This is a genomic window from Sorangium sp. So ce176 (assembly GCF_051519835.1).
GTDB lineage: Bacteria > Myxococcota_A > Polyangia > Polyangiales > Polyangiaceae > Sorangium > Sorangium cellulosum_G.
Genome location: NZ_CP150371.1, coordinates 7,476,639 through 7,938,011 on the forward strand (window position 1 = coordinate 7,476,639; position 461,373 = coordinate 7,938,011).

344 protein-coding genes, 7 tRNA genes and 8 pseudogenes (1 of these 359 cut by a window edge) are annotated in these 461,373 nt (G+C 72.3%); 174 read left to right on the top strand and 185 right to left on the bottom strand.

What is annotated here, in order from left to right; translation table 11 throughout:
- Positions 1-74: 74 nt before the first annotated feature.
- Both WMF42_RS27995 and WMF42_RS28000 read left to right on the top strand, forming a co-directional pair.
- A complete protein-coding gene (locus WMF42_RS27995) occupies positions 75-2,498 on the top strand; it encodes a TonB-dependent receptor domain-containing protein (RefSeq protein WP_437685919.1) in 2,424 nt (807 codons plus the stop codon).
- Between the two features lie 140 nt (positions 2,499-2,638).
- Positions 2,639-2,857, top strand: coding sequence for a hypothetical protein (locus tag WMF42_RS28000; RefSeq protein ID WP_437685921.1), 219 nt, complete (start codon positions 2,639-2,641; stop codon positions 2,855-2,857).
- 90 nt (positions 2,858-2,947) lie between these two features.
- Here the strand turns inward: WMF42_RS28000 and WMF42_RS28005 are convergent, their stop codons facing one another.
- From WMF42_RS28005 to WMF42_RS28020, 4 genes are read right to left on the bottom strand one after another with little or no spacing between them, the layout of a single operon-like run.
- Complete coding sequence (locus tag WMF42_RS28005; protein ID WP_437685923.1) at positions 2,948-4,033, bottom strand: hypothetical protein; 1,086 nt, start codon at positions 4,031-4,033, stop codon at positions 2,948-2,950.
- 5 nt (positions 4,034-4,038) lie between these two features.
- Positions 4,039-4,875, bottom strand: a complete 837-nt coding sequence (locus WMF42_RS28010; RefSeq protein WP_061609921.1) for an ABC transporter permease subunit — start codon at positions 4,873-4,875, stop codon at positions 4,039-4,041.
- Positions 4,872-5,804 carry an ABC transporter ATP-binding protein gene (locus WMF42_RS28015; RefSeq protein ID WP_437685925.1) on the bottom strand — a complete coding sequence of 311 codons (933 nt, stop codon included), beginning with the start codon at positions 5,802-5,804 and terminating at the stop codon, positions 4,872-4,874. Before WMF42_RS28015 ends, WMF42_RS28010 begins: the two co-directional genes overlap by 4 nt.
- 19 nt (positions 5,805-5,823) lie before the next feature.
- Entirely contained in the window at positions 5,824-6,207 is a 384-nt protein-coding gene (locus WMF42_RS28020) for a hypothetical protein (RefSeq protein ID WP_437694363.1), read from the bottom strand.
- Between WMF42_RS28020 and WMF42_RS28025 the strand changes: the two genes are divergently transcribed.
- Together WMF42_RS28025 and WMF42_RS28030 are read left to right on the top strand one after the other, a co-directional pair.
- Positions 6,161-6,559 carry a TetR/AcrR family transcriptional regulator C-terminal domain-containing protein gene (locus tag WMF42_RS28025; RefSeq protein ID WP_437685927.1) on the top strand — a complete coding sequence of 133 codons (399 nt, stop codon included), beginning with the start codon at positions 6,161-6,163 and terminating at the stop codon, positions 6,557-6,559. The genes WMF42_RS28020 and WMF42_RS28025 overlap by 47 nt on opposite strands.
- A 200-nt stretch (positions 6,560-6,759) precedes the next feature.
- Positions 6,760-7,956, top strand: coding sequence for a vWA domain-containing protein (locus WMF42_RS28030; protein ID WP_437685929.1), 1,197 nt, complete (start codon positions 6,760-6,762; stop codon positions 7,954-7,956).
- A 77-nt stretch (positions 7,957-8,033) separates the two neighbouring features.
- Here the strand turns inward: WMF42_RS28030 and WMF42_RS28035 are convergent, their stop codons facing one another.
- The 4 genes and pseudogenes from WMF42_RS28035 to WMF42_RS28050 all read right to left on the bottom strand — a co-directional run bounded on the left by WMF42_RS28035 (position 8,034) and on the right by WMF42_RS28050 (position 10,684).
- On the bottom strand, positions 8,034-8,468 hold the full coding sequence (locus WMF42_RS28035; RefSeq protein WP_437685931.1) for a hypothetical protein: 435 nt from the start codon (positions 8,466-8,468) through the stop codon (positions 8,034-8,036).
- Positions 8,469-8,622: 154 nt separating this feature from the next.
- Complete coding sequence (locus WMF42_RS28040) at positions 8,623-9,759, bottom strand: acyl-CoA dehydrogenase family protein (protein WP_437685933.1); 1,137 nt, start codon at positions 9,757-9,759, stop codon at positions 8,623-8,625.
- A 127-nt stretch (positions 9,760-9,886) separates the two neighbouring features.
- Positions 9,887-9,994: pseudogene (locus WMF42_RS28045) on the bottom strand (GIY-YIG nuclease family protein); the annotation flags it as partial.
- Between the two features lie 141 nt (positions 9,995-10,135).
- Positions 10,136-10,684, bottom strand: a complete 549-nt coding sequence (locus WMF42_RS28050; RefSeq protein WP_061609433.1) for an ester cyclase — start codon at positions 10,682-10,684, stop codon at positions 10,136-10,138.
- A gap of 276 nt (positions 10,685-10,960) precedes the next feature.
- Between WMF42_RS28050 and WMF42_RS28055 the strand changes: the two genes are divergently transcribed.
- The 3 genes from WMF42_RS28055 (at position 10,961) to WMF42_RS28065 (ending at position 14,635) form a co-directional block, all read left to right on the top strand.
- Positions 10,961-11,947 (top strand): LysR family transcriptional regulator, encoded by a 987-nt coding sequence (locus WMF42_RS28055; protein ID WP_437685935.1) that lies wholly within the window; start codon positions 10,961-10,963, stop codon positions 11,945-11,947.
- 560 nt (positions 11,948-12,507) lie between these two features.
- Positions 12,508-13,479: an aldo/keto reductase gene (locus tag WMF42_RS28060; protein WP_061609436.1), complete on the top strand. Its 972-nt coding sequence runs from the start codon at positions 12,508-12,510 to the stop codon at positions 13,477-13,479.
- 193 nt (positions 13,480-13,672) lie between these two features.
- Positions 13,673-14,635 carry an MBL fold metallo-hydrolase gene (locus tag WMF42_RS28065; RefSeq protein ID WP_437685938.1) on the top strand — a complete coding sequence of 321 codons (963 nt, stop codon included), beginning with the start codon at positions 13,673-13,675 and terminating at the stop codon, positions 14,633-14,635.
- Between the two features lie 491 nt (positions 14,636-15,126).
- On the opposite strand, the gene WMF42_RS28070 is transcribed toward WMF42_RS28065, so the two are convergent.
- Genes WMF42_RS28070 through WMF42_RS28080 form a run of 3 tightly spaced genes read right to left on the bottom strand, consistent with a single transcriptional unit; the run spans position 15,127 to position 18,364 of the window.
- On the bottom strand, positions 15,127-16,002 hold the full coding sequence (locus WMF42_RS28070) for a carbohydrate ABC transporter permease (RefSeq protein ID WP_233561855.1): 876 nt from the start codon (positions 16,000-16,002) through the stop codon (positions 15,127-15,129).
- Positions 15,999-16,997, bottom strand: coding sequence for a carbohydrate ABC transporter permease (locus WMF42_RS28075; RefSeq protein ID WP_061609438.1), 999 nt, complete (start codon positions 16,995-16,997; stop codon positions 15,999-16,001). The genes WMF42_RS28070 and WMF42_RS28075 overlap by 4 nt, the downstream gene beginning before the upstream one ends.
- Positions 16,994-18,364, bottom strand: a complete 1,371-nt coding sequence (locus WMF42_RS28080; RefSeq protein WP_081426641.1) for an ABC transporter substrate-binding protein — start codon at positions 18,362-18,364, stop codon at positions 16,994-16,996. Before WMF42_RS28080 ends, WMF42_RS28075 begins: the two co-directional genes overlap by 4 nt.
- Positions 18,365-18,652: 288 nt before the next feature.
- Here WMF42_RS28080 and WMF42_RS28085 point away from each other — a divergent pair, with 288 nt between their 5' ends.
- Complete coding sequence (locus WMF42_RS28085; RefSeq protein WP_437685941.1) at positions 18,653-19,870, top strand: cytochrome P450; 1,218 nt, start codon at positions 18,653-18,655, stop codon at positions 19,868-19,870.
- Positions 19,871-19,958: 88 nt separating this feature from the next.
- On the opposite strand, the gene WMF42_RS28090 is transcribed toward WMF42_RS28085, so the two are convergent.
- From WMF42_RS28090 to miaB, 4 genes are all read right to left on the bottom strand, one after another.
- A complete protein-coding gene (locus WMF42_RS28090) occupies positions 19,959-21,392 on the bottom strand; it encodes a VanW family protein (RefSeq protein ID WP_233561856.1) in 1,434 nt (477 codons plus the stop codon).
- A gap of 108 nt (positions 21,393-21,500) precedes the next feature.
- A complete protein-coding gene (gene thiS, locus WMF42_RS28095; RefSeq protein WP_061609442.1) occupies positions 21,501-21,701 on the bottom strand; it encodes a sulfur carrier protein ThiS in 201 nt (66 codons plus the stop codon).
- Positions 21,698-22,270: a gamma carbonic anhydrase family protein gene (locus tag WMF42_RS28100; RefSeq protein ID WP_061609465.1), complete on the bottom strand. Its 573-nt coding sequence runs from the start codon at positions 22,268-22,270 to the stop codon at positions 21,698-21,700. Before WMF42_RS28100 ends, thiS begins: the two co-directional genes overlap by 4 nt.
- 1 nt (position 22,271) lies before the next feature.
- A complete protein-coding gene (miaB, locus tag WMF42_RS28105; RefSeq protein WP_061609443.1) occupies positions 22,272-23,765 on the bottom strand; it encodes a tRNA (N6-isopentenyl adenosine(37)-C2)-methylthiotransferase MiaB in 1,494 nt (497 codons plus the stop codon).
- 244 nt (positions 23,766-24,009) lie between these two features.
- Between miaB and WMF42_RS28110 the strand changes: the two genes are divergently transcribed.
- From WMF42_RS28110 to WMF42_RS28135, 6 genes are all read left to right on the top strand, one after another.
- The gene (locus tag WMF42_RS28110) at positions 24,010-25,842 is read left to right on the top strand and encodes an AMP-dependent synthetase/ligase (RefSeq protein ID WP_437685946.1); all 1,833 of its coding nucleotides are present in this window, start codon (positions 24,010-24,012) and stop codon (positions 25,840-25,842) included.
- 137 nt (positions 25,843-25,979) lie between these two features.
- Positions 25,980-26,942: a prolyl aminopeptidase gene (gene pip, locus WMF42_RS28115; protein ID WP_437685948.1), complete on the top strand. Its 963-nt coding sequence runs from the start codon at positions 25,980-25,982 to the stop codon at positions 26,940-26,942.
- Positions 26,943-27,684: 742 nt separating this feature from the next.
- Entirely contained in the window at positions 27,685-28,293 is a 609-nt protein-coding gene (locus WMF42_RS28120) for a hypothetical protein (protein ID WP_437685950.1), read from the top strand.
- 110 nt (positions 28,294-28,403) lie between these two features.
- Positions 28,404-28,901 carry a hypothetical protein gene (locus WMF42_RS28125; protein WP_155798545.1) on the top strand — a complete coding sequence of 166 codons (498 nt, stop codon included), beginning with the start codon at positions 28,404-28,406 and terminating at the stop codon, positions 28,899-28,901.
- 118 nt (positions 28,902-29,019) lie between these two features.
- Positions 29,020-29,220: a hypothetical protein gene (locus WMF42_RS28130; protein ID WP_437685952.1), complete on the top strand. Its 201-nt coding sequence runs from the start codon at positions 29,020-29,022 to the stop codon at positions 29,218-29,220.
- 440 nt (positions 29,221-29,660) lie between these two features.
- Positions 29,661-30,158: a host attachment protein gene (locus tag WMF42_RS28135; protein ID WP_061609448.1), complete on the top strand. Its 498-nt coding sequence runs from the start codon at positions 29,661-29,663 to the stop codon at positions 30,156-30,158.
- Here WMF42_RS28135 and WMF42_RS28140 read toward each other — a convergent pair.
- Entirely contained in the window at positions 30,124-31,632 is a 1,509-nt protein-coding gene (locus tag WMF42_RS28140) for an OmpP1/FadL family transporter (RefSeq protein ID WP_437685954.1), read from the bottom strand. The genes WMF42_RS28135 and WMF42_RS28140 overlap by 35 nt on opposite strands.
- Positions 31,629-35,402: a hypothetical protein gene (locus WMF42_RS28145; RefSeq protein ID WP_437685956.1), complete on the bottom strand. Its 3,774-nt coding sequence runs from the start codon at positions 35,400-35,402 to the stop codon at positions 31,629-31,631. The genes WMF42_RS28140 and WMF42_RS28145 overlap by 4 nt, the downstream gene beginning before the upstream one ends.
- Before the next feature lie 228 nt (positions 35,403-35,630).
- Between WMF42_RS28145 and glmU the strand changes: the two genes are divergently transcribed.
- The 7 genes from glmU to WMF42_RS28180 all read left to right on the top strand — a co-directional run bounded on the left by glmU (position 35,631) and on the right by WMF42_RS28180 (position 43,259).
- On the top strand, positions 35,631-36,992 hold the full coding sequence (glmU, locus tag WMF42_RS28150) for a bifunctional UDP-N-acetylglucosamine diphosphorylase/glucosamine-1-phosphate N-acetyltransferase GlmU (protein ID WP_437685958.1): 1,362 nt from the start codon (positions 35,631-35,633) through the stop codon (positions 36,990-36,992).
- Between the two features lie 232 nt (positions 36,993-37,224).
- Complete coding sequence (locus WMF42_RS28155) at positions 37,225-40,140, top strand: monovalent cation/H+ antiporter subunit A (RefSeq protein ID WP_061609451.1); 2,916 nt, start codon at positions 37,225-37,227, stop codon at positions 40,138-40,140.
- On the top strand, positions 40,141-40,485 hold the full coding sequence (locus tag WMF42_RS28160) for a Na+/H+ antiporter subunit C (RefSeq protein WP_061609452.1): 345 nt from the start codon (positions 40,141-40,143) through the stop codon (positions 40,483-40,485).
- The gene (locus WMF42_RS28165) at positions 40,482-42,140 is read left to right on the top strand and encodes a monovalent cation/H+ antiporter subunit D (RefSeq protein ID WP_061609453.1); all 1,659 of its coding nucleotides are present in this window, start codon (positions 40,482-40,484) and stop codon (positions 42,138-42,140) included. The genes WMF42_RS28160 and WMF42_RS28165 overlap by 4 nt, the downstream gene beginning before the upstream one ends.
- A complete protein-coding gene (locus WMF42_RS28170) occupies positions 42,137-42,634 on the top strand; it encodes a Na+/H+ antiporter subunit E (protein WP_061609454.1) in 498 nt (165 codons plus the stop codon). The genes WMF42_RS28165 and WMF42_RS28170 overlap by 4 nt, the downstream gene beginning before the upstream one ends.
- Positions 42,631-42,909, top strand: a complete 279-nt coding sequence (locus WMF42_RS28175) for a K+/H+ antiporter subunit F (protein WP_434041689.1) — start codon at positions 42,631-42,633, stop codon at positions 42,907-42,909. Before WMF42_RS28170 ends, WMF42_RS28175 begins: the two co-directional genes overlap by 4 nt.
- Entirely contained in the window at positions 42,906-43,259 is a 354-nt protein-coding gene (locus tag WMF42_RS28180) for a Na+/H+ antiporter subunit G (protein ID WP_061609456.1), read from the top strand. The genes WMF42_RS28175 and WMF42_RS28180 overlap by 4 nt, the downstream gene beginning before the upstream one ends.
- 14 nt (positions 43,260-43,273) lie before the next feature.
- Here WMF42_RS28180 and WMF42_RS28185 read toward each other — a convergent pair whose 3' ends face one another.
- The 11 genes from WMF42_RS28185 to WMF42_RS28235 form a co-directional block, all read right to left on the bottom strand.
- Positions 43,274-44,239, bottom strand: coding sequence for a universal stress protein (locus tag WMF42_RS28185; protein WP_061609457.1), 966 nt, complete (start codon positions 44,237-44,239; stop codon positions 43,274-43,276).
- A 2-nt stretch (positions 44,240-44,241) separates the two neighbouring features.
- Positions 44,242-44,928: a GTP cyclohydrolase II gene (gene ribA, locus WMF42_RS28190; protein ID WP_061609458.1), complete on the bottom strand. Its 687-nt coding sequence runs from the start codon at positions 44,926-44,928 to the stop codon at positions 44,242-44,244.
- 201 nt (positions 44,929-45,129) lie between these two features.
- On the bottom strand, positions 45,130-45,645 hold the full coding sequence (locus WMF42_RS28195) for a sirohydrochlorin chelatase (protein WP_061609459.1): 516 nt from the start codon (positions 45,643-45,645) through the stop codon (positions 45,130-45,132).
- A 59-nt stretch (positions 45,646-45,704) separates the two neighbouring features.
- Complete coding sequence (locus WMF42_RS28200) at positions 45,705-47,507, bottom strand: acyl-CoA dehydrogenase (RefSeq protein WP_437685963.1); 1,803 nt, start codon at positions 47,505-47,507, stop codon at positions 45,705-45,707.
- 251 nt (positions 47,508-47,758) lie between these two features.
- Entirely contained in the window at positions 47,759-48,847 is a 1,089-nt protein-coding gene (locus tag WMF42_RS28205) for an alpha/beta hydrolase family esterase (RefSeq protein WP_437685965.1), read from the bottom strand.
- A gap of 698 nt (positions 48,848-49,545) precedes the next feature.
- Positions 49,546-49,746 carry a hypothetical protein gene (locus WMF42_RS28210; RefSeq protein ID WP_437685967.1) on the bottom strand — a complete coding sequence of 67 codons (201 nt, stop codon included), beginning with the start codon at positions 49,744-49,746 and terminating at the stop codon, positions 49,546-49,548.
- 43 nt (positions 49,747-49,789) lie between these two features.
- Positions 49,790-53,074, bottom strand: a complete 3,285-nt coding sequence (locus WMF42_RS28215; RefSeq protein ID WP_437685969.1) for an efflux RND transporter permease subunit — start codon at positions 53,072-53,074, stop codon at positions 49,790-49,792.
- Positions 53,071-54,336: an efflux RND transporter periplasmic adaptor subunit gene (locus WMF42_RS28220; RefSeq protein ID WP_437685971.1), complete on the bottom strand. Its 1,266-nt coding sequence runs from the start codon at positions 54,334-54,336 to the stop codon at positions 53,071-53,073. The genes WMF42_RS28215 and WMF42_RS28220 overlap by 4 nt, the downstream gene beginning before the upstream one ends.
- Positions 54,337-54,523: 187 nt before the next feature.
- Positions 54,524-55,219 carry a hypothetical protein gene (locus WMF42_RS28225; RefSeq protein ID WP_437685973.1) on the bottom strand — a complete coding sequence of 232 codons (696 nt, stop codon included), beginning with the start codon at positions 55,217-55,219 and terminating at the stop codon, positions 54,524-54,526.
- A gap of 174 nt (positions 55,220-55,393) precedes the next feature.
- Positions 55,394-56,179, bottom strand: coding sequence for a hypothetical protein (locus WMF42_RS28230; protein ID WP_437685975.1), 786 nt, complete (start codon positions 56,177-56,179; stop codon positions 55,394-55,396).
- A 454-nt stretch (positions 56,180-56,633) separates the two neighbouring features.
- Entirely contained in the window at positions 56,634-57,797 is a 1,164-nt protein-coding gene (locus WMF42_RS28235; RefSeq protein WP_437685976.1) for a hypothetical protein, read from the bottom strand.
- Between the two features lie 433 nt (positions 57,798-58,230).
- Between WMF42_RS28235 and WMF42_RS28240 the strand changes: the two genes are divergently transcribed.
- Positions 58,231-58,914, top strand: a complete 684-nt coding sequence (locus WMF42_RS28240) for an HAD family hydrolase (RefSeq protein WP_437685978.1) — start codon at positions 58,231-58,233, stop codon at positions 58,912-58,914.
- 123 nt (positions 58,915-59,037) lie between these two features.
- Positions 59,038-59,700: a glutathione S-transferase family protein gene (locus WMF42_RS28245; protein ID WP_437685980.1), complete on the top strand. Its 663-nt coding sequence runs from the start codon at positions 59,038-59,040 to the stop codon at positions 59,698-59,700.
- 113 nt (positions 59,701-59,813) lie between these two features.
- Here the strand turns inward: WMF42_RS28245 and WMF42_RS28250 are convergent, their stop codons facing one another.
- Positions 59,814-61,673, bottom strand: a complete 1,860-nt coding sequence (locus WMF42_RS28250) for a carbohydrate binding domain-containing protein (protein ID WP_437685982.1) — start codon at positions 61,671-61,673, stop codon at positions 59,814-59,816.
- Between the two features lie 455 nt (positions 61,674-62,128).
- Here WMF42_RS28250 and WMF42_RS28255 point away from each other — a divergent pair, with 455 nt between their 5' ends.
- Both WMF42_RS28255 and WMF42_RS28260 read left to right on the top strand, forming a co-directional pair.
- Positions 62,129-63,715, top strand: coding sequence for a S28 family serine protease (locus WMF42_RS28255; protein ID WP_437685984.1), 1,587 nt, complete (start codon positions 62,129-62,131; stop codon positions 63,713-63,715).
- Positions 63,716-63,757: 42 nt separating this feature from the next.
- Positions 63,758-64,273 carry a putative immunity protein gene (locus WMF42_RS28260; RefSeq protein WP_434041706.1) on the top strand — a complete coding sequence of 172 codons (516 nt, stop codon included), beginning with the start codon at positions 63,758-63,760 and terminating at the stop codon, positions 64,271-64,273.
- A 67-nt stretch (positions 64,274-64,340) separates the two neighbouring features.
- On the opposite strand, the gene holA is transcribed toward WMF42_RS28260, so the two are convergent.
- Complete coding sequence (gene holA, locus WMF42_RS28265) at positions 64,341-65,393, bottom strand: DNA polymerase III subunit delta (RefSeq protein WP_434041707.1); 1,053 nt, start codon at positions 65,391-65,393, stop codon at positions 64,341-64,343.
- Between the two features lie 95 nt (positions 65,394-65,488).
- The gene (locus tag WMF42_RS28270; protein ID WP_437685987.1) at positions 65,489-65,992 is read right to left on the bottom strand and encodes a hypothetical protein; all 504 of its coding nucleotides are present in this window, start codon (positions 65,990-65,992) and stop codon (positions 65,489-65,491) included.
- Positions 65,993-66,156: 164 nt separating this feature from the next.
- On the opposite strand from WMF42_RS28270, the gene WMF42_RS28275 reads away from it, so the two are divergent.
- Positions 66,157-67,413, top strand: coding sequence for an SLC13 family permease (locus tag WMF42_RS28275; RefSeq protein WP_061605455.1), 1,257 nt, complete (start codon positions 66,157-66,159; stop codon positions 67,411-67,413).
- A 554-nt stretch (positions 67,414-67,967) separates the two neighbouring features.
- Positions 67,968-68,729, top strand: coding sequence for an SDR family oxidoreductase (locus tag WMF42_RS28280; RefSeq protein ID WP_061605456.1), 762 nt, complete (start codon positions 67,968-67,970; stop codon positions 68,727-68,729).
- A 77-nt stretch (positions 68,730-68,806) separates the two neighbouring features.
- On the opposite strand, the gene WMF42_RS28285 is transcribed toward WMF42_RS28280, so the two are convergent.
- From WMF42_RS28285 to WMF42_RS28310, 6 genes are all read right to left on the bottom strand, one after another.
- Positions 68,807-69,649: a CPBP family glutamic-type intramembrane protease gene (locus WMF42_RS28285; RefSeq protein ID WP_437685989.1), complete on the bottom strand. Its 843-nt coding sequence runs from the start codon at positions 69,647-69,649 to the stop codon at positions 68,807-68,809.
- A gap of 124 nt (positions 69,650-69,773) precedes the next feature.
- Positions 69,774-70,724 carry an OmpA family protein gene (locus WMF42_RS28290; RefSeq protein WP_437685991.1) on the bottom strand — a complete coding sequence of 317 codons (951 nt, stop codon included), beginning with the start codon at positions 70,722-70,724 and terminating at the stop codon, positions 69,774-69,776.
- 17 nt (positions 70,725-70,741) lie between these two features.
- Positions 70,742-71,143, bottom strand: a complete 402-nt coding sequence (locus WMF42_RS28295; RefSeq protein ID WP_437685993.1) for a DUF4398 domain-containing protein — start codon at positions 71,141-71,143, stop codon at positions 70,742-70,744.
- A gap of 62 nt (positions 71,144-71,205) precedes the next feature.
- Positions 71,206-73,239, bottom strand: a complete 2,034-nt coding sequence (locus WMF42_RS28300; RefSeq protein ID WP_437685995.1) for a DEAD/DEAH box helicase — start codon at positions 73,237-73,239, stop codon at positions 71,206-71,208.
- A 180-nt stretch (positions 73,240-73,419) separates the two neighbouring features.
- The gene (locus WMF42_RS28305) at positions 73,420-75,306 is read right to left on the bottom strand and encodes a glycoside hydrolase family 9 protein (protein WP_437685997.1); all 1,887 of its coding nucleotides are present in this window, start codon (positions 75,304-75,306) and stop codon (positions 73,420-73,422) included.
- Between the two features lie 461 nt (positions 75,307-75,767).
- Positions 75,768-76,667 (bottom strand): 1,4-dihydroxy-2-naphthoyl-CoA synthase, encoded by a 900-nt coding sequence (locus WMF42_RS28310; RefSeq protein ID WP_061612807.1) that lies wholly within the window; start codon positions 76,665-76,667, stop codon positions 75,768-75,770.
- A 356-nt stretch (positions 76,668-77,023) separates the two neighbouring features.
- Here WMF42_RS28310 and WMF42_RS28315 point away from each other — a divergent pair, with 356 nt between their 5' ends.
- The 5 genes from WMF42_RS28315 (at position 77,024) to WMF42_RS28335 (ending at position 82,741) form a co-directional block, all read left to right on the top strand.
- Positions 77,024-78,196, top strand: coding sequence for a PAS domain S-box protein (locus WMF42_RS28315; protein ID WP_061612806.1), 1,173 nt, complete (start codon positions 77,024-77,026; stop codon positions 78,194-78,196).
- 94 nt (positions 78,197-78,290) lie between these two features.
- Complete coding sequence (locus WMF42_RS28320; RefSeq protein WP_437685999.1) at positions 78,291-79,373, top strand: fibrinogen-like YCDxxxxGGGW domain-containing protein; 1,083 nt, start codon at positions 78,291-78,293, stop codon at positions 79,371-79,373.
- Positions 79,374-79,442: 69 nt separating this feature from the next.
- Positions 79,443-79,964, top strand: coding sequence for a hypothetical protein (locus WMF42_RS28325; protein ID WP_061612565.1), 522 nt, complete (start codon positions 79,443-79,445; stop codon positions 79,962-79,964).
- Positions 79,965-79,990: 26 nt separating this feature from the next.
- Positions 79,991-80,626 (top strand): hypothetical protein, encoded by a 636-nt coding sequence (locus WMF42_RS28330; protein WP_081427025.1) that lies wholly within the window; start codon positions 79,991-79,993, stop codon positions 80,624-80,626.
- Positions 80,627-80,725: 99 nt separating this feature from the next.
- A complete protein-coding gene (locus WMF42_RS28335) occupies positions 80,726-82,741 on the top strand; it encodes a protein kinase domain-containing protein (protein ID WP_437686002.1) in 2,016 nt (671 codons plus the stop codon).
- Positions 82,742-82,793: 52 nt separating this feature from the next.
- Here WMF42_RS28335 and WMF42_RS28340 read toward each other — a convergent pair whose 3' ends face one another.
- Positions 82,794-83,639: a hypothetical protein gene (locus WMF42_RS28340; RefSeq protein WP_437686004.1), complete on the bottom strand. Its 846-nt coding sequence runs from the start codon at positions 83,637-83,639 to the stop codon at positions 82,794-82,796.
- Between the two features lie 233 nt (positions 83,640-83,872).
- On the bottom strand, positions 83,873-87,850 hold the full coding sequence (locus WMF42_RS28345) for a protein kinase domain-containing protein (RefSeq protein WP_437686006.1): 3,978 nt from the start codon (positions 87,848-87,850) through the stop codon (positions 83,873-83,875).
- A gap of 85 nt (positions 87,851-87,935) precedes the next feature.
- Between WMF42_RS28345 and WMF42_RS28350 the strand changes: the two genes are divergently transcribed.
- Positions 87,936-89,501: a serine/threonine-protein kinase gene (locus WMF42_RS28350; RefSeq protein WP_437686008.1), complete on the top strand. Its 1,566-nt coding sequence runs from the start codon at positions 87,936-87,938 to the stop codon at positions 89,499-89,501.
- 141 nt (positions 89,502-89,642) lie between these two features.
- On the opposite strand, the gene WMF42_RS28355 is transcribed toward WMF42_RS28350, so the two are convergent.
- Positions 89,643-90,701, bottom strand: a complete 1,059-nt coding sequence (locus tag WMF42_RS28355; protein WP_155798020.1) for a class I SAM-dependent methyltransferase — start codon at positions 90,699-90,701, stop codon at positions 89,643-89,645.
- 363 nt (positions 90,702-91,064) lie between these two features.
- Between WMF42_RS28355 and cysS the strand changes: the two genes are divergently transcribed.
- Together cysS and WMF42_RS28365 are read left to right on the top strand one after the other, a co-directional pair.
- Positions 91,065-92,600: a cysteine--tRNA ligase gene (cysS, locus tag WMF42_RS28360; protein WP_437686011.1), complete on the top strand. Its 1,536-nt coding sequence runs from the start codon at positions 91,065-91,067 to the stop codon at positions 92,598-92,600.
- A 606-nt stretch (positions 92,601-93,206) separates the two neighbouring features.
- Positions 93,207-95,636 carry a LamG domain-containing protein gene (locus WMF42_RS28365; protein ID WP_437686013.1) on the top strand — a complete coding sequence of 810 codons (2,430 nt, stop codon included), beginning with the start codon at positions 93,207-93,209 and terminating at the stop codon, positions 95,634-95,636.
- Between the two features lie 72 nt (positions 95,637-95,708).
- On the opposite strand, the gene WMF42_RS28370 is transcribed toward WMF42_RS28365, so the two are convergent.
- The 4 genes from WMF42_RS28370 to WMF42_RS28385 form a co-directional block, all read right to left on the bottom strand.
- Complete coding sequence (locus WMF42_RS28370; RefSeq protein WP_061605890.1) at positions 95,709-96,527, bottom strand: arylamine N-acetyltransferase family protein; 819 nt, start codon at positions 96,525-96,527, stop codon at positions 95,709-95,711.
- 73 nt (positions 96,528-96,600) lie between these two features.
- Positions 96,601-97,674 carry a type IV pilus twitching motility protein PilT gene (locus tag WMF42_RS28375; protein ID WP_437686015.1) on the bottom strand — a complete coding sequence of 358 codons (1,074 nt, stop codon included), beginning with the start codon at positions 97,672-97,674 and terminating at the stop codon, positions 96,601-96,603.
- 1 nt (position 97,675) lies between these two features.
- Positions 97,676-99,538 carry a type IV pilus twitching motility protein PilT gene (locus tag WMF42_RS28380; RefSeq protein ID WP_437686017.1) on the bottom strand — a complete coding sequence of 621 codons (1,863 nt, stop codon included), beginning with the start codon at positions 99,536-99,538 and terminating at the stop codon, positions 97,676-97,678.
- Between the two features lie 264 nt (positions 99,539-99,802).
- On the bottom strand, positions 99,803-100,333 hold the full coding sequence (locus WMF42_RS28385; protein ID WP_434041732.1) for a hypothetical protein: 531 nt from the start codon (positions 100,331-100,333) through the stop codon (positions 99,803-99,805).
- Positions 100,334-101,222: 889 nt separating this feature from the next.
- On the opposite strand from WMF42_RS28385, the gene WMF42_RS28390 reads away from it, so the two are divergent.
- The 8 genes from WMF42_RS28390 (at position 101,223) to WMF42_RS28425 (ending at position 115,577) form a co-directional block, all read left to right on the top strand.
- Positions 101,223-101,993 (top strand): class I SAM-dependent methyltransferase, encoded by a 771-nt coding sequence (locus WMF42_RS28390; RefSeq protein WP_437686019.1) that lies wholly within the window; start codon positions 101,223-101,225, stop codon positions 101,991-101,993.
- A gap of 67 nt (positions 101,994-102,060) precedes the next feature.
- Positions 102,061-102,297 carry a hypothetical protein gene (locus WMF42_RS28395; RefSeq protein WP_434041734.1) on the top strand — a complete coding sequence of 79 codons (237 nt, stop codon included), beginning with the start codon at positions 102,061-102,063 and terminating at the stop codon, positions 102,295-102,297.
- A gap of 486 nt (positions 102,298-102,783) precedes the next feature.
- Positions 102,784-107,493 (top strand): copper oxidase, encoded by a 4,710-nt coding sequence (locus tag WMF42_RS28400; protein WP_437686021.1) that lies wholly within the window; start codon positions 102,784-102,786, stop codon positions 107,491-107,493.
- Between the two features lie 387 nt (positions 107,494-107,880).
- Positions 107,881-109,881, top strand: a complete 2,001-nt coding sequence (locus tag WMF42_RS28405) for a cytochrome D1 domain-containing protein (protein WP_437686023.1) — start codon at positions 107,881-107,883, stop codon at positions 109,879-109,881.
- Positions 109,878-110,489, top strand: a complete 612-nt coding sequence (locus tag WMF42_RS28410; protein ID WP_061613409.1) for an SCO family protein — start codon at positions 109,878-109,880, stop codon at positions 110,487-110,489. The genes WMF42_RS28405 and WMF42_RS28410 overlap by 4 nt, the downstream gene beginning before the upstream one ends.
- Before the next feature lie 7 nt (positions 110,490-110,496).
- On the top strand, positions 110,497-112,161 hold the full coding sequence (locus WMF42_RS28415) for a cytochrome c/ABC transporter substrate-binding protein (RefSeq protein ID WP_437686026.1): 1,665 nt from the start codon (positions 110,497-110,499) through the stop codon (positions 112,159-112,161).
- A gap of 55 nt (positions 112,162-112,216) precedes the next feature.
- Positions 112,217-114,094: a dihydroxy-acid dehydratase gene (gene ilvD / locus WMF42_RS28420; protein WP_437686028.1), complete on the top strand. Its 1,878-nt coding sequence runs from the start codon at positions 112,217-112,219 to the stop codon at positions 114,092-114,094.
- Positions 114,095-114,266: 172 nt separating this feature from the next.
- Positions 114,267-115,577 carry a formylglycine-generating enzyme family protein gene (locus WMF42_RS28425; protein WP_199694154.1) on the top strand — a complete coding sequence of 437 codons (1,311 nt, stop codon included), beginning with the start codon at positions 114,267-114,269 and terminating at the stop codon, positions 115,575-115,577.
- A gap of 43 nt (positions 115,578-115,620) precedes the next feature.
- Here WMF42_RS28425 and bluB read toward each other — a convergent pair whose 3' ends face one another.
- The gene (gene bluB / locus WMF42_RS28430) at positions 115,621-116,289 is read right to left on the bottom strand and encodes a 5,6-dimethylbenzimidazole synthase (protein ID WP_061612003.1); all 669 of its coding nucleotides are present in this window, start codon (positions 116,287-116,289) and stop codon (positions 115,621-115,623) included.
- A gap of 251 nt (positions 116,290-116,540) precedes the next feature.
- Here bluB and WMF42_RS28435 point away from each other — a divergent pair, with 251 nt between their 5' ends.
- Together WMF42_RS28435 and WMF42_RS28440 are read left to right on the top strand one after the other, a co-directional pair.
- On the top strand, positions 116,541-117,512 hold the full coding sequence (locus tag WMF42_RS28435) for an FAD-dependent oxidoreductase (protein ID WP_061612002.1): 972 nt from the start codon (positions 116,541-116,543) through the stop codon (positions 117,510-117,512).
- A 540-nt stretch (positions 117,513-118,052) separates the two neighbouring features.
- Complete coding sequence (locus WMF42_RS28440; RefSeq protein ID WP_437686032.1) at positions 118,053-119,126, top strand: fatty acid desaturase; 1,074 nt, start codon at positions 118,053-118,055, stop codon at positions 119,124-119,126.
- A gap of 200 nt (positions 119,127-119,326) precedes the next feature.
- Here the strand turns inward: WMF42_RS28440 and WMF42_RS28445 are convergent, their stop codons facing one another.
- From WMF42_RS28445 to WMF42_RS28465, 5 genes are all read right to left on the bottom strand, one after another.
- A complete protein-coding gene (locus tag WMF42_RS28445) occupies positions 119,327-120,952 on the bottom strand; it encodes a hypothetical protein (RefSeq protein ID WP_437686034.1) in 1,626 nt (541 codons plus the stop codon).
- Positions 120,953-121,138: 186 nt separating this feature from the next.
- On the bottom strand, positions 121,139-122,131 hold the full coding sequence (gene floA / locus WMF42_RS28450) for a flotillin-like protein FloA (protein ID WP_061611817.1): 993 nt from the start codon (positions 122,129-122,131) through the stop codon (positions 121,139-121,141).
- Positions 122,132-122,181: 50 nt separating this feature from the next.
- Positions 122,182-122,655, bottom strand: a complete 474-nt coding sequence (locus tag WMF42_RS28455; RefSeq protein ID WP_081426925.1) for an NfeD family protein — start codon at positions 122,653-122,655, stop codon at positions 122,182-122,184.
- Positions 122,652-124,172 carry an NfeD family protein gene (locus WMF42_RS28460; protein ID WP_437686037.1) on the bottom strand — a complete coding sequence of 507 codons (1,521 nt, stop codon included), beginning with the start codon at positions 124,170-124,172 and terminating at the stop codon, positions 122,652-122,654. Before WMF42_RS28460 ends, WMF42_RS28455 begins: the two co-directional genes overlap by 4 nt.
- 142 nt (positions 124,173-124,314) lie before the next feature.
- Positions 124,315-125,019, bottom strand: a complete 705-nt coding sequence (locus WMF42_RS28465) for an alpha/beta fold hydrolase (protein WP_437686039.1) — start codon at positions 125,017-125,019, stop codon at positions 124,315-124,317.
- A 433-nt stretch (positions 125,020-125,452) separates the two neighbouring features.
- Here WMF42_RS28465 and WMF42_RS28470 point away from each other — a divergent pair, with 433 nt between their 5' ends.
- Positions 125,453-127,546, top strand: a complete 2,094-nt coding sequence (locus WMF42_RS28470; RefSeq protein WP_437686041.1) for a hypothetical protein — start codon at positions 125,453-125,455, stop codon at positions 127,544-127,546.
- Between the two features lie 327 nt (positions 127,547-127,873).
- Positions 127,874-130,042: pseudogene (locus WMF42_RS28475) on the top strand (thrombospondin type 3 repeat-containing protein); the annotation flags it as partial.
- 238 nt (positions 130,043-130,280) lie between these two features.
- Here WMF42_RS28475 and WMF42_RS28480 read toward each other — a convergent pair.
- From WMF42_RS28480 to WMF42_RS28500, 5 genes are all read right to left on the bottom strand, one after another.
- Positions 130,281-130,892, bottom strand: coding sequence for a cytochrome c-type biogenesis protein (locus WMF42_RS28480; RefSeq protein WP_233562002.1), 612 nt, complete (start codon positions 130,890-130,892; stop codon positions 130,281-130,283).
- 113 nt (positions 130,893-131,005) lie between these two features.
- Positions 131,006-132,049, bottom strand: a complete 1,044-nt coding sequence (locus tag WMF42_RS28485; RefSeq protein WP_434041751.1) for an NAD-dependent epimerase/dehydratase family protein — start codon at positions 132,047-132,049, stop codon at positions 131,006-131,008.
- A 42-nt stretch (positions 132,050-132,091) separates the two neighbouring features.
- Positions 132,092-133,129, bottom strand: a complete 1,038-nt coding sequence (locus WMF42_RS28490; protein WP_061610221.1) for a deoxyhypusine synthase family protein — start codon at positions 133,127-133,129, stop codon at positions 132,092-132,094.
- Between the two features lie 320 nt (positions 133,130-133,449).
- A complete protein-coding gene (locus WMF42_RS28495) occupies positions 133,450-137,484 on the bottom strand; it encodes a protein kinase domain-containing protein (protein WP_437686044.1) in 4,035 nt (1,344 codons plus the stop codon).
- Between the two features lie 8 nt (positions 137,485-137,492).
- Positions 137,493-138,218 (bottom strand): hypothetical protein, encoded by a 726-nt coding sequence (locus tag WMF42_RS28500; RefSeq protein WP_437686046.1) that lies wholly within the window; start codon positions 138,216-138,218, stop codon positions 137,493-137,495.
- Positions 138,219-138,544: 326 nt separating this feature from the next.
- On the opposite strand from WMF42_RS28500, the gene WMF42_RS28505 reads away from it, so the two are divergent.
- Positions 138,545-139,945 (top strand): serine/threonine-protein kinase, encoded by a 1,401-nt coding sequence (locus WMF42_RS28505; RefSeq protein WP_437686048.1) that lies wholly within the window; start codon positions 138,545-138,547, stop codon positions 139,943-139,945.
- Between the two features lie 65 nt (positions 139,946-140,010).
- Here WMF42_RS28505 and WMF42_RS28510 read toward each other — a convergent pair whose 3' ends face one another.
- The 3 genes and pseudogenes from WMF42_RS28510 to WMF42_RS28520 form a co-directional block, all read right to left on the bottom strand.
- Complete coding sequence (locus WMF42_RS28510) at positions 140,011-140,571, bottom strand: carboxymuconolactone decarboxylase family protein (RefSeq protein ID WP_437686050.1); 561 nt, start codon at positions 140,569-140,571, stop codon at positions 140,011-140,013.
- 80 nt (positions 140,572-140,651) lie between these two features.
- On the bottom strand, positions 140,652-141,116 hold the full coding sequence (locus WMF42_RS28515) for a MarR family winged helix-turn-helix transcriptional regulator (RefSeq protein WP_061610883.1): 465 nt from the start codon (positions 141,114-141,116) through the stop codon (positions 140,652-140,654).
- Positions 141,117-141,174: 58 nt separating this feature from the next.
- A pseudogene (locus WMF42_RS28520) lies at positions 141,175-141,351 on the bottom strand (DMT family transporter); the annotation flags it as partial.
- A gap of 167 nt (positions 141,352-141,518) precedes the next feature.
- Between WMF42_RS28520 and WMF42_RS28525 the strand changes: the two are divergent.
- The 5 genes from WMF42_RS28525 to WMF42_RS28545 all read left to right on the top strand — a co-directional run bounded on the left by WMF42_RS28525 (position 141,519) and on the right by WMF42_RS28545 (position 148,064).
- Positions 141,519-142,346 (top strand): TIGR02452 family protein, encoded by an 828-nt coding sequence (locus tag WMF42_RS28525; RefSeq protein WP_437686052.1) that lies wholly within the window; start codon positions 141,519-141,521, stop codon positions 142,344-142,346.
- Positions 142,347-142,693: 347 nt separating this feature from the next.
- Complete coding sequence (locus WMF42_RS28530; protein ID WP_437686054.1) at positions 142,694-144,352, top strand: serine hydrolase domain-containing protein; 1,659 nt, start codon at positions 142,694-142,696, stop codon at positions 144,350-144,352.
- A gap of 272 nt (positions 144,353-144,624) precedes the next feature.
- Complete coding sequence (locus WMF42_RS28535; RefSeq protein WP_437686056.1) at positions 144,625-145,281, top strand: hypothetical protein; 657 nt, start codon at positions 144,625-144,627, stop codon at positions 145,279-145,281.
- A gap of 331 nt (positions 145,282-145,612) precedes the next feature.
- A complete protein-coding gene (locus WMF42_RS28540) occupies positions 145,613-146,875 on the top strand; it encodes a glucose-1-phosphate adenylyltransferase (protein ID WP_061610887.1) in 1,263 nt (420 codons plus the stop codon).
- Between the two features lie 154 nt (positions 146,876-147,029).
- The gene (locus tag WMF42_RS28545) at positions 147,030-148,064 is read left to right on the top strand and encodes an aspartate-semialdehyde dehydrogenase (RefSeq protein WP_061610888.1); all 1,035 of its coding nucleotides are present in this window, start codon (positions 147,030-147,032) and stop codon (positions 148,062-148,064) included.
- A gap of 54 nt (positions 148,065-148,118) precedes the next feature.
- On the opposite strand, the gene WMF42_RS28550 is transcribed toward WMF42_RS28545, so the two are convergent.
- A complete protein-coding gene (locus WMF42_RS28550) occupies positions 148,119-149,138 on the bottom strand; it encodes a hypothetical protein (RefSeq protein WP_437686059.1) in 1,020 nt (339 codons plus the stop codon).
- Between the two features lie 332 nt (positions 149,139-149,470).
- Here WMF42_RS28550 and WMF42_RS28555 point away from each other — a divergent pair, with 332 nt between their 5' ends.
- From WMF42_RS28555 to WMF42_RS28580, 6 genes are all read left to right on the top strand, one after another.
- Positions 149,471-150,763 (top strand): Gfo/Idh/MocA family protein, encoded by a 1,293-nt coding sequence (locus WMF42_RS28555; protein WP_437686061.1) that lies wholly within the window; start codon positions 149,471-149,473, stop codon positions 150,761-150,763.
- A gap of 107 nt (positions 150,764-150,870) precedes the next feature.
- Positions 150,871-151,953, top strand: coding sequence for a hypothetical protein (locus tag WMF42_RS28560; protein WP_437686063.1), 1,083 nt, complete (start codon positions 150,871-150,873; stop codon positions 151,951-151,953).
- Positions 151,954-152,159: 206 nt separating this feature from the next.
- A complete protein-coding gene (locus WMF42_RS28565; RefSeq protein WP_061609883.1) occupies positions 152,160-152,522 on the top strand; it encodes an ArsR/SmtB family transcription factor in 363 nt (120 codons plus the stop codon).
- A complete protein-coding gene (locus WMF42_RS28570) occupies positions 152,497-153,000 on the top strand; it encodes an SRPBCC family protein (RefSeq protein ID WP_061609884.1) in 504 nt (167 codons plus the stop codon). Before WMF42_RS28565 ends, WMF42_RS28570 begins: the two co-directional genes overlap by 26 nt.
- Before the next feature lie 81 nt (positions 153,001-153,081).
- A complete protein-coding gene (locus WMF42_RS28575) occupies positions 153,082-153,471 on the top strand; it encodes a hypothetical protein (protein WP_437686066.1) in 390 nt (129 codons plus the stop codon).
- Positions 153,468-154,148 (top strand): hypothetical protein, encoded by a 681-nt coding sequence (locus tag WMF42_RS28580; RefSeq protein ID WP_437686067.1) that lies wholly within the window; start codon positions 153,468-153,470, stop codon positions 154,146-154,148. The genes WMF42_RS28575 and WMF42_RS28580 overlap by 4 nt, the downstream gene beginning before the upstream one ends.
- Before the next feature lie 87 nt (positions 154,149-154,235).
- Here WMF42_RS28580 and WMF42_RS28585 read toward each other — a convergent pair whose 3' ends face one another.
- Positions 154,236-155,168: a LysR family transcriptional regulator gene (locus tag WMF42_RS28585; RefSeq protein ID WP_061609887.1), complete on the bottom strand. Its 933-nt coding sequence runs from the start codon at positions 155,166-155,168 to the stop codon at positions 154,236-154,238.
- Positions 155,169-155,385: 217 nt separating this feature from the next.
- On the opposite strand from WMF42_RS28585, the gene WMF42_RS28590 reads away from it, so the two are divergent.
- The 7 genes from WMF42_RS28590 (at position 155,386) to WMF42_RS28620 (ending at position 168,095) form a co-directional block, all read left to right on the top strand.
- Positions 155,386-155,841: a DoxX family protein gene (locus WMF42_RS28590; protein ID WP_437686070.1), complete on the top strand. Its 456-nt coding sequence runs from the start codon at positions 155,386-155,388 to the stop codon at positions 155,839-155,841.
- Positions 155,842-156,051: 210 nt separating this feature from the next.
- Positions 156,052-157,167, top strand: coding sequence for a GIY-YIG nuclease family protein (locus tag WMF42_RS28595; RefSeq protein ID WP_437686072.1), 1,116 nt, complete (start codon positions 156,052-156,054; stop codon positions 157,165-157,167).
- Positions 157,168-157,284: 117 nt separating this feature from the next.
- On the top strand, positions 157,285-157,764 hold the full coding sequence (locus WMF42_RS28600; RefSeq protein WP_437686074.1) for a MarR family winged helix-turn-helix transcriptional regulator: 480 nt from the start codon (positions 157,285-157,287) through the stop codon (positions 157,762-157,764).
- Entirely contained in the window at positions 157,754-158,506 is a 753-nt protein-coding gene (locus tag WMF42_RS28605) for an acetolactate decarboxylase (protein WP_437686076.1), read from the top strand. Before WMF42_RS28600 ends, WMF42_RS28605 begins: the two co-directional genes overlap by 11 nt.
- Before the next feature lie 279 nt (positions 158,507-158,785).
- Positions 158,786-164,746, top strand: coding sequence for an AAA family ATPase (locus WMF42_RS28610; protein ID WP_437686077.1), 5,961 nt, complete (start codon positions 158,786-158,788; stop codon positions 164,744-164,746).
- A gap of 166 nt (positions 164,747-164,912) precedes the next feature.
- Positions 164,913-166,277, top strand: coding sequence for a PQQ-dependent sugar dehydrogenase (locus tag WMF42_RS28615; RefSeq protein ID WP_155797977.1), 1,365 nt, complete (start codon positions 164,913-164,915; stop codon positions 166,275-166,277).
- Between the two features lie 144 nt (positions 166,278-166,421).
- Positions 166,422-168,095 (top strand): trypsin-like serine peptidase, encoded by a 1,674-nt coding sequence (locus WMF42_RS28620; RefSeq protein WP_437686079.1) that lies wholly within the window; start codon positions 166,422-166,424, stop codon positions 168,093-168,095.
- On the opposite strand, the gene WMF42_RS28625 is transcribed toward WMF42_RS28620, so the two are convergent.
- On the bottom strand, positions 168,077-168,634 hold the full coding sequence (locus WMF42_RS28625) for a GNAT family N-acetyltransferase (protein WP_081426980.1): 558 nt from the start codon (positions 168,632-168,634) through the stop codon (positions 168,077-168,079). The genes WMF42_RS28620 and WMF42_RS28625 overlap by 19 nt on opposite strands.
- 297 nt (positions 168,635-168,931) lie before the next feature.
- On the opposite strand from WMF42_RS28625, the gene WMF42_RS28630 reads away from it, so the two are divergent.
- From WMF42_RS28630 to WMF42_RS28640, 3 genes are all read left to right on the top strand, one after another.
- A complete protein-coding gene (locus WMF42_RS28630; RefSeq protein WP_437686080.1) occupies positions 168,932-169,909 on the top strand; it encodes a ferritin-like domain-containing protein in 978 nt (325 codons plus the stop codon).
- Between the two features lie 898 nt (positions 169,910-170,807).
- Positions 170,808-173,918, top strand: a complete 3,111-nt coding sequence (locus WMF42_RS28635) for a collagen-like protein (protein WP_437686081.1) — start codon at positions 170,808-170,810, stop codon at positions 173,916-173,918.
- 767 nt (positions 173,919-174,685) lie between these two features.
- Positions 174,686-175,921, top strand: a complete 1,236-nt coding sequence (locus WMF42_RS28640) for a glycosyltransferase (protein WP_233561134.1) — start codon at positions 174,686-174,688, stop codon at positions 175,919-175,921.
- A gap of 61 nt (positions 175,922-175,982) precedes the next feature.
- Here the strand turns inward: WMF42_RS28640 and WMF42_RS28645 are convergent, their stop codons facing one another.
- Positions 175,983-177,074: a serine/threonine-protein kinase gene (locus tag WMF42_RS28645; protein ID WP_233561135.1), complete on the bottom strand. Its 1,092-nt coding sequence runs from the start codon at positions 177,072-177,074 to the stop codon at positions 175,983-175,985.
- A gap of 575 nt (positions 177,075-177,649) precedes the next feature.
- Positions 177,650-182,479: a hypothetical protein gene (locus WMF42_RS28650; RefSeq protein ID WP_437686082.1), complete on the bottom strand. Its 4,830-nt coding sequence runs from the start codon at positions 182,477-182,479 to the stop codon at positions 177,650-177,652.
- A gap of 525 nt (positions 182,480-183,004) precedes the next feature.
- Here WMF42_RS28650 and WMF42_RS28655 point away from each other — a divergent pair.
- A complete protein-coding gene (locus tag WMF42_RS28655; protein ID WP_061606323.1) occupies positions 183,005-183,538 on the top strand; it encodes a hypothetical protein in 534 nt (177 codons plus the stop codon).
- Positions 183,539-183,581: 43 nt separating this feature from the next.
- Here WMF42_RS28655 and WMF42_RS28660 read toward each other — a convergent pair whose 3' ends face one another.
- The 3 genes from WMF42_RS28660 to WMF42_RS28670 all read right to left on the bottom strand — a co-directional run bounded on the left by WMF42_RS28660 (position 183,582) and on the right by WMF42_RS28670 (position 188,992).
- Positions 183,582-185,165 carry a hypothetical protein gene (locus tag WMF42_RS28660; protein ID WP_061606324.1) on the bottom strand — a complete coding sequence of 528 codons (1,584 nt, stop codon included), beginning with the start codon at positions 185,163-185,165 and terminating at the stop codon, positions 183,582-183,584.
- Between the two features lie 511 nt (positions 185,166-185,676).
- Entirely contained in the window at positions 185,677-187,227 is a 1,551-nt protein-coding gene (locus tag WMF42_RS28665; RefSeq protein WP_437686083.1) for a hypothetical protein, read from the bottom strand.
- Between the two features lie 358 nt (positions 187,228-187,585).
- Complete coding sequence (locus WMF42_RS28670) at positions 187,586-188,992, bottom strand: B12-binding domain-containing radical SAM protein (protein ID WP_061605514.1); 1,407 nt, start codon at positions 188,990-188,992, stop codon at positions 187,586-187,588.
- 116 nt (positions 188,993-189,108) lie between these two features.
- On the opposite strand from WMF42_RS28670, the gene WMF42_RS28675 reads away from it, so the two are divergent.
- A complete protein-coding gene (locus WMF42_RS28675; protein ID WP_437686085.1) occupies positions 189,109-190,923 on the top strand; it encodes a monovalent cation:proton antiporter-2 (CPA2) family protein in 1,815 nt (604 codons plus the stop codon).
- 93 nt (positions 190,924-191,016) lie between these two features.
- Here the strand turns inward: WMF42_RS28675 and WMF42_RS28680 are convergent, their stop codons facing one another.
- Positions 191,017-192,411: a sigma 54-interacting transcriptional regulator gene (locus WMF42_RS28680; RefSeq protein WP_061605516.1), complete on the bottom strand. Its 1,395-nt coding sequence runs from the start codon at positions 192,409-192,411 to the stop codon at positions 191,017-191,019.
- A 1-nt stretch (position 192,412) separates the two neighbouring features.
- Complete coding sequence (locus WMF42_RS28685; RefSeq protein WP_437686087.1) at positions 192,413-193,855, bottom strand: protein kinase domain-containing protein; 1,443 nt, start codon at positions 193,853-193,855, stop codon at positions 192,413-192,415.
- Between the two features lie 300 nt (positions 193,856-194,155).
- On the opposite strand from WMF42_RS28685, the gene WMF42_RS28690 reads away from it, so the two are divergent.
- The 4 genes from WMF42_RS28690 (at position 194,156) to WMF42_RS28705 (ending at position 200,420) form a co-directional block, all read left to right on the top strand.
- A complete protein-coding gene (locus tag WMF42_RS28690) occupies positions 194,156-194,545 on the top strand; it encodes a hypothetical protein (RefSeq protein WP_061607083.1) in 390 nt (129 codons plus the stop codon).
- Between the two features lie 53 nt (positions 194,546-194,598).
- The gene (locus tag WMF42_RS28695) at positions 194,599-195,432 is read left to right on the top strand and encodes a PspA/IM30 family protein (RefSeq protein WP_061607082.1); all 834 of its coding nucleotides are present in this window, start codon (positions 194,599-194,601) and stop codon (positions 195,430-195,432) included.
- 13 nt (positions 195,433-195,445) lie between these two features.
- Positions 195,446-198,268: a cation-translocating P-type ATPase gene (locus WMF42_RS28700; RefSeq protein WP_437686089.1), complete on the top strand. Its 2,823-nt coding sequence runs from the start codon at positions 195,446-195,448 to the stop codon at positions 198,266-198,268.
- 187 nt (positions 198,269-198,455) lie between these two features.
- Positions 198,456-200,420, top strand: coding sequence for a hypothetical protein (locus tag WMF42_RS28705; RefSeq protein ID WP_437686091.1), 1,965 nt, complete (start codon positions 198,456-198,458; stop codon positions 200,418-200,420).
- Positions 200,421-201,324: 904 nt separating this feature from the next.
- On the opposite strand, the gene WMF42_RS28710 is transcribed toward WMF42_RS28705, so the two are convergent.
- Positions 201,325-201,657: a hypothetical protein gene (locus WMF42_RS28710; RefSeq protein ID WP_437686093.1), complete on the bottom strand. Its 333-nt coding sequence runs from the start codon at positions 201,655-201,657 to the stop codon at positions 201,325-201,327.
- Between the two features lie 552 nt (positions 201,658-202,209).
- Here WMF42_RS28710 and WMF42_RS28715 point away from each other — a divergent pair.
- The 3 genes and pseudogenes from WMF42_RS28715 to WMF42_RS28725 all read left to right on the top strand — a co-directional run.
- A pseudogene (locus WMF42_RS28715) lies at positions 202,210-202,584 on the top strand (RNA polymerase sigma factor); the annotation flags it as partial.
- A gap of 47 nt (positions 202,585-202,631) precedes the next feature.
- Positions 202,632-203,057, top strand: a complete 426-nt coding sequence (locus WMF42_RS28720) for a hypothetical protein (protein ID WP_437694469.1) — start codon at positions 202,632-202,634, stop codon at positions 203,055-203,057.
- Positions 203,058-203,407: 350 nt separating this feature from the next.
- Entirely contained in the window at positions 203,408-203,947 is a 540-nt protein-coding gene (locus tag WMF42_RS28725; RefSeq protein ID WP_437686095.1) for a hypothetical protein, read from the top strand.
- 158 nt (positions 203,948-204,105) lie between these two features.
- Here the strand turns inward: WMF42_RS28725 and WMF42_RS28730 are convergent, their stop codons facing one another.
- On the bottom strand, positions 204,106-205,767 hold the full coding sequence (locus tag WMF42_RS28730) for a hypothetical protein (RefSeq protein ID WP_437686097.1): 1,662 nt from the start codon (positions 205,765-205,767) through the stop codon (positions 204,106-204,108).
- A gap of 543 nt (positions 205,768-206,310) precedes the next feature.
- On the opposite strand from WMF42_RS28730, the gene WMF42_RS28735 reads away from it, so the two are divergent.
- Positions 206,311-206,796 (top strand): hypothetical protein, encoded by a 486-nt coding sequence (locus WMF42_RS28735; protein ID WP_437686099.1) that lies wholly within the window; start codon positions 206,311-206,313, stop codon positions 206,794-206,796.
- Between the two features lie 197 nt (positions 206,797-206,993).
- Here the strand turns inward: WMF42_RS28735 and WMF42_RS28740 are convergent, their stop codons facing one another.
- The 5 genes from WMF42_RS28740 to WMF42_RS28760 form a co-directional block, all read right to left on the bottom strand.
- The gene (locus WMF42_RS28740) at positions 206,994-208,886 is read right to left on the bottom strand and encodes an FG-GAP-like repeat-containing protein (protein WP_437686100.1); all 1,893 of its coding nucleotides are present in this window, start codon (positions 208,884-208,886) and stop codon (positions 206,994-206,996) included.
- Positions 208,887-209,154: 268 nt separating this feature from the next.
- Complete coding sequence (locus WMF42_RS28745) at positions 209,155-211,203, bottom strand: FG-GAP-like repeat-containing protein (protein WP_437686102.1); 2,049 nt, start codon at positions 211,201-211,203, stop codon at positions 209,155-209,157.
- Positions 211,204-211,908: 705 nt separating this feature from the next.
- A complete protein-coding gene (locus WMF42_RS28750) occupies positions 211,909-212,928 on the bottom strand; it encodes a D-2-hydroxyacid dehydrogenase (RefSeq protein ID WP_437686104.1) in 1,020 nt (339 codons plus the stop codon).
- 11 nt (positions 212,929-212,939) lie between these two features.
- On the bottom strand, positions 212,940-213,725 hold the full coding sequence (locus WMF42_RS28755; RefSeq protein WP_061612855.1) for an aldo/keto reductase: 786 nt from the start codon (positions 213,723-213,725) through the stop codon (positions 212,940-212,942).
- Positions 213,726-213,745: 20 nt separating this feature from the next.
- Positions 213,746-214,669, bottom strand: a complete 924-nt coding sequence (locus WMF42_RS28760) for a GNAT family N-acetyltransferase (protein WP_437686107.1) — start codon at positions 214,667-214,669, stop codon at positions 213,746-213,748.
- A 201-nt stretch (positions 214,670-214,870) separates the two neighbouring features.
- On the opposite strand from WMF42_RS28760, the gene WMF42_RS28765 reads away from it, so the two are divergent.
- On the top strand, positions 214,871-216,649 hold the full coding sequence (locus WMF42_RS28765; RefSeq protein WP_437686109.1) for an SUMF1/EgtB/PvdO family nonheme iron enzyme: 1,779 nt from the start codon (positions 214,871-214,873) through the stop codon (positions 216,647-216,649).
- Between the two features lie 88 nt (positions 216,650-216,737).
- On the top strand, positions 216,738-217,577 hold the full coding sequence (locus tag WMF42_RS28770; protein WP_199694405.1) for an ABC transporter ATP-binding protein: 840 nt from the start codon (positions 216,738-216,740) through the stop codon (positions 217,575-217,577).
- A 55-nt stretch (positions 217,578-217,632) separates the two neighbouring features.
- On the opposite strand, the gene WMF42_RS28775 is transcribed toward WMF42_RS28770, so the two are convergent.
- Positions 217,633-217,977 (bottom strand): DUF5615 family PIN-like protein, encoded by a 345-nt coding sequence (locus WMF42_RS28775; protein WP_437686112.1) that lies wholly within the window; start codon positions 217,975-217,977, stop codon positions 217,633-217,635.
- Between the two features lie 2 nt (positions 217,978-217,979).
- The gene (locus tag WMF42_RS28780) at positions 217,980-218,312 is read right to left on the bottom strand and encodes a DUF433 domain-containing protein (RefSeq protein WP_437686114.1); all 333 of its coding nucleotides are present in this window, start codon (positions 218,310-218,312) and stop codon (positions 217,980-217,982) included.
- A 354-nt stretch (positions 218,313-218,666) separates the two neighbouring features.
- Here WMF42_RS28780 and WMF42_RS28785 point away from each other — a divergent pair, with 354 nt between their 5' ends.
- Entirely contained in the window at positions 218,667-221,909 is a 3,243-nt protein-coding gene (locus tag WMF42_RS28785; protein WP_437686116.1) for an FG-GAP-like repeat-containing protein, read from the top strand.
- A gap of 173 nt (positions 221,910-222,082) precedes the next feature.
- The gene (locus WMF42_RS28790; RefSeq protein WP_437686118.1) at positions 222,083-224,011 is read left to right on the top strand and encodes an ABC-F family ATP-binding cassette domain-containing protein; all 1,929 of its coding nucleotides are present in this window, start codon (positions 222,083-222,085) and stop codon (positions 224,009-224,011) included.
- Here WMF42_RS28790 and WMF42_RS28795 read toward each other — a convergent pair whose 3' ends face one another.
- Positions 224,012-226,177, bottom strand: coding sequence for a catalase (locus WMF42_RS28795; RefSeq protein ID WP_061611751.1), 2,166 nt, complete (start codon positions 226,175-226,177; stop codon positions 224,012-224,014).
- A gap of 218 nt (positions 226,178-226,395) precedes the next feature.
- On the opposite strand from WMF42_RS28795, the gene WMF42_RS28800 reads away from it, so the two are divergent.
- Positions 226,396-227,169, top strand: a complete 774-nt coding sequence (locus WMF42_RS28800) for a hypothetical protein (protein ID WP_061611752.1) — start codon at positions 226,396-226,398, stop codon at positions 227,167-227,169.
- Positions 227,170-227,286: 117 nt separating this feature from the next.
- On the opposite strand, the gene WMF42_RS28805 is transcribed toward WMF42_RS28800, so the two are convergent.
- The 3 genes from WMF42_RS28805 to WMF42_RS28815 form a co-directional block, all read right to left on the bottom strand.
- The gene (locus WMF42_RS28805) at positions 227,287-228,387 is read right to left on the bottom strand and encodes a sugar ABC transporter permease (protein ID WP_061611753.1); all 1,101 of its coding nucleotides are present in this window, start codon (positions 228,385-228,387) and stop codon (positions 227,287-227,289) included.
- A complete protein-coding gene (locus WMF42_RS28810; RefSeq protein WP_061611754.1) occupies positions 228,384-229,907 on the bottom strand; it encodes a sugar ABC transporter ATP-binding protein in 1,524 nt (507 codons plus the stop codon). Before WMF42_RS28810 ends, WMF42_RS28805 begins: the two co-directional genes overlap by 4 nt.
- A 190-nt stretch (positions 229,908-230,097) precedes the next feature.
- A complete protein-coding gene (locus WMF42_RS28815) occupies positions 230,098-230,952 on the bottom strand; it encodes a hypothetical protein (RefSeq protein WP_437686122.1) in 855 nt (284 codons plus the stop codon).
- Positions 230,953-231,279: 327 nt separating this feature from the next.
- Between WMF42_RS28815 and WMF42_RS28820 the strand changes: the two genes are divergently transcribed.
- Together WMF42_RS28820 and WMF42_RS28825 are read left to right on the top strand one after the other, a co-directional pair.
- The gene (locus tag WMF42_RS28820) at positions 231,280-232,038 is read left to right on the top strand and encodes a hypothetical protein (RefSeq protein WP_437686124.1); all 759 of its coding nucleotides are present in this window, start codon (positions 231,280-231,282) and stop codon (positions 232,036-232,038) included.
- Positions 232,039-232,040: 2 nt separating this feature from the next.
- Positions 232,041-233,210, top strand: coding sequence for a zinc-dependent alcohol dehydrogenase (locus WMF42_RS28825; RefSeq protein WP_437686126.1), 1,170 nt, complete (start codon positions 232,041-232,043; stop codon positions 233,208-233,210).
- Positions 233,211-233,277: 67 nt separating this feature from the next.
- On the opposite strand, the gene WMF42_RS28830 is transcribed toward WMF42_RS28825, so the two are convergent.
- On the bottom strand, positions 233,278-233,961 hold the full coding sequence (locus WMF42_RS28830) for a DUF4142 domain-containing protein (protein ID WP_061611757.1): 684 nt from the start codon (positions 233,959-233,961) through the stop codon (positions 233,278-233,280).
- Positions 233,962-234,419: 458 nt separating this feature from the next.
- Here WMF42_RS28830 and WMF42_RS28835 point away from each other — a divergent pair, with 458 nt between their 5' ends.
- A complete protein-coding gene (locus WMF42_RS28835) occupies positions 234,420-236,753 on the top strand; it encodes a DNA polymerase II (RefSeq protein ID WP_437686127.1) in 2,334 nt (777 codons plus the stop codon).
- Between the two features lie 54 nt (positions 236,754-236,807).
- Here WMF42_RS28835 and pgm read toward each other — a convergent pair whose 3' ends face one another.
- On the bottom strand, positions 236,808-238,454 hold the full coding sequence (pgm, locus tag WMF42_RS28840) for a phosphoglucomutase (alpha-D-glucose-1,6-bisphosphate-dependent) (RefSeq protein ID WP_061611765.1): 1,647 nt from the start codon (positions 238,452-238,454) through the stop codon (positions 236,808-236,810).
- Positions 238,455-238,552: 98 nt separating this feature from the next.
- Here pgm and WMF42_RS28845 point away from each other — a divergent pair, with 98 nt between their 5' ends.
- Complete coding sequence (locus tag WMF42_RS28845; RefSeq protein WP_199694107.1) at positions 238,553-239,299, top strand: alpha/beta fold hydrolase; 747 nt, start codon at positions 238,553-238,555, stop codon at positions 239,297-239,299.
- 214 nt (positions 239,300-239,513) lie between these two features.
- Positions 239,514-240,179 carry an SRPBCC family protein gene (locus tag WMF42_RS28850; protein WP_437686130.1) on the top strand — a complete coding sequence of 222 codons (666 nt, stop codon included), beginning with the start codon at positions 239,514-239,516 and terminating at the stop codon, positions 240,177-240,179.
- A 150-nt stretch (positions 240,180-240,329) separates the two neighbouring features.
- On the opposite strand, the pseudogene WMF42_RS28855 reads toward WMF42_RS28850, so the two are convergent.
- A pseudogene (locus WMF42_RS28855) lies at positions 240,330-241,235 on the bottom strand (LysR family transcriptional regulator); the annotation flags it as partial.
- 121 nt (positions 241,236-241,356) lie between these two features.
- Between WMF42_RS28855 and WMF42_RS28860 the strand changes: the two are divergent.
- Positions 241,357-242,079 (top strand): aldo/keto reductase, encoded by a 723-nt coding sequence (locus WMF42_RS28860; protein ID WP_061611761.1) that lies wholly within the window; start codon positions 241,357-241,359, stop codon positions 242,077-242,079.
- Positions 242,080-242,120: 41 nt separating this feature from the next.
- Here WMF42_RS28860 and WMF42_RS28865 read toward each other — a convergent pair whose 3' ends face one another.
- The 5 genes from WMF42_RS28865 to WMF42_RS28885 all read right to left on the bottom strand — a co-directional run bounded on the left by WMF42_RS28865 (position 242,121) and on the right by WMF42_RS28885 (position 248,836).
- Entirely contained in the window at positions 242,121-243,023 is a 903-nt protein-coding gene (locus tag WMF42_RS28865) for a hypothetical protein (RefSeq protein WP_061611762.1), read from the bottom strand.
- Between the two features lie 121 nt (positions 243,024-243,144).
- Entirely contained in the window at positions 243,145-244,323 is a 1,179-nt protein-coding gene (locus WMF42_RS28870) for an oxygenase MpaB family protein (protein ID WP_437686133.1), read from the bottom strand.
- A 138-nt stretch (positions 244,324-244,461) separates the two neighbouring features.
- Positions 244,462-245,178 carry an STAS domain-containing protein gene (locus WMF42_RS28875; protein ID WP_081426916.1) on the bottom strand — a complete coding sequence of 239 codons (717 nt, stop codon included), beginning with the start codon at positions 245,176-245,178 and terminating at the stop codon, positions 244,462-244,464.
- Between the two features lie 259 nt (positions 245,179-245,437).
- A complete protein-coding gene (locus tag WMF42_RS28880) occupies positions 245,438-247,477 on the bottom strand; it encodes an SUMF1/EgtB/PvdO family nonheme iron enzyme (protein WP_437686135.1) in 2,040 nt (679 codons plus the stop codon).
- A gap of 81 nt (positions 247,478-247,558) precedes the next feature.
- A complete protein-coding gene (locus WMF42_RS28885) occupies positions 247,559-248,836 on the bottom strand; it encodes a patatin-like phospholipase family protein (RefSeq protein WP_061607465.1) in 1,278 nt (425 codons plus the stop codon).
- Positions 248,837-248,932: 96 nt separating this feature from the next.
- Here WMF42_RS28885 and plsY point away from each other — a divergent pair, with 96 nt between their 5' ends.
- The gene (gene plsY / locus WMF42_RS28890; RefSeq protein ID WP_061607464.1) at positions 248,933-249,583 is read left to right on the top strand and encodes a glycerol-3-phosphate 1-O-acyltransferase PlsY; all 651 of its coding nucleotides are present in this window, start codon (positions 248,933-248,935) and stop codon (positions 249,581-249,583) included.
- Positions 249,584-249,607: 24 nt separating this feature from the next.
- Here the strand turns inward: plsY and WMF42_RS28895 are convergent, their stop codons facing one another.
- Positions 249,608-250,828, bottom strand: a complete 1,221-nt coding sequence (locus WMF42_RS28895) for a purple acid phosphatase family protein (RefSeq protein WP_437686138.1) — start codon at positions 250,826-250,828, stop codon at positions 249,608-249,610.
- A gap of 243 nt (positions 250,829-251,071) precedes the next feature.
- Here WMF42_RS28895 and WMF42_RS28900 point away from each other — a divergent pair, with 243 nt between their 5' ends.
- On the top strand, positions 251,072-251,518 hold the full coding sequence (locus tag WMF42_RS28900; RefSeq protein ID WP_437686139.1) for a hypothetical protein: 447 nt from the start codon (positions 251,072-251,074) through the stop codon (positions 251,516-251,518).
- 64 nt (positions 251,519-251,582) lie between these two features.
- Complete coding sequence (locus WMF42_RS28905) at positions 251,583-252,356, top strand: class I SAM-dependent methyltransferase (RefSeq protein ID WP_437686140.1); 774 nt, start codon at positions 251,583-251,585, stop codon at positions 252,354-252,356.
- A 23-nt stretch (positions 252,357-252,379) separates the two neighbouring features.
- Here the strand turns inward: WMF42_RS28905 and WMF42_RS28910 are convergent, their stop codons facing one another.
- The 5 genes from WMF42_RS28910 to WMF42_RS28930 all read right to left on the bottom strand — a co-directional run bounded on the left by WMF42_RS28910 (position 252,380) and on the right by WMF42_RS28930 (position 257,324).
- Positions 252,380-253,771, bottom strand: coding sequence for a glycosyl hydrolase family 8 (locus tag WMF42_RS28910; RefSeq protein ID WP_437686141.1), 1,392 nt, complete (start codon positions 253,769-253,771; stop codon positions 252,380-252,382).
- Positions 253,772-253,781: 10 nt separating this feature from the next.
- Entirely contained in the window at positions 253,782-254,549 is a 768-nt protein-coding gene (locus WMF42_RS28915; protein ID WP_061607461.1) for an outer membrane protein assembly factor BamD, read from the bottom strand.
- The gene (locus tag WMF42_RS28920; protein ID WP_437686142.1) at positions 254,546-255,043 is read right to left on the bottom strand and encodes an RNA polymerase sigma factor; all 498 of its coding nucleotides are present in this window, start codon (positions 255,041-255,043) and stop codon (positions 254,546-254,548) included. Before WMF42_RS28920 ends, WMF42_RS28915 begins: the two co-directional genes overlap by 4 nt.
- Before the next feature lie 298 nt (positions 255,044-255,341).
- Positions 255,342-256,328, bottom strand: a complete 987-nt coding sequence (locus tag WMF42_RS28925) for a hypothetical protein (RefSeq protein ID WP_061607460.1) — start codon at positions 256,326-256,328, stop codon at positions 255,342-255,344.
- Between the two features lie 117 nt (positions 256,329-256,445).
- A complete protein-coding gene (locus tag WMF42_RS28930) occupies positions 256,446-257,324 on the bottom strand; it encodes a hypothetical protein (protein WP_437686143.1) in 879 nt (292 codons plus the stop codon).
- Positions 257,325-257,703: 379 nt separating this feature from the next.
- On the opposite strand from WMF42_RS28930, the gene WMF42_RS28935 reads away from it, so the two are divergent.
- The 6 genes from WMF42_RS28935 to WMF42_RS28960 all read left to right on the top strand — a co-directional run bounded on the left by WMF42_RS28935 (position 257,704) and on the right by WMF42_RS28960 (position 263,650).
- Positions 257,704-257,835, top strand: coding sequence for a hypothetical protein (locus tag WMF42_RS28935; protein WP_267888070.1), 132 nt, complete (start codon positions 257,704-257,706; stop codon positions 257,833-257,835).
- Positions 257,836-257,924: 89 nt separating this feature from the next.
- Positions 257,925-258,707 (top strand): ABC transporter permease, encoded by a 783-nt coding sequence (locus tag WMF42_RS28940; protein ID WP_061607458.1) that lies wholly within the window; start codon positions 257,925-257,927, stop codon positions 258,705-258,707.
- On the top strand, positions 258,707-259,759 hold the full coding sequence (locus WMF42_RS28945; protein WP_061607457.1) for an ABC transporter substrate-binding protein: 1,053 nt from the start codon (positions 258,707-258,709) through the stop codon (positions 259,757-259,759). The genes WMF42_RS28940 and WMF42_RS28945 overlap by 1 nt, the downstream gene beginning before the upstream one ends.
- 130 nt (positions 259,760-259,889) lie before the next feature.
- The gene (locus WMF42_RS28950) at positions 259,890-261,485 is read left to right on the top strand and encodes a hypothetical protein (RefSeq protein ID WP_437686144.1); all 1,596 of its coding nucleotides are present in this window, start codon (positions 259,890-259,892) and stop codon (positions 261,483-261,485) included.
- Positions 261,486-261,571: 86 nt separating this feature from the next.
- Positions 261,572-262,003, top strand: coding sequence for a hypothetical protein (locus tag WMF42_RS28955; RefSeq protein WP_061612787.1), 432 nt, complete (start codon positions 261,572-261,574; stop codon positions 262,001-262,003).
- Between the two features lie 519 nt (positions 262,004-262,522).
- Positions 262,523-263,650 (top strand): SMP-30/gluconolactonase/LRE family protein, encoded by a 1,128-nt coding sequence (locus WMF42_RS28960; RefSeq protein WP_061612788.1) that lies wholly within the window; start codon positions 262,523-262,525, stop codon positions 263,648-263,650.
- A 66-nt stretch (positions 263,651-263,716) separates the two neighbouring features.
- Here the strand turns inward: WMF42_RS28960 and WMF42_RS28965 are convergent, their stop codons facing one another.
- Positions 263,717-266,095 carry a glutamine amidotransferase gene (locus WMF42_RS28965; RefSeq protein ID WP_437686145.1) on the bottom strand — a complete coding sequence of 793 codons (2,379 nt, stop codon included), beginning with the start codon at positions 266,093-266,095 and terminating at the stop codon, positions 263,717-263,719.
- 285 nt (positions 266,096-266,380) lie between these two features.
- On the opposite strand from WMF42_RS28965, the gene WMF42_RS28970 reads away from it, so the two are divergent.
- Complete coding sequence (locus tag WMF42_RS28970; RefSeq protein WP_061609690.1) at positions 266,381-267,793, top strand: PAS domain-containing protein; 1,413 nt, start codon at positions 266,381-266,383, stop codon at positions 267,791-267,793.
- Between the two features lie 320 nt (positions 267,794-268,113).
- On the opposite strand, the gene WMF42_RS28975 is transcribed toward WMF42_RS28970, so the two are convergent.
- The 6 genes from WMF42_RS28975 to WMF42_RS29000 form a co-directional block, all read right to left on the bottom strand.
- Positions 268,114-268,551 carry a hypothetical protein gene (locus WMF42_RS28975; protein WP_437686146.1) on the bottom strand — a complete coding sequence of 146 codons (438 nt, stop codon included), beginning with the start codon at positions 268,549-268,551 and terminating at the stop codon, positions 268,114-268,116.
- 7 nt (positions 268,552-268,558) lie between these two features.
- Complete coding sequence (locus tag WMF42_RS28980) at positions 268,559-269,398, bottom strand: DUF4159 domain-containing protein (protein WP_233561903.1); 840 nt, start codon at positions 269,396-269,398, stop codon at positions 268,559-268,561.
- A complete protein-coding gene (locus WMF42_RS28985; protein WP_061609693.1) occupies positions 269,395-270,030 on the bottom strand; it encodes a hypothetical protein in 636 nt (211 codons plus the stop codon). The genes WMF42_RS28980 and WMF42_RS28985 overlap by 4 nt, the downstream gene beginning before the upstream one ends.
- A gap of 329 nt (positions 270,031-270,359) precedes the next feature.
- Positions 270,360-271,037: a hypothetical protein gene (locus tag WMF42_RS28990; protein ID WP_437686147.1), complete on the bottom strand. Its 678-nt coding sequence runs from the start codon at positions 271,035-271,037 to the stop codon at positions 270,360-270,362.
- 299 nt (positions 271,038-271,336) lie between these two features.
- Positions 271,337-271,591, bottom strand: a complete 255-nt coding sequence (locus tag WMF42_RS28995) for a hypothetical protein (protein WP_437686148.1) — start codon at positions 271,589-271,591, stop codon at positions 271,337-271,339.
- Between the two features lie 346 nt (positions 271,592-271,937).
- A complete protein-coding gene (locus tag WMF42_RS29000; RefSeq protein WP_061609695.1) occupies positions 271,938-272,237 on the bottom strand; it encodes a 4Fe-4S dicluster domain-containing protein in 300 nt (99 codons plus the stop codon).
- A 203-nt stretch (positions 272,238-272,440) separates the two neighbouring features.
- On the opposite strand from WMF42_RS29000, the gene WMF42_RS29005 reads away from it, so the two are divergent.
- Complete coding sequence (locus tag WMF42_RS29005; RefSeq protein WP_437686149.1) at positions 272,441-273,811, top strand: sigma-54 interaction domain-containing protein; 1,371 nt, start codon at positions 272,441-272,443, stop codon at positions 273,809-273,811.
- Between the two features lie 56 nt (positions 273,812-273,867).
- Here the strand turns inward: WMF42_RS29005 and WMF42_RS29010 are convergent, their stop codons facing one another.
- Entirely contained in the window at positions 273,868-274,770 is a 903-nt protein-coding gene (locus tag WMF42_RS29010) for a class I SAM-dependent methyltransferase (protein ID WP_437686150.1), read from the bottom strand.
- A 566-nt stretch (positions 274,771-275,336) separates the two neighbouring features.
- Here WMF42_RS29010 and WMF42_RS29015 point away from each other — a divergent pair.
- Positions 275,337-275,753, top strand: a complete 417-nt coding sequence (locus tag WMF42_RS29015; RefSeq protein ID WP_061609698.1) for a hypothetical protein — start codon at positions 275,337-275,339, stop codon at positions 275,751-275,753.
- A gap of 238 nt (positions 275,754-275,991) precedes the next feature.
- On the opposite strand, the gene WMF42_RS29020 is transcribed toward WMF42_RS29015, so the two are convergent.
- Positions 275,992-276,411, bottom strand: a complete 420-nt coding sequence (locus tag WMF42_RS29020; protein WP_061609699.1) for a hypothetical protein — start codon at positions 276,409-276,411, stop codon at positions 275,992-275,994.
- Here WMF42_RS29020 and WMF42_RS29025 point away from each other — a divergent pair.
- Positions 276,410-276,952 (top strand): hypothetical protein, encoded by a 543-nt coding sequence (locus WMF42_RS29025; protein ID WP_061609700.1) that lies wholly within the window; start codon positions 276,410-276,412, stop codon positions 276,950-276,952. The genes WMF42_RS29020 and WMF42_RS29025 overlap by 2 nt on opposite strands.
- Positions 276,953-277,046: 94 nt before the next feature.
- Here the strand turns inward: WMF42_RS29025 and WMF42_RS29030 are convergent, their stop codons facing one another.
- From WMF42_RS29030 to WMF42_RS29040, 3 genes are all read right to left on the bottom strand, one after another.
- Positions 277,047-278,042 carry a tetratricopeptide repeat protein gene (locus tag WMF42_RS29030; RefSeq protein ID WP_437686151.1) on the bottom strand — a complete coding sequence of 332 codons (996 nt, stop codon included), beginning with the start codon at positions 278,040-278,042 and terminating at the stop codon, positions 277,047-277,049.
- A gap of 24 nt (positions 278,043-278,066) precedes the next feature.
- Positions 278,067-280,034 carry a protein kinase domain-containing protein gene (locus WMF42_RS29035; RefSeq protein WP_437686152.1) on the bottom strand — a complete coding sequence of 656 codons (1,968 nt, stop codon included), beginning with the start codon at positions 280,032-280,034 and terminating at the stop codon, positions 278,067-278,069.
- A 274-nt stretch (positions 280,035-280,308) separates the two neighbouring features.
- Entirely contained in the window at positions 280,309-281,109 is an 801-nt protein-coding gene (locus WMF42_RS29040; RefSeq protein WP_437686153.1) for a hypothetical protein, read from the bottom strand.
- A 534-nt stretch (positions 281,110-281,643) separates the two neighbouring features.
- On the opposite strand from WMF42_RS29040, the gene WMF42_RS29045 reads away from it, so the two are divergent.
- The 4 genes from WMF42_RS29045 to WMF42_RS29060 all read left to right on the top strand — a co-directional run bounded on the left by WMF42_RS29045 (position 281,644) and on the right by WMF42_RS29060 (position 285,458).
- Positions 281,644-281,886, top strand: coding sequence for a hypothetical protein (locus WMF42_RS29045; RefSeq protein WP_061611794.1), 243 nt, complete (start codon positions 281,644-281,646; stop codon positions 281,884-281,886).
- A gap of 54 nt (positions 281,887-281,940) precedes the next feature.
- A complete protein-coding gene (locus WMF42_RS29050) occupies positions 281,941-283,497 on the top strand; it encodes a phospholipase D-like domain-containing protein (protein WP_437686154.1) in 1,557 nt (518 codons plus the stop codon).
- A gap of 218 nt (positions 283,498-283,715) precedes the next feature.
- Positions 283,716-285,023, top strand: coding sequence for a diaminopimelate decarboxylase (gene lysA / locus WMF42_RS29055; RefSeq protein ID WP_061611792.1), 1,308 nt, complete (start codon positions 283,716-283,718; stop codon positions 285,021-285,023).
- 66 nt (positions 285,024-285,089) lie between these two features.
- The gene (locus WMF42_RS29060) at positions 285,090-285,458 is read left to right on the top strand and encodes a VOC family protein (RefSeq protein WP_061611791.1); all 369 of its coding nucleotides are present in this window, start codon (positions 285,090-285,092) and stop codon (positions 285,456-285,458) included.
- Between the two features lie 50 nt (positions 285,459-285,508).
- Here WMF42_RS29060 and WMF42_RS29065 read toward each other — a convergent pair whose 3' ends face one another.
- The 3 genes from WMF42_RS29065 to WMF42_RS29075 form a co-directional block, all read right to left on the bottom strand.
- Positions 285,509-286,861, bottom strand: coding sequence for an LLM class flavin-dependent oxidoreductase (locus tag WMF42_RS29065; RefSeq protein WP_437686155.1), 1,353 nt, complete (start codon positions 286,859-286,861; stop codon positions 285,509-285,511).
- Positions 286,862-287,159: 298 nt separating this feature from the next.
- On the bottom strand, positions 287,160-288,209 hold the full coding sequence (locus WMF42_RS29070; protein WP_437686156.1) for an ABC transporter permease: 1,050 nt from the start codon (positions 288,207-288,209) through the stop codon (positions 287,160-287,162).
- On the bottom strand, positions 288,209-289,144 hold the full coding sequence (locus tag WMF42_RS29075; protein WP_061611788.1) for an ABC transporter ATP-binding protein: 936 nt from the start codon (positions 289,142-289,144) through the stop codon (positions 288,209-288,211). The genes WMF42_RS29070 and WMF42_RS29075 overlap by 1 nt, the downstream gene beginning before the upstream one ends.
- Positions 289,145-289,510: 366 nt before the next feature.
- Between WMF42_RS29075 and WMF42_RS29080 the strand changes: the two genes are divergently transcribed.
- The 3 genes from WMF42_RS29080 to WMF42_RS29090 are packed head-to-tail and all read left to right on the top strand — an operon-like array spanning position 289,511 to position 294,227.
- The gene (locus tag WMF42_RS29080; protein ID WP_437686157.1) at positions 289,511-291,196 is read left to right on the top strand and encodes a protein kinase domain-containing protein; all 1,686 of its coding nucleotides are present in this window, start codon (positions 289,511-289,513) and stop codon (positions 291,194-291,196) included.
- A 5-nt stretch (positions 291,197-291,201) separates the two neighbouring features.
- Positions 291,202-292,419 (top strand): tetratricopeptide repeat protein, encoded by a 1,218-nt coding sequence (locus tag WMF42_RS29085; RefSeq protein ID WP_437686158.1) that lies wholly within the window; start codon positions 291,202-291,204, stop codon positions 292,417-292,419.
- Positions 292,420-292,421: 2 nt separating this feature from the next.
- Complete coding sequence (locus WMF42_RS29090; RefSeq protein ID WP_437686159.1) at positions 292,422-294,227, top strand: hypothetical protein; 1,806 nt, start codon at positions 292,422-292,424, stop codon at positions 294,225-294,227.
- Positions 294,228-294,369: 142 nt separating this feature from the next.
- Here WMF42_RS29090 and WMF42_RS29095 read toward each other — a convergent pair whose 3' ends face one another.
- Positions 294,370-294,897 carry a hypothetical protein gene (locus WMF42_RS29095; protein WP_434041864.1) on the bottom strand — a complete coding sequence of 176 codons (528 nt, stop codon included), beginning with the start codon at positions 294,895-294,897 and terminating at the stop codon, positions 294,370-294,372.
- 193 nt (positions 294,898-295,090) lie between these two features.
- On the opposite strand from WMF42_RS29095, the gene WMF42_RS29100 reads away from it, so the two are divergent.
- Positions 295,091-295,330 (top strand): hypothetical protein, encoded by a 240-nt coding sequence (locus tag WMF42_RS29100; protein WP_437686160.1) that lies wholly within the window; start codon positions 295,091-295,093, stop codon positions 295,328-295,330.
- Between the two features lie 64 nt (positions 295,331-295,394).
- On the opposite strand, the gene WMF42_RS29105 is transcribed toward WMF42_RS29100, so the two are convergent.
- Positions 295,395-296,072: a hypothetical protein gene (locus WMF42_RS29105; RefSeq protein WP_437686161.1), complete on the bottom strand. Its 678-nt coding sequence runs from the start codon at positions 296,070-296,072 to the stop codon at positions 295,395-295,397.
- A gap of 788 nt (positions 296,073-296,860) precedes the next feature.
- On the opposite strand from WMF42_RS29105, the gene urtA reads away from it, so the two are divergent.
- Genes urtA through urtE form a run of 5 tightly spaced genes read left to right on the top strand, consistent with a single transcriptional unit; the run spans position 296,861 to position 301,844 of the window.
- Positions 296,861-298,159: an urea ABC transporter substrate-binding protein gene (gene urtA / locus WMF42_RS29110; protein ID WP_437686162.1), complete on the top strand. Its 1,299-nt coding sequence runs from the start codon at positions 296,861-296,863 to the stop codon at positions 298,157-298,159.
- Positions 298,160-298,195: 36 nt separating this feature from the next.
- Entirely contained in the window at positions 298,196-299,092 is an 897-nt protein-coding gene (urtB, locus tag WMF42_RS29115) for an urea ABC transporter permease subunit UrtB (protein ID WP_061608287.1), read from the top strand.
- Positions 299,093-299,106: 14 nt separating this feature from the next.
- Entirely contained in the window at positions 299,107-300,264 is a 1,158-nt protein-coding gene (gene urtC / locus WMF42_RS29120; RefSeq protein WP_061608283.1) for an urea ABC transporter permease subunit UrtC, read from the top strand.
- A 51-nt stretch (positions 300,265-300,315) separates the two neighbouring features.
- Positions 300,316-301,137, top strand: a complete 822-nt coding sequence (gene urtD, locus WMF42_RS29125) for an urea ABC transporter ATP-binding protein UrtD (protein WP_061608286.1) — start codon at positions 300,316-300,318, stop codon at positions 301,135-301,137.
- Between the two features lie 5 nt (positions 301,138-301,142).
- A complete protein-coding gene (gene urtE, locus WMF42_RS29130; RefSeq protein WP_437686163.1) occupies positions 301,143-301,844 on the top strand; it encodes an urea ABC transporter ATP-binding subunit UrtE in 702 nt (233 codons plus the stop codon).
- Between the two features lie 292 nt (positions 301,845-302,136).
- Here the strand turns inward: urtE and WMF42_RS29135 are convergent, their stop codons facing one another.
- Both WMF42_RS29135 and WMF42_RS29140 read right to left on the bottom strand, forming a co-directional pair.
- Positions 302,137-303,030, bottom strand: coding sequence for a hypothetical protein (locus WMF42_RS29135; protein ID WP_437686164.1), 894 nt, complete (start codon positions 303,028-303,030; stop codon positions 302,137-302,139).
- Positions 303,031-303,374: 344 nt separating this feature from the next.
- The gene (locus tag WMF42_RS29140) at positions 303,375-304,217 is read right to left on the bottom strand and encodes a DUF4351 domain-containing protein (protein WP_437686165.1); all 843 of its coding nucleotides are present in this window, start codon (positions 304,215-304,217) and stop codon (positions 303,375-303,377) included.
- A gap of 931 nt (positions 304,218-305,148) precedes the next feature.
- Here WMF42_RS29140 and WMF42_RS29145 point away from each other — a divergent pair.
- The 4 genes from WMF42_RS29145 (at position 305,149) to WMF42_RS29160 (ending at position 310,857) form a co-directional block, all read left to right on the top strand.
- Positions 305,149-306,594, top strand: coding sequence for a formylglycine-generating enzyme family protein (locus WMF42_RS29145; protein ID WP_437686166.1), 1,446 nt, complete (start codon positions 305,149-305,151; stop codon positions 306,592-306,594).
- Positions 306,595-306,597: 3 nt separating this feature from the next.
- Positions 306,598-307,683 (top strand): hypothetical protein, encoded by a 1,086-nt coding sequence (locus WMF42_RS29150; RefSeq protein ID WP_437686167.1) that lies wholly within the window; start codon positions 306,598-306,600, stop codon positions 307,681-307,683.
- 275 nt (positions 307,684-307,958) lie between these two features.
- Positions 307,959-309,536: a protein kinase domain-containing protein gene (locus WMF42_RS29155; protein ID WP_437686168.1), complete on the top strand. Its 1,578-nt coding sequence runs from the start codon at positions 307,959-307,961 to the stop codon at positions 309,534-309,536.
- Between the two features lie 100 nt (positions 309,537-309,636).
- The gene (locus WMF42_RS29160) at positions 309,637-310,857 is read left to right on the top strand and encodes a formylglycine-generating enzyme family protein (protein WP_437686169.1); all 1,221 of its coding nucleotides are present in this window, start codon (positions 309,637-309,639) and stop codon (positions 310,855-310,857) included.
- A 10-nt stretch (positions 310,858-310,867) separates the two neighbouring features.
- Here the strand turns inward: WMF42_RS29160 and WMF42_RS29165 are convergent.
- Positions 310,868-311,870, bottom strand: a pseudogene (locus WMF42_RS29165) (ornithine cyclodeaminase family protein).
- A gap of 264 nt (positions 311,871-312,134) precedes the next feature.
- On the opposite strand from WMF42_RS29165, the gene WMF42_RS29170 reads away from it, so the two are divergent.
- The 3 genes from WMF42_RS29170 (at position 312,135) to WMF42_RS29180 (ending at position 316,759) form a co-directional block, all read left to right on the top strand.
- Positions 312,135-314,198, top strand: a complete 2,064-nt coding sequence (locus WMF42_RS29170; protein WP_437686170.1) for a DUF4215 domain-containing protein — start codon at positions 312,135-312,137, stop codon at positions 314,196-314,198.
- 69 nt (positions 314,199-314,267) lie between these two features.
- Complete coding sequence (locus WMF42_RS29175) at positions 314,268-315,317, top strand: hypothetical protein (protein WP_437686171.1); 1,050 nt, start codon at positions 314,268-314,270, stop codon at positions 315,315-315,317.
- 866 nt (positions 315,318-316,183) lie between these two features.
- Positions 316,184-316,759 carry an HPF/RaiA family ribosome-associated protein gene (locus tag WMF42_RS29180; protein ID WP_061605925.1) on the top strand — a complete coding sequence of 192 codons (576 nt, stop codon included), beginning with the start codon at positions 316,184-316,186 and terminating at the stop codon, positions 316,757-316,759.
- Between the two features lie 60 nt (positions 316,760-316,819).
- On the opposite strand, the gene WMF42_RS29185 is transcribed toward WMF42_RS29180, so the two are convergent.
- The 16 genes from WMF42_RS29185 to WMF42_RS29260 form a co-directional block, all read right to left on the bottom strand.
- Complete coding sequence (locus WMF42_RS29185; RefSeq protein ID WP_437686172.1) at positions 316,820-318,985, bottom strand: protein kinase domain-containing protein; 2,166 nt, start codon at positions 318,983-318,985, stop codon at positions 316,820-316,822.
- Between the two features lie 104 nt (positions 318,986-319,089).
- Complete coding sequence (locus WMF42_RS29190) at positions 319,090-319,608, bottom strand: HNH endonuclease (protein ID WP_061605927.1); 519 nt, start codon at positions 319,606-319,608, stop codon at positions 319,090-319,092.
- Positions 319,609-319,714: 106 nt separating this feature from the next.
- A tRNA-Leu gene (locus WMF42_RS29195) sits at positions 319,715-319,787 on the bottom strand.
- Between the two features lie 127 nt (positions 319,788-319,914).
- Positions 319,915-319,988, bottom strand: a tRNA-Glu gene (locus tag WMF42_RS29200).
- A gap of 297 nt (positions 319,989-320,285) precedes the next feature.
- A tRNA-Asp gene (locus WMF42_RS29205) sits at positions 320,286-320,357 on the bottom strand.
- An 8-nt stretch (positions 320,358-320,365) separates the two neighbouring features.
- A tRNA-OTHER gene (locus tag WMF42_RS29210) sits at positions 320,366-320,485 on the bottom strand.
- 98 nt (positions 320,486-320,583) lie between these two features.
- Entirely contained in the window at positions 320,584-322,266 is a 1,683-nt protein-coding gene (locus WMF42_RS29215; RefSeq protein ID WP_437686173.1) for a TROVE domain-containing protein, read from the bottom strand.
- Between the two features lie 102 nt (positions 322,267-322,368).
- Positions 322,369-322,443: transfer RNA gene (locus WMF42_RS29220), tRNA-His, on the bottom strand.
- Positions 322,444-322,455: 12 nt separating this feature from the next.
- A tRNA-Asn gene (locus tag WMF42_RS29225) sits at positions 322,456-322,527 on the bottom strand.
- 166 nt (positions 322,528-322,693) lie between these two features.
- Positions 322,694-322,770 (bottom strand) — tRNA-Lys (locus tag WMF42_RS29230).
- 419 nt (positions 322,771-323,189) lie between these two features.
- A complete protein-coding gene (locus tag WMF42_RS29235; RefSeq protein ID WP_155798028.1) occupies positions 323,190-323,366 on the bottom strand; it encodes a hypothetical protein in 177 nt (58 codons plus the stop codon).
- Positions 323,367-323,621: 255 nt separating this feature from the next.
- Positions 323,622-324,917, bottom strand: coding sequence for a tetratricopeptide repeat protein (locus WMF42_RS29240; protein ID WP_437686174.1), 1,296 nt, complete (start codon positions 324,915-324,917; stop codon positions 323,622-323,624).
- Positions 324,918-324,958: 41 nt separating this feature from the next.
- Complete coding sequence (locus tag WMF42_RS29245; RefSeq protein WP_437686175.1) at positions 324,959-326,029, bottom strand: protoporphyrinogen/coproporphyrinogen oxidase; 1,071 nt, start codon at positions 326,027-326,029, stop codon at positions 324,959-324,961.
- Positions 326,030-326,113: 84 nt separating this feature from the next.
- The gene (locus WMF42_RS29250; protein ID WP_061612429.1) at positions 326,114-326,527 is read right to left on the bottom strand and encodes a hypothetical protein; all 414 of its coding nucleotides are present in this window, start codon (positions 326,525-326,527) and stop codon (positions 326,114-326,116) included.
- A 147-nt stretch (positions 326,528-326,674) separates the two neighbouring features.
- Positions 326,675-328,153, bottom strand: a complete 1,479-nt coding sequence (locus tag WMF42_RS29255; protein ID WP_233562531.1) for a hypothetical protein — start codon at positions 328,151-328,153, stop codon at positions 326,675-326,677.
- 217 nt (positions 328,154-328,370) lie between these two features.
- Entirely contained in the window at positions 328,371-330,008 is a 1,638-nt protein-coding gene (locus WMF42_RS29260) for a Ppx/GppA phosphatase family protein (protein ID WP_061612427.1), read from the bottom strand.
- A 51-nt stretch (positions 330,009-330,059) separates the two neighbouring features.
- Between WMF42_RS29260 and WMF42_RS29265 the strand changes: the two genes are divergently transcribed.
- From WMF42_RS29265 to WMF42_RS29280, 4 genes are all read left to right on the top strand, one after another.
- Complete coding sequence (locus WMF42_RS29265; RefSeq protein WP_061612426.1) at positions 330,060-330,674, top strand: hypothetical protein; 615 nt, start codon at positions 330,060-330,062, stop codon at positions 330,672-330,674.
- Positions 330,671-331,057 (top strand): hypothetical protein, encoded by a 387-nt coding sequence (locus tag WMF42_RS29270; RefSeq protein ID WP_437686176.1) that lies wholly within the window; start codon positions 330,671-330,673, stop codon positions 331,055-331,057. Before WMF42_RS29265 ends, WMF42_RS29270 begins: the two co-directional genes overlap by 4 nt.
- Before the next feature lie 40 nt (positions 331,058-331,097).
- Positions 331,098-331,274, top strand: coding sequence for a hypothetical protein (locus WMF42_RS29275; RefSeq protein ID WP_199694381.1), 177 nt, complete (start codon positions 331,098-331,100; stop codon positions 331,272-331,274).
- A 410-nt stretch (positions 331,275-331,684) separates the two neighbouring features.
- The gene (locus tag WMF42_RS29280; RefSeq protein ID WP_061612727.1) at positions 331,685-334,069 is read left to right on the top strand and encodes a hypothetical protein; all 2,385 of its coding nucleotides are present in this window, start codon (positions 331,685-331,687) and stop codon (positions 334,067-334,069) included.
- Positions 334,070-334,294: 225 nt separating this feature from the next.
- Here the strand turns inward: WMF42_RS29280 and WMF42_RS29285 are convergent, their stop codons facing one another.
- From WMF42_RS29285 to WMF42_RS29300, 4 genes are all read right to left on the bottom strand, one after another.
- Positions 334,295-336,193 carry a GMC family oxidoreductase gene (locus WMF42_RS29285; protein ID WP_437686177.1) on the bottom strand — a complete coding sequence of 633 codons (1,899 nt, stop codon included), beginning with the start codon at positions 336,191-336,193 and terminating at the stop codon, positions 334,295-334,297.
- Between the two features lie 90 nt (positions 336,194-336,283).
- Positions 336,284-338,716 carry a hypothetical protein gene (locus WMF42_RS29290; protein WP_437694365.1) on the bottom strand — a complete coding sequence of 811 codons (2,433 nt, stop codon included), beginning with the start codon at positions 338,714-338,716 and terminating at the stop codon, positions 336,284-336,286.
- A 697-nt stretch (positions 338,717-339,413) separates the two neighbouring features.
- Positions 339,414-340,223, bottom strand: a complete 810-nt coding sequence (locus WMF42_RS29295) for a class I SAM-dependent methyltransferase (protein ID WP_061612723.1) — start codon at positions 340,221-340,223, stop codon at positions 339,414-339,416.
- 366 nt (positions 340,224-340,589) lie between these two features.
- Positions 340,590-341,843 carry a PAS domain S-box protein gene (locus WMF42_RS29300; protein WP_061612728.1) on the bottom strand — a complete coding sequence of 418 codons (1,254 nt, stop codon included), beginning with the start codon at positions 341,841-341,843 and terminating at the stop codon, positions 340,590-340,592.
- A gap of 583 nt (positions 341,844-342,426) precedes the next feature.
- On the opposite strand from WMF42_RS29300, the gene WMF42_RS29305 reads away from it, so the two are divergent.
- A complete protein-coding gene (locus WMF42_RS29305; protein WP_437686178.1) occupies positions 342,427-343,365 on the top strand; it encodes an aldo/keto reductase in 939 nt (312 codons plus the stop codon).
- Positions 343,366-343,384: 19 nt separating this feature from the next.
- Here the strand turns inward: WMF42_RS29305 and WMF42_RS29310 are convergent, their stop codons facing one another.
- On the bottom strand, positions 343,385-345,004 hold the full coding sequence (locus WMF42_RS29310; protein WP_061611775.1) for an ABC-F family ATP-binding cassette domain-containing protein: 1,620 nt from the start codon (positions 345,002-345,004) through the stop codon (positions 343,385-343,387).
- A 991-nt stretch (positions 345,005-345,995) separates the two neighbouring features.
- Here WMF42_RS29310 and WMF42_RS29315 point away from each other — a divergent pair.
- The 4 genes from WMF42_RS29315 (at position 345,996) to WMF42_RS29330 (ending at position 349,593) form a co-directional block, all read left to right on the top strand.
- Positions 345,996-347,285 (top strand): serine hydrolase domain-containing protein, encoded by a 1,290-nt coding sequence (locus WMF42_RS29315; RefSeq protein ID WP_233562482.1) that lies wholly within the window; start codon positions 345,996-345,998, stop codon positions 347,283-347,285.
- A 197-nt stretch (positions 347,286-347,482) separates the two neighbouring features.
- A complete protein-coding gene (locus WMF42_RS29320; protein ID WP_437686179.1) occupies positions 347,483-347,926 on the top strand; it encodes a hypothetical protein in 444 nt (147 codons plus the stop codon).
- 105 nt (positions 347,927-348,031) lie between these two features.
- Complete coding sequence (locus WMF42_RS29325; RefSeq protein ID WP_063815963.1) at positions 348,032-348,583, top strand: hypothetical protein; 552 nt, start codon at positions 348,032-348,034, stop codon at positions 348,581-348,583.
- Entirely contained in the window at positions 348,580-349,593 is a 1,014-nt protein-coding gene (locus WMF42_RS29330) for an HTTM domain-containing protein (protein ID WP_437686180.1), read from the top strand. The genes WMF42_RS29325 and WMF42_RS29330 overlap by 4 nt, the downstream gene beginning before the upstream one ends.
- A 20-nt stretch (positions 349,594-349,613) precedes the next feature.
- Here the strand turns inward: WMF42_RS29330 and WMF42_RS29335 are convergent.
- Positions 349,614-349,801: pseudogene (locus WMF42_RS29335) on the bottom strand (quinone oxidoreductase); the annotation flags it as partial.
- Positions 349,747-350,802 (bottom strand): 3-keto-5-aminohexanoate cleavage protein, encoded by a 1,056-nt coding sequence (locus WMF42_RS29340; RefSeq protein WP_437686181.1) that lies wholly within the window; start codon positions 350,800-350,802, stop codon positions 349,747-349,749. The pseudogene WMF42_RS29335 and the gene WMF42_RS29340, both read right to left, overlap by 55 nt.
- A 297-nt stretch (positions 350,803-351,099) precedes the next feature.
- On the opposite strand from WMF42_RS29340, the gene WMF42_RS29345 reads away from it, so the two are divergent.
- On the top strand, positions 351,100-352,188 hold the full coding sequence (locus WMF42_RS29345) for an AAA family ATPase (protein WP_437686182.1): 1,089 nt from the start codon (positions 351,100-351,102) through the stop codon (positions 352,186-352,188).
- A gap of 253 nt (positions 352,189-352,441) precedes the next feature.
- Positions 352,442-352,588 (top strand): hypothetical protein, encoded by a 147-nt coding sequence (locus WMF42_RS29350; RefSeq protein WP_437686183.1) that lies wholly within the window; start codon positions 352,442-352,444, stop codon positions 352,586-352,588.
- Positions 352,589-352,929: 341 nt separating this feature from the next.
- Here WMF42_RS29350 and WMF42_RS29355 read toward each other — a convergent pair whose 3' ends face one another.
- The 5 genes from WMF42_RS29355 to WMF42_RS29375 form a co-directional block, all read right to left on the bottom strand.
- A complete protein-coding gene (locus WMF42_RS29355; RefSeq protein WP_437686184.1) occupies positions 352,930-353,295 on the bottom strand; it encodes a hypothetical protein in 366 nt (121 codons plus the stop codon).
- 75 nt (positions 353,296-353,370) lie between these two features.
- On the bottom strand, positions 353,371-354,087 hold the full coding sequence (locus WMF42_RS29360; RefSeq protein ID WP_437686185.1) for a M48 family metallopeptidase: 717 nt from the start codon (positions 354,085-354,087) through the stop codon (positions 353,371-353,373).
- Positions 354,084-357,335, bottom strand: coding sequence for a type I restriction endonuclease subunit R (locus tag WMF42_RS29365; protein ID WP_437686186.1), 3,252 nt, complete (start codon positions 357,333-357,335; stop codon positions 354,084-354,086). Before WMF42_RS29365 ends, WMF42_RS29360 begins: the two co-directional genes overlap by 4 nt.
- A complete protein-coding gene (locus WMF42_RS29370; RefSeq protein ID WP_437694367.1) occupies positions 357,332-358,654 on the bottom strand; it encodes a restriction endonuclease subunit S in 1,323 nt (440 codons plus the stop codon). Before WMF42_RS29370 ends, WMF42_RS29365 begins: the two co-directional genes overlap by 4 nt.
- Positions 358,644-361,046: an N-6 DNA methylase gene (locus WMF42_RS29375; protein WP_437686187.1), complete on the bottom strand. Its 2,403-nt coding sequence runs from the start codon at positions 361,044-361,046 to the stop codon at positions 358,644-358,646. The genes WMF42_RS29370 and WMF42_RS29375 overlap by 11 nt, the downstream gene beginning before the upstream one ends.
- A gap of 962 nt (positions 361,047-362,008) precedes the next feature.
- Between WMF42_RS29375 and WMF42_RS29380 the strand changes: the two genes are divergently transcribed.
- Positions 362,009-362,356 carry a DUF6968 family protein gene (locus tag WMF42_RS29380; RefSeq protein WP_437686188.1) on the top strand — a complete coding sequence of 116 codons (348 nt, stop codon included), beginning with the start codon at positions 362,009-362,011 and terminating at the stop codon, positions 362,354-362,356.
- 814 nt (positions 362,357-363,170) lie between these two features.
- Entirely contained in the window at positions 363,171-364,154 is a 984-nt protein-coding gene (locus WMF42_RS29385) for an ATPase (RefSeq protein WP_437686189.1), read from the top strand.
- A gap of 43 nt (positions 364,155-364,197) precedes the next feature.
- Here WMF42_RS29385 and WMF42_RS29390 read toward each other — a convergent pair whose 3' ends face one another.
- Complete coding sequence (locus WMF42_RS29390) at positions 364,198-364,821, bottom strand: FmdE family protein (RefSeq protein ID WP_437686190.1); 624 nt, start codon at positions 364,819-364,821, stop codon at positions 364,198-364,200.
- Positions 364,822-365,134: 313 nt separating this feature from the next.
- Here WMF42_RS29390 and WMF42_RS29395 point away from each other — a divergent pair, with 313 nt between their 5' ends.
- The 8 genes from WMF42_RS29395 (at position 365,135) to WMF42_RS29430 (ending at position 375,460) form a co-directional block, all read left to right on the top strand.
- The gene (locus tag WMF42_RS29395; RefSeq protein ID WP_437686191.1) at positions 365,135-366,790 is read left to right on the top strand and encodes a protein kinase domain-containing protein; all 1,656 of its coding nucleotides are present in this window, start codon (positions 365,135-365,137) and stop codon (positions 366,788-366,790) included.
- 10 nt (positions 366,791-366,800) lie between these two features.
- The gene (locus WMF42_RS29400) at positions 366,801-367,784 is read left to right on the top strand and encodes a tetratricopeptide repeat protein (RefSeq protein WP_434041903.1); all 984 of its coding nucleotides are present in this window, start codon (positions 366,801-366,803) and stop codon (positions 367,782-367,784) included.
- Between the two features lie 242 nt (positions 367,785-368,026).
- On the top strand, positions 368,027-369,646 hold the full coding sequence (locus WMF42_RS29405; protein ID WP_437686192.1) for a hypothetical protein: 1,620 nt from the start codon (positions 368,027-368,029) through the stop codon (positions 369,644-369,646).
- Positions 369,647-369,799: 153 nt separating this feature from the next.
- Positions 369,800-370,534 (top strand): hypothetical protein, encoded by a 735-nt coding sequence (locus WMF42_RS29410; protein ID WP_437686193.1) that lies wholly within the window; start codon positions 369,800-369,802, stop codon positions 370,532-370,534.
- Between the two features lie 56 nt (positions 370,535-370,590).
- On the top strand, positions 370,591-372,255 hold the full coding sequence (locus WMF42_RS29415; RefSeq protein ID WP_437686194.1) for a hypothetical protein: 1,665 nt from the start codon (positions 370,591-370,593) through the stop codon (positions 372,253-372,255).
- 176 nt (positions 372,256-372,431) lie between these two features.
- On the top strand, positions 372,432-373,790 hold the full coding sequence (locus tag WMF42_RS29420) for a S41 family peptidase (RefSeq protein ID WP_437686195.1): 1,359 nt from the start codon (positions 372,432-372,434) through the stop codon (positions 373,788-373,790).
- A gap of 118 nt (positions 373,791-373,908) precedes the next feature.
- On the top strand, positions 373,909-374,709 hold the full coding sequence (locus WMF42_RS29425; protein ID WP_437686196.1) for a hypothetical protein: 801 nt from the start codon (positions 373,909-373,911) through the stop codon (positions 374,707-374,709).
- Between the two features lie 46 nt (positions 374,710-374,755).
- Positions 374,756-375,460, top strand: coding sequence for a hypothetical protein (locus WMF42_RS29430; protein WP_437686197.1), 705 nt, complete (start codon positions 374,756-374,758; stop codon positions 375,458-375,460).
- A 69-nt stretch (positions 375,461-375,529) separates the two neighbouring features.
- Here WMF42_RS29430 and WMF42_RS29435 read toward each other — a convergent pair whose 3' ends face one another.
- Positions 375,530-377,167, bottom strand: a complete 1,638-nt coding sequence (locus WMF42_RS29435) for a glucose-6-phosphate isomerase (RefSeq protein ID WP_061608948.1) — start codon at positions 377,165-377,167, stop codon at positions 375,530-375,532.
- 142 nt (positions 377,168-377,309) lie between these two features.
- Between WMF42_RS29435 and WMF42_RS29440 the strand changes: the two genes are divergently transcribed.
- The 4 genes from WMF42_RS29440 to speD all read left to right on the top strand — a co-directional run bounded on the left by WMF42_RS29440 (position 377,310) and on the right by speD (position 382,081).
- Positions 377,310-380,240, top strand: a complete 2,931-nt coding sequence (locus WMF42_RS29440) for a 2-oxoglutarate dehydrogenase E1 component (protein ID WP_437686198.1) — start codon at positions 377,310-377,312, stop codon at positions 380,238-380,240.
- A complete protein-coding gene (locus WMF42_RS29445) occupies positions 380,237-380,704 on the top strand; it encodes a PaaI family thioesterase (RefSeq protein ID WP_061608946.1) in 468 nt (155 codons plus the stop codon). Before WMF42_RS29440 ends, WMF42_RS29445 begins: the two co-directional genes overlap by 4 nt.
- 166 nt (positions 380,705-380,870) lie before the next feature.
- Complete coding sequence (locus WMF42_RS29450; protein ID WP_061608945.1) at positions 380,871-381,596, top strand: hypothetical protein; 726 nt, start codon at positions 380,871-380,873, stop codon at positions 381,594-381,596.
- Between the two features lie 125 nt (positions 381,597-381,721).
- On the top strand, positions 381,722-382,081 hold the full coding sequence (gene speD / locus WMF42_RS29455) for an S-adenosylmethionine decarboxylase (RefSeq protein WP_061608944.1): 360 nt from the start codon (positions 381,722-381,724) through the stop codon (positions 382,079-382,081).
- Positions 382,082-382,201: 120 nt separating this feature from the next.
- Here speD and WMF42_RS29460 read toward each other — a convergent pair whose 3' ends face one another.
- Positions 382,202-383,626: a peptide MFS transporter gene (locus WMF42_RS29460; protein ID WP_061608943.1), complete on the bottom strand. Its 1,425-nt coding sequence runs from the start codon at positions 383,624-383,626 to the stop codon at positions 382,202-382,204.
- Between the two features lie 547 nt (positions 383,627-384,173).
- On the opposite strand from WMF42_RS29460, the gene WMF42_RS29465 reads away from it, so the two are divergent.
- A complete protein-coding gene (locus WMF42_RS29465) occupies positions 384,174-385,259 on the top strand; it encodes a hypothetical protein (protein ID WP_233561631.1) in 1,086 nt (361 codons plus the stop codon).
- A 179-nt stretch (positions 385,260-385,438) separates the two neighbouring features.
- Here WMF42_RS29465 and WMF42_RS29470 read toward each other — a convergent pair whose 3' ends face one another.
- The 5 genes and pseudogenes from WMF42_RS29470 to mukF form a co-directional block, all read right to left on the bottom strand.
- A complete protein-coding gene (locus WMF42_RS29470; RefSeq protein WP_437686199.1) occupies positions 385,439-386,407 on the bottom strand; it encodes a Wadjet anti-phage system protein JetD domain-containing protein in 969 nt (322 codons plus the stop codon).
- Entirely contained in the window at positions 386,407-390,831 is a 4,425-nt protein-coding gene (mukB, locus tag WMF42_RS29475; protein ID WP_437694369.1) for a chromosome partition protein MukB, read from the bottom strand. The genes WMF42_RS29470 and mukB overlap by 1 nt, the downstream gene beginning before the upstream one ends.
- Positions 390,828-391,259: a chromosome partition protein MukE gene (locus tag WMF42_RS29480; protein WP_437694371.1), complete on the bottom strand. Its 432-nt coding sequence runs from the start codon at positions 391,257-391,259 to the stop codon at positions 390,828-390,830. The genes mukB and WMF42_RS29480 overlap by 4 nt, the downstream gene beginning before the upstream one ends.
- A gap of 82 nt (positions 391,260-391,341) precedes the next feature.
- Positions 391,342-391,461, bottom strand: a pseudogene (locus WMF42_RS29485) (chromosome partition protein MukE); the annotation flags it as partial.
- A 65-nt stretch (positions 391,462-391,526) separates the two neighbouring features.
- A complete protein-coding gene (gene mukF / locus WMF42_RS29490) occupies positions 391,527-392,852 on the bottom strand; it encodes a chromosome partition protein MukF (RefSeq protein WP_434041914.1) in 1,326 nt (441 codons plus the stop codon).
- Between the two features lie 381 nt (positions 392,853-393,233).
- On the opposite strand from mukF, the gene WMF42_RS29495 reads away from it, so the two are divergent.
- From WMF42_RS29495 to WMF42_RS29520, 6 genes are all read left to right on the top strand, one after another.
- Positions 393,234-394,370: a hypothetical protein gene (locus WMF42_RS29495; protein ID WP_437686200.1), complete on the top strand. Its 1,137-nt coding sequence runs from the start codon at positions 393,234-393,236 to the stop codon at positions 394,368-394,370.
- A 117-nt stretch (positions 394,371-394,487) separates the two neighbouring features.
- Positions 394,488-395,018 carry a hypothetical protein gene (locus tag WMF42_RS29500; protein ID WP_437686201.1) on the top strand — a complete coding sequence of 177 codons (531 nt, stop codon included), beginning with the start codon at positions 394,488-394,490 and terminating at the stop codon, positions 395,016-395,018.
- Between the two features lie 157 nt (positions 395,019-395,175).
- A complete protein-coding gene (locus WMF42_RS29505) occupies positions 395,176-396,495 on the top strand; it encodes an endo-1,4-beta-glucanase (protein ID WP_437686202.1) in 1,320 nt (439 codons plus the stop codon).
- 323 nt (positions 396,496-396,818) lie between these two features.
- Complete coding sequence (locus tag WMF42_RS29510; RefSeq protein ID WP_437686203.1) at positions 396,819-398,237, top strand: hypothetical protein; 1,419 nt, start codon at positions 396,819-396,821, stop codon at positions 398,235-398,237.
- A gap of 271 nt (positions 398,238-398,508) precedes the next feature.
- Positions 398,509-399,810 (top strand): SGNH/GDSL hydrolase family protein, encoded by a 1,302-nt coding sequence (locus WMF42_RS29515; protein WP_437686204.1) that lies wholly within the window; start codon positions 398,509-398,511, stop codon positions 399,808-399,810.
- 442 nt (positions 399,811-400,252) lie between these two features.
- Positions 400,253-400,624, top strand: coding sequence for a hypothetical protein (locus tag WMF42_RS29520; RefSeq protein ID WP_437686205.1), 372 nt, complete (start codon positions 400,253-400,255; stop codon positions 400,622-400,624).
- Positions 400,625-400,687: 63 nt separating this feature from the next.
- Here the strand turns inward: WMF42_RS29520 and WMF42_RS29525 are convergent, their stop codons facing one another.
- Entirely contained in the window at positions 400,688-402,157 is a 1,470-nt protein-coding gene (locus WMF42_RS29525) for a cytochrome P450 (RefSeq protein WP_437686206.1), read from the bottom strand.
- A 90-nt stretch (positions 402,158-402,247) separates the two neighbouring features.
- Here WMF42_RS29525 and WMF42_RS29530 point away from each other — a divergent pair, with 90 nt between their 5' ends.
- Positions 402,248-403,132, top strand: a complete 885-nt coding sequence (locus tag WMF42_RS29530) for a 1-acyl-sn-glycerol-3-phosphate acyltransferase (RefSeq protein WP_061612481.1) — start codon at positions 402,248-402,250, stop codon at positions 403,130-403,132.
- Positions 403,133-403,439: 307 nt separating this feature from the next.
- Complete coding sequence (locus WMF42_RS29535; RefSeq protein WP_155799005.1) at positions 403,440-403,970, top strand: hypothetical protein; 531 nt, start codon at positions 403,440-403,442, stop codon at positions 403,968-403,970.
- 4 nt (positions 403,971-403,974) lie between these two features.
- On the opposite strand, the gene WMF42_RS29540 is transcribed toward WMF42_RS29535, so the two are convergent.
- The 4 genes from WMF42_RS29540 to WMF42_RS29555 form a co-directional block, all read right to left on the bottom strand.
- Positions 403,975-405,021: a glycosyltransferase family 4 protein gene (locus WMF42_RS29540; RefSeq protein WP_437686207.1), complete on the bottom strand. Its 1,047-nt coding sequence runs from the start codon at positions 405,019-405,021 to the stop codon at positions 403,975-403,977.
- A 63-nt stretch (positions 405,022-405,084) separates the two neighbouring features.
- Positions 405,085-405,483 carry a 6-pyruvoyl trahydropterin synthase family protein gene (locus WMF42_RS29545; RefSeq protein WP_061612478.1) on the bottom strand — a complete coding sequence of 133 codons (399 nt, stop codon included), beginning with the start codon at positions 405,481-405,483 and terminating at the stop codon, positions 405,085-405,087.
- A gap of 9 nt (positions 405,484-405,492) precedes the next feature.
- Complete coding sequence (locus tag WMF42_RS29550) at positions 405,493-406,515, bottom strand: zinc-binding dehydrogenase (protein ID WP_437686208.1); 1,023 nt, start codon at positions 406,513-406,515, stop codon at positions 405,493-405,495.
- Positions 406,499-407,197 (bottom strand): RibD family protein, encoded by a 699-nt coding sequence (locus WMF42_RS29555; RefSeq protein ID WP_061612477.1) that lies wholly within the window; start codon positions 407,195-407,197, stop codon positions 406,499-406,501. Before WMF42_RS29555 ends, WMF42_RS29550 begins: the two co-directional genes overlap by 17 nt.
- A 360-nt stretch (positions 407,198-407,557) precedes the next feature.
- Here WMF42_RS29555 and WMF42_RS29560 point away from each other — a divergent pair, with 360 nt between their 5' ends.
- Together WMF42_RS29560 and WMF42_RS29565 are read left to right on the top strand one after the other, a co-directional pair.
- On the top strand, positions 407,558-408,262 hold the full coding sequence (locus WMF42_RS29560) for a hypothetical protein (RefSeq protein WP_437686209.1): 705 nt from the start codon (positions 407,558-407,560) through the stop codon (positions 408,260-408,262).
- 302 nt (positions 408,263-408,564) lie between these two features.
- A complete protein-coding gene (locus WMF42_RS29565) occupies positions 408,565-409,041 on the top strand; it encodes a YbhB/YbcL family Raf kinase inhibitor-like protein (protein ID WP_061612488.1) in 477 nt (158 codons plus the stop codon).
- A gap of 31 nt (positions 409,042-409,072) precedes the next feature.
- Here WMF42_RS29565 and WMF42_RS29570 read toward each other — a convergent pair whose 3' ends face one another.
- Positions 409,073-409,984 (bottom strand): glutathione S-transferase family protein, encoded by a 912-nt coding sequence (locus WMF42_RS29570; RefSeq protein ID WP_437686210.1) that lies wholly within the window; start codon positions 409,982-409,984, stop codon positions 409,073-409,075.
- Positions 409,985-410,283: 299 nt separating this feature from the next.
- Here WMF42_RS29570 and WMF42_RS29575 point away from each other — a divergent pair, with 299 nt between their 5' ends.
- The 4 genes from WMF42_RS29575 to WMF42_RS29590 all read left to right on the top strand — a co-directional run bounded on the left by WMF42_RS29575 (position 410,284) and on the right by WMF42_RS29590 (position 414,654).
- Positions 410,284-411,912, top strand: coding sequence for a long-chain fatty acid--CoA ligase (locus tag WMF42_RS29575; protein WP_437686211.1), 1,629 nt, complete (start codon positions 410,284-410,286; stop codon positions 411,910-411,912).
- 64 nt (positions 411,913-411,976) lie between these two features.
- The gene (locus WMF42_RS29580; RefSeq protein WP_061612474.1) at positions 411,977-412,438 is read left to right on the top strand and encodes a PaaI family thioesterase; all 462 of its coding nucleotides are present in this window, start codon (positions 411,977-411,979) and stop codon (positions 412,436-412,438) included.
- 102 nt (positions 412,439-412,540) lie between these two features.
- Positions 412,541-413,605, top strand: a complete 1,065-nt coding sequence (locus tag WMF42_RS29585) for a 1-aminocyclopropane-1-carboxylate deaminase/D-cysteine desulfhydrase (RefSeq protein ID WP_437686212.1) — start codon at positions 412,541-412,543, stop codon at positions 413,603-413,605.
- 185 nt (positions 413,606-413,790) lie between these two features.
- Entirely contained in the window at positions 413,791-414,654 is an 864-nt protein-coding gene (locus tag WMF42_RS29590) for a fibro-slime domain-containing protein (RefSeq protein WP_437686213.1), read from the top strand.
- A gap of 177 nt (positions 414,655-414,831) precedes the next feature.
- Here WMF42_RS29590 and WMF42_RS29595 read toward each other — a convergent pair whose 3' ends face one another.
- The 3 genes from WMF42_RS29595 to WMF42_RS29605 are packed head-to-tail and all read right to left on the bottom strand — an operon-like array spanning position 414,832 to position 420,082.
- Positions 414,832-417,171 (bottom strand): M20/M25/M40 family metallo-hydrolase, encoded by a 2,340-nt coding sequence (locus WMF42_RS29595; protein ID WP_437686214.1) that lies wholly within the window; start codon positions 417,169-417,171, stop codon positions 414,832-414,834.
- On the bottom strand, positions 417,168-417,863 hold the full coding sequence (locus WMF42_RS29600) for a helix-turn-helix transcriptional regulator (protein WP_437686215.1): 696 nt from the start codon (positions 417,861-417,863) through the stop codon (positions 417,168-417,170). Before WMF42_RS29600 ends, WMF42_RS29595 begins: the two co-directional genes overlap by 4 nt.
- Before the next feature lie 38 nt (positions 417,864-417,901).
- Entirely contained in the window at positions 417,902-420,082 is a 2,181-nt protein-coding gene (locus tag WMF42_RS29605) for a hypothetical protein (RefSeq protein ID WP_437686216.1), read from the bottom strand.
- Between the two features lie 404 nt (positions 420,083-420,486).
- Here WMF42_RS29605 and WMF42_RS29610 point away from each other — a divergent pair, with 404 nt between their 5' ends.
- Positions 420,487-420,774 (top strand): hypothetical protein, encoded by a 288-nt coding sequence (locus WMF42_RS29610; protein WP_437686217.1) that lies wholly within the window; start codon positions 420,487-420,489, stop codon positions 420,772-420,774.
- A gap of 34 nt (positions 420,775-420,808) precedes the next feature.
- Here the strand turns inward: WMF42_RS29610 and WMF42_RS29615 are convergent, their stop codons facing one another.
- Complete coding sequence (locus tag WMF42_RS29615) at positions 420,809-421,873, bottom strand: SMP-30/gluconolactonase/LRE family protein (protein ID WP_437686218.1); 1,065 nt, start codon at positions 421,871-421,873, stop codon at positions 420,809-420,811.
- Between the two features lie 106 nt (positions 421,874-421,979).
- Positions 421,980-423,179 (bottom strand): drug/metabolite exporter YedA, encoded by a 1,200-nt coding sequence (gene yedA / locus WMF42_RS29620; protein ID WP_437686219.1) that lies wholly within the window; start codon positions 423,177-423,179, stop codon positions 421,980-421,982.
- 155 nt (positions 423,180-423,334) lie between these two features.
- On the opposite strand from yedA, the gene WMF42_RS29625 reads away from it, so the two are divergent.
- The 5 genes from WMF42_RS29625 to WMF42_RS29645 all read left to right on the top strand — a co-directional run bounded on the left by WMF42_RS29625 (position 423,335) and on the right by WMF42_RS29645 (position 430,066).
- On the top strand, positions 423,335-424,783 hold the full coding sequence (locus tag WMF42_RS29625; protein WP_061611249.1) for a PLP-dependent aminotransferase family protein: 1,449 nt from the start codon (positions 423,335-423,337) through the stop codon (positions 424,781-424,783).
- A 152-nt stretch (positions 424,784-424,935) separates the two neighbouring features.
- Positions 424,936-426,657, top strand: coding sequence for a hypothetical protein (locus WMF42_RS29630; RefSeq protein ID WP_437686220.1), 1,722 nt, complete (start codon positions 424,936-424,938; stop codon positions 426,655-426,657).
- Positions 426,658-426,793: 136 nt separating this feature from the next.
- Positions 426,794-427,234 (top strand): Rrf2 family transcriptional regulator, encoded by a 441-nt coding sequence (locus WMF42_RS29635; protein ID WP_061611251.1) that lies wholly within the window; start codon positions 426,794-426,796, stop codon positions 427,232-427,234.
- Between the two features lie 228 nt (positions 427,235-427,462).
- On the top strand, positions 427,463-427,786 hold the full coding sequence (trxA, locus tag WMF42_RS29640; RefSeq protein ID WP_061611252.1) for a thioredoxin: 324 nt from the start codon (positions 427,463-427,465) through the stop codon (positions 427,784-427,786).
- Between the two features lie 306 nt (positions 427,787-428,092).
- Positions 428,093-430,066 carry a serine/threonine protein kinase gene (locus WMF42_RS29645; RefSeq protein ID WP_061611253.1) on the top strand — a complete coding sequence of 658 codons (1,974 nt, stop codon included), beginning with the start codon at positions 428,093-428,095 and terminating at the stop codon, positions 430,064-430,066.
- A gap of 161 nt (positions 430,067-430,227) precedes the next feature.
- Here WMF42_RS29645 and WMF42_RS29650 read toward each other — a convergent pair whose 3' ends face one another.
- The 9 genes from WMF42_RS29650 to WMF42_RS29690 form a co-directional block, all read right to left on the bottom strand.
- Positions 430,228-431,592: a hypothetical protein gene (locus tag WMF42_RS29650; RefSeq protein WP_437686221.1), complete on the bottom strand. Its 1,365-nt coding sequence runs from the start codon at positions 431,590-431,592 to the stop codon at positions 430,228-430,230.
- Positions 431,593-431,653: 61 nt separating this feature from the next.
- On the bottom strand, positions 431,654-433,399 hold the full coding sequence (sat, locus tag WMF42_RS29655) for a sulfate adenylyltransferase (protein WP_081427002.1): 1,746 nt from the start codon (positions 433,397-433,399) through the stop codon (positions 431,654-431,656).
- Between the two features lie 127 nt (positions 433,400-433,526).
- Entirely contained in the window at positions 433,527-434,096 is a 570-nt protein-coding gene (locus WMF42_RS29660) for a Mov34/MPN/PAD-1 family protein (protein WP_437686222.1), read from the bottom strand.
- A complete protein-coding gene (locus WMF42_RS29665) occupies positions 434,090-435,040 on the bottom strand; it encodes a PLP-dependent cysteine synthase family protein (RefSeq protein WP_081427001.1) in 951 nt (316 codons plus the stop codon). Before WMF42_RS29665 ends, WMF42_RS29660 begins: the two co-directional genes overlap by 7 nt.
- Positions 435,037-435,432, bottom strand: a complete 396-nt coding sequence (locus WMF42_RS29670) for a hypothetical protein (protein WP_437686223.1) — start codon at positions 435,430-435,432, stop codon at positions 435,037-435,039. Before WMF42_RS29670 ends, WMF42_RS29665 begins: the two co-directional genes overlap by 4 nt.
- 1 nt (position 435,433) lies before the next feature.
- A complete protein-coding gene (locus tag WMF42_RS29675; RefSeq protein ID WP_061612430.1) occupies positions 435,434-435,712 on the bottom strand; it encodes a MoaD/ThiS family protein in 279 nt (92 codons plus the stop codon).
- Positions 435,705-436,580, bottom strand: a complete 876-nt coding sequence (locus tag WMF42_RS29680) for a HesA/MoeB/ThiF family protein (RefSeq protein WP_437686224.1) — start codon at positions 436,578-436,580, stop codon at positions 435,705-435,707. The genes WMF42_RS29675 and WMF42_RS29680 overlap by 8 nt, the downstream gene beginning before the upstream one ends.
- The gene (gene cysK / locus WMF42_RS29685) at positions 436,577-437,641 is read right to left on the bottom strand and encodes a cysteine synthase A (protein ID WP_437686225.1); all 1,065 of its coding nucleotides are present in this window, start codon (positions 437,639-437,641) and stop codon (positions 436,577-436,579) included. Before cysK ends, WMF42_RS29680 begins: the two co-directional genes overlap by 4 nt.
- Before the next feature lie 10 nt (positions 437,642-437,651).
- A complete protein-coding gene (locus tag WMF42_RS29690; RefSeq protein ID WP_199694314.1) occupies positions 437,652-438,131 on the bottom strand; it encodes an RrF2 family transcriptional regulator in 480 nt (159 codons plus the stop codon).
- A gap of 298 nt (positions 438,132-438,429) precedes the next feature.
- Here WMF42_RS29690 and WMF42_RS29695 point away from each other — a divergent pair, with 298 nt between their 5' ends.
- Entirely contained in the window at positions 438,430-440,118 is a 1,689-nt protein-coding gene (locus WMF42_RS29695) for an acyl-CoA dehydrogenase family protein (protein ID WP_437686226.1), read from the top strand.
- A 495-nt stretch (positions 440,119-440,613) separates the two neighbouring features.
- Positions 440,614-441,420: a helix-turn-helix domain-containing protein gene (locus WMF42_RS29700; protein ID WP_061612435.1), complete on the top strand. Its 807-nt coding sequence runs from the start codon at positions 440,614-440,616 to the stop codon at positions 441,418-441,420.
- Between the two features lie 72 nt (positions 441,421-441,492).
- On the opposite strand, the gene WMF42_RS29705 is transcribed toward WMF42_RS29700, so the two are convergent.
- The 10 genes from WMF42_RS29705 to WMF42_RS29750 form a co-directional block, all read right to left on the bottom strand.
- Positions 441,493-443,355: a hypothetical protein gene (locus WMF42_RS29705; protein WP_437686227.1), complete on the bottom strand. Its 1,863-nt coding sequence runs from the start codon at positions 443,353-443,355 to the stop codon at positions 441,493-441,495.
- Positions 443,356-443,425: 70 nt separating this feature from the next.
- Positions 443,426-444,895 (bottom strand): hypothetical protein, encoded by a 1,470-nt coding sequence (locus WMF42_RS29710; protein WP_061613425.1) that lies wholly within the window; start codon positions 444,893-444,895, stop codon positions 443,426-443,428.
- The gene (locus WMF42_RS29715; RefSeq protein WP_437686228.1) at positions 444,892-447,102 is read right to left on the bottom strand and encodes a bifunctional metallophosphatase/5'-nucleotidase; all 2,211 of its coding nucleotides are present in this window, start codon (positions 447,100-447,102) and stop codon (positions 444,892-444,894) included. The genes WMF42_RS29710 and WMF42_RS29715 overlap by 4 nt, the downstream gene beginning before the upstream one ends.
- Before the next feature lie 86 nt (positions 447,103-447,188).
- Entirely contained in the window at positions 447,189-449,261 is a 2,073-nt protein-coding gene (gene ptsP, locus WMF42_RS29720) for a phosphoenolpyruvate--protein phosphotransferase (RefSeq protein ID WP_437686229.1), read from the bottom strand.
- Positions 449,258-449,542, bottom strand: coding sequence for an HPr family phosphocarrier protein (locus WMF42_RS29725; RefSeq protein ID WP_061613423.1), 285 nt, complete (start codon positions 449,540-449,542; stop codon positions 449,258-449,260). The genes ptsP and WMF42_RS29725 overlap by 4 nt, the downstream gene beginning before the upstream one ends.
- Positions 449,539-450,600, bottom strand: coding sequence for an RNase adapter RapZ (gene rapZ / locus WMF42_RS29730; protein WP_437686230.1), 1,062 nt, complete (start codon positions 450,598-450,600; stop codon positions 449,539-449,541). Before rapZ ends, WMF42_RS29725 begins: the two co-directional genes overlap by 4 nt.
- The gene (gene hprK, locus WMF42_RS29735) at positions 450,597-451,883 is read right to left on the bottom strand and encodes an HPr(Ser) kinase/phosphatase (RefSeq protein WP_437686231.1); all 1,287 of its coding nucleotides are present in this window, start codon (positions 451,881-451,883) and stop codon (positions 450,597-450,599) included. Before hprK ends, rapZ begins: the two co-directional genes overlap by 4 nt.
- Positions 451,880-452,359, bottom strand: coding sequence for a PTS sugar transporter subunit IIA (locus tag WMF42_RS29740; protein WP_061613420.1), 480 nt, complete (start codon positions 452,357-452,359; stop codon positions 451,880-451,882). Before WMF42_RS29740 ends, hprK begins: the two co-directional genes overlap by 4 nt.
- 381 nt (positions 452,360-452,740) lie before the next feature.
- Positions 452,741-453,100 carry a ribosome hibernation-promoting factor, HPF/YfiA family gene (gene hpf / locus WMF42_RS29745; RefSeq protein ID WP_061612026.1) on the bottom strand — a complete coding sequence of 120 codons (360 nt, stop codon included), beginning with the start codon at positions 453,098-453,100 and terminating at the stop codon, positions 452,741-452,743.
- 225 nt (positions 453,101-453,325) lie between these two features.
- The gene (locus WMF42_RS29750; RefSeq protein ID WP_155798934.1) at positions 453,326-453,670 is read right to left on the bottom strand and encodes a sigma-70 domain-containing protein; all 345 of its coding nucleotides are present in this window, start codon (positions 453,668-453,670) and stop codon (positions 453,326-453,328) included.
- Positions 453,671-454,004: 334 nt separating this feature from the next.
- On the opposite strand from WMF42_RS29750, the gene WMF42_RS29755 reads away from it, so the two are divergent.
- Positions 454,005-454,871 (top strand): oxygenase MpaB family protein, encoded by an 867-nt coding sequence (locus WMF42_RS29755; protein WP_437686232.1) that lies wholly within the window; start codon positions 454,005-454,007, stop codon positions 454,869-454,871.
- A gap of 42 nt (positions 454,872-454,913) precedes the next feature.
- Here the strand turns inward: WMF42_RS29755 and WMF42_RS29760 are convergent, their stop codons facing one another.
- Entirely contained in the window at positions 454,914-455,969 is a 1,056-nt protein-coding gene (locus WMF42_RS29760; protein ID WP_061612029.1) for a serine/threonine-protein kinase, read from the bottom strand.
- Positions 455,970-456,298: 329 nt separating this feature from the next.
- On the opposite strand from WMF42_RS29760, the gene WMF42_RS29765 reads away from it, so the two are divergent.
- Positions 456,299-457,330, top strand: a complete 1,032-nt coding sequence (locus tag WMF42_RS29765) for an isocitrate/isopropylmalate dehydrogenase family protein (RefSeq protein WP_061612030.1) — start codon at positions 456,299-456,301, stop codon at positions 457,328-457,330.
- A 64-nt stretch (positions 457,331-457,394) separates the two neighbouring features.
- Here WMF42_RS29765 and WMF42_RS29770 read toward each other — a convergent pair whose 3' ends face one another.
- Both WMF42_RS29770 and WMF42_RS29775 read right to left on the bottom strand, forming a co-directional pair.
- Positions 457,395-459,176, bottom strand: coding sequence for an ATP-binding protein (locus WMF42_RS29770; protein ID WP_437686233.1), 1,782 nt, complete (start codon positions 459,174-459,176; stop codon positions 457,395-457,397).
- Between the two features lie 178 nt (positions 459,177-459,354).
- Entirely contained in the window at positions 459,355-459,798 is a 444-nt protein-coding gene (locus WMF42_RS29775; RefSeq protein ID WP_437686234.1) for a gamma-glutamylcyclotransferase family protein, read from the bottom strand.
- A 615-nt stretch (positions 459,799-460,413) separates the two neighbouring features.
- Between WMF42_RS29775 and WMF42_RS29780 the strand changes: the two genes are divergently transcribed.
- Positions 460,414-460,623: a hypothetical protein gene (locus WMF42_RS29780; protein ID WP_437686235.1), complete on the top strand. Its 210-nt coding sequence runs from the start codon at positions 460,414-460,416 to the stop codon at positions 460,621-460,623.
- Positions 460,624-460,660: 37 nt separating this feature from the next.
- On the opposite strand, the gene WMF42_RS29785 is transcribed toward WMF42_RS29780, so the two are convergent.
- Positions 460,661-461,373, bottom strand: the 3' portion of a protein-coding gene (locus tag WMF42_RS29785) for a DUF2378 family protein (RefSeq protein WP_437686236.1). 25 nt of this gene lie beyond the right edge of the window; only the last 713 of its 738 coding nucleotides appear in the window; its start codon lies off the right edge, out of view; it ends in the stop codon at positions 460,661-460,663.

Here is a 461,373-nt window from a genome sequence, read left to right on the forward strand (position 1 = left end):
CGCCCCCACGCCTCGGGGCGCCGTGCTCTGCTCCGGTGCTCGCTCGGCCACGTCTCCGCTGTGCGGCGGCGGGCTTGCTCCGGATCTCCACGGCGGCCGCCGCGCTGCTCGCGCTCGCGCTCGCGCCGTGCCGCGCCTTCGCCGCGCCCGACCCACCGCCGCCCAGCGCGGCGCCCTCCGACGATGCGCCGTCGTCCGAGCCGTCCAGCAGCGCACTCCCGGCGGCGCCGTCCCGCGACGCGCCCTCGGCGGGGATGCTCGTCCCGCCGACGCCGCTCACGCCGCTCGCCGCCGGCTACCCTGACGGCGCGCACGGCGACGCCACGGTCCACCTCGTGCTCACCGTCAACGCGGACGGGACCGTGCGCTCCGCGGTCCCCGAGGAGGGGCCGGAGCCGTTCGCGTCGGCCGCCGTCGCCGCCGCGACGTCGTTCCGCTTCGCGCCGGCCACCCGAGACGGCGCGCCGGTCGCCGCCAGGATCCGCGTCGAGGTCCGCTTCACCGAGGCCCCGCCGCCCGCGCCCCCCGCGCCGCCCGGCGCCGCGCCGCCCACCCCAGCCGCGCCTCCACCCCCGCCCGGCCCCGCCCCCGCGCCCCCGGCCTCCGGCCCGCCCCCGGCCCCGCCGCAACCCCTCGAGGTCACCGTGCGCGGCGAGCTTCCGGCCCCCGGCGTCTCCACCTTGAGCCGCGGCGAGGTAAGGCTCGTCCCCGGCGCGTTCGGCGACCCCTACCGCGCCATCGAGATGCTCCCCGGGGTGACCCCCATCGTCTCGGGGCTGCCGTTCTTCTACGTCCGCGGGTCGCCGCCCGGCAACGTCGGTTATTTCCTCGACGGCATCCGCGTCCCCTACCTCTATCACCTCGGGCTCGGGCCCTCGGTGATCCATCCCGGCATCGTGGACCGCGTCGACCTCTACCCCGGCGGGTACCCGGCGCGCCACGGGCGGTACGCCGGCGGGATCGTCGCCGGCGAGACGACACCGCCCCTCCCGGACTGGCACGGTGAGGGCTCGCTCCGGCTCCTCGACGTGGGCGGGCTCGTCGAGGGCCCGTTCGCCGGCGGCCGCGGGGTCGCGCTCGTCGGCGGCCGCTACTCCTACACGGCGCTGCTCTTCTCGCTCGCCGCGCCCGGCGTGGTGCTCGACTACTGGGACTACCAGGCCCGGCTCTCCTACGAGGTCGTCCCGGGAGGCCGGTTGAGCGTCTTCGCTTTCGGCGCCCGCGACTACCTCGCAGACGAGGAGAGCGGCCAGCAAACGACCCTCTTCGACACGACGTTTCACCGGATCGATCTCCGGTACGACCACGCCTATGGCGCGGGCAGCGCGCTGCGCGGCGCGCTGACGCTCGGCCACGACGAGACGGGCATCGGAGACGACCAGAGCGCCCTGACCCGGAGCCTCGGCGCGCGCCTCACGCTCGACCATCGCCTGCGCGACGGGACGCCCATCCGCGCCGGCCTCGACGCCGTGATCGACGGCAACTCGTTCGATCTCGGGTTCGACGACGAACCTCCGCCGGGCGGCGTCGAGGACGACGACTCCCCCTTTCCCGATCTCTTCTCGACCCGCTACGACATCACCGTGGGCGGCTACATCGAATCCGACATCGCTGTCACGCCGCGCCTGCGCGTCACCCCGGGGCTCCGGCTCGATCTCTACCACTCGGACAGCGAGGTCGCGCTCGCCGTCGATCCGCGCCTCTCGGCGCGGCTCACCGTGGCGCCCGGCGTGACGTTCGTGCAGGCGCACGGCCTCGCCTCCCAGATGCCGAGCTTCATCGTCCCTGTCCCCGGCTTCCGCCCGAGCCTCGGCGACGGGCTCCAGCGGAGCTTCCAGTCGAGCGCCGGCGTCGAGCTCGAGCTGCCGGAGGACATCACCGCGTCGGCCACTGTGTTCCACAACGCGTTCTTCAACATGACCGACGCGCTCGGCGTCGGAGGCATCGGCGGGGACGAGGGCGCCCTGGGCCGCGCGCTCGGCGCCGCGACAGGCGTGGAGCTGTCCGCCCGCCGGCGGCTCACGCGGCGCATCGGTGGATTCGCGTCGTACACGCTGTCCCGCTCGACGCGGAGCTTCGGCAGGACCACGCAGGTCACCTCGGTCGACCGGACCCACGTGGCGAACCTCGCGCTGACCTACGACCTCGGCCGCGGGTACAGGGCCGGCGGGCGCGCCGTCTTCTACTCCGGGCTCCCCCAGAAGCAGGTGGACCGCTCGCTCCCCCCACCGGGCAGCGGCGTCCCCGGCGGCCCGGAGCCCACCGCCGGCGGCCAGGCGCGCTGGGAGCGGCTGCCGCCGTTCCTGCGCCTCGATGTCCGCCTGGAGAAGCGCTGGTCCGTCGGGAAGACCGGCTGGCTGTCGCTCGTCCTCGACGTGCTCAACACCACGCTGTCGAAGGAGTACATCCCCGGGATCTGCGACGCGTTCTCGCCGTGCGAGCCCGAGGAGATCGGGCCTGTGACCGTCCCGATCCTCGGGCTGGAAGGCGGGTTTTGATGCTGTCGGCCTGCGGAGCCCTGCACCTCCAAGCGCAGCTCGACGCCGGCCGGCTATGGTGAGGCAGCCAGCAGGGCGGCGCGGCGCCGGGGCCGGCCTTGCCGGCGCACTCGCCCATCGCCGGTTTCGGCTGCGCGGCCGTGAGCCTGAACGACACCCTCTACTTCACGGCGGCCGAGGGCGTCGTCTACCGGCTGAACGACGCCCGCGACGGCTGGGAGCAGGTCGCGACGCTGACGACGCCGCGCATCTTCCACCGCCTCGTCGACCGGAGCGCAAACGAGCTCATCGCGCTCGGCGGAGGCGTCGGCGAGGCGATCGAGGGCACCACCTCGGTGGAATCGATCCTGCTCGAGTGAGCTCGGCGCCTCGGGTCGCCCGCGCATGGGGCCGACTCCCGATCTCGCGCGCGGCCCCGCGCTCCGGAGCGCGCCGTCACGAGCGCGCCGTCACCGCGCCTCGCCCGCCTCCCCTCCCCGCTCCTCCTCGACCGGCGGCGCCACGTCGCCCCTGTAGCGCGCCCCGCAGCGGCTCATCGCCTTCTGGATCAGCGGCAGCGGCAGCGCGAGATCCAGCAGGAAGCGGCCCTCGCGCGGGCTCACCCGCGCCATGTCGAGGAGCTCGACGAGCTCCTCCTCGCCGTCCGCCTGCGCCTTCAGGCGGGCCAGCGAGAGCGTGGCCCCCAGCGTCTTGCCGAGGTCGTCGATGTCGGCCTTCACGGGCCCCGTCACGTCCGCCACGATCGCGACGTCCTCCGACGCGTCGATGTGAAGCTCCACCTGGCTGACAGCGCCGCGCAGGCGCTCGGCGATCTCCGGCTGGCTCTCCTCGAGCAAGGCCGCCAGGTCGTCGGCCGAGAGCACCCCGTACGCGTCCCCGTAGCTCGCCCACTCCGGGATCACCGGCGGCGCCGGCGGGACCTTGTCCTCGAGCCTGTCGATCGCGGCCTCGACGGCCTCCGCGTCCCTGCCGAGGAGCAGGAGGCCGTCGCCCCAGAGGCCGAGCACCGGCGCGCGCCCCTCCTCCTCGAAGAGCGCCCCGCGCGCGCCGTGGGCGCGGCGGCTCCCCCGCAGCGACGAAAGACGCGCCGACCCGAGCTGGCCCGAGACCACCACGAGACCTTCGGAGGACGCCGCGATCCGGTCGATGTCCTCGAGCACGTCGATCCCGAGCTCGTCCTTGAGCTCGTCGAAGCTATCCATCCCGCGCTCCGCGAGCATGCAGTCGAGCCAGAGCTTGCCGGCCGGCGACTCCTTGATGGCGCTCGCCTCGAAGACGAGGGCCGACGTGGCCTTGTCGGTGGGCAGGGCCGTCAGCACCGGATCGCGCCGGCCCGGGCGCTTCGGGTCGTTCTGCGGCGGAGGCGGCAGCGTGAGGCGGCGCTGATTGCGCTCATGCTCGGCGTCGCGCGGGTAGCGCGGGAACTCCACGCGCGGCTTCCGCGCGGCGGTGGCCTTGCTGTCGCCGCGCGACATGAGCCACGCGGCGAGGCCGAGGAGGACGACGGCGGCGAGGAGCCAGGCTCGGTGGCGCATGGTGGTCAGAAGTCCTTCTGCTCGAAGCCCCAGATGCCGAAGGCGACGGCGGCGAGGCCAAAGACGGCGATCCCGGCGAGCTGGCTCGCGAGGTCGAGCGCCCCGACGGGCGCCGAGGCGGCGAGATCGGCGGAGGTGTCGGCCAGCGTGGAGACGCGCGGCAAGACCGCGGTGACGGCGCGGAAGAGGGCGCGGGGGGCGCCGGTCTCGAAGAAGGTCCCGAGGCGATCGCGGTAGCCGGCGACGATGCCGGCGAGGAAGAGGGCGCCGCCCGTCGCGGCGGAGAGGGCGGCGCTGCGCGCGAACACGGCGGCCGCGAGCATGGCGCCGTAGAGGGCGGCGAAGGTGACGCCCGCGAGGAGGGCGGCGAGGACGGGGCGCACGGTCCAGACGCCTGTCTTCACGGCGAGCAGGAGCGTGAGGCCGCCCGCGCCGTAGAGCGCGCCGGCCAGGGCGAGGCCGAGCACGCCGAGGAAGGTGCCGGCGAGCAGCTCCCAGCGCTGGACGGGGAGCGCGAGGAGGTGCTCGATGCGGCCGGGCGCGAGCAGGCTCGGGGCGAAGTCGGCGCAGGCGAGGACGCCGAAGCCGAGGCCGCCGTAGAAGATGACGTACGCCGCCGCGCGCAGGACGGGCCGGAGGGCGACGTCGACGGCCCGGATGTCGGTGGGGACGACCTGGCCGAAGAGGCGCGTGGCGGCGAGGGCGCCGTCGACGATGTCCATGCGCAGGGTGAGGCCGGCGACGCCGAGCAGGAGGGTGATGGCTGCGCCGAGGGCGAGGAACCACCGGCGCGAGGCGGCCTCGCGGACGAGGTCGAGCGCGATGGCGAGGACGGTCTTCACGGCGAGGCTCCGGCGGTGGGGGTGGGCGCGCCGAGGGCCTCGGCGAGGACGTCCTCGAGGTCGCGCATGTCGCGGGCGAGCTCGATGAGCAGGGCGCCGCGGGCGCGGGCGCCGTCGAGCAGGGCGTTGAGCTCCTCGGGGCTCGGGGCGTCGCAGGTGAAGGCGCCCTCGGCGTCGCGGGCGACGAGGCCGAGCGGGAGGAGCGCGGCCGGGTCGAAGCCGGGCGCGAAGCGGACGCGGTAGCGCGTGGGGCTGCCGCAGAGGGCCTCGAGGGCGCCCTCGCGGACGAGGCGGCCGCCGGCGAGGATGCCGACGCTGTCGCAGACGCGCTCGGTCTCGGAGAGCAGGTGCGAGTTGAGGAAGAGGGTGGCGCCGCGGGCGCGCTCCTCGGTGAGGATGCGGCGGATCTCGGCGCGGCCGAGGGGGTCGATGCCGTCGGTGGGCTCGTCGAGGACGAGGAGGTCGGGCGCGCCGAGCAGGGCCGCGGCGAGGCCGAGGCGCTGCTTCATGCCCTTGGAGAAGCCGCCGATGCGGCGCTTGGCGCTGTCGCCGAGCCCGACGCGGTCGAGGTCGCGAAGGAGCGCTGCCTCGGTCACCGGGAGGCGCTTGAGCCGGGCGACGCTGGCGAGGAAGGCGACAGGCGTCCAGGCGTGCGGGAGGTGGAGGCGCTCGGGCAGGTAGCCGATGCGGGCGCGGACGGCGCGGTCCTCCGGGGCGCCGCCGAGGACGCGGACGACGCCGGAGGTGGGGCGGACGACGCCGAGGAGGGTCTTGATGAAGGTGGTCTTGCCGGCGCCGTTGGGGCCGAGCAGGCCGAACGCGGCGCCGCGGGGGACGGTGAGATCGAGGCCGGCCAGGGCCTCCTGGCCGTCCCGCCGGAAGAGGCCCGCGTACGTCTTGCGGAGCGCGGCGGCTTCGATGGCGATCACGGAGGGAGCATAGGCGGCCTCACGCGGGCCCGCACCAGGCCTCGAGCGCGCTCCTCAGGTCGGACAGGCGCGTCGCCCGCCGCGCGGCGTCGCTCGCCCACGCGACGTGCCCGTCCGGCCTCACCAGGAGCGCCTCGAGGGCGGCGAGATCGCTCCGGGGGTCGGCCGTCGCGCGGACAGCGTCGACGCGATCGCCCCACGCCGCGCCTGCCTCCCGGAGATCGGCCGCGCCGGCGAGGTCGATCAGGACGAAGCGGCCCGCGTGGAGCAGCTCGTACAGCCGCGCGGCGCCGCGGTCCGTCGCCAGCGCGCGATCGGGCGCCCGCCTGCCGACCCAGGGGTGCGTCTCGGCGGTCTTGCCTGTCGGATACGCGACGTCGAGCGCGCTGATCAGCTCGGAGATCCGCCACCGCGACGGGGCGCGGGTCTTCGCCGGGACCTACGTCGCGCAGGAGAACACGCTGCGGGTCTCGGACACGCTGGTCGGCGCGCTGAGGGACGGCGGGCTCTCCCGGCGCGCCGCGGCGTGGGGGTGCTTGTCGATCGTCTACTACGTGATCGGCTTCACCCTCGAGGAGCAGGCGCTGGTGGTTCACCCGGGAGCGGACCCTGCCAAGGCCGATCCGGAGCGCTTCCGCGAGGCGGTGGAGCGAGGCGCCTACCCGCCACCTGGCGGCGGTGCTCCCGCACCTCGCGAGCGTCGATCACGAGGCGCGGTTCCGGTACGGGCTTCGGCTCCTCCTCAGGGGACTTGAAGCAGAGGTCGAAGGGGCGCCGCCCTGATCGCCAGGGCCGTCAGCGTCGCGCGCCGGCGCGTCCTGGCACAGAACGCACCACGAGCAGCCGCGCAAGCGCCGGAAATCACGCGGTTTGGTCCCGGTACGCGCCATGCATCGAGGCACCCCGGCTGCGTGCGACGCCGGCGCGTGAGGACCCTCGCGGCCAAGGAGACCCGATGCGTACCCGTTTCCGTTTCGCTTTCATGGTGGGGAGCCTTCTTGCGCTGGGTGCGTGCTCGGGCGGCTCGACCTCCTCGACCCCTGTCGGCGGCGGCGACGGCGAGATCCCGGGGAAGGGCGCCGGCACGAGCGACGCCGCCTCGGCCTCGGCCGGCGCGGGGGGTCCGGGGGCGGCGGGCGGCGATGCCCCGAGCGACGCCGGATCCCTCGGCAGCGGCGGGGGCACCGGCACCGGGGGCGGTGGGGGCGCGGGGGGTAGCGGAGGCAGCGGGGGCAGCGGGGGCAGCGGGGGCGGCGTCGAGGCTGGCACGCTGACAGCGGGCGTCTGGGACGACAACCGCAACTTCGACTTCTTCCTCTCGTACAGGAGCTCGCTCCACGCGCAGCAGCTCCCGGGCCTCTTGCCCTTCACCGAGGCCGACCACCAGGGCGCGCACAGCCTCTTCGCGGCGCCCCCGGGAGCGAGGGAGACGCTCGACATCTCGCTCATCATCGACACAACGGGCAGCATGGGCGACGAGATCACGTATCTCCAGACGGAGTTCATCGCGCTCTCCGGCGCGATCTTCGCCAGGTACCCGGACGCCGCGCAGCGCTGGTCGCTCGTCGTCTACAAGGACACCGAGGACGACTACATCGTCCGGTGGTTCGACTTCCGCGACGATCCGGTCGAGTTCCAGGAGAAGCTCGCCGCGCAGGCGGCCGACGGCGGCGGCGACTTCCCGGAGGCGCCCGACATGGCGCTCTTCAAGGCGGCCGACCTCGAGTGGCGCACAGGCGGCGACACCGCGCGCCTCGCCTTCTGGGTCGCGGACGCGCCCCACCACGACAGCAACGCGGCGGACATGGCCGACGGGATACGAGCCCTCCAGGACCGCGGGGTGCACGTCTATCCCGTCGCGTCGAGCGGGGTGGATGATCTCACCGAGCTCACGATGCGCTCGACAGCGCAGTTGACGGGAGGCCGGTATCTCTTCTTGACGGATGACTCCGGGGTCGGCGGGGCCCACAAGGAGCCGACGCTCCCCTGTTACTACGTGACCAAGCTCGATCGCGCGATCCTGCGCATGGTCGATGTCGAGCTCTCCGGTGTCTACCGCGAGCCGGAGCCGTCCGAGATCCTCCGCACGGGCGGTGACCCCCTGGACGGCGCGTGCGCGCTCGCGTCAGGCGTCGAGGTGCTCGCGTATTGAGCTGGCGGCCGCTCGCCTCGATTCATGGTCCGCATGGGTCGGGGCGAGCGGCGCGGGCGCAGGGGACAGGCGGCGGCTCACGAGGGGGGAATCGGCTCCGCGAGCCAGCGGACCAGCGCCTCGCCGTCGAGGTCGAGCAAGGCGTCCTCGACCTCGCCCGGACCGAGCGCGCGGGCGCGCTCGACGATCGAGCGCTCTTCGTCGGCAGTCGGTCGTCTGCCGAGCCGCCGCGCGAAGAGGCGGCCGAGCAGCGCGGCGATCGCCTTCTGCTCGCCGCGCGCCTCTCCTCGTTGCTCCCCCCGTAGCTCGGCCTCGATGATCATCTCCCCGATGATCGGCGTGCGCCGGAGGAGCCCCTCTTCCTTGTCCTCCACCATCATGACGAGCTCCTTCCACAGAGTATGCCCCCAGGGGTCGATGGTCGCCATCACCAGCAGCGCCGTGTACAGCTCGGCCCGCTCCTCGGCGGTCGCTGCACCCGCATGGATCTCCGCGACGACCTCCCGCAGCACCGCCGCGGTCGCGTCGCGCGCGAGGCGAACACCAGCGGTCTGGCCGAGCCAGAATCACGCTGGATTGCCTCTGCCGCCATCGACCGCCCCAGTGCGGCTCCCCTACCTGGTCGGGTCGCACCGCTCAACCTGGGTCGCCCACCCCGCGGATCCCTCACGGCCGCGTGCGGTCCATCGCACCGCCGCCTCGGTCGAGCAGCCGCTGCACTGTCGCTGCCTGCAGATCGCGTGTCTGGGCGGTAAGCGAATACAGCATCGCCTCGCGGAAGAGGCGCTGCGCGGCATGATCCAGCAGGTTGGCGCTGCCGCCCGTCGCGGCGACCGCCGCGTGCGCGGCCCGCACGCCCAGATCGATGCACCAGGCGCGAACGCGGACAGCGTGCTCGCCATACCCCTCCGCTTCCGGCCGTTCCGCCCATTCGTTGACGTCGGCCCGGGCGGCCTCCCGCTCGTCGTCGATGGCCCGCGCGGCGCCGGCCAGGTGCGCGCTGCCGCGGCGCTCGGCCAGCTCCGCGATCAGGGCGGCGGCAGCGCCGGCCACGCCCAGCGAGAGCGCCGACGGCGACAGCAGGCCCGCCACGTCGCGGGCGGCCTGCTGCTCGCGCGTCACGGTGGCGATCACCTGCTCGGGGCCGACGCGCAGATCGCGCAGCGTCAGCGACACCGTGGCCGAGGCGTTCATCGCGCTCAGGCGGAGCGGCGGCGACACCTCGATGGCGCTCCCCGCCTGCAGCGGCGTCAGCACGTACGTCAGGCGGCCGTCGGGGAGCGCGCCGGCGATCACCGCGTCGTCGGCGATCCCGTGGCCGGTCAACCACGGCACGGTGCCGTGGAGGCGGACGTGGTCGCCGTCGGGCTCGACCCGGACCATCGGCGGGCCCGGGCGGCGGACGTGCGAGAAGCCCACCGTGCAGAAGCGCTCGCCGGCGGCGAGGCGCGGCAGGACGCGCTCCTTGAGCGCCTCGTTGTCACCGCGCGCGATGAGCGGGCACGCGGCGGTGGCGTGCTGCATCTGGACGAACGCGGTCACCCCGCAGGCGCCGGCGAGGATCTCCAGGACCTCGCGCGCGACCCGCGCCGGGGCGCCGTGGCCGCCGTGGCGCGCGGGCGTCGCGATCCCGAGGAGACCGGCGTCCGCGAGCGCGCGGAGGTTCTCGCGGGGAACCGCCTCGGCCTGATCCGTGGCGTTCGCCGCCGGAGCGAGCACGAGCGCCGCGACCCGGCGGGCGCGCTCGAGCAACGCGCCGGGGTCGGTCTCGATGGGCAACGCGGGCGACGAGGAGGCGAACATGCGACGGAGTGTAGGCTGCGGCGGCTCACGCGGCCCCGGCGGAAACGGCGGGCGGCCGCCACCGAGCGCGACAAGCCCCTAGAGCGCCGCGTACGCCGCCACCTGCTCGACCTGCGAAGGCGCGCGTGTCTCCAAGCTCTTTGATGCGGTCCATCGGCTGCAATCGCCGCGTCATGCCGATCTTGTAGACGTGCTCTCCGAAGGAGCCCATGTTGGACACAACGTATACGTTGCCGCTACTCCCAACGGCACATCCCGTACACGGCGTCTCTCGCCTCCGGTCGCGTCGGCGCGTCCCGTTCGCGCTTCACGGCGAATGGCTCCCGGACGCGGCGGCCGTGTAGCGCACACCGGCGCTCCGGCCGCCCAGCGCTCGTTATTGCGCCACCACGCCGAGCTGCTGAAACAGCGTCAGGTTGTCCTCGATGTGCCAGTTGTCGGTGATGCGGCCGTCCTGCACGCGCAGGATGTCGGTGGCGATGAAGTCCACGGCCTGCCCGGCGCCCTTCCTGTCGCCGAAGGTGCCCGTGAAGTGGCCCCGGAAGCGCAGGTGCGCCACCACGCGATCGCCCGCGACGAGGAGCTGCTCCACCTCGCAGCTCAGGTCCGGCACCGCCGCGCGGAAGCTCTTCGACGCGAACGCCGGCCCGGGCGGGCCCTGCGGGCGCCCCTTGGGCAAGGTGCGGTCGGTGAAGCTCGGCGCGATCGCCGCGTCGAGATAGCCCGCGTCGCCTGTGTTCCAGAACGCGTAAAAGCGCCGCGCCGCGAGGATCTCCGCGTCGGCCTGCGCCCTGGAGAGGCTCGCGTCGACGACCGTCGACCGCGGCGCGGGCAGGTCCTCCGCGCCGGCGCCCTGCACGTAGCAGGCGCTCGCGGCGGCGAAGAGCGAGAGGGAAAGGGCGCTGATCAGGACAGGATTTCTCATGACATGTCTCCCTGGGATGACGCGGTTGAGCGGCCGGCCAGCGCGCACGCTCGGAGAGGCAGCGCCGGCGGCAGCGCTGGAGCGCGAGCCCGAAGCCCTGCTGGACGCGGGACCCGCCCCGGCGCGGCCACAGGACCACCTTGATCCTTTCCACCACGGAGGAGAACGGCCCCGATCGCCGAACCAGCTTTTCGAAAAAGTTGAAGATGACCGGCCTCGCCGCTACCGTGCGCGCCTCGCGGCCGACCGAGGTCGGAGCCGCGTCGGGAGCGGGCGATGGTCGAGCTCGAGGACATGCGGCTGTTCGTGTGCGCCGTCGCGGGCGGCAGCCTCTCGGCGGCGGGGCGCGAGCTCGGGTTCTCGCCGGCCGTGGCGAGCAAGCGCATGACGCGGCTGGAGACGGCGCTCGGCGTGCGCCTCCTCCAGCGCAGCTCGCGGCGCCTCACGCTCACCGGCGAGGGCGCGACGTACCACGAGCGCTGCGTCGCCATCCTCGCCGACGTGAGCGAGGCCGAGCTCGCTGTGTCGGCAGGCCAGGCCGAGGCGCGCGGCCTGCTGCACGTGTCGGCGCCGGTGGACCTCGGCCGGCAGTGGATCGGGCCGGCCGCGGCCGACTTCGCGGCGGCGCACCCGCAGCTCCGCGTGCGCGTGAGCCTGTCGGACAGCGTCGTGGACCTGCTCGAGGCAGGCGTCGACGTGGCCGTGCGCATCGGCGCGCTGGCCGACTCGCGCCTCGTCTCGCGACGGCTCGCCCGCAGCCGCCGCGTGCTCTGCGCCGCGCCGGCCTACCTCGCGCGCCGCGGGTGGCCGCGCGCGCCAGCGGACCTCGACGGGCACGCGTGCATCGTGCTGCAGCGCCCGGGCATGCGCCCGCTCTCGTGGACCTTCCGCACCGCGAAGGGGCTCCACACCGTCCGCCCCTCCGGCCGGCTCGTGGCCGACAGCGGCGACCTGGTGCGCGACTGGGCCGTCGCGGGCCACGGACTGGCCTTCAAGTCGATCTGGGACGTCGCCGCGGACATCGACGCCGGGCGCCTCGTGCCGCTCCTGACCGACCTGCCAGCGCCTAGCTCGGCCGTGAACGTCCTCTATCCGAGCCGGCGCTTCCTGCCCGCCCGGGCGCGGCTGTTCGTCGACTTCCTCCAGCAGCGCTTCGCCGCGCGCGAGGCCGCGGTGCTGGCCGCCGCCTCGCCGCGCGCCGAGCCGCCGCCGCCGCGCGGCCGCGATCGCGATCGCGATCGCGATCGCAAGCGCAGCGCCTGAGCCGCGCTCCCCTCCCGCGCGCTACCCCGCGCCCCGCCGCCAGGAGCTGCTCCCGCTCCTCGGCCGTCGGGCGCCGCCCCGAGAGGTAGCGCCGCTGGTACGCGCGGACCGCGGCCAACGACGCCTGGTTCAGGATCCTTATCGGCCCCCTCGGCGCGTACAGGCTTGTCACCTCGAGCTGCGTCGTCCCGCCAGCGCCCGGCCAGAAGCGGGACGTCACGAGCCCTCGCGGCCACAGCATGTTCTCCTCGAACAGCTCGGCGCTGATGACGACGACATCGGGCGAGCCCCGCTGCGCCGAGTACCGCGCCGTCTGCAGGAAGGCGCCGGTGCCCGGGAGATCCACGCTCGTCCTGAGGGACGAAGGTCGGCTCCCGGTACAACGCGCCGTCACCGCTCCGCGCGCGGCCCGCAGCGCGGCTCGCCCGAGCTCACCGCCGCGCTCGGATCCCCCGCCCGCCGGGCCGGCCCCAGGGCGCGCGGCTCCGGCGAAACCTTACCGCGCGTTCAGCATCCGCGCATGGACGGCCGGCAGGCCCCTTTGCTACCCTCCGGCCGACATGAACTACCGCAATCTCGGACGCACTGGCCTGAAGGTCAGCCCACTCTGCCTCGGCACGATGAACTTCGGCCCGGAGACCAGCGAGGCCGACAGCTTCGCGATCATGGACCGGGCCCTCGAGCACGGGATCAACTTCTTCGACACGGCCAACGTGTACGGCTGGAAGCGCGGAGAGGGGTTCACCGAGCAGATCGTCGGCCGCTGGCTCGCCCAGGGCGGCGAGCGGCGGGACCGCATCGTCCTCGCCACGAAGGTCTACGGCACCATGGGCGAGGGGCCGAACGACCGGCGCCTCTCGGCCTACCACATCCGGCGCGCCTGCGAGGCGAGCCTGCGCCGCATGCAGACGGACCATATCGATCTCTACCAGATGCACCACATCGACAGGGAGACGCCCTGGGACGAGATCTGGCAGGCGATGGAGCAGCTCGTCCGCGAGGGCAAGGTGCTCTACGTGGGCAGCAGCAACTTCGCCGGCTGGCAGATCGCGCAGGCCAACGGCCTCGCCGCGCAGCGCCACTTCCTCGGCCTCGTGTCGGAGCAGAGCCTGTACAACCTCAACGTGCGCACCGTCGAGCTGGAGGTCCTGCCCGCGTGCCGCGCGTTCGGGCTCGGCGTCCTGCCCTGGAGCCCGCTCGCCGGCGGCCTGCTCGGCGGCGCCCTCCAGAAGGCGCGCGAGGGCCGCCGCGCGTCCCCCGACGCGCAGGCGCGCATCGAGAAGGTGCGCCCCAAGCTGGAGGCCTACGAGGCGTTCTGCGCCGAGCTCGGCGAGAAGCCGGCCGACGTGGCCCTCTCGTGGCTGCTCCAGAACCCCGTCGTGACGTCGCCCATCGTCGGTCCGCGCACCGCCGAGCAGCTCGACGGCAGCCTGCGCGCGCTCGAGATCAAGCTGACGCCGGAGCACATGAAGCGCCTCGACGAGATCTTCCCGGGCCCCGGCGGCGAGGCGCCGGAGGCCTACGCCTGGTAGCAGCGCTCGCGACGATCACCCGGCCCCCCTCGCCCTCCCCTCTCGCGCCCGCCTCGCGCCGCGCCGTCGCCGCTCCCGCACGCGGCGACGGCGCCGTCGGGCGGGCCGATTTCCATTCCAGCGCGGCCGGCGGATGACCTACGCTCCGAGGCCCGGAGACGCGCCCAGGGCGCTCGGGCACGAGGGGGTATCCATGGGCGGATGGCGGTATGAACAGGGGCTGCGCGACGTCGGCAACGGCTGCTTTGCCTATCTCCAGCCGGCGGGCACCTGGGGGCACAGCAACGCGGGCCTCGTCACCTCGGACGGCCAGGCGCTGCTCGTCGACACGCTCTTCGACCTGAAGCGCACGCGCGAGATGCTCGACGCCATGCGCGCGGCGACCCCCGCCGCGGCGCAGATAGGCACCGTCGTGAACACCCACGCGAACGGGGACCATTGCTACGGCAACGCGCTCGTCGCCGGCGCGACGATCGTCGCCACGCGCGCCAGCGCCGCCGAGATGGACGAGATCCCCGCGCCGATGCTCGCCACGATCATGCGGCATGCGCGCAGCGGCGCCGCCGGCGCGCTCGGCGATTACCTCCTCCATTGCTTCGGCGCCTTCGATTTCGACGGCATCGCCCCCACCGCGCCCACCCGCGTCTTCGACGGCGAGCTGGCGCTCACGGTCGGGGCCAAGGAGGTCCGCCTCCTCGAGGTCGGCCCCTCGCACACGAAGGGCGATCTGCTGGTCCATGTGCCCGCCGATCGCGTGATCTACACAGGCGACGTCCTCTTCATCGACGTGACGCCGATCATGTGGGCAGGGCCGGTCGGCAACTGGATCAAGGCCTGCGATACGATCCTCGCGGCCGACGTCGACGTCATCGTGCCCGGCCACGGCCCCATGACGGACCGGAAGGGCGTGCGCGCGGTCCGCGACTACCTCGTGTACATCCGCGACGAGGCGCGGCGCCGCTACGACGCCGGCATGTCCCCGGCCGACGCCGCCCGCGACATCGCGCTCGGCGACTACGCGAGCTGGAGCGACGCCGAGCGCATCGCGGTGAACGTTCACACGCTCTACCGCGAGTTCAGCGGAGGAGAGCTCGCGCCTCCCGACCTGCTCGAGATCTTCGGCCTCATGGCCGAGCTCGCGCGGAGGCCGCGCTGAAGGAGCCAGAAGAAGACGATTGTCATTCATCCACCAGGGCAAGGGTGAAGAAAAGATAAGCCAAGAGCACGCCAGTCGTCCGTGGCAACAAGCGATTCGCGGCGTCTGTCTACCGCGTCGCCCGGGTTCGTCCCCGGCTCCGTGATGGAGACGGAGACGAGCCACAGAGACGCAGCGGGCACCGAGGAACCAGAGCTTCTCTTTCTCTCCTCTGTGCCCTCTGTGCCCTCTGTGGTTTCTTCTCTCATGAAACCAGGGACGAGCCGTCACAACGCGGTGCGAGGCCGCGCGCAGGGGGCGCCGCCAGCCGCCGTGGACCGAGAGTTTCCCCCGAGAGCGACTCCAGGTCAAGCGACGCCGAGGACGTGCGCAGACAGGAAATGTCCATTCCGTCGCATCGCCGTCGCGCTCACGTTGCGCGGCGTTTCAAGGCATTTCTCGTCGCTGCGCCCCGCGTCGTCGCGCCCGCGTCGCTGCGCCCCGCGCGCCGATCACCCTTTGAGGCCGGTGCGGGCGACACCCTCGATCACGTACCGCTGCGCCGCGATGAACACCGCGAGGATCGGGACGCTCGCCACCATCGCGCCGGCCGTGACGAGCGCGTAATCGGTGGCGTGCGCCCCTTGCAGCAGCGCGAGGCCGGGCGACAGCGTGAGCTTGTCCGGGTTGAACAGCACGTAGATGGGCCAGAGAAAGTCGTTCCAGTTGCTCAGCAGGCTGAGCACGGCCAGCGTCGCCAGCGCCGGCTTCGACAGCGGCAACACGATCTTCCAGAAAACGACCAGCCGGCTCGCGCCGTCGAGCGCCGCCGCCTCTTCGAGCTCCCGCGGGAGGCCGAGGAAGAACTGGCGCAGGAAGAACACGCCGAACGCCGAGGCGGCCGGCGGCACGACGAGCGCCGGCAGGCTGTCGAGCCAGCCGAGGGCCCGGACGATCAGGTAGTTCGACGGCAGGAACATGATCGGCGGGATGAACAGCGTCGAGACGATCGCCGCGAGCACGAGCCGCTTGCCGCGGAACTCCATGCGCGCGAGCGCGTAGGCCGCCGGGGCCGCCGTGGCGAGCACGAGCAGCGCGTGGGCCGCGGCGGCCAGGATGCTGTTCAGCAGCCAGCGGAACACCGGCGCCTGGGCGCTCGCGCCCGCGAGCGCCTCGTAGCTCTCCACCGTCACCCGCGCGGGGACGAGCGTGGGCGGCACCGCCGTCGCCTCGGGCGGCGACTTCAGCGAGGTGAGCGCCATCCAGATCACCGGGGCCAGATAGACCACCGCGAGCACGATCAGCGCGGCATACGACAGGGCCCTCTCGATCTTGCGGCGGCGGACAGGGCAGCTCCCCGCGAGCGCCGCGAACGACCGGACGCTCACGGGATCTCCTCGTCGCTGCGCCGGCCGAAGAACAGGAGGAACATGCCGAGGTTCACGAGCGCGAGCAAGAAGGCCTGGACGTAGCTCATGGCCGCCGCGGTGCCGAGCCGGAAGTTCCGGAACCCCTCCTCGGCGATGTACATGATGGTCGTGCGGGTCTCGCTGCCCGGCCCGCCCCCCGTGACCAGGTACGCCTGCCCGAACATGTTGGCCGACCCGAGCACGGTCATCGTCACGATGAACACGAACACCGGCCTGAGCCCCGGCACGGTGACGTGGCGGAACTGCTGCCAGCGGCTCGCGCCGTCGATGCGCGCGGCGTCGTAGAGCTCGTGGTGGATGTTCTGCAGACCGGCCAGGTAGATCACGGCGTTGTACCCGAGGGTCCACCACACGGTCATCCCCACCAGCGAGACCCAAACCCACGGAACCGCCGTGGTCCAGCCCGTGTCCGAGGGCAGACCGACCTTCCCGAGCAGGTGGTTGACAACGCCGATCTGGGGATCGAGCAGGAGCCGCCACATGAGCGCCACGACCGCGACGCCGAGCACGTAGGGCGCGAAGAAGATGGCCCGGAAGAACGAGCGGCCCGGAAAACGCTGGTTGAGCGCGAGGGCGATCAGCAAGGGGAGCGTCACCAGGACAGGCACGCTCAGCGCCGTGAAGAGCGCCGTGGCCCGCACAGCGCGCCAGAAATTGCCGCGGATCGGCGAGCCGGACCGGAACAGGTCAGCGTAGTTGTCGAGCCCGACCCAGGGCTTCGTCGGCAGGAACGGGTCCCAGTCGTGGAGGCTGAGCCACACGCCGAGCACGATCGGCACAACGACGAAGAGGCCGAACAGCGCGAGGTACGGCGCGAGGAACAGGTAGGGAGCCCACCGCCCCGGGCGCGCGGCGTCGCGCCGCAGCCGGCCCACGCCGGGAGCGGCGCGCGGCGCGCCGCTGTCCGCAGCGGCGCGGCCGGGCTCCACGAGGGGTACGTCGACCGTTGTCACAGCGCCCTCCCGAACTTCCTGAGGTTGTCCGAGAGCAGCGCGTCGGCCTCGCGGGCGGCGCGGTTCAGGGCCTCTCTCGGCGCGGACCTCAGCAGCACGGCCTCGTTCACCGCGAGATCGAGGGTGGAAGCGCGCACCGAGTCGATGCCGGCGATCGCCGGCGGGAAGCGGACCACCGGGATCTGCTCGGCGAAGATCGCCTGTTCGGTCATGCGCCGGAACGCGGCGCTCTCCCGGGCCTCGCGCCGGGCAGGCACCATGCCGGCCTCCGCCCACTCGAGCGAATGCCGGCTGAGCCAGTCGACGAAGACCACCGACGCCGCGAGGCGGCCCTGGCCCGACGCGGGCTGGCGCGGGAGGACGAGGTTGTGCGAGTTGCCCCAGACCGCCCGCTGCGCGCCGATCGTGGGCACCGGGAGGACGCCCCACTCCAGCCCGGGGATCGCGCGGTAGACGTTGATCATCCAGATGCCGTTCCAGAGGAACGCGTTCCGGTTGTTGGTGAAGGCGATGCTGTCGGCGTCCTGGCCGACGTCGCGCGGGCTGTACCCCCGCTGGATCAGCTCGAGCATGAAGCCCAGCGCCTCGACGCCGGCCTCGGAGTTGAACGTGGCCCGGGCGCCGTCCTCCGAGAACAGCTCTCCTCCGCCCTGCCACAGGAGCGACTGGAACATCAGCCCTCCGGTGAACAGGACCGGCGACACCCACGATCCCTGGATCCCCCTCCGCTTGAGCTGCTCGAGCACCGCCATGTAGTCGCGCCGGGAGCGCGGCAGCGCTGGTTCGCCGAGCCCTGCGTCGGCCAGCACGGCGCGGTTGTAATAGAGGCCGAGGGGGTGCACATCGAGGGGTATGCCGTAGCGGCGGCCCCGGTAGACGCCGGCGTCCCAGAGCGTCCGGGAGAAGTCGCCGGCGCCGAGGCCGAGCGCGTCGGTCACCTCGTCGAGCGGGAGGAGGGTGCGGTGGACTGCCGCCGTGGCGAGCTGGTCCGCGTGCATGACGGCCACGTCGGGGCCATTGCCGCTGTCGACCGCGGCGGGGAGCTTGTAATAGAAGTCGCCCCACCGGGTCACGCTCATCCGCACCTTGATGTTGTCGTGCTCGCTGTTGAACCGCTCGATGAGCCGCTCCATCGGCGGCCGGTCGCCCCCGGTGAAGCCCGTCCAGAACGCGAGATCGATCGCCGGGCCGGCGTATCCCCGGCTGCCGCCGGCCGCGATCGCGGCCTGATCGCGCACGTCGACCGGCTCGCCGCGACAGCCGAGCAGCAGCAGGCCCGCGGTCGCCCCCACGCCGGCGAGGAGCGCGCGACGGCCCGGCAGCCGCTCAGGATCTCCCCGCGTCCCAGGAACTCGCGCCCTCTGCATCTGCCCTCTGCTCACGTGATCTCGCCGCAGAGGGCCCGCTTCCGGCTCCTGGCCTGCGGCCGGGCCGAGCCGTGGCTCAGCCCCGGTCCCCCGGCTGCCGCGGCGCTCTACACCGATGTCATCCACCGTCCCAGTGGAATATTCCAGGAGCGCAGCGGCGACCACGCGATGCTCCGGAGTTGCCGTTATCTCCTTTCTTCGGTCTGGCGATTTTCTCCGGCGATGTTGCCTTCACCAGGCCGCATGGTATGCCAGACCACAAGCCGCGCTTGCTTCCAGGAGGGAACCATGAGTCACGCGTTCAATCTCGTCGCGCCCGAGTTCACGCAGAACCCCTATCCGGTCTATGCCGCGCTCCGCGAGAAGGCGCCTGTGTGTCAGGTCGAGCCGGGGGGCTTCTGGGCGGTGAGCCGTCACGACGATGTCGTGTATGTCCTCAAGCACCCGGAGCTCTTCTCGTCCGACACCATGGTGGCGAGGACGAGCCGGCAGGACGAGCGGCTCCAGCGCGAGCCGATCGCCATCAGCGACGTGAACATTCTCATGAGCGATCCGCCGGTCCACACCAGGGTGCGCCAGCTCGTCAGCGGCGCGTTCACGCCGAGGGCCATTGCGCGGCTCGAGCAGCGGGTGCGCGAGATCACGACCGAGTACCTCGATCGCATCCTCGCCAAGGACGCCTTCGACATGATGGAGGACCTGGCCGTGCCGCTGCCGGTCACGGTCATCTCCGAGATGCTCGGCGTCGATCCGGCGCGCCGCGACGACTTCAAGCGCTGGTCCGATGACGCCGTGAGCTCGGGCGCCGGCCAGCTGAGCGACGCGGAGGTGGAGGGCGTGCTCCGGAGCCGCCGCGAGATGCGCGCCTATTTCCACGAGCTGATCGCGGAGCGGAAGCGGCAGCCGCGCGAGGATCTCATCAGCGACCTCATCCGCGGCGAGGTGGAGTACGGCGAGCTGAAGGGGGACGACGTGCTCAGCATGGTCGTCCTGCTGCTGATCGCGGGCAACGAGACGACGACGAACCTCATCGGCAATGGCACGCTCGCGCTCCTCGAGAACCCCGGCGCCCTCCACCGCCTCCGCGAGGACCCGTCGCTGATCCCTGGGTTCATCGAGGAGGTCCTCCGCTACGAGGGGCCCGCGCAGTTCCTGATGCGGCAGGCGACCCAGGACGTGACCCTCTCCGGCGTCACCGTCCCGAAGGGCGCGATCGTCGTGCCGATCATCGCGTCGGCCAACCGGGATCCCGCGCAGTTCTCCGATCCGGACAGGTTCGATATCACCCGGGAGCAGCGCGGCAACGTGGGCTTCGGCTACGGCATCCACTTCTGCGTCGGCGCGCCCCTCTCGCGGCTCGAGGGCAAGATCGCCTTCGAGGAGATCTTCCGGCGGCTGCCGCCCTTCTCGCGCGAGCCGGAGCCGGTCGTGTGGCGCAGGATGTTCAGCCTGCGCGGGCTGCAGAGCCTCCGCCTGCGCTTCGACAGGTCCGCGCGCGCCGCGTGACCCGGCGCCCCCCGCGCTCCCTGGAGGGCGCGCCCGCCCCCGCGCGACGAATCAGCGGCGGAGGCGCAGGGGGCCTCCGCGCCGCCGCTCACATCGAGAAGCCGTCGCCCTGCGCCTGCGCAGGGGGGGCCTGCGCCTCCGCAGGGACCTCCCCCTCCTGGAGCTCCTCCACCGCCTTGGCGTGCTCCGGGAGCTCCGGGAGCGCCGAAGGATCGTAGTCCGGCGCGACCCAGAACACCTCGGGCGCGGGCTTGTACTCGCTCGTATAGCTGCGCTCGCCGACCCGGCCGTCCCTGTACCGGACCTTGACATACGACCTCACGTCGTATCCGCACGAGCCCTTCTGGTGGCGGCGCACCTTGCCCTCCGACAGGTCGGGCTTCACGTAGATGCGGCGGATGAAATCGTCGGTGTGCTCGGCGGCGACCTGGTGGACGACCTCCGCCACCGGGTCGCCGCCCAGGATCTCCACGCGCAGCACCGTGGGCGAGGGCAGGTACGCGTGGATCATGATCGGGAACGGGAGCGTGTTCCTGATCTTCAGGTCCGACTCCGGGTAGGTCACCATCGCGTCGAGCCCCATCGGGATGTAGGCGCTCGGGCGCGAGTGGCTCTGGCGGTCCGGCGTCTCGAGCGCGCCGAAGAGCGACGCGGCAAAGAGCGTGCTGGAGACCTGGCACGTCCCCCCGCCGTAGCCGGGGACGGTCTCGTCGCCGAGGATCTCCGGGGCGATGGTGAACCCGTTCTTGCGCGTCCGCGGGCCCACATGGGCGTTGAACGAGAAGGTCTCGCCGGGCGCCAGGATGGTGCCGTCGATCCTCGACGCGGCGTTCTCGATGTTCACGGCGCGCCCGGCCTCCTTGCCGTGCCGCTTGAACTTCGTCTCGTACGCCGCGACGACCCGGGTCACGTCGACGCTCACAAGGTCGTCGACGACGACGGCCGGCGCGATGGTCCGGACCGCGAGCTCGACGCGCTCCTCTTCCTCGTACGATTCGTGGGCGCCGGCCCGCAGCGCCTTGAGCGACGCGTCGACGTCGAGCGCCCGGCCCGCCTGCTCCGGGATCTTGCGCCGGTTCGCGAGGTCGAGGCGCGCGTCGCGTGGCGCCCGGTAGACCTCGGGGGCGAGCCGCTCGAGCAGCGCGCGGGCCTTGTCCTCGTCGACCGACCAGACGAGCGGCACGTCGATCCCGCCGCGCCGCGCCCGCCGCGCCTCCCGGATCCGCCGCGCCCAGGGGCCCTCGTGGCCCACGCGCTGCGCTGCCGCGAGCGTCTCGCCGACGTCGATCTCGACGCCCGCCTCGCCGAGCGTCGCGGTCAGCTCCACGTCGTCGTGGCGGAGCCGGATCTCACGCGCGCGCAGCGCGTCGCGCCGCGCCTCGATCCAGGCCGCCGGCGAGGCGCCGTCCGGCACGAAGCGCTCGCCGATGGAGAGGCCGCGGACCACCGGCGACGCCGGCAACGCGTCGCGCACCGCCAGGGCGGCGCCCACGCCGGCCGACCCGCCGAGCGCCAAGACCAAGACGAGGGCCCTCGTATCCACGGCAACCCGGGATGGTAGCCGGATCGCGGACGGACTGGAAGATCGCTGGACCGCGAGCGGTCGGAAGAGAGCTGCCGCGGGGCGGCCTCAGCCGCCGCCCACGAAGTGCACGATCTCGATCACGTCGCCCTCGGCGAGCTCGGCCGCCGTGTGCTCGGCCCGCGGCACCACCTGGCCGTTGCGCTCCACCGCCACCGGGCCCTCGGTCAGCCCGAGCAGCTCGACGAGCCTCCGCACCGTCACCGCCGCAGGCACCTCGCGCGCTTCCCCGTTCACCGTGATGTTCATGGCTTCTTCACCTCGTGCTGCGCGACGCCCGGCGCTCCCGCCGCCGTCGCGGCGAGCGCGGCCCGAAAGCGCCGCGCGTTCTCCACATAGCCCGCCGCGCCCATCCTGCCGAGCTCGGCCTGGTCCGGCCGCACCTCGCCGATCACCCGGGCCGGGTTGCCGCGCACAAGCGACCGCGCCGGGATCACCTTGCCGGGCGGCACCACCGCGCCCGCCGCGATCACCGAGCCCTCGCCGATCTCGACGTTGTCGAGCAGGATGCTCCCCATCCCGATCAGGCACCCGTCGCCGACGAGGCAGCCGTGCAGGATCGCCCCGTGCCCGATGGTCACGTCGGCGCCGACGATCGTCCGGGAGACGCCGCCCGTCAGGTGCAGGCACGCGAGGTCCTGCACGTTGGTCCGCGGGCCGACGCGGATCGCGCCGATGTCCCCGCGCAGCACAGCGCCGAACCACACGCTCGCCTCGTCGCCGAGCTCCACGTCGCCGATGACCGTCGCGCTCGGCGCCAGGAACACGTCGCGCCCGAGCCGCGGCGACACGCCGTCCAGAGCGAGGACGAGCGCCACGTCAGCCCCCCTCGGCCGCGACCACCGGCAGCGAGCGCCGGGCCGGCCGCCCCGCGTCCGCGCCGCCCCGCGGCTGCTGGCGCGCCGCGGCGCGCGCCGCCTCGGTGAGCTCGGCCTGGAGCGAGTGCTTGTTCGCCCGCGCGATCGAGACCTCGACGACCTCGCCGAGCAGGTCGAGCTCCCCGGCGCCCTCGATGTGCGCGATCTCGTGGCGCCCCGTCCGGCCCGACCAGAGCGCCCCGCCCGCGCCGCGCTCACGCCCCGCGCCGCGCTCCTTGTCGCGCCCCTCGACGAGCACCTCCTGCGTCGTCCCGACGAGGCCCGACAGGTGGGCGGCGAGCAGCGCCTCGCTCTCCTCGAACAGGCGCGCGAGCCGCGCGCCCTTCACGTCCTCGGCCACGTCGTCCGGCAGCTTCAGCGCGGGGGTGTGCGGGCGGCGCGAGTACTTGAAGCCGAAGAGCCCCTTGAACCCCACCTCGCGCACGAGCGACAGCGTCGCCGCGAAGTCGTCCTCCGTCTCGCCCGGGAAGCCGACGATGATGTCGGTCGAGAGCGTCAGCCCGGGGACGGCCTCGACGAGCGCCCGCGTCCTCGCGACGTACTCGGCGCGCGTGTAGCGGCGGATCATCCGCCGGAGCACGCGGTCGCTGCCCGACTGCACCGGCATGTGCACGTGGCGCGGCAGCACGGCGAGCTCGGCGTGGGCGAGGACGAGCGACGGCGTGAGGTGCCGCGGGTGAGGGCTCGTGTAGCGCAGGCGCGCGAGGCCCGGGACGTCGGCCGCGATCCGCCGGAGCAGCGCGGCGAACTCGCTCTCGTCCGGGTCGTCCGCGCTCGCGCCCGGGGCCCGCGGCAGCGCGCCGAGCGGGTCGCGGTAGCTGTTCACCGTCTGGCCGAGGAGCGTGATCTCGCGCGTCCCCGCGGCCACGAGCGCGGCGATCTCGGCGACGATCTCGTCGCTCGCCCGGTACCGCTCCGGCCCGCGGGTGTAGGGGACGATGCAGAACGAGCAGCGCTCGTCGCAGCCCTTCATGATCGTGACGAACGCTGTCGGCGCGCCGCGCGTCGAGGGCGACGGCGACGCGACGAGGAACCGCGGCGCGTCCAGGTCGAACACCGTGCGCGCGACCGGCAGCCCGCCGAGCGCGAGGTCGCCGAGCAGGCCGGGCAGCTCCGGGATGTTGTCGGGCCCCACCACGACGTCGATCGCCCGCATCTGCTTGAGGAGGCGCTCCCCCTCCTGCTGGGCCACGCACCCCGCCACGACGACCACCCGGTCGGCGCGCTCCCGCTTCCAGCGCGCGAGCCGGCCCACCTCGCTCCGCAGCTTCTGCTCGGCCTTCTCGCGCACGCTGCACGTGTTCAGCACGAGCACGTCCGCCTCCTCGGGGCCGCCGGCCTCCGTGTAGCCGGCACGGCGGAGCACGTCGTGCATCCGCTCGGAGTCGTGCACGTTCATCTGGCAGCCGAACGTCGTGATCGAATACCGGGGCATCGAAGCGATGCACCCTCTAACAGAAGGTGCCCGGGGCCGCCACCTCGCGCGCCGGACGCGCCCGCGCGCGCCGCCCCTACCCGCCCGGCCCCGCGACGCGCAGGAGGCGGCGCACCGGCGGGCCAGTTCGTCCAGCCTCCACGCCCTTCCACGCCCTCCACGCGACGACGGCGCGCCGCGCGCCGAGAAAAGCGCGCAGGGTCGTCGCTGCGCCATGGTAACAATCGATGTGGGAGGAGCCCCGATGGCCAAGCTGGAGAACCTGGTACAGTTGCTCGATCGCTCACTGAGCCTTCACGGTCCGCGGCCGCTGTTCGGCACGAAGGCGGACGGCCGCTGGAGCTGGATCACCTATGCGGAGTTCGGGCAGCTCGTCGCCAGGTTTCGCGGCGGCCTGGCGTCGCTCGGCGTCCAGCGCGGCGACCGGGTGGCCCTCATCTCGAACAACCGTGTCGAGTGGGCGGTCGCTGCCTACGCCTGCTTCAGCATGGGAGTCGCGGTCGTGCCGATGTACGAGGCGCAGCTCCCGGCCGAGTGGGCGTTCATCATCAACGATTGCGAGGCCTCGGTCGCGATCGTCGCCACGCCGCAGATCTACGAGAAGTGCAGGGATCTCCCCGAGAAGGCGCCCTCGCTGAAGCACATCGTGTGTCTGTTCGAGCCGGAGGGGCCGGACGGCGCGCCCGGCGCACGGACCACCTCGTACGGGGCGCTGCTCGCCGCGGGCGAGAAGGGCCCGGCCCTGGCCATCGATCCGACCGCCGCGGACACGGCGTGCCTCATCTACACCTCGGGCACGACAGGCAACCCCAAGGGGGTGATCCTCTCGCACGGCAACATCGCGTCGAACGTCTGCGCGGTGCTCGATCTCATCCCGTTCGGCAGCGCCGACAGGAGCCTGTCGTTCCTCCCCTGGACGCACTCGTTCGGCCACACCGGCGAGCTCCACGTGATGATCACCGTGGGCGCGTCGATGGCGCTGAGCGAGTCGGTCGACAAGATCGTCGCGAACCTCGCCGAGGTGCACCCCACCGTGCTGATGAGCGTCCCGCGCATCTTCTGCCGCATCTACGAGGGCGTGCAGAAGCAGATGACGGAGAAGCCCGCGCTCGTCCAGGGCCTGTTCCGCGCCGGGCTGCGCGCCGCGGCGAGGCAGAACAAGGGCGAGGCGCTCGGCCTCGTCGAGCGGCTCACGCTCGCGGCGGCGGACCGCGTCATCTTCTCGAAGATCCGCGACAAGTTCGGCGGCAAGCTGAAATATGCGATCAGCGGCGGGGCGGCGCTCTCCTACGAGGTGGCCGAGTTCGTCGACGCGCTCGGCATCACCGTCTACGAGGGATACGGCCTCACCGAGACGTCGCCTGTCGTCGCGGTGAACTACCCGGGAGCCCGCCGCCTCGGCACCGTGGGCAAGCCGATCCCGGGCGTGAGGGTCGAGATCGACCGATCGGAGACGCATGACTCGCGGCAGGGCGAGATCGTCGTGTATGGCCCGAACGTGATGGTGGGCTATCACAAGCGCGACGAGGAGAACAAGGCCGTCATGATGGAGGACGGCGGCTTCCGCACCGGCGATCTCGGCTACCTCGACGAGGACGGCTATCTCCACGTCACCGGCCGCATCAAGGAGCAGTACAAGCTGGAGAACGGCAAGTACGTCGCGCCGTCCCCGATCGAGGACAAGCTCAAGCTGTCTCCGCTGATCAACAACGCGATGGTGTACGGCGACAACCGCCTCTTCAACGTGGCGCTGATCGTGCCCGAGATGACGGCGCTCGCCGAGTGGGCGCGGGGCGAGGGGCTCACCTTCGACTCGCCCGGCGCGATGCTGAGGCACCCGCGGGTGATCGCGCGCGTCCAGGCGGAGGTCGACAGGTGCTCGTCGGACGCGAAGGGGTTCGAGAAGATCAAGAAGGTCGCCCTCACCGACGAGGACTTCACCGCGGAGAACGGGATGCTGACGCCGACCCTGAAGCTGAAGCGGCGCGTGGTGCTCGCGAAGTACGCTCCCGTGCTCGACGCCCTCTACAGCGGCTCGACCAAGGCCGCGCCGCGCGAGGCCGCGCCGCCCGGCTGAGCGCCCCGGCGGCCCACGCCGGGCGGCTTCCGCGCCCGGCCCGCCCCCGCCCTTCCCCTCGCGGCGCACGTTGGCGTACGCTGGGCGCCCCGTGGCGCCGTCCGGGCGCCGGGTCGACGGACGGGAGCGGGGGCGGCATGACCATGACAGGCACGCAGAGGCGGACGCTGTACCCCGAGATCGAGCCGTACCGCGCCGGCAGGCTCCGCGTCTCCGAGGTTCACGAGATCTATTTCGAGGAGTCGGGCAATCCGCGCGGCAAGCCGGTGATCTTCGTGCACGGCGGCCCCGGGGGCGGCACGGAGCCCAAGCAGCGGCGCTTCTTCGACCCGGCCGCCTACCGGATCGTGCTCTTCGATCAGCGGGGCTGCGGCAAGAGCACGCCGTACGCGTGCCTGGAGGAGAACACCACCTGGCACCTCGTCGCGGACATGGAGGCGCTCCGCGAGCACCTCGGCATCGAGCGGTGGCAGGTGTTCGGCGGCTCGTGGGGGAGCACGCTGTCGCTGGCCTACGCCGAGCGGCACCCGGCGCGGGTGACCGAGCTCGTGCTGCGCGGGATCTTCCTCCTGCGGAAGCAGGAGCTCGAGTGGTTCTATCAGCGGGGCGCGAGCGCCCTCTTCCCGGACGCGTGGGAGGAGTACTTCGCGTTCATCCCCGAGGCCGAGCGGGGCGACCTGCTCACGGCGTATCACCAGCGGCTCACGAGCCCCGACCCCGAGGTGCAGCGCCGGGCGGCGCGCGCGTGGAGCGTCTGGGAGGGGCGGACGAGCTGCCTGTTCACGAACCCCGAGCTCGTCGCGAAGACGGCGGGACACGACTTCGCGCTCGCGTTCGCCCGGATCGAGTGCCACTACTTCATGAACAAGGGGTTCTTCACCACAGAGACGCAGCTCCTCGACGACGTGCACCGGATCCGCCATATCCCCACGGTCATCGTGCAGGGCCGTTATGATGTGGTCTGTCCGGCGGAGAGCGCGTGGGCGCTCCACCGCGCGTTCCCGGAGGCCGATCTGCGCATCGTAGCGGACGCGGGGCACTCGGCGATGGAGCCGGGCATCCTGCACGAGCTGGTCGAGGCGACCGACCGGTTCCGCTGACGAGCGGCCGGCCGCCCCTCTGCTCGGCCGAGCGCGCGCAGGCGAGCGCGCGGCTCACGGCGCGGCGATCACCGCGCGACCGCGGGAGCAGGCGACAGACCACGTGTGCCCGGTCCGATCGGAGATCCACGTCTCCGTGCGCGCGTTCGGCGTGCTCGACGCGAGGCGCCGGAGCCGCTGGCTCGTCGATGGCGTGATGGCACGCCCGCTCGTAGCGGTGCCACGTGGCACGTGCCAGCCGAGCGGCGCCACGTGCCACGTGCCAGCGACCGTGGTGAGCATGGCACGTCACGCCGTACGGCCCTCGCCTCTCCACAATTTCTCGCCGGAACGAGCCCGAGACCACGCGCCAGGCGGTGGCCCGGAGCTTGCACCCGCTCTATTCGTCTGGACGGTTCTTCTCCATGGCAACGTAAGACAGGAATCGTCCGGACATGAAGGCTGGAGCTGAGCGGCTGCGCCGCCGCGATGCACACCGGCTCTCATGGGTCGTCCCGGCATCGACGGCCGGGCTTCATCACGTCCCGTGCACCTGGCGGCCGGGCGCCGAGGAAGCTGCGCTGTACGGCCAGAGGTGGATGGGACAGGAGCAACACAGATCGCTCACCGGGCAGTGGAGGCGAGTGAGTGGTCGAGGCTTGTAACACGGCCCGGGGCGGTGATCCGCCGCCGGGGAACCGCCCCGGCGCCCGGATCTGGAGCGCCTGCGGGCCTCTCGAGGCATGCAATGTCGTGGTTGCGAATGGCATCGGTTGCGTTGGTGGGGGCGGCGGCGGGCATCGCTGCCGCCGTCGTGGCCGGCAAGAACGAGCTCCCGAGCGCCCCGGAGCCGGTGGCGGACGTCGCGCGAGCGCCGGCGAGCGAGCCGGATCGCGGCCGTCGGCCCCGGACCGACGAAGCCATGACGAGCGCGCGGCTCGCTCGCCTGGAGGAGGAGCTCGCGGAGCTGCGGGGGCAAGAGGCGCCCCAACCACAAGATAGCTCCACGGATCAAGCCGTGGATGACGAGGCCGAGAGTGCTCGCGTTCAAGAGAGGTTCGCCACGGCGCTCCAGGACTTCGAGCGGGCACAGGTGGACCCGACCTGGGCGCCGCAGGCCTCCAAATCGCTGCGGACCGACCTGGGCGCGCTCTCCGAGCGGCTCGGCTTCGACCTCGAAGACGTCGAGTGCAAGGACCGGCGGTGCGTGGCCCAGCTCCGATGGGCGACGCACCAGAAAGCAGCCCAGCAGTTCGCCGCAGTTGCACATTCCAAATATTCAGTCAACTGCGCCATCGATATCGTGTTGAAGAGACCAGACGGCGAAGCGGCCAATGTCGCAAATCCCGTCATATTCTCCAACTGTCAATAAACTTCCTTCGTCGCAACAGGCACTGTGGACCCGTTGATTCGCGGCATCGCATGGCGCGCTGCCTTGCATGGGCACTCCGTGCGCGTTCGCGGCGAAGAACGTGAGGTAACATGAAAATCAGTCCCACTCTGGTCGCCTCGTTCGTGGTCGGGTTCATCGTCGCGTCGGGAACGTTCAGCAGCGCGGCCAGCAAGATAAGAAGATACCATCATTTCGATTGCCACGGTTATGGCGCTGGACAGGTTTGTACACATGTGAGCTCGGAGGACTTCACAGCAACCGAAGCGCACGAGGTACAGGTCAACACCCACTTCGTGGGCCGAGTCGAACTCCCCTATGCTATGCCGTACGCGAAGGTATGCGTGCTGTTTCAGTCGATCGAAGGTGCGGCTGGCATCTCGTGCGGGGTCGAGGTGAGAGATACTCCCCCCGTTCCCTATCTGCACTCGATTAACTACACGTCACAGATCACGCTTCGCTACGACCGGCCCAGCGGGAATGAGCTCGCGCCATGGCACGATAACCCTGCCGGCTATCCGTATATCTATTATTATCCCGGAGATAATGACGAGGGCTGGCTGGGTGGTTTCAAGGTGCTCAAGGATTGACGGCGCGTCGCCCCCCGAGCTCCCCGATCGGCTCGTCCTCGCCGGCTGAGGCGCGGAGCCGCCGAGGAGCTCGGCGGTCCTCGCCGGAGCCCTCGCGCGTCAGTCGTCCATCACCGCGTTGACGATCCCGTCGAAGAACTCCCCGCTCCCGACCGCGTCGAGCATCCGGTTCTACCCGCTCTCGTCCAGGGCGAAGCGAACCATGCCGACCTGGCTCGTCCTCGCGGATCTCCGCATCTGTCCTACCCGGGCGCCCGGTCACCCCGTGCTCGCCCCTCCGGCGCTGGCGGCCAGGCCGAGCAGCGGACCGATCGCCTGAACGACCCGGGCCGCCTCCTCGTCCCCAAGCGCGACGGCGTGGGTGAGCCTCTCAGACAGCGACGCGATCACGGCGGTCCGTGGCGACGGGCCAGCCGTCGCGAGGTCACCAGGTCCGGGGCCCTGCGGTTGAGCCCGCGTTGGGGCCATGGCCTCGAAGGGTGCGATCGGTCGTCACGTCTCCAGATACCGAGCCGCCTGCTGCGGCCTTGGCTCGTACACCGAGAACCGTATTTCGCACTCAACAACTTCCTGAGCCGCTCTCGCCCCCTCCCGTTCTCCTCGAATTCATGCATATGGAGGAGGATGAGCCTGCTCGATCCTGCGCCTTTGCGTGCAATCCGGTCGAATCCCGTCGGTTTAGGCTCGCCGGCCGCTTGCGCTGGGGGGTGTCGGTCTTTAACGTAGACAAAGGGAATCGTTGATTCCCTGTGGAGGCTTATGGCAAACAAGGCAGCACGGAAGACGTGGATCCTGGTCTCCGACGCAAGCCGCGCCCAGCTCTATCGTGAAGAGCCTGCGGGCAAGGGCTTTACCCTGCTCGAGTCCTACACTCATGACGAGAGCCGGGCGCGCGTGCGGGATCTGATGGCCGACGCGCTCGGCCGGAAGCCGAACGGCACCCCCGGCGGGAACGGCAACGTCGGCGGCGGGGGCGGCACGTACATGGGCCGTCCGGGCGTCGCGCCCGACACCGATCCCAAGGAGGTCGAGAAGCAGAAGTTCGCCCAGGAGCTCGCGGAGGTGCTGGAGAAGGGCCTGAACGAGCACGCCTACGAGTCGCTGGTGCTCATCGCTCCACCGCACTTCCTCGGCCTGCTCCGCGGGACGGTGAGCAAGCAGGTCAGCAACCACATCGAGTCGAGCGTGGACAAGGACCTGAGCTGGCTGGACGGCCCCCGGCTCACCGAGCGGCTGCGCGAGCTGCGCGCGGAGTAGCGCTGCCCTCCGGCGCCGCCTCGAAGGTGTAGGCGACGCCGAGCCCCACGACGTTCGCGCGGGCGCTGTAGGCGCCGCCGTTGATGGTGTTCGGGCTCTCCGGCGGGTTGGCCCGCACCGGGCTCACCTGCGGCACCCGCGCGTCCGCCGGATCCACCCTCACGCCCGCGGCGAACACGTGCGCGTAGCTCGCGTCGAGCCGCCACCGGCCGAGGTGCACGCCCAGGCCGGCCGCGGCGGTCACCTTGGTCGCGTCGATCGTGAGGACCGTGAGGTACTCGGGCGGGACGGCGGTCTGCTCGAAGCTCGCGCCAGCGCGCAGATCCCACCGCCTGCCCGCGAGCTCGACCGAGTACTCGCCGCCGAGCCGCGCGGAGAGCGAGGCCTCGAAGCGCCGGGGGAACTCGACCGCAGGTACGCGGAATTCTTCAGGAAAACCGACGACGCCGCGGAGCACCAGGCCGTCGGGCTCGACGAGGATGTCGTCGTGCATGCCCCAGCCCTCGACGCCCACCCCGAGCTCCACGCGCAGGTCGTCCTCGACCCGCGCCTCCACGCCGGCGCGGAGGATCCAGGGCAGGTCGAAGGAGACGTCGGCGTCCTCGCCCTCCTGGACGGCGCGCTCGAAGACAGGCGCCGCGGGGAGCCGCGCCCTGACGGTGGCCGGCGCGCGCACCCAGACGGGGAGCTGGAAGGCGAGGCCGACGCGCCACGCCCGGCTCGGGATGAAGAGCGCCCCGAGCTGGCCGGTCGGCGCCACGATCGGACCGACCGAGAGCTCCGAGTGGATGTCCCACTCCGCGTCCTCGGGCGCGCAGAACATCCGCTCGGGGACGCACCCGGAGACGACCATGCGGCTGTTGAACGTGCCCACCACCGCGCCGAGGGCGGCGCCGAGGCGCCACGCCGGCGACGGCGCGTACGCCGCGCCGGCCCCGACCAACGCGAGCGCCGAGCCATCCATCGTGAACAGCGCATAGCGCTGGGGCGCCGGCATGCCGTTCACCTGCTCCGGATAGCTGGCGATGGCCGCGTACGGCGCCCACACCCCGCCCCAGACGACCCATTGCGGGGCGACCTTGAACGACGCCGCGAGCGTGGGGATCGGCAGCACCGGCGCGGTGCCGGTCACGGGGGCCATCGTCTGCACGAAGCTCGCGCCCGTCGGCTCGCCGGTGTTCGGATCGACCTGCCGCACGATCGCCTGGCGCGTGTACTGGCTGCGCCACTCGAAGAGCGCGGCGTCGATCAGGACCTGGGAGCCGGCCTCGTAGACGCCCGCGGGGTTGTAGGCGATCGCCCCGAGGTCGTCGCCCCCGGCGATGTACGCCCCGCCGCGGGACGACGGGCGCACGCCGCGATCGGTGAAATACAGCCCGGCCGCGCCCGCGTCCCCCGCGGGCACGGCGAGCGCCCCGGCGGCGGCCGCCGCGAGGATCGCCGCGCGGTTCATGAGCTTCTGCACGCGGATCACTCGTGAGGTCGATTCTTGATGATGGCGTAGATCTGCTCGAGCCCGCGGGTCTCATCGAGCAGGAAATCCCGCGTCGAGAGGAACACCTGCCGGTAGTCCTCCGCCGAGAGCGGCGCGGCGCTCTCCGCGTCGACGCGGTTCACGTCGGCGAGCGCGTCCAGGAACACCTGGATCGGCGCGCGTCCGTCCGCCATCGGCGCCACCAGCGCCGGGAGCACGTGATCCATCGCGTGGTACCTGTCGTACCGATCGTCGTTGAGCGCCTTGAGCGCCTCGAGCCCGGCGTCGGCCGCGCCCGGCCCCTCGGCGTCCCCCGCGGGGCTCAGCGCCACGGCCGCCGTCCTGAGGAGCGGCGCGAGCACGTCGTCGCTGGCGAGGAGCTGCGCCCCGTCCACCACCGTCGCGAGCAGCGCCGGGAACGCGTCCCCGTCCGCGTCGAGCATCGCGGCGAGGAACCGCTCGACCTCCCGCCGCGCCGGCTCGTGGGCGCGGATCGACTCCATGACATCGGCGAGGCCCGCGAAGAGCGGGTGGCTCACCAGGTCGACCACCTTGGCGCCGAGCTCCTTCTGCGCCCAGGCGCACCGCCCCGTTGTCTCGCGATCCGGGCACCGCGCGTTGAGCTGCTCGCGGAGCGCGCGCAGGACCACGGCGCCCATCCGCGGGAGCGCGCGGTTCTTGAACCGCGCTTCCGGCCCCGACCCCTCGACGGCGAGCAGCGCGTCGATGAGCTCGTCCGTCGCGCGCTTCCACTGCCCCTTTCGCTCCGCGGCGTCGGGCGCGCTGCTCTCCTCGAAGCGGGCGTCGATGCGGTTCAGCGCGTCGGCGAGGAGGGTGAACCCGGTGAGCTGCTCCTGGGTCCGGCCGTCGGCCCACGTGGCCGTCTTCTTCCCCCACCGGTCGACCATGCCCACGCTGGCCGCGTGGTCGGCGCTGAAGAGGATCCGCGCGAGCTTCTCGATCGCCTGCGCCTTCGTCCAGGCCTGGCCGGCCCGCGGGCCGCGCTGGACAGTCACCGGGGCCGCCGGGTCGGTCGCCATCTTCGCGAACGCGACCGACGACGCGAGGACGTCCTCGGCCTGGAGCGCGTCGGCGAGGATCGGCTCGTACGAGCTGGCCCCTGCCTCCGAGCAGTAGGCTGTGTTGGTCGCCGGCGAGCCCGCCTTGATGCACTCCGGCCCGTGATCCTTGCCCGGCCAGTGCCGGTACGCCGTGCTGAAGAGATCGATGAGGATCTCCTCGCCGGTCGTGTCCGGGCCGACCTCGGCGAACGCCGCCACGATGGGGCTCAGGTACGCGCCGAGCCCGAGCCGCTCGATCAGGAAGGTCGTCCCCGGGTGGCGCACCCGGATCAGGTTCTCCGGGGTGCTGCACTCGTTCACGCCGAGCGCGTTCTTCGGGCAGTGGATCGTCCCGGCCGGCTCGAGCGACCCCGAGATGAACTGGTTGGTCGTCTCGTTCGCCAGGTCCCGCAGCGGATCGAGGTCGCGCAAGCCCGGGTACCGCTCCGAGTCGGCGCCGAAGTAGATGAGCCGGCTGAGCGCGGCCGGCGTCGGGTGGCCCGTGAGCCCGGTGATGCCGCTGGCCGACTCGAGGATCGCGTCGGTCACGAGCAGCGCGAGGGCCGAGGGCTTCACCGCGAGCTCGGCCCGCTTCGGGTGCCCCTCCGGGAGCAGCGAGTCGAGGTAGAAGGCCGCCAGGTCGTCGATCTGGAACAGCTCGCACTCGGCGAAGTCGACGAAGGGCACCGTGAGGCCGAAGACTGTCACGACCGCGCCCTCCTTGTTGCACTGCCGGACGCCGGCGGTGTCGTGCATGAGGTGCATCAGCCGCTCCATGTTCGAGCGGTTGTCGCCGGCCCTGGGCTTCGTCGGGTCGACAGGGGTCCGCGGGTCGGCCGTCGACGGCGCCCCGACGGTGAGGTTGATGGCCGGGCCGTTCAGGTCGCCCGGGTTGTACGCGTACTGATCGCGGGTCGTGAGCATCGCCGCGACCGCCTCGCCCGCGTGCCGCGCGCCGCCGTGCTGGGCGAGGAGCGCGTCGCTCGCGAGCGCCTCGAGCAGGCGCGCCACGAGCCCCGGCTGCTCGACGGCCCTGCCGAGCACCGCCGCGAGCTCGTCCCCGAGCGGCGCATCGTCGGCGATCTGCGCGACCGGCTCCTTGCCCTCGGCCGCGAGCCGGTCGTGCTCCCGGGCGACGTCGCGGATGCGCAGCGCCGCGCCGGCCATCCGGGCGAGCTCCGCCTCGTGGTTCTCGAAGAGGTCGATCAGCGTGACGAGGAGGGCGTCCGAGTCCCGGTCCGCGAGCACCTGGCCGACCGCGTGCGCCATGTCGGCAAGCGGCGAGTCCTCCCCGCGGAAGCGGCGGTACCGGAGGCAGCCGTCGCACGTCGCGTCCGGCGGCAAGCGCTTGCCGCGCGCGAAATCGTACTGGGCCTCCTCGCGGTCGCCGAAGAGCAGGTACGAGCCGGCGAGGGCGTACATGAGCCCCTCGTGCTCGGTCTTCCACGGCTCGGGGTCCCCGTCGCCCGCGTAGCGGGTCGCGTCGAGGAGCGGCGCGATCGAGCGCAGCGCCGCGGCGGCGAGCGTGCGGGACGTGTCGATGTACGCGTAGCGCTCCGGCGACGGCCGGCCGAACCGGTCCGGCTCCCGCGACGGGGCGACGCCGGGGACCCAGAACGGTGTGTCGAGAGATAACGAAGCGCCGGACGCGTCGACGAAGCGGCCGAACGCGTCGACGTCGGCGAGGCCGTCGCCGTCCTCGTCGGCGAACGGCGCGGCGACGCCGCCCCCCGCGGGCAGCGCGAAGCCGCGCCGGTCGCGGCGCGCGATATAGCGCGGCGGCGCCGCGTCGCGCTCGGCGAACCGCGGGTGCTCCGCCACAGCGACAGCGCCCGCGAGCTCGGCCAGGGTCCGGGGCCGGCTCGGCTGCGCGGTGGCCTCGTCGATCGCGAGGGGCGCCTCGCGCGAGGTCGTCGGCTCCATCGCGAGCAGCTCGCCCTTGCCGGCGGCGAGGAGCGCCTGGAGGGCCGCCTCGCCCGCCCCGCCGGGGCCGAGGACGTCGAGCGACGCCAGCGTCATCGCGCGGAGCTCCGGGTACTCGAGCGCCGCCCGCGCCGCGCCGAGGGCCACGCCGGCCGGCCGGTAGCCCTTCCGCTCCCCGATCTGCGCGAGCTTGCCCGAGGCTTCCTCGCTGCCGGCGAACGCCGCGGCGAGCCGCCCGATCCCCCGCGTCGACTCGGGCAGCACCGGGGGCGCCCCCGCGTCGAACGGGTTCGTCTCGTAGAGCGGCGCGATCGTCTGCGACAGGCTCAGGACGGCGTCGTGCAGCCGGATCTTCCCGCCCCCCTCCCCGGCCGCGACGTTGTCGATCTCGACGTCCGGCACCGCGGCGTTGACGGCGCGCACGAGGTCGCCGCGCCGCCGCGCCATCGCCTCGACCTTGGCCACGCCGAGCCGGCGCGCCCGCTCCGCCCTGGCGCCGGAGACGGGCGGCAGCAGCGACACGTCGACCGTGTCCTCGTAGCGGCCCTCGCCATCGTGGTGACACACGCGCTGGTACGAGGCGCCTGTCGGGTCCTCGACCAGGCTCGACGCGCCCACGCGGTCGCAGAGCACGCCGAAGACGTCGTCGCCCAGCGTCGCCTTGGGGGGCGCTACCCGCCGGGTGTCGAGCGGCTCGTGACACGAGGCCGCCACCGCCCCGGCCGCGGCGAGCGCGACCAGCCGAACCCCATTCGCGGCCGAGGAACGCAGCGTTCGCCTGCGCATGACGACAACCTCCCCAAGACACCTCCAGGGTAGACTATTCCGCTCCAGGTGGTAGGCCCTTCGTGCCCGTGTGGTGGGCGGGACCGTGACCCGGCGCGCATTCTCCACGCTCACTGCACGGCGGTGGGGACGGCGGCGGGCCTGACGGTGGTAGGCTGCGCGGCGATGGCGACCGCCCAACAAGCCCCGTTCACCGCAGTCGTTCTCGCCGCCGGCCAAGGCACGCGCATGAAGAGCGCCCGACCGAAGGTGCTCCACGAGCTCTGCGGCCGGCCGATGCTCCACTACGTCGTCGACGCGGCCATCGCCGCCGGCGCCTCGGACGTCGTTGTCGTCGTCGGCCACGGCCGCGACGAGGTCTCCGCCACCCTCGACAGGGCGTTCGGCGCCCGGGGGAAGGCCGTCCGCACCGCGCTCCAGCCCGAGCAGCGCGGCACCGGCGACGCGGTGCGCTGCGCCATGCCGCAGATCGAGGCGAGCACCGAGGCCGTCCTGATCCTGTGCGGCGACACGCCGCTGCTCGATCCGTGGCAGCTCACGCGGCTCCGCGAGGCGCTCGACGGCGCGCCCGAGGCGCCGATGGCGATGCTCACAGCGCAGGTCGCCGACCCCACGGGCTACGGCAGGATCTTGCGCGACGGCGCGGGCCGCGTGATCGGCATCCGCGAGCACAAGGACGCGACCCCCGAGGAGCGCGCGATCGCCGAGGTGAACCCCGGCGTCTACCTCGCCCGCAGCGCCTTCCTCGGGCGCGCGCTCGCGGGGCTCACGACCGACAACGCGCAGGGCGAGCTTTACCTGACCGACATCGTCGCACAGGCGGCGAAGGCCGGCGGCGTCGCGGCTGTCGTGGCCAGGGACGTCGGCTCGCTCGTGGGCATCAACGACCGCGCGCAGCTCGCCGCGGCCGAGGAGGTGCTCTACGGCCGCATCGCCGACGCGCTGCGCCGGAGCGGCGTCACGATCAGGACGAGCGCCCGCGTCGACGCGGGCGTGGCGGTCGAGCCGGACGCTGTCATCGAGCACGCCGTCGTGCTGCGGGGCCAGACGCGCGTCGGCGCGGGCGCGCGCATCGACGTGGGCTCGGTGCTCACGGACGTCGTCGTCGAGGCGGGCGCCTCCGTGAAGCCGTACACGGTCGCCTCGCAGTCGTCGATCGGCGCCGGCGCGCAGATCGGGCCGTTCTCGCACCTCCGCCCGGACAGCCAGATCGAGGCCGACGCGCACATCGGCAACTTCGTCGAGACGAAGAAGACGGTTGTCCGCAAGGGCGCGAAGGCGAACCACCTCGCCTACCTCGGCGACGGCGACATCGGCGAGGGCGCGAACGTCGGCGCCGGGACGATCTTCTGCAACTACGACGGCTTCCGGAAGCACCGGACCGAGATCGGCCCCGGCGCCTTCATCGGCAGCGACTCGCAGATCGTCGCCCCGGTGAAGATCGGCGCGGGCGCCTACGTGGCGACGGGCACGACCGTGACCCGCGACGTGCCGGAGGACGCGCTCGCGATCGGCCGGGTGAAGCAGGAGAACAAGGAAGGCTACGCCGCGAGGCTCAAGGCGCGGCTGAAGGACGCGGCGAAGAAGTAGCGGGCGTGGGCGCGCGACCTCCGGCCCCGGGCCGTCGAGGTCGCGCGGCACGTCGAGAACCGCGGGAACTCCTGTTCGAGCTCACGGTCTCTTCCGCTTGACAGCTTTTGTCGGCGATCGGGTTTCCTCTCGTCACGACACCTCTTCGCAGCGACGAGCTTTCTTGTGCTTGGCCGCGCCCCTCCCACCTTTTGGCTGAAACTGGTGCGGTCAGCAAGTACACTCGCGCGCCATGCCCGTGGTCGCCCTGCTCCTCTTGCCATTTCTCGGGAGCGTGCTCACCGCGCTCCTGCCGACGCGGGCGCGGTCCGAGCTCGCGGCTTGCGCAGGGCTCGTGTCGGCCGGCGCGGCGGCCTGGGTCATCAGCCTGTTCCCGCGGGTGCGTGACGGGGGGGTGATTCGCGAGAAGATCTCGTGGGTGCCTTCGCTCGGCCTCGATCTGGTCCTCCGGATCGACGGGTTCGCGTGGATGTTCGCCGTGCTCATCACCGTCATCGGCGCCCTCGTCTGTCTGTACGCGCGCTACTACATGTCCCCCGAGGATCCGGTGGCGCGCCTGTACGCGTTCTTCCTCGCGTTCATGGGCGCGATGCTGGGCGTCGTGCTCTCGGGCAACCTCGTTCAGCTCGTCGTCTTCTGGGAGCTCACGAGCCTCATTTCGTTCCTGCTCATCGGCTACTGGTATCACCGGGTGGACGCGCAGCGGGGCGCGCGCATGGCGCTCGCCGTGACCGGCGCGGGCGGGCTCGCGCTCCTCGGAGGCGTGATCATCCTCGGCCACATCGTCGGCAGCTACGAGCTCGATGTGGCCCTCGCCTCGGGCGACCTCGTGCGGGGACACCCGCTCTACCCGGTCGCGCTCGTCCTCATCTTGCTCGGCGCGCTCACCAAGAGCGCTCAATTCCCGTTTCACTTCTGGCTGCCGCGGGCGATGGCCGCGCCGACGCCGGTGTCCGCCTACCTGCACTCGGCGACCATGGTGAAGGCGGGCGTATTCCTGCTCGCGCGGCTCTGGCCGGTGCTGTCGGGGACCGAGCTGTGGTTCTGGATCGTCAGCGGCGCGGGCATGACGACGCTCCTGCTCGGCGCGTACATCGCGATGTTCCAGAACGATCTGAAGCGCGTGCTCGCCTACTCGACCATCAGCCACCTCGGCCTCATCACGCTCCTCTTCGGGCTCAACAGCTCGCTCGCCGCCGTCGCCGGCGTGTTCCACATCATGAACCACGCGACGTTCAAGGCCTCGCTGTTCATGGCCGCGGGCGTCGTCGACCACGAGACCGGGACGCGCGACATTCGTCGCTTGAATGGCCTGATTCGCTCCATGCCGCACACAGGCGCGCTGGCGCTCGTGGCGAGCGGCGCGATGGCCGGCGTGCCGCTGCTCAACGGCTTTCTGTCGAAGGAGATGTTCTTCGCCGAGACGATGTTCCTGTCCGCGCACCCCTCGGTGGAGGTGTTGCTCCCCGTGGCGGCGACGATCGCGGCGATCTTCGCGGTCGTGTACTCGCTGCGCTTTGGATACGACATCTTCTTTGGCCCGCCGTCGACCGATCTCCCTCGCCAGCCGGAAGAAGCCCCGCGGTGGATGCGGATACCGATCGAGCTCCTGGTGCTCAGTTGCCTCATCGTCGGCGTCGCGCCGACGATCTCCATCGGGCCATCGCTCGCGGCGGCGGCCCGCCCCGTGGTCGGCGGGACGCTCCCCGAGTACAGCCTCGCCATATGGCACGGCTTCAACCTGCCTTTCGTCATGAGCCTCGTCGCCATCTCAGGCGGCGTCGTCGGGTACCTCTGGCTGCGCAAGCACCAGGAGCAGGGGCGACTCCAGGCTACGCCCTTCCTCGAGCGGCTCAACGCGAGGCGGCTGTTCGAGAGCGCGCTGCTCGGGATCACGCGCCTGTCGCGAAGGGCGCTTCGGCTCGCCGGAACTCGACGGCTCCAGACGCAGATGTTCACGATCATCTCTGTCGCGCTCCTCCTCGCGCTCCTCGCGGCGCGCGGCGTCCCGCTGGAGTGGGGCGACCGGGACCGGCTCCCCGCGTCGCCTGCGTTCGTGCTCCTGTGGGTCATCGGCGCTGTCTGCGCGGTCGGCGCTGCCGTGATGGCGAAGTTCCACAGGCTGATCGCGATCACGTTGATGGGCGGCGCGGGCCTCGTCACCTGCCTGACGTTCATGTGGTTCTCGGCGCCCGACCTCGCCCTCACGCAGATCGTCGTGGAGATCATCACAACCATCCTGCTTCTGCTCGGGCTGCGCTGGTTGCCGATGCGCATCCAGGGGATCTCGAGGCCTGTCAGGGCCCGCGACAGGGTGCGGCGCGCGCGCGATCTGCTGCTCGCGATCGGCGCCGGCAGCGGCCTCGCCGCGCTCTCCTATGCCATGCTGACCCGGCCGGCGCCGCACAGCATCTCACCGTTCTTCCTCAGCCGCGCGCTGCCGGAGGGAGGAGGCGCCAACGTCGTCAACGTCATGCTCGTCGACTTTCGCGCCTTCGACACGCTCGGCGAGATCACGGTCCTCGGCGCGGTCGCGCTCACTGTCTACGCCCTCCTGCGCCGCTTTCGACCGCCGCCGGAGAGCATCGAGCAGCCCCAGCAACAGAGGGCCTTTCCGGCCGACGTCGTCACCGACCTCGTGAAGCCGCGCACGGCCGAGGACGCCGCGCGCGGATACATGATGGTGCCGGCGGTCATCGCACGCCTGCTCCTGCCGGTCTCCGTCGTCGTCGCGGCGCACTTCCTCCTTCGCGGGCACAACGAGCCGGGCGGCGGCTTCGTGGCCGGCCTCGTCGTCGCGATCGCGATGCTCATGCAATACATGGTCTCGGGGGCGCTCTGGCTGGAGGCGCGCGCGCGCCTCCGCCCGGCGCGCTGGATCGCCGTTGGACTGCTGCTCGGGGCGACGACGGGCCTCGGCGCGCTCGCCGTCGGCTATCCCTTCCTCACGACGCACACCGCGCACGCCAGGCTGCCGCTGGTCGGCGAGGTACACCTGCCGAGCGCCACCTTCTTCGACCTCGGCGTGTTCGCTGTCGTCGTGGGGGCGACGCTCCTCACCCTCACGGCGCTCGCCCACCAGTCGCTGCGCGCGCACCGGCGGCCAGCACAGGGCCCAGCGTCGTCGACGAGCAGGGGCACGAGCTAGATGGAAGCCCTTCTCGCGCTCGTCATCGGTGTGCTCGGCGGATCCGGGATCTGGCTCGTGCTGCGTCCGCGAACCTTCCAGGTGATCATGGGGCTCACGCTGCTCTCTTACGCGGTGAACCTCTTCATCTTCAGCATGGGGAGCATCTTCGTCGACAAGCCGCCGCTCGTGCGACCTGGCGTGCCCGCCGATCTCCAGCACTACACGGATCCGATGCCGCAATCCCTCGTGCTCACGGCCATCGTGATCGGCTTCGCGACCACGGCGCTCTTCCTCGTCGTGCTCCTCGCTTCGCGCGGCTTCAGCGGCACCGACCACGTGGACGGGACGAGGGAGGGGCCATGACCGAGCGCTTCCCGCACCTCATCGTCGCGCCCGTCGTGCTGCCGCTGATGACGGCGGCCCTGTTGCTTCTGCTCGGCGAGAAGCGCAAGCGCGCCAAGTCGATCGCCAACACCGGCGCGGCCCTGGCGGGCCTCCTCGTGGCGCTGGAGATCCTGCGCAGCGCCGTGGCTGGCGGTCCGCCCGGCGCCGTCGGCGTGTATCTCATGTCGAACTGGGAGGCGCCTTTCGGGATCGTGCTCGTCGCGGACCGGCTCTCCGCGCTCATGCTGGTGCTTGTCGGCGTGGTGAGCCTCTGCGCGGCCCTGTACGCGGAGGCCGCGTGGGGTCGCGCGGGGGCGTACTTCCATGCGCTCTTCCAGATTCAGTTGATGGGGCTCAACGGCGCCTTCCTCACGGGAGACCTCTTCAACCTCTTCGTGTTCTTCGAGGTGATGCTCGCGGCGTCGTATGGCCTGCATCTCCATGGATCGGGGTGGCCGCGGGTGCGCTCGGGGCTCCACTACATCGCGGTGAACCTGCTCGCGTCGTCGCTCTTCCTCGTCGGCCTCGCCGTGCTCTACGGCGTCATGGGCACGCTCTCCATGGCCGACATCGCCGAGAAGCTCGCGCTCGTCCCGGCGCGCGATCGCGGGCTCCTGCACGCAGGCGCGGCGGTCCTCGCCGTGGCGTTCCTCATCAAGGCGGCGATCTGGCCCCTCAACGCCTGGCTGGTGCCGGCCTACTCGGCCACGAGCGCGCCAGTCGCGGCGCTCTTCGCGCTGATGACCAAGGTGGGCATCTACGTGCTCGTGCGCTTGTGGACGCTGTTCTTCTCGGCGGGCGCTTCAGCGCAGTTCGGGGGGACAGTCCTGCTCTACGCGGGGCTCGCGACGATCGCCTTCGGCGCCATCGGCGTCATGGCCTCCATGTCCCTCGGGCGCATCGCGGGCTTCTCGGTGATCGTGTCGTCGGGGACGCTCCTCGCGTCGCTCGGGATGGGCACCCCCGCGGTGACGTCGGCGGCCCTGTTCTACATGCTGAGCGCCACGCTGGCGGTGAGCGCTCTCTTTCTCCTCGTCGAGCTGGTGGAGCGCATCGGCTCCGATGGACGGCGGCGGGGGCCGGACCTCGACGTGGAGCCGGGCGAGGACACCAACCTCGACGACGAGGAGGCGCCGCTCGTCGCCCGAGCGTTTCCTGTGTCCATCGCGTTGCTCGGCCTGGCGTTCATGGTCTGCGCGCTGCTCGTCGCAGGGCTGCCGCCGCTCTCGGGCTTCGTCGCGAAGGCCTCGTTGCTGACGGCCCTCCTGTCGCCCCGGGGGGGCGGCGACGCGAGCGCCGGCGCCCCCGTCTCGCCCGCCGCGTGGATCCTCTTCGGGCTGCTGCTCCTCTCGGGGCTCGCGGCCACCATCTCCCTCGCGAGGGCGGGCATTCGACACTTCTGGTCCACGAGTGGGCGGCTCCCGCCCCGCTTGAAGGTCGTCGAGGCCGCCCCCGTCCTCGGCCTCGTTCTCTGCTGCATCTTGCTCACGGTGTTCGCCGAGCCGGTCCTGCGCACCACGAGCGCGACAGCCGCGGGGCTGCACTCGCCGACGGCGTACATCGAGGCCGTCCTGTCGACGAGGCCTCGTCCGGGACCGACGCGCCCCGTGATCGAAGAGGGGGGGGCGCCGTGACCCTCGTCGAGAAGCTCGTGCCCGCGCCGCTGCTGTCCGCCGCCCTGTTCGCGCTGTGGCTGGCGCTCGCGCGCTCCACCAGCGTGGGCCAGATCGTCCTGGGGCTGGGGCTCGCGCTGGCGGTGCCGCTCCTTACCTCGACCCTGCGACTGACGAACGCCCGGGTGCGGCGACCGCTGGTCGTCGTGCGCTTCATCCTGAGGGTCGGCTACGACGTCTTGCGTTCGAATTTCGAGGTCGCCTGGGGCGTTGTCGCATGGCGCTGGCGGCGACCGCAGTCGAGGTTCGTGATCGTGCCCCTCGAGCTGCGCGACCCCCTCGGGCTGGCCGCGCTGTCCATGGTGACGACCGTGGTTCCGGGCACCGTGTGGTCGGAGCTCGCGCTCGATCGCAGCGCGCTCTTGCTGCACGTGTGGGACGTCGGGGACGAAGGCACCTTCGTCGCCCGCTTCAAGGCTCGCTACGAGGAGCCTCTCAGGGAGATCTTCGAATGAGCGCACTTCTGTCTGGCGCGATCGCCTTCGCGCTCGGCTGCTACGCCGTCGCGTCGGTCCTGGTGGTCATCAGGCTGATCCGGGGGCCGCGGGCGCAGGATCGCGTGTTCGCGCTCGACCTGCTCTACTTCCACGCGATGCTGGTCATGATGGTGCTCGGGATTCGCCACCGGAACGACACGTACTTCGAGGCCGCGTTGCTGATCGCGCTCTTCAGCTTCGTGAGCTCATCGGCGATGGCGAAGTTCATCCTGCGCGGGGAGGTGATCGAATGAACGAGCTCCCCCTCTGGGTCGAGGCGGCGGTCGCCGCGCTGCTCGTGTTGAGCGGCCTGTTCGTCGTCATCTCCGCGCTCGGGTTCCTGCGCCTGCCAGACTTCTTCCTGCGCATGCACCCCCCTGCGCTGGCGTACACGTTCGGCAGCTGGTGCGTGACGCTGGCGAGCATCCTCTACTTCTCGATGATCGAGTCCCGGCCCGTGCTGCACACGTGGCTCATCATCATCATGCTCTCCATCACGGTCCCTGTGACCACGCTGCTCCTGGCGCGCGTGGCGCTGTTCCGCCGCCGCGCCGTGGGAGCAGCCGACACGCCGCCTCCGCTCACGCTACGCCGCGACTCCTGAGGCAGGACGCAGGCTCATGCGGGCTCCTCGGCGCCTGCCCGAACAGGCACGACCAGCACGTCGCAGGCGACCTCACGCAGCACGTCTCCAGCGACAGTCCCGAGGATGACGTGAGCGACCCCGGAATAGCCGTGGGTGCCGAGCACGAGGAGGTCGCTGTCTGCCTTCTTGACTGCCTTCTCGATCACGAGCCGCGCGGAGCCGCATCGAACATGCGTCTTCCAGGGCGGCGCCTCGGCTGGCCGCACCTTGGCCTGCGCGAGCGAGGCAGCGATCAGCTTCGCGATCTGCTGTGTCGCCGTTTGCCCGAGCTCGTTGCGCCACTCCTCTGCGTCTTCCTCCGAGAGGCTGGGATAGATGACGCCCCGATACGGCGTGTCGAACGCATGGATCACCGTGGCACGCGGCCGCGGGGCCGGAATCAACCGGAGCATCAGGGCGAGCACCTCGGTGGAGCCTTGCTCGAGGTCGAGGGCGACAGCGGGCCGGCTGTACGCCGCGCGAGGAGCCAGCCGGACCGCCAGGACCGGGAGCTGCCCGCGGCGGATGACGCGCTCCGCTGTCGAGCCGAGAAAGGTGTCCCGGAGCGCGCGGCTGCCGCCACGGCCCATGACGATGAGCTCGGCGCTCGTCGAGGTCGCGCAGTCGGCGATCTCCGCGGCCGGGCTGCCGACCTTCACCACCGTTTCGACGTCGACGCCCCTGGGTAGAGTTTTTGCAAGATGCCGCGCCTCGCCCACGAGCGATTTTCTGGCATCCCGCTCGGCGCGGTCTTGAGCCCTGACGGGGAGGTTGCCGGGAACGACGTGGAGCAGCGTGACGCGAGCGCCGTCGGCCAGAGGCAGAAGCGCGACGCGGCCGAGGACGCGGTCCGAAATCGCCGTCAAATCGACGGGGACGAGCAACGAGTGGAAGCGCTGGGCCTCGCTCGTCTCGGGCTGCCCTTCCCCTGCCCCCGGCTTCTCCAGCCCCTCGGTCATTGCTACTCGGCGTCGCTGACCGCGGCGCTCTCGGCGGCCGCGCCGTCGCGCAGCGACGGGATGGTGTGGCCCATCCGGAGGCGCTTCGCCTCGAGGTAGGGCGCGGAGAACGGGTTCGCCGGGACGATCGCCGGCGAGCGCGAGGAGATCCGCACGCCGAGCGCGCGGAGCGCCTCCACCTTGTCCGGGTTGTTCGTGAGCAGCCGGATCGACTCGATGCCGAGGTGGTCGATCATCGCCGCGGCGGGCTCGTAGCCGCGCGCGTCGTCGGGCAGGCCGAGGATGCGGTTGGCGTCGACGGTGTCGTGGCCGAACGCCTGGAGCTGGTACGCGCGGATCTTGTTGGCGAGCCCGATGCCGCGCCCCTCCTGCCGCAGGTAGAGGACGACGCCGAGCCCGCGGCGGCCTATCTCGGCCTGGGACGACTCGAGCTGCTCGCGGCAGTCGCACTTCAGCGAGCCGAAGACCTCGCTCGTGAGGCACTCGGAGTGGACGCGGAGGGTGACGTCCGACTTGCCGCGCACGTCGCCCATGATCAGGGCGACGTGGTCGGGGGAGAGCCCCTGGTCGGAGCTCACGGTCCCACCCCAGTGGAACACCAACATCTGGAAGACCCCGTGCTTCGTCGGCACGGGCGCCTGGGCGCGAATATCGAGCTGAGGCCGGATCGCCGTCGTCGGGACGTACATCTCGCTCTCCTGGTGGAGGAATTCTGGGTCTCGTGTCAAGTAGGGAGCGGTGCGTCATGTACGTCCGCTGTCCCTGCCCTTGTACGGCCGCCCCTGAAGGCGGCGTCAATCAAGTAGCGTAACCACCGAACAGGGACAAGGTGAGCTCTCCAAGATGTTGCTCCGCGGACATACCGGGAACAACTGCGCAGCCCCGGGAGCCTAGCCGAGGTCCCGCGCGAGCTGGGCGGCGAGCAGGCGCGCGACCGCCGCGAGGTCGAAGGGCCAGGCGTAGCGGAGGGCGACGGACGGGTGCTCGGCGCGGAGCCGCGCGATCGCCTCGGGGATCTCCACCTCGGAGTGGACGCCGCCGGGCGTCGTCATCGACGGGATCACGGCGATCTCGTCCGCCCCGCGCTGGACGGCGGTCGCGACGGCCTCGGCCAGCGTCGGGGCGCAGAACTCGTTGTAGGCGACGAGGAGCTCGGCGCCGTCGAGCAGCGGCGCGAGCTCCGCGGCGAGGCGCTCGATGCCGGCGCGGTACGGGTCGTTCTCCGGCGTGCGCGGCCAGGCGCGGACCTTCGCCTCGAGCTCGCGCTCCTCCGGGCTCGGCGGCCCGCCCCCCGACGCCGCGCGCCGGCCCTCCAGCGCCTTGAGGCGCGTGACGAGCTCGCGCGGGCAATCCGCCGCCGGCGCCCCGTGCCCCACCAGGATCACGGCCCTCTTCGTGCGACCCATGCGACAGCTCCTCCCTGACGGCGCTCCGGCGCGCCGGCGTCACGCGGCGCGGGCGCGCCTCAGAACCACGCCGGCTGCATCCTCGCGTACGAGTCCTCGCCCGAGCGGCAGCGCGCCGCGAGCGCCTCGACGCGGGGCAGCTCGGTCGAGAACCAGTACTGCGCCGCGCACAGCTTGCCCTCGTAGAAGCCGGCGGGCGAGGCGCCCGCGGCCAGCCCTTCCCGCGCCGCCGCGGCCATCGCGAGCCATTGCCAGGCGACAACCACGGTGGAGGCGAGCTCCATGTAGTCCGCGCTGTGCCGCAGCATCCGCTCGACGTCGCCGCGCATCCCCGCCTCGGCGAGGTGCGCCGTCACCTCGTCGACCAGCGCCATGGCCGCGCCGAGGCGCTCGCCCCACGCGGGCTCGACCCCGGCGCGCTGCGCCTTGCCGATCGCCCGCTGGATCTCGCCGCCGAGCGCCACGAGCGCGGCGCCGCCCCCGGCCACGGCCTTGCGGCCGAGGAGGTCGAGGCCCTGGATCCCCGTCGTCCCCTCGTGGATCGCGTTGAGCTTCTGGTCCCGGAGCCACGCCTCCGGCAGGTACTCGCTCGAGTAGCCGTAGCCGCCGTGGACCTGGAGCGCGAGGGCGTTCGACTCGAACCCCTTCTCGGCCGGGAACGTCTTGGCGATCGGCGTGAGCAGGTCGAGCAGCCGCTGCGCGCGCGCCCGCTCCTCCGCGTCGGCCGCGTGGTCCGCGAGGTCGGCGTACATCGCGGTCGTTGCGACCAGCGCGAGGCTGCCCTCCACGATCGCCTTCTGCCGGAGCAGCATGCGGCGCACGTCGGCGTGCTCGATGATCGGCACCTGCGGCGCCTGCGGGTCCTTCGCGCCGAGCCGCCGGCCCTGCGGCCGGGCGAGCGCGTAGCCGAGCGCCTCCTGGTAGGCCGCCGAGGCGGTCGCCGTGGCGTTGACGCCCACCATGATGCGCGCCTCGTTCATCATCTGGAACATGTACGCGATGCCCTGGTGGGGGCTGCCGACGAGGTACCCGTGGCAGTCCCCGCGCTCGCCGAAGCTCATCGCCAGGCTCGGGAGCCCGCGCCAGCCGATCTTGTGGATCATGCCGGCGACCTCCACGTCGTTCGGGACGAGCTGGCCCGCCTCGATCCGCCGCTTCGGGACGGCGAACAGGCTCACCCCCTTGATCCCCTGCGGCGCGCCCTCGATGCGGGCGAGCGTGAGGTGGACGATGTTCTCGGTGAGGTCGTGGTCCCCGCCCGAGATGAAGATCTTCGACCCGCGGACGAGGTAGTGCCCCGCGTCGGTCTTCGCCGCGCGCGTCTGCACGTCGGCCAGGCTCGAGCCCGCCTGGGGCTCGGTGAGCGCCATCGTCCCGGTCCACTCGCCGGCGTACATCCGGGTCATGAACGTGGCCTTCAGGGCGTCGTCGCCGAACGCCTCGATGAGGTGCGCCGCGCCCGTCGTCAGGCCGAGGTAGCCGCACGCGCTCAGGTTGGCCGCCATCAGGTACGCGCCGGCGAGCGTCGCGACGACGAGCGGGAGCTGCTGGCCTCCCACCGCGGCGGGCCGCGTCGCGGTGAGCATCCCGAGCTCGACGAGCGGCCGGAAGACCTGCTTCAGCGCGGGGTGCACCGCGACCGCGCCCCCCTCGAAGCGGGGCGGCGACGCGTCCACCGGCCTGTACGTCGGGAACAGCACCTCGCGCGCGAGCCGCCGGCTGCTCTGGAGGTAGAGATCGAACGTCTCCCGCGCGTGATCGGCGAAATACGGGAGCGCGCAGAGGCGCGGGGCGTCGAGCACCTCGTAGAGGAGGAAGTCGACGTCGCGGTCGTTGAGCAGCGGGTTCTGCGGAGCGGTCATGGTGACTGTCGTCGGCCTCGACGCAAAGTAGGCGCGCACGACGCTGGATGTCGAGGGCCTGTCGCGGCCATGGGTCCGGCGAGCGTGCGCGGACGCGCGCCGGTGGACCGCGGCGGCGCGGCGGGCGGAGCCGCCTGCATCGCGGCGGCGGGCGTCGTCATCCGGAGGCGGCCCCCGTTCCCGTGCAGGCGAGGCGCCCCGAGCGCGGCGCTACGCGCGGGCGAGGGTCCCGCCCGCGGCGAGGACGTCGGTCAGAACTGCTTGAAGAACTTCCACGACTCGATGGGAATCCAGTTCGGATTGCCGTCGATGTTCGTGTGCCCGCCGCCGAAGGTGCACACCCGCGTCGGATGCTCCGGATCGCAGTCCTTGAAATCGAAGCAGCTGTACGCGCCGTTTGAAGTCGGGATGTTGTCCGGAATCGTGCAGCCGTTGTCTTCGGCCTTTTCGAGGGCGATGAACTTGGCCCCTCTCTTTTGACCCTCGTTGTTCACCCAGGGGCAAGTCCCGTCGGTCATGCCCGTCGTGTGCATCCAGGCGATGGGCTTACGTGTCTTTTCAGGCAACCAGATGTTGTAGTTGGCCGGGGCGATGCCCACGGCCGCACGGATCTCCGCCTGATGGTTCGTCGACAGCGAATAGGTGATCATCCCTCCGAAGCTGAAGCCGGTCGCGAACACGCGGGTCGTGTCGTAGCAGACATTTTCATTCATGAGCTCCATGATGTCGTCGAACAGCGCGTGGTCCTTCTCTTGCCACGTCGCACCGTCCGAGGAGGGGGCCACGAAGATGGCTTGCTCTCCGTCGGCCTCCAGCTGCGGCTTGAGAAAGTAGAAGTCTTGCCCCTCGACGTCTTGCCAGCGGCTGCCGATCCAATGTGAGGTATAGAACAGCCGGTAGGGCTTGTTCATGTCGTAGTTCTTGGGCATATCGACGTAGTACACGCGATTTTGGCCCGAACTCGAGATCGTATACTCCTTGGTCGTCAGCGTGGTGGCCTTGCCGCAGCCCGCGCTCGGCACAGGCGCGTTCCCCATGGGAATGGCCCCTTCGGGCCAGCCACCCGTGCCAGCACCGCCGCTGCCGGTCGGCTCGGCCCCGCCGCTCCCGCCGCTGTTGTCACCGCCGGTCCCAGCCACGGTGGTGCTGCTCGTAGAGGTCGCGCCGCCGCTGCCGCTCGTGCTGCTGCTCGTGCTGCTGACGGAGCTGGTCGCCGTCGCTTCGCCCCCTCCGCCCCCTCCGTCGTTGTTCGAGTCGGACTCGGCGGGGGCGCACGAGATCGCGACCCAACTCGCAAGGGTGGCACAAAAGGCGAGTCGACTGAACGTTTGATCTTGCATCACAGGTCTCCTACGTACCGGAATCAGGTGAAAAGGAAACAAAACGATTCGAGCGTGTCAGAGGCGACTCGCCACGCTCACCTCAGGTGACAGAACGTTCCTCACGGGATCCGCCTCCCTGGTAAAAGTGCCTCCCACCCGGCTCAGACGAGCTCCCGGACGGGGCCGATGTGATGACACCGGTGCGCCCGAGGAGCGTCTCAGCACGGCCCGCCGCAACATGGGTTCCCTCGCTCCCGAGCTTGCCATCCGGTCGCTTCGCCAGCATCGCCGGATCCTCGGCGAAATCATCTCCGGTGGACAGCACCCGGGATTTCACGACAGCCGTCGAACAAGCGAGGGGTGTCGTGTCCTCTGTTGGATCGCTCTTGGCAAAACGCCGATCACCATCGATCAGCGATCGCTTCCGCGACGACCGAGCGAACAGGATCGGTGTAAAAATCGACCGAATGGATCAAATTGACGAAGAGCTCGGTACTCAGGAGGACCCGAGCAAACCGAAACAAAAGGACGGCCCTCGACTGGAATGTGAACGCTCACATTGCAGGTGTCAATTCCAATCGACCGGCCCGCGGGCATCTTCGGGCCCGAGGGAGGACATGGCTGGCAGGGCTGCTTCGGAGCGCCGCGTTACGAGGGGTGGGCGCCGGACCGCGGCCATCGCCGGACTGCCCGACCACAATTGTGCTGCCAGCGTGTCATGTCGCCGCGGCCGATGCGGAAACCGTGCCGTCCGACTCCACGTCTCGTCGGTAGCGGGGCGTGCGGCAGTCGAGCTCGTGGACGAACAGGTGGGCCAAGAGGCTCGGATCGGCAAGGCGCCTGTCCATCGGGCGCTCGGGCAGCGAGGCGATCATCGCCGGTCCGCCGCTGCCCGCGATGGGCCAGACGATCTCCATGGGCCGCCACGCCGGGAACGCCGCCGGTGGAGGGAGGGCGCCGCTATGGCTGCGGCGTGGCCGGGTGCGCCGCGCTGGGGGGCGCGCCTCGCCCTGCGCGCCGCGTCCGGAGCCGCGCGACGCGGCCCTGCACGTCGTCGGCGAGCACGTAGAACGCCGGCACGACGAGGAGGCTGAGCGCCGTCGAGACGAGCAGTCCTCCGATGACCGCGGCGGCCATGGGGGCCCGGATCTCGGCGCCGGGGCCGAGCGCCAGCGCCGACGGTACCGCGGCCATCAACGTCGCGATCGAGGTCATCAGGATCGGGCGCAGCCGCACCGGGCCGGCGCGGAGCATCGCCGTGCGGGCGTCCATGACCTCCCCCGCGCCGCGCCCCCCCTCGCCGGGCGCTCCCTCGTGGGCCGCGCCTTCGCGGCGCGCTTCCTCATGCGCCGCGCCGCCGCGCCTCGCTTCTTCGTCGGTCGTGCGTCCGCCTTCGCGGCGCACTTCGATGGCGTGATCCACCAGGATGATCGAGTTCTTCTTCACGATCCCCATGAGCAGGAGGATCCCGATCATGCTGAAGATGTTCAGCGTCTGCCCGGAGAAGAGCAGCGCGAACGCGGCGCCGGCGATCGACAGCGGCAGGATCGTCAGCACCGTGACCGGGTGCAGGAACGAGTTGAACTGGGACGCCAGGACCATGTACGCGACAAGGATCCCGAGCACGAGCGCGAAGATGAGGCCGCCCATCGACTCGCGGAACGTCACGCTCGCGCCGCCCAGCACCAGGCGGTAGCCGGCCGGCAGGTCCCGCCCGAGCGCCTCGACCCGCGCGACCGCCTCGCCCTGCGAGTGCCCCGGCGCGACGTTGCCGAAGATCGAGATCGCGCGCTCGCGGTCGCGGCGCGTGATCGCCTGCAGCGCGGGGAGCTCCTCGTAGCTCACGACCGACGTCAGCGGGACCAGCGCCCCCGACGCGCTCCTCAGCTGGATGCGCGCGAGGTCCTCGGGCCGGCTCCGCTGCTCCGCGAGCAGGCGCGCGCGCACGTCGATGCGGCGACCGTTGTCGCTGTACTTGGCGATGCGCCCGCCGCCGACCAGCGTGTTCAGCGTCGTCGCGATCGCCTCGACGCTCACGCCGAGGTCCGCCGCGCGCGCCCGGTCGGGCGTGATGCGCAGCTCGGGCATGCCGAGCTGGTAGTCCGTGTCGAGGTCCACGACGAGCCCGCTCTGGGCGAGCTCGCCCCGGATGCGCTCGCTGTGCTTCGTGAGCTCCCCCCAGTCCGGGCCGCGGATCGAGAACTCGACAGGGAACCCGCGCTGCGCCGTGAAGCCCGACTGGGACATGTCCTGGACCACCGCGCGCAGGCCGGGGTAGCCGTTCAGCTCCTTGCGGAGCGCGCCCTGGAGATCGGCCTGCGACAGGGTCCGCTCGCCCGTCGGCATCATCGTGACGAACAGGATGCCCGTGTTCACGGCGCCCCCGCCGAAGCCGCCGACAACGGCGAAGACCCGCTCCACCGCCGGGTGCTCGCCCACGAACGCCTCGGCGCGCTGGAAGAGCCGGTCCGTCTCGTCGATGTCCGAGCCGACCGCCGTCTGCAGCCGGACGAGGAGCCGCCCCTGGTCCTGCGACGGGACGAACTCGGTCGGGAGCCGCTGCATGGTGACGATCGCGCCGGCGAACAGCAGCGCGCCGAGCAGGACGACCACGACCGGGAACCGGAGCGCGCGGGCGAGCGTCCAGCCGTAGCCGCGGGCGAGCGCCTCGAAGCCGCGGTCGACGAGCCGCCCGACGCGGCCCCGGTGCTCGCGCGAGACGTCGAGGATCTGCGCGCAGCGCGCGGGCGCGAGGGTGATCGCCTCCAGGTACGAGAGGAGCACGGCGATGCACAGGGTCACGCCGAACTGGAGGAAGAACCGCCCGACCACCCCCTCCATGAAGATGATCGGGATGAAGATCGCGACGACGGCGAGCGTCGCGGCGAGCGCCGCGAAGGTGATCTCGGCGGTGCCCTCGCGGGCGGCGCGGACGCGGTCCTTCCCCCCCTCGGCGTGCCGGTGGATGTTCTCGAGCACCATGATCGCGTCGTCGACGACGATGCCCACGGCGAGCGAGAGCCCGAGCAGCGTGAAGGTGTTCAGCGTGAACCCGAGGAAGTAGATCGCCGCGACAGTGCCCAGCAGCGACATCGGGATCGCCAGGACGACGTTGATCGTGCTCGAGAGCGACCCGAGGAACATCCAGCAGACGAGGGCCGTGAGGGCGACGGCCATGCCGAGCTCGAGCTCGATCTCGTGGACCGACTCCTCGATGAACTTCGTCGAGTCGAAGTTCACCCCGACCTCCATCCCCTCGGGCAGCGTCTTCTGGACCTCGGCGAGCGCGGCCCGGACCCCCTGCGCGACCTCGACGGCGTTCGACCCGCGCTGCTTCCGGATGCCGAGGCCCTGGGCGGGCTCGCCGTTCACGCGCGCGAGCCGGCGGACGTCCTCGAAGCCGTCCTCGATGAGCGCGACGTCCTCCAGGTACACCGTGGCGCGCGCGGACGACGGCGGCCCCGTCGGCCCGGCGGTCGCCGCGCCCGGCTGCGCGGCGGGGTTGCCCTCGCGGAGGACGATCCGCCTGAACGTCGCGAGGTCGAGCGCCTCGCCCATCACGCGCACGTTCACCTCGCGCCCCTCGGTCTCGAGCCGGCCGGCGGGGAGCTCGATGTGCTGGCGGCGCAGGGCCTCGGTGACGTCGGCGACGGTGAGCCCCTTGGCGGCGAGGCGGTCGGCGTCGATCCAGATGCGGACGTTGCGCTCGAGGTAGCCGCCCAGGCTCAGCTCGCCGACGCCGGGCACCGTCTGGAGCTTCTCCTTCAGCCGGTACCGCGCGACGTCGGCGATGAGCTGCGGGGAGAAGGGGCCGGAGAGCCCGACCCACATGATCGGCTGGTCCTCCGGGTTGCTCTTCGAGACGACGGGCGGGTCGAGGTCGAGCGGCAGGTTCCGCTGCGCCTGGGAGATCTTCGTCTGCACGTCCTGGAGCGCGACGTCGACGTCGCGCGAGAGGTCGAGCTCGATGGTCACCGACGCGCTGCCCTGGCGCGACGTCGACGTGATCGACCGGATGCCCTCGACCTGGACGGCCGCCTCCTCGAGCGGCTCGACGACGTCGTGCTCCATGATCTCGGGGGCGGCGCCCTCGAGGGAGGCGGAGATGGTGATGGTGGGGAAGTCGACGTCGGGGAACTGGCTGATGCCGATCCGCGACACGGCCACGAGGCCGAAGACGATGGTCGCCGCCATCAGCATCCAGGCGAAGACCGGCTTCCTGAGGCACGCTTCGGTGAGGTTCATGGCGCGCTCCGCGTCGAGCTGGCGGGAGAGGTCGGCGGCGTCGATCCGACCGGCGCCGCGTCGGCCGGCGCTGCCGGCGGCGTCGGCGCCTGGGGCGCGCCGGCGCCCTCGACGGCGCGCCCCGCGGGCTGGCCTCCGGGCGTGCTCCCGGGCGGCGCGACGCGGACCTGCGCCCCCTCGCGCAGCGCCTCCGCGCCGCGCACAACGAGGCGCTCGCCCACGGAGAGCCCCGACTTGACCTCGACGCGCCCGTCCCGCGTGCGCAGCCCCAGCGAGAGCACGCGCTCGCGCGCGGTGGTGCCGTCGACGACGTAGGCGAGGAACCCGCGCTCGCTCGGCCGCACCGCTGTCTGCGGGATCACCGGCGCGTCGCCGCTCGCGCCGACGGGCACGGTCACCTCGGCGAAGGTGCCGGCGCGGAGCAGCTCCTTGCCCTCGCCCTGCACCTCGCCTGTCACGGCGACCATGCGCGTCGTGGGATCGGCCGCGTCGGCGACGTGCGTCAGCTTCGCGCTGTAGGTGCGCGCGTCGCCCTTCACCAGGAAGCGCGCCTCCATGCCGGGGCTGACGCGCGAGGCCTCGGCGGCGGCGATCTGGAAGCGGAGCAGGAGCGGGTCGCGGCGGAGGAGCGTCGCGAGCACGGCGCCGACCGCCACGTGCTGGCCGGTCTGCACGGTGCGCGTCTGGATCTTCCCCTCGATGGGCGCGCGCACGTAGGCGTCGCGCAGGTTGAGGAGCGCCTGGTCGACGGCGACCTTCGCCTCGGCGACCTGCGCGGCGGTTGTCGCCGCCCTCGAGCGCCAGGACGCGACGTCTTCCTTGCTGAACACGCCCTCGGCGCCCTCGGCCTCGCGCCGCTCGAGCCCCGCGGACGCCTCGGCCTGCGTGGCGGTCATGCGGTCGAGCGTCGCGCGCGCCGCGCGGACGGCGAGGTTGTACCGGGCCGGGTCGATCTCGACGAGCACCTGCCCCGCCTTGACCTCGTCGCCCTCCATGAACCGCACCGCCTCGACGACGCCGGCGACGCGCGCTGTGAGCTGAACCTGCTCGAACGCCTCGACCGTGCCGACGGCGGGGATGGCGTACTCGACGCGCTCCGCGGCGACGGGCATGACCTCGACGGGGAAGCTCATCCCCTGCTTCCCCGGTCTCCGCCCCTGCTCGGGCGAGGCCTCCTCGCCCTTCTTGCAGGCCGGAGATCCAAGGACGAGGAGCGCCGCCACGAGGGCGAGCGCGGCGACGCGGATCGGTTGGAGCGCCATCGGGTTGGAGGCTTAGCGCAACTTCCGGACGAGCGCGCGTGCTTCGCGGGCCGGCCTGGCCGCGTCACGCGGGCCACAGGCCCTCCTCGGGAGGGCGCGGCCGCTCCGGAGGCGCGGCCGCTCCGGAGGCGAGCTGGAGCGCCGCCCGATGTCGGCGTGGAGCTCCTGGATGGCCGCGGGCTGCGCGCTAGTTGCAGGGAGGGCAGTCCCCGCCGCAGTCCGCGTCTTCCTCGTCGCCGTTCCGCCGGCCGTCGCTGCACGTGCGCGGCTGGCATATGCCAGCGAAGCACACGCCGCTCTCACAGGTCTCGTCACCCCGGCACTTGTATCCATCCGCGCACGGGTAGCAGCCGTAGCCGCAATCCACGTCGGTCTCGTTGCCGTTCTGCACCCGGTCGAGACATCTGTCCACCGAGCACACCCCGTCAGGCCCGCACACGCGCGTCACGCAGTCGTATTTGTCGTTGCACGGCTGGGTTATCCTGCACGGATCGCAGTGGCCGCCGCAGTCAGCGTATGTCTCCCCGATATCGGCGTCGAGCGTGCCGTTCTCGCACCTCGCGGGGACGCAGTTGCCGGCAGAAGAGCAGTGAAGCTCCGCGTCCGCGCAGTCCGCGTCGTACAGGCATTCAACCACGCTTCCATAGCCGTTACAGAATCCAGAGCCCGATGGCGCACGGGAGGGCGCCACGAACTTGTTGGCCGGCCCCGTCGGCTCGCAGACGTCGTCCGTGCACGGGTTGCCGTCGTCCAGCACGTCGTCCTTGTCGCGCTCGAGGACGCGTCGCCCGCCGTCACACAGGACGATCTCACAGTCGCCTCGATACTGGCTCCTCGACACCTCGAACAGCTCGAGCTCACAGGACCCTTCGACGCAGGCCACCTCCGCGCACCTCGGGTCCATATTGTAAGGCAATTCACAGTCCTTCGCGGATCTGCACTCCGGCGGCGGCTCGTAGGGCGGCGGCGGACTGTCCGAGCAAGCGAGCCAGAGCGACGCGACGATGAGCGCCACGAGAGCTGTGGCAAGACTTCTTCTATTCATAGCCCCTCATGGTCAGATACCCATACCGTCGATGTAGAGCGGGCAGGCGACGCAGAGGCCACCGCAGTCGACGCCTGCCTCGTCGCCGTTCATGACTCCATCGTCACAGGTCGCCGCGTGGCACACGCCGTCAGCGCACACGCTGCTCTTGCAGGCTCCGTGAGAGCTGCACCTCTTGCCGGGATCGCAGGCAGGGCACGACGGCGCGCCGCAGTCGACGTCGGTCTCCGCGCCGTTCTGCACGCCGTCGTGGCATGTGGGGAGCGCGCATTTCTTCGCCTCTGTGCAGACCCGATCGAGGCAGTCCTCCGGCGTCAGGCACCCCTGCCCCGCGGGGCACGGCTCACACGAGCCCCCGCAGTCGGTCGCCGTCTCCCCGAAGGGGGCGTCGAGATCCCCGTCCACGCACCACTGCGGAACACACCATCCATGCTGCGAGCACGCCACGGAAGCCGGATTGCCGCAATGTTCGTGCGTCAGGCACTCGACCAGATGTCCCTCGCCGTCGCAGCGCCCGGAGCTCTCCTCGGCCGTCCCCGCCGCTCTCGGGCGGTGCACGACGGCCCCGTGCGCGCACGCGTCGACAGTACACTCGTTGCCGTCGTTGAAGAGGTCGCTGTCGTCAGGCTGGGCGACCACCCGCCCTGACGCGTCACACTGGAGGGTCGTGCAGTCGCCGTGCCGCTGGTTCTGGAGCTGCGCCAGCAGGGCCAGCCTGCAGACGCCAGCGGCGCACACGGCCTTGCCGCACCGGGCATCCACGGGTCCGCGGCAGTCCCGGGTCGCCTCGCACGCCATGGCCTCACACTCGCCAGCGGGCCGGCACGCCCGCTCGCATCGATCCCCGTCCTCCTCCTCCGCGCCGGGCGCGCAGCAGCTCTTCTCCTCGGGATCAGGGCACCGGCAGCGCCCATCGATGCACGCCGCCCCTGTCTGCTCGGGCTGGCAGTCCTCCGTTGACGCGCACAGAGGCTCCCGCTCCACATCGACGTACGCGTCACCCGTGCAGGCCGCCCAGAGGACCCCCGCCACGAATACCGCGCAAGAGGCACACAGGTGCCGCTTCCACATGCGCGCCACGATACCAGGCCTGCTCGCCCCGGGGATCCCGGAGATCCTTGGCAGGCGTCAAATAACGCACGCAGATCGCATTACGATAACCGCCATCAAATTCTCCACCAGAGTGAACTATCACTCAGAAACGGAGACCGCGCGCACCGATCCCCGGAGCACGCCAGTGCGAGGGCGGGCGCTACCACCCGAAGGAGAGCACGGCGCCGGGGGCGGTCCCCACGGCCCCCACGCGGACCTTCGCCTCCGGAGCGAGCAGGAACCCCGCGGCCGCGGCGCCGCCGGCCGCCAGGCCGGCCCCGACGAAGGCGCCGGCGGCCAGGACCGTGAAGGTCCTCGCCCGCCCGTCGGCCTCGGCGTGGGCGTCGCAGGCCGGGAGCCCCGGCCGGCAACGGAAGACCTCCCAGCGCGCCCGGACGAAGGCGGCGTCCCGCTCGCCGGCCGCGTCGTTGGCCTCCGCGACAGCGACGCCCCCGGCGACGCCGAGGGCGACCGACGCGGCCGCGAGCCCGCCCACGGTCCACCACCGGAGCGCCGGATCGCGCGCAGGCCGAGGCGGCGCCGCGCTCGACGGAGCGGCCGCCTTGCCCGTCGGGGGGCGCGCAGGCGCCTCGGTGTCGGCGCGCCGGAGCACGAGCCATACGGTCCGCTCGCCGCCCGCGTCGACGGCGACAGGCTCCTCGACGCGCTGCCCGGCGAGCTGCGCGCCCACGCTGTGCTGGCCGGGAGCGACGTAGGCGGGGCGAGGGAGCGGGGAGACGCCGAGCTGCCGCCCGTCCACCAGCACGGCGGCGCCGGGCTCGCTCACGCGCACATCGATCGCCCCGACGTGCCGCCGCGCCTCCGCGAAGTTGGCGCGCGCCAGCTCGTAGCTCTCCTTGAAGCCCGGCGGGACCCAGATCCTGGGCGCCTCGGGGGTGCCGACCATCTCGAAGTAGATGGAGAGGAACTCCGCCGCCATCGGGAATTCGCGCAACCTGAACGACAGCATCCCCACCCGGAACGCGTCGGAGGCGCTCCTCGTGAGCCGCCACAGCGTCAGGTGGATGTCGCGCGCGTCCGCGATTCGCCCCTGGTCCACGAGCCGCTTCGCCTCGTCGAGCATCTCCTGCTCCGGCCCCGTCGGCGGCGGGCGCCGCGGGAGCGGCGCTGCCTTCGCCGGCGCCGGGCACGAGAGCAGCAGCAGGACTGCGGTGATCGGGATGTGCAGCGAGCGTCGCATGGCCTTGTCTCCGGGGACGCCACCTCGCGCAACGAGGGCGCCCTGCGCGGCGCCCGGAGGCCCGGCGTTCCCGGGCTCCGGGTCGAACACATGGATCGAGAGCTCGCCCACGCGATCTCCCACCCTCGACAGCCTCCCTTATCAGAGATCGCCGCGCGGTTGCGCCAGGAACATGCGCTCACGAAGGAACATGTCGCGCGAGCCACATGCATTACGTCGAGCGCGTCGCAATTCTCCAGGTCCTTGCATCCACGAGGGGAGACGCGCCCTCCTGGCAGGAACGATGAGGCGTCGGCCGACACGCGCCGGGTCTCCTGCGGGGCATTCGGATCATCCGGACCTGCGCCGTGGCGCCCGCGCCGGAGGAGCGGCCGCACCGGGACCGCGCGCGTCAGGCCGCGGTCCGGGTGGCCAGCCCCCCTGTCCAGGCGGCGCGCGCCGTATCCGGGCGAGCGCTCCCCCTGTCCGGGCGGCGCGGCCGTGTCCGGGTGCCGTGCGCCCCGCGCGCCGAGCTTCCGCGCTCGCCCTCCGCCGGCGCCGCATCTACCATGGGGACATGCGTCCCACCGTCCTTCTCTGGGATATCGACGGCACCCTGCTCTCCACCGGCGGCGCAGGACGGCGCGCCATGGAGCGCGCGTTCGCCCGGGTTGCGGGCCGGAGCGACGCGTGCGAAGGGTTCTCGTTCGCCGGCATGACCGACAGGGCCATCATCCGGGCGGGGCTCGAGGCGCTCGGGCGCGAGGTCACCGAGCCCGCGATCGACGCGCTGCTCGCGATCTACGTCGAGGTCCTCGCGGAGGAGATGTCGCTCGCGGACGGCACCCGGGTGCACCACGGCGTCCTCGAGGCGCTCGACGCCGCCGCCCGGCGAGCGGGGTGCGCCGTCGGCCTCGGCACGGGGAACGTCCGCGCCGGGGCGGAGGCGAAGCTCACGCGCGTCGGCATCTACGAGCGGTTCGCGTTCGGCGGCTTCGGCTGCGATCACGAGCGCCGCGACGAGCTCCTGCGCATCGGCGCGGCGCGCGGCGCGGCGGTGCTCGAGGCGCCGCTCGAGGCGTGCCGCGTCGTCGTCATCGGCGACACCCCCAAGGACGTCGCGGCCGCCCGGGCGATCGGCGCCGAGTCGATCGCCGTGGCCACCGGCACCTACACCCTCGCGGAGCTCGAGGCCTGCGCCCCGACCCACAGCTTCCGCGATCTCCGGGCGAAGGGCGTGCTCGAGGCGCTGCTCGGCTAGGCGGAGCGCCGTGCGGGCCGCGCCCGGGCCCTTCTGCTCGACGCTCCGCGTGCCTCGCTGTCGAGCTGTCCGGCGCCGGCACCTCATCGTCGCATCGAGGCAGCTCGCAGGAGAGGACGATCCATGAAACTGTACTTCAGCCGAAACTTGAATCCACGGGTCGCCGTCGCCGTGGCGCGCCACCTCGACGCACCCGTTGAATGCGTCCACGCGGCTCCTCTCGAGCCGTCACAGCAGGAGAAGTTTCGAGCGCTGAATCCGAACCTGCGCCTGCCCATCCTCGTCGAGGGGAACGAGTCGCTCTGGGAGACGGACGCGATCGCGTGCCGCCTTTCGCAGCTCACGGGCTCGGACTTCTGGCGTACGGGCGCCGCGCAACCGGAGATGATCCGCTGGTTGAGCTGGGGCACGCACACCTTCGTCTCCGCGTGCGACAAGGTCCACTTCGAGCGCGTGACGAAGCAGCGCTACGGGCTCGGTCCCATCCGCGACGACCTCGTGGCGGAGGGGCTCTCGGGGTTTGCCGGAGCGGCGACGCTGCTCGATCAGGTCCTGAGCGGCAGGGACTGGCTCGTCGGGAGCGCGGTTTCGTATGCGGACTTTCGCGTGGCGTCGGTGCTTCCGTTCGCGGATCTCGCCGGGCTGCCGCTGGCGGACTACCCGCACGTCGCGGCCTGGCACGCGCGCCTGTGGCAGCTCGACGCCTGGCGCGATCCGTTCGCGGGGCTCGAGGCCCCGGAGCTCCCGGAGGTCCCGCGCTTCGACGCCGCCGGATCGAAGCGTTAGCCGCTTGACGCCGCCCGCGCGTCATCGCCAGGCGACGCGCGGGGGCAGCCTGCTCAGGACCCGAACAGGGACCAGCGTTCGCTGGCCCCTCTTCAGCGACCTGCGCGACGTGCTTACTGCGCCAGACGAACGAGCTTCACGCTGTCCACGGTGACGGCCGCGGTCCCTGCGTTGCCGACGTTGAAGTCGAGGAGCGCCGCGGAGTCCTGCGGGACGTTCGGGAGCTCGAACGAGTAGATGACCCACGCGGGGCCCGCCGCCGCGGTCACGCGACCGTAGCTCGCCCAGTTGTTGTCGCCGTTGCCGTTGCGCCCCAGGTTCACCACGAACGTGCGCACGTCGTCCGCCTTGGCGCGGAATGTCAGCAGGTAGCGCCCCGCCTGCGGCAAGTTGACCGTGGTGCGAGCCTGGATGTGCCACATGTCGGAGCCGGGCTGCTGCACGTTGATGCGCATCTGGCGGCCGTTGAAGTCCGCCCACGCCGAGGCGCCGTTCCAGCTGAGGACCTGCCAGCCGCTGCTGCTCTGGTTTCCCGCGAGCGCGGTGTTGGTCACGTTATCGAACGAGCAGTTGCTCACGAGGTTGAGGGGATCACGGCAAGCGTCGATCAGGCTGACCTTTTCGTGGACCACGCCGCCCAGCAGGCCCGAAAAGGCGCGCCAGCCGAGCGCCAGGTCATCACCTACGAGGCCGATGGGATCGATGCCGCCGTACCCGACGTTGGAGCTGTTGACGCTCTTGTAGAAGTCGCGAATCAGACCGTTCTCGTATGCCCACTGCCCCGACGCGGCATCGCGCTTGTAGAGCGAAAGGCCCTCGTCTCCCCCGCTGACCGTGCTGGCCAGCGTGTCGCCGTGAAGCGCCAGGTGCACGTGGGGGTAGGCAGTCCCCAGAGATTGGTGCGCAGAGATCGAGCCGTCGGCCGCCACCCGGTAAAACGAGAGGTGCTGCTGCGGCATGACGCCGTTGACGAGGAATGTCGCGCCGGACGTGACAGCCAGGTTCCCGGAAGCCATGGCGAGGCTCCGCCCGAAGGCGCCGGTCGAGAAATAGCCGCTCGCGATGGCCACGGAGCTCCAGGTGCTGTCGCCGGCATTCCTGCGGAAGACGCGGACCGAGCCGAGCTCGGCCCCGGCCTCGCCACCGTCGGACCACGGCGATCCGACCGCGACCAGGTCGCCGTCGATCGCGACAGCGGCGCCGGTGAAGCGCTCGTCCGGCTCGTCGAGCGAGAGCTCGAGGACCCACGTGTCGCTCGAGGCGTCGTGGCGGTAGATCTCGAGCACGCTGTGTCGCTTGTAGCCGATCACGAGGTAGTCGTCGGACAGGGCGAGCGCGATGTCTTTGAAGCTGCTGCTCGCGGGGTAGGTGAGCGGGATGCGGGTGAGCGCGCGGCTGATGTTCTGTCCGTTCTCGCGCACCGCGCCGTTGCAGTTTCGCTGACCGCTGACCAGGGGGCACTCCGCCCAGGAGCCGTTGCTCTTCTGGGCGATGAAAACGGAGTTCGCTTGGGGAGAGGCGGGGACATTCGTGCCTCGCGTCGCGAACGCAAGGAAGCGATCCGAGATGGCGAGCTGGCTCCCGGCCTGGAGGTTGAACTGGGCGACTCCAGGGAACTGGTATACGCGCTCGGGCGTGGCGCTCGTCCCGTTCATCAAGTAGACGGCGCCCTGCATCGTGCTGGGGAACGTGGGCTCTGCCTCCCCGCTGATCTTCACGTGCTCCTGGAGCGCGCCCACCAGCGTGAAGGTCCCTGCCCGTGCCATGGTCGTCCCGGCTTCGGGGTACGCCGTGTTGCCGTGCGGCGCGGGCTTACCCACGACCACGCCTGCCGACGCCTGAGCGGCGACCAGACCGATACAACCAGCGAGCACCCCAGCGAGACTTCTGAGCTTGATCTTCTTCGAACCCAACGTCATGAACCAACCTTCTTCTTCGAAATGAGGAAAGCGCCGGCTCAGGCGCTCGCGCACACGGGATGCGTGCGTCGCGGCTCCGAGCTGCGTCGATCCTCTCCGTCACTACATCCGTAGATCGCCGCGTCGCGCCGACGGGGGACTACGCTTGCGCTGCCCTTGCGCTCCGCAGCGCCGCTTCAATGGGTGAACGACGGACGCGCGCACCGCGGATCGCGGCTCGAGAGGCGCCGACTTCGCCGAGCAGCGTCCCTTCTTCGCCTCCACTTGCCGCAGCGCAGGAGCCAGCGCAAGCGTCGCATCGCGCGGCCACGCATTATCTATTGCTCTGATATGCTACCGACGATGCATATTTGCGATACATTAGTCCATAATACGATGAAATGGCAAGGGATTTCTGCCAGGCGCTCCGCGGCCGGCGCAGCGCTGGCTGCGCGACCGGGCCATGAAGGCAGCTTTCCGACGGTGGCATTCCTCCGGACGAGCGCCTCGTTCATGTAGGCTCAGCCATCATGTGCACCCGATACCTGATGTTGCTCGCCTTCACCTCGGCCACCTTGTCGCTTGTCGCCTGCGGAGATGATGCCGGCGCAGACCCCCAGGCCACGGGCGGCGGCGGCGCGGGCGGCGCAGACCCCCAGGCCACGGGCGGCGGCGGCGCGGGCGGCGCAGACCCCCAGGCCATGGGCGGCGGCGGCGCGGGCGGCGCAGACCCCCAGGCCACGGGCGGCGGCGGCGCGGGCGGCGCAGACCCCCAGGCCACGGGCGGCGGCGGCGCGGGCGGCGCAGACCCCCACAGCTCGGACGACATCCTGGATCGGCTCCAGACCGTCGAGGGGCTCACGGTCGAGGAGCTGGACTCGGAGCTTCCGGGCTACCGCTACTTCGTCATGGAGATCGACCAGCCTGCGGATCACGACGATCCGGACGGCGTGCGGTTTCCCCAGCGCCTCGGGCTCCACCACCGGGACGCCGCCGCGCCCGTTGTGATCGCGACCGAAGGCTACGACCTCTGGCCGGAGTACCAGTGGCTCGACGAGCCGACCGAGCTGCTCGCCGGCAACCAGATCCGCGTCGAGCACCGCTTCTTCACGCCTTCCCGCCCGGAGCCTGCGGACTGGTCGCAGCTCACCATCGAGCAGGCGGCCGCGGACATCCACCGCGTCATCGCGTCGTTGAGGCCCTTCTACGAGGGCAAGTGGATCTCCACCGGCGGGAGCAAGGGCGGGATGGCCTCTGTCTACCATCGCCGCTTCTATCCCGACGACGTGGACGGCACCGTGGCTTACGTGACGCCGCACAGCATGGGCAACCCCGACGCGCGCTACCTCGAGTTCGTGGCCGAGCGCGGCGATGCGGCCTGCCAGGACGCGCTCCGGGAGTTCCAGCGCGAGGTGCTGCTGCGGCGCCCGGCGATGCTGGCGCGCATGGAGGCCGACGCCGCGGCAGAGGGCTTCTCCTACGACCTGCTCGGCATCGAGAGGGTCCTGGAGACAGCGGTCGTCGACTCCGCCTTTGCCTTCTGGCAGTACATGGACGCGACCTCCTGCGACACCGTCCCCACCGCGGCGTCGGACGACGAGGACGTCTGGGCCTTCCTCGATAGGGTGAGCCAGCCCTCGTTCTACAGCGATCCCTCCCTCCTCGTGTACGAGCCCTACTACTGGCAAGCGGCGGTGCAGCTCGGTTATCCGGCGATCGCGACGGATCACCTCGCCGATCTCCTCATCTACCCCGACGCCGACACGGCCGCGTCGTTCATCATCCCTGGGCCCGGCAAGACTCCTGTCTTCGATCCCGGGGCGATGCCGGACATCTCCGCCTGGCTCACCGCCGAGGGCGAGCGGCTGATGTTCCTTTACGGCGAGAACGACCCGTACACGGCCGCCGCGTTCGACGTCGGGGAGGCTCGGGACTCGCACCGCTTCGTCGTGCCGGGTGGAAACCACTTCTCCCGCCTGGGCGATCTCGCGCCGCCCGAGCGCGATATCGCCCTCGGCGCGCTCGCGTCGTGGGCCGGTGTCTCGCCGGTTCACGACGACAGCGCGCGTGCGCCCCGCATGCAGCTCCGCGGCCATCGGTGGGTCATGCGGCGCTGAGCGCAGCCGCCCTTCCCGTGGACAGTGCTAAGGAGGAGCACCATGATTCTTCCCAAGAAGCGTGACCCGCGGTTCATCACCATCCGCCGCGGAGGGCTCCTGGATGACGGCACCCATCACGCGCTGGCGCTCTGGGCCGCAGACTGCGCGCAGCACGTCGTCGGGTTGTTCGATGAATCCTGCCCAGGCGACGACAGGCCGCGTAGAGCGATCGCGCTGGTGCGGGCGTGGACCCGAGGCGAGGCCACGATGAAAGAGTGTCACAAGGCGGCGTTCGCCTCCAACGCCGCGGGCCGCGAGGCGCCCCTCGCCGCCCGGCTCGCCGCCCTTTCGGCGGGCCAGGCGGTGGCCGTGGCGCATGTGGCCGCCCATGAGCTGGGGGCGGCGGCGTACGCCATCAGGGCTGCCAGGGAGGCCGCGCCACCGGGCCAAGGGGACGCGGCTGCGCGAGCCGAACGCCAGTGGCAGTGGGAACAGCTGCCCGACGGAATACGAGACCTCGTCCTCGACGACCAGAAGCTGCGAAACGCGCTCTGCTGGGACGTGTTCGTCGACTGAGCCGACGCGCTGCCACGAGGGACGCCCTCGTCCAGCGGCGGGATCTCCGGCGCGCGAGGCGATCCGCTCAGCGCGAGCACATCTCGATCAGCATCGTCTCCAGCACCGCCTGCGCCGGGCGGCGGCTGCTCTTCAGCGCGAGGTCGGTCTCGGCGAGCATGCGCATCCAGCCGGCGAGCGCGCCCTTCGGGAGCTGGCGGACCGACTGCGCCACGTCGTTCGCCTTGAACGGCGCCACCCCGGCGCGCTGAGCGGCCTCGGCCTGGCTCGCGCCCGCGGCGAGCGCCGACTCGAACTTCACCATCTGCCGGACCGACCACGACACCGCCCCGAGCAGGCGCAGCCCGCCGTCGCGCGGGTCGTACGCGTCGGCGAGCGCCGCGAGCGCGCGGTCGAGGCGCCGCCTCCCGAGCGCGTCGATGAGCTCCCAGACGGTGCTCTGCCGGACGCGGATGACAACCTGCGCGATCGCGTCCTCGGTGATCGGCTGCTTCGGCCCCACGTACAGCGAGAGCCGCTCGATCGCGTCGACAACGTAGCCGAGCTCGGGCCCGGCGAGCTCGGCGAGCTGCTCGGCCACGTCGCTCGCGATCGGGTTGCCCTTGTCGCGGGCCATGGTCGTGATGAAGCCGGGCAGCGCGCGCCGGTTCAGCGGCTCGCACGCGACGAGGAAGTCGCCCTTCTTCGCGGTGGTGACGAGCCGGCGCTGGCCGTGGAGCTTCGGCGCGACGAGGACGAGGACCGCGCTCGGCGACGGCGCCTTGGCGTACTCCGCGAGCGCGTCGAGCGGGCTGAGCTGCTTCGACACCCCCCGCTTGCCGCCCGCGCCGGCGCGCTCCTCCTCCCCGTCGCCGTCGTCGCTGTCATCCTTCTTCTCCCACCGGTCGACGCCGCGGACGAGCACGAAGCGGCGCGGGCCCATCATCGGGAGCATGCGGGCGGCGCCGAGGATCGACTCGATCGGCGCGTCGCCCGCGGTGAACTTGTCCTCGTTGAAGCCGGCGATCCCCCCCTTGGCCGCCGCCTCCCGGATCGCGCTCACCACGCGATCGACGAGCCAGCGCTCCTCGCCGAGCACCAGGTAGACAGGGCGGAGCGCGCCGGTTGTCGCTTCCTTCAAGGCTTGGTCGGGCGTCACCGCTCCGGCATCGGGCGTTCAGGCGGGTGCGTCAAGGGCGACGCGCTCACGCCCGGCCCGACGAGCCCGGGCCTCCGTCACGGCAGCGAGAACGGGACGTCCACGCGCACGTTCGCGCCCGGCGGCGCGATCTCGACCGGCGGCAGCGCGCCGACGAGGCACGCGGTGACCTCGGGGCGCGCTGTCTCGCGGTCCTCGATGATGCCGCGCGCGATCTGCCGGCCTTGCGCGTCGAACGTGATGTTGAAGACGTACCTCACCGCGCGCGGCTCGGGCTGCGCCGGCGGCGCGGAGGCCGCCGGCCTGTAGCAGCGCTCCACGAGCGCCGGCCTGTGCGCGTCGAGCGCGCGCGCCGCCTGCCGCGCGATCTCGTCGCGCGACACGCCCGGCGCCGTCGCGCCCGCGCGCTGCACCGGCGGCGCGGAGGCCGCCGGCCCGGCCTGGATCGCTTCCGCCCCGTCGACGGCGCGCGCGTCCGGGGCGACGGCGGCCGGGCCGTGGCGGAGGCCGAGGTAGACAGCGGCGGCGATCATGGCGCTGCCGAGGAGGATCGCGGTGGGGGTCGAGAGCTGCCTGCCCATGCCTTGGCGGTTCCGCGGAGCCCGGGAGCTCCGCCCCCGCGCCGGTCCACGGTCGTGGCTGCTTAGCCGGAATGCGCGCCGGCGGCGAGGCGCCTCCGCGCCCGCCCGGCCGCCGCGCCGCGGCCGTTTGACAGCCGCGCGCCGGATCGCTCTGATGCCGCGCCGTGTGGTCCGTCCTCCTTGTGTTCGCCGCGACGTACGTGCTCATCGCGGCGCGGCGCCTGGCCGTCCTGCCGATCGGACGCCCTGCCGGCGCGCTCGCCGGCGCGTGCGCCATGGTCCTCCTGAGCGCGCTCGACCCCGGCGCCGGCCTGACCCCGCACGAGGCGTTCGCGGCGATCGAGCCGAACACCATCGGCCTCCTGCTCGGGATGATGCTGCTCGCGGCGTCGCTCGAGCTGGCCGGCGTCTTCGAGCGCGCCGCCGCGTGGGTCGCGCGGCGGAACCTGTCGCCGGTCCGCCTCCTCTACCTCGTCACGCTCGGCGCCGGGCTCGCCTCCGCGGTGCTGCTGAACGACTCGGTCTGCGTGATGCTCGCGCCGCTCGTCGACCGGACCGCCCGGCGCGCGGGGCTCGATCGCGTGCCGTACCTCCTCGCGCTCGCGATGGGCGCCAACGCCGGCAGCGCGCTCACGCTCGCGGGCAACCCGCAGAACATGCTCGTCGGCCACCTCTCCGGCATCTCGTACCGCACGTACCTGCTGGAGGCGGGCCCGGCGGCGCTCGTCGGGCTCGCCGTCACGGCCGTGACGCTGCACCTCCTGCTCCGCCGCCGGATCGCGGCGCGCGCCTTCCCCCCCGAGGCCGCGCCCGAGCCCGCGCCGCCGTCGTCGCGGGACGCGCGGCCGAGCGCCCTCGCGCCGCTCGTCTGCATCGCTGTCGTCTCGGTCCTCTTCGTGCTCGGCGCGAACCTCGCGTGGACGGCGATCGGCGGCGCGACAGCGGCCATCCTGCTGCACCGGCGCGACGCGACCGGCCTGTTCGAGCGGGTCTCGTGGACGGTGCTCGTGTTCTTCGGCGCCCTCTTCATCGTCGTGGCGGGCCTGCAGAAGACCGGCATGCCCGAGCAGGCGCTGCGCGCGGCCAGCCCCTTCCTGCCCGCGGGGCCGACGATGGGCGTCCTCGGGCTGAGCATCGCGATGCTCGTCGGCTGTCAGATCGTCTCGAACGTCCCCTTCATCCTGCTCGCCGAGTCGTACATCCAGAGCCAGCCCGATCCGCACCTCGCCTGGATCGCGACGGCCCTTGTCTCCACCCTCGCGGGCAACCTCACCCTGCTCGGCTCGGTGGCGAACATCATCGTCGTCGAGACCGTCGGCGCCGAGCGCGAGATCGGCTTTCGCGCCTACGCCCGGGTGGGGGTCCCGGTGACGCTCGCCTCGACCGCCGCCGCGCTCCTCTGGCTCCTGCTCGTGCGCTGAGCCGCGCGCCGAGCCGCCCGTTCACCAGGGCCGCCGCCGCGCGCCGGACGCACCGTGTCGATCAGAGCCGTGCCTGCCCCAGCGCCCCGGGGGGGCGCCTATGCCGCGCCGCGGCGAGGTCGGGCTGCCGCCCCGGCGCCGCCCTGCGCCGCCCGTCGATCCACGCGTGGACCACCGTGATCCCCACCGCGGCACAGAAAGCAGGGCTCACGGCGAGCATCACGAGAGGTCGAAGGGCCCGAGGAAAGGCGCGCGTTTTCATGTGACCCAGCATACACCCGCCAGCACGGGTGGAGTAGCGCGCTGCGTCGAGACAGCGTCGAATTCGGAGGGACGAGCAGCCCGCACCCGATGCCATTGAAGAACGGCAGACGGAAAAATCTTGTATTGCTGGATCACACTGTCTACACCTGCGTGACCGATCTCGACCCCCTGCGCGGCGCGGCCCGCAGCGCCGTCGCGGCGAGCGCGGCTCTCGGAGGCGCGCCAGAGCGGCCGCTCTCCCGCGCGGAGGTGAGCGAACCGCTGTCACCCATCTCCTGGAGAGGCCCTGAATGGCGCACGAGCTATCGAAACGAGTCGCCCTTGTCACCGGCGCTTCCCGCGGCCTCGGCGCGGCCATCGCGCGCAAGCTCGCGGGCTCCGGCGCGCGGGTGGCGATCAACTACTTCGGCGGGCGCGAGGGGGCGACGCGCGTGGTCGAGGACATCCGCCGGGACGGCGGCGAGGCCGAGGCGTTCCAGGCCGACGTGCGCGACGAGCGGGACGTCCTCCGCCTCGTGGGCGAGGTGCGGGCGCGCTTCGGCCCCGTCGAGGTGCTCGTGCTCAACGCGACGGGCCCGCAGCCGTACGCGAAGCTCGAGGAGCTGACCTGGCGTCACTGCCTCGACCAGCTCGAGTTCTTCGTGAAGAGCCCGGTCCTCCTCTCGCAGGCGGTGGTGCCCGAGATGAAGGAGCGCCGCGCGGGGCGGATCATCAACATCGGCTCCGAGGTGTTCGAGCAGGGCGTCCCCGAGTTCTCGAGCTACGTCTCGGCGAAGGGCGCGCAGCTCGGCCTCACGCGCTCGTGGGCGCAGGAGCTCGGCCCGTGGGGGATCACGGTCAACCTGGTCGCGCCCGGCTGGATCCCTGTCGAGCGCCACGCCAGCGAGGGCCTCACCGACGCCCAGAAGCAGTCCTACGCGTCGGGCAACGCGCTCCGGCGCATGGGGACGCCGGACGAGATCGGCGATGCCGTCGCGTTCCTCGCGTCCGACGCCGCCAGGTTCATCACGGGCCAGAAGCTGTCCGTGAACGGCGGCAGGACCCTGGCCTGACGTCCATCCCCGGCCTCCCGCCCCGCGACAGCGTGAGAAAGAAAGAGCCGCCGTCCGCGCGGGAGCGTCGAGCTTCGCTACAAGAGCCCCTGGTGGGAGAGGGAGAGCAGGTCCATCGACGTCGCGACAGCGACGTGGATCGCGCACCCGCCCCAGATGGAGTCGCTCTTCAGGCTCACCGTGCCGAGGATGAACCCGGCGAGCACCGAGCCGAGGGTCTCGGGCAGCGGCTTGCCGAAATGGATCATCGTGTAAGGCACCATCATGACGAAGATGGATGAATAGCCGAGCGCGCGGCGGATCCCGTGGATGAAGAAGCCGCGGTAGAAGAACTCCAGCGCGACGAACTGCGCGGCGTAGAGGGCCTCCCACCCCCAGAACCACGGCCACAGGTCCTCGCCCCGCGCGAGCTTGTAATAAGGGTACTTCGCCTGGAAGGCCGGCGAGAGCGACGCGACGTACAGCACGGGCGCCATCACCGCGAAGAAGAAGGCATAGATGGACAGGTGCCGCGCCGTCCCGCGGACGCGCAGGCCGAGGCTCCGGATCGGGTCGCGCAGCACGAGGCGGGCGACGAGGAGGGTCGGGACCAGATAGCCGGTGAGGCGGCCGACCGCCCAGACGATCCGCTGGTGAAACCGGCGGTCCGGAGAGGTGTTCAGCGCGTCGTGGAGCCGCGCCGCGAGGTCGTCGAGGCCCACGGCGCGCAGGCCCTGGACCATCCAGCGCGTGTCGTTCTCGTTGCCGGCGAAGCGGACGAAGATGAGCACGCCGATCACCGTGAGAAACACGCTCACGATACGGCGGCTGACCTCACCCGCCGGCGTTGTGGTCCGGTAGAGCGCGGCCTCGGCGTCGAGCCGGTCGCGCAGGTCGATCACGTACTCCTGCCAGATGCCGCGGAAAAAGCGTCCGATCACGCGCGGTGCTTATCACCGCGGGCGGCCGCGACACAACGCGGAAGCCCGTGGTGACGTTGCGCTCCCAGGGAGTCGCGCGCGCCGGGCCGCCACCCCGGAGGGGCGCGCGGCCCCTCGGCGCGGATCACTGCGTGTTGGTGGGATTGACGATGATCTCGACGCGCCGGTTGTTGGCGCGGCCCTCGACGCTCGCGTTGTCCGCCACCGGGCGGTCCGGCCCGTGGCCGACGGTCGAGATCTTGTCGGCGGGGAGCCCCACGCTGATGAGGTGGGCCTTCACGGCGTCGGCGCGCTCGAGCGAGAGCTTGCGGTTCGCCTGGGCGGAGCCGGTCGAGTCGGTGTGCCCCTCGATCCGGAGCGGCGGCGAGCCCTGGTCCTTCAGGGTGGTCGCGACCTGGTTGAGCTTCTCCTTGGCGATCGGCAGGAGCTCGGACTTGCCCGAGGCGAAGAGCACGGCGCCGGAGAGCGTGATGACAACGCCGCGCTTCTCCTCCTTCACCGCGGCGATCTCCTTCAGGCTCGCGAGCGCCGCGTTCGCGACGCGCTCGGCCTCCCGCCGCGCCGCCTCGGCCTCCTTGCGGGCCTTCTCGGCCTCGCCGCGCGCGCTCTCGGCCTGGACCCGCGCGCTTTCGGCCTGGGCGCGCGCCTGGCGCTCGCGCTCGATCTGCTGCTGGTTCGTCTGCAGCGCGTCCTTCGCGGTGGCGAGCTGCTGGTGCGAGAGCTCCTTGAAGCTCGCCTCGGCCTCGGCCTTGTCGCGCTGCGCCTGCTCGAGCGCCGCCGCCGCCTCGGCCTCCCGCGCCTTGCGGTCGGCGATGTAGGCGAGGTCGCGCGCCTGCTGCGCCTCGGGGTCCTCGTTGAACGCCCCCTCGGCGCGGGAGAGCGCCTGCTTCGCCGTGTCGAGCTGGGCGGGCGCGAGGCTCGCCGCCGGGCCCTGGGCCGCGCGCTTGTAGCTCGTGCGGGCCTCGACGAGCTCCTTCGGCGGCAGCGCCGCGCTGCACCCCGACGCCGCGTAGAGCGCCGCGCACAGCGCGAGGGACCGGCCCGGCAAGGACAGGATCTTCACCCCAGAAGCCATCACCTTCACCTCTCGCTTCACTTGATCCCCGCCTGCTCGAGCTGCTCGACCTGCTTCAGCGCGTCCTGCGCCTGGGCCTGCGTGGCGCGCGCCTTCGCGATCGCCAGCGCGAGCTCGGCGTCCGCCTCGGCGCGCTCGAGGAGCGGCAGCGCGGCCTCGTTCTCGCCGGCCTGCATGAGCTGCCTGGCCTGCTCGATCTGCTCGTTGGCGAGCTTCAGGTGGAGGGTGGCTTGCGGGTCAGCCCCGGCGCCCACCTCGTCGGCCGCGCGGATGGCGGCCTGCGACGCGGCGAGCTGGTCGTTCGGCGGGGGCACGCTGCCGCCGCATCCGACGAGGGCAAGACCGAGCAATGCTGCGAGCACCGCGGCCGGGCTCGCAGGACGGCGTGTGGCTGGCTTGTTGTTCGGGCTTCGGTTCACCCGTCCCTTGTACAACACCCGAGGTCGTCAAGAAATCAGGAAACCCCTGCCTTTCAAGGCAATTATCCCGTAGCGCGCGGGCCCAGCGGCCGGCGCGGCGGCGGCCGGTCTTCCGGCCTGTCGACGCGCATCGAGCTCGCGCGAACGATGCGGATCCGCGCGTCGCGCGCGTCGGGCTGGTTGACCGCGCGCGCGAAGTCGGGCGCCGCGGGGGAGGCCACCTCGACGACGGACGCTGTGCTGCCGATCCGGATCGCGCCGATCTGCTGGCTCGACACGCCGCCGCGGCGGCACACGAGGGCGAGCAGGCGCCGGGGGTCGGCGCCGTGGCGCTCCCCCCAGTTGACCTCGAAGGGCACGAACGGCAGGCGCGGGGCGTGCTCCGCGTCGCCGCGGCGAGCGACGTCGCCGCGGCGAGCGACGTCGCCTCGGAGAGCAGCGCCGCCGAGGCGGCCGGCGTCGTCGCGACGACCGGCGGAGCGGTACACGGCGCCGCCGTGGCGAGCGGCGTCGCCGCGGTGACCGGCGCGATCGCGCGACGGCGGCTCGGACCGGGGCGGCGCGACGGCGGTGACGGGCTGCGGCGCGCAGGGGCCTGTGTGCTTCGCCCGCGCGAGGAGCGCCGCGACGAGCTCGGTGGCGTCCATGTCCGCGAGCAGGCGCGCGGCGAGCTGCAGGAGCCGCGGCTCGGGCGCGGGGCCCGACCGCTCGCGCGAGCGCTCTCCGGAAGCCTCGGCGGCGCGCTCTCCGGCCGCGTCGGCGGCGCGCTCTCCGGCCGCAGCGTCGGCGGCGCGCTCTCCGGCCGCAGCGTCGGCGGCGCGCTCTCCGGCCGCAGCGTCGGCGCCCGCGTCGGCCGCGCCGGCCGCGTCGACCCGCCGCGCGGGGGCGAGCTCGGCCGCGAGCCGCTCGTCGGCGGCGCGCAGCACGTCGGCGGGCGACGGGGTGGGCCGGAACGTGACCTCGACGCGCGCGCGCCGGAGCAGCCTGAGCGCGTGCTCTCGCGCGAACGGCGCGACGAGCAGCACGCTCGTCCCCTTGCGGCCCGCCCGGCCGGTGCGGCCGCTCCGGTGCGTGTAGATCTCGGGGTCGCCCGGGGGATCGGCGTGGATGACGCGCCCGACCTCGGGCACGTCGATGCCGCGCGCGGCGACGTCGGTCGCGACGAGCGTGGTGATGGCGCCCGAGCGGAACGCGTCGAGCGTGCGCGTGCGCTCGCGCTGCTCGAGGTCGCCGCTCAGGGCGCCCGCGGGCAGGCCCATCGCGGTGAGCTTGTCGGCGAGCTCGGCGGCGCCCTCGCGCGTGCGAACGAAGACGAGCGTGCGCTCGCCGGGCGCGAGGAGCAGCAGGTTCACGAGCGCCGCGTCGCGCTCGGCCGGCAGCACGAGGTGCGCGACGTGCGCGATGTCGCCGTTGGCCGCGCCGGGGCGCGTGCCCTCGACGCTCACCGCGTCCCGCTGGAAGCGATCGGCGAGCGCGCGGACGTCGCGCGAGAAGGTGGCCGAGACGAGGTGGGTCTGGCGGTCCCCGGGCATCCGGCCGGCGATCGCCTCGAGCTCGTCGCGGAAGCCGAGGTCGAGCATCTGGTCCGCCTCGTCGAGCACGAGGGCGACGACGCCGCGCGGATCGACGGTCCCGCGCTCGAGGTGGTCGAGCAGGCGGCCGGGCGTGCCGGCGATGACGAGCGGATCGCGGCGCAGCGAGCGCGCCTCCGCGCCGAAGCTCGTGCCGCCGGTGACGCAGGCGACGCGCGCGCCGAGGGGCGCGAGGAGCCAGCCGAGCTCGCCGGCGATCTGCGCGGCGAGCTCGCGCGTGGGGGCGATGATCACCGCGGCAGGGGCGGCCGCGGCCCGGGGCGCGCCCTCGGGCGAGGCCGCGGCGGCGCGCTCGGCGACGGCGCGCTCGAGGCGGGGGGCGAGCGCGAGGCCGATGGCCACTGTCTTTCCCGAGCCGGTCTGCGACGAGACGCGGAGGTCGCGGCCGGCGAGCTCCGGCGCGAGGACGGCCTGTTGAACGGGGGTGAGGGAGGTGAAGCCGCGGCGGGCGAGCGCGCCCGCGAGCGGCGCGGGCAAGGCGTCGATCAGTGATTCTGGATTCATGAAAGCCGCGCAATCTAGCAGATGCTGGACGGCTGTCGCGGCCAATCGCACATCGCGCGCTGTAGCGCGCGGCGCTCGCCACCGCTGGCCCCGCCGTGGTGGCCGGGGCCGGGCGGCGGTTCGTGGGGGCCCGGCGGTGCGTGGGGGCCGTGGGTCGGTGTGACCGCACGGCGCTTCACGTCACTGGCCGGCCTGGGTGCCCTTCTCGTCGAGCCAGGACACGACCCACGCGAACGGGCCGTTCCAGTTGATCGTGATCTCGTTGACCGACCACGCCTCGATGTCGTCGATATAGCACTTCTGGGGCGCGCACGCGGCGTCGATCTGCTCCATGGCCACCGGGTCCTGCCGCGCGGTGTTGGGTCCACCGGAGACAGCTCCCGGCGGGGCGGCCGGGTACTCGTCGCTGATCTGGGCAGCCCAGAAGCGATGGTGCGGGTTCTTCAGCGGGCTCTCGCCGTAGCCGGAGACATAGGACTTGTCCATCGCGTTGCGCCCGAGGATGTAGTCCGCGCCCGACACAACGCCGTCGAGGTACTTCTGCTCGCCGGTGAAGTCGTGCGCCAGCGCCAGGACGACCATGTTGTTGAGCACGAACGAGTTGGAGCCCCAGGGATACCCGGTCTCGTCCGCCTTGAAGGGCACCCGGTACCCCTCCGCGCCGAGGACGTCGAGGTACTTGTCGGCGATGGCGGTCAGCTGGGTCCGGGCCGCCTCGCGCTCCGCCGCGGCGTGCTGGGCGTCGACGACGGCGAGCGAGATGGCGCCCAGCCCGTCGACCTGCCCCCACGTCATGGCGCTGAACGTGCCGGGCGCGCCGAGGAGCTCCTCGCTGTAGGGCGAGGCGGCGAGCTCGGCCTGGTACTTGGCGTCGCCCGTGGTGATGAAGAGCTCGGCGGCCGCCCAGTAGAACTCGTCGCTCAGCTCGCCGTCGCCGTAGGCGCCGCCGCCCACGACCTCGCCCTCGTTCGGGATGACCTTCGGGTTCGCCTTCGCCGCGTCCCACGCCCGCGTCGCGGCCTCGAGGCACGCCTCGGAGAACGCGGGGTCGAGCTCGCGCCAGATGCGCGCCGCCTGCGCCGCGGAGGCGGCCACGTTGAGCGTCGCCGCCGTGCTGACCGGGCGCAGATACCGCGGCTCCAGATCCTCGTGCGGGGCCAGCGGCAGGCCGGTCCACGTCGCGTCGTGGATCTTGTGGTGCACCATGCCCGCGTTGGCCTCGCCCTCGGGCACCTGCATCTTGAGGAAGAACTCGATCTCCCACCGGGCCTCGTCGAGGAGGTCCGGGATCTCGTTCATGTTCTCGGGGATCTTCAGCTTGCCGTCGCCGAAGTCGCCCACGGTGGACCCGAGCGCGACGAGGCGCTCGTACTGGTTCAGCAGCGTCCACGCGGAGATACCGCCGTTCACCACGTACTTGCCGTGATCGCCGGCGTCGTACCACCCGCCGGTGACGTCGAGCGTGTACGTGCAGCCGATGCCCTCGGCGCAGGGCGCCTGGTCCGGCATGTGCCCCGCCGGGCGCGCGTGGTCCGCGCCCACGTACTGCTCCAGGATCTCGATGCCGGAGCGGTTGTGATAGAAGTAAGCGAGCGCGTCGTACTTCATCTGAGAGTAGATGGTCGGGCTCACGTCGAACGGGTGGCTCGACACGTCCCCGACGCGCAGCGTGAACCCCTGGCCGGCCGCGACGAAGTCGGTGAAGTCGATGGTGTGCACGTGCTCGCCGGAGCTCGCGTCGTTGCCCACGACCCGGGTCGCCCCCCGGGCCATCACCGTGCCGCCCGCGTCGACGAGCTGCCACTCGTGCGGCTTGTCCGACGCCGCGACGACCGTCGCGAACTTGGCTGCGTTCGGCAGGTACCCGACCTGGTTGACGCGGATCAGCTCATCGCCGGACGGCGGCACCGTCTCGACCTGCTCCTCGCCGCCGCCCGCGCCGCCCGCGCCGCCCGCGCCCCCGGCGCCGCCCGCGCCCCCGGCGCCGCCCGTCCCCGACGCGCCCGACCCGCCCGTGCCATTCGAGGGATCGTCGCCGCCGCAGCCGACGGCGGCGAGGCCGCCCACGAGCGCCAGAAGGAGCGGCCCCCCCAGAGACAGCCACGAACGCCTCCAACCAGCCGACCTTGAAGCCAAAAGCATCATCAGCATCTCCAGCTAAAGTTGACAGTCCCGCAGCAGAGACGACGCGCACGGAACCTTATGACCGCGCCACAATCGATGGAGTCCGTGTCCTTGTCAAGCGCAGATGCAGGCCCAGGGAGCGTCGAGATCTCGTGACGTCGTCGCTCCGGGTATCACGCGTTGCGGCGTCATCGAGATCACGCGTCGCGGCGTTGTGAACGCGCCGTATCCCGTGCGTCAACAGCAAAATTTTGCAAGCATACCCGAACAGGCGGCCGCGACAGCCGCGCCGCGAGCGCCGGGATCAACGGGATTTTTATTATAAATTTCGGACACTTGCGCGCGATCGTCTGCCGCCCGGGGCGGGCGGCGGCGCGCGCCGGGGACCGGGCGGCGCGCCTCGATCAGTAGTGCCAGGGAAAGCGCTTGAAGTCGGGACGGCGCTTCTCTAAAAAGGCGTCTCGGCCCTCCTGCGCCTCCTCCGTGCCGTAGGCGAGCCGCGTCGCCTCTCCGGCGAAGAGCTGCTGTCCGACCAGCCCCTCGTCAGGCAGGTTGAAACCGTACTTCAGCATCCGCATCGCGGTGGGGCTCTTCGAGTTGATGATCGCGCCCCACCGGAGCGCCTCCTCCTCGAGCTCGGCGTGGGGGACGACGGCGTTGACCATCCCCATCGCCGCCGCCTGCTCTGCCGTGTAGTCGAGCCCGAGAAAGAAGATCTCCCGCGCCTTCTTCTGCCCGACCTGCCGCGCGAGCAGCGCCGAGCCGTACCCGCTGTCGAAGCTCGCGACGTCCGGGTCCGTCTGCTTGAACATCGCGTGCTCTCGGCTCGCGAGGGTCATGTCGCAGACGACATGGAGGCTGTGACCTCCGCCGGCCGCCCAGCCGGGCACCACCGCGATGACCACCTTGGGCATGAACCGGATGAGCCGCTGCACCTCGAGGATGTGGAGTCGGCCGAGCCGCGCCGGATCGGCCTGCCCCGCGCTCTCGCCCTCGTACTTGTATCCATCCTTCCCGCGGATGCGCTGGTCTCCGCCGGAGCAGAACGCCCAGCCGCCGTCCCTGGGAGAGGGCCCGTTGCCGGTGATCAGCACACAACCCACGTCCGCGGTCGTGCGCGCGTGCTCGAGCGCCGTGTACAGCTCGTCGACGGTGCGCGGGCGAAACGCGTTGCGCACCTCGGGGCGGTTGAACGCGATGCGCACGGTGCCCTGGTCGAGGGCGCGGTGGTACGTGAGGTCCTCGAACGAGAACCCTTCGACCTCACGCCAGCGCGCCGGGTCGAAAATCGCAGAGACTGTCATGGTCCACTCCTTGTAGGCGCGGACCCTACCCGCCTCATGGTGGCCTGGCAACCGTGGGGACACCGACAGTGGGCGCCGGCCAGAGACGCGCGCAGTGGGCGCCGGCCAGAGACGCGCGCCTACCCACGGCTCCGGCCGCTCCTTTCGGTCGCCGCCAGGGGGCCACCGACGCCCTTGACATAAAAGTCGATCTCGTGGACAAGCGAGCTTCGACGCATCGGTGGGGTCGACCTCGCTTTGGCCGCGCGCCCGCGCGCTCCGGCGGACGGCGCTCACCTGCGTTCTGGGAACAGCGGACAGGCGGACGGACGCAGCGGGGAAGCGCGCGCCGTGACCGCACAGGGGAGGACGCGGGCTTGAGCTACGAAAAGCTTTTCCAGGTCTCCGCAGGACTGCTGGCCACGGCGGACGCGCGCGGCCACTTTCAAGATCTGAACCCCGCCTGGGAGCGGACGCTCGGCTGGTCGCTCGACGAGCTCAGGGGCAAGCCGTTCATCGATTTCGTCCACCCGGCCGATCGCGAGGCCACGCTCGCGGAGACGGCCGGCCTCTTGCAGGGCCACACGACGGTCCGGTTCGATAACCGCTATCGGTGCAAGGACGGGTCGTACAGGTGGCTCGGCTGGGCCGCGAGCGTGGACATGGCCGACGCCCCCGAGCAGCGCCTCATCTACGCCACGGCGATCGACGTGACGAGCGACCGGGAGCGGGCGGAGCAGCTCGCGCGGGTGACGGAGCTCGCCACGGTGTACGAGAAGCTGTTCCGGGTCTCGGTGGGCCTGCTCGTGACGCTGGACGCAGACGGGTATTTCCGCCACGCGAACCCGGCCTGGCAGCAGACCCTCGGCTGGTCCCCCGAGGAGATGACCGCGAGGCCGTTCATCGATTTCGTTCATCCCGACGACCGCGAGGCGACTGTCGCCGAGGCCACCGCCCTGTTCCAGGGCCGCACGACCATCCGGTTCGACAACCGCTATGAGTGCAAGGACGGCTCGTACAGGTGGCTGGCGTGGACCGCGCACATGGACGCGACCGAGGAGCCGTCGCGCCGCCTCGTCTACGGCACCGCCCACGACGTCACCCCCTACAAGGAGGTGCTCGGGGAGCTCGAGCGGACGCTCGCGCGGCTCCGCGACTCGATGCAGGCGATGTCGACGCCGCTCATCCCGATCACCGATCGCATCGTGGTCATGCCGCTCGTGGGTCAGATGGACTCGGAGCGGATCGGACAGGTGATGTCGGTCGCGCTCGATGGAGTCCAGTCGACGCAGGTGCAGATTGTCATCCTCGACGTGACAGGGCTCAAGGAGATCGACACGCGCGTCGCCTCCGCGCTCGTCGACACAGCCAGGGCGCTGCAGCTCCTCGGCGCAAGGACCATCCTGACCGGCATCCGGTCGGCGGTGGCGCAGACGCTCGTCGGGCTGGGGCTCGATCTGGCGGGCATCCTCACGAAGAGCACCCTCCAGAGCGCCATCACCTTCGCGCTGCAGAGCGGCCAGATCCCGGCCCACGCCCGCCCCCTGTGACGACCGCCGGCGGGGCGCGCGCAGCGGCGGAGCCCCCGACCACCGCCCGCGCGCGGCCGGTGCACACGCCGCGGCGGCTGGTGTATAAGGAAGCGTGGCAGACGCTCGCACACGCAAAGGTCGCATCGTCCTCGGCGAGGGCTCGCTCGCAGGAGCCTGCTGCGCAGCCATCGTGTTGCTCACGGCCGCGCCGTCCTGCTCGACCAAGGTGCGGAGCTTCGACGAGGCCGGCGCGGCTGGCGGCGGCGGCTCGGCCGCGAGCGGCGGCGGCGGTGACGCGGCCGCGAGCGGCGGCGGCGGCGGGCGCCCCTGCGATCCTGGCAGCCAGGACGCCTGTTACGGCGGGCCGCCCGGCACGCTGAACCGCGGCGCCTGCCGCGCCGGCGTGAGGGCCTGCGACGAGCAGGGCGAGGGGTACGGCCCGTGCGCTGGCCAGGTGCTGCCGGCGCCCGATCGCTGCGACACCGCCGAGGACGAGGACTGTGACGGCGTCGTGAACAAGGGGTGCACGTACGCCCGGTGCGGGGACGTCCCGCGCGGCCTGCCGAGCGACGTCTACGCGCTCGATCCGGACGGGCCAGGGCCTGAGCCGGAGTTCGACGCGTATTGCGATCTGGTGACGGACGGCGGCGGGTGGGCGCTCCTCTACAACAGCGTCGGGTCGGAGGCGGGAAAGACGCTGCCGTTCTGGAACATCCCTTACGCCGAGCGGCTCGGGACCAGGGGAGAGCCGGCGCCCGGTCAGAACTTCTACAGGGGCTCCCTCTACCTCGTCGGTCGAGAGTACCGCGACGAGATCGAGGATCTCGAGGGGACCGTCGAGGAGGTCCTGCGCGCGACAGCGGAGGGCATCGACGCGGAGACCATGAGGCTCCTCCGCCCCGCGCACGTGGCAGGGAGCGCCGACATCTTCGTCGCCCACTTCATGTCGGGTTGGTCGTCCCGCGATCACGACGGCGACCCGTCCCCGGGGAACTGCGCGCTCCTTCACCAGAACGTCACGCAGCACTACGCGCAGTGCTGGGAGTACAACCTCGGATCGGACGCGGACGATCCGTTCAACGACGGTGGCTGGGGTCCCCATCTCGGGACGCACATCGCGGAGCGGCTCGCGCTCGCCAGCGACGGCACCCTCCATACCCGCGTGAGGCGCATCTCCCGCTGGACGCGGTGGTGAGCCCCGCGGCGGGCGTACCTCCGCGGATTTCGTGACACTTTCGGGTGGCGACGGTATGCTCGCCCGGCCATGCGCTTCTATGCACTGACTTTGCTCACGCTCCTCGCGGGCCTCGGCCTGGCGAGCTGCTGGAACACCGGCGCCTGCGTGGAGGGAGACGCGTGCGAGTGCTCCCAGGGAGACGAGTGTTACCTCGGCTGCGACGGTGACAATTGCGACCAGCGTTGCTTTCAGATGGATCGCTGCGGCGCCGTCTGCGAGCACGGGTGCTCGTTCGAGTGCTTCGACGTCGACGAGTGCTCGGCCTCCTGCGGGGACGACTGCGACCTCGATTGCCACAACACCGCGTCGTGCGGCGCCATCTGCGACCGCGGCTGCCGGTACGAGTGCCACGACACCAGCCGGTGCGGCGTCGTCGTCGGGTCGAACAGCGTCGTGACCTGCCGCAACGTCGCGACATGCGAGGTCGAGTGCCGGGGCTCGTGCGAGGTGTTCTGCGAGAACGTGGCCGGCGAGTGCCGCGTCACCTGCCTCGACGGCGGCGCGCCGGTGATGTGCCCGAACGGCTCGCGCGCGTGCGGCGCATGCTGATGGAGACCGAGATCATGCAGACAGCGATGACTTCGCAGCTTCGCGCGCCGCGCCTGCTGGCCGCTGCGCTCTCGTTCGTGGCGCTGACCCTCGGGTGGGCCGGGGTCGGCGAAGCGCAGATGACGATCAAGCGCCCCGGCGACCGCCCCGATTACAAGGTCGAGCTGGAGCCGCACCTGCTCATCGCGCCGTTCGAGCCGCTGGGCCCCGGCGTCGGGGCGGGCGTCGGCGCCGGGTTCCGCGCCACCATCGACATCGCCCCCAACGGCTTCATCCAGAAGCTCAACGACTCGGTCGGTATCGGCTTCGGCCTCGACGGCATCCATTACGGCGGCAGAGGAAACTACCGTGGCGACTGCACGCGGTACGAGAACGGGCCTGCGGGCACGCGCGTCTGCACCGAGGTCGACGCGTACGGGGACGCGTCGAACTACCTGTTCGGCTCGGTCGTGATGCAGTGGAACTTCTGGCTTCACCGGCGGTGGTCCGTCTTCGGCGAGCCGGGGCTCTCGCTCTACCTCGGCGACGTGGACCGGCGCGTGCTCCCCGGGATCTCGCCTGTCGTGTTCGTCGGAGGGCGCTTCCACTTCACGGAGAACGTCACGCTGACGATGCGACTCGGGTATCCCGCGTTCTCGCTGGGCGTATCGTTCCTCCTGTGAGGCGCGTCGCCCCGCGGCGCGCACTCCCGCGCACCCGCGGCGGACGTGCGCGCCGCGCCGGTTGCCAGGGGCGCCGGCTCTCCTGATATCCTGCGCCCCATGCCGGAGACGCCGGGATCCGAGGAGCCGCTGGAGTCGGCCTACATCGAGGAGCTGACGGTGGCGCGGCCCGGCGCGCCGGCGGCGCCGCCTCCGGAGGAGCTCTCGAGCTCGGCGCTCGCCGAGGACATCGAGGCGGCGGCCGCCGCCGCGGGCGACGACGCGCTGGTCGGGAGCCTGATCTCGGGGCGCTACCGCGTCCACGAGCTGATCGGCGAGGGCGGGATGGGCGCCGTGTACCGCGGCGAGCAGGTGCACCTCCGCAAGCAGGTCGCGATCAAGCTGCTCAGGCCGATCGCGCGGCGGATGCCGGAGCTCGTGGCGCGGTTCGAGCGCGAGGCGGTCGCTGGCGCGCACATCCGGCACCCGAACGTCGTCGCGGCCATCGACTTCGGTCAGCTCGACGACGCGTCGTACTTCCTCATCCTGGAGTACGTCGCGGGCACGCCGCTCAAGGAGGTGACAGCGGGGGGGCGGCTGCAGCCGGCGCGGGCGCTCCGCGTCGCGCGCCAGATCGCGTCGGCGCTGTCGGCGGCGCACGAGAAGGGGATCGTCCACCGCGACGTGAAGCCGCAGAACATCCTGCTCGACACGCACGATCAGGTGCGGCTCATCGACTTCGGGCTCGCGAAGGTGGATGTCGATCTCCTGTCGAGCCAGGTCCGCAAGACGTCGAGCCCGCGCCCCGCCCTCACCAGCGCCGGCGAGGTGTTCGGCACGCTCGCCTACCTCGCGCCGGAGGCGCTGCGCGGGATGGACGCGGTGGACGCGCGCGCGGACCTGTATGCGCTCGGGCTCGTGCTCTACGAGATGCTCACCGGACAGCACCCGTTCGACGCGAAGAACCTCATGGAGCGGCTCAAGCAGCAGGGGCCGGACGGGCCGCCTCCGCTCCGCGCGCGCGCGCCGGATCTGGAGGTGCCCCGCGAGGTCGAGCAGGTCGTGGCGCGGCTCATGGAGCACGACGCGTCGTTCCGTTACCAGACGGCGAACGACGCGATCGCGGCGCTCGATGAGGCGCTGGCGGCAGTCGCGCGCGCCGCGACGCCGGCTCCGGCGGCTGTCGCGACGACAGCGCCGGGGCAGGCCGGGCAGGCCGCGCCGGGGCAGGCCGGGCAAGCCGCGCCGGGGCAGGCCGGGCAAGCCGCGCCGGGGCAGGCCGGGCAGGCCGCGCCGGGGCAGGCCGGGCAGGCCGCGCCCAGGGCTCAGCCGGCGTGGTCGGGGCCGCGGCGGACCCTGCTCGCGCACGCGCACCGCCGGGCCAGGCCCTCGTCCGGCTGGGTCTCCTTCGCGGTGGCGCTGGCGGGCCTGGCGACGCTCGCGATCGGCGGCGGCGCTGTCTGGCTCGCCCTGCGGCGGCCCGCGGCGACCCCGGCGGCGCCCGCGGTGGCCGCCGTGGAGCCCCCTCCCGCGCCAGCCGCGCCGCCTCCGGCGCCGCCGGCGACCGCGCCGCCCGAGGACGACCCAACCGGCGCCCGGGCGGTGCGCGCGCAGCTCAGCCGGGCGGCGGCGACAAGGAACTGGGTGAACGCGGCGCGATCGATGCTGGCCCTCGCGGAGGCCGACCCGGAGATGCTGCTGAGCAGGGGCCTGCGCGAGGAGGTCCTGGCCACCGTGGCAGGGATCGCGTTCGAGGAGGACAACCCGGCGGCGGATCAGGTCTTCGATCTGCTCACGAACAAGCTGGGCACCGGCGGGCTGGACGTGCTGCTCGACGTGGTGCGCGCGCGCGGCGGCACGAAGGCCGCCCGGCGCGCCAGCGAGATCCTGGCGCGGCCCGCGGTGATGGCGCGCGCGACGCCCGCGCTCCGCGTCACCTACGCGTTCCGCAAGGCCACGTGCAACGGCAAGCGGGCGCTCTTCGGCCGCGCCGCCGCCGAGGGCGACGAGCGCACGCTGTTCGAGCTCCAGGTGCTGCACGGCGCGCGGTGCAGGCGGACCGATCCGTGCTGCTTCCGCGACGACAAGGCGATCGCGGAGGCGATTCAGCAGCTCAAGGCGCGGCTCGGGACGTAGCGAGCCGGCGCGGCGCCTGACCCGGGCTCCGGACGGGCCGCGCGCGGCGCGCTCAGAGCAGGCCGCAGCCGGAGTAGAGCGGGAGGACGTCGCTGGCGCGCAGCTCGGTCCGGATCGTCTCGGGGTAGGCCGACCCGAGCAGCGGTGAGAGGAGCGGCCCGAGCAGCGGGAGCGTGTGGCACGTCTGGTCGCCGGCGGCGTCCTTCGTGCAGGCCAGATCGCAGACCCCGACGAACGCCATCCCGCACGTCGGCAGGAGCCCGCAGGAGCGCTCCAGGACGAGGAGGTTGAGGTCCAGCGGGCAGCTCAGCGAGAGCGCCGACAGCGCCCCCGCAAGGTCGGGGTTGATGCAGGTGAATCCGACGATGGCCCCGGAGAGAAAGGCGTTGCCGTACGTCGTGGCGTCCTCGACGATGAACTCGGCGAACGGCTCCTCGTCGCGGGAGAAATCGAGGGACGGGTGCCTGCCGTCCAGCAGGATATCGACGTGCTCGCCGGAGCCGTTCAGGTGCTGGAACATGCACGCCGACACCCACCGCTGCTCCGATGTGTTGAGGGCGCGCCCGGTCCACTCCGGCGCGAACCCGAACTCGCCGTAAAACGCCTCGCCGCCAGGGTCGTAGACGACGCCATCGAGGGGCAGCGCGCAGCGCACGAGATGATCGAGAACGCTCCGCCCACCGGCGGTCGCGAGCAGCGGCGTCGCGACCAGGGCGTCCCCGGCGGCGACGAGCGCAGCGCCGCCGAGCGCACGGAGCGCGGCGCGGTTGGTCGCGTTCCAGAAGTCGCCGGGCTTCAGGCCGTTGACGCCGATGGGCGCCACCTCGCGCCGCGCCGGCAGCTCCGCCGACCCGACCGGCGCGGTGTCCGAGGGACCGAGGCACCCCGCCGTGAGCACACAAGCGCCAACGAGACCGACTGCGACGGATCGGATCGACAACATTCAGCTCTCCTCCGGGAAACACCCGAGATCTCAAGGGAATCGAGGCGCCGGAGCCCCCGACACTCTCGCTCTTCCCGTAATTGCGATTCTTTCATCTCGGCGAAAGACACGCAATACTGAAAACTGGTACTCGCTGGTTGTACGGAACTACGGACTTACCCGAACACGGGACGAACATACTCTGTGACTCAGGCCGACAACATTGGACCAAGGTCCAATGGACGTGAGGCTTCGTCCAGAGCGCGCTCGAGCTCGCCGAAGCGGGACAGCCACATGGGGCTGTCCCCGCGGCGCTCCCGCGCGGCCGCGAGCGCCTCCGCGGCCTCATCGGTGTGTCCTCGACGCAGCGCCGTCCGCGCGCGCCAGTACAGGAGCAGCAGCGTGACCTCGACGAAGGGCAGCTCTTTCGCGAGCTCGATCGCCGCGCTCCACGAGAGAGAGGGCGGGCCAGCCGGCCGGCCCCCGACCTCGGCGATCACGAGCCGGAGCAAGGTGTAGTCGGCGAGGTCGCCGGGGCCGAGGGCGCAGGATCGCTCGACCCAGAGGACGAGCTGATTCGCCTGCTCGTACTCGTCGAGCGCGAGGTGAATCTGCCCGATCAAGATCGCCGTCTGGGGCATCGGGCGCTCCGAGGACTGCTCCTCCAGCCAGCGGGAGCGCCGGGCGAGCGCGAGCGCCTCGCGCTGCCTGTCGCTCCAGTGGAGCAGCACGGCGACGTTGTACGAGGCGACCTTCTCCAGCGAGGGATTGCCGAGCTCGCGCGCGAGATCGACGGCGCGCCGCAGGTCGTCGACAGCGCCCGGCAAGGACCAGCTCCAGGCCCACAGCGCCGTGCGGTTCGTGTACGCGGCGCACAGGTGGAACAGGTCGCCGGCGCCCGCCGCCAGCGCGATGAGGTCCCGGAAGGCGACCTCGGCCTCGTCGCAGCGCCCCGCGGACGCGAGCTGGAACGACAGCATCATCAGGGCGAGGACGCGGGCGTCGTAGTCGCCCGACGCCGCGGCGCGCTCGGCGCACGCCGCGAGCTCCGCTGTCGACGCCTCGGTCCGCCCCCGCCGCCACAAGGTCCGCCCCTCGGCGACCCGGAGGCGCAGGGAGAGCTCGGGCGAGCCGAGCGCCTCGACGAGCGGCCGCGCCTCCGCCACGCGGCGCGCCGACTCCTCGAAGTCGAACGCCCAGTCGAGCGCTGTCGCGTCCTCGAGCAGGAGCGTCGCCTCGCTGTGCGCGTCGCCGAGCGCGCGGGTGAGCGCGAGCGCATCGCCGAAATCGGCGCGCGCCTCCTGGAGGCGGCACATGCGGTAGCGGCTCCTGCCGCGGCCCGCGAGCGCCCGAACGCGCCGGGCGGCGTCGTCCAGGTCGGCGACGTGGAGCGCGGCGTCGTAGCGCCGGTCCGCCTCGACCGCGTCGTGCCGCGCGGCCGCGAGGTCGCCGAGCGCCAGGTGGGCGTCGGCGGCCTCGGCGCGCTCGCCGCGCGCGGCGGCGTGGCGCGCGAGCGCGCGGAGGCCGCCGGTCGAGCCGGCCGCCACCTGCGCCCGCCAGTAGGCGAGCGCGCTGCAGTGGATCGCCGCGCGGTGCGTCGGGTCCAGCATCTCGTAGACGGCCTCCTGGAGGACCGCGTTCTGGAAGGCGTGCCACTCGCCGACGCGGCCGCGGCCGTCGACCTCGCGCAGCAGGATCCGCCGCTCGACGAGCGCCGCGAGGCCGAAGCCCGCGTCGACCATCGGCCCGGCGGCGCCCGCGCGATCGAGGCCGTCGAGCACGGCCTCGAGCTCGGCGCGGTCGAACGACTTGCCGAGCGCCGAGCAGACCCGGGCGCACGCCGCGAGCTCCGACGGGAGGTCGTCGAGCTGCCGCGCCGCGAGCCATTGCCACGCCGGCACGGGCGGCAGCGCCTCGACCTCGGCTGTCGCGACGTAGAAGCCGCCGCCGGCGCGCCGGTGCACGACGCCCGCGTGCTTGAGCGAGCGGACGATCTGCCGCAGGCAGTCCGGGTTGCCGCCCGCCCAGCCGGCCAGCCGGCGGAGGGTCTCGGCCGGCGGGTACTCCGCCGGCAGGAGCAGGCGCGAGGCGAGATCCATGGCCGCCGCCTCCGCGAGCGGCGCGAGCGTCACGCGGGTGTGGCGCTGGTTGCGCTGGCCCCAGCTCGGGCGGGCGTGCTCGAAGCGCGGGCACGCGGCCACGACGACCCAGAGGAGGACGCCCTCGCCGTCGAGCGTGGCGTACTCCAGGGCGTCGAGCAGCACGTCGTCCGCCTGGTCGGCGTCGTCGAGGATCACGGCGAGCGGGCCGCGGCGCGCCCGGCGGCGGAGCGACTCGGCGAGCGCCAGCATCAGGCTCTGGCGGGCCGCGCCGGACGGCCGCCCGCCCCTGGCGCTCGCCCAGCCGAGCGCCGCCGCGACGGCCTCCCAGGCGGCGCTCCCGAGCGGCTCGCCGAGCCGCGCCACGCAGAAGCCGCGCGGGTCGTCGGGGACCTCGTCGGGCGCGTCGAGCGCGACGCGCAAGAGCGCGCGCACCGCGTGCGATGCGCCGCCGTGGATGGGGTGGAGCGCGCGCACCGCCACGACGCGCACGTCGGGGACCGGCACGCCGGCGATGGAGGCGGCCTCGGCCGTGAGGCGCGTCTTGCCAAGGCCGGAATCGCCGACAAGCGTGAACAGGCCAGGGCACGCCCCGTCGAAGGCGTCGGTCGCGCTGCCCGCGAGCGCCGAGAGCACGTCATCGCGGCCGAGCAGCGGCGGCTCCGCCATGCTGTCCGGCGCGTCCGGCGGCGTGGGCGCGAGCTCCTCGTCGGGGAGCGCTCGCTCGAACTCCCCGGTCATCGCGAGGCCGCACCAGGGCTCGGCCGGGAGCCACGTCTCGGGGCGCTCGACCGGGGTGCCGTAGACGGCGTGCAGCCCGCCGGCGACGCGGCGCAGGCGCACGCTGGCGAGGTGCAGCGCGACGCGCACGCCGCCGCGCTGCGCGAGCTCGCGCGCGGCGGCGAGCGCGGCGCGGGCCGGGTCGTCGACGTCCCTCGCGGAGAACACGGCGACGCAGCGCTGCCCCCGCTGCCGCGCGACGAAGCCGCGGCGGCCGCCGACCGCCGCGATCACCGGCCCGGCGCTCGTCTCGGCGAAGAGCAGCGCGACGGGCTGCCTGCCCTCGGCGGCGGCCGTCGCGAGGCCGTCGGCCTGCGCCGACGACCGCGGCGCGGAGCGCGGCGCGGAGGGCGGCGGGATCGTGTCGGCGGGGGGCCGCGCGCGCAGGGCGTGCAGGGTGCGCCGGAGCGCGGCGGCGCTGTCCGGGCGGCGGGCCGGGTCCTTGGCGAGGCAGGCGAGCGTGAGCTCCTCGAGCCCCTCGGGGACCTCGGCGAGGTCGCCCGGGCGCGGCGGGCGCAGCGCGAGGTGGCCGTGCTCGACGGCGTTCCCGTCGCCGACGAACGGCGGGCGCAGCGTGAGCAGCTCGAACAGGATCACGCCGAACGCATAGATGTCCGCGCGCGCGTCGATCCGCGCGGCGTCGCCCCGGAGCAGCTCGGGGGCCATGTACTCCGGGGTCCCGATGACGTCGCCGACGCGCGTCGCGGAGGCGGACGCGGCGGGCTGGCCGTCGGCGGTGGCGAGCTTCGCCAGGCCGAGGTCGAGCAGCACCGCGCGGCCGCTCGATCCGAGCAGGAAGAGGTTCTCCGGCTTGAGATCGCGGTGGACGACGCCGCGGGCGTGCGTCGCCTCGAGCACGGCGAGGATCGCGTCCGCGCGCCCGGCGACGCGGTCGGGATCGAGCGGCGCGCGCAGCGCGGCGAGCTCCTCGGCGAGGGTGCGGCCGAAGAGCCGCTCCATCGCGAGGTAAGGCCGGCCGTCGGCGAGCTCGCCGCGCTCGTAGAGCTGCGCGACGTGCGGCACGCCCACGCGCTCGGCGAGCGCTGCCTCGCGCTGGAATCGGTCGCGGACGAGCCGCGTCGCCTGCTGCGCCACCTTGATGGCCACCGGCGCGCCGTCGTGGTCCCGATGCGCGGCCCAGACATCGGAGAACCCGCCGTGGCCGAGCGGGCCGAGGAGCGTGAAGCCCGCGACGGCGGGCGCCGCGCGCTCCACGGCCTCGCGCCCGCCGGGCGGCGGCGCGAAGCCGTCTCTGACGCACGGCGCAGCCCCCATGAGCCGCCCGTGACATACCGCGCAACGGTGCATGATTCAGCGGTGCCGAGGCAGCCAAGGGTCGCATTGGACCCCGGCTTACGACTACAGTAGCGCGCGAACTCCACACCTGTCAGGTATGAAGAACTCCTCTCGTGACGATGAGCCGTCCGCTGTCGCGCCGCCGACCCATGCGTCCGTCGCGGGCGAGCCGCCGCTCGGGACGTCGGCGACATGGGATCAGCGCACGCTCGAGACGCGCGAGCGAGACGGCGACCCCCCTGGTATCCCGATCGCCGCGGCGCTGAGGGCCGGCGAGTACCTCCTGGACGGCGTCATCGCCGAGGGCGGGTTCGGCGTCGTCTACCGCGCTGTGCACGCGGCGAGCGGGGCGCCGGCGGCGGTCAAGGTGATGCACGCCGAGCTCGTCTCGCGCGCCGACGTGGTGCTCCGCTTCCAGCGCGAGGTGGACGCGATCGGGCGGATCCGGCACCCGAACGTTGTCGAGATCCTCGACGTCGGGCGGCTCGACGACGGGCGACCCTACTACGCCATGGAGCTGCTGCAGGGCAGGAGCCTCGAGCAGCACCTGTTCTCGCGCGGCCGGCTCCCGGCGGACGAGGCGCTCGCGATCCTCGAGCCGCTCTGCCGCGCGCTCGCCGCTGTGCACGCGGTCGGGATCATCCACCGGGACGTGAAGCCGTCGAACGTGATCCTGTGCGAGCAGGGCGAGCAGCCGAGCGGGAGCCCCAGGGTCGTGCTGCTCGACTTCGGCATCGCGAAGCTGCTCGACACGACGGACCTCTCGCTCACGTCGTCGCGGCACGTCGTCGGGACCCCGGCGTTCATGTCGCCCGAGCAGCTCCTCAATCGGCCCGTCGACATGCGCACCGACGTCTATGCGCTGGGCGCGCTGCTCTACACGATGATCGCGGGCTCCATGCCGTTCTCGGCGAGCGCGTATCCCGTGCTGCGCCACCTGCACCTGCACCAGGCGCCGCCCCGCCCGAGCCTGCACGCGCCGGTCGACCCGGCCTTCGACGACATCGTCGTGCGCGCCATGAGCAAGGACCCCGCGGGCCGCCAGCCCGACGTCACAGCGTTCCTGGAGGAGGTCCGGGCCGCCACGGAGCGGGTCGTCCGCCCCGACGCCATGGAAGGGGGCCGGGTCAGGCGCCTCGCGATCGGGCTGCTCGTCGAGGTGCTCGCCGAGGCCCGGGCGCTCGAGGCGCCCACCGACTCGTTCCTGACCGACTTCGAGGCCGTGCTCCCGCAGGCGATGACCGACCTCGGGGCCGCCGGGTTCTCGCCGCTCGCCGTCACGAGCACCAGCGTGCTGCTCTCGGCGGACTGGCCGCGCGACGAGCGGGGCAGCGAGGAGGCGCGCCGCGGCGCGATCGCGGCCGCGATCGCGCTGTACGAGCGGCTCGACCGGGCCGGGCAGCGCGATCGGCGGGTCGGCATCCGCCTGTGCCTCCACGCCGGCGAGGTGGTGCTCACCGAGGACGGGTCCATGGTGGGCGGGAACGTCGTCGAGCTCTCGTCGTGCCTGCCGGAGGCGGCGGCGCCCGGCATCTATGCGTCGCCGGCCGTGCTCGAGGGCCTCGGTTTCGCCTCCCACCGCGCCTCGGGCGCCCCGGGCGCCACGATCCCGATGCGCCGCGTTGTCGCCCGGCCGCCGGCCGGCGATCACCCGCCCGCGTGAGGCGCGCGGCGGTCGAGGCGACCGGCGAGGTGCGCCCCGGCGCACACGCGCGATGTCCTTGTGCTGGCCGGCGTGAGGCTCGCGCCGCGGGCGCGCCGCGAGCCGATCGAGGAGGCTCGCGGCGCCGCCGGGCGCGGCGGGTCAGCGGGCGGGCTTGACGAACTTGAGGGTCATGCGGTCGCTCTCGCCGATGGCGGCGTAGCGCGCGCGGTCCTTGTCGCCGAGACGGAAGTTCGGCGGCAGCGTCCAGACCCCTTCAGGGTAGTCCTTCGTGTCCTTCGGATTGGCGTTCACCTCGGACTTGCCGCCGAGCTTGAAGCCCGCCGACTCGACCTTCTGGATCACCCACGCTTCCGGGAGGTACCCCTGCTTCGCGCTCTCGTCGGGGTTCGCGTCGGGCTTGGCGCGGTGCTGCACGATGCCGAAGACGCCGCCCGGCTTGAGCGCCTTGAACGCCTCCGCGACGTAGGTGTCGAACTTGCCGCTTCGATGCCAGCCGTGCGCCTCGCGAATGGCGATCACGACGTCGACCTTGCCCTCGATCCCGAGCTTCGGGGCGTCGCGGTCGATCACGGCGACTTCGACCTTGCCGAACAGGTCGGGCGACTTGTCGAGCAGGCGCCTCACCCGCTTTCCGTAGAGGGTGTTGCGCGAGTCCGCGGGGCCGTTCGGATCATACGCCGTGACGATGAGCTTTCCCTTCTTCGCGAGCACCGGCGCGAGCAGCTCCGTGTACCAGCCCTCACCCGCCCCGAGCTCGAGGACGGTGCTCGTCTGCTTGAGGCCGAAGAACTCCAGGGTCTCGACAGGGTGCCGGGCCGCGTCCCGCTCGGCGTTGCCCGGAGCGCGGTGCTTCCCCTTGAGCGCCGCGCGCAGCGCCGCGCCCGTGTTCGGGTGATTGGCCGCGACGAGCGCCTTCACCTCGGCCTTGAGCGCGTCGTCGAAGCGCGCCGCCTCCTGGTCGGCCTTGGCCTCCATGGCCTTCATGTCCTCGGCGAGCTTGGCGAGCTCTGCCTTCTTCTTCTCCTCCGCGGGATCCGCGGGGGGCGGCGCCGCGACCTCCGGCTGCGCTGTCGGCGCCGCGGGCGGCGGAGCCTGCGTGGGGGGCGGGGCCGGCGGCGGAGCGCTCTCGACGGGCGGGGGGCTCCCCCCGCAGGCGGTGAGCGCGCCGGCGAGGACGAACAGGACCGTTCTTGACATGGTGTGCATGCACGGCGGCGTAGACTGAAGAGGCGACGGCCGCAAGCGTCCACCGCGGCGAGCACCGCGCAAAGCAGCGCGAGGCGCGGCGCGAGGACGGGTGTCCATCCTCGGCGCGCGACAGGCCAGCAGCGGGGCGAATGCGCCGGCGGCGAAACGCGGCGAAACGCGGCAGATCGCGGGGAGAAGCGCCGCCTCGCCCGCGCGGACGCCAGGGCAGCCAGGGCACGAGACGCGCCGGAAAGGCCCGAAAAACCTCAGGAAACCTCGCAAAAGGTGGCGATGTTCCGCGTTGACCGGGCGGCGGGGCCAGGGTAGCGTAGCCGGTCCAGGGGAACGCTCGCACATTCACGCAGGTGGCCGATGCCGCTCAAGGTCCATAATACGCTCACCAGGAAGAAGGAGCCTTTCGTCTCCGCCCAGCCGAAGATCGTGCGCATCTATACATGCGGTCTCACGGTCTACGCTCCGATGCACATCGGCCATGCGCGCACCTACTGCTTCTGGGACGTCTTCCGCCGCTACCTCGAGTACCGCGGCTATCATGTGCTGAGCATCATCAACTACACGGACATCGACGACCGCATCATGCAGCGCGCGAGCGAGCGCGAGGGCGCCGTCGACGTCGCCGAGCGGAACATCGCGGCGTTCCGGCGCGACTGCCGCAAGCTCCACATCAAGGACTACGCCGTCTACACGCGCGCGACCGATTTCGTCGACGAGCAGGTCGACATGATAAAGCGCCTGATCGGGAAGGGCCACGCGTACACGGTGAACGGCGAGGTCTTCTACGAGGTCGCCACCTGCGCGTCGTACGGTGAGCTCTCGGGGCGTAAGGTCGACGAGCAGGAGGTCGGCGCGAGCGGCCGCGTCGAGGAGGACTTCGCGCGGAAGCGGCACCCGGCGGACTTCAGCCTCTGGAAGCCCACCGACGCGGGCCAGCCGGCCTGGCGCACCGGGGACGACGCCTGGCCGACGGGGCGCCCCGGCTGGCACATCGAGTGCTCGGCGATGAGCACGGCGCTGCTCGGCGAGCACTTCGACGTCCACGGCGGCGGCATCGACAACATGTTCCCGCACCACGAGAACGAGATCGCGCAGAGCGAGCCGCTCTGCGGCAGGCCCTGGGTGCGCTACTGGCTGCACCCGGAGCACCTCGATCTCAGGGACATGAAGATGTCGAAGAGCCTCGGCAACGTCATCTGCATCGAGGAGCTCCTGTCCAGGCACGGGCACGACGAGGCGCGGTGGTTCTTCGTGACGCAGCACTACCGGTGCAAGCTCCCGTTCGGCTGGGAGCTGCTCCAGCAGGCCGCCCAAGGCTATGCGCGCATCAAGAAGCTCGCGTCGGTCCTCGCGGAGAAGCTGCGCGGCGCGGGCGACGAGCCCCTCGCCGCGGGCGCGTACGCGTCGCAGCGGCCCGAGGAGGAGCGCGTCCCGCGCATGCGCCACCAGTATGTCCACGGCCGGTTCGGGGAGCACACAGAGCGCTTCATCGCGCGGTTCATCGAGGCCATGGACGACGACCTGAACACGCCGAACGCCGTGGCCGCGTTCTTCGATTACGTGAGCGCGCTCTACTCGGCGGGGATCGAGCAGTGCGACGACCGCGCCTCGCTGCTCGCGGTCTACCGCGCCATCGCGCGCCACCTGGCGGTGTTCGGGGTGGAGGTCGTCGAGCCGGCGCTCTATCCGGCGCTCGTGGCCGATTACGCGTTCGCGCCGGCCGAGGGCGCGGCGGGGCGCGGCGGCGACGCCGCCATCGACCGGCTGATCGCGATGCGCCTGGCCGCGCGGAAGGCGAAGGACTTCGCCAAGGCGGACGCCATCCGCAACCTGCTCGCCGAGGCGGGGGTGGTGCTCGAAGACACGCCTCAAGGCCCGCGCTGGAGCACCTGAGCGGAGCGCTCCCGCGCGGGAGACGGCCCCGGCCTGCCCCCCCTCGGCGGGCAGGCGCACGAGAGGCGCCGAGGCCGAGGGCGCCGCGCCGGGCCCTTCTTCAAGGCGGATGAGCTCCGCCGTCGAACGCGTCTATCAGAGTCCGTGAGAGGACCGATAGACCACCGCGCGCCGGAATCTTGCCGGAGGCGGGGCCGCCGCTGCGCGGCGGGACACGCCGGGCGCCTCGCCGCACGCACGCACGAACGGAAGTGCTGGAAGCGTGCTTGTCTGGAGACGAGACCATCCGGTGTCGTATTGTAGCTGAGCCAGGTGTGCCAGAGTCGGGCTTCGACATCATGGCCAGGCACAACCGGCATCGACGCGGCAGGGGGGAAAGCGCTCCGTCAGCTCGGGCATAGCGGTTGCCAAGAGGCGATTCGCCCAGGCGCCCAAGCCCGGATAGCCCGGTCGGGTCACACCGACGCCTGCTCGCGTCACCGGCTGCAGCTCGTGCTGCGATCGGCCGGCGCTCGTGCAGTCAACTCTTACCCAACGAGAACGCAGATGCGGAACCTCTCCTTCGGCTTCGCCCATCCTCTAGCAATCAAAACCAGCTCGGCTGCGGTGCTCGCCCTCGTCGCCCTGGGCGCCGCCGCATGCGGAAGCTATGGCGTCGATGAAGGCTCCTTCGATGATGCGGAACTGGCGCTCGGCGAGGCGGACGGGCCGACCGGCTCGGCGATCGCCGTCACCGTGGGAGTCAGCGGCGGCGGCGGCGGTACCGGCGGCTTCACCGGCAGCAGCAGCACGAGCGTCACCACCGGCACCGGCGGCGATGGCGGCGGCGTGGGCGGCGGCCCGGTCGAGCCGCCGGTGGGCCCGCCGGGCGTCGGTTTCTGGCAGTTCGACGATTGCGGCGGCTCGACGACAGAGCTGCTCGACTCGTCGGGCAACGGCTCGACGGCCACCCGCTCCACAGGGGCGGCCTGCGCGGCGGGCATCAGCGGCCTCGGCATCTCCTTCGACCACAAGAACGACACCGTCACCGTCGACGACGATCCCCGCTTCACGTTCGGGCAGAACCTCGCGGTCGCCGCGTGGGTCAACCCGACCTCCGTGTCGGGGTCGACGGTGCGGACGATCGCGCAGGAGAAGGGCCACGGAGACTCGAGCTTCGCGCTCGTCGTACGGAACGGCGAGGTGCGGTTCTCCGTGACCCTCCAGGGCGGGCGGACGGTCACCTCCCGCGCCGCGATCGAGGCCAACGTGTGGACGCACGTCGCGGGCATCTACGACGGCAGGTTCGTGCGACTCTTCTTGAACGGCGAGCAGTTCGGCCAGATCAGCGCGCCGGGCACGATCGCCGACATCAACGCGCCGATCCACATCGGCAACAACCCGCAGAAGCAGCGCTTCATGGGCCTGCTCGACGAGGTCTGGCTCTCCGCCAGCCCGACGACAGTCAACGAGATCAGCCAGCTCTCCTGCATCAGGCAGCCCGCGACGCTCACTGTCACGCCGGAGAGCAGCGGGCCTGTCGCGCCGAACACGCCCGTGACGTACCAGGTCGCCGTCACCAACAACGATGTCGGCGCGTGCTTCCCGGCAGATTACTTCCTCGAGTCCTCCGGCGACGCGGGGATCAGCGTCTTCGCGGATCCCCAGTTCTTCCCCGGCGTCGAGCCCGGGACCACGGTGACGTTCCCCGTCACCGTGACCGGCAGCGAGGACGCGGAGCCCGGACTCCACCAGATCCCGTTCTCCGTGTTCAACTTCAACTCGCCCGAGTTCCTCGCCGCGTCGGGGACCCTCAGCTACGAGCTGAGCGAGCCGACGGGGTGCTTCGTCAGGACGAGCCGAGAGATCTTCGTGAAGCACCTCGGCGTGGTCGAGGATCCGATCCGCACGACGTTCGAGGGTCCGCCGGACGATCCGCGGACGGGCGCGTGGACGTTCGCGCGCCTGATGGAGGACATGGCGCCCACGGCCGCCGACGCGCCGGCCATGGTCGAGCAGCTCTTCACCACGTGGATGACCGATCAGGTAGTGAACGGCTTCACGATCCCGGCGCGCCCCGCCATCCAGCAGGTCGTGCTCGACGAGTGGCCGAGGAACGCCGACGGGTCGCTCGACCTCCGGCAGGCGCCGCTCCTGCTGCTCGGCATCGTCAACCGCATCGACGTGCGGAACCTGGCCGAGGGTCACGCGGGCGAGGGCAGGTTCGTGTTCGGCGTCTTCAGCCAGGGCTTCGCGCAGCAGTTCACCGTGATCCTGGAGTACAAGCTCCCTGCGTCGACCGAGGCCGACGTGCTCGGCTGGGCGAACGCGTGGCACGCCCTCGGCAGCCTGCCTTTCCCGTCCGAGGAGTACAACGCCGCGCTCCAGGAGATCACCACGCGCTTCGCGGGCCGGAACGCGGCGCCCGGCAGGCCGAACGGGAGCTCGATCGGGCAGATCCGCACGAACGAGATCGCGCTCGCAGGGCCGTGGGAGCTGCGCGAGTTCGTCCTCTCGGCGGATACGGGCTTCCTGCGCCCGGAGACCGTGAAGCTGACGCCGGATCTCGGCTTCGACGGGACGCCCACGCTCGCGGACTTCGTGAACCAGAACGAGGCTGACATCATCGCGGAGCGGCACACGGTGCCCGAGATGTTCCAGGGCGCCCCCTTCCTCGGCGGCTCGTCGTTCAACAACCTCACGGCGTGGACCGCTCCGGGCATCCTCAACAACGAGGCGCGGCACAAGTTCTCGCTCAACACCTGCAACGGGTGCCACGGCGGGGCCGAGACCGGGACGGGGTTCCTGCACGTCAACCCGAGGTTCCCCGGGGGCGAGACGTCCCTGTCGGGCTTCATGACCGGGATCACCATCTCTGACCCGGTGACCGGCGAGCTGCGCACGCTGAACGATCTGGGGCGCCGGAACCAGGATATGGCGGCGCTGGTCTGCGAGCCTGCCCCGGCCCCCGCGCCCGCGGCGCGGCTCGGCGCGCCCGCTGACGCGGCCGCGAGCCGCTCGGCGTTCATCCGCCGCGGCATCGGCCGCGTCCACTGACCCTCCTCGCGCGCCTCGCCGGCACCGAGCACATGCGATCCCGCGTCCGCCGGGAGTAGCCCTCTCCTCTCCTCAGGCGTCGAGGCCGGGGCAGGAGAGCTGCGCGCCGGCCGGGAGGTCCAGCCCGAAGCGATCCCGGAGCACGCCGACGATGGCTTCGCGGTCGAGCTCGACGCGCTCGAGCTGCCCGTGGCGGAGCACGCCCAGGGTGCGGTTGCGCAGCGTCACGCGGCCCTCCGGCGTGGGGAGCGCCGCGATCAGGTTGTTCACGAACAGCGAGCCCGGGTGCGTCGAGGTGAAGTGGTTCGCCACCTCGTAATCGACCGGGTAGCTCTCCTCGAGCGTGAACGCGTAGAGGTCCTGCGGCTGCTCGCCCATCGTCGACTCGAGCACCCAGAGCGACGAGCCCTCCCGGCGGAGGCTGACAACATCGACGTCCTGCGGCTGGCGCTCGCCCTCGACGAGCCGCACGGACCGCGAGAGGCCCGGCCCGCCGAAGCCGACGTCCGCGAGGAGCGGCCCGCCGGGCATGTCGATCAGCGACAGCATGTGAGACCGCGGGGTGATGTCGCTCTGCTGGAGGCGCACCCGCGCGATGAGCGTCGTGACCTTGAACCCGATCCGACGCAGCACAGCGACGAACAGGGTGTTGTGCTCGAAGCAATAGCCGCCGCGGCGCGCCTGGACGAGCTTCGCCTGCACGCCGCCGAGGTCGATGCGGATCCGGCGGCCGAGCAGGACGTCCACGTTCTCGAACGGGATCGAGCGGACGTGCGCGGTGTGGAGCGCGTCGAGCACCTCCCGCGTCGGGGCGAGCGCCCCGCGGTAGCCGATGCGGCTCAGGTAGGCGTCGAGGTCGAGCGGATGGCTGTCCTGTGGGGTCGGCTGCATGGTTCGTTCCTGCGAGGATACGCCCATCCGGGCGCGCGCGGCGCTGCTCGGGTCCCGGCGAAACACTTCTTCATCAGGACAGCGGCTGCGGATCGGCGAAGAGGCGCTGGAAGCTGTCCTTGTCGATCGCCTTCTCGAGCGCCGCCTGGACGGAGATGGTGTCCTTCTTGACGAGGCGCTCCAGCGCCATGTCCATCGTCTGCATGCCGGCGGAGCGGCCGGCCTGCATCAGGTTCGTGATCTGGAACGTCTTGCCCTCGCGGATCATCGCGGAGAGCGCGCTCGATCCGACGAGGATCTCGTGCGCGGCGACGCGGCCGGCGCCGTCCTTCGTGCGGAGGAGCTGCTGGGCGATGATCGCGGCGAGGCTCTCGGAGAGCATGCCGCGGACCTGGAGCTGCTCGTCGGCGGGGAACGCGTTGATGATGCGGTCGATCGTCGCCGCGGCGCTGTTCGTGTGGACCGTGCCGAACACGAGGACGCCGAAGCTCGCGAGCTGCAAGGCGAGCTTCATCGTCTCGTTGGTCCGGAGCTCGCCGATCAGGATCACGTCGGCGTCCTCCCGCCCGGCGCTGCGGATCGCGCTCGCGAAGCTCCCCGCGTCGGGGCCGACCTCGCGGTGCGTGATCTGCGCCCGGATGGGGCTGTGCACGAACTCGACCGGATCCTCGATCGTGAGGATATGGCAGGCGCGCGAGCGGTTGATGTGGTCGATCATCGCCGCGAGCGTCGTGGACTTGCCGGAGCCCGTCGGGCCCGTGATCAGGATGAGCCCGCTAGGCCGCTCGGACAGCCGGCGGATGGTCTCGGGGCAGCCGAGGTCGTCGAGGGAGAGGATCTTGCTCGGGATGGTGCGGAAGACGGCCGCGAGCCCGGTGGTCTTGTGGAAGTAGTTGGCGCGGAAGCGCGCCTTGTCGCCGTAGGAGTAGGCGAAGTCGAGGTCGAGCTCGTCGACGATCCGCCGCCGCTCCTCGGGGGTCGTGATCTCGAAGAGGAGCGCCTCCATCTCGGCCGTGTCGAGGGGCGTGTCGCGCACGGCGATCAGCTCGCCGCGGGCGCGGACGAGGGGCGGATAGCCGACGCCGAGGTGCAGGTCGCTGCCCTTCCTGGACAGGAGCTCGTCGAAGAGGCGGTCGATCCTGGCCACGCTAGCCTCCCTTCTTCCCGAACAGCGCGCCCGCGCGCTCGAAGAGGCCCTTGCCCGCCTCGGTGGCGGCGGATTTCGAGGCGTCCGGCGGCGGGGCGGGCGGCCGCCTGTCGGGCGTCTGCGCGGGCTGCCGCTTGCCGGCGAGGACGGCCTCGAGCTCGTCGGGCGCCTCCGCGACAGCGAGCGCCGCCTCCAGCGTTGTCTTGCCGGCGCGGACGAGCTCGGCCAGCGAGTCGTCGAGGCGGATGATCCCGAGGCCCTTGCCGCGCTGCTGGAGGCTCGGGATCTGGAACGTCTTGGAGTCGCGGATGAGGTTCCAGAGCGCGACAGAGCCGGGCAGGACCTCGGCCGCGGCGACCATGCGCTGGCCGTCGGCGCTCGGCAGGAGCCGCTGGCTGACGATGAGCCGGAGGCCGCCCGCGAGCGTGACGCGGACCTGCTGCTGATCGCCGGGCGGGAAGAGGTCTATCAGCCGATCGATCGTCTTCGCCGCGCTCGGGGTGTTCATGGTGCCGAGCACGAGGTGGCCCGTCTCGCTCGCCGCCAGCGCCATCCGGACCGTCGCCGTGTCCCTGAGCTCGCCGACGACGATGACGTCGGGGTCCTCGCGCAGCGACGCCTTGAGGGCGTTCTCGAACGAGCGGGTGTGGGTGCCGACCTCGCGCTGGCTGATCATCGCCTTGCCGCGCGCGTGGACGAACTCGACGGGATCCTCGACCGTGATGATGTGGTGGCTCGTCTCGCGGTTCAGGATATCGACGATCGCGGTCAGCGTCGTGGTCTTGCCGTGGCCCGTCGGCCCCGTGATCACGATGAGGCCCTGGTGATGGCGGGTGGCGAGCCCGATGGCGTCCGGCAGGCCGAGCGACGCGACGGTGGGGATGCTGCGCGCGATCAGGCGGAAGCAGCCCTTGTAGCCCTGGCGGTGGCGGGCGATGTTCACCCGGAAGCGGCCGAGCGCGCCGAGATCGAGGGCGAAGTCGCAGGAGCCCTCGGCCGCGAGCACCGGCGCGAGGCGCGCGGGGACACGCGGGAGCAGGAGCGACTCGACAGCCGCCGGGTCGAGCGGATCGCCGCGCGGCACGAGCTCGCCCGCGACGCGCAGGAGCGGCGGGCGGCCCGCGACGAGGTGGAGGTCGCTCGCGCCCTGGTCGCGCGCCATGGCGAGCAGGCCGTCGAGGGCGCCTGCCTGCATGTCGGCGGACGAGGGCCGCGCCCGCGCGCCCGCGCGCGCGGCGCGGGGCTCCTGGGGCAGCGGCGTGGGGGCGCGCGGGGCCGGCGCGGCGCGCTCGGCGGCCGGCGCCTCGTCGGTCCGCGGGTCGAAGCGCGGGGTCGAGGCGCGGGCCGGGCGAGGCTCGGCGGGCGGCGGGACGGCGCCGCGGAGGTCGAGCGCGATCTCGGCGGACATCGTGCGCTTCACCTCGGGCTCGCGCGGCTGCGGGCGCTGCGCCTCGTCCGGGGCGAGGTGCTCGCGCATGGAGAGCTGCTGCGAGGGGCGGGCAGGCGGCGCGGCGGCCGCTGTCTCGGGGGCGGAGCCCGCGGTCCCGGGCGCGGCGGACGAGGGCTGCATCCGCGTCATGCGGGCGTGCACGAGGTCGCCCTGGCGCGCGGCGACGACGGAGATGGCGCCGATGCCCTCGATGCGGATGTGCCACTGCGACGGCTTCGCGCCGAGGGTCTCGACGAAGCGGCCGCCGCCGAGCGCGCTGAGGAGCATGAGGATGTCCTCCGTGGAGAGGGCGGCCGGATCGACCGCCTGGAAGGCGCCCGAGACCTTGACGCTGGGCATGCGCCCCGTGGCCACGGCGAACTCGGTCACCTCGGCGCGATTCAGTTGCGAGAGCCAGGATCGAAGGGCGTTCATCGTCGTCGCTCGTCTCCGCGAGTCGACTCTACCAACGATGAGGCCCGGCGTTTCAAAATGTCGTGCGTGGCCGTCGAGATCCGCAGGAGGGCCGCGCGCGGCGCAGGCGTGGCGCGCGCGACGACCGCCGCCCCCTCCCCTGCTCCCACCCCTGCCCCGCTCCCGGGGCGCCGCGGGGCGATCGCTTGATCGCGCGATCGCCCCAGCGCGCGGGGCGAAGCAGCTCACGCCGCGGCCCCCCTCGGCGGACAGGCGACGTCGGCGCTACTGGATCGCGAGCTTGAGCCGCGCGCCCTTCACGAAGTGGCCCGGCCTCTTGCCCTGGTCGCCGGGCGCCTCCGGGTGCTCCGAGTCGATGGTGAGCTGCATGTTGCCGGTCGACTCGATCTTCTTCATGGTCACCCTGGCGATCTCGACCCATTTCGCCGGATTCGATCGCTTGGGATCCTCGATCCTGCGGAAGAGCACCGCCTTGGTGCCCGCGGCGACGGGCGTCGCGGAGGTGGCGACGAGCGGCAGCAGCGTGGCGACCTTCCCCGCGCGGGAGACCAGCATGCCGTACACCTCCACGGAGTAGCTGTCCCACTCCCCCGCACCGGGGGCATCAGCGGGCTCTGCCGCAGGCGCGCTCTCCGCGACCCTGGCCGCCGCGGGAGCGGCCCTGGGCGCAGCGTGCTGCGCCGCGCCCGGGTTCTCCGCCGAGGCCGCGCTCGGCGTGGAGGAGAGGAGCGCAGCCACGCCCGCCGCGACGAGCGATCGCGAGCACCTGGAGAGCCAATTGCAAACCGTCTTCATGCACTCCGCTCCTTCGTTCCGATGTGATCCGCGACCCGTGTCCACCGGCGAGACCGCAGACACCCCGGTACCAAAACTTTTGATCGTGCCTTGGACTCGCACTTTCCGCAACTCATTTCTCAGCAGCGCTCATCCTCATCCATCCTCATCCATCGTCAGTCATCGTCATCGGTGCCAGTACGCGCACCAGGACCCGCGCTGTGCAGGCCGGCCGCCACGCTCGGCGCACCGTCTCGCGCCGAGCGTCGCTGGGCTCTGTCACCCGCCCACCGGCCTCACCGGCGCTCACCCGTTCGGCCCGCTCCGCGCGTTCTGCGAGCGCGAGGCCGAACGCCGCCGGCTGAGCGACGCGCGCGAGAGCGCGGCGCGGCTCGCCTGGGCTCACCTGGTGTTCTGGCTCGCCCGTCGTTCTGGCTCGCTCGTCGTTCCGGCTGCCTGGTCACCCGGCTTGACCGCTCGCCCGGGCTCTCCGGCTTGCCTGGCTGGTTTGCCGACGGGGCCGTCAGCGCGCTTCGCGCGAGGCGCGCTCTCGAAGAGCGTCAGGCCCGCGCGAGCGACAGGCGCGCTCGGTCGAAGCGCGCCGTATCTCATTCTTCCCCGTCCGACGAAACCACCTGCGCACAGCAGCGCGACCTCTCCCTCCTCAACATCGCTCCGGGACCATCCCCGGTGCCTTCCAACATCGATGACGCCAGATTCGATGTCGGAGTAAAAGTCGCGTTCCAATCAAGATATCACGACCACGTCAAAGCAGAACAGAAATTTTCGAGCGCACACGATTCTGGTGCGCCCCCGTGCGTCCATGTGTGTTTGGCGTGCTGGGCGTGCTCGGCGCGCGCGTGCGGCGGGCTCGCCTGCGGCTGTAGGATGGCCGCGGAGAAGGAGAGCCATGCCCACGGTCGCCGATCACTACGACAAGCTCCTCGCCGGACACTACGCGCGGATGTTCGGGGATCACGACGCCAAGGTCGCCGAGCAGCGCGCGCTGCTCGAGCGCCTCGGACTGCGCGCCGGCCCCGGGCGCCCCCCCGAGGCCATCGACCTCGGGTGCGGCTCCGGCTTTCAGTCGCTCGCGCTGGCGCAGCTCGGGTTCCGGGTGACGGCGGTGGACACCTCCGACAAGCTCCTCGCCGAGCTCGCCTCGCGCCGCGGGCAGCTCCCCGTCGAGATCGTGCAAGGCGATCTCCTCGAGGCGCTCGAGCGATCAGGGCCCCTCTGCGAGCTCGCCGTGTGCATGGGCGACACGCTCCCTCATCTTGTCAGCAAGGCCGACGTGGAGCGCATGTTCGCCGGCTGCGCCCGCAGGCTCACCCCGGGCGGACGGCTCGCGCTCACGTTTCGCGACCTCACCCGCGAGCTCGAGGGCGCCGATCGGTTCATCCCGGTGCACGACTCGGCGGATGTGATCATGACCTGTTTCCTCGAGTACGAACCGGAGACCGTCAAGGTGCACGACATCGTCCACACGCGCAGCGAGGAAGACGGCCGGTGGAGGATGTCAGCGAGCTTCTATCGCAAGCTGCGGCTCTCCCCGGACTGGGTCTGCGGCGCGCTCGAAGCGGCCGGCTTCCGCGTCGCTCACCGCGAGGTGGCGCGCGGCCTCGTCACCCTCGTCGCGCGCTCCGGGGCCGACGTGGGCCGGGATACGAGCAGTGATTGAAAGTTCTCCGCAGAAGGTTGATGACGCGGGCAGGAGAGCGCTACTTTGGTATGGGAGGATGAGACCCATGTCCGAGAGAGCACAGCAGACAGGCACGAAGGACGCCGGGCAACCTGCGGCCGTCAACCGGCCGTCGCGGGATGAGGTCCAGGACCTGCGGCGCGAGCGGGACGAGGCGCGCCAGATTCTGGTCACGCTCGTCGCGGCGCTCAAGCGCGCGACGTTCCGGCACGGCACGTACATCGATGGTCTCGGCGCCGCGATGGTCGCCGTCGACCGGTGGTCGAAGCCGCAAGGCAGATAGCCCCGCCGGCGACGCGCCCCGCGCGCCAGGGCGGGGCGGCGTATCACGATGTCGAGGACGGGGGCCCCGCCCCGTCGAGAGCCCAGGCGGCGCCCCTCGCCGGGACGTGAGGACCGAGTGCCTCGGTGAAGAGCGCCATCACAGCCGTCATATCGCCCCGTCCGCCGGCGCCACCCGGAGCGCTCGACTCTCCAGCATACCCACAGCCCGGATCGAGGGCGCGATCCTCGTAAAGCTCGTGTTCCACCCGGAACAGCGGCGTCGCGGGCGGAGGCGAGCAATTCTATTTGACGGCAATATATCAATCTCACAAAGTCGCTTACCCGGATCTCGGTCCGGCTCTGGTGGCCAGTCCCCGGCGGACGGCCGCCAGCCATGTCGATGGTGAAGCGCTGGACACGCGCGGGAAGCGCTGGACGTCCAGGGCGAGACGCACGGGTGTGCGCGTGCCGGATAGGGGGCACCTTGTTCAGAGAGAAGCTACTCATGGCGCTTGGCTGGGCTGCGGTGGCGCTTGGGCTCGCGGGCTGTGCAGGCCCGGACGACGAGCCGCCCGACGAGGCTCGTGAAGCGGTCGAGATGGTGACGGAGGGGCGCGCCACGACGGGCAGGACCGTATACGCCGACATCGTCGCGCTCGATCAGGTCTACGTTTACAATCGATTCGGGTCGTTCAACCCCGAGGGCACGATCTACGCGCTCAAGCGGGACGTCGTGCCCATCCGGCCGGGCGAGCCGCTCCGCCCCGGCAACGTCATGTTGCGGCCCGGCAAGCGGCCAAGGCCGCTCGTGCTGCGCGTGAACGTCGGGGACAAGCTCCAGATCAAGTTCACCAACCTGCTCCGGCCGGCGAACAGGCGGCCAGACGACTCCCCGAGGACGAGGAGCGCGTCCGTGCACGTCGCCGGCCTCCAGATCAGAAACATCGACGCGCTCGGCGGCAACGTCGGCGACGGGCCCGACTCCCTCGCCGACCCCGGCGAGACGCGCCGCTACGAGCTCTTCGCCGACCGCGAGGGGACGTTCCTCTTCCACAGCGGCACCCCGGTCGCCGGCGGCGGCGAGGGGGACGGCGCGTTGACGGTGCTCGGGCTGTTCGGCGCGGTCACCGTCGAGCCCGCGGGGGCGATCGCGTACCGGTCGCAGGTCACGGCCGAGGAGCTGAAGGCCGCCTCGTACGCCGAGGCGAACCCCGACGGCACGCCGCTCATCGACTACGACGCGGTGGACGAGCGCGGCGAGCCGATCCTCAGGATGATCAACGACGACGATGAGATCGTCCACGGCGACCTCAACGCGATCATCGCCGGCTACGACGAGAGCCAGCTCGACGAACCAGTCCAGGTGGCCCGGGGCCGGTTCCGCGAGTTCACGGCGCTCTTCCACGACGAGCTGAGGGCCGTCCAGGCGTTCCCGGAGCTCGACGAGAACGAGGCCTTCCACGGCGTGCGCGACGGCTTCGGGATCAACTACGGCGCTTCCGGGCTCGGATCGATCCTCCTCGCCAACCGGCAGCGGATCGGCCCCAGCAAGGAGTGCGTCGAGTGCAAGTACGAGGAGTTCTTCCTGACCTCGTGGGCCAACGGCGATCCGGCGATGGTCGTCGAGCGGGACAGGCGCGGCCGCGCGACGCGGGCGCTGTTCCCGGACGACCCCTCGAACGTCCATCACGCCTACCTCGGCGATCCCGTCTGGATCAGGAACCTCCACGCAGGCCCGAAGGAGACGCACGTCTTCCACCTCCATTCCCACCAGTGGTTGAAGGCGCCGAACAACGAGAACGGCATGACCATGGACGCGCAATCCATCGGCCCGGGCGGGGCCTTCACCTACAACATCACCCGGGCCGGCAACGCCAACCTGACGCCAGGAGACGCGATATTCCACTGCCACCTGTATCCTCACTTCGCGCAGGGCATGTGGGAGCTCATCCGCAGCCACGACGTCTTCGAGGCCGGCACGCGCGATCGCTTGCTGCCGGACGGCGAGATCAAGGGCGGGACGCCCACCCCCGCCGTGGTACCCATTCCGGAGCTCGGGATGCCGCCCATGCCGACCTACGCCCCGACGGTCGTGGAGCTGCCCGGCGGCCGCAAGCAGGTGCGGCCGGCGCTGCCGGGGTATCCGTTCTACATCGCTGCCCAGAAAGGCCACAGGGCCTCTCAGCCGCCGCGCGACCTCGTTGTCGACGGCGGGCTCCCGCGCCACATCGTCACGAGCGTGCCGCCGGACGGCGCTGTCTTCGGCGACGAGCGCCGCAGGTTCGACGTGGAGCTCCGCAGGGCGAACCTCAAGCTGCTGCCCGACGCGGGCACCCCCGCGGAGCTCAGCGCCCAGGATTTCCACGCCGGCATCGTCGCCCCTCGGGCGGAGCGGATCACGACGCCAGAAGGATTCCCTGCGGCGGCGTATCCGGCGTTCACGCCGGAAGGCGAGCCATCGAGGTTCGTCGTGAACGGCCAGCCGCCGGCGCCGGGCGCGCCCTATGCGAACCCCTGCCCGCCGGAGGCGGCGTTGCGCAAGTATCGCAGCGCCGTGATCCAGCTCGACGCCGTGGTCAACCGGCACCGCTGGCGCGACAGGCAGATGCGCATCCTGGTCCTCGAGCAGGACGTCGACGCGACGCTGGCGGGCCGCCGGCCGCCGGAGCCGCTGTTCATCCGCGCCCAGTCGGGCGAGTGCGTCGTCTCCGAGGCGACGAACCGCCTCCCCGACGCCCTGGAAGAGGACGCGTTCCAGATCTACACGCCCACGGACACCATCGGCCAGCACATCCACCTGGTGAAGTTCGACGTCACGTCCTCGGACGGCTCGGCAAACGGCTTCAACTACGAGGACGGGACGTTCGCGGCGCAGGAAGTCCTGCAGCGCATCGCGGCGGCCAACGCGCTCGGCGGCGCCTTCTTCGCCGACGGCTCGACCGAGGAGCGCGGCCTCCGCGTCCGGCTGATTCCGAAGCAACACTACCGCATGCCACACGCGGGGTATGGCCTGCAGACCACGGTGCAGCGGTGGTGGGCCTCCCCGGTGCAGAATCAGCAACGTCAGGACCGCACCCTCAACAGCTCCTTCTCTCACGACCACTTCAGCCCCTCCTCTCACCAGCAACACGGCCTCTACATGGGGCTTGTCATCGAGCCGCCGGGCTCGGAGTGGCGCGATCCCGAGACCGGGATCCAGCTCGGCACGCGCCTCGACGGCGGGCCCACGAGCTTCCGGGCCGACATCATCCCGCCGAGGGGCTCGCCGCTGAGGCCGTTCCGCGAGTTCAACCTCGCCATCGCCGACTTCGCCCTCCTCTTCGACGAGTGCGGCGATCCGGTGAACCCGCCGACGACGCAGGAGGCGCCGCTCCCGCTCGCGGTCGAGCACCGCAAGGTGCTCGCGCCGGAGGCGATCGCCGCGGCCGATCCCGGCGGAGGGCTCGTCAACTACCGCAACGAGCCCATCCCGCTGCGCATCGCCAGGCGCGACTGCCGGACGGGCGAGGTCAGGCAGAAGGCGAACGACGAGGGGGAGATGCACAACGTGTTCAGCTCCCGGGTCCACCGCGATCCGTACACGCCCCTGCTCGAAGCGCACGAGGGCGACGAAGTCCGGGTGCGCCTCCTCCAGGGCGCGCAGGAGGAACAGCACGTCCTCTCCGTCCACGGCAAGAAATGGCTCAGGGAGGTCGCCGACCCGGACAGCGGCTTCACGAACGCTCAACCCCTCGGCCTCTCCGAGCACTTCGAGCTCGGGATCACGCCCGAGGGCTCCGCGCGCAGCGACAGCGGCCCCGGCGACTACCTCTACCAGAGCGCGACGACCGACGACCTCTGGGACGGCATGTGGGGCATCCTGAGGATCCACCCGCGGGGCACGCCGGGCCTGTTGCCGCTGCCCCGGGCCCCAGGCGAGGCGCCGCGCGGGCCGCGGCGCTTCCCTACCTGTCCCGCGGACGCGCCCGTGACCAGGTACACCGTCCACGCGATCACCGCGAAGGACAACCTGCCGGGCGGCCGCCTCACCTACAACGACAGGTTCAATCTGTACGATCCTGACGCGATCCTGTTCGTCCACGACGAGGATCTTCCCCGCCTCCGCGACAAGGACTACGCCCCGGAGCCGCTCATCCTGCGCGCCGCCGCGGGCGACTGCATCCAGGTGACGCTCGTCAACGACCTGCCTCGCAAGCTGCCGAAGACGCCGCACTGGAACTACAGCCCGCCGATCGTCGATGGGTTCAACACCAACCAGGTCAGGCCGTCGAACCACGTCTCGCTGCACCCGCAGCTCGTGACCTACGACGTCAGGACCGACGACGGGGCCAACGTCGGGCGCAACCAGGCGCAGACGGTCGCGCCCGGCGAGTCCCGCGAATACACCTGGTATGCCGGCGAGATCTCCCAGAAGGGCAGGCTCGGCCTCGGCGAGCACCAGGCCGTCGAGTACGGCGCGATCAACATCAAGGACATGGCCGACGTCGTGAACCACGGCATGCACGGCGCCGTCGGCGCCCTCATCGTCGAGCCCCAGGGCGCCACCTGGCGCACCGACCGGGGTACGCGCGCGCAGGCGGACGTCACCTTCACGGACGAGCACGGCGCCAGGCGATCGTTCCGGGAGTTCGTGCTCGTCTATCAGGACGAGGTCGCCTTGCACTCGGACAAGGAGACGTTCCAGTGCGACGATGAGAGCCTCAACTGCGGCACCGCCCTCCGGAACTACGACGGCGAGGACGACGCGGAGGACACGGGCCACGAGGCCTTCAACTACCGCACCGAGCCGTTCTGGGCGCGGCTCGGGATCAAGCCCGAGCTCGCGAGGGTGGAGCTCAACGAGAGGGACCTGCGCGATATCTTCGCCGGCGACGATCCGGCGACGCCGATCTTCAGGGCCCGCGTCGCGCAGCAGGTGCGCGTGCGCATCGTGAATCCGTCCGCGCACCGGCGCCAGCACGCCTTCGCGCTCTGGGGCGCGGAGTGGCCGCACAACCCCTTCGCCGAGGGGGCGCGCTCCCGGCGGATCGGCGAGAACGACGAGGTGCTGAACATCGCCGTCGAGCACCCCATCGGCGCCATGACGCACCACAATGTCGTCCCGTTCTTCGGCGCGGGCGGGAAGTTCGCCGTCCCCGGCGACCGGCTCTACCTCGACCAGCCGAGCTTCAAGGTCTCCGACGGCCTCTGGGGCATCTTCCGCGTCACGCGGTAAGCGCCCTCGCCACGTCGCGCCGGCTCGCCCCCGCCGCCAACCCACGAGCTCTCCAGCGCGCCCGCGCCCCGCCGGCCGGGGCGCGGCGCGAGGGGAGCCCGCGGGTGAGCCGGGTCGGACGAGCTCTCGCCGAGACACACGGCTCCGTGCGCGCCGGCGCTCGCGTCTCCGCCCATAGACGATCTCGATGTCGCTCTGTCCGCGGACGAGACAGGCCGAAGATCACGCGAGATTCCCTTTGACCGAGATATCGGGCGCTTGCAGATTCTGTATCTCGAACACCGGGCGGCGACGTCGCCGAGGCGTCGGCGACGGCCCCGAACCGGCGACCTGATGAGTCGCGCCGGGCGCGGCGCACGCCGGTGTGTGCATGCCAGGAGAGAACGCGTGTCAGATTCGAACAGGCTGTTCGGGGCGATTGGCTGGGATGCGTCGATGCTGATCGCGTGCGTCCTCGGCGCTGCCGCGGCGCCGGCCTGCAGTCGGCGGGAGACGCCTGCCCCGCCCGCCGCCGCCGCGGCGCCCGCGGAGGGCCCGCGCGAGGGCGAGCGGAGCCCGGTCGTGAGCCGGGTCGAGCGAGAGGGGCTGTCGGTCGCCTTCGAGCTCCGGCCGCTCCCCGGCGCCGGAGACCGCGCGGAGGCGCGCACCGACGCGACCGCCGTGTTCACGATCACCGACGCGGTGACGGGCGCGCCCGCGCGCGACCTCGGGCCGCTCGCGTGGATGTCGAGGCGCGCCGGCGCGCCGCCGGACGACGCCGGGTGCCAGGACAAGATCAGGAGCTTCATGGCCGGGCGCATCGCCGTTCGCCCGGACGTGGACATGAACGCGTACCTCCTGTGGACGCAGAACCAGGACAACACGCTGTCGGTCATCAACCCGCAGCTCGCGTGGAGCCGGAGCAAGCTGCGCAGCATCGTCACCCTCGCGGCGGGCTCCACGTCGCTCGCGCTCCACCCGGACGGCGACCGCCTCTACGTGACGCTCCAGGGCGGGCGCGGCCTCGCCGTCGTCGACACGAGGCGCAGCGAGGTGACGGCCAGCGTGCCCGTCGGCGCGGAGCCTGTGCGCGTCGCGGTCGCGCCGGACGGGCGGACCGTGTGGGTCGGCAACGACGGCGACGGGACGGTCAGCGTCGTCGACGCGCGCGCGGCGAGCGTGCTGAAGACGCTGCGCGCCGGCCCCGGTCACCACGAGCTCGCGTTCTCGGGCGGCGGGCGCACCGCCTGGATCACGAGCCGCGACGCCCGCACCGTCACCGCCGTCGACACCGGCACGCTCGAGACCGTCGCCGAGCTCGAGGTCGGCGAGGGGGCCACCGCCGTCGCGGCGAGCGACGCCGCGGGCGCCGTCTACGTCGCGAACGAGCCGAGGGGCGAGATCGTGATCCTCGACGCCGGGCGCCGCGCCGTCGCGGGCCGCGTCGCGGTGAAGGCCGGCGTCAGCGCGGTCGGGTTCGAGCCGGGCGGCCGCTTCGCCTTCGCGCTGAACCCCGCGAAGGGCGAGGTGTCGATCCTCGACGCCTCCACGGGATCGCTCGCGCACACGCTCGCCGGGTTCGCGAGCCCCGACGCGCTCGCCTTCACGAAGACGTACGCCTACGTGAGGAACCTCGGCGAGAGCCGGGTCTCGCTCATCGAGCTGCCCTCGCTGGAGCGGCCCGGCAAGCCCACGGTCGTCGAGGTCCAGGTCGGCCAGCAGCCGCCGCGGGCCGCCAAGGGCGGGAGTGGCGCCGCGCCGTTCGCCGTCCTGCCCGAGGACAACGGCGCCATCGTCGCGAGCCCGGCCGACAAGGTCCTTTACTACTACGTCGAGGGCATGATGGCGCCGATGGGCACGCTCTCGAACTACGGGCGAGAGGCCCGCGCGGCGCTCCTCGAGGACCGGTCGCTGAAGGAGGTGCAGCCCGGCGTGTACGCCGCGACGGTCCGGCTCGGCGACGAGGGCGTGCACGACGTCGAGCTGCTGCTCCGCGATCGCCGCGTCGCCTCCTGCCTCGAGGCGACTGTCGCGCCCTCGGCCGTCCCGGCCGAGGACCGTTCGCCAGGGCTCACCGTCGAGCCGCTCTTCGACGCGGGCGCCGATCTCGAGGTGTCGAAGCCCGCGACGCTGCGCTTCCGCGCGACGCCGAAGGCCTCGGCGCCTCCCCTCGAAGCAAAGGAGATGCAGGTGATGATCTTCCGATTCCCTGTCGGCTTCCGGGACGTCGTACGGCCCCGCGCCGAGCCGGACGGCGCCTTCTCGGTGACGTTCACGCCCCCCGAGCCCGGCCAGTACCGCTTCCTGCTCGAGGCCGGATCGCGCAACGCCCCGCTCGGCGCGCTGCCGTTCATCGATCTCCACGTCGCCTCGCCCGGCGACGCCCCCGACGCGGGAGGCGCGCGATGAGGCGCGGCGCACCCCTCCTCGCGGCGGCGCTCGCGCTCGCCCTGCCGGCCGCGAGCCCGGCCGGCGAGCCGGCGCCCGAGCGGACGCCCGCGCAGGTCGGCGGCGCGTCCACCAGCGACGACGCGGCGGCGGCCGCGTACTTCACCGACACGGAGCTCGTCGATCAGGACGGGCGCCCGCGCCGCTTCTACACCGACCTCCTGCGCGGCCGGAAGGTCCTCATCCACTTCGCCTTCACCTCGTGCAAGGGCGCGTGCCCGACGATGACGGCGAACCTCGCGCGCGTGCAGGCGCTCCTCGGCAAGCGCGCCGGCAAGGACGTCATGATCCTCACGATCACGGTCGACCCGGTCAACGACACGCCGAAGGTGCTCAAGCAGTACGCCGCGAGGTTCAGCGCGGGCCGCGGCTGGCGCTTCCTGACCGGCACCCCGCAGAACGTGGAGACGGTGCTCGGGCGCCTCGGCGGGCTCACGAAGAAGCCCGAGGAGCACACCTCCACGCTGCTGATCGGCGACACGAAGACCGGCATGTGGCTGAAGACGACCGCCACGGAGCGCCCCGAGACGATCGTGCGCCTCGTGGATCACCTCAACGACCCGCCGTGAGGTCGAGATGAGCCGGCTCGTGACGGAGCGGGGGCGCGGCGCGCTCGCGGCGATCGGCCTCGCCGCCGCGCTCTCGGCGCTCGGCCTCGCCGCCGCGCTGAGGGGCGCCGCGTCGTCCAGCGCCGCGGCGCCGTGCGCCGGCGCGGCGCCGTGCGGCGAGGCGGCGTCGTGCGCCGAGCTCAGCCCGGCGGCGCTGCGCGGCAGGCGGCTCTTCCACCGCGGGGCCCTCGCCTCGGGGGAGCCTGTCGAGGGGCGCCTCGGCGCGAGCGGCGCCGCGCTGCACGGCGAGGCGGCGGCCTGCGCCGGCTGTCATGGCCGGAGCGGCGACGGCACGGCGGAGGGCGGCGTCGCCGCGCCGCCGCTCACGCCCGAGCGGCTCTTCTCGGCCGATCGCCCGGGCGGCCCGCACACCGAGGCGACGCTCGCGGCCGCCCTCCGCGACGGGCGCGCGCCGGGCGGGCGGGAGCTCCACCTCGTCATGCCGCGCTACCAGCTCGACGGCGCGCACCTCGCCGACCTTGTCGCCTACCTGCGCTGCCTCGGCCGCGACGCCGATCCTGGCGTCTCGCCGACGGCGCTGCGGCTCGGCGCCGCGCTCCCGCTCACCGGGCGCTTCGCCGCCGCAGGCGCCGCGGCCCGCGACGTCCTCGCCGCGTCGTTCGACGAGGTGAACGCCCAGGGCGGCGTGTTCCGCCGGCGGCTCGAGCTCGTGGTGGCCGACAGCGAGGAGTCCCTCGACGGGGCGCGCGCGACCTTGCGCCTCCTGGATCAGCGCGTCTTCGCGCTGGTCGCCAGCGTCTGGGGCGGCGACGCCGGCGACAGCGACGACGCCGCGGCGCGCCTCGCGGCCGACGAGGTGCCGCTCGTCGGCCCCCTCGGCACAGGGCTCCCCGCGGCGGATCCGGGATACGGCGTCGTGTTCCACCTCCAGCCCGGCCTCGACATGCTCGCGCGCGTCGCGATCGCGCACCTCGCCGACGCCCCCTCCCCTGCGGGCGCGGGGGCCGTGCTCGTCGTTCACCCGGCCGACCCGCGAGGGGAGGCCTTCCTGCGGGGGGCGCGCGCCGAGGCGCTGCGCCGCGACCTGCCGCCCCCTGTCTCGCGCCCCTTCGAGCCCGGCCGCTTCGACGCCGCCGCGCTGGCCGACGCCGCGGCGCGCCTCGGTGTGCGGGCCGTCCTGCTCGCCGGCGAGGGCGACGAGCTCTCGCGCTGGCTCGCCGCGTCACCGCCCTCCACGGGCCCGCGCCCCGCCCTCTATGCGCCCGCGTTCCTGCTGCGGCGCGACCCCGACTCGCTCCGGCGCGCCGCCGCCGCGCGGGTGCTGCTCCTCCACCCGGACCCCCTCGACGAGGCGGAGCAGCTCGCCCAGCGCGCGCTCGCGTCGTTCCTCGAGCGCCACCGCATCCCGCCGCGGCACGCCGCCTTCCAGGCGAGCGCCTACGCCGCGGCGCGCGTGCTCGTCGAGGCGCTCAAGCGCGCGGGCGCCCACCTCACCCGCCCCGGCCTCATCGCGGCGCTCGAGGGGCTGCGGGGCTTCGATCCCGGCCCCGGCCCGGCGATCACCTTCGGCAGGAACCGGCGCGTCGGCGCGTACGGGGCGAGCCTCACCGCCGTCGATGCGGGCTCGACCGACGTCGCGCCCGTCTCCGCATGGGTCGAGGTCGTACCCTGACGCCGGCCCTGCCTGTCGGCTAGGCGCGAAGGCTGGAACGGAGTAGGTTCCCGGCATGGCCGGATACCGCAGTCGTACATCCACGCAGGGACGCAACATGGCAGGGGCGCGCGCGCTGTGGCGCGCCACCGGCATGAAAGATGCGGACTTCGAGAAGCCGATCATCGCCATTGCCAACAGCTTCACGCAGTTCGTGCCGGGGCACGTCCACCTCCACGACGTGGGGCAGCGGGCGAAGAAGGTCATCGACGCCGCGGGCGGGTGGGGCGTCGAGTTCAACACGATCGCCATCGACGACGGCATCGCGATGGGCCACGCCGGCATGCTGTACTCGCTGCCGAGCCGCGAGCTCATCGCCGACAGCGTCGAGTACATGGTGAACGCGCACTGCGCCGACGCGCTCCTGTGCATCTCGAACTGCGACAAGATCACGCCCGGCATGCTGCTCGCGGCGATGCGGCTCAACATCCCGACCGTCTTCGTCTCCGGCGGTCCGATGGAGGCGGGCAAGATCGTCGGGACGCACGACCGCGACGGCAAGCCGATCATCCGGAAGCTCGACCTCATCGACCCGATGATCGCGGCCAGCGACGACAAGGTGACGGACGCGGATCTGGCCGAGATGGAGCGGTCGGCGTGCCCGACCTGCGGCTCGTGCTCCGGCATGTTCACGGCCAACAGCATGAACTGCCTCAACGAGGCGCTCGGGCTCGCGCTGCCCGGCAACGGGACGCTGCTCGCGACGCACGCGGCGCGCTGGGAGCTCTTCGAGGCGGCGTCGAAGCGCGTCGTCGCGCTCGCGCAGAAACACTATGTCGAGGGGGACACCTCGGTGCTGCCGCGGAGCATCGCGACGTTCGAGGCGTTCGAGAACGCGATGGCGCTCGACATCGCGATGGGCGGCTCGACGAACACGGTGCTCCACCTGCTGGCGACCGCGCGCGAGGCGCAGGTCGACTTCAAGATGTCGGACATCGACCGCATGTCGCGCAAGGTGCCCAACATCTGCAAGGTCGCGCCGTCGTCGCATTACCACGTCGAGGACGTGCACCGGGCGGGCGGCGTGCTGACGATCCTCGGGGAGCTCGACCGCGCGGGGCTCATCCACAGGGAGGTGGGCACGGTGCACGCGCGCACGCTGGGCGATGCGATCGACGAGAACGACATCCGCCGCCCCACGGCGACGGCGGCCGCGAAGAAGCGCTCGCTCGCCGCGCCGGGCGGCGTCCCGACAACTGTCGCGTTCTCGCAGGACAAGTACTTCGCCGACACCGACGACGACGCCCAGAAGGGCTGCATCCGCGACGTCGATCACGCGTTCAGCCGCGAGGGCGGCCTCGCCGTGCTCTACGGCAACATCGCGGTGGACGGCTGCATCGTGAAGACCGCGGGCGTCGACGAGTCGATCTGGAAGTTCGAGGGGCCGGCGCGGGTGTTCCACGCGCAGGAGGCCGCGTGCGACGCGATCTGGAACGACCAGATCCGCTCGGGCGACGTTGTCGTCATCGTCCACGAGGGCCCGAAGGGCGGCCCTGGCATGCAGGAGATGCTCTATCCGACGTCGTTCCTGAAGGGGAAGGGCCTCGGCAAGGCCTGCGCCCTGATCACGGACGGCCGGTTCAGCGGCGGGACGTCGGGGCTGAGCATCGGGCACGTCTCGCCCGAGGCGGCCGAGGGCGGCGCCATCGCGCTCATCGAGGAGGGCGACCGCATCCGGATCGACATCCCCGCCCGGACGATCGACGTCCTCGTCAGCGACGCGGAGCTCGATCGCCGGCGCCGCGAGGCCGAGGCGCGGGGCGCCGACGCGTTCCGGCCGAACCGCGACCGGAAGGTCTCCCCTGCCCTGCGCGCCTACGCGCTCATGGCCACGAGCGCCGCGAACGGCGCTGTCCGCGACGTCAATCAGATCGAGCCGGGCCGGCGCGCGTGACGGATCGCGGGTGAGCTCGAATCACCGCTCCGCCTGAACGAGCCCCGGAGAGCCCACGACACAGCGACGAGCGCGGCGGCCGCCCTGGCCGCTGCGAGGCGCGCGCGCGCCCGCGGCCGGTTCGCTGTCGGACACGCCGACATGAGGCGATCCATGGCGTATGATGCCATACATGAGATCATTGGCGCTCTTCGTGTCCATCTCGCTCGTCTCCGGTTGCAGCCAGAAGGTCCGCGTGTTCCCCCGCGACAACGACGCCGGCAGCGGCGGAAGCGGCGCCGGGGGCAGCGGCAGCAGCAGCGTGAGCAGCGGCACCAGCGGCACCGGCGGCAGCGGAGGCCCGGGCGGCGCCTGCGTCGATCCGGCGGCGCAATGCCCGCCGGCGCGGGGCGACTGCCTGGAGGCCGTGTGCATCAATGGCGCGTGCGCGGAGCGGCCGCGGCCCGCGGGAACGCCCTGCGGAGAGGACGGCGGCGAGGTGTGCGATGCATCCGGGGCCTGCGGGGGGTGCGACGGGATGGATTGCGACACGTGCGGGGAGCCGGGCTGCCCAAACACGTGCGGCTCCGCGGACGTGGCGGAGGTGCCGCCCAGCTGCGCGGGCGGCGGGGACGGCGCCGGGGAGACCTGCGGGCCCGGCGCCACCGAGGACTGCTGCGCCGGCGCGCTGGTCCCTTGCGGCACGTACCTGAGGAGCTACGACGGCGTATCGAGCACGGACGACTCGTTCCCTGCGGCCGTGAGCGATTTCCGGCTCGACAGGTACGAGATCACGGTCGGGCGATTCCGGGCCTTCGTGAACGCCGGGCAGGGCGTGCAGGCGAGCCCGCCCCCCATCGGGGCCGGCCGGCACCCGCACGTCAATGGCAGCGGGTGGATCACGGCGTGGAACGGGCAGCTCGCGCGGGACACCGCCGCGCTGAAATCGGCGCTGAAATGCAATGGCGACGACCTCTGGACGTGGACCGACGCGCCGGGCTCGAACGAGGAGCTGCCGATCAACTGCATCACCTGGTTCGAGGCCTTCGCCTTCTGCGTGTGGGACGGCGGCCGCTTGCCCTCCGAGGCGGAGTGGAACTACGCGGCTGCCGGCGGCGACGAGCACCGGCAGTACCCGTGGGGAGCCTCCATCGACGCCGAGCGCGCCGTGTACGAGTGTACCGGGGATGGGAGCGCGGCGGGTCGCTGCGCGTTCACCGACATCCGGCCGGTGGGCTCGAGGCCGAGCGGAGACGGGCGATGGGGTCACGCGGATCTGGCCGGCAATTTGTGGGAGTGGACGATGGACTGGTGGCGCGCGGAGCTCCCTGCGCCGTGCATCGATTGCGTGCACCGCGTCGACGGCGACCACGACGCGCAGCGGGTCACCCGGGGCGGCAGCTACCGCGCGCCCGAGGGCGACCTGCGCGCGGCCAACCGCGACCTCAGCTACGCGACCGACCGCGTGAACAACATCGGGGCCCGGTGCGCGCGGGATCTGTAGCTCCGCGGGGCGCCGCCGCGCTCGCGTCGCGGGCGCGCGGCCCTCACGCGCCGCGGCCGGCGGCCCCGTCGTCGGGCCACGCGTTCTCGGCGACGAGCTCCGAGAGCGGGCGGCGCGCCGCCCAGCCGCACGCCTCGAGCATCGGCCGATCGTAGAACTCCGCCACGTGACCGACGCAGAGGATCGCCAGCGGCCGGCTGCCCGGCGGCATGCCGAGCAGGGCGGCGAGGTCGCGCGGCTCGAAGAGCGACACCCACCCCACGCCGAGCCCCTCCGCGCGCGCGGCGAGCCACAGGTTCTGGATCGCCGCGGCCACCGACGCGACATCCATCTCGGGCAGCGTGCGGCGGCCGAACACGTGCGCCTCGCGCCCCGCCATCAGCCCGACGACGAGCAGCTCGCCGCACTCGCGGACGCCCTCGACCTTGAGGCGCATGAACTCGTCCTCGCGCTCGCCGAGCGCGCGCGCGGTGGCGAGGCGCTCCGCCTCGACGAGCGCGTGGATGTCGCGCCGGAGCTCCGGCGCCGTGATCCGCACGAACCGCCAGGGCTGCATCATGCCCACGCTCGGCGCGGCGTGCGCGGCCGCGAGCAGCCTGGCGAGCGCGTCCTTGTCCACCGGATCGGGCAGGAAGTGGCGCATGTCACGCCGCTCGTGGATGGCGCGGTACACGGCGGCGATCTCCGGATCGTTGAAGCGGTGGCTCGACATGGTCCCTCGCGCGCGCCGCGCCGCCGGACGGCGGCGCTCCTGGCGCAGCGGACGAGACGGGTAGCACCGCCTGCGCCGCGGCGGCAGCGCGCGAGGCGCGGGCACGACGGCGGCCGCGCGGCGCCGTCCAGGGCGCGGGGCGAGGCGCGAGCTACCGCGCCGGCTGCATGGAACCGACGCGCGGCCGCGGCCGCGCACCGGACCGCGGCGCGCGCTCTCGACGCAGGGGTGCAGCATGCTAGAGCGCGCTCGTGAATCCATCGGAAGGGCGCTCCCCGGAGCTGCGCGTCACCGTCGTGGGCGCAGGCGTGATCGGCTTGACCACGGCGGTCGTGCTCCAGCGCGACGGCCATCGGGTGCAGGTGATCGCGGCCGAGCGCGGCGAGCGCACGACGTCGGCGGCCGCGGCCGCGCTGTGGTATCCCTTCCGAGCGAGCCCGCCCGAGCGCGTCAACGCGTGGTCGCGCAAGAGCCTCGACGAGCTCACGCGCATCGCGCGCGAGCACCCGGAAGCGGGCGTCGATGTCCTGACCTGCCTCGAGTCCGCGGACGACACGCGCCTGCCCTGGTGGGCCCCGTGCGTGCCCGACCTCTCGATCGACGCCGGGCCGCACCCGCTCGGCGCCCCGCATGGCTTTCGGTTCACCGCGCCGCGCATCGAGCCGTCGTTGCACCTGCCCTGGCTGGAGTCGCAGCTCGACAGTCCGGTGCGCGTCGAGCGCGTGCAATCGCTCGCCGCTGTCGAGGGCGACTGCGTCGTGAATTGCACCGGGCTCGGGGCGCGCGCGCTCACGGGCGACGCGGAGCTCCTCGGCCTCTATGGCCAGGTCGCGATCACGGAGCCAGGCGATATCGACCCAGATGTCGCACTGGGTGATGAAAGGAACGAATCGGCGCTCATTTACGTCATCCCGCGGCGCCGGGAGATCGTGATTGGCGGCTGTGTCGTTCCGTCCGCTGACGACCGCTCGTTGGTGCCTGACCCGGAGCGCACTGACGCGATGCTCCAGCGGGCGCGCGCGGCGGGGCTCAGGCCAGGCCGCTTGCTCGGCGCGCGCGCCGGGCTGCGCCCGTATCGAAACAGCGTGCGCCTGGAGCGCGAAGGCCGTGTGATCCACAACTACGGCCACGGCGGCGCCGGATACACGCTGGCGTGGGGCTGCGCCGACGAGGTGCGCGCGATGATGCGGCACGTCGACGCTTCGACGCGCTGCTGCGTATAGGACAGCCTCGCCTCAGCACTCTTCTGACGCTCCCGGGCTCCCAGCGCCACGCCCCTCGGAACGGCCCTTCGCAGGAGGCGATGCGGCCTCGGGGGCGGAGGCGGAGGGCGGAAACGGGCGCAGAATCCAGCGTGGAAACGGACCCGGAAGCCAGGGAGAAGCGGCAGCGGCGGCAGCGTGACTGACGAGCCTGCTCCTGGAATCCAGCTAACCAGACGCCCAACGCGTTGCTCCGAAAGTCTCGTTGTGCTCCTGTTGCGAGGCTGCTAGATTGGATTCGTGCTCGTCTGCGAGCAACTCCCGCCTTCTCTCGCAGTGGAACCGCCCACGGCGCTCCCCTGATCAATCGAGGCATTCGAGGGAATGGCCGAGGAGGACCTCGCGCTGGAGATCGCTGGCCGCTGACCACCTCTCGGTGCGATCCCAGAGCGCGGTCCCGAGGTGGTCGAACGTTCGCTTGCGCTTGCACCGGATCCGGCGTGCATCGCCCGCTGTAGCAAATTTGAGGAACCGAAGCTTCCCCCGGGAGTTTTGAACGCCATGAACAACGACGAGAATCGACTCAGTCGTCCATCGGGGCAACCGGCGGCCTGGAACGTCACCATGAACAACGACGAGAATCGCTGCAGCCGCCCCTCGGGGCGGCCGTCGGGGCGACCGTCGGGACGGCCATCAGGGCGGCCGGCGCTCTGGAGCGTCCTGCCGCTGGCCAGCGGGTTGCTGCAGACCCGACCGATCGAGTGGCCGACGCTGGTGCTCTTCGCGGGGTCGTACGCGCTCTGGGCGGCGGCCGTCGTCGCGGGCGTCGCGGGCTCGGTGTCGCCGGCGCCGGCGGTGCTCGCCGCGGCGGTGGCGGCCTATGCGGCCTTCACGCCGATGCACGAGGCCTCGCACCGGTCGCTGGCGCGCTCGGCGCTGCTGAACGGCGTGGTCGGTCGGCTGTCGGGGCTGCTGCTCATGGCGCCGTTCCCGGCCGTCCGTCACTTCCACATGGAGCATCACAAGCACACGAACGAGGCGGATCGGGACCCCGACCACTGGAGCGGTCGCGGCCCGTGGTACCTCCTCCCGTTCCGGTGGGCGACACAGGACCTCCACTATTACTATTTATTTTTGCGCTCCTACCGCGCGCAGCGGCGCGGCGAGCGGATCGAGACGGTCGCGACGCTCGCGGCCATGCTCGCGCTCGTCGCGCTGGCCTTCGGTCTCGGGGTCGGTGAGCTCGCGGTCCTCTACTGGATCGTGCCGGCGCGGGTGGCGATCTTCTTCCTCGCGTTCGCGTTCGACTACCTGCCTCATTACCCGCACGGGATCACGGCCGCGCAGAACCGGTATCGCGCGACGCGCGCGATCGACAGCGCGCTGCTCAACGTGCTGCTCTTCGGGCAGACCTATCATCTGATCCACCACCTCTACCCGGCCGTGCCGTTCTTCCGGTACCGGACCGTGTGGAAGCACCAGCGCGAGGAGCTCCTCAAGCTCCAGTCGGACAGCCTCCCCCCGCCGCGCGCGCCCTTGCCCCTGCTCGCGGCAGGCAGCCTCGCCGCGCCGCGCGCGCCGACGGTCCACACCATCCCTCCGGTGGCGCCGGCCGCCGAGCTCGACGCCCTCTGATCCGAGCAGCGCTGGCAGGCCCGCCGCCGCCCGGTGCTCGACCGCGTCCGCCGCTGCGATTCCGATAAAAAATACCGCCATTACGCCAGGCACGCCGAGAGAATCGGAGAGCGCTTTCCCTCCCTCTCTGGCGTCCTGGCTCGTTCTCGTGGACGCCCGCGGCGCCCTGGCGACTCAACCATTCTCGTCCGAGCGCCGCTTTACAGCCGCGCGCGGCGGCGGCCGCGGAGCGCTCTCGGCGGCAGCAGGATCTCCCGGAGGAGAAGCGCTTCGGTCACGGCGCGGCGGTCCAGCGCGACGCCGGACGCGCCCCGGGCCGGCGCGTACGCGTCGGGGCGCCGCTCGCCCGTGCCGAGCGCCGGGATCGCCGCGCGCGCCCTGGTCAGGATCGCGAGCGCCTGCTCGGGCGCCCGGTGCGCCGCCAGCACCGCGCCCGCGAGGAGCGCCCGCGCGTCGCGGACCGCGGGCACCCGGCCGGCGAGCAGCGCGTCGCGCGCGCGCAGCGCCTCCTGGTGCTCGTGCGGGCCGTAGTCGAGGCCGCTGATGTCCTGCAGGCCGAAGCCCGACAGGGCCAGCAGCGGTCCGGCATAGAGGCGCTCCACGATCGACGCGGCCATCTCGGCGCACGGCCGCAACGGGACCGGGATCCACGCGCCCCTCACCGGCCAGATCAGGTGATCGAGGCTCACCTCGGCGTGGCGGCGCGCCCACGCCTCGCTCAGCGCGCGCGCGCTCTCGCCGAGCCCGGCGCGCTCGAGGACCATGCACCCGATGAGCACGCGCAGGTGCGGCGGCGGGTGCTCGTCGTAGCGCGCGCCGGTCACGTCGCTGTGGACGGCGAGCGACGCGTACGGCTCGCCCTCCTGGAAGAACAGCTCGCTCATCGTGATCACGTAGGCGGGGCCGAACATGAGCGTGCCGAAGACGTCGCAGAAGATCTCCTCGAACCACGCGCCGAACACCCGCCGGAGCTCAGCGCTCGCGATGCCGTGGTCGTCCAGCGCGGGCGAGCGCGCCCGCGCGCCCGCGTCGGGCAGGCCGAGCTCGCGGCGCAGCGCGGGCTCGAGGCCGTCGATCGAGGCCAGGACATCGTGGCCGATCTCGTGCGCGAGCGCCGGCCAGCGCAGCGGCGTGGCGAAGAAGTCCGCGGGCAGGAAGATGGGCGCGATCGACGTCGGGATGAAGCCCGTCCAGATGGCGAGCTCGAAGGGCGTGAGCTGCGTCGCCGGGAATCCGCTCCGGAGCGGCAGCCCCTCCGCCCGCGCGAACGCGATCACCGGGGCGTAGCAGGCGTCCGCGAGGGCGTCCGCGTCGCCGAGCTCCGCCAGGAGCGACGGATCGCGGCGCTGCCGCGCGAGCACCGCGATCTCGCCCAGCACGAGCTCGATGTCGTCCGCCGCGGCCTCCACCACGCGCGCCGGGGCGCCCGCCGCGGCGGCCAGGCGCGCGCGCGCGATCTCCTCCGGCACGTACCGGGTGAGCGCGTCCGCGAAGCGCCGGTTCGGCCGCTCGTGGCGCACCGACTCGCCGAGCGCGGCGGCGCTCCGGTCGAGCTCGCCGAGCCGCAGGAGCGCCGCCCGCTGCCGGACCTCGTCGGGGGCGCGCGCGGCGCCGAAGGGCACCACCGCCCGCGGCGCCCGGCTGCGCGGCGCGATCTCGGCGGCCGGCGCGGCCTCCTCGGGCGGCGCGCCGCGCTGCGCCTCGCCCGCGTGCTCGGGCGGCGCAGCGCCGCGCGCGTCGCCCCGGCCCGCGAGCTTGATCGCGAGCTGGACGATCAGCCAGGCCGCCGCGAGGGCGTAGCCGAGGAAGTCCCCGAGCTCATCCATGGCGCGCTTCCAGCGTCCTGCGAGCGCGGGTCGCCCGCCGCGGGGCCCGCGGCGGGCGCAAGCGACGGTAGAGGCGACAGCGCCCGCGGCGGGCCGAGCACCTCGGCCAGCACGAAGCGCCGCGCGAGCCCCTCGCGGCGGACGAGCCACGCCCAGCGCGGGCCCGCGACGTCCCGCGGCGGCACCTCACGACTCCCCGACGGGGTCGGGCTTGCCCCCCGTGGTGCCGGCGATGCCCTGGCGCATCTCGGTGTCGGCGATGACGTTGCGCATGTTGTAGTAGTCCATCACGCCGAGCTTGCCCGTGCGGAGCGCCTCGGCCATCGCGAGCGGGATCATCGCCTCCGCCTCGACGAGCTTCGCCCGCATCTCCTGCGTCTTCGCCTTCATCTCCTGCTCCTGCGCGACAGCCAGCGCCCGGCGCGACTCCGCCTTGGCCTGCGCCACCTGCTTGTCCGCCTCGGCCTGCTCCGTCTGGAGCTTCGCGCCGATGTTGGAGCCCACGTCGACGTCGGCGATGTCGATCGAGAGGATCTCGAACGCCGTCCCGGCGTCGAGGCCCTTCTTGAGCACGTTCTTCGAGATGGTGTCGGGGTTCTCGAGGACGTGCTTGTAGTCGTCGGCCGAGCCGATGGTCGAGACCACGCCCTCGCCGACGCGCGCGAGCACCGTCTGCTCGCCCGCGCCGCCGACCAGGCGATCGATGTTGGCGCGCACCGTCACGCGCGCGATCGCGAGGAGCTGGATGCCGTCCTTGGCCACCGCCGAGACCTTCGGGGTCTCGATGACCCGCGGGTTCACCGACATCGCCACCGCCTCGAGCACGTTGCGGCCGGCGAGGTCGATCGCGGCAGCGCGCGAGAAGTCGAGCTCTATCCCCGCCTTGCCCGCCGAGATGAGCGCGTTGACGACCGCCTCCACCCGCCCGCGGGCCAGGTAGTGCGCCTCGAGCATGTCGACCGACACCCCCTCGAGGCCGGCCTTCACGGCGCTGATCCGCGCGTTGACGATCTGCTCGGGCGGCACCCGGCGCAGGCGCATCGCGATGAGCGTGAGCATCGAGACCCCGGCGCCCGACGCCTGCGCGGCGATCCACAGCCCGACCGGCACCAGGTACAGCGTCGCGACGATGGCGACGAGCACGAGCCCGCCGAGCACGATGACCGAGACGATCTCCATATCCACGCTTCACCCGTCCTGTCCGTGAAAGGCCGCCCCTCGCGCGCGCACTACGACGTGCGCGGCTCGACGACGACCCGGTTCCCCTCCACGCTCGCGACGCGCACCGGCGTGCCCGCCTCGACGTAGAGGCCGTCGGTCACGACATCGACCGCGCGATCCTCGATCTCGACGGTGCCGGCAGGGCGCAGCGGCGTGAGCGCCCTGCCCTCCTTGCCGACCAGCGCGGCGAGCCGCGCGTCCGGGCCGCGCCCGCCCTGCTGGGTCTCGAGCAGCACCATCCTGCGGCCCACCCCGGTCCTCGGGACGGCCCAGAGCAGCATCCCCGTCGCGCAGACGCCCGCGCCGAGCGCGAGCAGGCCATAGCCGGTCCCGAGGGTCACCCACGCGAGCACGACCGCCCCGAGCGCCGCCGCGCCGCCGAGGAGCCCGACCAGGCCGACGCCCGGCAGGACGAGCACCTCGATGGCGAGCAGCACGAGGCCCACCACGAGCAAGGCGACGACGAGCAGCGCCGGCGTCACGCTCCGGCCTCCTCGCGCGCGCCGTCCGCGATCGCCCGCACGACGAGCCGACCCCCCTCCGCGCGGATGACGCGGACGCGGGCGCCCGCCTCGACATAACCGAGCTCCGAGAGCGCCTCGACGCGCCGGCCGTCGAGCGAGACCTTGCCCGAGGGGCGCAGATCGGTGTCGGCGGTGCCGACCCGGCCCACGGCCGACGCGAGCGGCGGCGCGCCCCCGGAAGGCCCCGCGGTGGCGACCGCGCGGATCGCCGTGTCGAGGACGAGCCGCCGCCCGAACCGCGTCCTCGGCGCGACGCGGGCGGCGAGCGCGGCGAGCGCCGCCGTCGCCGCGAGGGAGACGCTCGCCGTGGCCAGCGCGCGCGGCAGCCAGCCGGCGTGCCAGGCGACGTCGACCGGCACGCGCTCGAGATCGAGGAGCGCGAGGAGGAGGGAGATCGCCACGCACGCCGCGCCCACGACGCCGGGCACGACGTGCCCCGGGGCGAGGATCTCCACCGCGATGAGGATCGCGCCGGCGACGAAGAGCGCGATCTCCTCCCAGCCGGCGAGCTTCACGACGTGGTGCCCGAAGAAGAACAGCGCGAGGCACGAGAGCCCGACGGCGAGCGAGACGCCGTGTCCCGGCGCGTAGAGCTCGAGGAGGATGCCGAGCATCCCGAGGGTCATGAGGATCCCGGAGAGCGTCGGATCGGAGAGGAAGCGCGCGAGCACCTCGGCGAAGCTGGGGCGCGGGCGCGCGATCTCGCCGGGCGACGGGCGGCCCAGGGCGCCGAAGAGCTCCGCCTCGCTGCCGGCCTGCAGCTCGGCGATGCCCCACGCGAGCGCCTGCGCGCCGTCGAGCGTGAGCAGCTTCCCCTTCTCGTCGAGCCCGGGCACCTCCGCGTCGGCGTCGACCATGGCCTCGGCAATGTCGCCGCGGCGCCCCTTCGCCTCCGCTGTCGCGCGCATCTCCTTGCGCATGTACGACACGACCTTCTCGGCGACGGGCTTCATCTCGCCGCCCTCGCCGATCTGCACGGGCGTCGCCGCCCCGAGCGTCGCGCCCGGGGCCACCGCGATGACGTCGCAGGCGAACGAGATGAGCGCGCCGGCCGAGATCGCGCGCGGGTTGACCCAGCACACCGTGCGGGCTCGGGCCCGGAGCAGCGCGTCCCGGACGGCGAGCGCGGCGTCGATGCGCCCGCCGAGCGTGCTGATGTCGAGCACGAGGAGGTCGCCCTCCCCCTGGCCGGCGACGACGCGCTCCAGGAAGGGCGAGAGGCCGAGATCGATCGCGCCGTCGATCGCGACAACGGTGACCTTCCCCGCGCCGGGGATCGGCGGGAGCGGCCGCGGCCCCGGCGGCGCGGGGGGACCGGCCGCGGCCGCCCCGCCGGCGTCGCGCGCGGCCGGCGCGGGCGCCGCCTCGCCGCGCGCGGGGCGGCACAGCGCCATCGTCGCGAGCAACGCGAGGAGCGGGATCGCGCGCCGCGCCCGCCTCGCTGCCTGTTCCACCAGGCGCCACCGACCGGTCAATCCCCACTCCCTCTCACGGCGGCGCGCGCCGCGCCGCGCTGCCGAGGTTCACGTCGAAGACCCCGCCGCGAGGCTAGCGCACGCCGGCGCGCCCCGATACCCCCCTCCGAGCGTGGCGCGCCCGGTCAGCGCCCGCCCACGCTCAACCGCCGCGCTCCATGAAGCGCGCCACCGCGTCCGCGAACTCCGCGGGTCGCTCCACGATCCAGTCGTGGCTCCCCTTCGAGGAGACCACGAGGGTCGCGCCGGGGATCAGGCGCTGGAGCGCGAGGGCCGAGCCGAGCGGCACCGTGAAGTCGCGCGCGCCCCACGCGAGCAGCGCCCTCACGCGCAGGCGCGCGGCGTAGCCGCTCAGATCCGCCTCCGCGGCGAGCCGCACGAAGCGCAGCGCGCTGCGCGTGTGGACGAGCAGGTTGTAGAGGAACGCGGGCACCACGCGCACGGCGAACCTAGGCTCGATCCGCATGTCGGCCATGCGCCCGAGGACGAGCGCCAGCAGCGAGCGCGGCGGGTTGACGCCGACGGAATCGACAAGCACGAGCCCCGACAGCCGCTCGGGGTACAGGGCGCCGGCCACCAGCGCCGCCGCGCCGGACATCGAGTGGCCGATCAGCGTGACCCCCTCGAGCTGCAACGCCTGAAGCGCCTCGGCGATGCAGCGCGCGTACTGCTCCAGGGTCCACGGCGCGCGGAGCCGCCCGCCGCGGCCCGAGCCGGGCAGCTCGATGACAATCACCCGGGCGCGCCGCCGCAGCGCCTCGACCGTCGGTCCGTAGCTCACGCCGCTGATCAGCATGCTGGGCAGGAGCACCGCCGGCCTCCCGCTGCCCGTCTCGGTCACAAACACGACCCCGCCGCCGGCCCGGATCTCCCGCCCGCGGCTTTCCTCCCGCGCCCCTCGCCGTCTCGCAGGGCGCTCGGGCGTGGGCAAGATCTTCTCTCGGCACGCCCGCCGCGGCACAGGCAACCTCGTGGCGCCAGGCCAGCTTTCAGCGCAGGCTCCGATCATTCCACGTCGTCGAGGGCGCTTTCGCATGAGCGGCAAGCCGATGCCGGGCGTGTGCCAGCGCGGCGCGACGCGATGATACGGAGCGCGGCGCGCGGGCCGCGGCGCCGCACGAAACCCTGGAAGGCTGTTGAGCGCGTCCTGCGCCGCGCTAAGCTCCGCGCATAGCAGCAGACTTCAGGCTCATCGGGAGCCAGCAGGCGTGTCGCCAAGGCCCGACAGCCCGGCGCCGCCTGCCCGGACAACCAGCTCTTCTGGAATGAACAGAGGCGAAATGTCGAGGTTCCGCTCCACGTCCGGAGATCGGAAGACAGCTGAGCTCAACGTCTCGGCGCTCTCGATCTCCGCTGCGCTGTCCGTCCTCTCGCAAGGTGCATGGGGGACGGACGCGCCGCCGGCCGCCGAGGTCCAGTGGGCTTATGCGCTGATCGCCGCGCTCGGGTATCTGCCAGCCCCGATCGAGATCGCCGCCGCCACGCTGCGGCGGACGGGGATGTCGGCCGAAGCGTACGTGCGAAAAAATGCGATGTACCTGGATCCGGAAGGCGCCGATGACGAGGTCCTGGGCGTTGTCTTCGGCGACGCGCTGGAGTCGCTGGGCGAGGAAGCGCGCGGCATTGTGCACGCGCTCGCCGCGCTGCCGGCGGCGGGCGCGCCGCTCGAGGTGGTCGCCGCGGCGGCGGGGAGGCCCGCGCCCTCGGCGGCGCGGCCGCTGCAGCTCCTCGTGCACGGCCGGCTCGTGTCGTTCGAGCAGCGCTCCCAGACGTACCGGCTCACGGCGCCGCTGCGCGAGGTGGCCCGCAAGGACGTGGCCGACGGCGGCGCGGGGCGCTGGGACGCCCTGCACCGCGGCGCGGCGGGCGCGATGCAGGCGCTCCTCTTCTGGACGGCCGCGGTCGAGGGGCGGCCGGAGGCGGCGATGCGCCGGCGCGTCGCCGGCGATCTCCTGGCGGCCCTCGACACGGCGCCGTTCCGGGACGGCGGGCGGGGCGGCGAGGTGCTGGCGCGGGTGCTCGTCGACGCCTGCACGGTGCTCGATCTCGGGCTGCCGGCCGAGGTCCAGCACCGCCTGCTCGACGACGCGGCGCGCCTGGCCGGAGACGCGCTGCCCGACCTGCGCGCGCGCGCGCTGGCGGCGCTCGAGGGCACACGCCGCGCGGAGCTCGCGAGCAAGCGGCGGGGCACCTTCGGGACGCTCCGGGCCACGCCTGCCGCCCGCGATCGCGGTCGGCCGGGCCACCGCGACGTCCTGCGCAAGGCCGTGCGCGCGAGCGCGCAGCGCGCGGCGTCGCGGAGCACGCCGCTGCCCGAGGACGATCGCGTCCGCGGCGCGAAGGAGCTGCTCGCGCGCGGCGGCCTGCGCCTGCGGGAGGGCGCGCTCGAGGCCGCCGCGGCGGACTACGGCGAGGCGCTCGCCGCGTTCGAGGCGGCCGGCGAGGCGCGGGGCGAGGCGACAGCGCTCCTGCTCCGCGGCGACCTGCAGAGACGGCAGGGGGATCTCGCGGCCGCCGCGCGCGACCACGAGCGGGCGCTGCCGCTCTTCAGGGCAGCGGCCGACCGGACGGGAGAGGCGATGGGGCTGCTCGCGCGCGGCAACCTCCGGCTCGACCAGGGGGACGCCCAGGGGGCGGCGAGCGACTACGGCTGCGCGCTCCTGCTGCTCAGGACATGCCGCGACCGGCTCGGCGAGGCCAACGTGCTGAAGGCCCGCGGCGATCTCTGCTTCCGGGAGGACGACCTCGCGGGCGCGGCGCGCGACTATGACCGGGCGCTCTACATCCTCGAGGGCGTGGAGGAGCGCGTCCTCAGCCAGCTCCGGTCGCCGCCGAGCGGCGCCGAGGAGCGCCGCGGGGCGGTCACCCGCGCCGCGCGCGAGGTCGTCCCGCAGCCCGAGCTCCTCGGGGCGCTCGGGTACGAGCAGACGCACGCGCGCACGTGGCAGGCGCGCGGCGACCTGCGCCTGCGAGAGGGGCAGACGGCGCTCGCGGCGCGGGACTACGGCAATGCGATCCTCCTGTACCGGGAGAGCGCCGACCGCCGCGGCGAGGCCGCCGCGCTCAAGGCCCGCGGCGACCTGCGCCGCCAGCGGGGCGCGCTCCCGGGCGCGCAGCGCGACTACGAGGATGCGCTTCGGCTCCTCGAGGCGCTCGGGGACCGCGCGGGTCAGGCCGCCGTGCTCGAGGCGCGCGCCGACCTGCGCTGTGAGCGCGGCGACACCGCCGGCGCGGCGCTGGACTACACGAGGGCGCACGCCCTGCTGGACGGGGTGGGCGACCTCGCTGGCCAGGCGGGCGCAAAGGGTGTTCTCGCGGGCGTGCCGCACCGTGAGGAGCCGCCCCGCCCCGCCACTGCGGTCGTCTCGCGGTGACGGCGAGGTCGGGCCCGGGGTCCTCCGGGCTGGCCGCGCGCCTCGGCCACGACGTCCTCGCCGCGACGTCGTGGCCTCTCCGCGGCGCGAGGTGACTGAGGGCCAGATTCAGCGCACATCGATGGATGACACACGAGCGCGCCACACGAGCGCTGGCTCTCTTCCTGCTTTGTGACTTCGTTGTTCGCCCGTCCTGCGCTAGGGTTCACTCGTCCGGAACTTTCGCCCCGGCACCGAGGTGGCCACGTGCGACGACGCCGTTCATCGGTCGGTCTCAGCTTCGTCTTGCTCTCGCTCCTGGCCAAGACGGCGCTCGCCCTGCCGACGGTGACCGGCTCTGCGCCGGAGCTCGGCGCGTGGGACGCGCGCGCCGGCGCCCCCCTGCGCGACGACGGGGTGGCCCCGGACGCGGCGGCGCGGGACGGCATCTTCACGGCGATCGTCTCGTTCGCGGCGCGGGGAGCGGTCGAGTACAAGATCTCGCGCAACGGCGTCGACCTCCGCGACGGCGGCGCGGGTACGGCCACCGGCGACAACCTGCGTTTCACGCTGGCCGGCGGGTCGGCGCCCCACGATGTCACCTTTTATTACGACACACGCGACCTGACCGCACAGGGGTTCTTGCCGGCGACCGAATCGACCTCCGACTCGCGCAGCGCCGCGATGAACGCGGAGGGCGCCCCCCAGGTGTGGGTCGCGGTCGGAGACTGGCAGAGCGCCGTCGGCGACGCCAACTGGAGCTCGACCTCGACGATCACGGTCGCGCGCGACGACGGTCGCCTCGGCGATCGCGTCGCGGGCGATCATGTCCATACGTACCGCTTCGTGGCCCCGAAGCCGCTCCCCGGCGCGCTCTTCAAGTTCGCGGCGCAGGGCGCCCCGAGCACGAAGCTCGGGGCGAACGGCTGGAGCTACGCCCCGCAGGACGCCTCGAGCGGGGCGTTCAGCGCCGCGGCGGGGCAGGTCGTCACGCTGGAGCTCGACGCGCTCCACGGCCGGATGCGCGCGCGGGTGTCGAGCCCCGCGAAGCTGCTCCTGACGGAGCTCCGCGTCCACCCGACGGCAGCGGAGTTCGTGGAGATCTACAACCCGGGCCGCGCCCCGGTCGACCTGTCCGATGTCTATCTCGCCGACTACCGATACTATTACGAGATCGTCGCAGAGAGCCCCTCGCTCCCGAACACGAATGATTTCCTGGTGCGCTTCCCGGACGGGGCCAGGATCGGCCCGGGCGAGGTCCAGACTGTGTCGCTCGGGGGCGCGGAGTGCTTTCGCATGGGGTGCGGGGAGACGAGGGCGTTCACGGGCTGGGGCTCGCACCCTACCTATGAGATCTACAGCGCAGGCACCTTCGGTCAGGGGGAGAGCAGGTCGGCCGCCTCGGTGCCCGACATGCGGGAGCCGCTCGCTGGCTCGGTGGGCGCGACGCGCGGGCTGACGAACGACCATGAGTGTCTCATCCTGTTTGCCTGGGACGGCGTGAGCGATCTCGTGAAGGACATCGATTACGTATTTTATGGCGCGACGGGGCCGAATGTCCCTGTCGACAAGACGGGTGAATCGATCGACGGGCCGGACGCGGGGACCGCGCGGAGCGCCTACCTGGCCGACGCGGCGGATGACGTCGCGCTGCACGCGCCGCTGTCCGCCGACGGCGGGAGCTGCCGGCTGGACCTCACCGAGGGCGCCCAGCCGGCGAGCGGGGGAAACGGGGTGACGGGCGCGGTCGAGACCGGAGAGCCCTTGTCGTCGACCTGGGCCGCGTGCGCCGCGCCGACGCCCGGCGCCGTCGACGGCGACGGCGACGGCGTTGTCGTGGGCGACAACTGCCCTCGCACGCAGAACCCCGATCAGGCGGACTCCGACGCGAACGGCGTCGGCGACGCGTGCGATATCGACGACGACGGGGACGGCGTCCACAACGACGCGGACAACTGCCCGCGAGCGGCCAATCCGGGTCAGGGGGACTCGGACGAGGACGGGCTCGGCGACGCCTGCGACGAGGATGTCGTCGACTCCGACGGCGACGGCGTGATCGACGGCGTGGATAGCTGTCCTGCCGTCCCGAACCCGGATCAGACCGACACCGACGCCGACGGCGTGGGGGATGACTGCGACAACTGCAAGGCCACGGCGAACCCTGCCCAGGCCGACGCGGATGGAGACGGCGTGGGGGACGACTGCGACGCGGACGACGACAACGACTTCGTGGGCGACCTGGATGACCACTGCCCGACGGAGGCCGGGCCGTTCGCGCACGGGGGTTGTCCAGGCGGTGAAGGCGGCGGCGGTGCGACGGGGTCGAGCGTGGCCTCGTCGAGCGCGACGGCGTCGGGCACGGCGGGCTCATCGGGCGGGGCACGGCCCTCGTGGGGCAGCGCCGGCGGGTTCCCCGGCGGGGACGGCGGCTGTGACTGCCGCGTCGCGGGCAGCCCTCCGCCGTCCGGCGCGCCGGCGACGTGGCTCGCGCTCCTCGGCGGCGCGCTGCTTGTCGCGCGCGGCCGACGTCCGCCGCGGCGACATGGTGATCGTGACGGACATCGACCGCCTCGGCCGCGACGTGCTCTTCATCGTGACGAACGTCCGGCAGATCATGCGCCAGGGCGCCGGCGCGCTCCTCGGTGATCCGGGGCCAGCGAGGCTCGACGCCGCCCAGGTCAAGCGAGATGTCGGGGTGCGAGCCGGACGAGCGGATCGACCCGGCCGCGGCACCGGCGCCCGACGACGTCTACGCTCATGCCTCGCGCTCCCGCAGCTCGTCGTCCAGGCGCTCGTCGTACGCGTCGCGAGCGGCCGCCGCGACGGCGACGCTGGACGAGGCGGGCTGCGCGGCGCTGCGCCGCCACGATCGCAGCAAGACGAGCACCCCGAGGAAGGACACCGCGATACCCAGCATCAGGCCCAGCGCGACCTTGCCGAGGACGCCCGACGAGGGCGCCGCGCGGATGCGCTCCCCATAACGCCCGACGAGGTCCTGCTCGATGGCGTCGGCGGACTCTCCCCGACGGAGACGGGCGCGGATCTCGCGACGAAGATCGCGCGTCACCTCCGATTCGTGGACATCGAGCGTCTGATCCCAGCAACAAGGCGCGAGCAGACGCGCCGCGAGCCCCTTCTCGCCGGGCGCCGGGGCCGAGTCGACGAGCTCGGCCGCGGGCTGGCCGGGCGTCGCGGGCTCGGCCCTGCCGCTGAGCGCCACGCCCGCGACGGCGACGGCCAGCGCCGCCGCGCGGCGCCAGCGCGGGCTCCGCAGGGGCCGGAGGCGCAGAGGCGAGCTCACCTCGCGCGCGCCATGAGGGGAACGGACCGTGGCATTCGCGGCGCCGCCGAGCTCTCGCTGGATCATGGCGCAACAGGCTAGCGTCACCGGCTCGCCAGGGCCCTGCGACACGATGTCGCGCGGGTCGCTTCGCGCCCCTGTGCGCCGCTCATCGCTGCAGGCACTCGGCGCCGCGCCGGTCAGAAGAACGCCTTCAGCAGGCCGATCGCGCCCTGCTTCCAGGGCACGCGATGGGTCACGCCCGAGCGGCTCTCGAACTCGCTCCGGTGCGCCTGGTACCACTCGAGGTTGCGCACCAGCGCGTCCTTGTTCGAGTACCTCGGCGTGAACCCGAGCACCCGCTCGGCCTTCTCGATCGACACGAACGAGTCCTTCGACGCCGTCTCGTAGACCCACTTGTAGAGCGGCGACACGCCCATCGCCTCCAGCGCGCGCAGGCCGAGCACCGCCGGCGCCGCCGGGAAGGGCACGATCTTCTTGCCCTTGCCCACCGCGTCGAGCACCGCCTGGTAGTCCTCTCCCATGGTGGTGAAGTCCTTCGCGCCGATGTTGAAGGTGTCGTTGACGACCGACGCCTCCTTCGTCAGGCACAGGTAGATCGCCTCGCAGAGGTCGGCCACGTCGAGGAGCTGATAGCGGTTCTTGCCGTCGCCGATCATGGGGAAGCCCTTGCCGTCGAGCGCCCAGTCGTAGAGCAGGGCGAAGACCCCGAGCCGCTCAGGACCGATGAAGGACTTGGGCCGGATGATGGGCACGACGAGCCCCCGGCCGCGCTCTTCCAGGCACACGAGCTCGGCCTGGATCTTGGCTTGCCCGTACGGGCCCACGCCGTCGAGCCGGTCGTCCTCGCTGAGCGGGTGGTGGTCGGGGATGCCGTACACGGCCGTGGAGGAGATGTGCACGGCGCGCTCGACGCCGTGGCGGCGCGCGGCGCTCATGATCACGCGCGTGCCGATCACGTCGGTCGTGTAGATCTCCTCCGGCGTGTACAGGGGCAGCGCCGCCGCCGTGTGCACGACGAAGTCCTGCCCCTTCATGGCCGCGTCGACGACCGCTGCGTCGCGGATGTCGCCGCGCACCTCATGGATGCTTGACCGCTCGGGGTAGTCGAAGTCCAGGAGATCGAGCGACGTGACCTCATAGCCGCGCTCGAGCAGGTGCCGCACCAGATTGATCCCGAGGAAGCCCGCGCCGCCCGTGATCAGGACCTTCTTCTTGCTCATCGTCTTGCAACCTCGCTTCAGGGTAAGGAGAGCCGCCGACGCTCACGCGCCGCGCGACTCGATGATGGCCCGAGCCTCGGCCGGGTGGCTCTTGCACTCGAGCAGCGCTCCGAGCAGGAGCGGCGCCACGATGGTGGCGTCCGACTCGATCACGAACATGGGTGTGTCCGCGGTCAGCTTGTCCCACGTGATCTTCTCGTTCGGCGTGGCGCCGGAGTACGAGCCGTAGGACGTCGTCGAGTCGGAGATCTGGCAGAAGTAGGCCCAGGGCCGGGCCGGCTCGCCGAGATCGTATTTGAGCGACGGCACCACGCAGATGGGGAAGTCCCCCGCGATGCCCCCGCCGATCTGGAAGAACCCCACGCCCGCGCCTGCGCTGAGCGCGCGGTACTGATCGTAGAGCTCGGCCATGTACTCGATACCCGACTTCACGCTGCTCGCGCTGCACTCGCCCCGCTTCACGTAGGAAGCGAAGATGTTGCCGAAGGTCGAGTCCTCGTGCCCCGGGACCACCAGCGGCAGCCCGGCCTCCGCGGCGGCGAGCAACCAGCACTCCTCGGGCGGTCCGCGGTGGAGCGCGGGCTCGACCGCCCGGACCAGCTCGTAGAAGTACTCGTGCCAGAAGCGCCGCTCGCCGCGCGCCGTCGCCCGCTCCCACATCGGGACGATGTGCTTCTCCACCGCGCGGAAAGCCTCGTCCTCGGGGATGCTTGTGTCGGTCACGCGCCGCATCCGGTTTTCGAGGATCCGCGTGTCGTCCTGCTTGTTGAAATAGCGGTAGTCGGGGAAGTCGCGGTAACCGTCATGCGCGACGAGGCGGAACAGCGACTCCTCCAGGTTGGCGCCTGTCACCGACATGCCATGGATGAGCCCGGCGCGGATGGCGGGCGCCAGCGTGATGCCGAGCTGGGCCGAAGACATCGCCCCGGCCACGGCCCAGAACATCTTCCCCCCGCGCTCGATGTGCTCCCAGTAGGCGAGGAGCGCGTCGCGCGTCGCGCGGGCGTTGAAGTTCTTGTAGTTGCGCAGAACGAACGTGAGCAGGGGCAGCGTCGTGGGCGCGCTCTTCGTCCCAGCCATGTTTCACCGAGCCTCGGCGACCTCGAAGGTCGTCCCGGTGGTCTCGGGTCGCGCAGGCCACCAGGGACGCTCTACGGACCGGCGCAAGCCGGGCCGCCATCGCAGCGTCGGGTGGCTTGGGGGGATCCGTAGCACGAGCCGGGAGGACCGTGTCAAGGCCGTCTCGACGGGCGGGACCCCGCGTGCGCGGCGTGCCGGGAGCAGCGAGCCAGGCGTGGAGCGGCACCCCGACCGACGCCCTCGCCGCCACGCCGAGGCGCGCGCGCCGATCGGCTCCGGCGCCGCGCGCTCGACCACGGCCGCGCCGAGCTCCTCCCCGTCTAGCGGCTGGAGGCGGGCAGGCTCCCCCGCTGCCGCTCGAGCCGCTCCCGCATCACGTTGGGGATCCTCCCGGCGGCCTCGATCGCCCGCTCGATCGCCGCGCGCGCCTCGGCGTGGCGGCCGCGCCGCGCGCACGCCCGCGCCCGCGCCTCGATGACCTCGATCTGCTCCTGCCCCACCGAGAACCGCGCCGACCGCTCCTCGAGCTCGTCCCACGCCTCGTCGCCCGCCTCCCGCGTCGACAGGTCGATCATCGACCACTGCACCTCTTCCGACGGGCCCATCTCCATGCCCCCGCGCCCCTCCGCGGCGGCCCTCTCCTGCTGGCTCCGGATCGTCTCGATGATCTCCCGCGCCCTTGTCTCCTCGCCCCGGTACAGGAGCACCCTCGCGAGCAGGAGCTGCACAACCGCCCGCGCCTCGTCCCCCCTCTGCTGGCGCTCGAGGGACACGGCCCGCTCCACATGGGACATCGCGATGTCCAGGTTGCCCATCAGGTAGAAATGTTCGCCGAGGTTGAACTCCCCCACGAGCTCCATCGTCCCCAGGCCGAGCTCGCGTGAGAGGGCGAGCAGGCGGCACGTGTCCAGGATCATGCCCTCATGGTCCCCGAGACACGCGCGCAGGAGCGCCCGGCTGTTGATCGCCGACCCGAGGTGCAGGCGATCGCCGCGCGCCTCGCACATCCGGATCGCCCGCTCCAGGACGGCCCCCGCCTGGTCCAGCTTGCCCAGCCCTGGATAGACGAAGCCGAGGAGCAGCAGCGAGATCACCAGCGTCTCGTAGCCGTCGTCGCCGACGGCCTCGGCCTGCGCCGCCGCGTCCTCGAGCGGCGGCGCCGCCGCGTCCTCGCGGCCCTCGTGGATGAGCGAGCGCCCCACCCCCATCGACAGGCGCGCCGTGAGCGCCGGCGGCAGCTCGCCCTGCGCGAGCTCCCTCGCCTGCTCCACCCGCTCCCTCGACCGCCCGTAGTCGCTCATCCAGTCGAGCGCCGTGGCCTCGTCGAGCAGGATCTCGATCTGCTCGATCCTGTCGCCCTCCTCGACAGCCATCGCCCGCGCGCGCTCGAGATCGCCGAGCGCGTCGTGGTAGCGGCCGAGCCGGTAGCGCATCAGCCCCCGGCCCCTGTACGCCGCCCTGCGCCGCGCGCCGCGCCCCTCGATCGGCTGCGCGAGCGCGCGGCTGTAGTGGAGCTCCGCCTCGACATAGACGTGGCGCGCCCTCGCCCGCTCGGCGAGCTCCAGGTAGGCCTCCTCCGCGACCGCCGCGAGCCCCGCCTCGGCGGCGTGGTGCGAGATCTTGAACCACCGCTGCTCCCGGCTCTCGTGGGCCGCCTGCCGGTGGTGCTCGTAGGCCGCGACGTGGATGCTCCGCCGCACGGCCTCGGCGACGCCGTGCGCGATCGCCTCCCGCATCAGCGCGTGCCGGAAGCCGAGCCGGCCCTTCCGATCGGCGACGAGCACGCCCGCCCTGACAAGGCGCTCGGTCCCGACCCGCGCGTCGAGGGGGAAGGCCGCGCCCTCGCCGCGCCGGTCCAGGTGGTCCAGCACGCCCGCGATCTCGTCGAGCAACACCTCGGCGCCGAGCAGCGCCACGAGCCGCGCGTGAGCGCCGAGCGCCGGCCCGAGCGCCGCGATCTCCCCCTGCGCCAGCGGATCGAGCAGCGGCAGCGTGGGCAGGCGATCGAGCTCGTCGGTCGCCAGGTACCACGCGTTGCCCCGCGGGTGCCGGCGCAGGATCCCCTCCCGCTTGAGCCCGTGCACGAGCTCCACGAGGAGCAGCGGCACCTGCTGCGAGCGCTCGAGCAGGCGATCGATCGCCTGCTCCGGCACGTCCCGCGCCGGCAGGAGCAGCCGGCGGCACAGCGCCCGCGCGCTCTCGGCGTCCAGGGCGCCGAGCCGGACGACCTCGCGCCGCGCCGCCCGCTCGCCCCAGGAGGGGTGCGCCTCGGCGAAGGCCGGGCGCCCCATCGCGCAGATCCACAGCGGCGCGGCCCCGTCCGCGAGCGCCGCGTACTCGAGCGTCGCGAGCGTCGCGTCGTGCGCGAACTGCGCGTCGTCGAGGAGGACGAGCACCGGCGCGGAGGCCGCGCGCCGGCGCAGGCACTCGCCGGCCGCCCGGATGCGCGCCGAGCGGAGCGCGCCCGGCGCGGCCCTGAGCGCCTCGATCTCGGGGAAGACATCGCTGCCCGTCCGCTCGTCCACCCACCCGAGCGCCATCGCCAGCCCCGCGCCGAGCTCCTCGCCGAGCGCGAGGCCGAGCCGCTCCTCGATCACCGCGCGGGCGGCGCTCTGCGGGGGCGCGTCGGGGACGTTGAGCGCCTCGCGCACGAGCTCCTGGAGCGTCGCGTCCTCGGCGCCGCTCGTGGGCTCCTGCGCGCGGAGATCGATCACCTTGGCCTGGGGAAAGAGCTCCCGGACCTTCTTGCCGAGCTCGGCGAAGAGGCGGCTCTTCCCGTACCCGGGCTCGCCGAGCACGGACACGACCGTGGGTTGCTTGAGGCGGACCGCCTCCTCGGCGGCGCGGACGAGCTGCTCGAGGACCTTGCGGCGGCCGATGAACGCGCCGGGATCCGTCGTGTCGCGCACCGCGCCGACGGAGCCGAGCGTCGGCGCGCACGCGAGCTCGTCCTCCGCCGCGGCGGGCGCCTCGGGGAGCGCCGCCGCGGCCGCGGGCGTGAGGAACGGCCCCGTCGGCCCGGACGCCGCGGGCCACCGCTCGGCGCGCGAGAAGAGCGGGCTCAGGAAGCGCGTCGCGCCGCCCGGCCGGACCTGGACCGAGACGGGCGCGAGATCGATCAGGACCCGCTCGCAAAGCCCCTCCCGCAGGAGCTCGTCGGCCGCGCGCTGCGCGTGGCGCGCGGGGCTCGCCGCGCCCTCGTGGCCGAAGACAGCCGCGTAGCGCGAGCCGGAGGCGTGCGCGAGCTCGCCGCCGAGCGCCCGGACCCGGCGCTGCACGACCGCGCGATCGGCAGCGCCCTCGAAGAACAGCAGCCCCGCCGCGCGGCGCGTGGCGCCGCCCGCCGCCCGCGGCCGGCCGCGCTCGCTCGCCGCCACCTCGTCCTCGAGCGCGAGCTCCAGCGCGGCGCGGAGCTCGGTCGCGCTGGCGAACCGCTCGCCCCGGTCCTTGGCCAGGCAGCGGTGCACCACGTCCTCGATCGCCCTCGGCACGGCCGCGCGCGAGGACAGGCGCGGGGGCCTGCGGCTCCTGTGGTCCTCGAGCACCGCCGCGCGCGGCCCCCAGAACGGCGGCCGGCCGGCGAAGAGCTCGTAGAGGATGACGCCCATCGCGTAGATGTCGGCGCGCGCGTCGAGGTCCGCGCGCCCGGCGGACTGCTCCGGCGCCATGTACTCCGCCGTCCCGAGGGCGAGATCCTCGTCCTCGGCGGCGCCTCGCCGCCCCACGACGCGGGCGATGCCGAGGTCGATGAGGGTCGCCTCCCCTGCCCCGTCGACGAAGATGTTCTCGGGCTTGAGGTCGCAGTGCACGTACCCGCGCCCGTGGACGACATCGAGGGCCGCGAGCGTCGCGAGGCCGAGCCGCGCCGCCTCGTCGACGCGCGGCGCCGGGCGGGCGGCGAGGCGGGCGGCGAGCGTCGGCGCCGCGACGCGCGTGAGCACCGCGTACGGCGAGCCGTCGTCCAGCGCGCCCCACGCGTGCACGGCCGGCACGCAGGGGGCGCCCACGGCCAGGAGCGCGTCGATCTCGCGGCGCAGGCGCAGCCCTGCCCCGCGGCGATCGGCGCGCGCGAGCTTGATGGCCACCGGCGCCCCGCCGCCCTCGGGCTCGGCCTCGAAGACGGTGCCGAAGCCGCCCTGCCCCAGGATCCTGAGGGTCAGGTAGCCGGCGAAGCGGGGCAGCGCGACAGGGACGACCTCGGTGATGTCGAGCACCGTCGCGTCATACGGCAGCGGCCGATGGTGCGCCGGGCACTCGGGACACGAGCCCTGGTTCCTCCGCCCGCACGACGGGCAGCGCCGGCCCTCGACCGGCGCGCCGTCCGGCTCCTCGCCTCGGGGGGCCTCGACGCGCATGCTCGATCCTACGGGGGCAAGAACGACGTGATCACCACTTCCGAGTACGCCGTGGACGAGGTCGCGGGATTGTCGAGACATCGGGAGTAGTAGCCGCCGATTGCATCGGGCTCGCGGTTGCAGATCGTATCGCACGAGCCCGTGAGCGCGATAGGACCACACGCCTGCGTGACCGTCCCCCCGGTCGCCGGATCGGTGGTGAGGTGACCTGCCGCACAATCTCGCATCATGCTCCGCGCGCGGTGGATGCCCTCGGGCGCGTGACAGGAGCGCAGATAGGGCGTCGAGCTGAACACGTTGCCCCAGAACGCGCCCTCTCTCACCGTGTAGGCCGAGCGCTCCGCCGCTGGCGAGGCCAGCGGGGTCTGGGTGCCGCGCAGGGAGATGTTCACCGAGACGCCGTACCAGTTCGTCCGCGATGCGAGGCACGCCGAGATCCAGCGCTGGAAGTAGGGATCGCTCAGCGGACCGTAGGCCCACCAGTCCGCGATCCCGAGGTTGCCGGCGTAGGTCTCCGCGTGGCTGACCCCGCCGCTGTCGGTCCACGAGAACGAGAACGACTGGTCCGGCCTGAGCGCGCAGCTCACGACGTACCGCAGGAGCTCCCTTGACAGGGCGCCGTCGGTTCCCGGATTCTGGATGGCCGCGCGCGAGCTCCAGCTGAGGGAGCCCGGGGTCAGCGCGCCCTGGCTGAGCGTGAGCGGCGTGAGGGCGGTCTGCGTGAGCGCGTTCAATGCCAGCCTGTTGGCAATCAGGCTATTCCCGACGACGACTGCTCCCTCGGCCTCCTCTATCAATTCGTCCGGTTGTTCGTCGATCTCGGCCCCGATGCAGGCGGTAGTAACCAGAGGTATTGCGAGCAGCGCAACAGTCCGCGTACAGCAAAGGAACATCTTGGTTCCCCCTTTCATCGACGGTCCCAGCGTTTCAGTGTCGAGTAGCGGCCAAGTTTAAGTTACCATTTGGAAACGCTCCTGCATATACCGGTTCACCCAAGATCGCGCGCGAGCGAAACAGCGGCGCGCGCGGCAGACCTTGACGCGGCGCGCGGTGAGGGGAGATGACGAAAGAAGACGAGACGAGGCCGTTTTCCGATGTCGAGAGGGCCAGCGCCCGCGGCGAGCTCGCGCCGGGCACCGTCGCCGGCGACTATCTCCTCGAGGGATTCATCGCGCGCGGCGGTTGCGGCGTTGTCTATGGAGCGAGGCACGCCCGATCCGGGCGGCCCGCCGCGGTGAAGGTGCTGAGCGAGGCGGTAGCCCACTCTCGCCGTGTGGTCGAGCGATTCGCTCGCGAGATCGAAGCCTTGCAGCTCATCTCCCACCCCAACATCGTAGAAATTTACGAAGTAGGTGAGATGGACAACCACCAGCCCTTCTATGCGATGGAGCGCCTCGAGGGGCAGACGCTCGACGCGCTGATCAGGGCCGAGACGCGGCTCGCGCCCCGGGAAGCGCTGGATCTGTTCGAGCCCATCTGTGCGGCGCTCGGGGCCGCGCACGCCGCGGGGATCATCCACCGCGACGTCAAGGCGAGCAACATCTTCATCTGCTCCGGCAAGCCGCGCACCGTGAAGCTGCTCGACTTCGGTATCGCAAAGCTGATGGGGCCCGAGGAGGGCCAGACCTGGCTGACGACCGCCGGAAGAATGCCCGGGACGCCATCGATCATGGCGCCGGAGCAGATCCTGGGCGGCCCCATCGATGCTCGGGTGGATGTTTATGCGCTCGGCGTGCTCCTCCACCGCATGCTGGTGGGGAGGCTACCCTTCCATACACACGATATGGACGAGATGGTTCGCAAGCACCTCGAGGAGCCGCCGATGCCCCCGAGCTTGCGGGTCCCGCTTCCTCTCGAGCTCGACGCGGTGGTGCTTCGCTGCATGGAGAAGCGGCGGGAGCGGCGGTTCAGCTCGGTGGAAGAGCTGGTGCGCGCGCTCCGGGAGGCGATCGGCGAGCCCGCGTCGGGGGTGCAGAGCGGGCCCGACCCGACGATGCCGGCGGTGGCGGTGTACCTGGAGATCCGGACGCGCGGCTCCGACGAGCTCGACGAGGGGCTCGCGGCCGACATCGGGCAGGTGCTCGACATGGCCGAGTCGCAGCTCTCGAGCGCGGGGTTCATCCTGGCCTCGACCACCGGCAACGAGGTGCTCGGGGTGCGCCTGCTGCCGGCGGACGCGGCCGAGCAGCACAGCGAGCGGCGCGCGGCGATCGAGTTCGCGACGGCGCTGCACGAGGCGCTGGACCGACGCGACGGGGCGGACGCGCGCGTGCACGTCAACGTGTGCGTGCACGCGGACGAGGTGCAGGCGCGGCCGACGTCGCCGCCCGAGATCACGGGGGGCGCGCTGATGTGCGCCGGGCTGTGGGCGCCGGCCGACGACGTGCGGGGGGTGTTCGCGACGCCGAGCGCGACAGCGGGCCTCGACGGCGACGAGGCGCCCGCCCGGCGCCGCGCGTGACGAGGCGCCGCGGTTGAGGAGCGCGCGGGCGCGGGGAGCTGCGAGCGCCGGCGACGCCGGGCGCGTCAGCGCAGCGCGTGGCTGCGGGTCATCCGGTTCGCGAACGTCGACAGGGTGAAGGCGGCGATGCCGACGATCACCTCGAGGGCCTGCTCGGCGGTGAAGCCGGCCTGGACGAACGCGTCGAGCTCGGCGTCCGGGACCTGACCGCGCTCGCGCAGCGCCGCCTCGGTGAACCCCGCCAGCGCCTGGAGGCGCGCGTCGGGCACCGGCGCTCGCTCGAACAGCGCGGCGGCGACCGCGGGCGGCGCGCCCGCGCGGAGGAGGAGCCCGCGGTGCATCGCGCGGCAGAGATCGCAGCCGTTCTCGGCCGCGACCACCATCACCACGACCTCGCGCTCCACCGGCGAGAGCGTCGCCCCCTCGAAGAGGGCCTTGAGCTCGTCGAAGGCGCGCACCAGGAGCGGCGAGGTCGCGAAGCGGGCCACGGGCAGCGGCAGGAAGCCGAACTTCTGCGCGATCTGCGCCAGCGCGGGGCGCGCCGCCGCAGGCGCCGTGTCGAGCGTGTGGGCGGGGAAGTGGGGGGAAGCGACGGAGCGCGCGGGAGCAGCAGCGGGCAGGCTCATGGGTGGGTCTCCTCGGGGTCAATGGTTGTCAATACAAGCAACTGGACGTCGAGGCGCCGGGGCGAGGTGCGGCGCCGCGCTCAGCCCTCGGGCTCGAGGTTCGCGAGGAGGCGCTGCAGCGTGCGCCGGGTCGTGAGGAGGTCGTCCTCCGGGATGCCGGCGCGCAGCGCGTCGACCAGGGCCATGGCCTCGCTCGACAGCGCCTTGCGGAGCTTTCGCCCGTGCGCTGTCAGGTACACGAGCCGGGCGCGCCGGTCCGTCGGGTCCTGGCGGCGCGCGACAAGCCCGTCGCGCTCCATGAGCGCGAGGATGCGGCTCATCGTGGGCACGTCCCGGAAGGTGCGGTCGGCGAGGTGCGTCTGCGTGACGCCCTCCTGCTCCCACAGCCGGACGAGCACCATCCATTGCTCGGGCGTGATCTCGACGCCGTGCGCGCGGAAGCGCCGGTACATCGCGGCGCGGGACGCGAGGTACACGCGCGACACCCAGTAGCCGAGCGCGTTGTCGAGGATGATCCCGCCGTCGGCCGTGAACTGGTCGCGCATCGTGGACCGAGCGTAGCGCGGAGGAATTGATTGTCAATACAAGTATCGTCCTGTCGACCCTGCCCGACCCGCGCGGTCGCGCCGAGAGCAGCGCGATGAGCAGCGGCCAGAGGTACGCGATCAGGCTGACCTGCACGGGCGGCGCGGCGGAGAGCGCGTAGAAGTAGAGGGCGTGGGAACCGAACAGGCCGCCCACGCCGGCGCTCGCCCTCGCCCGCGCTGCTCGCGAGCGAGCGGCTCGCCCTCGTGGCGCGAGACGGGCCGTGGGCGCGCTTCACCGTGCATCGCTGACGGCCCGCCGGCGCTGGCGGCCCGCCGGTCTCCTGGAAGGTGGCGGCCGGAGATCGCGCCGCCGCGCGCGCTTCGCTGGACGATGGGCCGCGGCTCGCCAATCCTTGCGCGATGAAGCTCACCAGCGTCGCCGCCGACACCGTGCAGATCGGGAGTCGGGGAGAGTACACCTCGCCCTCGGGCGCCACGGTCCACATCCGCGACCGCGTGCTCGCCGCGGTGAAGGGGACCGTGCTTTACCGGCCCGGATCACTCGACGCGTGGGAGCCGAAGGCGCGCCTCGATCGACCGCCCGTGATCGAGGTCACCGGGGAGACCACGGGGGCGGCGGGGCGGCGGCTGGTCGAGCGGGAGGGCGAGGCCCGCGTTGTCGCGCTCAACTTCGCGTCGGCCAAGAACCCCGGGGGCGGGTTCCTGCGCGGGGCCAAGGCCCAGGAGGAGGACCTCGCCAGGTGCTCCGCGCTGTACGCGTGCCTCGTCGAGCAGCGCGAATACTACGACCAGAACCGCGCCTCGGGGAGCTTCCTGTACACGGACCACCTCATCTACGCGCCGGAAGTGCCGTTCTTCCGCGACGAGCAGCACGCGCTGCTGGAGCGGCCCTTCGCGCTGTCGATCATCACCATGCCCGCGCCGAACGCCGGAGAGGCGCTCCGGCGGGACGGGTCGGTGGACCAGGACATCCGCGCGACCCTCGAGCGCCGCGCGGCCATGGTGCTCGCCGCGGCGGGCGCGCACGAGCACCGGTGCCTCGTCCTCGGGGCCTGGGGGTGCGGCGTCTTCCGCAACGACCCGCGCGAGGTCGCCGACGTCTTCGCGCAGGCGCTGGATCACCCGCGCTTCCGCGGGGCTTTCTCGCGCGTCGTTTTCGCTGTGTACGACCGGGGCGACGATCAGCCGAACTACCGCGCCTTCCGCGAGCGGTTCGCCAGCGCCTAGCGCGCTCCGCCGGACCGCCGCCCCGCCGCGAGCGGCGGGCGTCCACCGACAGATCGGACGAGGGCGCCCGCTCGCCCTGGAGCAATGCGCGCGGCTGTGGGGGGACGTGTGGAGTCGCGACATGCGGCGCACCGTCGTGGGCAATCGCCGGACCGCGCGCGGCCACGACGACGCGACGAGCGCGGGCGCGGGTCACGCACCCTGGCAGACACGCGCCCCCGGCGCACGTCGAGGGCGCTCCTCCCGTCACCCCTCGAAGCAAAAGCAAAAATCGAAAGCGGAGATCCTGCGTCGGCTCCTTTCGATTGGTCGGACCGCGATCGAGGAGCGATAATGATGGTTCCGCCTTGAGGACGCCTGACAACAAGCTCGCCGTGCTCCTCGCGACGGCCGCCTTCTTCTCCGGAGCGCTCCCGATCGTGAGCGGATGCGCGTCGGCCCCGCCCGCCCCGCGCGCCGTGAAGGCCGCGGCCCCGGCGCCGCTCCTGCAGCGCTTCGCCAGCGAGCCCGCGCCGACCCCGCGCTTCCTCGATCCGGAGCGCGGGCGGCGGCTGCGCTCGGTAACGGCCGAGGTGCAGGGGCTGGCGCAGCGCGCCGCGGAGCGGGAGCGCCTGCCCGCCCTCGCGCTCGGCGTCGTCATCGACGAGGAGCTCGCGATCCAGAAGGTGACCGGCGTGCGGGACGTCGCGCTGGGCGGAGCGGTCGACGAGCACACGCGCTTCCGCATCGGCTCCATCACGAAGGCGCTGACCGCCGCGGCGATACTGCGGCTCCGCGACGAAGGGCGGCTGTCGATCGACGCCCCGGCGGCGCGCTACCTGCCCGCGCTCGCCGGCGTCGTCTACCCGACGCGCGACTCGCGGCCGATGACGGTGCGCGACCTGCTCACGCACAGCTCCGGCCTGCCCCGGCTCGGCGTGTTCTCCCCGGCGTCCACGGCGCGCGACGTCACCGAGCGCGAGATCCTCGCCACGCTCGACGGCTTCGGGCTCGAGAGCGCGCCGGGCACCGAGACGTCCTACTCGAACCTGGGCTACTCGCTCCTCGGGCTGCTCGTCGGGCGCGCCGCGGGCGTCCCCTACAGGCGCTACGTGCACGACGCGCTGCTCGCGCCGCTCGGCATGCGCGACGCCGCGTGGGACGGCGCAGAGGTGCCGTCCGCCTCGCTCGCGTCGCCGCACGTGCGAGCGGGCGGCGCGGTGACGCCGATCCGGCCGTGGCGGCTCGGGGCCTCCGAGTCGACAGCGGGGCTCTACGCGAGCCTCTCCGACATGGGCCGCTTCATCGGGTTCCAGCTCGCCGCCTGGCCGGCGCGCGACGCGCCCGAGACGGGCGCGCTGCGGCGGAGCACGGTGCGCGAGTCGCACATGATGGCGCGCAACGGCTCGGCCTTCCCGGCCGCCGGCGGCGCCGACGGCCCCGGCCTCGGCTGGCACGTGCGCGAGGACTGCGACCTCGGCCACGTGGTCTTCCACAACGGCCTCATCGACGGCTTCTCCGCCTCGGTGATCCTCCTGCCCGAGCGCGGCGTCGGCGTCGTCTCGCTCGCCAACGTGGCCGGCGCCGACCTCGAGTCGCTCAACGAGAAGGTCCTCGGCAAGCTCCAGGGCACCGGCGCGATGGTCGCGCGCGTCGTCCCGCCCTCCCCCTCCGTCCGCCGCGCGGCCCAGGCCGTCGCCTCGGTCATCGGTCGCGCGCGGACGGACCTGCTCGACCGCCGGCTCCGCCCTGGCTGGTTCGCCGAGGATCACCTCGCGACCTTGCGGCAGGAGCTTCGCGACGTGGGCTCGCGCATGGGCGCGTGCGCGCTCGACGGCTCGGCCATGGTGGAGAGCGCGACGTCGGCGCGCTTCGGCCTCCGCTGCGAGCACGGCGCGCTGTCGGTGGCCGTGCGCGTGGACACCTCGCCGGACCCGCTGATCACGTCGCTCAGCGTGGAGGAGCAGACGGGCGCGACCGCCTGGGAGGGCGCGCGCCGGTACGCCAGGCCAGCGCGCTGCCGCTGAGCTCGCCTGCGGCCCTGCCGTCGCGCCGCGGCCTCAGCCATCGTGCCACACCTGTGGCAGAGCGCCCCCACACGAACGAAAGGTAGAGCTCGCTGGAGTACAGCGAGGTAGCTGCCGATTCTCCGGCGGCGCCATGAGGCTGGCTCGCGCCGTGCATTGCGCCGGCTCCGCTCACGCAACGGCTTTCGGTTGTTCTTCAGCGAGCCTCCGTGACCGGGGGGCTCGCTTCAACGCTGCTTGCCCGCCTCGGGCGGCGGCGAGGAGATCGATCCATGAGATATCTCGTTCACTCTGTCGCGCTTTCGGCCTTGATCGCTCTCGGCGGTATCGGGTGCTCCAGCAACTCGCAGCCTGCGCAGAGCCCGTCCGGGGCCAGCGGCTCTCAGGGCACCACGGGAACGCAGTCGCCGTGGGGGTCGGACGCCAGCGGCACCGGGGCCAGCGGCGCTCCGGGGACCGGCAGCCCCCTGGGTCAGCCCTCGACGGGCGGCATGGGAACCGGCAGCGACATGGGGACCGGGCAGGGCGCCCCCGGGACGAGCACGGGCACCGGCGCAGCAGGCACCGGCACCGACGGCAGCGGGATGACCGGCACCGGCGCGACCGGCTCGGGCCCCGGGTTGACCGGCACCGGCACCGGCGCGACCGGCTCGGGCAGCAGCGCGACCGGCTCGGGCAGCAGCGCGACCGGCTCGGGCAGCAGCGCGCCCGGCTCGGGCACCGGCGCGACCGGCTCGGGCGCCGGGACCCCCGGCGGCTTCCGGGGCGATACGAGCAGCGGCCAGCAGTCGCCCACCACGGGCACGACGGGCACCACGGGCTCGCAGAACAAGAAGGGTGGCACCGCGGGCACCGGCACCGGCACCCAGAGCCCGGGCCAGGGCAGCGGCAACGCGGGCGGCGCGCAGGGCTCCGGGGCGCCCCGCTGAGCTCCGGCGGAGCCGTCGACTCTCTCCGCGCCTGAAGGGGCGCGCGCCCGCCCGCGAACGCTCATCGCCGCTGCGGCGACGCGGCGCGGCGCGGGCGCGCCGGATCAATCCCCACCTCGAGCGCATGGCAAACGCCGGAGATCAGCGTCTCCGCGTCTCCGCCTCATCACGCATGTTGCCCTGAGGGCGCTCCGGTGATAGCGAGGGCCGCGACGCCACCGCGCCCCGCGCGCACCGGGTTTCGGCTCGACCGATCACGGTGATCGGCTAGTCTAGTCGCGCCCATCGCTCCGGGCGTCGAACCGTCCCCTCTCACCTCGCGGAGGTCCGCTTGAAGCACAACGACGTGGTGGTTTTGATCCTCGGCGGAGGCGTCGGAAGCCGCCTCTACCCGCTCACCAAGCTGCGCTCGAAGCCAGCCGTCCCGACCGGGGGCAAGTACCGCCTGGTCGACATCCCGATCAGCAACTGCCTCAACTCGGGCTTCAACCGCATCCACATCCTCACGCAGTACAACTCGGTCTCTCTCCACAACCACATCACGCAGACGTACAGGTTCGACGTCTTCTCCGCGGGCGCCGTGCAGATCCTCGCCGCCGAGCAGACGCCCAACCACAGCGATTGGTACCAGGGCACGGCCGACGCGGTCCGCAAGCAGCTCGGAGAGGTCAAGTCGCCGGACCCGCGCGACGTCATGATCCTCTCGGGCGACCACCTCTACCGCATGGACTACGAGCCCTTCCTCGCCCACCACCGCGAGACCCGGGCCGACGTCACGCTCGCCGTGCGCCCCGTCCCGACCGCCGAGGTCTCCCGCCTCGGCATCGTGGACACCGACGACGCCGGGCGCGTTGTGAAGTTCATCGAGAAGCCGAAGGACATGAAGCTGCTCGACAACGTGCGGCAGATCCCGGACCCGAAGAACCCGTGGCTCGCCTCGATGGGCGTCTACATCTTCCGCGCGAAGGCGCTCTACGAGATGCTCGAGCGCGACAACTCGTCCGACTTCGGCAAGCACATCCTGCCGCAGTCGCTCGACACCCACCGGATGGTGACCTACACGTTCGACGGGTACTGGGAGGACATCGGCACGATCCGGAGCTACTACGAGGCCAGCCTCGCGCTCACCGACACCAACCCTCCGTTCTCGTTCTACGATCCGCAGCGGCCGATCTACACCCGCCCGCAGTTCTTCCCCCCGGCCCACGTCACGGCCGGCTCGGTGCTCGATCAGGTGCTGCTCGCCGAGGGGAGCCGGATCATCGAGTCGAAGATCTGCCGGTCGGTCGTGGGGCAGCTCTCGTCGATCGGGCCCGACGTCACCATGTCGAACACGGTCATGATGGGCGCGGACTACGAGTCCCTGTTCTCCGTCCAGGCCCCGGAGAGCACGCGGGGGCTGCCCCCCATCGGGATCGGCCGGGGGTGCAAGATCGACGGCGCCATCATCGACAAGAACGCGCGCATCGGCGAAGGGGTGGTGATCCGCAACCTGCCCGATCGCGAGGACGCCGACGCCGAGTTCTACGCGGCGCGCGAGGGCGTCGTTGTCGTCCCGAAGAACGCCGTCGTCCCCCCGGGCACGGTCATCTGAGCAGACGCCCCCGTCGCTCCTCCGCCGACGTCCCCGCCAACGTCCCACCAACTCGGAACAACGCGTCGCGTCATAACGCGGCGCTCATCCGGCTGTCTCGCCATCTCGCCAGGCCCCTCGTCGGCTGGGCCCTGCTCTGGTAAAGAGCAGCCCTATGCGAATCTGCATTCTCGGCGCTACGGGTCTCGTCGGTCGCGAGACCATCTCCCTCATCGCGCGGGCGTGGCCCGGCGCAACGCTCGCCCTGTTCGCGAGCCGGGACCAGGAGCTGACCCTCGACGGCAAGTCGTACGAGGTGCTCGGCGCCTCGCGCCTCGAGGCGCAGGACGCCCCCCGCGGGGACCTCGCGTTCGTGGCCCTGGATGACGAGCACAGCAAGCGGTACGTGCCGCGGCTGCTCGACCTCGGGTACCGCGTGATCGACAAGAGCAACACGTACCGCGCCGACCCGAAGGTGCCGCTCGTCACCGCCGGGGTGAACTCGAGCCTCGTCGACGAGTCGGTCCGGCTCGTGGCCAATCCGAACTGCACGACCATCCCGCTGACGCTCGCGCTCTCGCCCCTGCGCCGGGAGTTCGGGCTGAGCGCTGTCACGGTGAGCACCTACCAGGCGGTCAGCGGCGCCGGCATCGCGGCCCTCGACGCGTTCCTCGCGGACGCGCGCGACGGCTACCAGGCCCTCGATCGGCTGGGCCTGCCGTTCAAGCTGTCGGGCTACGCGGGCAACACAGTCCCGCACAACGGCGGCACCGACGAGAGCGGCTTCTCCTCGGAGGAGCGGAAGCTCATCTTCGAGAGCCGCAAGATCCTCGGCATGCCCGAGCTCGGCGTCTCCGCGCAGTGCTGCCGCGTCGGCGTCGCCGTGGGCCACTACGAGAACGCGTGGGTCACGTTCGAGCGCCCGGTCGACCTCGAGCGGGTGACGGGCATCCTGAGCGATCCGGCGCTGTCGCCCTTCGTGAAGCACCTCCCCGGCGCCGCGGGCGAGGGCCTGAGCGCGCTCCACTGCGTGCAGGACCGCGACCTCGCGCTTGTCGGGCGGATCCGCCCCGACGCGCGGGACCGCGACAGGAAGAGCGTCTGCCTCACCGTTGTCGGCGACAACCTCCGGCTCGGCGCGGCCACCAACGCGGTCCGCGTCGCGACGCGCTGGTTCCAGAGCGCCGATCGGGACCTGCAGGCCCCCTGACCAGCGCGCCCGCCCTCGACGACGTGCCGCGCTGCGGTTAGCGCCGCGGCGTCGTCACGGCGCCGCGCCCGGCCAGCCGGCCCCGATGGGGAGCTCCTGCACGTCCGGGAAGAGCATGTAGACGCGCCTCCCGTCCGACGTCTGGACGTGCGGCGGGGCGGGCGCGGCCGCGGCGACGCACGCGCGCACGGCGCGCCCGAGCGCGGCCGCGCCGTCGAGCGCCTGGCTCAGCGCGGCGAGCGCCTGCGCGAGCTCGGGGAGCGGCGCCTCGCCCGACGTGCCCCGCGCGACGAGCGCGTCGATCTCGAGGTCGTTCACCCCGAGGTCGGACGGCAGCGGGTGGCGCAGGCGCGCGGGCTGCGCCGCGGCCGCGCCGGAGAGGACCCGGCGCTTCGCCTCGGCGCCCGCCTCGCCGAAGCCGGTGACGAGCTCGAAGAGCGCCGACGCCACGCCGAAGCCGGGCGGCCGAACGTCGAGCGAGACGTCGGGCGAGGGGGCGCTCATCCCCAGGGTGTCGAGGAACTCGAGCCCGGTGTAGCTCGGCATCGCCGAGCGCTCGGTCTCGGGCAGCGGCGGCGCGACGCACACCTCGCCGGTCTCGAAGACGATGACGCGCGCGTACGTGAAGTCGGCGTGCGGCACGGCGAGCCGCACGCGCGCGAGCTGCGCGGCGACCTCGACAGCGGCGCCGGGCTCGAAGCGCGAGCCCGGGAGGTAGCGCGCGATGCCCCCCAGCGTCATGCCCGCGCCGTCCGGCCAGGGGCAGACAGCGACGTGCCGCGGCGCGGCCTCCTCCTCGCCCGGCGTGCACACGCGCTCCAGGCCGAACGAGCCGGGCGCGAGGAGCGGCGGCGGCTGGCCCGCGACCCGCCTGAGGTCGTCGAAGAGGCGCGCGCGCTGGTCGCCGTGGTGCTCGGGCACGAGCACGCGCGCGCCGAGGAGCAGCGCGACGGTGCTCCCGACGCGCGCGAGCCAGGCCTCGGGCACGCCGAGGTGCTCGTAGAGGCGGGCCTCGACGATGAGCTGCCACTCGCGGGGTGGCTCGGGCGGGCGGGACGCGGCGGTTCGGTACATGTCGGGTGCGGGGCCTCGAACGATGCGTGCTCGGCCCCGGATCCACGGGCGTGACGAGCGGGCTCGCGAGACAGCGTATCCAAGCCGCGTCCCGCGCGAAACACGGCAATGAGCCGCTCCAGCCGGAGGAGCTGCGCTCCGCCGGAGCCGCCATCATAGGGTCCATCCGCACCGGGGCGTGACGCGCTGGCGCACGGCTCGCTCCTCACCCGGCTACATCGCCGTCCGAGGGCGAGAATCCGGCGGGACCCGACGCTCACGGGCCGCCCGGCCGTGCAAGCCTGCGGCCCACCGGAGGGGTCGGGTGCCCTTCCACGACAAGGAGCCTCTCGATGGGTGGATCCGGAGACATTGTATCCCGGCGCGGCCTCCTGCGGACGGCCGGCGGGCTCGCTGTCGCGGGCGCGATCGCCAAGCTGGGCGCCGCGTGCGCCAGGGCGGAGAGCAACGCGGGCGCGTCCCCCGAATCGCCAGCGCCCGTCAAGCTGCCTCGCCTGATGGCGCCGACCGAGCGCGAATCCGAGGAGATGCCCGCCCCGCTCGCCCCGGACAAGCGCGTCGGGTTCGCGATCGTGGGCCTCGGGCGGCTCTCGCTCGAGGAGCTCCTCCCGGCCTTCGGCGAGTGCAAGTACGCGCGGCCCACGGCGCTCGTCAGCGGAGACGCGCAGAAGGCCGAGCGGGTGGCCGGGCAGTACGGGATCGATCCGAAGAGCGTCTACAGCTACGAGACGTTCGATCGCCTGAAGGACGACAAGGCCGTCGATGTCGTCTACATCGTGCTGCCCAACAGCATGCACCGCGAATTCACGATCCGGGCGGCGCAGGCGGGCAAACACGTGCTCTGCGAGAAGCCGATGGCCAACACCTCGGCCGAGTGCGTGGAGATGATCGACGCGTGCAAGAAGGCGAACCGCAAGCTGATGGTCGCGTACCGACTCCAGTACGAGCCCCATCACCGCGAGATGATCCGCCTCTGCCGGGCGAAGGAGATCGGCCCGATCAAGACGATCACGGCGGTGAACGCCCAGCACCAGGGCGACCCGGACCAGTGGCGGCTGAAGAAGGCGCTGGCCGGGGGCGGGGCGCTCCCGGACATCGGGATCTACTGCCTGAGCGCGGCGCGCTACCTCACGGGAGAGGAGCCGATCGAGGTGCTCGGGTCCGCCTACAGCACGCCCGACGACCCGCGCTTCCGCGAGGTCGACGAGACGGTCGACTTCTTCCTGCGGTTCCCGAGCGGGGCGCGCGCTGTCTGCTCCACGAGCTACAGCTGTCACCAGTCGAAGCGCCTCCGCGTCATGGGGCCCGAGGGCTGGGCGGACATGGACCCGGCGTTCCCCTACCAGGGCCTCCGCATGCGCGTCTCGCGCAAGATGCAAGGCAGCCCGATCGAGGACGCGAGCGAGCGGAAGCTGGTCGAGAAGAACCACTTCGCCCTGGAGATGGACCACGTCGCGCAGTGCGTGCGCCAGGACCGGCCGCCGCACACGCCGGGCGAGGAGGGGCTCCAGGACATGCGCCTCATCGAGGCGATCTACGCGTCGGCGCGCGAGGGGCGCCCGGTGAAGCTGGAGCCTGTCGCGGGGCTGGACGCCTTCCGGGGGCCGCCGCCGGACAAGGGCTAGGCGGCGCGCGTCCGGCGCTTTCACGAGGAGCGCGCCCGCCGCTCGCCCCGGCGCGGCCGTGATCTCGGCGACGTCGAGGCGAGAGGCTTCGGGTTACGATGCGCTCCATGAAGCGCTTTCTCCTGTTGAGCATCCTCTGTTGGCCGGCTGTCGCGTGCAGCCCCGAGAGCCGAGACTTCGATCCTGCGACCTCCGAGGCCACGAGCGCGGCGACGTCTGGCAGCGGCGGAGGCGTGGCCGCCTGCGACGATGGACTGACGTTCTGTTCCGGCGCCTGCGCGGACACGAGCTCCGATCCGGATCACTGCGGCGCTTGCGGCCACCACTGTCTGGGACAGCCGTGCGTGGACTCGCGCTGCGAGCCCCTGGTCCTCGCGTCGGGCGGCGTCGAGCCGATCGACATCGCTGTCGACGACACAGCGGTCTACTGGGTCGATCCTGGCGCTCGAAAGGTGATGTGGGTACCGGTCGGCGGCGGCAATGCGTCTGCCTACCTCGAGGCGGAGGAGCCCTTCTATCCCGTGAGCATCGCGCTCGGCTCCGGCAACATCTATTACGCTGACTCGGGCCTCGAGTACATCATGCTGACATCGTTCGACGGCGCCTTCGAGATCCTCGCGAGCGTCCAGACCTACCCGCTCGACATCGCGGCCGACGAGGCGAACGTCTACTGGACGAGCGGCGGCCTGGGCACTGTCATGAAGGTGCCGATCGACGCCAGCGGCGACGCCGTCGTGCTCGCGGAGGGGCAAGACTCCCCGCTGGCCGTCGCGGTGGACGCGACGCACGTCTACTGGGTGAACGAGGGCGGCACCGTGATGAAGGCGCCGATCGAGGGCGGCGATCCCGTCGTGATCGCGGACGGCCAGAGCAAGCCGCAGGACATCGCGGTGGACGCGACGCACGTCTACTGGACCAACGACGGAGGCACCGTGATGTCGGCGCCGCTCGAGGGCGGCAACCCCACCTTGCTCGCGGACGGGCAACGCAACCCGCGCAGGATCGCGGTGGACGGCGCCGGCGTGTACTGGACCAACGACGGAGGCACCGTGATGACGGCGCAGTTCGGCGGCGATGCGCCGATCACGCTCGCGACGGGGCAGGACCACCCGCTCGGCATCGCGGTGGACGCCACCAGCGTGTACTGGACGAACAGCGCCGGCGGCACCGTGATGAAGCTCCCGAAGTAGGTCCCCGCCGGCCGCCGCCCCGCGCGCCGCCCCGGGAAGCGCCGCTCCACCGCGCCCCCCGCGCAGCGCTCTCGCTGCATTTTTACATTCCAGACGCATCGAGCCATCGGGCCCATATCGCGCCGCCGCGCGGGGATCTCGCTTGACAGGCGCGGCTCCGCGCCGTATTTAACTTTCAGGTTAATTAACTAATCGGTTAAATGCCCATGCCGACCGACCAGCTCAGCACCACGTTCGCAGCCCTGGCGGACCCGACGCGCCGGGCGATCCTGGCCCGCCTCGCATCGGGCGAGTGCTCGGTCACCGAGCTCGCGGCGCCGTTCGACATGAGCATGCCGGCTGTCTCGAAGCACCTCCGGGTGCTCGAGCGGGCGGGGCTCATCGAGCGGCGGCGCGACGCGCAGTGGCGGCGGTGCCGGATCGAGGCGAGCCCGTTGAAGGAAGTCGTCGACTGGGCCGAGCACTACCGGCACCTCTGGGAGGGGCGGCTCGATCGGCTGGACAGGTATCTGCAAGAGCTCACAGCGAAGGAGGAGGAGAGTCATGATCGCAAGCAGCGCGGTGAATAAGGACAGCTTCCAGGTCTCGACCCCGTCGGAGCAGGAGGTCCGCATGACGCGCGTGTTCAACGCGCCGAGGCATCTCGTGTTCGACGCGATGACGAAGCCCGAGCACGTGAAGCGGTGGTGGGGCTGCCTGAGCGAGGGCTACTCGGTGCCCGTCTGCGAGATCGATCTCCGCCCGGGCGGCGCGTGGCGCTTCGTGAACCGCCACCCCGGGGGCGAGTTCGCCTTCTATGGCGAGTACCGGGAGATCTCGCCGCCGAGCCGGCTCGTGTTCACCGAGATCTTCGAGCAGTACCCGGACAGCGTCTCGGTGGTGACATCGGTCTTCACCGAGGAGGGCGGCAAGACACGAATGACTGTCACGGTGCGCTATCCGTCGCTGGAGGTACGCGACATCGTCCTCTCGACCGGAATGGCCGAGGGCGCTGGCATCAGCTACGACCGCCTCGAGGACCTGCTCGCGGAGCTGCAGCGGTCGTGAGCCTCCTGGCCGCGTGAAGGGCCCCGCCCAGCGCCGGGCGCCCCCGTTGCCCCGGGCCCCCGCCGGATGTAGAACCTTCGTGTGATCCCCGCCTTCGCCGACCCGAAGACCGATTTCACCATCCATCGAATCTCCGGGTCCGAGGCGCGCGGCGACTCCGGCCTGAAGAGGCGAGCCGAGCCGCTCGATCGGATCGCGCTCAGCGCGCGCGATCGACGCATCGTCGCGCTCGCGCGCCGCAAGCTCGGCGGGGCGACCGTCGATTTCGGCGACGCCGTGCGCGCGCTCCGGGAGGCGGTCGAGGAGCTGATCCCCGCCGGGCGCGTCTACGTGCTTGGGACAACCGAGCTCACCCCCGTCATCGGCTCGCTCGTTTCCGGCGTCGGCATCGCCGGCGGCGAGGAGGGCGTCGTGCTGGTGCGCCTGGAGCACGACGGGCGAAGGACGGTACTCGGGAGGTTCTCGCCGTGAGAGGGACGCTCGGCGTCGATCCGGCCCAGGGCGAGTACGGCGCGGCGACCGCGTCGATCCGGCAGATCCTCGCCGAGTGGGCGGCCATCGACTGGTTCGTTCCGCCGCGCGATCCCGCGGCGGAAGCGCGGGCGGCGCGGCTCCTGCGGGAGCACAACGCGCGCGCGCGGGCGCACCTGCCGGATGTCTTTCCGGCCACCGTGGAGACGCGATCGTCCCGGGGCGGCTGGCGCGAGCTCACCGCGCTCCGCGATCGCGTGTGCAACCAGCCGTGGGACTGGAAGTTCTCGGCGCTGAAGCCGCTGTCATCGCGCCACTCGAAGGCTCGCGGCTGGACGCTGAGCGATCAGGCAAAGCACTGCGTGGACCTCCAGACCGGCGCGGCGCCTCGCCCGGGGGATCTGTTCCTGCGCGTCGGCGACGTGGTGCTCTGGAACAGGCTCGATCCGGGCCTCGATATCGAGGCGTGCGCGCCACGCGACGGCGTGGAGCCCGCGCGCTGGTATCTCGCCTACGCCACCATGGATGCCCTCGAGTGCATCGAGTGGCAGCTGGCCGAGGGCAGCGACGACATGGAGGGGAACCCGTTCCTCCCGCTCATTCGCTGCTATGCCGCCGGGCTCTATCCGTTCAGCCTCGACCAGACCACGCTGATCCTGTTCGCCTTCGACCGGTGAGCTCGGGTTCGTGAGCCCCTACCTGGCCAGGGACGCGCTCGTCGCTCGCGCACAGGAGCCCTCCGCGCCCCCACGAGGCCGCCGCGCTCACGCCAGCCGCTTCATCCAGGCCACGACGAAGTCGCGGAACACAGCGACGTTCCGCGCCACGTGCCGCGCGCTGGGGTAGACGAGGTACAGGGTGCCCGCGCGCTCCGACCACTCGGGCAGGACGCGCACGAGGCGCCCGCTCGCCAGATCGGGCGCGGCGAGGAGGCGCGGGAGCGGACCGATGCCGCCGCCCGCGCGGAGCACCGAGCGGATGAGCTGGAAGTTGTCGGTGGCGATGCGCCCTGTCGCCATCGCGTTGCACACGGCGTCCGCGTCGAGCGGCCACTGGCCGCGCCGGGCCCCCGGAACGAACGCCACCCGCTCGTGATCGGCCAGCTCGTCCATCGCGCGGGGGAGGCCGCGGCGCGCGAGGTACGAGGGGGCGGCGAAGAGCTGCACCTCGGAGTCGAGCAGCTTGCGCGCGACAAGCGAGGAGTCCGGGAGCTCGCGCATCGCCCGCAGCGCCACGTCGAAGCCCTCGCGCACCAGATCCACCTGCCGAGAGGACAGGTCCACCTCGACGGAGAGCAGCGGATGACGCGCGCTGAGCTCGACGAGCATCTCGCCCAGGAACGACCCCCCGCTGTCGGGCGGCGCGCTGAGCCGGATCAGGCCCTGCGGCTGGCCCTGGTAGGCGTCGAGCGCCCGCGCTGCGTCGCAAAGGCCGGCGATGTGCGGCGCCACGTCGCCGAAGAAGCGGCGGCCCGCGTCCGTCAGCGCCACGGCGCGCGGCGACCGCTGGAGCAGCCGCACCTTGAGGTGCTCCTCCAGGCGCGTCACCGCGCGGCTCACCGTCGACTTCGGGACCCCGAGCTGCGCGGCCGCGGCCGTGAACGAGCCCAGCTCCGCCACCCGGGCGAACGCGGCGATCTCGTCGAGCTGGGGCGCCCGGGGCGGCTGGGGTCGGGCTGTCGGGCGGGGGGAAGGCATGCGGGGACCTCGCGAGGGTGAAAGCGCGCCTCCTGCCAGGCTGCGGCGGCCGGGGGCTCCGGTCGGCTCGCGCTGGCCAGGTCGCGCTGGCCAGGTTGCACTGGCGCAACACTGAGTTGATTTGTTGCACAATAGCACCATGCGTTGCGAGCGACCACATCTGGGGGGCGGGCGCTCCCGATCGGGAGCGCCCGCCTCACCCAGCGAGGCTCGTGTCATGAACAACATCAAACGTTTCGCTCCCGCCGCCGCCCGCACGCTCCAGGGGCTCGTGTTCTTCGTCTTCGGGCTCAACGGCTTCCTGCAGTTCCTGCCGCAGCCGCCGCTGCCGGAGGCCGCCGCCGGCTTCGCCGGCGCGCTGGCGGCGAGCGGGTACCTGTTCCCGCTGCTCAAGGGGACCGAGGTCGTCGCGGGCGCCCTCCTGCTCTCGAACCGCTACGTCCCGCTCGCGCTGGCGCTCCTCGCGCCCATCGTCGTGAACATCGTCGCGTTCCACACCTTCCTCACGCCGCCGAGCCCTGCCGCGTGGCTCGTCCTCGCCCTCGAGATCTACCTCGCCTACGCGTACCGCGCGGCGTTCCGCCCGATGCTCGCCGCGCGCGTCGACGCCGGCGCCGCGGAGCGCTCCGGCGCGGAGCGCGGCAAGCTCAGGCAGGCCGAGAGCGCCGCGTGAACAGGACAGCGGGCGACGGCGGGCGGGAAGGCGTCGCGCTGCGAGCACGCCCTCGTACGGCCCGGGCTCGCCGGTCAGCACAAGGCTCCATCGACGGCTCGCTCCGCATCTCCTGAGCTCGCCTTCCGCGTCTCCTGAGCTCGCCTGTCGACGCCGCCCGCGCGCGGCCCGCCTTGCGCGGCCGCCATGGACTGGCAAGAACATGCGCCGATGTCGCGCGAGGCGCTGCTCCCGGCGCGGAAGAGGCCTTCCGATGAAGAGCGGCTCTCGATGCTCCGCAGCCTCGTGCGCGCGGGCGCCGAGAACCGGCCCGGCGTCTACCGCATGTTCGGCGAGGACGGCTCGGTCCTCTACGTCGGCAAGTCGAAGCGGGTGCGCACGCGGCTGCTCGGCTATTTCCGCTGCGAGCCCGAGGAGAAGGGCGCGCGCATCCTGCGGGCGACGAGCCATGTCGCGTGGGAGTACTGTCCGAGCGAGTTCGCGGCGCTCCTCGCCGAGCTCAGGCTCATCCGGCGCCTGCGGCCGCGCTTCAACGTGGCCATGAAGCGCGATCTCGAGCGCTACGCCTTCATCAAGGTCACGCGCGGGCCGGCGCCGAAGCTCCATGTCGTGCGCGGCCCCGCGCGCGACCCAGGCGCGCTCTACTATGGCCCGTTCACGGGCGCGGGCCGCGTCCGCGAGGCCGTGCGCGCGCTCTCCAACGCGCTCGGGCTGCGCGACTGCGCCGAGGACGTGCCGATGCGCTTCGACGACCAGCGGTCGCTCTTCTCGCTGGAGCTCCGCGCGCCCGGCTGCATCCGCTACGAGATCAAGCGCTGCCTCGGCCCCTGCGTCGCGGGCTGCTCGTCGCAAGCGTACGCCGACCGCGTCGCGCTCGCCCGCGCCTTCCTCGAGGGCCACAGCGAGGGCCCGATCGGCCGCTTCCGCGACGAGATGGAGGCGTGCCGCGAGCGCGCCGAGTTCGAGCGCGCCGCGGCGCTGCGCGACCGGATCCAGCGCCTCACCGCCCTGCGCGGGGAGCTCCAGCGGCTCCGCTTCGCGCTCGGGTCGCTCTCGTTCCTCTACACCGTCCCCGGCCACGGGGGCGACGACCGCGTCTACCTCGTCCGCCGCGGCAGCGTCCGCGCCGAGGTCCCCGCGCCGCGCGCGGACGACGATCACCGCGCGCTCGCCCGGCTCGCGGCCGACGTCTTCGGCCCCGTCGAGCCCGCGACAGCGCCTGTGCCGCTCGGCGAGGTCGACGAGGTGCTGCTGCTGTCGTCGTGGTTCCAGCGCTACCCGGGCGAGCTCGCGCGCACGCAGCCGCCGCCCGGCGCCAGGGCGTGACCGCCGGGTCGGCCGCGGCGCGCGCCGGCGCCGCGGCCGCCGCGCGGCGCCTCGGATTTGGTTGCGCTGCGCAACTAAATGGTTGCTGTGCGCAACCATCCGTGCTCACCTGGCGTGGTGACAACGAGAGAGCTCCGCTCCGAGGTGCGCGCCTTCGTGCGCGGGTTCGGGCTGCTGGACGAGGAGCGCACGCCCTGCGGCGTCGAGGTGGCGCCGCGCGAGGCGCACGCCCTGGCGATCCTCGCCGAGGCCGAGCAGGCGGGCGCGCAGCTCACGCAGAGCGACCTGAGGAGGGCGCTCGGCGTCGACAAGAGCAACGTCACCCGGCTGATACAGCGCCTCCGCGACGACGGCCGCGTGGCGCAGGACGTCAGCGAGGCGGACGGGCGGGTCCGCCGCCTGCGGCTCACCGCGGCCGGGCGCCGCCTGGCGGGGCGGCTGGAAGAGCAGAGCCTGCTGCGGTTCCAGTCGATCCTGGACGCCATCCCCTGCGCGGAGCGCGACGCCGTTGTGCGCGCCCTGCACGTCTTGAACGGCGCGCTTCGACGCGCGACCGAGGAGCCATCCCATGCGAGCGACGCGCGCGATGCGATCTAGCGTTCCCGTCGGAGCCCTCGTCCTTTCCTCGATCGCGGCCTGCGCGCCCTCGGGAGAGACAGCCGCGGGGCCCGCACCGAGCGCGCCGGCGGCGGCGTCGGTCCGCTCGTTCGGCGCGCTCCGCGCGATCATGCACGAGGGGCAGACGGGGCCCGCCGTGCGCATCGGCGACGTCGTCCCGGGCCCGCACGCGTTCGGCGTCGGCGCGCTCAGCGAGCTGCGCGGCGAGGTGACCGTCGTCGACGACGCGATCTGGACTTCCTATGCGCGCGACGACGGGACGCTCGACGTCCGCGCCGCGGGGGCGGAGGAGCACGCGGCGCTCTTCGTTGTGGCGAGCGTCGCGCGCTGGCAGGAGGCGACGCTCGACGCCGACGTGCCGGACGGGCAGATCGACGCGCGCGTCGAGGCCTTGCTGCGGGAGCGCGGCCTCGACGCGGAGGGCGCCGTCCCGGTCCAGGTGCGGGGGAGCTTCCGCGATCTGAGCTGGCATGTCATCGATGGGAGGAAGCTCGCCCCCGGCGGCGGGCACGCGGACCACGTCCGGGCATCCGTGAGCGGAACGCTCCCCGCGGCCGAAGGGACGCTGGTGGGCTTCTTCTCGAAGCGCCACCACGGCGTCTTCACGCACAGGGGGTCGAACACGCACTTCCACGTCGTCCTGCCGGAGCGACAGCTGATGGGCCACGTGGACAGCGTGACGCTCGCTCGCGGAGCGCGCGTCCTCTTGCCGGCGCGTTGAAGCGCGATCTCCAACCCAGCACGGATTGATGGTGCGGCGCTGGCGCCACGGTCCTCGTGGAGCTCCCCTCGCATCCGGCCGAGACGGACGCGGAAGGCCGGGGCTCCCTGCTCCCAGCAGCGTAGGCATTCACGTGAGCGTTCACCGGTGGTCGCCGCGGGCGATCAGCCTGTGCGCGAGAGCGCGCCGCCATTTGCCCGTGGCGAAGCGTGGCGCTTTTGGCAACATCCTGTCGACGCTGGCGCCCGGGGGGCCGCTCCTGCCTCCGAAGATCTCCCTATGCCCGATCGTTCACCCTATCTCGTGCTGGAGATCCTGCATCAAGGGGCAGACACGATCCTCTACCGAGCGCGGCATCGGCAGGACGGTCGGCCTGTGGTGCTCAAGGTCCTGCGGCGCGACCACGCGAGCCCGCTCGCCCTCGGCCGGCTGCGGCACGAGCACGAGATCGCCGGGGCGCTCGACACGCCGGCCGTCGTGAAGCCGCGCGCGATCGAGGCGTTCGGCGACCAGGTGGCGCTGATCCTCGAGGACTTCGGCGGCCGCTCCCTCGACAAGCTCCTCGACGGGCCGCTGCCGCTCGAGCGCTTCTTTCCCCTCGCCCTCCGCCTCGCCGGCGCGCTCGCCGAGCTGCATCGACAGCACGTCATTCACAAGGACATCAAGCCTCAGAACCTGCTTTACAACCCGGAGACCGGCGAGGTGAAGATCACCGATCTCGGGATCGCCTGCCTGGCCTCCCGCCAGTCGCGCGCCCCCGCCCACGACGCGCTCGTCGAGGGGACGCTCGCGTACATGGCGCCCGAGCAGACAGGCCGGATGAACCGCTGGGTCGACGAGCGCGCGGACCTGTACTCCCTCGGCGTGACCTTCTACGAGATGCTGGCGGGCACCCTGCCCTTCCACGCCAGCGATCCCGTGGAATGGGTGCATTGCCACATCGCGCAGAGGCCGCGCCCGCCGCACGCGCTCGTGCCCTCGATCCCCCCGCTCCTGTCGGCGATCGTGCTCAAGCTGCTCGCGAAGGCCGCCGACGAGCGCTACCAGAGCGCGCTCGGCCTGCGGCACGATCTGGAGCGGTGCTTCTCCTCGTGGCGGGCCGGCGGCCCCCTTGAGCCGTTCGCGCTCGGCCAGCGCGACGTCTCCGACAGGTTCCAGGTCCCGCAGCGGCTCTACGGCCGCGAGCGCGAGGTCGAGGCGCTGCTCGCCGCGCTCGATCGGGTGGCGACGCAGGGCCGGCCGGAGCTCGTGCTGGTGTCGGGCTACTCGGGCATCGGCAAGTCGTCGCTCGTCGCCGAGCTGCGCGGGCCGGTGGCGCGGGAGCGGGGCTTCTTCCTGTGCGGCAAGTTCGATCAGCTCAGGAGGGACATCCCCTACCTCGCGTTCCTCCATGCCTTCCGGGGGCTCGTGCAGGAGATCCTGTGCGTGAGCGAGGAGCAGATCGAGCGCTGGAAGCAGCGCCTCCGCGAGGCCCTCGGCCCGAACGGCCGGCTGCTCGTCGACGTGCTCCCCGAGCTGGAGCTGCTGCTCGGCCCGCAGCCCGCCGTGCCCGAGCTCCCGGCCCCCGAGGCCCGGCGCAGGTTCCACGCCACGCTCCAGCGCTTCGTCGCGGCGTGCGTGCAGAGGGAGCACCCGGTGGTGCTCTTCCTCGACGATCTGCAGTGGGCGGACGCCGGCAGCCTCCAGCTCCTCGAGCAGCTCGTCACCTACACCGAGGCCGGGCACCTCCTGCTCGTGGGCGCCTACCGGGACAACGAGGTCGGCCCGATGCACCCGCTGTCGCTCCTCGTGGGCGACGCGCGGAAGCGCGGCGCCCTGATCTCCGACATCGTCCTCGCGCCGCTCTCCACCGCGCACGTCGGGGCGCTCGTCGCGGAGGCGGTCCACGCCCGGCCCGAGGAGGTCGAGCCGCTCGCCGCGCTGGTCCACGAGAAGACAGGCGGAAACCCCTTCTTCGTGCTCGAGTTCCTGATCGAGCTGCACCAGGAGGGGCTCATCACCTTCGACGCGGAGCGCGGCGCCTGGCGCCACGACATGGACGCGATCCGCCGCAAGGGCTTCAGCGCCAACGTCGTCGACCTGATGGCGGACAAGCTGAAGCGGCTCCCGGCCGCCGCGCAGGACGCGCTCAAGCTCGCCGCGTGCCTCGGCAGCAGCCTGACCCTCGACACCCTCGCGGCGGGCGCGAGCCGTCCGCTCCACGAGCTCGTCGAGGCGCTCGGGGAGGCCGAGCAGGAGGGGTTGATCCTCCGCCATGACGGCACCTACCGGTTCCTCCACGACCGGGTGCGGCAGGCCGCCTACGCGCTCATCCCGGCGGCGCAGCTCCCCGAGATGCACCTCTGCATCGGCAGGCAGCTGCTCAAGGGGCGGCGCGTGGACGATCGCGACGAGGCGCTCTTCGACATCGTGGACCACCTCAACCGCGGCGCCGCGCTCCTCCGCTCGCCGGCGGAGCGGGACGAGCTCGCCGCGCTCAACCTACGCGCCGGCAGGAGGGCCAAGGCCGCGGCGGCCTACGAGTCCGCCGCCGCCCTCTTCGCCGCCGGCATGGCCCTCCTCCCGGAGGAGCGCTGGGAGAAGCAGCACGAGCTGACCTACGACCTGACCTTCGAGCGCGCGCACGCCGCGTACGTCATCGGGCAATTCGAGCAAGCCGAGCGGCTGCTCGGAGAGCTCATGGATCGCGCGAGGACCGCGATCGAGCGGGCCTCCGTCGTCCAGATCGCGGTCGCGCTGAACGTGACCCGCGGGCAGTGCGACCGCGCCGTGGAGCTCGGGCTGTCGTGCCTGCGCGCCTGGGACATCGACCTGTCGCTCCATGTCTCCGACCCGCAGATCGAGGAGGAGACCGAGAGCGTCTTCCAGGCCCTGGGCGACCGGGCGATCGAGGATCTCATCCACATGCCCCCCATGGCGCATCCGGAGATCAAGGTCGCGGTGAGCGTCCTGATGGGCGTCGCCATCCCTGCTTACTTCGTGGACCAGAACCTGCACTATCTGCTCGTCGCGCGCATGGTCAAGCTCAGCCTGCGCCACGGCAACGCCGAGGCCTCCGCCCAGGCATACACCGCCTTCGCGCGGGTGCTCGGCCCGTGGTTCGGGCGATACAGGGAGGCGTACCTGTTCGGCAAGCTCGCCTACGACCTGGCGGACAGGAGCCAGGCCCTCACCGCGAAGGGCCCGGTGTTCACGCTGTTCGGACAGCAGATCGTCTTCTGGACGCGCCACTACAGGGAGACCTATCCCTATACTCGCCTCGGCTTCAGCGCCGCGGTGGAGTGCGGTGACTGGAACAACGCCTGTTACAACTGCATCTGGTCGCCGCTGTTCCCGCTGCTCTGCGGGGAGCCGCTGGAGGACGTCCTCCACCAGACCGAGGACCGCCTCGGCTTCGTGCGCAAGGTCGGTTATGCGTTCGCGCACGACATCCTCCTCGGCCTCCGGCACCTCGTCCAGACGCTGCGCGGTCGGCCCGTCCATTTCTCGATGCTGGACGGCTCCGAGCTGGATCAGGCGGAGTTCGAGGCCCGCCTCCCTCCCGGGGACAAGGAGAGCATTCACGGCCTGTACCACGGCCTGAAGGCGCAGGGCCTGTTCGTGCTCGGGTCGCCCCGGGAGGCGCTCGCGGCGACGGCGCGCGTGATCGTCGACGACCAATGGAAGTTCGACGCGCACGCGCTGACGGCCGAGAGCTTCTATTATCGCGCGCTCGCGCTCGCCGCCGTCTGCGACGCGGCGCCGTCCTCGCCGGAGCGGGAGCTCCCCGACGGGCTCCTCGACTGCGCGCGGCAGCTCGGCGCGTGGGCGGAGAGCTGCCCCGACAACTTCCTCCACAAGCACGCGCTGGTCCGCGCCGAGATCGCCCGGCTCCAGGGGCAGGAGCCCGAGGCCGTCCGGCTCTACGAAAAGGCCATCTCGTCGGCGCGCGAGGGCGGCTTCGTCCAGCACGAGGCCATCGCCTGCGAGCTCGCCGCGGCGTTCTACCGCGCGCGCGGCCTCACCACGCCCGCCGACGCCTACCTGCAGAGGGCCCGCGCCGCCTACTTCCGCTGGGGCGCCCACGCCAAGGTCGAGCAGCTCGACCAGCGCTATCCCCACCTCGTCGAGCACAGGCCCATGGCCCCCACCGTCACCTTCGCCGTGCGCGCAGAGCAGTTCGACGTCCTGTCCGTCGTCAAGGCCTCGCAGAGCATCTCCGGCGAGCTCAAGCTCCCGCGCCTGCTCGAGATGCTGCTGCGCATCGTGGTCGAGCACGCCGGCGCCGAGGAGGGCTATGTGCTCCTCGCCCGCGAGGACCGCCTGTCGACCGCGGCCGCCGTCGCCGACCGCGGCGGGGTGGCGCGGCTGCTCGGCGAGGACGAGGCCTCGGCGGCCGCGCTGCCCCAATCCATCCTCAACTACGTTCGTCGCAGCCACGAGCGCGTGCTCCTCGACGACGCCTCGGCGAGGCACCCGTTCCAGGAGGACGCGTACTTCACGCAGCGGATACCGCGGTCGGTGCTGTGCCTCCCCATCGTGCGGCAGAGCCGGCTGCTCGGCCTGCTCTACCTCGAGAACAAGCTCGTCACCGGCGCCTTCACCCCCGCGCGCCTCAGCGTGCTCGAGCTGATCGCCTCGCAGTCGGCCATCTCGCTCGAGAACGCGATGCTCTACGCCGAGATCGAGCAGGAGAACGCCGAGCGCCGGCGCGCGGAGCGGGAGCTCCGGACCAACCAGGCGACGCTCCAGGCGATCGTCGACAACTCCGCGGCGGCCATCTACCTCAAGGACCGCGAGGGCCGGTATCTGCTCGCCAACCGTCAAGCGGGCCGCATCCTGGGCGTGCCGAGCCACGAGATCCTCGGAAAGACCGACACCGAGTGCTTTCCTGCTGCGGCCGCCGAGACCCTCCGGGGCACCGACCAGCGGGTGCTCGACGCGGGCGAGCCGCTGGAGTGCGAGGAGGAGGTGTTGCTGGAGGACGGGCTGCACACCTTCCTGTCGTTCAAGTTCCCGCTCGGCGAGGCCGTGAGGCCCGGCGTGCTCTGCGGCATCTCCACCGACATCACCGAGCGCAAGCGGGCCGCGCAGGCCGAGCGCTTCCTGGCCGACGCGAGCCGCAAGCTGATGACGCTGGGCTACAGCACCACCTTCGAGAGCGTGGCGCAGCTCGCCGTGCCCGAGCTGGCCGATGAGTGCGTCGTCGAGGCGTCCTTCGACGACGGCGCGCCGGGCGACGCGGCCGTCGCGGGCGCGCCCGCCGATCGGGTCGAGGCGCTGAAGAGCGCGCTGCGCTCCCTCGCGTCGGCGTCGCCGGCCCGACCCGAGGTGGTCGACGGCGGCGCCGCGCCCGCCTTGCAGCAGCTCGGCGTCCACGCGTTCCTCCGGGTCCCGCTCCTCGCGCGCGACAGGTACTTCGGGGTCATGACCCTGCTCGCGACCGCGCCCCGGCGCCGCTACGGCCCCGCCGAGCTGCTGCAGGCCGAGGAGCTCGGCCGCCGCGCGGCGTTCGCGCTCGACAACGCCCGCCTGTACGCCGAGGCGCAGGCGGCCATCGAGCGGCGGGACGAGTTCCTCCTCGTCGCCTCCCACGAGCTCAAGACGCCGCTGACCTCGCTGCTGATGCAGGCGCAGCTCGTCGAGCGGCAGCTCCGCCGCCGCGACCGCGCGGAGCTCCCCCCGGAGCGGCTCGAGGGGACGATCCAGATCCTGAACCGCCAGCTCGCGCGGCTCGGGCGCCTCATCGACGAGCTGCTCGACGTGACCCGGATGAGCGCCGGGCGGCTGACGCTCGCGCGCGCGCCGGTCGACCTGGCGGCCCTGGCGCGCGAGGTCGTCGAGCGGATGAGCCAGCAGCTCGCTGGCGCCGGCTGCCCGACCGAGCTCGATCTCGACGAGCCCGTGATCGGGCACTGGGATCCGTTCCGCGTGGAGCAGATCCTCATCAACCTCGTGTCGAACGCGGCCAAGTACGGCGCGGGGAGCCTCATCCATATCGGCGTGCGCAGGGAGGCCGATCGCGCGGTGCTCGTGGTCCGCGATCACGGCATCGGCATCGCGGAGTCCGACCAGGCCAGGATCTTCGAGCGCTTCGAGCGCGCTGTGTCGGTCCGGAACTTCGGCGGCCTCGGCCTCGGGCTCTACATCGTGCGCTGGATCGTGACCGCGCACGGCGGCTCCATCCGCGTCGAGAGCAAGCTCGGCGCCGGCGCCACGTTCATCGTGGAGCTCCCGCTGCACCCGGCCGAGACCGAGTAGCGGCGCGTTCGTCTCCCATCCTTCTCCCACCCTCGCGCGCCATTCTGCCACGCCGTCGAGGCAGCCAGTCGCGTTGTGCCACAGCGGGCGGCGCGTCCTGGGCGCAACGATGGGCATTGCCTTCAGCGCCATGCGCGCGGGTATGCGGCGTGCCTTGAGCGCGTGCATGAGACGACATCTTGCGACCTTGCTCCTTCTCGTCCTCGCCCCCGCGTGCTCCGATGAAAGCGCCGCGAATCCCGCCGGATCGACGGCCGGCTCCGGGGGCAGCGGCGGCGCGCCCCCGGACGACCAGACAACGCAATCGGGCGGCGGCGGCGCGGGCGGCGGCGGCGCCGGCGCAGGCGGCGCGAGCGGCACCGGGGAGGGCGGCTACACGCCGGAGGATGACAACACCTTCAGGCCGGAGGAGCGGCCGTTCGCCGACGCGCTCCTCGGGAGTCTCGAGACGAAGCCTGGGTTCACGATCGGCGTGTTCGCGAAGAACGTCGGCAATGCGCGCATGATGGAGCTCGCCCCCGGCGGCGGCGTGTACGTCACGCGGCCGACGCCCGGGGACGTGCAGCTGCTACGCGACACCGACGACGACGGGGTGGCAGACGAAGTGACGACGGCGTTCGCCGGGGGCGAGGGCTTCGCGACGCTGCACGGCATCGCGCCGAGCGCCGACGGCGAGACCATGTACCTGGCGACGGCGACGGCCCTTTACGCCGCCCCCATCAACGCGGACGGCAGCCTCGGCGCCCCGTCGGCGCTCATCACCGATCTGCCCGACGGCGGTCAGCACGGCAAGCGCACGATGCGCTTCACCCCGGACGGGGCGTCGCTCCTGTTCTCGGTGGGCAGCAGCTGCAATGCGTGCACGGAGACGAACCCCGAGCACGCCACCCTCCTGCTCATCGACCCGTCGCTGGGACCGCAGACGCAGAAGGAACGCTCGCTGTTCGCCAAGGGCCTCCGCAACACAATCGGCTTCGACTGGTACCCGGGCACCGACGAGCTCTGGGGCATGGATCACGGCAGCGATCAGCGCGGCAACGTGGTGCCGCCGGAGGAGCTCAACCGGCTCGTCGCGGGCAACGACTACGGCTGGCCCTACGTCTACTCGAGCGGCCCTGGCGAGCGGGGGATCGACCCGATCATGGATGATCCGCCCGGCACGACGAAGGAGGCTCACGCCGAGACCACCGAGCCCGCGGAGCTCATCTACGACGCGCACAGCGCGCCCATCGACTTTCGATTCTACACGGGCGATCACTTCCCTGACGAGTACAGGAACGACGCGTTCGTCGCGATGCGCGGCTCCTGGAATCGTTATCCGCCGGTCGGCTACAAGGTGGTGCGCGTCCTGTTCGACAAGGAGACCCGCAAGCCGAAGGGCTTCGAGGATTTCATCACCGGATGGCTCATCGAGGACGGCCACGCCGTCTTCGGCCGCCCCGCCGGGCTCGTGCAGCTCCCGGACGGGTCGCTCCTCGTGAGCGACGACACGAGCGGGGTCATCTACCGCGTCGCGTACACGGGCCAGTGAGGAGCGGAGGGCCGGCGCCCCGCGGAGGAGCCGCTCGGCTGGCTATCGCGCAGGGGCCCGGGACACTCGCGACAGGATCGTGCCGGGCGAGCCGCGCGCGCAGCAGGTAAGCTGAGGGGCCTCGCCATCCAAGGAGACCGATCCATGAAGCCGCGTTTTCTCTCGCTGATGACCGCAGGGCTCCTCTCCTGCGCGGGGCTCGCCACCTCGTCCTGCGGCTCCTCGTCGCCCCCCGGGGGCGCCGGTGGAGAGGGCGGCTCCGGCGGCGCGGGGGCCGGCGGAGGCGGCGCGGGCGGAGCGGGCGGCGCTGGCGGCGCCGGGGGCGTGGCGACCGGCGGAGGCGGCGCGGGGGCCGGCGGAGGCGGCGCCGGCGGCGCGGGCGGCGGCGAGCCGCAGCCGGGAGGGGCCGAGCTCCTCCGCGGGCTCGACGAGGCCAACGCGCCGCTCAGGGCGGTGGGCCGGCTGAGCGGCGGTGTCGGCTCCGGGGCCTGCACGGCGTTCCTCATCGACCCCGCGGGGCGTCCAGACGCCCCGGCGCACGTGCTGACGAACGCCCACTGCACCCACGACTGGGCCGTGGAGGCCGCGGCCAACGCGGTGCACGTGGACACCGCGGCGACCCCGGAGCTGCAGATGATCTTCAATTACTTCAGCGACACAGCGGACGCGCAGGTGGCGGTCCCGGCGAAGACCATCCGCTATGCGACCATGAAGGGCACCGATCTCGCGGTGGTCGAGCTCGACGCCACGCTCGGCGCGCTCGCGGAGCGCGGCGTCGTCGCGCTCGGCCTCGCCGCCGAGGCGCCGCCTCCCGGAGCGCCCGTGTCGGTCGTCGGCGCCCCGCAGCTCGACGTGGAGTTCCTGCGGCGCGCCCGCTGCAGCGAGGAGGGCACCGTCGATATCGTCGAGTTCCGCTGGCACTGGTTCGGCGCGCACCGGAATCGCTGCGCCGACGTCGCGAACGGCAGCTCGGGCTCACCGGTGCTCGACGACGCGCAGCGGGTCTATGCGGTCGTCAACACAACAACGCTGGGGAGCCCGCCCGACGGCGACTGCTTCCTCGGCAGGCCGTGCGAGATCGACGCGCCCCCCGGCGTGTCCGCCGAGGGCGCGAGCTACGCTGTCGACGTGACCGGCCTGAGCGCCTGCTTCGGGGGCGACGGGCGCTTCGCGCTCGACCTCGAGGGTTGCCCGCTCGACGCCGGCCGCGCGCTCGACGTGCTCACCTATCCAGTGCCCCGCCAGCGGCCGAGCGATCCGGCGACCGGCGCGACGAACACATGGCTTGTCACGCTGGGCGAGCGGGACGCGCTCGAGTTCTTCCGTTACAAGCTCGGGCGCGCCGGCGAGGTCGACTGCCGCCGTCAGGAGGGCTACTCGGCGCCGATCAAGGTCCTCGCTCAGGACCTGTCGGCGCTGTCGTTGCCCGAGGGCGAGGGGGTCCACCTGCTCTGCGTCGTCGCCGGCCCGACGGCGACGCCCGACGCCGCGTGGCAGCCGCTCTCGTTCCCCACGGTCGTCCTCACCACGATCGACACGACCCCGCCCACGCGCCGGCCGGAGCTCTCGCGCGGCGGCGACGCGGTGGAGGGCATGCGCGTCGAGCCGATCTTCTCGAACCCGGAGCACGCCGACTTCGAGTACCGCTTCGGCCCGCCGGAGACGACCGACTGCGACGATCCGGCCGCCGCGTGGCAAAGGTACAGGCGGTTCCCCATCTTCCTCGATCCCGACGAGCTGCCGGCCCGGTTCTGCGTGCGACCGACGGACTGGGCGGGCAACGTGGGCGAGCCGTTCGATTACCTGCTGCCCGAGTGAGCCTCCCCCGGGAGCTCGAACTCCTCGGCCACGAGGCCCTTGAACACGGTCGGCCCCGTCCGGCGGAATCCGAGCTTCTCCAGCACCCTGACCGACGCCGCGTTCTCGAGCATCGCGTGCGCGATGAGGCGCGGGAGCCCGAGCTCCTCGAAGGCGTAGCGGACGCACGCCGCGCCCGCCTCGCTGGCGTACCCGTGGCCCCAGTGCTTCCGGAAGAAGCGGTATCCGAGATCGGCGCAGGCGATGTCCTCGTGCCACCTCAGCCCGCACCATCCGAGCTTCTCCCCTGTCTGCCGGCTCGTGACGACGAGCCGCCCCATCCGGAAGGCCTGGTGCTGGTGGGCCAGCCGCTCGACGACAGCGCGCGCCTCTCCCTCGCTCGCGAACGCGGCATCCCCCGTGTAGCGGATCACCTCCGGGTCCGAGTTCAGATCCATCATGAACGGGACGTCGGAGGGCCGATGGGGGCGGAGGTTCAGGCGTTCTGTCGAGAGGACGGCGGCCTCCTCGTCGTTCTGTTTCGTTTCAGGGCCAAGCATCCCCCGATTCTAGCGTATCCGCCGCGCGACGTCGCGCGCTCGAGGCGTCGCGGCGGGCGCGTGGCCGGAGCCGGGATGGACGGCGCGTCGGTCCTGTGCAGCCTTGATGTCGGGAGCAGACGCGCGCGGCGACAGCCGCACTGGCGCGGTCACGCCGGTGTCCGCCCTCGTCGGGCCGTGCCGCGCTGTCCACGGGTGCGACGACGGTGTCAGGCAGGACGCGCCCGCTTTCGCGCCGAGCGCGCCACAACCGCGCGCTGTTCGCAGCGGCACAGAACTTGTTTTGTGCGGGCGCATATGCCCTCTTCCAACCCGATCGACAAGATCCTGCATCATGTCCTGTCGCTCTCGCTGGCGTCGCTCGCCGGCGCTCGCGGCATCGACACCGAAGGCTTCACCACCGTCGCTCGCGGGGGCACGGGCGGCGCCCCGCACCTGGCGGGGGTCGAGCCGATGGATCCGGCAGGGGGTGCGTACGAGGTGCTCGCGACGAGGTACACGGAGATCTGTGATCCCGTCGAGCGCACGCTCTATGTCCTCGCGGTCGGCGCGGGCGGCGGCGTGCAGGAGCTGGAGTCCGAGGTGATCGAGTCGGAGTCTGGCGTCTGCATCGGCCGGCGGCCGGCGGGGCTGCAGCGGACGGCGGGCCGCGGCGCGACGCGCGTCGGCGCCTATCTGGCGAACGTGGCGCAGCTCGAGGCGGCGAGCGTCTTGGCGTTCGATGCGCTCGGGCGCGAGCTCGTCCAGCACCGGGCGCCTCGCCCGCTCGTGGAGCGGGCGCGCCTCGCCGGGCGGGACGAGGTGCGGCACGCGCGGCTGATGCGGCGCCTCTCGGCGCGCTACGGCGGCCGCTGGGAGCCGCCGCGGGTGGAGCCGAGGCCGGTCCGCTCGCTGGAGGACCTCGCGATCGACAACGCGGCGGAGGGGTGCGTGCGGGAGACGTACGGCGCGCTGGTCGGCATGTGGCAGGGCCGCTGCGCGCGGGATCCCCTGGTCCGGCGGGTGATGACGCGTATTGCCCGGGACGAGGCGCGGCACGCGAAGCTCTCGTGGGCGCTCGACGCCTGGCTGCGCCCGAGGCTCTCGCCCGCCGAGCGTCGGCGCGTGGAGGAGGCGCGGCGCGCCGCCCTCGCCGGGCTCGAGGAGGCGGCGCGGCGCGGCGTCGATCCGGCCCTCGTGGCCCACGCCGGGGTGCCCGACGAGCGGGCCTCGCGCGCGCTCTCGCGGAGCTTCGCCGAGGCGCTCGCCGCGTCGGGCCACCAGGTTGGAATTTGACCTGTTCCGTGTGCTCCTGAAAAGCGCAGCTCCGGCGCGGTGCTCGGACGAGATCGAGACGAGCCGCCAGGGCGCCAGGGACGCCAGGGATTCAGGCCTGTGGGTCTTCCTCGCGTCCCTGGCGTCCTGGCGGCTCTCTTGATCCGAGCGCCCTGCCGCGCGCGGCGAGCGCCGCACCGCACCGTTCCTGTCCTGGTCCCGTGACGGGGAAGAACAGGAACCACAGAGCACACGGAGCTTTCACTCTCTCTCCCCTGTGGCCCCTTTTCTTCTCTCTCGGATCCGCGGAGGGCAACCACGGAGGACATAGCTTTCACTCTCCTCTCCCCTCTGTGCCCTCTGTGCCCTCTGTGGTTCCCTCTCTTCTCTCATGAGGTCTGCGACGCCCCCGGGCGACGCTCGCTCGACGCGGGGCGGCGATCTCTCGCCGCGGGAAGCGTGGCGGCTACGGCGCTCTCCGGATGGACGGCGGAGCGCTGTTGTTCGTCGCGGCCGTCAACCCCTCAACAGGGGGCTTGGTAAACCGCCCCCATCAACCTAGGATCGCTCCAGACAGAGCGTATCGGCGGCAGGAGCCTTCTCGCTCTGGCTGCATCTGGCTGCGCCCGCGTCGTGGCGTGGCCACTCGGGCGTCGCATCGACGCGTCGCCCTGACTTTTCGTGCCGGTATCTGGTGGGACTCTCGTCGAGCAAGGCGGGACTGGGCGCTGGGGGGAGCTCTGTCCCGAAGTCGCCCTTCGCCCGACTGACTCGCCTCCTGGGCTCCACCTCATCTGAACACGACTGCCTGCGGGATCGGGCTCATCGAAGCTCGGAATCGGGAGAAAGGTGGAGTCACATGCGGAAGTATCGAGCAAGCGCAGTTTCTGCTGGAATCCTCGCCGGGTTTGCGGGCGTGATGGCCAGCGCGGGCGTGGGCTGGGCCGGCGATGCAGAGCAGGCCAAGGCGGACGCCACGTTGTCCTATGCCTGCAAGCAGCGGCAGAGTGGGCAGCTCCGGGCCGTGGAGAGCCCGGACAGGTGCCAGGCCTCCGAGGATCTGGTCTACCAGCCCGGCAAGGGGTTCGTGGGTCAGCAGTTCATGAAGGGCGAGCGCGGTCCGCAGGGGCTGCAGGGCCCGCAAGGTCCCAAGGGCGAGCGCGGTCCGCAGGGTCCCAAGGGCGAGCGCGGCGAGCAGGGACCGCAGGGACCGGCGGGGTTCGTCGGACCTCAGGGTCTCAAGGGCACTGACGGCGCGAAGGGGCTCCAGGGCCTCAAGGGCGAGATCGGTCCGCAAGGCCTCAAGGGCACTGACGGCGCGCGCGGACCTCAGGGTCCTCAGGGTCCTCAGGGTCCGCAGGGTCCCAAGGGCGAGCGCGGTCCCCAGGGTCCCAAGGGCGAGCGCGGCGAGCAGGGACCGGCGGGGTTCGTCGGCCCTCAGGGTCTCAAGGGCACTGACGGCGCGAAGGGGCTCCAGGGTCCCCAGGGCGCCATCGGTCCGCAAGGCCTCAAGGGCACTGACGGCGCGCGCGGTCCTCAGGGTCCTCAGGGGCCCAAGGGCGAGCGCGGTCCGCAGGGGCCCAAGGGCGAGCGCGGCGAGCAGGGACCGGCGGGGTTCGTCGGACCTCAGGGTCTCAAGGGCACTGACGGCGCGAAGGGTCTCCAGGGTCCCCAGGGCGCCATCGGTCCGCAAGGCCTCAAGGGCGCTGACGGCGCGCGCGGTCCTCAGGGTCCGCAGGGGCCCAAGGGCGAGCGCGGCGAGAGGGGCCCGCAGGGACCGGCCGGGCTCGTCGGCCCCCAGGGTCTCAAGGGCACTGACGGCGCAAAGGGTCTCCAGGGCGCCATCGGTCCCCAGGGCCTCAAGGGCGCTGACGGCGCGCGCGGGCCTCAGGGGCCCAAGGGCGAGCGCGGCGAGATGGGCCCGCAGGGACCGGCCGGGCTCGTCGGCCCCCAGGGTCTCAAGGGCACTGACGGCGCAAAGGGTCTCCAGGGTCCCCAGGGCGCCATCGGTCCCCAGGGCCTCAAGGGCGCTGACGGCGCGCGCGGGCCTCAGGGGCCCAAGGGCGAGCGCGGTGAGATGGGCCCGCAGGGACCGGCCGGGCTCGTTGGCCCCCAGGGTCTCAAGGGCACTGACGGCGCAAAGGGTCCCCAGGGCGCCATCGGTCCCCAGGGCCTCAAGGGCGCTGACGGCGCGCGCGGGCCTCAGGGGCCCAAGGGCGAGCGCGGCGAGATGGGCCCGCAGGGACCGGCCGGGCTCGTTGGCCCCCAGGGTCTCAAGGGCACTGACGGCGCAAAGGGTCCCCAGGGCCTCAAAGGCGAGATGGGTCCCCAGGGCCTCAAGGGCGAGATGGGTCCCCAGGGCCTCAAGGGCGAGCGCGGTCCCCAGGGCCTCAAGGGCGAGATGGGTTCCCAGGGCCTCCAAGGGCCGGCGGGGCCCAAGGGCGAGCGCGGTCCCCAGGGTCTCCAAGGGCCGGCGGGGCCCAAGGGCGAGCGCGGTCCCCAGGGCCTGCAAGGGCTGACGGGGCCCAAGGGCGAGATGGGTCCCCAGGGCCTCCAAGGGCCGGCGGGGCCCAAGGGCGAGCGCGGTCCCCAGGGACCGGTGGGCGCCATCGGACCCCAGGGCCACAAGGGCGCCGACGGCGCGCGCGGGCCTCAGGGCCCCGTGGGCCCCAAGGGTGAGATCGGTCCGCAAGGCCACAAGGGCGCCGACGGCGCGCGCGGGCCTCAGGGCCTCGTGGGCCCCAAGGGCGAGATCGGTCCCCAGGGACCGGTCGGACTCAAGGGCGAGATCGGCCCGCAAGGCCACAAGGGCGCTGACGGCGCGCGCGGGCCTCAAGGCCCCGTGGGCCCCAAGGGCGAGATCGGTCCGCAAGGCCACAAGGGCGCTGACGGCGCGCGCGGGCCTCAGGGCCCCGTGGGCCCCAAGGGCGAGATCGGTCCGCAAGGCCACAAGGGCGCCGACGGCGCGCGCGGGCCTCAGGGCCCCGTGGGCCCCAAGGGCGAGATCGGCCCGCAAGGCCACAAGGGCGCTGACGGCGCGCGCGGGCCTCAGGGCCTCGTGGGCCCCAAGGGCGAGATCGGCCCGCAAGGCCACAAGGGCGCTGACGGCGCGCGCGGTCCTCAGGGCCCCGTGGGCCCCAAGGGCGAGATCGGTCCGCAAGGCCACAAGGGCGCCGACGGCGCGCGCGGGCCTCAGGGCCCCGTGGGCCCCAAGGGCGAGATCGGCCCGCAAGGCCACAAGGGCGCCGACGGCGCGCGCGGGCCTCAGGGCCCCGTGGGCCCCAAGGGCGAGATCGGCCCGCAAGGCCACAAGGGCGCTGACGGCGCGCGCGGGCCTCAAGGCCCCGTGGGCCCCAAGGGCGAGCGCGGCCTGCAGGGCGAGCGCGGACCCCAGGGTCCTGCCGGCCCCAAGGGCGAGATCGGCCCCCAGGGCCTCAAGGGCGCTGACGGCGCGCGCGGTCTCCAGGGCCTGAAGGGCGTCGACGGCGCGCGCGGGCCTCAGGGTCCTGCTGGCCTCAAGGGCGAGATCGGCCCGCAAGGCATCAAGGGCGTCGACGGCGCGCGCGGTCTCCAGGGCCTGAAGGGCGTCGACGGCGCGCGCGGGCCTCAGGGTCCTGCCGGCCCCAAGGGCGAGATCGGCCCCCAGGGTCCCGCGGGCCCGAAGGGCGAGCGCGGCCTCCAGGGTCCTTCGGGCCCCAGGGGCCAGATCGGCCCCCAGGGACCGACGGGGTCGCCCGGACTGGCGAAGATCCGCGTGATCTCGGAGACGCGCCAGGCAGAGCCCACCAGCGCGTTCATCAACGTGAAGGCGCTCTGCAAGGCGGGTGAGGTCGTGATCAGCGGCGGATTCGCGGTCTCCGGCGCCGCGCAGGCGACCAGCAGGGTCGTCGAGAACTCGCCGTACGACGCGACCGAGGAGGGCCGCGCGGGCTGGACGTCGACCGCCGTGTTCGAGAGCGGCTACGGCAAGAAGGGCCAGTCCATCACGCTGACCACCTACGCCGTCTGCGCCGAGGTGCCCCAGCGCTGAGGCCGACAGGCAGCACCAGGCTCACGTGATCCCGTGAGCCCCTCTCCCCACCCGCGGTCCCCTGCGCCTCCGAGGACAGGGGACCGCGGACTCAGCGCCTCACCCCTGCTCCCAACACACAGCAAGCCCGCGCGGCCCTCGGCCCATCCAGCCGACGCCCCCGCTGCGCCAGGCCCCGCCGCGGACGACGCGCCCGCCGCTCCTTTCCGTACTCCGTACTCCGTACGAACAAGACCACAATGGGCGGTTCCGGTGACCAGGCTCACACCAAAACGCGCGATTTGTGTACATCAACCTACATGGAAAGAACCTTCGCACCCCCGAGCCCGTGGAGGAGCAGAGGTTCGTCCCCGGCCGGTGACGCGGCTTGCACGATTCTCGCAAGGAGCCCGGGCGGTGACCTCGTGAACACTGCGCTCTTTCACGGTGCCGAAAAAATTGCGCGTCCTGCGCTATTTTCACCGGAACGTCAGGCCGGTCCAGCGATGGTTCCGCGCGGGACGACGCAGCGCGTTCAGCATTGGCGGTCGCACTCTGTCACATCTGTCGCAATGTGCCACAGCCGTCACTCCACGTGGTCAACCGACCGGCCAATGAAGGCACCCCCTCACTTCAACGCAGAGGTAAGGGGCATATCGAGGAGAGACCCAGAGAAATCTCCTTGCCCCCTGGCCTCTGTGGTAAATTCCCCCTGCGGACGAGAACACGAAGGAGGGGTTTCTCTCAGGTCGGACCACATGCCTCCCAGAGCACCCTAGAGGGGAACCATGACGATAGATTACGCCATGAAGACCAGCGAACACGCATCGACGACCCGAGCGCCCCAGGACCCTCTGGTGATCGCGCACGTGCTGAACTCCTTTCAGGTGGGAGGCGCCGAGCAAGTCGTCGTGGACCTGGCCGGGCTGCAGCGCGAGGCGGGGCATGAGGTGATGGTCGTGGGCATCCACATGAACCCTGACGGCCCGCGCGCGGAGCAGCTCCGGGCGCGCGGCGTCGCGGTCCACATGATGCCGAAGCGCCCTGGGTTCGACTTCAAGCTCCCCGGCAAGCTGGCGGCGTTCTTCGCCAAGCATGGTGTCTCCATCGTGCATTCGCACAACCAGCTACCGCTCATCTACGCGACGGCCGCGGGCCGGCTCCATCGCGTGCCCGTGTGCCACACGCTGCATGGGGCGATGTTCGATCAGGGCCGCAGGGCGTGGCTGCGGCACGTGGCGGCCAGGCTCGCCGACGCGCACGTGGCCGTGTCGCAGTCGACGGCCGACTTCATGCTCAAGCACAAGGAGGTCCCGAGCTCGAAGCTGCACGTGGTGCAGAACGGAATCGACCTCTCCCGGTTCAGGCCGGACTCCATGGCTCGGGCGCGCATCCGGTCCGAGCTCGGCATTCCTCAGGGCGCGTGGGTCGCCGGGGCTGTCGGCCGCCTGTCGCAGGTCAAGAACCACGCGCTCCTGCTCCGCGCGGCCGCGGCGGCAGGCGTCCTGTCGGGCGACGACGGGCGCCTCCTGCTCGTCGGGGACGGGCCGGAGGCCGCCCCGCTGCGGGCCCTCGCCGAGGAGCTCGGCATCGGCGATCGCGTCGTGTTCGCCGGCGAGCGGCACGACGTGCCGGAGCTCCTCTCCGCGAGCGACGTCTTCGTCCTGTCGTCGAACTCCGAGGGGCTGCCGCTCTCCATGGTCGAGGCGATGGCGACCGGCCTGCCCGTGATCTCGACCGCCGTCGGCGGCATCCCTGCCCTGGTGGCCGACGGCGAGACGGGCTTCCTCGTCCCCTCGGGCGACGTCGACGCGCTCGCCGCCAAGCTCGCCACCCTCAAGGCGGATCCCGCGCAGGCGACGGCGATGGGCAAGCGCGGGCGGAAGCTCGCGCTGGGGCGCTACTCGGCCGAGCGCATGATGGCGAGCTACATGGACATCTACGAGGCGCTCCTCGCCCGGCGGGACTCGGATCGACGCGCCGTCCTGCGGCCCAGCGAGCTGCTCGCCGGCCTGAACGCGTAACCCGCCCGGAGGCCGGCGCGCGGCGGCGTCCGGGGGCAGTCTGTCGCCGCCGGCGCTCTCCTCACGGCGCGCGGGGGATCGTCGAGATCGCGCGCGGGATCGTGGCGAGCGACGTCGGCGCCGCGAGCCCCGGCGCCCGGGGGGGCCGCGTCGGAGGGCGACCCGACGACGGCCGCCCCTCGAGCGCGCCGAGCTCGCGCATCTCCTTCGCCGGCGCCAGCGCGCTCTGCGGCGGCGGCGCCACCGTGCTCCGCGGCGGCGGCACCAGCGTGCTCCGCGGCGGGGCCAGCGTGCTCCGCGGCGGCGGCGGCGGCGCGATCGCCACCAGGGCCAGCGCCTCGCGCACAGCCGCCTGCATCGACCGCGCGTCGGGCCAGCGATCCGCCTGCGCGAACTCGAGCGCCCGGTCCACCACCCGCACCACGGCAGGGGGCATCGACGGCTCGACCCGCGCGAGCGACGCGATCGGGCAGGTCATCCTCAGGAAGAAGAGCTCGTTGACCGTCGGCGCCTCCTGCACGTACCGGTTCGTGAGCAGCGAGAACATCGTCGCGCCGAGCGCCCAGATGTCCGTCCGCGCATCGACGAGGTCCCAGCGCGCGCGCGCCTGCTCCGGCGGCATGTACGCCGGCGTCCCCATCGCGCGCAGCCCCGCCAGCGACGTCTGCCCCGAGGGGACCCGCAGGCGCGCGATGCCGAAGTCGAGGATCTTCACCCCGCGGTCGCGCGTCAGGAAGATGTTGTCGGGCTTCAGATCCCGGTGAACCACCCCCTTCTCGTGCGCTGCCGCGAGCACGTCCAGGATCTGAGCGCTCAGCGAGAGCACCTCGGCGGGCGGCAGCGGGCCCCTCTGCGCCTTCCAGCGCTGGAGGAGCGTCTCCCCCTCGAGCAGATCCATCACAAGGAACGGCGCGCCGTCCTCGGTCACGTCGTCCGCGAGCACCGCGGCGATCCCGGGGTGGTTCACTGTGTTCGCGATCGCCTTCTCGCGGAGGAACCGCGCCCGATCGACCTTGTCCCGCGCGCGCTCGGGGTGCAGCAGCTTGATCGCCACCCGCGCGCCAGCGCTGTGCGTCGCCGCATACACGGCCGCCATCCCCCCGAGGCCGATCAGCGCATCCAGCCTCCACGCGCCGTTGAGCACCGTTCCCACGCGTGCCTTCGCTCTCTGGACGTGCGTACCATTCTCGAAGTCCATTGCTGGCTCTTTCCATGCCCTCGGGCGACCGACCTTCCAGCGCTCGCGACGCGAGAGAAGGCTCTCTTCTTTACGTTCCCGGTGTCCCGGTATCGGCGCTACGGCCGGCTCGGCGCTCCGCGATGGCAAGCTGAGGGTGCAACTCGTCAGAACCGCCACCTGCCCCGCCGTCCCGCGTCGCCGACGCAGCTGACGCCTGGGCGGGCGAACTCCAACAGCACGTCATTTCATGGAAAAGTTCAGCAAGACCTGCGCCACGCCGGCCGCTCCCACGCCCGCGGGGAGATCGGGCGACCGAATGGGGCGAATCGCCCCCCTGCGGCAGGATGCCCCGACCATCGCGCCGCCGTCGCATTGTCGGCTCACGCCCGACGTTGCCAGCGGAACGTCACCACGGCGTCAACCCCGCCAGGGATGAGCCCGGTGCTCTCGTGATCTCCGGCGCGGCGAAGGACGCTTCGCGCCCCGGGGTGCGGGGAGGAGCGACGGCCCCCGTCCTCGGTGCCATGCCGCCTCGCGCCGACGCGCGCTCAGTGGATGCCCCTCATGCTCGGGTCACCCAGCTTGAACGCCGACAGCGCCTGCCGGATGAACACCGGCACCGAGACGTAGCCCTCGAGCGCGACGCAGGCGCGGTTCGACGAACACGTGCACTGGTAGAAATCGCTGTAGTCGTCGTCGTCTGCGTCGGAGTCCGCCTCGCAGCCGGGCACGCCTTCCCGCTCCACCTCGCCGTCCGACGCGATGGCGGCGATGGTCGGATCCCACCGCACGATCGGCTGCCGGCTCTCCGGGCTCAGCTTCACCTTGTGCCAGTCCGGGTTGCCGTCGCCGTCGAGGTCCGGCCCCGGCTCCGTGACATAGGCCCTGGCCAGGAGCTCATTTCCGTACTCCAGGACGCGCGCGCCGATGCCCTTCTGCACGACCTTTCCGAAGATCGTCTCTGTCCCGTACGCCTTGGCCACGAACACCTTGCCGGACGGGTGGTGGAGCTCGATCCGGTCCGGGAACCCGGGATCGGTGTCTGCCCCGGTCTCCCAGATGTGCATCATGTCCAGCCATCTCTGCTTCTGGTTCTCGGGGAGATAGAGGAGGGTCCAGGCGATGAGGAACTTCTGCTGCTCCCATCCGATCTGCGGGTCGAGGATGGCGACCTTGTCCGGGGCCCGCGGGTTCCACGGCGCGCTGTCGACCGCGCCGTAGGCGCTGCAAACGGTGCTGCCCTCGCCCGGGAAGCAGCTCTCCGGTCCGCTCTTGCTCCACCACGACGTCCAGCCCAGGGCTCTGGCCGGGTAGCCGCTCGGGTCCTTGATCGGCTTGCCGCTCGAGTCCGCCGCGATGCGCACGCCCTTGATGGCGTCGTCGCCCGTGAGGTTGTTGGCGAGCCAGCGCCTGTACCCTTCCGGAAAGACGTCGGCGAGCGAGACAGCGCGGTAGCGCGCGTCGAGGAAGTCGTGGCGCGAGTCGCTGATGAAGTTGTCGACCGACTCGGTCATGAGCATCGCCACCCACGCCTTGTCGTAATACGAGCCGGCGTTCATCGTGTAGTTCGAGTCGAACTCGCCCTTGTCCTCCGCGAGCGCGTTCTCGAGCGGCTTGCCGCCGAGGGCGATGTCGCCGAAGTACCCTGTCGCGCCGTTCGGCACGACCACCAGCGTGTCTCCGGCGCCGCCGAAGACGTCGACCGCCGACCGGAGGACGGTGTCCCCCTTGGGCAGGTAGTGCTCCCCCGGCTGCGGGCGCGCCATCTGGAGCGCGAAGTGATCGAACGCGATCCCGGCCGCGAGGATGTTCTCCTTGAAGAGGTTGCTGGAGGCCTGGGCCCAGAGGGTGTCGAAGTCGTAGCCGCGCTCCAGCGCGAACTCGCGGTAGACGTTCGAGAGCAGCCCGAGGCCCTTCGCGCCGTCGCGCATCTTCGCGTTGTAGCGGTTCAGCGTCCGCTCCGAGGCCACGCGCACGCTGAAGTTCTGCCGGCCGCGCCGGTAGTTGTCGAAGATGTGGTTCACCTCCTGCTGCGTGATGAAGAAGTTGAACAGCTCGTAGGCGTCCGCGCCGTTGTCGTGCCGGTACACGCTCAGGTTGCCGAGGTCCGCCCACCTGTCCGTCGCGAAGCCGTACGGCACGCGGGTGCGCCCCGCCGGGTCCACCGCGGGCCCCTTCGCGCCCTTCGCCGTCTTCAGCGAGCGCCACGCCACGTGGTCGACCTTCTGCTGCCGGCACCGCGTGTACTTGCCGTCGATCGGCACGATCTGGCCGTCGAGGACAGGGTGCCAGACGCCGTCCCGCTCGTCGTTCCAGTCCGACGGCCTGTACGCGCCCGGGTCGACCTCGACGCAGCTATCCGGCAAGATCAGGTCATATTTGTTCTGCAGATCGGAATAATGGATGTCGTCGTCGCCGTACTCCGGCTGGAAGCCGAGGACGCCGCCGAAGTCGTCGACCTTGGCGAGCATGCCCTTGCCGCGCGGGGTGGTCGCCTTGTAGCTCGGGTCCGCGTGCACGGCGACAGCGTCGCCGTAGAACATGCGGGCCGCGGCGAAGTCGTAGGCGCCGAGCCCGATGAGATCCTGCGTGGGCTCGCCGGCGTAATCCATGGTCGACGAGTGCATGAACATCCAGAGCAGGTTCTTCCGCTCGTTCCCGGTCATCGGGTCGAAATAGCGGGGCCCGACGCACGCCTCGCCGTCCTCCGAGAGCGTCTCGCACAGCGCCTTGACCCGCCCGTTGTTCGTGCGGAGCTGCCAGTACTGCGGCCGGTACCCCCAGGCGTCCGACGAGCTCACGAAGTTGTGGCGCAGGCCGACGGAGTGGCCCATCTCGTGGAGCACCACCGCGTAGTGGGCCCGCTGCGCGAGGTACCGCCGCATGGCCTCGGCGCGCCGCGCCTTCTGCCCCGCGTCCCCCTCGCCGAACCGCCCGTGCTGGGCCGCGAACTTCTCCTCGAGGATGTCCGCCAGGTTGGCCGTCGCGAGCGGCGCCGGCGCCTCGTGCATCACGCACGCCCCGCGCTCGGCGAGCGCGACCTCCTTCAGGTTCCTGAGGTCGCGCTGCACGCTCGGGTTCGCCCCGCGGAGCGGCGAGGCGAGGCGCATCACCTCGTCCGTGAGCGGCAGCCCCGCGACGCCGGTGAGCTCCTGCATCCGCTTCGTCGTGAGCTCGGCCTCGAGCTCGGTGCCCGCCGCGGCCCGACGGCGCGCCTCGTAGACCGCGCGCATGCTGTCCGGCGCCGTCGCGTCCGCGGCGATCGCGCGCACCTCCTTCGCGAGCCGCCGGAGGCTCTCGCGCAGGCCCGGGTCGCCCGCGAGCTGGCCGGCGCCCGCGGGGGCGTCGCCGTCCCCCCCGGCCGCCCGGGCGATCCGCCGGCTGAGCTCCTCCCGCGTCAGCCGCGGCAGCGCGCCGCCCTTCGACGCGCCCTCGCTCGCCTGGGCCCAGTCCCGGACGTTGTCGCCGTCGGTCACGTCCTCGGTCCTGAGCTCCCCCTTGATGTAGCGGGCCGTGTCGATGACGCCCTGGCTCCAGAGGTCGTTGACGTGCGTCCAGACGTTGATGCTCGCCGCGACCTTCTCGCCGGTGAGCGGGTCCTCCGCGTCGCTGTAGATGCCCCAGGCCGAGGGCGACTGCGGCGCCTCGAAGTTGTTGATCTGGTGATAGCGCAGGTCGCCGATCCGCGCGGTCAGCGCCTCACCGCACGCCCTCAGCAGCGCCTCGTCGCGCCCCGCCTCCTTGCGGCGCTCGTCGCCGCACATCCTGGCCGTCACGCCCGCGGGGAGCCGCGGGCCGCCGCACGCCTCCGGATCGGCCGCCTCGACCGGGCTGTGACAGACAACGATCATCTCGGGCATCCTCGCGAGCGCCACCACGCCCGGCGCGTACCCGCGCCGCGCCCCGATCTCGTCGGCGAGGGCGCCGCAGTCCTGCCCCTCGTGCGCCTCGCCGCGCCGGCACGCGTCGACCTCGCGCGCGAGCGCGATGGCGTCCGCGTTGTCGTCCATCTGCCCGTCCTGGACCGGGAACGCCGCGCGGCAGCCCGCCGCGTCGCCCGTCGTCCCGGCGCACTCGACGTACCTGGCCGTGACGACGGCGCTGCGCAGGGCGACGTCCCACTCGTGGGCTGCCCAGCCGGTGGCGTCGAAATACTCCGGGTTGCTGTTCGACGTGACGTACCACGGCTGCGGCACGGCCTTCCTGCGCTGATAGGGCAAGGTGCATCGTTGCTTGAAGGTGTCGCACCGCGAGCCCGGCCCCACCTTCACCTCGCCGCCGTCTCCGTCGATCGTCGCCTCGGTGACCGCCTCGCATTCGTCCTCGGTCCCGTTGCCGTCCTCGTCGCGGTGCGGATCCGCGCCGAACGGCGTGGTCTCCGGCGTGAAGCACGGGATCTCGCCCGTCATGCCCTCCGGATCGGCGTAGTAGTGGCTGCGCTCCCACAGGTTGTAGCGGCTGATCATGCGGTGCCACCTGGCGTCGCTCATGCCGTAGTTGCGGGCGTACCCGAGGCGCTCGCGCAGGAAGGGCCCGTAGGCCTGGAACCGGTATCCGTCCCACTCGGCGGGCTCGTAGTCCCTGTCGACGACGCGGCGGAACGACTGCCTGAGCGTGATCTCGACCGGGTTGCACGACCCGACCGGCGCCGTGCCGCCCGGGAAATCCGCGTCGAGCATGCAGGCCGGGAAGCGGTCCACGCCCCACCCGAGGTGGCTCAGATCGATGAGCTGGGGCACCGCGAAGGCCTTGTTGGTGACGTCAAAATACCCCTCCTCGGGGTCGAAATGCGGCGCGTCCGGGTGGCCCGGGTCGCTGATCGTGTAGGCGAGCGGCTCGTACTGCACGCCGCCGTAGACGCCGAGGAGCGACAGCGTGTCGAAGTCGTAGGAGTCGACGTTCAGGTTCTTCGACCAGTCGACCCGCATGTACTCCCGCTCGTACCAGGGGCGGTCGGTCGTGTTTTCGACGACGACGTTGCTCTCCTCCCCCGTCGCCGGGTTGTAGTCGCGCCGTATGTCGAAGTGGGAGAGGATCTTGTATGCCGCGGCCACCACGCCGTCGTCCGTGGCGGCGCCGGTCCCTTTGCCGTCGGTGTCGCTCACGCGCTCGTAGGTGAGGCGCCCGATCAGCAGGTCTTCCTGGATGACCCACTTGATCCGCGCGACGTCCGCCTGCGCGTACGAGGACGAGAAGAGCCCGTCCTGCGACGCCCCGTACCCCACGTCGACCACCGTGGTCCGCGCCCAGAACTCCGGATCATCCTCCTTGCTCTGCAGATCGGCGCCGACGAAGAACGATTTCGCCAGCGCGTTCGCCTGGACCTGGTTGAGCTCCGCCCGCTCCTCGGCGCAGCCCGCGGCCAGGCAGAATGCCACCGTGAGCCCTGCATGTCTCACAATCCACCCCATCGCAGAGTCCTCCCCTGACGCGGTCACGAGCGCGCATGCCCGCATGAGAACCTCGGCGTCCCCATGCGATCTCCCGTGAAGACCGTCCCCCGCGCGAACGGCGTATCTGCTCGCCCCCGTGACTGCGGCACATCGCATGCCACCGCCGCGAATCGCTATCTCCCCCGCCAAATCCACTGCGCTTGCGGTCTCTTGCGCCCTGCCCTCGCTTCACCCGTCGACCGCGCCGCGCCGCGAAGCGTTAGCAGACTGACGGTCCACCCCCGTTTGCCCCGGTCGAGGCGCCCCCCGATCGCGTCCCAGCGGCCTCTCTCTACCGTGCGACGCGAAGACGGCTTTACCACGCAGACCCCGGCAGGCATCTCGGCCCGCCCTTCTCCCTCCCTCGCGTTCCGTTCGCGCCGGCCCCCTCGCTCCGCGCCGCCTCCGAGAGGAGCGGCCTCTCCCCCCGGATTGCGGTATCGAGCCCCTCACCCCACCGGGAGGAACGCAGTGCCTGAAGCCGAACCTGAAGGAGACGTCCTGCTCTCGAACGCCGACGGCACCATCCTGGCGCTCGGCCCCACCGTGCTCGTCTGCGACTGCCCCGGCGACGGCCTCGACCTCGCCGTGCGCCGCGTCGCCGCCTTCGCCCTGACCGCCTCGCTTGTCATCGTGGGCATCGTCGCCGCCAGGGCAGCCCCCTTCCCCATCGTCTTCATCGCCGCGACCTGGACCGCGGCAGCCACCGCCGCGCTGCTCTTCGTCCGCCGCCGCCGCCGCTTCCACGGGCGCTTCCGCCTCGATTTCGAGCGCGCCGAGATCGTCCAGGAGGGCCGCGGCTTCCGGCGGATTTTTCCAGTACAGGCGATCGCCCGCGTCTCGACCCCGCCGGCGCTGGACGCCGAGGTCGACGAGCCGGGCCTCGCGCCGCGGTGGCTGCTCCTCCAGCTCTCGACAGGGGAGCGGCTGCGCCTCGGCAAGGGGCCCGCCTACGCGCTCGGACCGGCGCTCGCCTTCCTCAAGCGAGCCGGCGTCGAGGCGTGACCGGCGCGCTCCCGCCCGTCACGCCGCCGGCCTGCGCCGACCCTCAGGGCGACGGCAGGCTGGGGTAGGGCGGGCCGAAGCTCGTGGTGGCCGTCCGGGTGTTCACGAGGACCGGCGTCTTCGTCGTCTCGTCCGCGTAGAGCGGCCTGACAACGCACGTGCTGGTGCCGCACGCCCCCGGGTCGGGGAACACCACGTCGGCGACGAGCCAGAACCGCTCGCCCGAGTCCTCCGGGAGGAAGGTGACCGGCTCCTCGGGGTCGTGGAAGCCGGTGGGCCCGAGGTCGGCCCCGAGCTCGCCGTTGCAGAAGATCTTGATCCGCGGGTGCACGTTGAACGACACCTCGCCGCCGAAGTAGTGGACGGCGACCCGCATCCACCCTGACTTGGGCGGAAAATCGACGTTGATGTTCTCCGGCGCGCAGAACGTCGGATCGTCGGGGTCGGTCGTCTCCTGAGCGCAGGAGATGTTGTCGAGATCGAGCCGCGGGTTATGGCAGCCTCTGCCGTCGCGGCGCCACTTCTCCCCCACCCCGCGGGGCGCGTAGAAGCAGGTGTTGTTCGTCTCCTCGGGATCCAGGTACCAGTCCACCGGATCGGGCGGCGTCGCCGTATCGCTGAACCAGGTGATGCCCGGGTCGTCGTCCGTGAGGGTGTCGATCGTGCAGTTGCCGTAGCCGCACGCGACGTTCGAGCCGCCGACCTTCCAGGGCTGCGTGTTGTTCGGCTTGTGGAGGTAGAGATCCAGGTCGACGCTGTACGGCTCGTGCTCCCACTCGAGCTCGACGCGGAGGCCGCGCGCGCCGATGAACAGCGGGTAGGTGCAGGTCGCGCTCTCGCCGTCCGCCCCCTGTTTCGTGTACGTGACCGTGTACTCGCCCGACTGAAGCGGCTTGAAATCGTCCCTCGGCTCCGTCCCGCCCACGGAGGGGCACGGGTCCACGCCCGCGGGGCAGGTCACCGTCCACGCCTCGGAGCCCTCGACGGCGTCCGCGCTGAACGTGCCGGTCCCCTCCTTGAGATCGACGGTGGCGAAGGGCGCCGCCTGGATCGGATGGCAGCCCGCCGCGTCGTTCAGGTGGCAGCTCTGGTCCGCGTGCACGCCGCCGACGCACGGCCCCCACGTGCCCGTCTCGTCGCAGAGCTGGGTGCCTGGGAAGCACCCGGCGCTCTGCCGGTACGACGGGTCCCCGCGAAAGCAGGAGTGCGCCTGGCCGGCGATGCACGCGCATGTCTCGTCGATCATGCCGTTGCAGTTGTCGTCCAGCCCGTCGTGGTCGATACCGAGCTCATCCACGCCGCACAGCTCCACCGGGCCGCAGGCGCTCCCGCACGGGTTGACCGCCACGTCGGGGGTCTCGTCGGTCGCCCCTCCATCAATGATGAGGTTGCCGCCGAAGCCGTCCGAGTCCGAGTCGTCGCCCTCGGGCGCGGCGCCCGCCACGCTGGCGCCGCCCGAGCCGCCGCGGGGGCCTCCCGAGCCGCCCACGCCGGAGCCGCCCCCCTCCGTCACATCGCCGAAATCAAACCGCTTGCCCTCGGCGCTGCAGCCGGCCGCAACGACGGCGCTCGACCCCGCGGCTGCGATCACGAAGGGGAGCACGGACAGGACACGAAGACGAAACATGATACCTCCACGTGAGGGAACGCGGCGCAGGGTCGCAGCGGGCTCACCTCCGCTCAGCGCCACGGCGAAGCGCTCCGTAGCTTAGCAAAGCGGAGACACGCCGCGGCCCCGTGACGCGCGCTTTCGCGCGAGATCGCGCGAACGGGGATGGCAGAACACCACGCCTCCACCTCATCGGGTAAGAGGCAAAACGATTTTACAGGTTCAACAGGGTGCCACGCAGAACTCCCTAGCACGGCGCGCGGCCGACGCCGCCGATAACGAACAGCCGCGAGCTCGACGAGGCGCGCTGTCCGGAGGCACGGAGTCAGGCGAATCACCATCAGGCGATTCACTACAGACTCATTGCCTCGCTCCCCGGTCACGGCGCCGCGCCGCGCGTCGCGGCGCCGGCGCCGGCGCGCGGGTGCCGCGGGCGCGACGCTCCCGTCCGGACGGGAGCGCCGCGCCCGCGGTCAGGGGAGCGGCGCACCGCGCCCGCGGTCAGGAGAGCGGCGCAGCGCGCCCGCGGTCAGGGGAGCGGCGGGTAGGCTGGACCGAAGTTCGCCTCGACGTAGTCCTTCGTGGTGAGCAGCGGCGTCTTCGTGTCTGCGTTCCGGTAGAGCGGCTGGACGACGCAGGTCTGCTGGCCGCACTCGTCGGGCTCGGGGAAGATGACGTCGGCGACGAGCCAGAACCTGTCGCGGACGTCCCCGGGGGCGAAGGCGACGGGCAGCTCGGGGCTGTAGAAGCCGGTGGGCCCGAGATCGGCCCCGAGGGCGCTGTTGCAGAAGATCTTGATGCGCGGGTGGATGTCGTGGGGCACCCCGCCGTGAGAATAGTAGTGCACGCCGACCCGCATCCACTGGCGCTTCGGGGGGAAGTCGACGTTGATGTTCTCGGGCGCGCAGAAGTATTCGTGGTCGGGGCTGGTCGCGGTGGGGTCGCAATTCGCGTTGTCGAGGTCGAGCCGCGGGTTGTGGCAGCCCATCTCGTTGTCCCGCCAGAGCTCCCCCACGCCCCGGGGGGCGAAGAAGCAGGAGTTGTTGCTGTCCACCGGATCGAGGAACCAGTTCACCGGATCGGGCGGCGTCGCGCTGTCGCTGAACCAGCGGAGGTTCGATCCGGGCGCAGAGCCGCCCGGGCCGGACGCGAGCTCCTTGATGGTGCAGTTGCCCCAGCCGCAGTCGAACGCAGAGCCCGCGGTGGCCCACGGCTGCGTGTTGTTCGGCTTGTGCAGGTGCAGGTCGAGATCGACAGAGCCGAAGTCGTGCTCCCACTCCAGCTCGACGCGCAGCCCGCCGGCGCCGACGAACAGCGGGTACTGACAGCTCTGGGTCGCGCCGCTCGCGACGCGCTTCGTGTACGTGACCGTGTACTCGCCCGACTGGAGCGGCTTGAAATCGTCCGCGGGGTTCGCCCCGCTCACGGCGGGGCACGGGTCGATGCCCTCGGGGCAGGCCACGGTCCACCGCTCGGAGCCCTCGACCGCATCGTCGCTGAAGATGCCGGTGCCCGTCTTGAGGTCGACGTTGGCGAAGGGCGGCGCCTGGATCGGGTAGCAGGCGACGGAGCTGTTCACGTAACAGGCCTCGTCGGCGTGCACGCCGCCGACGCACGGGCCCCACGTGCCCGTCTCGTCGCAGAGCTGGGAGCCGGGGAAGCACCCCTCGCTGTTCCGGAACGACGGGTCGCCGCGGAAGCAGGAGTGCGCCTGGCCGGCGACGCACGGGCAGGTCTCGTCGATCATGCCGTTGCAGTTGTCGTCGAGGCCGAGGTGCGCGCCGGTGCACAGCTCCTCCTCGCCGCACGCCGTCCCGCACGGGTTCACCGTCACGTCGTCCGACGGCTCCTGCCCGCCATCGATGTCGAGGAGGCCGCCCAGCCCGCCCGGGGCGCCGCCCTCGCCGGCCGTGGCGCCCGCCCCGCCGTGGCCGGCGTCGCCCCCCTCCCCGGCCCGGTGTCCGCCACTGCCGCCGGGATTGACCCCGCCCGTCGCGCTGCAGCTCGCCACGACGCCGGCGCTGGACGCCGCGACGCCCGCGAAGATGAGGAGCGAGGAGGAGAAACGCAGTCGACCCATGAGACCTCCATTTCGAGGGATCTTCGATGCGGGGACAATACGGGCTCACCCCCCGCCCGACACCCCCGGCGTTCCAGGAGCTCATGCGAGTGTAGCAAATTCACCAAGCGACAGCGTTGCTGTAGCCGCGGGACAGCGCGCCTCCCGCGTCGGGGCGCTGCCACGGATCCGGGGGCGATCGACGGCCTCGCGCTGCCGCGCGTCGCCTCCGCGCAGCCGACGACGCGCGGCGCCGAGGCGTGAGGAGCGGCGCGGCAGGGACACCGCGTCATCGGGGCCGGCGGGCCACCGGCGCGCCGGGCCGCGGCGCTCATGGCGGCATCTGCGCAGGGCCGCGGCGAGCCCGGAGGCGGGCGCGTCAACCGAGGATCGGCAGGTGCCTTCCGCCCCCGGCCTTCGCCGGCTGGGGCTGCTGCGCCTCCGGCTGCGCCGCGGGCGGAGAGGCCGTCTCCTCGATGTGCACGCCGGACCGGAAGCGCTGCTCGCCGCCCGCGATCTTGCGGTGCGCGAGCGTGTGCTGCATGAAGTTCAGCGGGAAGAACCCGGCGAGCTGAATCCAGCTCGACTGCCGTGACAGGGTGAACCTGCGCCATATCGACGTGGGCGAGTAGAATTTCGTCCACGCGGACACCCACCCCTCCCGGAGGCGCTCCCGGGACATCTGCTTGGGCACGAAGTAGGGTGAGCCGGCGTCGTGGTCGCGGCGCAGCCACCAGCGCTCGTCGGTGAGGCGCCCCTCGGCCTTGAGGCGGCGGTAGAGCTGCGTCGCCGGATACGGGGTCAGGATGGCGTACAGCGCCATCGTCAGCTTCATGTCGATGCCGAACTCCACGGTGCGATCGAACACCTCGGGGTCGTCCGTGTCGAAGCCGAAGACGAAGCTCCCCCAGACGGAGATGCCGTGATCGTGGAGCATCGCCATCGTCTCCTTGTACTGGGAGGGACGGTTCTGCCGCTTGCCGGTGAACTTGACCGTCTCGTCGTCGATGCTCTCGAAGCCGATGAAGAGCGCCTTGCACCCGCTCTCGGCCATGAGCTTCACGTTCTCGAGGCGCTTGACCGCGGCGAGCGAGCACTGGCCTATCCAGTGCTTCTTGAGCGGGATCATCCGGGTGAACAGCTCCTTCGAGTAGGCCCGGTGGATCATCACGTTGTCGTCCGCGAACATGATGAGCTTGCCGAGCGACCTGAGCTCGCTCAGCACCTCGTCGGTCGGGCGGAACCGCATCGTGGTGCCGTTGGCCGTCGATACGCTGCAGAACTCGCACGGATAGGGGCAGCCGCGCATGGTCTGCACGACCTGGAACGGGATGTATTTCTTCGACGTGAACAGATCGCGCCGCGGGGCGGGCCTGCCCGCGAGGCTCGGCAGCTCGGGGCGGTAGATCGGCTTGAGCTCGCCGCGCTTCGCGTCCGCGAGCAGGGCGGGCCACGCGTCCTCGGCCTCGCCGACGACGACGGCGTCCGCGTGCTGCATCGCCTCGTCCGGGCACGCGGTGGGGTGGATGCCCCCGAGGACGACCTTCACGCCGCGCCTGCGGTACGCGGCGGCGATATCGTAGCTCCGGCGCGCTGTCTTGCTGTCGACGCTGATGCCGACGAGGTCGACGTCCTTGACGTCGCGCTGGAGATCGAAGGGCTGCACGACGTCATCGGTGTAGATGACCTCGTCCTCGGGGGGCGTGAGCGCCGCGAGCGTGCCGAGCCCCACCCGGGGCAGGTAGGCGGAATCTTCGCTTGCCGTGGCGATGAGCTCGATCTGCATGGCGGATCGTGCTTATCACGGCGCCGCGCCGGCCCCTACTGCCCAGGCGCGCCGCGCATTCCGCGCACCCGTTGCCCCGCGCTCCCGGAGCAGAGCCCGAAGGAGTCTCACGACGCATGAGCTTGCTGTCTGACGCCGCCATCTTCCTCGGCGCGGCCGTCGTCGCCGTGCCGCTGTTCAAGCGGATCGGGCTCGGCGCGGTGCTCGGCTACCTGGTGGCGGGCGGGCTCATCGGACCGTGGGGGCTGCGGCTCGTCACCAACGTCGAGGCGATCCTCCACTTCTCGGAGCTCGGCGTCGTGCTGCTCCTCTTCCTCATCGGCCTGGAGCTCCAGCCGTCCCGGCTGTGGGTGCTGCGCCGCGCCGTGTTCGGCCTCGGCGGCACGCAGGTCGCTGTCACGGGCGCGCTGATCGCGGCGATCGGGGTCGCGCTCGGCCTGCGCGTCGACGCGGCGGCCATCGCGGGCGTCGGGCTCTCGCTCTCGTCCACGGCGTTCGTGCTGCAGATCCTGGCCGAGAAGGGCCAGATGCAGGCGCAGCACGGCCGCTCCGCGTTCGCCATCCTGCTGTTCCAGGACCTCGCCGTCATCCCGCTGCTCGCTGTGCTGCCGCTGCTCGGGCCGGGGGCCCCGGCCGAGGGGGGCGGCGCCCCGCCCGAGGGGGGCTCCCTCGCCTCGTCGCTCACGGCTGTCGCCGTGGTGCTCGCCGTCGTCGTCGGCGGCCGTTACCTCGTGCGGCCCGCCTTCCGGGCCATCGCCGCCGCGCACGCCCACGAGATCTTCACCGCCGCGGCGCTGCTCGTCGTCCTCGGCTCCGCGCTGCTCATGGTCCACGTGGGCCTCTCCATGTCGCTCGGCGCCTTCATGGCGGGCGTGCTGCTCGCCGACTCGGAGTACCGCCACGAGCTCGAGGCGGACATCGAGCCGTTCAAGGGCCTGCTCATGGGGCTCTTCTTCATCGCTGTCGGCATGTCGGCGAACATCGGCCTCCTCGCCGACCAGCCGGCGCTCGTCCTCGGGCTCGTCGTCGGCGTGATGGCGCTCAAGGCCGCCGTCCTGTTCGGCCTGGGCAGGGCGAGCGGGCACGGCGCGGGCTCCGCGCGCGACCTCGCGCTCACGCTCCCGCAGGGGGGCGAGTTCGCGTTCGTCCTCTTCGGGCTCGCCGCCGCGCAGGGCATCCTGGACCGGCGCCTCTCCGAGCTCCTTGTCGTCGTTGTCACCCTGTCGATGGCGCTCACGCCGCTGCTCATCGCCGCCGGCGACGCGCTCGTCCGGCGATGGCGGCGGCCCGGCCCGGCGCGGGCGTTCGACGCGATCGAGGACAGCGACCCCAGGGTCATCATCGCCGGCTACGGCCGCTTCGGGCAGATCGTCTCCCGCGTCCTCCGCACGAGGAAGATCCCGTTCACCGCGCTCGAGGCGAGCGCGGCCCAGGTCGACTTCGTCCGCCAGTACGGCAACAAGATCTACTACGGCGACGCCTCCCGGCTCGACCTGCTCCGCGCGGCGCGCGCCGACAAGGCGAAGGTCTTCGTGCTGGCGATCGACGACGTCGCGTCCTCCGTGAAGACGGCGGAGGTGGTGAAGCGGCACTTCCCGAACCTCGAGATCTACGCGCGCGCCCGGAACCGCCAGCACGCGTACCAGCTCATGGACGTCGGCGTGAAGGTGCTGGAGCGGGAGACGTTCCTGTCGTCGCTCGAGGTGGCCGAGCGCGTGCTCGAGGGGCTCGGGATGCGGCCGCCGGACGCCCGCGCGACAGTCGAGCGGTTCAGGGCGCACGACGAGCAGGCGCTCCTCCGGGGGCACGCGGTCCACAACGACGAGGCCAAGCTCATCCAGACCGCGAAGCAGGCGGCGCTGGAGCTGGAGAGCCTGTTCGAGGCCGACGCGAGCGCGCCGTCCGGCGACGACGAGGCCGCGGCGATGTGATCAGGCGCCGCGAGGACTAAGTCAGCACTATTTACTAACGCGCGCGCCAGAAAGTTGGTACTGTTTCCACGCGGCGCGCCGGTCACTCGCCGTTCACTCCGATTCTTGCTTCGCGCCGATGCCGTGGCGGCGAAGGTAAGCCCGCACGTGCGCCCTTTCCATGCCCGCGCGCCGCGCCATCTCGCTCACGTTGCCCTTCGCGTCCTCGGAGAGGGCGGCGAAGTAGTCGCGCTCGAACCGCGCGAGGACGTCGCGCTTCGCCTCCTGGAACTGCCGGCCCTTCAGCGACGCGAACGACCCGTTGAAGCTCCCGCCGCCGCCGCCGGCCGGGTGGATCGACGGCGACGAGTTGCCGTGCACCGGCGTCTCGGTGAGCGCGCCGAGGTGCGCCGCGATGTCGATCTCCTCGCCCTCGGCCGCCAGCGCGAACGCGACGGCGACAGCGTTCCGGAGCTCGCGGACGTTGCCCGGCCAGTCGTGCCGCATCAGCCGCTCGAGCGTGCTGTTCGAGACGCGCTCGTACGCGGTCTCGTCGCCGAGGTCCTTCAGCATCCGGCGGACGAGCACCGGGATGTCCTCGACGCGCTGCCGGAGCGCCGGCAGCTCGATCTTGATCTGCGCGACGCGGAAGTAGAGGTCGCTCCGGAAGTTGCCGGCGTTGACGGCCCGCACGAGATCGCGGCGCGTCGCCGCCAGCACCCGCACGTCGACCTCGCGGTAGCTCGATCCGCCGACGCTCTTGATGCGGCGCTCGGCGAGCGCGCGGAGGAGCTTCGGCTGCACCTCGAGCGGCAGCTCGCCGAGCTCGTCGAGGAAGATCGTCCCGCCGTCCGCCTCGAGGAACGGCGAGAGGCGCTTGTCGACAGCGCCCGTGAACGCGCCGCGCTCGTGGCCGAACAGCGTCGCCTCGGCCAGGGTCGGCGGGATCGAGCCGCAGTCGACGACGACGAACGGCTTCTTCGAGCGGGTGCTCGCGAGGTGCAGCGCCTGGGCGACGAGCTCCTTGCCCGTGCCGGTCTCGCCCGTGATGAGCACCGTGAGGTCGGTCGGCGCCATCTTGGAGAGGCGCTCGAAGATGGCGCGCATCCCGGGGCTGCTCGCCACGAGCGGGCCGAACGACGGGATCGCCGAGACCGTGATGCGCTCGGGGCGCAGCGGCTCGAACTGGATCTCCGTCTCGCCGAGCCGGAGCTTCGTGGTGGTGAGCAGGTAGATGTCGCCGACCCGCACGCCGCCGACGAAGGTGCCGTTCCTGCTGTCGAGGTCGCGCACGCGCACGCCCTGCTCGGTGGCGACGAACTCGGCGTGCACAGCGCTCACCTTGGCGTCGTCGAGGACGAGCTGACAGGCCGCGTTGCGGCCCACGATCACGGGGTCGGTGCCGATCTCCAGCCATCCGCCGCCCCGCGCGGCGGACGACTTCGTCGGGCGGATGCGCCCGCCGCGCACCTCGACCCTGTTCTTCGTGCCTACCGTTGCGTCGAGCAACTCACTGCCTCTCTGGTTTGCGGCGCGAAGGAGGGCCCTCCGGCCGGGGGATCTCTGCGCCCGCCCTGCTCGGCGGCGGCGGCGGCGCCACGCCCGCCCTGCTCGGCGGCAGCGGCGGCGCGACCCCCGCCCTGCTCGGCGGCGGCGCCACGCCCGCCCTGCTCGGCGGCGGCGGCGGCGCGACCCCCGCCCTGCTCGGCGGCGGCGGCGGCGCCACGCCCGCCCTGCTCGGCGGCGGCGGCGGCGCGCCGCCCGTCCTGCTCGGCGGCGGCGGCGTGACGCTCGTCCTGCTCGGCGGCGGAGGCGGGACGCCGCCCGTCCTGCTCGGCGGCGGCGGCGGGACGCTCGTCCTGCTCGGCGGCGCCGGCGGCGCGCTCGTCCTGCTGAGCGGCGTCGGGGTCAGGCTGCCCGTCCTGCTCGGCGGCGGCGGGGGCGGCGCGCTCTGGCCGGCGTCGGAGAAGCCGCCGTTCTCGGTCATCGTCGGGGGGCCGTCGACCACCGTGGGGTTGTCCTCCAGGAGCGCCTCGGGCAGCTCGGAGGGGAGCCGGCTCCGCTGCGAGCGGCGCACCGCGCGCGTGATGTTCGCCGGCTGGATGGCGCGCCAGCTCGTGAGCGCCTCCTCCGCGGAGCTGAAGCGCCGCTCGCGCCGGCGATCGAGCGCGCGCTCGAGGAAGCGCTCGATGCCCACCGGCCACTTCTCGCCGGTCGCCTCGGCGAGCGACGGGGCCGCGCGGTCGAGCTTCATCGCGACGAGCACCGCCGCCGTCGCGCCCTCGAACGGCAGCCGCCCGGACAGGGCCCTGAAGGCCACCGCGCCGACCGCGTAGATGTCGGCCCGCTCGTCGGCCCGCGCCGCGCCCCGCACCTGCTCCGGCGCCATGTACGCGAACGAGCCGAGCGTCGCGTCGAAGGCGGTGAGCGTCGGCTCCTCCTTCTCGCGCCGCGTGATCTTGGAGATGCCGAAGTCGAGGATCTTCGCGCGCTCGCGCCTGTCCGGCAGGCCGAGGTGCTCCAGGTAGATGTTGCCCGGCTTCAGATCGCGGTGGACGACGCCCGCGGCGTGCGCGGCCACGAGCCCCTGGAGCACGTCGTCGATGATCGGCCCGACCTCGCTGAACGGCAGGTACTGCTCGCGCTTCAGCCGGTCCGCCAGCGACTCGCCGTCGAGCTGCTCGAACACGAGCAGGTGCGCGCCGTCGTCCGTCTCGTTGACCTCGAGGAGCTGGCAGACGTACGGGCTCTTGATGGCCGAGGCGATCTTCGCCTCCCGGTCGAAGCGCCGCACGAGGTCGGGCTTCATCGCGGCGCGCGCGAGCAGGACCTTGATGGCCACCGGGTGCATGTCCGATTCCCGTGTCGCGGCCCAGACTTCGCCCATCCCGCCCCGCCCGAGCAGGCGGGTGACACGGTAGCCAGCAACAATGTCGCCCGGGTGGATCGCCACGTAACCTGGATCGGGACCGTACCACCGCCATTCTCAAACGGGTGAGAAAAAAGCGAGAGCTGGCAAAAGCCGCGATCTCCGAGGCGCGCGCCTCCGTGGGCGGCGCGGAGCGTCGTGTCGCGTGGCGGCCCCGCCGGCGCGACGCGCGGGGGGCGCGAGAGGCGCGCGGAGGGAGCGGCGCCGCGCGCCCCGCAGCGGCGCGCGCGGCCGTGGTCCGCGTCACGACGCGGAATCCCGGGAGGAACTTGTGGGGCCGCGGCACTAGCCCGAAGCCGCATGATTCTGTAGGCTCGCCGCGCCATGCCGCGTACAGCCGAGGACGTCGAAACTTACCTCCTGCAGCTCGATCGCCGGTTCGACAACGACGCCGGTACCTACCTCGTCTCGGGGGGGCCCGACGCGCCGCCGATCGCGATCCGCATCGATCCGCCGATCGTGGCGGTGCGCGTCACGATCGGCCCCGTGCCCGGGGACGACGCTCACCAGACCAAGCTCTTCCGCCGCTTGCTGGAGTACAACGCGACGGATCTCATGCACGCGTCGTACGGGATCGAGGCGGGCACCGTGGTCCTGTCGGCGGCGCTGGAGCTCGAGAACCTGGACATGAACGAGCTCGAGGCGATCTTGAGCGACATCGATCTCGCGCTCGCCCGTCACGTCCCGGTGCTGCACGATCTCGCGCTGAGCTGAGTAGACCCGCCGCGCCTTCGACCCCTGCGCTACCCGAGAGTTGGAGCTGATCTATGGGAATTTTCGCGCGCCTTGCGACCCTCATCAAGTCGAACCTGAACGACCTCATCAGCCGCTCGGAGGACCCCGAGAAGATGCTGAACCAGGTCGTCATCGACATGTCGAACCAGCTGATCGAGGCGAAGAAGCAGGTCGCCGTGTCGATCGCCGACGAGAAGCGGCTGGCCAAGCAGGCCGAGCAGGAGGCCGCGAACGCCGCGGAGTGGGAGCGCAGGGCCATGCTCGCGATCAAGGCCGGGGACGACGCGCTCGCCAAGGAGGCGCTGAACCGCAAGAAGGAGCACGACCAGCTCGCCACCACCTACAAGGACCAGTGGCAGAAGCAGAAGCAGGCCGTCGACCAGCTCAAGACGGCGCTGCGCCTCCTGAACAACAAGATCGAGGAGGCGAAGCGCAAGAAGAACGTGCTCATCGCCCGGAAAAAGCGGGCCGAGGCGCAGAAGGCGATCCAGGAGACCATGAGCGGTCTCAACAACGCCTCCGCCTTCGAGACGTTCGACCGGATGGCGAACAAGATCGATCAGATCGAGGCCGAGGCCGAGGCCGCGGGGGAGATCGCCGAGCAGTACACGGGCGACACGCTGGCGCACAAGTTCGGGCAGCTCGAGGCGACCGCGGGCGCGGACGACGATCTGCTCGCGCTGAAGCGGAAGATGGGCGTGCTGCCGCCGGAGCCGCCGCCCGCGCCCGCGCCGCAGCAGGTGCGCGTGGCCGGGGCGGGCGGCGCGCCGACCGGCATGCCCCAGGCCGAGCAGGACGAGCTCGCGGCGGCCATCGCGGAGCTCGAGGCCGAAGAACAACGTGAACAAGCCAGGATGAAGCGCTAGAGCACGCCCGCCCATGAGCCAAGCTGCCACGGCGCTCCGCCGGACCGAGTCGAGCGCCGCTCCCCCCTCCGCCCCCATCCCCGTCCATGCCGAAGAGCTCGGCGCGTTCCTAGAGCGCGTCGGGGTGAGCTCGTCCGGCGGGCTCACCGAGGCCGAGGCGCAGAAGCGCCTCGAGGAGCACGGGAAGAACCGCCTGCCCGAGTCGAAGAAGAAGAGCGCGCTCCTCCGGATCCTCGAGCAGTTCGCGAACCCGCTCGTGCTCACGCTCCTCGCCGCGGCGACGATCGCCGTGGTCGTGGGCTTCACCGCCGACAAATCGGAGAGCTTCCTCCACCGGTTCGGCGACGCGATCGCGATCCTGCTGATCGTGATCCTGAACGCGTTCCTCGGGTACTACCAAGAGCGGCGCGCCGAGGCGGCCCTGGAGGCCCTCCAGAAGCTCAGCGCGCCGAACGCGCGCGTGCGCCGCGGCGGCAAGACCATGGTCATCGCGGCCGAGGACGTCGCGCCCGGCGACATCCTCGAGCTCGAGGCGGGCGACGCGATCCCGGCCGACGCGCGGCTCGTGCAGACGATCAGCTTCGCCACCGAGGAGGCGGCGCTGACAGGCGAGAGCGCGGCCGCGGTCAAGGACGCCCTCGCCCCGGTCGCGCACGACGCGCCGCTCGGGGACCGGGTCACGATGGTCTTCACCGGCACGAGCATCGTGCGCGGCAAGGGGCGCGCGGTGGTGACCGCGACCGGCGTGCACACCGAGCTCGGCCGCATCGGCGAGATGATCCGCTCGGTCGGCGAGCAGAAGACGCCGCTCGAGGAGCGCCTCGACCGCTTCGGCTCGATCATCCTGCGGGTGTGCCTGGCGCTGTCCGCTGTGCTGCTCGGCTGGGGGTTCATCCGGGGCGGGCGGCCGTGGCACGAGCTGCTGCTCGAGGGCGTGAGCCTCGCGGTGGCCGCCATCCCCGAGGGGCTGCCGGCGATCACGACGATCACGCTCGCGCTCGGGATGCAGCGCATGGCCAAGCGCGGGGCGATCGTGCGCAAGCTGCCCGCGGTCGAGACGCTGGGCGCCGCGACGATCATCGCGTCGGACAAGACGGGCACGCTCACCCAAAACGAGATGACCGTCCGGAGCGTCTACGCGGGCGGCCATCACTTCACGGTGACCGGCGAGGGGTACAACCCGGCCGGCGCGCTGCGCGACGAGGGCGGCGCGGAGGCCGTCGAGCCGTCGGCGCCGCTCAGCTACCTGCTCGCGACGGTCGCGCTCTGCAACAACGCGTCGCTCAACGAGGACCAGGCGACGGGCCGCTGGAGCATCGTCGGCGATCCGACCGAGGCGGCGCTGCTGACGCTCGCCGCGAAGGGCGGCCAGTCGCGCGAGTCGGTGGCGCCGTCGCACGCGTTCGTGCACGAGCTGCCGTTCGACAGCGATCGCAAGCGGATGACGGTGATCACGCGGGACGAGCGCGGCCGCGAGATCGCGCACGTGAAGGGGAGCGTCGACGTGCTCCTGCCGCTCTGCGTGAAGTTCGCCGCCAACAGCGGCGTGCGGGCGCTGACCGAGGAGGACCGGCAGGCCATCGTCGCCGAGGCCGATCGCATGAGCGCGTCCGCGCTGCGCGTGCTCGCGATCTGCCGCCGCGTGCGGGTCAGCCGCGACGAGGCCGACGTCGAGCGCGAGCTCACGTTCCTCGGCCTGGTCGGGATGATGGACCCGCCGCGGCAGGGGGTGAAGGAGGCGGTGGCCGAGTGCCGCCGCGCCGGCATCCGCGCGGTCATGATCACCGGCGACCACCGGCTCACCGCGACGGCGGTCGCGAAGGAGATCGGGCTCTGGGACGAGGGCGACGAGGCGCTCAGCGGCGCGGAGCTCGCGGCGATGAGCGACGAGGAGCTCGCGCGGCGGATCATGCACCTGCGCGTCTTCGCCCGGACGACGGCGGAGCAGAAGCTCCGGCTGGTGCGGGCGTTCAAGGCGCACGGCCACATCGTGGCGATGACGGGCGACGGCGTGAACGACGCGCCCGCGCTCCGCGAGGCGCACATCGGCGTGGCGATGGGGCGCGGCGGCACCGACGTGGCGCGGCAGGCGGCGGACCTCGTGCTGGCGGACGACAACTTCGCGACAATCGTCGAGGCGGTGCGCGAGGGGCGCGCCATCTACCGCAACATCCAGAAGTTCATCTTCTTCCTCCTCTCGTCGAACATGGGCCTGCTCGTGGCCGTGTTCGTCGTCTCGTTCTTCGGCAAGTGGCCCCCGCTGACGCCGCTCATGATCCTCTGGATCAACCTCGTGACGAACGGCCTGCCGGCGCTCGCGCTCGGCATCGATCCGCCGGATCCGAAGCTCATGGAGGAGTCGCCGCGCCCGCGCGACGAGGGCCTGCTCGTGAAGCGCGACTACCTGGGCATCCTGTACGTCGGCGCGTTCATGGGGCTCGCGGCCGTGGCGCTCTACGCGACGTCCGAGCAGACCGAGGACGCGCTGCTCCGCACGCGCGCCGTCGCCTTCTCGCTGCTCGCGCTCTCGCCGCTCTTCCACGCCTGGAGCTGCCGGAGCCCGGTGATCTCGCTCTTCGGGTCGAAGCCGCTCGTGAGCCTGCCGCTCCTCCTGGCGGTCGCGGCGAGCGCGGCGATCCACCTGATCGCGCTGCTCGTGCCCGCGCTGCGCCCGGTCTTCCGCACCTACGAGATGTCGTCGAACGAGTGGATGCTCCTGCTCGTCCTGTCGGCGATGATCGTGCCGGCCGTCGAGATCGCGAAGTTCGTGTACCGCCGGATCCGCTCCGACGACGCCGGCCCTGCCCGCCTCGCCTCCTCCGCCCAGCCCCGCTGACCCGCCGAGGTGGGCCGGCGTCGCCGGCCCCCTCCTCCGCCCGCGCCCGGGGTAGCCGCGCCGACCGCCGTGGGGCGTCGTCCAGGCCCTCCGCCGCGGCCCCGGGCGCGCTGACGCCGGACGATCCGGAAACAAAGTGCTCGTGGTAAGAACAAGCGGGCGCGGAGAGGCGTCCAAACCCGAGCTCATGAGACGTCGAACACCCACCCACCGTGCGCCGGGGGCTCCTGCCCTCGGTCCCCGCCTCGCCGCGCTCGCGCCGGTCGCGCTGGCCGCGCTGACGACCGCCGCCGCGCCCTCCCCCGCCCTCGCCGCCGGGACGCCGCTCGCGGCGCCGCTTGTCGAGTCGAAGTGGCTCAAGCTCGACGGGGTCCCGAAGGAGTGGCCGGTGGCGCTCACCTCCCTCGGCATCCGGGTGAAGGGCAAGCCGAGCAAGGCCGACCTCGCGGCGCACGCGGCCATCGCCTACGATGACGCGCGGGTCTACGTGGCGGCCGACGTGACCGACGACGCGCTGCGCGGCGGCGCGGACCACGTGAAGCTCGTCCTCGGCTTCCCGGGCGGGAAGGTCCAGGAGGTCGCGCTCTACCCGGGCGAGCCGGGCAAGACAGCGGGGGTCGTCAAGCTCCCGGGCGGCAAGGTGGCGGCCGGGGCCAGGGTTGTCGAGGCGCCCCGGAGCGGCGGGTACACGCTGGAGGCGAGCATCCCGTGGTCGGCGTTCCCCGAGGCGGCGACGACCCGGGTCGGGCTGCGGGCCGGGCTCTTCGTCCACGACGCGGACGGCGGCGGGGGGGTCGATGCGGTCGTCGGCAGCGCCACCTCGGAGGCGTACGGGTCGCTCTCGCCGCTGTCGACCGAGCCGGAGCTCGCGCTCGCCGACGGCCTCCTCAAGAGCAAGGGCCTCCACGGCCCCCCGAAGTACGACCTCGTCGTCGACGTCGCCGGGGACGCGATGCGCGAGCGGGTGCTCGTCCACGAGCGCTTCCTCGTCGTCCTCGGCCCCGGGTTCCGGAAGGGCGCGCAGTACTACTTCGAGGACCTCGGGGTCGACGCCAGCGAGGGGATGCTGCCGTCGCTCACGGCGCGCGACCTCACGGGCGACGGCCAGGCCGAGCTCATCCTGAGGAAGCGCACCGGCAGCGGCGCCAGGTACCGCGAGGTGATGCACGTGCTGCAGTTCGGCGCCGGCGACGCGCCGCGGCCGATCTTCCAGCACGAGGTCGCGATCTCGACCGACAAGGGCTCGATCGTCAACGAGGTCGACTTCGTCCCCGACGGCGCCCGGATGGCGATCCGCGTGCAGCCGGGCAAGGCGACCCGGTACGACGCGAGCAACTACGCGGAGGGGGTGGAGACGACGTACGACCCGCTGCTCCTGCCGTGGGGATCGATCAAGTCGCAGCTCTACAAGCTGACCGGCGGCGCGTTCACGAAGGCCAGCGAGCAGCGGCAGGCGGCGGCCGCGGGGCCGCGCCCGGCGGCGAAGGCGGAGGAGGCGCGGGGCGCGGCGAAGCCGCCCGCGCTCTCGCCGGCCGAGATGCTCGACAAGGTGTACGCGCTCTACCGGCGCGACAGGGGCGCCTCGTCGAGCAAGCCGCGGTTCGACCTGGGCGCCGACGTGGCGAGCGGCCGCGAGCCCGAGCGGGTGCTCCTGCACGACCGCGACATCGTCGTGTTCGGCAAGGGCTTCCGGGGCGGCGCGGGGTACGCGTTCATGACGCTCGCGCAGTTCGCCTCGCCGGCCGACATCCGCTCGGTGAGCGCGCGCGATCTGACCGGCGACGGGAAGGCGGAGATCATCGTCCACGGCACGGTGCGCGCGGCGGCGCCGAAGGAGGCGGGCGCCGGGACCGTGGACCGCGACGTGGTGCTCATCTTCCGGGTCGAGGGCGAGAGCATCCAGCGCATCTTCGCGGCCGAGGTCGCGCGCAGCATCGGCGACAAGAAGGTCTCCGGCGAGCTCAGGTTCGTTCGCGTGGGCGACAAGGTCGGGATCGAGCTCGCCCCCGGGCGAGCCGTGGAGTGGACGGAGCAGACGTATCCCTTCAACCAGGACAAGGGGCCTGTCGGCGGCTTCGAGCCGCTGCTCTTGCCGTGGGGGGGAGCGCAGCCGGTGCGCTACGTCTGGAACGGGTCGCTCTTCGCCAAGTAGCTCGACAGAGTACGCTCTCCCTAAGAATGCGAGACGACAGGCTACCCGTGTTCGTGATGCGATGAAGCCAGGGCATTGAGGTGCCTCTCGCGCGCCCGTGTTTCCTTGGCTGTCTCGGCGACTCCCACGGTAGCGAGGACGAGGGCGACGATCTGCCATGGTTGTTCGGTCACGGCGAGGCGCGAATGGCCGAGGCCCGCCGGTAGCTGGCCGAGCAGATCGGTGCAGAGGAGATCAGCCGGCGCTACCGCTCGTCCGCCATGCGGCGGTGACGGCGCCGCGCCGCCGACGCGGCCACGAAGGCAAGGCCGAGCAGGGCCAGAACGACGCCACTCCACGACGAAATGAGCCGCAGGCGTGGCTGAATTGGTTCCGCGGAGGCCGGTCGCCTCCGCGCGACGGCGGCCTGCAAGGGCTATCGCCCCCTCACCCTCACCCGGTGGGCTCCGGGAGGCAGCAGACGGTGGTCTCGGGTACGGCTCGCCGCCGGCCGGCTCGCAGAGCCCCAGCTCGTTGACGTCCCATTCGGCGCGGATGCTGCCGAGCGCCGCGCCCTCCTCCTCGGGACGCAGGCAGTGATACGCCCCGCCGGCCGTCACCGTCGTCGTCCCGAGGAGCGCGTCTTCGCTGCACGCGCGATCCGAGTAGGCGCTCACCCGCGCGACGCACTCCCTCGGCGTGCGGCTGGGCACGCAGACGCACGGCTCGCAGCTCCGCTCGACGTCCCGGTCATACAAATTGAGCTTGTCCGAGAACCTGGGCCGCTCCCCGGGACCGGCGGGCGGATAGCAGTCCTGAGGCCCCTCGCTCCGCGCGACCATGCAGTACCGCCACCCGGGAGGCACGTTGGTCTCTTGCTGGTTGACCATGCACACCTCGCCGATCTCCGGACACCAGGTACCCTTCACGAGGCCACTGCACGCGACAGCGATCTTCGCAGGGCTCTTCGGCGGAGGTCGAAGCTGGTGAGGTCCTCGCACGCCGGCTCGGGGTCGTCAGCGTCTCCGATCCACAGCGGGATCGGATCGTAAAAGCTGACCATCGGTTGTATCACGCACTTCCCGGCGCAGACGCCGTTGCTCGTGCCGTCCTCGTTGGTGATGAGGCAGGGATTCCACGGCTCGCCGCACGGCGGCTCCGCGCTGCCGCAGCCGCCCGCGACCAGCGCGCCGCCCAGGCCCCCCAGCGGCAGCGAGCGCAACGCGCGCAGGAGCCACCACCTTCCGTTCCAAGTCATCGCGACCTCACCGCCTTCCCCAACGCGCTCCCGAGGAGCCCGTGCACGCAGTACCTCCGGTTGGCTCCTGCCGCGGGCGGCGCGCTGGTCGCGGGCGGCCCCTCGCAGGCGGCGAGCGCCGCGCGACCCCACACGACAGATGCGGCGGCCACCGCGAGGAGCAACCGGCCTGTGGACCCCATCTCCTCGGCACACTACGCGGTGGGTCTCTTTGCGGTCAAGCCGCCGTGGCGCGGCGAAACCGGCGAAATCGACTCACCCGCCAGACAATTTTACATGCGCTTCCGCAATGCACCATGTCCTCCTCCCGCGCCGCGGGAGAAGCGCCCCCGCGTGAACCCGGCGCGCGCGGCTCGACTCAGCCCGCCGTGACGTTTTTCGAAATGGTGAACGAGCTAGCCACGTAACCGCGCGAGCCCGGCGCAACGCAGCCCCGCATGACGTTTTTTCAAATATCGAACGAGCTCGCCGGGTAACTGGGCTTGTATGGGGAAACCTTCTCGCACGCTGGACGCCGCCCCGGAGGGATCACCGCTCTCGCTGGACGCGATCATGGCCGAGCACCAGGCGGCGATCCGCCGCTACGTGGAGCGGCGGGGCTTCCGGGGCGCGGATCGGGACGACATGGTCCAGGAGATCTTCCACGGCGCCGCGCGGTCGCTGTCCCGGTTCGATCCCTGCCTCGGCACCCTGCGCGCCTGGCTCCTGCGCATCGCATCCAACCTGATCTCCAAGGAGCGCCAGCGCGCCCACCGGCGTCACGAGGAGCTCTGGCCGGAGGAGGCGCTGGACGGGCTGTCCAGCGACGCGCCGGACTCCGAGACACGGCTCATCGAGGCGCAACGGAGCGAGATCCTCGCGGAGCTGCTCCTGGAGGTCCCTCCGACGCGCCGTGAGATCCTCGTCGCGCACGACCTCGAGGAGGAGGGGGTCCAGGACATCGCCGAGGAGCGCGCGATCCCGCGCAACACCGCGTGGAACCACCTCCGGCCCTCGACGGCATGGTCGAGTTCGCGATGGGCAAGCAGCTCCTCGCCGATCAAGCGATGTCCGATGTCCTCGATCGCCAGCCCAAGCCGGCGCCGGAGCTCGACAGCGCCGAGGTGCTCGAGGAGGCCCGGGACGTCATCGTGCGGTTCGCCTCGTACCTCGACTCGCTCAAGGGGAGGCCCGTCGATCCGAGGCTGTTCTTCCGCGGCGAGACGCCGAGCGTGCTCGCGCGCCGGCGAATCACGAAGCTCACCGCCGCGGTCGGGCACATCGCCGACGAGCTCGAGAGGCAGCGCGAGAAGGTCCGCGGCGCGGAGGACGGGCGCACCACGCCGGCGCGCGCGATCCCAGCGCTCCTACGCCGCCGTCCGATCCGCACCGCAGCCGTGGGGTTCACGGCGTCGATGTGATTCACAGCGAATTCACCGTGAAACAACGTGATGGCCACTGAGCCGACGTTTAGAGTGCGCACCTACGGCATACGCGCCTCCGCCTGGTCTGGAGCGCAACGCGAGGCCTGCGATGCATGGCACCGAAGCCGGCGTCCCGGCCACGTGTGGTTGCAGGTCGAGAAATCGACCGGGAAAACTGCGCGTCACCGGAGCGAAGCACGGAGGTGCGTCGGGTTGCTCGCAAGGATACGCGGGGCACGGGGGCGCGAGGAGCGCCGGGCCCGGCGTCGAAAAGGCGCGGTCATCTCCCCAGGCACATACTACCGACCACGGGTACAATGGTAACGGACAGGAAAGGAAGTAGTTCAATGAGAAAATATCGCTCCCATGTGTTCGCAGCGTGCTTCTTGCTCGCCTCCGCTCTGGTCGCCGTCCTGGCCGCCGTGCCCGCCAGCGCGGCCGCCTCCTCCACCATCTGTACCGGCAGCAGCCACGCCACCTACAACCCCGGGTTGACCCTCACGCCGCAGACCGTCAGCGTGACCGAGACCGACGTCTACTCCTCCTGCACCTCCACCGACCCCACGCTGACCAGTGGCTCCTTGTCACTGGCCGCCTTCACCATCCCGGACGCCGCCTGCAACGACCTGAGCGCAGGTGGCAGCGGCGCGCTCACCGTCAACTGGAACAACGGCCAGTCCTCCACCGCCACCTTGACCTACGAACTGACCGTCACCGGCGGCATCCTGCAGACCGTCGGCACCGGCACCATCACCGCGGGCCAATTCACCGGCGCCACCGCCGTCTTCACGTGGGTCTACCCCATCGTCAACCCGCTCCTATGCCTGACCCCCGGCGGCCTCACCACCCACGACGGCATCATCACCGCCGTGATCACCGGCGTGTAAGCCCCTGCCCCGACCCGCGCCCGGTGACGACCGGAGGGCAGGCTTGAAGCAAGTGACCGCGCGCCAGGGAAGGCGATCTCAAGGCAAGCGAAGGCATCCTCGAGGGCGCGCCGCGCCAGCGCGCGCGGTCGCAACCCTCCTCCGTCGCCGTCTCCCCTTCAGCCGAGCCCTGCGAGCGCGAGCGCCTCGACGAGGTCGTCGATCAGCGCCTGGTCCGCTGTCAGCCGGCTGACGACGGCCCGGGGATCCCGCGCGACCTCGGGCAGGATGGCGGCGAGCTCGCGGGCGGCTCTGCGGGCGTCGGCGGTGCGACCGAGGCGGGCCAGGGCGACGGCGCGGTCGAGCGCGCTCCAGGCGACGTGGAGGGGGGCGATGGCCTCGGCCTCGACGAGGGCAGCCGCGTGGTCGCCGCGGCGATAGGCGTCGAGCGCGAGGGCGTGGTGGACGGTGCCGGGATAGCGCTTCGTCCAGCCCTGGTGCTTGCGGAGGATGCCCGTGCCGCGCTCCCACTCACCGGCGAGCGCGAGGAGGAAGCCCGTGAGCATGAGCGCCCCGCCGAGCCTCAGGGCGATCTCGGCCTCGGCCAGCGCCCCCGGACCGTCGCCGGCGTCGAGCAGCACGAACGCGAGCACCTGGTGGGCATTGGCCAGCTTGGGCTCGAGCGCCACGGCCCGGCGCGCACGCCCTTCGGCCTGGCGAAGGTCGCACTCCCTGCCGGCCGCCGTCCACGACGAGAGCACCTGAAAGAACGCGGAATACGCCAGCAGCGCCCCGTCATCGGGGTCGAGATCGAGGAAGCGCGCACAGTGTTCCTCGAGCTCGGCTTGCAGGTCGGGATCGAAGGTGGCCAGCCACTGGGGAAAGCGCAGGAGCACGTCGTACGCCGAGCGGGGAGGATGGCCGGAGCGCTCCTCGGACTCGATGGCATGGACAGCGCCAAGGGGCAGCGTGACGAGCAGGGTGGTGATCTCGCGGGCGATCTCGTCCTCGACGGCGAACAGGCGGCCTTCGACGTCGACGCGGTCGAACGTCCTGCCCCACACCTGGATCCCGCGCCTCGTGTCGTGGAGCTTGACCGTCACGCGGAGCGCGCCGGGGACGAGGCGCACGCACCCCTCGACAACGTAGCGCGCGCCCCGCGCCTCGGCCTCGTCCAGGGTGGCGGCGCGCGAGAGCACGCGCACGCGCGGGGCGCGAATGAACAGGTCGCCGAGCAGGTCGGTCAGGCCGTGAGCGACGGCGCGGCTCCGCGTGCCGGTCGAGCCCGGCACCGGCAGCTCGCTCTCCGACCCGTCCGCGTTCAAGGAGGCGGAGACGGCGGTGATCGAGGTGAAGGGGAGAATCGCGACGACGGGCCCGTCGGCGCTGGACGGGATACGCGGCCCGCGGGGGGACGGTGGACCCGGCCGATCGGAGGGGGGCGAGTCGATCGCGGGGCGCGGGGAGGCGCGGGGCTGGACGGGGTCGGGCGCGGCCGGCCCCGCGGCGATGACGGGGGCGTAGCGGCCGCGCGGCAGCTCGATGCGCACCGCGGCGGTGGGGCTCGCGGCGTAGTAGCGCTCGAGGGCGCGCCGGAGTTTGCTCATCTCGACGCGCACGATCGAGTCCTCGGTGGAGTCGAAGCCCTCGGGCCGATCGAAGATGCGGGTGGCGAGCAGAGGCGCGCGCAGCTCGGCGCCGCGCCCCGCGAGCACCTCGTCGACAAGGAAGCGGAGCAGCCGGATCTGCCGCGCAGACCCGCCGAACACCGGGCTCGTCACCACCTGCTCCAGCTCGGCCGCGATGGCCGCGCGCTGATCGGCTTGCGGAGAACTTTCCATCTACGTCAGCATGCTCACCTGAGTGCCCCTCCGGATGCAACAGCGTGAATCGCACCGGATTCACACCCCGGAAGAGCGTGGGGGCCTTGCCCCACGCCCGGCCGCTCCGCCGCGAAATGCGTGAGGAGGGGGGCGAGCCGCGGGCCGGGCGATGAGATTCACAGCGAATTCGCAGTGAAACAGCGTGATGGGCCACTGCGCTGACGTTTACCGGGCGAGATCAGGGCACACGCGCCTCGGCCCCGTCGGGAGGGCAACGCGGGGCCTGCCCAGACGTGCATCGAGCTCCGGCGCTGTATCACCACGTCCGCGACACCTACGTCGACAATGACCAGCCGAGCTTTGTGCATACCTGAATGGGCATCTCTACCATCGGTCGCCCGCGCCGTAGCTCCCCGCACCGGAAAGGCTTCCGATGGCGTCGCCGACGTGAGATAAAAAATAGTCGTTCTGCGCTCATTCGAACGGACCTGTCGCGGCGTACTGGCGCGAGGACGCGCCGAGAGCACGTGGCACCGGTCCATGGAGAAGGATCGAAACCGTATGCACAAAAGGCTTCTGCTCGCGCTCTCGCTGCTCCCACTCGCGGCCCTCGGGCTCGCGCTCCGCCCGGCGCCCACCCTGGCCGGCGCCTTCCCTTCCAGCTGCGCCGGGACTTACCTGATCTCGGAAGCGGGCGGCGCGAGGGATTTCTGGACGTTCGCGGCCGACGGGTCCTTCTTCGGGACCACCTCGACGCAGCCCCTCTACAATTTCTCCAACCAGCAAGGAAGCTGGGAGAAGGTCGGGAACGACGGCGCTCGAGGCGTGCTGTTTGCCTTCGTCTACGACGAGGACAACACCCTGATGACGACGGCCCGGATCGACATCGTCCTCGACACTGTCGGTCAGGGCTGCGACGAGATCGCCGGCTCCCTCGTCGTGCGCACCTTCGAGGACGGGGAAGATCCTCTCGACCCTTCGAGCGACACCGGCGAGCCCATCGCCTCCGACACCTTCACCGGCCGGCGCGCGAAGGCGAGCCCCTGACGGACCCCGCGCGGCCGGTGTCCAGGAAGTGATCCCCCTCCCTTCTCCCCCCACCTCACAGACAGCCTGCAACGTGCCTGCGGGAGGGGGAGATCGGGAGTCGCTCCGTCGAGCTTCGGGGAGCGCGGCCTGCCAGCCCGGCCCGTCTCGCCAGTGGACTTCCCGGACGACACGCAGCGCAAGGGCGAAGAGGCGGGTCAGAGTCCGTTGGGGATCACGGTGAGGGTGCCCGATCCCCTGTTGGTCAGGACGAGATCGTCGTACCCATCGGCATCCAGGTCCGCGACGGCGATGGCATTGAGGCCGGGCGAGGCGCCTGTCGGGACGACAGGGCCCGTGACGAAGGTTCCGTTGCCGCTACCGGTCATCGGGCGGACGCCGCCCGAGGAGGTGGTGACCAGGATGTAGGCGTCGAGCTTGCCGTCGCCGTTGAAGTCGCTGGCCACGACCCCCAGCGCCGAGTTGGCGATCGCGGAGGGCCCGGCGGCGGACCCGACGCCGCTCGCGACAGTGCCGTCGCCATTCCCCTTGAAGAAGAAGAGGTACCGACCGGCCGCGCCGTTCGAGAGGATGTCGAGCTTGCCGTCCCCGTCGGCGTCGCCGAAGGCGATGCCCGCCGTCTGGCCGTTCACGGTGTTGGTGTAGGCGACCGGCGCGGCGAACGAGGCGTCGCCCTGGTTGATGAGGATCGAGAGGCGCGCGGCGCCGGGGCTCGTCACCACGAGATCGGAGAAGCCGTCGCCGTTCAGATCGCGGCAGGCGATGCTCGACTGCACGCCGCCGGTGGCCGCGATGGAGATGAGCGTGGGCGCGCCGAAGCTGCCCCCGCCGGTGCCCATGATCACGCTCACCTGATTCAGGGCCACGCTGGTTGTGGCGATGTCGGCCACCCCGTCGCGATCGAAGTCCGCGGCGCAGAGGTGGACGGAGCCCGGGGTGCCGGTGGTGAAGCTCGTCGGCGTGCCGAAGGTTCCGGGCGCGCTCGGGCCCAGGTTTCGGTAGACGCTGATGCTCCCGTTGCTGGTGGGCAGGTTGGTCTGGCCGTCGACGGTGACGGCGTCGAGCCACCCGTCGCCGTCCACGTCCACCGCCACGACCGCGTTGCTGGAGAGCGGGGCGCCCGTGTAATAGAGCTCCGGCTGGACGGTCGCGTCGCCGTTGCCGTGAAACACGGAGAGCGACCCGGAAGGGGTCGTCGACGAAGCGGATTCGGCGTTGGCCACCAGGATGTCGAGCTTGCCGTCGCCATTCACGTCGGCGATCGCCGGAGCCAGCGGGCCGTGGGGAACGGAGGCGTCGATCGGCGTGCCGGGGACCTGGCCGGAGGGCGGGGTCTGGCAGCCACCGTTCGAGCAGATTTGACCCGACCCGCACGCGCTGTTGCAGGCGTTGCAGTGGGAGGCGTCGCTCTGGAGGTTCACCTCGCAGCCGTCGGACGTGAGCCCGTTGCAGTCCGCAAGGCTGCCTTCGCACGCCTCGCAGCTGGTCCCCTCGTAGGTGGGCAAGCACGCGCAGGTGTAGCTGTCGATGCCGTCGGTGCAGGTTCCGCCGTTCTGGCACGGGCTTCCGGCGCACTCGTCGATGTCGGTCTCGCAGCCGGCGCCTGTGTAGCCGGACAAGCACGCGCAGGTGTAGCTGTCGATGCCGTCGGTGCAGGTCCCGCCGTTCTGGCACGGGCTTCCGGCGCACTCGTCGATGTCGGTGCACGTCACGCCGTCGCCCTCGTACCCCGCGTTGCAAGCGCACGTGAAGGCGCCCGGCGTATCGGTGCATGTAGCGTTCGTGTCGCAGTCGTCGGTGCCCAGGGCGCACTCGTCGATGTCGGTGCACGTCACGCCGTCGCCCTCGTACCCCGCATTGCAAGCGCAGGTGAAGGAGCCCGGCGTGTCGGTACACGCCGCGTTCGCATCGCAGTTGTCGGTACCCAGGGCGCACTCGTTCACATCGGTGCATGTGCCGCTCTGGCAGGCGCCCTCGTCGTCATCGCCGTCGGCCCCGGAGGGGCCGGCGCTGGTGCAGCTCGCGAACAGCAGCATGGAGAACGCCGGGATCGCCAGCCTGCTGAAAAGAGAGCTCTTGCGGTAGCTCATGGTTTTTCCTCTGTTTTTTGTTGAAGCCGCGGGGATGCCGCGCGATGTCGAGCCTGCGCTGGCTGGAGAAACGTCAGGTCGTCCAAGCCCCCGGGGCCAGGCGCGCTCCGCTGCTACTGCTGCTGCTGCCTGCATGCCTCAGCTGCAGAGCGCGCCGCTCATCGTGCGGAACGAATGCGTACGATCCGCCGTCGATGGATGGTTTTCAGCTCGCGCAGGATGCTCCAACGAGGCGAGCCAAGTAAACGAAAAAGGGCGAGATGGCGGGTCAGAGACCGTTGGGGATCACGGTGAGGGTGCCGGATCCCCTGTTGGTCAGGATGAGATCGTCGTACCCATCGGCATCCAGGTCCGCGGCGGCGATGGCGTTGGCGCCGGGCGAGGTGCCGGTCGGAACGACAGCTCCCGCGGTGAAGGTGCCGTTGCCGTTGCCGGTCATCGGGCGGACGCCGCCCGAGGAGGTGGTGACCAGGATGTAGGCGTCGAGCTTGCCGTCGCCGTTGAAGTCGCTGGCCACGACCCCCAGCGCCGAGTTGGCGCTCGTGGTGGGCGCGGCGGCGGACTGGACGCCGCTCGCGACCGTGCCGTTGCCGTTCCCCTTGAAGAAGAAGAGGTACCGGCCGGCCGCGCCGTTCGAGAGGATGTCGAGCTTGCCATCGCCGTCGGCGTCGCCGAAGGCGATGCCCGCCGTCTGGCCGTTCACGGCGTTGGTGTAGGCGACCGGCGCGGCGAACGAGCCGTTGCCCTGGTTGATGAGGATCGAGAGGCGCGCGGCGCCGGGGCTCGTCACCACGAGATCGGAGAAGCCGTCGCCGTTCAGATCGCGGCAGGCGATGGTCGACTGCACGCCGCCGGTGCCCGCGATGGAGATGAGCGTGGGCGCGCCGAAGCTGCCCCCGCCAGTGCCCATGATCACGCTCACCTGATTCAGGGTCACGCTGGTTGTAGCGATGTCGGCCACCCCGTCGCGATCGAAGTCCTCGGTGCAGAGGTGGACGGAGCCCGGGGTGCCGGTGGTGAAGCTCGTCGGCGCGCCGAAGGTTCCGGGCGCGCTCGGGCCGAGGTTTCGGTAGACGCTGATGCTCCCGTTGATGAGGAGCTGGTTGGTCTGGCCGTCGACGGTGACGGCGTCGAGCCACCCGTCGCCGTCCACGTCCACCGCCACGACCGCGTTGCTGGAGAGCGGGGCGCCCGTGTAATAGAGCTCCGGCTGGACCGTCGCGTCGCCGTTGCCGTGGAAGACGGAGAGCGACCCGGAGGGGAACAGCAACGCCCCGGATTCACCGTTGGCCACCAGGACGTCGAGCTTGCCGTCGCCATTCACATCGGCGACCGCCGGGGCCAGCGGGTTGTGGGGAACGGAGACGTTGATCGGCGTGCCGGGGACCTGGCCGGAGGGCGGGGTCTGGCAGCCACCGTTCGAGCAGATTTGACCCGACCCGCACGCGCTGTTGCAGGCGTTGCAGTGGGAGGCGTCGCTCTGGAGGTTCACCTCGCAGCCGTCGGACGTGAGCCCGTTGCAGTCCGCAAGGCTGCCTTCGCACGCCTCGCAGTTGGTCCCCTCGTAGGTGGGCAAGCACGCGCAGGTGTAGCTGTCGATGCCGTCGGTGCAGGTCCCGCCGTTCTGGCACGGGCTTCCGGCGCACTCGTCGATGTCGGTCTCGCAGCTGGTGCCGGTGTAGCCGGGCAAGCACGCGCAGCTATAGCTGTTGATGCCGTCGGCGCAGGTCCCGCCGTTCTGGCACGGGCTTCCGGCGCACTCGTCGATGTCGGCGCACGTCACGCCGTCGCCCTCGTATCCCGCATTGCAAGCGCAGGTGAAGGAGCCCGGCGTGTTGGTGCACGCCGCGTTCGCGTCGCAGTTGTCCGTGCCCAGGGCGCACTCGTTCACATCGGTGCATGTGCCGCTCTGGCAGGTGAGGCCGTCGCAGCACGGCACCGTGGGGTCGCACGGCGCGTTCACGGCCAGACAGCCCTGGCCGCCGCAGGTCGGGTCGTAGCTCGGCGAGCTCGGGTCGAGGCTGGTGACGTAGTCCTGGGCGTGGGCGCTGTGCGCGTTGATGCATGCCTGTTCGCTGACGCGAATGATCGTGTACGGCTTCGTCGCGGAGCCGGTCTTGTGGCAGATCTGGACCGTACCGTTGACGTCAAAGTAGTTGCACTGATCGGGGGTGAGCGCGTCATGGGCCTCGCCCACGGCCTCGTCGTCATCGCCGCCGATCACGGAGGGGTCGGCGCTGGTGCAGCTCACGACCAGCAGGGTGGAGAAAGCAGGGATCGTCAGATAGCCGAGAAGAGAGCTCTTGCGATGGCGCATGTCTTGTCCTCTGTTCTTGTTCAAATAGGGTGCCGCGCGCTGCGGAGCCTGCGCTGGCTGGAGCAATCTCAGGTCACGCACTTCAACGATTCAAGATCGATGCCAGCGCGAATGCGCTGTTTGTGGAGGTGATGTCGAGACAGGCCCCTGGGCGTCTATCGCGTCGCGTTTCGCGCGCGCCGCCGCACGAGCCACCGGCTCCCGCGCTGAGATCGCGCAAAAGCCGTTGCACACCGCCATATAGGGCCCGTTTGCCCGGCATGGCTCACGCCGCGATACCGGGCACGAACAGCCCCGGGGCCCAGTCGCGCTCCGCTGCCGCTGCTGCTGCTGCCTGTATGCCTCAGCCGCGGAGCGCGCCCCTCACTGCCATGAACGACTGCGGACCTCTGTCGAGAACGACGGAGGAGTACCCGCTGGCATCGTACGGACCGGGCGAGTCACGTAAATGGAAAAATACGGCGACCCACGCGATTCACATGTGTGATTCACACTTGTGAATCACCCGTCAGCAACACCACAGGCCTGGTCGACAGCACCGTGCTCACCCAATGATTGCACGGGGAAGCGGCTCCAAACCTGAGAGATCCCATCGAATTCTTCGGGAAATTCACAGGGAGACGGGGAGGCGGGGGAGGGAAATCTTCAATACTCCCCGTCTGCCCCCGCTGAAGAGGAATGCAAACGAGGGGATCCCTCAGAGCCTCAGATCACCCGATCTTCGAGCGGCTCCCCCCGCTCGAACCGCCGCAGGTTCGCCAGGAAATGCTCCACCTGCGCCACCGGCTCCTCGCGCCGCCCGCCGGCCGCGTGCGGGGTGACGTAGCAGCCCGGCGCGCGCCACAGCGGGTGATCCGGCGGCAGCGGCTCGGGGTCCGTCACGTCGAGGTACGCGCCGGCCAGGCGGCGCGCCTCGAGCGCCTCGAGCAGCGCCGCCTGGTCCACGGTGGCGCCCCGGCCGACGTTGAAGAACCACGCGTCCGGGCGCATCCGCGCGAGCAGCGCGCGCGAGACGAGGCCGCGCGTGCCCTCGGCCGCGGGCAGGCTCGAGACGACGTGATCCGCCCAGGCAAAGGCGTCGTCGAGCGCCTCGGGGCCGACGACGCGGCCGGGCTCGTCGCCGCGGGGGCGGGCGCGCAGGATGCAGAGCTCGACCTCGAACGGGGCGAGCAGCGCGGCGAGCCGGCGGCCGATGGCGCCGAAGCCGAGGAGCAGCACCCGCCGGCCGCGCAGCAGCGCGCTCCGCGAGCGCACCTTGGCGTCGGGCCAGCCGCGCGGGCCGAGCTGGTTCTCGAGGCACTCGGGCAGCCGCCGCGACGCCGCGAGCAGGAACGCGAGCGCGTGCTCCGCGCACGGGTCGGCGTAGACGCCGCTGCTCGTCGTGAGGACGGCGCCCCGCGCGGCGAGCGCCGCGCGCACGGCCGCCACGTCATAGCGCGTGTAGCCCGCGGTGCTGAGGTGCACCCAGCGCAGGCGCGGGGCCGCGCACACGTCGTCCGGGTGCGGCTGGCCGAAGACGACGTCGGCGCCCAGCACCACCGGATCCCGCCCGACCACGGCGAGGTTCTCCGCGGAGCGCGCGGCCGGCATCGCGAGCTCGTGCGGCGCGACGCCCTCCGCCAGCAAGCGCTCCGCCTCCGCGGGGAACGTCATGGTGCAGGCGACGACCATCCGGACCGTCGGCGCGCCGCTCCCCCGTGCATCGCTCCCTTGTGCATCGCTCATCCGCGCCCCGCTCATCCGTGCACCGCCCGCCCGAACTCCCGCATCCACGCCTCCTCGTCCGCGGTGAGCGGCCCCCTCGCGAGCGCGTCGAGGTTCTCCTCGATCTCGGCGCGGCTCTTCGGCCCCGAGAGCGCGAGATCCACGTGCGGGCTCGAGAGCTGGAATCGATAGCAGTCGCCCGCCGTCATCGCCGGGCGCTCCCAGCCCTTCGGCTTCTTCAGGAGCCGCCGCCACGCCGTCGCCGTGTAGGCGAGGACGCTCGGCCGCGCGTCGCGCACGTGCGGGAAGATGTCCCGCTCCGCCCCGGGGTGCGCGGCGTTGTAGCGGATCATGAGCAGGTCGAGCGGCGAGGAGCCCGCGAGCTCGCCCGCCCGCGGGCGGTCGTGGATGCTCACGCCGAGCGCGCGCACCTTGCCGCTCTCGCGCAGGTGCAAGAGCTCGCGCTCCGTCGCGCTCGTCCACGCCGATCCGACGCCGAGCCAGCCGAGCAGGTACACGTCGAGGTGATCGGTCCCGAGCTCCCGCAGGAGCTTCTCGGCCCCCCTGCGCACGCCCCAGCCGAACCAGCCGACCTGCGCGACGCCGACAACCGCCACGCTGTCGCGGCGCCGCGCCAGCGCCTCGCGCAGCGGATTGCGGAGGCCGCCGGCGCGCAGGGTCCAGAAGAAGAGGTTGACGCCGCGATCCATCGCCGCGCGCACGCCGTCCTCGTCGATGCCGTAGTTCGCCGCGAGGCCGAGCCGGAAGATGCGCTTGCCGCGGAGCGCTGTCGGCGCGCGGTGGAGCCAGTCGTCCATGCGGCGGATCCTACACCACCTCAGTCGATGTCGTCGTACGCGCGGTAGAGCACGCCCGGGATGCGCGGCGCGCGCACGTCGAAGCCGAAGCTGTTGTCGACCGCCTCGAAGAGCTCGATCGCGCGCGCGAGCCCCTCGGGCTCGCCGGCGCAGGGAGCGCCGCGGCGCGCGCGCCGGCGGTCTCCCGCGCGGAGGAGCGGGAAGCCGCGCGCGGCCAGGGCGACGGCGAACGTCCCGGGGCCGAGGCGCGCCACGTCGGGGCGCTCGCCGCGATAGGCCTCCATCCGGGGCGACTCCACCCATCCGAGCCGATCGCCGTCGCGCGAGGCGCGGATGAGGTGCTCCTTCCGGCCGTCGACGACGACGCCGAACGTGGCCTCGCTGTCGCCGATCTCGATGTCGTGCGCGGGCAGCCCGCGGCGCCACGTGAACTCGAGCGCGTGCGCCCAGCCGGCGACCCACATGCGCAGGCCGAGATAGAACCGCACCGCGCGCTGCCACGTCCACGGGGTCAGCACGCGCAGCCCCGGCGCCCCGTGGGCGCGCGCGACGCCGTCCGCGCGGCGGAGCGCGGCGCCCGCGACGCCGCGCCCCCGGTGGGCGGGCAGCACGTAGAGGCTCGACACCTCCAGCTGCGCTCCCCCGAGCGCGCCCGTCGACAGCGCGATCGTCCCGACCCGACAGCCCTCCTGCGTGAGCCAGTACGGGACCACATAGCGCGCGCCCGCGTGAGGCGCGCCGAGCTGCACGCCGTCGCGCGTCGCCCTCACCTCCCACGTGGCGCGGAGCTCGGCGCCGCGCGCCGCCGGATCGACGCGCTCGGAGAAGCGGCCTTCGACGAGCGACGCGAGCTCGCAATCCGTCCACAGGCGCGCCTCGGCGTCGTCCATCGCCAGCGGCTCGATCGCGCCCTCCGCGACGAGCACAGCGTGAATCGCGCGCATGCGCCGCTCTGCGTCGTCGTCCCCCACCGGCCGTGAGCGCGACAGTACCACGGGCGAGCCCATCGAGCGCCGCGCCCGCCGCGCAGGAGCGCCGCGCCCGCCGCGCAGGAGCGCGACGCCAGCGCGCTCGCGGGCCCGCGGGCGCGCCGCACATTCGCCGCCCACGGCCGCCCCGACATGTGCGAGACTCCCCGGCGACCGATGGGCCAGGACACCTCTCTCCGGTGCGCCGGCTGCAGCGCTCCGCTCCCGGAGAACGCCCGCTTCTGCCCCTCGTGCGGCCAGCTCGTCACCGACCCTGGCCCCGGCTACGCCGCGACAGCGTTCCCCGCGACGCAGCTCGGCGCCGCGGGGCTGCCGCCGCCCTCTCTGCCGCTGCCGCCCGTGCGGCTCCTGCCCGGCACGGAGATCAGCGTCTACCGCATCGAGTCGACCCTGGGCGAGGGCGGCATGGGCGTCGTCTACCGCGCCCGCGACCGCGCGCGCGAGCGCGTCGTGGCCGTCAAATGCCTGCACTCGAACCTCTGCGGCAACCCCGAGATCCGGCGGCGGTTCGCGCGGGAAGCGCGGGTGCTCCGCTCCTGGAGCCACGAGAACGTGGTCTCCGTCTACGACTTCGTCGAGCGCGATCACCTGCTCGCGATCGTCATGGAGTACGTCGAGGGGTCGACGCTGGTGCGGCACCTCGAGCGGTGGCGCGGGCGCATCCCGTTCCAGGAGATCCGCGCGCTGTTCGGCGGGGTCCTCGACGCCATGGATGACGGGCACCGGATGGGCATCATCCACCGCGACCTCAAGCCCGACAACATCCTCGTCACGACCGGCAAGGACGGGCTGATGCCGAAGATCGTCGACTTCGGCATCGCCAAGATCCTCGAGGGGACGACCTACACGCTGAGCGGCGCGTTCCTCGGGACCTGCTGTTACATGTCGCCCGAGCAGGTGAAGAGCCCTCACGCCGCGGACCCGCGATCGGACATCTACTCTCTCGGCGTGACGCTCTACAAGCTGTCGACAGGGCAGGTGCCGTTCGACAGCCCCAACCACTTCGCCGTGATGATGGCCCACGTCGCCGACCCGCCGGCGCCCCCGTCGTCGCTCCGCCCCGACCTCCCGCCGGCCCTCGACCGGCTCATCCTGGACGCGCTCGCGAAGGATCCGGCCGGGAGGCCGGCGTCGTGCGCGGAGTTCCGGGCGCGGCTCGACGAGGCGCTCGCGGCGTTCTCGCCCTCCCCGGCGCGCCCCACGTCCGACGCGCGCGAGCTCGCGCCGACGGTCCGCGAGAAGACAGGCGAGCAGATGATCCTCGTCCCCGGCGGGCCGTTCCTGAGCGGGCAGCAGCGCAGGAGGGTCCATGTCGACGCCTTCTACATGGATCGCACGCCGGTCACGAACCGGCAGTTCAAGGCGTTCGTCGACGTGACGGGGTATCGCCCCGACGACGCCGACGCGAGCCGGTTCCTCTCCCATTTCAGGCGGGGCGAGATCCCCGCGGGCCTCGAGGACCACCCGGTCGTGTACGTGTCGTGGGACGACGCGCGGGCCTACGCCAACTGGGCCGGCAAGCGCCTGCCGACCGAGGCCGAGTGGGAGAAGGCAGCGCGCGGCACCGACGGCCGCAAATACCCCTGGGGGCGCGCCGAGCCGGGGCTGACGCGCGCGAACCACGACAACCGCGAGGGCGGGACGGTGCCCGTCGGCTCGCTGCCGGGGGGCGCCTCGCCCTACGGCATCCTGGACCTCGCCGGGAACGTCTGGGAGTGGTGCGAGGACTACGACGATCCGCACTTCTACGCGGACGGTCCCACCCACAACCCGCGCAACACCCGGCCTCCGGACCGGCCGCTGCTCGTGATGCGCGGCGGCTCGTGGATGTACGGCGCGCAGTCGCTCCGCACCTGGGCGCGCACGAGCTTCGAGGCGCACTACCGCTTCGCCGACGGCGGCTTCCGCTGCGTGCGCACGGCGTCGTCGAGCTGATCGGCGCCGGCGGCGCGGGCGCGGGCGCGCGGGCGGCTCACGAACGCCTGGCCAACCCGGGGCGGCGCGGATAGAACGGCCGGCGCAGATGAAGAAGGCCACGGCGAGCGGAGGCGTCCGCGTGCGGCTGACCGGCGTACGGCGCGTCTTCCCCGTGCTCGACGACGCGGGCCGCGCGCAGGGCGGCGGCGCCGCCGGCGTGGTCGCGCTCGACGGCATCGACCTCGACATCGCGCCGGGCGCGTTCGTCGCGCTGCTCGGGCCATCGGGGTGCGGCAAATCGACGTTGCTGCGCCTCGTCGCCGGCCTGGACCGCGCCGACGCCGGCGCCGCGGTCGTCGAGGCCGAGGAGGGGTCGGGCGGCGCGATCGGGGCGCGCGCGCGCGCGCGCGCCCCGATTGCGTACGTCTTCCAGGACGCGCACCTCCTGCCCTGGCGGAGCGTCCTCGAGAACGCCGCCCTGCCGCTCGAGCTCGCCGGGGCGCCGCTCGAGGAGCGCCACGCCGCGGCGCGGGCCGCGCTCCTCCAGGTCGGGCTCGACGACGCGGGCGCGCGCTATCCGGCCGAGCTCTCCGGCGGCATGCGCATGCGCGTGTCGCTGGCCCGCGCGATGATCACGCGCCCGCGGCTGCTCCTGCTCGACGAGCCGTTCGCCGCGCTCGACGAGCTCACCAGGGTCCGGCTCGACGATCAGCTCCGCGCCCTGTGGGCCGAGCTCGGCATGACCGTGCTCTTCGTGACCCACTCGATCACCGAGGCCGCCTACCTCGCCGAGCGCGCCGTCGTGCTGTCCCCGCGGCCGGCGCGCGTCGTCGCCGACCGCACGCTGCTGCTGCCGGACGAGCGGACGGCCGCGCTGCGCACCGAGCCGGCGTTCGCGCGCGAGGTGCGCGCGCTGCAGGAGGCGCTGGAGAGCGGCGGGGCGTGAGGCGCGGAGGTCCGGGCGGTCCCGCGCCCCTCACAGCACGGCCGTCGCGCTGGCTTCACGGGTGCCAGGGTCGGTTGACCCGGACGAGCTGCCCTGCGAGCGACGGCAGCGACGCTATCGCCTCGTGGATACGCGAGATGTGACGATCGGTGTCCGGATCCTCGGTGCAGACGACGATGCCGGCGTGGTTGGCGCTCTGCCGATGGAGGCGGATGAAGTCCCGGCGGTTCAGCGTGAGCACGGCGCGCTCCGAGCGCGTCGCGAACTCGAGCACCATCTCGTCAGGTATGGCCTGTCCTGCATTCCCTGCCTCCTGCGTCGTGAGCACGTCGTGCCCCAGGGCCCGGAGCCCCTCCACGACCTGACGTAGGAAGTTCTCGTTCGCATGAAACGAGGCCATCCTCAGGCGTCCTCGTTCTCCTGGATGGACCTCTCGATCTCCTCGGAATGCGCGTCGACGTAAGGCCAGGCGTTCACCAGATCCGCGGCGCGGAGGGTCGGAAAGTTGTCCAGGATCCGGGCCTCGCTCCAGCCCAGGCGGCGATACCGCTCAAGCGTCCACACGGGAATGCGGGTGCGCACGATGCACGCGTCTCCGCCGCAGACGCCCGGCCTCTTCTCGACGCCGGCAAACGCACGTGTGATGGAGGGGAACAGCGTGCGTGCGAGCTGCGCCTTCTCGGCATCGCTGAGCCGCGCGAGCTCGTGCTCGAGGTCCTGCAGGGTCACCCTCATGCGCGGAAGCGTAGCGCGAAGGAAGCCTGCCCGCTGCGCTCGCCGCTCCAGGGCGCGTCGCGGCCGCTCCCGTCCCCGATCGAGCTGCCTCCTGGGGACATCCACCTCCTCGAGCGCCGCCGCCTCGCCCCGAACCACGGACGCGAACGCGCCGACCGTACGGCGCACCGCGCCAGCGCGGCGCCCGCTGAGCCCGTCCCCTGCCCGCCGGTCCCGCGCGGCACCCGCGGCCCCTTCCCCGCGCCGCTGACCTCCGCCGCGCGCGACGCCCATCGTGCGCAGAGCTCCCACTCCGCGCACGATGCCGCGCGCGAACGCGCTTCCCTGGCGACAGCGCGCCCGTACAATCGCCTCATGCCCATGCGCCCCCGGCGGTTGCTTCCCCTCGCGCTTCCTTCGTTGTTGCTCGCTGCAGCGGCCTGCAGCAATCCGGAGATCGTGACGCCCCCAGGCGAGGGCGGCGGAGGCGGGGACGGCGGCAGCACCAGCGAGAGCACCGGGGTGTTCGTCGGCTCGACGGTCGGCTCGGGCGGCGCGGGCGGCGAGAGCGGCTGTGAGGGCGTCGACTGCCGGCCGGACCAGCGCTGTGAGCTGCAGGACGGACAGGCCGCCTGCGTCGACAACACATGCGACGACCTCTCGTGCGGACCGACCGAGGAATGCCAGACGACCGCAGAAGGGGGCGCCATCTGCGTCGATATCGGCTGCCGCAGCGATCTCCAGTGTCCCATCGACAGGTATTGCAACGGCACCGTCTGCGTCGCCGACGCCTGCACCGCCGGCGAGCGCGCCTGCGACGGCGACAGCCTCCTCCTGTGCGTCTCGAACGGCAGCGCCACGCGCGAGCTCTTCACGTGCGGCGGAGAGGCCTACTACGAGAGCACGTGCACCGACGACGGCATGGGCAGCGCCAGCTGCCCCTGCGAGGACGACTGGGACTGCCCCACCTACGCCTCGTGCGAGGTCGGCACCTGCTCCGGCACCGGCGACGCGCCCACGTGCCTGCTGGAGCCGGAGCCGTTCGCGAACGTCCTGCCGCAGATCGAGATCCAGTGGGGAGGGCAGAACCGCGCCAACTCGAGCGCCGCCGACAGCCCCTTCCCGACCTCGGCGCAGAACGTCATGACGCCGCTCGTCGCCAACCTCGACGACGACAACGGCGACGGGCGCATCAACGAGCTCGACTTCCCCGAGATCATCTTCACGACGTTCTGCGGCTCGACGTACTCCAACAGCGGGGTCCTCCGCGCTATCCACGGCGGCGGCCCCGACAAGGGGCGCAACTACTTCGCGGTGCTCGGCACGCAGCTCTGGAAAGAGGGCGATCCCCTCGACGTGGCCTACCGCTGCGGCGACGCGACGCTCATGCCGACCGCCGCGCTGGCCGTCGGCGATCTCGACGCCGACGGCGTGCCGGAGATCGTGGCGATCACCGAGTCATCCGGGCTCCAGATCTTCAGCAACACCGGCGAGACCCGGCTCCTCGCGAACAACCTCTGGACCGGTTACAACGAGCCGGCGCCGTCGATCGCCAACATCGACGGCGAGGGGCTGCCGGAGATCGTGGTCGGGGCGAACGTGTTCACGCTCCACATCGACAGGATGACCCGGGTGCTCTCGATCGTTGACCAGTTCAAGGGCAACCTGATGCAGGGGATCCAGGGGAGCCCCACGAACCCGGCCAACCGGCTCGGCCCCATCACGTGCATCGCGAACCTCAGGGACGACCACCGGCTGGAGATCGTGGCGGGCAGCACCGCGTACGCCCTCCCCCGCCCGCCCCCCGGCGTGACGAGGAGGGCCGAGTGCGCACCTCCCTACGACGACCCGGAGGCGACGGCGTTCTGCAACGGGGAGCTCCTCGTGGCCTGGGACGGGCAGACAGCGAACCAGCTGGGCACGGTCCAGATCCCGAACGAAAGGCGCGACGGGTTCTGCGCCGTGGCCGACGTCCTCGGGGTCGACAAAGCCGCCGCGCCGGGCCCGAACAACCCGCTCGACCAGGAGCCGGAGGTGATCCTGTTCAACGACGGGTACTTCTACGTGCTCGACGGGAAGGACGGCACGATCCTGCGCCACACGGTGATGGGCACGGGCGCCACGCGCGACGGCGGGGCGCCGAACGTGGACGACTTCGACGGCGACGGCTTCCCCGAGATCGGCACGGCGTTCGGCCTCCGCTATGTGATGCTCGACCTCCAGGAGCCCACCGCGGCGTGCCCCGCGTGGCCCAACCCGCTCAACGACGCCGGCACGGGGCTGGCCAACCCCCCGCGCACGCCGAACGGGCTGCCGTGCGATACCGACGAGGACTGCGGCGCCCCGGGCGCCGCGACGTGCAACCAGCAGGCGCACACCTGCGTCTGCTACCACAACGGCTGGCAGCGCGAGACCGAGGACAACTCCAGCCGCGCCACCGGATCGAGCGTGTTCGACTTCAACGGCGACGGGGCCGCCGAGGTCATCTACAACGACGAGTGCTACTTCCGCATCTACGACGGCGTGGCCGGCGGCGTCCTGTTCAAGGAGCACTCCCCGAGCCGCACCCGGTCCGAGTACCCGATCGTCGCCGACGTCGACAACGACGGCAACGCGGAGATCGTGTTCGCCACCTCCAACGAGTCCACCTTCTGCTCGGCGGGCACCGACTACAACAACGGCCTCGAGGTCTGGGGCGCGCAGAACGACCTCTGGGTCTCCGCCCGCCGCATCTGGAACCAGCACAGCTACCACGTGACGAACGTGCTCGAGAGCGGCGGCATCCCCACGCGCGAGCCCGAGAGCTGGAAGACGTACGGCGGCCGCGCCTACAACACCTACCGCTCGAACCCGCGGTCGTACGGGATCGCGCCGGACCTCGCGCTGAGCGGCATCCAGGTCTCGTCGCCCGACGCGGCCTGCGGCGAGCTCACCGAGAACGTCCACATCACGGTGCGCGTCGACAACCTCGGCGACCTCCGCGTGGGCCCCGGCGTCGTCGTCGGCTTCTACGGCGAGTGGGACTCCCCGGCCGCCGACGAGCCGCTCTACGACGCGGAGCTCGCCCCGCTCCAGGCGGTCCTCCAGACAAGCATCGAGCCGCACAGCTCGCTGCTCCTCACGGTGAGCTACAGCGCCACGAACAACGCGCAGGGGACGCTGCCCGCCCGCGTGCGCGCGGTCGTCGACGAGAGCGGCATCGAGCGCGAGTGCAAGGAGGGCAACAACGAGCTCACGTTGCCGCTCGACGCCGGCAGCGCGCTGCCCGACCTCCAGATCGAGATCGGCCGGGTGACCGACGCGAAGTGCCAAATGCAGCAGGTCGACGTCCCGACGACGATCCTCAACGCGGGCTCCGCGCCGGCCAGCGACGTGCGCGTCCGCTACTACGCCGGCGATCCGGGCCAGGGCGGGACGGCGCTCCACGAGGAGGTCGTCCCGGGGCCGATCGCGCCGGGAGAGAGCGTGGACCTCACCCCCACCCTCGGCGACTTCCCGTGGAACCTCTCGATCCTGATCTACGGCGTTGTCGACCCCGACGGCGCGATCGACGAGTGCAACGACGGGAACAACAGGGACGCCGCCTCGGACAAGGTCGAGTGCCAGCGCATCCAGTGACGCGCCGGCGACGGCCCTGACGCCGCCGCCGCGCACGAACGCCGGCGCCCGTCGGGGGCGCCGGTGCTATGTCTGTCCGCCGCGCCGCCCCCGGGCGCCGGCGCGCCGCCTCCCGCCGCCGCGCCGCCTCCCGGGCGCCGCCGCGCCGCGCGACAAGAGCCCCCCACAGCGCCATGCTCGGAACATCGAACCTCGCGAAATCCTTCGGTGATCGGACCCTCTTCGAGCGCGTCTCGCTCAAGCTGAACGCGGGCTCCCGCTACGGCCTCGTGGGCGCCAACGGCTCGGGCAAGACCACCTTCCTCAAGATCGTTGCCGGCGACGAGCCGGCGACCGAGGGGAACGTCAGCATCCCCAAGGACGCCCGCGTGGGCGTGCTCCGGCAGGACCGGTTCCTCAGCGACGACCAGATCATCCTGGATCTCGCGATGATGGGCGATCGCGTCGTGTGGGAGGCGCTCGTCGAGTCGCGCCGCCTCGCCGAGGACGGCGGCGGCGGCGATCCCGGCCGGGTCGCCGACCTGGAGGACCGCATCCGCGCCCACGACGGCTACACGCTGGAGGCGCGCGCGAGCGCCGTCCTCGAGGGGCTCGGCATCCCGGTGGAGGCGCACCGGCGGCCGCTCTCCACGCTGTCGGGCGGCTTCAAGCTGCGCGTGCTCCTCGCGCAGGTGCTCCTCGGCGGCTCGGACGTGCTGCTGCTCGACGAGCCCACGAACCACCTCGACATCCTCTCGATCCGCTGGCTCGAGAAGTTCCTCGCCGGCTACAAGGGCTGCGCTGTCGTCATCTCCCACGACCAGCGCTTCCTCGACAACGTCGCGACGCACATCCTCGACGTCGACTACGAGACGATCACGCTCTACACGGGCAACTACGCCGCCTTCGTCGTCGAGAAGCAGGCGATCCGCGAGCGCAAGCAGGCCGAGATCGCGCGCGCGGAGAAGATCATCGCCGACAAGCGGGCGTTCGTGGAGCGGTTCGGCGCCAAGGCGACCAAGGCGCGCCAGGCGCAGAGCCGGCTCAAGCAGATCGAGAAGATCGAGGTCGAGGAGCTCGCCGACACGTCGCGGCGCACGCCGGCGTTCCGGTTCGCCGTCCAGCGGCCGAGCGGGCGCGACGTGCTCGAGGCGCGGGGGATCTCGAAGGCGTACGGCGCGAAGCAGGTGCTGCGCGACGTGTCGCTGTCGGTGCGGCGGGGCGAGCGGGTCGCTGTCATCGGGCCGAACGGGCTCGGCAAGTCGACCCTGCTCAAGATCCTCGTGGGCCGGCTGCAGGCCGACGCCGGCGGCGCGTCGTGGGGGCACGAGGCCCGCGTGGGCTACTTCGCGCAGGACCACCGCGAGCTGCTCGTCGACGGGTCGATGACGCCGCTCTCCTTCCTCTGGGCGGCGTGCCCCGACGAGTCGCCGAGCTACGTCCGCGGCCAGCTCGGCAAGGCGCTGTTCTCGGGCGACGAGGTGGAGAAGAGCGTCGGCTCGCTCTCCGGCGGCGAGGCGGCGCGGCTCATCTTCTGCCGGATCATCGTGGAGCGGCCCAACGTGCTCGTGCTCGACGAGCCGACGAACCACCTCGATCTCGAGGCGATCCACGGGCTCGTCGAGGGGCTCAAGGCGTTCGAGGGGACGGTGATCTTCGTCTCGCACGATCGCTTCTTCGTGTCCGAGCTGGCGACGCGCATCCTCGAGGTCACGCCGACGGGCCCGCGCGATTTCCCCGGCACGTACGAGGAGTACCTGGCCGGCTGCGGCGACGATCACCTCGACGCCGACACGGTGGTGCTCAGGGCGAAGCGCGAGCACCAGCGGGCGGCGGCGGCGCCGGAGGCGGGCGGCTCCTGGGAGGAGCAGAAGCGGCGGCGCAACCGGCAGAAGGAGCTGCCGGCGCGGCGCGACAAGGTGCTCGCGGCCATCGAGGCGGCGGAGGCGCGGAAGAAGGCGATCCACGACCTGTACTGCAGCGACGGGTTCTTCGAGCGCACGAGCAAGGCGGAGATCGCGGCGCTCAATGCCGAGGAGGAGGCGCTCGGCCCGAAGATCGACGCGCTCATGGCGGAGTGGGAGCAGCTCGAGCAGGAGATCGCGGAGCTCGGGGCGCCCTAGCTAGATCTGCGCGACGTCCTCGCGATCCCAGTGGCGGTGCTGCGCGATCGCCCGGAGCAGCTCGTGGCTGAACGGCACGAGCCCCGCGGGGTCGCGCAGCGTGACGACGCCCTTGTCGGAGACGAGCGGCCCTGCGCCCGACGCGCCGGCCAGCGCCACGCCCTGGAGGGGCGACGACGAGAGGAGCGCCACGCCGTCGCCCGTCGCCCCGATCGCCTTGCAATGCTTGAAGGCCTCGTTGACGAACTGGACGGCCTCGCCCGTCGCCGCGAGCGCCTCGACGCTGGCGCGCCCGCCGGGGACGTAGACAGCGTCGAACATGACGGACCTCGCCGTGAGCAGCGACCTCTCCGCCTCCACCGCGCTGCCGTCATCGCCGTGGATCGTCCCGAGGCGCGTCGACACCACCTGCGCGTGCGCCCCGGCCGCCTCGAGCGCCGCCTTCACCGCCGCGAGCTCGGCGGCGCTGAACCCGTCGGCCGCGAGCACGGCGACGAGCCGGCTCTTCACCGTGTCCTTCACCGTGTTCTCCATGCTGAGCGCCGGCGAGGCGCCCACCGAGCGCTTGCCCGTCGCCGTGCCCTTCGAGGGCACCTGGGGCTGGCCCGCGGGCGCGGCGACGCCGATCGCCTCGGCCACCAGCCTGCCGAGGTCGGCGTCGACCTCGCCGAGCCGCGCGACCATGCGCTCGCGGATTTCCCGCGTCGCGACTTTGCCGAGCTCGAAGCGCGCGGCGCGGATCAGGTGCTTCTTCTCGGGCGCCGAGAGGCTGTTCCAGAAGAGCCTCGCCTGGGTGATGTGATCCTTGAAGGTGTCGCTCCGCAGGCGCGCCTTCAGCCCGAGGACCCGCTCGGCGTGGTGCACGAAGGCGCCCGACTCCCACGACGCCGTCATCGGACAGCCGCCTGCGAGCGAGTTCGGCAGGTAGTGCGCCCGACCCTGCTTGATCCGCTGCTGCATGAAGCCGTCCTGGTTCTGGTTGTGCACCGGAGCCAGCGGGCGGTTGATCGGGATCTGCGGGAAGTTCGGGCCGCCGAGCCGCAAGAGCTGGGTGTCGAGGTACGAGAAGTTCCGGACGTGGAGCAGCGGATCATCGGTGAAGTCGATCCCGGGCACGATGTTCGCCGTGTGGAACGCGACCTGCTCGGTCTCGGCGAAGAAGTTGTCCGGGTTGCGGTTCAGCGTCAGCTTGCCGATGCGGCGCACCGGCACGAGCTCCTCGGGCACGATCTTCGTCGCGTCGAGCAGATCGAAGTCGAAGGCGAACTCGTCCTCTTCCTCGATGATCTGCACGCCGAGCTCGTACTCGGGGTGATCCCCCCGCTCGATCGCGTCCCAGAGGTCGCGGCGGTGGTAGTCCGGGTCCCTGCCGGCGAGCTCCTGCGCCTCGTCCCAGACGTGGGAGTGCACGCCGAGCAGCGGCTTCCAGTGCAGCTTGACGAAGCGCGATTTGCCCTGCGCGTTGACGAAGCGGAAGGTGTGGACGCCGAAGCCCTCCATCATGCGGAAGCTCCGCGGGATCGCGCGATCCGAGAGCACCCACATGATCATGTGGGTCGACTCCGGCATCAGCGAGATGAAGTCCCAGAACGTGTCGTGCGCGGAGGAGGCCTGCGGGATCTCCCGGTCCGGCTCCGGCTTGATCGCGTGGATGACGTCGGGGAACTTGATGCCGTCCTGAATGAAGAAGACCGGGATGTTGTTGCCGACGAGGTCGAAATTCCCCTCGGGCGTGTAGAACTTCGTCGCGAAGCCGCGCACGTCGCGGACCGTATCCGCCGATCCGCGCGAGCCGACAACGGTGGAGAACCGCACGAAGACAGGCGTCCTGACGCTCGGATCCTGCAGGAACGCCGCCCTCGTGTACTCGGCCATCGACTCGTAGACCTGGAAGTACCCGTGCGCCCCCGACCCGCGCGCGTGGACGACGCGCTCCGGGATGCGCTCATGATCGAAGTGCGTAATTTTCTCGCGCAGGTGAAAATCCTCGAGGAGCGTCGGCCCCCTGGCCCCTGCCTTGAGCGAGTCGTCGGTGCTGTCGATCCGGATGCCCTGGTCGGTCGAGAGGACCGTGCCGGTCAGGTCCTCGCGGTGAGGTTCCAGGCTATCGATCTTGCTGTGCGCGCTGATCCCCGGGCTCCCGCCCTTCTTGCCTTGTTCGGCCATGCGTCCTCCCCATCTTCCTGCCCGATCTCGCCGTGCGCAGGTGGCGATTGGATGCGTGGAGGGGGCGCGCGTCGCGGGACTCCGACCGAAAATCTGGATAAGCTCGGCGCATGCGCACCGCAGCGGCCGCCCTCGCGGCCCTCGCCCTAACGCTCTCCGTCAGCCCACGCGCCCGCGCCGAGTCGGCATGGGCGGACAAGGGCGTCTGGGCAAGATCGATGACGAACCGGATGTCCGGCGAGGTCGATGTGCTCAGTCGGAAAGGGTACCTCGACCAGTACGGGCAAATCGCGCGGGCCCTTGTCAGCGTCGTGAGCCTCGGCGGTCAGGTCGCGCTCGCGGAGGGAGCTTACGTCGAGGCCTGGCTCCCGCTCGTCCTCGGACAGGCTCCCATGCTGAAACACGGCCAGAGCACCAGGGACACCCGATCGGTGTTCCTGGTGGGCAATCTGACGGCCGGCGGCCACCTCGCCAGGAAGCTGCTCCCCGAGCTCGTCGTGTATGCCGGGGCGTCGATGTCTCTGCCGCTCACCTGGGGGGCCAACGCGCGGGAGCTCGAGGTCGCGGACGTGGCCCTGTTGACGCGAGCGTTCTTCGATACGCACCGGACCTTCCTGAACCACCTGCCGCTGCGCCTACGCGGCGGCGCCGAGATGCAGTTCAAGGAGATCGTCGAGCTCCGCACCGAGCTCGCGGCCTCGCTCGCGCTCTCGCTCGGCAGCGACTCGACCGAGCTTGTCGTGGAGCAAGGCAACGAGCTGCAGCTTGGATACCAGGGGTTCGGCGTCGGGCTGCGGGTCCAGGAGGCGTTTCTCCTCACCGAGCCGGACATGGCGCAGGTCGCGCTGGAGCCCTTCGTGAACTGGGATATGTCGACCTTCGAGCTCTTCACGCGGGTCGGGATCCTCATCCCGATCGATGAGCCCATGGGCTTCGGGTTGGGCGAGCACGGCATGACCACCCTCCGCATCAACTCGGGCATGAAGTTCTAGGCGCGCACAAAGCGCCGAGGACGCCAGGAGAAGCGATCTCCCTGGCGTCCTCGGGGGCCCCGGCGGCTCAGCTCCTCGTCGGAGCACCGCCATGGACTCTGTCCAGCGGACGACGCCTCAGTGGCCTCGCCCCTTGCGGCTCGCCATGTCGATGCCGACGGCGAGGATGAGGATGATGCCCTTGATGATCGGCTGCCAGAAGCTCTCGGTGTTCATCAGGCTCATGCCGTTGTCGAGCGAGGCCATCACCAGCGCGCCGAGCAGGGCGCCCCAGATCGTGCCCTGACCGCCGAGGAGCGACGTGCCGCCGATGACGGCGGCGGCGATGGCGTCGAGCTCCATCATGCGGCCGGCGTCCGACGTCGCGGAGCCGACGCGGGCGGTGAGGACGATGCCCGCGATGCCCGCCATCACGCCCATCAGCGTGAACACGGCGATGAGGTGACGATCGATGTTGATGCCGGAGTAGAAGGCCGCCTCGCGGTTGCCGCCGATCGCGTAGAGGTGCCGGCCGAACGCTGTGTGCTTCGCCAGCACCGTGAACGCGGCCGCGAGCACGAGCACGAGGAGCACAGGGAACGGGACACCCTGGTACGCGTTCATCAGGGCGGCGAAGGCGATCGTGAACACGGCGAGCCCTATCCACGGGAGGCGCGCCGGGCCGGTCGCGCGCACGGCCTTGTAGAGCAGCACCACGCAGAGGAGCCCGGCGCCCGCCCAGCCGAGCGCGTGCGGCACGTACGCCTGACCGACGAACAGATAAGGACGCGCCGGCGAGACGGACACGCCGCCCGTGGTGCCGAGGATCGCGCCCTGGAATATCAGCATCCCGCCGAGCGTGACGATGAACGGTGGAATGCGCAGGCGCGCCACGAGCGCGCCCTGCACGAAGCCGAGCACCGCGCCGAGCACGAGCGGCAAGAGGAACGCGGCAGGGAGCGGCCAGCCGAGGTTCACGTAGATCATCGCCGACGCGGCGCCGAGCAGGCCGGCCAGCGCGCCGACCGAGAGATCGATCTGGCCCGCGACGATGACCATCACCATGCCGACGGCCAGGATCGAGGTCACCGACATCTGCCGCGCGAGCAGCGTCAGGTTGCGCGGCGTCACGAACGTCCCGTCCGTCGTGATCGAGAAGGCGACCCAGATCGCGATGAGGGAGCCCACCATCGAGAGGGCACGCCAGGGGATACGCACGCGAAGCTTGGCCTCGCTCATTCCGTCACCTTCCTCGTTGCTGCGGCCATCACGCGCTCGGCCGTGGCGTCCTGCCGATCAAGACAGGCGGTCATCCTTCCCTGGGTGAGGACCAGCACGCGGTGGCTCATGCCGAGCAGCTCCGGCAGATCGGAGGAGACGAGCACGACCGCCAGCCCGTCCGCCGCGAGCTTGTGGATGAGCTGATAGATCTCCGCCTTCGCGCCGACGTCGATCCCCCGCGTCGGCTCGTCGAGCAGGAGCACGCGCGGCCCCGTCATCAGCCATTTGCCGATCACGATCTTCTGCTGATTGCCGCCAGAGAGCTGGTTCGCGAGGGCGAGCGGCCCCGGCGCCTTCGTCCTGAGCGCCCTCATCTGCTCGATCGCCGTGGCCTCCCGCTCGGCGTGATCGAGGAAGAGCCCCTTCACGAACCGCCGCAGGGTCGCGAGCGTGACGTTGTCGAGCAGCGTCCCCTCGAGGACGAGGCCGTACCGCTTGCGATCCTCGCTGACGAGCGCGATGCCCGCGGCGATCGCCTGCGAGGGCGACGTGAACGGCGTCGTGGCGGGCCCGCCGCGCACCGAGAGCGAGCCCGTGACGCGGCTCGTGGCCGCGCCGAAGAGCGTCGAGACCAGCGCGGTGCGCCCGGCGCCCATGAGGCCGCCGATGCCCAGCACCTCGCCGGCGCGCACCTGGAAGCTCACGTCTCGAAGGACGAACCGGCCGGGGTGCCCGGCGTCCTCGACCGACCAGCGCTCGACCGAGAGCGCGACCGGGCCGTCCGGCGGCGGCGGGCAGGGATAGAGGTTCGTCACCTCCCGGCCGACCATGTACGAGATGACCTTGTCGGGCGTGAGCTCGGCCCTCGACTGCGTCGTGATCGACTTGCCGTCCCGGAGCACCGTGATGCGGTCGGCGATCTCGAAGACCTCCTCGAGACGGTGGCTGATGTAGATGCAGGAGACGCCGCGGGCGCGCAGGTCGTCGAGCAGGCGGAGCAGCGTCCTCACGCCGGAGTCGGTGAGCGCCGCCGTGGGCTCGTCGAGGACGAGGATCTTCGCGTCCTTGAGCAGCGCCTTCGCGATCTCGACCATCTGCTGCTGGCCGATGCCGAGGTCCTTGATCGGGCGCTCCGGGTCGACGTCGAGCCCAACGCGCTCGAGCGCCTTGCGCGCCTCGGTCCGCACCGCGTCCCAGTCGATGAGCCCCCCGCGGACCGGCTCGCGCCCGAGCATCAGGTTCTCGGCGATCGTGAGCTCGGGGACGAGCGCGAGCTCCTGCGCGATCAGCGCGATCCGGTGCTCCTCGGCGCTGCGCATGCTGCTGAACTCGACGACACGGCCGTTCAGGCGGATCTCGCCGCCGTACGTGCCGGCCGGGTAGTAGCCGCACAGGGTCTTGATGAGGGTGCTCTTGCCTGCGCCGTTCTCGCCGCAGAGGGCGTGTATCTCGCCCTCCCGGAGGTCGAACGACACACCGTCGAGGGCCTTCACGCCCGGGAACTGCTTCGTTATCGATGCGAGCTCGAGGAGAGACATTTGCGTGGGAGCGGGTGCGACGCGCGGCCACGTTTACCCGGGGCGCGCCCGAGATGCAAGCACTTATTTCGTGGGGGCAGACACGGGCCGCGCGGCCCGGGCCGTGGCCGGGGCTGGCCGGGAGACGCGGCAGGCGCAGAGTGGATGAGGGCCCTCGGCGCGAGGGCCCCGGGAGGAGGCGCGGGGGCGCTCAGTTGTAGAAGGCGAGATCGTCGATGTAGACGTCGAACTCGGGGTCGTCGACGCCGACCTGGAACTGGATCGAGTAGAGCTTCGACGCGTCGATCGCGGTCGTGCCCGCCGGAGTACCCCAGCCGCCCTGCTTCAGGTCCGCGAAGGGAATGGTGAACTGCTGCCACTCCGCGGTGAGGGGGAGCGACTTTTGCCACTTGTCGCACTCGTCCGTGCAGACACCGCCCTCCGGATCCGTACCCGGGTCCGAGATCATGACGGTCGCGCTCGTGGTGCCCTTGGCCCAGAGCGTGATGCCCGTGTACGCCGAGGCGTCATACGCCGCCTTGGCCCCCTCGGGGCTGTTCAGATCGAAGCCGAAGCCGGCGCCCCACGTCGTGAAGCCGGACCCCCACGAGCGCGCCGCGTAGGTGCTCTGCCCGCGCGCCGGCGCCAGCTCCGTCATCGTGAACGGCGTCTCGCCGGTGCCCTCCGGATCGGGCGGAGGCTGCTGCGTGGCGCCCTCCGTCTCGTCATTGAAGGTGTACCAGTACCCGACCCGGCCGCCGGCGGCGTTGATGGCGTTGTCGTTGTCCTCCATGTCGTCGATCATCTCGAGCGACTGCGGGCCACCGCCCGTGCCCGTCGTCGCGGAGGTCGTCGAGGCCGACGTCGAGGAGGTCGTGGTGGTGGGGTCCGTCGTCCCCGAGGAGGCCGACGTCGCGTCCCCGGTGCCCGTTGTGGCGCCGCTGGCGGTGCCGCCGCCCGCGCCCCCGGATCCCTCGTTGCCGTCGTCGCCGCAGGCCGCGAACGCCGCAATCGCCAGACCACAGAGCACCAGGTTCAAGCCATGCAGGAAAATTCTATTCTTCATACGTTCGTATCTCCGTATGTACACGTAGGCTAATCAGGAGTCGCCTTATGCCGGACATCATGTGATTGAAGCTGAAGAGCGTCCTGGCGCGCCGAGTATCGCCTGGAAGTTCAGTCATCGCAACCTTCTTCTCTCCTCACTGCAATCCACCTTGCTCCTCGAGCGCCGCGGAGCGCGCTTTCGCGGTGAAGTCCTGGTTGTGGTCGCCCGCAGCGACGATGGAGCGCGCGGAGCGTCGTTGGACGTGAGCGGCTGGACCATCGTGAGTGGCCGTCTGATTGCAATACGCCTTCGCGGGCACTCGGGACGAGGCTCGAAGGAGGAAAGATGGGAAGAGCGAAGGCTGTCCAGCGCGCGCGCGCGGCCGCGCAGCGGGGGGAGCAGGCCACGCAGCGGGGGGAGCAGGCCGCGGACCGGGCGCGGGGCGGGAGCGAGGGCGCGCCCCCGGCGCCGCGGGAGGCGGCCTCGCCGGGAGGGCAGGTGTCCGCGGCAGGGCAGCGCGCGGCGTGCGCGCCGCTGCCGGCGAGCAGAGGCGTCGCGCGGCGGCTCTGGAGCCGCGTGGAGACGGCGGCCTACCGCGTCTACGGGCGGATCACCGGGCTGTCCGAGGAGCGGCCGGCGCTCGGGGCCGAGATCGCGGCGCCGGTGCTGCGGGCGCTCGGGGTGCCGGAGCCGCGGGTCGCGAGCAGCCTCACGGTGAGCAGGCCGCGCGCGGCGGTGCTGCGCGCGCTGCACGACGCCGAGGGCGTCCGGCGCTTCACGCAGGGTGTCGGGAGCGTGGAGATGGGCGCGGGCGAGGGAGACGCCGCGATCTGGGCGGCGGGCCCGGGCGGGCGCGCGCGGGGGAGGACAGGGCTCGTGTCGCTCGTGGGCGCGCCGGGAGAGCGGGGCACGGAGATCAAGGCCGTGTTGCCGGGCGTGCGGCCGAGAGGGGCCATCGCGCGCGCGGCCGCCAGGCTGATGGCGGAGCTGCCCAGGCGGCGGCTTCGGGGGGACATGCGGCGGCTGAGGCAATGGATCGAGATCGGCGAGATCCCGACGACGGTGGGGCAACCGTCCGGCCGGACAGGCCGTGAAAGGACGTGACCATGCGAGCGATCTGCTGGAACGGGGTGAATGACGTCGTCGCGGAGTCGGTGCCCGAGCCGAGGATCCTCAGCCCGCAGGACGCGATCGTCCGCGTCTCGCTCTCGTCTGTCTGCGGCTCGGACCTGCACCTGCTCCACGGGTACGTCCCGACCATGAAGGCGGGCGACATCCTCGGGCACGAGTTCCTCGGCGAGGTCGTGGAGACAGGCGCCGACGTGAAGAAGGTCCGGCGGGGCGACCGGGTCGTTGTGTCGTCGATCATCGGGTGTGGACAATGCGTGTATTGTCAGAGCGAGCTGTGGTCGCTCTGCGACAACTCGAACCCGCACCACGCGGTGGAGGATCGGGTGTTCGGGGACACGACGGCGGCGATCTTCGGCTACTCGCACGCGTTCGGCGGGTTCGCGGGGAGCCACGCGGAGTACGTGCGCGTGCCGTTCGCGGATCACGGCGCGTTCAAGGTGCCTGACGGGGTGCGCGACGAGAGCGCGCTGTTCGCGTCCGACGCGCTCACGACGGGCTACATGGGGGCCGAGCTCTGCGATATCCGCCCGGGCCAGGTCGTGGCCGTGTGGGGGTGCGGCGGCGTGGGTCAGATGGCGATCAAGAGCGCCTATCTCCTCGGCGCCGAGCGCGTCATCGCGATCGACCGGATCCCGGATCGCCTGGCGATGGCGAAGGCGCACGGCGGGGCCGACGTCCTGAATCGCGACGAGGTCGACGTGCTGGAGGCGCTCGGCGAGATGACGGGCGGGCGCGGACCCGACGCCTGCATCGACGCGGTGGGCATGGAGGCCGACGGCGCGGGCCTGCAGCACGCGGTCGACCGGGTGAAGCAGGCGATGCGGCTGCAGAACGACCGGCCGCTCGTGCTGCGCGAGGCGATCATGGCGTGCCGCAAGGGAGGTACGGTGTCGATCATCGGCGTCTATTCCGGGTTCGCCGACAAGATCCCGCTCGGCGCGCTCATGAACAAGGGGCTCATCGTGAGGACAGGCCAGCAGCACGGGCCGCGGTACATCCCGAGGATGCTCGATCTCATGCAGCGGGGGGGCATCGATCCGTCGTACCTCGTGACGCACAGGATGTGCCTGGACGACGGGCCGCGAGGATACAGGCTGTTCGAGGAGCGCGCGCAGGGGTGCATGCGGGCTGTGTTCGCCCCCTGAGGCGCCCGACCCCCGGCGAGCTCCCTCGCCGGGGACCTGCGGTGGTGGGGGGGTGGACCGGGGCGCGCTAGCGGCCTTGCTCGGAGGCGGTCTGCTGCTTGGCCAGGGAGGCCTGGATCGACCGCGCGCGCGCCAGGTGGGTGACCACCTCGCCGCGCATGCGCTGGAGCTCCTGCTTCAGGGACTCATTCCTCGCCTTCGGGATGAGCTGCTCGTCCAGCATCCGGAGGGTGTAGCGGTGCGTCATCACCTGCGTGGCCATGAACGCCTGGTCGAACTCCCTGGCTGGCCGGCGGCGGAGGTAGGCGGCGACAAGAGAGGAATGACCGACGAGCATCGAGCTCACCCGCGTCGGCTCCATCTTGATCCGGAGACGCACGAGGAGCGCGCCCAGACGGCGCTCCGACTGGCTGTGGGACTCCAGCATCTCCCGCGCGAAGTCCTTGACCTCGCGCGACCGCGCCTGCCTGCGCCCGATCATCGCCTGGGTGATCTCGAGCTGGTTCGAGGCCGAGATCACCGCCGCGAGCGCGCCGTCCGAACCCTGGATTTGCGGGCGCTGCGGGCGCGTCTGCTGCTGGCCCACCTGCTGCTGACTCACCTGCTGCTGGCTCACCTGCTGCTGCGGAGAGAGCTGCGCGCGCTGCTGGGCGTAGCCGCCCCGGCCAGACGCGTGCGCAGAGCTGCCAACGACGCTCGCGGCGAGCGCGGCGAGCACCGCGAGGCGATGCTTGAAATGATGGCGCATCATGGGTGTTTCCCTTCCCTGGTTTCCGCGGAGCGATTCACGGAGGAATCCATGGATGCCCGCGGATCACTACGTCGGAGCTGTTAAGCAATCGGCGGACCCGCTCTCGACGGAATCGGCGGGACCGCGCTGCTCATCTCGGCGCGCGACGAGGCGCGAGGAGGGCAGTCGCCGCGCACCCGGGCGGACCGGCGGCGCGGCGCCTCAGGGCCTCGCGTCAAGGGCCGACGCCTCCCCGTCGGGCGCAGGGAACCGCGGAGTCGAGGCCGCCTCCGCGAAAGACGCTCTCTCCGGCGGCGACGCGGCACCCGGAGCGCGCGCGATCCCCGGAGTTCCCCGTCGCCACGGGAGAGAGAGGGCTTGCGGGAGGCCGGCCCCGGTGGTCAAGTGGGGTTCGGCGCGGAGCCGTCCGCCCCGCACGCTGGCGATGAGCTCGTCCGGAGGCGCTCACGCGCTCGACCATGCCTGACCGCGGCTTCATCCTCACGCCCACGTACCGGGTCGTCTCCGGATGCCCGGAAATCCATCTCTACGCTGTCATGGAGGACGGCGCGCCGGCGCTCGTCATCGAGGACAGGTTCAGGCCGTATTTCTTCGTTCGCGCGCGCGACGAGGACATCGCGCGGCGGATCGCGGGCAACCGGGTCTCCCCCGCGGCGCTCGAGACGCTCGACGGAGAGCCGGTCCTGCGCGTCGACGCGGCGCTGCCCCGGGACGCCGCGGCGCTGCGCGACAGGCTCGGCGAGGCCGGCGCCGACTGCCTCGAGGCGGACGTGCGCTTCGCCTACCGCTTCCTCATCGATCGCGGCATCCGCGGGGCATTCGCTGTCTCCGGGCCGTTCGAGCTCCGCCCCGGCGTCGGGCGCGTGTACCGCAACCCCGAGCTCGTCCCCGCGACATTCGTCCCGGAGCTGCGCGTGCTGTCGCTCGATATCGAGACGAGCCTCGACGGCGAGCAGCTCTTTTGCATCGGCCTCGCAGGCGCAGGCGGCGAGCGCTGCCTCCTCGTCCGGGACGAGCCCGTGCCCGGCGGCCTGCCCGGGTACGTCGAGCAACTCCCCGACGAGCGGGCGGTCCTCGAGCGATTCCTCGAGCACGTCGCCGAGGCCGATCCGGACGTCCTCACCGGCTGGAACATCCCGGACTTCGATCTGCCCGCGCTCCAGCGCTATTGCCGGCGCGCCGGGCTGCCGTGCGCGCTCGGGCGGGGCTCCGACGAGATCGCGATCCTGCGCGACCCGGGCTTCACGCGCGAGGCGCGCGCCATCCTCCAGGGGCGCGTGGTGCTCGACGGCCTCGCGCTGCTCCGCAGCGCCTTCATGCGCCTCGACGATTACCGCCTCGAGACCGCGGCGCAGACGATCCTCGGGCGCGGCAAGCTGTTCGGGTCCGACGACCGGGGCGCGCAGATCGAGGCGTCGTACCGCGACGACCCGGCGACGCTCGCGGCGTACAACCTCGAGGACGCCCGCCTCGTCCGGGATCTGCTGGCCAAGACCGGGCTCGTCGAGCTCTCGGTGCGGAGGAGCCTGCTCACCGGCATGCAGCTCGACCGCGTGGGCGCGCAGATCGCCGCGATCGACTCGCTGTACCTGCCGGCGCTCCGCGCCCGCGGCAAGGTCGCGCCGTCGGTGTCGAGCGAGGCGCCCGACGGAGAGGTCGAGATCGCCGGCGGCCTTGTGCTCGAGCCGGTGCCCGGGCTGTACCGCAACATCGTCGTGTACGATTACAAGAGCCTCTATCCGAGCCTCATTCGCACCTTCAACATCGACCCGCTGACGTTCGTCGCCGGGGACGGCGCGCCGCCCGAGGCGCTCATCGTGACGCCGGGTGGCGCGGCGTTCCGGCGCGGCGAGCCGGGCATCCTCCCCGAGCTCGTCGCGCGCCTCTGGGACGAGCGGGCCGACGCGCGGCGGGCGGGCGACGAGCGGGGCGCGATGGCCGTCAAGATCCTCATGAACTCGCTCTTCGGCGTGCTCGGCTCCCAGGCGTCGCGCCTGTTCTCACCGGCCGTCGCGAACGCGATCACGAGCGCCGGCCAGCGCGTCATCCGGCTGACGGCGGAGGCGGTGCGGAGGGCCGGGCACCGGGTCCTCTATGGCGACACCGACTCGCTCTTCGTCGATATCGGCGAGCCGGACGCCGCGCGCGCGCTCGCCCGCGCCGAGGAGCTCCGCGACGCCGTCGCGGCCTCCGTCGCCGCCGAGATCGGGAGGACCTTCGGGTGCGAGAGCCGGCTGGAGCTCGAGTTCGAGAAGGTCTATGCGCGCTTCCTCCTGCCCGAGCTGCGCGGCGCCGCGCAGGGCAGCAAGAAGCGGTATGCGGGCCTTGTCGCCGGGGAGGACGACACGCTCGAGATCGTCGGCCTCGAGGCGGTCCGGCGCGACGCGAGCGCCGTCGCGCGGCGCTTCCAGCGGGAGCTGCTCGATCGGGTGTTCCACGATCGCCCGGTCGAGGACTTCGTCCGGACCTTCGTGACGGAGCTGCGCGCGGGCCGCTTCGACGCGGAGCTCGTCTACAAGAAGGCGCTCCGGAAGCCGCTCGGCGCGTACACGAAGACGACGCCGCCGCACGTCAAGGCGGCGCGCAAGCTGACCGGCGACGCGGGGCGGATCGTGGCCTACGTGATCACGCGGGCGGGGCCCGAGCCGGTCGGCCAGACGACGGCGCCGCCGGATTACGACCATTACGTGTCGCAGCAGCTCAAGCCGATCGCGGACTCGGTGCTGCGATGGCTGGGCGGGCCCGACTTCGACGCGATGACAGGCGCGAAGCGGCAGCTCTCGCTGTTCTGAGCTGGCGCCGCGCCCCACGGCGCGCGGCACGCGCGGCGTGGGGCGCGCCAGAGCTCACTTCGCCGACAGGGCGTCGGCGACGATCGCGCGCGCCTCGTCGAGCACGCGATCGAGGTGCGCCTGGTCCTTGAAGCTCTCCGCGTAGATCTTGTAGACGTCCTCGGTGCCCGAGGGCCGCGCGGCGAACCAGCCGTTCTCGGCGACGACCTTGAGCCCGCCGATCTCGCCGCCGTTGCCGGGCGCGCGGGTGAGCTTCGCGGCGATCGGCTCGCCCGCCAGGGTCGTGGCGCGCACCGCCTCGGGGGAGAGCTTCTTGAGCACGCTCTTCTCGCCCGGCGTGGCCGGCGCGTCGATGCGCGTGTAGAGCGGCGCGCCGAAGCGCTCGGTCAGGTCGCGGTAGTGCTCGCCGGGGTCGCGGCCCGTGCGGGCGAGGATCTCGGCGGCGAGCAGGTCGAGGATGATGCCGTCCTTGTCCGTCGACCACACCTGCCCGTTGCGCCGCAGGAACGAGGCCCCCGCGCTCTCCTCGCCGCCGAAGCCGAGCGAGCCGTCGAGCAGCCCGTCGACGAACCACTTGAAGCCGACAGGCACCTCGCGCAGCGGCCTGCCGAGGTGCTTCGCCACCCTGTCGATCATGCTGCTCGAGACGAGCGTCTTGCCCACCGCCGCGTCAGACCGCCAGTGCGGGCGGTTCTGGTACAGGTAGAAGATTGCCACCGCGAGGTAATGGTTCGGGTTCATCAGCCCGGCGCTGCGCGTGACGATGCCGTGGCGATCCGAGTCGGCGTCGTTGCCGAACGCGAGGTCGTAGTCGTCCTTGAGCGCGATGAGGTTCGCCATCGCGTAGGGCGACGAGCAGTCCATGCGGATCTTGCCGTCGTGATCGAGGGGCATGAAGCTGAAGGTGGGATCGACGGCCTTGTTCACCACCGTCAGATCCAGCCCGAACTTCTCGGCGATCGGCCCCCAGTACGCGATGTTCGAGCCGCCGAGCGGGTCGACGCCGATGCGAAGCTTCGCGCCGCGCACGGCCTCGAGGTCCACGACGTTGCCGAGATCGGCGACGTAGGAGCCGATGTAATCGTACGGGTGCGTCGTCGGCGCGCGCAGCGCGGACTCGTAGGGGATGCGCTTCACGCCCGCGTTGCCGCCGCGGAGCAGCTCGTTGGCGCGGTCCTCGATCCAGCCGGTGACGACGGTGTCCGCGGGCCCGCCGTTCGGCGGGTTGTACTTGATGCCGCCGTCGTCGGGCGGGTTGTGCGACGGCGTGATCACCACGCCGTCCGCGAGCCCCGAGGTGCGCCCGCGGTTCTGGGTGAGGATCGCGTGCGAGATGACAGGCGTGGGCGTGACGCCGTTGTGCTCGGCGAAGATCACGTCGACGCCGTTGGCGGCGAAGACCTCGATGACGGAGCGCTGCGCCGGCTCGGAGAGCGCGTGCGTGTCCATGCCGAGGTAGAGCGAGCCGGTCGTGCCCTGCCTCGCGCGGTACTCGCAGATGGCCTGGGCGACAGCGAGGACGTGCGCCTCGTTGAAGCTGCGCCGCGCGGCCGAGCCGCGGTGGCCGGAGGTGCCGAAGGCGACGCGCTGCTGCGGATCGCCCGGGTCGGGGCTCTCGCTGTAGTACTGCGCGCGCAGCTTGTCCGGATCGATCAGCACGTCGGGCGGGGCTTTGCGGCCCGCGAGGGGATGGAGCGCCATGAGCCTCCGCATAGCCGAGCGCGCGGGACGAGCAAAGCCCTGCGCGCGGCGCTGCGGCCGGATTGCCGTGCGGGCGGCGCTCGGGGATGCTCGCGCCCGTGAACGCGCCGCTCCGGCTGCTGCTCCTCCCCGGCCTCGACGGCACCGGCGCGCTCTTCGAGCCCTTCCTCTCGGCGCTGTCCGGCGACGTCGCGCCGGAGGTGGTCTCCTACCCCGCGGACCGGGCGCTCGACTACGACGCCCTCGAGGCGATGGTCGCGGAGCGCCTCCCCGCGGACGGGCCGTATGCGCTGCTCGGCGAGTCGTTCTCGGGGCCGCTCGCGCTCAGGCTGGCGTGCCGGCGCCCCGGAGGGCTCGTCGGCGTGGTCCTCGTGGCGACCTTCGTCAGGAACCCGGTGTGGCTCGTCCCGTCGCTCGCGCGGCACCTCGTCGGCCCGTGGCTCTTCCGCCGGCGCGCGCCGGAGCTCGTCTCGCGGCGCTACCTCGTCGGCGCGCGCGCGTCCGCCGACTGGCTCGAGCGCGTGGCCGCGAACGTGGAGACGGTCGACCCTGCGGTGATGGCGGCGCGCGTGCGCGAGGTGCTGTCCGTGGATGCGCGCGCGCTGCTCCAGCGCTGCGCGGTGCCCCTGCTCTACCTGGCCGCCGCGGGCGACGCGCTGGTGCCGCCGCGCGTGCTCCGCGATCTCTGCCGGATGCGGCCCGACCTCGAGCGCGTCACCGTCGACGCGCCGCACCTCGTGCTGCAGCTCGCGCCGGAGGCGTCGGCGCGGGCGATCGAGGGATTCCTGAGGCGCGCGGCCGCTCGACCCGGCAGCGCTGCGCCTGACCGTCCCGGCGATCCGTAGAGCGCGTCACGGCGCCTCGATAAGCACGGATCGAGCGGCGCTCCGAGATCGACTGTCGCGAATGCGCCCGGAACCGGAGCAGCACCGACGGTGCCAGACGTTCAGCTATTGCGCAATACTTTCCATATGTTATCGTTCTCACGCATTCTTGAACATCATAGAAACCTTGGTCTACACGCGCCCCCATGAGCGGCTCGCGGTGTAGCCAGGGACCGTGCCCGGTACGAGCGCCGTCGTGCTCCTGGGAGGCACGACGGCGCAGGGGCGCGAAATCGAAGGGAGCGTAACAGTGATTTCACGACTGAAGAATACCGCCTGCCTGGCGGGCATCGTGGGCGGGAGCTTGCTGGTCACGGGCTGCGCCCTGGAGGCGACCGCGGAGGAGACGGCTGAACAGTCGTTCGCGCTCGGTTGCGAGTGCGACCTTCCCACCCAATCCGTCATCACCGTCACGGGGCCGGACCGCTATCGCTCCGAGCAACAGGTCCTGCTCGACGCTCCGGTCGGGAAAGTGTGGGCCAAGCTGGGTTCTCTCGAGCGCTTTTTCGAGGTCGCGCTGCCGAATGCCACGGATCTGCACTGGGTGGTTGGCAACGGCAAGTCGGTGGGCGACGAGCTGAACTTCATCCTCGACGGCGGCCTGATCCGGCTGCTCGTCGTGGCCCGCGACCATCACGAGCACCGGTTCGAATATCGACTGATCGAGCCGTCCCTCGGGATCGAGGAGCTCGAATCGACCCTGACGCTCCAGGCTTGCGGCAATCGCACGGAGCTCGTGTGGGTCCGCAACTTCCGCATGACGGAAGGGGTTTCCTTCGAGCCGCTGAGCGAGGTGGTCGCGCAGGAGTTCGGCAACCTGATCGCCCGATTCTCACCCTGACCGGGGCTGGCTTCGAGCCGCGCCTGGCCGCGCGCCTCTCAGGCGGTCACCTGGTGAAGCTGATATCGTCGATGTAGACGCCTCCGGGAGGAACCCGACGTGCATCTCCTCCGTGGAGACCGGGGGAGACGGCGGGGCGGGCGCGCCGCGCCCTCGCCTCCGGCGGGCCGCGCGGCGAACGAAGTCGACGAACGCGCGCAGCGCCGGCGGCGTCTGCCGGCGGCTCGGGTAATACAGATAGAAACCCGGGAACGACGGCGACCAGGACGAGAGGACCTGGACCAGCTTCCCGGCCTCGACAAGCGGCCTCGCCTGCTCGTCGAACACGTAGGCGATGCCCACGCCGTCCACCGCGGCGCGCAGCGCGAGGTCCACGTCGTTGACGATGAGCGGGCCGTCGACAGCGACCTCGAGAGACTGCTTCCCCTTCTCGAACTCCCATCGATACAGGCTGCCGTCCGTCGGCCACCGCGTGTTGATGCAGCGGTGCCGGTGCAGGTCGCGCGGGGTCGCGGGGACGCCGTGGCGCGCGAGATAGCCCGGCGACGCCACCGCCATCATCGTGAGATCACCGCTCAGCCTCACGGCCACCATGTCCTTCTCGAGGCGCTCGCCCAGCCGGACGCCGGCGTCGAAGCGGCGCGCGACGATGTCGGCGATCGCGTCCTCGACAACCACGTCGAGCACGATGTCCGGGTGCGCCTCGAGGAACCGGCCGAAGAGCGGGGCGAGCGCCCAGAGCGCGGCCACCCGCGCCGTGTTGATCCGGAGCACGCCCGCGGGCCTGTCCCCCACTGCCTTCACGTCCGCGACCGCCGCGTCCAGCTCGGTCAGCGCCGGGGCCAGCCGCGAGAGCAGCCGCGCCCCCGCCTCGCTCGGCGCGACGCTGCGCGTGGTGCGGTTCAGGAGGCGCACGCCGAGCCGCTCCTCCAGCCCCCGGATCGTCTGGCTGAGGGCCGACGGCGAGACGCGCAGGTGCGCCGCCGCGCGGGCGAAGCTGCCGTGCTCCACGATGACCGCGAACGCTGTCAGATCGGCGAACTCTCTCCCGCGCATTGTGTACCCATGGCTTAACAGGCTCGTTCGATCATGCAGGATTTTTTGCAGGGAGCCAGCGCCATAAGGTCCGGGTCCAGGCAGGGCGCCTGACGCGCCCGCCGCACCTGTGGAGCCCACCATGACCAACGCTCTCTCTCTCGATACCTACCGGCTGCTGGGGCGCTCGGGCCTGCGCGTCTCCCCGCTGGCCCTCGGCGCGATGACGTTCGGCACCGACTGGGGCTGGGGCAGCGACCGCGAGGAGGCCAGGCGCATCCTCGATGTCTACCTCGACCGCGGGGGGAACTTCATCGACACGGCCAACAAGTACACGAACGGCACCTCGGAGCGGCTCGTCGGCGAGCTCGCCGGCGACCGGCGCGAGCGCCTCGTGCTGGCCACCAAGTACACGCTCAGCATGCGCCCCGGAGATCCCAACTCGGGCGGCAACCACCGCAAGAGCATGGTGCGCTCGGTCGAGGCGAGCCTCGGGCGGCTCAGGACCGATTACATCGATACGCGCAAGAACATCGCCGCCGCCAACGGCGCGCTGACGGAGCGGGGCCTCGGCATCGCCGAGGTGGTGAAGGCTGTCGCGGCCGAGAGCGGCAAGACGCCGGCGCAGATCGCGCTCGCCTGGGCGCTGCTCCACCCGGCCGTGACAGCGCCGATCCTGGGCGCGCGGACGCTGGAGCAGCTCGAGGACAACCTGGGCGCGCTCGACGTGCGGCTGACGGACGGCCAGCGCGCCCGGCTCGACAAGGCCAGCGCCGTCGAGCTCGGCTTCCCGCACGATTTCCTGGCGCGGCCGATAACCCGGGGCGTGATGTTCGGTGACGTGAAGATCGCCGCGCGGCGGTGAGCTGAGCTGAGCGCGCTGGCGGTGGACTCAGGATCTGCGGCTCACAGCGGTCTCTGCTTCGCCGCCGCCTCGAGCCAGTCCGCGCACGCGCCGTCGTCGGCGGGCGGCTGCGCGCCCTTCAGGAGATACCACGCCTCCCTGTGCTGCGCGCGGGCGCCCGGCTCCACGCGCTGCAGCGGGCCGAGCGACTCCACCTCGAGCATGTCCTGGTTCGTGAAGGTCTCGAAATTGACCCCCATGTCCGGGTAGGTGGCGCCCTCGACGAACGGGAACCGCTTCAGGAACACGTTCCCGTGGTTCGCGTACGCCGCGTAGCCCTGGCTCACGAGCGCACCCACCTTCTGCGGGCTCTTGCCGGCCACATGCCGAAGGCGGACCACGCGCTTGCCCCAGGTCCACCGGGGATCGGCCATGTCGGTGTACGACCAGAGCACGAGGGGCCGCGCGGGCAGGAGGCGGTCGGGGTGCGGGAAGAACGGGGCGTGCGGGAGCAGGCACTCGCCGCCGCCCGCCATCACGGTGAGCGCCCACGGCGTGAACTCGACCGCATAGGCGCCGTGGTTCTCGATCGAATGATCGAGGACGAACCTGCCCGCCGCGGGGTCCGCCGTGATGCGGATCTCCTTCTGCATTCCGTACCTGTCCGCCGGGGGCCGGAACACGTGCGCGCCGTTCTCCTCCCGGTAGTCCACCGGATCGTTGTCGGGCTGCAGCGTCCGCAGCTCGTCCTCGGGGCCGATCCAGAGCCGGTGGCCGCCATAGAACCTGTACTTGGTCCCGCCGGTCGCGCCCAGGTCCTCGGGGATCTCGCAGAGCTCATTCGGGCCGCCGATGACGCCATACCGGATGATCCGCGGGCCGATGTCGAGGGTGACGACGAGCTCCGTGTCGCCGCAGACGAGCCGCGCAGCGCGCTTCCAACCACCGTAGGGAATGATCTCCATGACGGAGGTCCGTACCGCAGAACCGGAGCGCTCTTCAACCCCGACCGCCTGTGGCGCGCCCCCGGGACGCGGCCTCGGGGAGATCCGCATCGCGCTCGGCTGGCCGCGCGGCGGCCGTCCCTCACGTCCCCCTGCCGACGAACCCCTCCGGAGGCGCGAAGTCGGCCGGGCGGCCGCCCAGGGCGACGGCGACGGAGCGCTGCCAGTAGCGATCGCCGAGGTCGAGCGCGAAGTGCTGCAGCGACGGCAGCGCGTGCGCGCGGCTCGAGGCGGCGGCGATCGCGCGGAGGAGCGGGACGGTGAGGAGGGAGCTCTGCCGCGGCACCCCGAGCTGATCGGCGAGATCCTCGCCCAGCACGCTGCGGGAGACGCTGCAGAAGATGGACACGAGCTGCTCGGCGCGACGGCGCTGGCTCTCGGTCCACCCGCTGCCGATCCCGTGGGAGAGCAGCGCGCTCACGAGCAGGCGCGAGTCGTTGTCCGGGGCGCCCTGCGTGGCGAAGATCATCTCGGCCAGGCGCCTCGCCTCGGCGTAGGACCCGGGGATGAGCTCCGGCTCGACGCCGATGACGTGGGCGACGTAGCGCCAGAGGTGGACGAGATCCTCTTTCTGCGCGGGCGGGATGTGGTAGCCGAGCTTGTCGAAGCCGTCGAGCACGGCGACCGAGAAGAGCAGCGCTGTCGCGACCATGTCGTGCTGGTTGATCGGCTCGCCCCAGAGCTCCGTCTTCCACCGGCCGCTCGCGCGGATGAGGCGCCGCACCTGGGCGTGCATGACGCGCACCTTCACGGTGATCGCGAAGCCCTCGCCGGAGCGGCGCATCCCGTCCGCCAGGCTCACGGCGTGGACGAACCGGCTCGTCTCGCCGAGGCGTCGCGGGGCCTGCTCGCGGAGCCTCCCCGAGAAGACGAGCGGCTTGTTCCCGCCCGGCGAGGCATACCCGAGGATGAGCGCCTGCATCGCGAGCAGGATGCCGCCGAGAATGCCCGTGCGCAGGAACGCCGTCCCGCCGCGGTTCACGGCCTCCCAGTCGACCCAGAGCGGCACGTGATCGACGGCCGCGAAGAGCGCGCGCAGCTCGGCCGGGGCGTCGGGCACCGCGTCGATGCCGCGCGCGAGGGCGGCCTCGAGCAGGCGGAAGCCCTGGCCCGAGGGCATCGACGCGAACGCGTCCACGACGGCGTCGGCGACAGGATCGACGCGGTGCAGGAAGGGCGCCAGGCGATCGAGCTGATCACCAAAGCGGCGGCGGGCTTCTGCTGTGTCCTGGAAACGAGCAGGGATCGTCGGGTTCTTCATGCGGCGGGTTCGAATCCCTTGGCATACGGCCGGCGTTCGGCAAAGACGAGCCGCACTCGAGGCGCCCGGCGAGCGCAGGTGCGAGCGCGTGAGCGGTGGTGCCGCTCACGGCGCGCTCTCCGCTGGACGTCTCGACGGTCAGGAGTCCGTCTCGCGCGACGCGTCCATCCGCTCGACGCTCCGGCGGATCACCTCGGTGAGGTCGTATGCCTTGCGCTGCGCCAAGCAGAACCTGAGCCCCTCCCGGAGGCTGCGCATCGGGCTCAGCTCATCGAGCGAGACGCCGATCGTCACGAGCGTGCCCGCGACGTGACCGCCCAGCCCGGTGAGGATGCAGCGCGCGCCGAGGAGTTGCACGGCCTGGGCCAGCTTGATGAGGTGCTGGGCGGTCATCGTGTCGACGACCGTCACGCCGGTGAGGTCGAGGATCACCCACTCGACGTCGCTGTCGTCCGCGACGCGCGCGAGGAGCCGCTCGGTGACCTCGACGGCCCGCATCGAGTCGAACAGCCCGACGAGCGGGAGCGTGAGGATGCCGTGCCAGATGTCGATGATCGGCACCGAGAGCTCCCGGATCGCGCGCTCCTGGCGCTGGATCGTCTCGAGCTGGCTCTCGAGCTCGCGCTTGGAGGCGGCGAGCGCGGCGAGCGCCTGGGTGTTCTGCTGCGTGGCCTCGGAGAGCTCGGAGAGGAAGATGCGCAGCGCCTCCTCGACCACCCCGAAGGAGTCCTGCTCGAGACCCTCGAGGAGCTTCAGGGCGAGCGCGATCTCTCCGGCGGATGCGAGCGCCACCGCGTTGATGACGCGCTGCATTCGGCGCTCCTCGAGGGAGATCATCTTCTCGGGTTCTTGCATGGGCTCCTGTGCGCTCGGATTGGTTGAACGGGAGAGCTCGGTGCGCCGTCGCTCACCAGGCGCGGCCTCGTCGTCCCCGGCGACCTGCGCTCGGGGACGCACTCGTGAGATCCGACCTCGTGCGCCAGGGCGCGACTACACTTCTCCTTGTTATCCTACGTAGCGGCAAGCTGTTCGGCTCCACGTTCGATCAAGATCGTACAGATAGCCTATCCCCGGCGCGGCAGGAAGGTGGCCTCTCGGCCCCGGGCGGTGGCGCTCAGTCCATCGAGCGAGCGCAGCGGAAGCCGGTCGAGACGTCGCCTGCCTCGCGGTCGAACGCCAGCCGGTACGTCGATCGGGCGGTGCTCGCCGAGAAGTCCCACGAGCCTCCGCGGAGCACGCCCTTGCTGCCGGTCGCCGGGACGAGCGGATCGGTCCGGGCGCCCTTCGCGTAGGCGCCTGGGTCCCAGCCGTCGGCCACCCACTCCCAGACGTTGCCTGCCATGTCGAGCGCGCCCGACGGGCTCGCCCCCGCCTTCGCCGAGCCGACGTCCTGCGTGCCGCGCCCGCCGCAGGCCTGCGCTGGCGATCGCGACACGACGGCCTGCGCGCACCCCGGCGCATCGTTGCCCCACGGGAACTCGCGGCCGTCGGTGCCGCGCGCGGCGTACTCCCACTCGGCCTCGGTCGGGAGCCGCTTGCCGACGAACGCGCAGTACGCCGCCGCTTGCGCCTGATCGACGCACGAGACGGGGTGCTGCGCCTTCGCGGGGTCGGCCGCGGTGCAGAGCGCGCCGCGCTGCGCGACGTCGGCGTCGGTCGCGCGGGGGCCGTGCAGGCCGCTCGGCGTGCACCGGCCCGCCTCGACGCAGCGCTGGTACGCGGCGACCGTCACCTCGGTGCGATCGAGGTCGAACGCGCGGGTGAGCGTCACCTCGTGCGGCGGCCGCTCGGATTTGCCCCCCCTGGCGCTGCCCATCGAGAACCGGCCCGCCGGCACCCGGACCATGTCGGGCGAGGGCGCCGGCTTGACAGGCGGCGCTGTCGGGCCGCCGCGCGCGCGCGGCGGGGGCGCGGCGTCCCGGGCGCCGGGCCGGACGAGGGTGACGGCGACCGCGACGGCGGCCAGCGCGGCCGCCGAGCCGAGCGCGAGCAGCAGGCGCCGCCGCGGAGCGCCTGGGGCGGCCGCGGGCGCGGCCTGGGGCGGCGCCGGATGCGGCGCGGCCGGCGGCGCGGCGCTCGCGGTGAGGCCGCCTATTGTGGTGAGGGAGGGCGCGGGCGGCGCGCCGGCGGGCGCGGGCAGCGCGCCGGCGGGCGCGGGCAGCGCGCCGGCGGGCGCGGGCAGCGCGCCGGCGGGCGGGGCCGACACGCCGGCGTCGTCGGGCTCGGCCGTGGCCATCGCGGCCTCGAGCGCCGCCCAGAGCTCGCCCGCCGAGCGGTAGCGCTCGCGCGGCTCGACAGCGAGCGCGCGGCGCACCACCGCCTCGACGGCCTCGGGCGCTGTCGCGCCCGCGCCGCGCAGGCTCGGGCGGAACGCCGGATCGGTCGCGGCGATGTAGAGCTGCGTGACGTCGCCCCCGAGCAGGGCGCGGTTGCCCGACGCTACCTCGATGAGCACCAGGGCGAGCGCGAAGACGTCGGTCCACGGTCCGGTCGCGCCGAAGCGGTGGTGGAACTGCTCCGGCGCGCCGTAATGCACCGTGAAGGCCCGGAGCGTGCTCCCCGTCTGGGCCATCGCCTGCGTCATGCTCGAGAGCTCGCTGAGCACCTTGGCGATGCCGAAGTCGAGGACCTTCATCGTCGGCCGGCCGCCGATCTCCGCGAGGAACAGGTTGGCCGGCTTGACGTCGCGGTGGGCGACGCCCTGCGCGTGCGCGGCCTCGAGCGCGTGCGCCGCGGGCGCGAGCAGGGCGACCGCCTCGGCGAGCGGCCGCGCCGCCTCGCCGCGGGCGCGCCGCTCGGCGATGTCACGGTCGAGCGGCGCGCCCTCGAGCCACTCGAGAACGAGGTAAGGCGTCCACTCGCCCGACGGCGAGACGGCGGCGCCCGCGTCGAGCGCCTGCACGATGCCGGCGTTCGCCCTCGAGAGGCGGTGGAGGAGCCTGCCCTCGTTGAGGAGCATCCGCTGGAACGACTCGCGCTCGGCCGGGGCCAAATTGTTGAGCAACTTCAGGCACTTGATAGCGACCGGCTCGTCCAGGCCGAGGTGATGACCGCGGTAGACGACGCCGAATCCCCCCTCCCCGACCACGGCGTCGAGCCGGTACTTGCCGCCGATCGTCGCGCCCACCCAGCCGAAGGGATCCGAAGGTGCCATGCTCGCGGCGCGAGTCTACACCGCCGGCCCCGCCCGGCGATCGCGCGGAGGTCGGCGCGCGCTACGACATGCTTCCCGAGCTCACCGATCCCGCGCGTCGAACCCCCCCGGGCTCAGCGCCTTCTCGAAGAACGCGCACAGCTCCTCGTGCCGCGCGCGCGCGTCCGCGCGGCCTATCTCGATGAGCCTCCCGGCGAACTCCCCGTCGAACAGCAGGTACGACAGGAAGTCGGCCTCGCGCCGCTCGTCGCCCTCGGCGAGGCGGCGCATCACGCGGCCGAGCACGCTCGTGGTCCGCGCGCGGAACGCCGGGGACCGCACGAACTCCGCCGCCAGGCTGCCGATGTCCTTGGAAGCGCGGATGAGCAGCGACCGGAGCGGCCGGAGCGAGCGCCCGGGCGGGAGCCCGAGCTCGTCGTTCAGCTCGTCGACGAAGGTCTCGCCGTAGCGGCGCCGCCCCGCCTCGAGGATCCCGTTGATGCTCTCGAGGCGCGCCAGGTCGTTGTCGATCCGGTCGAGCATCAGCGCGTTCAGCGTCTTTCCGAGCAGGAACAGGGGCCCCGGGAGGCCCGGCGCCTCGCGATCGGCCGTGGACGAGGCGGGCTCGATGTACCGCGGGTTGACGACGATCACGCCGTCGGCCCCGAGGCGCCGCGCCGGCGACAGCGGGACGTTCTGGCGCAGACCGCCGTCGCAGTAGAGCTCGCCGTCGATGCTCACCGGGCGGAACAGGATCGGGACAGCGGACGAGGCGAGCGCGTGCTGGGCGCGGAGCGCGGTGGCGCGCGGGGCGATCGTCGGATCGTGGCTCCAGGGCGGCAGCCCGGGCTCGCGGCGGTGGACGAAGACGACCGTGCGGCCGCACTTCACCAGGGTCGTCGACACAGTCACCGCCGACAGGAGCCCCCTCTCGAGGTGCTCGTCGATCCGCTCGAACGGCACGGCCTCCGCGATCTGCCGCTCGAGGCCCGACGTGTCGAGCAGCGCGGTGCGGACGCCGCTCGCGGGCGCGCTCGCGGCCCCGCCGCGGAGCAGATCGTGCCCGACAGCGAGCACGCCGCGCACGTCGAGCCGCACGAGGTCGTCGATCCGGAGGCGCGTCCACACCGCGGCGAGCCGCCGGGCGCGGCTGCGCGACTCGTCCGCGAACGCCGCGAGGCCGCAGACGTTGATCGCGCCGACCGAGGTGCCGCACAGGATGTCGAGCGGCACGTCGCGGCCGATGTCGCGAGAGACCTCCTCGAGGATGTGCTGCACGACGCCGACCTCGTAGGCGCCGCGGGCAGCGCCCCCGGCGAGCACGAGCGCGATCTTGGGGGCGCGGCCGTTCCGGGTCGAAGCGGGCGAGGCGTTGGCCATGCTCGCAGAGTACCATGGTCGCGATCGCCAGAGCGGCCCTGAAGCTCGCCGCGTCGCATGCTACATCCCCGGTGCACGCGGGCACGGAGGCGCCCGATGACGGCAATCTATCTGGTCCTCGCCTACCTCCTCGGAGCGATCCCGACAGGCTACCTCTTTGCGCGGTTCGTCAAAGGGGTCGAACTCCGCGCGCTGGGCTCGGGGAACATCGGCGCCACCAATGTCCTTCGCGCCTTCGGCTGGAAGCCCGGCCTGGCCGTCCTGGCCGCGGACATGGCGAAGGGCGCGCTCGTCGCCGGGCCGCTCGCGTCGTGGCTCACCGCCGCGCCGGGCGGGTGGGTCGCGGCGGCCGGCGGCCTCACCGCCGTGCTGGGGCACGACTACACGGTGTTCCTCGGCCTGCGGGGCGGCAAGGGCGTCGCGACGTCCTGCGGTGTGCTGCTCGTGCTGGCGCCGCGGTCCACGCTCGCCGCGCTGGCCGTCTTCGCGCTCGTCGTGCGGGCGACCCGCATGGTCTCGGCCGGCTCGCTCGCCGGCGCGCTCGCGCTGCCGCTCTTCCTCTGGCTCCTCGGCGAGCGGCACGCCCCCGTGCTCTGCCTCTCGCTCCTCCTCGGCGCGTTCATCTGGCTGAAGCACACCCCGAACATCCGGCGGATGCTCGCCGGGACCGAGAGCACGATCTCCTTCGGCAGGCGGCCCGACGACAGCGCGAGCGCCGGCGCGCCGGGCGACAGCGAGCGGCGCTGATCCCCGCCCGCGCGCGGCGCTCGGCTACCTTGTGATCTCCTTCACGTAGAGCACCGCGCCGAGCTTGTCGATGAACTCGAAGCGCAGCGAGTCGCCCTCGAACCGCAGGTAGGCAAAGCCCTCGATCGCATCCGTGTAGAAGAGCTGCCGCGGGTCGGCCGGGACGGCGGCGGACGCCGCTCGGGTCTTCGAGCCGGCGCCGCTGATGGCGAAATAGGTGTTCGGGCAGCCCGGGTCGCGCCCCTTGTCGATGAACTCGAGGTTGTGATCATGGCCGGCCATGTACATGTCGGCCCCGCAGTAGATCGCCCGCTGCATGGCGTACATCCCGGAGCTCCCGAACGAGTCGTTGTCGAGGAAGTGATCTCCCGACGTGTAGCGTGGGTGATGGCCGAAGACGATCTTCCACGTGGCGTCCGAGGCGGCGACCCGCGCGCTCATGTCGTCCGCTTGATCGTTCGAGGTGAAGTCGATCGTATCGATCCCGAAGAGATGGACGTGGCGAATGCGAACATCATAATACGAAGCGGGCATGTGCCACTTGTCGCTCACCCGCTTGCCCTGCCCGCCGCCCACAGGCAGCTGCGAGTAGTCGATCTGCGCCTGCCGCACGCCGCTGCTGCTCGGGCCGTGATCGTGGTTGCCGAGCACCGCGTAGAACGGCAGTCCGTTCAGGCCCGGTCTGTCGTAGGGCTGCTCGAACTTCGGTCCCCACTGCGCATCGCTGGTGTCGGTCACGCCGTGAGCATAGAAGTTGTCGCCGTTCATGATCACGGCGTGACAGCCTCCGACCTCGATGCACTTCTCGCTCATCCGGTCGGCGACCTGGTGCTGCGCGAGGTTGCCCTCGCCGGTGTCGCCGATGGCGATGATCCTGACCACGCGGAGCTCCGTGTCCGCGGCGCCGACAACGCTTCCGGCGCCCGGGCCGCTGATCTCGATGCCCGCATCCGCGGCGCCGACCACGCTGCCCGCGCCCGGGCCGCCGACCTCGATGCCCGCGTCCGCGGCGCCGCTCACGCTGCCCGCGCCCACGCCGCCAGCCTCCGCGCTGCCACCGCCCGCCCTGCCCTCGGCGGCGCTCCCGCCGCCATGGCTCTCGCCGCCGCCCACGCCTGTCGGGTCGCCGCCGGGGCTCATCTTGCTGTCCCCTGCGCCGCAGCTCACCGCCGCCAGCGCGAGGAGGAGGGCCACGGCAGACCCGGGCGGGACGGGGGGCGGACATACCGCACGGAGAGGCTTCATCGGACGCGCATTCTATCCGCGATGGCCGGGGCTCGGCGGCCCTCCTCTGCCGGAGCTGCTCGCCGCCGCCGATGCCGGTTTTTCTTGACACCCCGTGGAGCCCCACGTATCGAAGTTGAACATCACTTTCAATATCAACAACGGAGCCAACGTGAGCCGAACCATGCCCCCTGCCCCGAGCCCTTCCTGCGGCGCAGCGCTCGCCGCTCTCCCCTGGTGCGACGTGCACAAGGAACACGTCTCGTGAGCGCGCGCACGGTCCTCTCCGCCCGCGGCCGCCCTCCGCGCGCCGATGCGGGGCGCCTCGTGGAGCCCGCTGGCGTGGAGGGCTGGCCGCCGCCGCCGCACGATCCTCGCGAGCGCGAGCTGGCGCTCGTCGTCGCGGGGTGGGAGGTGCGCCTCTTCGGCGGGCGGAAGTTCGAGTACTTCGTCGCGCGCGGCTTCTGGCACCTGCAGCTCTGGCACCCGGAGGCGCGCGTCTCGGTGCTGACGCCCTCGCGGCTCACGCGCGGGCTCTACGAGGCGTACCCGATCGCGAACTGGAAGGCGCAGGCGCCCGACTACGACAAGCTCGCGGCGCTCCTCGACGGCCTGTCCACGGCGAGGCTCCCGGAGGCGTCCGCGGTGCTGCGCCTCGAGCGCGCGCTCGTCGACGAGGTCGTCCGGGGCGGCGGCGGGGTGGCGTCGTGACGCGCCGGCTCCGGGGCACGCGCGCGCCCGCGCGGCATCGCGCCCCGCGCCGCACGGAGGGCGTATGAGCTCCACGACCGTCCCCAGGGGCGCGGTGCTCTCGCTCGTCGGGCGCGCCGCGGCGCGCGTGCGGTTCCCGGATCTCGGCTTCGCCGACCCGTGGGCCGAGGCGATGCTGGCCACGCTCGACGTCGATCCGGAGAGCTTCGACGACCGCGCGCTCCGGACCACGGCGGTGCGCACCATGGTCGTCGACGGGCTCGTCCGGCATTACTTCGAGCGGAACCCGGACGGCCTCGCCATCGCGCTCGACGCCGGGCTCTGCACGCGCTTCTCGCGCGTCGACAACGGGAGGCTCCGCTGGGTGGACATCGATCCGCCGCACGTGGCCGAGTTCAAGTGCGCGCATCGCCTGTGGCAGACGTCGGACCGCCACGCGATCGCGAGGTCCTGCTCGATCGCCTGCACGGGCTGGATGGATTGCCTCCGCGACGCGGGCGACGTGCCCACGCTCCTCATCGCCGAGGGCGCGCTGGAGCGGCAGCCGCCCGGGCTCGTCGACGCCTTCTTCACGCGCGCGTCCGCGCGCCTCGCGAAGGGCACGGAGCTCATCCTCGATCACGAGGCGCACCCGCCGCTGCGGACGCCGCCGCGGCTGCGCGCGTGCCTGGAGATCCCGGCGGCGGACGGCGCCGTGGCGCGCTATCCGCGGCTACGGCCGATCGGCGACGGCGAGGTGACGCCGGCGATGGAGCGCGCGCTGCGCGGCGTGAACAGGGTGCCTCGCCTGCTCCGCGGCGAGCGCGCGTCGTCGATCCACCACCTGCGCTTTGAATGAGCGCCGCCGCGGACGCGAGAGGCTCAGTAAACGCGGAACTGACCGCTGAGCGTCAGCAGCGACAGCAGGTGGAGCAGCCCCGAGTAGTAGCGAGGCGTCCCGGTCGACGGCGGCATCGACCACGCCGCCTCGATGTACGCGGCGCGATCTTCGTTCTCCGCGACGAGGCCCGTGACGCCGTTCATGAAGATGAGCGCCGCCTCACGGCTCATCGGGACGCTGGATGCCTCGCCCTCCAGCGTGTACGCCCCGCCATAGTCGTCGATGCCCTGCTCCGAGAAGAACGCCAGCAGCCGGTCCGCCTCCTCCACCTGCCACGGGTCGACCCCGAACCAGACGTGGTCGAGCGCCATGTTCAGCGGCGTGCGGTAGGCCTGCGCCCCGAAGTCGTCCGAGCCGGGCAACGGGGTGCCGCCGAAGTCGGCGCGCTCCGGCATGAGCCCGGTGCGCGGGTGGGCGACCTGCTTCCAGTACGCGCGCGCGCTCGCCGCGGCCTCGGACCAGAACGGGTCCCCCGTGGCCTGCGCCCAGAGCTCGTAATACGCGGGCATCTCGATGGAGGGACGGGTGGTGTTCGCCGCCGCGACGTGCGGAATGTCGAAGACGAGCTTCGTCTCCGCGTCGAACATGTTCGTCACGCCGGAGACGACGCCCCCGTTCCGCTCCTCCTTGTGCCGCATCACATCGAGCAGGGCGAGCGCGTCCGCACCGTAATCGAGGCTCCCCGTGTCGCTCCCCCACCGGCCATGAGCGAAGAGCAGCGCCATCGCGATCTGCTGCTGGCCAAACGGGTCGACGCAGGGCGCCTTGCCGCCGGGGATATCGCACCACGACCGGAGATAACCTGCGTTGGGCCCGGTCGCATACCGGAGCTCCGTCCTGGCGTACTGCCAGAGCCGGTCGAACTCCCTCCGCTTGTCGAGCTCGACCGTGATGATCATCGCGAAGCCGATGCCCTCGGTGCGCACATCCATGTGCAGGACATCGTAGATGAAGGCCTGATCGACGGTGCCGAGCACCGGGTAGTAGATCGCCTCCGTGTACGGGTCGCCGTAGAAGAGCTGGTTGAACCTGTCCTCGAGCTTCTCCGCGATCTCCTCGTCCGTCTTGCCGAGCACGTCGCGGAGAACGTTGGGGTACGCATCCGGACCGGTCAGCGGGCGGAGATCGTCGCTGCTCAGGCCACCTTCGCCGCCGCCGGTGCCGCCCGCACCGCCGGTGCCGCTGGTGCTGCCAGTACCGCCGGCGCTGCCGGCGCTGCCGGCGCTGCCGGCGCTGCCGGCGCTGCCGGTGCTGCCGGGGCCGCCGAGCCAGTCCACCGTCGTCACGCACGCCGGCAGCGCGCAGAGCGCCACACACGCACAGCCGATGCGGGACGCTCGGAGGAGCCGGCGGAGGGGAACGGGGCAGCGCATGACCCGAAGCTTAATCGTTTACATAGCGCCGGACCCGGGAGGCAAGCACGCTGTTCGGGTGCCGGCGCAGAAACGCCTCGGCGCGCTGCGCTGCGGCGTCGGTCCGGCCGCTCTTCGCGAGTGCGTCAATCCGCAGGACCTCGGCCTCGAGGCTCAGCCGGCCTCGCGGATGTTCCCGCGTGTAAGCGTCCAACAGCGAGAGTGCGCCCTGTGCGTTCCCGCTGGAGAGCGTCGAGCGCGCCGCGTCGAGGGCATTGAGCTCGGCCTGGAGGGCGGCGCTCTCCGCGGTCGCCGGGGTCGCCTTCGCGCCGGGCTTCGTGGCGGCTGCGGCGCGGGGGCTGCGCGCAGGCGCCGGGGCGGCGGCCTGCTCCGCGGCGACCTCCACGGGCGCCGGCGCCGCTTGCGGCATCGCCCTCTCGATCGGGCCCGGGAGCGCGCCGGCGAAGCGGTCGACAGCGGCGGGCGGCGGCGCCTGGCTCCCGCGCCAGGCGAGGTACCCGGCGGGGATCCCGGCCAGCGCGCCCACCGTCGAGAGCGCGATCAGGATCTTGGTCCAGCCGAGCTTCGCGACGACCGGTGAGGACGCCGCAGCGGTCCCCGCCGCGGAGAGCGCCGCGGGCGCAGCGGCGCTCGACAGCGCAGCCGCGCCGGCGAGGCCCAGGGCGGCCAGCGTCTTGGCGCGCGTCTCCGAGGATGTGGCACAGGAAGTGCCGGCGCTCAGCAGCGCGCGCTCGAGCGGGCTGTCGCTCTCTTCCAGCAGGCGACGTGGTTCGGTCATCGTCTCACCTCGCTCGTCGTGACGAGCTCGAGCGCGCGTACGCGCTCGCGAAAATCTGCCCTGGCCCTCCGAAGCCGCGAGGCCACGGTGCCCTGTGGGATCCCGATCACACCGGCGATCTCCACCATGCTCATCTCCTCGAACTCGTACAGCACGAACACCGTCCGCAGATCCGGCTCCATCTGGTCGAGGACCTGATCTAGCATCTGGCGGGCTCGCTTCTGGCTCGTGAGCTGCTCGGGTGTCGCCGCGTCCACCACCTCCGGCGGCTCGGCCGCCGGGACCTCTCGCCGGCGCGCCGCGCTCCGTCGGGCGTGGGCGGCCACGTTGAGCGCCGTCTGGAGCAGAAAACTCTTCTCCGCGCCCGGCCGGACGTCGTCCAGCCGCTGGGCGGCGGCAATGAAGGTGCGCTGCACCGCATCATCGATCTCGGCGGCGGGGGTGCCCGCGTTGCGGAGCACCCGACCGATGAAATCGAGATGAGCGTCGACCATCCGCCGCAGACGCGCATCTCGCTGGCTCACGCGCGCGGCCGATGGTGCCTTGTCCGCCGGATCCGTGTCAGGCAAAGCCACCGCCGTCATCACCCCGACGCCCATGCTCACCTTCACCACGAGGCAAGGCATGACATCGAGAAACAGGAGATCTTCGTGGAAAACGACAAGTCAAGGCCAGACCGGCGCAGGTGCCGCGGGTCGTAAGGGGTAGCGCGCGTGCGGCCCAGCGTCGGGGTGCCGTCCATGATGCGCTATGATTCCCGACGCGCGTCAAAGTGATCACCAGAAGCCCGGCTCAGAAGGTGTGCACGATCCCGACGCTCGCGAGCGGCGAAATCACAGGGGTTTCGGCGATCGTCTCCGCCGGAGACCCGATGGTGAAACGACGACGAAACAACGGCACGGCGAGGCCCGCCTCGACTTCCAGGGCCGTGCTCACGCCGAGCGATAACGCGGCGCGCGCGAGGCCGCCGGCGCTCCACCACGATCGCGCGGCGGACTCCGGGCTCGTGATCCCCTGTCCCGTCGCATCGAGCCAGCCGCCGGACGCCGTGATGCACGGCGCTGCGCTGACGGCGCGGGCGATCTCCCAGCGCAGCGGGCATGCGGTGAGCGTGGCAGACGTCCACTGGACAGATGCTCGGTCAGCGCCCGGAATCAGGTCGTTGCGGGCGTGGATCAGCGACAGGCCGAAGGAAGGGCTCAGCGCGCTGCCGGTGCGCTGGGTCAACCGGGCGACGAGCGCGCCGCCGAGGTTCATGCCGGGCGAGACGACCTGCGTCAAGACGACCTGTGCGCCGAGCTCGAGCCGGAACGGCGGCCGCTCCGGCTCCGGCGCCGGCGCGACGACAGCGGGCTGCGGCGGCGGCGGCGGCGCGACAGGCGACGGCCGCGGCGCCGGCGGCGGCTCCGTCTCCTCGGCCACCTTGTCGAGCGCGAGCGCCGCGGTGAACGAGAGCGCCTGGACCACTGTGTCGCACGAGGTGCCGTCGACGGTCCGGATGTCCGTCGCGCCGCGCTCGTGGATCACACGCAGCTCGCCGCGGACGCGGGCCCCGACGCGCCGCAGCCGGACGCGGACCTCCCAGCCTTCCTCACCCTCCGCGGCCAGCTGCACGCGCTCGGACCGGGCGTGGATGCCCTCGTAGAGCTGCTCCGCCGTCGAGCAATCCGGCGGGGCGTCGAAGTCGACGCGAATGGGGATCGGCGCCGGCGCCGCGGCGGCCGAGGACCAACCGAGGGCGACGAGCTCGATGAACGAGATGCCGCCACCGGAAGCCACGGGCGGAAGGTGCCACGAACCGTCCGCGCACCGCCAGACGCACGTGCACCGTCCCGTCCGTGGCGGCGTAAAAATCGTGGGCCAACGCGCTGCGCTGAAGGTGCGCTGTGAGCTACCTCATCGCGCACGGCCTGCCGCGGCCATGTCTCGCTGCGCGTCGAGCCAGCGCCGCTCCTCGAGGAGGCGCTCGCGGGCGAGGACGAACGCGGGGACGACGAAGGCGCCCGTCACGGCGACGAGGATCGGGGGGATCACGAAGAAGATCAGGCCCGGGATACAGGCCGCGAGCGTCGCGTAGCCGAGCGCGCGCAGGGCGCCCGGCGGCGGGTCATCGGCGAGGACGCGCGTCGGCGCCTCGTGGAGCGCCCGCGCGTAGCGGAAGGCCAGGTACGCGACGATGACGTGCACGTGGCCCACGATGGCCAGGCTCAGGCAAACCCAGCCGTCGAAGCCCTCGAGCAGCGCGCTCCACGGGAGGGACCAGCCGCTGACGAGGCAGTAGACGACGAGGTGCAGCGTGAGCGGCGCGAGCACAGCGAAGCCGGCGAGCGGCAGCGCGACGCTGCGGCGCTCCTCCGCGTCGATCATGCAGCGCACGCGCGCCTCGGGCGCGGAGGCCTCGAGCCTCGCGCGATCGGCGTGCACGTCGCCGCTGCGCTCGATCTCGCGCGAGAGCGCGCGCCGGAGCCGCCCGGCGGCGAGCTTGCGACCGGCGGCGTACGCGAGCGCGGCCATCGCCCACGCGCCGAGCAACGCCGCCGTGGCGACGCCCTCGCGGAGGATGCCGAGGACAGACTCGGCTGCCGCCGCCGCGGCCACGACGACGAGGACGGCGCCGCCCAGGGCGGCCTGGCCGGCCAGGGACCGGGCGACGCGACGGACATAGATCCGACCGAGGCGTCCTTGAATCGCCTCGACCCGCTCGCGATGGCGCGCGAGCAGCGACTCGATATGCAAACGGGCGACGTCCTCATCATTCCGGTACGTGGCTCTCATGACGGGTTCCCTCTGGGCCCGGTGAGCGCCGGCGGACAGCGGCGCATCTCGGTGCCCTTCGTCCGGTCTGTTCAGCAAGCCCGGTGCCCGCTCGAGATGCCGTGTTTTCGAGCGCTTTCCTGGAGCATCGGCCCCGCCAGCGCCCAGCCGGTGGGCGGTCGGTGTCCACGCCGTGGACAGCCGTCGACCGCCGCGCGGCCGCACACGCCCGAGGCGCCAGCGGCCACGCTGAGGCCGCCGTCCCCTGCCGGCGGGCGGACGAGCGAGCCCGGAATGCTATCGACGGCGCAGTACAAAGTTCGTGACTTCGCCGCTGGAGGCGATGGTAGCCTCGTTCGAGGTGGAGTTTTACCAACGCATCCACCGAGGCGGTGCTCCCATGGGTGACAAATCTCCGAAGGCCAAAGAGCGACAGAAGAAGCAGGACACGGCGGATAAGAACCAGAAGAAGGCAGCCGCGACCGCCAAGGCGTCGCCTCCTCCGGCCGCGCCCGCGAAGAAGGGCAAGTAGCCCAGCTCTGACACCGCCGCGCGCGGCACCGCGCGCGGCGCGTCTCCCACCTTCCTGGCGCGGCGGCCTCGCGCTAAGAGGCCCCAGCCGTGCGACCCACGCTCCTCCACACCGTCGCGCCGCCGCTCGCCGCGCTCGTCCTCCTGCTCGCGCTCTGGGAGGCGCTCGCCCGCGCCCTGAGCATCCCCGCCTACCTCCTGCCGCCCCCCTCGGACGTGGCGCGCGCGGGCGCCGGCGACGCCGCCACCCTGCTCGCCGGCGCGCTCACGACGGCGAAGGCCGCGCTCGCCGGCTTCTGCCTCAGCGCCGCTGTCGGCGTGCTCGCGGCCGTCGCGCTCGCCTCGTCGCGGCCGCTCGAGCGGGCGCTGTATCCCTATACCGTCTTCCTGCAGACCGTCCCGATCGTCGCCATCGCCCCGCTGCTCGTGCTCTGGTGCGGCCCCGGCCTGCGCGCTGTCGCTGTCTCCGCGTTCATCGTCTCCGTGTTCCCGGTCATCGCGAACACGCTGACCGGCCTGCGTTCCGTCGAGCCCGCGCTGCGCGACCTCTTCCGGCTCTACGGCGCCCGCCGCTTCGCCACGCTCTGCAAGCTCGAGCTGCCGTCGGCGCTCCCGCACATCGTGACCGGGCTCCGGATCGCGGCGGGCCTCGCCGTCATCGGCGCCATCGTGGGGGAGTTCGTCGCCGGCTTCTCGGAGGACGCCGCCGGCCTCGGCATCCTGGTCCTCTCGGCGTACCGCCAGCTTCGCACGGATCTGCTGTTCGCCGCCGTGCTGCTCGCCTCCGGGCTCGGCCTCGCGCTGTTCGGCGCCGTCGACCTCGCCGGCAAGCGGCTCTTGCGGCGCTGGCATCCTTCGGAGATCAATCGGTGATGCACTCCTTCGACAGCCGCCGGCTGTTCCTCCAGCGCCTCGCCTCGCTCGTCGCCGTCCCCCTCCTCGCCCCGGCCTGCTCGCGCTCGCAAGCGCCCGAGGGCGACGGGCGCTCATCGGCCGCCTCCGCGCCAGGGAGCGCGCCGGCCGCCTCCGCGCCAGGGAGCGCGCCGGCCGCGAAGGTGAAGCTCGCCCTCAACTGGGTCCCGGAGCCCGAGTTCGGCGGGTTCTACGCCGCGCGCGAGGCGGGCGCGTTCGCGAAGGAGGGGCTCGACGTCGAGATCCTCGGCGGCGGCGCCGGCGTGCCGGTCGTCCAGATGGTGGCCGGCGGGCAGGTCGATTTCGGCATCGCCGGCGCCGACGAGGTGCTCACCGCCCGCGCCCGCGGGGCCGACGTGCTCCCGCTCTTCGCCGTGTTCCAGACGTCGCCGCAGGCCATCATGACCCACGAGAGCCGCGGCGCGAAGGGCATCGCCGACGTGCTCAAGTCGGGCACGCTCGCCATCGAGCCGGGCCTGCCCTACGCCGCGTACCTCAAGAAGAAGTACGGGTTCGACAAGGTGAAGGTCGTGCCGTACGACGGCGGCGTCGCGCGCTTCGTCGCGGACAAGGACCTCTCGCAGCAGTGCTTCATCACCGCCGAGCCGATCGCGGCGAGGCGCAAGGGCAGCGATCCCGCGACGTTCCTCGTGGCCTCCGAGGGGTTCAACCCGTACGTGGTGGTGGTGATCACGCGCGCGGCGCTCTGGAAGGAGAACCCGGAGCGGGTCCGCGCGTTCGTCCGCGCCACGCGGGAGGGCTGGCGCGCGTACCTCCAGGATCCGGCCCGGGCCAACGCGGTCATGGCCAAGCTCAACACGTCGATGGACGCGGAGACCTTCGTCGCCGCGGCGGAGGCGCAGCGGCCGCTCATCGAGACCCCGGAGGTGAAGGAGAAGGGCCTCGGCGTGATGACCCGCGAGCGCTGGGAGACGCTCGCGAAGCAGCTCGTGGATCTCGGCGTGCTCGAGAAGGTGCCGCCGATCGACGACCTGCTCGTCGCCGCGGGCTGATCGCGGCGGGCGGGCGGGCTGGGCGCGAGCGCGGGCCAGGGATCGCGTCGCGCGAATTCGTCTAGAATACGGCCCGCGCCGTCGCGCGCCCACGGCGCTGCCGCGCCACAACGCAAGGAAAAGCGCCTTCATGGCTTTCACGCATCGACCTCGGGCCAGCCGGCTCCCGCTCGCCTCGCTGCCCATCGCGGCGGCGTACGTGGCTGCCGCCGTCGCCGGCGCCCTCGCCGCCGGCGCGTGCGGCGAGGAGTTCACGGCCCGCCCGCCGGGCATGACGTCGACGAGCTCGAGCACCGGCGGCGGCGGCGGCGGCGACGGCAGCGGCGGCAGCGGCAGCGGCGGCAGCGGCGGCAGCGGCGGCGACGGCGACGGGTGCCCGGGCGACGAGGTGACGTGCGACGGGGCGTGCGTCGACGTGAGGACGGACGCGGAGCACTGCGGCGCGTGCGACGTCGCCTGCTCGACCTTCGGCGGCACGCCGAGCTGCGTCGAGGGCGTCTGCCAGTCGCCGGCGTGCGAGGAGAACCGCGGCGACTGCGACAAGGGCCCCGAGAACGGCTGCGAGGTGGACCTCCTCTCGAGCACCGCGCACTGCGGGAGCTGCGACAAGCCGTGCAGCGGCCAGTGCGTGCAGGGCGCGTGCGTCGTGCCGAAGCACATCGCGGCGGGCACGGATTACACGTGCGCGGTGCTCAGCGACGGCACGGTCTGGTGCTGGGGCAGGAATACATGGGGCAACCTCGGCGACGGCACGCTCCAGCAGGATCGGCAGATCCCCCGGCAGGTCGTCGGCCTCGGCGGCGCCGCCGACCGGGTCGCCGCGAGCCTCTCGTCGGCGCGCACGCACACGTGCGCGGTGCTGACGGACGGCGCGGTGGCGTGCTGGGGCGCAGGCAACAGCGGGCAGCTCGGCGACGATGAGGCGATGAACGCCCTCTCCCCGGTGCGCGCGAGGGACCTCACGGGCGCGACCCAGGTCGCCGTCGGCGGGACCCACACGTGCGCGGTGACGGCGTCGCACGATCTCTGGTGTTGGGGCGAGGGCAGCTCCGGCCAGCTCGGGTACGGCGACGAGGCCGATCTGTTCGTGCCCGCCGTGGTCCTGGACGACGTGGCCTCGGTGAGCGCCGGGCTCTCGCACACCTGCGCGGGCATGATCGAGCGGATGGGTGAGCGCACGATGCGCTGCTGGGGCCACAACCAGGACGGCCAGCTCGGGGTCGGCGGCTTCCAGCCGAAGACCACGCCGACGGCCGTGGTGGGCCTGACCAGCGTCGCGCTGACGGCGGCGGGCGCCCTGCACACATGCGCGGCGCCGGCGCAGGGCGTGGCTTCCTGCTGGGGCAAGGGGGCGCAGTACCGCCTCGGGACAGGCGTCGTGAACACCGAGGCGGTGCCGCGGCAGATCCCCGAGCTCGTGGACGTGCGCTGGCTCGCGCTCGGCGCGCGGCACTCCGGCGCGGTGCTAGCCAGCGGCGAGGCGCTCCTGTGGGGCGACAACGCGAAGGGGCAGCTCGGCACCGGGACGCAGGACACCGGCTTCGCCCCGCAGCCGATCGGGCTGACCGACGTCGTCGAGCTGGCGCTCGGGGACGACCATGGCTGCGCGCTGAAGCGCACCGGCGAGATGCTCTGCTGGGGCGACAACAAGAACGGCGAGCTGGGCAACGGGACGACCGAGCCGCGGCTCGTGCCGACGCCCGTCGCCTGGCCGGCGCGGCCTTAGGCGTCCCCTCGACAGCGCCTCGCGGGACCATGTCACAGGCGTGGCGGCCCTCTCGTCCTGTCGCCGAGCCCCGATCTCCGGGGCGGGTGGCCGCGCGCCAGCCGCGGTTCCGCGCGACCGAGGCCGAGCGACGGCGTCTGTTCGAGGCGTTCCTCGAGGCCGCGGCGCGCGGCGACGCCGGCGCGCTCGCCGCGATGCTCGCCGAGGGCGCGAGCGTGACCCCCGACTCCGGCGGCAAGGCCAGCGCGGCGCGCCGGGTGCTGAGCGGCCGCGATCGCATCACGCGCTACGTCATCGGCCTCTGGCAGAAGGGCCTCTGGCAGAAGGGCGCGGGCGCGACCCCCCGGATCGCGTCGGTCAACGGCGGGCCAGCCCTCCTCGTCTACGAGGGGGCGCGGCTCGCGACAGCGATCGGCCTGGACGTCTCGCCCGCCGGCGTCGACGCCATCTGGATCATGCGCAATCCCGCCAAGCTGGCCAGGCTCGGGGCGGCGCTGCCGCTCCTCCCGATCTCCTGATCGCGCGACGCGCGCGTGATCGCGCCGGCCCGCCGCGCGCATCGGCGCGTCGCGCGGACCGGCCGGCGACATGGCATCGCGCGCGCGAGCTCACGCCGGCGCGGCGCGCCGAGCCGGACCGCGCGATATGCACCGCGCCACGCGCGCTTCAATGACAATCGATAAGAGGGCGACACCCGCCTGTACCACGCGACTGTCAACAACCGAGCAACAAGCGCGCCACCGCGTGCTCCAACAGCGTCCCAGCGGCGCGACGACACGCGATCCGACAAGGACGCAGGCTCGCAACCGGGCGACAGGACACCGCAATTCATCAGCGCGAACCGCGCGCGCCGACTCCCTCGTGCGGATTTCATGAGCCAGGGAGATTTAGCTCGACAGCCAATTGACTCATTGGCATATACTCCCACCCTCATGAACGCAGCTTGAGCTTGATGAGGCGAGCCACTCGCACCTTGGCTTCCAACACCGTTCATTTCAGCAACCCCGGTCCGCGCCTCGCGGACACAGGAGGGCTCGATGCTGTATTCTGTGCTGTCAAAACTATCGCGCTCCAGCGGAAAGGGGCTTGTCCATGGCGCCGTGGTGCTCCTCTCCGCCACATCGGCGCTGATCGCGGCTCCGGCAGAGGGGAGCCGGCGAAGCGGGATCCAGACGTTCGCCAGGATCCCGCAGAACCCCGGGTTCCCTGAGGGGATCGCTGTCGACGGCAATCGCGTCTATGTGTCTGGCCCGGCGACGTTCGGCACCGCGGGCAAGGGCCCGTCGAAGATCTTCGTCTATGGCACGAACAGCGAGGACCTGAAGAGCACCATCACGGTCGCGGGCGAGGCGCTCGGCGCCGAGCATGCGCTGAGCTGCATCGCTGTCGACGGCCCGGGGCGGGTCTACGCGCTCAGCACGCAGCTCGGGCTGTTGCGCTTCACCAAGGCTGGACACGGATATGTCCAGCAGAGCTACGGCGCTCCGCTGCCGGACCTGCCGGCGTGCGCGGCGGCCGCGCCCGGAGAGGCGTGCTCGCCGACGCCCTTCGATCTACCGCCGATCCCGAACGACATCGCCTTCGACGAGGACGGCTATGCCTACGTGACCGACTCGTTCCAGGCGACGATCTTCCGCTATGCGCCCGGGGGCGGCGCGCCGGAGATCTGGCTCCAGAGCGAGGCGCTCGCCGGAGGAGGACCCCAGCCGTTCGGCGCGAACGGGATCCGGCTCGATCCGCTGCGCGAGCACGTCTACGTGTCGGTGACCTTCTCCCTGGCGGATCCGAGCGTGGGGTCCATCTACCGGATCCCCCTCGTCGACGCGCCCGACGAGGCCGATCTGGAGCTCGTCCACGAGTACACCGGCGGCCAGGCGCCCGACGGGTTCGCGTTCGGGAGGTCGGGGAAGCTCTATGTCACGCTCGCCGGCGCCAACGCGATCTCGGTGCTCGACGAGGACGGGATCGAGACGTCGCGCATCGAGAGCTCCCCCTGCGACGAGATTCCCCTCGACGCCCCCGCCAACGTCGCCTTCAACGACGCGAAGAGCACGCTGCTCATCGTGAACCACGCGCTCCTCAGCGGGAACGCGGACAACTTCGCTGTGCTGAAGGTCGCGGTCCACGACAGGGCAGATCCGCTCGAGAGGCCGTGGCTCCCCTGAAGCGAGGCAGCCAGCCCGCGAGCGCGTGAGCGCGTGGCCGGCGGCGCGACGGGCGGCGCCCCGGCCTCACGCGAGGCCGCTGCGCCGGCGCACGATCCAGTGCGCGCCGAGCGCCACGGCGGCCGCGAGCGTCCAGGCCCACGGGGGCAGGAGCGGCGCGACGTGGCGCTCGGCCGCCACCTGCGTCGCGGCCGGCAGCGGCAGCGAGCCGGCGGCCAACGGGAGCACCGACGCGCCGCCCGTCGCGCGGGCGATCGCCTCCAGGCGGGCGACGTCGGGGCGCGGGTCGGCCCACTCGTCGCCGCCGCGCTCGCACGCGAAATCGCGCCGCGTCGTCGCTCCCTTCACGTCGCCGGCGGCGCCGCCGGCGGGGACGATCTCCACCATGGCCGCGTAGCCGCCGGGCTCGAAGCGGCCGGCCGCGAGCTCGACCGGCTCGCCGCCGCCGCCGACGCGGGCCGTCAGCGTGCGCACGACAGCGCCGCTGCCGAGGCGCGCGATCGTCACCCGGGCCTCGCCCCCCTGCCCGGCGAGCGGGCGCAGCACGAGCGTCGTCTCCTCGCCCGCGAGGCAGCCGCCGCGCGCCTCGATCGACGCGGGCTCGAAGCGCGGATCGCGCATGAGCCAGCCGAGCAGGGCGTCCCAGAACGCGCCGTGCGCGCGGCCGGCGGAGCTCGAGGCGAAGGCGCTGAAGAGCAGGCGGTGGCTGCCGTCGATCGTCAGCGCGATCGTCCGGCCGCTCTCGTGCTCGCCCAGCGAGAGCACAGGCATCGGCGCGCCCGAGGCCGTCGTGCGCGTCGGGTGCGTCATCAGCACCGTCGCCCCGGGGAGCGGATCGCCGACCACGTTGGTGCCCGGCATCTCCGGCATCTCGTCGCCGATCAGCGCGAGCAGCGGCGCGAGCACCGGCGCCGCGCGGCCCGCGGCGGTGATGCGCGGCACGAAGGCGCCGAGGTCCACCTTCGGCGCGCGGCCGATGTCGAGATCGACAGGCAGCACGCGGGCGAGCCGCGTGCGCGCGTAGTTGCCCTGCACGAAGGCGTTCGGGCCGCCCACCATGATGAGCCCGCCGCCCTTGTCGACGTACTGGGCCAGCGCCGGGAGGTGCTTGGTCAGGCCGTACGGCGCGGCGTCGAAGTCCTGCAGGACCACCGCGTCGAAGCTGGACAGGTGCACGCTGAAGAGCTCGTCCACCGGGAAGGGGATCAGCGCGAGCTCGTCGGACGCCGCGTTCACCTCGTCGCCCGGCGTGCGCAGGATGAAGAACGCGACGACGTCGACCGAGGCGTCGGCCTTGAGCCACATCCGGAGCGCGCGCACGTCGTACGTCGGCCGGCCCGCGACGTGGAGCACCCGGATGCGGTCGCGCGCGACGTCGAGGGTGATGTACCGGACGTCGTTCTCGGGGAGCTCGTCGCCCTCCGGCGCGTCGATCGCCACCTCGACGATGCGCGTGCCGGCGCGGTCGAGCGTCACGCCGAGCTCGACCGTGCCGACACCGCCCTCGACGTGCGCCGTGCCCGTCGCGAGCGTCGTGGGCGCGCCCTGCTCGCGCAGCTCGCGGGCGACGACAGGGACCGCGTCGCACTCGAGGCCACCGCTGCACCCGATGTCGATCCGGAGCGAGAGCGGCTGGTGCGCGACGGCGGCGCCGGAGGTGCGGACAGCGCGGACGCTGGCGTCGCGCGCGGACTCGGTCGCCACCGCGACGGTGTGCACCGGGATGTCGAGCCCCTCGAGCGCGGCCCGCGTGGCCGCGGCTGTGTCGTCGGGGCCCGGGCGGTCGAGGCGGCCATCCGAGACGACGACGAACGCCGACGGGCGCTCGTCGGCGGCGCGGGCGAGCGCCTCGAGCGCGGCGCTGAGGTCCGAGCGGCGCTGCGCCCGCGCCCGCGCGGGCGGCGGGGCCGCGGCGGGCGCCGCGCCTGCGTCCGCGCTCCCGGCCGGCGCCGCGGCGGCGCTCGCGGCGGCGCTCGCGCTTGGCGGCGGCGTCGTGGCGGCGGCCTCGTCCGGCGTCCGCGCGTCGGCAGAGACCGGCGCGCCCTCGCCGAAGAGGTAGCGGGAGAGCCGGACGTCGGCGCGCTTGCCGAGCTCGGCGAGCGCCTGCGCCGCGCTGTCGCGGCGGGTGCCCGCGAGGCCCGGCAGGTCCATGGATCGGGAGCCGTCGACAAGCACCACGACCTTCGGGCCCACGAGGCTGCCGCGCGAGGTGACGGCGACGGGGCGGAGGATGGCGGCGAGCAGGCCGAGCACGGCGAGCGCGCCGGTGAACGCCGTGCCGAGCGCCGCGCGCGCGGAGGCCGCGCCGGCCACCCCCGTGGCGACGCGTCCGCGCGCACGGACGAGCTCGAGCACGAGCAGCCCGAAGCTCAGCGCCGCGACGACGCACGCGACGGCGACGACGGGCGAGGAGAGATCGCCCGAGGGCGCGAGGCTGCGGGTCACGGCCACTCCAGGCGCGCGGGAGCACGAGGGAACGCGGGAGAAGAGGGAGGCTCGCCGGCGGCGCCGGAGCGGGAGAGCAACAGCGCGAACAGCGAGTCGAGGGCGCGCGGCACGGGCCGGAGCCTAGTACATCGAGGCGAGGCGTCCCACCCCGGCGCTCACCCGGCACATCAGGGCTGCATGTCCCAGCAAAGCGCCGTCTCTGCGACGGCGGACAACCCTGGACAGCCCGTCAGCAACCTTGAAACGCCGCGCGCGCTCCGCGTACCCTCGGTTACCTGGCCCATGGTGCGCGACGAGCTAGGTGAGACGGAAGCGGTTCGGCTGAGGGCTGAGAACGCGGCGCTGCGGGCCCGCGTCGAGGCGCTCGAGGAGGCGCTGGCAGGCCGGTCCGACGGTCGCGCGCCGGATCAGGACGACGGGGCGGCGCGAGGCGCGCCGGACGGCGGCGCGCCTCGGCGCACGCTGGACGGCGCCGCGCCGCTACGCCTGCCGGACGGCGCCGCGCAGGAGGGCGCCGCGCCGGGCGAAGGCGCGCACGGCGCGCCCGAGTGGCTGCCGACAGCGATGCCAGCGGTGATCCACTGGCGCGCCGACGGCACGGTGACGCGCTGGAACGAGGGCTCCGAGCGCATCTTCGGCTGGAGCGCGAGCGAGGCCGTCGGTCGCAAGCTCGCCGATCTCGTCGCCGCGGATCCCGTGTCGCCAGCGGCGGTGCAGGCGTTCGCGTTCGCCCACGCCGAGAGCCGGTTCGCCTCGGCCGCGAGCGAGGCCAGGACGAAGGACGGGCACGCGCTCTCCTGCCGGTGGACCTACGCCGTGCTGCGCGACGAGCGAGGCGACGTGCGCGAGATCGCGGCGATCGTCGACGAGATGAGCGACAGGCGGCGGCGAGAGCAGACCGTGCACGGACGGTACCAGATGCTCCTTCAGCTCGTGGACAACGCGCGCAGCTCGATCTTCGTCAAGGACATCGCGGGACGCTACGTCTTCGCCAACCGCGCTTATGCGCAGAGCCTGCAGAAGCACGTCATCGAGCTCATCGGAACGGGCGATGTGGAGAGCGACATCATCCCCCCCGAGGTCGCGGCGCTGCTCGCGGCGAAGGAGCGGGAGGTGATCGCTGGCGGTCAGGTCATGCAGTTCGAGGAGGTCCTGCCGGCCGTGGACGCGCCCCTTCATTTTTTCACGGTCAAGTTCCCGATCCACGACGAGCGGGGGGAGCCGATCGGCCTCGGCGGCATCGTGACCGAGATCACGTCGCTGAGGCGCGCGGAGGCCGAGCGGACCGCGCTCCAGGAGAAGATCATCGCCGCGCAGCAGGCGGCCCTCCGGGAGCTGTCCACGCCGCTCATCCCGCTCGCGGACCGGGTGGTGGCCATGCCGCTGGTGGGGGCGATCGACGGGGCGCGCGCGGAGCTCATCATGGAGACGCTGCTGGCCGGCATCAGCAGCCAGCGCGCCCACACCGCGATCCTGGACATCACCGGCGTGCGCGCGGTCGACACGCTCGTCGCCAACGCGCTGACGCGGACCGCGCGCGCCGCCCAGCTCCTCGGCACCCGCGTGGTGCTCACCGGCGTCCGCCCGGAGGTGGCGCAGACGCTTGTCACGCTCGGCGTGGATCTCGCCGGCATCACGACGCTGAGCACCTTGCAGAGCGGCATCGCGTACGCGCTCCGTCACGCCGGGCAGTAGCTCGCGTGTCCTGAACCCCGCCGGGGATGCCTGGCACAGCGGACGCGCGCGGCGTCTGCCACGGTTGTTCCTCGATTCATGAGAGAAGGAACCACAGAGGCACAGAGGGCACAGAGGAGAGAAAAAGAAACTCTCTCACTCTCTCCCGCTCTCACTCTCTCCCCTCTGTGCCCTCTGTGCCTCTCTGTGGTTCCTCTTCTTCTCCATCCCCGGATCAGCGACGAACGTGAGAGACGGCGACACAGGCTCTCTCCCTGGCGCCTCGACGGCTCGATCCGTCTCGCCCGAGCACCGCGCCAGATACCGCGGTGGCGCGCCGGTCAGCCAGCTTCCGTGAGGTACCGGAGGAGCGTGGCCTCGTCGGTCGTGATCAGCCGCTCGATCCCGTCCTGCCTCGCGTAGCGCTGGATCTGCAGCGCTCCGACGACGCTCTGCACGAGCACGCCGACCCTCCGGAACCCGCGCAGCCAGCGCGGCCGGATGCGCTCCAGGGCGGCCTCGAACGAGGGGTCGTTCCGGCCGGGAGCGGCGCGGACGTCGACGAGGAGGCAATACCGCGAGCGGCCAAGCCCGTCCAGGACACGGCAGAGCGCCGCCTTCACGGCCTCGAGCTCCTCGACGGAGGCGAACGGCCTGCTGGTGCGCACGTTCCAGACGATGCCCAGCGGCTCGTCGACCAGGACCGTGTAGTGATCGTCCTGCCAGACCGGCCTCGGCGCGGGGGTGAGCTTCGGCGCGGGGGTGAGACGATCCGGCATGGCCAGCTCACGGCGCGCCGGGGAGCGCGGGCGAGGAGCGGGGTCGCGCGTCGTCCATGGCGCGGCGGCGCATCAGGAACGGCGCGTGGACCTGGTCGTCCTTGTAGTTCGAGCAGAGCACGTACATCGCGATGTTCACGGCGAGGCGGAACGCGCGCTCGCGCTGCGCCTCGCCCCCGGGCGTGACCTCGACGCTCGGGCCGCCGCCGTCGGAGCGGGCCAGCGCGCCGGCGAGATCGTGGTCGGAGAAGATCACCTGCGGCATGCCGCCGCGCACGATCGCCGAGAGCTTCTGCGGCCCCTCGACGCGGCCGACGGCGCGCGGGAGGAGGTAAAACGAGCGGAAGACGACGTTCTCGGTGCCGATGGGGATCGGCGAGCCCTCCGGCAGGACACGGGCGAGCTCGCGCCGCGCGGCGCGGCCGAAGGCGCCGGTCCCCGGGGAGAAATCGTCGACGAGCAGGACGCCGCCGAGCGCGAGGAAGCGGCGCAGGCCCAAGACCTCGCGCTCGGTGAGCGGCGGGAGATCGCCCTCGCCCCCCCAGAACGCGAACGGCTCGGCGAGCAGCGCGGGGTCGTCGGCGCGCACGGTGGTCGGGTTGCGACGCGCGGGCGCGCTCGTCCGGCGCTCCAGCTCGAACGACCAGCGCGCCGGCGCCGTGGCGCGCACGCCCTCCCAGCGCGCGTTGCCCGTGAGCAGCGGCCGCGGGTTCCACGCCCCCTCCTCGCCGAAGGCGCGCACGGGGCGCGGGATCGCCGAGAGGAGCAGCGCCGAGACCAGCACCAGCGCCGCGGCGCCGAGGCGGCGCGGCCGCAGCGCGCCCGCGAGGCCGATCCACCGGTTCAATCGAAGTCCTCGACCCGCCATACGCCCGCCTCGCGCCGGAGCTTCACCTCGTGCCCGCCAGGTATCTGGACCGTCGCGGTGTCGCCGGCAATCTTGACCTCGAGGCCCTCGGGCTGGGCGAGCCCCTCGACGAGCGAGCGGAGGTCGCCCTCGATGGCGCTGCGCGTGGCCGGCGTGAGCACGCGCAGCAGGCCGGCGTAGCTGCGGCGCGCGAGGACGCGGCGGAGCTGCTCGAGGGCCTGCTCGGGGGTGCGGCCGCCCGCGGGCAGCGCGTCGGCGGCCGAGATCCGGAAGGCGCGCTCGCTGTCGTCGAGCTCGAGCGTCGCGATCTCGCCGTCGGGGTAGCGGACGCGGGCGCGGGTCTTGATGACCACCCCGGGCGCCGTGAGGCTCCTGGCCTGCTCGGCCAGCTCGGCCCGCGCCTCGGCCACGCGCCGCCGCACCTCGTCGCGCGACATCGCGGTGCGGCTGCGCTCGCTGAGCATTCCGTGGATGGCGTCGGCGTCGCCGCGCGCGGCCGCGTCGGCGTAGGCCTGCACCGCATCCCTCGGATCGGGGAGCGAGGACGACGCGCAGGCGAGGCCCGAGAGCGGCGCGAGGAGCGCGAGCAGCGAGGGGAGAGCGCGCGGCACGGCCCGGAGCGTAGTACATCGGCGGCGGCGCGTCCCAGCGCCGTGGAGGAGCGCGGCGGCCCGCGAGGCGCCCGGCCATGGTAAGGCGGGAAGCTCTGGGGGGTCTGCCACACGCTCCGCCACGACGGCATCGATTACGGGGACGACATCGAGCCGATCGTGTTCTTCACGAAGGGCGCGCGACGGAGCGGGCCTGGATCCACGACGCGCGGACGGGCGTCCCGTCGATCACGAGGACGCGATCGACGGGTACCTGTTCGACGAAGACCACTTGCTCATGGCCGAGGGCGGCGCGACAAGCCGAGCGCGACCCCGGCGTGACAGCGCGGCTAGGCGCTCGTCCTGCGCGTCCCGAGCGCCATCATCGCGTCCCAGAACATCTTCTCATAGGCCTGGAACAGCCTCGTCGTGCTGCGGATCGCCCGGGGCTCCACGCCGCTATCCAGCCCGTCTTGCACGATCGCGATCGCTGTGTCCTCGAACGACGGCAGCGCCGCGAACGCGTCGAGAAAGGCGGTGTGCTCCGGGCCGAAGCCGTACCGGTCGCGCAGCGCTCGGGCCATCCTGCCGCAGTTGAACCCCCAGGCAGGGAAGTTGATGAGCAGGGCGCACGCGATCTCGGCCGCAGACGCGTTGGCCGCCGCCCAGGCCATCTGGGTCGCGTAGGCGAACCCCTCGGGGGTGACCTCGTACCGATCCAGGTCGTCGCTCGTCATGCCGAGCTTCTGGCCGATAACGGCGATCCCGCCCGGCGCCGCGAGCTCGCCCTGGAGCACGCCGCTCCAGAAATCGCGCCACGGCGTGCCCGCGAAGCGCTGGAGCATCATCGCCATCGAGCGCAGATCGCTGAGCGCCACGTGGTGCTGGTGACCCGGAAAGGCCTTCAACCCCTCGAGCGTGACCTCGCCCCGCGCAATGGCGTCCGGATAGGGGTGAGCCCTCAGCTCGTCGTCGATGCGACGGAGCTCCTCGCGAATGTCCTTCACCAGCGCGGCCGCGGCCTTCATGGATGCCTCCTCCCGATCGGGCGCCATCCTATACCCGCGTTGCCGCCGAGATCACGAGCCTCGCCGCGCGCTACCCGAAGGCGCGCGGGCTCGCTTGCGCCTCCCGCACCCGCGCGAGGATCGCGCCGGCGACCTCCTGGGCCGACCAGCCCTCTGCCAGCCAGCGCAGCGGTCCGTCACGGCCCGGTGGGCGAGGGCCGCCGCGCAGGCCGCGAAGAAGAGGTCGCTCATGACGAGCTCCCGGTAGGGACGACGGAGCTGTATCTCCAGGGCGCCGCTTCCGGCGTGATCGCCCGGCTTCATCGATATTCCTCTTCGCCGGCGGAGGCCGCCTCGATCAGCCGCGCAGCGAGCAGCTCCGCGTCGAGGGCCGCCTGGTGCTCGGTCAAGAGCAGCGTGTCGCCGCCCCGGTGGGCGGCGACCCAGGGCAGCACGCGCGCGTCGCCGATCACCTTGTCGCGGCTGCCAAGGAGGACGAAGACGCCTCGCCCGTCAGCCCCGCCGGAGAGGCGAGGAAGGGAAGAACGCCCTTCGTCCCGGGCGGCGTCATGCACGCGAGCGCCACACCGGCGAGCCCGATGAACATCACGCGCGCCTGGAAGCCGACAGGGATGCGGAGCACGAGGAAGGAAGGACAATGAAATCCGGGCGACTCCGGGCTGTCAACGCCCGCAGCCCTGTCCCCATCCCTCCCGCATCGAGCTCCGCCGCGCCCGGGCCGCTGTCAGGCCCTCTCCGGCGCGCGCTCCTTGGCGCAGCAGCGCTCTACCCACGCGACGAGGCGGCGGTTGTAGAATACCCGGTGGATCGGCTTGCCGTTCTCCGCGAGGTGGTGGTCGCCGCCGGGGAAGCGGATGAGGTCGCCCGAGGCGCGCTGTCGCGAGGAGGTCGCCAGGCGGCTCAGCCGGGCTGCGCGAAGAAGCGGGCGTTGATCTCCCGGTAGTGACGCCACTCGTCCGGCAGGTCGTCCTCGTCGAAGATGGCGTCCACCGGGCACTCGTCCACGCAGGCGCCGCAGCCGATGCACGACTCCGGATCGATGTAGAGCTGGAGCCGCGCGAGCCGCGTCTTCCGCTCTTCCTGCGGGATGCGCGCGATCTCGTCGGCCGGGAGCGGCCCGTGGATGCACTCCACGGGGCAGACGGAGACGCAGGCGGTGTCGCAGGTGGCGACGCACGGCTCGGCGATGACATGGGCCATGAGGGTTCCTTTCCGCGACGCGGTCGTCGCCGCGCCGCCTCGTGGGGCTTCTGCGCTCGACGTCCGGTCGTCACCGAGGGCTCAGCACGGCGCATGCCCGCGGCCCGAGCCGCGTTTCCCGCGGTCGCGCGGCCCTTGTGCGGCCCGGGCAACGCTCCTACGGTGCCGCGCAACGCCATCTCGGTGGCCTCGCTCCGCGCACGATGACCGCCCCCGCCGATCGCGCCCTGCTCCTGCTCGCCGACCTCGGCGAGGCCTCGGCGCGCGCCCACACGGAGGCGACGCTCGTCCCCGCTGTCAGCGCCGTGCTCGCGCGCCACCTCCCGCTCCGGCGGCTCGATCTACGCCGCGGCGCGGGCGCGCCGGGCGCGCCGGAGGTCCGGCGCGGCGCGGGCGGCGACGCGCTCGCCGTCTTCGCGCTCCGCGACGCGGAGGGCGCCGTCGGCTGCGCCACGATGGCGATCGGCGAGGGCGCGGCGCTCGACGTCTCGCCGGCCCTGCTCGAGGCGATCGGCCGGCTGCTCGCCGTGGCGCTGCGGCAGGTGCAGGTCCTCGGGCGCGTCGCGGCGATCGCGCGCCGCGCGCAGGGCGAGAAGCGGGCGCTGCGGGAGGAGCTCGATCGCGTCGCGCTGCCGAGGGAGGTGGTCGCGGCGAGCTCGGCGATGCGGGCGATCTTCCAGGAGATGGTGCCGCTCGTCGCCCGGCAGGACACGACCGTGCTGGTGCGCGGCGAGACGGGGACCGGCAAGGAGGTGATCGCGCGCCGCATCCACGCGCTCTCGCGCCGCGCAGAGCGGCAGTTCCTCGCGGTGAACTGCGGCGCGCTGCCCGAGGGGCTCGTCGAGAGCGCGCTCTTCGGCCACGAGCGCGGCGCGTTCACGGGCGCGGCGGCGCGGCACCTCGGGCTGTTCGAGCGCGCGAGCGGCGGGACGCTGCTGCTCGACGAGGTCGGCGAGCTGCCCAAGGCGGCGCAGGCGAAGCTCCTCCGCGTGCTCCAGGAGGGCGAGGTCGAGCGGGTCGGCGGCGAGGGCACGGTGCGCGTCTCGGTGCGGGTGATCGCCGCGACGCACCGGCCGCTCGAGGACATGGTCGCGAGCGGGGCGTTCCGCGAGGACCTGTATTACCGGCTGCAGGTGTTTCCGATCGCCGTCCCCCCGCTGCGGGAGCGGCCCGAGGACCTGGAGGCGCTCACGCGCGTCATCGTGGACAAGGTCGCGGCGAGCTTCGGCCGGGCGCCGCCGCGGGTGAGCGCGGAGGCGATGGCGCGCCTGCGGGCGCACGACTGGCCGGGCAACGTGCGGGAGCTGGAGAACGTGATCGAGCGGTCGATGGTGATGTCGACCGGGGACGAGCTCATCCTGTCGGCGCCGCTCGCCGCGGCGCCGCGCGCGGCAGGGCGCGCGATGACGTACCGGGAGGCGGCGCAGCGCTGCATCGAGGAGGCGCTGCGGGCCTCGGGCGGGAAGATCTACGGGGAAGACGGCGCGGCCGCGGCGCTCGGGCTGAAGCCGACGACGCTGCAGAGCAAGATGCGGAAGCTCGGGATCCGGAGGGAGGGCGTCGAGAAGGGCTGACTCGAGGCCGGCGCACTCGGGCATCGAGCGACCGGACGGTCCTCGATGCGGCCGCTTCAGCGCTCGGCGACGGCGAGCCGCTCGACGGCGCGCACGCCGCGCTGCGGGGGCCAGTAACGCGCGGCCCAGTCCACCGCCGACTCGTCGGAGAGCACGCGGAAGCCGGCGCGCGCGAGGAGCTCGTGCACGGCGTCCCGGGTGAGCGGCGCGCGGATGGCCTCGCCCAGCGAGCGAAACGCTCCCCGCATCAGGCGCAGTTTCCACGCGGGGACAGGGTCGTCAGGGAACATCCCGTAGGTGAGCGCGATGCGGCTGCCGGGCGCCGAGAGCGCCGCCGTGAGGCGCAAGGTGCCCTCGACGGCCTCGCGCGTGAGATACGGCGTCACGCCTTCCCAGATCCAGAACGCGCGCTCGGCGGGCCGGAAGCCGGCCGAGAGGAGCGCCTCGTCGAGCCGGTCTCGCTCGAAGTCCACCCCGACGTGCGCGAGCCCGCCGGCCCTGAGCTCCGGCGCGGCCGCGGCGCCGCCGGGGCGCGCGAGCGACGCCAGCCGCTCGACCTTGTAGCGCTGCGTGGCCGGGTGATCGACCTCGAAGACCTGGACGCCCGCGAGCTCCGGGAGGCGCATCGCGCGGCTGTCCAGGCCCGCCCCGAGCACGACGAGCTGGGACGCGCCCTGCGCGACGGCGTCGCGGAGGGCGTCGTCGATCGCGCGGGTGCGGAGCGCGACGTGGTAGCTCAGGCCGAACAGGGCGCGGCCGAGGCCGTGGTGGACGGCGCGGGCGGCGGCGGGGACGCCGGCCGCCCGCGCGAGCGCGCGCGCCGGGAGCGCGAGCGGCCACGGGACGAGGCGGGCCGCGAGCGGGTCGGGCGCCACGCGGTAGGGCTCGGGCATCTCCGTGTAGAGCGCCCGCAGGGCAGCGACGAGGGAGGCGGTGAGGCTTGGGCGTTGGGCTCGCACGGGGTGCCTTGGCTCGCTGTGTGCCGCCCGGGATCGGCCGCAGCGGCGCCCCAGCGTACATGCCACGTCGACGGCGCGCCCGTGGTGTCGTCATCCAGTCACACGTCGTCGGTCGTCGCTGTTCACACTCCGCGCGTCAGCGCGCTGTCGCTGCGGAAGATCCGGGGCGCGGAGGGCCGCAAGCGCGGCGCCACACAGGATGCACCGGTTCTTGCTTACCGCGCGGCCGCGGTCCGGCAGCGCCGCAGTGACGTGTCGAGAAGTCAACGTTTGCCCTTCGCGTGAAGTGAGGGGCTGCATCCATTCTTCAGGAGTGTCGAGTAGGAGAGGGAATCTGGCCCGCGGAGCGCTGGTCGTCTTGGTTGCCCAGTGCCATGCTGGGATGCGGTGACGATGGGGCGCCCCCGAGGCGCCCCTCGACACGTCGTGCACGGAGGAGATCCTGCCCCTGGATTTCGGCGTCGATCCGGCCCTGAGCGCCGCCTACCTGGGCACGGAGGACGCCTGGGAGGGCGATCCGCGCGCGGATCAGCGCGAGCCCCCTCGGGCCTGCTAGGCTGGCGGGCGTGCACGAGACACCTCCGGAGGCGTGCGTCCTCCTGTTCGAAGGGGGCTCTGCCCACGGCCCCAACGGGGTATTCGGCGCGTGGACCGTCGCTGTCGACGCGGCGGGGGCGCTGTCGATAGGCGGTCAGGTGCTCGGGCGCGACGTGGCACAGCGCGCCGCGGCGCTCTCGCCCGGCGAGCGGCAGTCGCTCGCGAGCGTCCTCGATGGCCTCTCCTCGGTGCCTTCCCGGCGCTCGACCCGCATGGGCATCCCCGGCGAGAGCATGCTCCACATCACCGCTGTCACACCTGCGGGCCCGACGACGCTCCAGCTCTGGCACGGCGAGGCGAAGACCCTGCCGCCCGTCGCGGCGCTGCTCCGCTGGATCGACGCCCTCATCGCGACGCACGCAGGCCACGCCGCCGCGTTCGCGTGAGCGGCCGACACGACGTCCCGCCGCGCTGACAGCCGGCCAGCCTGCAGGGACTCTGGCCCCAGAAGAACCGCTCCCGGCGCACGGCGAGTTCTGCTAGAAGGGGTCGGCCGCGTCGAGCGCTCCTCATATACCCCGGCGCGAGCACCAAGTCCTTAGAATTACTGGCCAATTCGCCGCGCTGCGGCAGCGCGCAGCCCCCGTGAACGGGCCGATTACCCTCGAGTGTCAACATGACGTTTCATCGTGAGACAGCGCGCTTCACCCTGGTCGGGATCTCCTGCCTGGCGCTCGCCGCCGCGGCGGCGGGCTGCGGGGGCAGCTCGGACCCCTCGGACACGGGAGGCGCCGGCGGCGGCGGCGCGGGGACCGGCGGCGCCTCGAGCGTGAGCTCGGGCGCTGGCAACCCCTCGTCCGGCAGCACCAGCAGCGGCAACCCCGGCAGCACGACGACCACCGGCAGCGTCGACCCCAGCGCCACCACCAGCACGGCCACGGGGACGCCCAGCACGACGAGCACCACGTCGAGCACCGGCGCCGGGACGCCGACGGGCGCGTGCCCGCCGAGCGCGACGTTCTGCTCCGACTTCGAGGGGACAGGGCTCCCCGAGGGCGCGACGTACCGCCCGGCGTACCAGGCGGCAGATGCGTTGAAGAACATGGAGATCGACGCGTCGACCTTCCACTCCGGATCGAGCTCGCTGCACGTGAAGCCCGGCGCCAGCGGCTACGACTGGCGGATGCTCTCTGTCCCGACGCCCGGGTCGAAGTTCTGGGTGCGGCTCTACGTGCGCAGCAGCGTGGATATCGGCCAGTCCGATCACAACGCCTACTTCCAGGCGATGACGGGCAGCGGCGATCCGAACGAGGGCGAGAACGTGGAGGTCGCCGAGCAGTACTGCCAGATCGTCCTGAACATGCGCGACGATGTCGTCCTGTCCGAGGGCGGCGACTTCCGGTGCGGCAGCGGCGGCGCGAACCTCCCGAAGGACCAGTGGCACTGCATGGAGGCCTATTTCGACGGCGCCCAGGGCGACGTTCAGGTCTACGCCAACGGCACGAAGATCATCGACAAGACCGGCTGGAAGAAGCTCGACTTCAAGACGTTCAGCTTCGGCTACCTCGGCTTCCACGGCCCCGCGCGGTCGATGTGGTACGACGACGTGGCGGTCGCGCCGGAGCGGATCGGCTGCCCCCCCTGACGCGCCCGGCGCCGGCGCGCCGGCAGCGCCCCGGCGGTTCACCCCTCCTCGCCCGATCACCGCATCATTCACCTCTCCTCGCCTGATCACCGCATCAGAAGCTGACGTGCAGGCCGAGGGCCCCCGCGCCGAGCACGGGGGTCAGCGCCGCGCGCGGGCTCGCCGTCGCGTCCCGTGAGGGCAGCATCAGCAGGCCGGCGACGCCGACGCCGGCGCCGACGGCGAGGACCACAAAGCCGGCGTTGGAGACGTTGGCCAGCGTCCTGGCCGTGCTGAGATCGTCGCGCCGGCTCGGGGGGCAGCGGTCGTCCGCGCACACAGCGGCGAGCGCGCCGGACCTCGAGAGCGTGAGGGCGCCCGCGACAGCGCCGACCACCAGGCCGACCGCGCCGACGCTGAACCCCGCCGCCATCAGCGTCCTCCCGGCGCCGTCCGCCGGCGCCTCCGGAGCCGCCGTCGCGCGCGGCGCGAGCGCGGCCCGCCGCGCCCCGCCGGCCGCCGGCGCGTCCTCCAGCGCCGGGATTGTGACGACGATCGACGCCCGCTCGGGCGGCACATCCACCGCCGTGGACCACGCCTTCTTCCCCGGCGCCGCCGCCGCGACGCTGTGCCGGCCCGGATCGATGGGGAACGGCGCGTTCAGGGCGGCGCCGCTCAGCGGCTCGCCGTCGACCGTGAGGCGCAGGCTCGCGGGCGGCGCATCCATCCTGATCTCGATCCGCGCGATCCGCCGCTCCAGCGCCGCGCGCTGCGCGCGCGCGAAGGCCGCGCGCTCCGCCGGGCCCTCGCGCCGCGCGATCTCCTCCACCGAGCCGAGCTCGGCCCACGCCGTCGCGAGCATCCCCACCTTCTCGTGACAGACGGCGAGGTTGAGGAGGGTCCCGGGCTTCGGCTCGAGGCGCTGGCTCTCCTCGAACTTCTCGCAGGCCTCGGGGTACTGCCCCTGCTTGAAGAGGTCGCGCCCTTGCCAGAAGAGCGCCTCCGCCATGGGCTTGACCGCGCCCTGCGCGCGCTGGGCGGACGCCGCGCCGGAGAGCGTGGCGGCCCCGAGCAGCGCGCCCGAGCCGAGGAGCAGGAGCCCTCTCTTCATCTCGCTGACTCACCCACGTCGGACTCAATCACGCTGATCGAGGATCCTGTCCAGGCGGCCCTGGCTCGGGGCCCCATCGCGCGGGGCGCCGGCGCCCCGCCGCGGCGCCGGCAGCGCCGACAGGCTCACGTCCATCTCGCGATCTCGGTCCGGGATGAGCTGCACGCTCGCGTCCTTGAAGCCCGGCTTCCTCAGCACCAGCTCGACAGGCTCGCTCCCGCGCGGCAGCGCGATCGGCGCGCCGGCGCTCCCGACCCGCCTGTCGCCGATCCAGACGCTGGCGTCCGCGGGCCGGGTCGTGAGCCGCACCGTGGCCGTCTCCGCCGGCGCGACAGTCAGCGGCGCTGCCGTCGCGGCGGGCGGCGGCGCGGGGGCGACGGGCGGCTCCGGCGGCTCGCGCGCCTCACGCGGCTCCGGCGGCGCGGCGGGGGCGGAGGCGAGCGCCATGGCGCTCGTGCCGCCGAGCAGCGGGAGCCCCGACGGGCGCCCGATGACCCACATCGACGCCGCGGCGACGAGCCCCGCCGCTGCCGCGACGACGAGCTTCCGGCGCCTCACCGCCGCCGCCCCGGCGACGGGCGCGCTGGGCGCCTCGATCGCCGCCACCTCGGACGACGACGGCGTCCGGCCGCCCAGGTCCGCTCCGCGCCGCGCGTCCACGGCGCTCGCGGGCGGCCCCGACAACGGCGCTGTCGACGCGTCGGCAGCGCCCGCCGTCGGCGCGGGCGCGCGCTCGGTGTCCGGGAGCGTGGAGCCCGGAGGCGCTGCCGACCGCTCCGACGCCGGGCCCGCGCCGGCATCCGGGCGGCGATCCGGATCCCAGCCCTCCTCGGCCGCCTCGAGCCCCGTGGCCACGACCGCGCCCGTCGTCAGCGTTGTCGTGTCCTCGCAGACCTGTATCCCCCTCCCCGGCGTCCACGTCGCGCTCACGCGCCCCGCGTCGCCCGTCGGCGACGTCGCGCTCCCCGGGGTCCACGTCGCGCTCACCGGCCCCTCATCGCCCGTCCCCGAGGCCGCGCTCGCCGGGGTCCACGTCGCGCTCACCGGCCCCTCATCGCCCGTCCCCGAGGCCGCGCTCGCAGGCGCCGCGCCGGGCTCCTCCGGCGCGCCGCCCCGCGCGAGGCCGATCCGCCGGGCGACGTCCAGCAGGTCGGCCACCGCCTTGCTCGCGCTCGGGGGCCTGTCGCCCGCGCGCTTCTCGAGCATCGCCAGCACCGGCAGGTCGAGCTCGCGCGGCAGATCGGGGCAGACGCTCGACATCCGCGGCGGCGGGTCGGACGCGTGCTTGCACATCACATCCATCGCGGACTCCCCGGTGAACAGGGACTTTCCGGTCAGCATCCTGTGGATCATCACGCCCAGCGCGTAGATGTCCGCGGGCGGCCCCGTCCTCTGGCCGCGCGCCTGCTCCGGCGCCATGTACTGCGGCGTGCCCAGCACGACACCCGTGCTCGTCACCTCCGAGCCCTCGCCGTCCGCGAGCTTCGCGATGCCGAAGTCGAGCAGCTTCGGGAACCACGTCCCGTCGCGCTCCGCCGCGAGGAAGACGTTGTCGGGCTTCAGATCGCGGTGCGTGATCCCCGCCTCGTGGACGGCGTCGAGCGCGTCGGCGATGCCGCGCACGATGGGGACGAGGGTCGGAAAGGGCAGCCGCCGCCGCCGCCGGCACAGCTCGCCGAGCGTCATGCCGTCGAGCAGCTCCATCACGAAGTAGTGCCGCTGGAGCCCCGGGAGCAGACCGAAGGAGAAGATATCGATGATGTTGCGCTGGCGGATCCGGTTCACCGCGCGCGCCTCGGCGACGAACCGCGCGACAGCCTCCGGCTGCGCGGCGAACCGCCGGTTCAGCACCTTGATCGCGACCTTCTTGCCGATCAGCGGGTGCTCGCCCGCATACACCTCTCCGAACGTGCCCGCGCCGAGCTTCCTGTCGATGCGGTACTCGCCGACCATCGTGTCCGCCGCGAGGAGCGGCTCGGCGGGGAGGCACATCTCCGCCGGCAGCAGCGGACATCCATCGGCAGCGCACGATGTGACGTCCTCACTGTACACCGCACCACACCGGGGGCACGTCGCCATACGAAGCCAATGAAGCTAGGGGTCGCGTGGTCCTGGCTGCCCCACGCGGGGCAAGTCGTCCTGCGAAGCGCGAGAATATCGAGGTCGCGTGGTCCTGGCTACCCTGATCCCGGGCCTCTTCCGTCGCGCCGCTTCGAGGCCTGCCCCGCGCCGGGTCGCCGCGACGCCCGCGCGCCGCGCGCGCGGATCACTCGCAGCCGATCAGCGGGCAGGAGCAGGAGCTCCCGCACTCCCTGTGGATGGAGTCGTTGGGGACGCTGCAAGCTACAGCGCAAAAATTCGTTCCACATTCAACCGTCACGTTGCCCGCGCACCCGGTGCCGTGGCACTTGAGCAGGCATTTGCCGTCTTGGCTGCACCGCAAGGTCAGGTCCTGGCAACCGCCGCTGTTGCAGACGACCTCGCACGGATAGGGACCCATGCAGGTCACGACAGCGCCGTTGCACTGATCGCCGCACTCGAGCACAACGGGGGACTTTATCGTGTCGAGCAGCACGGCCCCGGCGCACCCGCCCTCGTCGTCGCACGTCAGCTCGCACCTCTCCCCGTTGCAGTCGCAAGGGGTCTTGATGCCGCTGCTGTTCATGAGGAAGTTGATGCCGCAGTCCCCGGCCTGGTCCGGGGCCGACCCGCACGCCGTGCACGTCGCGGAGGGCGACTGACAGACCGCCTGCTCGATGCAGCCGGCGCCGGACGGCAAGCAGCTCGTGGCGCACGCCGTGCCGCTCGGGTCGCAGTCGTAGAGCCCGCAGTCCATCGGCTCGGCGTCGCACCTGCCGTCGTCCGTGCAGGTGCCCGGAGGCGTCTCCTTGCCGTGCTCACACGTGCCGCCGCACGGGGTGCCCACCGGACCGCACGCGGCGAGGACGCCGCCCACCGTATCATCGACGCTCATCCCGTCGATGCCCGACACGAGCTGACAGCTCGCCGCCGCGAGGCTCGCGCCGAGCGTCAGCGCGGCGCAAGCAGCAAGTCTTCTCAGGCTCAAGTCAAGAAGGTTCATCCCGGCGGAGAGTTCAGCCCAGCGCAGCGCGGCGGACAAGCTCAGAAATCGCGGCCGGAGCCGCCGGGCGCACCCGGTGGAATTTTCTTCTCCGGGTCGACCGGAGCCTCGCGCCGGGCAGCGCGCCCGCACGCCGCCGGCGCCGAGGCGCTCGACCTGAGGTGCCGCGCGCGGGGCGATCATTCACCGCCCCCGACGCGCCCGCGCCGGCCGGCGGCGCCCCGGACGCCGCGGCGCGACGGGCCCGCCCCGCGGCCGCCCTCCGGCGCGGCCGCCGGGGAGCGCGGCGGCGGTGACGGGGACCCTTGCCCCCTCGCGCCGTCGGCTCCATAGCCGAGGCGGTCAGCGCGCCGCAGGCGCGGGCTCCGCGCGCGCCAGCGCAGCCGTGGCACGCACCTGAAACGCACGTGAGAAGTGAACCATGAGCAGCCAGAAGAGAGGCGCCAGCAGCGAGAGGCCAGCAGCCATCAGGCGCCGCGCCGAGCGCGTGACCGTGATGGCGGCCTCGAGGTAGAACCGATGCCGTACCTTGTTTTCCGGAATTTTCCCGACAACACACCCATCCCCGATGACTGCTATAGCTGCGACGGCGCGCCGGACTGGGCGGCGCTGCTGGAGTGGATATGCCCCGAGCTATCGCCCGGCGAAGCGGAGCGGCTCGCCACGATCGGTGAAGCCAGCGACATCCGACCGGACGTGGCCAGCCTGAAGCGGCTCATCGAGGAGCACGCGAGGCCGCAGGCGTCTCAGGGATCCGCCTGACGCGAGCAGCCGACACAGACGCCACAACCACGCAATCGACACGACCGCAAAGGGATGGCGAAGATCATCGACCCTCGGCGCCACACGTGGTGCGACACCCCGGTGGACAGCATCGGCCTGCTGATCGATGCCGACGAGTACTACCCCGAGTTCTACCGGGTCGCGTCGATGGCGCGGCGAACCCTGCTCCTCGCCGGCTGGCAGTTCGACAGCGACGTCGCCCTGCTCCGGGGCGGGAGAGAGGAGCAGGTGTCGAGCCCGATCACGCTGCTCAAGTTCCTGAACCACCTCTGCGAGATCAACCCGGGCCTCCAGATCTACATCCTGGCCTGGGATTTCCACCTCGTGTTCGCGCTCGAGCGCGAGTGGCTCCAGCAGCTCGTCTTCGAGTGGACGAACCACCGCCTGCACTTCCTTTTTGACTCGACCCACGTCGAGCGCGCCTCGCACCACCAGAAGTTCGTAGTCGCGGACGGCGAGCTCTCGTTCCTCGGCGGGCTCGACCTCTGCGACCACCGCTGGGACGATCGCAGCCACGCGAACAAGAACCCCTTCCGCGTCAGCCGCGGTGAGCCGCACAAGCCGTTTCACGACGTGCAGGCCTACCTGCGCAGCCGCGAGGTCGCCCGGGCGCTGACCGAGATCTTCACGGATCGCTGGCGGCGCGCCGGCGGCGCGCCCATGACGCTGCCGGACGCCGAGGGGGCCGAGCCGACGTTCGCCGACTACCGGCCCGAGGGCGGCATCCCCCTCGAGACGAAGCGCGTCACGCTGAGCCGCACCGATCCGCACGGCTCGCCCACCGGCGCCGAGCACTGCACGGAGATCCGCGATCTCTACCTCGACGCGATCGACGCGGCCGAGCGCTTCATCTACATCGAGACACAGTATTTCAGCTCCCAGGCCATCGCCGACGGGATCGAGCGGCGGATGCGCGCCGAGGGCCGGCCGCCGCTCGACGTGGTGCTCGTGCTGAACATGGAGGCCGAGACCATGAAGGAGCAGATCGCCGTCGGCCTCTCCCAGGCCCAGATGCTCGGCAAGCTGCGCGCGGCGACGGCGGAGACCGGCCACCGCCTCGGCGTCTACTACACCCTGCCGGCGTGCGGCGAGGACGAGACGGCCGAGCGCGCCACGTACATCCACTCGAAGGTGATGATCGTCGACGACCGCTTCCTCACGGTCGGCTCGGCCAACCTGACGAACCGCAGCCTCTCGATCGACACGGAGATCAACGCCTCGGTCGAGACCGATGACCCGGGGGACGCGCTGGGCCGCTCGATCCGCCGGGCGCGCGCGTCGCTCATCGGCGAGCACCTGGGCGACATGGACTTCGATCGGGCGGACGACCTCGTCGCGCACCTCGACTCGGTGGCGAGCCCCCCGACAGGCCCGCGCGCGCCCGGGAGCTCGTGCCGGCTGCGGCTCCACCCCTCCCCCACCGCGGACGAGCGGGTCCTGCTCGAGGTCATCGACCCGCAGGCGCTCCCGTTCGACCCCGCCGCTGTCGAGGACCTGGACAAGCGCCACGGCTCGCTCTTCGTGGGCGGCCTCGGCGCGCTCTGGCGCCACCTCTTCAGCAGCAGCAGCAGCCGGACCGCCGAGAAGTAGCGCCGCAGCGGGCGCTCCATCACGTGGCGCGTGGCGCTTGAGAGCGCGCCACGCCGCCCGCGCCGTTGCGGGACGACGGTGGCACATGGTACGCTAATGCACTCGGCACGACCGAGGACGACCCGGAATCATCGAGAATAACCGAGGACGACCGAGGGTGAGCGAGGAAGGCTCCTCGAGGTTGTCTCTCACGCTGGAGCGTTGAAGCGACGAGGAGTATGCAAGAGGCAGAGATCACGATCGGGGGCATTTCGGTCCGCGACCTCGCGGAGCAGTACGGGACGCCGCTCTATGCCTACGATGCCGAGCGCATCCGGGATAACTTCCGTCGCCTCACGCGGGCGCTCCGCAGCAGCTATCCGGAGGTGTCCGTCTTTTACGCCATCAAGGCGTGCAACAACCTGGAGATAGCGAAGCTCCTCGTCGAGCAGGGCTCGGGCGTGGACGCCGCGAGCCCGAACGAGATCCGCCTGGCGCAGGCGCTCGGGCTCTCGGGCGAGCAGATCATCTACACGGGCAACAGCCTCTCGGACGAGGACCTGGCCGCGGGGCTGCGCGCCGGGGTCATCTTCAACGTGGATGATCACGGGATCCTGAAGCGCCTGTTCGCGCTCGGGCGGCCGCGCTGCATGTCGTTCCGGATCAACCCGAGCGGCGAGGACATCGCCACGCCCGATCTGAAGCCGTTCGCGGGCCCGTCGGCGAAGTTCGGGATCCACCCGAAGTACGTGGAGGAGGCCTACCGCACCGCGCTCGAGAACGGGGTCGAGCGGCTCGGGGTGCACATGATGCCTCACTCGCAGGCGAACAAGCCGGAGAGCTTCGCGCACGTCACCGGCAAGCTGCTCGACCTGATCGGGCCGGTCGCGCGGAAGCTCGGCTTCGACCTCTCGTTCCTGGACATCGGCGGCGGGCTCGGCATCCCGTACCGCCGGGAGCAGCCGCCGCTCGACGTGGAGGCCGTCGCCCGCGAGATCGCGGCGGTGGTCCAGAAGAAGTGCGCCGAGCACGGCCTGAAGGCGCCCCGCCTTGTCATGGAGCCGGGGCGCTACTTCGTCGGCGACGCGGGCTGCGTGCTCGGGCGGGTGATCTCGATCAAGCAGGGATACAGGACGATCATCGGCACGGACATCTCGATGAACACGATGGCGCGCCCGGTGATGTACGGCGCTTACCACGAGGTGCGGATCAACGGCCGCCGCGGCCGGACCGCCCCGATGGCGATGACGGGCCAGGTCTGTGAGAACACCGATATGTGGATCAGCGAGCGCGAGTTCCCCGCGGACGTCGCCGAGGGGGATGTGGTCGTGCTGATGGACGCCGGCGCGTATGGCCACGTGATGAGCTACGATTACAACGGCAGGCTCCGGCCCGCCGAGGTGCTCATCGACGGCGGCCGGAGCCGGCTGATCCGGCGGCGCGACACGTTCGAGGACATGGTCTCGAGGATGTGCCTGTCCGACGACATCGAGGAGCGCCTGCGCAGGGCGGCCGCGGATGCGGCGGGCCAGGCCGGCAGAGGCTGAGACGGCGCGCGCGGCGGCCTCTCCGGCCGCCTTGTGAGCTGCGCTGTCCTTCCCTATACGGCCCAGATGCCGTTCACCTTCGTCCGCATCGATCATGTGCAGCTCGCGATGCCGCCCGGGCAGGAGCCGCGGGCGGCGGCGTTCTACCGGGACGTGCTCGGGATGGAGGAGGTCGCCAAGCCCGAGCCGCTCGCGTCGCGCGGCGGCGCGTGGTTCCGCGCGGGCGCGGTGGTGGTGCACCTCGGCGTGGAGCGCGCGTTCCAGCCGGCGCGCAAGGCGCACCCCGGCCTCGCTGTGACGGGCATCGACGCGCTCGCGGCCGCGCTCGAGGCCGCCGGCCACGAGGTGCGGTGGAGCGACGAGCTGCCCGGGGTGCGGCGGTTCCACACGGACGATCCGTTCGGGAACCGCATCGAGATCATCGACGCGGGCTGAGGCGGCGCGGGCCGCGCTCGCGGGGGCGCCCATCCCCCGCGAGCGCGGCGTCAGGCCGCCGACGCCTGCGCCTTGCGCGCGTGGCGGTTCTCGGGCCGCGCCAGGCCCAGGTTCTCCCGGAGCGTGCGGCCCTCGTACGCCGTTCGGAACAGGCCGCGCCGCCGCAGCTCCGGGATCACCAGCTCCACGAAGTCGTCCAGGCCGCCCGGCAGCCACGGCGGCATCACGTTGAACCCGTCGGCGCCGCCCTGCGTGAACCAGGCCTCGAGCTCGTCCGCTATCTGCTCCGCCGAGCCCACGATCGTCCAGTGGCCGCGCGCCCCGGCCACCCAGAGGTAGAGCTCCCGGATGGTGAAGTTGCGCTTGCGGGCGATGTCGAACATCAGCGCCTGACGGCTCTTGTTGTTGTTGGTCTCCGGCAGCTCGGGCAGCGGCCCGTCCACCGGATACGCCGACAGGTCGATCCCGCCCGACAGGCCCGAGAGCAGCGACAGGCCGACCTCCGGCAGGATGAGGTCCTGGAGCTGCTGGTACTTCGCCCTGGCCTCCGACGCCGTCCTCGCGACGACGGGGAACACCCCGGGCATGATCTTGAGCTGGTCGGGGTGGCGGCCGTACCTGGCCATCCGGCCCTTCACGTCGGCGTAGAACGCCTGCGCGTCCTCCAGCGTCTGCTGCGCGGTGAAGATCACCTCCGCGGTCTCCGCCGCGAGGTCCCGGCCCGCCTCCGACGATCCCGCCTGCACGATCACCGGGTGGCCCTGCGGCGGACGCGGGATGTTGAGCGGCCCCCGGACGGAGAAGAACTTCCCCTTGTGATCGAGCGTGTGCAGCTTCTCCGGGTCGTAATAGGCCCCTGACGCCTTGTCGCGGAGGAAGGCGTCGTCTTCCCAGCTATCCCAGAGGCCGGTGACAACGTCGACGAACTCGCGCGCCCGGGCGTACCGCTGCGCATGGTCGGGGTGGGCGTCGAGCCCGAAGTTCCCCGCCGCCTCGCCCCCGCCGGTGGTGACGACGTTCCACCCCGCCCGCCCCTGGCTGAGGTGGTCCAGCGAGGCGAACTTGCGGGCCAGCAGGTAGGGCTCCTCGTACGTGGTGGACGCCGTGGCGATGAAGCCGATGCGCTCGGTGACGGCCGCGAGCGCGGAGAACAGCGTGACCGGCTCGAAGCTGGCGCCGTACGCCGTACGGCCCTTCGCCCCCGGCCGGCTCTGCAGCGCGAGCCCGTCCGCGAGGAACACGGCGTCGAACCCGGCCCGCTCCGCCGTCTGGGTGATGCGCCGGTAATGCCCGAAGTTGATGCCGCCGTCCGCCTGCGCCTCCGGGTGCCGCCAGGCCGCCACGTGGTGTCCTGCGCCGGGCAAGAAGGCGCCCAGACGGATCTTCCGCTGCTTGTCGCTCATGGATGTCCTCGGTCTCGGTCCTCGCGCGGGCGCTCGCCGTGGCTCGCCGCGGCTCGCCGGCGATCATCGCCGCTCGCCGCTCGCCGCGCGCGTCCGTGACCGCAAGCCCCGTGCCCGGCGGCGGAGGCGCGGGCCGCAGCGGCCAGGAGCGAGGCATCTCCCCTGCCCGCGCGGCGGCGCGCCCCTCTCGCCGCGCGGCGGCGTGCTGCGAGGGCAGCAGCGGACCGACAGCGCTGCGGGCGCAGTGCTGGCAGGGAAACACCCGCCGGGCGCGCGCGCTCCCCCGGCCGGGCCCGGGCTACTGCCAGCGGAAGAGCTTCAGGGCCAGCGCGAAGGAGGCAACGCCCCAGGCGGCCATCACCGCGAGCTCGGGCGCGAGCGCGGCGAGCGTGGCGCCCTCGAGCATCACGCCGCGGAGCGCGTCGTTCAGCGCGGTGAGGGGCAGCGCCTGGATGAAGGGCTGGATCGCCTCGGGGAAGCGCTCGGTCGAGAAGAAGATGCCGGAGAAGATCCACATCGGGAACTGCGCCAGGTTCGTCAGGCCCGAGACGCCCTCGAGGGTCCGCGGCCGCGACGCGATGAGCAGGCCCATGCCGACGAACGACAGCGCGCCGACAACGACGACCAGCGCGAGCGCGGCGATCGAGCCGGCGATCGGGACGTCGAGCACCAGGCACGCGAACAGGAGCAGGGCCACGACCTCGATCGCCAGGAACACGAGCCGCGCCCCGAGGTGGGTCACGAGCAGGTGCCAGCGCCGCACAGGCGCCGCGGCGAACAGCTTCATGAGCTTGCCGATGCGCTGCTGCACGATCGCGAAGCCGATCGCCCAGAGCCCGGTCATCATCAGGTTCATGCCGAGCAGCCCGGGCACCAGGAAGTCGATGTAGCGCGACCCCCTCTCGGTCATCTCGAGCGCCGCCGGCTGGAACGCGTCCGCGCGCCCCGCCGCGCGTTGGAGCGCCTGGTCCGCCTCGAGCCGCGCCATGCGGCTCTCCGGCCGCGTCGGATCGTACCAGTACGTGGGCGGATCCGTGGCGAGCACGACAAGCGCCACCTTGCCGGCCCGGAGCGCCTGCCGCGCCTGCTCCCGCGGGACCACCGTGGCCACGACCTGCCCCGCGGCCTCGAGCGCCGCGCGTCGCGGCTCGGCGTGGACGCCCGCCTCGACGCCCACGAGCACCGGCTCCGCCGGCTGGCTCCTGAACGCGACGGCCAGCGCCGACGACATCAGGATCGGGAACACGAGCATCCAGAAGATCGCCTCGGGCTCGCGCAGGAACTCCACCACCCGCGCCCGGATGAGGAGCGCGAGCGGCGCGCCGCGCAGCGAGCGGAGCCACGCCATCACGCCGCCTCCTCGCCCGCGAGCTTCCGCCCGGCGAGCGCCATGAACACGTCCTCGAGGCTCGCGTGCTGCGTCGTGAGCCGCCGCACCTCGACCCCGCCCGCCGCGCACAGCGCGAGCAGCGGCGGGAGCACGCGCGCCACGTCGCGCACCGTCAGCCGCAGCGTCCTCTGCGCGACGCGCACGGCCTCCACCCCGGGCAGCCCCCGGAGCTCCTCCTCGGCGATCTCCCCGTCCACCTCGACCTCCACGACGTGCTCGGCGCCCAGCGACGCGACGAGCGCCGCCGGCGTGCCGAGCGAGAGCAGCCGCCCGCGGTCGACGATCGCCACCCGATCGCAGAGGCGCGCGGCTTCTTCCATGTAGTGCGTGGTCAGCAGGACGGTGCGGCCCCGCGCCTTCAGGTCCTCGACGACGGCCCAGATCTCGCGGCGCGACGCCGGGTCGAGGCCGGTGCTCGGCTCGTCGAGGAAGAGCACCTCCGGGTCGCCCGCGAGCGCGCACGCGAGCGACAGCCGCTGCTTCTGCCCGCCCGACAGCCCGCGCACGTACGCGCCCGACTTCTCCTGCAAGGAAACGCGCCGCAGCGCCTCCGCCGGCTCGAGCCCGCGCGGGTAGAAGCTGCGGAACAGCGCGATCACCTCGCCCACGCGGAGCTTGTCCGGGAAGCGCGTCTCCTGGAGCTGGATGCCGAGCCGCCGGCGCAGCGCGATGCCGTCCCCGACCCAGCGCTCGCCCAGCACCTCGACGTCGCCGGCGTCGGGGCGGGTCAGCCCCTCGAGGATCTCCACCGTGGTCGTCTTGCCCGCGCCGTTCGGGCCGAGCAGGCCGAAGCACTCGCCGCGCCGCACCTCGAGGTCGAGCCCGTTCACGGCCACGACGTCGCCGTAGCGCTTGACCAGACCGCGGCAGACCAGGGCGGGAGAGGCGGACACGGCACGCGTGTATCGCAGCGCATCGCGAAAAGGAACCCGTGCCCTCGTATCGAGGCGCCGCGCGGGCGTCCTCGGCCCGGCCTGGGCGCGGCCGCGCGCGCGGGGCGGAGGCGGCCTGGGCGCGGCCGCGCGCGCGGGGCGGAGGCGCGCCGCCGAGCGCCCTCGACGAACGAAGGGCACCTCCACGCGCCCACAGGTGCGCCGGAAAATTCGACAGGCGACGCGACGCCTTGCCTCTCCGGAGAATCGAATCTCGCCAGACACCTGCGGCAAGCGCGTCGAGCGTGGCCCTGCAAGGAACATCCGGTCCGAGATCGTGGCCTGGCCGATCTGCAATCTCAGAGAGACGGAGTTGGGGGGCGCGTGGTGAGCGATGAAGAGGGAGTGGTGCCGGTGCACTGCGGCGAGGTCATCGCGGACCGCTACCGGGTCGAGCGGCTGCTCGGGATCGGCGGGATGGGGGCCGTCGTCGCGGCGCGGCACCTGTCGCTGGGCGAGCTCGTTGCCATCAAGTTCATGCGGGCGGAGTACTGCAACAACGCAGCGCTCCTGAGGAGGTTCCAGCGCGAGGCGCGCGGGATGTTCCGGCTGAAGACCGAGCACGTGCCGCGGGTCTACGACCTGGGCTCGCTCCCGCCGCGGCACGGCGTCGGGCTGCCCGTGCCGTTCATCGTGATGGAGCACCTGTCGGGCAACGATCTCCGCTCGATCGTCGAGCGCCGCGGGCGGCTCCCGATCGACGAGGCGGCGGAGTACGTCCGTCAGGCCTGCGTCGCCCTCACCGAGGCGCACGCGCTCGGGATGGTGCACCGGGACCTGAAGCCCGCGAACCTGTTCCTGACGTACCGGACCGACGGCACGCCGCTCGTCAAGGTGCTCGACTTCGGCGTCGCGAAGTTCACGTGCGCGAAGCCCGAGGACGACGGGCTCGAGATGACGACCGCGCGGTCGGTCATGGGCTCGCGCCGCTACATGGCGCCCGAGCAGATGCTCACGCCCAAGGACGTCGACCTGCGCGCGGATCTCTGGGCGCTCGGGGTCGTGCTCTACCAGCTCGTGAGCGGCACGCTGCCGTTCGGCGCGGAGACGCTGGAGCAGCTCGTGCTGGTCGTGTCGGAGCAGGCGCCGCGGCCGCTCCGGAGCGCGCGCGCCGATCTGCCCGAGGGGTTCGAGGAGATCGTGATGCGCTGCCTCGAGAAGAACCGGGCCCGCCGCCCGGCGTCGGCCCGCGAGCTCGCCGTGGCGCTCGCGCCGTTCGCGCTGTGCGGGGCGCCCGACGCGACGCTGCCCACGGCGGTCCACCGGAGCCAGCCGACGTTCACGTGGCTGGACGAGGGGCCGCCCACGACCGCCGTCCGTGCGCCCGAGACGAGGAGGCCCGAGCCCCGCCGCCCGAAGCGGGCGTGGCTCGCGGCCGCGGCCGGCGCCTTCTCCGCGAGCGCCGCGCTGGCGGCGGCGGTGCTGCCGTCCGGGTGGCCGGGCGCGGCCGGGTCCACCTGGGTCGACGGCGCCGGCGCGCAGCGGCTCGCCGGCGTGCCGCAGGGGCTCGCCGCGGCGCCGCAGGCGACCGTGATGGCCGCCGGGCCGCTGGCGTCGCACGCGGCCGACGGCGCGCTGCACGGCGGCGCCGGGAGCGCTGTCGGCGCGCCCCTCGGGGACGCCGCCAGGGAGGCGCCCGCGGCCGCGTGCGACGTGGGCGGCCTCGTCCTGCCGGCGAGCGCCGCGCAGCCTGGGCGGGCGGGCTCCGAGCGGACGCCGCGCACGCCCGCGCGCGCGGCGGTCGCGCCGGGGCCCGCGGGCGGCCCTGGGGGGCGGCCGGGGCGGCCGGAGCGGCCGGAGCGCCCGGCGCCCGCTGGCGGCGCGCCCAGGGCGGCCTCCGCGGCGCGCCAGGACCCTGCGCCGCAGGATGCGCCCTCGCCGGCGCCCGTCGCCCCCGCGGCTGCCGGGGCGGCAGCGGCGCCGCGGGCCGGCGGCGGCGCCCCGGCGCCCGTCGAAGCGCCCGGCCGCAGCGCGGAGGGCGCGCCGGCGGGCGCGTCGGACAGCCCCTGGTGATCGCCATGCGCCGACGAGCTCGAACGAACGTCCGCCGCTCGCTCCCGCGCGGGATCGCCTGCGCCCTCGCGGCGCTGTCGCTGTCCGTCGCGCCGGCGAGCGGCGCCGCCGACGAGCCCGGCGCGAGGCCGCAGGGAGCGGGGCAGAGCGACGCCGGCTTGCCCGGCGCGGGCCAGGCAGGCGCGGGCCAGACAGGCGCCCCCCAGGGCGGCGCCGGCCAGACAGGCGCGAGCTCGCCCGGCGCCGGGCACAAGGAGCAGGTGCTCGCGCTGTACCAGGTAGCGACGCAGCTCCTCGACGCGGGGCGCACCGCCGAGGCGTGCGCCGTGCTCGAGCAGGGGCGGACGCTCGATCCGACGGCGCTCAACCTCCTCCTGCGGCTCGGCGAGTGCCTCGCGCGCGCGGACAGGACCGCGAGCGCCTGGAACGTCTTCGGCGAGGCCGCGGCCATCGCGAAGAGCGCGGGCGACCCCCGCGCGGCGCGCGCTGCCGCGCTCGCGGGGACGCTCGAGCCGCGGCTCTCGCGGATGGAGATCACGGTGCCCGCGGCGGGCGCCGCGCCGGGGCTGGAGATCCGGCGCGACGGCGTGCTCGTCCTGCCAGCGCAGTGGGGGCAGGCGCTCCCGGTCGACCCGGGGACGCACACGATCGAGGCCCGCGCGCCCGGCAGGAGGCGCTGGTCGCTCGCGCGCGCCGTGCCGCCGGACGGCGCGCGCGTTGTCGTCGACGTGCCCGTCCTCGAGCCGGAGCCGCCCGCGCGCGCGCTCGCCGCGGCGCCCCCGGGCCCCCGGAAGCGGGCGCTCCCGGTCGTCTCGCTCGCCGGCCAGCCCGGCGGAGACGGCGGCGGGCGCGCGCAGCGGGTGCTCGCGCTCACGACCGGCGGCGCGGGCCTCGTGGGGATCGGCCTCGGTGCGGTGTTCGGCGCGCAGGCGATCGCCCGCCGGGACGCCTCGAACAAGGGCCACTGCGACGCGCAGAACCGCTGCGACGCGGCCGGGGTCGCGCTGCGGGCGGACGCGCAGCAGGCCGGCACCGCGTCGACGATCGCGTTCTCCGCCGGCGCGGCCGCGCTGCTCGCGGCCGGCGTGCTGCTCTGGACCGCGCCGTCCCGGCCCGCGCCCGCGACGGCGCCCGCGCGCCGCAGCGCGGCCGCGGCCCCGACCACGGCCTCGGCCTCGGTCGGCCCCGGCGCGTTTTCGCTCGTCGTGGGCGGGAGGTACTGACCATGCGCGCGCGCGGACCGCTCGGGATCGGCAAGCAGCTCTCGCTCGTGGCGCTCGGCTGCGCCGGGTGCAACACGCTGCTCGGGCTGGAGGACGGCATCCTCGTCGAGGAGCGCTGCGAGCCGCTCGCCGCCGTCGCCTGCTACAGCGGGCCGCCGGCGACCGAGGGCGTCGGCGCCTGCCTGACCGGCCTCCGGCGCTGCAACGCCGCCGGCGACGGCTACGGCCCCTGCGAGGGCGAGGTAACGCCCGCGCCCGAGCGCTGCGGCAACGCGGCCGACGACGACTGCGACGGCGAGGTCGACGAGCCGGACGGGGGCGGCGACGGCCCGGGCGGCTCCGCTGCCGGCGGCGCCGAGGCGTGCACCTGCGCCCCCGGGGCGGTCGAGGCGTGCCCCTACGGCGGGCCGCCGGGGACCGCGGGGGTCGGCGCGTGCAGCGCTGGCCAGCGCACGTGCGGGGCCGACGGCCTGTGGGGCGCGTGCGCCGGCGAGGTCACGCCGCGCGCCGAGGACTGCGCGACGCCGGCCGACGAGGACTGCAGCGGCGGGGGGGACTGCGGCGCGCTGCTCCCCGGCGCGCCGGGCGGGCTCCTCGGCGGCGCCGGCCAGGAGAGGGCGCGCGCGCTCGCCGCGGGCCCCGGGGGCTTCGCGATCCTGGGCGGCGAGTTCGAGGGCTCGCTCGACCTCGGCGCCGGCCCGATCGCGACAGGCGCCGAGCGGGACGTCTTCGTCGCGCAGATCGCGGCGGACGGCGCGGTGGCGTGGACGAAGCGGCTCATCGACGAGGGGCAAGGCTCGCTCCAGGGGCTCGCGGTGGACCCGCTGGGCGGGATCGTGATCACCGGCGAGCTCGACGGGGTGCTGGGCGCCGCCGGGCTCACGACGTCCGCGCCGCGCGGGTTCGTGGTGAAGCTCGACGCGGCGGGCGCTGTGCGCTGGGGGGCGATGCTCCCCCTCGGCAGGCCGCAGGACATCGCGCTGTCGGCCGCGGGCGAGGTCGTCGTCGCGCTGTCGGTGACGGAGCCGGGCGGGAGCGACGTGGCGGTGACCCGGCTCAGCGCGGGGGGCCTGCCGCTCTGGACCCGGGTGTTCGGGGGCCCGGGGACGCAGGAGCCGACCGGCGTGGCCGTGGACGCGCGCGGGGACGTGGTCCTGACGGGGAGCTTCGAGGGCGAGGTCCAGTTCGGCGAGGAGGCGCCCCGGCTCTCGTCGGCGGGGATGAGCGACGTGTTCCTGGTCAAGCTCGACGAGCGCGGCGACCACATCGCGTCGCTCTCGTTCGGCGACGGCCGCCAGCAGCACGGGGGCGACATCGAGGCCGGGCCGGGCGGCGAGATCGCGCTGAGCGGGACGTTCGAGGGGCTGCTGGATCTGGGCAGCAGCACGCTGTTCTCGGAGGGCGCGTCCGCGTTCGTTGTCGAGCTCGGGGTCGCGCGGGAGCACCGCTTCAGCCGGTCCTACCAGGCGGAGCGGCCGCCGCGCATCGCGCGCGCGGCCGACGGCGGGCTCGTCTTCGCCGGCGACGTCAGCGGGCCGACCGACCTCGGCGGAGGGCCGCTCGATGGCAGCAGCGGCAGCGACATCGTTGTGGCGCGGCTCGACGCCGAGGGGCGCCACGTGTGGAGCAGGCGGCTCGGCCCGGGCGCGGGGGCGAGCGGCGGGAGCCGGTCCGCGGCGGGCGTCGCGGCCTCCGTGGACCGCGGCCACGTCCTGCTCGCGGGGACGGTGGAGGGGAGCGTCGATCTCGACGGCGCCGCCGCGACGTCGGCGGCGGCCGACATCCTGCTGGTCCGGATGGCGCCGTAGCGCGCCCGGAGCGCCGGGCGGCGCTGGCACGTCGCGCGAGAGCGGCCGAGCCCGGAGCCACGTTTGCGTCGGGCCCACAAAACACGACAGGCGACCTGGGAGAGGCCGCCTGTCCTGCCCGGTCATGCCGGAGAGCGGGTGATCACTCGCAGGTGTCAGAGCACGCGGTGAGCGCCTGGCAGTCCTCGGCCTCCCCGCAGGCCGTGTAGGCGGCCTCGTAGCACTCGGAGTCCTCCGGCGCCGACTCCTCGATGACGCACGTCTCGCAGTCGAGGTTGTCCACCTCCATGTTCACCACGCCGTCTTCCCCGCAGACGTCTGTCGCTTCATCCGTCGTGTCGCAGTACTGAGCGCACCGGATGGTCGCCTCGCAACCGCAATACCAGAAGGTCAGCTCGGTGAGCCTCTCGACCTCGCCGGCGTTCGCTTCTTGACAGCACTCCACGCACTCGTTGAACTCGAGAGGGGTGCACGCGTTGGTCGCATCCCCGCCCCCCTCGCCGCCCTCGCCACCGCCCGTGCTGGTGGAAGAGGTGGAGGTCGAGGTCGCATCCGAGCCGCCGTCGCCGTCGGCGCCGCCGGCGCCGCCCGAGCCGTCGCCGCTCGTGACCGTACATGCCGCCATCGCGCACACGCTGACCAGGATCGCCGCAAAACCAAGAGTCTTCATGAGTTCATCCTCCAGCCAAGAAAATTTGCGCTGCTCGTGATGAAGGACACGTCGAGCGACGCGCCCAGCAGCCCTTCCTTTGCAACTTCAGCGCCGCCGTGGGCGCCGGGTTCTGTTCCTACACCATAAATTTTCGTGATGGTATCTGCCGCGTGCTCACCGCTGCGCCCATGCGCCGCCCGGAACGCGCGAGGTGCGCACGTTCACGCAAGCTGTGCGTGAGGTAGGTACGCGCGCGCAATTCGACCATCGACGGCTTTTTCCAGCAGAAACAGACACCAGCACGGTCGTCTCGCGGGGGATCGAGCGCCGCCGCGCGGATGACCTGCTCTCCAGGGGACTGGCGGGCTCAGGCGCGCTCGACAGCCGAGAGGACACGACAGGAGCGGAGCAGCAGAGCTCGCTGGTGCTGTATCGGGCGTCGCTGATGTGAACTCGGGCGGACGGGGAGAGCGTTCGCCGGCGCGGCGACGAGCCGACGAGACGCGCTGGCGCGGCTACGAGCCGCCGAGGGCGCGCCGCATGGCGCAGTCGAGATCGCCCTTGCAGGGGTCGCCCGCCGCGCGCGCGCCGCCCTGGCTCGGCGGCGGCGCGGCGGCCGCGGCCGCCGGGGCGCGGCTCTCGGCGGTGCGCTTCGCGGCCGCCTTGTCGCCGCCGGACGGGGCGGCGGGCCGCGCCTTGGCGCCACGCGCGGCGCGCTCGCGCGCCTTGTCGGCCAGCTTGGGCGGAGGCGCCGCCGCGGCAGCGGGCTTCTCCTCCACCTTCGGCAGCTGCGCCAGCGCCGCGCCCGCCGCGTGCCGCACGCCGGGCTGCGCGGCGGCGCGGAGCGTCTCGCGCGGGGCGCCGAGCCACACCGCGCTGGCGACGACGGCGGCGCCGACGAGGCCCATGGCGCCAAGGCGCACGATCGCCGCCCGCCGCGGCCGCGGGGAGCGCATGTCGATCGGGACCTCGGACGGCACGGGCGTGAGATCCGGCGGCCTGAACGCCGGCAGCTCGGCGGGGGCGCCGAACGGAAAGAGATCCAGGTAGCTGCTGCGCTGCTGCTCCTCGCCGGCATCCACGCCGTGGAGATCCACCGTCCCGGAGCCCTTCGCCCCGTGATGGGCCCGCGCGCCGGCGGCCTTGTCCGTGGCGGCCTCCTCCACGGCGAGCAGCGCGCTCAGGGAGATCACCACCGAATTCTCGTCCCGCGGCCCGGACGCGGCGCTGCTCGGCGCCGCGGCGGCGCCGCCGCCATGGCCCGCAGATCGTCGATCCGTCTCACCCGGCAGTTGACTCGTGCTTCTCATACGCTCCACCCCGCCTGCCCTCCGTGTCGACCGAGCAAAGGGCACAGACAGCGTCCATCAGTGTACTCGGCCTCAACCGCTCTTGATACAAGTTTTTCGCTGCACTGGAGAGCACACCTCATCACGACAGCGCCGGAGGGCTCAGCGCTCGTGCGCGCGGCGGCCAGAGCTCCCCACAGCGGCACACCGGCGCGCGGCGAGCGACACAGGTGTTCCGCTGGGCCTGTCCGGGCGCGGGGCGCGCGCACCCCTGCCGGCCGCGCCCACGCGCGCCCCGCTCGAGACGGAACCGGCGGCGGCGGCGCGCGGTGACGAGCGGTGACGATGACGGAGCGCGAGACTCGCTTTGTGATCGAGAATCCAGACAGCCTCCGGAAAGCGCGCGGCGCCGCCGGGCCGGCCGACATTTCACCTCGGCGAAACCTCGAGGAAACATGGCGCTCGGCATAAGACATCTCACCACGACGTCGTGTCGTTGGCCCCTGTCCGAGGGCCGATCCCTGCTGGCAGGGCGGGCCTTGGCGCTCAGCCGGGAGTCTCACAGCGCTGTTGCTGACTCCCGAGCTTCACAACGGCTCTTGTGCAGTCGGTTCGCCGCGCCGCGTCGATGCAGGGCATTGAACGGGCTCCCGGCACCCAAGGAGGATGCGTTGAACAAGTTCACGTCTGGGATGGACGTTGTTGAGGAGCGGCCGGCGGCGGGCGCATCGAGGCGGCGGGCGCTCTGCATCGCGGCGGCGGCCCTCGCCGGCGCGACCCTGCTCTCCGCGTGCGCCAAGGAGGGCGAGGAGGCGCCCGCGCCGGGGGCCTCGCCGGGGGCGCCCGCGGCGGCCGCGTCGGACGGCGCCACCATCAAGGTCGGCGTGCTCCACTCGCTGAGCGGCACCATGTCGATCAGCGAGGTGGCGGTCAAGGACGCGACGCTCCTCGCCATCGAGGAGATCAACAAGGCGGGCGGCGTCCTCGGCAAGCAGCTCACGCCCGTCATCGAGGACGGCGCCAGCGACTGGCCGACGTTCAACGAGAAGGCCAGGAAGCTCGTCCAGCAGGACGGCGTGGCGGTCGTGTTCGGCGGGTGGACCAGCGCGAGCCGCAAGGCGATGCTCCCCTCGTTCGAGGAGCTGAACGGCCTCCTGTTCTACCCCGTCCAGTACGAGGGCCTGGAGCAGTCGCCGAACATTTTTTACACCGGCGCCGAGCCGAGCCAGCAGATCGTCCCCGCGGTCGACTACCTGCTCGAGAAGGGCAAGAAGCGCATTTACCTGCTCGGCTCCGACTACGTCTTTCCGCGCACGGCCAACAAGATCATCAAGGCGCAGCTCGCGGCGAAGGGCGGCGAGCTCGCCGGCGAGGAGTACCTGCCGCTCGGCGGGACCGAGGTCAGCACGATCATCAGCAAGATCGTCGCGGCGAAGCCGGACGCGATCTTCAACACGCTGAACGGCGACAGCAACGTGGCGTTCTTCAAGCAGTTCAAGGACGCCGGCTACACCGCCGAGAAGCTCCCGGTCCTCTCGGTGAGCGTCGCCGAGGAGGAGGTGCGCGGCATCGGCGCCGACAACATCGCCGGACACCTCGTGTCGTGGAACTACTACCAGACAACCAACACCCCCGAGAACAAGAAGTTCGTCGAGGCGTACAAGGCCAAGTACGGCGCCGCGCGCGTCACGGACGACCCCATCGAGGCGGGCTATTTCGGGGTCTTCCTGTGGAAGATGGCCGTCGAGAAGGCGAAGTCGACCGACGTCGCCAAGGTGAAGGAGGCCGTGCAGGCCGGAGGCATCGAGTACGCGGCGCCCGAGGGCCCGGTCCGGCTCGACGGGAAGACCCAGCACACATGGAAGACGGTGCGGATCGGCCAGGTGCGGCAGGACGGCCTCATCGACGAGGTGTGGAGCACGGGCAAGCCGGTCCAGCCGGACCCGTACCTCACCGCGTTCCCCTGGGCGAAGGAGCTTGCCGCGAAGTAGCGCGGCGGCGCGGCCTCAACCTGCTTGGTGCTCCCGATGAACGAAGTCCTCCTCCACGCCTTCAACGGCCTCAGCCTGGGCTCGATCCTCCTGCTCATCTCGATGGGCCTCGCGTTCTCGTTCGGCCTGATGAACGTGATCAACATGGCCCATGGCGAGTTCATCATGGCAGGGGCCTACACGACGTACGTCATCGGGCAGCACCTTGCGCCGCTCGTCGGGGGGACGGAGGCCGGGGTCTGGTTCCTGCTCGCGCTGCCGGCCTCGTTCCTCGTGGCCGGCGTGCTCGGGCTGGCGCTCGAGCTCTCGATCGTGCGCTTCCTCTACGGCAGGCCGCTCGACACGCTGCTCGCCACGTGGGGCGTCGGCCTCGTCTTGCAGCAGGCGGCGCGCAGCCTGTTCGGCGCGTCCAACGTGCAGGTCTCGAGCCCGTCGTGGCTGAGCGGCGGCGTCGCGCTCGCGGACGGGGTGCAGTTCCCCTACAAGCGCGTCTTCCTCATCGCGCTCGTGATCGCGTGCATCGTCGCGGTCTACACGTACCTGCACCGCTCGGCCGGCGGCCGGCGGCTGCGGGCCGTGATGCAGAACCGGGAGATGGCCGCGTGCCTCGGCGTGCGCGCGCGCCGGGTCGACGCGGCGACGTTCGCGCTCGGGGCGGGGCTCGCCGGGGTCGCGGGCTGCGCGCTGACGCAGCTCGGCTCGATCGGGCCGTCGCTCGGGACGAACTACATCGTCGACGCGTTCATGGTGGTCATCCTCGGGGGCCTCGGGCGACTGCCCGGCACCGTGGTGGCGGCGCTCGTCATCGGCGTGGCGAACACGCTGCTCGAGCTCTCGACGACAGCGTCGCTCGGCAAGGCGCTCGTGTTCGCGCTGGTGATCGCCTTTTTGCAGTGGCGGCCGACAGGCCTGCTCGCCCTGCGCACCCGATAGAAGAGGACACGGACATGGCCCCTCGAGACTCCACCCTTCGCACCCTCGTCTGGACCTGGGGAGCGCCGCTCGCCCTGGCGCTCCCGCTGCTCGCCGCGCCGCTCGTGCTCTCGGATTTTCGCCTGAACCTGCTCGGCAAGTTCCTCACGTTCGCCATCGTCGCGCTCGGGCTCGACCTCATCTGGGGCTACGGCGGCATGCTGAGCCTCGGGCAGGGGCTCTTCTTCGGGCTCGGCGGCTACGCGATGGCGATGTACCTCAAGCTGGAGACGTCCGGCGCGAAGCTGCCCGACTTCATGAGCTGGAGCGGCCTCACGGCGCTGCCGCTCTTCTGGGAGCCGTTCCGGTCGCCGGTCGTGGCGCTCTGCGCCGTGGTGATCGTGCCGATGGCGATCGCGGCGGCGGTCGGATACCTCGTGTTCCGGAGCCGCGTCCAGGGGGTGTATTTCTCGCTGATCACCCAGGGGCTCACGCTGATCGCGTCGATCCTCTTCATCGGCCAGCAGGCGATCACCGGCGGCACGAACGGGATCACGAACCTGAAGACGATCTTCGGGTTCCCGCGGGGGAGCGCCTCGACGCAGACGGTGCTCTACTTCGTGACGCTGTTCTGCCTGGGGGCGCTCTACCTCCTGTGCCGGCGGCTCACGCAGTCCCGCTTCGGTCGGCTGCTCGTGGCGATGCGCGACGACGAGAACCGGGTGCGCTTCCTCGGCTACAACCCGGTCACCTTGAAGACGCTCGTGTTCGCGCTGTCGGCGGGCATGGCCGGCGTCGCGGGGGCGCTGTTCGTCTGCCAGGTCGGGCTCATCTCGCCGTCGTCGATGGGGGTGATGCCGTCGGTCGAGATGGTGACGTGGGTGGCGGTCGGCGGGCGCGGCACGCTGATCGGCGCGATCCTCGGGGCGATCCTTGTGAGCCTTGGCAAGAGCGCGCTGAGCGAGTCGTACCCCGAGGTGTGGCAGCTCGCCTTCGGCGCGCTGTTCGCGGCGTCGGTCATGCTGCTCCCGACGGGCGTGGCCGGCTTCGTGCGGCGCCACGCGGCGAGGCTCGGGCGCCGCGACGCGCGCGGCGAGGCAGGCGCGCGGGGCGACGCCGCGGCGGCGGGGGTGGAGAGCGACGACGAGGTCGAGGCGGCGCGCGCCGAGGCGCCGGCGACGACAGGGCGCTGAGCGGAACGGAGAAGAGCCGAGATGAGCGGGGATCAAGCGAGGAGCGATGTCATGAGCCGCGGCAACATCGTCGAGGTCCAGCAGGTGACGGTGAGCTTCGACGGCTTCAAGGTGCTGGACGGGCTCGATTTCTCGATCCAGCGCGGGGAGCTCAGGTTCCTGATCGGGCCGAACGGCGCGGGGAAGACGACGCTGCTCGACATCCTCACCGGCAGGACGCGGCCGTCGAGCGGGCGGGTTGTGTTCTTCGGAGGTGGGGAGTCTGGGCGAGAGGCCGTCGAGGCGCAGCGCCTGCCGGAGCACGCCCTGGTCCGGCTCGGCATCGGGCGGAAGTTCCAGACGCCGGCGGTGTTCGGCAGCCTCACGGTGCTCGAGAACCTCGAGGCGGCGCTGGGCTTCCGGGAGAGCGCGCCGGGGCTGCTCCGCGGGCTCTCGTCGGCGCAGGAGAAGGAGATCTCCGAGACGCTCGACAGGATCGGGCTCCGGCGGCGCGCGGACGTGCGGGCCGCGGTGCTGGCGCACGGGGAGCGGCAGTGGCTGGAGATCGGCATGCTGCTCGTGCAGCAGCCGAAGCTGCTGCTGCTGGACGAGCCGGTGGCGGGGATGACGCGGCGCGAGCGGGACCGCACGGGGGAGCTCGTGCAGGAGATCGCGAGGCACCGGTCGGTGCTGGTGGTGGAGCACGACATGGAGTTCGTGCGGCGCTACGCCAGCACGGTGACTGTGCTGCACGCCGGCAGGAGGCTGTGCGAGGGGCCTGTCGAGGAGGTCCAGGGCAACGCGAAGGTGATCGAGGTCTACCTCGGTCGGGCGCACGACGCGGGGCGCGCGCGCGGCGGTGCGGCGGCCACGGCTGCGGCGGAGGAGCGGTAAAGAGCATGCTGGTTGTCGAGGATCTCGCTGTCTATTACGAGGAGAGCTGCATCCTGTCGCAGGTCAGCCTGGACGTCGCGCCCGGCCGGGTGTCGTGCCTGCTGGGCCGCAACGGGGTCGGCAAGACGACGCTGCTCAAGGCGATCATGGGCGTGCTGAAGCCGCGGCGCGGGAAGGTGGCGCTCGACGGGGCGGACCTCACGGCGAGGTCGCCGAGCGACAGGGCGCGCGCCGGGATCGGCTATGTGCCGCAGGGGCGAGGGATCTTCCCCTACCTGACGGTGCGAGAGAACCTGCTGATGGGCTTCGAGGCGAAGCGCGATCCCACGCCGAGCCCGGCGGCGCTGGAGGAGATGATGGAGATGTTCCCCATCCTCGCGAAGTTCCAGGCGCGGGCGGCGGGGACGCTGAGCGGGGGGCAGCAACAGCAGCTCTCGCTCGCGCGCGTGCTGCTGAGGAAGCCGAAGCTCCTCTTGCTCGATGAGCCGACGGAGGGGATCCAGCCGTCGATCATGCAGGAGATCGGGGAGGTGATCAAAGGGCTCGGGAAGAAGGGGGATATGGCGATCCTGCTCGTGGAGCAGTTCCTGGATTTCGCGCTCTCGACGGCGAGCGAGTACTTGATCATGGACAACGGGGGGATCGTGCGGCGGGGGAAGGTGGAGGAGTTCGACGACGAGATCGCAAGGGAGTTCCTGGCTGTCTGAGGGGGGCCCGTGGGGGGCCGGCCAGGGAAAGGGTATTCCCGGCGTGGCGCAGCGCGGGGGCCTCTCCGGGCTCGTCTGGGACGTCCTCTAGAACAACGATCACGTTGATCAAGCGAGAAATGAACCGCCAAGACGCCAAGGACGCCAAGATTGGATTCTCTTCTTGGCGTCCTTGGCGTCTTGGCGGTTCGAAGTTCTGCGCTTTTCAGGCAGTTGTAACCCGTTTGTCGCTCCAGACGCTGGCAGCGGCACAGGCACGCGGCCGGCAAGCCGCGCCGGCGACGCATGGGGCCTATGCCAGCGCGTCTTTGACGCTGGGCGTGGTCACCGCCCGGTCGTGCCAGCGGTGCAGGGTGGCCAGCTTGGAGCAGGCGTCGATCCGGGCCTCCTGCGCCGGGGTCGGCGCGAAGCCGCGACCCACGAGCACCCTGCGCAACGCCGCGCGCGCCTCGGTGAGCTGGCCCTCCTTGATGAGCTGGTCCTTGACCTCCGGGCTGTCGGCGAGCAGGGCCTGGAGGATCCACTGCCTGCGCGCCTCGATCTCCGGGTCGTCGGAGCGGCCGAACTTGCGCATCAACTCTTCACGTGTCTCCGGTGATATCGGCATGTGCTGTACCATGTTGAGCACCCATTCCATTTCCCGCCGCGGTGCGACCCACCGGGCGAAGTCGTCCAGAGCCTGTCCCGAGCGCGCCACCAGGAAGGGCATCAGATCGTCGCACAAGGGCAGCTCGTTGGCGGCGATCCACAGAAACGGAAACGGCGAGGGCCCGACTCGGTAGCAACCAGGCGCGAAGCGCTCCAGCACCCGCACACCGTGCAGCCATGACGGCACGTCGGGAGCGACGAACCACAGCGGCTCCTCGCCCATCCAGGGCGGCGAGCGCTCCTCGACGCGCTCGACCTCGCGCACCTGCCGCCGGAGCAGGGCCCTCTTGACCGCCACCACGTCGACGAGATCGCCGGCGACCTTCAGCTCGACAAGCACTTCCTCGTGATCCCGAGCCTCCGGCCAGGGCGCCGCCAGGGACGCCAGGCCCTCGGGCCGCGACACCCGCAGATAGCCGGTGGCCTGCATGCGCTCACGCCACAGCGCGAGCGTATCCTGCCGAGCGACGTGACTGGCGTCCACGTGCGCCGTCGCCGCGGCGAACGCCCGCTTCATGAACCCGTCCAGCTCTCCCATGCCGCTCTGGTATCAGCTCGCCAGCAGCGATGCATGGCCAATAACCGCTCTGCCTGGCAGATATACAGACACGACTCCGGCGGCATGCTCGTAATGACGCGACCCGCCGCGGCGGCGGCAGAAATAGAGACACCCTTGTGGCAGCTCGCGCGTAACGGCGTGAGTCTACGTGTCCTGCTGCCGGGCGGCTCGCCCGACCTGCGGCGCTTCCGGGGTTGCTCGGCGGGTACCATCTCGGCGCTCGGTTCGCTCGACGCGAACGAGCGGGCGCGAAGAGCGGCTGCAGCGCGCGCCGCGCGCCTCCCCTGGGCCGAGCCGGCGTGCCGGCCGGCCCGGCGGTTTCCTCAGCTCGGTTCGTCCAGCGCTTCGGCGAGGGTCTTCGCGCTGAGCACCCGCTCGGCCCACCGCTCGAGGGCGGCGCTCTCGGCCCCTTCGACCCGGGCCACGGCGGCGTCTGGCAGCTCGCCGAAACGAGCGCGAAGCTGCCGCAGCAGAATGGCACGCTCTCCTTCCTGGCGTCCTTCCTGGCGTCCCAGCGCGACGTACTTCTTGGCGAAGTCACTCTGGTACTCGTAGCCCTTCATGATCACCTCCAGCGCCCGGCGGGCCGCCACGTTCAGGGAATTTAGCACGAGATCGCAGTAGAACCTGGCCCTGTCCTCCTCGAGCTCCCGGATCACGGGCAGCACCGCGGCGGCGATCGTCGCGCCCTGCTCGCTGCTGCCGTGCGCCAGGGCGGAGAGCACGGCCAGCTCGGGCCGGCGGGCCGCCTCCACGGCGTCCGTCACGACCGGAACCTCCTCGCGCCCCAGCACCGGCGGGCGCAAGACGAAGCCGGGGATGCCGGTCTCGATCGGCGCTGCGCACCAGGCGGCGACGTGGGGATCGGGCGCGACGACGAGCAGGCCCACCTGGCAGCGGTGCGCGGCGCGCGCGCCCATGGTGTAGTCGGGCCAGCTATAGCGCTTTCGTGGATCGATGCCGAGCTGGACCTCGACGATGAGCACCCAGATCGGCGCGTCGCCGTCGAGCAGGACGACAACGAGGTCGGCGCGGTATTCGGCAGGCTGGATCTCGGTCAGGTCGATCGAGGTGAGGCGCGCTCCCGAGTAGGGCGGGAGCGGCACGCCGAGCGCCTCGACGAGCAGCTCGGCGGCGAGCGATGGGCGGGTCTTGAAGAGATCCACGAGGACCTCGTGGGCCATGGAGGGCATCGCGACGTTGCTCGCAGACGGTCGAGTTCCGGAGTGCGCGGGGTTTCTTCGGGGAAGGTCTGCTCCGTGCCCCCGTCGAGGTTGCCCACGGCGGAGGTGATATCAGCGCTCCGGGAGGAGTGCATTCGAACAATCGACCCTGCGTAGCAGAAATAGAGACATCACCGTGACAGCTTGCGCGTAATGGTGTGAACCTGCGTGTCCTGTTGCCGGGCGGCGCGCCCGCCCTGCGGTGCTTCCGGGGTTGATCGGCGGGTATCATCTCAGCCCTCGGTTCGCTCGACACGAGGGGGCGGCGCGGAGCGCCTCGGAGCCGCGCGGCGGACGGCCACGGCGGAGGCGGAGCCGGCGCCGTCGCGCCGGCCGACCTGCTGGGCGCCGGAGAGCGGGCAATGCCGCGGGCCCGTGGAGGCCACGCCGCGGGAGGGCGCGCCGCCGGCGCCGCTCACGAACGTCCGTTCATGCACTGATGACGAAGCGCCTGGAGCGCGTGGGCTGTGTCTCGGGAGCTACGCCCGGGTATGTTGAGCGCTGGCCCCGGTCACCGCTCCATCACGCTATCGATGCAGCAGCGTGGTCGGTCCCTGGGCTGCACGCCGAACGACCACTCTTCGCGGCAGATAAAGGCACGTCACTGCGGCGACATGCGTGGAATCACGAGCAGCCTCGCACTACGATCCCCGGCAATCCGTCAGCCATCCAGCTCCGAGGCTGATCTGGCGCAGGCTGCGTTGTTCATGGCGTGCCAGGCGCGACGGCGCGGCCGCGTCGCGCGTTCCAGCCCCGGCGCAAGCGCGGGTGGATAGGTCCATGCTGGGCCGACGTGCGGCCGGTAAGAGTGGAGGACGCCCGCGGTCGCACCGCTGTGGACAGCGCCCGTCCGGCGGCTGTAGGAGTAGTCGACATGCTCAGCAGGCGCGCGGGATGGTGGTGGGCAGCATCGGTCTTCATGGCCGGCGGGTGTGGCACGCTCGTCGGGCTGGACGACGACTACTACCTGAACAGTGGCACCGCGACCGGGACCGGCGGCACCGCGACCGGGACCGGCGGTGACGCGACTGGGACCGGCAGCGACGCAACGGTGACTGGAACCGGCGGGGAAGGCGGCGCGGGCACCGGCGGTAGCCCGGTCACGACGGGGACCGGCGGGGACGGCGGCAGCGGCGGCACCGCGACGACCAGCTCCGGCACCACCGGCGGCGACGCGAGCGGCGGCGGCCCCACCAGCACCAGCACCAGCGGCGGCGACGCGAGCGGCGGCGGCCCGACAGCGAGCAGCTCCACGACCACCACGACCACGACGTCAGCCACGACCACCACGACCTCCGCCACCACGACGACGACCAGCTCCGGCGGCGGCGGGACATGCACGACGGATGAGCGGCGGTGCACGGGGAACACACCGCAACGCTGCGTCGACGACGCGTGGCAGAGCGCCACGCCGTGCACTGGAACGATGCCCGTGTGCATCGACGGCATGTGCCGGCCCCGCTGCGGCGGGCTCGCCGCGACGTGCGGACCGAGCAGCAACGAGAACTGCTGCGCAGCGCTGCAAGTGCCCGGGGGGACCTTCAACCGGGAGAACAACCCCGAGCTTCCGGCTACGGTGAGCAGCTTCGAGATGGATCGGTTCGAGGTGACAGTGGCGAGGTTCCGGATGTTCGCGGACGCGTACCCCGAGAGCGCGCCGAGGGCGGGAGCGGGCGCGCACCCGCAGATCCCGGGGAGCGGGTGGAACCCGGACTGGGACGCGCTCCTGCCCGCAGACCGAGCCACGCTGAGCGGGGAAGTCCGGTGCGAATCCGAGTTCAGCACGTGGACCGATGCGCCCGGCGCCAACGAGCGCCTGCCGATGAACTGCACCCTCTGGCACCTCGCGTTCGCGTTCTGCGCGTGGGACGGGGGCCGGCTTCCGACCGAGGCGGAGTGGAACTACGCGGCAGCCGGCGGGAGCGAGCAGCGAGCCTATCCGTGGTCGGTCCCGCCGAGCTCGATGATGATCGACGGCACCTACGCGGCGTATGCTTGCCTCGGGGCGGGGACTGGCACGTGCGAGTTCGCGGACATGCTGCCTGTCGGGTCGAGATCACCGAAAGGCGATGGACGGTGGAGGCACGCCGACCTGGCGGGGAGCATGGGCGAATGGACGCTCGACGCCTTCATCAACAGGGACCATTACGTGAACCCATGCGTGAACTGCGCCGAGCTGGACGAGCCGGGGGCGACCCTCAATCGGGTGATCCGGGGCGGGGGCTGGAACCAGGATCGAGCGTCACAGTTCGAGCGCGCCTATCACCCCGAGAATGACTTCACCCGTTACATCGGCTTCCGCTGCGTGAGGACACCCTAGAACATGACGCCCTGGTTCCGCCGGTCCACGCCGCTCCTCGTCGTCCTCGGCTCGCTCTCGGTCTCCGCGTCCGCCCGGGCGCAGGACGTCGCGGCCGCGGAGGAGCTCTTCAACCGAGGGCTCGCCGACATGGAGGCAGGCCGCTACGAGACGGGCTGCAAGGCGCTCGCCGAGAGCGAGCAGCTCGACCCGCAGCCTGGCACCCTGTTCACGCTGGCCATGTGCGAGGCGCGCTGGGGGCGCGTCGCCACCGCTGTGACGCAGCTCGGGAACTACCTGGCCTGGGTCGACCGGATGCCGCCGGCGCTGAAGGCCCGCCAAGGGAAGCGGCCCGAGGCGGCGAGGTCGGAGCGCGATCGGCTCTCGCCGCGCGTACCGAGGCTCGCGCTGTCGCTGCCGGCAGGCGCCCCGGCCGGCACTGTCGTGACGCGCAACGGCAACACGCTGGGCGCGGCCGCGCTGGGCGTCGCGCTGCCTGTGGATCCGGGGGAGCACCGGCTGTCGACCCAGGCGCCCGGAGGGCCCGTCTGGGAACAGACCATCACGCTCGCCGAGGGCGAGACGAGGACGCTGACGCTCGAGATCAAGGAAGCGCCGGCGTCCGACGCGCCCGCGCCGCCGCCGCCGCCGACCTCCACGCCAGCGCTGGAGGCCGCGACGCAGCCGACGACGCCGGAGTCGCCGGCTGCACCGGACGCGTCGACGACCCCGGGGGGCCGGCGGACCGCCGCTTACGTGGCGGGCGGGGTCGGCGCGGCGGGGATCGTGCTCGGCGGAGTCATGGGCGCGCTCGTGCTCGGGCAGAAGGCGGCCGTCGACAAGCACTGCGGCAGCGCGATCGGCGCGAGCGACGAGAAGGCCTGTGACGCGACAGGGGTCAACGCCGCGAGCAGCGGGAACACGATGGCCCTGATCAGCACCATCGGATTCGGGGTGGGGCTGGCCGGGCTGGGCGCGGCGGCGGTTCTGTACTGGACCGAGCCGAAGCCGGCGGGCCCGGCGACCAGCGCGGCCCCGAGGTGGGTCAGCGCCGGGGTGCTGCAGGTCGGCCCGACGGGCGCGGTCGTCGGCGCGCAAGGGAGCTTCTGAGAGACGGCAGCGCCCTCCGGAGCAGCCCGTCGGCCGCGCTCCCGGGAGCCTGAAGCGCCGCGGTCTGCGCGCGGTGGCCCCCGGGCGGGAGGCCCCCGGGCGAGAGATCGGAGTACGCGGAGGCAAACCTGTTGACGTATGTCCGTGGCAGCAACGACCCGTCGACGCGCGTCAACAACACCATCGGGGTGGGGCCCGCTGCGCACGGGCGATCCTCGCGGCGCGCCTCCGCGTATCCTTGACGCCGCCCGCGCGCCACGCGACCCTCCTCGATCGTGTCGACTACACTGGCGGAAGGGACCGTCTTCGCGCGCCGCTATCGCGTCGTGCGCCTCATCGCCTCTGGCGCGATGGGGGCCGTCCACGAGGTGGTGCACCTCGAGACCGAGCGCCGCCGCGCGCTCAAGGTCATGCACGCGCACCTCTTCCAGAGCGAGGAGATGCGCGAGCGCTTCAAGCGCGAGGCGCGCATCGCGGCGCACATCGAGAGCGAGCACATCGTCGATGTCTTCGACGCGGGCGTCGACGAGGCGACCGGGATGCCCTTCCTCGTCATGGAGCTGCTCCGCGGCGAGGAGCTCGGCCATCGGCTCCAGCGCGTCGGCCGCCTGCCGCCCGACGAGGCGGTGACGTACCTCCACCAGGCTGCGCTGGCCCTCGACCGGACCCACGCCGCGAACATCGTGCACCGGGACCTCAAGCCCGCGAACCTCTTCCTGTCGCAGCGCGAGGACGGCTCGTTCCTCGTGAAGATCCTCGACTTCGGCGTGGCGAAGCTCGTCGCCGAGGGCGCCACCGCGGCCGGGGCCACGCGCAGCCTCGGCACGCCGCTCTACATGGCGCCCGAGCAGTTCCAGATAAGCAGGAAACTTACCGGAACAGCGGACATCCACGCCCTGGGCATGATGGCGTTCACGCTGCTGGTGGGGCTGCCGTACTGGGAGCCCGAGGCGAACGAGGCGGGCGACGTGATCGCCTTCGCGATGCTGGCCATCCGCGGTCCGCAGGAGCCGCCGGTGCAGCGCGCGCGCGCGATGGGCGTGGCGTTGCCGCCGGGCTTCGACGCGTGGTTCGCCCGGGCCACGGCGGTCGATCCCGCGACGCGGTTCCGCAGGGCGACCGAGGCGGTGCAGGCCCTGGGCGAGGTGTTCGGCATCCCGGTGGGCGGGCGGCGCGCGACGTTCGCGAGCTCGCCGTCCTCGCCCGGGGCGCGACAGAGCGCGCCGTCGCACCCCGATTTGCCGCCGCACCTCCAGCGGACCGAGTCGGCGCTGGGGATGACCCCGTCGCCCGAGCACAGCCCCGGTTCACCGGCCCTGCGGCTGGCGGCGACGTCGACCGGGGCTGCGATGGGCTCGCTGCCGCCGAGGCCGCGCCGGGCGCCGCTCATCGCCGGGATGGCCGCGCTGGGCCTCGGCGCGCTCGTGGCCGCGGGGGTCTGGCTCTCGGTCGGCTCGGGGGGCGGGGAGGTGCCGGCGGTCCCGGAGGTCGCCGCAGCGAGCACGACCACGCCGGAGCAAGCCACGGCCGCGCCCGCAGGGCGTGCGCCGGCCCTCACGCCGAGCGCGGCGGCGCGCGAGCCCGGCACCGCGCTGGAGCCGAGCGCGGCGGCACTGGAGCCGAGCGCGGCGGCGCCGGAGCCGGGCGCGGCGGCGCTGCCGACGCCGGTCGCCGTCGCAGCGCCGACGGTGACGCCGGCGCCCAGCGCGCGCGTCGCGGCCGCGCCCACGGCGAGCGCGCCTCCCGCAGCGCGCCCGAGCAAGGCGGCGACCCCGGCGCCGAAGCCGGTCGCGAGCGCCAGGACGTCAACGCCGCCCAAGACAACCCAGAGCTCCCTCTTCGGTCGTTATTGAGCCCGGCGGCCGCCGCGCGCTCGTCGCGGCTCGTCCCCATCTCGGCGCCTCGCCTGCCGAGAGTGCCAGCGATCGACGCCGAGGGAGCTAAGGAGAAGCGATGAGAATCAAGCGCGCTGCACGGTGGTGGGCGGCGTCGGCCTTCATGGCCAGCGGCTGTACGGCGCTCCTGGGGCTCGACAAAGACTATCATCCGGTGGAGAGCGGCGACGCCGGCCCCGGCGACGACAGCGCGGGCCCAGGCGGCGACGACAGCGCGGGCCCAGGCGGCGACGACAGCGCGGGCCCAGGCGGCGGCGGCCATGGCGGCAGCGGCGAGTGCGCGCCCAGCGACGCGCGGTGCGCGGACAACCGGGTGCAGCGGTGCAGCGATCACGGGCAGTGGGGCGCACCGGAGGCGTGCCCTGCAGGAGCGCCCGTGTGCCACGGGGGTACGTGCACGGCGCCGCCGAGCTGCGACGGGCTGCCCTCCACGTGCGGGCCAGGGAGCGCCGAGAGCTGCTGCGCGACTTCGATGATCCCCGCGGGGAGCTTCAATCGCAGCAACAATCCGGAGTTTCCGGCCACGGTGAGCGGCTTCTTGCTGGATCGCTTCGAGGTGACGGTGGGGAGGTTCCGGAAGTTCGTGGTGGCGTATCCCGGGAGCCAGCCAGTCGCCGACGCCGGAGCGCACCCGGGCATCCAGGGCAGCGGGTGGGATCCCGCCTGGAGCAGCGAGCTGCCCGCGGACGCGGCGGCGCTGAGGGCCGCGGTGACGTGCACTCCGGACAACCCGGACATGGCCACGTGGACCGATGCTCCCGGCGCGCACGATCACCTGCCGATGAACTGCGTGAGCTGGTACGTCGCCGCCGCCTTCTGCGCGTGGGACGGGGGCCGGCTGCCGACGGAAGCCGAGTGGAACCACGCGGCAGCCGGAGGGAGCGAGCAGCGGCAGTATCCGTGGTCGAGCCCGCCGGAGTCGACGGAGATCGACGCGAGCTACGCGTCGTACGATTGCAGGGAGAGCGCGGCGCCGGGCTGCACCTTCCAGAGCGATTTCTCGGACATCGTGCCTGTCGGGTCCCGCTCGCCGAGGGGCGACGGGCGGTGGGCGCAGGCCGATCTCGGCGGGAGCATGCGGGAGTGGGTGCTGGACGGGTTCGGCGACTACCCGGCCCCGTGCGTCGATTGCGCGAACGTGGCCGACACCGCGGAGCGGGTGGTCCGCGGCGGGAGCTCGTTCGGCAAACCGAGCTTCTTGCTGTCGTCCGAGCGCGTCAACGTCGCGCCCTCGACCGTCTACTACAGCATCGGCATCCGGTGCGCGCGGACGCCGTGACGGGCCGCGCTCAGGCGAAGAAGTCGAACGCCGTGCCCGCGCCCTCGCTGCGCGCGGCGGCGTAGACGACGCGGGCGAGCGCGACGTCCTGGATCGCGAGCCCGGTCGAGTCGAACACCGTGATGGCCGCGTCGCCGCGCCCGGCGAGCTTGCCCGCGACGATCTCGCCGATCGTGCCCTGGATGTGCTCGCGGTGCAGGGCGCCCGCGTGCAGCGGCACGTTGACCTCGCCGCTCTCGGTCGCCTGCGCCCAGTCGTCGATGATCACGCGCGCGTCCCGGAGGATCTCCGGATCGAGCTCCTGCTTGCCGGGCGCGTCGGCGCCCATCGCGTTGATGCTTGCCGGGCGCGTCGGCGCCCATCGCGTTGATGTGCGCCCCCGGCCGGACCCACGCGCGCTGCACGACCGGCGCGCGCGCCGGCGTCGTGGTGCAGAGGATGTCGCAGCCCGAGGCCTCTTCCGCCGAGACGGCGCGCCCGCCCGCCTCGGCCGCGAACCGCTCGCTCGCCTCGCGCGACACGTCCGCGGTGAGCACCTCCAGCCGATCGCCGTAAACGGCGCGGTGGGCGTCGAGGAGGAAGCGCGCCTGCACGCCGCAGCCGATGAAGCCGAGGGTCCGGGGGTTCGGCCGCGCGAGGTGCTTCGACGCGATCGCCGCCGCCGCGCCGGTCCGCACCGCCGTGAGGCGGGTCGCGTCCATCACCGCGAGGGGCGTCGCCGTGGCCGGGTCGCTGAGGAGATAAAGCCCCCTGACGCACGGCAGGCCGAAGCGCGCGGGGTTCTTCGGGTGGGAATTGACCCACTTCACCCCGGCCGCTCCATCGACGTAGGCCGGCATCGCACGGAGATCGCCGTCGTGGGCCGGGAGCCCCAGGTACACCTTCGGCGGCATCGCGGCCTCGCCTCGGCCGTGCGCCGCGAACGCCGCCTCCACGGCGGTGATGGCCGCCTCCATGGAGAGAAGGGAGGCCACATCGGACTGGGAGAGGAGCAGCGTTTTCTCGGGCGTCATCGCGCGCGAACGTACGCCAGCCTGCCGCCGAACGCACGCGCTCGGCTGCGGATGGGGGCGCTGGCACGCTCGGCGCGCCGTCTCTTCGCGAGGGTCACGGCGCAGCTCGACGCACACGCCGCGTCCGGGAGCGCGGACGAGATTGCGGACGACACGACAGAGGGGTTGGCAGGCGATGCTGTTGCGCCGAAGATGGCATGACGCTGCGGCGTGGGGTGCGGTTCACCTCGCGTCCCGACAATCTGTTTCTGGTGGAGCGGGTGGATGAACATACGACTCGTGGCAGGTCTCTTTGTGCTCGCGCTCTCGACGACCGCCGGGTGTGGCGACGATGACGGTGAAGGTGGCAGTGGCGGCTCCGGTGGTGCCGGTGGTGCCGGTGGCATCGACGTGACAGGCAGCGGCACCGGCTCGGACGCGACCAGCACCGGCAGCAGCGGTGGCGCCGAGCCCACCGGAACTGGCGGCGCCGAGCCCACCGGAACCGGCGGCGCCGAGCCCACCGGAACCGGCGGCGCCGAGCCCACCGGAACCGGCGGCGCCACCGGAACAGGCGGCGCCGAGCCCACCGGCTCTGGCGGCGCTGAGCCCACCGGAACCGGCGGCGCCACCGGCTCTGGCGGCGCCGAGCCCACCGGCGGAACCGGCGGCGCCACCGGCTCTGGCGGCGCCGAGCCCACCGGCGGCACCGGCAGCGCCACCGGCTCTGGCGGCGCCGAGCCCACCGGCGGCACCGGCAGCGCCACCGGCTCTGGCGGCGCCGAGCCCACCGGCGGCACCGGCGGCGCCACCGGCTCTGGCGGCGCCGAGCCCACCGGCACGAGCAGCGCCACCGGCACCGGCGGCGCTGAACCCACCGGCTCTGGCGGCGCCGAGCCCACCGGCGGCACCGGCGGCGCCACCGGCTCTGGCGGCGCCGAGCCCACCGGCACGAGCAGCGCCACCGGCACCGGCGGCGCTGAACCCACCGGCACCGGCGGCGCCGAGCCCACCGGCGGCACCGGCGGCGCCGAGCCCACCGGCGGCACCGGCGGAGGTCCCTCCACCATCTACGGCGCCGCGTGCGCCGACCACGACGCCTGCGCCGGCGAGTACTGCATCACGGAGACCGAATGGGGATGGCCGTCCGGCTCCTGCGCGAGCCCGTGCGATCCCGCCGTGGGCGCGTGCTCCGACGGCGGCGTCTGCGTCGATTTCGGCGAGGGCGTGAACCTGTGCATCCTCGGGTGCAGCGGACCGGACGCGTGCCGCGATGGCTACAGATGCAGCGAGGTTGTCGACGGAATCACGGCGTGCACCCCGGCGTGCACCGACCACGCGCAGTGCACGGAGCTCGGCATGTGCGACCCGTTCGACAGCACCTGCAAGCAGGGCGAGACGGCGTGCGCCGACGGCGTGGACGACGAGGGCGACGGCCTGACCGACTGCGCGGACCACGACTGCAACGCGACCTGCGGCCCGATCGCCGACGCAGCCTGCGCGGACGCCGCGGCCGTGACGACGACGACGACAATCGCAGGCGACACGTCGACCGGCACGAGCGTGTTCCAGGCAAGCTGCACGGGCGGCGGGCCGGAGCAGCTCCACCTGTTCAGGCCGCCCGCGGGCCAGTCCGGCACGCTCCTCGTCGTGCTCCAGTCGGAGAGCGATCACGGGCTCTATGCCCGCACGGTGTGCACGAACAGCTTCGCCGAGATCGACTGCAATGACGATTATGCCGCCACGGACACCCATCTCGAGGAGGAGGAGCTCGAGCTCGTCGTGCACAGGGACGAGGCGATCCCGATCTTCGTCGACGCCTACTCCCTGGACGACGCAGGGCCGTACACGCTCGACTTCGTGTTCTCTCCGGCCACCTGCGGCGACGGGATCATCAGTCAGCCCGAGGAGTGCGACGACCGCAACACCACGAGCGGCGACGGCTGCTCGGCCGAGTGCACCCTGGAGCTCGACGACGCCTGCGCCGACGCGCTCCCGGCCGTCCTCGGCGACAACCAGGGCGACACGTCGACCGGCACGAGGCTGTTCAACGGCACCTGCTTCACGCGCGGGATGCCGGAGAAGATCCACACGTACACGCCGCCGAGCGACGGCACGCTGACGCTGGCGCTGTCCTCCGCGACAGACCTCGGGCTCTACGTGCGGGCGAGCTGCGCGGACGAGGACTCCCAGATCCGGTGCGAGGACAGCAAGGCCGGCGGCACCGCCCCCGAGACGATCGCGCTCGCCGTCGACGGCGGCGCGCCCCTGTTCATCTTCGTGGACACGTACAGCGCGGCGGACGCCGGGCGGTACACGCTCCACCTCGCGTTCACGCCCGCCCGCTGAGCCCCGGCGCCGCGCCCCGGGCGCGCCCGGGGCGCCCTCGTGGCGGGGCGGATGCGCTACGCTGCGCGCGTGCTCGCCACCGCTCGTCCAGCCCGGTCGTCTCTCCGCAAGCTCCTGCTCGTCGCCGCGGCGCTCGCCATGTGCGCCTGTCGGCCAGCGCCCGCGCGCTCCACGGGGGCCGCGCCGGCCCCCTCCAGCGCGGTCGGCGCCGCGCCCGCGGCTCACGACGCCGCCGGGCCGGCGCCGCAGCCAGCGCCGTCGCCAGGCGGCGACAGCGCCGCGCAACCGCCGCAGGTGGCCGCGGGCGACGGCGCCTCCGACATCGCGCTCGACGGCAGGTCTCCCGTGAAGCTTGCGCCGCCGCCGTTCGGCCAGACGCTCGTGCGGCCCGCGCCGACCGGGGGCTCCGCCGCGCCGCGCCTCGTGAAGGTCGCCGAGCAGAAGAACGCGATCACGGACGCGGCGGCATGGTTCACCAGGAACGGCCTCTCGCTGCCCACCCTGCAGGTGCCGGGCGCCCCCCGGAGCGAAGCCGGCGCCCTCCCCTCCTTCGTTCCTGCCCGCTACGGCGACCATGCGCTCGTCAAGGCGATCGATCACGGAGACCACCTCGCGCTGCTCTACGGCCAGAGCTTCAACGACGCGCGCTTCGTCGCGATCGTCGACGCCGCGCGCAAGGTCGTCGCCTTCCTCGACTTCGACAGCTTCCTCACGCCCCCCGAGATCGCGCCCGGGGAGGCCGCGTTCGTGCGGGGCCACGTCGGCTGGGCCGTGGCCAGGGACGGTGTGCTCTACGTCTCATCGGGCCACAGGACGTACGCGGCCTCCTCGAAGGGCAAGAACGCTTTCCTTTCGGCGATCGATCTCGCCTCGGGACAGCTCCTCTGGCAGAGCGCGCCGCTCGTCTGCAACGCGGAGAACTTCGTGCTCCGCGGAGATCACCTCGTCTGCGGATACGGCTTCACGGCAGAGCCGGACTTCCTCTATGTTCTCGATCGCGCCACCGGCAAGGTCGTCTCGAAGCTCCCGATCAAGAGCGGGCCTGAATACCTCGTCGAGAAGGAAGGCAAGCTCTTCGTCCGCACGTACGACACGGACTACGTCTTCGATATCCGCTGAAGCGGCGCCCGGGCGCGGCCGGCGCGACCGCCGCGCCGGGCGAACGGGGCGCTATGCCCCACGCGCCTTCTCCGCCGGGTGCCAGGTGACGCGGCGCCGCGAGCGCTCGCCCTCATGCTCGCCCCCCGGATCGCTCCTCGGCGCCGGCCCGATGACGCGCCGTGCGCACTGCTCCCGATCGGTACGACATCCCGGCGCGGCGGGCGGACCGGACCGCCGCGTCGCGCGGAGAGGGACGCCGCCATGGCCGGTCCTCGCTGCCCCAGGGGGCAGGGCTCGCCCGCCGGGCGCTGCCCCGCGTTCCTGCCCGGACAGGCGCGTGGAAACTCGATGAAATGCAACGGAACGGCGCGAGACGCCCCGTGTGTCGCAAACTGCCCCAGGAGAGCACGCTCCGTCGCGCTCGCCGCGTCCCCAGCGCCGGCCTGGAGATCCACGACGGACGCAAGAACCTGCTCCTGTCACGCAGAGCTTGCGCCGCCAGGGCCGCGCCCGGCGTCGCTCCACCGCGGAGCTCGCCGCGAGCGCGCTGCCTCACGGCGGAGCGACCGTGGCAGCGAACTTGCTACCGTGTGATTTCAGCACACACGAGGGTTTCATGGTCGCAAAGAACCATCACGCGGGCCCTGCGCAGCAGGCGAACCAGAAGTGAGGGGCCCGACTGCCGCACGATGCCGTCTACGTCGACCTGGCGGCCCCGGAGCAACGCCCGCTCCGGGCCACCGCGCAGAGGGTCGCGAGGCCGGGACACTCCCTGGTGCCCAGGTCCGACGTACCGCGCATGGCCTGGAATCGGCTGGTGCGGCTCAGCGACCCACAGCGACTGCAGTGACGCGTCCCATCGACGCGGGATGAAAGGAGCGATAATGCAACTGGAGCTCACGTTCCGACATATCGACAAAAGCCCTTCGCTCGAGGAGCTGATCCGGGAGCAAGCGACCAAGATTCAGCGCTTCAACGACCACATCAACAGCTGCGCGGTGGTGGTGGAGCGCGACCACGCGAGCCAGGGCACGGGGGGAGAGTACCGCGTGCGCGTCGACCTCCACGTGGCAGGCAAGCAGGAGATCGTGAGCGAGGAGCGGGCCGCCAAGAACCTGCTGCCGACGGCGGTGCGCGACGTGTTTCAGCGCGCGGGTCGCCAGCTCAAGAAGCTCGCGAGCGAGCAGCGGAGCGAGGTGAAGGCGCACCCGGCGCAGGACACGTCCGGCGTGATCACGAAGCTGTTCAACGACTACGGCTTCATCACGACGCTCGACGGCCGGGAGATCTATTTCCACGAGCGCAGCATCCTCTCGGCCCCGTTCTCCGAGCTGAAGATCGGCATGGGCGTCGCCTACACCGAGGAGGACGGCGAGAAGGGCCCTCAGGCGAGCACGGTGCGGGTCGTGGACGCGCGCGGCGGCAACCGTGGCCGCGAGGAGATTCCGACCCTCAGCTAGCCCCGGCAGCCTCGTGAACGAGGCGCGGCGCCGCGCGACGATATGAGCGCGGCGCCGCGCTCATATCGTCGTGCCGCGCGGCAACGTCGGGAGCGGCGACCGCATCGGCATCGAGCCCGCCGGGGGCTCGGCCGGCGGCGTCGCGCTCTTCTCCTCGCCCCGAGGAGGGGCCGCGCCCTCGTCCGCCGGGAAGTCGGGCTGCGGCGGCGCCCTGCGCTGCCTCGCGACGCACTCCTCCCGCGCCTCCCTCAGCGCGTCGATCCGCTCGGCGGCGTCCTCGAGCCTGCGCTCGAGCGAGCCCACGCGCGCCGATTCGCGCCTCAGCTCCGAGAGCACGGCCCTGAGCTCGTTCTCCCTCGACCGGAGCGCCGCCCTCGCCCGCTCGCCGTCGCTCTCGGCCCGCTCGATCCGCCCGAGGAGCCGCTCGCGGTCGATCTCGAGGCCGGCGATCTCGCGCTCCAGGGCGCTCCTCGACTGCTCGTGGCGCGCGTCGGCCTCCGCCTTCGCGGCGGACGCGGCCTGGGCCGCGCGCCTCGCGCGGAGCTCGGCGTGCTCGGCCAGGAGCTTCGCCTCGGTCATCGCGTCCCTCGCGGAGTTGGCGCTCCGCGCGTCGTCGCTCGCCCTCATCGCGAGGGCGAGCGCCTCCTCGGTGGCGCGCTGCGCCTCGGTCATCTTCGCGAGCGCGTCCTGCGCGGAGGCGTTCGCGGCCGCCTCGAGCCGGCTGTGCTCCCGCGCGGCGCGCTCCGCGGCCTCGGCCGTCTTCCGGGCCCGCGTCGCGTGCATCCAGAACACGGTTGTCGTCGCGACCATGCCCATCAGCACCACCACGCCGAGGGCGAGCAGCGCCCGCGTGAGGCGCTCGCGGCGCGCCTCCGCCGCGGTGGCCGCGTCCAGGAAGCCGCGCTCCGGGCCGGAGAGGTCGTCGATGTCGCGCGCCCACGCGGACAGCTCGTGCAGCGCCTTGCCGCGCGGCAGGAGCCTCGGCGCCTTCCCGCCCGCGACCCACCTCGAGAGCGCCTCGTCGAACTCCCGCTTCGCCCGGCCGAGCCGGTGCAGCGCGGCCGCGACCGCCGCCATCCGCGGCCGCGCCTCGGGCTCGAACGACAGCACCGTGTGGACGAGGGCCACGAGATCCGGCGGCGTCGCGGCGCTCATCGGCGGCGGCCACGCCCCGGTCGACGCGTCGGGCGTCTGGCCCTCGAGCAGCTCGTAGAGGATGACGCCGAGCGAGTAGACGTCCGCCTTGACGTCGACGCTGCCGGAATGGCGCTCCTGCTCGGGCGCCATGTAGCTCCTCGTCCCGAGGCCCCACACGCCCTCCTGCGTGAACGGCATCGTGGGCTGTCCCGCGCCCCCGCTGCGCGGCGCGCAGGGCTCGACGGACGCGCGCGCCCCCCCGAACGACGCTGCCTCGGGCGGGAGCTCCGCCGGCGCGGCGGACGCCGCCTCGGGCGGGAGCTCCGCCGGCGCGGGGAGGATCGCGGGCCTGCCGAGGCTCACGAGCGGCAGGCTCCGGAGCGCGTCCTCCTCGCGCGCGTCGAGGTCTGCGGCGGCGCTCCAGGCGCTGGTCGCGGCCACCAGCGTGGGCGCCGGCTGCGCGGAGAGCTCGGTGCGGATCGCGGGCGCGGAGACCGAGGCGACGGGGCCGCTCCCGTCGAGCTCCACGACCTCGGGGAGACCGCCCCAGAGGACCTTGGCGATGCCGAAATCGAGGATCTTGACGCGGCTGCCCCCGGGCGCGAGCTCGTCGTCGACCACCATGATGTTCTCCGGCTTGAGATCGCGGTGGACGACCCTGGACGCGTGGGCCGCCGCCATGGCCGACGCGATCTGGTAGCCGAGCCGCACGACCTGCCGGGGCCGATCCGCGGGCGGCACCGCCTGCACCCAGTCGCGCAGGCCGCGCCCGTCGAGGTACTCCATCACGATGTACGGCGAGCCGTCCTCGAGCTCGCCGGAGTCGAAGACGCGGACGATGCCCGGGTGGTTGATGATGTTGACGGCGATCGCCTCCTGCCGGAAGCGGGCCACGACGTCGGGCCGGCGGGCGTAGTCGCCGAGCAGCACCTTGATCGCCGCCCGCGCGCGCGTCTTCGGATGCCGCGCCCGGAACACCCGCCCCATGCCGCCCCGCCCGAGCTCGCCCTCGATCAGCCATCCGCGCAGGACCGCGGGGACCGGCGCGGGCTCGTCCTCGACGCGGTCGCTGGCCGGGCACATCTCCATGCCCGGCCATCCTGCACCCGCCGGTTTGCCGGCGGAAGCCCCGATGCGCGCCGGCGCGCCGCCCCCCCGCCCGGAGGAGGGTCCGCGGCGCGCCGGCGCTCAGCTCATCCCGGGCTCGCGCAGTAGCCAGCCCACGCCTCCGGGATACGCCGCTCGCTCAGGCCGAAGAGGGGCGCCGGCGGCAGCCACTTCGGCTTCACCGGGGCGCGGAGCAGCTTCATGCCCGCCTGCTCCGGCGTCCGTCCCCTCTTGGTCGAGTTGCACGCGTAGCAGGAGGCAACGATGTTGTCCCAGACGGTCTTGCCGCCCTGCACGCGCGGGATGACGTGATCGTAGTTGAGCTCGCGGGCCTCCTTCTTCACGCCGCAGTACTGGCAGCGGAATGCGTCGCGCAGGAGGACGTTGGTCCTCGTGAACCGCACGCCGCGCTTCATCTGCAGCGTCGGCCGCTTCAGCCGCACCACGGCGGGGGCCTTGATGGAGAGCGACGGCGACCGGATGACGTCGTCGTATTCCTCGATGACCTCCACCTTGCCCAGGAAGCTCATCGTGACAGCGGTCTGCCACGGGATGACCTTATGGGGCACCATCCATGGCGTCAGGAGCAGCGTCTGCGCGGTCATGGCTCACCTCGATCGTCTCTTTCTCTTCATGATGTGGCTCCAGGTTGCGTGCAATTCGTACGTTCGAATGGCGCGACGGGTGCGTTCGACGCGCACATTCGACGGGTGCCCGTGGAGGGATTCGAACCCCCAGTCAGCTGGTTCTAAGCCAGCAGCGTTTGCCGTTTCGCCACCCGGGCAGGGCGTCACCGGTGAGACTCGACCCCACCTGCCCCGCAGGGGCAATCTGTCGTTGATTGCAATGGCAGGCTCGCCCGCTCGGGCGCGGGCGCCCGAAGGCGCACGCAGGCGAGCGGAGCGGCCCGGTGTCCCCAGCGGGATTCGAACCCGCGTCTCCGGAGCGAAAATCCGGCCGCCTGGGCCGCTAGCGAGATGGGGACGCCTCGACCACGAGGCTCGCGTCAGATCTTCATCACGGTCTCCTCATTCCTTGGACGGCCTTCCGTCGATCTCATTGGCTTCGTTTTGCCTTTCCTCCGCGGTCACCATGACCTTGGCACTGAAATGGTTGCCCCTGATTTCATGAGAAAGAGAGAAGGAACCACAGAGGCACAGAGGGCACAGAGGGGAGAAAGAGAGAGAGAAAGAAAAAAATAACTCTATCTTCTCTCTCCTCTGTGCCCTCTGTGCCTCTGTGGTCAAAATTTCTCTCCTCACGAAACCGGAACAAGCCTGGGCGCCCCCGAGGAGGATCGAACTCCCCTCACCTGATCGACAATCAGGCTGCCTCACCAGATGCATACGAGGGCAACGACAGCGCCGCTGGCGGGGTTCGAACCCGCGACATCCTAATTAGGATAACCGTCCTCCTGCGGCCCGGAGCGGGCAAAGGGGCGGAGAACGGAGTCAGGTGCTCTTCCGGCTGAGCTACAGCGGCAAGGTGGGGACATCATCGCGACGTCCCGCGAGAGGGGCCCCTCACGGCGCCCCGCGCGTGACGGACGGGCCGGCGGAGCCCGTCCGTCACGCTGTCTGTCACGCAGCGCCCCGGGTGAAATCCGCCATCACCTGGGGGGCCGCCCCGTCGAAGCCCACGACATCGAGCATGCCGGGGTCCGTGGGGTCGGCGATCGAGAAGCCGGTCGACGTCATGCCGACGACGACCAGCCTGGCCGGTCGGCCCATCGCCTGCCGGTAGTCCCTGAGCGCCTGAAACGGGTGCACATCCCCCGCCCAGGTCTCGTTGTCCGTGTAGATGACGAACGTGTCGACCTCCACCCGGCTCCGCTTCGCCCAGATCATCGGCAGCGCGCAGTCCGTGCCGCCGAAGGGCAGGCCGCTCACCGCGCGCAGCACGTCGTCGAGCCGCTGCTTCGGCGAGATCGACAGCGGCGTGAGGCCGGAAGCCCCCCCGCCCCACCTGCCGCCGTACCCGCCCGACGCGGCCGCCGTGAAGGCGACCACGGCGACCTCGCGCTCGAGCCTCGCCGTCGCCATGGCCATGGCCGCGCTCGCCACGCGCGGCGTCAGGCCAGGGACGCCAGCGATCTGGCCGCTGGTCATCGATCCGGAGACGTCGAGCGCCAGGAGGTGCTTCTTCCCTGTCGGCTCGACGGCCCGGAACGCGAGGTAGAACGCCTCGTCCAGCGCGTCGACGATCTCGCGGACCGGGGTCCACGAGAGCGCGCCGTCGCGCCGGCGGGCGCGCTCGCCGTGGCCCTGCTCGTAGACCTTGAGGGCCGAGAGCACGGCGACCGGGTGGACCCGCGCCGCGGCGAGGCGCGCGGCGTCGGTGAGCTGCCGCGCCGCCCTGCGGGACGCGTCGCTCATCGGCGAGAGCAGGCCGACCGCTGTCATCTTCCCCAGGTTCCGGATGAGCGCCGTCTGGGGCATTTGCTCGAGCAACGCCTCCCAGACCGCGGGGTCGTTCTTCCACTCGGTCTGGAGCATCTCGTGCGTGAAGCGATGCTGCCGGATCAGCGCCGTCACCTGCTTCCGGTTCGTCGCCGCGCGGAGCGACTCGAACGCGCGCACCGCGTCCGGCAGCTCCTCCGGACGCAGCGCCTTGCCGCGCGCCGACTCCTTGCCGAGCGCCTCGATGCCGCCGACGATCCAGCGGTACAGGGCGTCGTGCTGCGGGCTCGGCGCGACCGGATGCGCGAGCCGCAGGAGATCGCGGTGGCTGAAGCCGTCGCGCTGCCGGTACTTGATCGCCTGAACCGCGAGCCTGTCGGCGGGCTTCTCGTTGTACCAGGCAGCGACAGCGGACCTGAGCGCGCGGCCCCACTTCCGGAACCCCTGCACGTCGCGGGCGAAGTGGAAGAGATCCGTCCCCGTGCGGCACACCTCGGGCAAGGCCCCGAGGGCGGCCTTCCGGGTCTCGACCTTCGCGTCGGCCGCGGCCATCGCGAGGGCGAAGATCGCAGGCGCGTTCTTCGGCGCTCGCCCCGAGCGGCTGACGTCGGCGATGCGCTGCACGGCGCGGGGCCCGTCCGCGGAGAGGCAGGCCTCGACGGCGCGGGCGTTGTCCACCGTGAGCTTCCGCTCGCCCGCGTAGTAAGTCCCCCCCTCGGCGCCGAGGATGAGCCAGCGGTCGAGCCTCGCCCACTCGTCGAGGGCGAAGGCGTAGCCACCGGCGCTGTTCTTCACCTGATCGGCGCGGGCCCTCTGCCGCTGCGGCGTGAGCAGCGCGGCGAAGTGCTTCACATAATTGGCCATGACACCACCTCCGGCCCGAGGAACCGGGCAAGAAAAAGGACGGATAAGAGCTCCGCGCTCGGGCTGATCTGCAAAAGATAACCGAGCGCTTTCGACCCGTCCTGGGTGGGCGTACGGGGATCGAACCCGTCTTCGCAGGGTCACAACCTGCCCTCTTCACCAGAAGAGTAACACCCACGCAAACCACGGCTCCGGCGGGAGGAATCGAACCTCCAACCACCCGCTTAACAGGCGGGGGCTCTGCCATTGAGCTACGCCGGAACATGGAGGCGCAGCGCGCCTCCATCCACAGTGAAAACCCGGGTTGTCACAGATCGAGCGACCCCTCCGCCGGCGCAGCGGCGCAGGCGCGGGGTCGGCGCAGGCTTCCCCTCCTCGCGCGCCCGCTCCGGGTGGAGGGGCGGCGTTTCAGGTAGACCGGTGCGCCTGGCGGACCCGAGAGGAATCGAGCCTCCAGCCGTCCGCTCAAGAAGCGGCGGCTCTGGCCCTTTGAGCTACGGGTCCGCAATGCAAGCCGGCCATCGCGCGCCGGGCATCGCCGGCGCCGAGGATGCACGCCGCGGCCATTTACTTTCGACTCGAATGCTTCCAGTGCATGCTCTACAGCGCCTCCTTTCTTCGGGCGCACCCCTCCCGCCCCGCAGCGCGCGACGACATCGCACGCGCGGCAAGCAAGACAACCCCTCTCCCAACACGCCTGCAGCCCACAGCGCACGGCGCGCTGCAGCCCACAGGGGGTATACAGCCCACCAGTGACCAGCAGCCCAGCAGAAGACCGCAGCCCACGAGGGCGAACAGCCCCCCAGCGGTCTACAGCCCGTAACGGGCAACCGGCTTCACGACCCCCCAGAACGCCGAAGGCCGCCTGGGTTTCCCGAGGCGGCCTTCGCGAACGTCGTCGATCGACGCGTGCTTAGCTGCCTCTAGGCGCTATCTTCCGGGTTTCCGAGCTTCCGCGACAGGCGGATGCCGCAAGAATGGCCGGGGTCGTGCGCCAAGGAATCGCCACCCTGCAGATGCTCCCATCCCGCGACCGCACCGGGCGTACCCGCCTTGGGCTGGATGGCGATGAGCTGCGTTTTGTCGGAGCGGCTGAACATAACGAATCCTTGTGTGCGCAATGAGTACTCCCCTCCGACGGTCCGTGCAACAGAAAAGTTCCTCGAGTCGATTCTTTTTTTCGATGCCTTCGATACAGGAGCTTGTCCGGCCCCGGCGAGGGTCAACGCAATCGAGGAATCCCGCGGTTTTCCGGAGGTTTGCCCGCGCGATGCAGCGGGCGGGGGCGGGATCCGTGACCAGGAATCATGGGACACGGCGTCGAGAGGTGGTCTGCGCGAAGCACACATCGTGCCCTATCGGGCGTGGGCGTCGAGCTGGAATCGCTCGTTGCACTCGGCGCCAGTGACCACCACGTGCCCGCCCTCCACCTTCACGTCCACGGCGCTCCCCTCCGGCCAGCGCAGCGCCACGATCGCGCGGCCTGTGCGCGCGTCGTAGAACGTCCGCTCATGGTGGCTCACGCCGTCGCGGCAGCGCTGCTCCTCGGCGGGCTCGCCGTCGAAGACAGCGCCGGCGCCGCTGAAGAAGGCGTCGACAACGAGCAGCGCCCCCTCGGTCGAGCCGCTCACGCTGCGGATACCCTGGCAGCGCGCGGGCCAGCCCCCCGAATGACCGCCGTCCGCGACAACGAACCCCGCTGGCTTGCGGGGGAACACCACATGGTTGTGGAAGTAGGTGTACGTCCCGTACTCGCGAGGGAAGATCCACGGCGGGTCGCCGGCGCAAGGGCCGTGGCTGGCACCCTTCCCCTCGAGTCCGCACAGGCGCGCTCGCGCCGCGGCCTCGGTCGTCACCTCGCGCGCCGGGCCGGGCTCCTCCTCGCCGAGGCCGACCAGCGCGAAAAGCTCGATCCATCCCGGCACGACGACGGCGCCCTCGACGCCGGCCTTGCGGACCTCGACGGCGCACATCGACCCGCCGGCGAGCTTGCCGCGCGTCGCGGGCGACGGCCTGAGCACGTGCGCGTTCGCGTAGGCGACCCGGGCCGCCTCGGGATCGCCCGCCTTGTCGCGCAGGAGCCCGAGGTTGAACCAGATCTGGGAGCGGAGCTCGGGGTCGCCCGCGCCCGCCAGCGCCGCGGTGAAATTGCCCTCCGCCGCGTGGCTGTTGCCGTCGCTCAGGTGCGCGAAGCCCAGCTCCGCGAGCGCCCGCGCGTCGGTCGGATCCACGGCGAGGGCGTCGTTGAACGCCTGGATGGCCGCGTGATACCGCCGCTCCCGGGTCGCGAGCCTGCCTCTCGCCAGCGCGGCCCTGTACGCGGCGATGGCCTGCTTCTCCTTCTCGGTGAGCGGGCGCGCGCCCGGCGCCGCCCGGGAAGGCGGCGCCGGGGCTGCCGCCGACGCCGCCGCCGACGCCGCGGCGCTGCTCACGGACGCCACGGCGGGGGCCGAGCTCGCCGCGGCGGGCGGCGCGCCCTCGACTGTCGGCCTCGGCGGCTCGTCGCGGCGACACCCCGCGGCGGCGCACGCCGCGATGAGGCCGAGGACGAGGCGCCTCTCTGAAGCTCGCCATCTGCTGGCGCCCTTCATGGTCCCGGCGGCGGCTTCGTGGCCTGGAGCGTATCGAGTTCGAGCGTTCAGCAGCTTCATCGCCTGTCCCACGTCACAGGACCACAGCGCGCGACAGCGCACTACAGGGCGCCGATGCGCTCCGCCGTCGCCTCGGCCGAGCGCACGGCGGCGTCGATGCCCGAGCCGTGGAACGCCGAGCCGGCGAGGAGCACGCCGCTGCCGGCGAGCGCCTGCTCGACCTCCCGGACCCGCGCCGCGTGGGCGGGGGTGGAGACCGGCAGCGCGCTCGGCCAGCGCGAGACCCACGCGCGCTCCGCGGCCCCGCGCACGGGCAGCACGCGCGCGAGCGACGCCTCGGCGCGCGCCGTCCAGGCGGCGTCGTCCAGCGCCTCGAGATCCGCCGGCTCGGGGCGGAAGAAGAGGCGCAGCGCGACGCGGCCGGCCGGGGCGCGGCCCGCGAACTTCGAGGTCGTGAACGTGCACGCGCGGAAGCCGTGCGCCTGGTGAGCGGCGGCGACGATGAAGCCGGTGCCGTCGAGCGGGTGCTCGATCGCGGCGCGCGGGTACGCCAGCGAGACGGTCACGCTGGAGAGCACCTCGGCGTCGCGGAGCGGCCGCGCCGGCTCGCCGAGCAGCGCGGCAGCGCCGGCGGCGCTCGTGGCGATCACCGCCGCGTCGGCGTCGATCGCGCCCCCGCCGGCGAGCGAGAGCCTGAGGCCGCCGCCCGCCCGCGCGAGCGACGCGGCCGCGGCGGAGAGGCGCACGTCCACCCGCCCCCCGTCGACGAGCGCGCGCGCGAGCGTGTCCGTGAGCTGCGCCATCCCGAGGCGGAAGGTCCGGATCCCCTTGCCGAGCTCGTCGCGCGGCACCTGGAAGCCGAGGAACGCCGCCGCCTCGCCCGGCGCGAGCTCGCGCAGCGCGCCGTCGAAGCCGAACGACAGCAGCGTCTCCTGACCGACGAGATCGCCGTCGATGCCGAGCGCGCCCGCGAGCGCGGGGACCGCCTCGCTCCGGGCGATGAACCCCTCGGCGCCGTGCTCCACCACGAAGCCGTCGACCCGCTCGGTCCAGAGCTGCCCGCCGAGCCGCGACGACGCCTCGACGAGCGTCACCCGGTCGCCCGCCGCCGCCCGCCGGAACGCGACGATGCACCCCGCCAGACCGCCCCCGACGATGGCAATACGTCCCATCGCGCCTCTATACCATGAGGTCACGACCAGGTAAGGAATCGGGCCGGCGGCGCGCGGCGCGGCGAAGCGGCCGTGAGCGCTGCCTCAGGCGAGCTGCGACAGGAACTTCCTGAGCTGCTGCGCCTCGACCATCGTCATCACCGGGACGAGCCATGCCTCGAGCGAGGTGGTGTCGCGAAACGCCTTTCGGCTCGAGTTGTGCGCGTCCCGGATCAGCCGCTCGACCTGGAGCCCGAGGATCGCGTTCGTCACCGGCAGCAGGTAGGCCGTCCGGTGCACCGTCGCGTTCTGGACGCGCATCATCTCGAGGAACTTCTCCGCGCTCTCGGGCGCGAGCACGTCGACCTGGAGCAGCTCGATGCACACAACGGCCCCGTGCCGGTTCTGGGTCACGATGCCCTGAATCCGGGCGATGCACGCGTCGACCTCGCCAGCCGGGAGCGGTGATGCGAGCCTCACCTCGATGAGGCGACCGGCTTTGTTGTCAACGGAGTACATGAGCGAAATTAACCCTACCGTAGACGTCTGAGCCAGAGCGCGTCAATCAACGACGAATCCTTGCGGGGTAACCCCGTAGGCGCGCGCACGCCGACGACATTTTTGTCGGTGAGCGCATCAACAGCCGCAAAGCCGCCCGAGACGTGCTCACGCGTCCGACGAGAAGATCACCTTCCCGGCGCGCGCCTCTTCCTCGGAGGCTGCCTCCCGCTCGGCCTCGAGGGCCTTCGCCTCGGTCTCGAGATCGGGGAAGCGGTACCGGATCCCCTCGCCGGTCTCCAGGTCGACGTCGCCGCCGAGCGCGACCACCTCGCGGGTGATCTCCTCCGAGCGCGGCGCCTCGCCCGCCGCGTCCTGCCAGGCCCGCTGGAGCACCTCCTCGGTGATCGGCTCGCGGCCCTGGCTCGCCCCGACGCGGGAGAGGATCGCCCGCAGCACGGCCCGCCGGGCGTTCCGGCGGGCGAGCCGCCGCCGCTTCAGCGGGCGGAGGAGCGCGCGGCCGAGCGGCAGCGCGAAGAGCGCGAGCGAGAAGACGAGCGGCACCACCCCGAGCGCGACCGCCGTCCCCGTGGGGGGCAGCTCCGCCATCGGCACCCCGCGGGCCAGGAGGCCGAGGTTGTCCAGCGTGAGGTGCGCGCCGAGCGCGTAGAGGCTCATCATCAGGTTGAACCCGTTGAGCGCCACGATGAGCGCGTTCACCCCGGCGCCGTTCCCGGTGAGCGGCGGCAGCTCCTCGCGCTTCGCCCAGACCGGCGCCGGCGCCCGCGACGGCACCTCGTCCGCCGTCCGCCGGATCGCCTCGAACCGGTACACGATGCCCCCCTCCTCCGACACGTCGACCGTGCCGTCGTAGTCGAGCATCAGCCGCGCCATCAGCGGGTCCGCCTCGTCGCGCGGCAGCCCCGTCACGCGCATCACGTCCGCGAGCCCGATCCGGCCCCGCTGCGCGCGGATCTCGGCCAGGATGAGCTTCTCGTTCTCCAGCGGATCGCGCGGCGCCGGCGTCGGGCCGAAGAAGAACCGGTTCACCTTCTCGTAGAAGGGCGTCTCGTCCCGGCGCCTGCCGTACGCCCCGCGGCGGTCGTGCGACGACGACCACGGCGGGTCGGCCGTCCACACGAACGGCGAAAAGGGATGGAAGGTCCAGAAGATGGCGTCGAGGACCATGCGGAACAGGAAATAGCCCGCGAACGATCCGGAGAAGCCGCCGTTGTCGCGCGAGTCGCTGTTCGAGCGGGCGAACATCTGGGCGATCAGGATCCCCACGAAGATCACGACGTACGCGATCAGCACGATCGCGATCCACGCGCGCACGACGAAGCGGGCCACGCCGGCGGCGCCGCGGAGGACGGCCCCGAGCGCGCGCTCGAGCCGCGTGCGGGTCTCCCACGGCTTCGTGAAGCCGTGCGGGAAGCGGAAGAGCAGCTCGCCCTCGGACGTCGCCTTGAGGTGCCCGCGGTACTCGCTGACGAGCAGGTGCAGCCCGCTCTCGGCGTCGCGCAGCGGCAGGCCGCTCCTCGCCGACGCGTCGGCGAGCGTCAGATCGCCGGTGTGCCCGCGCAGGGCGGACTTCAGGATGCCGGCGGCGCGGCGCGCTTCCATCAGCTTGGGAGATTTCAGCGTCAACGGTCGATCGCCCCCTGTTTCGCGGCGGCGCTGCCGGCCTCGCTCGCGGCACGGCCGCGCTCGGTGGCACGGCCCCGCCGCGCTCGTTCACGGAGGCGCACGCGCCCCCCTGCTGAGCTTCATGGTGGCGGGCAGGGCTCAGCGCAAAGGCCGCGGCGAGTTTTTTTCGACAGTCAGCCGCCGCTCACGCGGCGTCTCCCGACGTTTCAGCCGCCGCTCACGCGGCTGCAGGGGGCGGGAGCGAGCGCGGCGTGGCGTCGACCATCCGCACCTCCAGGCCGAAGGCGTCGCGCAACATCCCCGCCTTCGCGACGACAGTCCACTCCTCGAGCGCCCGGTCCTCGGCGCCCTGCACCTCGAGCACCAGCGTGTCGCCCTCGATGCGGCCGCTCACCGCCGTGACCTTCGCCCGGTGCTCGCGATCGAGCGCGTCGGCGACGCGGAGGATCGCCGCCATCGCCTTCACCTTGGCGCGCGCGTCGCGCGAGAGCGCGCGGAAGTTGTCGTGGTCCATGCTGGGCGGCGACTTCCGGTGGTAGCGCGCGATGTTCGCGACGATCGCGCGCTCCTCCGGGGTGAGGCCCATCAGATCGCTGTGGATGATGATGTAATGGCTGTGCTTGTGGTGCCCCTCGTAGCGGACGAAGTCGCCGACGTCGTGGAGCAGGGCCGCCGCGCGCAGGAGGATCCGGTCGCGCTGGTCGAGCCGGTGGCGCGGCGCGAGGTCGTCGAAGAGCCGCTCGGCGAAGCGCGCCACGAGCGCGCCGTGCTGCTCGTCGAAGTGGTAGCGGCGGCCGAGCCGCGTGCAGGCGTCGCTGACGGCGGCGGTCTCGCCCCGGAAATCCGGCCCGAGGAAGTGGGCGTGGGCGAGGTCGACGAGCACGCCCTCCTTGAGCCCTACCCCGGGCGCGACGATGAGCGGCTGCGCGAACGCCCGCGCGACGCGGCCGAGGACCGTCGCGGCGGGGACGATCGTGTCGGCGCGATCCGGGCGCAGGCCGTAGATCTGCGCGCGCTCCTCGGGCGTCTTCGCCGCCATCTCGTCGAGCAGGCGGGACATCGCGCCGACGTCGATCGCCCGCCCGTCCGCGGACGGGCTCGGCACGGGGCAGAGGTCCGCGAGCGTCTCGATGTTGCCGCCCGTGCCGACGAGCAGGTCGACCCCAGAGCCCTGGCCGAGCAGCTCCACGATCTCGCGCATCGCCTCGACCATGACGCGGTCGACGTACTCCTCGATGAGCCGCCGGTGCCCCGCGTCCATGGGGCGGCGATCCTCGAGGAAGGTCTCGACCATCCGCACCGTGCCCACGGGGAGCGAGCGCGAGAAGATCGCCTCGCGGCCGCGCAGCAGCGTGAGCTCGGTCGAGCCGCCGCCGATGTCGACGAGCAGCGCGGTCCGCCCGCCGAGCGGGACGCGCTCGCGGACGGCGAGCTGGACCAGGCGCGCCTCCTCGATGCCCTCGATGACCTCGACGTGGACGCCGGCCTCGCGGGCGGCCCGCTCGGCGAAGAGGTCGCCGTTCTGGGCCTCGCGCGCGGCGCTCGTCGCCACGGCGCGGTAGCGGTCGACCTTGGCCGCGTCCATCGCCGTACGGAAGCGCCGGAGCGCCTCGCAGGCGGCCCCGATGACCCCCGACTCAAGCCGGCCCTTGGTGAACACGTCGTGCCCGAGACGCACGGACGCGCGGTCCGCGTGGACGTCGCGGAACGGGTGGAAGCGCGGCGCGCCGGTCGAGCCCGCAGCGAGCGCCGGATCCCGGCCGGCGCCGAACGCCCCGAGCGCCGGCGGGTCGACGTCGACGATGCGAAGCCGTATCGCGTTGGATCCGATGTCGATCGCAGCGAGCCGCGCCATGTCGGCAGAAGTAGCGAAGCTCCGGCCGGTTGGCTACTCTCATGCCCGCTCATGTGGAGGAAGCTTCTTCGCGGGTCGGGGCTCCGCCTTCGCGGTCCCCTTCAGCATCGACCTTCAGAGGACGGGCCCGGTCACGCCCGGGACGCGCGCCGTCCGGTCGCCGGCGCGCGTGATGCGGCGCGCCGCGCGCTCGGGGTCGCGGCCGCGGCGCTCGCGCTCGCCGGCTGCAGCGGCGGCGAGGCGCGCGCGCCGAACCCGACGCGCGCCCTCGACGAGCGCAGGGCGATCGAGGTGATCCGCCGGGCGATGGTGCAGGAGGGCGCGCAGCCGGTGCCCGGGCGCGTGGTCGATCTCGTCAGCGGGCGCAAGGTGCGCATCGACGTCGGCGTGCAGAACCGCTCGTACGGCGTCGTCTACGTGACGGAGGAGGACGCCCAGGCGCTCGGCGCCGCGATCCCGCCCCCGAACGGCCAGGACGAGAGGCTCCGCATCGTCCGCGGCGGGGCGGACGGGGCCATCCGCCTCGTGCTCCTCTACCAGAACAACTACCGCTACGACGACCTGGTCGGCGAGTCGCACGAGCGCACGACGATCAGCGCCGAGCGCCAGCTCACGCGCGACGTGCAGGACTTCATCACGTACGCGCGGACGCAGAAGTTCCAGTGAGCGCGCCGGATCCGGGCGAGAGCAAGGCGCGCAAGAGCGGCGAGGCGCGCGAGGGCCGCGCGCGCGGTGACGCGGACGAGGGCCGCGCGCGCGGTGACGCGGACGAGGGCCGCGCGCGCGGTGACGCGCGCGACGGCGCGCGGCAGCGAGCGCCCCGCGCGCGCCGCCGTGAAGCCGGGAGCGAGGCCGAGACCCGCGCGCGCCGCGCGCTCGGCGGCGGGGGGCTGCTCCTCGTGGCGGGGCTCGCGCTGGTGGGCGTCGGGCCGTCGGACGCGGGCATGGCCCTGACGGTGCTCGCGCTGCTCGTGCTCATCTACGGCATCCACAGCTTCGGCCGGCTGGGGCCGGAGCGGGACGAGCGGGCGCGGGCGCCGTCGCGTTGAGGCTTGCGGAGCGCGGCGGCTTCGAGCAGTCTCCGCCGCCATGCATCGCCCCACGCGTCAGCACCAGCACCTCACCCTCAAAGTCACCCAGAAGCAGGAGCGGAGCACCCAGAGCTCCCGCAAGCCCGGCCGCAAGACCAAGCGCTGGAGCAAGTTCCTCACGCAGTACGCGCCGCTCATCGCCGGCGCCGAGGCGGCCGCGCCCGCCGAGAGCTGAGCGCCTGCCGCGCGGCGCGTTGACAAGCGGCGCGCCCCGCACCCGGCCCGCTCCTCCTACCCGCCCCGCCTCTCCTCCACCCTTACTTTCATTTCACGACAATGTAGCACGCCGGCGCGAGCCGTCTCCGCTCGAGACGGCGGCCGCGCCGTCTCCGCTCGAGATGGCGGCCGCGCCGCCCCTGCGCGACGCGACCGCCGCGCCGCGCTCTCCGTCGCTCGTGCGTTTTCTGTGATGGCGTCGCGCCGATCGCGCCACGTAGCCAAGAGAACACCCCCTCTGGGCGTCTGATACGCGATAGCCAGGCGGCCTGTCATCCACTCCGCGCGAGACAGGCGCGCCGGCGCAGCGCGCGCGTCGAAGCCGGCGCGCGAACAGGCCCACTCCATCTCTCGCGCAAGGAAGGATCCATGGCCGCTCGTCCTGCCTCCCGCGCTGCTCGCGCAGCCGCGTCGATCATGTGCTCCGCCGTCGTCGTCGGGACATCGCTCCTCTCGGGTTGCCTCAGCCGTCCCATCGCACGTCAGGATACGCGAACGACTGGCACCGTCGTCGAGCGGCTCGCCAAGCGCGTCGACAAGATCGATCTCCTGCTGACGATCGACAACTCGGCGTCGATGAAGGACAAGCAGGACATCCTCGCGCTGGCCGTGCCCGACCTCGTCGAGCGCCTGGTCAACCCTCGCTGCATCGACCCGCTCGATCCACTGAGGACCTCCACGCCGACGTCACCGAGCGAGCCCTGTTCGAACGGCATGGAGCGCGAGTTCGAGCCTGTCCTCGACATCCACATCGGCATCATCAGCACGAGCATCGGCGACCACGGCTCGGGCTCGTGCCCGGTGAACACGCACTTCTCGAACAACGACAGGGGGCGCCTCGTCGCCCGGAGCGGCAAGGACGACGACGACCAGGCAGACAACGACCCGCCGACCTACCAGGGCAAGGGGTTCCTCGCCTGGGATCCGGAGCAGAAGCTGAGCCCTGCGGGCGAGTCGATCCTCGACGACGGCGCGGGCCGCGGCCTCGTGCCCACCCTGACGAACATGGTCAGAGGCGTGGCCGACGTCGGGTGCGGCTACGAGTCGCAGCTCGAGAGCTGGTATCGGTTCCTCGCGGACCCCGCGCCGTACGACACGATCAAGGTGGTGGACGGCAAGGCGGTGCGGGAAGGCCTGGACACGACGCTGCTGGACCAGCGCAAGGCGTTCCTGCGGCCGGACTCGCTCCTCGCGATCGTCATGCTGTCGGACGAGAACGACTGTTCCATCCGCGAGGGCGGGAACTCCTACCTGGTGGCGCAGAGGTCCTACAAGGACTCGAACGGGGAGACTCGCCCCTGGCGGATGTTCCGGCCGCGGAAGGAGTGCTCGGAGAAGGGCCCTGACGACCCGTGCTGCAAGTCCTGCTCGTCGAAGAGGGGCGAGTGCCCGGTCGACGAGACCTGCGGCACGGAGAACGCCGTCGCGGTGCTCGACGAGGAGGAGGACCCGATCAACCTGCGCTGCTTCGACCAGAAGCGGCGCTTCGGGGTCGACCTGCTCTACCCGATCGAGCGCTACACCGAGGCGCTCACGCAGCCGACGATCGCGGATCACGAGGGCAACGTCGTGAACAACCCGATCTTCTCGGATCTCGACCCGGACGACGAGCTCACCGCGGTCCGGACGCCGGAGCTCGTGTTCTTCGCGGGCCTCGTGGGCGTCCCCTGGCAGGACATCGCGCGCCAGAACGAGGCCGGCCTGCCCGACCTCAAGGACGGCAAGGACAAGGACGGCAACCCCGTCGGGGGCTTCAAGAGCGCGGAGGAGCTGAGCGCGCCGAACGCCGGACTCTCGAGCACCTGGGACATCATCCTCGGAGATCTCAAGGAGTTCCGTCCTCCGGCGGATCCCCACATGATCGAGTCGCCGGTGCCCCGCGAGGGCCAGAACCCGATCACCGGCACGCGCATCGCCAGCCCCGACTCGCCGGACGGCGCCAACGAGATCAACGGCCACGAGTGGAACCCCAAGGCGGATTTCGGCGACCTCCAGTTCGCCTGCACCTTCCGGCTCCGGGAGCCCACGACCGGCGGGGACTGCAAGCCTGATGGGGCCGACCGGAACAGCCCGCTGTGCGAGGACAACGCCGACGGCACCGACAGCGAGCGTCAGGTCATGGCGAAGGCCTATCCGGGCCTGCGGCAGCTCGCGCTCGTCCGGGATCTCGGGGAGCAGGGCATCGTCGGCTCGGTGTGCCCGGCGCAGACGGAGAAGTCAGGGCCGGGCGACTCCGACTTCGGCTACCGGCCGGCGATCGGCGCGATCGTCGATCGGCTGAAGACGAGGCTCGGCGGGCAGTGCCTGCCCCGCGCGCTCCAGCCCGACACGAACGGACAGGTGAGCTGCCTGGTCCTGGAGGCGCGCAGCGCGCCCGAGGGCCAGTGCGGCTGCGGCGAGCGCGCGGCGCGGCGGGAGGTGCCCTCGCAGCACCGCATGGCGAAGCAGATGGTGCTGGACGATCCGGTCGCGGAGGCGAACGGCTGGAACTGCGTGTGCGAGGTCGAGCAGCTCAGCGATCCCGACGAGCTCGAGGCGTGCCAGGACACGGTGCCGCCGGCGCCGGTCGAGGCGGGCGGGGAGCGGGTGGACGGGTGGTGCTATGTCGACCCGCGGCTCGGCCTGGGCCGGGAGGAGGTCGTCGCCAAGTGCCCGTCCACGGAGCGCCGGCAGATCCGGTTCACCGGCGAGGGGGAAGCGCTGGACGGCGCGACGCAGTTCGTCATCTGCTCCGGCGACACGGCCAAGCAGTAGCGCGGCGCGCGCCCCCGGAGCCCGTCGTCGGTCTCGCGAGGGGAAGCGCTCGAACCACAGAGAGATTGAACCACGGAGGCACAGAGGGCACAGAGGATAGAGAGGATTCGCTGTATTCTTGTTCCCTCCTCTGTGCTCTCTGAGCCTCTGTGGTTCAATCTCTCTCGTGAACCAGGGATGCGTCGCCTGGTCGACAGGGCACCGCGGTGAAGGGGTGGCGCCACGTCAGCCGCGTGCGGCGTCCGCGAGGATGACGTCGGCGGCCTTCTCGGCGATCATGAAGATCGCGCTGACGATGAAGAACCCGGGGATCCGCGGGAAGACCGACGCGTCGACGACGCGCAGCCCCTGGGTCCCGTGGACCCGGAAATCGCCGGTGAGGACGCCGCCTTGCTCCGGAGATCCGATCGGACAGGTGCACGACGCGTGGTGGCCCCACGCGTTGTCGCGGACGAAGGTCCTGAGCTCCTCGTCCGACTGGAGATGCTCGCCAGGGAGCTCCTCCTGGGCGATGAGCTTCTCCTGCTTGAGGCGCGCCGTCATGCGACGGACGAACCGGATGCCCGCGACCATCGAGTCCAGGTCCTCTCCGGCCTTGTCGTCGCCCTCCTCGAAATAGCGGAAGTTGATCTCCGGGGTGTCGCGCGGATCCGCCGAGCGCAGCGTCACCGCGCCGGCCCGGTTCTGCGTGTGCGCCTTGAGGATCGCCCACGTGAGGTAGTTGAGGTGCCTCGGGAACTCCGCCGAGTAGCCAGGGAAATAGCCGTAGAACTTCCCCAGGAGGGCGAAGTAGAAGAGGTCCGGCAGCGGCCTTTCAGGGGCGGATCGGTTGATGATCGCCAGCACCGCGGCGTTGGTCGTGTAGGTGCCGGTCCGCGTGGCGGCCCACTGCTGGTAGTGCCGGTCGTCGGTGCTGAAGCGGGCGCCTTCGAGAACGTCCCAGTGGTCGAAGTTCATGCGGTGGACCACGCCCACCTCGTACCGGTCCTGCAGGTTCTTGCCGACGCCCGGCAGGTCGACGCGCACCTCGATGCCGTGGCGCTCCAGGGCGTCGCGCGGGCCGACGCCGGAGAGCATGAGCAGCTGCGGCGTGTTGAACGCGCCGCCCGACAGGATCACCTCGCGCGACGCGCGCGCCGTGCGTCGCTCGCCGTCCTCGGCCGCGGGGCTGCTGCCGGCGCGGTAGAGCCGGGCGCCCTTCTGGTACTCGACGCCGACGGCCCGGTTCTGCTCGTCGAACAGCACGCGCGTGACAAGCGCGTCGAGCTCGATCTTGAGGCGATCGGGGTAGCGCCGCGCCACGTCGAGGACGCGCTCGCGGGGGCCCATCCGCTGATGGTTGCGGGTCGTGAGCGGGATGTAGCGCACCCCCGCCGCGCTCTCCTCCACGGACCGCCAGTCGTTGGGATCGGCCTTGCTCTCGAGCACGCTGTGCACCCGCTCGATGGGCGTGTTGACGTCGTGGGACGCCCAGTGCGCCGAGTCGAGGATGAACCGCACCAGATCCCTGTCCCGCAGCCCGGCCCTCGGGATCGCCTTCTCGGTGTGCAGCCAGCCGCGGAACCCGTGCCGCGTCCTGTTGATCCCGAGGTAGCTGAGCAGCCGGTGCAGCGGCCGATGATGGCAGTTCTCCAGGCGCTCGAAGTAGCCGCGCATGCTGTCCGCCCGCCACGAGGGATCGCCGGTGAGCTCGGCGATGTGATCCCAGTCGGCGTTGTGCGGGTAGACCAGGATCATGGCGTGGTGCGCGGTGCAGCCGCCCAGCGTCCCTGCGCGCGGGTAGAGCACGCCGCGCGTCGGCTTGCCTCGCCAGCTCTCGCGGTACTTGTCGTCGCGTCGCTGCTGCTTCTCGTCCTCGTAATGGCGCACGAAGAAGTCCCACCGGAGCGCCTCGTTCTCCGACGCCATGGGGTGGAACACGGGCACGTCATAGTCGTCGGGCAGGCGGTTCTTGTCGGGCTCGAAGGCGTCGCCGCCCGAGAGCTCGCGCGGGTCGCCCCCGGCCTCGAGCAGGACCACTGTGTGTCCCGCCTCGGCCAGGCGCGCCGCGACAGTCCCGCCGCCGGCCCCCGAGCCGACGACCACATACTCGCAGTCGATCCGAGCACCTCGCTGACCGATCATGTCCCCCTCCTCCTCTCGCCGCGCGCGGAGGCCCGGCCGCAGTGAGCCGGGCCGCCGCGCGGCCGTGTGGCCGCCTCTCTGCCAGGGTCGCTAGAGCGTCTTCAGGAACTCGATCAGCGCCCGCTTGTCCTCGTCGGTCAGCTCACGCTCCTGGGTGAAGTACGAGCTGCCGAAGTAATGGCCGCGGTTGACAACGAAGTCGGGACACTGACTGAGCTCGAGCAGGGGCTCGGTGAGGTCCATGAACACCCGGCGCGCCTCCTCGTCGCTCGCGTCTTCAGGCAAGGCCTTCAGATCGCGCTTGATCTTGAGCAGCACGGCGAGGAGCTTCTCGCCGTGAGCGAGGCGCTCCGCAGGATCGGCGCTCTCCGACCTCAAGGCCAGGTTGGCCAGCAGGTTCACCGGCGTGTCCTCGGGGATGGGGCCGATCTCGATCCCTCCCTCGCCCACCAGCCAGGGCGCGACGCGCTCGATCGGGCCGAGGAGCGGCCGCAGCCGCTCGGGCAGGTAGCCCGCGGGCACCCGGAGATAGCTCCTCGCGTTCGTGCGGTCGATGACGCCCGGCACCTTGTCGCCGAGGACGCGGTCCTTCTCGCGCTTCTCGGGCCAGAGCATCTTCTCGATCGCGTCCTGGAAGGACTCCATCCTGGCCTCGACCGAGGGGCTCGACTTGAACTTGCCCACGGTGTTGTTCAGGAGGAACGGCGCCGTCGACCACAGGCTGATCAGCGAGGGTACGCGCGTGTAGCCCCTGCCGCCGCCCGGCATCTCGAACTGGCGCGGCTCGCCGGTGACCGGGTTGTGCACCGTGATCGTGCCGACGGCCGGCAGCTCCTTGTACGAGTGGGACGAGAAATCCTCCCAGATGTTCCCCTTGAGCGCGTTCGTCGCGAGCGGGCTGCAGGCGTTGGTCTCGAGCAGCGTGACGGGGATGCGCAGATCGCTGGACAGGTAGTTGCCCTCGAGGAAATCGTCCTTGAGGACGATCTCCCGCATCTCCTTCTTGAACTCGTCGGTCTTCGTCCACGCCCAGTAGTCGTTGAAGCAGGTGAGGTACTTCGGGCCGGCGCAGCCGCTCGGATCCAGCCCCGCCGCTCGGGCGGGGAGCTTGCTCGAGTGGCACCGCGCGCAGCGCTCGGCGAAGACCTCCTTGCCGCGCGTGAGCTGCGCCGCGTCGGCGGTCATGTACCTCGCGCCCCCCGGCGCGTCCTTGAGCTTGTGCGGCGCGGTGCTCTGGAGGAAGAACAGGGCCGTATCGAGCGTCTGCCGCTCGGTCGCCTGCCAGTACGCCGAGTTCTTCTGCGCGACCGAGATCTGGATGGGGGAGATGGGCTTGCCGCCGATGAGCGGGTTGAAGTGCAGGAGCCACTCCTCGCTGAACTCGCCGATGTTCAGGTACACGCGGTTGAGCGAGCCGAGCGCGCCGACGGCGTCGGAGCCGTCCTTGAGCACGCGCGGCGCCCAGACCGTGGCAGGCGCCTTGAAGAACTGCGTCAGCGGTCCCTTCTTCACGAAGTCGTTGAACTGCTTGTTGTTCAGCTCGCCGCCGTCCAGCCGCTCCTTGCCCCAGCGTCTGGCCTGCTGCAGCCGCGGGCCGAACTCGTAAAGGGCGTTCATCGTGCGCGGGTTGGTGATGTAGTCCGTGGAGACGAGCGAGGTGTCCAGCGACCCCGGCCGCGACGCGTGGAACACCTGGTACGGGAAGCTCGTCTCATCGGCGTCCCAGGTGAAGACCCGGTCCCACCAGAAATACTGGGCGCCGACGGTGGAGCTGAGGTTCTCCCACCTCGGATTCTCGGGATCGGCGGGCGGATTGGTCGGGCTCGGGCCGACGTGGCAGAACCCGCACGACATGCCGATGCGGTAGGGCCTCACCAGATCCCTGGAGTAGTAATAGCTCGGATCCTCGTAATAGCGCACCGGATCCCACTTCTTCTTCGCCTCCTCGTCGAAGTCGGGGTTGGGAAAGAGCCGCAGGCCGACGATGCCTGTCGCGTACCCGTAATAGGAGCCGACCGGGACGGTCTCGCCGCGGGCGCCGATGTCCACGCCCGGGTACTTCGCCTCGTTCTCGAACGGATCCGGCGGGCAGTCAGCGCGCCGCCTGTCCAGCCATAATCCGAAGCGCTCCGGATCGGGGCCCGTGGCCTTCTCGAAGCAGGGCTCGTTGACCAGGCCGAGCCAATTCCAGCGGTTGTCGCGGCTGAACTTGAGCTTCGGATGGGACGAGACGGTCTTCAGGAAGTCGAGGTTGCCCTTGCTGCGCGCCGAGATCGTGTCCCAGAAGCGGTCGTTGCCCGCCGACCACACGATCCATGTGTTGCGCCCCTTGACCTCGTCCGGGGTCAGGGAGACGCCGCCATCCATGTCGTGGAAATAGTCCTCGTCCGCGGCGGGGAACGTGGCGGCGTCCCGGCCTGCGAGGCGCGCTTCGTCGAGGACTTCCCCCGGCCGCGGCGCGGGCTTCTTGCAGCCCGCGAGGGCCAGGAGGCAACTCGTCAGCAGGACGCCGCGCGAGCTCATGAGATCCGTCTTTGTAGCCATCGTCCTTCCCCTTCAACAACGGAACACCACCCGGATTCACCGACGAGATCGGCAGACCTCCGCGCCAAATCGGAGACCGACCACGAACTCCAGGACAACCGGGGATCTTGCGGCGTTCGCGCGGATCGAGGCCCTGGCCCCCGGAGCCTGATCCGCGCGAGCGCTCGTGACGACAAGCTCGCTGTGCCCTCGGCGTCGAGATTGTCAGCGACGCGCTACAGCGTCGCGTCGCGGCGCTCGCAGTGCGTCACCCTCATCGTATCTGGCACGCGGGCTCAACAAACGCCATGGGCGCGGTTCGAGGCGATGGCGGGCGGGGAACAGCGCCGCGCGCAGAACGGCGAGCCGGCCTGACTTGACGCGCGCCCGCGCGCGACGCCGCCTGCGATCGATCGATACCCGGCTGTTCAGGTCGGGAGACACCGTCGAGAGACGAGCTCGCCTTCCGCGTTGGCCGGATGATCAGCGTCGCTTCGATGGCGAAGATCCAACAACGCGCGTCGATCCCGGCGATCCTGGCCATCGCGGCGTTTCGCGTCGCCGGCGACCGCGGCGCTACGTGTCGAACCCGCGCGCTGGCCGGTCGGGGCGCGTTGCAGCCAGTTGTCGTCCCCCGGGCGGGCCCCCGGGCCCGCCATCGCCGCCGGGCAGCGAGGAGAGGAGCCCTCGTCGAGAGCTAGTTGCCCGCCGTGTGGGCGATCGCGAAGATGAGGTTCCGCTCGAGCCGGATCCCCTGCGGCGTACGCCACGCCTCGAGCTCCTTCGCCAGCCGATCGCGCACCTCGCGCCGCTCGTCGGGGCTCAGGTGCGAGAGGTGGTTGCCGAACGATCCGGACTGGCTCTGCTTCAGGATCTCGTCCACATCGGCGGCATGGTCGACGAACGTGCGGATCTCCACCGTGTCCACGATGAAGCCGGCGCGCCGGAGCAGCGTCTGGACCTCGTCGACAGTCACCTTGTGGTTGTAGGGCGCGGCGCCCGGCGCCTCCTTGCCGAGCTCGGCCAGGATCTTGCGCTGGACCGGCTCGATCTGGTGCGGCCGCTCGCGCGCCTGGGTGCTGAACCCGAGCTTGCCGCCCGGCTTCAGCACGCGCGCGGCCTCGCCCAGGGCGCGCTGCTTCTGGAGCGGATCCAGCCAGTGAAGGACGCTGTTCAGGTAAACGACGTCGAAGCTCCTCGCGGAGAAGGCGGACAGGTCCTCGGCGTGTCCGACAGCGGAGGTGAGGTTGTCGCGGGCCTTCTGCCGGGCGATGTCGACGCGCAAGGGCAGAGGGTCGATGGCCACCACGCTGCCCTCGGGGCCGACGATCTCCGCGACGTGCGCCGCGAGCCGTCCGGTGCCCGCGCCCACGTCGAGCGCGCGCTGGCCGCGCCGCACGTCCAGCGCTTCGATGAGGAGCTTGCCGTGGTTGAACTGCCGGTCGCTGCCGTGCTCATAGGCCTGGGCGAGCTCCGGGGTGTCGAGCGCGAGGCTGATGGTCGTCATGCGGCCCCTCCGAGCAGGGGCCGTGCCGCGCCAGAACGCCGGGACCGGCCGCGCTGCGGAGCCGGGCTGCCGCGCGCAGCCCGCGCGCGGCAGCCCGCGGCCGCTGCTGCCGGGCCAGCAGCGCTGCTGTCCCGCTGCTGCTCCGCGCCCACGGTGGGCGCCCCTGACGGTCGTGAGCCGCGGGTCAGAGATCCTGCCACGGATCTGCCTCGCGCGAGGAGAGAGAGCTCAACGCAAGGACGCCAGGAGCGCAAGGACGCAAGAATGCATGAAGCCCGTTCTCTTTTGCGCCTTTGCGCCTTTGCGCCTTTGCGCCTTTGCGTTTGAGTCTCTCCGGATCGCTGGCCGGACTCCCGGTGGGCAGGGCTAGGCGCTGCAGCGGGAGAGCGCGTGACGGAGAGCGTTCTGGAGCAGCCCGAAGGTCAGGAACGCCCCCTCCGCGCTGCCGATCTCGGTCATTGTCCGCGCGATCGCCGGCGAGATCCCGGAGACGAGGCACTGGCTGCCGAGGAGGCTCGCCGCGCGCACCACCGCGAGCAGGTGCGACACTGTCGCGGCGTCCACCGCGCTGACGCCGGTCAGGTCGAGGATGGCGAAGCGCGCCTGTGTCCGGACGATCTCGGGGAGCAGCCGCTCCATGATCTGCGACGCCCGCGCGGTCTCCACGGCGCCGATGACCGGCAGCACGAGCACGCCCTCCCACGCCTGGATGATCGGCGTGGACATCGCGAGCATCGTCTCCTGCTGCTGCCTCAGCAGCACCTCGGCGCGCTCGCGCTCCGCGTTCTCCTCCGCGAGCTGCCGGTTCTTGCGCTGGAGCTCCTCGGCGTCGCTCTCCCGGCGCTGGAGCGCCTCCCGGAGCTCCGCTTCCTGCCGCCTGGACTCCGTGATGTCCCTGACCGTCACCGCGACGCCGTCGTCGAGCGGGATGATCTGGTATTGCAGCCACAGGCTCTTGCCCCAGGGCAGCGCGCTCTCCGCCTCCTCGAGGAGCCGCTCGCGCGTCCGGAAGACGCGCTCGTATTTGTCGAAGAGCCCGAGCTCGCGAACCCTGGGAAAGACCTCGGCGAGCCGCCGGCCGATGATCTCCTCGCGCGGCATCGACGTCACCTGGCTCACCAGCAGGTTGGCCTCGGTGAACACGAAATCAACGGTCTGCCCCGACTCGTCGACCGTGCGACGCAGCACGCAGAACCCGTCGAGGCTCCCGTCGATCGCCGCCCGGAACCTCGACTCGGCCGCGACCAGCGCCTCCTGGGCGCGCCTGCGCTCGGTGATGTTGCGCGCGACGAAATAGACGAGCTCGGCGTCCGGGTAGATCGCCGAATTCCACTCGATCCACAGATACGATCCGTCGCGGCATCGATATCGGTTCACGAACCTCGCGGTGCCGTTGCCGGACAACAGCTTCGCCGACTCGCTCGCTGTGCGCTCGTGATCTTCAGGATGAACGAAGTCGAGGAAGGGCCTTGCCAGGAGCTCTTCGCGCGAGAAGCCGAGCGTCTGCTCCCACGCCCGGCCGATGCGCTTGAAATATCCGTCGAATCCGGCGATCCCCACCAGGTCGACAGAGAGCTCGAAGAAGCGGTCGAGGTCGTCGCGCCGAGAGGCTTCAGACATGATGAAGAGCATGGCTATCACCTCCGCAGCGGGCCGTCGACCCCCTCGGCCAGGCGCCCGCGGCGACGCGCGATGCACGCGGAGCACACCACATCAGACCACGAGGTCATGGCGAGTGCGCGGGCCGGCTCGGGTCCGCGGCTGTCGCGCACGTCGGGCGCGCCGGCGTCGTGAGCGCGACGCCGGCCACCCGAGCTCGGGTGCGAGCTCGCGTCACCGCCGCGGCGGCAGCGATCGCGGCGGTGATTCCGCCTGTGTGCCCGACAGGCGAGCCGCTCGGCCGCTCGCGACAATCGCTGCTCCTGGACGAGCAGCGCTGCTGCGCCGGTGCTGCGCCACGGCCAGCGCGGCCCTCCTGGCCCCGCGCCCCGGCCGGCGTCGGGCAGGCGCGCCGCCGGCCGGCGCCGGCACAGGCCGTGCACGCGTCTCCCGCCACCGCGCGGCGATCCCGCCCGCGCGCGTGCTGCGTTGCACGCTGTCCCTCATCATGCCGGCGCCCCTCGTCGCCTCACCGCTCCGCGTCGGCCGCGGCCCCGGCGGCCCGCCGGAGCTCTCATGATCTCTCGGATGGAAGGATGACCCCATGGAGAAGAGACGGATCGGATCGCTCGAGGTGTCGGTCGTCGGCATCGGCTGCAACAACTTCGGTGGCCGCATCGACGAGCAGCGGACCGCGGCGGTGGTCGACGCGGCGCTCGACGCGGGCATCAACTTCTTCGACACGGCCGACGTCTACGGCGGTACGCGCAGCGAGGAGCTGCTCGGACGGGCGCTCGGCGGCCGGCGCAGCCAGGTGATCATCGCGACCAAGTTCGGTGTCCCGCTCGACGACGAGCGCAAGGGCGGCGCGAAGCCGGCGTACATCCAGCGCGCCGTGGAGGACAGCCTGCGGCGGCTCGGCACCGACTGGATCGACCTCTACCAGCTCCACCGCCCCGATCCCGAGACGCCGATCGGCGACACGCTGGAGGCGCTCGACGCGCTGGTCCGCGCCGGCAAGGTGCGGGAGATCGGCACCTCCAACTTCTCGGCCTCCCAGCTCCGCGGCGCCGAGGAGGCCACCCGCGCGGGGGCGGCGCGCTTCGTGAGCGTCCAGAACGAGTACAGCCTGCTCCAGCGCGAGCCCGAGCGGGACGAGCTCGCGGCGAGCGAGCGCCTCGGGCTCGCCTTCCTGCCGTATTTCCCGCTCGCGAGCGGGCTGCTCTCCGGGAAGTACCTCCCCGACAAGCCCGCCCCCGCCGGCGCCAGGCTCTCCGCGCCCGAGGCGCCGCTGACAGCGCGCTTCCTCACCGACAGGAACCGCAGCGCCGCCGCCGCGCTCGCCGCGTTCGCTTCGTCCCGGGGCCACACCCTGCTGGAGCTCGCCTTCTCGTGGCTCGCCGCCCGCCCGGCGGTGGCCTCCGTGATCGCCGGCGCGACGTCGCCCGAGCAGGTGCGCGCGAACGCCGCGGCCGTGGGCTGGCGGCTGACCGCGGACGAGCTCCAGGAGCTCGACGGCCTCGCCCCGCCGCCGGCCCGATGAGGCGCCGCCGGGCGCGGCGCTACGACGCCTTGGCGCCCTGGTAGTTGTTCGGGTTGCCCGGCCCCTCGAGGTACTCGTCGTACGTGCCGTTGAAGAGCTGCGGACCCCGCGGCGACAGCTCGAGCACGCGGGTGCCGAGCTTGCCCACGAAGTGCCGGTCGTGGCTCGTGACGATGACCGTCCCCTTGTAGTCGATGAGCGCCTGGAGGAGCGCGTCGATGCTCTCCACGTCGAGGTGGTTCGTCGGCTCGTCGAGCACCACGACGTTGTTCTTCACCAGGATGAGCTTCGCGAGGAACAGGCGCGCCGCCTCGCCGCCGGAGAGGTTCTCCGTCTTCTTGAGCCCGGCCTCGCCGCTGAAGAGCAGCTTGCCGAGCACCGAGCGGACGTGCTCCTTCGGCGCGCTCGGGTCGAAGCGGTACAGCCAGTCGTAGGCCGTGTACCCCGGCTCGATCGCCTCGTGGTGGTCCTGCGCGAAGTAGCCCACGTTCGTGTCGTGGCCCCACGTGACCTTGCCGGCGTCGGGCGTGAGCTCGCCGACGAGCAGCTTGAGCAGCGTCGACTTGCCGATGCCGCTCGGCCCGATCACCGCGAGCTTGTCGCCGCGGTTCAGGTTGAAGTCGAGCTTCTGGATCACGCGCAGGTCGCCGAAGCTCTTGGCGAGGGCCTCGACGCGCAGCACGTCGCGGCCGGAGGGCTTCTCGATCTCGAACTTGATGTACGGCCGGACGACGCTCGAGCGCCGCACCTGGATGCCGGCCTCGAGCTTCTCGATCTCCTTCACGCGCGACTGGGCCTGGCTCGACCGGCTCGCGCTCGCGCCGAAGCGGGCCACGAAGTCCTTGAGCTCGGCGATCTTCTTCTTCTTCTGCGCGGCGTCGGCGTCCGACTGGCGCTTGCCCGTCGTCTTCTGCTCGATGAAGTCGTCGTAGTCGCCCGTGTAGAGCGTGACCGTCTGGTAGTCGACGTCGGCGACGTGGGTCGCGATCGCGTTCATGAAGTGCCGGTCGTGGCTCACGACGAGGAGCGTCCCGCGGAAGGTGTCGGTGAGGTACGCCTCGAGCCAGCGGATCGAGTCGAGGTCGAGGTGGTTGGTCGGCTCGTCGAGGAGCAGGACGTCGGCGCCCGCGAAGAGCGTCTGGGCGATGAGGACGCGGAGCTTGTACCCGCCCGCGAGCGTGCTCACCGTGCTCGTGTGCCGGGCGGTCGCGATCCCGAGCCCCTCGAGGATCTCGGCCGCGCGCGACTCGGCTGTGTAGCCGTCCTCCTCGCCGATGGTGCCCTCGAGCTCGGCCAGCCGCATGCCGACCTCGTCGGTCATCTCGACCTCGTACAGCCGGTCGCGCTCTTGCATCGCGTCCCAGAGGGCCCGGTTCCCCATCAGGACCGTGTCGAGGATGCGGCAGGACTCGTAGGCGAAATGGTCCTGCTTGAGCACCCCGACCCGGAGCTGCCTCGGGATCTCGACGGAGCCCTGATCCGACTCCTCCTCGCCGGAGATGACCTTGAGGAGCGTCGACTTCCCCGCGCCGTTCGCGCCGACGAGCACGTAGCGCTTGCCGGGGTCGAAGCGCATCGAGACGTTCTCGAAGAGAATTTTTGGACCGTACCGCTTGGTGAGCTTTTCGAGCGTGATCATCTCAGCGGCGCGGGGCGTAGCACGTGTGCGCCTGCGGTTCCGGTGAATTCCTGCGGACGCGCGCCGGCCGGGGCGAGCGCCGCGTGCGCCGGCCAGGGCGAGCGCCGCGCGCCGGCCAGGGCGAGCGCCGCGCGCCGGCCAGGGCGAGCGCCGCGCGCCGGCCCGAACATCGTCCGGGAGCGCTCGACGGTGAGCCCGAGCAAGAGCTTCCGCCAGCGAGGGCGGGCCGCCGGGCGCGGCGTGGTGGGGCCGGAAAGGCCTGCCGGTCCGCCTCGGTCCAGGCGCGCCCGGCGTCCGCGAGCTGGCCATCGGCCTGGGCGCGCTCGGCTCGCGGCCGCTGCCTCACCGCTGGGCGACGCTGCGCTGGCCTCGACGCCGACCCCCTCGCGGCCAGGGCGCTCGGTACCGGGCGGCACGCCTCTGGCGCCGACGAACGGTCGACGGCGTTCATGACGGCCTGCCACTCCGCGGAGAACGAGCCGTCCGTGCGCTTGATGTCCGACCCCGTGTCCCACAGCACGGGAAACGTGTAGGGCGTATGGTAACGCCGTTGACCCAGTAGTTTCCCTCCTCGTTCATCCCCTCGAGGATCAGCCTGTGACCGACGTCGCTGAAAGCCGTGGCGATCTGGGTCCCAGTAGGACGCGAACCTGGCCTTGACACCGTCGCGCGGCGCCAAGCTGCACGTCGCGCGGGCAACCAGGCGACTCACGGTTCACGAGATACCGGGTTCACTGGCGCGAGGGGGCCTCCGGCCGCCACCCTTCGAGCCGCACGTTGAGGTGACGTGGCCCACCGCGACCAGGCCGCTCACGGCTGGTATTGCTGTGATCGTGTCGTGGAGAGCACCATCGTCGTCCGCGCGCGTTGACACCCTCAGACCACCTGCGCGTTGATGCGCCCCCTTCGCAGGGCCGCTCCGAGACGCTCTCGGGACCAGCACGGCGGAGCGCAGCAGTGAACTTCATAGGGGATCGTGGAGATCGGATCGATGAGCCGTGTTTTGCAGCGGACCGCTTTGTTCGCCTGCGCCGGGGCCGTTCTGCTCGCCGGGTGCGGCAGCTCCTCGCCCGCGTCGCTTCAGGCAGAGGCCAGATCGACGGGTGAGGGCGGCGGGAACGGTGGAGTCGAGAGCGGTGATGTAGAAACCGCCGGCGCCGGAGGCGCTGGCGGCGGGACGAGCGTCGATTGCGACGAGATCTCGGCCGAGCTCCAGGCCGCGCTCGACGCGGCCGTGGAGGATCAGGGGCTCCCCGGCGCAGCCGCCGCCGTGAGCCTCGGCGCGTGCCGCTGGCGCGGCGCCTCCGGGGTGGCGGACGCGGACGCGAAGGTCCCCATGCGACCCGATGACCTCTTTCGGGTAGGGAGCATCACCAAGACCTTCATGGCCACGCTGGCGCTGATGCTGCGCGCCGAAGGCCGCCTGTCGCTCGACGATGGCGTCTCCAGGTACGTGGAGGGCGTCCCCGACGGCGAGCAGATCTCCGTCCGGCAGATCCTGAACCACACGAGCGGTATCTACGATTTCACGCAGAGCGACGAGTTCTGGTCCGCGGCCCTCTCTGATCCAGCGCGCGCGTGGACGCCCCGGGAGCTCATCGAGGTCGCCGCGTCGCACCCGCCGTATTTCGAGCCTGGGCAGGGCTTCGCTTACTCCAACACCAACTACATCATCGCTGGCCTGATCCTCGAGGCCGCGTCGGGGGAGCCCGTCGGCGAGCTGCTCCGCGCCCGGATCCTCGAGCCGGCAGGGCTCGCGCACACCTACCTCGACGGCGCCGAGGCGGCCCTGCCGGGCCTCGTGCGCGGCTACGGGATCGACAGGGGGAAGCTCGTCGACACGACCTCCGCGGCGGATCCGTCGGCGGCCGGCACCGCGGGCGCCCTGGTCTCGACGACCGACGACCTCACGCGCTTCTACCGCAAGGTGCTCGACGGCGAGCTGCTCGGCCCAGCCGAGCTCGCGGAGATGACCACCTGGGTGGACGCGAGGCTGGGCGAGGTCACCGGATACGGGCTCGGGCTGTCGCGCTGTGAATCCCAGCTCGGCCCCCAGTACGGGCATGACGGCGGTATCTGGGGATTCACGTCCTCGTCCTATTACGCGGTCGACGGCGATGCTTCTATCACCGTGCTCGTCAACCTCGAGGTCGGCGACGCCCGCACGATCGTCGACGACCTGTCGGAACTCCTGACAATGCGCCGGGCCGAGCGGGGCGCGGTCGCCGCGCGCCCGACACGCGCGGTCGTGCAGACCGGAGCCTCGAGCGCCGGGCGCTGATCGCCGCTTGCACACGCGATCCTCCGTCGGACGGGGCCCCCTGCGCGGAGCCGGGGTTGTCGGGAGTCGGCGCCGCGGCGCGGAGCGCCAGCGATACAGCCCGAACGGGCCTCACGTTTGCATCGTCATGGCTGCAGCCTGGATGGGGTGACACCCATCAAGCCGCTCGGATCGAAAAGGAGTCCATGATGAAGCTGATGAAAGCGCTTGGTGCGCTGGCCCTGTCCGGCATCGCGCTCGGCACGACGCAGCTCGCTGCAGCGGAGACCACAACGCCAATCCAGGATCTCGTGATCGTCGAGGAGACGGCGAGCCCGGGCCTCGACGACTCCCGGGTCGTCGTGGCTCCATATCGCGCTTACCGGCCATACGGCCTTTATGGCTACCGGCCGTACAGCGCTTACGGATACCGGCCGTACGGCCTTTATGGCTACCGGCCGTACAGCGCTTACGGATACCGGCCGTACGGCCTTTATGGCTACCGGCCGTACAGCGCTTACGGATACCGGCCGTACGGCTACCGGCCGGGCTTCCGGCCGTACGGGTGGTATCGGCCGTGGCGCTCGCTCTCCTCGGGGGTCGAGGCGGCTCCGGGAGGGGACTTTCCCACGCCCGAGGTGAGCCTCCCCGACGATCGGTGATGGCGCGCCGCTCGCAGCGTCGAGGCGCCGAGGCTCAGCCGCGGCGCCTCGGCGCCGCGCGGCCGCGCAGGGCCTCCAGGCGCGTGGAGTAGGAAGGGGATCCCCATGGGTGGAAGAGCACGGAGTCGTGGGCGCACCGTCGTCATCGTGGCCGCCGCCGCGGCGCACCTCGGCTGCGTCGTCCTCGGGGCGCTCCGCGTGGATCCGCGGGTGGCGGGGGTGCTCGGCGGGGTGATCGCCTATCATGGTGCGGTCTCCGGCGCCGGCAGCGCCTACAACTTCTTCGCTCCCGCGGTCAGCGCGCTGCCCTGGGCCAGGTTCCAGGTCACGGACGCGAACGGCGCGGCCCACGCCGAGGTGCTGGAATCGGGCGCCAACCACGAGGCGGATCTCCGCGTCAGGAGCATCCTCTCGCTGTTCTTGCAGGCGGAGGACGAGGCGCTGCGGCGCTCGCTCGTCGCCTCGTGGGCGGGTAAGATGTTCACGAGGCACCCTGGGGCCGAGAGCGTTGTCGTCCGGCTGGAGATCTGCGATCTGCCCTCGATGCAGCAGTACCGCGAGGGCCGCCGGCCGGCGTGGGACCTGCTTTATCAGGCGAAGCTCGTCCCGCAGTCCAGGGTTCCGGCCGCCCGGCAGAGCAGCGGCGGTGGGCCGTGACCGCGCCGCGCCTGATCTCCTGTAGAGCGGGGCTCTCCCGCGTCGCCTCGCTCATCGAGCGCTTCGCGCTCGCCCCTGCGTCCGCGGAGCCCCTCGCCGCGCTCCGCATCGGGCTCGCGACCGTGCTCCTCGTCCAGGCGGCGCTCGTCGCTCCCGCGCTCTTCGAGCTCTACGGTCCAGCAGGCATCCTCCAGGGTCCGCTGCGGGAGGCCTTTGCCGAGATCGATCTGCCGGGGATCGGCTGGCTGGCCGAGCGGCTCGGCCCGCTCGGGATCCGCGAGACGTCGCTCCTCGCATGCACCGGCGCCGTCTACGTGCTCTCCCTCGCCTCGCTGCTCTGCGGGTTCCGGACGAGGACCTCTGCCCTGATCGCGTGGCTCACCCACAGGGTGCTGATGGTGACGGCGGACGCCACCGTTTACGGAGCGGATCTCTTCGCCAACATCTTTCTCTTCTACCTCGTCTGGATCCCGTCAGGCGCCGCGCTGTCCGTCGATCGATGGATGCGCGGGTCGAGCCGCGCGGCCGCCGAGCCGACGCCGGCCGCGCGGCTCGGGCTGCGCGTCATCCAGATGCACCTCTGCGTCGCGTACCTGGCCAGCGGGCTGGAGAAGGCGTCGGGCCCGTCGTGGTGGAACGGCGAGGCGATCTGGCGCTCGGTCATGCTCCCGGAGTACCGCCAGCTCGATTTCTCCTGGCTGGCCTGGCACCCGTGGATCGCGCAGGCCGCGGGGTGGGCGGTGCTCGGCGTGGAGATCGGTTACGCGTTCCTCATCTGGCCGCGGCTCACCCGGCGCGCCGTCATCGTGGCCACGGCCCTCCTGCACCTCGGGATCGCGGCGTTCATGGGGCTCGGCGTGTTCGGCGCCATCATGCCGGTATTCACCCTCGCCGCCTTCGGCGTGCCCGCGGACGCCCGCGCCCCGTCGCCGAGGCGCTCGCGCAAGGGCTCGACGTGCCCGTCGTCCATCACGACGAGCCCCCGCGCGCTCACTGGACCGCAGGGATGACCCTCGCCGCCCGCCTAGGCGCCCGCCGTCGCGTGCACCAGGAGGCCGTCGCCGGCCCTCGAAGCCAGATGCGGCGCAGCAGGTAGGCCGACGTGAGGCCCCGCATGGTCATCGCCGCGGCTGTCTCGCAGCCGATACCCTCCGGCAGCCGGATCAGCGGCGCTGCGGGCAGGATCCGCTCGGTGCAGTACGCCCCGAGCGTGTCCAACCGAGCGTCGACAGCGTCTCGTCGGCGTCCCTGTATGTCTCGCCGATCTTGTAGATGCGGCGGGCCTCCCTGCCGTCCGCCACATCGCGGCCGAGCTCGCGCGCGATGCGGACGAGCTGCTCGATCTGCTGCACCGAGGTCATTCGCTGCCCCTTGCGCCCCCACAGCGAATCCTCGATGCCGCAGCGGACGTGCAGCCCCATCGCGATCGCCATCGTGTTGATCGGCAGCACGTTGCGCATGAGGGACTCCACCGTCAGGCAGGCGCCGTCGGGCACGCGGCGGACGAACTCCATCATGCTGTAGGGGCTCGGCCCGTCGAACCCGCCGCCGATGGCGACCCACGTGAGGTTGAGCGGCCCGGTGTAGAGGCCGCGGCGGATCAGGCGCTCCACGGTCTCGAGCTGGGGAATGTTCGCGAGCTGGAAGTGGGGCTGGATGCCCGCTGCCGACAGCCGCCTCAGGTGCTCCTCGACCCAGGCGGGGCCGGCCGGCACGGTCATCTCGCGGTACGCCTCGTAGACGTCCGGCCGCGCGAACGAGCTGCCGGCGTAGTCATCTTCGGTCATCAGCTCGACGACGTTCATCTGGGTGGTGTTGATCGCGATCGTGACCTGGTCGGGCTTCGGCGAGAGCTCGGCCAGCATGTGGCGCGTGTCGTCGCTCAGCCACTTGGCCTGCGCCCCCTCGCCCTCCGGAGAAAAGGAGATCGATCCGCCGACCTGCAGGATCATCTCGGGCACCGCGTCGCGCAGCCCCGCCAGGAGCTCATTGAACCTGGAGAGCCGCTTGGATCCCTTGCCGTCCGCCTCGCGCGCGTGCACGTGCAGCACGGTGGCGCCCGCGGAATAACAATCCACCGCCTTCTGGATCTGTTCTTCCATCGTCACCGCGATGTCTTCCGGAAAATCGGCCGGCTCCCATTCCGGCCCGTACGGCGCCACCGTGATGACGAGCTTTTCCTGGTTCTCCGGCAGAAGGGAGCGATCCGGAAAGTTCATCGGCACTCCTTTTTCTGGGCCCGTCGAATCCAGGGCACCCCGGAACCAGGTCCTGTGATGCTCCTGCGCACCAGCGGGCTCACACCGTGGTTTGCATCCTCCAGATCCACGGTCCCTCTCTGGTTCCCTGCCGCTCCGAACGCAAGGATGCAGCGTCAGTGTCCACCGCCTTGAATGGCGCTCGGGCGCCCGGCGGGTCGTCGGCGGGCGTCCGCGCTCGATCTGGCGTCGACCATGGTGCCGCGCCCCTGATCGCGGCGCGCGTGGCGGGGACCGCGATCGGCTATCCTGGGCGGGATGGCGGTCCAGGAGCTCCACGTCGCGGGCTATCGCTCGATCCGCGAGCTGACCCTCCCCCTCGCGCAGGTCAACATCATCGTCGGACCGAACGGCGTCGGCAAGACCAACCTCTATCGCACCATGGTGCTGCTCGGCGCCGCGGCGAGCGGCAGCTTCGCGCGCACCCTGGCCGAGGAGGGCGGGATGCCGTCTGTGCTCTGGGCCGGCCAGCGCAGCAAGGGCCCGGTGCGGATGACGCTGCGGGTGCGGCTGGATCAGCTCGTCTACGAGCTTCAGTGTGGTCTGACACCGCCGCCTGCCGGGCCGTTCGCGCTGGACCCGGACATCAAGGAAGAGAACCTCTGGCTGCTCGACAAGCGCCGCCGCCTGCCGATGCTGGAGCGGGCCGCTGGCTCGGCCTTCGCGCGCGACGTGGACGGCCACCGCGTGACATTCCCCTTCTCGCTCTGGGGCTCGGAGTCGGTGCTGGCGCAGGTCGTGGAGCCGCACCGCTTTCCGTTGCTCTCGGCGGTGCGGCAACAGCTCATGAACTTCCGGTTCTATCACCACTTCCGCACCGACCCCGGCGCGCCGTTGCGGGTGGAGCAGGTCGGTGTGCGCACGCCGGTGATCAGCACCGATGGCCACGATCTGGCCGCGGCGCTGGCGACGATCCTCGATATCGGCGACAGGGGTGCCTTGAAGGATGCCGTGTCCAGCGCGTTCCCGGGCGCGTCGCTCGAGGTCTCCTCGACGCAGGGGCGGTTCCGCGTCGAGCTCGCGTTGCCCGGGATGTCGCGCCCGCTCGACGCCCGCGAGTTCTCGGACGGCACGGCGCGCTATCTCTGCCTGCTGGCGGCGCTGCTGAGCCCGAGGCCTCCGATGCTGATGGCGCTGAACGAGCCGGAGACGAGCCTGCATCCGGATCTGCTCGGCCCGCTCGGGGATCTCCTTGTGCACGCGGCATCGCGGAGCCAGCTCTGGATCACGACGCACTCCCGCCCGCTGGCCGAGCGGATCCGGCAGGCGACGCCGTGCCGGCTCATCGAGCTTGGCAAGCGAGGTGGAGAGACGGAGCTGGCGGGCGGCGCGGCGGAGGACGAATGACGTCCGCCCCCGCCTGAGCCCTGCGAGCGGTGCCGGCGTCGGGGGAGGCGAGCTCGGCGCGTGGCGAGCGCGGGGCCGTCGCCGTCCACCTCGCCGACCTCGGCCACGTCGCGACGCTGGACACCGGCGAGTTCGCCATCGTAGATGGCGCCCGAGCAGATAGCGAGGTCGCGGCGTCAAGGAGCACCGCGGCGCGGTCCGCGCCTCCCGGCGGACCGGAGATGGCGGTTGTGATGAGAGGATGGGCTGCCTGATGAAAAGCGCATGTTCTCCCGGGTGCAGCGCGGTGGCCGTCTCCTTCAGCTCGGATCCCCTGGATTGGGTGTGGGTCGGCGTGGTCCTGCTCGTGCTCGTCGGCATGGGCACCGCGCTCGTTCTCCGCTTTCAGCGCCGTCGCTGACGTGGAACCCGCAGGGGGCGCCGCTCGCCTGGGGCGGCGCCTGACGGGGAAGCGGCCGCGGGGGTGAGGTGAACGTCCGCAAGCCTCGGGCAGCCTCGGGCTCGGGGCCGGCGGTGTCACCTGGCCGGGCCGCGGAGCGGCCGTGAAGATCGAGGAATCCATCGGGAGCTGGTGACCCGCTGGGATTGCCGTGCATCTCATCAACGTAGCGCTCACCGTGCGCATCTCAGCGTTCGCTTCTGCCTGGCTGCCCTGGTACGACGGTCGCCCGCCGGACCACGAATGCTGTGCTGCGAGTGAGATGGCGTCAGTTCAGAAAAGGCGGGCGGCGCTCATGCTGTCTACTGTAAGGTGTACTTGATCGGTCGCACGGGCGGCACCTTCGAGACCACGTCGGCGAGCTCCGCGTTCGCCTCGACTCGCAGGGCCTCGAGCTTGACAGTTGCTTCCGGGGAGAGCCTCTCCGCCAGATAGCGATCCACGAGCCAGAGGGCGCGGAGCGGCTCGGCTGCGCTCAGCGCGGCCGTGACCGCTCCCAGCCGGGCGATCTCGCCCTCAAGGTCATGCGCCGGCGTCAAGTCGGCGATCGACTCTTCGATGCGCCCGACCTCCCGAAATGCTGCCTGTGCGTGGTCCGATCCCCCTGGGAGACGCTCCGCACGGAGGATCGCCTCGGTCACACGCGCGTTCAGATCATCGAGATCCATCGTTGCTCCAGAAGAGGACCTTCGGCCCGACGAAGCACACAACGCACGCCGCCCGCGAGGGGTAAGCGCCAGGGCTCACCAGATCCTCCGTCCCAGGTCTCGCAGCGCTTCGCGGCGCTCGGCCCAGTCCGGGATGACCCGCTCGACACGCTGCCAGAACATCGGGCCGTGGTGCGGCTCGCGCAGGTGTACCAGCTCGTGAACGACCAGGTACTCGATCAGCCGTGGCGGCAGCAGGATCGTCTTCCAGTGGAAATACAGCCGCCCGCCCTTCCCGCACGACCCCCACCGATACCCGAGCTCCCGCACGGTGAGCCCGCCCGGCGTCACCCTGATCCTGCCGGCGTACCGCTCCACCCGCGCTGCCAGCCACGGCCGCGCGTGCGCGCTGTACCACCGGATCATGTGTGCCTCCGCCGTCTCCGCCGCTGCACCCACCCCCCTTCGCTCCGCGTCGGCGCGGCGCATCCGAAAGCGGCCGCGGGTGAGCTTCACAGGCACATCCTGGTCCGGCACGAGCAGCAGCCGATACGACCGCCCCAGGTAGGGGAACCCCGCCCCGTCCACAAAACGCCGCGGCGGCGGCGCCGGAGGCAGCGCTTCGCGGGCGGCGAGCTGCTGGTAGATCCGGAATCGCTTGGCTTCCACGAAGCGGGTCAGCGCCTCCGGCGACGCCGCCGCGGGCGCCGCGAGCGTCAGCCGCCCGTCGCGCTCCACGGTGATTTCCGGCGACCGGCGCCGCTCGCTGCGCCGTAGCTCCAGCTCGAGGTCGCCCACAACGAGCGCCGTCACGCCTTGACCAACCTCGCGTGGTTCGCCTTGGCCAGCTCCATGATCCGGTCGGCGACCGCGTCCGCCTGTTCGAAGGGCACGATCTCGTGATCGTCGAGGAACGTGAACACCGCCCCGCGGAGCACCTCCCGGGCGTGCGTGTTCTTCCAGAAGTCGACCACGCGGATCTCCGCGCGGATGTGGGCCACGAGCTGCACCGTGAGGCCCGCCAGCCAACGCGCGTCGGCCGGGGGCACGGGGCGCTCCTTTACCCGCTCCTCCTTCAGCACGGCGAAGAACGGCGCTTCGGTCTGCGGCTCGAGGCCGGTGTTGTCCTTCTGCCGCCCCTTCTCGGCTTCCTCGGCGAGGTTTCTGAGCGCCTGCGCGAGCTGCTCCCAGTCCTCCCCATGCGCCTTCAGGATCTCCTCCAGGCGCTCCGACAGCCGCTGGTAGTGGATCGGGTCGGCATCCCGGTTTTGCCGGATGTGGTGCCGCAGCGCATGCTCCATCTCCGAGGCTTTCGCCCGCGGCGACACCTGCTTGCCCACGTGGGCGGCGAAGCCCGCGTCGGTGATGGCTATCGGGGCAATCTTCGGGTCCACGCCGAGCGAGATCACGTGGTCGTCGATCAGCCGCCGCACCTTCGCGCCGATCGACTTCGCGAGCTCGGGCAGCTCGCCGCGGAGCAGCTTACGGGCCTCCGTGTAGATCAGGCCAAGCTGCTTCGCGTCCTTCACGTACGGCAGCCCCTCGGAGCGCGGCAGCACCAGGTCGAGTGTGTCGAAGAACTGCTTCAGCTTCACCGTGAACTCGGCGCGCAGCCGCTCGTTCGTCAGGAGCTGGACGCAGGCCTCGGTGTCGAAGATGTCGGCGACGCCGTGGCCCTTGAAGAAGTCGAGCAGCCGCTGGTGCCGGTCGCGCAGCTTCGGGATCTCGTCGCGGAGGTTGCGGAGCACGCCCTCCACGTCCTCGGCGCTGTAGGTCGCTAGCGCCTCGGTCAGGTGCTGAGCCACGCCGTAGTAGTCGACGATGATCCCGGCCTGCTTCCCGTGCCCGGTGCGGTTCACCCGCGCGATGGCCTGGAGCAGCTCGGCCTCGCGGATGGGGCGGTCGAGGTACATAACGCCCTCGATGGGCGCGTCGAAGCCCGTGAGCAGCATCGACTTCACAACCAGGAATGCCAGCGGGTCGGCCTTCTCCGGGTCGTCGTGGACGAACGGCTTCTTGAACCGGGCGATGTGCGCCTCGATCTTCCCCCCGTCGGTCCACTCGTCGTACATCGGGTCCTCGTTGTGGACGCCGGAGATCACCGCCGCGAACTCCAGCCGCTCGAGGCCGGCGAGGTTCTGGTAGGCCCGCACGGCGACGCGAAGCTTCCGCGGCTTGGTCGCGAGCGCTTCCACGTCGAGGTCGCGGAGCGCGGGGTCAAGCGCCTTCGCCTCCTTCACAAGCTCGTCGCGGACCTCGGGGAGCACCTTTGCATAACGCACGGCCGCGAGCCGGCTGTAGGCGGCTATCTGCGCCTTGAGGCCGCTGGGCAGGATGTGCTCCACGTAATTCCGCAGCATGTCCCGCGCCTTGGCCTCGATCATCCTCTCGGCCTCGAGCACGTTGCCCTTGGTCGCGTACTTTCGTTTGATCGCCTCCAGCTCCTCGGGCGTCCGCTCGACGAACATGTCCTCGAAGAGCTGGTCGAGGTCGCGCCCGTCGCTGACCGCGCCCGACGCCGTGCGGCCCTCGTAGAGGATCGGCACGGTCGCGCCGTCGGCCTCGGACTCCCGCAGCCGGTAGCGGTCGATGAACGGCCCGAAGATCTCGTGCGTGCGCTTCTTCGCGCCCATCAGGATGGGCGTCCCGGTGAAGCCGATGCGCGCGGCGTTGGGCAGCGCCTTTTGCAGGTTCGCGTGCATCGTGCTCGTGTGCGAGCGGTGCGCCTCGTCCACGAGCACGAGGATCGACTCGTCCGCGTTCAGCTCCTCGAAGTCCTCCGCGGCCGCGGCCTGGGCGGCGGGGTTCTCGTCGTCGCGGCCCGCGTACTTCTGGATCATCGCGAACACCATCCCCGGCCCCTTCTTGCCGAGGAGCTTCTTCAGCTCGGCTACCTTGCGAGCCACCTTCACCGTCTCGCCGGTGAGTGCCGCCGTCCCGGAAAGCTGGCTCTGGAGGTCCTTCCGGTCGGTGATGACCACGACCTTGAAGCGGCGGAGCGCCAGCAGCGAGCGCAGCTTCCGCACGAGGAAGACCATGGTCAGGCTCTTCCCCGAGCCCTGGGTGTGCCAGATGATCCCGCCGCGCTGGTCGTGCTCGCCGTCCTCCTTGCGGGTCTTGCCGTGAAGCAACCGGTCGATGGCGCCATGCACAGCGCGGAACTGCTGATAACGGCAGACGACCTTCACCGTCCGCCCCGACACCTCCTGATACAGCGTGAAGTGCCGGATGATGTCGAGCAGGTGGGCCGGGCGGAGCATGCCGGCGATGAGCTTCTGCTGGAGCGAGAGCTTCGCGGGATCGGCCGTGTGGAGGGCCTTGGCCACGTCGGCGAGCGGGATGGGCGCGGTGTCCTTCCAGGCGATGTAGTGCTCCAGGTCGGCGCCGATGGTGCCGGCGCGGGCGTCGTCGAAGCAGGTCGCGACGAGGATCTGGTTGGTGAAGAAGAGCCGCTCGTTGCCCTCGTTCTCCTGCACATGGCCATCGGCCCTGCGCTGGTTCTGGTAGCGCCGGAGCTGGTCGACGGCCGCGGGGATGGCCTCCGGGGCCTTGCGGCTCTTGCACTCGACGATGACGACGGGGATGCCGTTGATGAAGAGGACGAGGTCGGGGACGATGTACGGGACGGCCTGGCCGCGGGGGCAATCGACGCGGAACTGGCTGATGACGGTGAAGGCGTTGTTCCTCGGCTCGTTCCAGTCGATGTAGTGGATCGTCTGCTGGCGGCCGCCGTCCCAGTCGGGCAAGCCGTCGACGGGGTGGCCTTCCAGGAGGAGTGCGGTGGCTGCCTGGTTGGCCTCGATCAGCCGGGGGGCAGCGATGCGGGTGAGGGCGCCGATGGCCTGGGCAATGCGGGCGTCGTCGAGCCAGGGCTTGTTGTTCCTGAGGTTGATGCTGCGGAGGGCCTGGCGGAGGTCGTGATCGAGGAGGACGTCGCGGAAGGAGGGGCGCCCGGTGACGGTTGGGTGATCGACGCTGCCGCCGATGTACTTCCAGCCGAGGGAGATGAGCTGGTCGATGAACGGGAGCTCGACCTGGTTGTACTCGGGACCGCCGCTCATGGGGTGGACTCCGCAAGGAGAGTGGTGACGCGAGCACGGCCGGTGAGGAGGTCATCCATGAGGCCTTGCCTGAGGAGGCGGAGTTTGGCTGCGTCTTGCTGCTCGTGCTCAATGCGGCTCGAGAGCGTGGTCAAGATCCTCTCGATCTCGCGCATCTCCGCCGGTGGAGGAACCGGCAAGAGCAGCGTTCGGAGCGTCTCGGAGCGGATTGCTGACATAATCCCGCCCTGCTCATCGCGGCGCAGATGCCGCAGGACCCAGGGTGCGTGATTGAGTTGGAGACAGGCGAGCAGCGGCGAGTATCGCTCGCGATCAAAAGACAGCGTCCATACATGCTTCGACGACAGCGCATGGCCGACATGGTCGGGAACAATGCAACAGCGCCCGACGGTGCCCATGATCGTGATCATCACGTCATGCGGCCGTACGCGATACCGCGACAGCTCTACGAATTTCCCGGGCGTCACGAAGCGCGTGTACGCATCGACAAAATGCTCAACATGCACATTGTCGATACCGAGAAGAGGAACACCAGACTCTACCAGCTCCGACTTGAGCAGTGCACTACCGAACGGGCCACTACGCATGGCAGGATCGACATTGGCCAGAAGGCACTCAATCGACAACACCTCCCACCCAATCGGAATCATACCCAGAAGAGACAACTTGAATTGCGCCGGCTTGCTGTCCGGATCGCGCAACTCGCCGTTCTCGTCAATACCGCGGGTCAGCAGGTCGCGCAGAAGCCCCTGCTTCAATTGCTTCAGCTTGGCGACGAGCTGCTCGGTCTTAAGAATAGCTTCGTTCAGCGTGTCCAGGATCTCGGCAATACGCCGCTGCTCAGACACTGGCGGAAGATCAATGGGATAATCGAGAATATCCGCCAACTCGATCCGCTTCGTCCCGTGTGTCGCCTCGGTAACGAGTCGCAGAAATTCGTCAGAATGACCGCTAAGCCAGTGTGCCAAAAAGCGGCCATCGGTGCCCTTCCTGGGCAGGACCGCCTTCACATCCTGGTTGAAAGACATTGGACGCTGAGCCACGCACACCGGAAAAGTGTGAGCGAGTATCATCCCCCGCACTACGATGAAAGTCGCACCTGAAGGCGCAATCTTAGCTCCTCCCGCCGTAGCCCGTTCTGAGATATGATCTTGCGTGTCGCTCAGGCTGAAGACCTTCATGTCCTTGGGGCTCACCCAAGGCAACGAGCCATTCCAGTAATCGGGACGCGCTTTCGAAGGTGTTCCACCGCTCGACCAGTCAGCAATCGAGCCCAGTGTCTCCGTAGTCCAGCCACGCGGCAATGTGCTAGTCGGCATAGCCAAGCCTTCCAAACATGTCGCCCAACTTCTTGGCTGCCGCGTCACGCTCCCGTTCGATCCCCGTGAGGGTTCCCCGGTACTTCTCCCACCACCCAACGAACGGCTCGATCACCTCCCGCCGATGGCCACTCACGTATCGTCCCAGGTCACCATCGAGGCTGTCCCTCAGGATCCCCGCCACCAGTCCGTGGGCCCCCTCCTCGTCCAGCTTCGCGACTCCCTCCTCCAACCGCTGCACCAGCTCCCCCTCCAGCGCTTTCAGCTGCTTCTTCAACGCGCCGAGTTCCTTCCTCAGCGCCTTTACCTCCTCCTCCGACCGCCGTTCCTCGCCCTCCTCGCCTTCCTCCTCGTCCTCCCCCGGCTGCGCCGCCTTGATCTCCGCGTCCAGCTCGGCCCGCTTCGCCTCCAGCTCGCCGATCTCGGCGACGTACCCCGGCAGCAGCTTCCTGATCAACGGATGCTCCAGCGGGGTCTCCCTCGCCTCCTCGTCCTCCAGCGCCGCCCGGATGCTCGATGCCCACGCCTCCACCAGCCCCGTGTACCCGTGCGCCGCGAGCGTCTTCAGGTCGTTCTGCGCCGCCCCCCACCACGTCGCGATCACCCCCGTCACCTGGAACTCATCCAGGAGCCCCACCGGCCGCACAGCCTTCTCGAAGCTCGCCAGCAAGCGCGCCCGCAGCGGCATGATCGCCCCCGACACCGGAAGCTGCCGCAGCTCCCGCCGCGCCTTCTTCCACCACCCCTCCACGGCCTCCGCGAGATGCTGCTCCCGCGCCGCCATCCCGGGATCCTCATCCAGCCGCCTCTTCAGCGCTGCCTTGTCGCCGATCCCCTCCACGAAATCGAGATACCGCTCGTCCCGCTCCCGGAACAGCCGCCGCGGGTCGAGCCCGTGCGCCTCGAACAGTACCTCCTTCGCCTTCACCTCGGACTTGGGGATGCCGCCGCGCAGGTGCGCGCGCACGTCATGCGGCTCCGGCGGCGGCGCATTGTCCGCATAGCGCCGGATGTTGAGATTATCGTCGTTCTCGCGCAACACCTCGCGCCCGACCACGTTCGCGAAGCCGGGCACGTCACGGAACGCCTCCCACGCGCTCACGATCTTCTCGATGTGTTCGGGCAGGAGCTGGTTCTGCGCCCGGCCCTCGGCGTACTCGCGGTCGGCGTTGATGAACAGCACCTTGCCGCGGCGCTCCTTCGGCTTCGCCCCCTTCGCGCGCAGCACGAGCAGACAGGCGGGGATGCCTGTGCCGTAGAAGAGGTTCGGGCCCAGGCCGATCACGGCGTCGAGCAGGTCGTCGTCCAGCATGCCGGTGCGGATCTGCTTCTCCGCCCCGCCGCGGAAGAGCACGCCGTGCGGCATCACCGTGACGACCATCCCGCCAGGGCGCAGCACCGCGAGCATGTGCTGCACGAACATCAGGTCGGCCTTCTTCCCGCTCTCGGGGCAGAGGCCGTAGCGGAAGCGCTCCTTGAGCGGGAGATCCTTCAGCACGTAGTTCTGTGAGAACGGCGGGTTGGTGATCACGCGGTCGAAGCGCATCAGCTCGCCGCCCTCCTTGTGAAGCGGGTTGGCGAGGGTGTCGTCGTTCCTGATGTCGTCGCCGTGGATGCCATGCAGGAGCATGTTCATCTTGGAGATGGCCCACACGCCGCCGTTCGACTCCTGGCCGTAGAGGCGCAGGTTCCTCACGTTCTTCTGATGCTCGTCGAGGTACTCGTGCGAGAGCACCAGCATGCCGCCCGAGCCCGAGCAGGGGTCGTAGACGTGCATGCCCTCGTCGGGCGCGGCGATGCGGACCATCATCCGGACCACGGCGCGCGGAGTGTAGAACTCGCCGCCCTTCTTCCCCGCCGAGTCGGCGAAGTCGCGGATGAGGTACTCGTACGCGGCGCCGAGGAGGTCGGGGTACTCGAAGTCCTCGTTGCGCAGGCGGTGCTCGGAGAAGTGGTCGATGAGGTCGCGGAGGTTCTTGTCCGGAATCTTCGACTGGCCGACCTTGCGCGTGAAGTCGATGTGCGCGAGCACGCCCTCGAGGCTCGTGTTCTCCCCCTCGATCGCGGCGAGCGCCTTGTTGAGCGTGTCGCCGATGTTCTTGTGGGCCTCGTCGCGCAGGTAGCCCCAGCGCGCTTCCTCTGGGACGTAGAACGTGTCGGTGTAGAAGCTCCGGTGCGCGGCGCGCTTCCGCGCCTCGGCCTCGCGCTTGCCGCGGGCGATGTCCTTCGCGACGAGCTCCTCGAAGCGGGCGTCGAAGACGTCGGAGCACCGCTTCAGGAACAGCATGCCGAAGATGTATTCCTTGAACTCCGACGCATCCATCTTGCCGCGGAGGATGTCGGCGGCTTTGAAGAGGTGTCGTTCGAGCTGACGGAGGGTGAGCCTTGCCATGGATCGCGCCCCTTGTACCACGGCCGCGCGTCGGCGCGGCCGTGGCATGTGGCCAGGAGGGCGCGGCGGGCTCCCGATCAGGATCGAGAGGTAGCTCGGCCGCCGAGGTCGCTCGCCCCTCGCCGCCCAGGGTGGCATCGGCGTCGTGCGTGCCGTCCGCGCCGACGCTGTGGTGGGGGGCCAGCTCGCCGGGCCTACCGGCGGCGAAGAACTGGTCGGGCGCGAGAAGTCCCTCGAGGAACACGGCGGCCTCCAGCGTCCCTTCGGCAGGCAGCTTCGACGCGTGCAAGCCGGCCGGGTCATCCGCGCCAGAGCGACCTCAGCGACCCAGGACTAGACCAAGCGCCTCGTGCAGCTCCCGCGCGGCCTCGAGGTCGCCGCCGCCAGCGCCCCGCGCCTCCCGGTCAAGCCACAGAGGATGGTTCCCGATGCTGCCTGTTTCTGCCCGAAGACCTTGTTTCTCGCTCGGAAGGAATCGGGGCGCTTCGGGGCGGCACACTCGAGCCCGGCACGGTGGTCGCAACAGCCGCTGCATGCGAACATTCAACACCATCACAGCCGTTTTCATTTGCTGCTCCATCCCTGCGTGCATGGCTGAGCCAACACCCGGCTCGGAAGCCGTGTTGGACGAGGAGGCGCTGGAGGCCAGCGAGTCGCTCTCAGCACGCGGAAGGTGCGAAGACGCGGTAGACGAGGGGGCCGATGTCTGGATGTTGATGTGCGGAGCGTCAACCGATGTATTCATGACGCGCCCGCAAGTGGGCCATTGCCTTGCGGAGCACAGCCAAGGGCGAGCCGCGGGCCATGCGAAGTGCCGTTCCAGTTGCCCTACGGCATGCTTCGCTCTCTCCACCAGGTGGGAGCTTTACTGCGAGGAGCGAGCGCCCATGTTCATGAGGAGCATCTGCGAACAGGCGCGACGAAACGGGCAGAAGAAGTGCCTTGAGTCCTGTTGAGTCAGGATGCTTGACATCGCCGACGAGGGCGCTAGCTGGTGGGGCATGCCGGACGTGATCGCGGAACGTACCCTGGAGCTGACACTTCCCAGCGGGACGCAAGAAAGCATCCGAGTTCGAGTATGGGCCCCCGAGTACAGCCCCCACTTTCGGTGCTGGGTCGCTGATGTGGAAGTCGCTGGAGCGGGAGATAGCCATAAGACCCACGGCGCCGGCATCGATGGGATCCAGGCGCTGTACAGCGCGCTCTATTTGATCCCGTCGATGCTCGTCAAATATGAGAATGCGGGCCGGCTCTCGTGGCTCAATGAGGAGTGGCTCGGCTTCCCAGAGTTCAAGCTAACCGCGCCGTGACTCCGGCGCGGTGGAGCGCGAACGCGCGCGGCCCCGGCGGAGCTCGGCGCGGCGCCAGCACGGGTAAGATGCAGGGCCGCAAAAGTCATCGTCGGCCGCCGCTGCGCCACGTTGCGACCCCACGGTCTGATCTCCGGCAGGCGTGCCCCGCGCTCGGTCAACCCCGGCGGCCTGCTGCGCAGCCCGTCGGCCCTCCTGCGCAAGCCCGGGCCCCCTCCTGTGCAGCCCGTCCGCCTTCCTGCGCAAGCCCCGTCGGCCCTCCTGTGCAGCCCGTCCGCCCTCCTGCGCAAGCCCCGGCGCCCTCCTACGCGGCCCCGTCGGCCCTCCTGCGCAGCCCTGTCGACCCTCCTGCGCGGCCCCGGCCCCCTCCTGCGCACCCCTGTTGGTGTCCTACGCAACACTCGCCCCCGTCCTACGCGGCCCCGGCGCCCTCCTGCGCGCCCCCGTTGGTGTCCTTTGCTACCATCGTCCGGCTCCTACGCAGCCCCGGCGGGTCTCCTGCGCAGCCCCGGCGCCGTCTCGCGCGCCCTTTGTGGTTGCTGCGCAACACTTTCCCCTCCTGCGCCCGCGCCCCTTTGCCAGCCCTTCGCCGGCTCCGTGCCCGCTGCCCGCGATGCCGGGCGCGCCGCTCCTCTCGATATTGCGGCACACCGCCTCTCCCAATCCTCTCCCAGTCCTCGCCCCAGCGCCTCTCTCGCGACGCGCCTGACTCGTGCTCTCCTCTGGCCAATGCCTTGTTCGCCGATACCCTCGCCGATCTTCCGGCCCCTCATTCCGAGGGGCGCTGGCCCCGACAAGGAGGCGTATCTTTACCATGGCAAAGGCATCCACCACCACGTCGCTCAGGACCAACAAGGCCGCCAAGAAGCCCGCTTCGCGCGAGTCACAGGGCGCGCCTCGCTCCTCGACGAGAGCAGCAGCGTACACGCTGAGCGCCGCCCGCGAGGCCGAGCTCCTCCGGGAGGCCGAGTCGCTCGGCGACAACACCGTGGGTTTTCCAGGCAAGCTCGCGCGGCGCGTCGTCTGGGCGAGCCGCATCCAGCTCGCCGCCGAGCGTGACGCGGCCGATCTCGTCCGCACCCCGTTCCCTGAGGACGAGCCATCGCTCACGCGCGAGGAGATCCACGCGCTGCGCGACAAGATCGAGCTCCTGCGCGCCGCGCAATCGCGCTGGCAAGCCGCGCAGCAGCGTCGGGAGCGGGCCGCCGCGACGTTCGCGAAGCCGGCCGCCGAGGCCGCCCTGCACCGGCAAACGCTCCTTCGCTTCTTCGATCTCCGCTTCAAGAAGAGCCCCGAGGGGCAAAAGCGGCTCATGGCGATCCGCGCGGGCAGCGGCGACGCGGATCTGGTCCAGGACGTCTCCGACCTGCTCTTGCTCTGCTCCGAGCACGCGGAGGCCCTTCACAAGGCACCTCGCGGCGAGGCCGACGCGGCGGCCCGCCTCCGCGAGCTCTCACCGCTGCTCGCGCGCATGCTCGCCGACAAGACGCTCTCTCCCGAGGCGCAGCGCTCGCGCAAGCTCCGCGACGCCGCGTACACGCTCGTCGTGCACGCCGAGCGGAGGCTGCGCGCCGCCGCGGAGTACTGGTACGCCGGCACCGACAGGATGAAGGACTATGCGCCCTTCCCCGTCTCCCGCGGCGCCGCGACAACCGGAGATGAGCCCACCGGAGAGGAGGAGGAAGGCGAGGCCGCCGCGGAGGAAGGCGACGCGTCGGAGGAGGACGCAGCGGACGACGGCGCCGAGGAGGGCGCAACGGAAGACGGCGAGGCGGGCGAGGGCGAGGACGAGCAGTAGTCGCCCCAGGCCGCGGCGGGCGCGTCCAGAGGACCTTGGCTCGTCAGCGGGACGCGCCGGCGGGAGGCGGCGGCACCTCCTCGAACACCTCGGCATCGGGCAGGGAGAGCACCTCTCTCCCGGCCGCCTCCAGCCCGTCTCTCGGCACATCGCGGAAGCGCCCGCGGAAAGCCGCCGACGGGCGGAGCGTCACGGTCTGTCCGGTCGATCTCCGCCGGTAGGTCGTCTCGACCGCGGCCTCGCTCGCCTCGACCAGGCTGAGGTTGAGCTTCCCGAGGCTCGCCCCCGTCGCCGCGGCGGCGCCGTCCGCGATGCAGGAGAACTGCACGTTCCGCGGGCTATGGTGGATCACCTCGAGGTCGAAGCTCCTCGCCGGCAGCCCGAGCTTCGCGAGGGCATACCGCCCCATGCGGTAGCCGGCGACAGCCCACGGCCCCGCCCCGCCGTGGATCGCGGCCACAGCGCGGAGCTCCTCGTCCGGCGCGCCCGCGGCAGGCCGCCCGTGCGCTTGCTCAGGGGCATGACCCGCATGACCCGCCGGCTCCGTCGCATGACCCGCCGGCTCCGTCGCGTGGCCCGCACGATGCCCGGCGCCCGCGCCGCCGCACTGGATCGAGGAAACGGCGGCGAGGAGGATCAACGCCGCGTGGCTCATCGTCTTGCGCATGCTCGCTCGATCCCCTGAGAGGCAGGCGGAGTGTCCCCGTTCGCGCGCGACGTCAAGGCCGTCGGGCCTCCGCGCCTCCGAGCCACGCGCGCCGCTCCCCACGCCGCCCTCGCCGCCCCACCCCGCGCTGCCGCGCGCTTGCCTCGGACGGTTTCACGCCGCGCCGCGCCGGACCGGGGTAACATGCGCCCGTCATGCCTCGCGCTCGCGCCAGCCACGCCTGTCCCTCGAGCCGCGCCAGACCCGCCGGCCGCGCGGGCCTCGCTCGTGAGGCGATGAGCCGCGCGGGCAGTCCAGGGGGTGGTTTTCGCCGATGACCCGAGTCGACCCTGAGGGCTTCCGGCCGGAGGCGCTGGTAGGCCAGGTCCTGCGCGGAAAATGGCGGCTGGAGCGCCTGCTGGGCTTCGGCGGGATGGCCGTGGTCTACGCGGGCACCCACCGCAACGGGATGCGCGGCGCGGTGAAGCTCCTCCGCCGCGAGCTGTCCGGGGACGAGGACGCGCGCTCGCGGTTCCTCCGCGAAGGCTACGTCGCGAACCGCGTGGATCACCCGGGCATCGTCCGGGTGCTCGACGATGACGTCACCGAGGACGGCTCGGTGTTCCTGGTGATGGAGCTGCTCGAGGGCGAGACCGTCGAGGCGCGCCGCGCGCGCGCGCCCGGCGGCGTGCTCGGCGCCGGCGAGGTGATCGGCCTCGTCGACGACCTGCTCGACGTGCTCGCCGTCGCCCACGAGCGCGGGATCGTCCACCGCGACCTCAAGCCCGACAACCTGTTCCTCACGCGCCAGGGGCAGCTCAAGGTGCTCGACTTCGGCATCGCGCGGCTGCGCGAGCTCTCCAGCCCGAACAACGCCTCCACGCGCGCCGGCACCATGATGGGCACGCCGCAGTTCATGCCGCCCGAGCAGGCGAAGGGGCAGTGGGACAAGGTCGACGCGCGCACCGACCTCTGGGCGGTCGGCAGCACGATGTTCCAGCTCCTCTCCGGGCGCTACGTGCACGAGGCCGAGACGCTCCCGCTGCTCCTGCTCGCCGCCATGACCCAGCCGGCGCCGCCCGTGGCGAGCGTCCTGCCCGCCCTGCCGCCGCCCGTCGCCGGCGTCATCGACGTGGCCCTCGCGTTCGAGCCCGACCGGCGCTGGCCGAACGCCCACGCGATGCAGCGCGCGCTGCGCCAGGCGCGGGGCAGCGCGGGGCTCGACGCGATCCCGGGCTCGTCCGCGGACTCCGCGCGCGGGTCCGCGCACAACGACCTCGCGCGCGCGTCAGCGCACTCGGATCGCCCGCGATCGTCCGCGCAGTCGGAGCGCGGGCGCATATCGGTCCAGGTGCGGGGCCCGGGGAGCGGGCCGAGCGGCACGGAGTTCACCACGGCGAGCACGGCCAGCGGCGCGTCCCTCGGCATCGCGCCCGGCAGCAGCCCGGCCGGCGGCGGCGCGGCCAGCGCCGGCACGGTCTCGCCGGTCGTGGAGCGCTCCGCCGGCGCGGAGCGCGTGGCGCCGCGCTCGCCGGCCACGGGCGCGCTCCTCGCCAGCGCCGGCGCGCTGGCCGTGGGCGCCCTGATCGCGCTCGTCTGGTGGCAGCGCCCGGGCGCCGCCGGCAACGCCGGGGACCCGTCGCACGCCGCCTCGGTGGAGGCCGAGCCGCGCCCCCTGCCGACGGGCGCCGGGGCGGCGCCGGAGCCGCCGGGCAACGGGGCCTCGCCAGGGGCCGGCCCGCAGCCGCCGCCCGGCGAGGCGGCCCCTTCGATCGAGCCGTCCTCGCCCGCGCCCGAGAGCGCGCCGCACGCGAGCGCGTCCGCGAGCGCGCCGCCGCCCGCGCCGCCCGCGAGCGCCGCGCCCACCTCCAGGCCGGCGGGGCCGAGGGCGCGGCCGCCCGCGAGCGCACAGGCGGCGAAGACGCCCCCTGCGCCGACGCCGTCGACCCCGCCGGCGCCCGCGGAGGACCCGTTCAACAGGAGACGTTGAGGTCCCACGGATGCGTAGATCGAGCTCGCGTAGACGATTCCCGGCCGAGGTGCTCGCCCTGGGAGGAGCCGTGCTCCTCGCCTGCCCTGACGCCTCTGCGCAGGCGCGCGATCCCGCGGCCGCGGAGGCGCTCTTCGACGCCGGCAGGACGGCGCTCCAGGCGAAGGACTACGACGCCGCGTGCCCGAAGTTCCGCGAGAGCTACGAGCTCGATCCGGCGCCCGGGGCGCTGCTCAACCTCGCCGACTGCGAGGAGAAGCGCGGCAGGGTCGCGAGCGCATGGTCGATCTTCCGGCAGCTCGCGCGCGATCTGCCGCCGACCGACGACCGGCGGCCGATCGCGCAGGCGCGCGCGACGGCGCTGGAGGGCCGCGTGCCGAGGCTCACCATCCGGCTCGCGCCCGGCGCGCCGGCGGACACCGCCGTGCAGCGCGGGGGCATCCCCGTCGGCGCGGGCTCGCTGGGCGCGCCGCTGCCCGTGGATCCGGGCGAGGTCCACGTGACGGCGTCGGCGCCGGGCCGGACGCAGAAGACGTTCACTGTGCAGCTCGCCGAGGGCGCGCAGACCGAGCTGCTCGTGGCGCCGGAGGCGCCCGCGGCCGGCGGGGGCGCGGGGCCTGCGCTCCCCCCGAAGGAGAGCCCCCAGGGCGCGTCGAGCTCCACCTGGAAGACGGCCGGATGGATCAGCGCCGGCGTCGGCGTGGTCGGGATCGGCGTCGGCGCCGTGTTCGGCCTGCGCGCGATCGGGAAGATGGACGACGCGGATCCCTACTGCAACGAGAAGAACGTGTGCGCGGCGGAGGGGATCCGGCTGCAAAAGCAGGGCGCGACCGCGGGGACGATCTCGACCGTCGCGTTCCTCGTCGGGGCGGCGGCGCTGGGCGCGGGCGCGGTGCTCGTCTTCACGGCGCCCTCCTCGGGGCCGGCGTCCTCGGCCCCGCGGGCGACGCTCCGCGTGGTGCCGGGCGGCGCCGTGGCCAGGGTGGTCTTTTGATGGCGGCCGCGCGGGGCGCGGCGCTCACGACACGCCACCACGGCGCCTCACAGACGGCTCACCGCGCCGCGCCGCGCGCCCCGGTGAGCCGTTGACGCCGGGAAGAGCGGAAGCTCTCATCGCCCGATGCGTTTGGACCTCTTCGACCTCCGGATCGACGACCTGCGTGCACACCGCAGGTCCGGCGACGGCGGTCTTTCGGCGGCGACCGCGAAGGCGCCGCGCGGCGGGGAACCGAAGTGATGAAGCGCGATCTCGGGAGCGTTCGAGCCCTCTGGGGCGCTGGGCTGCTCGCCGCCTCCTCCGCGGGAGGCTGCACGACGATCATCGGGCTCGAGATCGGCGTGCTCGATTCGTCGACGTCCAGCGCGACAGCGTCGAGCGGGTCCACGGGCGGCGGCGGCAATAGCAGCGGCGGCGGCGGCCAGGGCGGCGGCCAGGGCGGCGATAGCAGCGGCGGCGGCGGCCAGGGCGGCGATAGCAGCGGCGGCGGCGGCCAGGGCGGCGGCGAGGAGAGGATCTGCAGCGGCGCCCGCGCGGGGGCCGCCCGCGCCGCCTCGGGGCTGTGGGGCCATCTGGCCGGCGAGCAGATCATCGACCTCGAGACGCACGATGACGGCGTGACGGCCCTCATCAACAAGGGAAGCAGCTTCTCCGTCGCGAGGTGGAAGGATGACGGGTCGCTCGACAGCGACTTCACGATGGCCACGCCCGAGCTGGCGGGAGACATCGCAGGCGAGCACCTGGCCACGGCGGCGGGCCTCACCTACGTCACCGGATGGGCGCAGCCGGGCGTCAACGTGCCCCTGCTGGCCAACGATTGCCAGATCACCGCGAGGGCAGACGCCACCCCCAGGCCGAGCTTCCTGGCCGCGCTCGACGAGAAAGGCACGTGCGCATGGGCGTGGAGCGTTGATGCCGAGTCCACCACCAACCCGCTCGGCCTGGCGGCGACGTCCGAGCGGGTCGTCTTCGCGGTCTCCCTGACGGGCCAATCCGTCGCGACCAACGGCACCTGCATCTTCGGGGCCGACGAGGCGAAGAACTCTGCGGAGCTCGTCGCGTTCGACACGGCCGGGGCATGCCAGTGGCGCCGCTCGCTCGGGCCGCCGGGCGCGGTGCGCATCGCAGAGCTCGTCGTCGATAGCACGGGCACGGAGCTGCTGGTGGTCGGCGACTACGAGGCGCCGGACGATCCGATCATCATGCAGGATCGGGCGCTCCCCTCCTCCCAGGGGAGCGACCTGTTCATCGCGCGCGTCCGCCTCATCGACGGCCAGCTGGAGGACCTCGTCACGATCAACGCGCCTGGGGTCCAGGCGGCGTCGCGACACGGGGCCGCGCTGCTCCCGGACGGCGACCTCGTGATCGCCGGGACGTACACGGGGACGTCCGTCGATTTCAACGACGATTGCCCGCCGATGCCGCCCGCAGCCGAGCGAACGGGGAACACGTTCATCCTGCGTGTCTCCAGGCGCGGACTGGTCTGGAGCCGCGGCTTCGGCGACGTCGCCGAGGATCAGCTCGTCTCCAACGTGGCGGTGGACGCGGACGGATCGATCTACGCGACGGGGCAGCTCGAAGGCGAGATGGACCTGGGAAACGGCATGAAGATCGCCACCCCGCCGGGTCAGATATCGAGCTTTCTGCTCGTCCTCAACCAGAGCGGCAACGTCCTCTCGGGCTCCGAGCTCATGGGGGAGGAGACGGTGGCGACGTGGGCGATCGCGCCGGGCAGGACCCCGCGCGATCCCCTCTACATCGCAGGGGAGATGACGAAGACCTTCCCTCTCGTACCCAGCGGACGCCCCGCCGCGGCCACGGGAGAAGGGTTCATCGCTCGCCTCGCCGGCATTCCGTGATCAGGGCGCTCGAGGCCGGCCCGCTTCCACAGTGTGCCTGGGCAGGAGCCCCTGACATTTCCCCACGGCACCGCAGAGCCTGCGACCGGACCGCGAGCGCTCGGCTCGAACCGCCGGTTGACGCCGGTGGGAACGATGGCATTCCATCCGACGATGCGATCGCTTCATCGGTTCTTCTGCCTGGCGCTCCCCGCCGCGGCGGCCGCTCTGAGCGCCGGCACGGGGTGTGGATTCCCCGACGTGACGTTCACCGGCGACGCGAGCGACCCGAGCGCCGCGAGCGCCGCGAGCGCCGGCGGGGGCACCGCGGGCACCACGACGTCGTCGGCGAGCACCGGCGGCGCGGCCCCTGACGCGTCCGGCGCCGGCGGGGGCGGCGGCGCGGCGAGCTCCAGCGCAGGCGCCGGCGGGGACGGCGGCTCGACGGCCTCCGGCGCCGGCGGGGACGGCGGCGCGGCGAGCTCCAGCGCAGGCGCCGGCGGGGACGGCGGCGCGGCGAGCTCCAGCGCGACGGCCAGCTCGACGGCCACCGGCTCCGGCGGCGGCGGCACCGTCGACTGCGACGCCGACGACGACGGCTACCTGTCGACGGCGTGCGAGGGTGGCAACGATTGCAACGACGAGAACCCCCTGGTCCACCCCGGCCAGCCCAGCACGTTCTACGAGACGCCGATCTCCCCGGGGGGCAGCTTCGACTACGATTGCAGCGGCGCGGAGGAGCGGGAGTTCCAGGCGGTCGAGTGCTCCAACATCCTCCCTCTCTGTGCCGCGAAGTCCAACGTGTTCCTGGTCGACGTCCCGTGCGGAAGACGCGCCTCGTTCGGCAACTGCAACGGCACGTGCCAGTCCATGACCATCTTTCCTGATTACGTCAGGAAGTGCCATTGAGCCCGCGCGGCTCCTCGGCAGCCTCGAGGATGCCGCCCCACGGAGAGCCCCTTCCGATGAAACGCGAGCTCGGTACGCCTCGATCGGCCGTGTCCTTCGCGGCCCTGATCGCCGCCGTCGCGGGGGGCTGCAACGCGATCATCGGGCTCGAGGTAGGCGAGCTGGCTCCATCGCAGGCCGGCGCGGGCGCGGCGTCGGGCGCGTCCTCCTCCTCGGGAGACGCCGGCGCCGGGGGCTCGGGCGCGGGTGGCGGGGGCGCGGGTGGCGCCAACGCGGGAGGCGCGAACGTCGGAGGCGCGGGCAGCGGCGGGGCGGACAGCGACGGCGGAGGCGGCAGCGGCGGCGGGGGCAGCGGCGGCGGGGGTCCCCTGTGCAGCGACGCTGGCGGGGTCATCCTCGATCCGTCGGGCGCGTGGGGCGAGACGGTCGGCTTCGACGTGGGCGATCTCGCGGCGCTGGATGACGCCGTGACGGCCGTCACCACCGAGATCAACGGCGACGGGCGCTATCGCTTCTCGGTCGCGAAGTGGAGCGCCAGCGGGACGCGCGACGCTGGGTACGGGCTGTCAGCGCTCGACGTCTGGGGCTCGCACCTCGCCGTCGGCGACGACTTCACCTACGTGGCCGGGGAGTCCGAGCGGGCCGTCGCCTTTCCCGATGGGCTCTTCGCCGGGTGTCGCGTCGGCCCCACGTGGTCGGACCCCGACGCCACGATCAGCTTCGTGGCCGCGCTCGATCGGGACGGCCAGTGCGCGTGGGCGTGGAGCATCGACGCCGAGCAAGGCACCACAGCGCGCGACCTCGCGGTGACGTCCGAGGCGGTCGTCTTCGCTTTCGACGTGGTGGAGGGCGGCGAGAGCCTTGGCGCGTGCGCGCGAGACGACCTCCCGGAGGACGCGGCGCTGGTCGCGGCGGTCTACCCGGCGAACGGCGCGTGCAAGTGGGCGCACAGCCTCGGCAAGCGAGATGCCGTGGCCGTCAAGGCGCTGGCCGCCGACGCGAGGGGCGCGTCCAGGCTGGTGGCCGTGGTGGGCGACTACGACACGCGCAGCGGGGGCGTCACGTTCGGCGGAGACACCGAGTTCCCGGCGCAGGGCCGCGACGTCTTCGTCGTGCGCCACGTCGTGAGCGACGGCGCGATGCAGGAGGTGACGACGCTGAGCGCCGCGGGAGATCAGCGCGTGCCGGCGCACGGGGCCGCGCTGCTCCCGGGCGGCGACGTCGTGATCGCCGGCACGTACAGGGGGAACCTCGACTTCGGCGACGGCTGCTCGGACATCCCCGACGCGGGCGAGACGGAGAATTTCTTCATCGCGCGCGTCTCCGAGACAGGCGTCGTGTGGAGCCGCGGGTTCGGCGACGCGACGGAAGACCAGACAGCGGCCGGCGTGGCGGTGGACGGGGCCGGCGCCATCTACGTCACGGGGCAGTTCCGGGGCGAGATCGCGCTCGGGAGCGCCGGCAAGCTCGCGACCGACCGCAAGGGGGCGGGATTTCTGATGCGGCTGGATCCCCGAGGCAACCTCGTCTCGGCGACCAAGCTCGAGGGCGACGGCGCCGTCGGCCTGCGGGTCGTCGCGACAGGCAGGACTCCCGGCGCGCCGCTCTACGTCGCAGGCGCGGTGACGGGGACGCTCGATCTCGGGCTCCCCAAGCCGCTCGGCAGCGCCAGCGATCCAGAGCAGCGCGGCTTCATCGCGCGGCTCTCCGGCGTGCGCTGACGGCTGCCCGGCGTCGAGCCGCCCGGAGCAGGCCTTCGCGACGTTGTGGACCCCACGCTTCTCGAAGCCCTCGACGCTGGAAAGCGCTGGAGCTCGCTGCGCCCCGGTGGCCCTCTTCACGAGCCCGGGCGGCGCCGCTTGCGCCGGCCGCGCGCGCCGTCGCACCCTCGCGCGCCATGCCCGTCCGACGCTCGCCCGGCCCGCGGCGCCGCGCCGCGGCCGGCGCCGCCGCGGCGCTCGTCGCGGCGCTCTCCTGCGCCCCGCTCGCGTGCGCCCCGGCGCCGGCCCTCGCCCCGTCGCGCGGGCCCGAGCCGCTGCGGAGCCTGCGCATCCCGGACGGCGACCTCGATCGCGCGCCGCGGACCGTGTCCGCGGCCGAGGCGCTCCGCGATCTCGACGACGCGCGCTACGCCTTCGAGCACGCCTACGCGGGGCTCGACGGGCGCTCGCCCTCGCCCTCCCCGCCGGCGATCGCCCGGGCCGAGCGCGCGCTCCGCGGCCGCGCGTCGTGGCGCCCCGGCGACCTCGCCCGGCTCCTCCACGACGTGTTCGCGGCCCCCGACGGCCACCTCGCCTTCGGCCACGGCGGCCCCGCGCCGCTCCGGCTCACAGCGGCCCCGCCGGCTGGCCCCGCGCCGGTCTGCGACCGCAGCGCCGCGGCGGAGGCCGCGCCCCTCCCGGCGCCGCCGCGGCGGCCCGATCCACCGCCCCGCCCCGGTCACGGCCCGCCCGTCGAGCTCACGCGCAGCCCCGTTGGCGTCCCGGTGCTCGCCGTCCGCACCTTCGACAGCGCCGCCGCCGCGGCGCTCGCGGCGCTCCCCGCGCTCGCCGCCGAGCTCCGGCGCGCGCCCGGCTTCGTCGTGGATCTGCGCGGCAACGGCGGGGGCGACTACCGCTTCGCCGAGCGCTTCGCGCTCGCGCTGACCGACGCGCCCCTCTGCGCGCTCGACGCGCGCGAGGTCATCTCCGTCGCGGCGGCGGAGGGGCGCGCGAACAGCGTCCGGCGGCGCCTCGCCCGCGGCGACGTCCCCGACGAGGCGCGGCCGCGGTTCCTCGAGCACCTCGCCGCGATGGAGCGCCTCGCCGGGGCGCTGCGGGCGCGCCCCTCCGCCGCGCCGCGCGCCGATCTCACCACGCGCGGCGCCCTCGTCCGCGGGCGTGCGGCGGGGCCGCGCGGCGCGACGTCGGCGCGCGGCGTCTTCCTCGTCGACAGCGGCTGTGCGTCCGCGTGCGAGATGCTGCTCGCGCTGGTCCGCCAGATCCCCGGTGTCCTCGTGGCCGGGCAGAACACCCGCGGCGGCATGAGCGTCGGCGAGGTCGCGCTCTTCCGGCTCCCGCGCTCGGGCGTCACGGTGTCGTTCGGCACCCGTGCGTTCCGCGACCCGCTCGGCGACTTCGTCGAGCTGCGCGGCTTCGAGCCCGACGTCCGGCTCGACGGCGCCGATCCGCTGGGCGACGCCGCCGCGCTCGCGCTGCGCGGGTGGCCCGAGGGCGCCCCTCGGCGCGGCGCGCTGGCATCGTGCGCGCGGCGTTGAGTTCGCGGGCAGTCTGCGTATTCTGACCTCGCTGCAACGAAGCTACCTGCAGTTCCTTGGAGTCGCCGCGAGCGCGACGGGAGCCAGCATGCCGCTCAGGCAAACGGAAGGGAGTATCGTGCCGCGTCGCCGCCTCACCGCGCTGCCCGCCCACGGCGCGCCGGCCGTCGCGGCGCTCGCCGCGCTGCTCGGGATCGCCGCGCCCGCGGCCGCGCAGGCGCCGGCAGCGCAAACGCCGGCCGCCCGGCCCAGGCCCGCGCCGAGCAACCCGGCTGCGCCTCCTGGCGCGCCTGCGGCGCCTTCCGCTGCGCCTGCGGCGCCTCCAGGCGAGACGCCGGCGCTCCCGGAGCCGTCCCCATCGCCTCCGGAGTCACCCGTCGCGCCTCCGGGCGCGTCGCCAGCGCCGCCGGGCGGCGCGCCGATGCTGGTTCCGCAGGGCTATTACTTGATGCCCCCCTCGCTCCCGCCGTGGGCCAACCCGCGGACCATCGAGTACCAGGAGGGGGATCCGATCCCGCGCGGTTATGCGCTCAAGACCAGGGCGGACCGCACGCTCGCCGGGGCGGGGCTCGTGACGTTCGGCGTCTCGTACGCGCTCTCGTTCACGGTGGCGGGCATCGCGACCCTCGCGGAGGAGGACTTCGACGAGTTCGGGCCGCTGTTCATCCCGTTCGTCGGACCGATGATCGCGACGACGACCCTCGACGACGTCGAGGGCGCGGGCCTCTTCTGGCTCACGATGGACTCCGTGACCCAGATCGGCGGGCTCCTCCTTTACGTCGCCGGCCTCGCCCACGAGGAGGTCTACCTGCAGCGCCAGTTCAAGGTGCCCCCGCGCGGCACCGAGGACGGCGCCGCGTCGCGCTGGCCCACGGTCTCGATCGGCGCGTCGTCCGCGGAGCTCCGATGGCGATTCTGAGCCGGCGAGCCCACGCCGGGAGCCCTCACCTCGAAGGGAGACGCACGTGACAGCGATCCGCACCGTCCTCTCGATGGCCACGCTGCTCGGCGCGCTCGCGCTCGCCGCGCCGGCCGTCGCGCAGAGCGCCCCATCGTCCGCGCAGAGCGCGCCGCCTCCTGGCGACGCGCCCCCGCCGGGCTACGCGCCCCCGCCGGGCTACGCGCCCCTGCCGGGCTACGTGCCCCTGACGGGCTACGTGCCGCCTCCGGGCTACGCGCCCCCGCCGGGCTACGCGCCGTATGCGCCGCCCATCATCTACGGCACGCCGCGGACGCTTCCCTTCAACCAAGACGGCATGCCGCCGGATGGATACCGCCTCGAGACGCAGGTGAACCGCCGGCTGGTGGTCGCGGGGGCGATCGTCCTCGGCAGCGGGTGGGCGCTCGCGGCGCTGACGGCCGGGACCATCCTCAGCGAGGGCGAGCGCGGGAGCGGCAGCTACGTGCCGCTGTTCTTGCCCGTGGGCGGCCCGTTCATCACGCTCGCCACGGGGGAGGACGTCGACTTCAACGACGACGACGGCCAGGTGGCCGGCTCCCTCATCCTCCTCGACGGGATCACGCAGGTCACGGGCTTCGTGCTGCTCGTCGCGGGCCTCGCCTCGAACCAGAAGGTCTGGGTGCGCAGCGACATCCCGCGCAAGGTGTCGCTCCACGACCCCGAGCTCCTTGTCGGCCCGACGGGCGGGAGCCTCCGCGTCCGCTTCTGACGCGCAGCGGCTCGCGGACCGCGCGGCCCCTGCCGCGCGGCCCCTCACCGGGTCGCAATCACCGCGCAATCACTGCGCAGAACGATACGTCGCGTCGAACGGCGAGCCCCCCTGCGGCACCTCCCGCACGACGCCGCGCTCCGGGTTCGCCGCGAGGTGGCGCAGGATCCAGAAGACCGTCTCGACGTCGTCCGTGCCCGCCGCGCGCGCGATCTCCTCGAGCCGCAGCGCGCGCCCCGCGCCAGCGCCGAGCGCCGCGAGCACCTTGGCCTGCAGGTCGAGCACCTCCTGCGCGGCCTTCTTGCCGGCCTCGACGCCGGGCTGGTGGTACGCGTTGATGCCGACGAGCGACGCGTACAGGCCGACCGCGCGCTCATAGAGCGCGATCAGCATGCCGACGGCGCGCGCGTCCACGGCCTCGATCGTGATCGAGATCGACTCGCGCCCGCTCTCGGTGAGCGCCTTGCGCGTCCCCTGGAGGAAGCCGGAGAGGTAATCGCCCGTCGTCACGCCGGGGTCGACCTCGAGCGCGCCGCGCGACGGCGCGCGGTCGCGGAGCACCTCGATGAACGTGACGAAGAAGTTGTCGAGCCCGTCGCGGAGCTGCTGCACGTACGCGTGCTGATCGGTCGAGCCCTTGTTGCCGTAGACGGCGATCCCCTGGAAGACCTCCTTGCCCTGCCGGTCCAGCCGCTTGCCGAGCGACTCCATCACGAGCTGCTGGAGGTAGCGGGAGAAGAGCTCGAGCCGGTCCTTGTACGGCAGCAGCACCATGTCCTTGCGGCCCACGCCGCCCGTCGCCGAGTACCAGGCGAGCGCGAGCAGCGCCGCCGGGTTCCGGAGCGCCTCCTTCGAGCGCGTGACCTCGTCCATCTCGCGCGCGCCCTGCAGCATCTCCACGATCGACAGCCCCTGGAGCGCCGCCGGCAGCAGGCCGACAGCCGAGAGCTCGCTCGTGCGCCCGCCGACCCAGTCCCACATCGGGAAGCGCGCGAGGAAGCCGTGCTTCTGCGCGTACCGATCGAGCTCGCTCCCCTCCCCCGTCACCGCGACAGCGTGCGCGCCGAGCGAGAGGCCGAGCCGCCTGTACGCCGCGTCGAGCTCGAGCATCCCGTTGCGCGTCTCCTTCGTCCCGCCCGACTTGGAGATGATCACAGCGAGCGTCGCGCCGAGGTCGTCGCCGATCGCATCCAGCGTGCGATCGATCCCGTCAGGGTCCGTGTTGTCGAAGAAATACGGCTGCATCCGATCGGCGGGTGTCCCGAGCGCCGAGGCGACGAACTGAGGCCCGAGCGCCGAGCCGCCGATCCCGACGACGAGCACCTTGCGGAAGCGGGCCGCCCGCTCCGGCCGCACCCGCGCCGCGTGCACGTCCGCGGCGAAGCTCAGGATGCGCGCGTTCGTCGCCTCGATCGCGGCGCGGAGCGCGGCCTCGGGCGCGAGCTCCGGCGCGCGGAGCCAGTAATGGCCGACCCGGCGGCCCTCGTCGGGGTTCGCGATGCTCCCGCCCTCCAGCGCCGCCATCTCGGCGAGCGCCGCCTGGACGCGCGGCTCCATCGTGGCGAAGAAGCCGTCCTCGAAGCGGATCCGGCTCACATCCAGCCAGAAACCGAGGCTCGGGTCGTGGAAGAGATGGTCCCGGAAACGGTCGAAGGGGAGGACGGCGGGCGCCGGTCCTCGACCCCCGGTTGCGCGGTCTTGATCCATGGCCCCCTTCTACCGCTTCTCCCTACCGTTTCTCCAGGCGCTCGGACCCCTTGCCCGCGCGATGTTCCGCCCCATGCGCTAGAGCCATCGAAAACGACTCTAGCGTGCCGAGCCGACACGCGTTATTTGCAGCCTGAACACGATGCAGCTTGATTTCGGAATCAATGCAGGGCTCGTCGAGGAGCTCTACGCCCAGTACCTCGAGAATCCGGAGTCGGTCGACCCCGGCTGGCGCACGTTCTTCGAGGGCAAGAATGGCAGCGCCGCGCCCGGCCGGCTGCCCGCTCCGGCCCCGCTGCCGACCGTGCAGCCTCATGTGCTGCGGCCCTCGTCCGCGCCGGGCAACGGGAACGGGAAGAAGACGAACGGCGAGGCCGCGAAGACGCTGGAGGCGGCGTTCGCGCAGACGCTGAGCGAGCACCCGACCTCGATCGAGGCGTCGCGCGATCTCAAGGTGCTCGCCGAGGCCGCGCTCAAGGCGCGCGTCTACGCGCTCGTGAACGCCTACCGCGTGCGCGGCCACCTCTTCGCGCACGTCGATCCGCTCGGCCTGCCGCCGGCGACGCCGCCGGAGCTCGACCTCACGAACTTCGGGCTGCGCGTCGAGGACCTCGACCTCGCGTTCCCCACGACCGACCTCGCCGGCGTGCCGCCCGTCCTCACGCTGCGCGAGATCATCCGCCGCCTCGAGGAGACGTACTGCCGCTCGATCGGCGTCGAGTTCACGTTCATCGAGGAGCCCGAGGCGCGCCAGTGGCTCCAGCAGCAGATGGAGTCGACGCGCAACCGCCTGACGCTCGACCGTCAGAAGCAGCTCCGCATCCTGACGAAGCTCTCCGACGCCGAGATCTTCGAGCAGTTCATCCACAAGTCCTACGGGGCGGGGACGAAGCGCTTCTCGCTGGAGGGGGCCGAGAGCCTCATCCCGCTGCTCGACCTCATCATCGAGCGCGCCGGGTCGCACCAGGTCGACGAGATCGTGGTCGGCATGGCGCACCGCGGCCGGCTCAACGTCCTCGCGAACATCATGGACAAGAGCCTTCGCGAGATCTTCGCGGCCTTCGAGGACAAGGACGCGGAGCGCCACCTCGGCAGCGGAGACGTCAAGTACCACCTCGGCTACTCGACCGACAGGACGCTCGAGAACGGGCGCAACGTCCACCTCACGCTCACGTTCAACCCGAGCCACCTCGAGTTCGTGAACCCCGTCGTGCAGGGGCGCGTCCGCGCGAAGCAGGACCGGCGGCTCGCCGACGGGACGACCGACGCGCGCCGCCGCGTGATGCCGCTGCTCATCCACGGCGACGCGGCGTTCATCGGGCAGGGCGTCGTCGCCGAGACGCTCAACATGATGAACCTGCCCGGCTACACGACCAGCGGCACGATCCACGTCATCGTGAACAACCAGGTCGGGTTCACGACCGACCCGATGGAGGGGCGCTCGACCCGCTACGCGTCCGACGTCACGCGGATGCTCAAGGTCCCCGTCTTCCACGTGAACGGCGAGGACCCGGAGGCGGTCGCGCACGTCGCGCAGCTCGCGATCGACTACCGCACGCGCTTCGGCTCGGACGTGGTCATCGACATGTACTGCTACCGGCGGTACGGCCACAACGAGGGCGACGAGCCGCGCTACACGCAGCCGCGGATGTACGCCGCGATCGACAAGAAGCCCACGGTCCGGCAGGTGTACGTCCGGCGCCTCATGGAGCTCGGCCAGGTCACCGAGGAGAAGGCCGAGGAGATCGTGCTGCGGCGCCGCGAGGCGCTCGCCGCCGCGCTCGACGAGGTGAAGCAGAAGGGCTTCGCGCCGGTGCTCTACTCGATGGGCGGCGTGTGGTCGCACTACCGCGGCGGCGCCGACCGCGCGACGCCCGAGGTGCCGACGAACGTCCCGGCCGAGAAGCTCATCGCGCTGTCCGAGAAGCTCCTCGAGCTGCCCGAGGGCTTCAAGGCGCACCCGAGGGTGCTGCCGACGCTGCAGCAGCGGCACGATCGGCTCGTCGCGGGCGAGGCGTTCGACTGGGGCACGGGCGAGATGCTCGCCTACGCGTCGCTGCTGGCGGAGAAGACGCCGGTGCGCCTCTCCGGGCAGGACGTGCAGCGCGGCACGTTCAGCCACCGGCACGCGGTGCTTCGCGACGTCGAGACGGGCGCGCGCTACGCGCCGCTGTCGCGCGTGGCCGAGGGGCCGGCGCGGTTCGACGCGTACAACAGCCCGCTCAGCGAGGCGGGCGTGCTCGGCTTCGACTTCGGCTACAGCCTCGACTACCCGGACGGGCTCGTCATCTGGGAGGCGCAGTTCGGCGACTTCCTGAACGGCGCGCAGGTCATCGTCGATCAGTTCATCACGTCGAGCGAGGACAAGTGGCACCGGCTGAGCGGCATCGTGCTGTACCTGCCGCACGGCTACGAGGGCCAGGGGCCGGAGCACTCGAGCTGCCGCGTCGAGCGCTGCCTGCAGAACAGCGCCGAGGACAACATCCAGGTGTGCAACCTGACGACGCCGGCGCAGCTCTTCCACGTGCTGCGCCGGCAGGTGCACCGGCCGTGGCGCAAGCCGCTCATCATCGCGACGCCGAAGAGCCTGCTGCGCGTCCCGACGACGTCGACGGGCCCGCACCGGCCCGTGTCGACGATCCGGGACCTCTCCGAGGGCAAGTTCCACCGCGTGCTGCCCGACACGAGCGGGGTCGATCCGGCCGACGTGAAGCGGATCCTGCTCTGCTCGGGCAAGGTGTACTACGACCTCGCGATGGCGCGGGAGGCGCGCGATCTCAAGGACGTGGCGATCCTGCGGCTGGAGCAGCTCTTCCCGCTGAACGAGGAGCTCGTGAGCGCGCTCGCGCCCTACAAGGACGGCACGCCGCTCGTGTGGGTCCAGGAGGAGCCGCGCAACTACGGCGCCTGGTACTACATCCTCGCGGTGCTCCAGAACCGCATCGGCGACCGGCTGCCGCTCTCGTGCGTGAGCCGCGCGCCGAGCGCGAGCCCGTCGACCGGCTCGCGGGCGAGCCACCTCCTCGAGCAGAAGATGCTGATGGACGAGGCGTTCGTGGGGGGCAGCCGGTGAGCGAGGGTGCGGCGAGCCTGCAGGACAGGTATGCGCCGCAGAGCCGCTGCTTCGGGTGCGGGCCGGCGAACGACCGGGGGCTCCGGCTGAAGAGCCGCGTCGAGGGCGACGCGGTGGTCTGCGACTTCACGCCGGAGCCGCACCACGAGGCGTTCCCCGGGATGGTCAACGGCGGCATCCTCGGGGCGCTGCTCGACTGTCACTCGAACTGGACCGCGGCCTACCACCTCATGCGGGCGCGAGGGGCCGACGCCCCGCCGTGCACGGTGACGGCGGACTTCCACGTGAAGCTGAAGAAGCCGACGCCGCTCGGCCCGGTGCGCCTGCGGGCGCAGGTGGCCGAGGCCGAGGGCGATCGCGTCGTCGTCGAGGCGACCCTCGAGGCCGGGGGCCGGGTGACGGCGACGTGCCGCGGGACGTTCGTGGCGGTGAAGGAAGGCCACCCGGCCTACCACCGCTGGTAGACGCCGCCTGACGCGCGGCGCGGGCGGCCCGCCCGCGACCGGGAACGCGGTGCTCGCCGCCTCCGTGGCACACGCGATGCTCGCGCCCCGGCGAGCGGCGTTCCCGGCGTGGCTCGCGGATCGGATCCGCCGTCCTCGCGGCGCCGCGCAGCGAGGAGAATTCGCAATGAAGGCAAACACCGGGGTCGCGATCGCCGCGGGTGCGGTCGCCGTGCTCTGCGGGAGCGTCGCCTCCGCGCAGGATTTCGAGGGCGACGTCCCGCCGAGCTACCTGCGCTCTCCGCTGAGCGCGCCGGCCAATGCGCTCGAGGTCGGGCTCAACCTCGGTTACGCGCAGGGGTTCGGCGACATCGGGAGCGAGCGGGGACTGCGCGACGTGTCGGGCCCGGGCGCCGGCGTGGGCCTGAAGCTCGTCTACCGCGCGGTGCCGGGGGTCGGCCTCGGGCTGACGTCGAGCTACGAGCAGTACAGCGCGCCGGGCGCGGAGCGGCGCGGGAGCGACGTGCGCGGCATGACGCTGGGCGCTGAGGCGAGCTTCCACCTGGCGCCGTTCGAGCGCGTGGATCCGGTGATCTCGCTGGGCAGCGGGTACCGGGCCCTGTGGACCGCCGCGGCGGTGCCTGGGGTGCGGGGCGACACGGTGACCCACGGCATCGAGCTCGGGCGCCTGCAGGCGGTGATCGACGTGCGCATGTCGGAGAGCGTCGCGCTCGGGCCGTCGGTCGGCGGCGGGCTCAACATGTTCCTCTGGGAGAACACCGTGGGATCGCTGCGCGGCCGCGAGGTCCCGGGGAGGCGCTTGAACGGCTTCGTGTTCGCGGGGCTCGAGGGGCGCTTCGATCTGGGCGGGCAGCGGGTGCGGGAGGTCGTCCAGATCGCGCGGCGGCGCTGAGCGCGGCGCGGCGGCCCCGCCCGGCCGCCCCGCGATGGCCTGGCGCCACGCCCGTTTCAGGTTCCGCAGCGCGCGCGCTCGGCTACCCTACGCAGCCGGCGCTGACCGCCGCGCTTGCTCACCCGATGCAGCTCTTCATCGCGCTTGCCCTGTTCGAGGGCTGTCCCTTCGACTTCCTGAACAGCCCGGCCGCGCTCCGCGGGGCGCTGGAGGCGGCCGTCGCCGCCGGGCCGTTCACGCTGCTCGAGATGGTGGTCGTCCCGTTCTCGCCCCAGGGCATCACCGCATGCGCCGTCGTCGGCGAGTCGCACGTGGCGTTGCACTCCTGGCCCGAGTCGGGGCGGCTCTTCGTCGACGTCGCCTCCTGCAGCACGCTGGAGAGCGTCCGCCGCGCCGTGGCCGCCATCGGGAGCACGCTGCCCGAGGGGCGCCTCGCCACCCTCGACGAGCGGATCGTCGACCCCGGCGGCGCGCGGGCGCCCTGACGCGGCAGCACGCCCCCTCCGAGGAGGGCGCTGCGTGAGGCGAGAAGGGCGTCGCGTGGGGCGGAGGAGGGCGCTGCGCGCGCCCTCCGAGGAGGGCGCTGCGTCAGGCGAGGGGCCGTGTCACTGATTGCCGATCACGCGGCGGAGCGGCTTGTTGAACGCGAACATCGCGGCGCCAGCGCCGACGCCGAGCACGGTCAGCAGCAGGAAGAACATGTCCTTCGACCACCGCTCGTAGAAGATGCCGATATAGCCGCTCAGCGTGTTGCCGAAGAAGCTCGAGACGAACCACATGCCCATCATCATCGACACGATCCGGACCGGCGAGACCTTGGTCACGAGCGACAGGCCGATGGGCGACAGGTAGAGCTCGCCGATCGTGAGGAGCAGCGTGCAGAAGATCGGCCAGAACAGGCTCCCCTTGCCGTCGCCGACGGCCTGCGCGCCGAGGATCATCACGACGAACGACAGCCCGAGGACGGTGCAGCCGATCGCCATCTTCGACACGCTCGTCGGCTCCGTGCCCCGCTTCGCCTGCCAGCGCCAGAAGATGTCGAGGAGCGGCGCGAACAGGATGATGAAGAGCGGGTTCGCCGACTGGAACCACGTCGAGGGGATCTGGAAGCCGAGGACATTGGGCCACACCGTCTTCTCGTCGGCCCAGCTCTGCATCGTGTTGCCCTGCTGCTCGTAGACCGCCCAGAAGACGACGTTGAGCGCGCAGAGCGCGACGAGCGCGCCGACGCGCTTCCACTCGTCGCTGGTGAGCGGCTGCTTCTGCTCGCCCGCCCCCTCCGACGCCTTGGTCAGGTTGTCCTTGGCCAGGTACTTCTGCCCCATCAGGTAGACGACGAGCCCAAGGCACATCCCGACGCCGGCGGCCGCGAAGCCGTAATGCCAGCCGTAGATGGCGGCCAGCGTGCCGCACACGAAGTTGCAGATGAAGGCGCCGAGGTTGATGCCCATGTAGAAGATGGTGAAGGCGCCGTCGCGGCGCGGATCACCCTTCGGGTACAGGCTGCCGACCTGGGTCGAGATGTTGGGCTTGAACGCGCCATTGCCGAGGATGAGCAGGAGCAACGCGAGGAAGAACGAGTTCTCGAAGGCCATGACGAAGTGTCCGGTGGCCATCAGGACGCCGCCGACCACCACGGTCTTGCGCTGGCCCCACACCCTGTCGGCGAGGATGCCGCCGAAGAACGGGGTGAGGTAAACGAGGCCGGTGTACAGCCCGTAGAGCATGGACGCCTGCTCGCCGGGCGCGTTCGGGAGAAAGCCCCTGATGAACTCCCAGCCGAGCACCGATTCCGGGTTGCCAGCGACGAGATCGCACGGCGCCGCGTGCTGGCGGCACCCCTGATATGCCTCTCGCGCCGCGACGAACAGGTAGTTCGCCATATACAGCTTGAGGAGGCCGCGCATGCCGTAATAGGAAAAGCGCTCCCACATCTCCGCGAAGAAGAGGATCACGAGCCCCGGCGGGTGCTTGAAGCGCCTCTCGAAAGCGGTGACGGGAAGGGCCGGCTCGGTTGCTTGCTCGCTCAATGCTACCTCTCCACGAGCTGGGACCACGCTGCGTGGTCGTCGGGCGATGCAGGGGATCGTGGGGCACGCTGCCCCTCGGCACGCGGATGCTACGCGATCCGCGACGCCCACGTCACGCCCTTGTTGCGCACAGCGTCGACCCGGGCGAACAGGGTGTCCGCGTGGGCAGCCCCGCGCGCCGAGGCCGCAGGGTCGTCGTCCAGGCAAGCGGGTCGTTGCGCTGGAGCGCGCGCGATCGCGCCGCAGCCCGCGTGGCGGAACGACGGCCGCGCCCGCGCGGGCGTGACGGCACCGCGGCCGCCCGCGCCTGGGCAGCGTCAGCACGCGCTGGACAGCTTTCGCCTGCACCTCGACAGCGACGGCACGCGCGTTGTTGCGCCGAGCGCGCCGCGGGCGGGATCGCCGGCTCCGCCCTGGCCGCGTGAGGCCCTCCTGCGCAGCACGGGAGATCGACAGTCGAGGGTTCCGGTCAGACACCGCCGGTCGTAGATGGCCTGTGATGCAACCAACCAAAACTCGCTTTGTCCCCGCGGACAGAGCACGTTTGATGTGTCTCCTGTGGACTCTGCTCCTCTCCGCCTGCGCCGGACTCGAGCCCTCTCCGCCCGCGGCGTGCGCGCCCGGCGAGGAGCTCTTTCGCGGGCGGTGCGTCCAGCCCGCTGCCCGCTACGAGCCGGAGGAGCGCGTCGACCACGACAACGTCGTCGCCTTCGGCGCCCCGCCCGCCCGGCTCGCGCTGCCGGAGCCGCCGCGCAGCGGCTTCAGGATCATCGCGCCGCCGCGCACCCTGGCGCCCGGCGAGGAGACCACGTTCTGCCTCTCTTGGCCCTTCCCTGCCCTCGTGAACACGACCGTCCACGCGGCGCGCGTCTACACGACGGCCGGGCTGCACCACAGCAACGTCATCGCCAAGCCGGTCAATCCGGCGTTCGGGCCGAACCCTTACCCGGGCTGCCATCCGGGCGCCGACGATCCCTTCGGCGCGCTGCCCTACGTCATCCCGGACGTCCTCTTCGCGAGCTCCACCCAGGTCGTCGGCGCCGAGACGCTCGCGTTTCCGCCGGGGATGGGCTTCACCCTCGATACGTCCCGCGAGATCGCGACAAGCGTCCACCTGCTCAACCCGTCGGCCGAGCCCGCTGTCGTCGAGCTCGCCTATGACTTCTTCACCATGCCCCTCTCGGAGCGCGCCGAGGAGCTCGTGCCGTTCGTCATCAACGTGAACGACTTCCTCGTCCCGCCGCGCGCCACCCGGAGCGTGGGCGCAACGTGCGCGACGTTCGGCGGGAACATCGTGTCGCTCATGCCCCACACGCACCGCTACGCCGAGGCCTTCGACGTGGACGTCGTCCGCGAGGACGGCGGCGAGGCGCGCATCTACGAGGGAGGCGCGTTCGACCTCGAGGGCGATATCGAGGTTTACCGACAGGCGATCTCGCTCGGCGACGGCGACTCCATTCGATATGCGTGCCGGTTCCGGAACACGTCGGAGCACGATCTCAGGTTCGGACTCGGGGACAACGAGATGTGCACGCTGTTCGGGTACATGTATCCGCCGGAGAAGCAGCTCGCGGCCTTCGCGGCGCGCGACGGCGAGCCGTGCTCGTCGTTCGGCCTCGGCGCGTTCCGGTGAGGAGGTGCGAGGAACCGGGTCCCCTGTCTCACCGTGAGGAACGAGCCAGCAGCCGCATCATCGTGATCGTCGGGGCCGCTGCGCCGGCCACGACCTTCGTGCGTTGCACGGTCGGTACGTCTTCAGCGAGCGGCTGATCGCCAGCGCTCCGAGGTCGAGGTGCCTACGTCCGCCTCCCATCACACCATCGCCTCCAGCGCGGCCGCCGTCCGCGGGTCGACGGCGATCGGCTCCTGCTCGAGCCACAGGTCGCGCGCCGCGAGCCGCCGCACGAGGTCCGGGGTGTCGCGCAGGTCGAGGTCGGCCGGCCACGCGCAGCGGCGGCCCTTCGCCTCGACGAGCTCTTCCCAGAACGGCGGCACGAACCAGCGGAGATCGGGGCGCACGCCGCGGAGGTGCCGGAAGATGCGGACGCCGTTGGGGTCGAGATCGCCGAAATGCACAACGGCGGCGTGCGTGAGGCGCTCGAGCAGCCGCGTGACGGTCGCCGTGTCCCACCCCGCGACGTGCGCGAAGAGCCAGCCGTCGATCGCCGCGAGATCGCAGAACGCCCCGAGGTTCTCGACGAGGAGCGCCGCGCGCACCGTCCCCTCGAGCGCGAGCCCCCCCTTCAAGGCGCGCTCGGGCAGCGACACCTCGCCCAGCACCGCCGCGACGGCCCCGAGGTCGACAGCGCCGCGCGGCGTTCGGGCCAGGAGGCCCTTCGGCGGTCGGAGCCTCACCGAGCCGTCGTGCGTGGCCTCGACGTCGCCGAGGGCGGCGAGCCGCCGCCCTGTGAGCGCCGCCTTCGTGTGAGGGGCGGCCAGCGCCGCGGCCGTCCGCCGGTTGAGCTGGTCAGGGAGCGCCGGGAGCCCCTCGGCGCGCCGCGCGTCCTCGAGCGCGGCCCAGCCGTCGGGCGTGGGCGGGAGGCCGCGCGCGGTCAGCTCCGCGAGCCCGGCGCCCCACCCCGGCCAGATCCGATCGAGGAGCGCCGCGAGCTCGCCGCGCCGGCCCTCGACGAGGCCGAGCTCGTCCCGCCGCCCGGTCCGCCTCGTCCAGGGCAGCTCGGCGAGGGCGTCCCACGCCGCTGCCTGCGCGCGGCGGCGCCGGAGCGCGCCGCGCACGAGCAGCTCGAGGGCCGCGAGCCGCTCGCCCGCCGCCTGCCACATCACGCCTCGGCCCTCGTGCGCCGGCCGCTCACCAGCACCTCCTCACGCCCGTCCGGCGTGGTGCGGCGAACGAGCCGGTACGTTGTGTTGCCCTCCGCGCGAGCGACCTCGGGCGCGGCGATCAGGAGCTGCAGGTCGAGCGTCTGGCAGAGGTCGAAGAGCACGCCCAGGTTGTCGTGCGAGAGCCGGTTCGCCTCGTCGAGGAACAGGAAGCGGAGCGACCCGTGGGACTTCTTCCCCCTCAGCAAGGTCGCGTCGCGCTCCCACTCGGTCAGGACGACCATCATCAGCGCCGCCCCGACGCCGATGGCCTCGCCCGTCGACAGCCGCGTCGGGTTCGCGACCTCCCAGTCGGCCCCGGCCTTGCGGCGGATCTCGACCTGGAGGTGGACGTACTCGCGGTAGTCGAGCAGGCGCTGGCCGCCCGTCCGCCCGCCGCCGTAGCGGCGGAAGATCTCGTCGAGGGCGTCCTCGATCGGCATGTCCGCCTGGAACAGGAGCCCCTGCGCCGCGCCCTCGCGCAGCGCGCGCAGGACCTGCTCCATCCTCTCCACCGGGTTCAGGCGAACACGGATCCCCTGGATGCTGCCGAAGCTCACGCCCTCGAGGTTCTTGTTGAGGCGCGTGACCTGCCCGCGCGCCTTGCGGATCTGGACGTCGATGCCGCGGGCCACGTCCTCGCTCGCGCCGCGCAGGTCGCTCTCCTGGCGGGCGAGGCGCTCCTCGAGGCTGGAGAGCTGGTCGCGCAGCCGGAGCAGGGCGTCGCGCGGATCGTCGACCTCGGCCACCTGGGCCGGCAGCCGCCGGCGCAGCCAGTCCCGCACGGTGAGCCAGAGATCGAGGTAGGCGTCCGCGAACGCGGCGTCCGAGGTGTCGCGCAGCACCTGGAGCTCCGCGAGCAGCGCGGCGCCCCCCTGCGCGGCGCGCAGCCGCTCGAGGAGGAGCTCGCGCCGCGTCCTCGCCTCCTGCACGAGGTTCACGTGGCCGCGCACGTCCCCCAGCTCGCCCGGCCCTCCGGCGAGCAGGCCGCCGAGCAGCCCGTGGCGCGCCGCGCGCTCCCGGAGGTCGTCCCACCGCTTCACCGCCGGCTCGGCCTCGCGGCGCTCGCTGGCGAGCTTCTCGTCCGCTTCCTTCACGCGCGCCTCCGCCTCGCGCAGGGCGCCCTCCTGGCCGCCGCGCGCCGTCAGCAGCGCGTCGCGCCGCAGGTCGTGCGCGCGGAGCTCCGCCTCGAGGCGCGAGGCCTCCCCGGCCGCCGCCGCGGCGGCCTCCTCGCTCGGCGCCGGCACGCCGAGCTCCTCGAAGCGCTCGGCGGCCGCCGCGTGCTCCTGCGCGGCGACGCGCCGCCCTCCGTCGGCGTCCTGGAAGCGCGCCGTGGCCTCGTCGTATCGCTCGTCCGCGCCGCGCGCTGCCGCCTCGGCCCCGCGGAGCTGCTCCTCGGCCTCGCGCAGCTGCGCCTCGAGCGCCGGGACGAGCGCCTGGCCGTCGGCGAGCCTCCGCGGCGCCTCGTCCCAGCCGAGCGCCTCGACGTTCGCGCGCACGTAGGCGAGCGCGTCGATCCCGGCGTCGAGGCGCTCCCTCTGCGCCTTGAGCTCGCGGGCGCGCTCGCCGAGGCGCGCGACCTCCTCGTCGGACAGCGGCGCCTGGCGCAGCGTCGCGAGCTGCCGGTCGACGAGCTCCGCGTGCCGCCCCTGCGCGGCCACGCGCGCCTTCGCCGACAGCGCCGCCGCCCGCTCCGCCTCGAGCGCGCGGGCGCGCTCGCCCTGGTCGGGCGGATCGAGCAGCATCGCCTCGCCGAGGAGCGCGCGCAGCCCGTCGAGGCGCGGCCGGAGCGCCCGCGCCGCCTCGGCGTGGCGCGCGGTCGCGCCGCGGTGGCGCTCGAGCTGCGCTTCGGCCTCCACGATCGCGCGCCGCGCGGCCGCGAGCGCCGGCGCCGGGTCTCCCGCGAGCCACACGGCGTGCCCGGCGAGGAGGGCCTCGCCGTCCGCGACGAGGCGCTCGAGCTCCCGCCGGCGCGCCCTCGCCTCGTCGAGCTCGCGCGCCCTCGCCTCGGCCTGGCGGCGCAGGTCCGCGGCGCGCTCCTCCCGCGCGCGCCGGCCGAGGCGCGGGCGCGACGGGACGCGCGACACCCGCAGCGCGATCCCCTCGTCGACCGCGACGTCCCGCGCGCCGACCTCCACCGCGCTCCTCGCGGAGGCGAGCCCCTCGAGGTCCGCGTCGCGCGCGACGAGCAGCACGTCGGCGAGCGCATCCGGGCGCCCCGCGATCGCGCGGGCGGCGCCCTCCGGATCGTCCACGACCAGCGCCTGTGCGAGGCCTCCGAGGCGCGCCTCGAGCTCCGCGGCCTCGGCGAGCGCGACGTCCTCGAAGCCGAGCGCGACAAGCTCCGCGCCGAGCCTGTCCTTCAGCTCGAGCAGCTCGGGCGCGAACGGCCCGCCGGCCGCAAGGAGCTCCCGCGCCTCCCGGAGCAGCCGCTCTTGCGCCTCCCGGGTCAGCTCCTCGGACCTCCGCGCCGCCGCGAGCTGCTCCGCGAGCGCGGCGCGCGCGGCGTCGAGGGCCGCGCGGTCGACCACCGCGACGCCGAGGTGCGCTCCCAGCCGAGCGGCCTGCGCGTCGTGCTCGCGCCACGCGGGCTCGCGCGCGGTGAGCTCGCGGCGGCGGGCCTCGAGATCCTTCAGGAGGGCCTCCGTCGCGGCGGCCGCCGATCGCGCCGCCCGCTCCTGCTCTTCGTGGTCCGCGCGCTCCGCCTCGACGTCGCCAAGGAGCCGCCCGACGAGCGCCGCGGCCGGCTCGCCCGTGAGCGACACGCCGAGGTGCTTCGCCTGACCGCGGGCGCGCGCCTGCCTCGCCTCGAGGCGGCGGGCCTCCCCGAGCTCTCCTTCGATGGCGGGGAGGCGCCCGGCGAGCGCGGCGAGCTCCCGGTGGTGCCGGAGGGCCTCGACGGCCGCGCCGTGCGCCCGCGACGCCTCGACCTCGCCGTCGGCGAGCGCGCGCAGCGCCGCCATCACCTCCGCGTGCCGCCTCCGGTGGTCGTCCGCGTCCGCGAGGCGGGTCGTCGCGTCGCGGCGCTCCTGGTCCGCGGCGTCGAGCTCGGCGCGGGCCGCCGCGAGGCGGCCGCCGAAGCCCGCCGGGGCGAGCGGCGCCGCGCCGAGGCACGCCTCGGCCTCGCGCAGGCGCCGGACGGCCTGGTGGTGGGCGCCGGCGCGGCGGTGCAGCTCCTCGATGCCCCGCTGCGCGTCCGCGAGCCCGCCCGCCGCGCGGCTGTAGCTCTCCCGCGCGCGACGGAGCTCCTCGCGCCGTCGATCCCGCTCCTCGTCGGCCTCGGCGCGCGCCCGCGCCGCTGTCGTGGCCGCCTCCTCGGCGCCGCCGAGGGCGGCGGCGCACCGCTCGAGCGCGCCCGCCGCCGCGAGCGCCTGCCGCACCCGCGCGTGCCACGCGCGCGCGGACTCGAGCACCGGGCCGAGCTCCCCGCGCCGGCGCTCCAGCGCGTCGAGCGCGGCGACGGTCTCCTCGAGCGCGTCCCGCGCGGCGGCCCGCGCAGCGGCGGCCGCGGCGCGCGCCGCCTCGGCGTCGACCACGCGGCGCGACAGCTCGTCCGCGCGCTCGCGGGTCGCGAGGAACGCCGCCGCGAACATCGTCTGGCCCGCGTCGAACACGCGGCCGATCTCCTGCTCGAGCCGCCTCGACTCCTGCACCTCGGTCCGGGTGCGCCGGCAGGCGTCGAGGTTGGCGCGCATGCGCTGGAGCGTGTCGGCGAGGCCGCCCTCTTCCTTGAGCAGGAAGGCGCGCAGCTCGGAGGTCAGCGCCCGCGAGATGCCGCCCGTCATGCTCGTCCGGAGCATCTCGTTCAGCTTGTTGCGCTCCTCGTCGGTGCCGAGGCGCAGCGGCGTCACGCCGTTGTCGAAGAGCGCGGCGAAGTAGTCGCGGGCCGACGGGAACGCCTGCAGCCGCCCGCCCAGGCGCGCCGCGCTCTCGCGGAGCTCGGGCAGCTCGGGCACCGCCTCGCTGTCGCCCTGGCTCACGAGCAGGAGGTCCTGGAGGCGGACGTCCTCGCCGAGCCCCGACACGATGAAGGGCGTCGGCTCGACGGAGGGCTCGCCCTTGCGCTCCAGGTGGACGCCGGCGACGAGCCGGCGCCTCGACGGAAGGACGACGTCGAGCGCGGCGTAGGAGGGGCGACCGGGCTCCCCGAGCCGCCCCCAGATGCCCTTGTCGCCGCCGGTGGCGCCCGTCTCGCCGAGGTTCGTGAAGCGCAGGCGCGACATGTCCGGCAGGAGGACCACGTACGCGGCGATCATCACCGTCGTCTTGCCGGCGCCGTTCGCGCCCTCGAGCGCCGTGACGTGGCGGTCGAGGAGGTACCGCTCGTAGAAGACGCCCTTCCAGTTGACGAGGGCGAGCGCCGCCGCGCGGGTGCGGGTCGTCATCGGGCGGGCTCCTCGTCCGGGGCGGCGTCTTCGTCGGCGCCCGCCTCGTCGCCGCCGCCCGCGTCGCCGAGGAGCACCTCGCCGCGCGCGACGAGCCGCTCCAGCGCGGCGCCCCTGTCGGCGAGGCCGCGCACGGGCTCGGCGAAGCGCATCAGGGCCGGGCGCAGCCGGAGGCGGGCCTCGTCGAGGACGTCCACGAAGCCGAGCTCCGAGAGCCGGCGCAGCGCCTCCCCGACCTGCGCGCGCACCGTCTCCGCGGCGACGCGCTCGTCGTACTTGCGCTTGCGGGGGCTCAGCGTGCGGACGAGGACCTCCGCGCCGACCAGGCCCGCGAGGCGCCCGAGGAGCGCCTCGCGCGCGACGAGCCCGCCGTGCTGGAGCGTCGTCGGGTCGAGGTAGAGGAGCGCGAGCGTCTGGCCGACGAGCATCTCCCCCGCCGAGAGCTGCCTCCGCCCGAGCCGATCGCCCGAGCCGATCGCCCGAGGGGAGGAGGTAGAAGTACCCGTCGCTCTGCTGGACGAGCTCGCAGCCGAACCGCCCGTAGAACCCCTCGAGGAGCGCCTGCGCGTCGGCGAGGTAGTCGTAGGCGGTGCCGTCGTCGCGTCCGATGTGCCGCCCGCGGCGCAGCATCAGGTCGACCTCGGGGAAGTGCTCGTCCGCGATCGCGGCCTCGAGGGTGAGGAAGGTCGAGCTCCTCACGGCGCGCCCCTCCCCTCGACGTCCCAGTCCTCGATCTCGATCCGCTCGAGGACGTGCGCCCAGGGCCGCTCGCGCTCGCTCAGCACCCTCGCGCGGCGGGCGACGGCGTCGGCGATGCGCCCCGCCGCCGCGTAGCGCACGGGCTCGGGCAGGCCGGGGAGGACGCGCGCCGACACCGCCGCGAGCGTCGCCGCGCCCTCCTCCAGGGCGCGCTCGACGAGCGCCTCGAGGTCCGCGACGAGGCGGTCGGGATCGACCCACGCGGGGGCCGCCTCTCGCTCGGCGCGAGGTCGCGCCACGGGCGGGCGCTCGACGCGGGCCTCGAGCGGGCGGAGGAGCCGGATGGACGGCGCGCGCGCCGTCACGAGGTGGAAGGGGCGCGAGGGCCACGCGGCGAGCTGGTCGCGCAGGCGCTGGCTGAGCGCGCGCTCGGGGTCGAGCCGCACGACGTCGCGCAGGTAGCGGTGCACGTACTGGTAGTATTCGGACCACGCCCGCTGCCGCGCGGCTCCCCACGCCGCGATCCGATCGACGTGCTCGATGACGCGCTGCGCGGTCGCCTCGGCGTCGGCGCTGGAGGCGGCGGTCGCGAGGGTCTGGATCTCCTGCAAGAGCGCGACGAAGTGGTGGGTGTCCCTGAGGAGGATCTCGTTCAGCTCGCGGAGCGTGCTGGTCGTCGCGTCGAGCAGGCCCTGGCAGCGGTCGACGGCGCTGAACCAGTCGGCCGACAGGAGCGTCGCGATCTCGGCCTGCACCTCTTCCTGCTGGGCGTCGAGGCCGCGCTGCCTGCGCTCGATGCCCGAGACGAGGTCGGCGACGGTGACGCGGAGCGGCCCGGCGACGTCCGTGCGCCACGCGCCGTCGCCCTCGGCCTTCCTCGCGGTGGCGAGGATCTCGGCGAGCTGCGCGCGGAGCGTGCCGGTGAGCAGCGTCAGGCTCTCGCGCGTGAGCGCCTCGTCGGCGAGGAAGTACTCGATCACCGCCGCAGCGAGCCTTGTGAGCGCGTATTCGCCCGCGCGCACGAGGCCGGCGCCGTCGACGCGCGCGAGCATCCGCTGCTCGCGGAGCCGCTGGATCGCGTGCGTCGCGCGCTTGCGCGGGTTCTCGGCGCCGGGATCGACGACATCGCAGACCTGCTCGAACATGTCGACGAGGGCGTCCTCCTCGAACGACGCGAGGGCCGCCTTGTCGGCGCGCAGGTAGAGCCCCGCGAGGAAGCAGAGGTCGACCGTCTTCAGATCGAGGCTCACCCGATCGCGCGCGAGGGAGGCGATGACGCGGCTGGGGTCGGCGGGAGGCCTCGTGTCGTGTCCTGGTTCCACGTAGCCGTGTTGACGATGGGTGGCGGTCATAACGTAGAAGGAAAGACGGGTCAACGTGCCGACGGGCATGACGGCCTGTCCTGAGGGCAGCCCGGCGGGCGCGGCGATGCCACACAGCACCTTCTTTGCCCCGCTCGCCTGTAGCGCGCGACCTCGGCATCCCTTGAGGGCCAGCTCCACCTGCGGGTGAGGCGGTGTCACGGAGCGGCCCATGGGACGAGCGACGCGCCATGAAAAATGCGCTCCACCCGTCGCGAGATGGTAAATTCGCCAAGGCTTCCGGAATGCATGTCTCCGGCAGATCCCGCGCCGCGCGAGCCTCACAACCGCTTGACGCGTCCACCCTTCATGGCCTCGGATGGCGGCGGGAGCGATGACGAGATGAGCAAGAATCATGGGGCCGCGGCGCGGCGTGCGAAGAGAAAGCATGAGAAGGAGCAGAAGAGGAAGAAGAGGCCACCCCACAGGCCGCTCGGGGTGAGCGCGCGCCCGGCGGTCCCGGCGTCCGCCCCTGAGATACGGTGGCAGCCTGAGATCCAGGGCATCGAGGGCCTCGCGGCGCTCGCTCAGGTCCCGTTCTACGAGGCGGCGTGCATGGCAGACTGCCTGGCACGGTCGCATGCTCGGGCATCGCGTCCGCTGGCCGATGCGGTCTGGACGCGCGACAGGGTGTGTGCGCTGGAGACCTCCGCGCTCGCGGCTCGGCTCGAGCAGCTCGGCATCCGGGTGGACCACGGCGCGTTCATCGCGGAGACGCCGCGGTTCGGCTCTGCCGTGCGGTGGGCTCGAGAGACATGGCTCCCGTTCGCTCCGGCTCACGCCGACGTGCATGCGCGCGACTTCATCACCCTTGCCGCGTGCGAGCTCTGGAAGCGCTGGCGCCCCGAGCCCCCGTCGCAGGAGTCGCTGCACGAGCTGCTGGTGCTCGGCGAGGATCACGCGGATCGCGAGGACGACATCGCGGCGACGGAGCACTGGATCCGCTTCTGGAGGGCGCTCCAGCCGCTGCTCACGCCCGAGCTGCGGACCACGAGCGCCGCCGGCGAGCTCCTCGAGGTCGACGCCAGCGTCCTCTTCAACTGGGCGTCCGACTTCTCGATGGTGGCCACGTACGTGGCGGGGCAAGACGCGGCGGTCGGGCTTCGTGCGGCCGAGGTGCAAGGGGAGATCCTCGCCCAGTTCTCCGCGGAACAGGAGTCATGGAGACTGCCCCTCGTCTGCGATCGTGCCGAGGTGCTGTACGTGGCGGGGGAGCGGATCGAGGCGGAGCGCATCCTGCGCGAGCAGATCGAGGCGCACCCCACGAGCGCAGGAGCCTACGTCAGGCTGGCCGAGCTCTGGGCCCCGTACGGAATCGACGATCGCGAAGCGATCACCCGCGCTCTCGCGCTCCTTGTTCAGGCGGCCGCGCGACCCGTCGAGGACGCCGCCAGCTGGGATCTCGACGTCCGCATCAAGGCGTTGCGGAAGCAGCTCCAGGCGTGCGGCGGTGACGGCCGCAAGGCAGCCACGGCGTAGGCAGCGCATACACCACGGCGCGCCTCGCCGAGGTCGTGTGCTGTCTGGCGGTGGGCCCGCCGCGAGGTCGCGCCGGCCGCTACCGCCGACCGCTCCGCCGCGCTACGGTGGCCCGCCGTGGACGCCCCTCGACCGGCCGGCCCCCGCCGCGCGCTGCTCCTCGGCCTGCCCCTCGCCGCGCTCGCCGCGGCGGCCCTCCTCTTCATGCAACGCGAGGATCGCCCCGCCGCGAAGGCGCGGCCGGCGAGCGCGGAGTCCAGCGCTGACGAAAGCCCGCGGCGGCGCGATGAGCCGCCCCCCGCGCCACCGGCCCCGCCGCCCACCGCCAGCGCCGCCGCCCGCGCGCCGGAAGCGGCGCCGGACATCGACCCCGAAGCCCGCGCCATCGACAGCATGCGCGCCGCGTTGACGACCGACCCCGAGGAGGTGCTCCGGCTCGACGACGCGGCGTCGCGCGACGTCGGAGACAGCCCGCGCGCCGCCGAGCGCGGCCAGCTCCGCGTGCGGGCGCTCGTGCGCCTGGACCGCATCGGCGAGGCCCGCAGCCTCGCGGAAGACCTCGTGGAGCGCTATCCGGACGACCCCGCGGCGAAGAGCGCGGCGGCCTACATGGGCATTCACCCGAGGCCGCGCGGTCCTTCCCGGTAAGGCGCGAACCCTGTGTGCCCCGTGAGGAGAGCCGATGACCTGCTCGCGGCCGCTGGGATCATGATCTTGTAACAAAGCTAGAACGTTGCGCATCGAGTCACTGAACCGATTAACAAATCGGGTTGGCTCACCGCACGTTTCTGGCGATAATGGCGGCATGCGCAACTGGCTTATTCTTGTTGGGGTGCTCCAGCTCTCCGCGGCTGGATCCGGCTGTGTCAGCGATCTGGACGACGTCGATCCGGACGGCCTGGACGGCACGGGCGGCGACACGGGGGGCAGCGGCACGGCGAGCAGCGGCGTGCCCGCGGGCACGGGCACCGGCGGGCCCACGGGCACCGGCGGCAGCGGCACGACGGGCACCGGCGGGCCCGCGGGCACGGGCGGCGGGCCCACCGCGACGAGCTCCGGCGCCAGCGGGGGAGACGGCACCTGCGCCGGCGTGGAGGACGCCTGTGCGTTCGAGGGCGGGGTCGAGATCAACTGCCACCGGCGCTTCATGTACGGCGTGAACTACGCCTGGCGCGACTTCGGCGCGGATTTCGGCGGGCAGACCCGGTGGAGCCAGGCGGGCATCTCGGGAAAGAAGAACCAGGTGCTCGCCGACCTGCAGGACATGCGCGCTCACGGCGTCGATATGGTCCGCTGGTGGATCTACCCGCGCTTCTACGGCGACCAGATCACCTTCGACGGGCAGGGCAACCCGACCGGGCTCGGGGGCACCTCGGTGCAGGACATCCTGGCGGCGCTCGAGCTCGCGGAGCAGGCGGAGGTGAACGTGATGTTCACGCTGTTCTCGTTCGACGGGTTCTACAAGACGACGCACAGCCCGCCGAGCGGCCTGTCGGTCTGGAGCATGGGGCCCATCGTCGCGGACGCGGGCCGTCGCGCCCGGCTCATCGAGAACGTCGTCCGGCCGATCGCGCAGACGGTGGCGTCGAGCCCGCACCGGCACCGCATGCTGGCCTGGGACGTCATCAACGAGCCCGAGTGGGCGATGACGGGGCCGAGCCTCTACGGCGACGACCCGCCCTTCGAGGGCGACGCCACCAAGTTCGACCTCGTCACGCACCAGCAGATGGAGGCGCTCGCCAAGGAGTCGGCCGCCGTGCTGAGGGAAGCGACGGGCGCGCCCGTGAGCGTCGGCAGCGCCGCGATCAAGTGGGGTCAGGCGTGGACCCGCGCGGACGTCGACTTCTACCAGGTCCACATGTACGGGTGGGTCAACGAGTGGTTCCCGTACAACAAGCCGCTCTCCGAGTACGGCCTCACGGACAAGCCCGTCGTGATGGGCGAGTTCCCGAGCAACATGGACGGGATGAACGTGACCTACGACAAGTTCGTGAGCGACCTTTACGACCTCCGGTATGCGGGCGCGCTCTCGTGGTCCATCACCGACACGAACTTCCCCTGGTCGTCCGCGAAGAGCGCCGTGAAGGCGTTCGCCGATCAGCACCCCTGCGAGACGCGGTACTGAGCACCGGGCGAGCGCCGCGGCCCGCGGCGCTGCACACCCCGCCATCGACATCCGAGCTCGGCAGTCACGCCGGCGCGGCAAGCTCGTCCTGAACGGGAGAGGTCGCCCCACGCGTGACAGCTTGCCCCAGCGTGTGGCGTCTTGGCGCATGAAGTCGCTCGGCTGGGCGCTGCGATGCCGCCGCGCAGGTCGTCAGCGCGCCTTCCCGTCCGTTGCCCTTCCGGGCACGTCGGTTGCTGGGCAGGTGGGCCCACCGCTCACCAGGTGTGCCGCCTGTGTGAGCCGTCGAGGGTTGCGAACCAGCACCCAGACAGGAGAGCGCTATGGCAAGAGATCGCTACGAGAACCGAGGCTTCCGTGACGAGGGGACGCGCGAGGACTGGCGTCGCCGGGAGGAGCAGGGACGCTTTCAGGGGAACCACGATCAGCGCGACTTCCGTGGCCACGAGGAGGGTGACGCGTTCGGACGAGGCTCCTACAGCCGGGGCAACTACGCGAACCAGAGCGGCGGCAGCCGGCAAGGCGAGCGGGGCCAGGAACCCCAGTACGGACAGCCCCAGTACGGACAGCCCCAGTACGGACAGCGAGGTCGGGGCGAAGGCAGGGGGCAGTGGCAGCCGGGCGGCCAGCACGGGCAGGAATACCGGGGCTACGGCACGGGCGGCGAGGATCACCGCGGTGGGCGCGGCTACCGCGAGCAGGAGGAGCGCCGCGCCTACGGGCAGGACAGCCCCTCGTGGGAGCAGAGCGGCGGGCGCGGCAATCACTTCGGCGGGCGAGGCGCGGAGGACGAGCGCGGCGGGTTCGGCTCGGCGCAGCGAGGGCGCGAGGAGAACCGCGGTTACTACGGTCGCGACGTGAACCGCGGGTTCACAGGGCCGGACGAGGGGCCGGGTCGGGGCTCCTACGGGCGCGACCACTACGGCCGCGAGAGCGAGGGACAGCGCCGCGGCTTCCAGGGCCGCGAGGACTACCAGGATCGCGAGAGCCAGTACCGCGGCTACGGGCGCGAGGACGAGTACCAGGGCCGCGGCCACGAGGGACAGAGCCGCGGCTACGGCCATGGCCGCGGCGAGGAGCAGCGCCGTGGCTTCCAGGGCCGCGAGGACTACCAGGATCGCGAGAACCAGTACCGCGGCTACGGGCGCGAGGAGGAGTACCAGGGCCACGGCTACGGGCGCCACGACGAGCACCAGGGCCGCAGCTACGGCCGGCAGGACGAGCACCAGGGCCGCAGCTACGGCCGCCAGGACGAGCATCAGGGCCGCAGCTACGGCCGCCAGGACGAGCATCAGGGCCGCAGCTACGGCCGCCAGGACGAGCATCAGGGCCGCAGCTACGGCCGCCAGGACGAGTATCAGGGCCGCGGCCACGAGGGACAGAGCCACGGCTACGGGCGCGGCGAGGGCCAGAGTCGCGGCTATCGAGGCGGCGACGAGCACCAGAATCCCGGCCACTTCGGCCGAGGCGACGAGCGGGGCGGCTTCAGCGGCCGCCACGATCGCGACGAGGACCGCGGGTACCAGGGCCGCGAAAGCCAGGAGCGCGCCGGGCGCGGCGACCTCTACAACCGGCCCGAGCGCCGGCCCGGGTTCGGCCGCTTCATGGGCGACGAGCTGCCGCAGGGGTACTCGACCCGGATCCACGAGCGCGACGACGTGCGCGCCTCGCAGGGCCGCGAGCAGCCCCAGGCGGACGACAACGGATCCGAGCACCGGAGCCAGAACCGGACCTGGAACTGAGCCGCTCGGCCACGATCGAGCCGCCGCGAAGGACACGATCCCCCGCCTGATCGCGCGGGGCAGCGGGCGCCTGACGCCGCCGCCCGCGCGCCTCGCTCGAGGCCCGCGCGTCGCGTCGGAGACGCGTTGAATCTCGGCCTCGGAGAGCGACAATCCCGGAGATGCTTTGTCCGCGTGCCCGGACGTCCACGCCCGCGTCGCGGCGTCTTCCCCGGTTCGCAGGCGAAGATTGGTGTTGTCTGCGCCACGGACCTGCAGCATCCTCGCGCGCATGAAAACAGAGGCTTATTTCACCTTTCCGAGGCTCGCTTCCGTGCTCTGCATCGCCTGGTCCGCGCTGATGACCGGCTGCGGGGACGACGATCCGAACAGCGCGACGGGCCCGGGCGGAGGCTCATCGACCTCGACAAGCGCGTCGAGCACCGCGAGCGCGGGCGAGGGCGGCGCGGGCCAGGGCGGCGCGGGCCAGGGCGGCGCGGGCCAGGGCGGCGCGGGCGCGACGACGTCGAGCGCGAGCGGCACCGGCGGGGACAGCTCGTCCGGTGACACGATCCGCTTCATCGGGCGCTTCGACACGTCGAAGCCCGAAGGCCCCCGCTTCTCGTGGGCTGGCAGCGCGATCGTCACGCGGTTCTCGGGGACATCGATCAGCGTCCGCTTCAACGACGAGTCGACCCCGGATCAGTCCAACTTCTTCCAGGTGGTGGTCGACGGCGAGTCCAAGGGCGTCCTCGAGGTCAACAACCAGGAGGACCTCTACACGGTCGTGGATGGGCTGCCCGACGGCGAGCACGACCTCCTGCTCCACCGCCGGACCGAGCCGCTGGTGGGCGTGACGCAGTTCCTCGAGTTCGTCCCGGCGGAGGGCGAGGCGCTCCTGCCCGTCCCGCCGGCGCCCGAGCGCCGGATCGAGGTGATCGGCGACTCGATCTCCGCCGGTTACGGCATCGACGGCGCGGACGAGACCTGCCCCTTCACGAGCGACACGGAGAACAACTACCTCGCCTACAGCGCGCGGATAGGCCGGCTGCTCGGGGCCGACACAACGATCGTCGCCTGGTCCGGAAGAGGCGTGGTCCGGAATTACGATGACGAGGCGGCCGACACCATGCCGAAGATCTACGGCCGGACGATCGCCGACGAGGCGCAGCCCGCGTGGGACTTCTCGTCGTGGGTGCCGCAGGTCGTGGTGATCAACCTGGGCACGAACGACTTCAGCATCAACGTCCCGGGCGACGCCCAGTTCCGTGAGCCGTTCACGAACGCCTATGCGGGCCTCGTCGAGACGGTCCGGAAGAACTACCCGGAGGCGTTCATCTTCTGCACCATCGGGCCCATGCTCAGCGACTCGTACCCGGAGGGCGCCGAGGCGCTCACCAGGGCGCGCGCTTACATCGGCAAGGTGGTGAACGACCGGAAGGCGAGCGGCGACGATCGGGTGAGCCTCCTCGAGTTCCCCGCGCACAACGGCGAGGCGAACGGGCTCGGCTGCGACTGGCACCCGAGCGCCAAGACGAACGAGCTGATGGCCACGCAGCTCTCCACGGCGATCAAAGGGGAGCTCGGCTGGTAAAGGCAAGGCGACGGGGCGCAGGGACATCGCTGCTGCCCTGCGCCCCGCGCTGACGCGCCGCAGGTCTCCCCCTTTTCCATCGACGATTCCGTCAAAGAGCTCATCGCAGCGCTCCGTCGGTGAGCCGTCCGGCGACACAGGCGCTCGACACAGGAAGAACGGCGGTACGACGCGGCGCCGCGGCGTCGTACCGCGCATCGGCGCCGGGGCATCGTGGCACCGGCGCGCCTCGCCGGCTGTGGCATGCCGCTACATCCGACGCACGTCGGGCACAGCGCCGGCGCGCCGGAGCGCGAGCACCGATCAGCTCCCCTCGCCAAAGCGCTGTTCAGGGCGTCGATCCAGCCCTGGTACACGCGGTGCATCTCTTCACCTCGGAACACCGGACGGGCGGCGCTGCTGAAAGCGCGTGAGAGCGCGCCGCCGAGCGAGGAGATCACCCATGCAGATCAAGCAAGACGGCTCTCAGCGGGCCATGAACAGGGGCCACGGACAGGATTTCGTGGACGCAGCGCGCAAGAGCGCCGCTCGCGCGGACGACCGCCATGCGTTCATCCCCGACCCGGGGGACGGCCCTACCGAGGTCGTGGACGAGTTCGCCGAGCAGATCGCCGAGCAGTATCTCGCCTCGGCGACATCAGGCAAGGGCGACGCCACGGAAGACTACGAGGACATGGTCGACCCCGAGGAGGTCGGTGGCCCGTTCGTCATCACGACGGCCGAGCAGGAGATGGGGTACAGCAGGGATTCGATGAACCCCGACGACGCGGAGGTCGAGCCGTTCCCCCTGGTGAACCGCTCGCCCCTGGGCTGAGCCGCGCGAGCGAGCCGAGCCCCCCCGCGAGGTCGCCCCAGCGACAGGCGCGCGCCCGAGCCCTCACGCGCACGCGCGCTTCGTGAACCGCACGCGCAGCCCCTCCGGCTGCATCGCGAACGCCATCCGCTCCCGCACCGGCGCCGTGTGATCCGCGAGCTGCACCGTGAAGCTCCGGAGGACCATGCCCACGGTCACGGCGCACTCCAGCAGCGCCATCGAGCGGCCAGGGCAGATGCGCGGCCCGCTGCCGAAGGCGAGCGCCATCCGCGGCTCGTGGGGCAGCGTCGCGGGCGCGCCCGCGAGCCAGCGCTCGGGGCGAAATGACTCGGGATCGCTGAAATACTCGGGCTTCCGGCCGATCGCGCGCGTGAGCGCCACGACGCCGGCGCCGGCGGGCACCGCCACGTCGCCCACCGCTGTGTCGTGGTTCGCCTCGAGGTAGAGCAGCGGCGCCGGGGAGCGCATGCGCAGCGTCTCCTGGGTCACGGCGCTCGTGTACTCGAGGCGCTTGCTCTGCTCGAGGGTGGGAATCAGGCCGCCGCCCAGGACGCGGTCCGCCTCCTCGCGGGCGCGGGCCTGCACGTCGGGGCGCGAGCCGAGGTAATAGAGGATCCACGCGAGCGTGTTCGCCGTCGTGTCCTCGCCCGCGAGCATCATCGTGAGCACGTTCGCGTAGACCTCGGCGTCGGAGAGGTGCGCCTTCGGGTTGTCGCCGTCGCGCGCCACGATCATGAGCTCCAGCAGCGTCTGCGGCCGCGCGGGCCGGCCCGCGCCGCCCTCGAGCTCGCGCCGCGCCGCGGCCACGATCTCGAGGATGAGCCGCTTCACCGCGATCAGCGCGCGGTCGTAGGCGCGGTCGGCGGGCAGGCCCAGGTACCGCCAGTAGGGCAGCGGCGCGAGCATCCGCCGGTTCAGGCCGAGGAAGACGCGCTGGAGGTGCTCCTGGAGCGCGTCCGGCCCGCCGCAGAGCGTGTCGAGGTCGCGCCCGAAGGCGACGGACGAGGTGACGTCGACCGAGTAGCGCATGAGATCGCCGAGGACGTCGCGCGCCGCGCCCTCGTCGGCCGCGCGCGACCACACATCGCGCAGCCTGCCCGTGATCTCGCGGATGCTCGGGAAGAAGCCCTCGACGTGCCGCGCGTGGAACGTCGGATTGATGAGCTGCCGCTGCTTGCGCCACGCCTCGCCGTCCGCCGAGAACAGCCCGACCATGCCCGCCTCGCGCGACACGTCCTCGATGGTGCGCATGCGGCGGAACACGGCGGGGCGGCGCTGGAGCACGTCGCGGACGAGCTCGCCCTCGGCCACGACGAGGATCGGCTGGCGGCCCATCCGCACAACGAACATGTCCCCGAAGGTGCGCCACCACCGCTCGAACTCCAGGTGCCAGCGGTCGGGGTGGAGCTCGTGCAGATTGCCGATCAACGGCAGCCCCCTGGGCCCCGGGAGGTCCGCGAGGGTCCGACGCGGACGCGCAGCCTCTGCGCTGCGGCGGGTGGAGTCGTCTGGAGCCGGGCAGATCGGTTTCATTCTCTCTTCATACAGAGCGGGCGCGCCTCGAGGCAAACCCCACACGCGGGCGCTGGCGTGGCGGGCGCGACGCGGGTAGAGACGGCCTGCATGACGGGGCCGCTGGAGAGAGAGCTGGCGAGCTTGTCCGGCGAGGAGATGGTCGCGGCGCTCGGCCTCGGCGGCGCGCCGGCGTGGGTGCGCCGCGCCGGGCGCGCGGCCTTCGCGCTCCCCTCGATCCCGCTCGGGCGCGTGCTCGCGCGCTTCGATCGGCGCACCGGCGAGGCGGGGATCCACGTGGCGGCGCGGGAGGCGCTCTCCGGGTTCGGCGCGCGCTGGACGGCCGACGCCGCGCCCCCGCCGCGCGGGGCGCTCCTCGTCGTGTCGAACCACCCCGGCGCCCACGACGCGCTCGCGCTGATGGCGGCCCTCGGCCGGGGCGATCTCATGATCGTCGCGGCCGAGCGGCGGTTCCTGCGCGCGCTGCCCGAGGTGAGCCGGCGGCTGCTCTTCGTGCCGATCGACGGGGCGCTCGGCGGGCGCGAGCTCGCGGCGCGGACCGCCGGCGTGCGCCGCGCGCTGCGGCACCTGCGCGGCGGCGGCGCGCTGCTCCACTTCCCCGCGGGGCGCATCGAGGCGGATCCGGCGTTCGCGGGCGCGGGCGATGCGCTGCTCGGGGCGTGGCACCCGAGCGCCGGGGCGCTGCTGCGCGCGGCGGCGGCGGCGGGGGGGCGGGTCGCTGTGGCGGTCGTCTCGGGGGTGCACTCGCCGCGGGCGAAGCGGCTGGCGGTCACGCGGTGGGCCGAGCGCCGGGGGATCAGCACGCTGGCGCCGCTCCTGCAAGTGGCGCTGCCGGGCTTCGACGACGTCGAGGTGCGGGTGCGGCTCGGCGAGGCGCGGGAAGCGGCGGTCCTCGCGGACGGCGGGGGCGACGACGCGGCGCTCACGCGGCAGCTCCGGGACGAGGCGGCGGGGCTGATCGCGGGCGGCGGGTAGCGGGAAGCGGCTCCGAGGTGGTCGCTGGGGCGGACGTCGGTCGCGGAAAAGCCCACCCTGTCGGGGGGTACACCACGAAGGGATTGTTCATTCCCTCGAGTCGTCATGGATTGCCATGGATGAGGTGGATTCTCATTCGTCCCGGAGGTTGGCAGACGCGCGCCGTGACGGGCCCTTTTCTCTACCGCTCAGCGGCCACGCATTCCCATGAGACAATTGATTTTGTCATGTATCAACGTGTGAATCGGTCGATTTGAGGATTGACTTGTGGATCGGGCACGCTGGATCCTCACGACTGAGGACACCCATGCTCAGACTACCGATCGCAGCCGCCTTGTTGTTCGCGCCGCTCGGGTGCGGCAGCGACTTCGAGCCGCCGCTGGTCGCCGGGAGAGCCGTGCTCACCCTGGGAGCGACGCAGTTCTTCCTCGACACGGGGAACAACGGGGAGACAGCGGTCGCGTTCGACGAGGACCACCAGCGAATCTGGTACACGGACTGTGGGATAGCCGACGACGAGTTCGAAGTGATGATCTTCAACGACCCCATCCGGGAGAAGAAGGGCTTCTGGGGGATCATCCTCCGCGCGTCGCTCGACGCGACCCAGAAAGCCTGGAACGTGTCCGTCCACCTCGGGGACGACGGGCTCAACGGCGTCTGTCAGCTCAACCACAAGACAACGCGCGAGAAGGATCCGTACGAAGCGGAGCTCTCGGTGGAGGCGTGCCTCCTGAAAGACAGGACGGTCGACGCGGATGGCTTGCAGGAGGCGCGGTTCGACGCGTTCGTCCGCGCCAAGCGGTGCGTCCTGCGCGCCCCGGCGGCCGCGGCGGAGTGACGGCTCAGCGCCCCGGCGCCACCCGCGCGATCGCCGCGCGCACCGCGGCGGCGGCGCCGTCCCACGTGGGCAGCGCCGCGGACCGGACCGCGGCCGCGCGGCTCATGCTCGAGCGCAGCGCCGCGTCGTCGAGGAAGCGGGACAGCGCCCGCGCCAGGCCCTCGCCGTCGTCCCAGAGCAGCGCCTCCGCGCCGTCCTGGACCACCTCCGCGATCGCGCCGGCGCGGGCGGCGAGCACCGGCACGCCGGCGCGGACCGCCTCGGTGAGCACCATGCCGTAGCCCTCGAGCCGCGACGGCAGGATCAGCGCGTCCGTCGCCGCGAGCTCGGCCGCGAGCGCGCCGTCGCCGAGCACGCCGGGGACCACGACGCGCGCCCGCAGGAACGCCGACGCCGCGATGGCGCGGCGCACCTGCTCGCCGTGGGCCGGGTCGCGCGCCGCGTCGCCGACGAGCGCGAGCGTCGCGCGCGGGCTCCCGACCCGCTCGAACGCCGCGAGCAGCTCCAGCAGCCCCTTGCGCGGGATGAAGCTCCCCACGAAGGTGATCCGCAGCGGCCCGCCGCCCCGCGGCGCGCGGGGCAGCAACGGGAGCCGGTCCGCGCCCGGGGGCGCCACGTCGACCCGGTCGACCCCGTGCTCGCGCCGGAGCCGCGCCGCTGTCGTCGCGCTCGTCGCGAGGCGCGCGTCGGAGAGCCGGAGCACCGCCGACTCCTGGAGCGCGAGCGCCGCGCGCCGCGGGCCGGGCGGCAGCTCCCACGCGCTCAGGTGGTGCACGAGCAGCGCGCGCCCGATCCGGCGCGGCAGCGCCGCGAACGCCGGCCCGAGCTCCGGGAAGCAGAGCTCGTCCCCCACCACCACGGCCGGGTCGATCCGGGCGAGGCGCCGCGCGAGCGCGATCCCGGCCAGCGCGCGCGATCGCGGCGCCGGATCGAGCGACACGACCTCCACGACGTCGCCCCACGCGCGCAGCCGCTCCACGACGAGCCGGTCGTAGATGTACCCGCCCGTCGTCTGGTCGAGGGCGCCGTAGACGATCCAGGCGACGCGCATGGGTCTGGAGAGCCGCTCGGCCTGAGCTACCCCCGCGGGCAGCGCGGCACAACGCGCCGCGCGCTACAGGTCCCGCTCGAAGCCCGCGTACGCGGTGGGCGACTCGCGGACGAGCACCCGCAGCGTCGCGCCGGGGAGCGGCGCGTCGCCCTCGGGGAGCTTCGCGATGTCCGCGGCGAGCAGCCCGGCCACGTGCTCGGCCACGCGCTCGGTCGTCGAGGTGCGCCCCGGGAAGGCCGGGTGCTCGTCGAGGTTCTGGTAGTCGATCGTGTCCAGCGCCCGGCGCAGCGACGCGTGCAGCGCGCCGATGTCCATGACCACGTGGTGCGGCCCGAGCGCCCTGGCGCGGATCTCGACCTCCACGGAGTACGTCGCGCCGTGCATCCGGGTCGCCGGGCCGAAGAACGGATCGGAGAAGCTGTGCGCGATCATCACGTGATCGCTGACGCCGAGGAGGAACATGGCTCGTGCCTACCGCGTAGCCGATCGCGATCCGTACTGGAAGACCGTCTGCAGCCGCGCCCCCGGCTCGGCCGCGAGCGCGGCGTACACCGACGGCGCGTCGTCGAGCGGGACGGGCGGGTCCAGCAGCGCGTCGAGCGCGGCGTCCTCGAGCAGGGCGCAGACAAGCGCGAAGCGCCGCGCGTGGTCCCAGCGGGGCGCGCGCTCCGGCGGGATCGTCGACACCTGGCTCGCGCGGAGGCGCAGCCGGCGCCGGTGGAACGCCGACCCGAGCGCGACAGGGCTCGTGCGCGCCCCGTAGAACGACGCCACCGTCACCGTCGCCTCGCGCCCCGCGTGCGCGATCGCGCGATCGAGCTCGCTCGGGTCCCCGGTCGCGGCGATCACGGCGTCCGCGTCGCCCTGCGGCCGATCGTCCTCCGGCCGGATCGCCGCGGCCGCGCCCAGGGCGAGCCCGGCCTGGCGCCGCCGCTCGCTCGGTTCGACCAGCAGGACCTCCGCGCCGGCGCGCCGCGCGAGCGCCACGACGAGCAGCCCGACGACGCCGCCGCCGAGCACCACCACCGCGTCCCCGAGCCCGATCCCTGCGTCCCACACGCACGTGATCGCCGTCTCCAGGTTCGCGGCCAGCACCGCGCGCTCGCCCGGGATCGCGCGGGGCAGCGCGCGCGCCGCGCCCGGGCCGAGGAGGTGCAGATCGCCGTGCGGCGCCAGCGCGAACACGCGGTCGCCGGGCGCGGTCGCCGCGCCCTCGCCGCGGGCGACGACCTCGCCCACCCACGCGTAGCCGTAGCGGCGCGGATAGGTGGGCGCGCCAGGCGCGTCGAGCGACGGATCGAACGGCGTCGGCCCCTCGCCGCGGTAGAGGAGGAGCTCCGTCCCCTGGCTCACGCCCGAGGCGAGCGCGCGCGCCACGACCTCGCCGGCCCCGGGCTCGCGCGGCGGCGCGCCTTGCCGCACCTCGACGAGGCCGGGTCCGAGGAACCAGAGCTCGCGCGCGGGCGGCGCGCCGGTGTCAGTCGGGATAGCCAATCTCTCCTCGCAGCAGCACGTTGCCTCCCAGGAGCTCGACCGCCGGCTCGCGCAGGTCGATCGCCGACGCGAGCTGCGCGTCTCCCAGCGCGCCGACCGCGGGGATGGCCGTATCGCCGAGCAGGCGCGGCGCGATCTCGACCTCCGCGCGGTCGGCGAGCCGCGCGCGCAGGAACGACGTGAGCACCATGCCGCCCCCCTCGACGAGCAGCCGCCGCACGCCGCGCGCGTGGAGCTCGGCCAGCGCGTGCGGCAGCGAGACGCGCCCGCTGTGGTTCGCGGGCACGACGACGACCTCCGCCCCGCGCTCCTCGAGCCGCGCCCGCGCCGCGTCCGTCGCCCGCCCCGCGGCCCCGATGACGATCACGCGCCCGCCCGGCGGCTGCCCTGACGACGGCTGCCCCGACGCCATCAGCAGCCGCGCCCCTTCCGGCACGCCGAGGGTGCTCGCCAGCACGACGCGCGCGGGCTGGGGCCCTGCGCACGCGCGCACGGTCAAGAGCGGGTCATCGATCACGACGGTGCGGATCCCGACGAGCACCGCGTCGTGGCCCGCGCGCGCTCGGTGGGCGTGCTCGATCCCCGCCGGCGTGCTGAGCCCCACGCGCTCGCCCGGCGTCGCGATGCGGCCGTCGAGCGTCTGGGCGAAGTGGAGCGTGACCAGCGGCCGCGGCGCGCTCATCCCGCGCTCGCGATCCCGCGCGCGGCGCGGCCGATCGCGCGCGCGGCGTGGGCGAGGGGGGACTGCGTCGTCATCCCGAGCCGGCAACGGAGCCTCCGGGCCACGGCGCCACTCTAGATCATAACGCCCGCCCCGGGGAGGAGAGCGCGCGAACGGCTCAGCGCCAACAGCTCGACACGAACGGCCGGCGACGGAGCCCCCGCGCGAGCGCCGCAAGCCTTCGCGCTCGCCGGCGGTCCCAGAGACCCACGAGCCGACGCTCCCGCGCGCCCCGCAGCCACGACCGCCGCCCCGCTCGGCGCGCCGCTCCGTCCCATCGCGCGCTTGCCGCGCCGCCCCCGGCGCTCTAATCGCGCCGCGATGCTCATCGATTGGCCTGCCCTCTCGGCGCGCTGCGACCACGCCGGCATCCCCCTGCGCGGCGGGTTCCACCCTCGCGACGACGACGGCGTCCCCCCCGCAGGGGATCTCCCGGCGGGGACGCTCGTCCTGCTCGGCAACGCCGGCCCGTCGATGTGGCGCGCGTTCTCGCGCGCCCGGGAGGACGCCCCCGATCTCGCGCTCGACGACTGGACCTTCGCGGTGGTCTCCGCGCTCGCGGCGGAGCTCGGCGCGGCCGCCCTGTTCCCGTTCACCGGCCCTCCCTACTGGCCGTTCCAGCGCTGGGCGCAGCGGGCCGAGGCGGTGTACCCCTCGCCTCTCGGCATCCTCATCCACCCGCGGTTCGGCCTCTGGCACGGCTATCGTGCCGCGCTCGTCTTCCCGGAGCGGCTGTCGCTCTCGCCGCGCAACGACCTCCCGAGCCCCTGCGCGTCGTGCGCCGACAGGCCCTGTCTCCGCGCCTGCCCCGTAGCCGCCTTCTCCCCCGGCAATTACGATGTCGCCGCCTGCGTCGGTCACCTCGGCGCGCAGGCCGGCGCGGCGTGCATGACCGGAGGATGCCTGTCGCGCCGCGCGTGCCCGGTCGGGCAGGAGCACATCTATCCCGAGGAGCAACGCCGCTTTCACATGCGCGCATTCCGCGCGCTCCACGCGCCCGCGCAGCGAACACGGAGCTCCACCTGACTCCAGGTTGACGCCGCCTCCTGGCTCGATCGCTCGATCGCCTCCAGATCCTGGATCCTGCGCGCCGGAGATCAGGCAGGTGAGCGGCCGCGACGGCCATGAAAAGGGCGATCGACGGCGTGGCGCCATGGCGCCGGCGCGGGTCCGGACGCACGTTGGTGTGCAGGGGGAGGGAGCGTCCGCCGATGACCCGTGCTGCCCGTTCCATGCTCGGAGCGCTCGTGTTCATCTCGTGCGCCGCGGCCGAGCGCGCTCCGAGCGGTGAGCGCGCCGCCGAGCAGCCCCCGGGAGGGGGGAAAACCATGCTGAGCCTTGCATCGCCGGCATTCGCGCAGAGCGGCGAGATCCCGATGGAGCACACATGCGAGGGGGCCGATCGATCCCCGCCGCTCGCCTGGTCCTCGCTGCCGCCGGGCACACGCAGCCTCGCGCTCATCGTGGACGACCCGGACGCGCCCGACCCGCGCGCCCCGAAGACCACGTGGGTGCACTGGGTGGTTTATAACCTCCCGCCCACGGCGAACGACCTGCCCGCAGGCGCTGCGGACGGCGGCCTCCCCGAGGGCGCCCGCCAGGGCCTGAACGACTGGAAGCGCCCGACCTACGGTGGCCCTTGCCCGCCGGTCGGCAGGCACCGCTATTTCCACAAGCTCTATGCCCTCGATACGGTCCTGCCCAACCTCGGCACACCGACGAAGGCCCAGCTCGAACAGGCGATGGCCGGGCACGTGCTCGCCCATGTCGAGCTCGTGGGCACGTACCAGAAGACGAAGCGGTAGCGGCGCTCGCCGTGAGCCACGGCGGCGCGGCTCACGGCTTCCTGATCCGATACCCCGCGCGCGGGAAGTGCAGCGCGATCTCCCCCACCGCCGCATCGCGCCGCCGGACCGTGATCTCGGACGCCGAGATCCGCGCCACCACGCCGCGGCTCTCCTCGGGCCCGTGATCGTCGGCCGCGATCGTCACCGCATCTCCCGGCCGGAGCTCCTCTGCTCCCGTGACCTCCCCGCCGGCGACGTCCGCCGGCTCGGACGCGCGGGCGATCGCGAGCGCCTCGGCAGGGGTCATCGGCCGGGCGTCGCCCGGGCCGAACCCCTCGATGCGCGCGAACCACGCCGCGAGCGCCGGCCGCGCCTCGATCTCGGCGAACAGCCGGGCGCTCTGCTTCAGGAACCAGACCGGGTGAAAGCACGCCGCGTCCGCGATCGAGAACGCGTCGCCCAGCAGGAACGGCCTTTCTCGGAGCTGTCCCTCCAGCCGATCGAACGACAGCCGCGCCTGGCTCAGCGCGTGCGGCGCCGCCCCGAAGATCGCCTCCTTGCTCAGCGCCGGCGACATCGCCGCGCGATCCTTGAGGATGCCCGGCGGCAGGACAGGGAACAGCTCGACAACCATCGGCGGCACGACCTGCGCCATGAACCGATGATCCGCCCAGTCCTCGATCATCGCGGCCAGCCCGCTCTGGCCCGCCGGGAAGCAGGCAGGCTCCGGCTGGAGCTCCTCCAGGCGCCGGGCGATACACGCCGTGTCACAATAGACGTCCGCGCCGATCTGCAGGACCGGGATCCGCCTGTATCCCCCGGTGAGCGGCGTCAGCTCGGGCTTCGGCGCCATCATCGGCTGCTCGACCGATCGCCACGCCACCTTCTTGTACGCGAGGATCCGGCGGATCTTCTCCGCGAAGAGCGACAATGGATACTGGTGAAGAATGATCTCGGCCATGAGCGTTCTCCTTCTGGTGTGACCATCTCCGGTCGACGGCCATTCTGGGGCTCCCGCCCCGCGCGTTCTTGGAGGATCTTGCGATCGCGCGCCAAGGGCCCCTCACGCTCGCCCGGCGTCCCGACCGGGCGGCCGCCGGCGATCGCGCCGCTGCGTTCCCCCGCGCCGCCCGCGAACCGCTAGCCTACGCCCCCGGGGGGCAGCGCCGCGCGTCGCGGCGTCCTCGCGGAGCCCTCCTCATCCCGCTCGACCGATTCGACCGATCCCCGCGCCCCGCGCGGGACAAGGAGGCACCGCCCATGCTCGCCGGCCGCATGATGGATTATCCGCTGACGATCACGCACTTCCTCGAGCGGGCGAGGACGTACCACGCCCGCAGCGCGATCGTGACGCAGAACCCGGACAGGACCTCTTCCCGCGCGACCTACGCCGATCTCCACCGCCGCGCCTCGAAGCTCGCGCACGCGCTGACGCGGCTCGGCGTCCGCGCGGGCGACCGCGTCGCGACGCTCTGCTGGAACCACGCCCGGCACCTGGAGCTCTACCTCGGCGTCCCGGCCATGGGCGCGGTCGTCCACACCCTCAACCTGCGCCTCCACCCGAGCGATCTCGGGTACATCGCCTCGCACGCCGAGGACAGGGTCCTCGTCGTCGACCGCTCGCTCCTCCCGCTCTACCGCAAGTTCGCGGCCCAGGCCCGCTGCGTCCAGCGCGTCATCGTCATCGGCGACGACGGGCCCGTGGAGGGCGACGGGCTCGATTACGAGGCGCTGCTCGCGCCCGAGCCCGATCACTTCGACTTCCCCCGGCTCGATGAGCGCGCCGCGGCCATGCTCTGTTACACCTCCGGCACGACGGGCAACCCGAAGGGCGTCCTCTACAGCCACCGCTCGATCGTCCTCCACACCCTCGTCTCGTGCATGCACGACGCGCTCGGCTTCCGCGACAGCGACGTGGTCCTGTCCGTCGTGCCGATGTTCCACGCGATGGCCTGGGGCCTGCCGTACTCGGCCGTCGCGACAGGCGCCAGGATCGTCCTGCCCGGCCCGCACCTCGACCCCGCGTCGCTGCTCGACCTCATGGCCCGGGAGCGCGTCACGTTCGCCGCCGGCGTCCCCACCATCTGGCTCGGCATCCTCGCGCTCCTCGACGAGCACCCGAAGCGCTGGGATCTCTCGTCGATGCGCGCGATGGTGATCGGCGGCTCGGCGGCGCCCCCCGCGCTCATCGACGGCTTCCTCGCGCGCCACGGGCTCGTTGTCACGCACGCCTGGGGGATGACCGAGACCAACCCGCTCGGCACCATCGCGCACCTCCGCCACGGCCTCGACCTGGACGCCGCCGCGGAGCTCGATACGCGCGCCTCCCAGGGCTACGCGGTCCCGTTCATCGACCAGCGCCACGTCGGCGCCGACGACCAGCCGCTGCCCTGGGACGGCCGGAGCATGGGCGAGCTCGAGGTGCGCGGCCCCTGGGTCGCCTCGTCGTACTTCGGCGACGAGGGCGAGGACCGCTTCACGAAGGACGGCTGGTTCAAGACCGGCGACGTCGTGACGATCGACGGCGACGGGTACATGCGCATCACGGATCGCGCGAAGGACGTGATCAAGTCGGGCGGCGAGTGGATCAGCTCTGTCGCGCTCGAGAACGCGCTCATGAGCCACCCCGCCGTCCTCGAGGCCACTGTGTTCGCCGCGCGCCACCCGGTCTGGGGCGAGCGTCCGCTCGCGGCCGTCGTGCTGCGGCCGGGGCAGGCCGCCTCGAAGGACGAGCTCCGCGCCCACCTCGAGCCCCGCTTCGCGAGGTTCTGGCTCCCGGACGAGGTCCTCTTCGTCGAGCGCATCCCGCGCACCTCGACCGGCAAGTTCCTGAAGTCGCAGCTGCGCGACGAGTACGCCGATCTCCTGACGAAGCAGCCCCCCGGCTGACGCGCGCGCGCGCCCGCGCGAAATCGCCCGCCGATCCCGGCGGCGCGTGGTCTAGGCTGCCCCCATGGCCGAAGGGGATCCCGAGGACTTCGCCGCCGCGCTCGACGCGGCGGGCATCGACGGCTGGATCAACGCCATGGGCCTGCGGCTGATCCGCGCCACGCGCGACGAGGTCGAGGCCGAGCTCGACATCGGCCCGCAGCACCGGCAGGCCTACGGCATCGTGCACGGCGGCGTGCACGCGGGGATCGTCGAGACGCTGGCGTCGATCGGCGCGGCGCTCAACGCCCTGCCGGACGGCCGTACTGTGGTCGGGCTCGAGAACCACACGAGCTTTCTGCGCGCGGTCCGGTCGGGTCGGCTCCGCGCCGTCGCGCGGCCGATCGACCGCGGGCGCCGCACGCAGGTCTGGGAGGGCTCGGTCCACGACGAGCAGGGCCGGCTCTGCGCCTCGGGGCGCGTGCGCCTCCTCGTGCTGGAGCCCGACGCGGTGCTCGCGGGGCAGCGCGCCGGCACGCCGGGTTGAACCCACCCGCGCGTCGGAGTACCCGATCGCCCGCGTGTATGACCCGCTGACCGACGGAGCGCCTGGCCGGCTGACAACCGCCGCCTCCGCGAGGAGCCCTCGTTGCGCGACGTAGACGCCCTCCGGATGATCGACCGCATCCCCCGGCTCGGCTGGGTCGTCGGGCCCTCGCCTGTCACGGCGCTGCCGCGGCTCGCCGCCGCGCTCGGCCTCGATTTCCTGGGGATCAAGCGCGACGACCTGTGCGAGCCCGTCCACGGCGGGATGAAGATGCGCAAGCTCGACTACCTGCTCGCCGCGCCCCCGCTGTCGACGGCGGCGGCGTGGTCGGCGGCGGGCGGCATCGGCTCGGGCAACGTGGCGGCGCTCGTCGTCGCGGCGGAGCGCCTCGGCCGGCGCGTGAACGCGCACCTGTTCTGGACCGACCTCTCCCGCGCGGTGATCGACAACCTCGCGCTCACGGCCTCGGGGCCGAGCTCGATCCGCTTCTATCCGTCGCGCCTCGAGCTCGCGCTCGCGCGCCCGTCGCTCTTCCTGCCGCTCCGCGCGCGGGATGCCGAGGGCGCGGCGATCGTGCCGCTCGGCGCCACGTCGGCGCTCGGCATGGTGGGGGCCGCGCGCGCGGCGCTCGAGCTGTGCGCGCAGGTCCGCGCCGGCGAGCTCCCCGAGCCCGCGCGCGTCTATGTCGCGTTCGGCTCCGGCGGCACCGCCGCCGGCCTCGCCGTCGGCCTCTCGCTCGGCGGCCTGCGCTCGCGCGTCGTCGCCGTCGCCGTCGTCGAGCGCCTCCTCGCCTCGCGCTTCCGCCTGCGCGCCCTCACGGCCGAGCTCCGCGCGTTCCTGGCGCGCGCCGGTGTCGCGCCCGTGCCCCCCGCGGCCCCGATCGACCTCGTCCACGGCCACCTCGGCCGCGGCTACGGCTCGCCGACGCCCGCGTCGCTCGCCGCCTGCGAGGCGCTCGCGGCCGAGGGCATCTCGCTGGAGCCTGTCTACACCGGCAAGGCCATGGCCGCGCTCATGGCCGACGCGCGAGCGCGCCGGCTCGGTCCTGTGCTGTTCTGGCACACGGCGCGGCGCGAGCCCTTGCCCAGGCCGGACGGCTTGTGCGAGCGCCTCCCGCCCGCGCTGGCGCGGCGCCTCGGCGCCCACTGCGGCGGCGGCTCTCGATAAGGAACCTACATATCGCCGCATTGCGGCGTCCTGCCGCCGTCGCACGAAGATGAATTTGTACGTCGCCTCGACATCGCGACGGGATAAGATCGTTTTCTCTCTTGCGCCCTCGGTGGCTGTTTGCTTTGGCTGCCGTGGCGCCTGTCCGCGCACCACGCGCAACCCGCGTAAAAAGGAGACTTCGCATGCTTCGCCTGCAATCGAACTGGTACGTTCCGCTCGCAATCCTGCTGGCATTGACCGGCGTCGCCTGCGGCGGCGGCGACAACGCGTCGAGCGGCTCCGGGGACAGCGGCGCCGGCGCCGGGAACGGGTCGGGCGCGGGCGGCGACGACTTCGGGAGCGGCGTGGCGGCGGGGCCGGGCGCGGGTAACGGCAACGGCAGCAGCGGCAGCGGCAGCGGGTGCGACGCGAAGCTCACGGGGATCGTGCGCGACTTCCGCGCCTACGAGGACGGGGAGGGGCACCCCGACTTCGAGACGTTCACGGGCAGCGGCCTGAAGGGGATCGTCGCGCGCGAGCTGGGCCCGGATCAGAAGCCCGTCTATGCACACCAGAGGGGCACCGCGCACACGACGGGGCCGGAAGAGTTCGATCAGTGGTACCGCGACGTCCAGGGGGTGAACATGCCGATCGAGTTCACCATCACGCCCGTTGTCGGCGCGGACGGCATCGCCACCTACGACAACCGGGCGTTCTTCCCCATCGACGGGGGGGGCTTCGGGAACGAGGGCAGGCAGCACAACTTCCACTTCACGTTCGAGCTTCACATGAAGTTCGTGTACAGCGGCGGTGAGGTGTTCTCGTTCACCGGCGACGACGATCTCTGGGTGTTCATCAACAACCGTCTCGCCATCGATCTCGGCGGCCTCCACGGCCCCCAGTCCGACGAGCTCGATCTCGACCGGATGGCCGAGGAGCTCGGGATCGTGCCCGGCCAGGAGTACCCGCTCGACTTCTTCCACGCCGAGCGGCACACGACCGAGTCGAACTTCGTGATCCAGTCGACGCTCGCGTTCACGAACTGCGAGCCCATCTTCGTCGACTGAGCGCGCGGGGCGCACAGAAGAGAAGAATTTGAACCACAGAGGCACAGAGGGCACAGAGGAGAGAGAAGAAAGAATAATTATCTATCTCTCTTCTCTCTTCTCTTCCCTCTGTGCCCTCTGTGCCTCTGTGGTTCTATCTCTCTTCCATGAAACCAGGCACGACCCGCCGACGCGCCATCAGAGCGAGAACGACCCGCTCACGAACGTCGAATCGGCGAGCCGGTACGGCACCCCCATGATGTCCCTGGGCCGCGGCGCGCGCACGAGGTCGCGCGGGAGCTCGTAGGTCTGGTCCATCAGCCGGATCTCGACCGGGCCGGAGTCCTCGACCTCCAGCGACAACTCGATGCCCCCTGGCGGCAATCCCATGTAGGTGAACCCCCACCGGACGTCGCGCTTCACCTGCGCCCCGCGGGCCGACTCCTCCACGCGCTGGCCGTCCACCTCCGCGCGGAGCACCGGGGTCGGCGACGCCACCTCGGCGAGCAGCCACGGGGCGCCGCGGGGCGACGCGACGCGGAGCCGGAGCGACCGCACGCCGCCGCGCGTGACGTCGCCGAGCACCGCGAGCGACGGCAGCGGCAGCGCGGCGACAGGCGCCTCGCTCTGGCGGGTCACCCGCACGAACGGCACCGCGAACGAGGGCGCCTGCGCGCGATCGTCCGGGAAGTGGGCGGCCGTCCACGGGTCGAGGTCCCTGTCGGCCGAGAGCCAGTGGGCCTGCTCGGCCGTGGCGTCGAGCGCGTAGGCGAGGCTCGCCGGCCGCGGCCGCGCCTCGCTGAAGCCGCCCGTCGCGCAGGCGACGGCGAGCGCCAGGGCGCCCGGCAGCGCGAAGGCGAGCGCGAGCCGCCGCGAGCGGCCGCCGCCGAGGAGCTCGGCGTGCGGCAGGAAGAGCCCGAAGACGAGCGCGACAGCGAGCGCCGGCGCCGCCGCCATCGGAAGGCCCAGCGCGACGAAGAGCAGGTACGGGCCGGGCACCGCCAGCGCGACCGCCGGCGCCGCGGCGGCGACGAGGAGCGCGGCGTCGGTCCACGTGGGCCACGTCGGAGCCGGCGCGGACGGCGCGCCGCCGCGCCGGATCATCACGGCCGCGACGCCGAGCAGGGCGGACGCGAGCGGCCAGGCGAAGTAGAAGCTCGCGCCCGGCATGGAGAGGCTCGCCGCGACGAGCAGCACGAGCCAGAGGAGCAGCGCGCCCAGGGCGGCGTCGCAGGCCCCGAGGCGCGCCCGGACGAGCCGGTAGCCCGCCGCGGACGCCGCGAGCGCGAGGAGCGCGAGCGCCAGCCGGTACGCGGGCGCGTTGTACGGCTCGAACGGCATCACCCGCAGCACCGGGTGGACGCGCCGCAGGACCCACGCGAGCCCGCCCACCGCGGCGGCGACGCCGAGGAGCAGCGCCAGAAAGGCGAGCGATCCCGAGAGGATACGGCCCAGCGACGCGGCCCCCCGCCGCCGCGCCAGCGCCGCCACGCCCGCGAACAGGCAGGCGATCAGCGCGGCGATCCACGGCACCCAGCCGATCGGGTGCGCGAGGAGGTGGGCGCCCCAGGTGTTGAAGTACACGGCGTCCTCGCGGTCCCGGTGCCCGAGGTCGAGCGCGCCGAAGCGCCGCGCGAGCGACAGCGCCTGATCCCCGGCGTGCTGCACGCTCCGGAGGTCGAGGTTGCCCAGGGTGTCGGACGGCGTGTGGTAGTGCGCGGCGGCGTCGCTGAAGGCGAAGTTCAGCCCGGGGATGCCGGCCCGCTTGAACACGCTGAGGTCGGTGCTGTGGCCCATGCGCCGCGCGACCTCGGGGAACAGCGACGAGGCCACCGGGTAGGGCGCGACGCGGGCGAGCTCGCGCACCGGCCACGCGTCCCCGGGCCCGGTGTCGAACATCGCGACGACGCCGCCGGCCCCGCGGGCGTCGAAGTTCAGCGCGATCCGCACCTCGCCGCGCAGCGGGTGCTCGGCCATGAACGCCTTGCCGCCGAGGATGCCGCCCTCCTCCGCGTCGGTGAACAGGAGCAGCACGTCGTTGCGCAGCGGCGCGCCGCTCCTCAGCGCCCGCAGCGTCTCCAGCAGCGCCGCGACCCCGCTGCCGTCGTCGGCGGCCCCGGGGCTGCCGGGCACCGAGTCGTAGTGCGCGACGAGCGCGACCACCCCGGTGCTGTCCGCGCCCGGCAGCCGCGCCACGACGTTCTCCACGCGCGCGGCGTCGTACGGCAAGCCCCACTGCCGGCTCAGCACCGAGGCGCGCTGGACCTCGGCCTGCACGCCGAGCTCCGCGAGCCGCGCGAGCAGGTACTCGCGCGCCCGCCGGTGGCCCGCGGTGCCGGTCGGGCGCGGCTCCGCGGCGATGCGCGCGAGGTGCTCCCGGGCCCGCTCGGCCGAGAACGCCTCGGGCGGCGCGCTGGCCGGCGCGACGTCCGGAGGGCGGCCGAGCTGCGCGATCCGGAGCGCGACGAGCGCGACAAGCGCGAGCGCCACGGCGAGCCCAGGCGACCACCGCGCGCGCAGGAGCCCCGTCACGTTCATGGATTGCCCTCGGCCTCGGCCTCTCTGGACAGGAAGTAGTCGCGCAGCGTCCGGCCCGCCGTCTCCTCGAAGCGCGCGCCGAGCGTCTCGAGATCGTTCATGCGGTCGAGGCGGAAGCCGCGAAAGGCGCCGCGCAGCTCGCACCAGGCGGCGAGCGACCAGCCGGTGCCCATGAAGAACAGCCCGAGCGGGAGCGCCGTCCGCGTCGAGCGGGCGCCGTCGGCGCGCGCGTAGCCGAAGCGGATCTTGCGGCGCTCGCTCACCGCGGCGCGCAGCGCGGCGAGGTGCGCGGTGGCGCCCTCGGGGATGTGGAAGCTCGGCGCGAACAGCGCGCTCGCGGCGACCCTCGGCCGGAGGCGATCGGGCAGCGCCGCCTCGATCCGCGCGAGCGCGCGCCCGGCGGCGCGCACGAGCGCCGGATCGGACCAGCTCCCCACCATGCGCGCGCCGAGCACGAGCGCCTCGATCTCGTCCTCCTGGAACATGAGCGGCGGCAGATCGAAGCCGCGGGGCAGCGCGTAGCCGACGCCGGCCTCCCCCTCGATCGGCACGCCCGACGCGATGAGATCGCGGACGTCGCGGTAGATGGTCCGCTCCGATACCTCGAGCTCCTCCGCGAGGCGCGCGGCCGTCGTGACGCGGCGCCGGCGGAGGAGCTGCACGATCTGGAACAGCCGGTCGGCTCTCCGCATGACAGCGCGTCCCCGTCCTCCGGCGCCGGCGCGCCCCGTCAGCCCGCCGGCGCGCTGTCCTCGGGCCTGCGCGCGAGGCGCGCGGACGCGCGGCGGTAGATCTCCGTGAGCGGCGCCCTGTGCGCGGCGAGCAGGACCACCACCCCGGCCAGCCACAGGAGCGCGAGCGGCACGAGCGCCGACGACGTCGTGTAGACGAGCACGGGGCGGAACGCGCGCTCCTCCGTGACGAGCTCCCGGCTCACGTGGAGGCTCCTCGCGTAGCTCGGGAGCGCCAGCGCGACCGGCGTCACCCCCTCCAGCACGGCGCCCCCGGGCGCGAGGGAGGCGCCGCCCTTGACCTGGTCGTCGTCCTTGGCCCTTCGCGCCGAGGCGGGCGCTGACGCGACAGTCTCGTACGCGGCGTCCCTCCCCCCGCTCTGGTAGCGCCCCGCCGAGATCGCGAAGAGCCCGATCAGCAGCGCGAGGCCGCCCGCGACGAGCAGCACCACCATCGCGGCCGCGCGGCTCGCGCCCCGGAACAGCCGCCCCGCGAGCCACGCCGCCGCGGCCGTCGCGATCCCGACCAGCAGCGCAACGAACGTCGCCGGCGCCACGAACCACAGGCCCGCCATGACCAGCCCGCCCAGCACGCGCAGCGCGCGGACGCGCCCGCGGCCCGCCGCCGGCCCGGGGCGGACAGCGATCCACGCCGCCGCGAAGCCGATCGCCACGGCGAGGGCGTCGCCCGCGTCCGCGAACCACACCGGCCGGTCGCCGCCGAGCAGCGCGACCGGCAGCACGCTCTCGGGCAGGCCGACGGTGAGCGCCATCCGGCTCGCGGTGAGCGGGTAGCTCGGCATCGGCAGCGCCATGGTTCCGCCGATCGAGCGCGTCGCCGCCTGCGCCAGCGACTGCACCTGGATCGTGTGGCTCCCCGTCTGCAGCGGGACGAGGACCTCCTCCGCGGCCGCGCGCTGGTGCATGATCCGCTGCGCCTTGCCGTCGGTGGCCAGGTAGATCGGCCGCCCGCCGGGCGCGTACGTCAGGTAGTCGATGCCGTTGTTCTCGTAGCTCAGCGCGTCGTCGGCCACGAGGTCCCCGCGCTCGGTCAGCACCAGGGTGCGGCGGTGCTCGCGCACCACCGCGGCGAGCACCTCGACCCCCGCGAGCGGCTCGACCTTGACCTCGACGCTCTGCCCTCGCTGCACGAGCAAGAGCCGCGACGTCGCCTGGGTCCGCGGGATCGGCGACTCGGCCGCGTCGACCTGGCGCCCGCCGTTCACGGTGAGCCGGTGCTCCGCGTCGGACTCGAACAGCCACCACTCGTAGGCCGAGCGCGGGTCGGGCGAGAAGGCGCCGACCTTCGGGAGCGTGCCCGAGATCGTCATCTCCGCGGCGCGGCCCGAGGTGGGCAGCACGAGCTCCCCGCCCTCGACCCGGAAGCCGCTCGCGCCGGAGACGTCGAGCACCTTCTCCCCGAACGCGAGCGGCAGGCGCACGACGCCGAGGTCGGTGCCCGACCGCATCACGAGCCGGTACTCGAAGCCGATCTCGCGCCCCACCCGCACCGCGCGCGAGAGCTGGAAGACCGTGGGGCCCGCGCTCTGCGCCGCCTCGCCCCCTTCGGTGCTGAAGTGGACCGCCGCCCCCGAGAGCCCCGAGAGCCGCGCGCCCTCGGCGACCGAGCCGCCGGTCACGTCGGCCTCGAACGTGTTGAGCGGGCCGGCCACGAGCAGCGTAAGGTCGCCCCCGAGCGACAGCGTGCCCCGGAGCACGAAGCGGCGCGCGGCCGTCCAGAGATAGTAATGGCTCCCCTCGAAGCTGATCGGCGCGGCCTCGCGGCGCGACGCGGGCCTGCCGTCGTCGAGCACGGCCTCGATGCGGACGTGCTCCGGCGGCCCGAAGAGCGGCACGGCCACGGGGCCGTCCGCGAGCACGCCGCCCGAGAGCTCGAACTGGAGCGGCCCCTCGCCCACCACGCCGGTGATGCGCAGCCGGTCGAGCGCGTAACACCGCTCGGCGCACCCCGCCGCGGCGCCGCGCTGCTCGACCCAGCGCGAGAGCATCTCGAGCTGACCGGCCCACGAGTCCGGCGGCAACGCAGCCCCGCGGGCCGGCGCCGCGGCGCCCGCCTTCGCGGCGGGCGCCGCGGGCGCGGCGCCCGCCGCAGGCGCCCCTGTGGGCTCGACCGCCGCCTGCGCCAACGCCAGCGAGGGGACGACGAGCAGCAACAGCACGACGAGAAGCCGAGAGAGCCTTGAACGCGCGGCCTGGTTCCAGCGCGCTAGCGACATAGGGAAACTCCCTTCCTTGACCTGCCGAGCGAACGCGATGGCCGCCGCAGCGTCCTCATCAGACTACCGAGTGAAAAACGACTGCAACAAAATCGACAGCAACCTTGACAGCTAACGCGGCGCGTCGCAGTGTCGGGACGACGCGTTTGTGCCCTCCGACGAAGCCGCGAATCCGGCTCCGTTCACTGGCATGGTCGCTCACAGGGCCCCGGGGCTCCAGGTCACGTCGCGTCTCGCGGACTCGCGGGAGCGGGCGGCGCCTGAGGCGCTGGGGACCATCGCTCGATTCATCATTTCTGTACGCCCGCGCGCATCGCGGGGGGACATAACCAAGTGGGAGGCAGATCATGAGTGAGACGCAGAGCATCAGCGAGCCGAAGGCCGAGAACAGCGTGAACGGGACCGCCGCGCACGCGGTGCAGGCGGAGGCGAGCGTCTCGACGCCGGCGGCCAAGCCGCCCTTCGTCGAGACGCTGCGCGAGCTCGGCACCTCCTGGGCCGAGGTGGCCATCGGGTATGGGCGGATCGCGCTCGAGAGCGCCGCGCGCGCGCTCGTTCGGACGGCCGGCAAGCTCGGTGAGCTTCAAGGGAAGCTCAAGAAGGGCGACGAGGCCGCCGCCGAAGGCGCCCGCTGAATCCTCGCTCCGGCGCGCCGCCGGGGGGCGCTCATCAGGGCGCTTCCGGCGGCGCGGGGACGGGCGCGCCGCCGATGTCCAGCGCCACAGCGTAGATCGAGCCGGCCGCGCCGCCCACGTAAAGGGTCTTCCCGTTGAAGCCGGGGCCCGATCCGAACTGCGCATTGGCGACCGAGGTGGGGAAGCTCGCCAGGAGCTCCGGCTCTCCCAGGGCCGCGCCTGTCGCGTCGAGCCGCACGCGGTAGAGCTCCCTGTCCTTGTTATCGACCGTGTACAGGTGACCGCACGTATCGAGGACGAGCCCGTCGAGCACGGCCGACGCCACCGTTGTCACGAGCGCCGGGCGCGCGCCGGGGGCGGCGAGGTCGATCCTGCGGATCTCGCCGGCGGAGGCGTTCGTGTAGAAGACGACGTTGCGCGCCGGGTCGAAGACGATGCCGTTCGGCTGGCTCACCTCGGGCTCTCCGCCCGCGATCTCGTCGACGGTCGCGTCCGGGTTGAGGCGAATCACCCGGTTGCCGGCCATCTCCGTCGCCCACACGTTGCCGTCCGCGTCCGCGGACAGGCCGTTCGGCGTCGACAGGCCTTCCACGAGGTCGCTGACCACGCCGATCGTCGAGATCGCGACGACGGCCCCGAGCTCCGGCAGCGCGGCCACGAGGGTCCCGTCGGGCCGGTACCTCAGCCCGAGCACGGCGCCCGGCAGCGACGCGAAGTTCGATGTCTGCCCGGTGGCGTCATAGCGAATGAGGTTCGGCCCCTGCTTGGCGACGATGTGGCCCTGGCCGTTGAACGCGAAGTCCTCGCTGCCGCTGAACACGTCCGTGATCCGCGTCGGCTCGATCGGCCCGGGCGCGAGCTCCGCGCACGCGCCCGTCGGGCCCGCGCCGGCGCCCCCGACGCCCGCGTTCGCGCTCGTCGTCGCGCCCTCCGCGCCGGCGCCCCCGACGCCCGCGCTCGAGGTCGTCGTCGCGCCGCCCCCGCCGTCGCCGCCCGACACCTTGCCGTCCGCCGCGCTGCCGCCGATGTCGCCGCCGCACGCCGGGGCCACGCCGGGGAGGAGCAGCGCCCATCCGAGCAGCCGGTAACCTCTCTTCATCCACTCGCCTCCTCGCGCCGCACACTACACGGCGCCCCCCGCATTGCCTACGGCGGACGGCGCGCGCCGGGATCGCGCGGAGCATCACGCGGAGCAGAGCGGCGCTCTAGTGGCGCGCTTTTGAGACGATGAGGACGCCGGCGCCGATGACGGCCGCGGCCACCCAGGTCGCGGCGGAGGCGCGCTCGCCGCCGAGCAGGACGCCGAGGGCGATGGCGATGATCGGGTTCACGTAGGCGTAGCTCGTCGCGATCGCCGGGCGCGTGTTCCTGAGCAGGTACGTGTACGCGCTGAGGCCCACGATCGAGCCGAACACAACGAGGTAGGCGAGCGCGAGGAGCGACCGCGAGGACGGCGCCGCCGCCAGGCGCTCGCCCGCGACCGCGCTGATCCCGAGCATCACCGCGCCGCCGGCGAGCATCTCCGCCGCGACGGCCATCGGGCCCTCGGGCAGCGGCGTCGTCCGGCTGTACAGCGAGCCGAGCGCCCACGCGACCGGGGCCAGCACGATGAGCAGCGCCCCGGCGTGCTCCGCGTGGAGGGCGCCCCCGAGGTGGAGCAGCGCCGCGCCCGCGAACCCGACGAGGAGCCCGACCCACTCGCCCCGCGAGACCTCCGGCGCGCCGAGCGCGCCGCCGCGCGCGGCCCGCACGGTGGTGAACAGCGCGAGCCAGAGCGGCATCGTGGACACCACGACCGCCGCGACCCCGGAGCTCACCCACTGCTGCGCGACGACGACCAGCCCGTTGCCGGCCGCGAGCAGCAGCACGCCGACCCGCGCCGCCGCGCCCCACTGGCGCAGCGTCGGGCGCGGGGCGCCGCGCAGCCGCAGCACCCCGTAGAGCAACGCCCCCGCGGTCGTGAAGCGCACCCCCGCCAGCAGGAACGGCGGCAGCGTCTCGAGCGCGACAGAGACGGCCAGGTACGTCGAGCCCCAGACGAGGTACAGCGCCGCCAGCGAGAGGAGCACGAGCCAGCTCGCCCGCGCCTTCTCGAGCGCCGCCCGCGCCCTCTCGAGCGCCGCCCGCGCCGTCCTCTCCGCCCCGTCCGCCACCGCGATCTGCGCCGGCTCGAGCGCCTCCACCACGAGGAGCCCTCGCCCCTCGCCTCCATAGCTGGCCCCCGCCTCCAGCACCACGTCGTCCGGCGCCCCCTCGCGGGTGACCCAGACAGCGCCGGCGGTGCAGCTCAGGACGAGCGGACCGCCCCGGAGGCGGCGCGTCCACAGGCCCCCTTTCCCCAGCTCGATGTGCGACGCGCCTCGGACGCGCGCCTGCGCGGCCGGAACAAGTGAGGTCAATTTCATGTGCCGGAGCTTGCGGTCTGGCGGGCGACCGGCACAGAGGCAGTCCTCCCGGCATTGAGGCCGGTACAGTTGCGGGAAGTGGCGACTGTACTGGTCCTTACGCCCGCCGGCTGTGCCGGTACCGCAGGGGTCGCCCGGTTGTACACTCGTCCTTCGTGCAGGCGCCCATCGAGCAGCAGGACGATGCCCACCTCTACGACCGCGTCGCCGCGCACATCGCCGATCTGATCGCGCGCGGCGCGCTGCGGCCCGGCGACAGGATCCCGTCGGTGCGGCGGCTGAGCCGGCAGCAGGGGGTCAGCGTCGCGACGGTGCTCCAGGCGTACCTGCAGCTCGAGAACCGCGGGCTCATCGAGGCGCGCCCGCAGTCGGGGCACTACGTCCGCGCCCGCCGGGTCCTCGCGCTCCCGGAGCCGCGGGCCGCGCGCGCCAGCAGCACCGCCACGCGGGTCAGCGTGAAGGCCCTCGTCACGAAGGTCTACCGGGCCACGCGGGATCCGCACATCGTGCCGTTCGGCGCCGCGTGCCCGAGCCCCGAGCTCCTGCCCACCGACAAGCTGAACCGCATCCTCGCCGCGATCGCGCGGGGCGCGGGCGGCGCGGGCGTCTCGTACGACGCGCCGCCCGGCCTGCCGGCGCTGCGGCGGCAGATCGCCCGGCGCTCGGTCGAGTGGGGCGTCGCGCTCGGCGCGGACGACATCGTGACGACGGTCGGCGCCATGGAGGGGCTCCACCTCTGCCTGCGCGCTGTCGCGCGCCGCGGCGACACTGTCGCGCTGGAGTCGCCGGCGTACTACGGGCTCCTCCAGCTCATCGAGAGCCTCGGCATCAAGGCGCTCGAGGTCCCGTCGCACCCCCGCACGGGCATGGACCTCGACGTCCTCGAGGAGGTGCTGGGCCGCCACCGCATCAAGGCGTGCCTCGCGATCCCGAACTTCAACAACCCCCTCGGCAGCGCCATGCCCGACGAGGCGAAGGAGCGGCTCGTCGCGATGCTCGCGCGCCGCGAGGTGCCGCTCATCGAGGACGACATCTACGGCGACCTGCACTTCGGCGACGTCCGCCCCCGCCCGGCCAAGGCGTTCGATCGCAAGGGCCTCGTGATGCTCTGCTCGTCGTTCTCGAAGACGATGGCCCCGGGCTACCGGGTCGGCTGGACGGCCCCCGGCCGCTTCCTCGACGAGGTCGAGCAGCTCAAGTTCGGGCAGAGCGTGGCGTGCGCGACCCTGCCGCAGATGGCGGTCGCCGAGTTCCTCGAGATCGGCGGGTACGACCACCACCTGCGGGCGCTCCGGCGCCGCCTCGCCGGTCAGGTCGCCCGCATGAGCGAGGCGATCGCCGAGCATTTCCCGCCCGGCACCCGGGTCTCCCGGCCCGCGGGCGGCTTCGTGCTCTGGGTCGAGCTGCCGCCCGGCACGAGCGCGCTGGACGTGCACGAGCGCGCCCTGGACCACGGCATCAGCGTCGCGCCGGGGCCCATCTTCTCGGCCAAGCACCGGTTCTCGAACTACATCCGGGTCAACTGCGGCTATCCGTTCACCGACCTCATCGAGCACGCTGTCCGGACGCTCGGGCGGATCTGCGCCGAGGTGGCCGAAGCGTGACGGGTGTGACGGGTGTGACGGGCGACATGGGGACCGCGCGCCGAGCGACGGCCGATGACCGGCGCGCCCTGGCTGCCGTACCCGCGCTGAAGTAGAACCTCGTCTCTCGACAGCGCGCCCCGCCGACAGCGCGCCCCGACGAGCCCACGACCTTGCGTCCCCGACACCCAGCGCCCCGCCCGTCGCCCGCGCCCCGCCCGTCGCCTGCCCGCGCGGCGCTGACGCTCGCGGCCCTGCTCGCCGTCCTGCCGTCCTGCCGCGCCGGGGCGACCGCCGCGCCGGGCGCGCCGGCGACGGAGGTGCTGCGCCCGCTGCCGGATCGCATCGACGGCAGCACCCTGCTCGGCCGGGACGCGCAGCGCGCCGCCCAGGCCGGCGCGGGCCCGCTCCGGGTCGTCGGCGCGGACATGGTGTCCGAGGGCGATCGCCTCGGCGCCTTCGTCGAGGTGCCCGCCGGCGAGTGCATGCTCGCGATGGCGCGCGTCTCGCCGACCATCGGCGACGTCGACCTGTTCGCGTTCGAGGACGACGGCAGCGCCTTCTCCACGGACGAGGCCGCCGACGCGCGCGCCTCCATCCTTGTCTGCCCGCCGCACCCGCGGCGGCTCTACGTGATGGCGCGCGTCATGTCGGGCGCCGGGGCGGTCAGCGTCGGCGTGCAGGGCGTCCCCGAGAAGGCGGCGGACGCTGTCGCTCGCGCCGTCGGCGCGCGGGGCAGGGCCGGCGACGAGAGCGGCCGGCTCGAGTCGTGGCCCGGGCTGGAGGCGAAGGTGAGGGCGCACCGCGGCGCGATCGGCGCGCGCTGGGAGGACGTCCGGCGCGTCGCGATCCCCGTGGGCTCGCGGACCGCGAGCCGGATCGGCGCCACGCTCGACGGCGGCCGCTGCCTCGACGTGCTCGTCTCGCCGAGCGACGAGGTCGCCTCGCTCGAGGTGGTCGCCGAGGACGAGACAGGCAGGATCGTCGCGCGCGCCCGGGAGCGGGGCCCGGATCGCACGCTGCTCCTCTGCTCGACGGTCTCCATCGAGCTCTCGATCGCGATCCGCTCGCGGGGCACGCAGGGCCTCGTGGCCGTTGTCGTCGGCCGCTCGCGGCCGGGCGCCGAGGCGGAGATCTCCGGGGCCACGCCGATCGAGCGCGCGACCGAGGGCCGCGACCTCGCCGAGGTGAGGGCGGCCCACGGCCGCGCGCTCGCGGGCCGGGGCTACGGCGCGCCGCGCGTGTCGACCGGGACAGCGCGGCTCGGCAGCCGGACGACGCTGCCGGTCGAGCTGCCGGCCGGCTGCGCCCGGATCGACGTGCTCGCGGGCAGGCCGCTCGCCGACGTGCTCGCGGAGCTCTGGAGCCACGACCACGCCCTGCTCGGCCGCGCCCGCGGCGGCGCCCAGGCGACGCTCTTCACCTGCGGCGGCGGCGGCCCCGCCCGGGTCGACGTCGAGTCGATGGCGCAGCCCGGCCCGTTCGCCGTGGAGGTCCGCAAGGAGCTCAAGGCCCCGCCGACGCTCGTGGCCCACCCGATCGCCGCCGCGAGGCTGCTCGGGCGCATGAGCGCGACCGGCGACGCCGACGCCGGCGCGGCCGCCGCGGCGCAGGCCGTGGCGCTCGACGCGGCGCGCCTCAAGATCCTCCCGCTGCAGATCCCGCCCAACACGTGCGCCGAGGTCATCGCGGCGCTCGACGCCGAGGGCGCCGGCGTCGACCTGCGGCTCGTCGACACATCGACCGGCGAGAGCTCGCTCGCCCGCGCGCGCCACGTCGTGTCCGAGAGCCGCTGCGCCGGCCCGGCGGCGGTCCCCGCCTCGATCGAGCTCCGGCTCGCCGCGGGCAAGGGGGAAGCGCTCGTGCTGACCCGCACGTCCGCGCGGACGCCCTGAGCGGGGCCGGGGCGCCCCGCCCGGCGCCTTGACATCGGGCGGCCTGGAGCCCTCAGATTCGACAGGCTCGCTCCTCCACGCAGCCGCGCGTCCGCGCGTTTGCTCAGCACCGCAGATCCCTCCGAGAGGTCCCTCGATGTCCTCGGGTCGCTTCGCCATCGCCACGCACGCGCTCGCGCTGCTCGCGCAGGCCGACGAGAGCTGCGCCAGCGACGCGCTGTCGGCGAGCATCAACACGAACCCCGCGTTCCTGCGGCGCATCCTCGCGCGGCTGTCGCAGGCCGGGCTCATCGAGGCGCGGGAGGGGCGCGCGGGCGGCTACCGGCTGGCGAGGCCGGCGGCCTCGATCCGGCTGAGCGAGGTGTACGCCGCGGTGGAGCCGGAGGGCGCCGTCGCGCCGAGCCCGTGCGAGCCGAACGCGAGGTGCCCGATCGGCGCGGGGATCCAGCGGGCGTTCGACGAGGTCGCCGCGGCGGCCAACGAGGGGCTCCTGCGCGGCCTCGCGCGCACGACCGTCGCCGACATCGCGCTCCGGGCGCAGCACCTCGGCCGCCCCACGCCCGCCAGGGCCGACTGACCGCTCCCGATCTCCGCCCCCCGCCGGGCGCTCCTCCTCCCCCTGCCCCTCCTCTGCCCCGGACGTGCCCCGCGAGGCCGCGCGCCCGGCGTCCCCTCCCCTGGCAGAAACTGAAACCGTGTTTATAACAGTTCATGCGAGCGTGGCTGTCGAGCGGGCGGCCGGCGTCGAGCCGGCGCGCCGCGGCCAGCGCCGCTCGTCCCCGAGATGAACTGAAAGGACAGCGCCATGGGCAGCAGGAACGTCATTGAGGTCAACGATCTGAACTTCGCTCGAGAGGTCCTGGAGACGGACACACCGGTGCTCGTCGACTTCTCCGCGTCCTGGTGCGCCCCCTGCAAGCGGCTCGCGCCGATCGTCGATGAGATCGCGGAGGAGACGGCGGGCCAGGTCAAGGTGGTGAAGCTCGACGTGGACGAGTCGCCCGCGGCCGCGAAGCGGTTCGACATCCGGGGTCTGCCGACCGTCGTCGCCTTCCAGAACGGCGAGCCGGTGAAGCGCCACACCGGCCTCACGAACAAGAAGACGCTGCTCGCGCTCCTCGGACGCTGAGCGCGCAGGGCGCCCGGCGCCGTAGCGCCGGACCCCCGACATCGCCCTTCATTTCACGCGATTCGCGCGCATTCACCCCGATCGTGCGGTGTTGAGGGCGGCGCCGCATGGCTCGTCCTCTGTCTTCCACGGACGCATCACCCCGTTGACATCACCACCCGATACGAGATCCTTTCGTCAAGGAAGCCCAGCGATCCGCAGCGCTTCTCGCCCCCGCCGGTCGGGAGGGCGGGGGTCGTCACGCGGAGCCCTGCCGGTGTGGGGTTTTGCTGGCACGGCGCGACGGAGCCTGGCTTCCCGAAGGCCATGGCTCTGTTCGACGACGACTTCGAGACGCTCGAGCAGCTCCCCGAGATGCGAAAATCTCGCGGAAAGGGCGGAGATTCGCACGGCCAGAGCCCCACGCCGGTGAACCCCGGCCGCGCCCGGGCGGAGCTCTCGGACATCGCCAGCGACGGCCCCCGCTACGAGGTGCGCGCGCTGCTCGGCGTCGGCGGGATGGGCGAGGTCCACTTCTGCCGGGACCGCCGCATCGGCCGCGACGTCGCCATGAAGGTCATCCGCGCGGAGCACCAGGGCGACACGACGCTCCGCCACCGGTTCATCCGCGAGGCCCGGGTGCAGGGCCAGCTCGAGCACCCGTCGATCGTGCCCGTCTACGACCTCGGCGTGGACGCCAAGGGCTCGGCGTACTTCACGATGAAGCGCCTCCGGGGGCTCACCCTGTCGAGGATCCTCAACGAGCTCCGCGAGGGCGACGCGGCGGCCACGCAGAGCTTCTCGCGCCGCAAGCTGCTCACCGCGTTCTCGTCGATCTGCATCGCCGTGGACTTCGCGCACTCGCGCGGCGTGCTCCACCGCGACCTCAAGCCCGCCAACATCATGCTCGGCGACTTCGGCGAGGTGTACCTGCTCGACTGGGGCGTCGCCAAGCTCATGGACTCGCCGCTCCAGACGATCGACATGGGCGAGGACCCGATGAGCACGAGGACCATCCCTGGCGACGTGCTCGGGACCCTCGGCTACATGTCGCCGGAGCAGGCGCAGGGGTGCGTCGACACGCTCGACGCGAGCAGCGACGTCTACTCGCTCGGGGCGATCCTCTTCGAGCTGCTCACGCTGAAGCCGTTGCACCCGAAGAAGGACCGCAACGAGATGCTCGACTCGCTCATCCACGGCGCCGACGCGCGGGCGTCGGTGCGCGCGCCCGAGCGCGAGGTGCCGCCGGAGCTCGACGCCATCTGCGTGAAGGCGACGCGGCGCGATCCGGCCGAGCGCTACGCGTCCGCGCGCGCGCTCTACGAGGCGGTCGAGCGGTTCCTCGACGGCGACAAGGACGTCGAGCTGCGCCGCGGCCTGGCGGCGCGGCACGCGGGGGTGGCCGAGGAGAAGATCGCGAAGGCGCTCGCCGGCGGGAAGGAGGCCGAGAGCTCCCGGAAGGCGCTGCTCAGCGAGGTCGGCCAGGCGCTCGCCCTCGACCCGTCGAACGAGCGCGCCCTGGAGACGCTCCGGCGCGTCCTGACCGAGCCGCCGCGCGAGATGCCGCAGGAGGTGCTCGCCGAGCTCGACGCGGCCGCGGCGGCGCGGCACCGGCTGCAGCTCCACGCGGGCATCCGCGCCGAGCTGCTCGCGACCGCGATCGCGACGCTCGTGGCCGCGGTGTGGCTGGGCGTCCGGGAGTGGCAGGTCTTCGGCTTCATCCTGGCCTTCACCGCCCTGGCGGCGCTGATGAAGGGCGTCGCCGCGCGCCTCGTCCACCGGCCGTCGGCGGAGTGGTACGCCTACGCCGGGTTCGTGTTCAACGTGCTGAGCTTCCTCTGCATCGGGCGCGGCTTCGGGCCGCTGCTCTTCATGCCGATGCTCCTCGTGATCTTCACGTACGGCAACTCGTTCACCTACCGGAACGCGTACCGCATCGCCGTTGTCGTGACCGGCTGCGCCGCGGTGCTGGCCGCCGCGTGGATCGAGTACTCGGGCATCCTGCCTCGCTCGTACGAGTTCACGGGCGGCGCGATGATCATCCTGCCGCAGGCCGTCGAGCACTCGGAGATCCCGACCATGACGGCGCTGACGCTGACGACCCTGTTCATGCTTGTCGTGCCGGCGTTCATGATGGGCCAGCACCAGCACGCGCTGCGCGACGCCGAGCGGCGCGCCTTCCTGCAGGCCTGGCAGCTCCGCCAGCTCCTGCCGGAGCGCGCTCAGTCGGGCGCCGTGGCCAGCCCCAACTCGGAGCCAGTCCCCGACCGCCGCCCGCGCAGCCGCCGCACGCCCGGGTGATCCCGCGTTGGTGGGATCTGGATCAAGAAAGAGAAATCAACCACGGAGGCACAGAGGGCACAGAGGAGAGAGAAGAAGAGAGATGATTATTCAATTCTCTTCTCTCCCCTCTGTGCCCTCTGTGCCTCTGTGGTTCAAATCTCTCTTCTCTCCCGCCGTCGTCAGTCCATCGGCCAGACAGCGAGCACCCAGACGGGCGAGTTGCCGCGCGCGGCGACGCGGAGGGCGGCGCTCTCCTCGAGATCGGAGCAGAAGGCGACGCCGGCGCCCTCGCTGCCGTCGCCGGCGTCGTCCCGCGCGGCGCGGTCGCCCAGCTCGGCGGAGATCCGGAGCGCGCGCAGCTCGCCGCGGATGAGCGCCGCCGCCGCGAAGTAGCAGCGGCCCGGCTCGATCGGGACGGGGACGAGCGTGTCGCCCTGCGTGCCGACGGCCTCGGCGATCGGCTGGGCGCGGGGCGCTGGCGCGTGGCGGCGGTGGAGCGCGGCGGCCAGGTTGCCCCGGGCGCGCGCGCCGAAGTGCCCGGGCACGTACGCGGGCATCGACCACTGCGCGTCCGACAGCACGACCTTCACCGGGCCCGCGGCCCCGAGGAACGGGATCTCCACGACCCCGGGCTCGCCGAGACAGAAATCGAGCCGCGCGTCGGGCGCGTCGGACCGGTCGCGATCGAGCAGCCGCCCCGTGCCCGCCTCCCGCGCCTCGGCGTCGATGTCGGTCGCGCGGCGCACCGTCGCGCTCGGCACCTCGGCCATCAGGTCGACGCGGTGGCAGCCCTCGGAGAGCTTGACCGAGAACTGCCCCGTCCCGACCACCGAGGCGCGCATGTCGGTCGGCACGGCGCGCAGCGCCCCCTCCGCGCGCGCCCGGCGCGCCGCCCGCGCGACCCGGGCGTCGAGCGGCCCGGGCTCAACCGGCCGCCCGGGGTCGCCGCGCGGCGCCACTGGCCCGAACGCCCGCTCCGGCAAGATCGACTCGACGCGGTCCGGCGCCCCGCTCGACGCCGCGACGACGACGTCGAGGGCGCCGCGCGGCGAGAGCATGTCGACCGTCACGCGCCGCAGCTCCTCGCGCGCGGGCCCGCACCGCGTGATCATCGCGGCGCCGGCGGCGCTGTGGACGCGGCGCTCGTCGTCGGGCTCCCGGCCGCGCAGCCTGTCGACGAGGCCCTCGAGGGCGGAGGCGTCGCCCGGGGCGGGCTCGGGCTCCACGGTGAACTCCACGATGCGGGGCGCGAGGAACGCGACCGTGAGGCACTCGTCCGCCCTCGCGCGGCCCGCGCCGGGAGCGCGGGACGCGCCAGCGGCACCGGCGGCGCCAGGGGCGCCGGCCGCCGGCGGCGAGATCGCGACCAGCCTGCGGCGGCCGTGCTCGACGAAGAGGGGGGGCAGGCGCGCGACCCGCGCGCCCGAGAGCGACCACATCCGCGCGACGCGGGCGGCGTCGTCGCTGAGGTCCGCGCGCGCCGGCCCCCCCACGGAGAGGCCGGCGAGCGCGGTCAGCAGCGAGAGCACCGCCACGCGCGCCATGCCCGGAGCCGCGCGGCGGCCCCGATGGACGCCGCGCGCCGCGGCCGTCAGGCCGGGACGGTCACTTCGCGCTGCGCATCGCCTCAATGAGGATGCGCGCGACCTCCGGGCGGGAGAACTCCGGCGGCGGCAGCTCGCCGCGCTGGAGCAGCTCGCGCACCTTCGTGCCCGACAGGTTGACCTGCGTCGACGCGTCGCCCGGCGCCGTCTTGGCCGTGGCCATCGCTCCGACAACCGTCGAGTAGAACGCGTTCTCGAAGTTGAGCGTGGTGATGCCGAGCTCGCCGGGGCTGAAGACATTGAAGAGCTCCTGCGCGTCGTACGTGCCGTAGTAGCTTCCCACGCCGGCGTGATCGCGCCCCACGATGAAGTGCGAGCAGCCGTAGTTCTTGCGCGCGAGCGCGTGGAAGATCGCCTCGCGCGGGCCCGCGTAGCGCATCGCCGCCGGGTAGATCGAGAGGAGCACGCGGTCCTTCACGTAGTACTTCGCGATGAGCTCCTCGTAGCACCGCATCCGCACGTCCGCCGGGATGTCGTCCGACTTGGTCGCGCCGACGAGCGGGTGGATCATCAGGCCGTCGCAGATCTCCAGCGCCGTCTTGGTGATGTACTCGTGCGCCCGGTGGATCGGGTTGCGGGTCTGGAAGCCCACGATGCGGCGCCACCCCTTCTCGGCGAAGTACGCCCGCGTCACCGCCGGGTCCCGGTGGTACGCCGGGAACGGCGACTCGACCGGCCGCTCGAGCACGCGGATCTCGCCGCCGACGTACACGGGGCCCGTGCTCATCAGGTACGCGACGCCCGGGTGCTTCGTCTCGGTCGTCCGGAAGACCTCCTGCGCCTCGAGCTCCTTGCTCGGCCGCCACTTGTCGCTCAGCTCGATGACCGCCACGATGCGGCCGTCGCGCGCGCGGAGCGCCGCCTCGCCGCCCACGCGGAGCCCCTCGGCCGCCTGCTCCGAGACGGCGAGCGTGATCGGCATCGACCACGGCAGGCCGTTCTCGAGCCGCATCTCGCGCACGACGCGCAGGTAGTCCTTCGAGTTCATGAAGCCGCGCAGCGGCGAGAACGCGCCGACCGCGATCATCTCGACGTCGCTCTCCGTGCGCTCGTCGAGCTCGATGACCGGCAGCCCCTTCGCCCGCTCCGCGAGCGCCGCCTTCTCCGCGCCCTCGGCCCACCGGTTCACGAGCTCGCCGCCGTGCGGCGCGATGAGCCCGCGGGCCCCGCCCGCCGCCGCCCCCGCGGCCGCGGCGCCGGACACCGCCACGGCGGCGCCGCGGCGCGGGACGTACCCGAGCTCCTCGAGCTTCGCGAGGATCTTCGCGAGGCTCTCCTCCTTGGTCTCCTTGTCGGTGTGAACGACGACCTCGGGGCTCTCGGGCGCCTCGTACGGGTCGTCGATGCCCGTGAAGTTCTTGATCTCGCCCGCGAGCGCCTTCTTGTAGAGCCCCTTCGCGTCCCGCTCGGTGAGCACCGGGATCGTGCAGGAACAGAACACCTCGACGAAGCGGGGCGTCTGCGCCCGCTGCTCGTCACGGATCGCCTTGTACGGGCTGATCGCGGCGGTCATCGCGCACGCGCCCGACCGGGCGATCAGCTTCGCCACGTATCCGATCCGCCGGATGTTCGTATCGCGATCCTCCTTGGAGAACCCGAGGCCCTTCGAGAGGTTCGTGCGCACCTCGTCGCCGTCGAGCACCTCCACGTGGACGGAGCGGGCGCGGAGCTCGGCCGAGAGCATCGCCGCGAGCGTGCTCTTGCCTGCGCCGCTCAAACCGGTGAACCAGACAACAAAACCTGACATTTAGGCAACTCCTTCGATGATCAAGTGACGACTACGGACTCGGCCCCTCTGGGCCGAGGGGTGCAGAGCCCCTGCAAGCGGATGCGGGCAGCGCGGGGCGGCGGACGCGCGCCCCGGCGCGGTGAGATCAATCGACGACGGAGAACGTCGACGCGACGAACGCGGCGCCGTCCCACACGAAGAGGCGGTGCTCGGCGATGCGGGGCGCCGCGTCCGGGCGCCCCTCGTCGGCGCCGCCGCGCACGCTGGTGACAAGGAACGCGAGCGGGAACGCCGGGCCGGGCCCCATCACGATCTGGCCCCCCTCCTCGGCCGGCGGCTCGCCGCCGCTCATCATGGCGGCGTCGGTCGGGCTGAAGTAGGCGCCGGCGTCGAGGTGCGAGTGGTACAGCACCTTGACGGGGCGCCCCTCCGCGGCGCCCTTCTCCACGGCATCGGAGAAGCGCTTGCCGTTGAAGTCGAAGAACGTCCGCGCCGTCCGGAAGTACCGCTCCGGGTCGACGGCGTGGAGCCTGTTCGCGATGTTCTCCATCCGGACGTGCTCGTCGCAGAGCAGCGGCTCGCCCTCGGGCCCCTTCAGGTAGCCGCAGGCCTCCTCGTCGCGCGCGTAGCCGGCGAGCGCCTCGGCCTCGACGGCCTTGAGCACGCTGGCCTTGAGGACGACGCCGCCTGCGGTCCACGGGTGAGACATCACCATACGTAACGCTTCTCCCATTTCATGGGCGCAAAATAGCGGTCACCCCGGTCCGGGACAATCGCGACGACGCACCCGCCCTGCTGTTCGCGGTGCAGGCGCCTCGCGATCTCGAAGGCCGCGAAGACCGCCGCGCCGCCGGAGTGCCCCACGTGCAGCGCCTCCTCGCGCGCGAGGCGATCGGACATGTCCCAGCCGTCCTCCGTCGTGATCCGCATCGTCTCGTGGTAGGCGGCCTCGTCGTGGATCGCCGGGACCAGGGAGCTCGGCAGGTGCTTGAGCCCCTCCAGCCCGTGGAGCGCGTCCGCGGGCTCGACAGCGACGCAGCGGATCGGCCGGTGGTGCTCCCGGAGCCGGCGGCTCGTCCCGACGATGGTGCCGCTCGTGCCGATCCCGGCCACGAAGTGCGTGATCCGGTCGCCGACAGCGTCGAGGATCTCCCGCGCCGTGCCGTGGTAGTGGGCGAGCGGGTTGTCCTCGTTCGAGTACTGGTCCGGGTAGAAGTACCTCTCCGGGTTCTCGTCGACCAGCTTGCGCACGAGGCGGATCGCGCCGTCGGAGCCCTCCATCGGGTCGCTGAAGATGAGCTCCGTGCCGAAGGCGCGCGCGATGTCCTTGCGCGCCTTGGACACGTTCGACGGCATGACGAGCGCGATCTTGAAGCCCATCGCCGCGCCGAACAGCGAGTACGCGACGCCTGTGTTGCCGCTCGTCGAGTCGATCAGCGTCTTCTGGCTCGTCAGGCGGCCGTCGGCGGCCGCGCGGCTCATCATCCGCAGCGCGGCGCGGTCCTTCACCGAGCCGCCCGGGTTCGTGAACTCGAGCTTGGCGTACACCTCGACCGAGGGCGTCTCGCGGCCGATCCGCGAGAGGCGCACGAGCGGGGTGTCGCCCACGGCGTCGATGACCGACGCCATCCGGCGGGAACGGACGAGCGAATGCCTCACCTGCCGTCCTCCATCGTGCTCCCGGGCATCGTGCTCCCGGGCATCGTGCTCCCGGGCATCGTGCTCCCGGGCATCGTGCTCCCGGGCCGCGCGCTGCTCAGGCCGAGCGCGGCGCGCATCTCGGCGAGCGCCGCCCGCGCCCCGGCCAGGACCGCGCGCGCGGCGGGCGACGTCACGAAGTCCGCGGGCGCGAGCGCGGCGAGGTCGATCGCGCCCGCCGCGAGCGCGCCGAACCCGGCGCCGCGCGCGTAGCGCTCCGCCACCTCGTGCGCGAGCGGCGGGGCGCCGTCGCCGCCGCCGAGCACGCGCGCCGTCGCCGCCCCGAGCCTCGCCTGCCCTGCTGGACCGATCTCCGCGAGCAGCACCTGGCGGAGATAGCGCGGGTCGTCCACCTCAGCCCCCGGCGATCGCCGGCACGATCGCGATCTGATCGCCGCCCTTCACCGGCGTCTTCAGCCCGTCGAGGAAGCGGATGTCCTCGTCGCCGACGAAGATGTTCACGAAGCGCCGCACGCCCTTCTCGTCGAGGAGTCGGTCGCGGATGCCCGGGTAGCTCTTCTCGAGGTTCTCGATGAGCTCGCCGACGGTGCCGCCGGCGGCTTTGACCTCGTCCTGCCCACCGGTGAGGGTGCGGAGCGGGGTCGGGATGCGGACGGTCGCGGTGTCAGCCATGGTCATGCTCTCCTGTGTTGAGGTGGGTCGTGGGGCCGCCTTCACGGTCCCTTGCAACGTGGGTCGGGGAGTCGCTCTCGCGCTCCCCTTCAACGTGGGTCGGGGAGTCGCTCTCGCGCTCCCCTTCGCTTTCGCTGGCGCACGCGTTCACGTAACGCAATGCGTCAATCGTCGAGATCGCGGCGCGCTCGCCGCAGAGGGCGCAGGTGGATCGCGCGGCGACAGGGACGCTCCGCAGCGTGTCCGAGAGGCCGTCGAAGGTCGCGATCCGGCCGAAGACCGAGCTGTCGCCCGCCAGGATCGCGAGCGCCCGGTCCGCCGCGATCGCGCCGGCGACGCCGCACACAGGGCCCGCCACCCCGGCCGTCGCGCAGTCCGGCGCATCCCCGGTCGGCAGGTCCTCGAACAGGCAGCGGTAACAAGGCCCCCCGTCCGCCGAGACCGCCATCACCGTCGAGCGCCACCGCACCGCGGCCGCGTGCACGACCGGGGTCCTGGTGAGGCGGCATACGTCGGCGATCAGGAACCGCGACGCGAAGTTGTCGGTCGCGTCGACGACGACCGAGACGCCCGGCATCAGGGCCGCCGCCGCGCTCGGCGTGAAGCGGCCGTTCCTGCGATCCACGCGGAGCCGCGGGAAGCGGCGGCGCAGCGCCTCGGCGAAGGCGTCGAGCTTCGGGCGGCCGATGTCGTCGTCGTCGAACAGGATCTGCCGGTGCAGGTTGGTGATCTCGACCTGGTCGTCGTCGACGACCCGCAGGTCGCGCACGCCCCCCGCGGCGAGCGCGATCGCGGCGGGCCCGCCGATCCCCCCCGCGCCGACGAGGAGCACGCACCCGCGGACCGTCTCGCCGTCGCCGCCCCTCATCGGAAGTACTCGTCGAGGCTGAAGTACCGCTCGCCCGTGTCGCAGAGGACGGTCACGACGTTCGCGTCCGGGCCGAGCTCGCGCGCGACGTCGAGCGCCACGCGCACCGCGGCGCCGGCGCTGATGCCGACGAGCAGCCCCTCCTGCCGGGCGAGCGCCGCCTTCGTCTCGTACGCGGCGCGATCGCTCACCGTCCGCACCTCGTCGACCACCTTCCGGTCGTAGTTCTCGGGGACGAACCCGGCCGCGAGCCCCTGGATCTTCGTGGGCCCGCGCTCGCCGCGCGAGATCGTCGCGCACGACTCGGGCTCGACAGCGATGACCCGCGTCGCGGGGCGCACCCGCTTGAGCACGCGCCCCACGCCGCTCACCGACCCGCCCGTCCCCACGCCGGCGACGAACGCGTCGATCGCGAGCGACTGCCGGGGACCAGGCCGCGAGGGCGCGTCGTCGAGGCCGGCCATCGCGTGCAGGATCTCCCGCGCGGTCGTCTCGGCGTGGACGCGCGGGTTGTCCGGGTTGCCGAACTGGCCGAGGATGACAGCGCCCGGGATCTCGGCCGCGAGCGCGCGCGCCTTGGCGATGGCGCCCTCCATCTGCTCCTCGGGCTCCGTCAGCACGACCTCCGCGCCGTAGGCCTCGAGGAGCTGCCGCCGCTCGAGGCTCATGCTGGCCGGCATCGTCAGGATGCACCGGTAGCCCTTGGCTGCGCACACGATCGCGAGCCCGATCCCCGTGTTGCCCGACGTCGGCTCGATGACCACGCCGCCCCGGCCGGCGCCGAGCAGCCCGCGCGCCTCGGCCCCCTCGATCATCGCGAGGCAGATGCGGTCCTTCAGCGACCCGCCCGGGTTCTGCTGCTCGGCCTTGCCGAAGACGCGCCCGCGGGGCGTCGCCGCGTCCACGCGGCGGATCTCGTAGAGCGGCGTGTCGCCCACGAGGTCGAGCACGCTGTCGACGACGCGCGGGTGCGACGGCAGCGGCGGGAGCTGGGCGGCGTCGTCCTCCGCGGGTGCGCGGGGGACGCCGGTGGACAGGGCGGCTCGGTCGGGGCTTGTCATGGTCGTCGGCTCAGATCACGTAGGTCGACCGCTCGGGCCGCCCCTTGCGGCGCACGCCGAGCTCGACGCCGCGCTCGCAGACGTCGGCGATCGACACCGAGTCGAAGCAGCGCTCGATCGCGCTCGCGAGATCGTGGAACACCGCCGTGGGCGGGTCGAGCGGCGATCTCTCGGGGCTGCCGTCGTCGTCCGGCGCGAGCACCGCGACCGGCCCCTCCAGCGCGCGGACCACGTCGCCAAGGCTGATCTCGCTCGCGGGCCGCGCGAGGTGGTAGCCGCCGCGCGGCCCCCGCTTCGAGCTGATCAGCCCGGCCCTCTTCAGGTCCTGGAAGATCTGCTCGAGGAAGCGCGCCGGGATGAGCTCCCGCTCCGAGATCTCGCGGATCTGCGTCGGCCGCCCGTCGTTGTGGAAGGCGATATCGAACAATGCGCGCACACCGTAGCGACCCTTGTTCGAGAGCTTCACCGCCAGCGATATGCATTGGTGCATCGGAGAAGTCAAGAACAGCCGGACAGCCGGCGACTTGCGCCTCTCTCCATGCGACAAGGCACCCGGATAGCGCACAGTAGCGGGCGATCGCAGCGAAATTGACAGCAGAGGTTCACCGATCGCTGCGTCACCGCGACGCGGCTTCGGCTTCCTGTTGAACCGGGTGGGACGGGTTCAGTAGCTTCGAGGTTATCGAGGCTGCGAGTTGCCGCGCGTGCCCGCATGGGCGCGCGGAACGCGGGCGACGCGAACACCCCGCGTCGCCCGGGCTGCGGCGCACCAACCCAGGAGTCGGCCGGTGGCTTTCTATCAAGACCCCCCCACGCTCGGGAACCAGTACGACGACGACCGCGTGCTGCGGTCCTACCTCGCGCGCGTGCTGCCGCGCGAGGTGGCCGCGTCGATAACGCCCTCGCTGCACGAGATGGGCGAGATCGCGGGCGGCCACCTGTACCGCCTGCAGCTCGCGGATCGCCCGAACGAGCCGAAGCTCACGTCGTGGGACGCCTGGGGCCAGCGCATCGACAAGGTCGAGCTGACGCAGCTCTGGAAGGAGGCGGCCCGCATCGCCTGCGAGCGGGGGGTCGTCGCCGCGGCGTACGAGCGGGCGCACGGCGCCTTCTCCCGGGTCCACCAGTTCGCGCTCGCGTACCTCTTCGATCCGTCCAGCGACGTGTACACGTGTCCGCTCGCGATGACGGACGGCGCCGCGCGCACGCTGCTCGCGAGCGGCAACCGCGCGCTGATCGACCGCGCCGTCCCCCGGCTGACGAGCCGCGACCCCGCGCGGGCCTGGACGTCGGGGCAGTGGATGACGGAGCGGACCGGCGGCTCGGACGTGGGGCGGACCGAGACCGTGGCGCGCCCCGGGCCGGACGGGGCCTACCGGCTGCACGGGACGAAGTGGTTCGCCTCGTCCGCCACCTCCGAGATGGCGCTCGCGCTCGCGCGCCCCGAGGGCAACCCGGAGGGCAGCCGCGGGCTGGCGCTGTTCTACGTGGAGCTCGCGGGCGACGGGGGGCGCCGCGAGGGCGTCGTGATCAACCGGCTGAAGGACAAGCTCGGCACCCGGAAGCTCCCGACCGCCGAGATCGCGCTCGAGGGCGCCCTGGCGACCCCTGTCGCCGGGCTCGTGAACGGCGTCCGGGCGATCGCGCCGATGCTCAACGTCACGCGCACATGGAACGCCGTGAGCGCCGTCGCGGCGATGCGCCGGGGGCTCGCGCTGGCGCGCTCTTACGCCCAGCGCCGGGTCCAGTTCGGCTCGTCGCTCGCCGACAAGCCGCTGCACATGGACACGCTCGCCGAGCTCCAGGCCGAGTTCGAGGGCGCATTCCACCTGACCTTCCGCGCGATCGAGCTGCTCGGGCGCGAGGAGACGGGCTCGCTCACCGAGTCGGAGGCGAAGCTCCTGCGGCTGATCATCCCGATCACCAAGCTCACGACCGCGAAGCAGGCGGTGTCGGTGCTGAGCGAGGTGCTCGAGGCGTTCGGCGGGGCCGGCTACGTGGAGGACACGGGGCTGCCGCGGCTGCTCAGGGACGCGCAGGTGCTGCCGATCTGGGAGGGCACGACGAACGTGCTGTCGCTCGACGCGCTGCGGGTGATTCAAAAGGACAGCTCGCTCGACGTGCTCGCGGCCGAGGTGGCGCGGCTCCTCACCGGCGTTGTCGAGCCGAAGCTCGCCGAGGCCGAGACGGCCGCGTCGCGCGCTGTGTCGCACGCCCGCGCGTGGATCAAGGAGATGGGCGCCACCGACCGCGACGGCCTCGAGGCGGGCGCCCGCCGGGTGGCGATCACCCTGGGCCGGGCGCTGGAGCTCGCGCTGCTCGTGCGGCACGCGGCGTGGGCCATGGACCGCGAGCGCAGCCGGACCGCGCTGGCCGCGGCGGTCCAGTTCGCGCGCAACGGCGTGGACCTGATCCGCGACCACGACAACGACACGATCCAGGCCCTCGCCGAGACGCGGCAGAAGCCCGCCACCTGAACAGGCAGCGCCCCCGACACTGAACAGCACCCCCGCGAGGCCGGCGTTCGCCTGCCCGAGCGCCGCCCCGCCCGGCCCGTCCCGAGGGGTCGACGATTTTTCCGCGGGCTCCGTTCGTTCTAAGCGAACAGAATAAACGATTACTTTCGGATAGTTGCGGATGGAGTCCCGCTCCGACACCGGACGGGTTTTGTCCTATCGGTGCGCGAAGGCACTAGACGGAACTAACTGAACGGGCATACAGTAATGCGGTGCTGCGGCGTTGAACGCGTGCCCGACGGGGTGACGTGCGGGCGGTCCTGTCTCTCGAGTCCATCGAGGCCGGGACCCGCCGGCCCGACCTCCCTGGCCGGGTGAGATCCGCCTGCGGGCGCCGTTGCCGGCGCCGGTGAGGGACTCCGTCCGCCTTGTGGACGGATCGGGCTCGCGTGGCCCCGGGCATGCGTGCGGCGCGCGGCGGCGGTGAGCGCACACGACGAGCTGCGAAGGGGCGAGATGAAGACGCAATACACGCTGCTGTCCGGCGAGACGGTCGAGTTCGCGACGCCGACCGGCGAGCTCGGGACGTTCCTGTGCCGGGTGATGGCGGCGGCCAAGGACCCGTCGGTGTCCGAGGCCGAGCTGACCGATCTCGTCCTCGGCCCGGAGAACCCGCTGCTGGACAGGACCTCGGTCGCGGGCCGGAGCGTCGCGACGGCGGACGTGTACCGCGATCCGGCGTTCCACGTGATGCTCGACTGCGTGGCGCGCAAGCGGCTGCCGCTCGACGCGGCGGTGACAACGTCGCGGACCCGCTACACGGTGACGGTGCCGGAGGCGGCGCAGCAGCTCGGGATCTCCGAGAGCGCGGTGCGCCAGGCGATCTACGCGGGGCGGCTGCGCGCGAGCAAGGAAGGGGGCACCTACTACCTCGACCCGCACTCGGTCGCGAGCTACCGGGTGAGCAAGCGCGGGCCGCGGCGGCAGGACCAGGAGGCGAAGGGGCCGCCGGGGGGCATGCTCGACGCGCGCATCGGCTCGGGCCCGGACGCGAGCTTCCGGGTGAAGCACAGCCGCGACGACTTCGAGCTGACGGAGAAGCGCGGGCCGGAATGGACGGGGATGATCCCGTCCGGGTGGCGGCGGATCGCCGTGCTCGGCACGTCGAAGGAGCTCTCGCGCTACTGGGAGATCGAGCCCGCCGAGGGCGAGAGCGTCCTGCATTTCGAGGGGTTCTACCTGCGCGGCGGCTTCCGCATCGTCGAGACAGTGAGCACAACGCAGCGGGCCGTGGCGGCGTTCAAGGCGTTCCAGCCGCGGTGAGGCGCCGAGGGGCGGCGCGCGGGCGCGGGGCCGGCGCGGCGGGCACGGGGGCGGCCGCGCGCGGCCGCAGCGTCAGTAGCGGGCCTGGACGCTCGTGCCGACGCCGAAGAAGTCGGGGCTCACGAAGGTGCGCAGCGCCACCGTGCCCTCGGACGGGTCGCGCTCCATGAAGGTGCCGTTGTTGTCGCGTACGTACTGGAGCCACGCGACAGCGGAGAGGATCTTGCTGATATCCCACTTGAGGCTCGCCCGGGCCTGGACAATGGGCACAGCGGACGTGTTGTAGGGCAGGATCGACAGGTTGCCCTGCTCGCGCACGACAACGGTGCGGGCGATCGGCGCGCTGTAGGCATCGAAGGAGGTCGTCCGGAACGAGGCGGGGAACTGGAGCCCCGCGCCGAGCCCGGGGGTGAGCCGCGCCGACGCGATGTAGTAGTCGGCGGCCAGGGCGAAGAACAGCTCGTCGGCGGTCGAGGCGCCGCGGGTGTCGGGGATCGTCTGGAACGGGATGAAGCTCGGCTGGTTGCGCAGCACGAACGGCAGATCGCGGTAGATGCCGGTGACGCTCGCGCGCGCGTACCCTGACTTGATGACCCCCTGGAGGGCCCCGGCGCGGGCCGATTGAAGGGTTGTCACGCCCGCGGACTCGAAGTCCTTGAGGTTCTGGTAGAGGTTCGACGCCTCGAGGCTCACCGCCCACGTCGTCTTGCCCGGCGTGTACGACTCGGGCTTGAAGATGATCTGCGGCCGGTTCGGGTCGTTGCGGTAGAGCAGGAAGTCAACCGACTGCGGGATCGGCTCGCCCTTCGTGTGCGCCACGACCCGCGCCGAGGCGCCGTACGTGTAGACCGGCTCGCCCGCGACGTCGGACCAGTCGAGCCTGCCCTGCTGGAAGTAGCCGGCGCCGAGGTCGGCGTGCACGTAGGGGTGGAGATCGACGCCGCCGCCGGCGAGGAAGCCGTAGTTCGACTGCGCGATGCTGACGCGCTCGACCTCGCTCGACCCGGGGGCGAGCACCCGCTGCGTCTGGGTCAGGCTGGCGACCTTGAACCCGGCATACACGCTGAACCGCTCGGCGTCATACTGGACCTTCGCGCCGGGCGCGGTGCCGATGATGCGCGGGAAGACCGACTGGTTGATCGACGCGTTCGTGCCGCCCCACGAGATGTCGTAGAGGTAGCCGAGCCGGAACCGGTCGGTGTCGAGCGGCCAGAGCGTGACGCCGACACCGGTCTTCCCGTCGGCCCTGCCGTCCGTGTGATAGAAGGCGCGGATGAAGGACCCCGCGTCGTAGAAGGCCTGATTGACGTTGTTGCTGTTCCTGGACAGCGCGCCGAGGTCGATGCGGAGGACGAGCGAAGCCTCGGTGTCGAGCCGCGGGATGAACCCCGGCATCCGCTTGTAGAGCGCGAGGTGCGTCAGGTTCTCGCGCCCGCTGAAGCGGGAGTTCAGGTTGTCGAAGAAGAGCCGGTACTGCTTCCGGTCGCCGATGCTCAGGTCCGGCGAGATCGGCTGCGCCTGGCCCGTGTCGTGGAGGAGATCGTCGTCGCCGAGCGTCCAGGTGAGGCGCGTGTCCATGGCGTCGCCGACCCGGACGGGCGGCTCCTCCGGATCGAGCGGCGGATCCGGCAGCGGGCGCGGTAGCTCGGCCAGCGCCGGCGCCTGGAACAGCGCGGGAGGCGCCGGGGGCGCCGGGGGCGGCGGAGGAGGCGCCGGGGGCGACGGCTGCGCCGCGGGCGCCTGGGCGGGCGGCGGGGCCGGCACGGCGGGCTCCAGGACCGGCGCGACGGGCTCCGGCGCCGGGGCGGCGGGCGCCAGCGGGGGCGCCGGCGCGGCCGGGTCGGGGACGGGCTGGGGCTGCGCCTGCGCCGCCGGCGCGAGGGTGAGCAAGAGGGCCGCGGAAACAGCGGGGGCGAGGAGCGCGCTTCGGTGCATGGCGGGCTGTGGACTTCCTTGGGCCTGGGTGATGCGGCGGGGCAGCGCGGCCGCGGCGAACGAGAGAGGGCTAGTTGGTCTCCGCGTCGTTGTCGTCGAGGCTGCGCGGCCGCACGCAGGCCTCCTTCGAGGTCTTCGCGGCCGGCACACAGCCGGGCGCGTCGCAGACGAGGTCGTCCGGACAGCGGGCCTCGATGGTCCAGTTCAGCGAGCCGCCCGAGAAATTCCGGAGCGTGCCAGTCACCGAGCCGAGCGCCTGGCCCCGGTGCGACGTCGGATTGAAGTCGCTCACCGTGCCGGTCTGGATCTGGATCATGGTCGATCCGTCGGTGACCTTGTAGTTGCCGCGCGCGGAGTAGCTCGTCCACTCGCTGCACTCGGGGTCGCGCGAGCACGCGTTCGCGCATCGCCCCTCGGCCGGGCTGTCGAAATCGACCTGGCCATCGCCGTTCAGGTCGCAGTTCGACTGCTCCGGGGCGAAGACGTTGTCGCGCGCGGGCCGCGGGCCGAAGTTCTTGCTGACGTGGACCCCCTCGACGCGCACGAGCCCGCTCTCGAGGCGCTCCATGGCCCCGGCGTCGCCGATCGTCGGCCCGTCGAGCAGCGCCGGCTCCGGGACCTCGCACGCCTCCCCTTCCTCGACGCGCGCGATCTCGTAGGAGGGAAACGAGAGCTCGGTGAAGCCGAAGAACTCGTTCACGGTGCCCGCGAGGTACTCGAGCCGATCGCAGACACGCATGTTGGAAGGGGTGTTGAAGTTGTACGCGAAGAGGTGGTTATAGCCGCTCTCCTGGCCGGCCAGATCGGTGACGTAGAAGCCGTCGCTCGCGACGCGCGTGACGACGACGCGCTGGGGAGCCGCTGTGTTGATCTGGATCCCCTCGAACGCGTAGGGCGTCGCCGAGCCGCCGCCCTGGACGTCGACGACGCGCGGCAGGGCGTAGGCGACAGGCTTGGAGGCGCCGGCGCTGAAGGTGCCCCCCTCCTCGGTCTGGTCGTCGGCGAAGGCGCACCCGGGGTCGGCGGGGAAATCGATGAGCACGTCGCCGGGGGCGTCGTCGTTGGCGCCGTTCGAGCACGCGGGGCTGTCGCGCACGTCGCGGGGCGCGGGCAGGTAGCCGATGTCCTCGGCCCACAGCCGGGTGGGGCCGTAGACGGCGGTCACGTGGACCGAGCCCGCCGCGACCCCGTCGCGCAGGCGGATGTTGCGCCCGACAGCGGCGCCCTCCTCGTCGGACTCGACGTCGATCACGGCCCCGGGCTCGACGCTGAGCCGGACCGTGCCGTCGAAGTCCGCCCGGCGGCCGGCGAGATCGCGCGCCTCGATGCGGAAGTCCCAGGTGTCCACCGTGTCGCCGCGGTTGGCCGGCAGGGGCTCGTCGACGGACGGCGGCACCGCCCCGTTCACCCTCTCGACCTTGACCCAGAAGCTCGAGACGCCGCGGAGGGGCCCGCCGTCGCTCTCGCACCCGGCGAGGGCCGTGGCCGCGACCGTCATGAGCGCCGTGAGCGCCGCGCAGCGCCTCGCCCGCGCCGTCACTGGCCCACCATCCGCAGGCGGCCGTCGGAGAAGTTGCCGAGCCGGCGGTCGACGCACGCGAGGTACTTGCACTGCTCGCCGGCGGCGCTGCACGGGGCCAGCGCGCCCTCGCACTGCCGCTGCAGCGGGGCCGTCGGCGCCGCCGCGCAGACGTCGCGCTGGTAGGCGGCCACGTCGTCGCGGCAGCGCGCGAGCACGCACGCCCCCGCGGAGCACGGGGCGTCGCCGGTCCGGCACACAGGCCCCTCGACGACCGACTCGGGGCACGCACAGACGTAGCCCTCGCCGAGCGCCTCCGCGCAGTCGCCGTCCACGCGGCACGACGGCAGCTTGCCGTCGTCGCCCGCGCCGCACGGGCTGCCGGCGCGGATGTAGTCGATGAGCGCGTCGCGCTGCTGCACCTGCGTGTCGAACTGCGTCGTGTTGCGCTGGAGCACCCGGAACCCGCTGCCGCCCTGCGCGAGGTAGTTCGACGTCGCGAGCTCGTAGGTCCCGATCGGATCGATCGGCTGCCAGCACCGGCTCGCCTCGACGTCGCAGCTCCCCACCGCGCCGCCCGGGCAGTCGGCGTCGCCGTTCGGGCAGGCGATCCGCGGCTCGTGCGCGCCGATGTAGACGCGGGTCGCGACGCCGGGCGCGGCGCCCCCGGAGGCGCGGGCGGCGCAGTCGATGACGACCCGCGCGCCCGCGATCTGCGCCTGCGACACGCACCCGCGGCCGGCCGAGCGGCGCGCCACGAAGTCGAAGAGCTCCTGCACCTCCAGCCCGGAGAGCTGCATCTTCGAGATCGAGTTATCGAAGGGGAAGATGTTGTACATCTGCTCGACGGTCACCGGGCCCGGCACGAGGTCGGCGCGGATGCCCGTCGTGTTCGTCAGCGCGAAATCGGTCTGGATGCCGAGGCGCAGCCACATCGCCGCGGCGATCAGGTTGCCGAGCTGCGAGTCGCCGCCGCTCGTCGAGACGCGGCGCGAGCCGTCGAGCGCGTAGCCGACCAGGAGGTCGAGGTTGGCGAGCGCGTCGAGCCCCTGCCCGTACGGCTCGAGCACCGACGCCACGATCGGATCGGCCGGCACGTCCTCGGTCACCGGGAAGAGCTCGTACCGGTTCGAGACCACCTCGTAGCCGTTCAAGGGGTCGTAGTCGGCGCCGAGCTCCGACGGGTCCCTGGACAGCACGAGGTCGAGGCGGCCGACGAACTTCGCGAACGCGCCGGAGTGCGCGAGCACCACGTCGCGCGGCTCGCAGTAGCGCCGGAGCTTCTCGCCTGCCTCGGGGGAGCGCTCGTCGTTCAGCAGGATGTAGTGGCGCTGCTTCTCCTCGTCGTAGTACCGCGAGCAGTCGCGGACGCGCTTCGGCGGCTGGAGCACGATGTGGTTGTGCCCGCCGAGCACGACGTCGATGCCCGTCGTCGTCTCGATCATCCGCTCGTCGACATCGAGCCCGAGGTGGGTGACGAAGACGATGACGTCCACCGTGGGGCGGAGCAGGTCGACGTAGAACTGGGCGACCTCGGTGGTGTTCAGCGGGGTGATGCCGAGCCGGTTCGGCGCCTCGAAGATCGACGTCAGGCTGGAGAGGTTGCCCATGCCGATGACGCCGACCCGGAGGCCCTCGAGGTCGAAGACAGTGAACGGCTGCAGGATCGCGCCGAGCGGCGAGGCGCCGGGCTGCGCCGGGTCCTCGAGCTGGTAGTTGGCGGCGAGGATGGGGAAGCCGGCGTTCTGCTGGAGCTGGATGCCGAGGTTCAGCGCGCCGCGGTCGAACTCGTGGTTGGCGACGATCATCGCGTCGACGCCCATCGCGCCGAGGGTGCGGATCTCCGCCTCGCCCGCGTAGAAATTGAAGATCGGCGCGCCCTGGAAGCAGTCGCCGCCGTCGAGGTGCAGCGCGCGCGACGACCGCGCGCGCTCGCGGCCGATGATATGGGACATCCGCGCGGCGCCGCCGACGTTCGCGATCGTTGTCGCCTCGCCGAGGCCGAGCCCCGCGTCGACCTGGCCGAGCTGCAGGTTGTACGGGAACAGCCGCGAGTGGATGTCCGACGTGTGGAGCAGCGTCAGGTGCGCCTGCCCGACGAGGCGCGTGGGCGGCTGCTCCTGCTCGCAGCCCGCCGCGCACAGGCCGAGCACGAGCGCGCCGACGGCGAGCGCGCGCGACACGCGGGGCGCGTCCGTCGCCGCATCCATGGCTTTACGGGACTTCATGAAGCGCTGTCACGCTAGGAAGCCCGCCACGCGAGCTCAAGCGAAAACGAGGTGAAGACGACGAGGCGGTCGACCTGCGATGCGGGTCACTTCGCGTCGCGCTCTCCCGTGAGCAGGTCGAAGAGATCCGGGGCGAACGCCGCGGCGACGCAGCACTCGACCTCCTCGGCCGTGGCGCACGCGAGCGCCTCCGCCGCGACCGCCTCGGCCTCGGCGACCGACACGCGCCGGAGCGTCTCCTTGATCTCCGGGATCGCCGCCGCCTCCATCGAGAAGTCGCGGAGGCCGAGGCCGAGCAGGAGCAGGGCGGCGAGCGGGTCGCTCGCCATGGCGCCGCAGAGCGAGACCGGCCGGCCGAAGTCCTGGCCCGCCTGGATCACCTTCGTGATCAGCCGGAGGATCGACGGATCGAACGGCGAGGCGAGGTAAGCGAGCGAGCGGCTGGTCCGGTCGACAGCGAGCGCGTACTGGATGAGGTCGTTCGTCCCGAGGCTCAGGAACGCGGCCTCGCGCGCGAAGTGATCGACCATGATCGCCGCCGCGGGCACCTCGATCATCACGCCGAGCGGGATGTCGTCGGCGCAGGGCTGCCCGCGGGCGCGCACCTGCTCCTGCGCGCGGCGGAGCATCGCGCGCACCTGCCGGAGCTCGCCGAGCCCCGCGACCATGGGGATCATGATCCGCACGTCGCCGTAGGCGGAGGCGCGCACCATGGCGCGCAGGTGCTCGAGGAAGACGTCGGGCCGCGAGAGCGCGAGGCGGACGGCGCGGAGGCCGAGCATCGGGTTCATCTCGGGCGGCACCTGGAAGGTGGAGACGAACTTGTCGCCGCCGATGTCGAACGTGCGCAGCGTGACAGGCTTCGGGCGGAGCGCCTCGACGACGGCGCGGAAGATCTCGAACTGCTGGTCCTCGGTGGGCGGGGAGGTGCGATCGATGTAGAGGAACTCGGTCCGGTAGAGGCCGATGCCGTCGGCGCCCTGGTCGCGCGCGAGGATCGCCTCGGCCGGGAGCTCGACGTTGGCCCGGAGCGACACCTTGACGCCGTCCTTCGACTGGGCCGCGCGGTGCCGCGACTCGGAGAGCTCCTTGGCGAGCGCGACGTGGCGCTCGGCGCGGGCGCGCGCCTCGGCGAGCTCGGCGGGCCCGGGGCGCACGATGACCGTGCCGCGCAGGCCGTCGATCACGACGAGATCGCCCGTGATCACGCGCTGCAGCACGTCGCTCACGCCGACGACGGCGGGGATCTCCAGCGCGCGGGCCATGATCGAGGTGTGGCTCGTGCGGGTGCCGACCTCGGTGACGAGGCCGACGACCGGCTCGTCGACCATCGCCGCGGTGTCGGCCGGCGACAGGTCGTGCGCGACGATGATGGTCGGCCCGGAGAAGCGCGGGATCGCCGCGCCGAACGTCGCCGGCATGGCGATCGAGTTCTGCAGCTCGATCAGGCTGCGGGTGGAGAGCGGCGACGTGTCCCGCGACGACGGCGGCTCCTGGGGCGGGAGGGTGAACGCGCGCAGCAGGCGCTCGCCGACGAAGCTCACGTCGTGGCTGCGCTCGCGCAGGTACGGGTCGTCGAGCGCGGCGAAGCGGCCCGCGATCGCCTCGCACGCGACCGCCCACTCGGCGCAGCGCCGCTCCTCGGTGACCTGGCGCTTCACGGCGTCGGCGAGCGTCTCGTCGCCGAGCATCAGGAGGTACGCCTCGAGGATCGACGCCTCGGCGCGGTGGTTGCCGAGGCGCTTCGACATGTCGCGGAGCTCGTCCTGCGCGCGCTCGACCGCGGCCTCGAAGCGCGCGAGCTCCCCCGCGATCTCGCCGGAGCTGACGCGGCGGCGCGGGTGATCCGTCCTGTGGCCGCCGATCACGACGGCGGAGCCGATGGCGACGCCCGGCGACCCGGAGATGCCGCGCAGCGTCTCGGTCCGGGCGCCGGGCGGCGCCGAGTCGCGCCGGGCGCCGGCCGGCGCCGGGTCGCTCCTGGCCGTGGGCGGCGCCGGGTCGCTCCGGGCCCCCGGCGCCATCGCGTCGCTCCGGGCCCCCGGCGCCATCGCGTCGCTCCGGACGCCGGACTCCACCGCGTCGCCGCCGGCGGCGTCCGCCGCCCCGGGACGGTCGCCCGGGAGCCCCGCGGGCAGCGCGCTCCGGCCGCGCGTCACTCGGGCTCTCCGAAGCGCGCGGCGATGAGCTCGCCGATCGCCGAGACCGCCTCGCCGGCCTGATCGCCGGTCGCGCGGACCTCGATCTGCGTGCCCATCGAGCCGCAGAGCAGGAGCACGCCCATCACGCTCTTCGCGTTGGCCGACTGCCCATCAGGCCCGGTCAGCGAGATCTCGCAGTCGTACCGACCGGCGAGCTGCACGAGCTTCGTCGCGGCGCGCGCGTGCAGCCCTCGCACATTGATGATGGTGAAACGCCTCGTCACCGCATCGGTCGTCACCGCTCGCCCCCCGTCACGCTCTTGTCCGATGCCGGGCGAGACTCCGGCGCGGCCACCCCAGACGGCGTCAGCCGGAGGTCCACGCTCGGGGTCCCGGCCAGCCCCTCGCCCACCGAGGGTACTATACTCCCGCTCGCCCGGGCGACGTCCCGATGAACGACAGTGATCGGGAGCCCCGTCTTCCGCCGCAGGCTGTCGCTGAGGACGTTGGTGAGCACGACGGACCGGTGCCGGCCGCCGGTGCACCCGATGCCGACGGTGAGGTAGCTCTTCCCCTCGCTGGCGTAGCGCGGCATGCAGAACGACAGGAGCTGCTCCGTCCTGCTGATGAACTCGAGGGCGTCCGGGTTCTTGAGGATGTACTCCCGCACCGGCTCGTCGTTGCCCGTCAGCTCGCGCAGGCCGTGGACGAAATACGGGTTGTCGAGGAAGCGGACGTCGAGGAGCAGGTCGGCGTCGAGCGGGATCCCGTACTTGTAACCGAACGAGATGAAGCGGGTGGACATCACGGGCAGATCCACCTTGGCCGGGCGCAGCCGCTCGAGGACGACGCGGCGCAGGTCGTGCGTCGACAGCCGCGTCGTGTCGAGCTCGATGGTCGCCCGGGCCCGCAGCGACGCGAGCCGCTCGCGCTCGAGGAGGACGCCGTCGAGCATCGCGATGGCGCCGCTGCCGCCGGTGGTCAGCGGGTGCGGACGCCGCGTCTCGCTGAAGCGCCGGAGCAGCGTCTCGTCCGAGGCGTCGAGGAAGAGGATCACGACGTCGCGGCCGACGCGGATCTGGTCGAGCGCCGTCGTGGCGCCCGCGAGGAACGAGCCGACCCGGACGTCGATGCCGAGCCCGATGCGGCTGATCCCGCCCGCCTCGCACGCCTCGACCGCCGGCCGGACGAGCGACGTCGGGAGGTTGTCGACGCAGAAGAAGCCGAGGTCCTCCAGGGCGTGGAGCGCCGTCGACTTGCCCGCGCCGGACAGCCCCGTGACCACGACGACCCGCCCCGGCGCTGCCTCGGACAGCGCCTGCGCCGGCGGCTGCGGAGGACCGCTCGCGCCGCTCACCCTCGCCTCCTCGGCCGCGGCAGGCTCACCGACGACTCCGTGGCGACGAACCCGGAGCCCGGTCGGTCGGGGGGCGGCCTCCCCCGATCCGGGGGCTGCCGGAAGGCGCTGCTCGGCGGGCTCGGCGGCTCCCTGTCGAGGCTCGGCCGCGGCGGCCGGGGCGGGCCGAGCGGCGCCGCGCTCCGCTGGGTCCCCTCCTCCGAGAACCGCGCGGGCGGCGGCACCGACGACTCCTCCGGCGTGCGCTCGCCGAGCAGCTCGCCCTCGACGTTGCCGAAGAACTCGCGCGCCGCGTGGAACCCGGCGTTCTTCAGGAGCTCGTTGCGCGCGGCGACCTCGAGGATCGACGCCATGTCGCGGCCGGGCCGCACCGGGATGACGAGCTCCCGGATCTTCACGCCTAAGATCGTGTGGTACCGCTCGTCGAGCCCGAGCCGATCGTACTCGGTGTCCTTCGACCACTCGACGAGCTTCACCACCACGTCGATGCGCTTGCGCTCGCGGATCGAGGTGACGCCGAAGAGGTCCTTCACGTTGAGGATGCCGAGGCCGCGCACCTCGAGGTGGTAGCGGAGGAGCTCCGCCGGGGCGCCGAACACCATGCCGGGCGGGCGGTAGTCGCACTCCACGGCGTCGTCGGCCACGAGCCGGTGGCCGCGCATCACCAGATCGAGCGCGCACTCGCTCTTGCCGATCGCGCTCGACCCCATGAGCAGGAGCCCCACGCCGAAGACGTCGACGAGCACGCCGTGCAGTCGGATGCGCGGCGCCAGCCGATCGTCGAGCAGCGCGTGCAGCGCGGTGATCGTCACGCTCGACCGCACCGCCGAGATCAGCAGCGGCGTCCCGGACTCCTCGGCGCACTGCGCGAGCTCCGGCACGGGGAAGAAGCCGATCCCGGAGCTGTTCGTCTCGAACGGCTGGTCGCCCTGCGTGAGGATGACGCAGCACAGGCCGAGCTCGAAGAAGCCGCGCAGCGACAGGAGCCGGTCCTCGCGCGAGAGCTTGTGGAGGAACGAGAGCTCGGTCTGGCCGAGGATCTGCACCCGCGTCGGGACGATGCCGTGGAAGTGGCCGACGAGCGCGAGCCCCGATTTCTGGATGCGGGTGTTCATGATGGGCCGGTCGAGGCCCGCCGCGCCCGCGACCAGCGAGAGCTCGATGCCGAGCCCCTCGTCGGCCATCAGGCTCCGCACCGTGAGGGCGGGGCGGTCCACTCCCCCTCTGCCGCCCGGCGGAGCGCCCCCGTCCCCGTCCTGCCTGCTGCCGCGCGCGTCGCTCACGATACCGACCTCCCTTCCTCGGTGGCGATGAGCTCGAACGCCGCCCGCCCGGTCGAGGCGCCGAGCAGCCGCTTCCTGAACGCCTCGTCCCGCAGCAGCCGCGAGATGCGCGCCAGGGTCTTGAGGTGCTCCCCGGTGGCCCGCTTCGGCCCGATCACGGCGACGAGGATGGACACCGGCGCCCCGTCGATCGCGTCGAAGTCGATCGGCTTCGGGCAGAGCAGGACAGCGCCGATCAGCCGCTCGACGCCCTCCATGGCGCCGTGGGGGATGGCCACGCCGCTGCCGACGCCCGTGGACTGGAGGCGCTCGCGCTCGGCGAGGACCCGCTCGATGTCCTCGCTCTTGATCCCCTGCTGCCCTGTCGCGAGCAGGGCGGCGAGCCGGCGGAGCGCGTCCGCCTTCGAGCGGACGACCCCCTCCTGCTCGCTGGCGACGGATACCTGGTGCGCGGTCAAGATGTCGCAGACTTGCATGCTGATTTCGGCGCTCTGGCGAGGTGAGGGGGCTCTGGGTGGCGCACGTGGCACGGCCGGCGCAGCGCTCGGCCAGGGCCAGGCGCGCCGACGTTGCCATCGTACCCTGGGTACCTCGGGTACGCGACTCAAGGACGCTATCGCGAGGAGCGGTCCGGAGGGAGGTGTTCTTCCGCTGCTGCGCCCGCGCCGTGGTCGACGCGTCGCTGCGGGCTGCCGCCGCGCTCGTCGCGGGCGCCGCGGCAGCGCTCCCCGGGCGGGTTGTGCATGGGAGCGCGCGGCCCCGCGGCGACGCGCGCCCTGCGCCGCCGCCGCGCCCGCGACGAGCGCGGCGGCTCACAACCGGGAGCGCGCCGCGGCCTCAGCGGCGGGCGCGCTGGCTCACGTTCTGGAGCGCGTCGCGGCCTCTCGCTCCACCTCGGCGGCGTACTCGCCCGCGCGCGGTCCATTGCGCTTGCGGGCGATGGTGTGTCCCTTGCCATCGCGGATCTGCCGCTCGAGCTTGTCCAGGACCATGTCGATGGAAGCGTACATGTCCTCACCCTGCTCGGTCGCCTGGAAGGCCAGGCTGCCCGAGGAGAGGCGGACGTCGGCGACGTGTTCCAGGCCCTCGACCGAGAGGGTCACCTGCGCCGTCATCGCCTGCCTCAGGAATTTCTGAAGCTTGGCCACCTTCTCGTGCGCGTACTTCTTGACGGCCTCGGTACCCACCATGTGGCGGAACGTGATCGTGATGTTCATCGGGCCAGCCTTCCTTCCACCGGATGCGTAGATGAAACAATCGACTACGGCTACAGAGCACCCCTCCATCTCCATAGTAACACCGCTGTAGAGCTCCGGTCTTCCATCAACGAAGGTGCTCTTTCGTTTTGTTGGTTTCGCTCTGGGTCGCTCCCTTGCGTCGTCGCTGCGCCTTGCCGCGACGCGCCGCGACGCGACGCGCCCGGCGCGGCCACGCGACCCCTCTCAACAAGCCTTGGCGCGCCCCGCTTGTTCCAGCGCCCGGCGCACCGCGTGCGGGGCATGGCCACAGGCCAGCGCGATCTCGCCGAGGGTGGGCCTACGCCCGAGCTCGGCGGCGAGCCGCCTGGCGCTCTCGAGGACGGCGCGGAGCACCTCGACGTCGCCCGGATCCAGCGGCTCGGCGACGCGGAGGCCCTCGGACTCGAGCCGATCGATGATGTGCTCCACCTCCTCGTACGAGACCGCCCGGCGATCGATGACCTCGGCGATGTCGTTGAGGTCCACCCGGCCGCTCGAGCGGTGACGTGTAAGGAGCTCCTGGATCATGTCGTCAATAACGGGCCGCACGGAGCTAGGGTGGCACCTGCGCGCAGCCCGCGCACGCCCGACGCCCGCAGGACTGAGCGCCTCGAGCCCGGGGTCGCAGGTCCGCGAGCGTCGCGGCCGCCGGCCCGGGGCGGCCGTCGGTCACCGCCTGCTCGCCGCCGGACGCCCGCCTCCCCGGGCGCGCCGCGTCCGCGCGCCGCGTCCGCGCGCCGCGTCCGCGCGCCACGTCCGCCCCCGCCCATTTCATCCGTTCGATAACCGCTCGACAACGTCAACGACGTTTCCGCCAGGAGCCGCGGAGGGTTGATGGTAGATACCGAGTCGACATCGAGCGGATACGCAACAGGAGATCTCCATGCGCTGGCCCCCCCCCGCGTCGCGATCGCGTCATGCGATCCGCGACCACATCGAGGCGAACCTCGACCCCGTCGAGGATCACCAGGAGATCACATTTCTCTCGACTTGCTACGACTTCCCCTGGGACACGCAGCGCGCCCTGGAGCTCGCGCTGATCCGCGTCTTCGGCATCGCGAAGAGCTCACCGCTGCTCGTGCGGACAGGCGAGTTCCTGGAGCGCACCCAGAAGCGTTACGACGACACGGTGCTCATCCTCTCCGAGATGCTGGAGAACGGATACGACAGCGAGCGCGGCCGGGCGGCGCTGCGGCGCATGAACCAGCAGCACAGGCGTTACACAATCCCGAACGACGAGTACCTGTACACGCTGTCGACGTTCGTCTTCGAGCCCGTGCGCTGGAACGAGCGCTTCGCCTGGCGCCCGCTGACCGAGAAGGAGAAGCTCGCGACGTACCATTACTGGAAGCAGGTCGGGGCGCTCATGAACATCAGGGACATCCCGCCAAGCTACGAGGCGTTCGAGCGCTTCAACGTGGACTTCGAGGCGGAGCACATGCGGTTCTCGGAGGACAACCGCAGGCTCGCCGTCGCGACGCGGGACCTCATGCTGAGCTGGATGCTGCCGAGGGCCCTGCGGCCGCTCGGGGCGCGGGTCGTCCACGCGATGTTCGACGATCGCCTGCTCGACGCGCTCGGGCTGCCGCGGCCCTCGCCCGCCCTGCGCCGCCTCGTCGAGGGGGCGCTCCGCGCGCGCGGCCCGGTGCTGCGGGCCATGCCGCGCCGGCGTGAGCCGCGCCTGCTCACCAGGAAGAAGACCCGCACGTATCCGGACGGCTACCGCATCGAGGACCTCGGCGCGCGGTGATCGGCGCGCACAAGCGCGCCCGGCGCGAGGCTGCGTGTCCGCTCAGGGGAGCTGGCGGCGCAGGAACTTCAGCGCCTCGCGCGCGGCCGGGTTCACCGGCTCGTAGACGTCCGGCGTCTTCCTGAGCGGCGCCCCGATCGGCTCGCCGGGGCGGACGCCGAGGATGCGCTCGACGTCCTCCAGGAGCGATTGCATCGAGTCGAAGCGGTTGCCGGGCAGCTTCCGGAGCGCTGTGGCGACCAGCGCCTCGATGCGCCGATCGATGCCGGGGCGGATCGTGCTCAGCCGGGGGGCCTCGGTGCACGCGTGCTGGGCGACGACAACCACGTCGTCCGGCGAGGAGAACGGGAGCTGGCCCGCGAGCATGCGGTACATGGTGATGCCGAGCGCGTAGACGTCGGTGCGGCCGTCGACGGGATCGGCGAGCGCCTGCTCCGGGGCCATGTAGGGGACGGTGCCCAGCACGAGGCCCGCCGCGGTCGTGGGGCCCGATCGCAGCTTCGCGAAGCCGAAATCCATCATCTTGATCACGCGCGGGCCGCCCGCGGGGCGGACGAGGAACATGTTGTCCGGCTTCACGTCGCGGTGGATGATCCCGGCCGCGTGCGCGGCGGCGAGCGCCGACGCCGCCTGCCGGATCAGCGGCAGCGCGACGGCCTCGCTCAGGGCCACCTCGCGGCGGAGCAGGACGCCGAGCGACTCGCCGGTGAGGAGCTCGAGCACGATGAAGGGGGACCCGTCCTTGCGATCGCCCGCGTCGAGGACCCGGATGATGTTCGGGTGCCCGAGCTCGGCCGCCACCTCGAGCTCGCGGAGGAACCGCTCGCGCTGGGTCCGGTCGGCCGCGAAGCTGCGGTTCAGGATCTTGATCGCGACCTGCTCCTTCGTGTGGCTGTCCACGGCGAGGTACACGCGCGACATCCCGCCCGCGCCGATGAAGCCCTGGATCACGTAGCGATCCTCGAGGACGGCGCCGAACTGCCGCGTCGGCTGCGCGGGCGGCGCGGCCGACAGGGACTGGACCAGGCGGGCGCCGTCGTCGGGGCAGAACGCGTACGAACGGTCGGCGTAACCGCGATGGCAGCGCGGGCAGATCATGGGCGCGCGACATGATGGGGGCGCGGGCGAGGATCCTCAAGGGACTTGCGCCCCGGCGGGCCATCCTGCGTGAACCAACGTGAAACAACGCGGACCACGACACGAAACAGACCGGACGAGCGCGGAGCGACATCGACGCGCGGGGGACCGAGGCGAATCGCATGAAACACGTGAAACATGTGGAGCGCGCAGGATGCAGAACGCACATTGCGCGTTCCGTCCGAGGGCTCGATCCACCGTCCCGGGAGGTAGATCGCGGCGCGGACCTCGGCTATGCGTGCGCCTTTCCTGGTCGACGCGATTGACCCCGAGCCCGAGAGACACAGCCCGTGACATCACAGAAGCAGACCGCGACCCTCATCCCTGGTGACGGCATCGGCCCCGAGATCGTGGAGGCGACGCTGCGCGCCCTTGACGCGCTCGGCGCGCCCTTCGAGTGGGAGACGTGCGTGGCCGGCATGGCCGGCGTGAAGGACTTCGGCGACCCGCTGCCCCGGGCCACGCTCGACAGCATCCACCGCACGCAGCTCGCGCTCAAGGGGCCGCTCGAGACGCCGATCGGCGGCGGATACAGGTCCTCGAACGTGCGCCTGCGGCAGGAGTTCCAGCTCTACGCGAACGTGCGGCCCGCGCGCACGCTGATCCCCGGCGGGCGCTTCGAGAACATCGACATCGTGCTCGTGCGAGAGAACCTCGAGGGCCTGTACGTGGGCTTCGAGCATTACATCCCCATCGGGAGCGACGAGCACGCGGTGGCTATCGGCTCGGGCGTGAACACGCGGGTCGGCTCGCGCCGCATCGCCGAGTACGCCTACAACTACGCCGAGAAGCACGGCCGCAAGAAGGTCACCATCGTCCACAAGGCGAACATCATGAAGGCGCTCACCGGCATCTTCCTCGAGACGTCGCGCGAGGTGGGCCGGGCCTTCGAGGGCCGCGTGGCGACCGACGAGCGCATCGTGGACGCGTGCGCGATGCAGCTCGTGCTGAACCCGTGGCAGTTCGACGTCATCGTCACGACGAACCTCTTCGGCGACATCCTGTCGGACGAGATCGCGGGCCTGATCGGCGGCCTCGGCATGGCGCCGGGGGCCAACATCGGGCACAACGCCGCCATCTTCGAGGCGGTGCACGGCTCGGCGCCGGACATCGCCGGCAAGGGCGTGGCGAACCCGATCGCGCTCATGCTGGCCGCCGCGATGATGCTCGATCACGTGGGCGAGCAGGAGCTCGCGACGCGCCTGCGCGCCGGCATCGACGGGGCGCTCAACGCGGACGGGGTGCGCACCCGCGATCTCGGCGGCAAGGCGGACACGAAGACGCTCACGGACGCCATCGTGGCGCGCATCAAGAACGGCTGATCGAACGCGGCGGGCGCGGCGGGCCTCGCGACGGCGCCGCCGCCGCGGGGCGGGGGCCGCGGGGTCAGCCGTCGCCCGCGGGCGCTTCCGGGAGCGGGAGCGAGACGTGGAACGACGTCGTCTCGTCCGGCGTGCTCTGCGCCCAGATCCGGCCGCCGTGCGCCTCGACGATGCCCTTGCAGATGTAGAGCCCGAGGCCGGTGCCGGGCGGGGCCTTGCTGGACGGGCCTGACGAGAGCCGCTGGAACCGCTGGAACAGCCTCGGCAGCGCGCCCGGCGGGATGCCCTGGCCGCGGCTCTCGACCGCCACCTCCACCTCGGCGCCGCGGCGCGAGAGCGTCACCCGGGTCGGCGCGCCGGGGTCGCCGTACTTGGCGGCGTTCAGGAGGAGGTTTCCGATCACCTGGTCCATGCGCGCCGGGTCGACGAGGACGGGCGGCACGCCCTCGTCGATGGCGAGCTCGACGGCGCGATCGGGCCGCTCGGCCGCCGCGAGCTCGACGGCGGCGCGGAGGTGGGCGCCGAGGTCCGTCGGCCGCGGATCGATCGAGAAGCGCCGCGCCTCGATCTTCGAGGCGTCGAACAGGTCGTCGATCATCTGCTCGAGGCGCCGGGCACTGGCGAGGATCTTCTGGCTCCACCCCGAGGTGTCCTGGGACCTTCGCGACAGCATGCCCGCGTAGGCGGAGATCGCGGTGAGCGGCTGCTTGAGGTCGTGCGCGACGATGGAGGTCCACTCCTCGCGGAGCCGGGCGCGCTCCGTGTAATGGGTGACGTCCTCGTAGCTGGCGATGGCGCCGAGGATCGCGCCCTGGTCGTCCCGGATGGGGCCGGCGCTCACGATGACGGGGACGTAGCTCCCGTCCGGCCTCCGGAACCACAGCTCCTCGCAGGTCGTCCCCTGGCCGCGCGCCGCGCGGACCAGCGGCATCTCGTGGTGCAGGAGCGGCCGTCCTGCCGGCTCGCACAGGCGCACGCCCGGCGCGCCCTCGGGCAACCCGGGTGTCTTGAGGGGGTGCGGGCCGCCGCAGAGCTGCTCGCAGCGGCGGCTCGCGAGGAGCGAGCGGCCGCCGCGCTCGTCGAAGATCGCGATGGCGACGGGGAAATCCTCGATGATGATGCGCAGCCACTCCCGCTCGGCGGCGAGGCGGCTGTCCGCCTCGCGGAGCGTGGCCCGGGCGTCCTGGAGCAGCGCCTGCGCGCGCTGCAGCGCCGGCGAGCGCGCGGCGGAGGCGTCGTCGAGCGCGTCCAGGCCCTCGGCGCGCTGCTCCGCGGCGCGCTCGGCGGCCTGGAGCGCGAGGCCGAACAGCGCGCCGAGGGCCTGGACGCGCGGGAGGAGCTCCGGCGGCGGCGCGCTGCTGCCAGCGAAGGCGCAGGTGAGGACGCCGAGCAGCCGATCTGCGCCGAGCAGGGGGGTGCACAGCACCCAGCACGGCCCCAGGCACGCCTCGATGGCGCGGACGTCATGGAAGCGCTCGCGCGCCGCCTCGTCCGCCGCCGTGTGCTCGACGCACCGGCCCTCCACGGCGCGGCGCGCGAGGGACGGTGTGCTCGGGAGGTCGTCGAGCGCCGCTGTGCGCTCGCCCGGCAGCGCGATCGGCGCTCCGTGCGAAGCGAGCAGGCGCGTGGGGAGCGCGCCGTCGGCCGGCGCGTCGTGGAGGAGCGCGACGTCGGCGCCGAGCAACCGGGCGGCCAGCGCGACGAGGGTCGGGTGGAGCTCCTGCGGGTCGAGCTTCCCCGAGAGCGCGGCGGACGCCTCGGCGACCGCTCCCGCGAGCTGCGCGGTGGCCGATGCGGGCTCTCCTGTCGCGCCCGGGAGGCGATCATGCCTCGAGGTTCTCGTCACATTCCTCGCACCATGCCCTAGCACCTGCGCAGGGAGACGCCGCTCGAGCGGAGGGAGGTGGATGCCGTCCGGACAGGATGTCGCGACGCGCGGCGAGCGGCGCGTGATGGGGCGGAAGCGCGCGGGTGACGGGGCGGCCGGCGGGCGCGCAGCGCGCTGGGATGCGCGGGCCGTGCTGTCAGCGGGAGGGGTCGAAGCGGCGTTTCGCCCAGCTCACGAGCGGGCTGTTGTCCCTGGAGCGGGTGGCGCCGGGTGCGCCGCGGCGTTTCCGCCAGTCGCCTTCGCGGACGCGCCGGCACCCTGCTGCCTGTTCCATCGAGAGGAGGTACGCCTCCGCTTCCCGCCCATCGGCGAGGCGAATGGCGGCTCGCCGATGCAAGACCGGGTGTCCCCGGTGCACGTCGAGCGCGGCGAGCGCGGCGGGCGAGAGGGCGTAGAGCTCGCCGGTCACGGCGACGAACCCGCCCTGGACGAGGGCGCCGCTCGTGCCGAGGTCGACGAGCGCGTACTGGGGGGTCGTTGTCGCCTCCCCGAGCGGGCGGGCCGAGGCGAGCCATTCGTGCTGGTCCTCGCCCTTCATGAGGTTGTCGTAAACGAAGAGCGCGATCTCGCTGGTGGTCATGGCGTGGTCCTCGCGACGGGCTCGCCGGCCCGGCTCCGACCCTCTCAAAGGCAGGGAGCGAGCGCAAGGCCGGCGGGGTGAAGGTCGACGATGGTGCGGGCGCTGGAGCTCCAGAGGAATGTTGCACCTGCCTTGGCGCGAGGAGCTGCAACTCCGGAGAGAGCGCCTCGAACGAGGGTATCGGGGAGCCGACGTGGAGCCCGGACCATCGGTCGATGGATGTCGTGCCTGGCAATGCGTGCCTGCGTTACCTGACGAGGATGTCGGCGTACCAAGGCACGTGAAGGACGCCGGATTCGCCTGCTTCTTGGAGGTGCATGTGGCGCATGAAGCCTTTCATGCCTCCCGTGTCGTTGGCGAGAAGCCGGCCACGCACGAAGCGAAGGTTCGCCTGCTGATTTACCACGCTGAAACGATGCCTATCCAGATTGGCTGTATCGAGATGGTCAGTGACGATCCGCGCGCGTGTCCGGCCTGCGGAGCTTCTGGCGCCGTGCCCCGCCTCCAGCGGCGTGCCGGGCCCCTGCGGGGAGGCCGTACGTGGCAGGCGTCCAGGCAGGAATCACCAGTCCGGCAGCACGCCCGCACGGACCAGTGCCCGGTGGGGGGGAGGACGTGAAGACGGCTATCGAGCGACTCGGGCTCTCTGCCGAGGCAGGTCGCCTGCGGCGCTGGACCTACCTCTATGGGCAGAAGCTCGGCGTCACCGAGGCGAAGAGCGCCGATCCGGCGATCAAGCTGCCCGCACTCCGCTTCTCATCGAGCGCCCAGCTCTGCACCGAGCGCTCCGCCACCGGCTCCCCCTCCCCTCCTCCGCCACCGTAGCGCCGACCCTCCCGCCGGCGCGGGCCCACGCGCGGGCCTACCAGCTCACCACGAACTGCAGCGCATCCGGCCCCCGCACATCCACCGAGATGGTCGGCTTGGCCCCATAGCCCATGACGAGCGCCTCGAAATTCCCGAGCGGGTACTCCAGCACACCGCGGAAGCCGCTCATGTCGATCTGCACCTCCGACGGCCCGAGCTGCCGCGCCCGCGCCGACGGCCCCTTCACGAGGGCGCCGAGGCTGCCCGTGTAGCGCATCAGCGCGGCGGCCGGATCTGTCGCGAGGTGCATCGTGATCCGGCCGAGCGCGCTCTCCCGGAAGGCCGTCACCTGCTGCCGCGCGAGGCGTCGGTAGGCCTCGCGCGAGCTCCGGTTCGGGTGCGACAGGCGCGCCGCCGCGTCATAGAGACGCAGGAAGTCGCGCATCGGATAGTCCGAGAACGGCAGGTAGAGCCCGCCCCGCGGCGGGCTCGACAGCGTCGGCACCACCTGGACGAACCGCTCCCCGAGCGTCGCCGCCAGCGCGTTGAAGAACATCCCCTTCATCGCGTAGAACTCGGGGACACCCGCCACCACACCGTCGATGTCGAGGTTGCCGAGGAGCGGATCGGACGGACGCACCTCGAAGGACGCGCCGTTCGGTCCGACGAGCGTCCCCTCGCTGGCCGGCGCGCTCGCCGGCATGATGCTTCGAGGGACGGTGCGCATGACGCCGCTCCTGGGGATCGGCGTCTCGTTCGCCTGCCGGC

What these genes read in the sequence shown, in the direction of transcription:
- WMF42_RS29565 (WP_061612488.1), top strand. Translation starts at nt 408,565, where the DNA reads ATGCTGAGCCTTGCATCGCCGGCATTCGCGCAGAGCGGCGAGATCCCG.
- WMF42_RS28505 (WP_437686048.1), top strand. Translation starts at nt 138,545, where the DNA reads ATGACGAAAGAAGACGAGACGAGGCCGTTTTCCGATGTCGAGAGGGCC.
- WMF42_RS28200 (WP_437685963.1), bottom strand. Translation starts at nt 47,507, where the DNA reads ATGACCGCTCCGCAGAACCCGCTGCTCAACGACCGCGACGTCGACTTC.
- WMF42_RS28535 (WP_437686056.1), top strand. Translation starts at nt 144,625, where the DNA reads ATGAGATATCTCGTTCACTCTGTCGCGCTTTCGGCCTTGATCGCTCTC.
- WMF42_RS28755 (WP_061612855.1), bottom strand. Translation starts at nt 213,725, where the DNA reads ATGGACGACTGGCTCCACCGCGCGCCGACAGCGCTCCGCGGCAAGCGC.
- WMF42_RS29615 (WP_437686218.1), bottom strand. Translation starts at nt 421,873, where the DNA reads ATGAAGAGAGGTTACCGGCTGCTCGGATGGGCGCTGCTCCTCCCCGGC.
- WMF42_RS29675 (WP_061612430.1), bottom strand. Translation starts at nt 435,712, where the DNA reads ATGGCTGACACCGCGACCGTCCGCATCCCGACCCCGCTCCGCACCCTC.
- WMF42_RS28395 (WP_434041734.1), top strand. Translation starts at nt 102,061, where the DNA reads ATGTCCGAGAGAGCACAGCAGACAGGCACGAAGGACGCCGGGCAACCT.
- WMF42_RS28915 (WP_061607461.1), bottom strand. Translation starts at nt 254,549, where the DNA reads ATGACCGAACCACGTCGCCTGCTGGAAGAGAGCGACAGCCCGCTCGAG.
- WMF42_RS28960 (WP_061612788.1), top strand. Translation starts at nt 262,523, where the DNA reads ATGCTGTATTCTGTGCTGTCAAAACTATCGCGCTCCAGCGGAAAGGGG.
- WMF42_RS28470 (WP_437686041.1), top strand. Translation starts at nt 125,453, where the DNA reads ATGTCGAGGTTCCGCTCCACGTCCGGAGATCGGAAGACAGCTGAGCTC.
- cysS (WP_437686011.1), top strand. Translation starts at nt 91,065, where the DNA reads ATGCCGCTCAAGGTCCATAATACGCTCACCAGGAAGAAGGAGCCTTTC.
- WMF42_RS28445 (WP_437686034.1), bottom strand. Translation starts at nt 120,952, where the DNA reads ATGGATGAGCTCGGGGACTTCCTCGGCTACGCCCTCGCGGCGGCCTGG.
- WMF42_RS28820 (WP_437686124.1), top strand. Translation starts at nt 231,280, where the DNA reads ATGGGAAGAGCGAAGGCTGTCCAGCGCGCGCGCGCGGCCGCGCAGCGG.
- WMF42_RS28800 (WP_061611752.1), top strand. Translation starts at nt 226,396, where the DNA reads ATGACGAACCGGATGTCCGGCGAGGTCGATGTGCTCAGTCGGAAAGGG.
- WMF42_RS28085 (WP_437685941.1), top strand. Translation starts at nt 18,653, where the DNA reads ATGAGTCACGCGTTCAATCTCGTCGCGCCCGAGTTCACGCAGAACCCC.
- WMF42_RS28745 (WP_437686102.1), bottom strand. Translation starts at nt 211,203, where the DNA reads ATGCGCCATCGCAAGAGCTCTCTTCTCGGCTATCTGACGATCCCTGCT.
- WMF42_RS28895 (WP_437686138.1), bottom strand. Translation starts at nt 250,828, where the DNA reads ATGAAGCCTCTCCGTGCGGTATGTCCGCCCCCCGTCCCGCCCGGGTCT.
- WMF42_RS29345 (WP_437686182.1), top strand. Translation starts at nt 351,100, where the DNA reads ATGGCGGTCCAGGAGCTCCACGTCGCGGGCTATCGCTCGATCCGCGAG.
- WMF42_RS28950 (WP_437686144.1), top strand. Translation starts at nt 259,890, where the DNA reads ATGGCTTTCACGCATCGACCTCGGGCCAGCCGGCTCCCGCTCGCCTCG.
- WMF42_RS29705 (WP_437686227.1), bottom strand. Translation starts at nt 443,355, where the DNA reads ATGCACCGAAGCGCGCTCCTCGCCCCCGCTGTTTCCGCGGCCCTCTTG.
- WMF42_RS28280 (WP_061605456.1), top strand. Translation starts at nt 67,968, where the DNA reads ATGGCGCACGAGCTATCGAAACGAGTCGCCCTTGTCACCGGCGCTTCC.
- WMF42_RS28040 (WP_437685933.1), bottom strand. Translation starts at nt 9,759, where the DNA reads ATGTTCGCCTCCTCGTCGCCCGCGTTGCCCATCGAGACCGACCCCGGC.
- WMF42_RS28180 (WP_061609456.1), top strand. Translation starts at nt 42,906, where the DNA reads ATGAACGAGCTCCCCCTCTGGGTCGAGGCGGCGGTCGCCGCGCTGCTC.
- WMF42_RS28255 (WP_437685984.1), top strand. Translation starts at nt 62,129, where the DNA reads ATGTGCACCCGATACCTGATGTTGCTCGCCTTCACCTCGGCCACCTTG.
- WMF42_RS29510 (WP_437686203.1), top strand. Translation starts at nt 396,819, where the DNA reads ATGGCAAGAGATCGCTACGAGAACCGAGGCTTCCGTGACGAGGGGACG.
- ribA (WP_061609458.1), bottom strand. Translation starts at nt 44,928, where the DNA reads ATGTACGTCCCGACGACGGCGATCCGGCCTCAGCTCGATATTCGCGCC.
- WMF42_RS28905 (WP_437686140.1), top strand. Translation starts at nt 251,583, where the DNA reads ATGAGCTCCACGACCGTCCCCAGGGGCGCGGTGCTCTCGCTCGTCGGG.
- lysA (WP_061611792.1), top strand. Translation starts at nt 283,716, where the DNA reads ATGCAAGAGGCAGAGATCACGATCGGGGGCATTTCGGTCCGCGACCTC.
- WMF42_RS28815 (WP_437686122.1), bottom strand. Translation starts at nt 230,952, where the DNA reads ATGAAGAATAGAATTTTCCTGCATGGCTTGAACCTGGTGCTCTGTGGT.
- WMF42_RS29150 (WP_437686167.1), top strand. Translation starts at nt 306,598, where the DNA reads ATGACGCCCTGGTTCCGCCGGTCCACGCCGCTCCTCGTCGTCCTCGGC.
- WMF42_RS28220 (WP_437685971.1), bottom strand. Translation starts at nt 54,336, where the DNA reads ATGGCGCTCCAACCGATCCGCGTCGCCGCGCTCGCCCTCGTGGCGGCG.
- WMF42_RS28700 (WP_437686089.1), top strand. Translation starts at nt 195,446, where the DNA reads ATGAGCCAAGCTGCCACGGCGCTCCGCCGGACCGAGTCGAGCGCCGCT.
- WMF42_RS29190 (WP_061605927.1), bottom strand. Translation starts at nt 319,608, where the DNA reads ATGACCGCGCAGACGCTGCTCCTGACGCCATGGATGGTGCCCCATAAG.
- WMF42_RS28380 (WP_437686017.1), bottom strand. Translation starts at nt 99,538, where the DNA reads ATGAACGCCCTTCGATCCTGGCTCTCGCAACTGAATCGCGCCGAGGTG.
- WMF42_RS28195 (WP_061609459.1), bottom strand. Translation starts at nt 45,645, where the DNA reads ATGGGTCGCACGAAGAGGGCCGTGATCCTGGTGGGGCACGGGGCGCCG.
- WMF42_RS28920 (WP_437686142.1), bottom strand. Translation starts at nt 255,043, where the DNA reads ATGGTCGACGCTCATCTCGATTTCATCGGTCGGGTGCTCCGCAACGCG.
- WMF42_RS29575 (WP_437686211.1), top strand. Translation starts at nt 410,284, where the DNA reads ATGCTCGCCGGCCGCATGATGGATTATCCGCTGACGATCACGCACTTC.
- urtD (WP_061608286.1), top strand. Translation starts at nt 300,316, where the DNA reads ATGAGCCGCGGCAACATCGTCGAGGTCCAGCAGGTGACGGTGAGCTTC.
- WMF42_RS29690 (WP_199694314.1), bottom strand. Translation starts at nt 438,131, where the DNA reads ATGCACCAATGCATATCGCTGGCGGTGAAGCTCTCGAACAAGGGTCGC.
- WMF42_RS28510 (WP_437686050.1), bottom strand. Translation starts at nt 140,571, where the DNA reads ATGAGCCTGCCCGCTGCTGCTCCCGCGCGCTCCGTCGCTTCCCCCCAC.
- WMF42_RS28440 (WP_437686032.1), top strand. Translation starts at nt 118,053, where the DNA reads ATGAACAACGACGAGAATCGACTCAGTCGTCCATCGGGGCAACCGGCG.
- WMF42_RS28730 (WP_437686097.1), bottom strand. Translation starts at nt 205,767, where the DNA reads ATGGAAAGTTCTCCGCAAGCCGATCAGCGCGCGGCCATCGCGGCCGAG.
- WMF42_RS28695 (WP_061607082.1), top strand. Translation starts at nt 194,599, where the DNA reads ATGGGAATTTTCGCGCGCCTTGCGACCCTCATCAAGTCGAACCTGAAC.
- WMF42_RS29410 (WP_437686193.1), top strand. Translation starts at nt 369,800, where the DNA reads ATGCGATCGCTTCATCGGTTCTTCTGCCTGGCGCTCCCCGCCGCGGCG.
- WMF42_RS28835 (WP_437686127.1), top strand. Translation starts at nt 234,420, where the DNA reads ATGCCTGACCGCGGCTTCATCCTCACGCCCACGTACCGGGTCGTCTCC.
- WMF42_RS29305 (WP_437686178.1), top strand. Translation starts at nt 342,427, where the DNA reads ATGGAGAAGAGACGGATCGGATCGCTCGAGGTGTCGGTCGTCGGCATC.
- WMF42_RS29315 (WP_233562482.1), top strand. Translation starts at nt 345,996, where the DNA reads ATGAGCCGTGTTTTGCAGCGGACCGCTTTGTTCGCCTGCGCCGGGGCC.
- WMF42_RS28175 (WP_434041689.1), top strand. Translation starts at nt 42,631, where the DNA reads ATGAGCGCACTTCTGTCTGGCGCGATCGCCTTCGCGCTCGGCTGCTAC.
- WMF42_RS29180 (WP_061605925.1), top strand. Translation starts at nt 316,184, where the DNA reads ATGCAACTGGAGCTCACGTTCCGACATATCGACAAAAGCCCTTCGCTC.
- WMF42_RS29290 (WP_437694365.1), bottom strand. Translation starts at nt 338,716, where the DNA reads ATGAGCTCGCGCGGCGTCCTGCTGACGAGTTGCCTCCTGGCCCTCGCG.
- WMF42_RS28350 (WP_437686008.1), top strand. Translation starts at nt 87,936, where the DNA reads ATGAAGAACTCCTCTCGTGACGATGAGCCGTCCGCTGTCGCGCCGCCG.
- WMF42_RS28780 (WP_437686114.1), bottom strand. Translation starts at nt 218,312, where the DNA reads ATGAGGGTGACCCTGCAGGACCTCGAGCACGAGCTCGCGCGGCTCAGC.
- WMF42_RS29070 (WP_437686156.1), bottom strand. Translation starts at nt 288,209, where the DNA reads ATGGCGTGGCTCCGCTCGCTGCGCGGCGCGCCGCTCGCGCTCCTCATC.
- WMF42_RS29285 (WP_437686177.1), bottom strand. Translation starts at nt 336,193, where the DNA reads ATGATCGGTCAGCGAGGTGCTCGGATCGACTGCGAGTATGTGGTCGTC.
- WMF42_RS28860 (WP_061611761.1), top strand. Translation starts at nt 241,357, where the DNA reads ATGACCAACGCTCTCTCTCTCGATACCTACCGGCTGCTGGGGCGCTCG.
- speD (WP_061608944.1), top strand. Translation starts at nt 381,722, where the DNA reads ATGCAGCTCTTCATCGCGCTTGCCCTGTTCGAGGGCTGTCCCTTCGAC.
- WMF42_RS28750 (WP_437686104.1), bottom strand. Translation starts at nt 212,928, where the DNA reads ATGAGCGATGCACAAGGGAGCGATGCACGGGGGAGCGGCGCGCCGACG.
- WMF42_RS29260 (WP_061612427.1), bottom strand. Translation starts at nt 330,008, where the DNA reads ATGGCGCGGCTCGCTGCGATCGACATCGGATCCAACGCGATACGGCTT.
- WMF42_RS29415 (WP_437686194.1), top strand. Translation starts at nt 370,591, where the DNA reads ATGAAACGCGAGCTCGGTACGCCTCGATCGGCCGTGTCCTTCGCGGCC.
- WMF42_RS28215 (WP_437685969.1), bottom strand. Translation starts at nt 53,074, where the DNA reads ATGAACCTCACCGAAGCGTGCCTCAGGAAGCCGGTCTTCGCCTGGATG.
- WMF42_RS29450 (WP_061608945.1), top strand. Translation starts at nt 380,871, where the DNA reads ATGAAGGCAAACACCGGGGTCGCGATCGCCGCGGGTGCGGTCGCCGTG.
- urtC (WP_061608283.1), top strand. Translation starts at nt 299,107, where the DNA reads ATGGCCCCTCGAGACTCCACCCTTCGCACCCTCGTCTGGACCTGGGGA.
- hpf (WP_061612026.1), bottom strand. Translation starts at nt 453,100, where the DNA reads ATGAACATCACGATCACGTTCCGCCACATGGTGGGTACCGAGGCCGTC.
- WMF42_RS28690 (WP_061607083.1), top strand. Translation starts at nt 194,156, where the DNA reads ATGCCGCGTACAGCCGAGGACGTCGAAACTTACCTCCTGCAGCTCGAT.
- WMF42_RS28270 (WP_437685987.1), bottom strand. Translation starts at nt 65,992, where the DNA reads ATGGGCAGGCAGCTCTCGACCCCCACCGCGATCCTCCTCGGCAGCGCC.
- WMF42_RS28725 (WP_437686095.1), top strand. Translation starts at nt 203,408, where the DNA reads ATGAGAAAATATCGCTCCCATGTGTTCGCAGCGTGCTTCTTGCTCGCC.
- WMF42_RS28610 (WP_437686077.1), top strand. Translation starts at nt 158,786, where the DNA reads ATGCCCGATCGTTCACCCTATCTCGTGCTGGAGATCCTGCATCAAGGG.
- WMF42_RS28415 (WP_437686026.1), top strand. Translation starts at nt 110,497, where the DNA reads ATGAGCCGGCTCGTGACGGAGCGGGGGCGCGGCGCGCTCGCGGCGATC.
- WMF42_RS28880 (WP_437686135.1), bottom strand. Translation starts at nt 247,477, where the DNA reads ATGGCACCTTCGGATCCCTTCGGCTGGGTGGGCGCGACGATCGGCGGC.
- WMF42_RS28875 (WP_081426916.1), bottom strand. Translation starts at nt 245,178, where the DNA reads ATGCAAGAACCCGAGAAGATGATCTCCCTCGAGGAGCGCCGAATGCAG.
- WMF42_RS28135 (WP_061609448.1), top strand. Translation starts at nt 29,661, where the DNA reads ATGGCAAACAAGGCAGCACGGAAGACGTGGATCCTGGTCTCCGACGCA.
- urtE (WP_437686163.1), top strand. Translation starts at nt 301,143, where the DNA reads ATGCTGGTTGTCGAGGATCTCGCTGTCTATTACGAGGAGAGCTGCATC.
- WMF42_RS28005 (WP_437685923.1), bottom strand. Translation starts at nt 4,033, where the DNA reads ATGCGCCACCGAGCCTGGCTCCTCGCCGCCGTCGTCCTCCTCGGCCTC.
- WMF42_RS29085 (WP_437686158.1), top strand. Translation starts at nt 291,202, where the DNA reads ATGCGCCGACGAGCTCGAACGAACGTCCGCCGCTCGCTCCCGCGCGGG.
- WMF42_RS28770 (WP_199694405.1), top strand. Translation starts at nt 216,738, where the DNA reads ATGAAGAAGGCCACGGCGAGCGGAGGCGTCCGCGTGCGGCTGACCGGC.
- WMF42_RS29000 (WP_061609695.1), bottom strand. Translation starts at nt 272,237, where the DNA reads ATGGCCCATGTCATCGCCGAGCCGTGCGTCGCCACCTGCGACACCGCC.
- WMF42_RS28585 (WP_061609887.1), bottom strand. Translation starts at nt 155,168, where the DNA reads ATGCCTTCCCCCCGCCCGACAGCCCGACCCCAGCCGCCCCGGGCGCCC.
- WMF42_RS28885 (WP_061607465.1), bottom strand. Translation starts at nt 248,836, where the DNA reads ATGGCCAACGCCTCGCCCGCTTCGACCCGGAACGGCCGCGCCCCCAAG.
- WMF42_RS29470 (WP_437686199.1), bottom strand. Translation starts at nt 386,407, where the DNA reads ATGTGGCAGGCGGCGGGCGAGCGGCTCGCGGCCCTCGAGCTGCTCGTG.
- WMF42_RS28325 (WP_061612565.1), top strand. Translation starts at nt 79,443, where the DNA reads ATGCGCTTCTATGCACTGACTTTGCTCACGCTCCTCGCGGGCCTCGGC.
- WMF42_RS29420 (WP_437686195.1), top strand. Translation starts at nt 372,432, where the DNA reads ATGCCCGTCCGACGCTCGCCCGGCCCGCGGCGCCGCGCCGCGGCCGGC.
- WMF42_RS28410 (WP_061613409.1), top strand. Translation starts at nt 109,878, where the DNA reads ATGAGGCGCGGCGCACCCCTCCTCGCGGCGGCGCTCGCGCTCGCCCTG.
- pip (WP_437685948.1), top strand. Translation starts at nt 25,980, where the DNA reads ATGACCATGACAGGCACGCAGAGGCGGACGCTGTACCCCGAGATCGAG.
- WMF42_RS29495 (WP_437686200.1), top strand. Translation starts at nt 393,234, where the DNA reads ATGAGCAAGAATCATGGGGCCGCGGCGCGGCGTGCGAAGAGAAAGCAT.
- WMF42_RS29240 (WP_437686174.1), bottom strand. Translation starts at nt 324,917, where the DNA reads ATGAAGCTGCTGAACGCTCGAACTCGATACGCTCCAGGCCACGAAGCC.
- WMF42_RS29145 (WP_437686166.1), top strand. Translation starts at nt 305,149, where the DNA reads ATGCTCAGCAGGCGCGCGGGATGGTGGTGGGCAGCATCGGTCTTCATG.
- WMF42_RS28935 (WP_267888070.1), top strand. Translation starts at nt 257,704, where the DNA reads ATGGGTGACAAATCTCCGAAGGCCAAAGAGCGACAGAAGAAGCAGGAC.
- WMF42_RS28290 (WP_437685991.1), bottom strand. Translation starts at nt 70,724, where the DNA reads ATGGCTTCTGGGGTGAAGATCCTGTCCTTGCCGGGCCGGTCCCTCGCG.
- WMF42_RS29635 (WP_061611251.1), top strand. Translation starts at nt 426,794, where the DNA reads ATGTCCTCGGGTCGCTTCGCCATCGCCACGCACGCGCTCGCGCTGCTC.
- glmU (WP_437685958.1), top strand. Translation starts at nt 35,631, where the DNA reads ATGAAGAGCGCCCGACCGAAGGTGCTCCACGAGCTCTGCGGCCGGCCG.
- WMF42_RS28765 (WP_437686109.1), top strand. Translation starts at nt 214,871, where the DNA reads ATGGGCCAGGACACCTCTCTCCGGTGCGCCGGCTGCAGCGCTCCGCTC.
- WMF42_RS28640 (WP_233561134.1), top strand. Translation starts at nt 174,686, where the DNA reads ATGACGATAGATTACGCCATGAAGACCAGCGAACACGCATCGACGACC.
- WMF42_RS29465 (WP_233561631.1), top strand. Translation starts at nt 384,174, where the DNA reads ATGTGTCTCCTGTGGACTCTGCTCCTCTCCGCCTGCGCCGGACTCGAG.
- WMF42_RS29545 (WP_061612478.1), bottom strand. Translation starts at nt 405,483, where the DNA reads ATGTTCCTCCTCGGCGTCAGCGATCACGTGATGATCGCGCACAGCTTC.
- WMF42_RS29570 (WP_437686210.1), bottom strand. Translation starts at nt 409,984, where the DNA reads ATGGCCGAGATCATTCTTCACCAGTATCCATTGTCGCTCTTCGCGGAG.
- WMF42_RS29540 (WP_437686207.1), bottom strand. Translation starts at nt 405,021, where the DNA reads ATGCGCGTCGCCTGGATCGTCTACGGCGCCCTCGACCAGACGACGGGC.
- WMF42_RS29645 (WP_061611253.1), top strand. Translation starts at nt 428,093, where the DNA reads ATGGCTCTGTTCGACGACGACTTCGAGACGCTCGAGCAGCTCCCCGAG.
- WMF42_RS28125 (WP_155798545.1), top strand. Translation starts at nt 28,404, where the DNA reads ATGAAAATCAGTCCCACTCTGGTCGCCTCGTTCGTGGTCGGGTTCATC.
- plsY (WP_061607464.1), top strand. Translation starts at nt 248,933, where the DNA reads ATGACGGCAATCTATCTGGTCCTCGCCTACCTCCTCGGAGCGATCCCG.
- WMF42_RS29310 (WP_061611775.1), bottom strand. Translation starts at nt 345,004, where the DNA reads ATGATCACGCTCGAAAAGCTCACCAAGCGGTACGGTCCAAAAATTCTC.
- WMF42_RS28550 (WP_437686059.1), bottom strand. Translation starts at nt 149,138, where the DNA reads ATGTACCGAACCGCCGCGTCCCGCCCGCCCGAGCCACCCCGCGAGTGG.
- WMF42_RS28615 (WP_155797977.1), top strand. Translation starts at nt 164,913, where the DNA reads ATGAGACGACATCTTGCGACCTTGCTCCTTCTCGTCCTCGCCCCCGCG.
- WMF42_RS28335 (WP_437686002.1), top strand. Translation starts at nt 80,726, where the DNA reads ATGCCGGAGACGCCGGGATCCGAGGAGCCGCTGGAGTCGGCCTACATC.
- WMF42_RS28830 (WP_061611757.1), bottom strand. Translation starts at nt 233,961, where the DNA reads ATGATGCGCCATCATTTCAAGCATCGCCTCGCGGTGCTCGCCGCGCTC.
- WMF42_RS29340 (WP_437686181.1), bottom strand. Translation starts at nt 350,802, where the DNA reads ATGAACTTTCCGGATCGCTCCCTTCTGCCGGAGAACCAGGAAAAGCTC.
- WMF42_RS28785 (WP_437686116.1), top strand. Translation starts at nt 218,667, where the DNA reads ATGCCCATGCGCCCCCGGCGGTTGCTTCCCCTCGCGCTTCCTTCGTTG.
- WMF42_RS28345 (WP_437686006.1), bottom strand. Translation starts at nt 87,850, where the DNA reads ATGCACCGTTGCGCGGTATGTCACGGGCGGCTCATGGGGGCTGCGCCG.
- WMF42_RS28595 (WP_437686072.1), top strand. Translation starts at nt 156,052, where the DNA reads ATGTCGCGCGAGGCGCTGCTCCCGGCGCGGAAGAGGCCTTCCGATGAA.
- WMF42_RS29760 (WP_061612029.1), bottom strand. Translation starts at nt 455,969, where the DNA reads ATGATCTGCCCGCGCTGCCATCGCGGTTACGCCGACCGTTCGTACGCG.
- WMF42_RS28485 (WP_434041751.1), bottom strand. Translation starts at nt 132,049, where the DNA reads ATGAGCAAGAAGAAGGTCCTGATCACGGGCGGCGCGGGCTTCCTCGGG.
- WMF42_RS29610 (WP_437686217.1), top strand. Translation starts at nt 420,487, where the DNA reads ATGAGTGAGACGCAGAGCATCAGCGAGCCGAAGGCCGAGAACAGCGTG.
- WMF42_RS29400 (WP_434041903.1), top strand. Translation starts at nt 366,801, where the DNA reads ATGCGTAGATCGAGCTCGCGTAGACGATTCCCGGCCGAGGTGCTCGCC.
- WMF42_RS28050 (WP_061609433.1), bottom strand. Translation starts at nt 10,684, where the DNA reads ATGAGAAATCCTGTCCTGATCAGCGCCCTTTCCCTCTCGCTCTTCGCC.
- WMF42_RS28790 (WP_437686118.1), top strand. Translation starts at nt 222,083, where the DNA reads ATGCTCGGAACATCGAACCTCGCGAAATCCTTCGGTGATCGGACCCTC.
- WMF42_RS28775 (WP_437686112.1), bottom strand. Translation starts at nt 217,977, where the DNA reads ATGGCCTCGTTTCATGCGAACGAGAACTTCCTACGTCAGGTCGTGGAG.
- WMF42_RS28385 (WP_434041732.1), bottom strand. Translation starts at nt 100,333, where the DNA reads ATGAAGACGGTTTGCAATTGGCTCTCCAGGTGCTCGCGATCGCTCGTC.
- WMF42_RS28670 (WP_061605514.1), bottom strand. Translation starts at nt 188,992, where the DNA reads ATGCAGATCGAGCTCATCGCCACGGCAAGCGAAGATTCCGCCTACCTG.
- WMF42_RS29280 (WP_061612727.1), top strand. Translation starts at nt 331,685, where the DNA reads ATGGCCGCTCGTCCTGCCTCCCGCGCTGCTCGCGCAGCCGCGTCGATC.
- WMF42_RS28355 (WP_155798020.1), bottom strand. Translation starts at nt 90,701, where the DNA reads ATGTCAAGAACGGTCCTGTTCGTCCTCGCCGGCGCGCTCACCGCCTGC.
- WMF42_RS29215 (WP_437686173.1), bottom strand. Translation starts at nt 322,266, where the DNA reads ATGGCCAATTATGTGAAGCACTTCGCCGCGCTGCTCACGCCGCAGCGG.
- WMF42_RS29385 (WP_437686189.1), top strand. Translation starts at nt 363,171, where the DNA reads ATGGCAAAGGCATCCACCACCACGTCGCTCAGGACCAACAAGGCCGCC.
- WMF42_RS29365 (WP_437686186.1), bottom strand. Translation starts at nt 357,335, where the DNA reads ATGAGCGGCGGTCCCGAGTACAACCAGGTCGAGCTCCCGTTCATCGAC.
- WMF42_RS28570 (WP_061609884.1), top strand. Translation starts at nt 152,497, where the DNA reads ATGATCGCAAGCAGCGCGGTGAATAAGGACAGCTTCCAGGTCTCGACC.
- floA (WP_061611817.1), bottom strand. Translation starts at nt 122,131, where the DNA reads ATGGAGATCGTCTCGGTCATCGTGCTCGGCGGGCTCGTGCTCGTCGCC.
- WMF42_RS29390 (WP_437686190.1), bottom strand. Translation starts at nt 364,821, where the DNA reads ATGCGCAAGACGATGAGCCACGCGGCGTTGATCCTCCTCGCCGCCGTT.
- WMF42_RS29275 (WP_199694381.1), top strand. Translation starts at nt 331,098, where the DNA reads ATGCATCGCCCCACGCGTCAGCACCAGCACCTCACCCTCAAAGTCACC.
- WMF42_RS28165 (WP_061609453.1), top strand. Translation starts at nt 40,482, where the DNA reads ATGACCGAGCGCTTCCCGCACCTCATCGTCGCGCCCGTCGTGCTGCCG.
- WMF42_RS28110 (WP_437685946.1), top strand. Translation starts at nt 24,010, where the DNA reads ATGGCCAAGCTGGAGAACCTGGTACAGTTGCTCGATCGCTCACTGAGC.
- WMF42_RS29375 (WP_437686187.1), bottom strand. Translation starts at nt 361,046, where the DNA reads ATGGCAAGGCTCACCCTCCGTCAGCTCGAACGACACCTCTTCAAAGCC.
- WMF42_RS28545 (WP_061610888.1), top strand. Translation starts at nt 147,030, where the DNA reads ATGCGAATCTGCATTCTCGGCGCTACGGGTCTCGTCGGTCGCGAGACC.
- WMF42_RS28760 (WP_437686107.1), bottom strand. Translation starts at nt 214,669, where the DNA reads ATGCGCGCGATTCACGCTGTGCTCGTCGCGGAGGGCGCGATCGAGCCG.
- pgm (WP_061611765.1), bottom strand. Translation starts at nt 238,454, where the DNA reads ATGGCGCTCCATCCCCTCGCGGGCCGCAAAGCCCCGCCCGACGTGCTG.
- WMF42_RS29050 (WP_437686154.1), top strand. Translation starts at nt 281,941, where the DNA reads ATGGCGAAGATCATCGACCCTCGGCGCCACACGTGGTGCGACACCCCG.
- WMF42_RS28060 (WP_061609436.1), top strand. Translation starts at nt 12,508, where the DNA reads ATGAACTACCGCAATCTCGGACGCACTGGCCTGAAGGTCAGCCCACTC.
- WMF42_RS28805 (WP_061611753.1), bottom strand. Translation starts at nt 228,387, where the DNA reads ATGAGCGAGGCCAAGCTTCGCGTGCGTATCCCCTGGCGTGCCCTCTCG.
- WMF42_RS28970 (WP_061609690.1), top strand. Translation starts at nt 266,381, where the DNA reads ATGGTGCGCGACGAGCTAGGTGAGACGGAAGCGGTTCGGCTGAGGGCT.
- WMF42_RS29435 (WP_061608948.1), bottom strand. Translation starts at nt 377,167, where the DNA reads ATGGATCAAGACCGCGCAACCGGGGGTCGAGGACCGGCGCCCGCCGTC.
- WMF42_RS29380 (WP_437686188.1), top strand. Translation starts at nt 362,009, where the DNA reads ATGCTTGACATCGCCGACGAGGGCGCTAGCTGGTGGGGCATGCCGGAC.
- WMF42_RS29525 (WP_437686206.1), bottom strand. Translation starts at nt 402,157, where the DNA reads ATGAAACCGATCTGCCCGGCTCCAGACGACTCCACCCGCCGCAGCGCA.
- WMF42_RS29350 (WP_437686183.1), top strand. Translation starts at nt 352,442, where the DNA reads ATGAAAAGCGCATGTTCTCCCGGGTGCAGCGCGGTGGCCGTCTCCTTC.
- WMF42_RS28930 (WP_437686143.1), bottom strand. Translation starts at nt 257,324, where the DNA reads ATGAGAGCCACGTACCGGAATGATGAGGACGTCGCCCGTTTGCATATC.
- WMF42_RS29370 (WP_437694367.1), bottom strand. Translation starts at nt 358,654, where the DNA reads ATGCCGACTAGCACATTGCCGCGTGGCTGGACTACGGAGACACTGGGC.
- miaB (WP_061609443.1), bottom strand. Translation starts at nt 23,765, where the DNA reads ATGCCCCGGTATTCGATCACGACGTTCGGCTGCCAGATGAACGTGCAC.
- WMF42_RS28330 (WP_081427025.1), top strand. Translation starts at nt 79,991, where the DNA reads ATGACTTCGCAGCTTCGCGCGCCGCGCCTGCTGGCCGCTGCGCTCTCG.
- WMF42_RS29405 (WP_437686192.1), top strand. Translation starts at nt 368,027, where the DNA reads ATGAAGCGCGATCTCGGGAGCGTTCGAGCCCTCTGGGGCGCTGGGCTG.
- WMF42_RS29580 (WP_061612474.1), top strand. Translation starts at nt 411,977, where the DNA reads ATGGCCGAAGGGGATCCCGAGGACTTCGCCGCCGCGCTCGACGCGGCG.
- WMF42_RS29185 (WP_437686172.1), bottom strand. Translation starts at nt 318,985, where the DNA reads ATGGAGATGTGCCCGGCCAGCGACCGCGTCGAGGACGAGCCCGCGCCG.
- WMF42_RS28975 (WP_437686146.1), bottom strand. Translation starts at nt 268,551, where the DNA reads ATGCCGGATCGTCTCACCCCCGCGCCGAAGCTCACCCCCGCGCCGAGG.
- WMF42_RS29505 (WP_437686202.1), top strand. Translation starts at nt 395,176, where the DNA reads ATGCGCAACTGGCTTATTCTTGTTGGGGTGCTCCAGCTCTCCGCGGCT.
- WMF42_RS29440 (WP_437686198.1), top strand. Translation starts at nt 377,310, where the DNA reads ATGCAGCTTGATTTCGGAATCAATGCAGGGCTCGTCGAGGAGCTCTAC.
- urtA (WP_437686162.1), top strand. Translation starts at nt 296,861, where the DNA reads ATGGACGTTGTTGAGGAGCGGCCGGCGGCGGGCGCATCGAGGCGGCGG.
- WMF42_RS29660 (WP_437686222.1), bottom strand. Translation starts at nt 434,096, where the DNA reads ATGGTGATGTCTCACCCGTGGACCGCAGGCGGCGTCGTCCTCAAGGCC.
- WMF42_RS28230 (WP_437685975.1), bottom strand. Translation starts at nt 56,179, where the DNA reads ATGGCGTGCGAGGCGACCCGGGACTGCCGCGGACCCGTGGATGCCCGG.
- WMF42_RS28910 (WP_437686141.1), bottom strand. Translation starts at nt 253,771, where the DNA reads ATGCGCTGCCCCGTTCCCCTCCGCCGGCTCCTCCGAGCGTCCCGCATC.
- urtB (WP_061608287.1), top strand. Translation starts at nt 298,196, where the DNA reads ATGAACGAAGTCCTCCTCCACGCCTTCAACGGCCTCAGCCTGGGCTCG.
- WMF42_RS29060 (WP_061611791.1), top strand. Translation starts at nt 285,090, where the DNA reads ATGCCGTTCACCTTCGTCCGCATCGATCATGTGCAGCTCGCGATGCCG.
- WMF42_RS29045 (WP_061611794.1), top strand. Translation starts at nt 281,644, where the DNA reads ATGCCGTACCTTGTTTTCCGGAATTTTCCCGACAACACACCCATCCCC.
- WMF42_RS29265 (WP_061612426.1), top strand. Translation starts at nt 330,060, where the DNA reads ATGTGGAGGAAGCTTCTTCGCGGGTCGGGGCTCCGCCTTCGCGGTCCC.
- WMF42_RS28710 (WP_437686093.1), bottom strand. Translation starts at nt 201,657, where the DNA reads ATGACTTGGAACGGAAGGTGGTGGCTCCTGCGCGCGTTGCGCTCGCTG.
- bluB (WP_061612003.1), bottom strand. Translation starts at nt 116,289, where the DNA reads ATGTCGAGCCACCGCTTCAACGATCCGGAGATCGCCGCCGTGTACCGC.
- WMF42_RS28080 (WP_081426641.1), bottom strand. Translation starts at nt 18,364, where the DNA reads ATGCAGAGGGCGCGAGTTCCTGGGACGCGGGGAGATCCTGAGCGGCTG.
- WMF42_RS28120 (WP_437685950.1), top strand. Translation starts at nt 27,685, where the DNA reads ATGGCATCGGTTGCGTTGGTGGGGGCGGCGGCGGGCATCGCTGCCGCC.
- WMF42_RS28145 (WP_437685956.1), bottom strand. Translation starts at nt 35,402, where the DNA reads ATGCGCAGGCGAACGCTGCGTTCCTCGGCCGCGAATGGGGTTCGGCTG.
- WMF42_RS29170 (WP_437686170.1), top strand. Translation starts at nt 312,135, where the DNA reads ATGAACATACGACTCGTGGCAGGTCTCTTTGTGCTCGCGCTCTCGACG.
- WMF42_RS28310 (WP_061612807.1), bottom strand. Translation starts at nt 76,667, where the DNA reads ATGACAGTCTCTGCGATTTTCGACCCGGCGCGCTGGCGTGAGGTCGAA.
- WMF42_RS29095 (WP_434041864.1), bottom strand. Translation starts at nt 294,897, where the DNA reads ATGAAGACTCTTGGTTTTGCGGCGATCCTGGTCAGCGTGTGCGCGATG.
- WMF42_RS29020 (WP_061609699.1), bottom strand. Translation starts at nt 276,411, where the DNA reads ATGTTCTTCAACGCATCTGCCGCCTGGTACGCCGGGCGGTACGTCGCG.
- WMF42_RS28055 (WP_437685935.1), top strand. Translation starts at nt 10,961, where the DNA reads ATGGTCGAGCTCGAGGACATGCGGCTGTTCGTGTGCGCCGTCGCGGGC.
- WMF42_RS29030 (WP_437686151.1), bottom strand. Translation starts at nt 278,042, where the DNA reads ATGAAGAGAGGGCTCCTGCTCCTCGGCTCGGGCGCGCTGCTCGGGGCC.
- WMF42_RS28560 (WP_437686063.1), top strand. Translation starts at nt 150,871, where the DNA reads ATGAAGCGCTTTCTCCTGTTGAGCATCCTCTGTTGGCCGGCTGTCGCG.
- WMF42_RS28065 (WP_437685938.1), top strand. Translation starts at nt 13,673, where the DNA reads ATGGGCGGATGGCGGTATGAACAGGGGCTGCGCGACGTCGGCAACGGC.
- WMF42_RS29530 (WP_061612481.1), top strand. Translation starts at nt 402,248, where the DNA reads ATGACGGGGCCGCTGGAGAGAGAGCTGGCGAGCTTGTCCGGCGAGGAG.
- WMF42_RS29245 (WP_437686175.1), bottom strand. Translation starts at nt 326,029, where the DNA reads ATGGGACGTATTGCCATCGTCGGGGGCGGTCTGGCGGGGTGCATCGTC.
- WMF42_RS29320 (WP_437686179.1), top strand. Translation starts at nt 347,483, where the DNA reads ATGAAAGCGCTTGGTGCGCTGGCCCTGTCCGGCATCGCGCTCGGCACG.
- WMF42_RS28240 (WP_437685978.1), top strand. Translation starts at nt 58,231, where the DNA reads ATGCGTCCCACCGTCCTTCTCTGGGATATCGACGGCACCCTGCTCTCC.
- WMF42_RS29600 (WP_437686215.1), bottom strand. Translation starts at nt 417,863, where the DNA reads ATGCGGAGAGCCGACCGGCTGTTCCAGATCGTGCAGCTCCTCCGCCGG.
- WMF42_RS28735 (WP_437686099.1), top strand. Translation starts at nt 206,311, where the DNA reads ATGCACAAAAGGCTTCTGCTCGCGCTCTCGCTGCTCCCACTCGCGGCC.
- WMF42_RS28620 (WP_437686079.1), top strand. Translation starts at nt 166,422, where the DNA reads ATGAAGCCGCGTTTTCTCTCGCTGATGACCGCAGGGCTCCTCTCCTGC.
- ilvD (WP_437686028.1), top strand. Translation starts at nt 112,217, where the DNA reads ATGGCCGGATACCGCAGTCGTACATCCACGCAGGGACGCAACATGGCA.
- WMF42_RS29090 (WP_437686159.1), top strand. Translation starts at nt 292,422, where the DNA reads ATGCGCGCGCGCGGACCGCTCGGGATCGGCAAGCAGCTCTCGCTCGTG.
- WMF42_RS28630 (WP_437686080.1), top strand. Translation starts at nt 168,932, where the DNA reads ATGCCCTCTTCCAACCCGATCGACAAGATCCTGCATCATGTCCTGTCG.
- WMF42_RS28945 (WP_061607457.1), top strand. Translation starts at nt 258,707, where the DNA reads ATGCACTCCTTCGACAGCCGCCGGCTGTTCCTCCAGCGCCTCGCCTCG.
- WMF42_RS28675 (WP_437686085.1), top strand. Translation starts at nt 189,109, where the DNA reads ATGAGCTTGCTGTCTGACGCCGCCATCTTCCTCGGCGCGGCCGTCGTC.
- WMF42_RS28400 (WP_437686021.1), top strand. Translation starts at nt 102,784, where the DNA reads ATGGCGCTTGGCTGGGCTGCGGTGGCGCTTGGGCTCGCGGGCTGTGCA.
- WMF42_RS29700 (WP_061612435.1), top strand. Translation starts at nt 440,614, where the DNA reads ATGAAGACGCAATACACGCTGCTGTCCGGCGAGACGGTCGAGTTCGCG.
- WMF42_RS29755 (WP_437686232.1), top strand. Translation starts at nt 454,005, where the DNA reads ATGCGCTGGCCCCCCCCCGCGTCGCGATCGCGTCATGCGATCCGCGAC.
- WMF42_RS29300 (WP_061612728.1), bottom strand. Translation starts at nt 341,843, where the DNA reads ATGTCTGAAGCCTCTCGGCGCGACGACCTCGACCGCTTCTTCGAGCTC.
- WMF42_RS28605 (WP_437686076.1), top strand. Translation starts at nt 157,754, where the DNA reads ATGCGATCTAGCGTTCCCGTCGGAGCCCTCGTCCTTTCCTCGATCGCG.
- WMF42_RS29295 (WP_061612723.1), bottom strand. Translation starts at nt 340,223, where the DNA reads ATGACGACCATCAGCCTCGCGCTCGACACCCCGGAGCTCGCCCAGGCC.
- WMF42_RS29595 (WP_437686214.1), bottom strand. Translation starts at nt 417,171, where the DNA reads ATGAACGTGACGGGGCTCCTGCGCGCGCGGTGGTCGCCTGGGCTCGCC.
- sat (WP_081427002.1), bottom strand. Translation starts at nt 433,399, where the DNA reads ATGTCAGGTTTTGTTGTCTGGTTCACCGGTTTGAGCGGCGCAGGCAAG.
- WMF42_RS28030 (WP_437685929.1), top strand. Translation starts at nt 6,760, where the DNA reads ATGCGTACCCGTTTCCGTTTCGCTTTCATGGTGGGGAGCCTTCTTGCG.
- WMF42_RS28210 (WP_437685967.1), bottom strand. Translation starts at nt 49,746, where the DNA reads ATGGAGATCGTCTGGCCCATCGCGGGCAGCGGCGGACCGGCGATGATC.
- thiS (WP_061609442.1), bottom strand. Translation starts at nt 21,701, where the DNA reads ATGAACATCACGGTGAACGGGGAAGCGCGCGAGGTGCCTGCGGCGGTG.
- WMF42_RS29515 (WP_437686204.1), top strand. Translation starts at nt 398,509, where the DNA reads ATGAAAACAGAGGCTTATTTCACCTTTCCGAGGCTCGCTTCCGTGCTC.
- WMF42_RS28245 (WP_437685980.1), top strand. Translation starts at nt 59,038, where the DNA reads ATGAAACTGTACTTCAGCCGAAACTTGAATCCACGGGTCGCCGTCGCC.
- WMF42_RS28525 (WP_437686052.1), top strand. Translation starts at nt 141,519, where the DNA reads ATGAAGCTCACCAGCGTCGCCGCCGACACCGTGCAGATCGGGAGTCGG.
- WMF42_RS28635 (WP_437686081.1), top strand. Translation starts at nt 170,808, where the DNA reads ATGGCCAGCGCGGGCGTGGGCTGGGCCGGCGATGCAGAGCAGGCCAAG.
- WMF42_RS28865 (WP_061611762.1), bottom strand. Translation starts at nt 243,023, where the DNA reads ATGGAGATCATTCCCTACGGTGGTTGGAAGCGCGCTGCGCGGCTCGTC.
- mukB (WP_437694369.1), bottom strand. Translation starts at nt 390,831, where the DNA reads ATGACGACCCGCACCCGCGCGGCGGCGCTCGCCCTCGTCAACTGGAAG.
- WMF42_RS28185 (WP_061609457.1), bottom strand. Translation starts at nt 44,239, where the DNA reads ATGACCGAGGGGCTGGAGAAGCCGGGGGCAGGGGAAGGGCAGCCCGAG.
- WMF42_RS28390 (WP_437686019.1), top strand. Translation starts at nt 101,223, where the DNA reads ATGCCCACGGTCGCCGATCACTACGACAAGCTCCTCGCCGGACACTAC.
- WMF42_RS28515 (WP_061610883.1), bottom strand. Translation starts at nt 141,116, where the DNA reads ATGCGCGACCAGTTCACGGCCGACGGCGGGATCATCCTCGACAACGCG.
- WMF42_RS29560 (WP_437686209.1), top strand. Translation starts at nt 407,558, where the DNA reads ATGCTCATCGATTGGCCTGCCCTCTCGGCGCGCTGCGACCACGCCGGC.
- WMF42_RS28155 (WP_061609451.1), top strand. Translation starts at nt 37,225, where the DNA reads ATGCCCGTGGTCGCCCTGCTCCTCTTGCCATTTCTCGGGAGCGTGCTC.
- WMF42_RS28665 (WP_437686083.1), bottom strand. Translation starts at nt 187,227, where the DNA reads ATGGGTCGACTGCGTTTCTCCTCCTCGCTCCTCATCTTCGCGGGCGTC.
- WMF42_RS29650 (WP_437686221.1), bottom strand. Translation starts at nt 431,592, where the DNA reads ATGGCGCGCGTGGCGGTGCTCTCGCTGCTGACCGCGCTCGCCGGCCTC.
- WMF42_RS28490 (WP_061610221.1), bottom strand. Translation starts at nt 133,129, where the DNA reads ATGGCTGGGACGAAGAGCGCGCCCACGACGCTGCCCCTGCTCACGTTC.
- WMF42_RS29480 (WP_437694371.1), bottom strand. Translation starts at nt 391,259, where the DNA reads ATGCTCGTCGGCCAGACGCTCGCGCTCCTCTACCTCGACCCGACGACG.
- WMF42_RS29025 (WP_061609700.1), top strand. Translation starts at nt 276,410, where the DNA reads ATGGAGATCGACGCGTCGACCTTCCACTCCGGATCGAGCTCGCTGCAC.
- WMF42_RS29715 (WP_437686228.1), bottom strand. Translation starts at nt 447,102, where the DNA reads ATGAAGTCCCGTAAAGCCATGGATGCGGCGACGGACGCGCCCCGCGTG.
- WMF42_RS28555 (WP_437686061.1), top strand. Translation starts at nt 149,471, where the DNA reads ATGGGTGGATCCGGAGACATTGTATCCCGGCGCGGCCTCCTGCGGACG.
- WMF42_RS28495 (WP_437686044.1), bottom strand. Translation starts at nt 137,484, where the DNA reads ATGCGCGTCGAGGCCCCCCGAGGCGAGGAGCCGGACGGCGCGCCGGTC.
- WMF42_RS29005 (WP_437686149.1), top strand. Translation starts at nt 272,441, where the DNA reads ATGACCGCCCCCGCCGATCGCGCCCTGCTCCTGCTCGCCGACCTCGGC.
- yedA (WP_437686219.1), bottom strand. Translation starts at nt 423,179, where the DNA reads ATGAAATTGACCTCACTTGTTCCGGCCGCGCAGGCGCGCGTCCGAGGC.
- WMF42_RS28870 (WP_437686133.1), bottom strand. Translation starts at nt 244,323, where the DNA reads ATGAAGAACCCGACGATCCCTGCTCGTTTCCAGGACACAGCAGAAGCC.
- WMF42_RS28740 (WP_437686100.1), bottom strand. Translation starts at nt 208,886, where the DNA reads ATGAGCTACCGCAAGAGCTCTCTTTTCAGCAGGCTGGCGATCCCGGCG.
- WMF42_RS29590 (WP_437686213.1), top strand. Translation starts at nt 413,791, where the DNA reads ATGCTTCGCCTGCAATCGAACTGGTACGTTCCGCTCGCAATCCTGCTG.
- WMF42_RS28825 (WP_437686126.1), top strand. Translation starts at nt 232,041, where the DNA reads ATGCGAGCGATCTGCTGGAACGGGGTGAATGACGTCGTCGCGGAGTCG.
- WMF42_RS28205 (WP_437685965.1), bottom strand. Translation starts at nt 48,847, where the DNA reads ATGCAAGATCAAACGTTCAGTCGACTCGCCTTTTGTGCCACCCTTGCG.
- WMF42_RS28660 (WP_061606324.1), bottom strand. Translation starts at nt 185,165, where the DNA reads ATGTTTCGTCTTCGTGTCCTGTCCGTGCTCCCCTTCGTGATCGCAGCC.
- WMF42_RS29520 (WP_437686205.1), top strand. Translation starts at nt 400,253, where the DNA reads ATGCAGATCAAGCAAGACGGCTCTCAGCGGGCCATGAACAGGGGCCAC.
- WMF42_RS29250 (WP_061612429.1), bottom strand. Translation starts at nt 326,527, where the DNA reads ATGTACTCCGTTGACAACAAAGCCGGTCGCCTCATCGAGGTGAGGCTC.
- WMF42_RS28990 (WP_437686147.1), bottom strand. Translation starts at nt 271,037, where the DNA reads ATGAAGGCCGCGGCCGCGCTGGTGAAGGACATTCGCGAGGAGCTCCGT.
- WMF42_RS29680 (WP_437686224.1), bottom strand. Translation starts at nt 436,580, where the DNA reads ATGAGGGGCGGCGACGGCGAGACGGTCCGCGGGTGCGTGCTCCTCGTC.
- WMF42_RS28260 (WP_434041706.1), top strand. Translation starts at nt 63,758, where the DNA reads ATGATTCTTCCCAAGAAGCGTGACCCGCGGTTCATCACCATCCGCCGC.
- WMF42_RS29740 (WP_061613420.1), bottom strand. Translation starts at nt 452,359, where the DNA reads ATGCAAGTCTGCGACATCTTGACCGCGCACCAGGTATCCGTCGCCAGC.
- WMF42_RS28625 (WP_081426980.1), bottom strand. Translation starts at nt 168,634, where the DNA reads ATGCTTGGCCCTGAAACGAAACAGAACGACGAGGAGGCCGCCGTCCTC.
- WMF42_RS28480 (WP_233562002.1), bottom strand. Translation starts at nt 130,892, where the DNA reads ATGATCCAGCGAGAGCTCGGCGGCGCCGCGAATGCCACGGTCCGTTCC.
- WMF42_RS29775 (WP_437686234.1), bottom strand. Translation starts at nt 459,798, where the DNA reads ATGACCACCAGCGAGATCGCGCTCTTCGTTTACGACAACCTCATGAAG.
- WMF42_RS28565 (WP_061609883.1), top strand. Translation starts at nt 152,160, where the DNA reads ATGCCGACCGACCAGCTCAGCACCACGTTCGCAGCCCTGGCGGACCCG.
- WMF42_RS29235 (WP_155798028.1), bottom strand. Translation starts at nt 323,366, where the DNA reads ATGTTCAGCCGCTCCGACAAAACGCAGCTCATCGCCATCCAGCCCAAG.
- WMF42_RS29135 (WP_437686164.1), bottom strand. Translation starts at nt 303,030, where the DNA reads ATGGGAGAGCTGGACGGGTTCATGAAGCGGGCGTTCGCCGCGGCGACG.
- WMF42_RS28810 (WP_061611754.1), bottom strand. Translation starts at nt 229,907, where the DNA reads ATGTCTCTCCTCGAGCTCGCATCGATAACGAAGCAGTTCCCGGGCGTG.
- WMF42_RS28425 (WP_199694154.1), top strand. Translation starts at nt 114,267, where the DNA reads ATGAGATCATTGGCGCTCTTCGTGTCCATCTCGCTCGTCTCCGGTTGC.
- WMF42_RS29355 (WP_437686184.1), bottom strand. Translation starts at nt 353,295, where the DNA reads ATGGATCTCGATGATCTGAACGCGCGTGTGACCGAGGCGATCCTCCGT.
- WMF42_RS28370 (WP_061605890.1), bottom strand. Translation starts at nt 96,527, where the DNA reads ATGCAGCCGACCCCACAGGACAGCCATCCGCTCGACCTCGACGCCTAC.
- cysK (WP_437686225.1), bottom strand. Translation starts at nt 437,641, where the DNA reads ATGACAAGCCCCGACCGAGCCGCCCTGTCCACCGGCGTCCCCCGCGCA.
- WMF42_RS29555 (WP_061612477.1), bottom strand. Translation starts at nt 407,197, where the DNA reads ATGAGCGCGCCGCGGCCGCTGGTCACGCTCCACTTCGCCCAGACGCTC.
- WMF42_RS28705 (WP_437686091.1), top strand. Translation starts at nt 198,456, where the DNA reads ATGAGACGTCGAACACCCACCCACCGTGCGCCGGGGGCTCCTGCCCTC.
- WMF42_RS28160 (WP_061609452.1), top strand. Translation starts at nt 40,141, where the DNA reads ATGGAAGCCCTTCTCGCGCTCGTCATCGGTGTGCTCGGCGGATCCGGG.
- WMF42_RS28795 (WP_061611751.1), bottom strand. Translation starts at nt 226,177, where the DNA reads ATGGCCGAACAAGGCAAGAAGGGCGGGAGCCCGGGGATCAGCGCGCAC.
- WMF42_RS28300 (WP_437685995.1), bottom strand. Translation starts at nt 73,239, where the DNA reads ATGAATCCAGAATCACTGATCGACGCCTTGCCCGCGCCGCTCGCGGGC.
- WMF42_RS28590 (WP_437686070.1), top strand. Translation starts at nt 155,386, where the DNA reads ATGAACAACATCAAACGTTTCGCTCCCGCCGCCGCCCGCACGCTCCAG.
- WMF42_RS29325 (WP_063815963.1), top strand. Translation starts at nt 348,032, where the DNA reads ATGGGTGGAAGAGCACGGAGTCGTGGGCGCACCGTCGTCATCGTGGCC.
- WMF42_RS29035 (WP_437686152.1), bottom strand. Translation starts at nt 280,034, where the DNA reads ATGTGCCTCCCCGCCGAGCCGCTCCTCGCGGCGGACACGATGGTCGGC.
- WMF42_RS29160 (WP_437686169.1), top strand. Translation starts at nt 309,637, where the DNA reads ATGAGAATCAAGCGCGCTGCACGGTGGTGGGCGGCGTCGGCCTTCATG.
- WMF42_RS29065 (WP_437686155.1), bottom strand. Translation starts at nt 286,861, where the DNA reads ATGAGCGACAAGCAGCGGAAGATCCGTCTGGGCGCCTTCTTGCCCGGC.
- WMF42_RS29535 (WP_155799005.1), top strand. Translation starts at nt 403,440, where the DNA reads ATGCTCAGACTACCGATCGCAGCCGCCTTGTTGTTCGCGCCGCTCGGG.
- trxA (WP_061611252.1), top strand. Translation starts at nt 427,463, where the DNA reads ATGGGCAGCAGGAACGTCATTGAGGTCAACGATCTGAACTTCGCTCGA.
- WMF42_RS29395 (WP_437686191.1), top strand. Translation starts at nt 365,135, where the DNA reads ATGACCCGAGTCGACCCTGAGGGCTTCCGGCCGGAGGCGCTGGTAGGC.